At 62.8% G+C, this 417440-nt stretch carries 395 protein-coding genes, 4 tRNA genes, 5 pseudogenes and 1 riboswitch (1 of these 405 only partly in view); of the genes and pseudogenes, 236 read left to right on the top strand and 168 right to left on the bottom strand.

From position 1 onward, the window contains the following. The 3 genes in view from LB556_RS08525 to LB556_RS08535 are tightly spaced (at most 55 nt apart) and all read left to right on the top strand, a layout consistent with a single transcriptional unit that may run on beyond the window. A protein-coding gene (locus tag LB556_RS08525) for an alpha-D-glucose phosphate-specific phosphoglucomutase (RefSeq protein ID WP_224566082.1) crosses the window boundary here: on the top strand, positions 1 to 848 show its 3' portion. 781 nt of this gene lie to the left of the window's left edge; only the last 848 of its 1629 coding nucleotides appear in the window; its start codon lies off the left edge, out of view; its stop codon occupies positions 846 to 848. A gap of 55 nt (positions 849 to 903) precedes the next feature. Continuing rightward, positions 904 to 2961, top strand: coding sequence for a glycogen debranching protein GlgX (glgX, locus tag LB556_RS08530; protein WP_224566084.1), 2058 nt, complete (start codon positions 904 to 906; stop codon positions 2959 to 2961). Further along, positions 2958 to 4643 carry an alpha-glucosidase family protein gene (locus tag LB556_RS08535; RefSeq protein WP_224566086.1) on the top strand — a complete coding sequence of 562 codons (1686 nt, stop codon included), beginning with the start codon at positions 2958 to 2960 and terminating at the stop codon, positions 4641 to 4643. Before glgX ends, LB556_RS08535 begins: the two co-directional genes overlap by 4 nt. Positions 4644 to 4671: 28 nt before the next feature. Here LB556_RS08535 and LB556_RS08540 read toward each other — a convergent pair whose 3' ends face one another. Both LB556_RS08540 and LB556_RS08545 read right to left on the bottom strand, forming a co-directional pair. Beyond that, a complete protein-coding gene (locus LB556_RS08540) occupies positions 4672 to 6429 on the bottom strand; it encodes a TadG family pilus assembly protein (RefSeq protein WP_224566088.1) in 1758 nt (585 codons plus the stop codon). Next, a complete protein-coding gene (locus LB556_RS08545; RefSeq protein WP_224566720.1) occupies positions 6430 to 6876 on the bottom strand; it encodes a TadE/TadG family type IV pilus assembly protein in 447 nt (148 codons plus the stop codon). A 478-nt stretch (positions 6877 to 7354) separates the two neighbouring features. On the opposite strand from LB556_RS08545, the pseudogene LB556_RS08550 reads away from it, so the two are divergent. The 4 genes and pseudogenes from LB556_RS08550 to LB556_RS08565 all read left to right on the top strand — a co-directional run. Then, a pseudogene (locus LB556_RS08550) lies at positions 7355 to 8500 on the top strand (peptide ABC transporter substrate-binding protein); the annotation flags it as partial. Positions 8501 to 8916: 416 nt separating this feature from the next. Next, positions 8917 to 9840, top strand: a complete 924-nt coding sequence (locus LB556_RS08555; RefSeq protein WP_224566092.1) for an ABC transporter permease subunit — start codon at positions 8917 to 8919, stop codon at positions 9838 to 9840. After that, positions 9833 to 10954 carry an ABC transporter permease gene (locus tag LB556_RS08560; RefSeq protein WP_224566094.1) on the top strand — a complete coding sequence of 374 codons (1122 nt, stop codon included), beginning with the start codon at positions 9833 to 9835 and terminating at the stop codon, positions 10952 to 10954. Before LB556_RS08555 ends, LB556_RS08560 begins: the two co-directional genes overlap by 8 nt. A 17-nt stretch (positions 10955 to 10971) precedes the next feature. Continuing rightward, positions 10972 to 12591, top strand: a complete 1620-nt coding sequence (locus LB556_RS08565) for an ABC transporter ATP-binding protein (RefSeq protein WP_224566097.1) — start codon at positions 10972 to 10974, stop codon at positions 12589 to 12591. A gap of 28 nt (positions 12592 to 12619) precedes the next feature. On the opposite strand, the gene LB556_RS08570 is transcribed toward LB556_RS08565, so the two are convergent. The 6 genes from LB556_RS08570 to LB556_RS31845 form a co-directional block, all read right to left on the bottom strand. Beyond that, a complete protein-coding gene (locus LB556_RS08570; RefSeq protein WP_224566099.1) occupies positions 12620 to 12961 on the bottom strand; it encodes a hypothetical protein in 342 nt (113 codons plus the stop codon). Between the two features lie 137 nt (positions 12962 to 13098). Further along, on the bottom strand, positions 13099 to 13548 hold the full coding sequence (locus LB556_RS08575) for a hypothetical protein (RefSeq protein ID WP_224566101.1): 450 nt from the start codon (positions 13546 to 13548) through the stop codon (positions 13099 to 13101). Further along, complete coding sequence (locus LB556_RS08580; protein ID WP_224566722.1) at positions 13545 to 13763, bottom strand: hypothetical protein; 219 nt, start codon at positions 13761 to 13763, stop codon at positions 13545 to 13547. Before LB556_RS08580 ends, LB556_RS08575 begins: the two co-directional genes overlap by 4 nt. 483 nt (positions 13764 to 14246) lie before the next feature. Next, the gene (locus LB556_RS08585; RefSeq protein WP_224566103.1) at positions 14247 to 14528 is read right to left on the bottom strand and encodes a hypothetical protein; all 282 of its coding nucleotides are present in this window, start codon (positions 14526 to 14528) and stop codon (positions 14247 to 14249) included. Between the two features lie 824 nt (positions 14529 to 15352). After that, positions 15353 to 16357: a tyrosine-type recombinase/integrase gene (locus LB556_RS08590; protein ID WP_224566105.1), complete on the bottom strand. Its 1005-nt coding sequence runs from the start codon at positions 16355 to 16357 to the stop codon at positions 15353 to 15355. Beyond that, positions 16354 to 16788, bottom strand: coding sequence for an excisionase (locus LB556_RS31845; protein WP_224566108.1), 435 nt, complete (start codon positions 16786 to 16788; stop codon positions 16354 to 16356). Before LB556_RS31845 ends, LB556_RS08590 begins: the two co-directional genes overlap by 4 nt. A gap of 231 nt (positions 16789 to 17019) precedes the next feature. On the opposite strand from LB556_RS31845, the gene LB556_RS08600 reads away from it, so the two are divergent. Together LB556_RS08600 and LB556_RS08605 are read left to right on the top strand one after the other, a co-directional pair. Continuing rightward, positions 17020 to 17544, top strand: coding sequence for a hypothetical protein (locus tag LB556_RS08600; RefSeq protein ID WP_224566110.1), 525 nt, complete (start codon positions 17020 to 17022; stop codon positions 17542 to 17544). Positions 17545 to 17719: 175 nt separating this feature from the next. Next, a complete protein-coding gene (locus tag LB556_RS08605) occupies positions 17720 to 18142 on the top strand; it encodes a hypothetical protein (protein WP_224566112.1) in 423 nt (140 codons plus the stop codon). A gap of 341 nt (positions 18143 to 18483) precedes the next feature. Here the strand turns inward: LB556_RS08605 and LB556_RS08610 are convergent, their stop codons facing one another. Continuing rightward, entirely contained in the window at positions 18484 to 18681 is a 198-nt protein-coding gene (locus tag LB556_RS08610) for a helix-turn-helix domain-containing protein (protein WP_224566114.1), read from the bottom strand. 201 nt (positions 18682 to 18882) lie between these two features. Next, positions 18883 to 19563, bottom strand: a complete 681-nt coding sequence (locus LB556_RS08615; protein ID WP_224566116.1) for a recombinase family protein — start codon at positions 19561 to 19563, stop codon at positions 18883 to 18885. Positions 19564 to 19935: 372 nt separating this feature from the next. Between LB556_RS08615 and LB556_RS08620 the strand changes: the two genes are divergently transcribed. Genes LB556_RS08620 through LB556_RS08630 form a run of 3 tightly spaced genes read left to right on the top strand, consistent with a single transcriptional unit; the run spans position 19936 to position 23324 of the window. Then, complete coding sequence (locus tag LB556_RS08620; RefSeq protein ID WP_224566118.1) at positions 19936 to 21189, top strand: PP2C family protein-serine/threonine phosphatase; 1254 nt, start codon at positions 19936 to 19938, stop codon at positions 21187 to 21189. Between the two features lie 39 nt (positions 21190 to 21228). Next, the gene (locus LB556_RS08625; protein WP_224566120.1) at positions 21229 to 22260 is read left to right on the top strand and encodes a serine/threonine protein kinase; all 1032 of its coding nucleotides are present in this window, start codon (positions 21229 to 21231) and stop codon (positions 22258 to 22260) included. Beyond that, the gene (locus LB556_RS08630) at positions 22260 to 23324 is read left to right on the top strand and encodes a serine/threonine-protein kinase (RefSeq protein WP_224566121.1); all 1065 of its coding nucleotides are present in this window, start codon (positions 22260 to 22262) and stop codon (positions 23322 to 23324) included. Before LB556_RS08625 ends, LB556_RS08630 begins: the two co-directional genes overlap by 1 nt. A 3-nt stretch (positions 23325 to 23327) precedes the next feature. Here LB556_RS08630 and LB556_RS31850 read toward each other — a convergent pair whose 3' ends face one another. The 6 genes from LB556_RS31850 to LB556_RS08660 form a co-directional block, all read right to left on the bottom strand. Then, on the bottom strand, positions 23328 to 26537 hold the full coding sequence (locus LB556_RS31850; RefSeq protein ID WP_224566123.1) for a type I restriction endonuclease subunit R: 3210 nt from the start codon (positions 26535 to 26537) through the stop codon (positions 23328 to 23330). After that, entirely contained in the window at positions 26534 to 26947 is a 414-nt protein-coding gene (locus LB556_RS08640; protein ID WP_224566125.1) for a hypothetical protein, read from the bottom strand. The genes LB556_RS31850 and LB556_RS08640 overlap by 4 nt, the downstream gene beginning before the upstream one ends. Further along, positions 26944 to 28302 carry a restriction endonuclease subunit S gene (locus tag LB556_RS08645; RefSeq protein ID WP_318011264.1) on the bottom strand — a complete coding sequence of 453 codons (1359 nt, stop codon included), beginning with the start codon at positions 28300 to 28302 and terminating at the stop codon, positions 26944 to 26946. The genes LB556_RS08640 and LB556_RS08645 overlap by 4 nt, the downstream gene beginning before the upstream one ends. Then, positions 28280 to 29824: a type I restriction-modification system subunit M gene (locus tag LB556_RS08650; RefSeq protein WP_224566129.1), complete on the bottom strand. Its 1545-nt coding sequence runs from the start codon at positions 29822 to 29824 to the stop codon at positions 28280 to 28282. Before LB556_RS08650 ends, LB556_RS08645 begins: the two co-directional genes overlap by 23 nt. Positions 29825 to 29923: 99 nt before the next feature. Continuing rightward, positions 29924 to 30211, bottom strand: a complete 288-nt coding sequence (locus tag LB556_RS08655) for a hypothetical protein (protein ID WP_224566131.1) — start codon at positions 30209 to 30211, stop codon at positions 29924 to 29926. Between the two features lie 142 nt (positions 30212 to 30353). Further along, positions 30354 to 30430: transfer RNA gene (locus tag LB556_RS08660), tRNA-Pro, on the bottom strand. A 197-nt stretch (positions 30431 to 30627) separates the two neighbouring features. Here LB556_RS08660 and LB556_RS08665 point away from each other — a divergent pair. Both LB556_RS08665 and LB556_RS08670 read left to right on the top strand, forming a co-directional pair. Next, a complete protein-coding gene (locus LB556_RS08665) occupies positions 30628 to 32148 on the top strand; it encodes a phosphomannomutase/phosphoglucomutase (RefSeq protein WP_224566133.1) in 1521 nt (506 codons plus the stop codon). A gap of 9 nt (positions 32149 to 32157) precedes the next feature. Further along, positions 32158 to 34392 (top strand): mannose-1-phosphate guanylyltransferase/mannose-6-phosphate isomerase, encoded by a 2235-nt coding sequence (locus tag LB556_RS08670; RefSeq protein WP_224566135.1) that lies wholly within the window; start codon positions 32158 to 32160, stop codon positions 34390 to 34392. 6 nt (positions 34393 to 34398) lie between these two features. On the opposite strand, the gene betB is transcribed toward LB556_RS08670, so the two are convergent. The 5 genes from betB to betI (LB556_RS08695) are packed head-to-tail and all read right to left on the bottom strand — an operon-like array spanning position 34399 to position 40684. Further along, positions 34399 to 35862 carry a betaine-aldehyde dehydrogenase gene (betB, locus tag LB556_RS08675; RefSeq protein WP_224566137.1) on the bottom strand — a complete coding sequence of 488 codons (1464 nt, stop codon included), beginning with the start codon at positions 35860 to 35862 and terminating at the stop codon, positions 34399 to 34401. 59 nt (positions 35863 to 35921) lie between these two features. Then, a complete protein-coding gene (gene betA, locus LB556_RS08680) occupies positions 35922 to 37574 on the bottom strand; it encodes a choline dehydrogenase (RefSeq protein WP_224566139.1) in 1653 nt (550 codons plus the stop codon). Next, positions 37567 to 38571, bottom strand: coding sequence for a threonine/serine dehydratase (locus LB556_RS08685; protein ID WP_224566141.1), 1005 nt, complete (start codon positions 38569 to 38571; stop codon positions 37567 to 37569). Before LB556_RS08685 ends, betA begins: the two co-directional genes overlap by 8 nt. Further along, the gene (gene betC / locus LB556_RS08690; RefSeq protein WP_224566143.1) at positions 38568 to 40097 is read right to left on the bottom strand and encodes a choline-sulfatase; all 1530 of its coding nucleotides are present in this window, start codon (positions 40095 to 40097) and stop codon (positions 38568 to 38570) included. The genes LB556_RS08685 and betC overlap by 4 nt, the downstream gene beginning before the upstream one ends. After that, on the bottom strand, positions 40094 to 40684 hold the full coding sequence (gene betI, locus LB556_RS08695) for a choline-responsive transcriptional repressor BetI (protein ID WP_224566145.1): 591 nt from the start codon (positions 40682 to 40684) through the stop codon (positions 40094 to 40096). The genes betC and betI (LB556_RS08695) overlap by 4 nt, the downstream gene beginning before the upstream one ends. A gap of 199 nt (positions 40685 to 40883) precedes the next feature. Here betI (LB556_RS08695) and LB556_RS08700 point away from each other — a divergent pair, with 199 nt between their 5' ends. Further along, positions 40884 to 42050: an acetyl-CoA acetyltransferase gene (locus LB556_RS08700; RefSeq protein ID WP_224566147.1), complete on the top strand. Its 1167-nt coding sequence runs from the start codon at positions 40884 to 40886 to the stop codon at positions 42048 to 42050. Between the two features lie 80 nt (positions 42051 to 42130). Then, positions 42131 to 43135 (top strand): asparaginase, encoded by a 1005-nt coding sequence (locus LB556_RS08705; RefSeq protein WP_224566149.1) that lies wholly within the window; start codon positions 42131 to 42133, stop codon positions 43133 to 43135. 9 nt (positions 43136 to 43144) lie between these two features. Here the strand turns inward: LB556_RS08705 and LB556_RS08710 are convergent, their stop codons facing one another. After that, a complete protein-coding gene (locus LB556_RS08710) occupies positions 43145 to 44521 on the bottom strand; it encodes a TIGR03808 family TAT-translocated repetitive protein (RefSeq protein WP_224566151.1) in 1377 nt (458 codons plus the stop codon). Between the two features lie 115 nt (positions 44522 to 44636). Here LB556_RS08710 and greA point away from each other — a divergent pair, with 115 nt between their 5' ends. Next, entirely contained in the window at positions 44637 to 45110 is a 474-nt protein-coding gene (gene greA / locus LB556_RS08715) for a transcription elongation factor GreA (RefSeq protein ID WP_224566153.1), read from the top strand. Here the strand turns inward: greA and LB556_RS08720 are convergent. The 4 genes from LB556_RS08720 to LB556_RS08735 form a co-directional block, all read right to left on the bottom strand. Then, positions 45107 to 45496: a type II toxin-antitoxin system death-on-curing family toxin gene (locus LB556_RS08720; RefSeq protein ID WP_224566155.1), complete on the bottom strand. Its 390-nt coding sequence runs from the start codon at positions 45494 to 45496 to the stop codon at positions 45107 to 45109. The two genes, greA and LB556_RS08720, sit on opposite strands and share 4 nt — an antisense overlap. After that, positions 45493 to 45714, bottom strand: coding sequence for an AbrB/MazE/SpoVT family DNA-binding domain-containing protein (locus LB556_RS08725; RefSeq protein WP_135863661.1), 222 nt, complete (start codon positions 45712 to 45714; stop codon positions 45493 to 45495). Before LB556_RS08725 ends, LB556_RS08720 begins: the two co-directional genes overlap by 4 nt. Before the next feature lie 74 nt (positions 45715 to 45788). Next, positions 45789 to 47909 carry a methylmalonyl-CoA mutase gene (gene scpA, locus LB556_RS08730; protein WP_224566157.1) on the bottom strand — a complete coding sequence of 707 codons (2121 nt, stop codon included), beginning with the start codon at positions 47907 to 47909 and terminating at the stop codon, positions 45789 to 45791. Then, entirely contained in the window at positions 47906 to 49348 is a 1443-nt protein-coding gene (locus LB556_RS08735) for a methylmalonyl-CoA mutase subunit beta (protein ID WP_224566159.1), read from the bottom strand. The genes scpA and LB556_RS08735 overlap by 4 nt, the downstream gene beginning before the upstream one ends. Positions 49349 to 49689: 341 nt before the next feature. Between LB556_RS08735 and LB556_RS08740 the strand changes: the two genes are divergently transcribed. Next, entirely contained in the window at positions 49690 to 51231 is a 1542-nt protein-coding gene (locus LB556_RS08740) for a helicase HerA-like C-terminal domain-containing protein (protein WP_224566161.1), read from the top strand. Positions 51232 to 51269: 38 nt separating this feature from the next. On the opposite strand, the gene LB556_RS08745 is transcribed toward LB556_RS08740, so the two are convergent. Together LB556_RS08745 and LB556_RS08750 are read right to left on the bottom strand one after the other, a co-directional pair. Next, positions 51270 to 52094 carry a L,D-transpeptidase gene (locus tag LB556_RS08745; protein WP_224566163.1) on the bottom strand — a complete coding sequence of 275 codons (825 nt, stop codon included), beginning with the start codon at positions 52092 to 52094 and terminating at the stop codon, positions 51270 to 51272. Between the two features lie 171 nt (positions 52095 to 52265). Then, complete coding sequence (locus LB556_RS08750) at positions 52266 to 52928, bottom strand: haloacid dehalogenase type II (RefSeq protein WP_224566165.1); 663 nt, start codon at positions 52926 to 52928, stop codon at positions 52266 to 52268. Positions 52929 to 53083: 155 nt separating this feature from the next. On the opposite strand from LB556_RS08750, the gene LB556_RS08755 reads away from it, so the two are divergent. From LB556_RS08755 to LB556_RS08770, 4 genes are all read left to right on the top strand, one after another. Continuing rightward, positions 53084 to 53962: a branched-chain amino acid aminotransferase gene (locus tag LB556_RS08755; RefSeq protein ID WP_224566167.1), complete on the top strand. Its 879-nt coding sequence runs from the start codon at positions 53084 to 53086 to the stop codon at positions 53960 to 53962. Between the two features lie 174 nt (positions 53963 to 54136). After that, on the top strand, positions 54137 to 54733 hold the full coding sequence (locus tag LB556_RS08760; protein WP_056563640.1) for a superoxide dismutase: 597 nt from the start codon (positions 54137 to 54139) through the stop codon (positions 54731 to 54733). Between the two features lie 163 nt (positions 54734 to 54896). Continuing rightward, the gene (locus LB556_RS08765; protein WP_224566169.1) at positions 54897 to 55334 is read left to right on the top strand and encodes a c-type cytochrome; all 438 of its coding nucleotides are present in this window, start codon (positions 54897 to 54899) and stop codon (positions 55332 to 55334) included. An 8-nt stretch (positions 55335 to 55342) separates the two neighbouring features. Next, positions 55343 to 56293, top strand: a complete 951-nt coding sequence (locus LB556_RS08770; RefSeq protein WP_224566171.1) for a cytochrome c — start codon at positions 55343 to 55345, stop codon at positions 56291 to 56293. A gap of 1 nt (position 56294) precedes the next feature. Here LB556_RS08770 and LB556_RS08775 read toward each other — a convergent pair whose 3' ends face one another. Further along, positions 56295 to 56696 carry an SET domain-containing protein gene (locus LB556_RS08775; RefSeq protein ID WP_224566173.1) on the bottom strand — a complete coding sequence of 134 codons (402 nt, stop codon included), beginning with the start codon at positions 56694 to 56696 and terminating at the stop codon, positions 56295 to 56297. Positions 56697 to 56923: 227 nt separating this feature from the next. Then, positions 56924 to 59020 (bottom strand): S9 family peptidase, encoded by a 2097-nt coding sequence (locus LB556_RS08780; protein WP_224566175.1) that lies wholly within the window; start codon positions 59018 to 59020, stop codon positions 56924 to 56926. A 637-nt stretch (positions 59021 to 59657) separates the two neighbouring features. Between LB556_RS08780 and LB556_RS08785 the strand changes: the two genes are divergently transcribed. Then, positions 59658 to 60083 carry a MucR family transcriptional regulator gene (locus tag LB556_RS08785; RefSeq protein WP_224566177.1) on the top strand — a complete coding sequence of 142 codons (426 nt, stop codon included), beginning with the start codon at positions 59658 to 59660 and terminating at the stop codon, positions 60081 to 60083. An 88-nt stretch (positions 60084 to 60171) separates the two neighbouring features. On the opposite strand, the gene LB556_RS08790 is transcribed toward LB556_RS08785, so the two are convergent. Together LB556_RS08790 and LB556_RS08795 are read right to left on the bottom strand one after the other, a co-directional pair. Continuing rightward, the gene (locus LB556_RS08790; protein ID WP_224566179.1) at positions 60172 to 60600 is read right to left on the bottom strand and encodes a SufE family protein; all 429 of its coding nucleotides are present in this window, start codon (positions 60598 to 60600) and stop codon (positions 60172 to 60174) included. A 99-nt stretch (positions 60601 to 60699) separates the two neighbouring features. Beyond that, entirely contained in the window at positions 60700 to 61047 is a 348-nt protein-coding gene (locus LB556_RS08795) for a DUF5330 domain-containing protein (protein ID WP_224566181.1), read from the bottom strand. A gap of 533 nt (positions 61048 to 61580) precedes the next feature. On the opposite strand from LB556_RS08795, the gene LB556_RS08800 reads away from it, so the two are divergent. From LB556_RS08800 to LB556_RS08810, 3 genes are all read left to right on the top strand, one after another. Continuing rightward, the gene (locus LB556_RS08800) at positions 61581 to 63329 is read left to right on the top strand and encodes a PAS domain-containing sensor histidine kinase (RefSeq protein WP_224566724.1); all 1749 of its coding nucleotides are present in this window, start codon (positions 61581 to 61583) and stop codon (positions 63327 to 63329) included. After that, the gene (locus LB556_RS08805) at positions 63304 to 64083 is read left to right on the top strand and encodes a peptidoglycan-binding protein (RefSeq protein WP_224566184.1); all 780 of its coding nucleotides are present in this window, start codon (positions 63304 to 63306) and stop codon (positions 64081 to 64083) included. The genes LB556_RS08800 and LB556_RS08805 overlap by 26 nt, the downstream gene beginning before the upstream one ends. 71 nt (positions 64084 to 64154) lie before the next feature. After that, positions 64155 to 64502 carry a DUF1491 family protein gene (locus tag LB556_RS08810; RefSeq protein WP_224566186.1) on the top strand — a complete coding sequence of 116 codons (348 nt, stop codon included), beginning with the start codon at positions 64155 to 64157 and terminating at the stop codon, positions 64500 to 64502. Here the strand turns inward: LB556_RS08810 and LB556_RS08815 are convergent. The 6 genes from LB556_RS08815 to LB556_RS08840 form a co-directional block, all read right to left on the bottom strand. Next, positions 64480 to 65580, bottom strand: coding sequence for a hypothetical protein (locus LB556_RS08815; RefSeq protein WP_224566188.1), 1101 nt, complete (start codon positions 65578 to 65580; stop codon positions 64480 to 64482). The two genes, LB556_RS08810 and LB556_RS08815, sit on opposite strands and share 23 nt — an antisense overlap. Positions 65581 to 66027: 447 nt before the next feature. Further along, a complete protein-coding gene (locus tag LB556_RS08820) occupies positions 66028 to 66597 on the bottom strand; it encodes a DUF1254 domain-containing protein (RefSeq protein WP_224566190.1) in 570 nt (189 codons plus the stop codon). After that, positions 66590 to 67174: a DUF1214 domain-containing protein gene (locus tag LB556_RS08825; protein WP_224566191.1), complete on the bottom strand. Its 585-nt coding sequence runs from the start codon at positions 67172 to 67174 to the stop codon at positions 66590 to 66592. Before LB556_RS08825 ends, LB556_RS08820 begins: the two co-directional genes overlap by 8 nt. Before the next feature lie 110 nt (positions 67175 to 67284). Beyond that, on the bottom strand, positions 67285 to 69438 hold the full coding sequence (locus LB556_RS08830) for a transglycosylase domain-containing protein (RefSeq protein ID WP_224566192.1): 2154 nt from the start codon (positions 69436 to 69438) through the stop codon (positions 67285 to 67287). A gap of 210 nt (positions 69439 to 69648) precedes the next feature. After that, positions 69649 to 70581: a dimethylarginine dimethylaminohydrolase family protein gene (locus LB556_RS08835; protein ID WP_224566193.1), complete on the bottom strand. Its 933-nt coding sequence runs from the start codon at positions 70579 to 70581 to the stop codon at positions 69649 to 69651. Positions 70582 to 70618: 37 nt separating this feature from the next. After that, positions 70619 to 72205, bottom strand: a complete 1587-nt coding sequence (locus LB556_RS08840) for an amidohydrolase (RefSeq protein ID WP_224566194.1) — start codon at positions 72203 to 72205, stop codon at positions 70619 to 70621. A 75-nt stretch (positions 72206 to 72280) separates the two neighbouring features. Here LB556_RS08840 and LB556_RS08845 point away from each other — a divergent pair, with 75 nt between their 5' ends. The 15 genes from LB556_RS08845 (at position 72281) to LB556_RS08915 (ending at position 87035) form a co-directional block, all read left to right on the top strand. Then, positions 72281 to 73177, top strand: coding sequence for a LysR substrate-binding domain-containing protein (locus LB556_RS08845; RefSeq protein WP_224566195.1), 897 nt, complete (start codon positions 72281 to 72283; stop codon positions 73175 to 73177). A 128-nt stretch (positions 73178 to 73305) separates the two neighbouring features. Beyond that, the gene (locus LB556_RS08850; protein WP_224566196.1) at positions 73306 to 74400 is read left to right on the top strand and encodes an ABC transporter ATP-binding protein; all 1095 of its coding nucleotides are present in this window, start codon (positions 73306 to 73308) and stop codon (positions 74398 to 74400) included. A 68-nt stretch (positions 74401 to 74468) separates the two neighbouring features. Continuing rightward, a complete protein-coding gene (locus tag LB556_RS08855) occupies positions 74469 to 75581 on the top strand; it encodes an ABC transporter substrate-binding protein (protein WP_224566197.1) in 1113 nt (370 codons plus the stop codon). Positions 75582 to 75603: 22 nt separating this feature from the next. After that, on the top strand, positions 75604 to 76437 hold the full coding sequence (locus LB556_RS08860) for an ABC transporter permease (protein WP_224566198.1): 834 nt from the start codon (positions 75604 to 75606) through the stop codon (positions 76435 to 76437). Continuing rightward, a complete protein-coding gene (locus tag LB556_RS08865; protein ID WP_224566200.1) occupies positions 76437 to 77243 on the top strand; it encodes an ABC transporter permease in 807 nt (268 codons plus the stop codon). The genes LB556_RS08860 and LB556_RS08865 overlap by 1 nt, the downstream gene beginning before the upstream one ends. A gap of 231 nt (positions 77244 to 77474) precedes the next feature. After that, positions 77475 to 77882 carry a DUF3168 domain-containing protein gene (locus LB556_RS08870; protein ID WP_224566202.1) on the top strand — a complete coding sequence of 136 codons (408 nt, stop codon included), beginning with the start codon at positions 77475 to 77477 and terminating at the stop codon, positions 77880 to 77882. A gap of 171 nt (positions 77883 to 78053) precedes the next feature. After that, positions 78054 to 78353, top strand: coding sequence for a hypothetical protein (locus tag LB556_RS08875; protein ID WP_224566203.1), 300 nt, complete (start codon positions 78054 to 78056; stop codon positions 78351 to 78353). A 91-nt stretch (positions 78354 to 78444) separates the two neighbouring features. Continuing rightward, positions 78445 to 79110, top strand: a complete 666-nt coding sequence (locus LB556_RS08880; protein ID WP_023800820.1) for a response regulator transcription factor — start codon at positions 78445 to 78447, stop codon at positions 79108 to 79110. After that, positions 79094 to 80527 carry an ATP-binding protein gene (locus LB556_RS08885; RefSeq protein WP_318011265.1) on the top strand — a complete coding sequence of 478 codons (1434 nt, stop codon included), beginning with the start codon at positions 79094 to 79096 and terminating at the stop codon, positions 80525 to 80527. The genes LB556_RS08880 and LB556_RS08885 overlap by 17 nt, the downstream gene beginning before the upstream one ends. Before the next feature lie 188 nt (positions 80528 to 80715). Next, complete coding sequence (locus LB556_RS08890) at positions 80716 to 81156, top strand: hypothetical protein (RefSeq protein WP_224566205.1); 441 nt, start codon at positions 80716 to 80718, stop codon at positions 81154 to 81156. Between the two features lie 124 nt (positions 81157 to 81280). Next, on the top strand, positions 81281 to 82420 hold the full coding sequence (ccmI, locus tag LB556_RS08895; protein ID WP_224566207.1) for a c-type cytochrome biogenesis protein CcmI: 1140 nt from the start codon (positions 81281 to 81283) through the stop codon (positions 82418 to 82420). Between the two features lie 8 nt (positions 82421 to 82428). Then, the gene (gene ccmE / locus LB556_RS08900) at positions 82429 to 82869 is read left to right on the top strand and encodes a cytochrome c maturation protein CcmE (RefSeq protein WP_224566209.1); all 441 of its coding nucleotides are present in this window, start codon (positions 82429 to 82431) and stop codon (positions 82867 to 82869) included. Between the two features lie 36 nt (positions 82870 to 82905). Further along, complete coding sequence (locus LB556_RS08905; protein WP_224566211.1) at positions 82906 to 84897, top strand: heme lyase CcmF/NrfE family subunit; 1992 nt, start codon at positions 82906 to 82908, stop codon at positions 84895 to 84897. Next, positions 84894 to 85361 carry a cytochrome c-type biogenesis protein gene (locus tag LB556_RS08910; RefSeq protein WP_224566213.1) on the top strand — a complete coding sequence of 156 codons (468 nt, stop codon included), beginning with the start codon at positions 84894 to 84896 and terminating at the stop codon, positions 85359 to 85361. Before LB556_RS08905 ends, LB556_RS08910 begins: the two co-directional genes overlap by 4 nt. A gap of 132 nt (positions 85362 to 85493) precedes the next feature. Further along, positions 85494 to 87035 (top strand): Do family serine endopeptidase, encoded by a 1542-nt coding sequence (locus tag LB556_RS08915; protein WP_224566215.1) that lies wholly within the window; start codon positions 85494 to 85496, stop codon positions 87033 to 87035. 92 nt (positions 87036 to 87127) lie between these two features. On the opposite strand, the gene LB556_RS08920 is transcribed toward LB556_RS08915, so the two are convergent. Then, positions 87128 to 87325, bottom strand: a complete 198-nt coding sequence (locus LB556_RS08920) for a hypothetical protein (protein WP_224566216.1) — start codon at positions 87323 to 87325, stop codon at positions 87128 to 87130. Positions 87326 to 87384: 59 nt separating this feature from the next. Here LB556_RS08920 and LB556_RS08925 point away from each other — a divergent pair, with 59 nt between their 5' ends. The 4 genes from LB556_RS08925 to LB556_RS08940 all read left to right on the top strand — a co-directional run bounded on the left by LB556_RS08925 (position 87385) and on the right by LB556_RS08940 (position 93135). Beyond that, positions 87385 to 88059, top strand: coding sequence for a response regulator transcription factor (locus tag LB556_RS08925; protein WP_023771592.1), 675 nt, complete (start codon positions 87385 to 87387; stop codon positions 88057 to 88059). Positions 88060 to 88169: 110 nt separating this feature from the next. After that, positions 88170 to 89651 (top strand): ATP-binding protein, encoded by a 1482-nt coding sequence (locus LB556_RS08930; RefSeq protein WP_224566218.1) that lies wholly within the window; start codon positions 88170 to 88172, stop codon positions 89649 to 89651. Then, a complete protein-coding gene (locus LB556_RS08935; RefSeq protein ID WP_224566220.1) occupies positions 89651 to 92611 on the top strand; it encodes a bifunctional [glutamine synthetase] adenylyltransferase/[glutamine synthetase]-adenylyl-L-tyrosine phosphorylase in 2961 nt (986 codons plus the stop codon). Before LB556_RS08930 ends, LB556_RS08935 begins: the two co-directional genes overlap by 1 nt. A gap of 50 nt (positions 92612 to 92661) precedes the next feature. After that, a complete protein-coding gene (locus tag LB556_RS08940; RefSeq protein WP_224566222.1) occupies positions 92662 to 93135 on the top strand; it encodes a hypothetical protein in 474 nt (157 codons plus the stop codon). A 45-nt stretch (positions 93136 to 93180) separates the two neighbouring features. Here LB556_RS08940 and LB556_RS08945 read toward each other — a convergent pair whose 3' ends face one another. Both LB556_RS08945 and pepN read right to left on the bottom strand, forming a co-directional pair. Then, entirely contained in the window at positions 93181 to 95502 is a 2322-nt protein-coding gene (locus tag LB556_RS08945) for a PAS domain-containing sensor histidine kinase (RefSeq protein ID WP_224566224.1), read from the bottom strand. A gap of 206 nt (positions 95503 to 95708) precedes the next feature. Further along, complete coding sequence (pepN, locus tag LB556_RS08950) at positions 95709 to 98354, bottom strand: aminopeptidase N (RefSeq protein WP_224566226.1); 2646 nt, start codon at positions 98352 to 98354, stop codon at positions 95709 to 95711. A gap of 251 nt (positions 98355 to 98605) precedes the next feature. Between pepN and LB556_RS08955 the strand changes: the two genes are divergently transcribed. Next, positions 98606 to 99571, top strand: a complete 966-nt coding sequence (locus LB556_RS08955) for a DMT family transporter (protein WP_224566228.1) — start codon at positions 98606 to 98608, stop codon at positions 99569 to 99571. Here LB556_RS08955 and LB556_RS08960 read toward each other — a convergent pair whose 3' ends face one another. The 3 genes from LB556_RS08960 to LB556_RS08970 form a co-directional block, all read right to left on the bottom strand. Further along, a complete protein-coding gene (locus LB556_RS08960; RefSeq protein ID WP_224566230.1) occupies positions 99572 to 100384 on the bottom strand; it encodes a helix-turn-helix domain-containing protein in 813 nt (270 codons plus the stop codon). Between the two features lie 118 nt (positions 100385 to 100502). Continuing rightward, positions 100503 to 101372 (bottom strand): uracil-DNA glycosylase family protein, encoded by an 870-nt coding sequence (locus LB556_RS08965; RefSeq protein WP_224566232.1) that lies wholly within the window; start codon positions 101370 to 101372, stop codon positions 100503 to 100505. Positions 101373 to 101461: 89 nt separating this feature from the next. Continuing rightward, the gene (locus LB556_RS08970) at positions 101462 to 102106 is read right to left on the bottom strand and encodes a hypothetical protein (RefSeq protein WP_224566234.1); all 645 of its coding nucleotides are present in this window, start codon (positions 102104 to 102106) and stop codon (positions 101462 to 101464) included. A gap of 221 nt (positions 102107 to 102327) precedes the next feature. Between LB556_RS08970 and LB556_RS08975 the strand changes: the two genes are divergently transcribed. Beyond that, complete coding sequence (locus LB556_RS08975; protein WP_224566236.1) at positions 102328 to 104007, top strand: electron transfer flavoprotein-ubiquinone oxidoreductase; 1680 nt, start codon at positions 102328 to 102330, stop codon at positions 104005 to 104007. Between the two features lie 157 nt (positions 104008 to 104164). Next, positions 104165 to 104758, top strand: coding sequence for a DUF922 domain-containing protein (locus LB556_RS08980; protein ID WP_224566238.1), 594 nt, complete (start codon positions 104165 to 104167; stop codon positions 104756 to 104758). A gap of 34 nt (positions 104759 to 104792) precedes the next feature. Here the strand turns inward: LB556_RS08980 and LB556_RS08985 are convergent, their stop codons facing one another. From LB556_RS08985 to LB556_RS09005, 5 genes are all read right to left on the bottom strand, one after another. Next, complete coding sequence (locus LB556_RS08985) at positions 104793 to 105803, bottom strand: endonuclease/exonuclease/phosphatase family protein (RefSeq protein WP_224566728.1); 1011 nt, start codon at positions 105801 to 105803, stop codon at positions 104793 to 104795. Positions 105804 to 105937: 134 nt separating this feature from the next. Next, complete coding sequence (locus LB556_RS08990) at positions 105938 to 107398, bottom strand: AMP nucleosidase (RefSeq protein WP_224566239.1); 1461 nt, start codon at positions 107396 to 107398, stop codon at positions 105938 to 105940. Positions 107399 to 107514: 116 nt separating this feature from the next. Next, on the bottom strand, positions 107515 to 107709 hold the full coding sequence (locus tag LB556_RS08995; RefSeq protein WP_224566241.1) for a hypothetical protein: 195 nt from the start codon (positions 107707 to 107709) through the stop codon (positions 107515 to 107517). Positions 107710 to 107749: 40 nt separating this feature from the next. Further along, positions 107750 to 107905, bottom strand: coding sequence for a hypothetical protein (locus tag LB556_RS09000; RefSeq protein ID WP_224566242.1), 156 nt, complete (start codon positions 107903 to 107905; stop codon positions 107750 to 107752). Between the two features lie 205 nt (positions 107906 to 108110). Next, entirely contained in the window at positions 108111 to 108452 is a 342-nt protein-coding gene (locus LB556_RS09005; protein ID WP_224566244.1) for a DUF2147 domain-containing protein, read from the bottom strand. A 439-nt stretch (positions 108453 to 108891) separates the two neighbouring features. Here LB556_RS09005 and LB556_RS09010 point away from each other — a divergent pair, with 439 nt between their 5' ends. Then, complete coding sequence (locus LB556_RS09010) at positions 108892 to 109158, top strand: sel1 repeat family protein (protein ID WP_224566245.1); 267 nt, start codon at positions 108892 to 108894, stop codon at positions 109156 to 109158. A 435-nt stretch (positions 109159 to 109593) separates the two neighbouring features. Beyond that, a complete protein-coding gene (locus tag LB556_RS09015; RefSeq protein WP_224566247.1) occupies positions 109594 to 110715 on the top strand; it encodes a branched-chain amino acid ABC transporter substrate-binding protein in 1122 nt (373 codons plus the stop codon). Between the two features lie 80 nt (positions 110716 to 110795). Here LB556_RS09015 and LB556_RS09020 read toward each other — a convergent pair whose 3' ends face one another. The 3 genes from LB556_RS09020 to LB556_RS09030 all read right to left on the bottom strand — a co-directional run bounded on the left by LB556_RS09020 (position 110796) and on the right by LB556_RS09030 (position 114935). Continuing rightward, a complete protein-coding gene (locus tag LB556_RS09020; RefSeq protein ID WP_224566249.1) occupies positions 110796 to 112781 on the bottom strand; it encodes an acetyl/propionyl/methylcrotonyl-CoA carboxylase subunit alpha in 1986 nt (661 codons plus the stop codon). A gap of 49 nt (positions 112782 to 112830) precedes the next feature. Further along, on the bottom strand, positions 112831 to 113127 hold the full coding sequence (locus LB556_RS09025) for a hypothetical protein (protein WP_318011266.1): 297 nt from the start codon (positions 113125 to 113127) through the stop codon (positions 112831 to 112833). 200 nt (positions 113128 to 113327) lie between these two features. Further along, a complete protein-coding gene (locus tag LB556_RS09030; protein WP_224566253.1) occupies positions 113328 to 114935 on the bottom strand; it encodes a carboxyl transferase domain-containing protein in 1608 nt (535 codons plus the stop codon). A gap of 245 nt (positions 114936 to 115180) precedes the next feature. On the opposite strand from LB556_RS09030, the gene LB556_RS09035 reads away from it, so the two are divergent. Further along, on the top strand, positions 115181 to 115384 hold the full coding sequence (locus LB556_RS09035) for a hypothetical protein (RefSeq protein WP_224566255.1): 204 nt from the start codon (positions 115181 to 115183) through the stop codon (positions 115382 to 115384). Positions 115385 to 115590: 206 nt separating this feature from the next. On the opposite strand, the gene LB556_RS09040 is transcribed toward LB556_RS09035, so the two are convergent. The 4 genes from LB556_RS09040 to LB556_RS09055 form a co-directional block, all read right to left on the bottom strand. Continuing rightward, a complete protein-coding gene (locus LB556_RS09040; protein ID WP_224566257.1) occupies positions 115591 to 116754 on the bottom strand; it encodes an isovaleryl-CoA dehydrogenase in 1164 nt (387 codons plus the stop codon). Then, the gene (locus LB556_RS09045; RefSeq protein WP_224566259.1) at positions 116723 to 117373 is read right to left on the bottom strand and encodes a TetR/AcrR family transcriptional regulator; all 651 of its coding nucleotides are present in this window, start codon (positions 117371 to 117373) and stop codon (positions 116723 to 116725) included. The genes LB556_RS09040 and LB556_RS09045 overlap by 32 nt, the downstream gene beginning before the upstream one ends. 66 nt (positions 117374 to 117439) lie before the next feature. Then, complete coding sequence (locus LB556_RS09050) at positions 117440 to 117724, bottom strand: acylphosphatase (protein WP_224566260.1); 285 nt, start codon at positions 117722 to 117724, stop codon at positions 117440 to 117442. A 144-nt stretch (positions 117725 to 117868) separates the two neighbouring features. Beyond that, positions 117869 to 118981, bottom strand: coding sequence for a pyridoxal phosphate-dependent aminotransferase (locus LB556_RS09055; RefSeq protein WP_224566262.1), 1113 nt, complete (start codon positions 118979 to 118981; stop codon positions 117869 to 117871). 117 nt (positions 118982 to 119098) lie between these two features. Here LB556_RS09055 and LB556_RS09060 point away from each other — a divergent pair, with 117 nt between their 5' ends. Continuing rightward, the gene (locus LB556_RS09060) at positions 119099 to 120766 is read left to right on the top strand and encodes a tetratricopeptide repeat-containing sulfotransferase family protein (protein ID WP_224566264.1); all 1668 of its coding nucleotides are present in this window, start codon (positions 119099 to 119101) and stop codon (positions 120764 to 120766) included. Positions 120767 to 120809: 43 nt separating this feature from the next. On the opposite strand, the pseudogene LB556_RS09065 reads toward LB556_RS09060, so the two are convergent. Next, positions 120810 to 121247, bottom strand: a pseudogene (locus LB556_RS09065) (porin); the annotation flags it as partial. Here LB556_RS09065 and LB556_RS09070 point away from each other — a divergent pair. After that, positions 121235 to 121483 (top strand): annotated as a pseudogene (locus tag LB556_RS09070) (sel1 repeat family protein); the annotation flags it as partial. The pseudogenes LB556_RS09065 and LB556_RS09070 overlap by 13 nt on opposite strands. Positions 121484 to 121553: 70 nt before the next feature. Here the strand turns inward: LB556_RS09070 and LB556_RS09075 are convergent. Both LB556_RS09075 and LB556_RS09080 read right to left on the bottom strand, forming a co-directional pair. Continuing rightward, a pseudogene (locus LB556_RS09075) lies at positions 121554 to 121862 on the bottom strand (ISAs1 family transposase); the annotation flags it as partial. A gap of 120 nt (positions 121863 to 121982) precedes the next feature. Further along, positions 121983 to 122073 (bottom strand) — tRNA-Ser (locus LB556_RS09080). Positions 122074 to 122522: 449 nt separating this feature from the next. On the opposite strand from LB556_RS09080, the gene LB556_RS09085 reads away from it, so the two are divergent. Continuing rightward, on the top strand, positions 122523 to 123695 hold the full coding sequence (locus tag LB556_RS09085; RefSeq protein ID WP_224566268.1) for a porin: 1173 nt from the start codon (positions 122523 to 122525) through the stop codon (positions 123693 to 123695). Positions 123696 to 123929: 234 nt separating this feature from the next. After that, positions 123930 to 125006: pseudogene (locus LB556_RS09090) on the top strand (tyrosine-type recombinase/integrase). A 20-nt stretch (positions 125007 to 125026) separates the two neighbouring features. Here LB556_RS09090 and LB556_RS09095 read toward each other — a convergent pair. Next, positions 125027 to 125962 carry an alpha/beta fold hydrolase gene (locus LB556_RS09095; RefSeq protein WP_224566270.1) on the bottom strand — a complete coding sequence of 312 codons (936 nt, stop codon included), beginning with the start codon at positions 125960 to 125962 and terminating at the stop codon, positions 125027 to 125029. 107 nt (positions 125963 to 126069) lie between these two features. Beyond that, a complete protein-coding gene (locus tag LB556_RS09100; RefSeq protein WP_224566272.1) occupies positions 126070 to 128100 on the bottom strand; it encodes a lytic transglycosylase domain-containing protein in 2031 nt (676 codons plus the stop codon). A gap of 350 nt (positions 128101 to 128450) precedes the next feature. On the opposite strand from LB556_RS09100, the gene dapA reads away from it, so the two are divergent. The 3 genes from dapA (at position 128451) to LB556_RS09115 (ending at position 130623) form a co-directional block, all read left to right on the top strand. After that, positions 128451 to 129332, top strand: a complete 882-nt coding sequence (dapA, locus tag LB556_RS09105) for a 4-hydroxy-tetrahydrodipicolinate synthase (protein ID WP_224566731.1) — start codon at positions 128451 to 128453, stop codon at positions 129330 to 129332. A gap of 25 nt (positions 129333 to 129357) precedes the next feature. Continuing rightward, entirely contained in the window at positions 129358 to 129837 is a 480-nt protein-coding gene (gene smpB / locus LB556_RS09110; protein WP_006202221.1) for an SsrA-binding protein SmpB, read from the top strand. A gap of 75 nt (positions 129838 to 129912) precedes the next feature. Beyond that, positions 129913 to 130623, top strand: a complete 711-nt coding sequence (locus LB556_RS09115; RefSeq protein WP_224566274.1) for a GH25 family lysozyme — start codon at positions 129913 to 129915, stop codon at positions 130621 to 130623. A gap of 182 nt (positions 130624 to 130805) precedes the next feature. Here LB556_RS09115 and LB556_RS09120 read toward each other — a convergent pair whose 3' ends face one another. Together LB556_RS09120 and LB556_RS09125 are read right to left on the bottom strand one after the other, a co-directional pair. Next, the gene (locus tag LB556_RS09120; RefSeq protein WP_224566276.1) at positions 130806 to 131462 is read right to left on the bottom strand and encodes a uracil-DNA glycosylase; all 657 of its coding nucleotides are present in this window, start codon (positions 131460 to 131462) and stop codon (positions 130806 to 130808) included. A gap of 10 nt (positions 131463 to 131472) precedes the next feature. After that, positions 131473 to 132054 (bottom strand): NYN domain-containing protein, encoded by a 582-nt coding sequence (locus tag LB556_RS09125; RefSeq protein ID WP_224566278.1) that lies wholly within the window; start codon positions 132052 to 132054, stop codon positions 131473 to 131475. A 281-nt stretch (positions 132055 to 132335) separates the two neighbouring features. On the opposite strand from LB556_RS09125, the gene rpoZ reads away from it, so the two are divergent. The 18 genes from rpoZ to LB556_RS09215 all read left to right on the top strand — a co-directional run bounded on the left by rpoZ (position 132336) and on the right by LB556_RS09215 (position 150448). Continuing rightward, positions 132336 to 132737: a DNA-directed RNA polymerase subunit omega gene (gene rpoZ, locus LB556_RS09130; protein WP_127871379.1), complete on the top strand. Its 402-nt coding sequence runs from the start codon at positions 132336 to 132338 to the stop codon at positions 132735 to 132737. Between the two features lie 127 nt (positions 132738 to 132864). Then, entirely contained in the window at positions 132865 to 135093 is a 2229-nt protein-coding gene (locus LB556_RS09135; RefSeq protein ID WP_224566280.1) for a RelA/SpoT family protein, read from the top strand. Between the two features lie 24 nt (positions 135094 to 135117). Beyond that, positions 135118 to 135696, top strand: a complete 579-nt coding sequence (pyrE, locus tag LB556_RS09140; RefSeq protein ID WP_224566282.1) for an orotate phosphoribosyltransferase — start codon at positions 135118 to 135120, stop codon at positions 135694 to 135696. A gap of 13 nt (positions 135697 to 135709) precedes the next feature. Continuing rightward, entirely contained in the window at positions 135710 to 136090 is a 381-nt protein-coding gene (locus tag LB556_RS09145; RefSeq protein WP_224566284.1) for a VOC family protein, read from the top strand. Between the two features lie 260 nt (positions 136091 to 136350). Next, positions 136351 to 136950, top strand: a complete 600-nt coding sequence (locus tag LB556_RS09150; RefSeq protein WP_224566286.1) for a DUF2062 domain-containing protein — start codon at positions 136351 to 136353, stop codon at positions 136948 to 136950. Next, positions 136947 to 137360: a holo-ACP synthase gene (gene acpS / locus LB556_RS09155; RefSeq protein WP_224566288.1), complete on the top strand. Its 414-nt coding sequence runs from the start codon at positions 136947 to 136949 to the stop codon at positions 137358 to 137360. The genes LB556_RS09150 and acpS overlap by 4 nt, the downstream gene beginning before the upstream one ends. Positions 137361 to 137438: 78 nt before the next feature. Beyond that, positions 137439 to 138188 carry a signal peptidase I gene (gene lepB / locus LB556_RS09160; RefSeq protein ID WP_224566290.1) on the top strand — a complete coding sequence of 250 codons (750 nt, stop codon included), beginning with the start codon at positions 137439 to 137441 and terminating at the stop codon, positions 138186 to 138188. Positions 138189 to 138192: 4 nt separating this feature from the next. Continuing rightward, the gene (gene rnc, locus LB556_RS09165) at positions 138193 to 138918 is read left to right on the top strand and encodes a ribonuclease III (RefSeq protein ID WP_224566292.1); all 726 of its coding nucleotides are present in this window, start codon (positions 138193 to 138195) and stop codon (positions 138916 to 138918) included. Beyond that, entirely contained in the window at positions 138915 to 139835 is a 921-nt protein-coding gene (gene era / locus LB556_RS09170; RefSeq protein ID WP_224566294.1) for a GTPase Era, read from the top strand. Before rnc ends, era begins: the two co-directional genes overlap by 4 nt. 718 nt (positions 139836 to 140553) lie before the next feature. Next, a complete protein-coding gene (locus tag LB556_RS09175) occupies positions 140554 to 141660 on the top strand; it encodes a porin (protein ID WP_224566296.1) in 1107 nt (368 codons plus the stop codon). Between the two features lie 136 nt (positions 141661 to 141796). Next, complete coding sequence (gene recO, locus LB556_RS09180) at positions 141797 to 142573, top strand: DNA repair protein RecO (RefSeq protein ID WP_224566298.1); 777 nt, start codon at positions 141797 to 141799, stop codon at positions 142571 to 142573. Next, positions 142570 to 143088 carry a PaaI family thioesterase gene (locus tag LB556_RS09185; RefSeq protein WP_224566300.1) on the top strand — a complete coding sequence of 173 codons (519 nt, stop codon included), beginning with the start codon at positions 142570 to 142572 and terminating at the stop codon, positions 143086 to 143088. The genes recO and LB556_RS09185 overlap by 4 nt, the downstream gene beginning before the upstream one ends. 81 nt (positions 143089 to 143169) lie before the next feature. Further along, positions 143170 to 145914, top strand: a complete 2745-nt coding sequence (locus LB556_RS09190; protein WP_224566302.1) for a DUF2339 domain-containing protein — start codon at positions 143170 to 143172, stop codon at positions 145912 to 145914. A 172-nt stretch (positions 145915 to 146086) separates the two neighbouring features. Continuing rightward, positions 146087 to 146605 carry an RNA polymerase sigma factor gene (locus tag LB556_RS09195; protein ID WP_224566304.1) on the top strand — a complete coding sequence of 173 codons (519 nt, stop codon included), beginning with the start codon at positions 146087 to 146089 and terminating at the stop codon, positions 146603 to 146605. Continuing rightward, a complete protein-coding gene (locus tag LB556_RS09200) occupies positions 146602 to 147393 on the top strand; it encodes an anti-sigma factor family protein (RefSeq protein WP_224566306.1) in 792 nt (263 codons plus the stop codon). Before LB556_RS09195 ends, LB556_RS09200 begins: the two co-directional genes overlap by 4 nt. 205 nt (positions 147394 to 147598) lie before the next feature. Next, the gene (locus LB556_RS09205; protein ID WP_224566308.1) at positions 147599 to 148696 is read left to right on the top strand and encodes a peptidase C39 family protein; all 1098 of its coding nucleotides are present in this window, start codon (positions 147599 to 147601) and stop codon (positions 148694 to 148696) included. Further along, positions 148696 to 150159 (top strand): RimK family protein, encoded by a 1464-nt coding sequence (locus LB556_RS09210; RefSeq protein WP_224566310.1) that lies wholly within the window; start codon positions 148696 to 148698, stop codon positions 150157 to 150159. The genes LB556_RS09205 and LB556_RS09210 overlap by 1 nt, the downstream gene beginning before the upstream one ends. Positions 150160 to 150175: 16 nt before the next feature. After that, complete coding sequence (locus tag LB556_RS09215) at positions 150176 to 150448, top strand: DUF3303 domain-containing protein (RefSeq protein ID WP_224566312.1); 273 nt, start codon at positions 150176 to 150178, stop codon at positions 150446 to 150448. Positions 150449 to 150460: 12 nt separating this feature from the next. Here the strand turns inward: LB556_RS09215 and LB556_RS09220 are convergent, their stop codons facing one another. Next, complete coding sequence (locus LB556_RS09220; RefSeq protein WP_224566314.1) at positions 150461 to 151378, bottom strand: LysR substrate-binding domain-containing protein; 918 nt, start codon at positions 151376 to 151378, stop codon at positions 150461 to 150463. A 112-nt stretch (positions 151379 to 151490) separates the two neighbouring features. Between LB556_RS09220 and LB556_RS09225 the strand changes: the two genes are divergently transcribed. Next, complete coding sequence (locus LB556_RS09225) at positions 151491 to 152381, top strand: fatty acid desaturase family protein (protein ID WP_224566316.1); 891 nt, start codon at positions 151491 to 151493, stop codon at positions 152379 to 152381. 16 nt (positions 152382 to 152397) lie between these two features. Here the strand turns inward: LB556_RS09225 and LB556_RS09230 are convergent, their stop codons facing one another. The 3 genes from LB556_RS09230 to LB556_RS09240 all read right to left on the bottom strand — a co-directional run bounded on the left by LB556_RS09230 (position 152398) and on the right by LB556_RS09240 (position 156096). Then, complete coding sequence (locus tag LB556_RS09230; protein WP_224566318.1) at positions 152398 to 154536, bottom strand: putative bifunctional diguanylate cyclase/phosphodiesterase; 2139 nt, start codon at positions 154534 to 154536, stop codon at positions 152398 to 152400. A gap of 64 nt (positions 154537 to 154600) precedes the next feature. Continuing rightward, entirely contained in the window at positions 154601 to 155236 is a 636-nt protein-coding gene (locus LB556_RS09235) for an HD family hydrolase (protein WP_224566320.1), read from the bottom strand. Continuing rightward, positions 155236 to 156096 (bottom strand): YgfZ/GcvT domain-containing protein, encoded by an 861-nt coding sequence (locus LB556_RS09240; RefSeq protein WP_224566322.1) that lies wholly within the window; start codon positions 156094 to 156096, stop codon positions 155236 to 155238. Before LB556_RS09240 ends, LB556_RS09235 begins: the two co-directional genes overlap by 1 nt. Positions 156097 to 156176: 80 nt before the next feature. Here LB556_RS09240 and LB556_RS09245 point away from each other — a divergent pair, with 80 nt between their 5' ends. After that, the gene (locus LB556_RS09245) at positions 156177 to 157502 is read left to right on the top strand and encodes a dihydroorotase (protein WP_224566324.1); all 1326 of its coding nucleotides are present in this window, start codon (positions 156177 to 156179) and stop codon (positions 157500 to 157502) included. A gap of 33 nt (positions 157503 to 157535) precedes the next feature. Here LB556_RS09245 and LB556_RS09250 read toward each other — a convergent pair whose 3' ends face one another. The 4 genes from LB556_RS09250 to LB556_RS09265 form a co-directional block, all read right to left on the bottom strand. Further along, positions 157536 to 158324 (bottom strand): alanine and proline-rich secreted protein Apa, encoded by a 789-nt coding sequence (locus LB556_RS09250; RefSeq protein WP_224566326.1) that lies wholly within the window; start codon positions 158322 to 158324, stop codon positions 157536 to 157538. Positions 158325 to 158393: 69 nt separating this feature from the next. Further along, a complete protein-coding gene (locus tag LB556_RS09255; protein WP_140612821.1) occupies positions 158394 to 158651 on the bottom strand; it encodes a hypothetical protein in 258 nt (85 codons plus the stop codon). Between the two features lie 351 nt (positions 158652 to 159002). Continuing rightward, complete coding sequence (locus LB556_RS09260; RefSeq protein ID WP_224566328.1) at positions 159003 to 159380, bottom strand: TIGR02301 family protein; 378 nt, start codon at positions 159378 to 159380, stop codon at positions 159003 to 159005. Positions 159381 to 159474: 94 nt separating this feature from the next. Then, positions 159475 to 159897: an NUDIX hydrolase gene (locus tag LB556_RS09265; protein WP_224566330.1), complete on the bottom strand. Its 423-nt coding sequence runs from the start codon at positions 159895 to 159897 to the stop codon at positions 159475 to 159477. A gap of 127 nt (positions 159898 to 160024) precedes the next feature. On the opposite strand from LB556_RS09265, the gene LB556_RS09270 reads away from it, so the two are divergent. After that, positions 160025 to 160786, top strand: coding sequence for an SOS response-associated peptidase (locus LB556_RS09270; RefSeq protein ID WP_224566332.1), 762 nt, complete (start codon positions 160025 to 160027; stop codon positions 160784 to 160786). A 78-nt stretch (positions 160787 to 160864) separates the two neighbouring features. Here LB556_RS09270 and LB556_RS09275 read toward each other — a convergent pair whose 3' ends face one another. Then, positions 160865 to 161020, bottom strand: a complete 156-nt coding sequence (locus LB556_RS09275) for a hypothetical protein (RefSeq protein ID WP_224566334.1) — start codon at positions 161018 to 161020, stop codon at positions 160865 to 160867. 110 nt (positions 161021 to 161130) lie between these two features. Next, a complete protein-coding gene (locus LB556_RS09280) occupies positions 161131 to 161286 on the bottom strand; it encodes a hypothetical protein (RefSeq protein WP_224566336.1) in 156 nt (51 codons plus the stop codon). A 151-nt stretch (positions 161287 to 161437) separates the two neighbouring features. On the opposite strand from LB556_RS09280, the gene cysS reads away from it, so the two are divergent. The 7 genes from cysS to rarD all read left to right on the top strand — a co-directional run bounded on the left by cysS (position 161438) and on the right by rarD (position 167831). Further along, positions 161438 to 162886, top strand: a complete 1449-nt coding sequence (gene cysS, locus LB556_RS09285; RefSeq protein ID WP_224566338.1) for a cysteine--tRNA ligase — start codon at positions 161438 to 161440, stop codon at positions 162884 to 162886. Then, positions 162883 to 163269 (top strand): VOC family protein, encoded by a 387-nt coding sequence (locus tag LB556_RS09290; protein WP_224566340.1) that lies wholly within the window; start codon positions 162883 to 162885, stop codon positions 163267 to 163269. Before cysS ends, LB556_RS09290 begins: the two co-directional genes overlap by 4 nt. A 21-nt stretch (positions 163270 to 163290) precedes the next feature. Further along, a complete protein-coding gene (locus tag LB556_RS09295; protein WP_224566342.1) occupies positions 163291 to 163782 on the top strand; it encodes a GFA family protein in 492 nt (163 codons plus the stop codon). Continuing rightward, a complete protein-coding gene (locus LB556_RS09300; protein ID WP_224566344.1) occupies positions 163779 to 164255 on the top strand; it encodes a GFA family protein in 477 nt (158 codons plus the stop codon). Before LB556_RS09295 ends, LB556_RS09300 begins: the two co-directional genes overlap by 4 nt. After that, the gene (gene pip / locus LB556_RS09305; protein ID WP_224566346.1) at positions 164252 to 165202 is read left to right on the top strand and encodes a prolyl aminopeptidase; all 951 of its coding nucleotides are present in this window, start codon (positions 164252 to 164254) and stop codon (positions 165200 to 165202) included. The genes LB556_RS09300 and pip overlap by 4 nt, the downstream gene beginning before the upstream one ends. After that, entirely contained in the window at positions 165199 to 166821 is a 1623-nt protein-coding gene (cimA, locus tag LB556_RS09310; protein ID WP_224566348.1) for a citramalate synthase, read from the top strand. The genes pip and cimA overlap by 4 nt, the downstream gene beginning before the upstream one ends. A gap of 83 nt (positions 166822 to 166904) precedes the next feature. Next, entirely contained in the window at positions 166905 to 167831 is a 927-nt protein-coding gene (gene rarD / locus LB556_RS09315; RefSeq protein WP_224566350.1) for an EamA family transporter RarD, read from the top strand. On the opposite strand, the gene LB556_RS09320 is transcribed toward rarD, so the two are convergent. From LB556_RS09320 to LB556_RS09330, 3 genes are all read right to left on the bottom strand, one after another. Next, on the bottom strand, positions 167809 to 168804 hold the full coding sequence (locus LB556_RS09320; protein ID WP_224566352.1) for a transporter: 996 nt from the start codon (positions 168802 to 168804) through the stop codon (positions 167809 to 167811). The two genes, rarD and LB556_RS09320, sit on opposite strands and share 23 nt — an antisense overlap. A gap of 143 nt (positions 168805 to 168947) precedes the next feature. Further along, positions 168948 to 169730, bottom strand: coding sequence for a glucose 1-dehydrogenase (locus tag LB556_RS09325; RefSeq protein ID WP_224566354.1), 783 nt, complete (start codon positions 169728 to 169730; stop codon positions 168948 to 168950). 379 nt (positions 169731 to 170109) lie between these two features. After that, on the bottom strand, positions 170110 to 170721 hold the full coding sequence (locus LB556_RS09330; RefSeq protein ID WP_224566356.1) for a TIGR00730 family Rossman fold protein: 612 nt from the start codon (positions 170719 to 170721) through the stop codon (positions 170110 to 170112). A 126-nt stretch (positions 170722 to 170847) separates the two neighbouring features. Here LB556_RS09330 and LB556_RS09335 point away from each other — a divergent pair, with 126 nt between their 5' ends. The 7 genes from LB556_RS09335 (at position 170848) to LB556_RS09365 (ending at position 178125) form a co-directional block, all read left to right on the top strand. Then, positions 170848 to 172317, top strand: coding sequence for a LysM peptidoglycan-binding domain-containing protein (locus LB556_RS09335; RefSeq protein WP_224566358.1), 1470 nt, complete (start codon positions 170848 to 170850; stop codon positions 172315 to 172317). Positions 172318 to 172396: 79 nt separating this feature from the next. Then, the gene (locus tag LB556_RS09340) at positions 172397 to 172747 is read left to right on the top strand and encodes an ArsR/SmtB family transcription factor (RefSeq protein ID WP_224566360.1); all 351 of its coding nucleotides are present in this window, start codon (positions 172397 to 172399) and stop codon (positions 172745 to 172747) included. A 25-nt stretch (positions 172748 to 172772) separates the two neighbouring features. Beyond that, positions 172773 to 174656 (top strand): ABCB family ABC transporter ATP-binding protein/permease, encoded by a 1884-nt coding sequence (locus LB556_RS09345; protein ID WP_224566362.1) that lies wholly within the window; start codon positions 172773 to 172775, stop codon positions 174654 to 174656. An 88-nt stretch (positions 174657 to 174744) separates the two neighbouring features. Next, entirely contained in the window at positions 174745 to 175092 is a 348-nt protein-coding gene (locus LB556_RS09350) for an antibiotic biosynthesis monooxygenase (protein WP_224566363.1), read from the top strand. 214 nt (positions 175093 to 175306) lie between these two features. Next, positions 175307 to 176479 carry a DUF4375 domain-containing protein gene (locus LB556_RS09355; RefSeq protein ID WP_224566365.1) on the top strand — a complete coding sequence of 391 codons (1173 nt, stop codon included), beginning with the start codon at positions 175307 to 175309 and terminating at the stop codon, positions 176477 to 176479. A 125-nt stretch (positions 176480 to 176604) separates the two neighbouring features. Continuing rightward, entirely contained in the window at positions 176605 to 177303 is a 699-nt protein-coding gene (locus LB556_RS09360) for a phosphatidylserine decarboxylase (RefSeq protein WP_224566367.1), read from the top strand. Between the two features lie 3 nt (positions 177304 to 177306). Next, positions 177307 to 178125, top strand: coding sequence for a CDP-alcohol phosphatidyltransferase family protein (locus tag LB556_RS09365; protein ID WP_411908574.1), 819 nt, complete (start codon positions 177307 to 177309; stop codon positions 178123 to 178125). 46 nt (positions 178126 to 178171) lie between these two features. Here the strand turns inward: LB556_RS09365 and LB556_RS09370 are convergent, their stop codons facing one another. From LB556_RS09370 to LB556_RS09380, 3 genes are all read right to left on the bottom strand, one after another. Then, on the bottom strand, positions 178172 to 180394 hold the full coding sequence (locus LB556_RS09370) for an AMP-binding protein (RefSeq protein WP_224566369.1): 2223 nt from the start codon (positions 180392 to 180394) through the stop codon (positions 178172 to 178174). A 379-nt stretch (positions 180395 to 180773) separates the two neighbouring features. Beyond that, positions 180774 to 181679: a DMT family transporter gene (locus tag LB556_RS09375; RefSeq protein WP_224566371.1), complete on the bottom strand. Its 906-nt coding sequence runs from the start codon at positions 181677 to 181679 to the stop codon at positions 180774 to 180776. A gap of 54 nt (positions 181680 to 181733) precedes the next feature. Continuing rightward, the gene (locus LB556_RS09380; protein WP_224566373.1) at positions 181734 to 182621 is read right to left on the bottom strand and encodes a DMT family transporter; all 888 of its coding nucleotides are present in this window, start codon (positions 182619 to 182621) and stop codon (positions 181734 to 181736) included. A gap of 334 nt (positions 182622 to 182955) precedes the next feature. Here LB556_RS09380 and LB556_RS09385 point away from each other — a divergent pair, with 334 nt between their 5' ends. Next, complete coding sequence (locus LB556_RS09385) at positions 182956 to 183537, top strand: VOC family protein (protein ID WP_224566375.1); 582 nt, start codon at positions 182956 to 182958, stop codon at positions 183535 to 183537. Positions 183538 to 183559: 22 nt separating this feature from the next. Here LB556_RS09385 and LB556_RS09390 read toward each other — a convergent pair whose 3' ends face one another. Next, positions 183560 to 183781 carry a hypothetical protein gene (locus tag LB556_RS09390; protein ID WP_224566376.1) on the bottom strand — a complete coding sequence of 74 codons (222 nt, stop codon included), beginning with the start codon at positions 183779 to 183781 and terminating at the stop codon, positions 183560 to 183562. Here LB556_RS09390 and LB556_RS09395 point away from each other — a divergent pair. Beyond that, on the top strand, positions 183756 to 184430 hold the full coding sequence (locus LB556_RS09395; RefSeq protein ID WP_224566378.1) for a glutathione S-transferase family protein: 675 nt from the start codon (positions 183756 to 183758) through the stop codon (positions 184428 to 184430). The two genes, LB556_RS09390 and LB556_RS09395, sit on opposite strands and share 26 nt — an antisense overlap. 76 nt (positions 184431 to 184506) lie before the next feature. Further along, a complete protein-coding gene (locus tag LB556_RS09400; RefSeq protein ID WP_224566380.1) occupies positions 184507 to 185010 on the top strand; it encodes an OsmC family protein in 504 nt (167 codons plus the stop codon). Between the two features lie 50 nt (positions 185011 to 185060). Here LB556_RS09400 and LB556_RS09405 read toward each other — a convergent pair whose 3' ends face one another. From LB556_RS09405 to rpsF, 12 genes are all read right to left on the bottom strand, one after another. Then, positions 185061 to 185279 carry a hypothetical protein gene (locus tag LB556_RS09405; protein ID WP_140765447.1) on the bottom strand — a complete coding sequence of 73 codons (219 nt, stop codon included), beginning with the start codon at positions 185277 to 185279 and terminating at the stop codon, positions 185061 to 185063. 225 nt (positions 185280 to 185504) lie between these two features. After that, positions 185505 to 186245, bottom strand: a complete 741-nt coding sequence (locus tag LB556_RS09410; protein ID WP_224566383.1) for an SDR family NAD(P)-dependent oxidoreductase — start codon at positions 186243 to 186245, stop codon at positions 185505 to 185507. 46 nt (positions 186246 to 186291) lie between these two features. Further along, a complete protein-coding gene (gene purF, locus LB556_RS09415) occupies positions 186292 to 187761 on the bottom strand; it encodes an amidophosphoribosyltransferase (RefSeq protein WP_224566385.1) in 1470 nt (489 codons plus the stop codon). 104 nt (positions 187762 to 187865) lie between these two features. Next, positions 187866 to 188522 (bottom strand): CvpA family protein, encoded by a 657-nt coding sequence (locus tag LB556_RS09420; RefSeq protein ID WP_224566387.1) that lies wholly within the window; start codon positions 188520 to 188522, stop codon positions 187866 to 187868. A 47-nt stretch (positions 188523 to 188569) separates the two neighbouring features. Then, positions 188570 to 189973 carry a DNA repair protein RadA gene (gene radA, locus LB556_RS09425; RefSeq protein WP_224566388.1) on the bottom strand — a complete coding sequence of 468 codons (1404 nt, stop codon included), beginning with the start codon at positions 189971 to 189973 and terminating at the stop codon, positions 188570 to 188572. 84 nt (positions 189974 to 190057) lie between these two features. Then, positions 190058 to 191548: a replicative DNA helicase gene (locus tag LB556_RS09430; RefSeq protein WP_224566389.1), complete on the bottom strand. Its 1491-nt coding sequence runs from the start codon at positions 191546 to 191548 to the stop codon at positions 190058 to 190060. 239 nt (positions 191549 to 191787) lie between these two features. Beyond that, positions 191788 to 192759, bottom strand: coding sequence for a small ribosomal subunit Rsm22 family protein (locus LB556_RS09435; protein ID WP_224566390.1), 972 nt, complete (start codon positions 192757 to 192759; stop codon positions 191788 to 191790). Positions 192760 to 192762: 3 nt separating this feature from the next. Beyond that, the gene (locus tag LB556_RS09440) at positions 192763 to 193086 is read right to left on the bottom strand and encodes a YnfA family protein (protein WP_224566391.1); all 324 of its coding nucleotides are present in this window, start codon (positions 193084 to 193086) and stop codon (positions 192763 to 192765) included. A 90-nt stretch (positions 193087 to 193176) separates the two neighbouring features. Beyond that, positions 193177 to 194541 carry an SAM-dependent methyltransferase gene (locus LB556_RS09445; protein WP_224566392.1) on the bottom strand — a complete coding sequence of 455 codons (1365 nt, stop codon included), beginning with the start codon at positions 194539 to 194541 and terminating at the stop codon, positions 193177 to 193179. 176 nt (positions 194542 to 194717) lie between these two features. Further along, the gene (gene rplI / locus LB556_RS09450; protein WP_224566393.1) at positions 194718 to 195302 is read right to left on the bottom strand and encodes a 50S ribosomal protein L9; all 585 of its coding nucleotides are present in this window, start codon (positions 195300 to 195302) and stop codon (positions 194718 to 194720) included. A 213-nt stretch (positions 195303 to 195515) separates the two neighbouring features. After that, entirely contained in the window at positions 195516 to 195764 is a 249-nt protein-coding gene (gene rpsR, locus LB556_RS09455; protein ID WP_006203718.1) for a 30S ribosomal protein S18, read from the bottom strand. Continuing rightward, entirely contained in the window at positions 195764 to 196252 is a 489-nt protein-coding gene (gene rpsF / locus LB556_RS09460) for a 30S ribosomal protein S6 (RefSeq protein ID WP_224566394.1), read from the bottom strand. The genes rpsR and rpsF overlap by 1 nt, the downstream gene beginning before the upstream one ends. Before the next feature lie 477 nt (positions 196253 to 196729). On the opposite strand from rpsF, the gene LB556_RS09465 reads away from it, so the two are divergent. Further along, positions 196730 to 196912, top strand: a complete 183-nt coding sequence (locus LB556_RS09465) for a hypothetical protein (protein ID WP_224566395.1) — start codon at positions 196730 to 196732, stop codon at positions 196910 to 196912. A gap of 11 nt (positions 196913 to 196923) precedes the next feature. Further along, positions 196924 to 197094 carry a hypothetical protein gene (locus LB556_RS09470; protein WP_224566396.1) on the top strand — a complete coding sequence of 57 codons (171 nt, stop codon included), beginning with the start codon at positions 196924 to 196926 and terminating at the stop codon, positions 197092 to 197094. Between the two features lie 52 nt (positions 197095 to 197146). Here LB556_RS09470 and LB556_RS09475 read toward each other — a convergent pair whose 3' ends face one another. Beyond that, the gene (locus LB556_RS09475; RefSeq protein WP_224566397.1) at positions 197147 to 199078 is read right to left on the bottom strand and encodes an LTA synthase family protein; all 1932 of its coding nucleotides are present in this window, start codon (positions 199076 to 199078) and stop codon (positions 197147 to 197149) included. A 276-nt stretch (positions 199079 to 199354) separates the two neighbouring features. Here LB556_RS09475 and fabD point away from each other — a divergent pair, with 276 nt between their 5' ends. The 7 genes from fabD to gmk all read left to right on the top strand — a co-directional run bounded on the left by fabD (position 199355) and on the right by gmk (position 205942). Beyond that, entirely contained in the window at positions 199355 to 200296 is a 942-nt protein-coding gene (gene fabD / locus LB556_RS09480) for an ACP S-malonyltransferase (RefSeq protein WP_224566398.1), read from the top strand. 57 nt (positions 200297 to 200353) lie between these two features. Further along, positions 200354 to 201091, top strand: a complete 738-nt coding sequence (gene fabG, locus LB556_RS09485; RefSeq protein WP_224566399.1) for a 3-oxoacyl-[acyl-carrier-protein] reductase — start codon at positions 200354 to 200356, stop codon at positions 201089 to 201091. 210 nt (positions 201092 to 201301) lie between these two features. After that, positions 201302 to 201538, top strand: coding sequence for an acyl carrier protein (locus LB556_RS09490; protein WP_006203723.1), 237 nt, complete (start codon positions 201302 to 201304; stop codon positions 201536 to 201538). Positions 201539 to 201572: 34 nt separating this feature from the next. Continuing rightward, on the top strand, positions 201573 to 202835 hold the full coding sequence (gene fabF / locus LB556_RS09495; protein WP_224566400.1) for a beta-ketoacyl-ACP synthase II: 1263 nt from the start codon (positions 201573 to 201575) through the stop codon (positions 202833 to 202835). Positions 202836 to 202934: 99 nt separating this feature from the next. Then, positions 202935 to 204188, top strand: a complete 1254-nt coding sequence (gene mltG, locus LB556_RS09500; RefSeq protein ID WP_224566401.1) for an endolytic transglycosylase MltG — start codon at positions 202935 to 202937, stop codon at positions 204186 to 204188. 185 nt (positions 204189 to 204373) lie between these two features. After that, positions 204374 to 205264, top strand: a complete 891-nt coding sequence (locus LB556_RS09505) for a YicC/YloC family endoribonuclease (RefSeq protein ID WP_224566402.1) — start codon at positions 204374 to 204376, stop codon at positions 205262 to 205264. Positions 205265 to 205285: 21 nt separating this feature from the next. Further along, on the top strand, positions 205286 to 205942 hold the full coding sequence (gmk, locus tag LB556_RS09510; RefSeq protein WP_224566735.1) for a guanylate kinase: 657 nt from the start codon (positions 205286 to 205288) through the stop codon (positions 205940 to 205942). Positions 205943 to 205973: 31 nt separating this feature from the next. Here gmk and LB556_RS09515 read toward each other — a convergent pair whose 3' ends face one another. The 7 genes from LB556_RS09515 to lptF form a co-directional block, all read right to left on the bottom strand. Continuing rightward, a complete protein-coding gene (locus LB556_RS09515; protein WP_411908575.1) occupies positions 205974 to 206210 on the bottom strand; it encodes a DUF1330 domain-containing protein in 237 nt (78 codons plus the stop codon). A gap of 68 nt (positions 206211 to 206278) precedes the next feature. Continuing rightward, positions 206279 to 207136, bottom strand: a complete 858-nt coding sequence (gene rsmA, locus LB556_RS09520; RefSeq protein ID WP_224566737.1) for a 16S rRNA (adenine(1518)-N(6)/adenine(1519)-N(6))-dimethyltransferase RsmA — start codon at positions 207134 to 207136, stop codon at positions 206279 to 206281. Positions 207137 to 207138: 2 nt separating this feature from the next. Beyond that, positions 207139 to 208155 (bottom strand): 4-hydroxythreonine-4-phosphate dehydrogenase PdxA, encoded by a 1017-nt coding sequence (pdxA, locus tag LB556_RS09525; RefSeq protein ID WP_224566403.1) that lies wholly within the window; start codon positions 208153 to 208155, stop codon positions 207139 to 207141. Between the two features lie 13 nt (positions 208156 to 208168). Beyond that, the gene (locus LB556_RS09530; protein WP_224566404.1) at positions 208169 to 209101 is read right to left on the bottom strand and encodes a peptidylprolyl isomerase; all 933 of its coding nucleotides are present in this window, start codon (positions 209099 to 209101) and stop codon (positions 208169 to 208171) included. Between the two features lie 87 nt (positions 209102 to 209188). Then, the gene (locus LB556_RS09535) at positions 209189 to 211609 is read right to left on the bottom strand and encodes an LPS-assembly protein LptD (protein WP_224566406.1); all 2421 of its coding nucleotides are present in this window, start codon (positions 211607 to 211609) and stop codon (positions 209189 to 209191) included. Then, positions 211609 to 212694 carry an LPS export ABC transporter permease LptG gene (gene lptG, locus LB556_RS09540; protein ID WP_224566739.1) on the bottom strand — a complete coding sequence of 362 codons (1086 nt, stop codon included), beginning with the start codon at positions 212692 to 212694 and terminating at the stop codon, positions 211609 to 211611. Before lptG ends, LB556_RS09535 begins: the two co-directional genes overlap by 1 nt. After that, complete coding sequence (gene lptF / locus LB556_RS09545) at positions 212691 to 213893, bottom strand: LPS export ABC transporter permease LptF (protein ID WP_224566407.1); 1203 nt, start codon at positions 213891 to 213893, stop codon at positions 212691 to 212693. Before lptF ends, lptG begins: the two co-directional genes overlap by 4 nt. Before the next feature lie 363 nt (positions 213894 to 214256). Between lptF and LB556_RS09550 the strand changes: the two genes are divergently transcribed. Together LB556_RS09550 and LB556_RS09555 are read left to right on the top strand one after the other, a co-directional pair. Further along, the gene (locus LB556_RS09550) at positions 214257 to 215816 is read left to right on the top strand and encodes a leucyl aminopeptidase (RefSeq protein WP_224566741.1); all 1560 of its coding nucleotides are present in this window, start codon (positions 214257 to 214259) and stop codon (positions 215814 to 215816) included. 10 nt (positions 215817 to 215826) lie between these two features. Then, complete coding sequence (locus tag LB556_RS09555) at positions 215827 to 216276, top strand: DNA polymerase III subunit chi (RefSeq protein WP_224566743.1); 450 nt, start codon at positions 215827 to 215829, stop codon at positions 216274 to 216276. A gap of 496 nt (positions 216277 to 216772) precedes the next feature. Here the strand turns inward: LB556_RS09555 and LB556_RS09560 are convergent, their stop codons facing one another. Beyond that, positions 216773 to 217243 carry a carboxymuconolactone decarboxylase family protein gene (locus tag LB556_RS09560; RefSeq protein WP_224566409.1) on the bottom strand — a complete coding sequence of 157 codons (471 nt, stop codon included), beginning with the start codon at positions 217241 to 217243 and terminating at the stop codon, positions 216773 to 216775. Positions 217244 to 217328: 85 nt separating this feature from the next. Between LB556_RS09560 and LB556_RS09565 the strand changes: the two genes are divergently transcribed. The 4 genes from LB556_RS09565 to LB556_RS09580 all read left to right on the top strand — a co-directional run bounded on the left by LB556_RS09565 (position 217329) and on the right by LB556_RS09580 (position 220138). Continuing rightward, positions 217329 to 218006 carry a TetR/AcrR family transcriptional regulator gene (locus LB556_RS09565; protein ID WP_224566411.1) on the top strand — a complete coding sequence of 226 codons (678 nt, stop codon included), beginning with the start codon at positions 217329 to 217331 and terminating at the stop codon, positions 218004 to 218006. A gap of 18 nt (positions 218007 to 218024) precedes the next feature. Next, entirely contained in the window at positions 218025 to 218636 is a 612-nt protein-coding gene (locus LB556_RS09570; protein ID WP_224566413.1) for a hypothetical protein, read from the top strand. Beyond that, the gene (locus tag LB556_RS09575; RefSeq protein WP_224566415.1) at positions 218633 to 219499 is read left to right on the top strand and encodes a 23S rRNA (adenine(2030)-N(6))-methyltransferase RlmJ; all 867 of its coding nucleotides are present in this window, start codon (positions 218633 to 218635) and stop codon (positions 219497 to 219499) included. Before LB556_RS09570 ends, LB556_RS09575 begins: the two co-directional genes overlap by 4 nt. Before the next feature lie 186 nt (positions 219500 to 219685). After that, a complete protein-coding gene (locus LB556_RS09580) occupies positions 219686 to 220138 on the top strand; it encodes a hypothetical protein (protein WP_224566417.1) in 453 nt (150 codons plus the stop codon). Between the two features lie 98 nt (positions 220139 to 220236). Here the strand turns inward: LB556_RS09580 and LB556_RS09585 are convergent, their stop codons facing one another. Beyond that, positions 220237 to 220548, bottom strand: coding sequence for a transcriptional regulator (locus tag LB556_RS09585; protein WP_224566420.1), 312 nt, complete (start codon positions 220546 to 220548; stop codon positions 220237 to 220239). A gap of 396 nt (positions 220549 to 220944) precedes the next feature. Between LB556_RS09585 and LB556_RS09590 the strand changes: the two genes are divergently transcribed. Then, positions 220945 to 221502, top strand: coding sequence for a hypothetical protein (locus LB556_RS09590; protein WP_224566422.1), 558 nt, complete (start codon positions 220945 to 220947; stop codon positions 221500 to 221502). 418 nt (positions 221503 to 221920) lie between these two features. Next, positions 221921 to 222517 (top strand): glutathione S-transferase family protein, encoded by a 597-nt coding sequence (locus LB556_RS09595; RefSeq protein ID WP_224566424.1) that lies wholly within the window; start codon positions 221921 to 221923, stop codon positions 222515 to 222517. A 58-nt stretch (positions 222518 to 222575) separates the two neighbouring features. Here the strand turns inward: LB556_RS09595 and LB556_RS09600 are convergent, their stop codons facing one another. Next, positions 222576 to 223226, bottom strand: coding sequence for an outer membrane protein (locus tag LB556_RS09600; protein ID WP_224566426.1), 651 nt, complete (start codon positions 223224 to 223226; stop codon positions 222576 to 222578). A 411-nt stretch (positions 223227 to 223637) separates the two neighbouring features. Here LB556_RS09600 and LB556_RS09605 point away from each other — a divergent pair, with 411 nt between their 5' ends. The 6 genes from LB556_RS09605 to LB556_RS09630 all read left to right on the top strand — a co-directional run bounded on the left by LB556_RS09605 (position 223638) and on the right by LB556_RS09630 (position 229009). Then, on the top strand, positions 223638 to 224402 hold the full coding sequence (locus tag LB556_RS09605; RefSeq protein WP_224566428.1) for an SDR family oxidoreductase: 765 nt from the start codon (positions 223638 to 223640) through the stop codon (positions 224400 to 224402). Further along, positions 224399 to 226483 carry an excinuclease ABC subunit UvrC gene (gene uvrC, locus LB556_RS09610; RefSeq protein ID WP_224566430.1) on the top strand — a complete coding sequence of 695 codons (2085 nt, stop codon included), beginning with the start codon at positions 224399 to 224401 and terminating at the stop codon, positions 226481 to 226483. The genes LB556_RS09605 and uvrC overlap by 4 nt, the downstream gene beginning before the upstream one ends. 341 nt (positions 226484 to 226824) lie before the next feature. After that, positions 226825 to 227421 (top strand): CDP-diacylglycerol--glycerol-3-phosphate 3-phosphatidyltransferase, encoded by a 597-nt coding sequence (gene pgsA, locus LB556_RS09615; RefSeq protein WP_224566432.1) that lies wholly within the window; start codon positions 226825 to 226827, stop codon positions 227419 to 227421. A 1-nt stretch (position 227422) separates the two neighbouring features. Further along, positions 227423 to 227680: a molybdopterin converting factor subunit 1 gene (gene moaD, locus LB556_RS09620; protein ID WP_224566434.1), complete on the top strand. Its 258-nt coding sequence runs from the start codon at positions 227423 to 227425 to the stop codon at positions 227678 to 227680. Positions 227681 to 227684: 4 nt separating this feature from the next. Then, complete coding sequence (locus LB556_RS09625; protein ID WP_224566436.1) at positions 227685 to 228167, top strand: molybdenum cofactor biosynthesis protein MoaE; 483 nt, start codon at positions 227685 to 227687, stop codon at positions 228165 to 228167. A gap of 77 nt (positions 228168 to 228244) precedes the next feature. Beyond that, positions 228245 to 229009 carry a YbaY family lipoprotein gene (locus LB556_RS09630; protein WP_224566438.1) on the top strand — a complete coding sequence of 255 codons (765 nt, stop codon included), beginning with the start codon at positions 228245 to 228247 and terminating at the stop codon, positions 229007 to 229009. 44 nt (positions 229010 to 229053) lie between these two features. On the opposite strand, the gene LB556_RS09635 is transcribed toward LB556_RS09630, so the two are convergent. After that, a complete protein-coding gene (locus LB556_RS09635) occupies positions 229054 to 229680 on the bottom strand; it encodes a class I SAM-dependent methyltransferase (RefSeq protein WP_224566440.1) in 627 nt (208 codons plus the stop codon). Positions 229681 to 229860: 180 nt separating this feature from the next. After that, positions 229861 to 230283 (bottom strand): nucleoside-diphosphate kinase, encoded by a 423-nt coding sequence (ndk, locus tag LB556_RS09640; RefSeq protein ID WP_140761984.1) that lies wholly within the window; start codon positions 230281 to 230283, stop codon positions 229861 to 229863. 274 nt (positions 230284 to 230557) lie between these two features. Between ndk and LB556_RS09645 the strand changes: the two genes are divergently transcribed. After that, positions 230558 to 230830: a DUF2934 domain-containing protein gene (locus tag LB556_RS09645; protein WP_224566442.1), complete on the top strand. Its 273-nt coding sequence runs from the start codon at positions 230558 to 230560 to the stop codon at positions 230828 to 230830. Between the two features lie 79 nt (positions 230831 to 230909). Here the strand turns inward: LB556_RS09645 and LB556_RS09650 are convergent, their stop codons facing one another. After that, on the bottom strand, positions 230910 to 231602 hold the full coding sequence (locus LB556_RS09650; RefSeq protein ID WP_224566444.1) for a glutathione S-transferase family protein: 693 nt from the start codon (positions 231600 to 231602) through the stop codon (positions 230910 to 230912). Between the two features lie 67 nt (positions 231603 to 231669). Here LB556_RS09650 and LB556_RS09655 point away from each other — a divergent pair, with 67 nt between their 5' ends. Further along, positions 231670 to 232182, top strand: coding sequence for a DinB family protein (locus LB556_RS09655; RefSeq protein ID WP_224566446.1), 513 nt, complete (start codon positions 231670 to 231672; stop codon positions 232180 to 232182). Positions 232183 to 232319: 137 nt separating this feature from the next. Here LB556_RS09655 and LB556_RS09660 read toward each other — a convergent pair whose 3' ends face one another. Next, positions 232320 to 233279, bottom strand: a complete 960-nt coding sequence (locus LB556_RS09660) for a LysR substrate-binding domain-containing protein (protein WP_224566448.1) — start codon at positions 233277 to 233279, stop codon at positions 232320 to 232322. Between the two features lie 111 nt (positions 233280 to 233390). Between LB556_RS09660 and LB556_RS09665 the strand changes: the two genes are divergently transcribed. From LB556_RS09665 to LB556_RS09685, 5 genes are all read left to right on the top strand, one after another. Further along, entirely contained in the window at positions 233391 to 234224 is an 834-nt protein-coding gene (locus LB556_RS09665) for a hypothetical protein (RefSeq protein ID WP_224566451.1), read from the top strand. 45 nt (positions 234225 to 234269) lie between these two features. Further along, entirely contained in the window at positions 234270 to 235196 is a 927-nt protein-coding gene (locus LB556_RS09670; protein WP_263485179.1) for a DMT family transporter, read from the top strand. Continuing rightward, entirely contained in the window at positions 235189 to 235392 is a 204-nt protein-coding gene (locus LB556_RS09675; protein ID WP_224566453.1) for a hypothetical protein, read from the top strand. Before LB556_RS09670 ends, LB556_RS09675 begins: the two co-directional genes overlap by 8 nt. Before the next feature lie 152 nt (positions 235393 to 235544). Beyond that, complete coding sequence (locus tag LB556_RS09680; RefSeq protein WP_027144507.1) at positions 235545 to 236006, top strand: MucR family transcriptional regulator; 462 nt, start codon at positions 235545 to 235547, stop codon at positions 236004 to 236006. A 136-nt stretch (positions 236007 to 236142) separates the two neighbouring features. Further along, entirely contained in the window at positions 236143 to 238020 is a 1878-nt protein-coding gene (locus LB556_RS09685) for an ABC-F family ATP-binding cassette domain-containing protein (protein ID WP_224566455.1), read from the top strand. A gap of 46 nt (positions 238021 to 238066) precedes the next feature. On the opposite strand, the gene LB556_RS09690 is transcribed toward LB556_RS09685, so the two are convergent. Both LB556_RS09690 and LB556_RS09695 read right to left on the bottom strand, forming a co-directional pair. Continuing rightward, positions 238067 to 238354, bottom strand: a complete 288-nt coding sequence (locus tag LB556_RS09690; protein ID WP_224566457.1) for an addiction module antidote protein — start codon at positions 238352 to 238354, stop codon at positions 238067 to 238069. A gap of 1 nt (position 238355) precedes the next feature. Then, positions 238356 to 238643: a type II toxin-antitoxin system RelE/ParE family toxin gene (locus tag LB556_RS09695; protein ID WP_224566745.1), complete on the bottom strand. Its 288-nt coding sequence runs from the start codon at positions 238641 to 238643 to the stop codon at positions 238356 to 238358. A 105-nt stretch (positions 238644 to 238748) separates the two neighbouring features. On the opposite strand from LB556_RS09695, the gene LB556_RS09700 reads away from it, so the two are divergent. The 7 genes from LB556_RS09700 to LB556_RS09730 all read left to right on the top strand — a co-directional run bounded on the left by LB556_RS09700 (position 238749) and on the right by LB556_RS09730 (position 247007). Then, on the top strand, positions 238749 to 240908 hold the full coding sequence (locus LB556_RS09700) for a molybdopterin-dependent oxidoreductase (RefSeq protein WP_224566459.1): 2160 nt from the start codon (positions 238749 to 238751) through the stop codon (positions 240906 to 240908). Between the two features lie 232 nt (positions 240909 to 241140). After that, complete coding sequence (locus LB556_RS09705) at positions 241141 to 241311, top strand: hypothetical protein (RefSeq protein ID WP_224566460.1); 171 nt, start codon at positions 241141 to 241143, stop codon at positions 241309 to 241311. Between the two features lie 262 nt (positions 241312 to 241573). After that, entirely contained in the window at positions 241574 to 241747 is a 174-nt protein-coding gene (locus tag LB556_RS09710) for a hypothetical protein (RefSeq protein ID WP_224566462.1), read from the top strand. A gap of 72 nt (positions 241748 to 241819) precedes the next feature. Then, the gene (locus LB556_RS09715) at positions 241820 to 243913 is read left to right on the top strand and encodes an ATP-dependent helicase (RefSeq protein WP_224566464.1); all 2094 of its coding nucleotides are present in this window, start codon (positions 241820 to 241822) and stop codon (positions 243911 to 243913) included. Between the two features lie 346 nt (positions 243914 to 244259). Continuing rightward, positions 244260 to 245201, top strand: a complete 942-nt coding sequence (locus tag LB556_RS09720) for an ABC transporter substrate-binding protein (protein ID WP_411908578.1) — start codon at positions 244260 to 244262, stop codon at positions 245199 to 245201. A gap of 106 nt (positions 245202 to 245307) precedes the next feature. After that, entirely contained in the window at positions 245308 to 246117 is an 810-nt protein-coding gene (locus tag LB556_RS09725) for an ABC transporter ATP-binding protein (RefSeq protein WP_224566467.1), read from the top strand. An 11-nt stretch (positions 246118 to 246128) separates the two neighbouring features. Beyond that, complete coding sequence (locus tag LB556_RS09730; protein WP_224566469.1) at positions 246129 to 247007, top strand: ABC transporter permease; 879 nt, start codon at positions 246129 to 246131, stop codon at positions 247005 to 247007. A gap of 79 nt (positions 247008 to 247086) precedes the next feature. Here the strand turns inward: LB556_RS09730 and LB556_RS09735 are convergent, their stop codons facing one another. After that, complete coding sequence (locus LB556_RS09735) at positions 247087 to 248445, bottom strand: sensor histidine kinase (protein ID WP_224566471.1); 1359 nt, start codon at positions 248443 to 248445, stop codon at positions 247087 to 247089. After that, complete coding sequence (locus tag LB556_RS09740; protein ID WP_224566473.1) at positions 248442 to 249119, bottom strand: response regulator; 678 nt, start codon at positions 249117 to 249119, stop codon at positions 248442 to 248444. Before LB556_RS09740 ends, LB556_RS09735 begins: the two co-directional genes overlap by 4 nt. Positions 249120 to 249606: 487 nt before the next feature. On the opposite strand from LB556_RS09740, the gene LB556_RS09745 reads away from it, so the two are divergent. Together LB556_RS09745 and LB556_RS09750 are read left to right on the top strand one after the other, a co-directional pair. Beyond that, positions 249607 to 249807 carry a DUF680 domain-containing protein gene (locus tag LB556_RS09745; protein WP_224566475.1) on the top strand — a complete coding sequence of 67 codons (201 nt, stop codon included), beginning with the start codon at positions 249607 to 249609 and terminating at the stop codon, positions 249805 to 249807. A 45-nt stretch (positions 249808 to 249852) separates the two neighbouring features. Next, positions 249853 to 250098 carry a DUF680 domain-containing protein gene (locus LB556_RS09750; RefSeq protein ID WP_224566477.1) on the top strand — a complete coding sequence of 82 codons (246 nt, stop codon included), beginning with the start codon at positions 249853 to 249855 and terminating at the stop codon, positions 250096 to 250098. A 329-nt stretch (positions 250099 to 250427) separates the two neighbouring features. On the opposite strand, the gene LB556_RS09755 is transcribed toward LB556_RS09750, so the two are convergent. The 3 genes from LB556_RS09755 to purM are packed head-to-tail and all read right to left on the bottom strand — an operon-like array spanning position 250428 to position 252772. Then, positions 250428 to 250937 (bottom strand): SixA phosphatase family protein, encoded by a 510-nt coding sequence (locus LB556_RS09755; RefSeq protein ID WP_224566479.1) that lies wholly within the window; start codon positions 250935 to 250937, stop codon positions 250428 to 250430. A 15-nt stretch (positions 250938 to 250952) separates the two neighbouring features. Beyond that, positions 250953 to 251666, bottom strand: coding sequence for a phosphoribosylglycinamide formyltransferase (gene purN / locus LB556_RS09760; RefSeq protein WP_224566481.1), 714 nt, complete (start codon positions 251664 to 251666; stop codon positions 250953 to 250955). Further along, positions 251663 to 252772 (bottom strand): phosphoribosylformylglycinamidine cyclo-ligase, encoded by a 1110-nt coding sequence (purM, locus tag LB556_RS09765; protein ID WP_224566483.1) that lies wholly within the window; start codon positions 252770 to 252772, stop codon positions 251663 to 251665. The genes purN and purM overlap by 4 nt, the downstream gene beginning before the upstream one ends. Positions 252773 to 252981: 209 nt before the next feature. On the opposite strand from purM, the gene LB556_RS09770 reads away from it, so the two are divergent. From LB556_RS09770 to hdaA, 3 genes are all read left to right on the top strand, one after another. Then, positions 252982 to 253536: a CDP-alcohol phosphatidyltransferase family protein gene (locus LB556_RS09770; RefSeq protein ID WP_224566485.1), complete on the top strand. Its 555-nt coding sequence runs from the start codon at positions 252982 to 252984 to the stop codon at positions 253534 to 253536. A 106-nt stretch (positions 253537 to 253642) separates the two neighbouring features. Further along, the gene (locus LB556_RS09775; RefSeq protein ID WP_224566749.1) at positions 253643 to 254791 is read left to right on the top strand and encodes an AI-2E family transporter; all 1149 of its coding nucleotides are present in this window, start codon (positions 253643 to 253645) and stop codon (positions 254789 to 254791) included. A 1-nt stretch (position 254792) separates the two neighbouring features. Then, positions 254793 to 255497 carry a DnaA regulatory inactivator HdaA gene (gene hdaA, locus LB556_RS09780; protein ID WP_224566487.1) on the top strand — a complete coding sequence of 235 codons (705 nt, stop codon included), beginning with the start codon at positions 254793 to 254795 and terminating at the stop codon, positions 255495 to 255497. A 358-nt stretch (positions 255498 to 255855) separates the two neighbouring features. On the opposite strand, the gene LB556_RS09785 is transcribed toward hdaA, so the two are convergent. Continuing rightward, positions 255856 to 256281 (bottom strand): cupin domain-containing protein, encoded by a 426-nt coding sequence (locus LB556_RS09785; RefSeq protein ID WP_224566489.1) that lies wholly within the window; start codon positions 256279 to 256281, stop codon positions 255856 to 255858. Positions 256282 to 256382: 101 nt separating this feature from the next. Then, positions 256383 to 256459: transfer RNA gene (locus LB556_RS09790), tRNA-Pro, on the bottom strand. A 124-nt stretch (positions 256460 to 256583) separates the two neighbouring features. Here LB556_RS09790 and LB556_RS09795 point away from each other — a divergent pair. Further along, entirely contained in the window at positions 256584 to 256889 is a 306-nt protein-coding gene (locus LB556_RS09795) for an ETC complex I subunit (RefSeq protein ID WP_224566491.1), read from the top strand. A 54-nt stretch (positions 256890 to 256943) separates the two neighbouring features. Further along, a tRNA-Arg gene (locus tag LB556_RS09800) sits at positions 256944 to 257020 on the top strand. Between the two features lie 362 nt (positions 257021 to 257382). On the opposite strand, the gene LB556_RS09805 is transcribed toward LB556_RS09800, so the two are convergent. Continuing rightward, entirely contained in the window at positions 257383 to 258036 is a 654-nt protein-coding gene (locus tag LB556_RS09805) for a hydrolase (protein ID WP_224566494.1), read from the bottom strand. Between the two features lie 155 nt (positions 258037 to 258191). On the opposite strand from LB556_RS09805, the gene LB556_RS09810 reads away from it, so the two are divergent. The 5 genes from LB556_RS09810 (at position 258192) to LB556_RS09830 (ending at position 263068) form a co-directional block, all read left to right on the top strand. Next, positions 258192 to 259085, top strand: a complete 894-nt coding sequence (locus LB556_RS09810) for a LysR family transcriptional regulator (protein WP_224566496.1) — start codon at positions 258192 to 258194, stop codon at positions 259083 to 259085. 257 nt (positions 259086 to 259342) lie between these two features. Continuing rightward, positions 259343 to 259564: a hypothetical protein gene (locus LB556_RS09815; RefSeq protein ID WP_224566498.1), complete on the top strand. Its 222-nt coding sequence runs from the start codon at positions 259343 to 259345 to the stop codon at positions 259562 to 259564. A 200-nt stretch (positions 259565 to 259764) separates the two neighbouring features. Beyond that, positions 259765 to 260553 (top strand): GGDEF domain-containing protein, encoded by a 789-nt coding sequence (locus LB556_RS09820; protein ID WP_224566500.1) that lies wholly within the window; start codon positions 259765 to 259767, stop codon positions 260551 to 260553. Between the two features lie 210 nt (positions 260554 to 260763). Beyond that, positions 260764 to 261726 carry a glycosyltransferase family 4 protein gene (locus tag LB556_RS09825; protein ID WP_224566502.1) on the top strand — a complete coding sequence of 321 codons (963 nt, stop codon included), beginning with the start codon at positions 260764 to 260766 and terminating at the stop codon, positions 261724 to 261726. Between the two features lie 115 nt (positions 261727 to 261841). Continuing rightward, positions 261842 to 263068, top strand: a complete 1227-nt coding sequence (locus LB556_RS09830) for an anion transporter (RefSeq protein ID WP_224566504.1) — start codon at positions 261842 to 261844, stop codon at positions 263066 to 263068. A gap of 101 nt (positions 263069 to 263169) precedes the next feature. Here LB556_RS09830 and LB556_RS09835 read toward each other — a convergent pair whose 3' ends face one another. Beyond that, positions 263170 to 264249, bottom strand: coding sequence for an HPP family protein (locus LB556_RS09835; protein WP_224566506.1), 1080 nt, complete (start codon positions 264247 to 264249; stop codon positions 263170 to 263172). A gap of 205 nt (positions 264250 to 264454) precedes the next feature. Then, complete coding sequence (locus LB556_RS09840; protein WP_224566508.1) at positions 264455 to 265642, bottom strand: cystathionine beta-lyase; 1188 nt, start codon at positions 265640 to 265642, stop codon at positions 264455 to 264457. A gap of 528 nt (positions 265643 to 266170) precedes the next feature. Here LB556_RS09840 and LB556_RS09845 point away from each other — a divergent pair. From LB556_RS09845 to LB556_RS09865, 5 genes are all read left to right on the top strand, one after another. Further along, positions 266171 to 267199 carry an amino acid ABC transporter substrate-binding protein gene (locus tag LB556_RS09845; protein ID WP_224566510.1) on the top strand — a complete coding sequence of 343 codons (1029 nt, stop codon included), beginning with the start codon at positions 266171 to 266173 and terminating at the stop codon, positions 267197 to 267199. 62 nt (positions 267200 to 267261) lie between these two features. Beyond that, positions 267262 to 268449: an amino acid ABC transporter permease gene (locus tag LB556_RS09850; protein WP_224566512.1), complete on the top strand. Its 1188-nt coding sequence runs from the start codon at positions 267262 to 267264 to the stop codon at positions 268447 to 268449. A 4-nt stretch (positions 268450 to 268453) separates the two neighbouring features. Then, entirely contained in the window at positions 268454 to 269611 is a 1158-nt protein-coding gene (locus tag LB556_RS09855; protein WP_224566514.1) for an amino acid ABC transporter permease, read from the top strand. A gap of 80 nt (positions 269612 to 269691) precedes the next feature. After that, positions 269692 to 270441 carry an amino acid ABC transporter ATP-binding protein gene (locus tag LB556_RS09860; protein WP_032919731.1) on the top strand — a complete coding sequence of 250 codons (750 nt, stop codon included), beginning with the start codon at positions 269692 to 269694 and terminating at the stop codon, positions 270439 to 270441. Between the two features lie 112 nt (positions 270442 to 270553). After that, complete coding sequence (locus LB556_RS09865) at positions 270554 to 271222, top strand: TIGR02117 family protein (RefSeq protein ID WP_224566516.1); 669 nt, start codon at positions 270554 to 270556, stop codon at positions 271220 to 271222. Between the two features lie 42 nt (positions 271223 to 271264). Here LB556_RS09865 and LB556_RS09870 read toward each other — a convergent pair whose 3' ends face one another. Together LB556_RS09870 and LB556_RS09875 are read right to left on the bottom strand one after the other, a co-directional pair. Then, the gene (locus LB556_RS09870; protein ID WP_224566518.1) at positions 271265 to 272506 is read right to left on the bottom strand and encodes an FAD-dependent monooxygenase; all 1242 of its coding nucleotides are present in this window, start codon (positions 272504 to 272506) and stop codon (positions 271265 to 271267) included. A 10-nt stretch (positions 272507 to 272516) separates the two neighbouring features. Next, complete coding sequence (locus tag LB556_RS09875) at positions 272517 to 272762, bottom strand: zinc-finger domain-containing protein (RefSeq protein WP_224566520.1); 246 nt, start codon at positions 272760 to 272762, stop codon at positions 272517 to 272519. Positions 272763 to 272930: 168 nt separating this feature from the next. Here LB556_RS09875 and LB556_RS09880 point away from each other — a divergent pair, with 168 nt between their 5' ends. Together LB556_RS09880 and ppx are read left to right on the top strand one after the other, a co-directional pair. Next, positions 272931 to 275123, top strand: coding sequence for an RNA degradosome polyphosphate kinase (locus LB556_RS09880; RefSeq protein WP_224566522.1), 2193 nt, complete (start codon positions 272931 to 272933; stop codon positions 275121 to 275123). Then, positions 275123 to 276658, top strand: coding sequence for an exopolyphosphatase (ppx, locus tag LB556_RS09885; RefSeq protein WP_224566524.1), 1536 nt, complete (start codon positions 275123 to 275125; stop codon positions 276656 to 276658). The genes LB556_RS09880 and ppx overlap by 1 nt, the downstream gene beginning before the upstream one ends. Here the strand turns inward: ppx and LB556_RS09890 are convergent, their stop codons facing one another. From LB556_RS09890 to betI (LB556_RS09910), 5 genes are all read right to left on the bottom strand, one after another. Next, positions 276659 to 277081, bottom strand: a complete 423-nt coding sequence (locus tag LB556_RS09890) for a DoxX family protein (protein WP_224566526.1) — start codon at positions 277079 to 277081, stop codon at positions 276659 to 276661. It lies immediately after the preceding gene. 126 nt (positions 277082 to 277207) lie between these two features. Further along, complete coding sequence (locus tag LB556_RS09895) at positions 277208 to 277630, bottom strand: DoxX family protein (protein WP_224566528.1); 423 nt, start codon at positions 277628 to 277630, stop codon at positions 277208 to 277210. 177 nt (positions 277631 to 277807) lie between these two features. After that, a complete protein-coding gene (gene fumC, locus LB556_RS09900) occupies positions 277808 to 279205 on the bottom strand; it encodes a class II fumarate hydratase (RefSeq protein WP_224566530.1) in 1398 nt (465 codons plus the stop codon). A gap of 140 nt (positions 279206 to 279345) precedes the next feature. After that, positions 279346 to 280119 (bottom strand): SDR family NAD(P)-dependent oxidoreductase, encoded by a 774-nt coding sequence (locus LB556_RS09905; RefSeq protein ID WP_224566532.1) that lies wholly within the window; start codon positions 280117 to 280119, stop codon positions 279346 to 279348. Between the two features lie 121 nt (positions 280120 to 280240). After that, positions 280241 to 280870, bottom strand: a complete 630-nt coding sequence (gene betI / locus LB556_RS09910; protein WP_224566534.1) for a choline-responsive transcriptional repressor BetI — start codon at positions 280868 to 280870, stop codon at positions 280241 to 280243. 118 nt (positions 280871 to 280988) lie between these two features. Between betI (LB556_RS09910) and choX the strand changes: the two genes are divergently transcribed. Next, positions 280989 to 281921 (top strand): choline ABC transporter substrate-binding protein, encoded by a 933-nt coding sequence (choX, locus tag LB556_RS09915; protein WP_224566536.1) that lies wholly within the window; start codon positions 280989 to 280991, stop codon positions 281919 to 281921. Continuing rightward, positions 281918 to 282751, top strand: a complete 834-nt coding sequence (locus tag LB556_RS09920; protein ID WP_224566538.1) for an alpha/beta fold hydrolase — start codon at positions 281918 to 281920, stop codon at positions 282749 to 282751. Before choX ends, LB556_RS09920 begins: the two co-directional genes overlap by 4 nt. A gap of 161 nt (positions 282752 to 282912) precedes the next feature. Here LB556_RS09920 and LB556_RS09925 read toward each other — a convergent pair whose 3' ends face one another. Beyond that, positions 282913 to 283092, bottom strand: coding sequence for a CsbD family protein (locus LB556_RS09925; protein WP_224566540.1), 180 nt, complete (start codon positions 283090 to 283092; stop codon positions 282913 to 282915). 165 nt (positions 283093 to 283257) lie between these two features. Between LB556_RS09925 and LB556_RS09930 the strand changes: the two genes are divergently transcribed. The 7 genes from LB556_RS09930 (at position 283258) to LB556_RS09960 (ending at position 286814) form a co-directional block, all read left to right on the top strand. Then, positions 283258 to 283926, top strand: a complete 669-nt coding sequence (locus tag LB556_RS09930) for a glutathione S-transferase family protein (protein ID WP_224566541.1) — start codon at positions 283258 to 283260, stop codon at positions 283924 to 283926. Positions 283927 to 284379: 453 nt separating this feature from the next. After that, positions 284380 to 284589 carry a cold-shock protein gene (locus LB556_RS09935; protein ID WP_224566751.1) on the top strand — a complete coding sequence of 70 codons (210 nt, stop codon included), beginning with the start codon at positions 284380 to 284382 and terminating at the stop codon, positions 284587 to 284589. Positions 284590 to 284928: 339 nt separating this feature from the next. Next, a complete protein-coding gene (locus LB556_RS09940) occupies positions 284929 to 285156 on the top strand; it encodes a hypothetical protein (RefSeq protein WP_224566543.1) in 228 nt (75 codons plus the stop codon). Continuing rightward, entirely contained in the window at positions 285156 to 285563 is a 408-nt protein-coding gene (locus LB556_RS09945; RefSeq protein ID WP_224566545.1) for a hypothetical protein, read from the top strand. Before LB556_RS09940 ends, LB556_RS09945 begins: the two co-directional genes overlap by 1 nt. Before the next feature lies 1 nt (position 285564). Beyond that, the gene (locus tag LB556_RS09950; RefSeq protein WP_224566547.1) at positions 285565 to 285723 is read left to right on the top strand and encodes a hypothetical protein; all 159 of its coding nucleotides are present in this window, start codon (positions 285565 to 285567) and stop codon (positions 285721 to 285723) included. A 4-nt stretch (positions 285724 to 285727) separates the two neighbouring features. Then, a complete protein-coding gene (locus tag LB556_RS09955) occupies positions 285728 to 286111 on the top strand; it encodes a YkgJ family cysteine cluster protein (protein ID WP_224566549.1) in 384 nt (127 codons plus the stop codon). A 91-nt stretch (positions 286112 to 286202) separates the two neighbouring features. Beyond that, the gene (locus LB556_RS09960) at positions 286203 to 286814 is read left to right on the top strand and encodes a LysE family translocator (protein WP_224566551.1); all 612 of its coding nucleotides are present in this window, start codon (positions 286203 to 286205) and stop codon (positions 286812 to 286814) included. Positions 286815 to 286921: 107 nt separating this feature from the next. On the opposite strand, the gene LB556_RS09965 is transcribed toward LB556_RS09960, so the two are convergent. Both LB556_RS09965 and LB556_RS09970 read right to left on the bottom strand, forming a co-directional pair. Then, the gene (locus LB556_RS09965; protein WP_224566553.1) at positions 286922 to 287308 is read right to left on the bottom strand and encodes a nuclear transport factor 2 family protein; all 387 of its coding nucleotides are present in this window, start codon (positions 287306 to 287308) and stop codon (positions 286922 to 286924) included. Between the two features lie 28 nt (positions 287309 to 287336). Continuing rightward, positions 287337 to 287765 carry an OsmC family protein gene (locus LB556_RS09970; protein ID WP_224566555.1) on the bottom strand — a complete coding sequence of 143 codons (429 nt, stop codon included), beginning with the start codon at positions 287763 to 287765 and terminating at the stop codon, positions 287337 to 287339. A 112-nt stretch (positions 287766 to 287877) separates the two neighbouring features. Here LB556_RS09970 and LB556_RS09975 point away from each other — a divergent pair, with 112 nt between their 5' ends. Next, positions 287878 to 288501, top strand: coding sequence for a TetR/AcrR family transcriptional regulator (locus LB556_RS09975; RefSeq protein WP_224566556.1), 624 nt, complete (start codon positions 287878 to 287880; stop codon positions 288499 to 288501). 216 nt (positions 288502 to 288717) lie between these two features. Here LB556_RS09975 and groL read toward each other — a convergent pair whose 3' ends face one another. The 3 genes from groL to LB556_RS09990 form a co-directional block, all read right to left on the bottom strand. Then, positions 288718 to 290373, bottom strand: coding sequence for a chaperonin GroEL (groL, locus tag LB556_RS09980; protein ID WP_224566558.1), 1656 nt, complete (start codon positions 290371 to 290373; stop codon positions 288718 to 288720). Between the two features lie 64 nt (positions 290374 to 290437). Continuing rightward, positions 290438 to 290734: a co-chaperone GroES gene (gene groES / locus LB556_RS09985; RefSeq protein WP_006203049.1), complete on the bottom strand. Its 297-nt coding sequence runs from the start codon at positions 290732 to 290734 to the stop codon at positions 290438 to 290440. Between the two features lie 246 nt (positions 290735 to 290980). After that, positions 290981 to 291730, bottom strand: a complete 750-nt coding sequence (locus tag LB556_RS09990) for a class I SAM-dependent methyltransferase (RefSeq protein WP_224566560.1) — start codon at positions 291728 to 291730, stop codon at positions 290981 to 290983. Between the two features lie 131 nt (positions 291731 to 291861). Here LB556_RS09990 and LB556_RS09995 point away from each other — a divergent pair, with 131 nt between their 5' ends. Next, complete coding sequence (locus LB556_RS09995; protein WP_224566562.1) at positions 291862 to 292764, top strand: hypothetical protein; 903 nt, start codon at positions 291862 to 291864, stop codon at positions 292762 to 292764. Here LB556_RS09995 and LB556_RS10000 read toward each other — a convergent pair. Then, entirely contained in the window at positions 292722 to 293309 is a 588-nt protein-coding gene (locus LB556_RS10000; protein WP_263485184.1) for a TetR/AcrR family transcriptional regulator, read from the bottom strand. The two genes, LB556_RS09995 and LB556_RS10000, sit on opposite strands and share 43 nt — an antisense overlap. Positions 293310 to 293346: 37 nt before the next feature. Here LB556_RS10000 and LB556_RS10005 point away from each other — a divergent pair, with 37 nt between their 5' ends. Continuing rightward, a complete protein-coding gene (locus tag LB556_RS10005) occupies positions 293347 to 294297 on the top strand; it encodes a helix-turn-helix domain-containing GNAT family N-acetyltransferase (protein ID WP_224566564.1) in 951 nt (316 codons plus the stop codon). Positions 294298 to 294304: 7 nt separating this feature from the next. On the opposite strand, the gene LB556_RS10010 is transcribed toward LB556_RS10005, so the two are convergent. After that, positions 294305 to 295138, bottom strand: a complete 834-nt coding sequence (locus LB556_RS10010; protein WP_224566566.1) for an AraC family transcriptional regulator — start codon at positions 295136 to 295138, stop codon at positions 294305 to 294307. Between the two features lie 209 nt (positions 295139 to 295347). Continuing rightward, positions 295348 to 295556, top strand: a riboswitch (cobalamin riboswitch). Between the two features lie 137 nt (positions 295557 to 295693). On the opposite strand from LB556_RS10010, the gene LB556_RS10015 reads away from it, so the two are divergent. The 7 genes from LB556_RS10015 to LB556_RS10045 all read left to right on the top strand — a co-directional run bounded on the left by LB556_RS10015 (position 295694) and on the right by LB556_RS10045 (position 302545). After that, positions 295694 to 296062 carry a DUF1636 family protein gene (locus LB556_RS10015; RefSeq protein WP_318011268.1) on the top strand — a complete coding sequence of 123 codons (369 nt, stop codon included), beginning with the start codon at positions 295694 to 295696 and terminating at the stop codon, positions 296060 to 296062. After that, positions 296059 to 296847 (top strand): ABC transporter ATP-binding protein, encoded by a 789-nt coding sequence (locus LB556_RS10020; protein ID WP_224566567.1) that lies wholly within the window; start codon positions 296059 to 296061, stop codon positions 296845 to 296847. Before LB556_RS10015 ends, LB556_RS10020 begins: the two co-directional genes overlap by 4 nt. 43 nt (positions 296848 to 296890) lie before the next feature. Then, entirely contained in the window at positions 296891 to 297838 is a 948-nt protein-coding gene (locus LB556_RS10025; protein WP_224566568.1) for an ABC transporter substrate-binding protein, read from the top strand. After that, positions 297838 to 298887 (top strand): FecCD family ABC transporter permease, encoded by a 1050-nt coding sequence (locus tag LB556_RS10030; protein WP_411908576.1) that lies wholly within the window; start codon positions 297838 to 297840, stop codon positions 298885 to 298887. The genes LB556_RS10025 and LB556_RS10030 overlap by 1 nt, the downstream gene beginning before the upstream one ends. A gap of 160 nt (positions 298888 to 299047) precedes the next feature. Further along, positions 299048 to 299527, top strand: a complete 480-nt coding sequence (locus LB556_RS10035; RefSeq protein ID WP_224566569.1) for a MarR family winged helix-turn-helix transcriptional regulator — start codon at positions 299048 to 299050, stop codon at positions 299525 to 299527. Beyond that, complete coding sequence (locus LB556_RS10040) at positions 299524 to 300702, top strand: HlyD family secretion protein (protein ID WP_224566570.1); 1179 nt, start codon at positions 299524 to 299526, stop codon at positions 300700 to 300702. Before LB556_RS10035 ends, LB556_RS10040 begins: the two co-directional genes overlap by 4 nt. Before the next feature lie 307 nt (positions 300703 to 301009). After that, a complete protein-coding gene (locus LB556_RS10045) occupies positions 301010 to 302545 on the top strand; it encodes a DHA2 family efflux MFS transporter permease subunit (RefSeq protein WP_224566571.1) in 1536 nt (511 codons plus the stop codon). Between the two features lie 44 nt (positions 302546 to 302589). Here LB556_RS10045 and LB556_RS10050 read toward each other — a convergent pair whose 3' ends face one another. Both LB556_RS10050 and LB556_RS10055 read right to left on the bottom strand, forming a co-directional pair. Next, a complete protein-coding gene (locus LB556_RS10050; protein WP_224566572.1) occupies positions 302590 to 303105 on the bottom strand; it encodes a CAP domain-containing protein in 516 nt (171 codons plus the stop codon). Positions 303106 to 303185: 80 nt separating this feature from the next. Then, positions 303186 to 304409, bottom strand: coding sequence for a TadE/TadG family type IV pilus assembly protein (locus tag LB556_RS10055; protein WP_224566573.1), 1224 nt, complete (start codon positions 304407 to 304409; stop codon positions 303186 to 303188). Between the two features lie 247 nt (positions 304410 to 304656). Between LB556_RS10055 and LB556_RS10060 the strand changes: the two genes are divergently transcribed. Next, entirely contained in the window at positions 304657 to 305481 is an 825-nt protein-coding gene (locus tag LB556_RS10060; RefSeq protein ID WP_224566574.1) for a DUF2189 domain-containing protein, read from the top strand. Positions 305482 to 305485: 4 nt separating this feature from the next. Here the strand turns inward: LB556_RS10060 and LB556_RS10065 are convergent, their stop codons facing one another. After that, positions 305486 to 306118 carry a LysE family translocator gene (locus LB556_RS10065; protein WP_224566575.1) on the bottom strand — a complete coding sequence of 211 codons (633 nt, stop codon included), beginning with the start codon at positions 306116 to 306118 and terminating at the stop codon, positions 305486 to 305488. A 122-nt stretch (positions 306119 to 306240) separates the two neighbouring features. Further along, positions 306241 to 308226 carry a TadE/TadG family type IV pilus assembly protein gene (locus LB556_RS10070; RefSeq protein WP_224566576.1) on the bottom strand — a complete coding sequence of 662 codons (1986 nt, stop codon included), beginning with the start codon at positions 308224 to 308226 and terminating at the stop codon, positions 306241 to 306243. Between the two features lie 259 nt (positions 308227 to 308485). Between LB556_RS10070 and LB556_RS10075 the strand changes: the two genes are divergently transcribed. Together LB556_RS10075 and LB556_RS10080 are read left to right on the top strand one after the other, a co-directional pair. Then, positions 308486 to 309346 (top strand): TIGR01459 family HAD-type hydrolase, encoded by an 861-nt coding sequence (locus LB556_RS10075; protein ID WP_224566577.1) that lies wholly within the window; start codon positions 308486 to 308488, stop codon positions 309344 to 309346. A 6-nt stretch (positions 309347 to 309352) separates the two neighbouring features. Beyond that, positions 309353 to 310333, top strand: coding sequence for a bifunctional riboflavin kinase/FAD synthetase (locus LB556_RS10080; protein WP_224566758.1), 981 nt, complete (start codon positions 309353 to 309355; stop codon positions 310331 to 310333). Between the two features lie 25 nt (positions 310334 to 310358). Here the strand turns inward: LB556_RS10080 and LB556_RS10085 are convergent, their stop codons facing one another. Further along, a complete protein-coding gene (locus LB556_RS10085; protein WP_224566578.1) occupies positions 310359 to 310913 on the bottom strand; it encodes an HdeD family acid-resistance protein in 555 nt (184 codons plus the stop codon). A gap of 197 nt (positions 310914 to 311110) precedes the next feature. On the opposite strand from LB556_RS10085, the gene LB556_RS10090 reads away from it, so the two are divergent. The 3 genes from LB556_RS10090 (at position 311111) to LB556_RS10100 (ending at position 316091) form a co-directional block, all read left to right on the top strand. After that, entirely contained in the window at positions 311111 to 311923 is an 813-nt protein-coding gene (locus tag LB556_RS10090) for a MipA/OmpV family protein (protein ID WP_224566579.1), read from the top strand. A gap of 301 nt (positions 311924 to 312224) precedes the next feature. Beyond that, positions 312225 to 315209, top strand: coding sequence for an isoleucine--tRNA ligase (ileS, locus tag LB556_RS10095; protein WP_224566580.1), 2985 nt, complete (start codon positions 312225 to 312227; stop codon positions 315207 to 315209). Positions 315210 to 315413: 204 nt separating this feature from the next. Beyond that, on the top strand, positions 315414 to 316091 hold the full coding sequence (locus LB556_RS10100; RefSeq protein ID WP_224566582.1) for a hypothetical protein: 678 nt from the start codon (positions 315414 to 315416) through the stop codon (positions 316089 to 316091). A 36-nt stretch (positions 316092 to 316127) separates the two neighbouring features. Here the strand turns inward: LB556_RS10100 and LB556_RS10105 are convergent, their stop codons facing one another. Next, positions 316128 to 316577 (bottom strand): nucleoside deaminase, encoded by a 450-nt coding sequence (locus LB556_RS10105; RefSeq protein ID WP_224566584.1) that lies wholly within the window; start codon positions 316575 to 316577, stop codon positions 316128 to 316130. A gap of 180 nt (positions 316578 to 316757) precedes the next feature. Here LB556_RS10105 and LB556_RS10110 point away from each other — a divergent pair, with 180 nt between their 5' ends. The 5 genes from LB556_RS10110 (at position 316758) to LB556_RS10130 (ending at position 323114) form a co-directional block, all read left to right on the top strand. After that, positions 316758 to 318800: a pseudouridine synthase gene (locus LB556_RS10110; RefSeq protein ID WP_224566586.1), complete on the top strand. Its 2043-nt coding sequence runs from the start codon at positions 316758 to 316760 to the stop codon at positions 318798 to 318800. After that, complete coding sequence (gene rsmD / locus LB556_RS10115) at positions 318797 to 319351, top strand: 16S rRNA (guanine(966)-N(2))-methyltransferase RsmD (RefSeq protein WP_224566588.1); 555 nt, start codon at positions 318797 to 318799, stop codon at positions 319349 to 319351. The genes LB556_RS10110 and rsmD overlap by 4 nt, the downstream gene beginning before the upstream one ends. Positions 319352 to 319471: 120 nt before the next feature. Next, on the top strand, positions 319472 to 320860 hold the full coding sequence (locus LB556_RS10120; RefSeq protein WP_224566590.1) for a M16 family metallopeptidase: 1389 nt from the start codon (positions 319472 to 319474) through the stop codon (positions 320858 to 320860). Between the two features lie 2 nt (positions 320861 to 320862). Next, positions 320863 to 322251 (top strand): M16 family metallopeptidase, encoded by a 1389-nt coding sequence (locus LB556_RS10125; RefSeq protein ID WP_224566591.1) that lies wholly within the window; start codon positions 320863 to 320865, stop codon positions 322249 to 322251. After that, positions 322248 to 323114, top strand: coding sequence for a patatin-like phospholipase family protein (locus LB556_RS10130; RefSeq protein ID WP_224566592.1), 867 nt, complete (start codon positions 322248 to 322250; stop codon positions 323112 to 323114). Before LB556_RS10125 ends, LB556_RS10130 begins: the two co-directional genes overlap by 4 nt. Before the next feature lie 77 nt (positions 323115 to 323191). On the opposite strand, the gene efp is transcribed toward LB556_RS10130, so the two are convergent. Beyond that, positions 323192 to 323761 (bottom strand): elongation factor P, encoded by a 570-nt coding sequence (efp, locus tag LB556_RS10135; RefSeq protein WP_081294356.1) that lies wholly within the window; start codon positions 323759 to 323761, stop codon positions 323192 to 323194. Positions 323762 to 323931: 170 nt separating this feature from the next. On the opposite strand from efp, the gene epmA reads away from it, so the two are divergent. Beyond that, complete coding sequence (gene epmA / locus LB556_RS10140; RefSeq protein ID WP_224566593.1) at positions 323932 to 324978, top strand: EF-P lysine aminoacylase EpmA; 1047 nt, start codon at positions 323932 to 323934, stop codon at positions 324976 to 324978. 21 nt (positions 324979 to 324999) lie between these two features. Here epmA and LB556_RS10145 read toward each other — a convergent pair whose 3' ends face one another. Continuing rightward, positions 325000 to 325416, bottom strand: a complete 417-nt coding sequence (locus LB556_RS10145; protein ID WP_224566594.1) for a VOC family protein — start codon at positions 325414 to 325416, stop codon at positions 325000 to 325002. Positions 325417 to 325589: 173 nt separating this feature from the next. Between LB556_RS10145 and LB556_RS10150 the strand changes: the two genes are divergently transcribed. The 6 genes from LB556_RS10150 (at position 325590) to lpxK (ending at position 331182) form a co-directional block, all read left to right on the top strand. Continuing rightward, positions 325590 to 326933 carry a TldD/PmbA family protein gene (locus LB556_RS10150; RefSeq protein WP_224566595.1) on the top strand — a complete coding sequence of 448 codons (1344 nt, stop codon included), beginning with the start codon at positions 325590 to 325592 and terminating at the stop codon, positions 326931 to 326933. Then, positions 326920 to 327723, top strand: coding sequence for a 3'(2'),5'-bisphosphate nucleotidase CysQ (locus tag LB556_RS10155; protein ID WP_224566596.1), 804 nt, complete (start codon positions 326920 to 326922; stop codon positions 327721 to 327723). Before LB556_RS10150 ends, LB556_RS10155 begins: the two co-directional genes overlap by 14 nt. 76 nt (positions 327724 to 327799) lie before the next feature. Next, positions 327800 to 328045 carry a DUF4170 domain-containing protein gene (locus tag LB556_RS10160; RefSeq protein WP_027057469.1) on the top strand — a complete coding sequence of 82 codons (246 nt, stop codon included), beginning with the start codon at positions 327800 to 327802 and terminating at the stop codon, positions 328043 to 328045. A gap of 5 nt (positions 328046 to 328050) precedes the next feature. Then, the gene (locus LB556_RS10165; protein ID WP_224566597.1) at positions 328051 to 328842 is read left to right on the top strand and encodes a lysophospholipid acyltransferase family protein; all 792 of its coding nucleotides are present in this window, start codon (positions 328051 to 328053) and stop codon (positions 328840 to 328842) included. Next, positions 328839 to 330155: a lipid IV(A) 3-deoxy-D-manno-octulosonic acid transferase gene (gene waaA / locus LB556_RS10170; RefSeq protein ID WP_224566598.1), complete on the top strand. Its 1317-nt coding sequence runs from the start codon at positions 328839 to 328841 to the stop codon at positions 330153 to 330155. The genes LB556_RS10165 and waaA overlap by 4 nt, the downstream gene beginning before the upstream one ends. A gap of 1 nt (position 330156) precedes the next feature. Beyond that, positions 330157 to 331182, top strand: a complete 1026-nt coding sequence (gene lpxK, locus LB556_RS10175) for a tetraacyldisaccharide 4'-kinase (protein WP_224566599.1) — start codon at positions 330157 to 330159, stop codon at positions 331180 to 331182. Here lpxK and LB556_RS10180 read toward each other — a convergent pair. Then, positions 331179 to 331412, bottom strand: coding sequence for a DUF2093 domain-containing protein (locus tag LB556_RS10180; protein ID WP_224566602.1), 234 nt, complete (start codon positions 331410 to 331412; stop codon positions 331179 to 331181). The genes lpxK and LB556_RS10180 overlap by 4 nt on opposite strands. 150 nt (positions 331413 to 331562) lie before the next feature. On the opposite strand from LB556_RS10180, the gene LB556_RS10185 reads away from it, so the two are divergent. After that, complete coding sequence (locus LB556_RS10185) at positions 331563 to 332123, top strand: hypothetical protein (protein ID WP_224566760.1); 561 nt, start codon at positions 331563 to 331565, stop codon at positions 332121 to 332123. A gap of 60 nt (positions 332124 to 332183) precedes the next feature. Here LB556_RS10185 and LB556_RS10190 read toward each other — a convergent pair whose 3' ends face one another. Beyond that, entirely contained in the window at positions 332184 to 333110 is a 927-nt protein-coding gene (locus tag LB556_RS10190) for a LysR substrate-binding domain-containing protein (RefSeq protein WP_224566604.1), read from the bottom strand. Between the two features lie 91 nt (positions 333111 to 333201). Here LB556_RS10190 and LB556_RS10195 point away from each other — a divergent pair, with 91 nt between their 5' ends. Beyond that, entirely contained in the window at positions 333202 to 334095 is an 894-nt protein-coding gene (locus tag LB556_RS10195; protein ID WP_224566606.1) for a DMT family transporter, read from the top strand. 27 nt (positions 334096 to 334122) lie between these two features. Here the strand turns inward: LB556_RS10195 and mutL are convergent, their stop codons facing one another. Then, entirely contained in the window at positions 334123 to 336012 is a 1890-nt protein-coding gene (gene mutL, locus LB556_RS10200) for a DNA mismatch repair endonuclease MutL (RefSeq protein WP_224566608.1), read from the bottom strand. Positions 336013 to 336073: 61 nt separating this feature from the next. Then, positions 336074 to 337036, bottom strand: coding sequence for a GlxA family transcriptional regulator (locus LB556_RS10205; RefSeq protein WP_224566610.1), 963 nt, complete (start codon positions 337034 to 337036; stop codon positions 336074 to 336076). Positions 337037 to 337146: 110 nt separating this feature from the next. On the opposite strand from LB556_RS10205, the gene LB556_RS10210 reads away from it, so the two are divergent. Continuing rightward, positions 337147 to 337455 (top strand): putative quinol monooxygenase, encoded by a 309-nt coding sequence (locus tag LB556_RS10210; protein ID WP_224566612.1) that lies wholly within the window; start codon positions 337147 to 337149, stop codon positions 337453 to 337455. A 44-nt stretch (positions 337456 to 337499) separates the two neighbouring features. On the opposite strand, the gene LB556_RS10215 is transcribed toward LB556_RS10210, so the two are convergent. Then, on the bottom strand, positions 337500 to 338402 hold the full coding sequence (locus LB556_RS10215) for a LysR substrate-binding domain-containing protein (protein ID WP_224566614.1): 903 nt from the start codon (positions 338400 to 338402) through the stop codon (positions 337500 to 337502). A 92-nt stretch (positions 338403 to 338494) separates the two neighbouring features. On the opposite strand from LB556_RS10215, the gene LB556_RS10220 reads away from it, so the two are divergent. The 6 genes from LB556_RS10220 to LB556_RS10245 all read left to right on the top strand — a co-directional run bounded on the left by LB556_RS10220 (position 338495) and on the right by LB556_RS10245 (position 346172). Beyond that, positions 338495 to 340045, top strand: coding sequence for a trimethylamine methyltransferase family protein (locus LB556_RS10220; RefSeq protein ID WP_224566616.1), 1551 nt, complete (start codon positions 338495 to 338497; stop codon positions 340043 to 340045). Positions 340046 to 340088: 43 nt separating this feature from the next. Beyond that, complete coding sequence (locus tag LB556_RS10225; protein WP_224566618.1) at positions 340089 to 341738, top strand: ABC transporter substrate-binding protein; 1650 nt, start codon at positions 340089 to 340091, stop codon at positions 341736 to 341738. Positions 341739 to 341812: 74 nt separating this feature from the next. Continuing rightward, positions 341813 to 343795 carry an FAD-dependent oxidoreductase gene (locus LB556_RS10230; protein ID WP_224566620.1) on the top strand — a complete coding sequence of 661 codons (1983 nt, stop codon included), beginning with the start codon at positions 341813 to 341815 and terminating at the stop codon, positions 343793 to 343795. A gap of 119 nt (positions 343796 to 343914) precedes the next feature. After that, a complete protein-coding gene (locus tag LB556_RS10235) occupies positions 343915 to 344961 on the top strand; it encodes a mandelate racemase/muconate lactonizing enzyme family protein (RefSeq protein WP_318011272.1) in 1047 nt (348 codons plus the stop codon). Between the two features lie 124 nt (positions 344962 to 345085). Next, positions 345086 to 345562, top strand: a complete 477-nt coding sequence (locus tag LB556_RS10240) for a DUF3828 domain-containing protein (protein WP_224566624.1) — start codon at positions 345086 to 345088, stop codon at positions 345560 to 345562. Between the two features lie 4 nt (positions 345563 to 345566). Then, positions 345567 to 346172: a hypothetical protein gene (locus tag LB556_RS10245; RefSeq protein ID WP_224566626.1), complete on the top strand. Its 606-nt coding sequence runs from the start codon at positions 345567 to 345569 to the stop codon at positions 346170 to 346172. An 8-nt stretch (positions 346173 to 346180) separates the two neighbouring features. Here LB556_RS10245 and queF read toward each other — a convergent pair whose 3' ends face one another. Next, positions 346181 to 346642, bottom strand: coding sequence for a preQ(1) synthase (gene queF / locus LB556_RS10250; RefSeq protein ID WP_224566628.1), 462 nt, complete (start codon positions 346640 to 346642; stop codon positions 346181 to 346183). 104 nt (positions 346643 to 346746) lie between these two features. Between queF and LB556_RS10255 the strand changes: the two genes are divergently transcribed. Further along, positions 346747 to 348792, top strand: a complete 2046-nt coding sequence (locus tag LB556_RS10255; protein ID WP_224566630.1) for an NADH:flavin oxidoreductase — start codon at positions 346747 to 346749, stop codon at positions 348790 to 348792. Between the two features lie 132 nt (positions 348793 to 348924). Here LB556_RS10255 and LB556_RS10260 read toward each other — a convergent pair whose 3' ends face one another. After that, on the bottom strand, positions 348925 to 349332 hold the full coding sequence (locus LB556_RS10260) for a hypothetical protein (RefSeq protein ID WP_224566632.1): 408 nt from the start codon (positions 349330 to 349332) through the stop codon (positions 348925 to 348927). Positions 349333 to 349581: 249 nt separating this feature from the next. Here LB556_RS10260 and LB556_RS10265 point away from each other — a divergent pair, with 249 nt between their 5' ends. After that, complete coding sequence (locus LB556_RS10265) at positions 349582 to 349980, top strand: MarR family winged helix-turn-helix transcriptional regulator (RefSeq protein WP_224566633.1); 399 nt, start codon at positions 349582 to 349584, stop codon at positions 349978 to 349980. On the opposite strand, the gene LB556_RS10270 is transcribed toward LB556_RS10265, so the two are convergent. After that, complete coding sequence (locus LB556_RS10270) at positions 349977 to 350207, bottom strand: hypothetical protein (RefSeq protein ID WP_224566634.1); 231 nt, start codon at positions 350205 to 350207, stop codon at positions 349977 to 349979. The two genes, LB556_RS10265 and LB556_RS10270, sit on opposite strands and share 4 nt — an antisense overlap. A 73-nt stretch (positions 350208 to 350280) precedes the next feature. Further along, positions 350281 to 352353 carry a putative bifunctional diguanylate cyclase/phosphodiesterase gene (locus LB556_RS10275; protein ID WP_224566635.1) on the bottom strand — a complete coding sequence of 691 codons (2073 nt, stop codon included), beginning with the start codon at positions 352351 to 352353 and terminating at the stop codon, positions 350281 to 350283. A gap of 305 nt (positions 352354 to 352658) precedes the next feature. Here LB556_RS10275 and LB556_RS10280 point away from each other — a divergent pair, with 305 nt between their 5' ends. Continuing rightward, positions 352659 to 353846 (top strand): glycine C-acetyltransferase, encoded by a 1188-nt coding sequence (locus LB556_RS10280; protein ID WP_224566636.1) that lies wholly within the window; start codon positions 352659 to 352661, stop codon positions 353844 to 353846. Positions 353847 to 353898: 52 nt separating this feature from the next. Beyond that, the gene (gene tdh, locus LB556_RS10285) at positions 353899 to 354933 is read left to right on the top strand and encodes an L-threonine 3-dehydrogenase (RefSeq protein ID WP_224566637.1); all 1035 of its coding nucleotides are present in this window, start codon (positions 353899 to 353901) and stop codon (positions 354931 to 354933) included. 22 nt (positions 354934 to 354955) lie between these two features. Here the strand turns inward: tdh and LB556_RS10290 are convergent, their stop codons facing one another. Then, entirely contained in the window at positions 354956 to 355405 is a 450-nt protein-coding gene (locus LB556_RS10290; protein WP_224566638.1) for a MarR family winged helix-turn-helix transcriptional regulator, read from the bottom strand. Positions 355406 to 355490: 85 nt separating this feature from the next. Here LB556_RS10290 and hmgA point away from each other — a divergent pair, with 85 nt between their 5' ends. The 4 genes from hmgA to LB556_RS10310 are packed head-to-tail and all read left to right on the top strand — an operon-like array spanning position 355491 to position 359273. Further along, positions 355491 to 356804 (top strand): homogentisate 1,2-dioxygenase, encoded by a 1314-nt coding sequence (gene hmgA / locus LB556_RS10295; protein ID WP_224566639.1) that lies wholly within the window; start codon positions 355491 to 355493, stop codon positions 356802 to 356804. 11 nt (positions 356805 to 356815) lie between these two features. Continuing rightward, positions 356816 to 357703, top strand: a complete 888-nt coding sequence (locus LB556_RS10300; protein WP_224566762.1) for an MBL fold metallo-hydrolase — start codon at positions 356816 to 356818, stop codon at positions 357701 to 357703. Further along, positions 357700 to 358713, top strand: a complete 1014-nt coding sequence (locus LB556_RS10305; RefSeq protein ID WP_224566640.1) for a fumarylacetoacetate hydrolase family protein — start codon at positions 357700 to 357702, stop codon at positions 358711 to 358713. The genes LB556_RS10300 and LB556_RS10305 overlap by 4 nt, the downstream gene beginning before the upstream one ends. 23 nt (positions 358714 to 358736) lie before the next feature. Continuing rightward, on the top strand, positions 358737 to 359273 hold the full coding sequence (locus LB556_RS10310; protein WP_224566641.1) for a DinB family protein: 537 nt from the start codon (positions 358737 to 358739) through the stop codon (positions 359271 to 359273). 5 nt (positions 359274 to 359278) lie between these two features. Here LB556_RS10310 and LB556_RS10315 read toward each other — a convergent pair whose 3' ends face one another. The 3 genes from LB556_RS10315 to hppD all read right to left on the bottom strand — a co-directional run bounded on the left by LB556_RS10315 (position 359279) and on the right by hppD (position 361057). Beyond that, positions 359279 to 359653 (bottom strand): type II toxin-antitoxin system VapC family toxin, encoded by a 375-nt coding sequence (locus LB556_RS10315; protein ID WP_224566643.1) that lies wholly within the window; start codon positions 359651 to 359653, stop codon positions 359279 to 359281. Then, positions 359650 to 359877: a type II toxin-antitoxin system Phd/YefM family antitoxin gene (locus LB556_RS10320; protein WP_224566645.1), complete on the bottom strand. Its 228-nt coding sequence runs from the start codon at positions 359875 to 359877 to the stop codon at positions 359650 to 359652. The genes LB556_RS10315 and LB556_RS10320 overlap by 4 nt, the downstream gene beginning before the upstream one ends. Positions 359878 to 359944: 67 nt before the next feature. Further along, complete coding sequence (hppD, locus tag LB556_RS10325) at positions 359945 to 361057, bottom strand: 4-hydroxyphenylpyruvate dioxygenase (protein WP_224566647.1); 1113 nt, start codon at positions 361055 to 361057, stop codon at positions 359945 to 359947. A 138-nt stretch (positions 361058 to 361195) separates the two neighbouring features. Here hppD and LB556_RS10330 point away from each other — a divergent pair, with 138 nt between their 5' ends. Next, positions 361196 to 361663 (top strand): Lrp/AsnC family transcriptional regulator, encoded by a 468-nt coding sequence (locus LB556_RS10330; RefSeq protein ID WP_224566764.1) that lies wholly within the window; start codon positions 361196 to 361198, stop codon positions 361661 to 361663. Here LB556_RS10330 and LB556_RS10335 read toward each other — a convergent pair. Continuing rightward, positions 361660 to 361998 carry a TIGR01244 family sulfur transferase gene (locus LB556_RS10335; protein WP_224566649.1) on the bottom strand — a complete coding sequence of 113 codons (339 nt, stop codon included), beginning with the start codon at positions 361996 to 361998 and terminating at the stop codon, positions 361660 to 361662. The genes LB556_RS10330 and LB556_RS10335 overlap by 4 nt on opposite strands. Before the next feature lie 323 nt (positions 361999 to 362321). On the opposite strand from LB556_RS10335, the gene LB556_RS10340 reads away from it, so the two are divergent. Further along, the gene (locus LB556_RS10340) at positions 362322 to 362666 is read left to right on the top strand and encodes a RidA family protein (protein WP_224566651.1); all 345 of its coding nucleotides are present in this window, start codon (positions 362322 to 362324) and stop codon (positions 362664 to 362666) included. Positions 362667 to 362707: 41 nt separating this feature from the next. On the opposite strand, the gene hutC is transcribed toward LB556_RS10340, so the two are convergent. Both hutC and LB556_RS10350 read right to left on the bottom strand, forming a co-directional pair. Next, positions 362708 to 363448: a histidine utilization repressor gene (hutC, locus tag LB556_RS10345; protein ID WP_224566653.1), complete on the bottom strand. Its 741-nt coding sequence runs from the start codon at positions 363446 to 363448 to the stop codon at positions 362708 to 362710. Between the two features lie 11 nt (positions 363449 to 363459). Then, a complete protein-coding gene (locus LB556_RS10350; RefSeq protein WP_224566655.1) occupies positions 363460 to 364815 on the bottom strand; it encodes a formimidoylglutamate deiminase in 1356 nt (451 codons plus the stop codon). A gap of 98 nt (positions 364816 to 364913) precedes the next feature. Between LB556_RS10350 and hutI the strand changes: the two genes are divergently transcribed. The 8 genes from hutI (at position 364914) to LB556_RS10390 (ending at position 382663) form a co-directional block, all read left to right on the top strand. Beyond that, on the top strand, positions 364914 to 366146 hold the full coding sequence (gene hutI / locus LB556_RS10355; protein ID WP_224566657.1) for an imidazolonepropionase: 1233 nt from the start codon (positions 364914 to 364916) through the stop codon (positions 366144 to 366146). Continuing rightward, positions 366143 to 367684, top strand: coding sequence for a histidine ammonia-lyase (hutH, locus tag LB556_RS10360; protein WP_224566659.1), 1542 nt, complete (start codon positions 366143 to 366145; stop codon positions 367682 to 367684). The genes hutI and hutH overlap by 4 nt, the downstream gene beginning before the upstream one ends. Then, entirely contained in the window at positions 367684 to 368502 is an 819-nt protein-coding gene (gene hutG / locus LB556_RS10365; RefSeq protein ID WP_224566766.1) for an N-formylglutamate deformylase, read from the top strand. Before hutH ends, hutG begins: the two co-directional genes overlap by 1 nt. 23 nt (positions 368503 to 368525) lie before the next feature. After that, positions 368526 to 370199, top strand: a complete 1674-nt coding sequence (hutU, locus tag LB556_RS10370; RefSeq protein ID WP_224566661.1) for a urocanate hydratase — start codon at positions 368526 to 368528, stop codon at positions 370197 to 370199. 11 nt (positions 370200 to 370210) lie between these two features. Beyond that, positions 370211 to 370789 carry a HutD family protein gene (locus tag LB556_RS10375; RefSeq protein WP_224566663.1) on the top strand — a complete coding sequence of 193 codons (579 nt, stop codon included), beginning with the start codon at positions 370211 to 370213 and terminating at the stop codon, positions 370787 to 370789. Positions 370790 to 371075: 286 nt separating this feature from the next. Beyond that, positions 371076 to 379664, top strand: a complete 8589-nt coding sequence (locus tag LB556_RS10380) for a GH36-type glycosyl hydrolase domain-containing protein (protein WP_224566665.1) — start codon at positions 371076 to 371078, stop codon at positions 379662 to 379664. A gap of 366 nt (positions 379665 to 380030) precedes the next feature. Further along, complete coding sequence (locus LB556_RS10385) at positions 380031 to 381803, top strand: glucan ABC transporter ATP-binding protein/ permease (protein ID WP_224566667.1); 1773 nt, start codon at positions 380031 to 380033, stop codon at positions 381801 to 381803. Positions 381804 to 381901: 98 nt separating this feature from the next. Continuing rightward, the gene (locus LB556_RS10390) at positions 381902 to 382663 is read left to right on the top strand and encodes a heme ABC transporter permease (protein WP_224566673.1); all 762 of its coding nucleotides are present in this window, start codon (positions 381902 to 381904) and stop codon (positions 382661 to 382663) included. A gap of 120 nt (positions 382664 to 382783) precedes the next feature. On the opposite strand, the gene LB556_RS10395 is transcribed toward LB556_RS10390, so the two are convergent. After that, complete coding sequence (locus tag LB556_RS10395; protein WP_224566674.1) at positions 382784 to 383842, bottom strand: D-TA family PLP-dependent enzyme; 1059 nt, start codon at positions 383840 to 383842, stop codon at positions 382784 to 382786. Between the two features lie 185 nt (positions 383843 to 384027). Between LB556_RS10395 and LB556_RS10400 the strand changes: the two genes are divergently transcribed. Continuing rightward, complete coding sequence (locus tag LB556_RS10400) at positions 384028 to 384714, top strand: D-lyxose/D-mannose family sugar isomerase (protein ID WP_224566675.1); 687 nt, start codon at positions 384028 to 384030, stop codon at positions 384712 to 384714. Between the two features lie 83 nt (positions 384715 to 384797). On the opposite strand, the gene LB556_RS10405 is transcribed toward LB556_RS10400, so the two are convergent. The 4 genes from LB556_RS10405 to LB556_RS10420 form a co-directional block, all read right to left on the bottom strand. Beyond that, positions 384798 to 386483, bottom strand: a complete 1686-nt coding sequence (locus LB556_RS10405) for a hypothetical protein (protein ID WP_224566676.1) — start codon at positions 386481 to 386483, stop codon at positions 384798 to 384800. A 132-nt stretch (positions 386484 to 386615) separates the two neighbouring features. Next, positions 386616 to 387242, bottom strand: coding sequence for a hypothetical protein (locus LB556_RS10410; RefSeq protein WP_224566677.1), 627 nt, complete (start codon positions 387240 to 387242; stop codon positions 386616 to 386618). Between the two features lie 206 nt (positions 387243 to 387448). Then, entirely contained in the window at positions 387449 to 388462 is a 1014-nt protein-coding gene (locus LB556_RS10415; RefSeq protein WP_224566768.1) for an ATP-dependent DNA ligase, read from the bottom strand. A gap of 60 nt (positions 388463 to 388522) precedes the next feature. After that, positions 388523 to 389632, bottom strand: coding sequence for a YihY/virulence factor BrkB family protein (locus tag LB556_RS10420; protein ID WP_224566678.1), 1110 nt, complete (start codon positions 389630 to 389632; stop codon positions 388523 to 388525). A gap of 188 nt (positions 389633 to 389820) precedes the next feature. Here LB556_RS10420 and LB556_RS10425 point away from each other — a divergent pair, with 188 nt between their 5' ends. From LB556_RS10425 to LB556_RS10460, 8 genes are read left to right on the top strand one after another with little or no spacing between them, the layout of a single operon-like run. Then, on the top strand, positions 389821 to 390801 hold the full coding sequence (locus tag LB556_RS10425; RefSeq protein WP_224566679.1) for a manganese catalase family protein: 981 nt from the start codon (positions 389821 to 389823) through the stop codon (positions 390799 to 390801). Positions 390802 to 390805: 4 nt separating this feature from the next. Further along, entirely contained in the window at positions 390806 to 391708 is a 903-nt protein-coding gene (locus LB556_RS10430) for a DsbA family protein (protein WP_224566680.1), read from the top strand. Between the two features lie 60 nt (positions 391709 to 391768). Beyond that, complete coding sequence (locus LB556_RS10435; RefSeq protein ID WP_224566683.1) at positions 391769 to 392080, top strand: hypothetical protein; 312 nt, start codon at positions 391769 to 391771, stop codon at positions 392078 to 392080. A 57-nt stretch (positions 392081 to 392137) separates the two neighbouring features. Next, positions 392138 to 393202, top strand: a complete 1065-nt coding sequence (gene cyoA / locus LB556_RS10440; protein WP_224566684.1) for a ubiquinol oxidase subunit II — start codon at positions 392138 to 392140, stop codon at positions 393200 to 393202. Beyond that, positions 393192 to 395195 (top strand): cytochrome o ubiquinol oxidase subunit I, encoded by a 2004-nt coding sequence (gene cyoB / locus LB556_RS10445; RefSeq protein WP_224566770.1) that lies wholly within the window; start codon positions 393192 to 393194, stop codon positions 395193 to 395195. The genes cyoA and cyoB overlap by 11 nt, the downstream gene beginning before the upstream one ends. A 17-nt stretch (positions 395196 to 395212) precedes the next feature. After that, a complete protein-coding gene (locus LB556_RS10450) occupies positions 395213 to 395899 on the top strand; it encodes a cytochrome (ubi)quinol oxidase subunit III (RefSeq protein WP_224566772.1) in 687 nt (228 codons plus the stop codon). After that, a complete protein-coding gene (cyoD, locus tag LB556_RS10455) occupies positions 395896 to 396366 on the top strand; it encodes a cytochrome o ubiquinol oxidase subunit IV (RefSeq protein ID WP_224566687.1) in 471 nt (156 codons plus the stop codon). Before LB556_RS10450 ends, cyoD begins: the two co-directional genes overlap by 4 nt. 19 nt (positions 396367 to 396385) lie before the next feature. Beyond that, complete coding sequence (locus LB556_RS10460; RefSeq protein WP_224566689.1) at positions 396386 to 397135, top strand: DUF4396 domain-containing protein; 750 nt, start codon at positions 396386 to 396388, stop codon at positions 397133 to 397135. An 82-nt stretch (positions 397136 to 397217) separates the two neighbouring features. Here the strand turns inward: LB556_RS10460 and LB556_RS10465 are convergent, their stop codons facing one another. From LB556_RS10465 to LB556_RS10475, 3 genes are read right to left on the bottom strand one after another with little or no spacing between them, the layout of a single operon-like run. Continuing rightward, entirely contained in the window at positions 397218 to 398447 is a 1230-nt protein-coding gene (locus LB556_RS10465; protein WP_224566690.1) for a c-type cytochrome, read from the bottom strand. Between the two features lie 20 nt (positions 398448 to 398467). Continuing rightward, entirely contained in the window at positions 398468 to 400234 is a 1767-nt protein-coding gene (locus LB556_RS10470) for a GMC family oxidoreductase (RefSeq protein WP_224566691.1), read from the bottom strand. A 5-nt stretch (positions 400235 to 400239) separates the two neighbouring features. Further along, a complete protein-coding gene (locus LB556_RS10475; protein ID WP_224566692.1) occupies positions 400240 to 400989 on the bottom strand; it encodes a gluconate 2-dehydrogenase subunit 3 family protein in 750 nt (249 codons plus the stop codon). Positions 400990 to 401227: 238 nt separating this feature from the next. Here LB556_RS10475 and LB556_RS10480 point away from each other — a divergent pair, with 238 nt between their 5' ends. The 10 genes from LB556_RS10480 (at position 401228) to LB556_RS10525 (ending at position 412876) form a co-directional block, all read left to right on the top strand. Then, a complete protein-coding gene (locus LB556_RS10480) occupies positions 401228 to 402448 on the top strand; it encodes a cation:proton antiporter (RefSeq protein WP_224566693.1) in 1221 nt (406 codons plus the stop codon). A gap of 573 nt (positions 402449 to 403021) precedes the next feature. Continuing rightward, the gene (locus LB556_RS10485) at positions 403022 to 403765 is read left to right on the top strand and encodes a DUF4142 domain-containing protein (protein ID WP_224566694.1); all 744 of its coding nucleotides are present in this window, start codon (positions 403022 to 403024) and stop codon (positions 403763 to 403765) included. Between the two features lie 21 nt (positions 403766 to 403786). Next, positions 403787 to 404389, top strand: coding sequence for a general stress protein (locus LB556_RS10490; RefSeq protein ID WP_224566695.1), 603 nt, complete (start codon positions 403787 to 403789; stop codon positions 404387 to 404389). 362 nt (positions 404390 to 404751) lie between these two features. Then, positions 404752 to 406761 carry a CocE/NonD family hydrolase gene (locus LB556_RS10495; RefSeq protein ID WP_224566696.1) on the top strand — a complete coding sequence of 670 codons (2010 nt, stop codon included), beginning with the start codon at positions 404752 to 404754 and terminating at the stop codon, positions 406759 to 406761. A 17-nt stretch (positions 406762 to 406778) separates the two neighbouring features. Further along, positions 406779 to 407729 (top strand): ABC transporter permease, encoded by a 951-nt coding sequence (locus tag LB556_RS10500; RefSeq protein WP_224566697.1) that lies wholly within the window; start codon positions 406779 to 406781, stop codon positions 407727 to 407729. A 40-nt stretch (positions 407730 to 407769) separates the two neighbouring features. Beyond that, positions 407770 to 408600: an ABC transporter permease gene (locus LB556_RS10505; protein ID WP_224566699.1), complete on the top strand. Its 831-nt coding sequence runs from the start codon at positions 407770 to 407772 to the stop codon at positions 408598 to 408600. Continuing rightward, a complete protein-coding gene (locus tag LB556_RS10510; protein WP_224566701.1) occupies positions 408597 to 409562 on the top strand; it encodes an ABC transporter ATP-binding protein in 966 nt (321 codons plus the stop codon). The genes LB556_RS10505 and LB556_RS10510 overlap by 4 nt, the downstream gene beginning before the upstream one ends. Further along, positions 409559 to 410587 (top strand): ABC transporter ATP-binding protein, encoded by a 1029-nt coding sequence (locus LB556_RS10515; protein WP_224566703.1) that lies wholly within the window; start codon positions 409559 to 409561, stop codon positions 410585 to 410587. Before LB556_RS10510 ends, LB556_RS10515 begins: the two co-directional genes overlap by 4 nt. Before the next feature lies 1 nt (position 410588). Next, positions 410589 to 412151 carry an ABC transporter substrate-binding protein gene (locus LB556_RS10520; RefSeq protein WP_224566704.1) on the top strand — a complete coding sequence of 521 codons (1563 nt, stop codon included), beginning with the start codon at positions 410589 to 410591 and terminating at the stop codon, positions 412149 to 412151. A 44-nt stretch (positions 412152 to 412195) separates the two neighbouring features. Further along, on the top strand, positions 412196 to 412876 hold the full coding sequence (locus tag LB556_RS10525; RefSeq protein ID WP_224566706.1) for a TetR/AcrR family transcriptional regulator: 681 nt from the start codon (positions 412196 to 412198) through the stop codon (positions 412874 to 412876). A gap of 30 nt (positions 412877 to 412906) precedes the next feature. On the opposite strand, the gene LB556_RS10530 is transcribed toward LB556_RS10525, so the two are convergent. Both LB556_RS10530 and LB556_RS10535 read right to left on the bottom strand, forming a co-directional pair. After that, positions 412907 to 414445, bottom strand: a complete 1539-nt coding sequence (locus LB556_RS10530) for a trimethylamine methyltransferase family protein (RefSeq protein WP_224566708.1) — start codon at positions 414443 to 414445, stop codon at positions 412907 to 412909. 71 nt (positions 414446 to 414516) lie between these two features. Further along, positions 414517 to 416619 (bottom strand): FAD-dependent oxidoreductase, encoded by a 2103-nt coding sequence (locus tag LB556_RS10535; RefSeq protein ID WP_224566710.1) that lies wholly within the window; start codon positions 416617 to 416619, stop codon positions 414517 to 414519. 270 nt (positions 416620 to 416889) lie between these two features. On the opposite strand from LB556_RS10535, the gene LB556_RS10540 reads away from it, so the two are divergent. After that, positions 416890 to 417069 (top strand): hypothetical protein, encoded by a 180-nt coding sequence (locus LB556_RS10540; RefSeq protein ID WP_224566712.1) that lies wholly within the window; start codon positions 416890 to 416892, stop codon positions 417067 to 417069. Positions 417070 to 417440: the final 371 nt, after the last annotated feature.

Below are 417440 nucleotides of genomic sequence, written 5' to 3' on the forward strand. Positions count from 1 at the left end.
ACGAGATGATGGGGCCGGATGCGCCGGATTTCGGCGCTGCCTCCGATGGTGACGGCGACCGCAATTTGATTATCGGCAAGGGCATTTTCGTCACCCCGTCGGATTCGCTCGCCATGCTGGCCGCCAATGCCCACCTGGCGCCGGGCTACAAGGACGGCCTGAAGGGGATTGCCCGCTCGATGCCGACCAGCGGAGCCGCCGATCGCGTCGCCCACAAGCTTGGCATCGGTATTTATGAGACGCCGACGGGCTGGAAGTTCTTCGGCAATCTGCTCGACGCCGGCATGGCCACGATCTGCGGTGAGGAAAGTGCCGGCACCGGCTCCGACCATGTCCGCGAAAAGGACGGTCTGTGGGCGGTGCTCCTGTGGCTCAACATCCTGGCCGCGCGCGGCGAAAGCTGCAAGCAGGTCGTCACCGAGCACTGGGCGGCCTATGGGCGCAATTACTATTCGCGGCATGACTATGAGGAGGTCGAGAGCGACCGCGCCAATGCGCTGGTCGACGAACTCAGGGCCAAGCTCGGCTCGCTGCCAGGCACCAGCGTTCGTGGCCTGAAGATCGCCAATGCCGACGATTTTGCCTATCACGACCCGGTCGATGGCTCGACCAGCGAGCACCAGGGCATAAGGGTGTTGTTCGAAGGCGGCTCACGCGTCGTCTTCCGCCTCTCCGGCACCGGCACCTCGGGCGCGACCCTGCGCGTCTATATCGAGCGCTACGAACCGGACAAGGCGAGGCATGATCTCGACACGCAGGAGGCGCTCGCCGATCTCATCGCCGCCGCCGACGACATTGCCGGGATCAAGAGCCATACCGGCCGCGACAAGCCCAGCGTGATTACTTGAGGGTGGTGGAGAGGCTCCTCCTTCGGACCCCACAAGGGCGGAAGGGCGCGCGCACATGACGTCCCTGGGCGCCACCATCACCCCTGACGGCATCCGCTTCGCCGCATGGTCCTCGTCGGCCCGTCGCCTCTGGGTTTCGATTTTTGACGAGCAGGGAAACCGCGAGCTCGATCGCCTCGAGTTGCAGCCGGAAGGCGACGGCGTACATGCGCTCTTCGTCTCCGGCTTGGCCGCGGGGGCGCGCTACGGCCTGCGTGCCGATGGCGACTATGCCCCCGAGCGTGGGCTTTGGTTCGACCCCGACAAGCTGCTGACCGATCCTTACGCCGTCGAAATCGATCGTGCCTATGCCTATCACTGGCGGCTCGCCGCGCGGCGCAATGAGGGCACCGACACCGCGTCACTGATGCCCAAGACGGTGGCCAGGGCCTTGTCCACGGCTCCACCGATCCTGCCGCCGCTGTTTCGTCAGGGCGGCCTGATCTACGAATTGAATGTCCGGGCCTTCACCAAGCTCCACCCGGATGTGCCGGAAGAACAGCGCGGCACGATCGCAGCACTTGCCCATCCGGCCATCATCGGGCATCTGCAAAGGCTGGGCGTCTCCGCTGTCGAACTGATGCCCGTGACGGCGTCCATCGACGAGCGGCATCTGCCGCCGCTGGGCTTGAGCAACGCCTGGGGCTACAATCCCGTGACCTTCATGGCGCTCGACCCTCGCCTTGCGCCCGGCGGCCTGACGGAATTGCAAGACACGGTCGCCGCGCTGCGCCGGGCCGGCATCGGCACCATTCTTGATCTCGTCTTCAACCACACGGGCGAAAGCGACAGGCTGGGTCCGACGCTCTCGCTGCGCGGGCTCGACAACCAGGCCTATTATCGGCACAGGCCGGATGGCGGGCTGGTCAATGACACCGGCACCGGCAACACGATCGCTTGCGACCATCCGGTGGTGCGGGAAATGGTGCTCGACACACTCCGTCATTTCGTACGCCAGGCCGGCGTCGACGGCTTTCGCTTCGATCTGGCGCCGGTGTTGGGCCGGGTCGATGGTGCCTTCGATCCGGAAGCGCCGCTGCTGCGGGCCATCACCCATGATCCGGTGCTTTGCGACCGCGTGCTGATCGCCGAGCCTTGGGATATAGGGGCAAACGGCTATCAACTGGGCAATTTCCGGCCGCCGTTCCTTGAGTGGAACGATCGCTACCGCGACGATGTCAGACGGTTCTGGCGCGGCGATGCCGGCATGGTTGGTACGCTCGCCACGCGCCTTGCCGGTTCTTCCGACCTGTTCGACAGGGCAGGGGGGCCGGGAAGCCGCGCCGTGAATTTTATCGCCGCCCATGACGGCATGACGCTGGCCGACATCGTCGCCTATCAGAGCAAGCACAACGCAGCCAATGGCGAGCAGAACCGCGACGGCCACAACGACAACCTGTCCTGGAACAATGGCGTCGAGGGAGACACGAACGAGACAGCGATCATCACGGCCCGTTTCGACGACCAGCGCGCACTGCTGGCCACCTTGTTCGCGTCGCGCGGCACCATCATGCTGACAGCAGGCGACGAGTTCGGCAGAACGCAGAAGGGCAACAACAACGCCTATGCACAAGACAATGCCATCACCTGGCTTGACTGGGCGGTCCGCGATCGTGCGCTGGAGCGTTATGCGTCGGCGCTCGCGGCGCTTCGCCAGGCGATGCCTGCCCTGTCGGACACCTGTTTCCTGACCGGAGAGCCGGTCGGGGCCTCAGGCGCTCCCGACGTCGCCTGGTTGACCGAGACCGGTGAGCCGCTTGCCGAGACCGACTGGAACGACGCCGGCCGGCATCGCCTCGTCATGCTGCTTGCCTACGAGGATGGCAGGGTTGCCGTCATGATCAATGGTGACCGTCGCCAATGCGTCTTCACCTTGCCGGCGCGAGACGGCTTCCGGTGGCGCCCGGCAATCGAAACGCAGGCGGTCGACCTTCTACGCCCGCTGCCGGGCCGCAGCGTCAATTTCATGGCAGAATATCCCGAAACGGCACAGCCGGTTTTCGCGCAATTCGATGCGAAATCAAAAGACAGTTCGCGCAGGGCCGGGAAGGCCCGTGCGGGGAAAGGTTCATGATGGCCGACAACAATGCCGACCCGTGGGCCAACCAATGGGCCGACCAGGGGGCCGACCCGCGGGCCGGGAAGGGAGCCGAGTGGTGGCGAGGCTGCGTCATCTACCAGGTCTATCCGCGCTCATTCCAGGACACCACGGGCGATGGCAGTGGCGATCTGGGCGGCATTACGTCAAGGCTGGCCCATATCGCCTCGCTTGGCGTCGACGCCGTCTGGCTGTCGCCCTTCTTCAAGTCGCCCATGGCCGACATGGGCTATGATGTATCGGACTATCGCGACGTCGACCCGATGTTCGGTACGCTGGACGATTTCGACGCGCTGGTAACCGAAGCGCACCGGCTCGGCCTGAAAATCATCATCGATCAGGTGCTGTCGCATTCATCCGACAAGCATGAATGGTTCATCGAAAGCCGCGCCAGCCGCGACAACGCCAAGGCCGACTGGTACGTCTGGGCCGACGCCAGGCCTGACGGCGGCGCGCCCAACAATTGGCTGTCGGTCTTCGGCGGGCCATCCTGGGAGTGGGACGCGACCCGTCGGCAATACTACATGCACAATTTCCTCGCCTCGCAGCCGGATCTCAATTTCCACAACCCGGAAGTCCAGGACGCGTTGCTGGACACGGTGCGGTTCTGGCTCGAGCGCGGTGTCGACGGCTTTCGGCTCGACACGGTCAATTATTATGTCCACGACCGCTGGCTGCGCGGCAATCCGCCCTTGGCTTCGAGTGTTGCCGGCACCAACACGGAGACCAACACCTACCTCTATCAGGAGCATCTGTTCGACAAGACGCAGCCGGAAAACCTTGCGTTCCTGCGGCGGTTCCGCGCGCTGCTCGACGAGTATGGCGACCGCGCCGCCGTCGGCGAGATCGGCGACGAGGGCCGTTCGCTGCAGACGCTCGCCGCCTACACCTCCGGCGGCGACAAGCTTCAGATGAGCTACACTTTCGACCTGCTCGGTTCACAGTTTTCGGCGGCGCATGTGCGCGGCTGCGTCGAGGCCTTCGAAAATGCGGTTGCCGACGGCTGGGTCTGCTGGGCGTTTTCCAACCATGATGTGGTGCGCCATGTCAGCCGCTGGACGCGACCGGACGGCGATCCCGATGCTGTGGCCAGATTCTCGATCATGCTGTTGTGTTCCCTGCGTGGCTCGATCTGCCTCTACCAGGGCGAGGAACTCGGTCTCCAGGAGGCGGAACTCGCCTATGAGGATCTGCGCGATCCCGTTGGCATCCGCTTCTGGCCCGGGGTGAAGGGCAGGGACGGCTGCCGCACACCGATGGTCTGGGAGGCGGGGGCCGACAATGCTGGTTTTTCCACCGCAAAACCCTGGCTGCCTGTGCCGGCAAGCCATCGCGCCCGTGCGGTAGACGTGCAGAACGGCGAGGAACAATCTGTGCTGTCGGCCTACCGTTCGGCGCTCGTCTTGCGCAAGCAGCATCCCGCGCTTGTCGGCGGCTCGATCCGCTTTCTCGATACGGAGGGCGATGTGCTCGCCTTCATCCGCGAGGGTGGTGGGGAGAGGCTGCTCTGTGTCTTCAATTTCGCCAGTGAGCCAGCGAGTTGGCCGTTGCTTGAGGATATCGGAACTCTCGCTTCTGTCCTGGGCGGCAACGCTTCTGTCGAGGAAAACGCGCTCTCGCTGCCGCCCCTCGGTTGCTTCCTTGGTCGGCTCGACTGATTGCCGCTTCGGCTGTGGCCAAACGGTCCTACTGAACGAGCACTGCCCGTCCGCAGGTCGCGCCGGTGACACGCACATCGGCCTCGCCGACACCGACACCCAGTGCCGAAAGCACATTGTAAAGCAGGTCGTCGACGGGCGCCGTTACGGTGTTGAGCAAAGCCACCACCGCCGGCTTGACCGTTCTGAGCAGGGTGGTCGCGTTGATCCCAAGACCAAGCAGATTGGCCGAAAGCGACAGGTCGTCGACCAGCGAGGTGGTGAGCGACTGCGAGATGTTGCGCGTCGAAACGGTCTTTACCGTCTTATTGGCGATGTCGGTCGCATTGAAGGTCAGGGTCTGCGGACTGTTGTTCGTGATCGCCATCGCGGCCGAACCCATTACTTGAACCAAGGGTATCGACAGCAGCTTGACATCGGCGATCTCTGCATTCGTAAAGGTCTGCGGCTGGCTGAAATCGGAGAAGCCGGAGGGGTTGTTGCTGTTGGCCAGGTTCAACTGGGCAATACCGGGGTGCGCGGTGATGGAAACGCTTATGCTGGACGGCCCTGTCGGACAGGTGATGTCGGTCAACTTGGCCTCGGCATAGGCCACTTCCACATTGAGCGGCAGATTGACGGCCACAAGGCTGGCGCCGCCGCTAAGTCCGGGCGAGCCGATACCGACGGAGGCCGTCAGTTTGATGCGGGTCTGGGCGGTCCGCACGACAGTGCCGATACCGTCGACCGCCAGCCAGGGCGAGGATTGCATCGGCTCGCCGATGGCGATGCTGAGCTTGGTGGAGAGCAACCCCGGTATGGTGGCGCCGAGGTCGACCGCGGCTTGGTTGGTGCCGTTGGCGAGCACGGCGGCAGCGGTCAGCATTCCCATGGCGCTTGCGTCGACTCCGAGACCGGACGACTGTTGCCCAAGGCCGAGGCTGCCGATGGAACCAAGGTCGACAAGAGTGCTGAGGGGGACCTTGACGGTGCTGGTCGACCTGGAGGCGATAGTCTGCAGGGCGACCTTCGCGGTATTGCCGAGGCCAGGAACATTGGCCATGGCAGTCGCGATCTGGCCGACGGTCGCCTTCGAGGCGAGGACGTCGGAATAGGTACCGGCCGTGATGTTCAGTTGTGTGGCGAGCGCGCTGACGAAGGAAAGCACGCTTACATCGGCCGAGATCAGCCCGTTGTAATCCATGACGCTGAGCGAGATGTTGCCGCCGAGAAGTCCGCTCAAAAGTGCGTTGAGGATGCCGCCATTGACGCTGAGCAGTCTCGACCCGACCGAGAATGTCGCCAGCGGCGTCATGCTGGCCGTGGCTTGGGTGCCGATGACGGGAGTGGGGATCAGCGAGCTTGCAAAGTAGCGCTTGGGGATTTTCGCCAAAGTGACCCGGACGGCATTGTAAGGCGTCACGCCTGCCTGAAAGCGTTGGCTGACGCTGGCCGTCGACGAGGCATATCGGCCCCGCGTGACCGTCACCACCGTCTTTCCGACGGCCGCAGGCATGGTCTGGCCCGCAGCTTGAACGACGACACCCGGCATGCCGTTGTCGGTGAGCGTGGTGATGACCGCTGTGTTGACGTTATTGATGTTCGAGGCGGCGGTGATCGCCGCCAGGTCGACCATCGCCTGGGCTTCCCGGCGCTCGGTGTAGATGGAGGCTTCATCTATGGCCACCGCTGCCAGTGCCAATGCGACCGGCGCGCTCAGTGCGGTCATGACGGCGAAGTTCGCGTTCCTGTCTCCCATCATCGACCATGCAAGCCGGCCGATGCGCTTGCCCGCCCGCTGCAGCATTCAGATACCCCCGACCCTGATTGTTGACTGGCGCCTGATGGTCGTGCCTGGCATGGCTATGCCCGGGAACAGATTCCAGATCGGCAGGTTGCGGGCATCGTACGAGATGGACACCACGAACTGGCTTCCGTCGGCGACGCTGTCATTGGCCTGGTAGGTCAGTTTGCTGCCGTCCACGAAAGGGTAGCCACCGGCGTTGTTGGCGAGGTAGCTGGCCACGAGCGTCTGGCGCTCGGTCTGGTTCACACCGGCGATCGCCGTCCGGGCGGCGTCGGCCGCAATTTGCTGGATGGAGTTGGCAGCGCCAAAATAGATGCCGTACGCAACCATGCCGAGCAGGAGAAGCATGAAGAGCGGTGACAGGAGGGCGAACTCGACCGCTGAAGTTCCCGAATGGTCTGTTCGGAACTGGCGCCTTCGGAGCTTGGAAATGAGGTTGTGAACCATGGCGCCAGCATGCCCAAGTTCGCATGCAGAAAGCGAAAACTCGGGGTGCAACCAAAAGGTGTGCTCGATTGAAAAAGGCTCTCTAATTTAGCCGTTGCTTCTTCGACGATGGGGATTGACTTAGGGTCAATCAGTACTCGGTTGAAAAGAGCTTACCTCCTGTCTAGTCTCCTGCCACCAGCCGCCGGGGGGAACCGGCGGCGCGCTCAAAGGAACCAGACATCGGTTCCGGGGCGTCAACACTCAAAGGCGCGCCGATGGCAGCGCCGACAGGGAGAACTTCATGCTGAAAAACATGCTGAAGGCGACGGTATTCGCCACGACCTTGACGTTGGCTGCGGGCACGTTCTTGACGTCGGCCTTTGCCGAGAGCGTCTATAACAGGGGCACCTCCGCTGAATCGGAGTCGGTCGATCCACACAAGACCTCGACCGTCTATGAAGCCAACGTGCTGCGTGACCTGTTCCAGGGACTGGTCATGCAGGACGAGAAGGCCAACCTCATTCCGGGCGCCGCCGAAAGCTGGACGGTGTCGGATGACGGCACGGTCTACACCTTCAAGCTGCGCAAGGACGGCATGTGGTCGGACGGCAGCCCGGTGACGGCGGACGACTTCGTCTACGCCTTCCACCGGCTTGAGGACCCGGCGACCGGCGCCGAATACGCATCGATGCTGTATCCGGTGAAGGGTGCGGAGGACGTCAACACCAAGAAGGGTAAGCCGGAGGATATGGGCGTCAAGGCGATCGATGCCAACACCTTGGAAGTGACGCTGAAGGCGCCGACGCCGTACTTCCTGGAGATGCTGACCCATCAGGCGACCTATCCGGTCAGCAAGGCCTCGATTGAAAAGCTCGGCGCCGACTGGATCAAGCCCGGCAACCTGGTTTCGAACGGTGCCTATACGCTGGCCGAGTGGGTTCCCAACGATCACATGAAGCTGGTCAAGAATCCGAAATTCTGGGATGCCGCGACGGTCAAGTTCGACGTCGTCAACTACATTCCGACCGAGGATCGCTCATCGGCGATGAAGCGCTTCGAGGCCGGCGAACTCGACTCCTATGACGATCTGCCGACCGAACAGCTCGCCGATCTCAAGACCAAGTTCGGCGACCAGATTCATGTCGGGCCGTATCTGGGCACCTATTATTATGCGATCAAGACCGACAAGGCGCCTTGGAACAACCCCGAACTGCGCAACGCCATCTCGATGGCGATCGACCGCGATTTCATCGCCGAAAAGGTTTGGCAGAACTCGATGCTGCCGGGCTATTCGATGGTGCCCCCCGGCATCGAGGGCTACACGCCCGCAATGGCCAAATACGCCGACATGCCGCAGATCGACCGCGAGGACGCGGCCAAGAAGATCTTCGAGAAGCTTGGTTACACGCCCGAGCATCCGCTGAAGATGGAGATCCGCTACAACACCTCGGAAAACCACAAGAACACGGCAGTGGCGATCCAGGAACAGCTGAAGCCGCTTGGCGTCGATGTCACGCTGCTCAACACCGACACCAAGACCCACTACTCCTTCCTCGAGCAGAAGGGCGATTATGACGTCGCGCGTGCCGCCTGGATTGCCGACTACAAGGATCCGGAAACTTTCCTTGGCATCACGCGCAAGGCCAGCGGCAACAACTATTCGAACTACGACAGCCCCGCATACGAAGCGGCGATGGACAAGGCCGCGGCTGCCGGCGGTAAGCCTGAAGAGCGCATGAAGGACCTCTCCGAGGCCGAGCGCATCCTGATCGACGATGTCGGCCAGATCCCGCTTCTCTACTACAGCTACCACGACATCGTTTCCTCGAAGCTGCATGGCTTCGTCGACAACGTGATGGACGTGCATCCGTCGCGCTTCATCAGCAAGGACTGATCCCTGGCCAAGCCGCCGCGCAACCGAATGCGCGGCGGCGCTGGTTTGCCATCGCATCGGCCCGGGAAACGGAATCGGTTTTCGGAAGGTTCGGTGCGAAGATTTGAAGGCTGGAGCGCAATCGTCCGAGTGGACGCGCGTGATCCGGATCAAGCGGGGCACCGATGCTGCGATACGTATTCCGGCGGCTTTTGACCGCCATCCCGACGCTGTTCGTCATAGTGACGATGGCGTTCTTTCTGATGCGCGTCGCGCCAGGCGGCCCATTCAACCAGGAGCGGGGGCTGAGCCCCGAGATCAAGGCCAATCTTGAAGCCCAGTTCGGCCTCAACGATCCGCTCTGGCTGCAATATGTCCACTATCTCGGCAATCTCTTGCGCGGCAATTTCGGCCCGAGCTACAACATGCCGGATTTCACCGTCACCGAACTGTTTGCCAAGGGCCTGCCTATTTCCGTCCAACTCGGTGCCTCGGCGCTGACCCTGGCGCTCCTGCTCGGTTGCGTGCTCGGCACCATTGCCGCGCTCAATCAGAACAAGCTGGGCGACTATACGGTGATCGCCCTGGCGACCGCCGGCAGCACGATCCCAACATTTGTCATCGCGCCGGTGATCCAACTCGTGTTCGGGCTGACCTGGAGGCTTTTGCCGATCGGGGGATGGGGCGACGGCGCCTTCATCAACAAGGTCGGCCCGGTGCTGACGCTTGCGTTGCCGCAGATCGCCATCGTCGCCCGCCTGATGCGCGGCTCGATGATCGAATCGCTGCGATCCCATCATATCCGAACGGCGCGCGCGCTCGGCCTCTCCGACTGGTCGGTGGTGGTCAAGCACGCCTTGCGCGGCGCCATTCTGCCGATCGTCTCCTTCACCGGCCCGGCGGCGGCGGCACTGTTGACCGGCTCGGTCATCGTCGAAACGATCTTCTCAATTCCGGGCGTTGGTCGCTATTTCGTCGATGCCGCGCTCAACCGCGATTACACGCTGGTGATGGGAACGGTGGTGGTGATCGCCATTTTCACCATCGTCTTCAATCTGATCGTCGACGTCATGTATGCGGTCGTCGACCCGAGGGTGCGCTATGACTGACATCGCAGCCACGGCTCCCGCCATCGTCGGCCGCTCGCTTTGGGGCGATGCCTGGGCGCGCCTCAAGGCCAACCGCGCCGCCATGTTCAGTCTCTACTACCTCGTTTTGATCGGCGTCGTCAGCGTCTTCGGCCCCTGGTTCGTGCCGCATCAATACACGACCATCTACGCCGACTATGTGCGCATGCCGCCAAGCCTGTCGGCCTACCCGAAACCCGACATGATCGAGACGGCGCTCACCGACGCGATCAAACGCATGCGGGTCGACATCAAGGAGTGGCACCAGGAGGGCAATCAGGTCTTCGTCACGGTCAAGTCGACCAGGCCGATCGACGACCGCAACATCCGCTACCTCGACCGCTCCGATGCCTTCGACGACACCAAGATCGAGAACAAGTCGCCCGACGGCCTCGAAGTGACGATGAGCGCATCGGTCAAGCAGCAGTATTTCCTGTTCGGCACCGATAACACCGGCCGCGATCTCTTGTCGCGCACGCTGATGGCCGGGCGCATCTCGCTTGCCATCGGCCTGCTTGCGGGCGTCGTGGCGGTGGTGATTGGTGTGATCTATGGTGCCGCCGCGGGCTTTTCCGGCGGCAAGGTCGACGAGGTGATGATGCGCATCGTCGATGTGCTCTATTCCTTGCCGTTCATCTTCTTCGTCATCATGCTGGTGGTGTTCTTCGGCCGCAACTTCGTGCTGATGTTCCTGGCGGTCGGTGCGGTGCTGTGGCTCGACATGGCGCGTATTGTTCGCGGGCAAGCACTGTCGATCCGCCGGCAGGAGTATGTCCAGGCGGCGGAAGCCATGGGCATCGGCCCGCGTGGCATCCTGCTGCGCCATGTCATCCCCAACCTGCTCGGCCCCGTCGTGATCTATATGACGCTGCTGGTGCCGCAGGTCATCATCCTCGAGAGCTTCCTGTCGTTCCTCGGTCTCGGCGTCCAGGAACCGATGACCAGCTGGGGTGTGCTGATCTCTGTCGGCGCCAAGAACATCGGCACCGCCAACTGGTTGCTTCTGTTTCCCGCCTTCTTCCTCGTCTCGACGCTGTTCGCCCTGAACTTCGTCGGCGACGGCCTGCGCGACGCACTCGACCCGAGGGACCGATAAAGATGGGGATCGCTGACATGGCCACTCCCGAGACGATCCTGAGCGTCAAGGACCTGCGCGTCCGCTTCCGTACGCTTGACGGCGCGGTCGAAGCGGTCAAGGGCGTCAATATCCACGTCAACGCGGGCGAAACGGTCGCCGTCGTTGGCGAATCCGGCTCGGGCAAGAGCCAGACCATGATGGCGGCGATGAGCCTGCTGGCTTCCAACGGCGAAGCGTCAGGCCATGTCGATTACCGCGGCCGCAACTTGCTCACATTGAGCAAATCCGAGCTGAACAAGGTCCGTGGCCGCAAGATCAGCATGATCTTCCAGGAGCCGATGACCTCGCTCGATCCACTTTATTCGATCGGCAACCAGCTGATCGAGCCGATCCGCCGGCATCGGGGCCTGACCGCCGCCGAAGCACATGAGGAGGCGCTCAGGCTGCTGCGGCTCGTCCATATTCGCGATCCGGAACGGCGGATGAAATCCTATCCGCACGAAATGTCCGGCGGCCAGCGCCAGCGCGTGATGATCGCCATGGCGCTCGCCAATGATCCCGACATCCTTATCGCCGACGAGCCGACGACGGCGCTCGACGTGACCATCCAGGCACAGATCCTGGTGCTTCTTGCCGAGCTGCAGCGCAAGCTCGGCATGGCGATCGTCTTCATCACCCACGACCTCGGTATTGTCCGGCGCTTCGCCGACCGGGTCTATGTCATGCGCCAGGGCGAGGTCGTCGAGGAGGGCGAGGCGGAAGCGATCTTCGCCAACCCGCGGCACGCCTACACCAAGATGCTGCTGGCGGCCGAGCCGACGGGAACCAAGGAGCCTCCACCCGCCAACGCGCCCGTGGTGCTCGAAGGCAGGAATGTCGAGGTGACGTTCAGGATCGGCGGCGGTTTTCTTGCCGGCGAACCGCTGATGCTGCGGGCTGTCGATCACATCTCGATCCGGTTGCAGCGCAACCAGACCATCGGCATTGTCGGCGAATCCGGATCGGGCAAATCGACGCTCGGCCGCGCCTTGCTGCGGCTGCTGCCGAGCGACGGCTTGATTCGTTTCGGCGATCGCGACATTTCCACGGCCGATCGACAGGCGATGCGGCCGTTGCGGCGCGAAATGCAACTCGTCTTCCAGGATCCCTTCGGCTCGCTGTCGCCACGCATGACCGTCGGCCAGGTCATCACCGAAGGGCTGCTGGTGCATGAACCGAACCTTTCGGCAAAGCAGCGCGACCAGCGTGCGGTCGAGGCGCTGCGCGAAGTCGGCCTCGATCCAAACGCCCGCAACCGCTACCCGCACGAATTTTCCGGTGGACAGCGGCAACGTATCGCCATTGCCCGTGCCATGATCCTGAAGCCGAAGATGGTGGTGTTGGACGAGCCGACCTCGGCGCTCGATCGCTCCGTGCAGAAACAGATCGTGGAACTGCTGCGCAAGCTCCAGGCGGACCATGAACTGTCCTACCTGTTCATCAGCCACGATCTCGCGGTGGTGCGCGCCATGGCCGACTACATCATCGTGATGAAGCAGGGCAAGATCGTCGAGGAGGGGCCGACCGAGGCCATTTTCAGCAACCCGCAAGTCTCTTACACGCAGACGCTGATGAATGCCGCGATCGATGTCACGCGGTTCCGGGTAAGCGCGTGAGAAGCCGCTGTAGGTAAGGCTTGTTCGCTTAGCCGGCCGATCTGGCGCACTTGCGCGCGCGTACCGCGACAGCGGCATCCTGCTGTTGCTTCAACCGGTCGATCCTCGCCGTTTCACGGTTGGCAACCGCCATTTTGACGCGCGATCCGCCAAGCAGCCAGCGCGGCACGCTGGTGTTGGCGACCTTGCCGCGGGTGATCGCTGTTTGCGAGATGTCGTTCGCACTGCTTGCCACGGCGCTGTTGAGCTCGATGCAGCTCATGCTCTCATATTTGGCCGGATCGACCGTCCCGCCGATCGATGAGCATCCGGCGACAAAAAACATAGACAGAAGCACCGGTGCCGACCCTGTTGTGGAGATCAAATTCATGTCCGCGTCCGGTTCGCCGTCTTACCGGCTCCCTCATACTCGTCGATCAAACTAGCGCTGATGCCCATTTCGTCAAAATCTGATCGGCCGGCGGTGCTTGCGCTCCGCGCTGGACAATTCGATGTCATCGAGAATTCTTACGCTGCTTTGGCGGCCAGTTCGGGCATGGGGACACAGCCGCCGCCGAGCACTATTTGGGCAATATCGGTCGCGTTCTCATCGACATGGGCCGTCACCAGCACAATCCCTTCGCCGAGGTTTCGACGCTCAGGCCTTCTGGCGGCCGCCACCAAGGCTCCGACCAACCCACCGAGGACGCCGCCGCAGACCGTGCCGAACAGGGCCATCGCTGACAGGCTGGTTGGAACAGAATCGATGCCATGAACAGCAAAAGCGGCAAGGGACGCCAACAGCCCGGCAACGGCGCCAAGCATGACGGGCGGAGACGTCAGGACACCGATTTCGTCGTGATAGGGCCCGATAATGGCGATCTGAACGCGAGGAACCCCGGCAGCCAAGAGGTTGCAGGCGATCCGGGCTGCTTCGGGATAGGAGTCAAAAAGCCTGCTGATTGTTGGCATGGTCATTCAGGGCGCGTCGTGTCCGTCAACGTGTCGGCAACGAAGGATGCGGCGATCAAATCGTCGCCATCAATCCGGCCTCTGCCGCCTTCGATCACGGCCGCGACCCTTTGAAAGGTCTTCATTTCACCCTCGGTGATGCGAGCGTGCTCCATCCTGGTTTTGAGGCTACTTATGCGCATTCCCAGCATAGGGGATGTTAAAGTCTCAGGGTTCGACATGGTGGTGCTCATCAGTTCCCGCTTCGTTTGGTTTTCCGCGCCCAAGCCCGAACTTGAGCCGAGTGTAAACGTTCCCTGGCAGGGCTTCGGTCTGGTGGAGGCCGGACCTAAGTCTGACTGCAGGGCGCAATGGTCTTGCCAAGCGGGCCGAGCGGAACAGCCGCTGTTTGCTACCGTTGTGCTCCGACAAGATGTTGGGAGGACGTCGATGGAGAAGAGTGTTGGTCAGGCGCGCTGGTTGCTCGCGCCGGTGTTTGCGATAGCCATCACTTTCATGGTAGCGGGGATAGTTCTCAGCTAACTCATTGCACATTGCACATTGCACATTGCTGCAGCCAGCTGCCCTTCCGCGCAGAGTTCGCCGCCCGGAAAGGAACAATTGCCTGACTGGAGTTCAGCCGCGCATGGAGCGTGCGCGTAGCGTGTGAGGGAAGATCATTTGGTGGCCAGGCTCGGTCGAGAGCCGGGCCACCCAGTCGGCGATCAGTAACCGCCGTTTTCAATCACCACCCGGTGATGGTGGCGGTGAGTGGAGACGGAGCCGGTGACGACGACGGCATGCCGATGATGGTGCCTACGGCCATGGTCGTAGAATGCGACCGTTCCGTGGTGACGGTGATGGAGGCGCTGGCCGCCCTCATTGATGATCCTGACGTGATTATGATGTCGATGGTGGGTCTTGATGACAACGTCAGTCTCGGCGGCCGAAGCCAGAGCGGGCAATCCCACCCAAAGCGCCAAAGCGCAGATGACCATTGTTTTCACTGCCATTTCTCCTGTACCTTGATTAGCCCTTCATTGGATACAACTTGCTGCTGATCCCTTTGGTTCCGGGCTTCCGGGACAGCCGGGAGGTAGCCAAACGCGAAGGTCCCGCAATACAGGGAGCCCTCGGCCAACGACGCTTCCGCACCGTCCGTCACGCAGGGCGCGCAATGGCAGGCAGGCGCAACCGCCACTGTGAGGACCAGGCGGTCTCCGCCCCCACAAAGGAAGTCGATCGGGAATTTCGAGATCCTGTAGGGCGGCGGAACATCAGGCGGGCCTAATGGTTTATCTGCAAGGCAGACCTCATGATTCGAGGCCCGCTGAAGATCAGTCGGCAAAGGCTGATCGGCCCGTGGCCTCCGCCAGAGGCGCGGGCTTCACCAGGCAATAGGAGAGAATTATGAACAACATCATTTGGCTCGTGGGAGCCGTGGTCATCGTGATTGCGGTATTGAGCTTCTTCGGCCTCCGCTAGGCGACGAGGCTCCTTACCCGGTGTGCCCAGTGTATGCAGCCGCGGCAAACCCCGTGGATTGACCGTGATCAAAGCTGGCTTCGGCGTCATGCTTCATTCGAGGAACAGGCCATCCTGAACGAAGCCCTATCCCGGTAGCGCCAAAGTCGGGATGCGCTACTTTGTTCTTCTGGTCGGAGTGGCAGGATTTGAACCTGCGACCCCCTCGTCCCGAACAAGCCGTTTTGCGAAATAAAGCCCGGATTTCCGGGCTTTTTTGTTGCCCGGTAAGCCGGTACGTTCCGCATTGGTTCCGCAGTTTCCGGTAGGTTTCCGGTAGGTAGCAGGCAGGCGTTCTAGTCCCGTTCTATCGCATCCGAGCGACGTTGCTCTTCTCCCGAAGCGTGGGTGCTTTAGCCGTGATCCGGTTCGCTGCTTCCGTCTGGAAATCCGGATGATGGTGATAGTAGGTCGAGCGAAGGACCGCCTCCGTCATTCCAAGGTAATCGGCGGCGAGGGATAGGTCGGTCCCGTTCTGCATCAACCACGTCGCGGCGGTATGGCGAAGGACGTGCGGCGTCACGTCGGTTTCGAAGTTTCCCTCGGCGTCATACCAGCCAAGCCCGGCCGCCTCGCACGCGGACCTAAACGCTTTGCGCACGGAGCCGATCGGCTGGCCTTCCCATTCGACGACGAAATCGTGCGAGATCATGCGGCCTAAATTTAGGCTCTTCTGTCGCTTCTCATATTTCAGGAAGATCGGCGTCCGCGACCAGCGTCGCATATGCGCGAGCAAGCGGTCGGGGAGCCGCACCGGTGGCTGACGTTTCTTCGTCTCGCGCTCGCCCTCGGCCCGACGGAAGAACACGCCGCGATCGAGGTCGACATAAGCCCGGCCTTTCGTGGGTCGGATTGCAGCGTCACAGATAGCGCCTGACCGCGTCCCGGTGTAGAGCGCGGTCAAGATGAACCGTGCGACGTGGCGGCCGGTGTAGCGGTCGCTGGCGACGCCTTTCCATGTCTGACGCATTCGCCAAGCGGCACGGATGAGACGCGCGGCCTCGGCCCTTGTAAGCCAGCGCTGGCGACCGACGGGCTTCTCCGGCAGAACGATCGCCGGAACCGATGTCACATAGCCTTCGGTGTAATAGTAGCGGGGGGCGGCGCGGAGGTCTTCTAGTTGCCGGCGGGCTGCCGATGGCGTCGAAGCCTGCTTGGCATAATCGCGGCAAACCTTGCCGTTGATGTCGGTCAAGGTCATGCGGCCGAAGAATTTCAGGACGGCCGCGAGCCGGGCAGCGGTTTCTCCTGGCTTCGCATGATCGGGGGCAATTTCGGTCGAATAGACGTTGACAACGTCGCTGACCTTCACCTGATCGGGATCACGGTTCCGGTCGCGCGCCGGGGCGTGCTTTTCGACAAGGTACGCATGGAGGCGCTTTTCAGCCTCTCTAAGCTCGCTTCGGCCGCAGCCTGTGCCAATTCGACGCTCTCCGTCGACGATATACCATCCGGCGGAGTGCATAAGCGACCCGTCCTTTTTCCGGTATTCATCACGCCAGACAAGGCGCGCTCCTTTGCTTGGACGCGGCATAGCTCTCTCATGCGCTCGATCGCGGCCAAGGTGGTGTATTCCTTGTTGGCGATGATTTCAGTTGTCAGGCGATTGGCGTCGCGCTCCTTGCGCAAGCCTTTCACGGACATGGAGCCATCGGGGAACGCTATCTTGACGGCTGTGTCAATGCGAATGGGCGCGTCTTTGCTGTAATCGCAAAGCATCACTGCGGTCGTTTTCAGCATCATGTCGGGAACTTTCAGGCAAAGGAAGGCGAACTCCGCCGGCCGCGTGAACGGCGCGAAGATCGGTCTTGCTCGGGAATGGATAAAAAGCTGCAGAGAAGGCCCGGGGCGCGTTCTCGTGCATACAGTGTGAGGAACTTGGCCGGAACGGTGGGCGGTCTACGGAGCCGGCCGAAGCCTCCATGTCTTGCCGCGAATGATCGCGCTGATCGTGCAGCCGCGCACGTGATACTCTTGGGCGAGAAGACGATACGGCAAAAGGCCTTGAAGGTCGCGGATCGCGTCGGCTTTGCTTGCGGTCAACTTGCCGGGGCCGGCCGTGCCATGGTCGATCCGATCCTGGGCGTTTTCGGCCGGCGTCTTCCAAGTCAGATGACGCGGTGCGATGCAGCCTTCATGGCCCTGACCGCAAGAGTGGGACGCCTGACGCTCCGGCGTCGGTCGCGGACCGCGAGTTTCCTCGCAAACGACGACATGACCATAGACGTGCCGGCCCTCAATGTTGAGGCGCGCGTATCCGTCCGCATTTCGACCGTAAGGCCATATCAGGCATTCGTCGGCGTCGTGATGGAGGGCAACTTCTTTGATGAAGCGCATTGGTGCGCCGCGAGGGGCACGGCGGCGACGGGCGGATTTGAGACTGTGAATGGAATTCTTGGCTTTCGACGGCATAGTTTTTCCTTTGGATTTGTGCGCGCAGAAGCTCCGCCGGGCGAAATCGCGCGGACGGTCGGAAACTGGTGGGCGCTGATGGCGTGAGGTCGTAGGGTTCTGTGCGCAGAACGGGGGAACTAGGCCGATTTCGGTTGCCCCAAACCGGCGCTTTGGCATACAAAGATTGAGTGTTTTACCGTTATGCCTTGGCCGCTTCGAAGCTTTCGGAGCGGTTTTTCTTTGTCACGATTGAAGTCGGTCGAATTTATCGACTTGCCACATGCTGCAACCGATCGTGGAGGGCTCGACCGCTAGCGATAGTCGCCTGTCCGGCCTCGATTTCGGTCATGAGTGCCTTTGCCGCCTTGGTCCAAGAAACCCGTTGGCCGACGAAGGGCGCACCCTTCTGATATTTGTAGCATCGGCCAAGGCACTTCTTCGCTCTGGCCTCGGCCTCGGGATGGAGCCATCTGCGTTGCTTGGAGGCGTAAGCGGTCATCTCGGCGCGCTGGCGAGCAGTGAAAAAGACGACGTTCACGATGCTGCCGTCGAATTTTTCGGTGATGCTTCGATCGGTAGGATCGAGCCAGCACAGATGATGGGCGTGAAGATCAGCGTCAAAGGTCTTTTCGTGGATGGTGACGCCGTAATGGGGTCGACCGCGACGTTTGAGATCGCGACCGACATTTGCGATGGTCCGTGAGATCGATCGCTTTCGTTGGCGATCATCCCCGGTGTCGGGCATGACAGTGATAAGGCAATTTGCCTCGATGGCGTGGGCGAACGAGGAAAGTCGCCTTCGTTCGTCATCAGCAATTCGGGATGTTGCCTGCCAGCCGCCCCGACGGGCCTTTTTGCCTCGTTTCAGAGCTTTGTGTTTTACCATTAAAGAGAGGGCGCGCCTCGCTATGCACGCCCGTTACCTCCCATCTTATTGATTTTCAGAACTAAAATTCTCGACTGGCTTCAAATTTTTGGAAGCACTTGCTTTTCGTGTTTGGTGGTCGAGTGGCGCATTTTCGGCAGCAAAAAATGTGTGCCGGATCAGTCGGCTTCGCGTCCGAAAACAAGCTCGCGCGCGCGAATGAATTCCAAAACTTTGTGCGCCGCGAGACGGCGAGGGCGGGTGTCATCCGCGACGATCGAGGGCCATCGCTTGATCCATGCGTGTACGGTCTGATGTGGGACCTTGGCGAGGTTGGCGGCCTCTTGGACGGTCAGGGTCGCAGTTGTGGTGCTCATGGTCTTCCTGTTGTTTGCGAACACGGCAACGCGCTCCAGCGCTGGCGGCGCTAGAGGGGGGACTGGTTCGAACTGATGATTAGGGTTCGGAAACGAAAAAAGCCGCCCGGTTGGGGCGGCTTTGCGCAGGCGAATTTCGTCGCCTGCATTTAGCCCTACTTTCGTCTGCGACGTAATGCAACCGTCTTTGCGAGCCTCGCGCTATCTGTCCACATTCCTGTCTCGGCCCAGTATCTTCTTGACCGCAACATGGGAGAGGGCAATGCCGTCGCTCGCAAGCGCTCCCGCAATGGCGCGATATGAGAGCCCCTTGTCGCGTAGCGCGCCGATTTGCCTGATGGCAGCTTGCTCCGAGGGAACCTCGACCAACGCGCCGCCGCCCGCGTCTTCAGAGATCGAATAGCCGAACGGTCGGTTGCCGCCTAAGTATCGGCCGCGCCCGCGCTGGTCCGCTTTGCTTTGTGTGACACGTTCACGAATACGGTCGCGCTCCGCTTCTGCGAATGCGCTGGCGATCGTGAAGAACAGCTTCGAGAGGCCGTTCCCCGCAATGTCTCCACCCAGGTCGATTAGGTGCAGCTTGATCCCCTTTGCCTTCAATTCGGTCTGGACGTTCAAAGCGTCGATCGCGGACCGGAAGAGGCGGTCGAGCTTCGCCGCAATAATGATATCGCCGGACATCAATTTCGCGAACATAGCCGAGCCGGCCGGTCGTTTTGTTACCGGGACCGAACCGGAAATGCCCTCTTCGATAACAGTCTCTGCGATCGTCAAACCGTGCATAAGGGCATAGCCATCGATCTGCCGCCTCTGGACGTCAAGGCTTTCACCTTCTGAGGCTTGTCGCATTGTGGAAACGCGGACGTATCCGTAAACGGCCATCACGACCCTCTTGTAAACGTGTAAACGTGAGGCTGTTATATGTGCAAGCTCGCTTGCGTGTAAAGCTGCTTTAGCACGATTACAGAAACAGGCGACTACACTGTGGAAACTACCGAAAATCCTGCACAGCTTTTTGCGGCAGAAGCCCCCCGCGCGGTAGGGCTTCGGACCTCTGGTCTGGCAGTGCTTAGTCGAGAATTAAAAATCATTCGGATGTAACCAATACCACATTACCGATCAGCAATCGCAATTGACCGATGAGGAGGGCGCGACAGAAGCGGACGAGGTGTTGATCGTCGGTCCGCACGCTTAATTCCGTAGCGACGAACTCGATGAGCGGCACCCTCCATAGCGAAGGATGCAGTTCCAAGGATGATGGGAATTCAATTTGGTAGTGACGGCCCGTCGAGCAACGCCGGTCCGATCCTGCCCGCAACAACTTCATCGGTTCAGGCGCTGGGGGTTCCACAAAGAAAACTGGTTTCCCTCGTCCTGTGTGGTGAGCCTTGTTGGACGGCGCAGGCACATGTACTTATAGCGATGTTGAGGGCGGTTTCGCCCGGAGTGCCGAGAACGAATTTGATAGCAGAAACCATTTTGAATTGGCTGGACGTGGACACGCAGCACCGTGCGGAACGCGAGGTCGAAGATATTTTCGTTCTTGCAACGGATATTGGGACAAAAAGGCCTGAGAACCAAGACAAAGCAGCGGTTCTCCGCGTGGGTTCCGCTGCGACCCACCGGGAGTTTTGGTGCGTATGCATCTGCGATGGGATGGGAGGGCTTCGGGATGGAAAGGCAGCGGCTTCGAACGCGTTGTCTTCCTTCCTTGCTTCGTTGGTCGCTCATCGCAAACGAGAGCCCAAGGATCGCCTAGATACGGCGGTGCGTGAAGCCAGCGAATGGGTAGCACAGGTGGTGCAAGGCGGAGGCTCTACTCTGTCAGCTGCACTGTTCGAAGGCGGATCAGTCTATACTGCCAACGTTGGCGATAGCCGCATCTATGCCCTCAATCCGCTGAATAACGGGGAATTCATCGAACGGCTAACTGTCGATGATACGATGGAAGAAGCATATGGAGCGGAAGGAAAAGGCCTCCTGCAGTTCATCGGCATGAAGTCGGGACTTCTGCCTCACGTGAACGAGGTTTCAAATCGGGAAGCTCAGTTAGTTTTAACAACCGACGGGGCTCATTTTATTGGCGACGAAATCCTGCGCCGGATTAGGGCAAACGCGCCCGACGCCAGCAGCTTTTGCGCACGGGTTTTGGACACAGCACGGTGGCTTGGCAGCACGGACAACGCCACACTCATTGTGACCAAAGCCTCTGCAGGTTTCCCGAGCAATCGCCGAGATGGTTCACCGGACATCTCGGTATGGACAACATCAGGCCGGCTGAAAATAGCCTGGACACCTAGTTCACAGCAGCAGATCGCCCAGCGTCAACAGCGCGTTGATCCTATGCCTGAGCCGCCCAGAACTTTCGATGACAACGATGCCTCGGCAAGAAAGCCAAGCTCAGGCGAGAAATCCGGACAGCCGCCAAGCAAGAAAGGCAAATCACGGTCGAAGAAGCCAAAACGCGAGCAGATTGAGATCGGGTTCTCTGACGACGGAAACGGTTAGGCCATGCTCATTTGGGGGCGTTACGAGGCGACGGGCACAATGAACGCTGGCGGAATGAGCGAGGCTCATGAATGCCAAGACGTTCGGCTACATCGGAAGGTCATTCTAAAAACGCTTCGAAAGCCCCAAGAGCAGCGTCGGCTTGACGATGAGCGCAAAGCGCTACTCAAGCTCCGATCCAATCACGTAGTACAGCTACTGGACGTCATCGAGTTCGAGCATCTGGGCACAAAATACCCGTGCCTGGTACTTGAACATATTGACGGGACTAACCTCGCCGAGGGTCAGTTCAAACCCGATGCGGACTACCTTTCAGTCATATGGCAGATAGCCAAAGGCTTGGCAGAAATACATGAGCAGGGAGTTGTTCATCGCGACATCAAGCCAGATAACGTTCGCCGTGATAACGAAGGCGTAGTGAAGATCATTGACTTTGGCCTCTCGCGAGAGATTGGCGTCGACAATGAAACGAAGTCAGCTTTGGGCTATTTCCCTTACATGGCGCCGGAGCTCTTGACCAAGCCGCCAATTACATTCACGACACAGGCAGATGTATTTGCCTTCGGGGTTCTTGCACTTTCGATTTCGGAAAAAGGTTTGCCAGAGTGGTGTCGGACGAGAGCTAGCGTGGTGCCTCCTGCTAATCTCGCTACGGATCACGTCCCGGCTCTCGATGACCGGATAAAGGATACATTGCGTCGTTGCCTCTACCCTAATCCATCTGATCGTCCCAACATGGCGGATGTCTTGGCTGACATTGAAAAGGTCCTTCTTCGAGATCGACATCGAGCGCGAGTGGTCATCGGAGGAAAGATCAGTGAAATCCATGCCGGATCGCGAACCGCCAGCCCGTCTATATCGGTCGGCGGTAATGTGTCTTCGATGGTAAGGATTGAGTACACCGGAGACGATTTCGTCGTTCGTAGAATTGTTGGAAACGTAAGGGCTAACAATAAATTGTTGTCTGCGGGAGATATCCTCCCGCTTACGTGCGTACTCGCGTTCCAATACAACAATACGTACTATTACTATGCTACATTTGACACCTCTAATCCAGAGTTTATGGCCTGATGTCTAAGGTTATTGGTGGTCGCTATGAAATTCTATCTGAATTGGGTAGTGGGGGGATGCAACATGTGTTTCGAGCGCACGACCTTCTGCGTGGAGTAGATGTCGCGCTCAAGACACCTCAGGCAGGCCAACTACTGAAGAAATTCGCGAACAGCGCAACAATTTCGGCCCGCATCAACCACCATAACGTCGCTAAGACGCTCGACTATTTCGAGGAAGACGCAGCCCCCTACTTGGCAGAGGAACTCATTGAGGGCGGCACGCTCGATGAAGCTTGCTTGTCACCGGCAGGGTTCGTTGATCCACACACGGGCGCCCGTCTCTTTCGTCTACTTGCCAAGGGACTTGCGGCTTCGCACCACGCGGGGGTTGTCCACCGAGACCTGAAGCCTTCGAACATCGTTGTCAGTGGAGGGTATAATCTCTCAAGCGTCAAAATCACCGATTTTGGCATCGCCACGTTGACGGAGGAGGTCTTTGAAGAGGAAATCGTAGAGCGCGGAGACATAACCAAAACCACTTCGGGAACGGTCAAAGGTGCGCTGCCATACATGGCTCCGGAGATGATGTTCCGTAAGAAGGGTGACTATGTCGGTCGAGAGGCTGACGTCTGGTCTCTCGGGGCCGTGATGTTCCACATGCTGACAGGAGTGTTGCCGTTTGACGAGGGATTGATTGTGCCTGCAAATGTGAAAACGGGTGCCCGAGCGCCTTGGCCCGTCTTCATGACGAACGATCTTCAGTTCTCGTCGCTGGCTCGTTCCCTACAGGAATTGGTGGAAGCGTCTCTTCAATACGATGCTGCGAAGCGACCTACAGCCGACGACCTGATGCGCGCGTGCAATGAGCTGATGTACTACAATGGGACCTGGATAACTGGCAAAGTCAGCAACATGCCGGGTTCGACCATTGGCTTTATATTTGGAGCCGATGGGAAGATGGCTTTCTTCCATCGAGACAGCACGTACGGACCAAGGAAACCCGGAGTAGGAGACAAGGTTCTGTATTCCTGTAGCGATGGAACGCCCCATCAACGGGCCTTTCCACTGATTGTTTGCAAATAGGCGTTACGCCGACGGCGTCACCTCCCGCAACATCACCTCCGCTTGCGCCAACACCGTCTGCACGGCTTCCTGCTCAAGATCGGGCGGGTAGCCGTACTTTTTCAGGATGCGCTTGACCAGGACCCGCATGCGGGCACGGGCGCTGCTCTTGTGCTGCCAATCGACCGTCGCCGAACCCCGCATCTGCTCGACCAGTTCGTGGGCGATGACGCGAAGCTGATCACTGCCCATCGCCTCGACCGCGCTCTCGTTTTCGGCGAGTGCGTCATAGAAGGCGAGTTCCTCCGGCGATAGACCATGCTCCTTGCCGCGAGCGGCTGAGGCCTTGATGTCCTTCGCCAGCGCGATCAGCTCCTGGATCATCTCCACCGTCGAAATCGCGTTGGCGTGATAGCGGGCTACAGCCTCCTCCAGGCGTCGGGAAAAGGATTTTGTCTCGACCACGTTCGACCGCGACCGGCTCCTGATCTCGCCGTTGAGAAGTTTCTTCAATGCCTCCAGCGCCAGGTTCTTCTTTTCCATCTGCTGGATTTCCGCCAGGAACTCATCCGAGAGGATCGAGATATCTGGCGACTGGATGCCCGCCGCCTTCAATATATCCACGATCTCCGCATTGGCGACGGCCTGGTCGAGAAGTTGCTCGACCGCGAAGGTCTTGGCCCTATCGGACATCTTGCCGGTGCCAGTCGTCTTGACCAGCGCGGCCCGCACCGCTTGGAAGAAGCCGATCTCGTCGCGGATAGAGCGGGCCTCGTCACTGGCCGAGGCGAGCGCATTGGCCTTGCCGAGTTCCAGTACCGCATCCTGAAAGCGGCGATGTGCTCGCTTTTTTTCGTCGACGCCACCTACCTTTGCGGCTTCGTTCTCCTGCCATTTCAATATCCAGTCGATGGCGTCAGCGAGAGCAACGAGCCGCTGATGGGGCCGGCCGTTGATGCCAAGGCCATAGTCATGACCATAGAACATCCCGCGCACGACCTCGAACTTCTCCATCAGCACCGCGACGGCCTCTTCCTCGTCGATGCCAGTCTTCTCCTGGTCGGATTTCGTATACTGGCCGAGCGCGTTCTTCAGGTTCTGGGCGATGCCGATGTAATCGACGATCAGGCCGCCGGGCTTGTCCTTGAACACCCGATTGACGCGGGCAATCGCTTGCATCAGGCCGTGGCCGCGCATCGGCTTGTCGATGTACATGGTATGCACGCAGGGCGCGTCGAAGCCGGTCAGCCACATGTCGCGCACGATCACTAGTTTCAGCGGATCGTCGGGGTCGCGCGCCCGCTTGGCAAGGTCGTCGCGGCGCTTCTTGTTGCCAATATGCGGCTGCCAATCGAGCGGATCGGACGCCGAGCCGGTCATGACGATCTTGACGGCACCCTTGTCGTCATCGTCGGAATGCCATTCGGGCCGCAGCTTGATAATCTGCTTGTAGAGATCGACGCAGATGCGACGGCTCATGCACACCGCCATCGCCTTGCCATTCATGCCGGCAAGGCGTGCTTCGAGGTGCTCGACCAGGTCGGCGGCGATCTGCGCCAGGCGCTTTTCCGAGCCGACCAACCGCTCGACCGTTGTCCACTTCGCTTTCTGCTTTTCCTGCTCCGACAACTCGTCGTCTTCGAGGATGGCCTCGATCTCGGCGTCGATGCGTGGTTTCTCGTTCTCGTCCAGCTCTATGCGGGCGAGGCGGCTCTCGTAGAAGATCGGAACCGTCGCCCCGTCCTCCACCGCCCGGCTAATGTCGTAGATGTCGATGTACTCGCCGAAGATCGCGGGCGTGTTTACATCGTCGGCCTCGATCGGTGTACCAGTGAAGCCGATGAACGATGCGTTCGGCAAGGCCTGCCGGATATAGTGCGCATAGCCGTAACGGCGCCTGCCAGTTGCCTTGTCGAGTTTGGCGCCAAAGCCGTATTGGCTGCGGTGCGCTTCGTCTGCGATGACGATGACGTTGCGCCGCTCCGTCAGCATCGGGAAGCTTTCCTCGCCGGCCTCGGGTGAGAATTTCTGCACCGTCGTGAAGATCACGCCGCCCGATGCGCGGTTGAGCAGCCGGCGCAACTCGTCACGGCTGTCGGCCTGTTCCGGTTTCTGGCGGATCAGGTCGCGGCACAGGCTGAACGTCGAAAACAGCTGGTCGTCCAGGTCGTTGCGATCGGTCAGAACGACCAGTGTCGGGTTCTCCAGTTCCCGCGACCGCACCACGAGCCCGCCGAAGAACGCCATTAGCAGGCTCTTGCCGGAGCCTTGCGTGTGCCAGATCACGCCGATCTTGCGGTCGCCGTCGGGGCGCGCCGCCTCGATCGCGCTGGCGAGCGCCTTCCTTGCGCCGTGGAACTGATGATAACCGGCAATGATCTTGAACGGTCCTTCGCCCTTGTCGCCGAAGACGATGAAATCGCGCAACAAACCGAGGAAGCGTTTGCGGTCGAACACGCCGCGCAACAGCGTCGCCATCTCGCGTGGCCCATGCGGCGTGAAATCGCCGTCCGCGCCTGTGACCGTGCGCCACGGCATGAAGCGTTCCTCGTCGGCGCTGAGCGAGCCGACACGCGCCAGGATACCGTCGGAGGCCACCAGCACCGCATTGGTGCGAAACAGCGACGGCACCTGTGCCTTGTAGGTCTGCAACTGGTTGAACGCGGCGCTAATGTCAGCGGCCTCCGATCCGGCGTTCTTCAACTCGATGATGGCTAGCGGTAGCCCGTTGACGAACACGACGATGTCGGGACGGCGCTTGTGGCGGCCCTCGACGACGGTGAACTGGTTCGTCACCAGCCAGTCGTTTTTGTCCACATTGTCGAAGTCAAATATCCAGACCTTGTCGCCCTTGATCTCGCCATCGGCGGCGAGAAATTCGACATCGACACCTTCCGTGAGAAGGCGATGAATGCGCCGGTTCTCTTCGACCAGCGATGGGTTCACCGTGACGAAAAGCTGCTTGATCGCGGCTGCCCGCGCCTCCGCCGGGATGAACGGGTTAAGGCGCGCGATCGCAGCCGTTAGCCGTGCAGCCAGGATGGTGTCGGAATAGGCATTACGCTCCGGCGCGGAGCCGTCAGGCGCGATCTGATGCGAAGAGGTGTAGGTGTAGCCAAGCTTTTCGAAGATGCTGATGGCCGCGTCCTCGACGATGTCCTCGCGGAAGCCGGATCGGGAGTACTCCGTCTCGATCTGTTCGTAGACGATGCCTTTGCCCGGCTGCTCGGTCACGGCGTGCTCCCATTGGCGAGCGCGTCCAGGACGCGGTCCACTTCTCCGACGGTTTCGGGCACGAACCGAAGCGCGTCTCCTCGGTGGAGACGTTCGAAGGTCTTCAGCGCGCTGTGTCGTCCGTAAAGAACCTCACGGCGTTCATTCCTCTTCGAGTAGGTTTCGCTGCCGTGGCGCCTTTCAGGTCGAAGCCCGCTCAACATCGATAAATCCACGCCGTCGGCTTCGCACCAAATCTGAAGCTCGCTGTCGGGTTTCACGATGATGGCGACCTCTATGGGGCCTGCTCCAATTCTCGGCAACAGATACCGGCGGGCGTGAACATTCTGATGCCCCGAGCGATGGACAGCAGCGTCGCGATCAAGCCGGTCTTGGCAGTGTCTCTTCAGCGCAGCGTAAGGATCGGTCATTGCGCCGCCTCAAGCTGTCGTTCGGCCTCGTTAAGGCGGATTTCACCCGACATCAGCTTGGGAAGAAGGAGATCGCGAGCGGCGGCAAGAGTGCGGTTTTGTCCGCCGTTCGCTGAGATCATGCTAAACCACGGGGTGATAATTTTACCAAACGCCTCCAGCACTTCCTTGCTTGGGTCGGCGCACATGAAGGATGCAAGGCTATCCGGCTGCGCCCGCTGTCTCCCGGACGTGCCGGTCATGCTACGAATGGCGCGGTCGCGGAACTCATCGTGTCGGACGAGTAGATATGCATAAGGTGGCGGGACTGGAGGTTTTGCTCGCAAAACAATGAACTCGGTCGATCCCCAGCCAACAACAGATGGGCTAGCCAGAAAGTCAACGAACGCGGCCTTACCGTTTTCGAGGCACGGGGTTATCCGCGCAAGAAGCGCGTCCCCGTTGCGGAAGCGCATGCCCGATCCGAACTCCCGCTCAATTGGGGGCTCGGCAAGGCTTCCGCGAGTAGGCAAAGAGCTCATGTCCGAGTAAGGAGCAATAGTTCCGCGCTTCAACGGCTCGCTCGGGTTGAATTCGATCAGATTTGAAATCGCAACTGCCTTCCACCCTTCCGGCACCGCATTGTCGGTGGTGACCGCCGGGAACATATCGGAGAGTTGCTGTGCCCGCTCGGGATCGGTGACAAGCCCACCTACGATCTCGACGGGATCGGTCGCGCCATCCATCTTGCGGCGGGTCGGGCCGAAATCGACGAACCAGTCACGGAAGATCGCCTGGGCCATCGCCTCCAGCGCTTCATTCATGCGCCGGTTCAGGTCGATCTTGTCGTCAAGGGAGCCGAGTATTTCGGCAATCTGCTCCTGTTCCGGGATAGAAGGTAATCGAAATTGATACGCCTTGATTTGACCGCCACTGATATGCGGAACGGCAGTCCCTGTTTGGACGCCGAGAACGTAGTCAGTAAAAGCCCTACTGCCGAGGACGTACCTCAAAAAGCGGGTGGAGAGGTACTGCGTACCGCGCAGCCTTGCAACTCGTTGAACAAGAAAACTTGGCAGATCGTCCGACCTAACTGTCGCATATTTTAGTCCAGCGTCGATCCAAGGCCGGTCCATTGCCAAGACGACATCTCTTTGTTCCAGGCGATAGGGAGAGACATCGTCGGTCAAAGTAAGGGGCCACCGCTTAGCATTATCCCACCGAAGCGTTCCTTGGGCGATGTTGTCTCCTCGTAGAAGTCGTGGGTCGGAAACAGCGTCGGAATAGCTTGCGCTCTTGAAAGGGAACCCGGTTAGGAAATCCGCCACGTCCCCCAATTTGACCATTGGCCAATCAATCATTCGCGGCCACCACATCGAGTGCCGCCGCTATACGTTCCTCCAGGGCCCGTGCCTCCACGAATTGGCCTTGCAACTTCTCGCGCAAAGCTTCGAATTTCTCTGCGAACGACACGCCGTCATCCTCGGCATCCACCGCGCCTACATAGCGCCCCGGTGTCAGCACATGACCATGCTCGCGCACTTCCGCTAGCGTGGCCGCTTTGCAGAAGCCCGGCTCATCGACATAGGCCGTGCCGTGATCCTTGTTGCGCCACCGGTGATAGGCACCAGCGATCCGGTCGATGTCGTCAGCGCTGAATTTGCGGTGAACCCTCTCTTCAATGAAGCCAAGCTTACGGGCGTCGATGAACAGGATTTCACCGCGCCGGTCGCGATGGCCGTTGGCGCTCTTGTCGCGCGCCAATATCCACAAGCAGGCCGGGATTTGCGTCGAGAAGAACAACTGACCTGGCAGTGCCACCATGCAGTCCACCACGTCGGCCTCGACCATCGCCTTGCGGATGTCGCCTTCGCCGGACTGCTGCGACGACATCGAACCGTTGGCGAGCACCACGCCGCCAGTGCCGCGTGGCGCAAGGTGGTGCAGGATTTGCTGGAGCCAGGCGAAATTGGCGTTGCTCTTCGGCGGCGTCCCATATTTCCAGCGGACATCGTCCGCCAGCCGCTCGCCGCCCCAATCAGAGATGTTGAATGGCGGATTGGCGAGGATGAAATCGGCTTTCAGGTCGGGCAGTTCGTCGCGATGAAAGCTGCCTTCGTTGTTCCAGCGGATGTCGGCGTCGATGCCCTGCACGGCGAGGTTCATCTTCGCCAGCCGCCAAGTCGTATGGTTGATCTCCTGGCCGTAGATGGCGATGGCGTCGCGCCGGCCGCCGTGTTCCTCTATGAACGTTTCCGATTGCACGAACATGCCGCCCGAGCCGCAGCAGGGATCGTAGACGCGGCCCTTGTAAGGTTCGAGCATTTCGACCAGTGTTCGCACTACCGAGCGCGGCGTGAAGAACTCGCCGCCGCGTTTGCCTTCCGAACTGGCGAAGCCGGACAGAAAATACTCATAGACCCGGCCAAGCAGGTCCTTCGCCTTGTCCGTGCCGTCATGCATGCCGATGTTGGAGAAAAGGTCGATCAACTCGCCGAGCATCGTCTTGTTCAGCGTTGGGCGGGCGTAGTTCTTCGGCAGGACGCCTTTCAGCCCTTCGTTCGACGGCGCCTTTTCGATGGCCTCCATCGCCTCGTCGATCAGCTTGCCGATTTCGGGCCGCTTGGCGCTTCCTTGCAGGAACGACCAGCGCGCCTCCTTCGGCACCCAAAAAACGTTCTCCGCCAGGTATTCTTCTGGGTCTTCCGCATCGGCATGCGCCTCCGCCGCGAGCTTCGCGTGCATCCCCTCGAAGGCGTCAGAAATGTATTTCAGGAAGATCAGCCCGAGCGCGACGTGCTTGTATTCTGACGGCTCAAGGTTGCCGCGCAGCTTGTCAGCCGCCCGGAAGAGATCGGCCGTGAAATTGATATCGGAATTGTTGCCGTTTACTGCCAAGGCTGCGCTTCCCCAAATCAGTTGCGGGGAAAGTAGGCCGCCGCCTGGGGCGCTGTAAAGCAAGCTGAGAGGATTACCCAAAATCGGCATTCGCGCGGATCACTTGATCCGGGAGGCGCCCCAATCAATTGACCGCGTCAGCTTGGCATCGCGTTTCCACAGCGCCGCGAATTGCCGCATCAACTTGCGTTCAGCAGCGATGCGGGCCTCAATCTCCTCTTTCGGCGCATCGGACGGCCAGTGAGAACCGCCGCAATCACCCGCCCCTGTGAGATATAGCCGCCGGACCGCCGCCTCGGCGCGCTTCGGCTTGCCGCGCCAAAATTCGCTTTCGCGGACGGTGCGCTCCATCTCGCGCAAATAACGCATCTGATTTTCGTCGCGCATTTTCATGGCCGGCATAGAGGGCATGCCAAGCGCCGGCACGCAAGATCATGCCGACGTTCCACTGAGGTCGCGTCCCGATCAGTTTCGGGTAGGGTTTCAGGTAGGAGACGTTTTTCGGGAAACGCTAAGCCTTTGTTTTTTCTGGTCGGAGTGGCAGGATTTGAACCTGCGACCCCCTCGTCCCGAACGAGGTGCGCTACCAGGCTGCGCTACACTCCGTGACCAGACCGCGGGCTTATAGCCGCCACACTTCGTTCCTGCAAGCGGCAATGGCAGCACGTCTGTCGCATTTCGTACGCTTTCGCCGGGCATTGACGGAAAGCCCGGATTACCATGCTGGAAACACGGCCTAAAGCCTTGCGTGCTATGCAGCCGCCTCGCTAGATTGTGTTTTCGCTGCCTGGAGCTCTGCTGTCTTGCCCCCAAAAATCGTTGGCGAAGCCCGGCCCAACAGTTTCGAATTCGAAACCGCGGCGCTGATCAAGGCGTCCGGCTTTCGTGAATATGATGCGCGCTGGTGGTTCGGCCATCCAGGTTCGGCATTGCCGCCGGAACTCAATCTGATCGGTGTCCAGGCGCTTGGCATGGGGCTTGGCACGCTGATCCGGCGTCTTGGCGCCGGACCCGATATCGTCACCGGGCATGATTTCCGTTCCTATTCGCTTGGCATCAAGCTGGCGCTGGTGTCCGGGCTGATGGCGGCCGGCGCACGGGTGAAGGACATCGGCCTGGCGCTGTCTCCGATGGCCTATTTCGCGCAGTTCGCACTGGAGACTCAATCGGTGGCGATGGTTACCGCCTCGCACAACGAAAATGGCTGGACCGGCGTCAAGATGGGCGCGGCGCGGCCGCTGACTTTCGGGCCCGAGGAGATGGGCACGCTGAAGACGATCGTGCTGGCGGGCGATTTCGACCTTACAGGCGGCGGCTCCTATGATTTCGTCCGCGATTTTCGCACCACCTATCTCGACGACCTGACCAGGGACAAGCGCATCACACGAAAGCTCAAAGTGGTCGCGGCTTGCGGCAATGGCACTGCTGGAGCTTTTGCCCCGGAAGCCTTGCAGCGCATAGGCTGCGAAGTGATCCCGCTCGATGCGGAACTCGACCACACCTTCCCGCACTACAACCCCAACCCGGAAGACATGCGGATGCTGCATGCCATCAGCGACAAGGTGCTGGAGACAGGGGCCGATGTCGGGCTGGGCTTCGATGGCGATGGCGACCGCTGCGGCGTCGTCGACAATGAAGGCAACGAGATCTTTGCCGACAAGGTCGGCGTCATGCTGGCGCGCGACATTTCCAGCCGATACCCGGGCTCGACCTTCGTCGTCGACGTCAAGTCGACGGGACTGTTCAATACCGACGCGGTGCTGCGCGCCAACGGCGCCGTCACCGATTACTGGAAGACAGGCCATTCCTACATCAAGCGCCGTGTCGCCGAACTCGGCGCGGTCGCCGGCTTCGAAAAGTCAGGCCACTTCTTCTTCAACCCGCCGATCGGGCGCGGCTATGATGACGGGTTGGTCACGGCAATCGCCATCTGTCAGATGCTGGACCGCAACCCGGCCAGTTCCATGGCCGACCTCTACCGCGCGCTGCCGCTGACCTTCGGCACGCCCACCATGTCACCGCACTGCGCGGACGATGTGAAGTACGGTGTCGTTGAGCGGGTCGTTTCCGATTTTCGGGCGATGCAGCGGGACGGTGCCAATTTCGCGGGCCAGAAGATCGTGGACCTCGTCACCGTCAACGGCGTGCGCGTCGTTGCCGAGGACGGCACCTGGGGCCTGGTGCGCGCCTCGTCGAACAAGCCGGAACTGGTCGTGGTCGTCGAAAGCCCGGTTTCGTCGGGGCGTCGCCGGCAGATGTTCGATGCCGTCGACGCCATACTGCGCCGCAGTCCCGAAGTCGGCGCCTACAACCAGACTTTTTGACAGGGCATCATGAACCAGAGGATCGTCAGTTTTGTCATGAGTGGCGGCGTCGGCTCCCGGCTATGGCCGCTGTCGCGCGAGGACAATCCCAAGCAGTTCCACGATCTGTCAGGCGATGGCTCCATGCTGGCCAAGACCCTGCGCCGCCTGACGGCAAGGCCCCATGGCGAAACACCGATCTTCCTGGTCGCGTCGGAGCGTCACGCCGAGCGTGTCCGTGCCGACCTCGCCGGTCTCGATCTTGCCGGTGGCGGTCCCCTGTTCGAACCCGCGGGGCGCAACACGGCCGCCGCCGTCGCACTGGCGACCCTGCGCACTTTATCGGAATTCGGCGACAGCCTGATGCTGGTGGTGCCCTCCGACCATGAAATAGCGACGGCGGGGCAGTTCTGGCAAAGTATTGAAGCGGGATCCGAGGCGGCGCGCGCCGGTCGCCTTGTGGTGTTCGGCATCAAGCCGACCCAGCCGGAAACAGGTTACGGCTATATCGAGGTGTCGGTCGAGAAGGGCGGGGTGTTCGACGTGTCGCGCTTCGTCGAGAAGCCCGACCTTGCGACAGCCAATGACTATCTCAAGGCGGGAAATTTCTACTGGAATACCGGCATCTTCCTGTTTCGGGCCGGAGCCATGCGCGACGCTTTCGAGGCATTTCAGCCCGACATCTGGCACGCCACCGAAGCTGCCTACAAGGCCGCCACATCGGACCTGTCCGGCCTCTATATGCCGCTGGAGCTTTACGCCGCAATCCCGTCGAACTCGATCGACTATGCCATCATGGAGCGGGCAAAAGACATAGCCATGGTGCCGGCCGGTTTCCGCTGGAACGATCTCGGCTCCTGGCAATCGCTCCTCGATGTCGGTCCCGCCGACGACCAGGGCAATGTCCTCGTCGGGGATGTCGTCGCCATCGATTGCGAGAATTCCTATATTCGCAGCGACGGTCGCCTGCTGTCGGCGATCGGCATGAAGGACGTCGCCATCGTCTCGACCGCCGATGCCACCTTCGTTGCCCCCGTCAGCCATAGTCAGCACGTCAAGAAGATCGTCGAACAACTCGAAAGATCGGGACGGCTGGAAACCAGATTCACGCCGGCCCATGACCGCGTCATCGAAAGCGGCGCCTGGCGGCGGCGCGTGCATCACTGGCTGTTCCAGGAGACCTTGCCTTTGTGGTCGACATCGGGCGTCGACGAGCACCATGGCGGCTTCCACGAGGCGCTGGGTTTCGACGCCAAGCCGCTCATCAAGCCCAAGCGCATGCGTACCCAGGCCCGGCAAATTTATGCCTTCGCGGTTGCCAGGGAGCGCGGCTGGACCGGTCCGGCCGACCGGCTGATCGCGCACGGCATCGAGTTCATGGCTGGGCAGGGCCGCACCGAACGGGGCGGCTGGGTGCGCACGCTGAACATCGACGGCTCTGTCGCCGATCCGGTCGAGGACGCCTACGATCATTCCTGCATTCTGCTGGCATTGGCGCATGCCCATATGTCGGGCAATCCCGATGCCTTGCGGCTTGGCGAAGAGACCTTCGCCTTCCTGGATGCGCATCTGGAGGATAGCCGCATGACGGGGTTCCTCGAGACGTCGGACGGCGCGGGCGAGCGGCGATCCAATCCGCACATGCACCTGCTCGAGGCTTTCCTTGCCTGGCATCAGGCGACCGGCGACCGCGCCTACCTGCGCCGGGCGGCGCGCATCATCGACCTGTTCCGAAGCCATTTCTTCGACACCGAAAGCTGGACGCTCGGCGAATATTTCGATGCCGAATGGAAACCCTCCGCCGGTGAGAAAGGGAGCTGGACAGAACCTGGCCACCATTTCGAATGGGCCTCGCTGCTGCTCGACTTTGCCGCGCGAAGCGGCCAGACCGAACTGACAGCCTTCGCCAGGAAGCTCTACGCCTCGGCGATCGCCAATGGCCTCAACCGCGCCACCGGTCTCGCCTATGGCGCGGTCTCGCGGCAGGGATTGCCGCTGGACCGGGTGTCCCGCAGCTGGCCGCAGGCCGAAGCGATCAAGGCCGCTATCGCGCTCGACGGTTCGGGGGGGCCGGACCTGAAGCCAGAGATCGAGGCGCGGGTTGGACGCCTGTTCCGTTGGCATATCGACCCCGCGCCGCTCGGCCTTTGGATCGATCGCATCGACGAACGCGGCCGCTCTCAGGCTGCCGACGTGCCGGCCAGTATCTTCTATCATCTTGTCTGCGCGCTGACGCAGTATCTGGATGGCACGGTGGACAAGTAGACAGGCTCAATACGGGCTGGCGACGTCACCGGTCTCGACATAGACCGATTTCAGCTGCGAATAGAGCGCAAGCGCCGCCAGCGAATTCTCGCGCCCGATGCCGGATTGTTTGACGCCGCCGAAAGGGATTTCCACCGGCGTCAGATTGTAGGCGTTGATCCAGCAGGTTCCGGCCTGCAATTCGGCGATGACGCGGTGGGCGCGCTGCAGGTCGCGTGTGAAGACGCCCGCGGCAAGGCCGAACTCCGTATCGTTGGCGCGGTCGATCACCTCGTCCTCGCCGTCGAATTTCAGCACGCACATGACCGGGCCGAAAATCTCCTCGCGGGCGATGCGCATGGTGTCGGTGACGCTGGTGAACACGGTCGGCTCGACGAAGAAGCCGCTGTCAAAACCTTGCAGCGACGGCACGTTGCCGCCGCAGGCCAGCGTGGCTCCATCCTGCTTGCCGGCCTCGATATAGCCGACGACCTTCTCGTGCTGTGCTTTCGAGACCAGCGGCCCCATTTGCGTCTCAGGATCGAGCGGATCGCCGATGCGGATCTTCTTGGTCCGTTCGACCAGCCGCTCGACAAAGCGGTCGTGAATGCCGCTCTGGACAAAGACGCGTGTGCCGTTGGAGCAGATTTGGCCGGTCGAATAGAAATTGCCGAGCATGGCGCCACCAATGGCATTTTCGAGATCGGCATCGTCGAAGACGATCAGCGGCGACTTGCCGCCGAGTTCCATCGTCGCGTGCTTCATCTTGGAGCCGGCAAGCGACAGCACCTTGCGGCCGGTTGGCACCGAACCGGTCACCGAGACCTTGGCGACGACATCGTGGCTGACAAGGCCGGCGCCGACATCGCCATAGCCCTGCACGACGTTGAACAGCCCGTCGGGCAAGCCTGCCTCCGAGTAGATTTCGGCCAGCGCCAGCGCCGAAAGCGGCGTGTTTTCCGATGGCTTGAACACCATGGCGTTGCCCATGGCGAGCGCCGGCGCCGATTTCCAGCCGGCGATCTGGATCGGATAATTCCATGCACCGATGCCGACGCAGACGCCGAGCGCCTCACGGCGCGTGTAGGCGAAGGGGCCGCCGAGGTCGACGGCTTCGCCGTTGAAGACGGCGACGGCGCCGGCGAAATACTCAAGGCAATCCGCCGCCGAAGGCGCGTCGGCCACCAATGTCTCCTGGATCGCCTTGCCGGTGTCGAGCGTCTCGATGCGGGCAAGATCGGCGTTGCGGGCGCGCAAGATGTCGGCGGCACGGCGCAGAATGCGGCCGCGCTCGACCGGCTTCAGCCGCGCCCACGCCGGCTGCGCCGCCCGCGCGGCCTCGATGGCGAGTTCCAGAACGTTTGGCGTCGCCGAACGCAGCATGGCGATGGTCTCGCCCGTAGCCGGATAGATGACCGGCAGCGGCGCGCCCTGCTCGTCATCGATGTAGCGTCCGTTGACGTAGTGCGATGCCGTGGGTTGGGCGCGCATGGGAACTCTCCAAGTCGTCATCGCCCCAAAATGGGCAGCTCACTCTATCGGATCATGGCCTATCTGTCGGACGCCTGCCAGCGCGGATTGATCCAAGGTTCCTGGTTGGAAGGCGCGAGCGGCGTGCGGCCAAGAATGTGATCCGATGCCTTCTCGCCGGTCATGATCGACGGCGCGTTGAGGTTGCCGTTGGTCACGCGCGGAAAGATCGAGGAGTCGGCGACCCGCAGTCCGTCGATGCCGATGACCCGGCATTCCGGATCGACGACGCTCGTTTGGTCATCGACGCGGCCCATTCGGCAGGTGCCGCAGGGGTGGTAGGCGCTTTCGGCGTGGTCGCGAATGAACACATCGAGATCGTCATCCGACTGCACATGGCTGCCCGGCGAGATTTCCTGTCCGCGATAGGAGTCGAAAGCCGACTGGCCGAAGATCTCGCGGGTCAGGCGGATGCAGTGGCGGAACTCCGCCCAATCGTCCGCATGCGACATGTAGTTGAAGCGGATGACCGGCTTCGCTTTCGGGTCCGGCGACCGCAGCGTCACCGAACCGCGCGACTTCGATCGCATCGGCCCGACATGCGCCTGGAAGCCATGCGACTTCGCCGCCGCCTTGCCGTCATAACGCACTGCCGCCGGGATGAAGTGGTACTGGATGTCGGGGTAGTCGACACCGGCCCGCGAACGCACGAAGGCGGCGGCCTCGAAATGGTTGGTGGCGCCCAGGCCCGATTTGAAGAACAGCCACTGCGCCCCAATCATCGCCTTGGACAACGGGTTCAGCACTGAATTCAGCGTAATCGGTCTGGTCGATTCCTGCTGGATGTAGAGCTCCAGATGGTCCTGCAGGTTGCCGCCGACGCCAGGCCGGTCGGCGACGACGGCAATGCCGTTTTCGCGCAAATGCCCGGCTGGGCCGATACCCGACAGCATCAGGATCTTTGGCGAATTGATCGACGATGCCGCGACGATCACTTCGCGTCGCGCCTTAACGACCTGAATCTGTTTGTGAGCTTCGATCTCGACGCCGATGGCGCGTTGATTCTCGATGATCACCCGGCGCGCGAAGCCTTTGACCAGACTCACGTTCTTGCGTCTCAGCGCCGGCTTCAGATAGGCCGAAGCCGCCGACCAGCGGCGACCGCCCAGAATGGTCTGCTCCATGGGGCCGAAGCCTTCCTGCTTGGCGCCATTGTAGTCGTCGGTCAGTTCGAACCCGGCCTGGCGGCCCGCCTCGACGAAGGCGCCATAGAGCGGATTGCGCCGCGAGCCGCGCTGCACATGCAGTGGGCCGCCGTGCCCGCGCCAGCCGTCCTCGCCGCCATCCGAATCCTCCATGCGTTTGAAATAGGGCAGCACGTCGGCGAAGCCCCAGCCGGCTGCTCCTTGTTCGGCCCAATGGTCGAAGTCGCGGGCGTGGCCGCGCACATAGACCATGCCGTTGATCGAGGACGAGCCGCCGATCACTTTGCCGCGCGGCGTCGCCAGCACGCGGCCGCCCAGATGCGGCTCCGGCTCGCTGGCGAAGCCCCAGTCGTAGAGGCTCATGTTGAGCGGAATCGACAGCGCCGACGGCATCTGGATCAGCGGTCCGATATCGGTGCCGCCGAACTCGATGACGATGACCGAATGCTTGCCGTCCTCGGACAGGCGATAGGCCATGGCCGAGCCGGCGGAGCCGGAGCCGATGATGACGAAATCCGCTTCAAGCATTGTTCATATGCGCCATAAAATCGGCGAGCGAAACGTTGCCGCCGGTAGCCACCACCAAGACGGTTTTTCCCGCCACACCCACCTTGCCGTCGAGCAGTGCCGCCAGTGACGCCGCACCCGACGGTTCGAGCACCACCTTCATCCGCTCGAAGGCGATCCGCATGGCACGTCGCACCGACTGATCGTCGACGGTGATGCCGCGGACACCCGCAGCCTTGACCGCGGCGAACGGCGCGTCGCCGGGCCGGCGTGACATCAGCCCGTCGCAGATCGATTTCGGGCCGATGGGCATGGTCTCGATGCTGCCATTCGCCAATGATGAGCCCATGCCATTGAACCCTTCGGGCTCGACACCGATGATCTCGGTTGCCGGCGACAGATAGTGGAAGGCGAGCGAAACGCCGCCGATCAATCCGCCGCCGCCGACGGAGCAGAACAACAGGTCGGCACTGGCATTCTTGGCGGCAAGCTGGTCGAGCGCTTCGAGGCCGGCGCCCGCCTGGCCGGCGACGATCTCGGGATCGTCGAACGGATGCAGCAGGGTCAGGCCTTCGGTTCCGGCGATCTCGCGCGCCCTGGCGGCGGCGACCTCCTCACGCGCGCGCTCGCCATGGTCGGTCAGCACGACGCGCGCGCCATAGCCCGCCGTCGCGTCTCGCTTGGCGGCCGGTGCATCGATCGGCATGACGATGGTCACGGGAATGCCGAGCGCCTGGCCGGCCGCGGCCAGCCCTTGCGCGAAATTGCCTGAAGAATAGGCAACGACGCCCTTCCTTGCCTCGTCGGGCGAAAGCCGCTTCAGCCGCCAATAGGCGCCACGGACCTTGAAGGATCCGGCCCACTGCAGCGATTCCGGTTTGATGAAGACCCGGGCCGCGCCGGTTTCCCTGGCCAGCGCGGCCGATTCCAGCAGCGGCGTGATCTGCGTCGCCTTGGAGGTGACCGCATAGGCCTGCCTCAGATGATCGAGTGTGGGAACGAGAAGGTCTGCCATCATTCGCCTCGCGGATACCTTTTGCTCTCTTCGAGATTGTCGAGGTTCATGTGATTGCGCATGTACCGCTCCGACGCCTTCTGCAGCGGCTGGAAATCCCAGGGGTAATAGGCGCCGTTGCGCAGCGCCGGATAGACGACCCAGCGGCGTGCCTGGCTCTCGCGCACGGCGGCGTCGAAGCCGGCCATGTCCCAACGCGCCCGCACCTTTTCCATGAATGCCGCCACAAGACCCGCATTGGTGGGGTCGTCGGCCAGATTGTCCCGCTCGAGCGGATCGGCTTCGAGGTCGAACAGTTGCGGCGGATCGAGTTCGCAATGGACGAATTTGTATCTGCCGTCGCGAATTGCCACCAAGGGCGCATAGGAGCCTTCCGCGGCATATTCGATCAACACCGGTGCCGTGCGCTGCCCGCCATTGATGAGCGGCAGCAGCGACTGGCCGTCGGTCCACGGTGCGATCGCTCCGATATCGATGCCGGCGAGGTCACAAAGCGTTGGTGCCACGTCGAGGTTGGAGACGGGTGCCTCGATCACTCCGGCATGAATACCCTTGCCGGCAATCATCAACGGCACCCGCGCCGAGCCTTCGAAGAAGCTCATCTTGAACCACAGTCCTCGCTCGCCGAGCATGTCGCCGTGGTCAGAGCAGAACAGGATGATCGTGTCGTCGAGCATGCGCGTTCGCGTCAGGACGTCCAGAAGTTCGCCGACCTTGTCGTCGACATAGGAGATGTTGGCGAAATAGCCGCGCCGCGAACGACGGACCTGCTCGGGCGTGATCTCGAAGGAGGGATAGTCGCTGGCGTGGTACAGACGCTGGGAATGCGCATCCTGCTCGTCTTGCGCTATGTACCCGGTTTGCGGGTCCACTGCCTGGCAATGCTCATAGAGATCCCAATACCGCTTGCGCGCGACATAGGGATCGTGCGGGTGCGACAGCGAGACGGTGAGGCACCAGGGCCGATGGCTTGCATCATCCTGTTCGCGCGAAAGCTGATAGAGCTTCTGCGACGCGAGGAACACGACCTCGTCGTCATACTCCATCTGGTTCGTGGTCTCGGCGACACCGGCGCCGGCTACCGACCCCAGATTGTGATACCACCACTCGATGCGCTCGCCGGGTTTGCGGTAGTCGGGCGTCCAGCCGAAATCCGCCGGATAGATATCGGTGGTCAGTCGCTCCTCGAAACCGTGCAACTGATCCGGTCCGACGAAATGCATCTTGCCTGACAGACAGGTGTAGTAACCGGCGGCACGCAAATGATGGGCGAAGGTCGGGATCGAGGAGGCGAACTCGGCCGCATTGTCATAGACACCGGTGCGTGACGGCAACTGGCCGCTCATGAACGAGGCCCGGCCGGGTGCGCAGAGCGGCGAGGCGGTGTAGGTGTTGGCAAAGCGCGCCGAATGCGCGGCCAGCGCTTTCAGATGCGGCGTGTGCAGAAATTCCGCCGGCCCGTCCGGGAACAAGGTCCCGTTGAGCTGATCGACCATGACGATCAGGAAATTGGGTCGCTTCGCTGTCACTGTTTGTGCCGCCCGCCAAGTTTGATTTCAAGATAGTCCTCGACCAGCGCAATCGCCGTCGCGGCGTCAGGCACGCCATCTTTCAGCGCGCGTCTGATGTAGAGCCCGTCGATCATCGCCGCCGTCGCTTCCGCGGCACGGTCGGCGTCTCTCCTCGGCAGGATACCGGTCAATCCGCTCATCAGGTTCGAATGCAGCCGCCGGGCGTAGATTCTGAGCAGCCGGCGCAGGGAAGACGATTGCTGCGCCTCAACGTAGAAAGCGAGCCATGCGGCGATGGTTTCCGCCCGGAACTGGATATCCGAGAAGTTGACGGCAACCACGGCCGAGACGCGCTCGCGCGGCGATGTGGCGGATTGAAGCGCACGGCGCATATCGACGGTCAGTTCGGCCAGGATGTGCCGCATCGTCGCGAACAGCAGTTCGTCCTTGGCGCCGAAATAGTGATGGGCAAGCGCCGAGGATACGCCGGCACGCCCGGCGATCTCCGACATGGTCACGTCGAGCGAACCGCGCTCGCCGATCGCCGAGATCGTCGCGTCGATGAGCGCCTTGCGGCGCAATGGCTCCATTCCAATTTTTGGCATGCTGTTCCCGATTTTGCAGGGAGGTTATTTTTTATTGACGCGTCAATCAATAAAAAAATCGACGATGGCGAGACCTGTACCAAGCGATTGTCTCGTCGCGGCCCTTCACGGCTCGGGCCGGAATGTTTATATTTGAACAATAACGGCGAACTGCGCCAGGAGCCCACATGCCAGGCTGGCGCCAAGGATGGAGACCGCCATGACCGCATGCATCGTTGGCTGGGCGCATTCGCGCTTCGGCAAGCTCGAGGGCGAAACGCTCGAAAACATGATCGTCAAGGTCGCGACGGACGCGCTCGATCATGCCGGCATCGGCCCCGACGAGGTCGACGAAATCGTGCTTGGCCATTTCAACGCGGGGTTTTCGGCGCAGGATTTCACGGCCAGTCTGGTTCTCCAGGCGGACGACCGATTGCGCTTCAAGCCGGCCACGCGCGTCGAGAACGCTTGCGCCACCGGCTCGGCCGCCGTCAGGCAAGGCATTCGTGCCATCGATGCGAACGCCGCCCGCATCGTGCTGGTGGTTGGTGCCGAGCAGATGACGACCACTCCCGGTCCCGAGATCGGCAAGAACCTGCTCAAGGCCTCCTACCTGCCCGAGGACGGCGACACGCCGGCCGGCTTTGCAGGCGTTTTCGGCAAGATCGCGCAGGCCTATTTCCAGCGTTATGGCGACCAGTCCGACGCGCTCGCCATGATCGCAGCCAAGAACCACAAGAACGGTGTCGACAATCCCTATGCCCAGATGCGCAAGGATTTCGGCTACGAATTCTGCCGCCAGGAGAGCGAGAAGAACCCCTTCGTCGCCGGTCCGCTGAAGCGCACCGACTGCTCGCTCGTCTCCGACGGCGCGGCCGCCCTCATCCTTGCCGACACGGCGACGGCGCTGAAGATGCGCCGCGCCGTCGCCTTCCGCGCCAACGAGCATGTGCAGGATTTCCTGCCGATGTCGAAGCGCGACATCCTGACCTTCGAAGGTTGCGAACAGGCCTGGACGCGTGCGCTGAAAAACGCCGGGGTGACGCTCGACGATCTCTCCTTCGTCGAAACGCATGACTGCTTCACCATCGCCGAACTGATCGAATATGAGGCGATGGGGCTGGCGAAGCCGGGTGAGGGCGCCAGATTGGCGCTGGATGGCACAACGGCAAAGGACGGACGCCTGCCGGTCAATCCCTCCGGCGGCCTCAAGGCCAAAGGCCATCCCATCGGCGCCACCGGTGTCTCCATGCATGTCTTGACCGCCATGCAGCTTGTCGACGAAGCCGGTGGCATCCAGGTGCCGGGCGCGAAACTCGGCGGGATCTTCAACATGGGCGGTGCGGCCGTCGCCAATTACGTTTCCATTCTCGACCGGATTCGATAAAGACGACCCGCATTACATCGCCGCGCGCCTTTCCCGGGCGCGCAGGGACGCTGTAGCACTTTGATTCTGCAGGGAGAGTGATGGCGGATCCGGTTCTGATCGAAGTGTTGCGCGGCACCATTGTCGAGAGCGCGCATCGCGGCGCGGTCGCCGTCTTCGACGCCGACGGCAAGCCGGTCCTGGAGATCGGCGACACATCGAAGCCGGTCTTTCCGCGTTCCGCCGTCAAGGCGATCCAGGCGCTGCCGCTTGTCGAAACGGGCGCCGCCGATGCCTATGGTTTCGGTAACCGCGAACTGGCGCTGGCCTGTGCCTCCCACTCCGGCGAGCCGGCGCATGTCGAACTGGCGCGGTCCATGCTGGCCAGGGCCGGGCTGGACGGGGCGGCGCTCGAATGCGGCACCCACTGGCCCTCGAACCATGACGCGGAGATTGCGCTCGCGCGTGCCGGCGGTTCACCCAACGCGCTGCATAACAATTGTTCCGGCAAGCATTCCGGTTTCCTCTGCACCTGCGTCCATTCAGGCATCGCGCATCGCGGCTATGTGAGGCCGGACCATGCGCTGCAGGAAATGGTGCGCGACGCCATGCAGGCGGTCACCGGCGCGGTCCATGGTGCCGACGAACGCGCGACCGACGGCTGCTCGATCCCGACCTATGCCGTGCCGCTCAGGAGCTTCGCGCTCGGCTTTGCCCGCATGGCCACGGCACACGGCTTTGGCCCGGAGCGGGCGAAGGCTGCCAAGCGGCTGCTTTCGGCCTGCATGGCGGAGCCGTTCTTCGTTGCGGGCACTGGCCGTGCGGACCTGTTGCTGATGGAAGTCGCTCCCGGCCGAATTTTTGCGAAAGGCGGGGCCGAGGGCGTCCATTGTGCCGCAATTCCGGAACTCGGCCTCGGCATTGCCGTCAAATGCGATGACGGTGCCGGGCGCGCCGGCGACGCAATCGCCGCCGCCGTCCTCGCCAGGCTGCTGCGGGCGGACGAGGCCTTGGCGGCGAAGCTGCTCGAACTGGCGAACGCGCCCATCGAAAGCCGGATTGGCGCCAAGGTCGGGGCGCTGAGGCCGACGCCGGCCTTGAATTGAAAGCAGCAGTCAGCTGACGCGGTTGCGCTCGACCGTCAGGTGCGCATAGCCGGTGCCGCTGGTTTGCGTGAGGTCGGACGTTACCGGTTCGGCCCATCGCTGGCCGACAACTGCTCCGTTCGGCGCACCGTCGATGACATTGTCGGAGATAACGGCAGTGCCTGCACCCTCGACCACGCTGACGGCAATGCCGGTGCCTGCCTTGCGGATGATGTTTCCCGTGGCCACGACATTGCGCAGATATGGCCCCCAGCCGATCGACATGCCGTAGAGCGGCGCGTTCTCGATGACGTTGTTGGAAGCGACGGTGTCGGCCTCGACGGCGATGCCGACACCGAAACCGGGCGGGTCCGCTGCGTAGGGGCCGCTGGTCGACAGATTGCGCACGATGTTGCCGGAGCAGACGCCCATGCGGCCGCCTTCGTTGAAGTTGACGATCGAGATGCCGTTGGCCGCGCCGTCGACGATATTGTTGCTGATGACGGCGCCCTCGAACGAGAATTCGGAATAGACCCCGGTCTCCCCCGAGCGCGAGCAGGTGTTGCCCGATATCTGCAGGTTGCTGGAACTGTTGGCACGGATCGCCGAAAAAGCGCAGTCAGAAACCACGTTGCCGGAAATGACGACATTGCCGGCGCGGAAGGCATTGATGCCGTTGCCGTTCTGGCCTGTACCGCCGCTGTGCGCGCCTATGCGTTCGACGCGATTGCCGGTGACCATGGTGCCGTCTTCCGCCGCTTGCCAGCGATGCACGAGGATGCCGCCATTGGCGCAGTCGGAGACGGTGTTGCCGGTGATCGCCAGCCCTCCGGCTTCGACGGAATAGATGCCGGCATCGGCGGCCCCGGATATGTCCGAACGCTCGACGCGGCCCGCCGCATGTTCCAGCGCCAGCCCGTTCTTGCCGCTGCCTGTGATCTGGCAGTTGTCCACCACCAGATGAGCGACCCGGCGCAGATCGAGCAGCCCTTGCGCATAGTCGCCCATCGAGCGGTTCGAGCCGTCGAAGACCAGCCCGCTGAGTTCGATATGCTCGGCCTGTTCGGTCATGAACAGGTGGCCGTCGCCGCCATAGACGATCCGCGTTGCGCCCGGCACGCCGGAAAGACGCACGCGGCCGGGCAGCGAAAGATTGGACACGACATAGGTGCCGGGCGGCAGGAATACCGGCATGTCGCGGCTGTTCGCGTCGCGCAGCAGCTTGGCAAAGGCTTTGCTCTGGTCGTCAAACGTGCCAGGCTGCACGCCGAGTTCGGTGGCATTGATGGAACCGCGCATCGAGGCTTTCTCTATGCCGGTCAGGCCGGCGGCCGCGGCCTTGCCCAGCCCGAGGCCCGTGACGGCAAAGCCGGCGGTCTGCATCAGCAGCGTTCGTCTGTTCAACATCGGCACAGAATCCCAGTGTTCAGGCATGACACCGCAGGAATCGTGCCAGACGCTCGGCGCCTCTTCTCAGCAGCAATGGCTTGTCGCGCAGCCATTACGTGCCTAAGTTCAGGCAATGAGCAGAGCTTTCACCCGCGAAGAAGACAGCGAGAATGCCATTGCCGGCGTTGGCGAGCGGCCGGTCAGTCCGCACCGCAATCTGGTCACGGAGCGCGGCCTTGCGCAGATCGAGGACAATCTGGCCGACTTGCGCGATGTTCTGGCAAAGGCCGAAAGAAAAGCCGATCGCGAGCGCATCGCGGTCGTCTCGCGCGATCTGCGCTACTGGACCGCGCGGCGCGAGAGCGCCGAGCTTTCCGTACCGGAGCCCGGCAGCGATGTCGTCCGCTTCGGCATGGGTGTCACGCTGGAAAATGACGACGGCAGGAAGGTGCACTGGAAGATAGTCGGCGAAGACGAAGCCGATCCGTCGAAGGGCAGCATCTCGCATGTGTCGCCGATGGCGGTCGCGCTGTTCGGCAAGAAGCTCGGCGATGTTGCCACGGTGAACGGTAAGGAGTGGGAGATCGTCAAGCTGTCGGACAACTAGTCCTCAAGCTTCACGACATGATCACGGAAGAATGCGGCGGCGCCCCCTTCGTCGATCTCACCGGCAGCGACGGCCATGACGAATTCGTAAAGCGTGCCATTGTCGGACGTAAGGATATGGCCGTTTACGATCAAAAATGCGCCAGCGGCCACGATGGCAGTCCGCTTGTTGCCATCGACAAAAGCATGGTTCCTGGCAATGCCGAAGACATAGGCGGCTGCAAGATCCTCGACCGAAGGATCTCCGTAGTTGGCCTTGTTCTCGGCCCTGGCGAGCGCGGATTCAAGAGCATTTTCATCTCTCAGACCTTGTGCTCCGCCGTGCCTGAGCAATTGCTCGGCATGTATGGCTTCGACTGCGCGCCGGGTTAGAAATTCCCAACTCATTCGGCGAGCTTCTGAAGCGCGACCTTGTACTTGTCCATGACCTTGCGGGCGGCTTCCATCTGCCGTTCGAAACTGTCGTCCACCGGCTCAAGGGCAATGCCCTTATCCGTTTCGACAATCTGCAGTTGATCGCCGGTCTTCATGTTCAGACGGTCGAGCAAATCCTTCGGTAGGATCACACCCTCGGAATTGCCGATCTTGCGAATGGTTGTGTTCATGGCAAATTATCCTGTTGCAACGCCAATTATAACTTGGTCGGCAGAAAGTTGCAACAGGTATTATAACAGACTCTTCACGGTGATAGCAGCCGATCCATCAGCCGGTCCGCCGCCTCTGGGATCACTGTGCCCGGCGGAAAGATTTCCGCGGCACCGGCCCGCAGCACCGCCTCGTAATCCTGCGGTGGGATGACGCCGCCGGCCACGATCAGCATGTCGCCGCGGCCAAGCTTCTTCAGCGCATCGCGCAACTCGGGGATCAGCGTCAGGTGGCCCGCTGCCAGCGACGAGGCGCCGATGACGTGAACGTCATGCTGGACAGCCAGCCTTGCGATCTCTTCCGGCGTCTGGAACATGGCGCCGACGGTGACGTCGAAACCGAGATCGGCGAAGGCCGTGGCGATCACCTTCTGCCCGCGGTCGTGGCCGTCCTGGCCCATCTTGGCCACGAGAATGCGCGGCTTGCCGCCGTTCTTCTTTTCGAAGGCGTCAAGCTTGTCCCGCAGCCGGTCGACCATCGGACTGTCGCCAAGCGCCTTGCGATAGACACCGGAAATGGTCTGCACCGTGGCCACATGGCGGCCATATGCTCTTTCCAAGGCGAACGAGATTTCGCCGACAGTGGCATTGGCGCGCGCGGCGCGGATGGCGAACTCGAGGAGGTTGCCCTCGCCTTGTGCGGCGCGGGTCAGCGCATCGAGCGCGTTTTCGACCGCGGCGACCTCGCGCGTGCCCTTGAGCCGTTGCAGCTTGGAGAGTTGCCGGGCCTTGACCTCGGCATTGTCGATCTTCAGCACGTCGACCTCGATATCGGTCCCGGGCCGATGCGCATTGACGCCGACCAGCATCTGCTCGCCGGAATCGATGCGCGCCTGCGTGCGGGCCGCGGCTTCCTCGATGCGCAGCTTGGGTATGCCCATTTCGATCGCCGCCGCCATGCCACCGAGAGCCTCGACCTCCTCGATATGGGCAAGCGCACGTGCCGCCAGATCGTGTGTCAGCCGCTCGACATAGGCCGAACCGCCCCACGGATCGATGATGCGCGTGGTGCCGGATTCCATCTGCAGGATGAGTTGCGTGTTGCGGGCGATGCGCGCCGAATGGTCGGTTGGCAGCGCCATTGCTTCGTCGAAGGAGTTGGTGTGCAGCGACTGGGTATGCCCCTGGGTCGCGGCCATTGCCTCGATCATGGTGCGGATGATGTTGTTGTAAGGATCCTGCGCCGTCAGCGACCAGCCGGAGGTCTGGCAATGGGTGCGCAGCGACAGCGATCGTTCGTCCTTCGGCGCGAAATTCTTTTCCATCAGCGTCGCCCACAACAAGCGTGCGGCCCTGAGCTTGGCCACTTCCATGAAGAAGTTCATGCCGATCGCCCAGAAGAAGGACAAGCGCGGTGCGAAACGGTCGATGTCGAGGCCCGCCGCGACTCCGGCGCGGACATATTCGATGCCGTCGGCGATCGTATAGGCGAGCTCCAGGTCGGCGGTCGCGCCGGCCTCCTGCATGTGATAGCCGGAGATCGATATCGAATTGAACTTCGGCATGTTCTTCGAGGTATAGGAGAAGATGTCCGAAACGATCCGCATCGAGGGCTTCGGCGGATAGATGTAGGTGTTGCGGACCATGAACTCCTTCAGAATGTCGTTCTGAATGGTCCCCGCCAGATCCTTCTGCGCGACGCCTTGCTCTTCCGCCGCCGCGATGTAGAGCGCCATGATCGGCAGCACCGCACCGTTCATCGTCATTGACACCGTCATGTCGCCGAGCGGGATGCCGTCGAACAACTGCCGCATGTCGAGGATGGAATCGATGGCCACGCCCGCCATGCCGACATCGCCCGCGACGCGCGGATGGTCTGAATCATAGCCGCGATGCGTGGCGAGATCGAAGGCAACCGAAAGACCTTTCTGGCCGGCGGCAAGGTTGCGCCGGTAAAAGGCGTTGGACTCTTCGGCGGTCGAGAAGCCGGCATATTGCCGGATTGTCCAGGGTTGCTGGACATACATGGTCGGGTAGGGGCCGCGCACGAAGGGGGGCAGCCCCGGATAGGTGTCGAGATACGGCAATTCCTTGAGATCGCCCTGGCTGTACAACTGCTTGACGACGAGACCTTCCGGCGTCGTGCGCTGTCCCTTGACCTCGACAGGCGCGCGACGCGGTGGCACCCAGCCGATCTGACTGAAATCCGGTATCAAGATATGGCCCCGATTGATTGATCGATGCGAACCGGCGACAACGCTTCGCACAGGACGACGCCCTCGGTGAAGGCAGGTCGCCGCTCCGCGTCCAGCGTCTCGACCGGACGCTCGCTTTTCAACGGATAAAGCGTGGCGCCGATAATGGACCGCTCGCCTGACTTGAAGGCAACGCCGCGCTGGGCGGCGGCAGTGCGAACACGTTGCTGGATATGTCCGTCCCGAAGGCTGGACAGCACACCTCCTTCTGCCTCGATCCTCTGCAATTCCGTCCACGCTGCTTGGCAAAGGTCCGACGTCAGCGCTTCGACCGCGCCGGAGCCATAGGCGGGATCGGCGACATGATCGACATGGCTTTCATGGGCCATGATCAGCTGCGCGTTGCGCGCGACGCGGCGGGCAAATGCTGCCGGCAGGCCGTGGGCCATCGTATGCGGCAGGATCGAGATCGAATCGGCGCCACCGGCCGCTGCCGCGAAGCAGCCAATCGTCGTGCGCAGGATGTTTGTCTCCGGGTCCAACGCCGTCATCATGCGGAATGATGTCTCGGCATGGATATTGGCCGTGGAGTTGGGGATCGAACAGGCTTCCTGCACCCGTGCCCACAGTCTGCGCAGGGCTCGCACCTTGGCCATCGACAGGAACTGGTCCTGGTCGACGCTGAGCGCGAAACCAATGTGAGGGGCGGCATAGACAAGCGGCTGCCGCGCCTTCTCGAACATTCTCAGATATGAAACCGCCGAAGCCAGCATGATGCCGAGTTCCTGCGCTTCCGTGGCGCCGGCATTGTGGAAGACGCGCCCGTCCGCTTCCAGAAGCACGCCCGGAACGCCCATCGAGAAGAAATGCGCCAGGGATTGCGGCATCGATTCCCGCAGTGCCTCGATCGACATGCGCAGCCGGCCGGTGCCGGCCAGGACAGCCGCCGGATCAATGCCGAAGGAAAGGTTGAGCTTTGCCGGATCGGAGCGGCGCTTGCTCAGGAACGCCACCAGCCAGTCGGCCATGGGGCGGCTCCACGGATGGGTATCGATGCGGATCTGGACCCTGTTGAGGGGCACGCCCTCCAGAACCGTCTCCAGGGCCTGCGCTGTCCTCGGCAGCCCGTAGCCGAACGCGTTCGGCGCGCCTTCGAAGACGAGCGACAGTCCCGTCGCGCCCTGCGCGATGTCTTCCAGGACCTGGCTCTTGGCGCGATCGACATCGGGGTCGTCGACGCGCTGGCTGATGATCCAGGGCGATTGAGGATTGGCGCGCACGATCGGTTCCATTCCGGTCGCGCGATTGTAGAGCGGCTCGATGCGGATGTTATCGTCGGTGCGCGAGACCAGTTTTTCCTCGAAGGATGCTCCGGCCAACGCTTTTTCCGCCAAGGCCAGCCATCGCTGACGTTCCGCATCCGTTGGCTCGACATCCCTGGTGAAGGCTCCGGCGCCCATTCATCGTCCTCGTTCTATGTGGCCGCACCAGCCTGGGCAGTGCAGTCTACGGTCCCCGGTCGGTTATCGCAATGCACGTCCGGAGCCTGAATTCGACCCGCCTGAATTCGACCCATCTGATATAGGGCGGCCAGCGTGGACGAACCATGAACGATTGCCAAACACCAGCCAAATCCGCAAGTTCCAAAAATCCGATTTTGGCGATTGGTCCGATTTGGACGATTACCCCGATTGGACGATTGGCCCGCTCTGGGAAATTGGCATTGTCGCTATGCGACAGCCTCACTATACCTTCGGGCAAAGGCTCGCTTTAGGCGCATCAGTTTGCGGAGACCCGATATATGGCTGACGACACCAGTATTTTCATTGGCGCCAGCCGCAAGCTCGACGACAGCTATCAGCGCGGCGAAAATCTGCTGCTGCAATACGGCAACCGCCACGGTCTGGTGACCGGCGCCACCGGTACTGGCAAGACCGTCACCTTGCAGATCCTGGCGGAGGGGTTTTCCAACGCTGGCGTGCCGGTCTTCTGCGCCGATATCAAGGGCGACCTTTCCGGCATCGCCATGATGGGCACTGGCCAGGATTTCCTGGTCAAGCGGGCCGAACAAATCAAGCTCAACCCTTATGATTTTCAGGAATTTCCGGTGATCTTCTGGGACCTGTTCGGCGAGCAGGGCCACCCCATCCGCGCGACGATTTCGGAAATGGGACCGCTGCTCCTGTCACGGCTGATGAACCTCACCGACGCGCAGGAAGGCATCATGAACATCGCCTTCCGCATTGCTGATGAAGAGGGCCTGCTTCTCCTCGATCTCAAGGATCTGCAAGCGCTTCTCGCCAACATCGCGGAGCGCGCCGAAGAGATCAGCGCCCGTTACGGCAACGTCACCAAGCCATCGGTGGGGGCCATTCAGCGCACATTGCTGGTGCTGGAGAGCCAAGGCGCGGCGAATTTCTTCGGTGAGCCGGCATTGCGCATCGCCGACGTCATGCGCACGACCCGCGACGGTCGCGGCGCCATCAGCGTTCTGGCCGCCGACAAACTGATGATGAATCCACGGCTGTACGCGACGTTCCTGCTCTGGCTGATGTCGGAGCTGTTCGAGGAACTGCCCGAAGTCGGCGACCCCGACAAGCCGAAGCTGGTGTTCTTCTTCGACGAGGCGCATCTGCTGTTCGACGAGGCACCAAAGGTGCTGATCGACCGCGTGGAACAGGTGGTCCGTCTGATCCGTTCGAAGGGCGTCGGCGTCTATTTTGTCACGCAGAACCCCCTGGATATCCCCGAGAAGGTGCTGGCCCAGCTCGGCAATCGCGTCCAGCACGCGCTGCGCGCCTACACGCCGCGAGAGCAGCAGGCGGTGAGAACTGCGGCCGAAACCTTCCGTCCCAATCCCGATTTCGACTGCGCCACCGCCATTACCCAGCTTGCCACCGGCGAAGCGCTGGTCTCGACGCTGGAGGCCAAGGGCATTCCGTCGATGGTCCAGCGCACGCTGATCCGTCCGCCATCGTCGCGGCTTGGGCCGATAACGCCTGCCGAGAGGCAGAAGCTGATCCAGGAAAGCCCGGTCGCCGGCCAGTATGACCAGGTCATCGACCGCGAGTCGGCCTTCGAGATGCTGCAGAAGAAGGCCAGGGAAGCGCAGGATGCCGTGGCGCGGCAGGCCGATTCCGGACGCTCGCGCTGGACCATTCCAGGCTTCGGCAATGACGATCCCGCGCCGCGGTCCGATGGCCGGCGCGCGCCGGCGCCGCGCCCTTCCAACCGCCAGACGGTGACCGAAGCCGCGATCAAGTCGGTGGTACGCTCGGTCGGCTCGTCGGTCGGCCGCGCGATCGTGCGCGGGATTCTGGGGAGCTTGTCGCGGGGACGTTAAGGCGGCAGCGCGGTCCGCCGCCTTGGATCTGCCGCAGATCAGAAGATCGCGTTCGTGACCGCTTTGACCGGGCCGAGCAGCACCGATCCGTCCGGGACGCCGGCGTCGATCGGGATGGCCTTGTGGTTGGCCGTCGCCACCATCGGCTGGCGGGCGTCGCTGGTCACGATGACGGGCGTTTTGGAGGGCACGCGGTCGTAAAGATCGATGATGTCCTGGTTCATCAGGCGCACGCAGCCCGACGACACCGATTTGCCGATCGAACGCCATTCCGGCGAGCCATGCAGGCGATAGAGCGTGTCCACATTGCCTTGGAAAAGATAGAGCGCACGCGCGCCAAGCGGGTTTTTCAAGCCGCCGGGCATGCCGCCATTGTCGGCGCTGTACTGCTTCAATTCCGGCTGGCGGGCGATCATCTCGTCCGGCGGCGTCCATTTCGGCCACTTCTGCTTCCACTGGACGACGGCGTCGCCCGACCATTCGAAGCCGGCGCGGCCAAGACCGACGCCATAACGGATGGCCTGGCCGCCCGGACGAACCAGATAGAGGAAATGGCCTGTCGTATCGACAACGATGGTTCCGGGTTTCTGGCCGGTCGGATCGGGCACGATCTGGCGCAGGAACTGCGGGTCGATCCTGTCGACTGGGATGGCCGGCAGATCGAAGCCACCGTCGCTGACCGCCGCGTACATCGACGCATAGTCGGCGAGGGGAGGCTCGACATAGGCCGGTGGCGGCGGCTCGGCTGGCCCCGGTCCGGTGGTCGCGCATGCGGAAACCGCGATCGAGGCGGCGCCCAGGGCTGCGGCGTTGAGAAAGCCGCGACGGCTTAGGCGATAGGATTCGATTTCGGTTCTGGACATGGCTGCCTTCTTTAGGACTCAATTTGCAACAAAGCGTCAACACGCAGACGTCCGCTGCGGGTGCCTGACAACACCTGAGGCGATAGGCGGTTCCGATTCTGACCCGAACGTGGACAAACAAAGGCGAAGCTGTGACCGCGCCGCCACTGTGGCATTGGTGCCACAGGTCTGCTAACCGCCGGATACGAGGGCCTCGAGCGACGGCAGGATGAGGGCCGGCGGCAAATCCCGGTATTCCTCCGGTTGGTTGGACCGGTTGATCCAAACCGTGCGGAAGCCGAATTTGGTGGCGCCAGCGACATCCCAGCGGTTGGAGGACTGAAAGGACACCGCGCCGGGATAGAGACGCCATCCCGTGGCGACCATGTCGTAGACCGCCGGATCGGTCTTGAAACGACGCACCGCGTCGACCGAATAGATGTCGTCCAGGACTTGGTCGAGTGCCGCCGACTTGACCGCTGCCTCCAGCATTTCGGGCGAACCGTTGGAGAGGATCGCCAGCCTGGCGCCAGAAGCCTTGAGCGCCTTCAGCACGGCCGGTACTTCGGGGTAGCAGTCCAGCGCCCAATAGGCCTCCAGCAGTCTTGCCTTGAGGCCCGGATCGGCCGAAGGGACCTTGCGCAAGGCAAAGTCCAGCGCCTGTTCAGTTAACTGCCAGAAATCGGCATAGGCGCCCATCAGCGTGCGCACCCAGGAATATTCGAGCTGCTTGGCGCGCCAGATTTCGGACAGGAACTGTCCGTCGGGGCCGATCGCGTCGGCATGGCGGCGCACGGCCGCGTGCACGTCGAACAGCGTGCCATAGGCGTCGAAGACGTAGGCGGCGTATTGCATGGCAACAGTTTTGAGGCGAGGCGCGACAAGGTGCAAGCCTTGATTGCATCGCATTCGTCGCTGGCCTCAACAAAACTCCCCGATGCTGGTTGACGGCAGCGGCCAAAGCATCATCCAATGTTGTCACACAAGATTGATCGGAACAGGAAAACGCAATGACACTGGCGGCGGCGGCGCAATCCGCGACATGGACCTTCGTCGATGGCGATTGGTACGAAGGCAATGTCGCCATTCTGGGACCTCGCAGTCATGCCATGTGGCTCGGCACCAGCGTGTTCGACGGGGCTCGCTGGTTCGAGGGCGTGGCGCCCGATCTCGAACTTCATGCCGCACGGGTCAATGCCTCGGCGATCGCGCTCGGCCTCGCGCCCAACATGACGCCTGAGCAGATCGTCGGGTTGACCTGGGACGGATTGAAGAAATTCGATGGCAAGACGGCGGTCTACATCAGGCCGATGTACTGGGCCGAGCATGGCGGCTACATGGGCGTGCCGGCCGACCCGGCCTCGACCCGTTTCTGCCTGTGCCTCTATGAATCGCCAATGATCGCGCCGACCGGCTTTTCGGTGACCGTGTCGCCGTTCCGGCGTCCGACCATCGAAACCATGCCGACCAATGCCAAGGCCGGCTGCCTTTACCCCAACAACGGCCGCGCCATCCTCGAGGCCAAGGCGCGGGGCTTCGATAACGCGCTTGTGCTCGACATGCTGGGCAATGTCGCCGAGACCGGAAGCTCCAACATCTTCCTGGTCAAGGATGGGCACGTGCTGACGCCGGCGCCGAATGGCACCTTCCTGTCCGGCATCACCCGCTCGCGCACGATGACGCTGCTCGGCGACTATGGGTTCAGGACGACCGAAAAGACGCTGTCGGTGAGGGATTTCCTCGAAGCGGACGAAATCTTCTCGACCGGCAATCACTCCAAGGTGGTGCCGATCACCCGCATCGAGGACCGTGACCTGCAACCCGGCCCGGTGGCCAAGAAGGCGCGCGAACTCTATTGGGATTGGGCGCATTCGACCTCGGCTGGCTAGAGGCCTGTCCGGCCATTTTGCCGCCGCGGGGCCGGTCGCGGGAAAAGCATGTGACAGTTCCCGGCAACCCGCTTAGAAAGAGAACCGGCGCTTCACTTCCGGAGTTGCTCCAGCTCAATCCCGACCTATCTTATTCGGTATCCACACCGGACTTTCCACGAGGGAGTACTATCCATGGCTTTCGAATTGCCCGCTCTGCCCTACGACTACGAGGCCCTGCAGCCCTATATGTCGAAAGAGACGCTGGAGTATCACCACGACAAGCACCACAAGGCCTATGTCGACAACGGCAACAAGCTCGCCGCCGAAGCCGGTCTTGGCGATCTGTCGGTCGAAGAGGTGGTCAAGCAGTCGTTCGGCAAGAATGCCGGTCTCTTCAACAATGCCGCCCAGCACTACAACCACATCCATTTCTGGAAATGGATGAAGAAGGGCGGCGGCGGCAACAAGCTCCCTGGCGCTCTGCAGAAGGCTTTCGACAGCGATCTCGGCGGCTACGACAAGTTCAAGGCTGATTTCATCGCCGCCGGCACGACGCAGTTCGGTTCGGGCTGGGCCTGGGTTTCGGTCAAAGACGGCAAGCTGGCGATCTCCAAGACGCCGAACGGCGAAAACCCGCTGGTTCATGGTGCATCGCCGATCCTCGGTGTCGACGTCTGGGAACACTCCTACTATATCGACTATCGCAACGCCCGGCCTAAATACCTCGAGGCCTTCGTCGACAGCCTGATCAACTGGGATCACGTTCTCGAACTCTACGAAAAAGCCTGACCAAGCCTTCAGAAAAGCCCCGGCACCGGGGCTTTTCTTTTTCTGTACCGAAGTGCCGCAGAGGCAAGCGTCATCCAAAATTCATGCGGGCGGAAGGGAATATTCCCTTTCCCGCATCCGTTAACGTCGTGTCCTGAAATGCCTTCATCACGGAGCCGATTGAATGAAAAAGCTTGTCATCGCCATCTCTATGCTTGCCCTCGCCGCTTCGGCGGCCTTTGCCGATCCGATCCGCGACCGGCAGGCCCTGATGAAGGAACGCGGAAAGATCGTCGGCGGCCTGTCGAAAGTGGCGAAGGACGAGGAGCCCTTTGATGCCGCCGCGGTGCTGACGCAGTTGCAGGCGCTGCAGGCGAATGCCGAGAAGTTCGATATCGATGCGTTGTTCCCGAAAGGCAGCGAGAGCGGCGACACGACGGCGGCTCCAAAGATCTGGGAAGACATGGCCGGCTTCAAGGCCGTGGAGGACAAGTACCTGGCCGACGTCAAGGCGGCGGTCGCGGCCGCTCCCGCCGACGCCGATGCGCTGAAGACGCAGGTCGGAGCAATCGGTTCGGATTGCGGCACCTGCCATCAGGGTTACCGGATCAAGAAAGGCTGATCCCAGCCATGCCCTGGCTGAAGAAGCTCGTCGGCGTGGCGCTCATTCTGGGCGTCGCCGGCGCGGCCGCCGGTTGGCTGCTGTCGGCTCCGGTCAAGCTCGATGCCGCAACCCTGGCGCAACTCGGGCCGGGTGACGCCGCCCGAGGCAAGCGCATTTTCTATGCCGGCGGCTGCAGCTCCTGCCATGCCAAGCCTGGCGCGCAGGGCGATGCACGGCTTCAACTGGTCGGGGGCCTCGAACTCAAGACGCCGTTTGGTACCTTTGTTCCGCCCAATATTTCGCAAGATCCCAAGGACGGCATCGGCGCATGGTCCGTCGCCGACCTGGCAAATGCCATGCTGAAGGGTGTTTCGCCGACGGGCGAGCATTTCTATCCCGCGTTTCCCTATGGCTCCTATGCGCGCATGAAGCCGTCCGACGTCGCCGACCTCTATGCCTTCCTGAAGACGCTTCCCGCCGTCTCCGGCAAGGCGCCGGACAATTCGCTGGCCTTCCCGTTCAACATCCGGCGTGGCATCGGCCTGTGGAAGCGCCTTTATCTCAGCGACCAGCCTGTCATTCCCCTGCCTGACGGCACGCCTGAACCCGTGATGGCAGGCCGCTACCTGGTCGAAGGGCCGGGTCATTGCGGCGAATGCCACACGCCGCGCGACTTCGCGGGCGGCACCAGGAAGGGCCAATGGCTGGCCGGGGCCGTGGCCGCCGAGGGCGGAGGCGTCGTGCCGAACATCACTTCGGGCGAGGGGGGTATCGGCAACTGGTCCGCGTCCGATATCGCGAACTACCTCGAAACCGGGTTCACGCCGGATTTCGATTCCGCCGGTGGCGCCATGGTCGATGTGCAGCGCAACATGGCCGAACTGACGGCGGACGATCGTGCGGCGATCGCCGCCTACCTCAAGGCGATACCGCCGCATCCCAACGGCTATCCGGCGCGCAAGAAAAGCACGAAATAATTTAGCCCTCGGACCGCAGGTGACGATCGCCGAGGAAATCGAAGCCCGTTTCGAAGAAATGGTCGTAGTTGCAGGTCATCTCCTCGCCCGGGGCGATGTCGCGCAGGGCGTAGGTTTCCTCGGGCGACGACACATCGCAATTCGGCTCGTCGTCATGGTTCATGTAGCGGGCGTCGTCGGCTTCGAAGACGATATAGGCCGGATCGCGCCGGTCGGGGTAGCAGTAGCGGTCAAGATAATCCCTCACCGGCCCGGTCTCGCCCTCATAGGTTTCGACGTCGATGATCCGGTCGAACCGGGGGTCGAGCTTCCAGACCAGCGTCCCCTTGGCAATGTGGTTCTTGGCAAACACACCGATGCCCTGGATCGGCGATTTGTCGAGATAGACGTCGACGAGCAGCATAATGGACCCTTGTGCGAATGTGGGCTTCGTTGCCCGGGAAAATCGTGCTTTGGGTAGCGTGCGACCGTTGCAATAGCGAGCGGAAATAAGCCGCGCGGAATTCAAAAAATCATGATCATCAGGCCTGCCGGCACGATGCTGAACAGCGTCGCCGATATGGCGATGACCGCCGAGATGCCGACCATCGCCATGACCGCATAAGACAGATGGCCGGCTGCGATCCCAAGCTATGCCTTGCCCGTGACCTTTAGCGTGAAGGCATAAGTATAGGCGATCTCCTCCAGGCGTGAGAACCGGCCGGACGCACCGGCATGGCCGGAATCCATGTTGATCTTGAACAGCACCGGATTGTCGCCGCTCTTGCGGTCGCGCAGCCGCGCCACCCATTTGGCCGGCTCCCAATAGGTGACGCGCGGATCGGTGAGGCCGGCGAGCGCCAGGATCGGCGGGTAGTCGAGATCAGCGACATTGTCGTAGGGCGAATAGGCGGCGATCGTCCGGTAATCATCGGCCGACGCGATCGGATTTCCCCATTCCGGCCATTCCGGCGGCGTCAGCGGCAGCGTCGCGTCGAGCATGGTGGTGAGCACGTCCACGAACGGAACCTCGGCCACGATACCGCCGAAGCAATCCGGCGCCATGTTGGCGACGGCCCCCATCAGCATGCCGCCGGCCGAACCGCCCTGCGCGACGATCCGATCATGCGCGGTATAGCGCTCGGCCACGAGGTGGCGGGCGCAGGCGATGAAATCGGTGAAGGTGTTCATCTTCTGCGCCCGCTTGCCGTCATCGTACCAGCCGTAACCCTTGTCCTTGCCGCCGCGGACATGGGCAATGGCAAAGACCAGGCCTCGATCGACCAGCGAGAACCAATTGGTGTTGAAGGCCGCCGGTACGGTGATGCCGTAAGAGCCATAACCGTAGAGCAGGCAGGGCGCCGAGCCGTCCAGCGGCGTGTCGCGGTGATGCAGAAGCGAGATCGGCACGAGTTCGCCATCGGCCGCCGGTGCCATCAGGCGTCTCGTGACGTAGTGATGGGGGTCGTGGCCGGACGGCACTTCCTGGGTCTTGAGCAGCACGCGCTCGCGGGTGCGCATATTGTAGTCGAACACCTGCGACGGCGTCGTCATCGACGAATAGGAAAAGCGCATCATCTCGGTGTCGTATTCATAGGACCCCGAAAGGCCGAGCGAGAAGGCCTCCTCGTCGAAGGAAATCAGGTGCTCCTCGCCGCTGGCGCGATCGCGCACGACGATGCGCGGCAGGCCTTCCCTGCGCTCGAGCCGGACCATGTGGTTTTTGAAGCCGATCACCGACAGGATCAGCCGGCCAGGTTCATGCGGCACCAGTTCCTGCCAGTTGGCGCGGATCGGATCGCTCGCCGGCGCGGTCATGATCTTGAAGTCCTTGGCGCCGTCCGCGTTGGTCAGGACGAAGAAAATATCGCCGCCTTCCTCCAGCTCATATTGAAGGCCTAGCTCGCGCGCCGAAACCAGCTTGGGCTCGGCAAACGGGTCGGCGGCGCTCAGCAGGCGGTATTCCGAAGTCTCGTGATCGTTGATGCCGATCATGATCCATTGGTTGTTGCGGGTCCCGTCGACGTTCATGAAGAAGCCGGGATCGGTTTCCTCGTAGATCAGGCGGTCGTTTTCGGGGTCCTCCCCCAATGCGTGAAACAGCACCTTCGACGGCCGGTGGTTGGGGTCGAGACGCGTGTAGAAGAACCCGTCATTGCCCGCGTTCCACACGCCCGAACCGCCGGTGGCGGCAATCTGGTCCGCCAGGTCCTTGCCATCGGCAAGGTCGCGCACGCGCAGCGTATAGAATTCGGAACCCTTGTCGTCGAAGGCCCACAAGAGCCTGCGATGATCGGCCGAATGATCGACACCGCCAAGCCGGAAATAGGCCTTGCCCTCGGCCTCGGCGTCGCCGTCGAGCAGGATCTGCTCGGGTCCGCCATCGCGCGGAATGCGGAAATAGCGCGGCTGCTCGCCACCAAGCTTGAAGGAAGACCCATAGGCGTAAGCCCCGTCCTTCATGGGTACGGAAGAATCGTCTTCCTTGATGCGGCCCTTCATCTCCTTGAAAAGCTGCTTTTGCAGATCCGATGTGTCGGCCATCAGCGCCGACTGATAGGCATTCTCGGCTTCGAGTTCGGCGCGGATCCCAGGATCGAGCAATGAAGGATTCCTGAACATCTCCTGCCAGTTATCCGCCCGCAGCCAGGCATATTCATCGGTTCGCGTGATGCCGTGATGCGTGTCGAAAACGGGCCTCTTCTCGGGTGCAGGCGGGCTGGCGATTGGAAATCGGGAACTGGTCATTGCGTCTCGCTCTGGAAAATATCTTGAACGACGAATGACACGCCGAGCAGGGCGGATTCAAGTGCTGCGGCTGGAGGTGGTGTAGGCCATGGCCGGGACGAGAGAAGATGACTGTTCGGTTTCGTATCTGTGCGGCCTTCGCCGTTGGTTCGCTGGCTGAGGTCTTTGCCGGCCATTCTCATGCGACCGTATTTGCGGCTTGGCAAGTGGCCAATGTGACGTTCGGCGACACGCAACGGCCTGTTTGGCTGCGCAATGGATTGGCAACCTGTGGTTTTATAGACAGGTGTGAACAACCAAGTTTGTCCGCTCGGTCACCAAGCAAACAGGAGCATTGACACTCGCTTTTTGAGTTATCGCGAATGTAACGGTGAGCTGACCCTGCGTCAGCCTTTATCCGTTTGGTGAACGAAATATCGGAAAATTACATGGTGCACGAAAGATTGAAGCTGATTCCGGAATAGTTGATCAACATTCCTGAATGTAATGCCGAGAGCGAATTGACTTACTTGACGTGTGGCCGCATTGATGTCCGTGTGACACGAATCGTAGAAGCTCTATATGCGCAAATTCGTGCAATGCCCTGCCTGTAAAAAAGGGCACAGACCGAAGTAACTCTTGTTGGGGCCTGAAGACCATGGATATTGTCGAAACACCTTCCAGAAACAATGATGCGCTGATCGAGCTCACCGCCGATGTGGTGGCTGCCTATGTCAGCAACAATCCCGTGCCGGTCGGCGAACTGCCGAACCTGATATCCGATGTCCATGCCGCTCTCGGGCGTGTGGGTGGAACCGTCGAACAGCCGCCTGCCGACAAGCAGAAGCCGGCTGTCAACCCGAAGCGCTCGGTTCATGACGACTACATTATCTGTCTTGAAGACGGCAAGAAGTTCAAGTCGCTCAAGCGTCACTTGATGACCCATTACGATCTGACGCCCGATCAGTATCGCGAAAAGTGGAACTTGGACCCGAGCTATCCCATGGTTGCCCCCAACTATGCGGCGGCCCGCTCGCAGCTTGCCAAGAAGATGGGCCTCGGCCGCAAGCGCAAGGGGCGGTAATCGCTGCTTGCCGGATTGGAACTGCATCAGGCGGCGCCTTCGGGCGCCGTTTGTTTTTGAGGGATGGAAGGTCGAAGGCAGAGGCCCGTCAGGCAGTCTGCGCGAGCGCCATCTCGGCATCGCGTTTGATGCGCTTGACCATCGAGCGAAGGCCGTTGGCGCGCTGGGGTGACAGGTGCTCGTCGAGACCGAGTGCCTTCAGAGTCGCTTCAGCGTCGGTTTTCTGGATTTCGCTGGCCGTCTTTCCGGAAAACAGCGCCAGCATGATCGCGACCAGTCCGCGCACGATATGGGCGTCCGAATCGCCTGTGAAGGTGATGACGGGGTCGGCGCCCGGACCCCGTTCGGTGGTCAGCCAGACCTGGCTGACGCAACCCGGCACCTTGTTGGCGGCGTTGCGCTCCGCGTCGGCAAAGGGAGGCAGCGCTTCGCCAAGCTCGATGACGTAACGGTAGCGGTCCTCCCATTCATCGAGGAACGAGAAGTCGTCTCGGATCGTCTGGATCGTGGTCGTCATGGCCTGGATATAGTCACGCGGCGGCGCCGCGTCACGGAAAAAACAAGGACACCGCAGGCGTCGAGAGGCAGACAGTCCGCGGTGCGTCGTCGAAACGGCTTAATTCTCTATCGGCAGGTTGACCGTTTCGGGCAGGACCACTTCCGGCAGGCTGCCGGTCGTCGTCGAAGTGTCCGGGCCAGCGGACTTGTCGTCCAGCATGGCGGCCGCGATCTTGGCGGTTTCCTTGGCGCGGGCGGTGATGGTGTGCATTGCCGACTTGCCCGTCTCGCACACGTCGGGCTTGCGTTCGCAGATCCCGGCGATGTCGCCGACGGCGTCGCGCGCCGCGAACAGGGCCTGGATCGGCCCGACGCTTTCCTGGCCAGATTCATCGGACCCGACACCCAGCGGCAGCGCCAGCAACACCAGTGAAAACCAGAAAGCCATTCTTATCAGGAAGAACATGCCTTGCCTCTCGTCGTGACCGGATCATGCATCCTATGGCATGACCTCCTTTATGGGCAGGATGCTGGCACACAGGCACGAAGGACGGCTTGCGTGATCACCGAGAATTCTCCTCAAATTTTAGGCAAATTCGAGACGAAGCGTTTTGCTGCCGATTTGTTTCATATCGGATTGATTTTCATTACCATCTGATAACCACCTATCCTCTTGTTTAGAAGGTGTTTTTCGAGACGAAGGGCGATCCTGTTCCTGCCTCTGGGCCACTGACGGCGGGTGTCCGAGAATAACCCTCCGTTTACTATGGCCGCATTTGCACGTGTTTTCGGACGCCGCCATCCCGATATTTGCCGCGGGCCGGGTCTTGGTCGGCCCTGCCTTATCCATTCCTTAAACGCTGAATGCGAGTTTCAAAGCCAACCAAGACAATCTGCAAAAGCAGAACTGTTCACGACGAGTGCGAGTGCGTTGAGTTGATGCCGATCGAGGCCAGATACGCTGAATTGCCTGGCGCGATTGCCGCCGGTTGTGAGCGCATGGTTCATCCCAGCGTTCTCGGGCGGAGCGATCGCGAGCGCCAGCGCCGCTTCATCGGCGTGATGCTGGCCGCGCCGTTCTTCGCGGCGGGTGCCGCGGTCACGCTGGTTACATCGGGCATGGGAGCGGCCGTGACCATGGCCGCCATTTTCGCGGCCTTCGGCCTGTGCTGGTTCGTCGCCCTGCTGGTAGCCGCTACCGGCAAGATGGCTGCCGCCGGGCCGATCGCCCTGGCCATGGCGGCGATCGCCCTTGGCGGTCTCATCGGTGCCGCCGGCGGGTTGAGCTCTCCTGTCGCCATGCTTGCCCTGGCGCTGCCATTCGAAGCCTGGTGGATCGGCGCGTCGCGGCGTGCGGCGTTGTGGGGGGGCGCATCGGCCGCCATCGCCATCGCCCTTCAGTCCCTGGCCGCCTTCCTTCCATTCGCGGATGCGCACATCGCCGCCTGGCACTGGCTGGTGCCATTGGCCTGGGCGCTGACCCTGATCCCGCGCATATCGGCTTTTCGCGGCACCGCCGGCGCGGCCGATACAGCCGATGCCGGTGACCGATTGGAAGACATCATTGACGCCGTGATCTTACGGGTCGCCCGCCACGGCGAGGTTATCGACGCGTCCGCCAAGGCGCGCACGCTTCTGAAATTGCCGCCTGAGCTGCTGTCCGGAACGGGCCTCTTCGACCGCATCCACCTGTCGGACCGTGTATCCTATCTCAGCGCCCTGGCCGATATGCGTGACGGCGCGCTGTCGCGCCGGCTCGAACTACGCATCAGGCTACCCCAAAGCGGCAACGGCGCTCACAACGGAAATGGTTTTGTGGCCGACAACTATCAGCCATTCGCGCTCGAACTGGCGCGCGGCGAGGAACAAAGCGACGTTTTCACGCTTGTGCTGCGCGCCAATGACGAGACCGCGCGGCTGCGGGAAGACCTGGCGCAAGCCAATGAGACGGCTGCCGCCGCCGAAGTGGCCAAGGGCCGGTTCCTGGCAGTGGTGAGCCATGAATTGCGCACGCCGTTGAACGCCATCATCGGTTTCTCCGACATGCTGTTGCATGAAATGTTCGGCGCCTTCAAGGATCCGCGCCAGAAGGAATATGTCGGCCTCGTCCGGGATTCGGGCCAGCATCTGCTGGCGGTCGTGACATCCATACTCGATGTATCGAGGATCGAATCCGGCGCCTACGCCACCGAGCCCGAGCCGTTCCGGTTCATCGAAGCCGTCGACATGTGCCAGTCGATGATGCGGCTGCAGGCGCAGGCCAAGAACATCGACCTGCAGACGCAGATCGCTCCTGACGCAGGCGATATCAACGCCGATCGCCGCGCCGTACAGCAGATGCTCATCAATCTCGTTTCCAACGCGATCAAGTTCACGCCCGACGGCGGCGATGTCGTCGTCGGCGCCAAGCGGATCGGCTCACGCCTGCATTTCTGGGTCAGGGACACCGGCATCGGCATCGCCGAGGAGGATTTCGCCAATCTCGGCAAACCCTTCATGCAGATCCAGAACGACTACACGCGACGTTTCGAGGGCACGGGTCTTGGCCTCTCCCTCGTGAAGGGGCTGGTGGCCTTGCACGAAGGGACCATGTCGATCGAGAGCATGCCGGGTGAGGGCACCACGGTGACCATCAGCCTGCCGGTCAGCGGGCCGCACGGACGCCCCGCCAACCCGACCGGAGTGCTGACGATGCCGGTGACGAGGGCGAAAGGGGACGGAAATGGCTCGCTCCGCAAAACAGGCTAGGGCAGTCAAACGCCGCGGCAACGCCTTTCAGGACGGCGCCATTGCCGTCGGCGGCATGATTTCGCGCAATCCCGTCCTGGTGGGAGGATCGACCGCATTCCTGGTGACGCTGTTCTACGTTTCGGCCAACGCGCTGTGGTATCAGCCATTCCCGCACGCCGGCGCGTTTTTCGCCACACGTCATTTCCAGGGCTTTCCGCATCCCGCCGACGAGCCGGAGACGACGATCAACATCGTGCGGCCCAATACCGCGCCCGCCCCGATCAAGGGCGATCCGGTGGTCGAGCAGGTGCAAGGCATGTTGAAGGATCTCGATTTCTATTCCGGCACCGTCGACGGTATTTCCGGCCCCAACACGCGCAAGGCCATACAGGCCTATCAGCAGAAGGTCGGGCTGAACGCCTCGGGCGAGATCGACGCGCTGCTGCTGGATCAACTGGGTGCAACGCCGAAGACGGCCGCCGTGCCCAAGCCGCGGCCTCGTCCCGACATGGCGCCAGCTGCTGTTCCCGTGTCCTTGCAGACGAACGAGGCGCAGACAAACGCCGCTTCGCAAGGGCCCGATCCCCGCATCGTCAAGATCCAGGCCGGGCTCAAGGCCTTCGGCAATGACGACATGCAACTGGATGGCGTCGTCGGTGCGCGCACCAAGGCGGCGATCAAGGAGTTCCAGTCGCTGTTCGGGTTGCCGCAGACCGGCGAGCCCGACGAGATCGTCTACGTCAAGATGCGCGAGATCGGCCTGACCAACTGACGGCCGAAAACGACGGCTCGCCCTGCTTGGAGAATTTCGATAGAGAGCCCGCATGTCGTCGGGAGTCTTCCATGCGTGTAACCGCTGATCTGTGGGTGTCGGCCCTGCTGCGCCGGGTTTTCGGCGCTGGCGGATTTGCCGCCGTGATCAATCGCGGTGCGACCGAGGCCGGGGCTGTGTTCATCCTGGCGCGGGGCAGGATGGGGGAAACGGCCCTCTACGGGCCTGCGCCGCAGACAAGCTACGATTCGGCCAAGCCCGAAGAGCGTTTTTTCAGCCTTCTGGCCGCCGGCGATGATGCCGCCGTGCTGGATGCGAGACTTGAGCGCGAGAAGAAATTCGATCCCGACATCTGGGTGGTCGAGATCGAGGCCGGGAGCGTTCCTGTCGAGGAGCTTATTTCCGTGAAGACGCCCTGAGGCCGGGGGCCTCGACCTCGTCGCTGTTGGAGGCCTTGCGGCTGTCGCTGTTTGCCGGCGAAACGTCGCCAACCGCCTTGGACAGGGTTTCGGCTTTCCATCCCCGCACTTTGTCCAGGGCCGCATCGCGGTGCAGCAGGCGGAAGCGGTCGAGATAGGTGCGGATGGCCTGCGGATGCGGGAACAGGCCGGGAAAGACGGCAACCGTGATCAGGAACGCCCGGTCCTCGCTGAAGTCAAGCGAACGCAGCGCCGCAAGCAGCGGCGCATAATTCTGGTGGGCGGTGAGCGATCGCGCGATCGAAAAATCGATGCCGAGGGCATCGGCCAGCGCGGTCTGAAAAAAGGCGGCGTTCCCTGTCAGTGCTGTCTCGCGCAGTTTGGCATAGGCATCCGCACCCGGGAACGCATCGACCTTCGCCGCGAGGGCTTCGTGGCCGGTTCGCATCATGGAGCGCAGCCTGCGCCGCGCATTCTCGGCGGCGATGCCCGACGTCTGCTGGCCCGACGTCTGCTGGCCTGACGTCTGCTGGCCGGGCAATTGCTGGCCGGACGATTGCTGGCCTGACGATTGCTGATTTGTCGTGCTGTCCGCCGTCGCTTGCGCCTTCACGGCAAGGCTTTGCGCCGGAGTTGCTTCCGGATCCCGCACCCTCACCAGGGTCGGCCGTTCGAGCGCCCTGATCAGATCGGCGATGGTCGGGTTCAGGTTCTTACGCCGCGCGATCGCGCGCGCATGCGGCAACCCATGCCGGCCAATCAGCGCGATCAGGTCGATATCGCTGACCGCGCGCGAACGGATGAGCAGCGGAGCGGCGATGTCGACCGGTTCGTCGCAGAGGCGCCGCACCAGGGCCGCGGGTGCATATTCGCATTCGGAAAGGGCGGCTGCCACGTAGCGCCGCGACTCGACGGACACATCGTCGAACAGCGGCAGCGTCAGGTCTTCGAGTTGGCCGATCTCGCGGCGCGACGGGCGGGTCAGCGAGCAGAACGCCGAGACGGCGGCGCGGAACAACCTTTCGGCCTTTCCCGATTCCGTCCTTATCGCGATTTGCCTGAAATCCGAAGATGACACGTAGGATACGCCTGACAACAGATACACACTTGGCCTCGCGCCACCGACGACCGTGCCGGTTTCGCGATTGCATCGGTCAGAACGTTCTGACCTGGGGAACAAAGATCAAGTTAGCGGCGATCCGTTAGCGCTCCGTTAACCCTCTGCCGCCTTAATGATATTTGGAGGCGTTGCGTTGTGCTCCGGGGAAACCGAGAGGAATGCGCGAACCATGGGCATGGTACTGTCTTTCGTGCCGCGTGCGGCACCGACCAATCGAGTAAAGCAAACCACCGAAATCCCGGCGGCCGTGATCATATTTCCCGGCATCCGCTATGAGCGGTCCAACACCGGCGAAGCGCGACCCGCGGGCTCGGATAAGCCGGGATCGCCACGGACGCCGGTACCTCATCACTGAGCCTGCGCGGCCCTTGATCCGCCGGGCCTGGATTTCGTCCGGATCGCCGCCTAAAAATCCTGCAGCTCGCAAGAGCTTTGATCGAGAAAGCGCGACACGATCTGCTTCCAGCTCTCGTCCGGCACGAAGCTGCGGATGACGAAGATGCCTTCGCCGATGGGCGCTTCGACGAAGACCGCCCCCTGCAGATCTTCGGGCAGATCCCTGCGCACGTCGATCATCTGCGCAGGCGTCAGAACGACGGCATCCAGTTTGCCGTCTGTCGCCGTGTGGTCGTTGAAGGAATACACATTGTGGCCATTGCGGTCATAGACCGACACCGACCAGAAGGGCACGTTCCCGGGCGCCTTGATGCGGACCATTCCCTCATCGAGGTCGAAACGGCAGGCCGTGGCGTAGAACAGCGGATCGACCGATTTCACCACCGGCGCGCCGCCGGCCTCGGCGTCAAGCCGGTTCATCCTGTAGAGATCGGACGCCATGGAGAGGCGTGACCACGCATCGCGTTCCGAGAATTCCGGCACCAGAAGCAGGACGATAATGTGAACGATGCCGGCGCCGACGAGACCGAGCAGGACGGCATGCAAAAGCCTGCGCAGGGTGGCACGCAAACTATGCATCGCAGCCCAACCTGACGATCCTGGGCAGCGCAACATCCGACAGGCCGGTGCTGCTGGCAATGGGTGTGTCGTAGAAGGTCAGGACGAAATACATCCTTCCAGAACCGTCGGTCAGCAGCCAGTTGCCCGGCATCGGGTGATGGCTCACGGAAATGATCACCGAATTGTCGGACTGGCGCAGCACCTCGTAGGACTGAAGCGCTGCAAGCCGCGATTTGCCGGTCTCGACGACGCCGAGCGATTGATCGGCGGCATAGAGCGTCCAGAATCGGGCTGTCGGAAATCCACCCTCGATCCTGTAGGTGCATTCCCGCTTGAGTTGGTCGCCGGCGGCATCATTTTCCGCCACGAAGGACAGGCCTTCGGCGCGGCCGAGCGCCAGCACGCCCTCGCGCGCCACGCGCGCCTTGGAATAGGGGTCCGCGGCCGGTGTGCCGATGTCGGGGAAGGCGGTCCACTGGCCGATCCTGATCGCGCCGACGCCGTCCTGTATCTTCAGCGCATACCAGACGCTGGCGCCGCCCCCGCCAATGGCTATGGCAAGCGAGATCAGCATCAGGAAGGCGTTCTTGAGCATGAAGGGCCGGGTGCGCGAAGGATTGCCGTTCGGGGATATCGTGGCGCGGGGTCCTGGGCAAGCCGGCGTGATGGATTTGCCTGCCGGCCCGCTCGCGCAGGAGGCTGATGTTACAGGGCCGAAAGCGTTTCGGGCGGGGCGGCGGCGTCGAGTTTGGGCGCCATCTGGAACAGCTGGCTCATGTCCCGCAGCGTCTGCGTTGTCCGGCTGGACAGCACGGGAGGCCGCTCGGCGGCTGCATCGGCCGCTGCCTGCTCCTCGCTCTTCTTCTGCGCCTCGGCGGCCTTGGCCGCGATCTCCTCGTCGACGAAGGGCTTGTCGATGCCGGGGATCGGCTTCAGGTCGATGTTCTGGTGCGCATAGACCATCAGCCGCTGCCACACCATCGCCGGCAGCGACCCGCCAGTCATGTTCTTGGTCGGCGAGAAATCGTCATTGCCCATCCAGACGGCAGCCGTGTAGTTGCCCGTGAAGCCGACGAACCAGGCATCGCGGTAGGATTGTGTCGTGCCGGTCTTGCCTGCGACGACGATGTTGGGAATTTGAGCGCGCCGGGCGGTGCCCATCACCGGTACGGCCGTCAGCATGGTGTTCATGGATTTCAGCGCCTGCTCCGACAGCACCCGGTGCGGCGGTTGCGCGTCCTTGGTCCAGTCATACACCACCTCGCCGGTGCGGGTGACGAGCTGTGTGATGCCGTGCCTGGAGCCTGCAAAGCCGTTCTGGGCAAAGACGCTATAGCCCGTCGCCTGGTCCATCACGGTCATGCCCGAGGTGCCGAGCACCATCGTCTTGTGCCCCTCCAGCGGCGATTCCACCCCGAATGATTCCGCCATCGCCTTGATCGGCGCAATGCCGAGATGGTCCTTGGCCAGCCGCACCGGCACGGTGTTGATCGACTTGGCCATCGCCATGAGCAGCGTGACGTTGCCCGCCGACTCGCCGCCGTAATTGTGCGGTGACCAGTTGCCCCAGCTGATCGGCCCGCCTGATATGATCGAATTCGGCGTGAAGCCATGTTCCATCGCCGTGGCGTAGACATAGGGCTTGAACGACGAGCCGGTCTGCCGCAGCGCCTTGGTGGCGCGGTTGAACTGGCTGGTGCCATAGTCGCGGCCGCCGACGATGGCCCTGACGGCGCCATTGGTCTCAATGACCACCACCGCACCTTCGGTAACGTTGTACTCCTTGCCGAACTGGCGCAGATGGAATTCCATCGATTCCTCCGCCGCCTTCTGGATGTTGCCGTCGAAGGTGGTGTGGGCAACCAGTGAGTGCTGGCCGGGCTTGGCAATCTTCTTGACCTCGTCGAACGCCCAGTCGAGGAAATAGTCCGGGCTTTTCTGCTCGCCGCGGTCGACGACATTGGCCGGATGCAGCCTTGCCTGCAGCACTTGGCCTTCGGTCATGAATCCGGAATCGACGAGGTTGGACAGCACCACGTTGGCGCGCGCGCGCGCCGCCGGCAGGTTGATGTGGGGGGCATACTTCGTCGGCGCCTTGAACAGGCCCGCCAGCATCGCCGCCTCGGCAAGGTTCAGGTCCTTGACGCTCTTGCCGAAATAGAAGTCCGCCGCCGCCTCGATGCCGAACGTGCCGCCGCCCATATAGGCGCGGTCGAGATAGAGCTGCAGGATTTCCTTCTTCGACAGATTGGCTTCGAGCCACAGCGACAGGAAGGCTTCCTTGATCTTGCGCTCGAACGTGCGCTCATTGGTCAGGAACAGGTTCTTGGCCAGTTGCTGGGTGATGCTGGATCCGCCCTGGACGACCGAGTTCGCCCGCACATTCTCGAAGATCGCGCGCGACAGGCCGAGCACGTCGATGCCGTAATGCTCGAAAAAGCGGCGGTCCTCGGTTGCGAGCACCGCCTTGATGACGTGATCGGGCATCTCGTCGACCGGTACGGAATCGCGCTGGATGATACCGCGCTGGCCGATCTCATTGCCATAACGGTCCAGGAAGGTGACGGCGAAATCGCCCTGGGCGCGCCAGTCGCCCGCTGTATCCTGGAAAGCGGGTATCGCCAGCGCCAGCATCACCACCATGCCGCCGGCGCCAAGTGTGAAACCTTCGCTCAAAAGTTCGATGAAGCCGCGGCGCCAGCCCTTGAGGCGGAAGCGCCGCGAGAAGATCGTCGCGGCTTCCCAGAACTGGCGCGCCTTGAAACCGATCTCATAGAGCGAGGAATCGAGCCATGCGTCCAGCGCCAGAAGGCGGGAGGCGATCGGACCTCTTCTCTTGCGCGGTTCAGGGTTGACCATTCAAAAACCCGGCTCGGCTCCGGCGCGACCTGAAAACCGCAAGCGGCAATTTCAGGGCGGCGCTCTGTCCCGACTATTCATCCATTTTGCCGACACCCACAAGGGCGACGAGGACACAGCTGCAAGGTTATCGATGGAAAGGTGGAGTAAGCAGGTCGCCCGCCAGAGTCTCGGTCCGGCGGGCGAGGATGGTTTGTCGTTGCCGGCCTGTCAGGCCGCCTCGCGCTTCAGCGCCTGCGCCATGCAATGGATGCCGCCGCCGGTCTTGGAGATTTCGCTCATGTCGACGGCCGCGACCTCGAAGCCGCGCGCCTTGAGCTGGCCGATCAACGACTTGCTCGACGTCGGCGCGATCACCCTGTCCTTGCCGAGTGACATGAAGTTGCAGCCGAGCGCCATCGTGTCCTGGAAGGGAACATCGATGATCTCGTGGCCCTTGCCCTTCAGCCAGTCGACGATGCCGGGCTCGGTGCAGGCGAGGCAGACGGCGGTGAGCTTTTCGGCGATCGGCACCACCATCAGGTCGATATGGACATAGTATTCGTCGATGAAGGCGATGCGTGTCTCCCAGCCTTCCTTCTCGAACCAGGCTTGCACCTGGCGGGCGCCTTCCTCCTGCGTCCGGGCGCCGCCGCAGCCGATCAACACCACGCCGTCCTCGATAACGTTGAAGTCGCCGCCCTCGAAGGTCCCTGCCGTCACCATGTCGTAGATCGGTATGCCGAGCTTTTCATAGGTGCGGATAGCGGCATAGTTCTCGCCACGCCGCCACCAATTGGCCATGGCGGTGATGATGGCGCCATACGGCGTCATGACGCTGGAATCACGAGAATAGACCTGCATAGGCAGTTCCGGCGTCGGCTCGTGCCAATGGATGTTGACGCCGAAATGCTCGTAGGCCGCGACCAGGTCCTTGTGCTGCGCCTGCGCGATCTGGACGTTGCAGGGCGCTTCGCGCAGGTACTTGCGCGACAGCGAACTGGTCGACAGGTGACGTAGGAAATTGGGCGAGCCGAGCAGCACATCGGTCAACACGTCGGTTTCGTTGGCAAAGCCCCAGACGGTCAGCGGCTTGGTGCCGCCGGCCGGATTGCGACGCTGCAGCGAAAACGGCTCGGCGATGATGCGATCATGGACGGTCATGCGGTTCTCCTCATGGGCTTGTTCTCAAGTTGGTCGGTCACGCGCAGGTCGGGATCCACCAGTCGCGCCCGCGCGCGGTGGTAACATATTCCGGCCAGCGGAAATTTATCGGCGGCTCGTAGTCGCAAAGCGGCGCGATCCAGTTGGAGCCGCCGACGCCGCCGCCGGTACGGGTGTCGAACTCGCTCATCGCCTCCTCGCGGGCGGCTTTGTCCTCGAGCAGGCGCATCGCCGCGAGCGTGACCGTCTTCGCGGCGCAAATGACCATCGGGTCGATCGTCGCCGGAATGCCGCCCAGAGCGTTCATCACCCAGGAGGGATAGGCGCTACCATTCGCCGAACGCAGGGCAGGGCGGGCGACATAGAACCGCGCGGTGGGCGCGTGCCAGCTCATGTCGGTGTAGTCGTCGGAAGTCGAGTTCACCTGGGACGGCGGCAGGTCGCGGCGCAGGATCGCCTCGGCCTCTTGTGGGGAAATCAGCCGCTCCAGCTCGTCGATGAACGGGTTTTCGGTGGCGGTACCGCCGGCATTGACCTGGATTTCGCGCGCAATCGCCCTGGCGGCCTCGTCCCAGCGAGGCGGCCCGACCGTCGACAGCGCCTCATAGGCAATCCCGGCCATGGCATGGTTGGCCAGCCCCGGCCGCGACTTCGACACCCAGTGCCGCTCGTAGCGGCAGCCGCTGATCGCGGCCGCGGCCGCGGCATTGCGGTCGAGCACCGCCGTCACCTGATCGGCCATCCGAAGCGTAGGCACGCGGACCATATACTGGATCTCGGCCAGGCCCGCCGGCAGATTGTCGGCCGTGGCCTGGCCAGCCGTCAGGATCGCCTCGCTGATCGACCAGCCGCCCTGGTGCGGCAGCATGGAATCGCGCAGCGCCTTGGAGGCCATGTACATGGTCATCAGCGCATCGTTGGCGCCCGGTGCCCTGACCGCGGAATGTGCCTGCGGGATCGGTGCGCCGTCACCTGCGCGAACCCAATTTTCGGGTTCGTCGCACACGAAGCGATAGATCATCGCGTAGGCCGCGCCGCAATGCGTATCCCAGCGCGCCGTATTGCAAAGAGGCAGCATGTAGAAGGGATGAAAGGAGATCATGCCGGCAAGGCCGTCGTAATAACCCCTGGCGGCATGGATCGGCTTCGAACCGCGCACCTTTTCGGCGGGCTCGCCGGTGAAGCGCAGCGTGCCTTGAATGTCGTGGCGCTGCATGGCGGCCTTGGTGGCGAGCAGGCCGCCTAGGCTTGCTATGCCGAGCCCCGAATGCGGATCGGTATGGCCGCCCGCCTCGGCGCCAAGGCCAGGTCGCGGCTGCTTCACCGTCACGGCGTCCTGGCAGTTGCCGGGCACCGCGTCATATTCGGCATACATGCCGACGGTCGGTCCAGCGCCATTCGTCCAGTGGGCGCAGAAGGCGGTCGGCATGCCGCCCGAGCCTTCCTCGACCGAAAATCCCTCGCGTTTGAGCCGATCGACATACCAGGCCGCCGACTGGTACTCGCGCCACGCGGTCTCGCCGAAATCGAAGATCGTGCGTGTCCAGGCCGACAGCAGGGGCTGGATGCCGTCGAGGCAGGCAAGCGCGGTCTCTTGCGCCGATGTCGTCACCGGTTTGTCCATGCATCAAAGAAAGCAGTGAAGCGGCTCGCCAAAAAGTGATATGTTTTCCCGGTTCATGCAAATTCGGTTCACCTCTTGAGAATTCCTTCGACACAGGCGCTGCGCGCCCTCGACAGTTTCGCCAGGCATGGCAGCGTCTGGCGCGCCGCCGATGAACTTCACCTGACCCGCAGCGCGGTGAGCCATCAGCTGCGGTTGCTGGAACGTGACCTCGGCTTCGATCTCCTGCAACGCATAGGCAAGGGCGTGGCGCTGACGCCGCGCGGCCAGCGCTACGCGGCCGATGTCAGGAAAGCGCTGACGGTGCTCGGCGACGCGGGAACGCACAACAGTGGGGCAGGCGTCGGCGGCTCCTTCGCAATCTCCTGCCCGCCGGGCTTCGCCTCGATGTTCCTGTGCTCCCATATTGGCGAGTTCCAGCAGATGTATCCGGACGTTGCGCTCTCGGTGCTGACGCCGCGGCGTCTTGACGATGTCAGTAATGCGGAAGCGGACGCCTTCATCGCCTTCGGCGTCGGCAACTGGCCGAACCGGTCAGTGGAACTGCTGTGCGAAGTCTTCTTCACGCCGCTCTGCAGTCCGACGCTGCTCAACAAGGTCGGCGGCTTTTCCAGACCGGCCGACGTGCTTCGCGCCAACCTGCTTCATCTTGGCGACACCGAGGACTGGGCCCGCTGGCTGGCTTTGTCCAAGGTGGAAAATCCCGACACCGAAGGCGGCATCTTCTTTTCCGACATGAACCTCGTCTTCTCGGCGGCGGTCGCCGGGCAGGGGATTGCGATGGGCGACGAACTGACCGGCCGCCGGGCGCTGAGCGAAGGTCGTCTTGTCAAGCCGTTCGAGGCGTCGGTCCCCTCGCCGCGCTCGTATTTCCTGGTGTTTGAACACGCCAAGGCCGGCCATCCGGTGCTCAGCGCCTTTCGAGACTGGCTGAAGGCAAAGCTGTCGGAGAACAGGCTGGCGACATACTGAAGTCATCCCTCGACGGGGAGATCGGCGCCAACTCGTGAATCAAATTTGCCGGTCAGGCGAAAACTATTCGGTTGCGGTGAGCTTCGGCCCTGCCTACGATTTGGCTCAACGGGAAGGATAGAGGCAGGATGCAGCAACCCGGCCGGGCCGCAGAGATCAAGGCAATCGGGATCGGCAAGAGCTTCGGCTCGTTCCGTGCGCTGGACAATCTGACGCTCGACATAGGCCGCGGCGAGTTCCTGACGCTGCTCGGCCCCTCCGGCTCCGGCAAAACCACCTTCCTGATGATCCTGGCCGGCTTCGTGCAGCCGAGCGAGGGCAGGCTGTTCAGCGACGGCACCGACATCACCGACCGCCCGGCCGAACAGCGCGCCGCCGGCATGGTGTTCCAGGGCTATGCGCTGTTTCCGCATATGAGCGTCGAGGCCAACATCGCTTTCCCGCTAAAGGTCCGCAAGAAAACCGGCGCCGAGATCAAGAAGCGCGTCGGCGAGATGATCGAGCGCGTCGGTTTGGTCGGCCACGAGAAGAAACTGCCGTCGCAGCTTTCCGGCGGCCAGCAGCAGCGGGTGGCGCTTGCCCGGGCCCTGGTGTTCGAACCCGGTGTGCTTTTGCTCGACGAACCGTTCTCGGCGCTGGACAAGAGCCTGCGCGGCCAGATGCAGGCCGAGATGAAGCGCCTGCACCAGGAAACCGGCACCACTTTCGTCTTCGTTACCCACGACCAGAGCGAGGCGCTGGCGCTGTCGTCGCGTGTCGCCATTTTCAATCATGGCAAACTGCTGCAGGTCGGAGCGCCGGACGAGGTCTACGACCGGCCCGACAATCGCTTCGTCGCCGAGTTTCTGGGTGAAATCAACATGCTGCCGCTGAAGGGGGTCAAGCCCGCCGACAACGGTTCGACCGGCCTCTGCGAGGACCGCGCGGTCAGGATGAACTGCACGGCAGAGAAAGTCCGTGGTGACGCCATCCTGGCGATCCGGCCCGAACACATGTCCATCGCGCGCGAGGCCGCCGCCGGAGAGAACGGCATTGCCGCGACGGCAATCGCCTCGACCTATCTCGGGGCGGCGACCAAGCTCGACCTGACGACGCGACAGGGCGCCAAAGTTACTGTCTCGGTACCCAACGAGGTCGCGGCGGCGGCTCTCGGCAAGGGCAATTCCGTCTGGCTGACATGGCCGGCGGAAAAGGGATTCCTCCTTCCGCACGGAGGGCAATGAGCACCAGCGCGGCCCGATCCGCCGCACCGGCTTCCGGATCCAAACAACCAAAACAAAGGGGAACTGACATGAACGATACCAAGAAACAAGCCATCGAAATGCTGTCCGAAAGGACAAGAAGCGGCGAGATCTCGCGCCGCCAGTTCACGCAACTCGCTGCCCTCGTGCTCGCCGGCACGCCGCTGCTGCTGCGCTCGACCGGCGCTTTTGCCCAGGCCAAGGAACTGGTGCTGGTCAACTGGGGCGGTGACGCCATCACGGCTTATGACGCAGCCTATGGCCAGGCTTTCACCAAGGACACCGGCATCACCGTCAAGATGGATGGATCGGGTCCGACCGAAGGCGCGATCGCCGCGCAGTTCAAGAGCGGCGCCCCGACCTGGGACCTCGTCGATGTCGACCCGTTCTCGGCCATCACGCTCGGCGCGCAAGGCATGCTCGAGCCGATCGACTACAACATCGTCGACAAGAAGAAGATGCGGCCGGGCTTCGGCTGGGACTATGCCGCCTCGACCTATTTCTTCTCCTACGTCATCGCCTACGATTCCGAGAAATACGGCAAGGACGCCCCGACCGGCATGGCCGATTTCTTCGATGTGAAGAAATTCCCGGGCAAGCGCTCCCTCTACAAATGGGGTGTGTCGAGCTGGGAAGCAGCCCTTTTGGCCGACGGCATCGCGCCGGCTTCGCTCTACCCGCTCGACCTCAAGCGTGCGCATGACAAGATATCGGCCTTCAAGGAAAACGTTGCTGCCTATTGGGGTGGCGGCGCCGAGAGCCAGAGCGTGCTGCTGAACGGCGAAGCCTCGATGGCGATCGTCTGGTCGACGCGCGCCTCGCTGATCGAGCAGGATTCCGGCGGCAAGATCAAGTTCATCTGGGACCAGGGCCTGATCTCGCCCGGCGCCCTGGCGGTGCTCAAGAACAACCCGGGCGGCAAGGACGCCGCGATGAAGTTCATCGCCAGCGCCCAGGATCCGGAAAAGCAGCTCGTCATGTTCGACAAGCTCGGCCAGGGCCCGGCCAATCCGGCCGCCGACGCTCTGATCCCCGCCGACAAGAGGCGCATCAACCCCGTCGATCCGGAAAACATGAAGAAGCAGATTCCGCTCGACATGGACTGGTACGCCAAGAACTATGGGCCGGCGTTGGACGAATACACCAAGATCATCTCCGCCTGACCCGGTGGGATGCTGATCTGAGATGAGAGGCGTTCTCTCCGACAGGATGGGCGCGGCGCTGTTGATGGCGCCGCTGCTCCTGTTTCTCGGCCTTGCCTATGCCTGGCCGTTTCTCGGTGTGGTGAAGTGGAGCTTCACTTTGCCGTCGCCTGGGCTTGGCCAGTACGAGGCGTTGCTCACCGACGATCTGGTCCAGTCGGTATTCATCCGCACGCTTCGTATCGCCGCGATCGTCACCGTTGTGTCAGTCGTCGCCGCCTATGCCATCACGGTTGTCTGGGTGCGCGGCAGCCCGGCGCAGCGCCTCATCGCCGAATTCTGCATCCTGGTGCCGTTCTGGATCTCGGTGCTGACGCGAGCTTTCGGATGGGTGGCGCTTCTGTCCAATCGCGGACTGATCAACACCTGGCTGCAGTCGATCGGCTTCATCTCCGAACCGCTGGCGTTGGTGCGCAACGAATTCGGCGTCATCGTCGGCATGACGCATTTCCTCGTTCCGTTCGCCGTCTTTCCACTGGCCTCGGCCATGCGCAGCCTGGACGACCGTGTGCTGCTGGCAGCGCGCGGGCTTGGTTCCAGCCGCATGCGCACGTTCTGGACGGTCTTCGTGCCGATGACGCGCTCCGGTATTATCGGCTCCGCCATGATCGTATTCGTCTTCTCGCTCGGCTTTTTCGTCACGCCGGCCATCCTCGGTGGCGGCCGCAGCGTCATGATCGCCGAACTGATCTATCTCAGGATATTCCAGAGCCCGGACTGGGGGCTGGGGGCTGCGATCAGCGTGGTGCTGGTGCTGTTCGTCGGCGCGCTGATGGCGCTCTTGTTCCGTTATGTCAGACCGAAGCAGCTCATCTGATGCCGACTTATCGCCCCGGTCCCGTCTCGCTGGTTATCGCCGCCCTGGTGGCGTTGTTCCTGCTCATGCCGCTCATCGCCGTCGTCCCGGTGTCGCTGACGCCAAGCCGCATGCTGGCAATGCCGAACGGGGAATTGTCGCTGCGCCACTATCGGTCGCTCATCGAGGATCCGCGCTGGCTGCAGTCGATCCTGCTTTCAATCCGCATCGGCATTGCCAGCAGCGTCCTCTCGACCGTGCTGGCCCTCTGCTTCAGCCTAGGTGTCTGGATGTTTCAGCCGCGCTTCACCGCGACCCTTGTCGGCTTCGTGCTGTTGCCGATGGTGGTGCCGCCGGTGGTGTCGGCGGTGACGCTCTATTTCCTGCTCACCTCGATCTCAGGCATCAGTTCCTTCTTCGGCTACGACACCTGGCTCGGCGTCGCCATGGCGCATTCGGTGATGACAGTGCCGTTCGCGACGGTTCTGATCCTGGTCTCGCTCAGCCAACTCGACCGCCGCATCGACCTTGCCGCCCGGGGCCTCGGCGCCGGCGTTTGGGAGCGCGCCACGCGCGTCATCATGCCCAACATCAAGTTCGGCATCATCACCGCTGCCCTGTTGTCCTTCGTGCTCTCATGGGAAGAGATCGGGGTCACCCTGTTCATCACCTCGGTCAACGCCATCACGCTGCCGCGCCTGATGTGGATGGGCCTGCGCGACAACATCGACCCGGCGATAGCGGCGCTGTCGGTGATTTTGATCATCATCACCGTGCTGGTTCTGGCGGCACGCAGCTTCTTTGTCAGGCTGCGCGCAGGACATTGACCGGGGTACAATCTGTCTGTCGGCTCAGGTTCTCCGCCGCCAGGCTGTGCCGCGCCTGCTGCCGAGCGTGCCAGCGAAGTCGTATTTTCGAGATATTCGGCATTCATCATGCCGATGACGAATCGCCATCGTTTTCACCTGGCGAACCGCTATATCTGACGAGGCAATGCACACATGGACAAGGCTTCGGGAAAGCATGGTCCATGACGCAACGGCTTGGGGAAATGGACGATGACCGCGCCCGGTGATTTGCAGCAGGCCCTGTTTCTGAGACTGAAAAGCGATGCCTCGCTTGCGGCGCTGCTGGGCGGCGCCGGATTGCTCGAGCGGGCAACCGACAACGCCGCCTTTCCCTATGTGACTTCAGGCCTGACCTCCGCCTTTGACTGGGACACAGGCGCCGAGAACAACGATGACCAGTTGATCACATTTCATGTGTGGTCGAAGGCGCATGGCGAGGCCGAGACCCGGGCGATCATGGACGCCATCAAGGCGCGGCTTGCCGGGGCGGTTCTGGTCGTGGGTTCGCGTGGACAGACGCGGCTGTCTCTGGAATTCACAGAGGCGCGGTATGACGAGGAACTGCTTGTCCATCATGGTCTGCTGCGATTCCGTGCGCTGACGCAGGAAAACGCCTGACGCGCTTTCAATATCACCGAAACCGGGTCTAGACTGGGCCTTCGCGGGTTTCATTGGTGGGGCGGTGAAATCCAGATTGTCTGTCTCGCATTGCAGGGGTCTGGCGAGCATGGTTCCAGGGCCGTTCACTGTTCATTTCACGTTCAGCACCGATGCGTTACAACGCCGGTCATGAAAACGCTTCGCTCCCATTTCCGAACCGCGACCCTGGCGCTTAGCGCCGCCGGGCTGTTTGCGTCGCAGGCAATGGCGATACCGGTCATCGCGCCCGACCAGCCCAGCCCGATCGTCCTGGCCGCATCCGACTGCTATGCGATCGGTCAACAGGTGGCCGAGCAGAATGGCGGAACGCTCGCGAAGGCCTCGCAGTCGACGCGTGGCGGCCAGCCGGTCTGCGTCATCGTCGTTCTCGTGCCCGGCAAGAACGGGCAGCGTCCGCGCCGCTCCGAAATCGTCGTTCCGCAGAACTGACCCGGTCTTCCCCTGCTACAGGGCTCCGTTTCCCAGGCCGGCGGAATCGGCCTATACCTGAAACCGTCAGTCAACAGGCATTGGTCCCCGCATGCGCGTACTCGTCGTCGAGGATGACAAGGATCTCAATCGGCAGATTTCGGATGCGCTGGTCGATGCCGGCTATGTCGTCGACCGGGCCTTCGATGGCGAGGAGGGGCATTTCCTCGGCGACACCGAGCCTTACGATGCCGTCGTCCTCGACATCGGCCTGCCGCAGATGGACGGCATCAGCGTGGTCGAGCGCTGGCGCCGCGGCGGCCGCAAGATGCCGGTGCTGATCCTGACCGCGCGTGACCGCTGGAGCGACAAGGTTTCCGGCATCGACGCCGGCGCCGACGATTACGTCACCAAGCCGTTCCATATCGAGGAGGTGCTGGCGCGGGTCAGGGCCCTGATCCGCCGTGCCGCCGGTCATGCCTCGTCTGAACTGACCTGCGGGCCGCTGCGCCTCGATACCAAGGCTTCAAAGGCCGATGTCGACGGCGTGCCGCTCAAATTGACCTCGCACGAATTCCGGCTGCTCGCCTATCTGATGCACCACATGGGCGAGGTCGTTTCGCGCACCGAACTGGTGGAGCATCTCTACGATCAGGATTTCGATCGCGATTCCAACACGATCGAGGTCTTTGTCGGGCGACTGCGCAAGAAGATGGGCATCGATATGATCGAAACCGTGCGCGGCATGGGCTACCGCATGCGTGAGCCGGAGGCATAAGGCGGAACCGCTCGCTACCAACCCGATCGTTGGCAGACGGCTGTCGCTGCGCGCGTGGCCGCGGTCGCTGACGTTCCGCGTCATCGCCTTTTCCACGGTGTGGGCGATCGTGACCCTGGTCGTCATCTTCACCTTGATCACCACGCTTTACCGCCAGGCCAGCGAGCGGGGCTTCGACAGCCTGCTGTCCGCGCATTTGTTCAACCTGATCGGTTCGGTCGGCATTTCCGACAGCGGCGCGCTGACCGGATCGCCCGACCTTGGCGACCTCCGTTTCTCCGAACCGAATTCGGGCTGGTACTGGTCCGTCGAGCCCGCTTCGGAAGGCGTGCATGGCGATCTTCACTCTTCGTCCATGACCCGGACCATACCGTCGCCCGACGTGGTCGATGTTCCCTTCAACGCCAATTTCCAGCGCAACTATGCGGCGCAAGGCATCAATGGCGAGGAACTGGTCGTGTTTGAGAGCGAGTTCGTTCTCGATGCGAAGAACCGCGCCGCGCGTTTCCGCGTCATGGGCAACAAGACCGAGCTGGAGCAGGAAATAGGGACCTTCCAGCGCCGGTTGCTGACCTATCTAAGCCTGTTCGGCATCGGCATGATCGCCATCAACGCCATCGCCATCCTGCTCGGGCTGCAGCCGCTGCGAAGGGTCCGGAACGCGCTCGCCATGGTGCGCGAGGGCTCCGCGCATAGGCTCGACGGCCGCTTCCCGGCCGAGATCGAACCGTTAGCCAACGAAACCAACGCCTTGATCGAAAACAACAAACGCATTGTCGAACGCTCGCGGACCCAGGTCGGCAACCTCGCCCATTCGCTGAAGACACCGCTCGCCGTGCTGGTCAACGAAGGCCGGGCGCTTGGCGGCGCCAAGGGGCGGTTGATCGCCGAGCAGGCCGCCTCGATGCAGAAGCAGATCGACCACTATTTGCAGCGCGCCCGTGTCGCGGCGCAGCGCGACAGCGTCGTCTATCGCACGCCGGTGGCGCCGCTGGTACAGCGCATGGTGCGCGTTTTGCAGAAGCTCAACCCCCAGACCAGCCTTTCGCTGTCGCTGCCGGCCACCGAGATCGTTTTTGCCGGCGAGCGCGAGGATCTCGAGGAACTGCTTGGCAATCTTCTCGAGAATGCGATGAAATGGGCAAGGAGTGCTGTCGCGGTGTCGGTCGTGCCCTTGGCCAGCAAGGATGAGAGCCTGTTCGAGATCAGCATCGAGGATGACGGCCCTGGCATTCCCGAGAACAAGGCGCGTGAAGCCATGAAGCGCGGCCGGCGCCTGGACGAGACAAAACCGGGAACGGGCCTTGGCCTTGCCATTGTCGCCGACCTCGTCAACGAGTATGGAGGCGGCCTCAAGCTGGAACGGTCCGGCATGGGTGGATTGAAGGCCGCGGTGCGGTTGCGGAGCCTTCAGTAATGCTGTCCAAGGCCCAGCCGGCAACAATGGAAAGCGCATGTCATGGCGGCATATCGATTGCACCGATGGCGGCCGTCAGCGGCCAAATTTCCGACAAATATCAACACTACGGACACCCCTACTTCTCCGATGACGCGGCCCCCGGCGCATCCATTGCAGGCTCCAACTCAAGAAAACCGGTTGTTGGCATGAAGATTCGCGTCGCGCTTGTTTCCGCATTGCTGGCCGTATCGGGCTGCACCACCTTGGGCGGCAAGGGCCCGACCGTGGCGGCGACACCGGTCTCGACGCCACCGGCGAGCGGCAAGGTCGTCACCAAATCGATCATTTCCGCCATGGGTGGCGGCCTCATTGGCGGGTCGATCGGCAATGGCCTGAGCGAGACGGAGAAGCGAAGCGCGCTCGAGGCCGAATACAAGGCGCTGGAATACAACACCAGCGGCCAGAAAGTGACGTGGAAAGGCGATCAGGCCGCGCGCTATGGCGAGGTCGTTCCAGCCCAGCCTTATCGCGTCGGCTCGCAGGACTGTCGCCAGTATACGCAGACGGTGTTCACCGGCGGCGCCAGTGTCACGGCGCACGGAACGGCCTGCCGCAATTCCGACGGCAGTTGGACGCCATTGACTTAGCCGGTCGGGTCCGGTTGCGATCCGGGCCCTTGATGTCGATCAAGGACATCCGGCGCGCCGGCCGTCAAAGCGTCGCAGGATGCCTCTGTTGGCAGGGCAGGGCTCTGCCGTTATTGGAAGAACCATGCTGTTCTGGGTCATAGCCGCAATTCTCACGCTGGGCGCCAGCCTTGCGGTGCTTTTGCCGTTGTCTGGGTCCTACAAGGGTGCGTCATCGAGCGGCGACCACGATCTGGAAGTCTATCGCGATCAATTGTCCGAGCTCGACCGCGATGCCGCGCGCGGCCTGATCGGGCCTGCCGAAGCGGCCGAGGCGCGCGCCGAGATCGCCCGCCGTATCCTTCGCCTGGGCAACGCGGATATCGCCGGCGACACGTCCGGCAAGTCGGCATCGGTCACGGCACGGCTTGTCGCGACCGTGGCCGTGCTGGCGGTCCCGTTGGTCAGTTGGGGGCTCTACAGCCAGATCGGCTCGCCTGACTTGCCGTCGCAGCCGCTCAGCGAGCGGCTGGCCAAGAACCCGGCCGACAGTTCGGTCGATGAGCTGGTGGCGCGCGCCGAGGCCCATCTTGCTGCCAATCCTTCCGATGGGCGGGGCTGGGATGTGTTGGCGCCGGTCTATCTGCGCATGCAGCGCTTTGCCGACGCCGCGGCCGCCTATCGCAACGCCGTTCGCCTCGACGGCGACACCGCTGACCGCCAGGCTGGGCTCGGCGAGGCGATCGCCGGTGCCGCGGGCGGTATTGTTTCGGCCGATGCCCAGGATGCCTTCGAGGCGGCCTTGAAGCTTGATCCGGCTAATGCGAAAGCCAGCTTCTATCTGGCCATGGCCTTGGCGCAGGAGGGCCGCGCCAAGGAAGCGGCCGCGGCCTGGCAGGCGATGCTTGGCAAACTGCCGCCGGATTCGCCATGGCGCGGCGCTGTCGAGCAGGCACTGGCCAAATCCGGCAGCCCCGAAATCGCTTCCGGCGCGGCCGCGAAAGGCCCCGACGCCGCCGATGTCGACGCCGCATCCTCCATGTCGCCGCAGGACAGGGAAGCCATGATCAACACCATGGTCGCCGGCCTCGACGACAAACTTCGTCAAAATCCGCGCGACCCGGAAGGATGGATGCGGCTGGTTCGTTCCTATGTCGTGCTGGGCAAGGCCGACCAGGCGCGCGATGCGCTGGGGCGTGCCATTGCGGTCTTTGGCGCCGACAGTGACGAAGCCAGGAAATTCACCGCCTTGGCCGCCTCGCTCGGCCTGGCGGCGACGGAGTAGAGTGGGACATGACGCGCAAGCAGAAGCGATTGTCGGTGATTTTGGGCGGCTTGGCTTTCCTCGCCGCCGCCACCGGCCTGACTTTCTACGCGCTTGGCCAGAAAGCATCCTATTTCTACATGCCAGCCGATCTGGCCACTGCCAGCGTGCAGCCCGGCCAGCGCATCAGGCTCGGTGGTTTGGTCGAAAAAGGCACCATCCAGCGCGGCCAGGGCGCTACGGTTGCCTTTTCGGTCACCGATACGCACAAATCGGTCAAGGTTACCTATACCGGCATCCTGCCCGACCTTTTCCGCGAGGAGCAGGGCGTCATCACCGAGGGCACCTTCGGCCCCGATGGCGTCTTTGTCGCCGACAGCGTGCTGGCCAAGCACGATGAGCGTTATATGCCCAAGGAAGTTGCCGAGGGCCTGAAGGCCAAGGGTGTCTGGAAGGAGAGCAAGAAGTGAGCAACCCTGGCGGGAGAGCAAGCGTGAGTCGCGGAAATGGTTGAAACCGGACATTTCGCCCTGGTTCTGGCGTTTGCGCTTTCGCTGGTGCAGACCATCGTGCCGCTGTTTGGCGCGCGGCTGAACAACCAGCGCCTGATGGCGGTCGGCGGTCCGGTCGCGGTGACCGGTTTTGCCTTGACGGCGCTGTCCTTCGCAGCACTTGCGAGCGCCTATGCAAGCTCCGATTTTTCGCTGGCGAACGTCTGGGAGAATTCGCATTCGCTGCAGCCGCTGATCTACAAGATCACCGGAACCTGGGGCAATCACGAAGGCTCGATGCTGCTCTGGGTGCTGATCCTGACCTTCTTCGGCGCGCTTGTCGCCGCCTTCGGCTCCAACCTGCCGGCGACGCTGCGCGCCAACGTGCTTGCCGTGCAGGGGGCCATCGGCGCTGCCTTCTTCCTGTTCATCCTGGCGACGTCCAATCCTTTCATCCGGCTCAATCCGGCGCCCATCGAAGGCCGCGATCTCAACCCGATCCTGCAGGACCTTGGCCTCGCCATTCATCCGCCGCTGCTCTATCTCGGCTATGTCGGCTTCTCGATCTGCTTTTCCTTCTCGGTCGCGGCCCTCATCGAGGGGCGCATCGATGCCTCCTGGGCGCGCTGGGTGCGGCCATGGACGCTGGTCGCCTGGATGTTCCTGACCGGCGGCATCGCGATGGGATCGTACTGGGCCTATTACGAGCTCGGCTGGGGCGGTTTCTGGTTCTGGGACCCGGTCGAGAACGCGTCCTTCATGCCGTGGCTTGCGGGCACCGCGCTGCTGCATTCGGCCATCGTCATGGAAAAGCGCTCGGCTTTGAAGATCTGGACGCTTCTGCTCGCCATTTTGACCTTCTCGCTGTCGCTGCTCGGTACCTTCCTGGTGCGTTCGGGCGTCCTGACTTCCGTTCACGCCTTTGCCACCGATCCCACGCGCGGCGTTTTCATCCTGTGCATCCTGACGCTGTTCATCGGCGGCTCGCTGGCGCTGTTCGCGCTGCGCGCCTCGAAGTTGACGGCCGGCGGCTTGTTCCACCCGATCTCGCGTGAAGGCGCGCTCGTCCTCAACAATCTGTTCCTGACCACGGCGGCCGCCACCGTGCTGGTCGGCACGCTCTATCCGCTGGCGGTCGAGGCTTTTTCGGCCGACAAGATTTCGGTCGGAGCGCCGTTCTTCAACCTCACCTTCGCGCCGCTGATGGTGCCGCTGCTGGTTATGGTTCCGTTCGGGCCGCTGCTGGCCTGGAAGCGCGGCGATGTCTTTGGCGTCGCACAGCGCTTGATGGTGGCGTTCGCGGCCGCCCTTCTGGCGACGCTGGTCACTGCCTTGTTTATTGACGGCGCTTCGGTGCTTGCCGCGCTTGGCGTCGGCCTTGCCGTCTGGCTGATCCTTGGCGCGCTGACCGACCTCGCCGTCAAGGCAGGGGTAGGCCATGCCGCCACGCCTGTCATGGCCAGGCGCCTGGTTGGCTTGCCACGCTCGGTCTTCGGGACTGCTTTCGCGCATCTTGGCCTTGGCTTGACCGTGCTCGGCATTGTCGGCACGCTCTGCTTTGGCACGGAGAAGATCTTGTCCATGCATGCCGGTGAAACCGTGGAAATCTCTGGCCGCACGGTTCGTTTCGTCGGCCTCTATCCTGCCCAGGGGCCGAACTACAGCGAGGATCGCGGCCGTTTCGAACTGATCGGCGTCAGCGGCAGTCCCGTCGGCGAAATCAGTTCCGCCAAGCGTTTCTATCCGGTGCGGCAGATGACGACGACGGAGTCCGGCATCAAGACGATAGGCCTCTCCCAGCTCTACATTTCGCTCGGCGACGAGGGCAAGGACGGCTCGGTCGTCGTGCGTCTGTGGTGGAAGCCGCTGGTGACGCTGATCTGGGGCGGCGGCCTGGTGATGATGGCGGGTGCGGCCATGTCGCTGATGGACAGGCGCCTGCGGGTCGGCGCGCCTTCGCGCCGCCGCAAGCAGACCGAAGCCGTGGCAAGCGCGAGCCAGCCATGAGCGCAAGGCTTTCGCTGAGCTCGATCGTCTTGCTGCTGGCCTTGTTCTTCGCGGGCACGGCAATGGCGGTGAAACCTGACGAGATGCTGGCCGACCCGGCCCTGGAGGCGCGGGCGCGGGCGTTGTCGGAAGGCTTGCGCTGCATGGTCTGCCAGAATCAGTCGATCGACGAGTCCGACGCCGACCTTGCCCGCGACCTGCGTATCCTGGTGCGGCAACGCCTCGTTGCCGGCGATACCGATCGGCAGGTGATGGACTATGTGGTTTCTCGCTACGGCGAGTTCGTGCTGCTGAAGCCACGTTTTGACTTGAGGAATGCTCTGCTTTGGGGCACGCCGGTGCTGTTGCTGCTGGTTGGAGGCATGTTTATCGCACTCAGCGCTCGGTCGCGCCGGGAGTTGGCGACAAAATCGCTCTCGGCCGACGAGCAGGCAGCATTGGACGCGATCCTGCACCGCGACTGACAGCCCGGTCGCCCGCAAACATTACCAAAGTTTCATGCGTCGGAAATGGCGCTGTAATGTCCGCCGCTCTAATTCTCATTCCCTGAGGATGCCTATCAACGCGCGTCCCTTTGAAAGAGGATACGAGACCCCATGATTACTGCCCCCAATTCATATTCCCGCACCCGCAAGCGTCTTCTCGCCGCCGCCGCCTCGCTCGCTATTGCAGGCGCGATCGGCGTTGGCGCGCTGACCAGTGGAACCAGCCCTGTCCTGGCCGATGCCGTGCGTGTCGAGGCTCCGCAGGTTCCGAGCTTCGCCGATGTCGTGGAACGCGTTTCGCCAGCCGTGGTCAGCGTCAAGGTCAAGGCCAAGATCCAGCCGACGGCCGATGACGGCTCCGACGGCCAGGATGGTTTCGACAATCTTCCCAACAATCCGCAGCTGCGCCGTTTCTTCAAGGAATTCCGCGGCTTTGGCGACCAGAACGGTGACGGTCATCGCCGCTTCGGCCACCGCGACCGCAACAACGACCAGCCGCGTCCGGTGGCTCAGGGCTCAGGCTTCTTCATCTCCGAGGACGGCTATCTCGTCACCAACAACCACGTCGTCGAAGAAGGCACCGCCTTCACCGTGGTGACCAACGACGGCAAGGAACTCGACGCCAAGCTGATCGGCACCGATCCGCGCACCGATCTCGCCGTGCTCAAGGTCGATGGTGGCGGCAAGTTCACCTATGTCGACTTCGCCGACGATTCCAAGGTTCGCGTCGGCGACTGGGTCGTGGCTGTCGGCAATCCCTTCGGTCTCGGCGGCACCGTCACCGCCGGCATCGTCTCGGCGCGCGGCCGCGATATCGGCGCCGGTCCCTATGACGATTTCCTCCAGATCGACGCCTCGGTCAACCGCGGCAATTCGGGCGGTCCGACTTTCAACCTCAACGGTCAGGTGGTCGGCATCAACACCGCCATCTTCTCGCCCTCCGGCGGCAGCGTCGGCATCGCCTTCGACATTCCGGCCTCGACAGCCAAGCAGGTCGTCGATGACCTGATGAAGAATGGCGCGGTGCAGCGCGGCTGGCTCGGCGTCGAAATCCAGCCGGTCACCTCCGACATCGCTGAATCGCTGGGCCTGAAGTCCAACAACGGCGCCCTGGTTTCGAGCGCCCAGGACGATGGCCCTGGCAAGAAGGCCGGCATTACAGCCGGCGACGTGATCACCCAGGTCGATGGCAAGGACGTTGCCTCACCGAAGGAACTCGCCCGCCTGATCGGCGCCTATTCGCCGGGCAAGTCCGTGGACGTCACAGTGTGGCGTGACGGCAAGAGCCAGACGGTCAAGGTCGATCTCGGCAAACTGCCGGCAAGCGACAAGCAGGCGTCGGCCGACCAGCAGCAGCAACCCGCCGCGCCGGCAAAGCCGGACACGCTGGGCAATCTCGGCCTCACCGTCACCAAGTCCGAAAACGGCAAGGGGCTGGTGGTGACAGACGTCGACCCCGACAGCGCCGCCGCCGATCGCGGCATCCAGCCGGGCGACGTCATCACGGCGGTCAACTCGGCGGAGGTCAACGGCACCGAGGACATCGCCAAGGCCATGGCCGATGCGGTCAAGTCCGGACGCAAGGCCGTGCTGATGCAGATCACACGTGACGACAACAACCGCTTCGTCGCGCTGCCGGTCGCCAAGGGCTGAGACGGCTTTTCCAGTGCGGCGGTTTCAACACCCCCGAGTCGCCGCACGGGAAGGCAAGAAGGAGAGCCGTTAGTCAGTCATCGCGCTCTCCTTCAGCGGCAGCGGGCTTCCCATCGCCCGCTGCCGCGCACCGCTTCCGCCTGATCGCGCTTGCGCCCGACACCACCCGGTGCGGCGATTGCAGGGTAACGGCATGACCGGGAACTGACATGTTCGGCGTAACCATGCCACGGAACAAAGATTTTATCGCGCACGACCACGATCATCTTGATCGTGACGCGCTTTGGCAAAGGCTAGAATGCAGATGCCGGCTACTCAACCTTCCAGCGAAATCGCGTATAACGGCCCTATGAAGATTCTCGTCATAGAAGACGATCGCGAGGCTGCTGATTATCTGCAGAAAGCCTTTACCGAAGCCGGTCATACGGCGCATGTCGCGGGCGACGGCGAGACCGGCTTCGCGCTTGCCGATGCGGGCGATTATGACGTGATGGTCATCGATCGGATGATGCCGCGCCGCGACGGCCTGTCGGTCATCGCCGCTCTCCGCTCCAGGGGCAACACGACACCGGTGCTCATCCTCTCGGCGCTCGGCGAGGTCGATGACCGGGTCACCGGCCTGCGCGCCGGCGGAGACGACTATCTGACCAAGCCCTATGCCTTTTCCGAACTTCTGGCGCGCGTCGAGGTGCTGAACCGGCGCGCCAGCGCCAAGGAGGCCGAGACCGTCTACCGGGTTGGCGACCTCGAACTCGACAGGCTGTCGCATTCTGTCCGCCGGGCGGCGCGCGAGATCACGCTGCAGCCGCGCGAATTCCGCCTGCTCGAATATCTCATGCGCCATGCCGGCCAGGTTGTGACGCGCACCATGCTGCTCGAAAATGTCTGGGATTATCATTTCGATCCGCAGACCAATGTCATCGATGTCCATGTCTCACGGCTGCGCGGCAAGATCGAAAAAGGCTTCGACAAGCCGATCCTGCACACCGTTCGCGGTGCCGGTTACATGCTGAAGGGCGGCTAGAGCATGATCCCGAGGAAGTGGGAGCCGGTTTTCGCTGGAGATCGTGCTCCGACAAAGAGAGGGATCAAAATGACGTTTCAACCGAACGTCATCCTGGTCTAGGCGGCAGCATGGCGCTTTCTGTGCCCGCCATCATGAAGACGACGGCAGCGCGGCTCTCGGCGCTTTATCTCCTGCTGTTCGCGCTCTGCGCCGTGCTGCTTGTCTTCTACATGACCTCGCTGTCGGCGCGCATGCTGACCGCGCAGACGCAGGAGACCATCAACGACGAGGTGCTCGGCCTAGCCCGCGCCTATCAGCGCGGTGGCCTGCCGGTATTGGTCCGCGTGGTCGAGGCCCGTTCGCGCCAACCCGGCGCCAACCTCTATCTGATCGCCGATGCCAACGGCCAGATTCTGACAGGCAATGTGCAGAGCCTCGAACCGGGGGTGATCGACACAGAGGGCTGGACGACCGAGCCGTTCTCCTACAAGCGCTTCGGCGAGGGTGAGCTTGATCGCCTGCGTAACGCGACGCCCGACCAGACGACGCCTCCTTCGGCTGGCGGGAATGCGGCGCCGCAGGCCGAAGGCGAAAAGGGGCACAATGCCATTGCGCTGGTGCTGCGGCTGCCCAACCAGATGATCATGCTGGTAGGGCGCGATCTTGGCGAACCGGAGCGTTTTCGCGCCGTCATCCGCCGCGCGCTCACGCTGGCGCTCGGCATGATGGGTCTGGGCGGCATCCTGATCTGGTTCTTTGTTGGTCGCGCGGCGTTGAAGCGCATCGACGGCGTTTCGGAGGCAAGCCGGCGCATTATGGGCGGCGATCTCAGCGGCCGGCTGCCGGTGACTGGCGCCGGTGACGAGTTCGACCGGCTTTCGGAAAATCTCAATGCCATGCTGGCCAGGATCGCCACGCTCAACGAAGGCCTGAAGCAGGTTTCCGACAACATCGCGCATGACTTGAAGACGCCGCTGACCCGGTTGCGCAACCGGGCCGAAGCGACGCTGTCCGGCAAGCAGAAACCGTCGGACTATCGGCAGGCGCTGGAAGCCACCATCACCGAGTCCGACCATCTGATAAAGACCTTCAACGCCATCCTGATGATCTCCCGGCTGGAGGCTGGGTATTCTTCGGAGCACACCAGCCGCGTCGATCTGGCGGCGGCGGTGCGTGATGTGGTCGAACTCTACGAGCCGGTGGCCGAGGAGGCTGGCGTTTCACTGGACGCCGAGGTGAACGGTGCTTTTGTCGTTGACGGCAACCGCGAGTTGATCGGCCAGGCGCTCTCCAACATCGTCGATAACGCGATCAAGTACTCGACCGATTCCACATCCAAGCCGGCGGTCCGTGTGGCGCTTGAACGCACGCATGGCGAGATCAGGCTTTCGGTCATGGACAACGGCCAAGGCATTCCCGACGATGCCGATCGCGCCCGGGCGACGGAGCGCTTCGTGCGACTGGAGAAGAGCCGTTCGCAGCCTGGTTCCGGCCTTGGCCTGAGCCTCGCCAAGGCGGTGATGACATTCCATTACGGCCGGCTTGACCTGTTGCCTGGCAATCCGGGACTATCCGTGGTCATGAGTTTCCCCGCACGGGAGGACCACTGATGGCGGCCGTTGCCAAGCGGAGCAAGACAGACTGGCTGCTGAGGCTGCAAACCCTGCTGGCTCCACTCGACGAGGGCCGGGCAGGACAGGAACTGGCCGAAATCGCCGACGCAGCGCGCGAAGAAGCGTTGGCACGGACGGCCAAATTCCTGGCCGGCAAGGGGGAGGCGCAAGATTTCCTGGCCGCCGTCTTCGACCTTTCGCCGTTCCTGCGTGATACTGCCCGCCGCCGCCCGCAAATCCTGGACGGCTTGTTCGATCTGCCGATCGAAGCCCGTCTGAAGGTGATAACCGCCGCGATCGAGCAGGCGCCGCTGGCGGAAACGGTCTCGGAATCCGGCCTGATGATGGACCTGCGCCTGCATAAGGCCGAGGCGCATTTCCTGATCGCGCTCGGCGATCTCTCGGGCGAAGCAGACACCTCGCTGACTGTAAGGCGGTTGAGCGATCTCGCCGACGCCTGCACCCGCGCGGCCGTCGATTTCCTGCTGCGTGACGCGCACGGCCAGGGCAAGCTCAGACTGCCCGACCTCGACAGTCCGTCGCATCAATCGGGCTGGATCCTGCTCGGCATGGGCAAGCTCGGCGCGCATGAGCTGAATTTCTCCTCCGACATCGACCTCGTCGTGTTCTTCGATCCGGAAGCGCCCGCCGTGGTCGATCCACTCGACGCTACCGACCTGTTTTCACGCCTGACGCGCCGGCTGGTGCGCATCCTGCAGGACCGCACCGAGCACGGCTATGCCTTCCGCACCGATCTGAGATTGCGTCCCGATCCCGGTTCGACCCCGTTGGCGATTCCGGTTGAAGCCGCGCTGCGCTACTACGAAGCGCGCGGCCAGAACTGGGAGCGTGCCGCGATGATCAAGGCGCGCCCGGTGGCCGGCGATCTCGCCGCGGGCGATGCCTTTCTCAAGGAGCTGCAGCCCTATATCTGGCGCAAATACATGGACTACGCCGCCATTGCCGACGTCCATTCGATCAAGCGCCAGATTCATGCCCATAAGGGCCATGGCGAGATCGCCGTGAAGGGGCACAACGTCAAGCTTGGGCGCGGCGGCATCCGCGAAATCGAGTTCTTCGTCCAGACCCAGCAACTCATCGCCGGCGGTCGCTTCCCGGAACTGCGTGGCCGCGAAACCGTACCGATGCTTGGTCAACTCGCGGCCCGAGGCTGGATCACATCGGACGCGCGTGACGCGCTCTCCCGCCAATACTGGTTCCTGCGCCGGGTCGAACACGCCATCCAGATGGTGGCCGACGAGCAGACGCACACGCTGCCGGAAGACGACGAAGGGCTGGAGCGCATCGCCCGCATGCTGGGCTTTGCCGACGCGGCCGCGTTTGCCGGGGCGTTCCGTGCCTCGCTGCAGCAGGTCGAGCGCCATTATGCCGCGCTGTTCGAAACCGCGCCCGAGCTTTCGGCGGGCATCGGCAACCTTGTCTTTACCGGTGACGTCGACGATCCGGACACACTGCGGACGCTGCATGGTCTCGGCTTTCAGCGGCCAAGCGATATCTGTCGTGTCATCCGCGGCTGGCATTTCGGGCGCTATCGCGTCACCCAGTCGGCGGAGGCGCGCGAGCGGCTGACCGAATTGACGCCGGCCCTGCTCAAGGCCTTCGGCCAGACGCGCCGGGCCGACGAGGCCCTGGTCCGTTTCGACGAATTCCTCGCTGGCCTGCCGGCCGGCATCCAGCTGTTCTCGCTGTTGCAGTCGAACCCCGCATTGCTCAAGCTGATGGCTACGATCATGGGCGCGGCGCCCCGGCTGGCGGCGATCATTACCCGCCGGCCGCATGTCTTCGACGGTTTGCTCGACCCGGCATTGCTGACCGAGCTTCCCGATCGCGCCTATCTCTCGGCGAGGCTCTCCGCCTTCCTCGAAGGCGACAGGGCCTATGAGGACGTGCTCGACCGGCTGCGCATATTTGCGTCCGAACAGAAATTCCTGATCGGTGTGCGGCTGCTCGCGGGCTCGATCGATCCCGCCCGCGCCGGCCGCGCCTTCTCCGATCTCGCGGACCTGACCATCGCGGCGGCGTTGCAGGCGGTGACCGCCGAATTCGCGGTGCGCCACGGTAAGATCGCCGGTGGCGTGGTTTCGCTGCTCGGCATGGGCAAGCTCGGCAGCCGCGAATTGACCGCCGGATCGGATGTCGATCTCATCCTGCTCTACGATCACGATCCGGAGGCCGAGGATTCCGATGGCGAAAAACCGCTGGCGCCGTCGCACTATTATTCCCGCATGACGCAGCGGCTGATATCGGCCGTATCGGCGCCGACGGCGGAAGGGGTTCTCTACGAACTCGATCTTCGGTTGCGGCCGTCCGGCAACAAGGGGCCGGTCGCCACCCATATCGATGCCTTCAAGAAATACCAGCGCCAGGAGGCCTGGACGTGGGAGCACATGGCGCTGTCGCGGGCGCGCGCCATTGCCGGTGATGATGGGTTATGCAGCGAGGTTGAAGCGGAAGTTGCCGCGGTGCTTCGCCAATCACGCGATGCGGCAAAGGTGAGGGCCGAGGCCTCGGACATGCGTGCCATGATCGAGCAGGAAAAGGCGCCCCGCGACCTCTGGGACATCAAGTTGATTCCAGGCGGCCTGATTGATCTCGAATTCATAGCCCAGGTGGCCGTCATCACCGGCCAGGTCGAGGCCGGGCCGCGCGCCACCGGCACGGCCGAAATCCTGTCTCGCCTGACGCCGCGCTTCGCCAATGCCGGGCTCAGGCACGAACTTGGCGATGCCTACGCCCTCTATCTGGCGCTGACCCAGATGACGCGGTTGTGCCTCACCGGACCCTTCGAACGGGACGACGTTCCACCGGGTCTTTCGGATCTGCTTCTGGCGGTCACCGACCTGCCGGATTTCGGTGTGCTGGAAGCACATCTCAAGGAGACGTCGCAAAAGGTCAGGAAAGATTTCGACCTTCTGCTTCGTGCCGGGAGGGCGTGACCAACGACCGTCCGGCCGCATCGGGGGTGACGATGCAACAGGAGAAAACCATGAGAAAGACAACCAAGCTCGCACTTGCCTTCATCGCCATGGCCGGAGCCGTCGGTGGCGCCGCCTATGCCGAGAACGTCGACAGTGCGAAGATGCGTGAGCGCACACTGATGCGGCTCGACAAGGCAATGAAGGACAATGGCGGAACCATCACCTTCGACCAGTTCTCCAATATCATGGACGCGCGGCTCAAGAAGCTTGTGGCCGACAATGGCGGCAAGCTGACGGTCGCTCAACTCGCCGACGCGCTGGAGAAGGCGCGTTTCGAGCGTATGGCCAGGCGCATCATCGCCCGCTATGACACCAAGGGCGACGATAGCCTGACGTCGGATGACATCGCCAGTCGTGAGAAGAAGGTCTTCGCGCTGCTCGACAAGAACAATGACGGCAAGATCGAGAACCGTGAACTGCCGAAGAGCGGGCGCCTTGGCCGCCATCGCCAGGGAGGCGACGACGAAAACGGCATGCAGTGAGGCTCGCTGACGCAGGCTCCGGCGCAGTCGGCCGGAGCCTGCCGCTCAGGCCGCGACTTTGACCGCGGGCGGTGCCTTCTTCACCGGAATGCGCACCGACACGATCGTGCCGACACTTTCGGTGGAGCGGATCTTCAGTGCGCCGCCCTGCAACTCGGCCAGCGAGCGTGAGATGGCAAGGCCAAGACCCGAGCCGGCATGGTTCTTGGAAAACTGGTTCTGAACCTGCTCGAAGGGGCGCCCGAGCTTGCCGAGGGCCTCTTTCGGGATGCCGCAGCCATTGTCCTCGATCGTCAGCACCAGCGCGCCTGACGTGTTGCGGGCCCTGACCGAAATGTGGCCGCCCTGACCGGTGAATTTCACCGCGTTGGACAGGAGGTTGATGACGATCTGCTTGATCGCCCGGCGATCGGCGAACAGCGTCAGCGCGTCGGCGATACGGGTTTCCACGGTGATCGCCTTCTGCGCCGCTTGCAGCGAGACGACACGCACGGTCTCGCTGATCAGCGGACCGAGGTCGATCTGCTCCTGGTCGAGCGAGAACTGGCCGGCTTCGATCTTGGACATGTCGAGAATGTCGTTGATGACGCCGAGCAGGTATTTGCCGCTGCTGTTGATGTCGGTGGCGTACTCCTCGTAGCGCTCCGAGCCCAGCGGGCCGAACAGCCCCTGTTCCATCAGTTCGGAAAAGCCGATGATGGCGTTGAGCGGCGTGCGCAATTCGTGCGACATATTGGCTAGGAATTCGGATTTGGCCCGGTTCGCCGCTTCGGCGCGTTCGGTTTCCTTCATGTATTTGCGGTTGAGGTCGACGAGTTCGCGGGACCGTTCTTCTTCGGCCCTGCGGGCAAGGCTCAGATCATGGATCGTCGCCATCAGCCGGCGCTCACTGTCGACCAGCTTTTCCTGGTGCAGCTTGATCTGGGTGATGTCGGACCCGACCGAGACGATGCCGCCGTCCCTGGTCCTGAGTTCGTTGACCTGAAGCCAGCGGCCATCGGACAACTGCCTTTCGAACGTGGCGCCGCCTTGCGGACCGTTGGTGTTGGCGAGCCGGCGCTCGGAAGCAAACGCCAGCATCCGCTCTTCCAGCGACACGCGCGTCACGCCTGGCATCACGTCGCGATCCGAGAGCCCGTTGTCCTGCTGGTATTTGGAATTGCACATGATCAAGCGTTGAGCCGAATCCCACAGGACGAAGGATTCATTGATGTTCTCGATCGCGGTCCTGAGGCGCAGATCGGCCGCCTCGGACCGAAGCGCCAGATGGCGTTGCTCGGTGACGTCGACGGCGATGCCGATGAGCTGGATTTCGGGTGCCTCGGGATCCATGACCTGGGCACGGGCGCGCATCCACACCCACTGGCCATCGGCGTGCCGCATCCGGAACACCTGGTCGATGTGGTCGATCTCGCGGGCGACGATCCTGTTGGCGAGCGTGAACAGATCGCCGTCCTCGGGATGGATGATCTCGTCGACCTCGCCGAAGGACAGCATCGTCTCGCAGGGCTCGTAGCCAAGCATGTCGTACATCGAGCGCGACCAGTACATCTTGCCGCGCACCATGTCCCAGTCCCACAGGCCGCAGCGGCCGCGCACCAGCGCCATGTCGATGCGCTGATGTGCCTCCAGATAGATGCGATCGGCTGCCTGCGCGCGCGCCGCCTGCCCGAAATAGGCATAGAGGACGATGATCAGGACGCCGGCCGTCAGCACGAACAGGGTGACATTCAACGAGACGGTCTTGCGCCAGGCGTCGAAGACCGCCTCTTGCGGCACCAGCGCCGCCGCGGCTCCCTTTCTGTCCCTGGACAGGCTGACCGCGGCGTACCAGTCCTGCCCGCCGATGTTGACCTCCATGACACCGGCGCGATCGCCGAACATGAACAAGGGCTGGCCGCCCTGGACGAGGCCGTCGAGTGAATGGCCTTGCCAGGGAACCGAACGCGGCGTCACCGCGGTGATCTTGAAGGCGCTGTCGGTGATGACCAGCACATGGCTGCGGCCCATCGCGCCCTGGCGGCTGGTGGTCTCCAGCAGGTTCTGGGTGGCGCCCGGCAGCGTGTCCGATGTGGTGGCGAGCGAGCTGGCGAGCTGTGCGGCGGCCAATGTCAGGACCGCCTTTGCATCCCGCTCTACATCGTCCCGCTCGTTCATCAGCGAGAGCACGCGAAGCGCCGCGATGACGATCAGGAAGATGACGATGAGGGCAGGTATGGACCGGCGCAGCAGCGGTTCGGCGGCCAGAAGGCGCTTATAGGCTGGTTCGGCGATGAGCCGCGCATTGCCGGCAAGGCCGTCGCTACGCGTCTTTCGACGCGCAAAAGCCATCCCACCGGGCGCGCCCCACGCGTCCGCCTTCGCCATAAATGGCACTCCCCGATTTCAGTATGCCGCATTTCTATGTGCTGGTGATCCGGCAACACCGCACGTCCGAATCGTCCTTAAAGAATCAAAGGTGATTCGCCTTGTCCAGTGGCCCGGCGAAAAAAAGATTAAAAATCGAATAAAATAATGGGCTTTTTGGAAGTTGGGCGGCTCAGCTTTCCCGCATGGGAGAAGGCAAGGGGCGCCTAGGCCAGCGTGCGCTCGACGATATCGCGCAGATCAGCCGACAGGTTTTCGGCATTGGCGATCGAAACCAGCGCTTCCCGGGCCCTGGCTTGCCGGCCCGGTTCGAGCGAACGCCAGGACCTGAGCGCCGTCGCCAGCCTTGCCGCCACTTGCGGGTTGCGCTTTTCCACCTCGAGCACCGTCTGCACGAAGAAACGGTAGCCTTCGCCGTCGGCGCGGTGAAAGCCGGTCTGGTTGGCGCTGGAGAATGTGCCGACCAGCGAGCGCACCCGGTTCGGGTTGCCCATCGAGAAGGCCGGATGGGCGGTCAGGGAGCGGACCGTGTCCACCGCTTGCGGCCCCGGCACGCTGGCCTGGATCTGGAACCATTTGTCCATCACCAGCGGGTCGGACGCATATGTTTGTTCGAATGCCCCCAGCGCCTTTTTCGCCTCCGGCGATCCGTGGTGACGCTGCGCCAGCACGGCCAATGCCGCCGCGCGGTCGGTCATGTTGGTCGCGGATTGGAAATGTCTGGCCGCCACTGCCGATCCACCAGGCAGCAGCGAGAGATAATCCAGCAGAATGTTGCGCAAGGCGCGCCGTCCCGCGCTCGCCGCGTCGGGGCTGAAAGCGGCCTTGTCGGCCAGACTGTCGTAGAGGCCGGAAAATGCCTTGCCATTGGCCGTGCCGATCGCCAGCGCCAGCGCCTGTCGCGCCGCGTGGATGGCGTCCGGATCGATGTTCTTGCCGATGTCACGCGCAATGTCGGCATCACCAGGCAGCGCCAGGGCCAGGGCCCGGTAGGCTGGCTCGAGCGTCTCGTCACCGGCGATGCCGCCGGCAAGCTCGGTCAGCCGTGGCGCGAAGTTCGGCTGTTTGCCGCCAAGGACCTGGCGGAAGGCCGCGATCAGCGCATCGGTGAGCAGCGTGTTGAAGGCCTGCCAGCGCGAGAAGGCGTCGCTGTCATGGCGAGCGAGGAAGAACTGGTCGGCCGCCTTCTGCTCGACCGACAGTGTCACCGGCGCCGAAAAGCCGCGATTGAGCGACACCGCGGGCCGTTCGGCAACGCCTGAAAAGCGCACCATGTGGCGGCGCTTGCGGATATGGATGACGCCATCCTGGACGCTTGCGCCCTCGACGCCGTCGTACTCCACCGGCTTGCCGCCGGGGCCGATCAGGCCGAAGGCGAGCGGTATATGCATCAGCCGCTTGCGGCTTTCGAAGGGTGTCGGCGGCACCGACTGCTCTATCTCGAGCGTGAATTCCCGTGCGGCCGGATTGTGCGTCGAACTCACGGTCAGGTTGGGCGTGCCTGCCTGATGATACCAGAGCGAGAATTGCGAAAGGTCGCGGCCGGACGCGTCCTCGAACACGTTTATGAAGTCCTCGATGGTCGCGGCTTCCCCATCATGCCGTTCGAAATAAAGGTCCATGCCGGCGCGAAATGCCTCGGGCCCGAGAATGGTGCGGATCATGCGCACCACTTCGGAGCCTTTTTCGTAGACCGTCGCCGTGTAGAAATTGTTGATTTCGCGGTATCGGCGCGGCCGCACCGGATGCGCCAGCGGACCCTGGTCCTCGGGAAACTGGTGGGCCCGCAGCGTGCGCACTTCGGCGATGCGCTTGACCGAGCGCGAGCGCTGGTCGGCCGAGAACTCATGATCGCGGAAGACCGTCAGCCCTTCCTTCAGGCAAAGCTGGAACCAGTCGCGGCAAGTGATTCTGTTGCCTGTCCAATTGTGGAAATATTCGTGCGCGATGATCGCCTCGATATTGGCGAAATCGGCGTCCGTCGCCGTCTCCTGGTCGGCCAGAACGTATTTGTCGTTGAAGATATTGAGTCCCTTGTTCTCCATCGCGCCCATGTTGAAGTCCGACACGGCGACGATGTTGAAGACGTCGAGGTCGTACTCGCGGCCAAACGCCTCCTCGTCCCATCGCATCGACCGCTTCAGCGCATCCATGGCATAGCCGGCGAGCCTCTCCTTGCCGGGCTCGACATAGATGCCGAGCTCGACCTTGCGGCCGGACATGGTGACGAAACTGTCGGCGAGCTGGCCGAGATTCCCGGCCACCAGCGCGAACAGGTAGGACGGCTTGGGGAAGGGGTCGTGCCATCTGGCATAGTGCCAGCCATCGGCGAGATCGCCGTTCTCGACCGGATTGCCGTTGGACAGGAGCAGCGGCGCCTCGTCGCGCCGCGCCTCGATCCGCACCGTGTAGACGGACAGGATATCGGGGCGATCGAGGAAATAGGTGATGCGGCGAAAACCCTCCGCCTCGCACTGCGTGCAGTAGACGTTGTTAGAGCGGTAAAGGCCCATAAGGGCTTCATTGCCGGCTGGCGCCAGTTCGGTTTCGATCAGCAACTGGAAGCGGCGTGCCGCCGGCGGCTTGAGCAGGGTCAATTGGTCGGGGCTCGCCAGCAGATCAGCCGGTTTCACCGCCCTGCCGTCGATCTCGATGCGCTTGAGCGTCAATCCGTCGCCGTCGAGCACCAGCGGAGCCGATTTCGATTTGCCCTCGCGGCGCTCGACGGTCAGTATAGCGGTGACGGCCGTGGCCCGTGGCGAAAGACGGAAGTCAAGGTTGGTTTCCGGAATGAGGTAGTCGCTGGGGCGATAGTCTTCGAGTTTGAAGACCTGGCCTGTATCGGTGCGCATTCCCTGGCTTTTCCTGTTTTTCGGGGACCGGATGTGATCTGACCGGTCCAAAAAATTCGAAGCCCGCGCTCTTTACACGAAACAGCCCCTCGACAAAACTGCGGCACGGCCTAATTCAGGCCTTCCTTTCAGCGTCGCGAGGCAGTCATGACCGCCGTCACACCGAAAGTCGGGATGGGCGCTTTCTCAGGCGTCAGGGAGACCGATATCCCGGCGCGCATTCTGGCGGCGATCGGGAGCGCATCGCCGGCGTGACATCAGAGGCGGGGGCGCAACCGGAAACGACGGGCGGCCACGATACGCTGAGGGGTATCGTGCTGAAGATCGTCTCCGTGGCGGTGTTTGTCGGCATGCAAACCTGCATCAAGTCGGCTGGCGACGTGCCCGCCGGCCAGATCGTCTTCTTCCGGTCCTTCTTCGCCATTTTCCCGATCATTGCCTTCCTGGCATTGAAGGGACATCTGGCAACGGCATTCGTCACGCAGCGTCCCTTCAACCACGTCGCGCGTGGCGTCGTCGGCGTCGGTGCCATGGGGCTCGGCTTTTTCGCGCTCACCAGGCTGCCTTTGCCGGAAGCGATCACCCTGAACTATGCGCAGCCGCTGCTGGTCGTGGTGTTCTCCTCGGTCTTCCTCGGCGAGACCATCCGTGTCTATCGCTGGAGCGCTGTCGCGGTCGGCCTCATAGGCGTGCTCATCATTTCCTGGCCGGAATTGACGCTGCTCAATTCCGATGAAGGGCTCGACGATCAGGAGGTTCTGGGCGTCATGGCCGCGCTGGTGGCCGCGGCAATCTCGGCCGTAGCCATGCTCCTCGTGCGCAACCTGGTGCAGACGGAGAAGACGGCGACCATCGTGTTGTGGTTCTCGTCGACGGCGAGCGTGCTCTCGCTGCTGACGCTGCCCTTCGGCTGGCAATCGCTGACGCAAATGCAAGCCGCGCTCCTCATCCTGGCCGGTTTTTGCGGCGGGCTCGGACAGATCCTGATGACGGCGGCCTATCGCCATGCAGAGGCCTCGGTCGTGGCGCCTTTCGAATACACCTCGATGGTCCTTGGCGTGGTCGTCGGCTATCTGGTTTTCGGCGACGTGACCTCGTCCAGCACACTGGTCGGTGGTGTGATCGTGGTGGCCGCCGGCATCTTCATCATCTGGCGTGAAAGGCAACTGGGCCTGGAACGTACGCGAACGCGCAAGGTGGCGTTGCCAGAAGGCTGATCACGAACGGTCCGACCGCTCCTTTGCCAGCCGCACCAGTACCGCTCGCGTCTGCTCGTCGGCTGGGAAGAAGGATTCGATCGCCAGCTCCGACAGGGTCACGTCGAGAGGTGTGCCGAACACGGTGATGGTGCTGATGAACGACAGCACCTGATCGCCATGGGCAAGCCTGAGCGGGTGCACGATGGCATTCGGCTCGACGGGCGCCGGCCGGCTGCCCTTGAGGCCCGAAGGATAGCCGCGCAGTTCGCGCTCCAGTTCGACCAGCACCGGGTCGCCGGCGGCGTCGTTCTGGTGCTTGAGCCGCTCGAGCAGGTGCGTGCGCCACTCCTGGAGGTTGACGATGCGCGGCGCAATGCCGCCGGGATGCAGGGAGAGGCGAAGCACATTGACGGGTGGCGTCAGCAGCGAAGCCTCGCTGACATCGGCGAGAAAGGGAGCGATCGCTGTATTCGCCGACACCAGGTTCCAGTGCCGGTCCACCGCCAGTGCCGGGAAGGGCTCATGGCCCGTGAGCACGGTCTCGACGGCCGCCATCGCCGGCGCCAGCGTCGTATCGGTCAGCGGCCGTTCACTGAAGCTCGGCGCGAAGCCCGCGGCCAGCAGCAACTGGTTGCGCTGCCTGAGCGGGATCGCCAACTGCTCGGCCAGGTGCAGCACCATATCGCGCGACGGTGCAGCGCGACCGCTTTCGACGAAGGACAGATGCCGCTGCGAAATCTCGGCCTCCATGGCGAGGTCGAGCTGGCTCATGCGGCGGCGCGTGCGCCATTCGCGGATGAGACTGCCGGCGGAGGTTTGAGGCGTTGCCATAGCGGATGACTAGGCCGACATAGGGAGCATTTCAATTACCTGCCAGGTCATCGCCAAAGCAGTTCCAGGAAAAGTGCGTAGCGGTTTTCCGTCCGGAATTGCGTAAAAAACAAAAAATCTAGAGCAGCGTCCGCAGCTTCGCCTTCACCTCCAGAAAATCCCGCCATGCGAGCTTCTTGTGCGCGGGAGTCCGTAAGAGATAGGCCGGGTGCAATGTCGGCATGGCAGGAATGGCGATGCCGGAGGCGGTGGTGTGGACGCGCCAATTGCCGCGCAGCCGCAGGATGCCTTCCGAGCTGTTGAGCAAGGTCTTGGCCGACGGGCCGCCGAGATTGACCAGCACCTTGGGATTGACCAGCTCGATCTGACGCTCGATGAACGGCCGGCAGATCTCGGTCTCGTGCGGTGTCGGCGTGCGGTTGCCAGGCGGGCGCCAGGGGATGACATTGGCAATGTAGACCGAGCCGCGGTCGAGGCCGATCGCGGCCAGCATCCGGTCGAGCAGGCGGCCCGAGCGGCCGACGAAAGGCAGGCCCTCGATGTCCTCGTCACGGCCGGGGGCCTCACCGACCAGCATGACAGCGGCTTGCGGGTTGCCGTCGGCGAATACGAGGTTCTTGGCGGTGGCCTTGAGATTGCAGCCCTCGAAGGCGGCCATGTGCTGGCGCAGTTCGTCGAGCGATGCTGCCGCGGTCGCCAGTTGGCGCGCCAGCGCCGCCTGCGCCTCGTCGGGAACGGCCGAGGTCGGCGGGCGCGGGGCCGGAGCATCCGGCACGGCGCGCCCATCGAGGCGGGGAGGTGTCGCGGGCGGCTCCGGCGCGCTGCTTGCGTGTGGCGTCGTCGTCGGCAGGCGCTCCACCGGCTTCGGCGCTGCCTCCGCGAACCGGTTTACCGGCGCGTCTTCCAAAGCATCGTCGACACCCGCGCTGGCATAGAAGGCGAGCAGATCGGCGAAATCGACCGGATTGTTTGCAGAGGCGGCAGTCATCGCCGCACCATCGTCCGCGCGGCGTCAATTTGCAACCTCGGCGCAGGCCTTGGCGACAGCCAATCCGCTTGCCAAGGCGAGGTTGCGATCTAGCCGGTGGGTATGCGTGGATCCTGCACGAGATAGAAGGTCCATCGCGGCGTGTAGTCGGTCATCAGGAATTCGAAGCTGGCGGTCTTCATCGGATCGATCTTGCCGTTCCTGAACAGCAGCCGGTCATAGGGTTCGAACTCGCGGTCGAAATCGGCGAAGTTGCTCGACCAGATATTGTCGGGCGTCTTGTTGCGTTGGTCGAACGAAAGCCCGTCCCCGAACACGCTTGGCTGATTGAGTATTTCTTGAAGCTCGAACTGGAATTCGATCCAGGCCTGGCCGCTGTTGTTGAGAACGTCGAGGCGCATATACATGATGCCATTGGCGAACTCGCCCGCCTTGCCGAAGGCCTGGATCGGTTTTGTGGTGCGGATGGTCAGCGTCACCGGCGTCGCCGAATTCAGCTCTTCGGTGATGACCAGCGGATCGTCCTTGGTTCCGATGCCGGAGGCTCCTGTGATGTGGAAACCGCCAAGCTCGTCGGAGAATGAGTACGCGCCTGTCGCCCAGACCTTCACTTCATCCGCGACGGCATGGCTCGGCGCCAACATCATAAGGGCCGAAATAACCGCCCGGCAGGCGCGGCCGGGCGTTGATGGAAAGCGCGTCGAAGTGAAGCCGCCTGGCCCGGGAATGCGCATGGCGGAAAGTATGGCCGATAAGCAAGCCGTCGAACAATAAAAAACGCAAGGCCTGGTGGGTCGCGCCGCGCGGAGTCGGCGTGCCTGGCACGGAATGCGCGACTTTTTGGCCAAATCCGCTTTGTCACGTATGCGCCGGTTTCCTGTCGCCATTTGATGCGCTATGCAGCGCAGGAGCCAGCAAGATACGCCAACGGCGGCAAGCCAGTGCGGAGGGGTTGATGAGCGATATCGAACGCGAAAGCATGGAATTCGACGTGGTCATCGTCGGCGCCGGTCCGGCCGGCCTGGCCGCGGCCATCCGCCTCAAGCAGGTCAATCCCGAACTCTCCGTCGTCGTGCTGGAAAAGGGCGGTGAGGTCGGCGCCCATATCCTGTCGGGTGCCGTCGTCGATCCGATCGGCATCGACCGGCTGCTGCCCGGCTGGCGCGAGGAGGAAGGTCATCCCTTCAAGACGCCGGTCACGGCGGACCATTTCCTGGTGCTCGGGCCTGCCGGCTCGTTTCGCCTGCCAAACATCCTGATGCCGCCGCTGATGAACAATCACGGCAACTACATCGTTTCGCTCGGCAACGTCTGCCGCTGGCTGGCGACCAAGGCCGAGGCGCTTGGCGTCGAGATCTATCCAGGTTTTGCCGCGGCCGGCCTGCTTTACAATGAGGAAGGCGCCGTCACTGGCGTCGTCACCGGCGACATGGGCGTCGAGAAGGACGGCACGCATGGTCCGGGCTTCGCGCCGGGCATGGCGCTGATGGGCAAGTATGTGCTGATCGGCGAGGGCGCCCGCGGTTCGCTCGCCAAGCAACTGATCGCCAGGTACAAACTCTCCGATGGCCGCGAGCCCGGAAAATACGGCATCGGCCTCAAGGAACTCTGGCAGGTCAAGCCGGAGAACCATCGGCCGGGTCTGGTGCAGCATTCCTTCGGCTGGCCGCTGGACATGAAGACCGGCGGCGGTTCGTTCCTCTACCATCTTGAGGACAACCAGGTGGCGGTCGGCTTCGTCCTCCACCTCAACTACAAGAATCCTTATCTGTCGCCCTTCGAGGAATTCCAGCGCTTCAAGACCCATCCGGCGATCGCAGGCACGTTCGAGGGGGCCAAGCGCCTCGGCTACGGCGCGCGCGCCATAACCGAGGGTGGCTGGCAGTCGGTGCCGAAATTGTCCTTCCCGGGTGGCGCGCTGATGGGATGTGCGGCGGGCTTCGTCAACGTGCCGCGCATCAAGGGCTCCCACAATGCGGTGCTGTCGGGGATGCTGGCGGCCGAGCATGTCGCCGAGGCGATCGGCGCAGGGCGTGCCAATGACGAGCTTTCCGCCTACGAGCAAGCCTGGCGGGCGACAGACATCGGCAAGGACCTGAAGAAGGTGCGCAACGTCAAGCCGCTATGGTCGCGCTTCGGCACCATCGTCGGCGTCGGCCTCGGCGGCCTGGATATGTGGCTGAACACGCTGTTCGGCGTCTCGCCCTTCGGCACGCTGAAGCATGGCAAGGCCGATTATGCGACGCTCGAGCCTGCCGCCCGGCACAAGAAGATCGCCTATCCGAAGCCGGATGGCGTGCTCACCTTCGACCGCCTCTCCTCGGTGTTCCTGTCCAACACCAATCACGAGGAAAACGAGCCGGTGCACCTGCTGGTCGGTGACATGGACCTGCAGAAACGCTCGGAACACGATGTCTTTGCCGGGCCCTCGACACGCTATTGTCCGGCCGGTGTTTACGAATGGGTCGACAAGGACGGCAACGCCGCCGCCGACCCCGCGGCGAAAGATGTGCGCTTCGTCATCAACGCGCAGAACTGCGTCCACTGCAAGACCTGCGATATCAAGGATCCGAACCAGAACATCAACTGGGTTCCGCCGCAAGGCGGTGAAGGACCGGTCTACCAAGGTATGTGAGCCCAAGCGCCGGCAGGCCGTCTCGATCCGGCCGAAAGTGCCAGACGTGAGCGGCAGCGGATCTGCTTTCGCCGTCGCGAAACGGGCGGCTTCGCTTAAGCCCGTTGAAGCGCCGCGCCGAGTGTGGTCTGCTCGGCCACCCACAAAGGAGGCGGACATGCGTCTGACCAGCCTGACACTGCTCGCCGCGGCTTGCGTGCTGTCCTGCTTGTCGGACGCATCGGCGGGCACAAAGCTCGTCGTTCACGTTCGTAGCTATGATGTCGCCGGAAACACCGGGGCCGACCTTATCGAGGCCATGGACAGGCAGGGACCCAAGCACGGCTATATGACGCGCGCTATCGCCGAAACTGGCTACACCGTGCATTGGGATCTCGATATCAGCCGCCAGGATGGAATCTGTCATTTGCGGCAGGCTAACGGCACGCTCGATCTGACCTACACCTTTCCGCGGCTCTCGCCGACCAGCCAAGGTCTGCGCAAGCGTTGGGATCGATTCATGGCTGGCGTGCGCAAGCACGAGCACACCCATGGCCGGATTGCGAAAGAGATGATGGGGGCCACCGAGACGGCGCTTACCGGCCTGGAACGCCCGGACAACTGGTTCTGCACGGGCACACACCTTGAGGCGAGGCGGCGCATCAACACCATCTATGCCGAATACGAAGCCAAGCAGAACGCCTTCGACGCGCGCGAGCATCGTAGCGGCGGCCATGTCGAGCACCTTGTCGCCACGCTGATCAAACCCTGACTGCTGCGCTGCGAGCGTTGGCGCCGTTTCGGGGTCAGCCGCGCGGCTTGTTTTGAACGTCGCTTGCCGCGAGTGCACTGTCATGCTCGTCATGAGGCTGCTTGTCGCGAGGCCGCAGCGTGAACTCGACCAGCACCGGCAGATGGTCGGAGCCGGTGTCCTCCAGCCGCGCCGAAGACAGGATTGTCAGCCCGCCCTTGCTGAACACCTGGTCGATCGGCAGGCCCGCGTAGCGGCGCAGGAAATCGGGCAGGGTGCGATGGATCCAGGTCGGTCCGGCCGAAGGCATGAGTGTCAGCCCGCCAAGGGCCGCGACCCGCCGCACCGCGGCACTCCACGGCACGCCATTGCAATCGCCGGCCATGATCGCGGTCTCGCCGAGCGCGGCCAGTGGCTGCGCCAGTTCGCCGATCTGCCAGTATTGCTCCTTTGGCCAGGGCCAGCTCAAATGGATCGCGGCGACATCGACATTGCTTCCGCCAAAGTCGATGGTGGCGGTCGCCATCGCGCCGCGCGGCTCGCAACGCGGCGCGGTGCCGGCGGCAAACGGCCGGCGCGACAGCAACGCCACGCCGAACGTGCCGTTGGGGTAAGGGCAGAGCATCCGGTAGGGGTAGGCGCCGGCGATATAGCCAAGCTCGGTCGCCCACATCGCCGATACTTCGTCGAGCGTGATCACGTCCGGCCTGGTGCGGCCGATCAGCGAAAGCACCTTCTTGGGCGTTGGATTGTTGAAGCGAAGGTTCATCTGCAGCAGGCTGTAGACGATCTGGTCGGCAGGCTTGGCAACCGCCGGCTGCGGCCACGGCCTGGGCAATGCGCTTGCCGTCGTGGCCAGGCAGGCGATGGCGAAGAGCAGTGCCGCGGCCGCCTGCAGCCGGTAGGAACTCGCAAGCAGCGGCAGCGCCAGAAGCGCCATCAGAACGCTGAGGTGAATGCGGAAATGCGAGAAGGAATCGAAAGCGGGGTGCAACACGCCGAAGAACCCGGCCAACAAAGCGGCCGACACTGCCGTCATCGCCAGGAATGCCAGCCCAGCCGTCATGTTCAAGCGCGCGCCTGTTGTCATCGAGGTCGTGTCTGCCGAATGCCGTCTGACGATCCGTTCGACTTGCTTATCGGCTAAATTACGGCCTGAGCAAGACGACGAATTGCCTCGCCGGGGCTTCGCGCGACCGCCTACTGGAATGCCGTCTCCGAAAAGCTCCGGAGCTTGCGCGAATGCAGCCGCTCCATCGGCATCTCGGCCAGCTTCTCCATTGCCCTGATGCCGATGGTCAGGTGCTGCGCCACCTGCCGCTTGTAGAACTCGGTCGCCATCCCTGGCAATTTCAGTTCGCCATGCAATGGCTTGTCGGAAACGCATAGCAGCGTGCCGTAGGGGACGCGGAAGCGGAAGCCATTGGCCGCGATCGTCGCCGATTCCATATCGAGCGCGATGGCGCGCGACTGCGACAGGCGCTGCACCGGTCCGCGCTGGTCGCGCAGTTCCCAGTTGCGGTTGTCGATGGTGGCGACGGTGCCGGTGCGCATGATGCGCTTCAGGTCATAGCCTGACAGGCCGGTAACCTCGGCCACAGCCTCCTGCAGTGCAACCTGGATCTCGGCCAGCGGCGGGATCGGCACCCAGACCGGAAGGTCGTCGTCCAGCACGTGGTCGTCGCGCACATAGGCATGCGCCAGCACATAGTCGCCCAGCGCCTGGGTGTTGCGCAGACCGGCGCAGTGGCCAAGCATCACCCAGGCATGCGGCCGAAGTACCGCGATATGGTCGGTGATGGTCTTGGCGTTGGAAGGACCCACGCCGATATTGACCATGGTAATGCCACCATGGTTCGGCTTCTTCAGATGGTAGGCCGGCATCTGCGGCAGGCGCTGAGGCGCCACGCCTTCGCTAGGCGCACTTTGCCCGGCCCGGGTGACAACGTTGCCCGGTTCGACAAATTCCGTGTAGCCGCCACCGCCTTTTTCCATCAGGTCGCGGGCGCGGGCGACGAACTCGTCGATGTAGAACTGGTAGTTGGTGAACAGCACGAAGTTCTGGAAATGCTGTGGGCTGGTCGCGGTGTAGTGGGTCATGCGGTGCAGTGAATAATCGATGCGCTGCGCGGTGAACGGCGCCAGCGGCCGGGGCTCGCCGAGGGCGACCTCGAACGTACCGTTGGCGATCTGATCGTCGGTGCCGTCGAGATCCGGCACGTCGAACAGGTCGCGGATCGGCCGCTTGATGCGTTCGGTGTCAGCGCCGTCGACATAGGTGCCTTCCAGGAAAGCGAAATGCAGCGGGATCGGCGTGGTCGATTCCGAGACGGTCACCGCTACGCCGTGATTGCGCATGATCAGCCGAAGCTGCTCGATCAGATAGCTCTCGAACAGGTCCGGCTGGGTGATCGTTGTAGCGAAATGGCCGGGGGTCGGCATGTGGCCATAGGCCTGGCGCGAGTCGACCTGGGTGAACGAACTGGTGGTGACGCCGATCTCGGGGTAGAAGGCCCGGTAGCGCTTGCTGTTGTCGCCGCCGGCGGCAAGTGCCGCGAAGGAGTTGCGCAGGAACTTGGTGTTGCGGTCGTAGAGCACCTGCAGCGCGGCAACGGCCTTTTCGGCCTTGTCGAAGCTTTGCCGGCCAAAAGGCTCGGGCATGACGACGGATTCGATGGCTTGGGGATAGATTCGCTTTTCCATGGCCCAATATAGAGACTTGGATGGGCGGTTGGGAGGGGGCTCGCCGCCGAAGACGCTCAAAGCGCCATTTTTCTTCAACCCCGCTGCAGGCTGACCAGCAGCACGAAGCCGACCCCGGACTTTCTGGGCGCCGGCGCCTCGATCGTCGAGCCGGCGTCGGCGCGCATCATCGGTACCGCCAGGACCGGAGCGGCCAGGAGCACCAGGATAAGCGCCGCCCGCGGCAGGAGCCGGAGGGTCTTGAGGGCGTTGGCGGCGATGCGGTTCATGATGTCCGTGCTTTTCTTTTCGAGGTCCGGGTTCTCTGTTTCAGTGACGAGGATTGGTCGGGCAAGCGAGGCCGCATATTCTGGTGGCTTCGTCCCAGGAGCGGGGGGAACGGCCCGCTTCGGCGACGAGGATGGCGAAGAACATTCCAAACAGGCTCATCAGCAGGCAGACGATGGTGAAGCGGCGAGCAAGCATTTGGGTCCGTGTCTCCTTCAACACGTACGAGATTGCCCTGACGCCTCTGAACCGGCTCTGATGAAGGCGTTCATCTGCGGTTCAAATTGATTGACGGGACCTTGATCGAGGCGCCGCCGGCCCGTCAGCCATCGAGCGGGCAGCGCATCGACAAACGGAAACGGGGCCCGCAGGCCCCGTTTTGAGATAACAAGGAAATGGTCGATCAGAGCTTGTGCCAGGTCTGGCTCTTGCAGATCAGTCCGCCGAGCACGCAACCGCTCATCTTCAGCGAGGTGCCCGACAATGTCGCCTTGCCCGAATAGGTCCTGTCGTTTGCCGGATCGGTGATGTTGCCGGCATACTTGTTGTCGCCGGCCGCCTTGAGCGAGCCGATGGTCTTGCCGGCATATTTGCCTGACTTGAGCGTGATGGAGAACGAGCTGCTGCCTGAAATGGCCGCAGTGTCGCCTGCCTGCGTTTTCCAGTTGCCCTCGATCGGATCGGCCCATGCCGCGCCGCCCAGGATCAAAGTGGCCGCCAAGGCCAGGCTCGCTTTTCGAAACATGTCTTTCCTCCCTTTGGATAGCCGGCCGGATGTTCCGCATCGCCGGTCTGCCGCTTACGCAAACGTAAGCTAATCCAGCTCCCGCCAAAACGAAAGCGGTGCCGCTACGGAAGACTTTGGCATTTTAGAGATGCCCGAATTCGCCTGGTCGGCAGGGAAATGAAGACGATCGGCGTGTCGTGTTTGTTTCCCGTGGTTAGCGGAGTGTTGATCGCCGTCCCGAAAATTTTTGTCAAATTTGGCGAAAACCAGCCGAATTGCTGGCTTTGTATCCTTAACGAATTTCCGCGTTTACCTCTTGTTTTAGCTTTGTTTTCCTCAAATTAAGCACGCCATTTAACGACGGATTCAAGCCTGCGCGGCATTCTCCAAAGCATCGAAAGAGCGGCCCGGGCAAGACAAACGGAGGCAGCTCTCGGGAGCCAGACAGGGGACTAAAATGGCACGTTTTGAAATGCTTGAAACAGGCTTCGGCGCCATGGGGGCAACTGCCCAGGCCGATATTCTTTTCGAACTGGGCATGATGTATGCGACCGGTCGCGACTGCGAGACCGACGTCGTTGCCGCCCACAAATGGTTCAATATCGCCGCCATCAAGGGGTCAGCCCGCGCCGCCGAATTGCGCTCGGAACTGTCGGCGGCCATGTCGAAGGTCGAGATCGCCAAGGCGCTGCGCGAAGCCCGCGAATGGATGACCATGCATTAAGGTTGCGCCAGACGGGGAATGCCTTGGCCAAGACCGCTTAAGACGGTCGGGCCGAAACAGGGACAAGGCTGCGCTGACAGCCAGGCCACGGGCCATCAACAAAAGAAAGCGGCAGGCCGACAGGTCCAAGCCGCGCGACGGACCATGATCCCGAAGTGGAATCGGGGTTTCGGAATGATCATGGCCAACAGGAAGACAGGGAAGGCGAAGTTGGGTTCGCGGCGCGGGGGCGCTGGGGAAACAGCCCGACAGGCAAAAAAGCCACGACCGGCCGGAACAAGGCCGGCGTGGCTTTTTTGCGTGGATGAAGCCCCACAGGCCCAATCGAGTGGCGCCAATGCGCCTAGACAGGCCCTATGAAGGATGAAATTGTCCGGCCTCTCTGGAAGAAGCGCGGCCGGGGCGGCCGCGCGCGAGTGGAGGAGTTCCATTGTCATGAAAAAAATGAGTATTTTGAGCGCGGCCGTTTTCGGCCTGATGATGAGCGCGCCGGTCGCATTCGCCGACGACATCACCGTCTCGGTGGTCGGCCCGATGACCGGACAGCTCGCCACCATTGGCGATCAGTTCAAGCAGGGCGCACAGGCCGCGGCCGATGCCATCAACGCCGCGGGCGGCGTCAACGGTTCGATGATCAAGCTCGACATTGAAGACGACCAATGCGACCCCAAGCAGGCCGTGTCGGTCGCCAATCGCATCGTCGCCAATGGCGTCAAGTTCATCGACGGCCATGCCTGCTCGGGTTCGAGCATTCCGGCCTCGGCCGTCTATGCCGAAGCCGGTGCGCTGATGATGAGCCCGGCATCCTCGAACCCGGTGCTGACCGACGCCGCGGCCAAGGCCGGCTGGCCGACGATTATGCGCCTCTATACGCGTGACGACGCACAAGGCGCCTTCATCGGCCCGTGGATCGCCAAGAAGTATGCCGGCAAGAATGTCGTCATCCTGCACGACAAGAGCGCCTACGGTCAGGGCGTGGCCGACGCCGTCAAGGCAACCATGAATACCGGCGGCCTCAAAGAAGTCTACTATGACGCCATCAACCCCGGCGAGAAGGACTATTCGGCGCTTGTCACCAAGCTGAAGGATCTCAAGGCCGATGTCGTCTATTTCGGCGGTTATCATCCTGAGGCGGGCCTGATCCTGCGCCAGTCGGCGGAGCAGAACCTGAAGTTCCAGCTGATCATGCCGGACTCCATCGCATCGCCGGAGTTCTGGCAGGTTGCCGGCCCGGCCGGCGAGGGCACCATGTTCGTGTTCCCGTCGGATCCGCAGGCGAAACCGGAGGCCAAGGCGGCCGTCGAGAAGATCAAGGCCGGCGGCTTCGTGCCGGAAGGCTTCACGCTGTTTTCCTACGCCGTGGTCCAGGCTTTCGCCGAAGGCATCAAGCGTGCCGGCAGCGACGACCCGGCCAAGGTTGCCGAAGCGCTGAAGAACGGCACGCCGATCAGCACCGTTGTCGGTGACGTCACCTTCGACGAGAAGGGCGACCTCAAGAACGCCAGCTACGACATCAATCAGTGGCATGACGGCAAGTACGCGCCGATCGCGCAGTAAAAGTACCGATCTTCAGATACTTAAGGAAATGGCCGGGTTCGTCCCGGCCATTTCTGTTTACGGTCCGCGATGCGCTCCTTCTATCCGCCGGCGGCGGGGGTCGACGCGCTCTGTTCCTCGGCAAACCGCACCAGCACCGTCCCGTCGGTGACCTGTGCCCCTTCTCCGGCAATCTCGGCGATCGTCCCGTCATGCGGGGCGGCGATGGTGTGCTCCATCTTCATCGCTTCGAGGATCAGCAGAGGTTGCCCCTTGATCACAGTGTCGCCTTTCGCCACGCGCACAAGCTTGACGAGACCCGGCATCGGCGCGCGCAGGCTGCCGGAGGCTGCAGTTGCTTCGTCGCTCCTGGCCAGGGGATCCGGCACGGTGAAAGTATAGCCGACAGCGCCTTCGAACACCGTGATGTGTCCGGGCCAGCGGGCGAGGCGGGGAACGGCGCGAAGGTCATGCGAATTGGTGCTGTCATAAGGCGCATCGACCGCCACCTGAAAGCGTCCGTCCGGCCGCATTGAAACCTTTGCCTGAATTGCCTCGTCGCCAAACCTCAGCCGTATGCGCCGCGCCACGCCGTGGAAATGCGCGTAGCCGGCAAGCGACGACCATGGGTCGTCCGACGACGGCAATGCTCCGGCACCTGAGGCCGCAAGCGCGGCAGCCGAGATGATTTCGCCGGTCGGCGACGCGACCGCCGTCAGCGCCTCCTGGTGTCTGCCGATCAGGCCGGTATCGACGTCTTCAGCTGCAAAATCCGGATCGGCCGCAAGAGCGGCAAGAAAAGCGGTGTTGACGGTGGAGCCGGCAATCTCGGTTTGCGCGAGCGCTGTGCGGAGCGCTTCCAGCGCAGCCAGCCTGTCCCCGGCATGGACGACGAGCTTCGCGATCATCGGGTCGTAATAGGGCGAAATGGCATCCCCAGCCCGCACGCCGGTCTCGATGCGCATTGTTGCCCCGTCGGGCGCCGCGTCGGGAAATTTCAGATGGTGCAGCGTGCCGGTCGCCGGCAGAAAGCCCTTGGCCGCGTCCTCGGCATAGATGCGCGCCTCGAAAGCATGGCCGGAAAGCGAAATTTCGCTTTGCGTCCTCGGCAGTTTTTCACCGCTGGCAACCCGTAGCTGCCATTCGACCAGATCGGTGCCGGTGACCATCTCGGTGACCGGATGCTCGACCTGCAGGCGCGTGTTCATTTCCATGAACCAGAAGCGGTCGGCCTTGAGCCCTTGCGAGGCGTCGACGATGAACTCGATCGTGCCGGCGCCAGAATAGCCGATTGCCTTGGCGGCCTTGACCGCCGCCTCGGTCATTGCCTTGCGCAAAGCCGGCGTCATGCCGGGCGCGGGGGCCTCCTCGATCACCTTCTGGTGGCGGCGTTGCGCCGAGCAGTCGCGTTCGTACAGATGCACCGCGTTGCCGAAACTATCGCCGAACACCTGCACCTCGATATGCCTTGGCTTGTCGACATATTTCTCGACCAGCACGCGGTCGTCGCCGAACGCGGCCTTGGCTTCGCGCCGGGCACTGGACAGCGCCTCGGAAAAATCATCGGGATGCTCGACGCGGCGCATGCCCTTGCCACCGCCGCCGGCACGCGCCTTGATCAGCACGGGATAGCCGATCTCGCGCGCCTTCGAGGCCAGCAGGACGATTTCCTGCGCCTCGCCATGATAGCCCGGCACGACCGGCACGCCGGCTTTTTCCATCAGCCGCTTGGCGGCGTCCTTCAGTCCCATGGCGCGGATGGAGGCCGCCGACGGGCCGATGAAAATGAGGCCGGCCGCCACCACCTGGTCGACGAAATCGGGATTTTCCGACAGGAAACCGTAACCGGGGTGAATGGCCTGCGCCCCCGTTGCCAGCGCCGCGGCGACAATCCTGTCGCCGCGCAGATAGCTCTGCCCGACGGGCGAAGGACCGATATGGACCGCCTCGTCGGCCATCTCGACATGCAGGGATCTGGCGTCGGCATCGGAATAGACGGCGACGGTGCGCACGCCGAGCTTGCGGGCGGTGCGGATGACGCGGCAAGCGATCTCGCCCCGATTGGCGATTAGGATCTTGTTAAACATGGAGCCTCCCGGATTTGCGTCGGGCGGCGCCATTCCGCCGGGCGCCTGCCTATTTGGACGCGGCGATTTCGCAGGCGCCGCCATTTGTCACCTTGTAGTGAGCGCGCGTGGCCAAGCAGGATTTCATGGCCAGCTCCTCGGCTACCTTTTGCGAAGGCGCGTTCAGCCGCGTGCCGCAGAGGATGTAGAGAGAAACCACCCGGGAGTACGGCGTGGTGGCATAAGCGGAATGGCCGCTGGACGCGACGTAGGCCTTGTAGGCCTTGGTGCATGGCGACTTCGGATCGCCATTCAAAGCCGGCGGGAACCGCTTGTCTCCCTCGCTTCCGGCCAGCGATCCGGCCACGCCGATGCCGGAAGTCGAGAATATGAGCAATGATGTAAGTATTAATGCCGACATCTTGGCCGAATATTGAAGACTCATTTTGAATCCATCCCCATTGCTCGCAGAACAAGTATTGGCAATAGCGAATGTTTTCCGTTGGCGCCAGCTTTATGGTGATGGCTTGCAATTTCGCGAGGGGGCGAATCCTGTCGCTGCCCATGTCACATCCTGAACACGCCGAAGCGTGTCTCCTCGATCTCGGCGTTGAGTGCCGCGGAAAGGCTGAGCGCCAGTACCTCGCGCGTCTTCGCCGGATCGATGATGCCGTCGTCCCAGAGGCGGGCGGATGAGTAAAGCGGATGGCCCTCATGCTCGTATTTCATCAGGATCGGCTTCTTGAATTTCGCCTCTTCCTCCGCGCTCCATTCCCCGCCCTTGCGCTCGATGCCTTCGCGCTTGACCATGGCGAGCACGGTTGCCGCCTGCTCGCCGCCCATCACCGAGATGCGGGCGTTCGGCCACATCCACAGGAAGCGCGGCGAGTAGGCGCGGCCGCACATGCCGTAATTGCCGGCTCCGAACGAACCGCCGATGATCACGGTCACCTTGGGGACCCTGGCGGTCGCGACTGCCATCACCAGCTTGGCGCCATCCTTGGCGATGCCGCCCGCCTCGTATTTCTTGCCGACCATGAAGCCGGTGATGTTCTGAAAGAAAACCAGCGGAATCCTGCGCTGACAGCACAATTCGATGAAGTGCGTGCCCTTCAGCGCGCTCTCGGAAAACAGCACGCCGTTGTTGGCGATGATGCCGACCGGCATGCCGTGGAGATGGGCGAAACCGGTGATCAGCGTGGTGCCGTAGTTTTGCTTGAACTCATCGAATTCGGAGCCGTCGACGAGGCGCGCGATCACCTCGCGCACGTCGTAGGGCTGGCGCAGGTCGGTCGGGACGATGCCATAAAGCTCATCCGCCGGATGAAGCGGCGGATTCGGTTTCTGTAAGCTCAGACTTACAGCCTTGTTCCGATTCAGGTTCTTGACGATGCGCCGGCAAATGGCGAGCGCGTGTTCGTCGTCCATTGCGTAGTGGTCGGCAACGCCGGAAAGCCGCGTATGGACATCGGCGCCGCCCAACTCCTCGGCGCTGACGTCCTCGCCGGTGGCCGCCTTCACCAGCGGCGGCCCGCCGAGGAAGATGGTCGCCTGGTTGCGCACCATGATCGTCTCGTCCGACATCGCCGGCACATAGGCGCCGCCAGCCGTGCACGAACCCATGACGCAGGCGATCTGCGGAACGCCGGCCGCCGACATGTTGGCCTGGTTGTAGAAGATGCGGCCGAAATGCTCGCGGTCGGGAAAGACCTCGTCCTGGTTGGGCAGATTGGCCCCGCCGCTGTCGACCAGATAGACGCAGGGCAGGTTGTTCTGCAGCGCGATCTCCTGTGCGCGCAGATGCTTCTTCACCGTCAGCGGATAGTAGGTGCCGCCCTTCACCGTGGCGTCGTTGACGACGACCATCACCTCGGTGCCCTCGACACGGCCGATGCCGGCGATCAGGCCGGCCGACGAGATTTCCTCGCCATACATGGCCCAAGCCGCGAACTGGCCGATCTCGAGGAAGGGCGAGCCGGTGTCCAGCAATTGCGCCAGGCGTTCGCGCGGCAACAGCTTGCCGCGACCGACATGGCGCTCGCGTGCCTCGTCGGACCCTCCGCGCTCGACGGCCTCGGCCTTCTCGCCGATGTCGGCAACCAGCGCCCGCATGCGCTCGGCATTGGCGCGGAAGGCTTCGGAGGAGGGCGAGATCTGGGTTTGCAGGATAGCCACGTTGTTTCTCACACCTCTTGATGCCGCCGCGGAAGCAGTGTAACAGCCCCCGCCCGGATGCTGCGTGCCAAGCGTGGCATCTTTTGTACGAATGACACCCTCAGGAGGCGACGATGAAAGGCATGTTTTTGCATTTCAGCAGATGTCTCCCTTCGGCCATGGCCTGACGCCGCCGGAGGGCGGCTTTCCACGTTCCGAATTTGAGCAAGAGGAACACCGCGCTTTGAGGCTCGGTGGGTGTCAAAATGTATTTGCGGTTCGTAACGCCGCTGATCCATCCGAAGAGCCGGGTGGAGACCGGCTTTTTCCACGCGTCCTGGTATTTGTACCGGAACGGCTGCCCGGACTGGATTCATGACGAACTGCAGGGCCAGTTCGACTGGTTCAATCAGCACTTGCCCATTCCAGGTCGGGTTGGTCGGCATTTCAAGCGCCGTAGTTCGATCTGAGGCATCTGCTGGTTCCATCCGGACGCCAGGGAAGCAATTAGCCGGGCGCGCTATTGTGCCTGGTTGATCGAGGAGGGCGGTTTGCCGGTGCGCTCCATCACGTCGGTGCGCCAGCGCGAGGTTCTGTGGCGCGACCCGCACCAGATCGTTGCCAAGCCAACCGATGACCTGCCCAAGGCATTCGGTTGAGGCGGCGGAGGGGGACATCACACCCCCTCCGCCATGATTTCCCGCCCGATCAGCCAGCGGCGGATTTCGCTGGTGCCGGCGCCGATCTCATAGAGCTTAGCGTCACGCAAAAGCCGGCCGGTCGGATAGTCGTTGATATAGCCGTTGCCGCCAAGCAGCTGGATAGCATCGAGCGCCATCTGCGTCGCTTTCTCGGCGGCAAACAGCACACAGCCGGCGGCATCCTTGCGGGTGGTCTGGCCGCGGTCGCAGGCGGCCGCGACGGCGTAGACATAGGCGCGCGCGGCGTTCATCGCCGTATACATGTCGGCGAGCTTGCCCTGCACCAGCTGGAAGTCCCCGATCGGCTGGCCGAACTGCTTGCGATCGTGAACATAGGGGATCGCCACGTCGAGGCACGCCGCCATCAGGCCGATCGGGCCGCCGGCAAGGACGGTGCGCTCATAGTCGAGGCCGGACATCAGCACTTCGATGCCACGGCCTTCCTCGTGCAGCACATTGTCGAACGGCACCTCGACATCACAAAAAACCAGCTCGCCGGTGTTGGATCCCCGCATGCCGAGCTTGTCGAGTTTCTGCGCCACCGAAAACCCCGGCATCGCCTTTTCGACGATGAAGGCGGTGATGCCGCGCGACTTCCGTTCCGGGTCGGTCTTGGCGTAGACGACCAGGGTTTCGGCGTCCGGTCCGTTGGTGATCCACATCTTGGTGCCGTTGAGCACATAGCGGTCGTTGCGCTTTTCGGCGCGCAGTTTGAGCGACACCACATCGGAGCCGGCTCCGGGCTCCGACATGGCGAGCGCGCCGACATGCTCGCCCGAACACAGCGGCGGCAGGTATTTCTCCTTCTGTGCCGGCGTTGCCCACCGGTTGATCTGGTTGACGCAGAGATTGGAATGGGCGCCATAGGACAGGCCGACCGAGGCCGAGGCCCGCGAAATTTCCTCGACGGCGATCACATGGGCGAGATAGCCCATGCCGCTGCCGCCGAAATCGGGATCGGCGGTGATACCGAGCAGGCCGAGCGCGCCGAGCTCGCGCCACAGATGCGCCGGGAATTCGTTCTCCCGATCGATGTCGGCGGCGATCGGAGCGATCCTCTCCTGCGCGAAGCGCCTCACAAGGTCGCGCAACGCCTCGACGTCCTCATCATGCCCGAAGCTGAGCGTGTTCGTGTACATGCCGTTCCTCCCCGGTACCAACCCCGATGTTCGCGCCGACTAGGCGCATTGTCATCGAAAGATACGTCGCCGTGACTTCAGCGAGCGACAGTCGCTCGCCCGGCCGGAACCAGACGATGACGCCGGTCATCATCTGGATCAGCGCCATGGCCGTCAGGCCGGTGTCCTCGATGTTGAAAATACCCGCCTCGACGCCATCGCGCAGAACGGCACGCAGTTCCTTTTCGTAGGCCGTGCGCATGCGCAGGATCTGCGTCAGCCTGTCGGGCGAGAGGCTGCGCAATTCCATGTTCGACACATGGGTGGCATGGCGGCGCTCGATGTGAAAGGCGATGTGGTTGCGCACGTAGGCGGCAAGCTGCCGCGCCGGATCCGCACCGGCCGGCCTGGAATGCTCCCAGGCCTCGCGAAGCCCTTGCATATGGTCGCGCATCAGCGTGAACAGCAGGTCTTCCTTGGTTGGAAAATAGCGATAGAGCGCGGCCGCCTGAACGCCGACCTCGGCGGCCAACTGGCGCATCGACATCGCTTCATAACCGTAACGCGCGATCAGGTTGACCGCCGCCTCACGGACTGCCGCTTCGGTTCGCCCGCCGTCTGACCCTGTGGTGCGCGCCATCGTCGCCTCGTTGACGGCAGAATAATAAAACAAACGTTCAATTAATTCAAGCGGGCGGAAATCCGCCTATGCGATGATCCTGAAATCTCCAGGCGTGGCCCAGGTTTCCAGCTCTTCCACATCGATGCGCGAGACAGCCGCGCCCGGCGGGCCTTGCCGAAGCCGTTCGATCATGGCCACGACGGCCGTGTCGGCGCCGGCGAACCATGCCATCACCGAGCCGTCTCCTTCGTTGCGCACCCAGCCCAGCAGCCCGAGCCTTGTTGCTTCGCCCCGCGCCCAGATCCTGTAGCCGACGCCTTGGACCTTGCCGTATATGCGCGCCTGCACTGCCCTTTTCCGGTCATTCATGGCTCACTCCGTCGCATAGAGTCTGGCGAAGTACCGAACGAAGGCAATTGGCTTGAGGTACGATCCATCGAAGAGCTCGGAATTCCTTGCGCGTGCAAGGCATCTGCTCGGTGCGGCGATCGCTCCCGAGCCTCGCGAAGTGTCCTAGTTTCCGCGCGCCGCTGCCAACGCGCCGAGCAATTCCGCGGCGAAGATATCCAGTTCGTGGTCGAGACCGACACTGACGCGGATGCAGCGGTCGAGCTTTGGCGCCATCGGCTTGCGGATGAAGACATCGCGCGACAACAGCCCTTCCAGCACTTTGAGCGCGAAGGCGCCATCATGGCCGCAGTCGATGGTGACGAAATTGGTCGCCGAGGCGAGCGGCTTCAACCCGTTCTGTTCGGCGATATCAGCGATACGCCGCCGCCCGGCGGCCACCCGGGCCACCACCGTCTCGAGATAGGACTGGTCGGCGAGCGCCTCGACGCCGGCGATCTGCGCCATGCGGCTGACGCCGTAGTGGTTGCGGATCTTCTCGAAGTCGCTGATCACCTGCGTTTCGGCCAGCGCATAGCCGCAGCGTATGCCGGCAAGTCCGTAGGCCTTCGAAAAAGTTCGCATGCGGATGACGTTTGGCCGCGAGACATCGATCGGCGGCAGGGCCGAGGCCGGTCCCAACTCGCCATAGGCCTCGTCGAGCACCAGCATGGTGGTTTCCGGCAAGGCTTGTATGAAGCGGCTGACCTCGTCGGCTTCCCACCAACTGCCCATCGGATTGTCCGGGTTGGACAGGTAGACCAGCGGCGCCTTCTCCCTGACGACCGCCGCGAGCAGGCCGTCCAGGCTTTCGCGGTCGTTCTCGTAAGGGACGGTCACCAGCCGCCCGCCGACGCCGGCGATGTGGAAGTTGAAGGTCGGATAGGCGCCGAGCGAGGTGACCACCGCATCGCCTGATGCCACATACATGCGCGCCACCAGGCTGAGCAGGCCGTCTATGCCTTCGCCGACAACGACGTTCTCGACCGCCACGTCGTGATGTGCGGCGGCGGCAACCTTCAGGTCGTAATTGTCCGGGTCGCAATACATCCACTGGTCGCGCGCGACGCTCTCCATGCGGGCGATGACGCGCGGCGAGGGGCCAAAACTGCTCTCATTGGCGCCGATGCGCGCACGGAAAGCGCGCCCACGCTCACGCTCCTGCGCTTCCGGGCCGACAAACGGCACGGTCGACGGAAGCGCGGCGATGAGCGGCGAGAGGGCAGGGCGCAAGGGCATGGCGGAAGCTCGGTTGAGAGGGGACTTCTTGCTAGCGTGACGGAATGGTTGGCGCAAGGTCGCCACGTCTGCACCGCAACACTGGATTCCTTCGCCTCTTTTTGATAGCGAGGCTCCATGAACAATCGTCTCCCGCCCGCCTGGTCCAAGCATCTCAAATCGGGCCTCACGCCGAAGCTCAGGCCGACTCAGCCAAATCCGCCGCAAATGAATTCGGCATCTCGCGCTCAAACCGACGACGCCATACTGAAGCAAGCATATAGCTTCCAGCAGGCCAAGCGGCTCGATGAGGCTCAGGACCTTTGCCTTAAGGTTCTATCGCGCACTCCAAATCATCCGCTCGCTTTGTACATCCTGGGCACCGTTTGCTTGGGCTACGATGACGAGAAGGCCTTACGGTATTTCGCACGAGCGGTCGCAGAAGAGCCTAAAAATCCTTACTACCATCTCAGTCTTGCCGAGACCTATCTGAAAGTCAGCGAATTTTCGCCGGCGATCAAGCACATGCAATATGCCTTGGAACTGCAGCCCGATCTTGTCGAGGCACTTTGTACATTGGGTCGCGCTTATATCGAGTTTGATAAACCCGACATGGCTTTGCCTCTTTATAAGAAGGCACTAAAAATCGCACCCAATCATCCACAAGTTAGGGTTGGGCTGGCGGGTGCGCTCAGTGGCCTCGGGCGCATGGATGAGGCAGCCGCCTGCCTTAAAGAATCAATCAAACGCCGCATCGCTGTTCCGGTTGCCTACAACGATCTTGCGCAGACGCGGAAGTTTACTGAAGAGCCTGCAGAGCTCCAGTCTATTCTTGGTGAACTCCGCAATCCCAAGCTCAAGTCGGACGGTGCCGAGAAGCTTCATTATGCCGCCGGCAAAGTGCTGAACGACCTCAAGCGCTACGCGGAAGCGTTCGATCATTTCAACAAAGCAAAACGGGCTTCTGGCTATAAGTTTGACATCGAACTGCATAGACGCTGGATCGACTCGATGATTGAAACCTTCACGCCAGAGATGCTGGCTGCCAGGTCTGGCTATGGAAATCAATCCGAAGTGCCAGTGTTCGTGGTTGGCATGCCTCGCTCGGGAACGACGCTCACCGAACAGATCTGTGCTAGCCACCCCGATATTCATGGTGCCGGTGAATTGAATAAGCTGAGGCGGGTCGCGAACGCGATCGAACTCACCAAGTCGTCGGCCGGAGATTTGGGCCAGCCTATGATGTCGATTTCAGAGGATCTCTCCAGAACGTTGGCCGACGAACATATTTCCTATCTGAGGGAACGAGCGCCAACTGCACAGCGCATCATTGACAAGATGCCACACAATTTCGAACTCATCGGGCTTATTGGTCTTCTCTTTCCCAACGCGCGAATCATCCATTGCCGCCGTGACGCAATTGACAATTGCATTTCGTGCTTTGTGCTCAAATTTAGCGAAGCACACGGATACAATTGCGACTTGCAAACACTCGGCCTTTACTATCGTGAATATGATCGCCTCATGCGACATTGGAACAAAGTTTTTCCAGGCCTTATATTTGAGAATCGCTATGAGACGCTGGTCGAGGATCAGGAGGCGCAGTCGCGCCGTCTGATCGAGCATCTTTGCCTTCCTTGGAATGACGCCTGCCTTCGCTTTTTCGACAGGGACGGTTCGGTTACCACGCCCAGCCGCTGGCAGGTCCGTCAGCCGATCTACAAGTCATCGGTCAAGCGGTGGAAGAATTACGAAAAGGAAATCCGGCCGCTAATAGATGCCTTGGGCGATCTGGCGCAAATCTGACCTGAGAGTTCACACGGATAACCGAGCAGGCTTCCGAGTAGTCAGCGTGGCCGATGAACATATCGAAGGCTGATTCATCCTTACCAGCGCGCAGACCACCAAACTGGATCCAGGCAAAAGTTCAGTGTGATGCCCTTGTTGAAGGCGTCGTTACCGTAGCCGGCGCCACTGGAGTTCCCGAAATTGATGCGGTCTCGGTGTAGGTCTTCAGGGTGCCGAGTTCCTAGCAGGTCCACGTCCTCAGCGTGAAGCGGGTGTTCTTTTCCTAGGTGTCCTGATCCTTGCCTGACATCTGATCGAAGTTGCGAGCGCCATCGAACGAGCCGACGTCGTCGGAGCCGATGTCGTAGCGGACATATCCACCGATGCGCAGGCAAGTTTCTGTGCCGGGGATGTAGAAGTGGCCAGTGCCGTAGACGTCGCAGATCTTGATGTATTCAGCGGGTTCCGGCCCGGCGACGGCGTCGGCGGCCCGCGCGATCGGCTTTCGCCTGGACGAAGCAGGCCGCCGAAGGCGGCAACGTCGCGGCCCAGAACCGCCTGGCAAAACTCTATATGCAAGGCATCGGTACCGATCCGGACCTCGCGCTCGCCGGCGCGTGGTACATCGTCGCCCGCCGCGCCGGCCTCATCGATCAGGAGATGGATGATTTCCTGCAAGGTCTGAGCGACGACCAGACCAGGCAGGCCCTGCAGAAGGCGAACCGGTTGCCCTGACGGCGGCTGGCGAAATCGACCGACGCCGGTTCCGTCGCCCGGCCCAACCTGCCAGGGCTCCGAATCCGGGTTAACGGGTTAGGCTACCGAGGATTGTCTTGAAGCAAGCGGTATCCCATCCTGCGATTTTGCGCCTGCTCTTGAGGGATCGCTTGTCGGCTACGGCCCTGAGGAGATTGAAAGCGAAGTGTCTGACGACGGCCATGTTTTTGGCGCCGTGGCCCTTGCGCAGGCGTGACGGGTCGTCGTTGAAGACGACATCGAACACCCAATGCAAGCTGTTTTCGATGGCCCAATGGCCGCGAATGGCATCTGCCGCCTGTCTGGCCGACAGGGCAGCGGAGCTTATGGAGTGTCGTATATCGAAGCGGCCGCGATCCTTGAACTCGGTGCGAGCAAAGAACCTTGCAGACCATCGACAATCCGTTCGGCACGAGATTATCACCCATGTCTCAGGTACGAACTGTTACCCATGTCTCCCGGCCGTACAGAAGCAGGATGGCGGAGAGGATGGGATTCGAACCCACGAGAAGCTTTTGACCTCTACTCCCTTAGCAGGGGAGCGCCTTCGACCACTCGGCCACCTCTCCGTTGCGCCGCTGGATAAAGAAAAGCGCCGGCACAATCAACAAGCCCGCGTCATTATATCGAAAAATAAGAAGGTACCGAGTTGTGGCTTTCCCCGATGCGGCGGTTTTGCGGCAATCCCCAGGCTGGAGACTCGGGCCCCTGCCATAATTCCGTCGGCGGATCGCGGGATTCGGCTGCCAACAAGGGGCGCGGCAGGCCCAATGGTTAACCAGAGCTTTCCGAGTGAGGCCAAATCGTGTCATTTGTGCAACAACGCCAGGGGATAGCAGCCGAACAGCCCTTTCGCCGGTACGATCGTTGTTGAACGCCGCCGGCTCATGGGTAATGTCGAATTCGAAGGAGCGGCGCGGTGCGCATCTTTTTCGGTAGTGGGGATGGGGCAGGGAACGCTGTCCTTCAGCAAAGAATACCCAGACCCGTTTTTTAACTTTTGACTGGAGGTCAGAAAATGAACATCAAGAGCCTTCTTCTCGGCTCCGCTGCGGCCCTGATCGCAGTTTCCGGTGCGCGCGCCGCCGACGCCGTCGTCGTCGCCGAGCCGGAACCCGCTGAATACGTCAAGATTTGCGACGTCTACGGCGCTGGCTACTTCTATATCCCCGGCACCGAAACCTGCCTGCGCATCGGCGGCTATGTCCGTTATGACGCCGGCTTTGGCGATATCGGCACATTCGACGGCGCTCGCGCCACCGACGTGCAGAGCGGCAAGGACCAGGGCACCTGGAAGAAAAACGCCCGCTTCACGCTGAAGACGTGGACCGGTCAGGAGACCGAACTCGGCACCTTGAAGACCTACACCGAGACCCGCTTCAATTTCGGCAACACCCGCAACAGCGGTCGCGCCAGCTACAACAATTACACCTCGACATATAACGCTGGCGCTGCGAACTCAGGCATCTCGCTGAACTTCGCTTGGATCCAACTCGGTGGCCTGCGCGTCGGTAAGGACGAATCAGCCTTCGACACCTTCATCGGTTACGCTGGTAATGTCATCCAGGATACGATCGTTCCCTATGGTGGTTTCGACACCAATGTGGTGCAGTACTACTTCGACGCGGGCAACGGCTTCTCTGCCGTAGTCTCCCTCGAAGAGGGTTACGGCAATGTCGGCACCATCGACAGCTACGTTCCACATGTCGTCGGCGGCGTGAAGTGGACGCAGGGCTGGGGCGCCCTCACCGGTGTAGTTGCCTATGACAGCAACTACGAAGAAGTCGCCGGCAAGGTTCGCTTGGACGTGAACGTTTCGAACGAACTGTCGCTGTTCGTGATGGGCGGCTATGGCACCGACGACAATCTCAACGACAATGCGAACAATGCCGTGCCTGCGTTCGGCCGCGGTATGTATAAGATATGGGGCGGAAACTGGGCTGTCTGGGGCGGTGGTACCTACAAGTTCAACGAGAAGACCTCGTTCAACGCTCAGGTCTCTTATGACGACTGGAAGAACCTCGGCATCGCGGCGAACATCGCCTATGACGTCGTTCCGGGCTTTACGGTCACGGCCGAAGTGGATTACCAGCGCGTCGGCCAGGGCTCGATCGACAACGATTCGATATGGGCTCATGCCGAAAAGAAGAGCAATCTGGGCGGCATCATCCGCTTCCAGCGCTCCTTCTAAGGGCTGGTTCCTTAGGTGAAATCCAGCCCGGGCGCACAAACGCCCGGGCTGTTTTGGTTTTGTGATTGGGTCAACGCAAACGAAGGAAAAGGGGAATCGGTAGCTGAACAGATCCGTAGGCTTGGTCTCGTGGGATCCACGGTGGGCGGGTGAGATCACAACTGCGTGATTTAATCTCTTGAAAGGGCGCTCCCAAGCGGGCTGATCCCAATCCACTCCGGGGAGTGACGGGTAATGACCAACGAAGCGATTCAAGAGGGATACCCCTCTGATCAGTTTTCGACGTTTTCTTCTCAGAACTCGAAGATCAACTACACATATAACAAGATAAGATAAGTAAAGTTATACCGGATCGGAGAGCTTTTTTCAGCATATCGGGATATATTGTGGGATGATGGGCGGCATAAATATAATGTCAGCTCCTTCATTGGCGAGATAGACGAAATTCTCCTCGGGCAGCGTTTCAGCGCCTTTGACCAGAGTACCTTGGATAACCTTATCGGCACCTTCCGCCAGCGCGGCAACAGCAACGCAACCATCAATCGAAAGATGGCTGCTCTCAGCAAACTGCTGCGCAAGGCTTACAAGATGGGAGATATCCACAGCCTGCCCGAGTTTCGCCGCCAGAAGGAGCGGGCGGGACGGATTCGTTTCCTCGAGAGGGACGAAGAGGCCAGGCTGTTTGCTGCCATCAGGAGCCGCAGCGAGGACGCCTACCGGCTTTCCGTCTTCCTGGTCGACACCGGATGCCGCCTCGGCGAGGCGCTGGGGCTGATCTGGAATGACATCCAGGAGCATCGCGTCTCCTTCTGGATCACCAAGTCCGGCCGCAGCCGCACCATTCCGATGACCGAGCGGGTAAAGGAGGTCATCAAGCTGCCTGCGGTCGAAGGGCGCCGGCCCAAGGGACCGTTCACCAAGCTCAGCCAGGCACAGTTCCGTGCCATCTGGAACGATGCCAAGGCGGAAGTCGGCCTCGGCGCCGATGATCAGGTCGTGCCGCACATCCTGCGCCACACCTGTGCTTCGCGTCTCGTCCAGGGCGGCATCGACATCAGGCGCGTGCAGATGTGGCTCGGCCATCAGACCTTGTCGATGACCATGCGTTACGCGCATCTGGTCACCAACGATCTCGACGGCTGTGTCGTGGTTCTGGAGAAGCCTCGTTGCGAGCAGCCGGCAAGCGACGCCGAGGGATCCATATTTTCCTCTCCCGTGACCACGCCTTCCCCTGGCAAGGCCGAGCGGAAACAGGCCGGTGCGGAGAAGATGACGCCGAAGGCGCCTCGGAAGAACTCAAAAGCCAAATAGGCCGGCGAGATTGGCCTATACTATGATGACGACCCAAGACCTTGGTTGGTCTTGGGCCTATTTCCGGTTTTCTGAGCCTCTGCTTGATCCAGAAAGAGCGCGATGTCGCTGGGCAGGTTGCCGATCTCCAGAAAGGGGGCATGACCCTGATCTGGAACGGTGATTGTCCTGGCGTTGGGATGATGCTTCCGCATCTCCTCCAGCGTTTCCTGAGACAATAGCCTCGAATTGGCGCCGCGTATGACGAGCAATGGAATGGCCGCCAACGCATCGAACTGCTGCCAGAGAGGCGGCAATGGCTGTGACAGGTCGAGATTGGCGACCGTGTCGACCAGCTTCGAATCGAAATCGGGCAGAAGTCCTTGATTCGTCTCGCGATAGATCGCCCGCACCATCCGCCTCCAATCTCCCTCAGCAAGCGCTGGAAAATCCTGGCTGTGGACGTTGCGTTGGGCATCCACCGCCTCGGCGAGGGTCTTCGGCTTCGGCGTGCGTTCGAGATAGGACTGGATGTGGGCGAGGCCGGCGGGTTCGATCACCGGCCCGATGTCGTTGAGCACGATGGCTTTCAGCGCCGCCGGCTGCATCGCGCCGAGTATATGGATGATCAGCCCGCCGCGTGAGGTGCCGATGAAGGCCGCCTCTTCCACACCAAGCGCCGTCAGCCCGGCAAGAACATCACCCGCCTCGACGCCCACGTTGTAATGACTGACATCGGGATCGTAGGCCGACTGCCCGCGCCCGCGATAGTCGAAGGCGACGACCTTGCGCGCAACGGTGGATCGCGTTGAGAGATAGAGTGCGAGCTCGTGAAAATCCCGCGCGTTGCGCGTCAAGCCAGGCAGACAGACGACCGGCCAATGTGCGGAATTCGCTTCGCCATAGACACGCGCATGAAGTCTCAGCCCATCCGGCGCCGCGTAGAAGAATTCGGAGAAATCTGGATTGCTCGACATGGGACGGGCTCCTTAGCCGAAGGATCGTCCACGACTGCTACAGACGGAGCGCGGGAGGGTCAAACGGGAAAGCTTGTCCTTCTCCGCACGAAGGGAGAGCAGGAGCCTCAGCCGCGCCCATTCACGAGATCGCCGACGATGTCGTACTTGCCGGAAATACGCATCTTGTAGACTTCGTAATTCTCCATCACGCGCTGCACGTAACTTCTTGTTTCCGTATAGGGAATCCGCTCGATCCAGTCCACCACGGCGTCGATGTCCTTGCCGCGCGGATCACCGTATTTCACCACCCACTGGCTTGCCCGGGCCGGGCCGGCATTGTAGCCCGCGAAGGTCAATACGTACGAGCCGTTGAAGCGATCGAGCTGTTCGCCGAGGAACGCCGAACCAAGCGTTGCATTATAGCCGGCATCGGTGGTCAGCTTTGTCTGTGAAAACTGCAATCCGGCCCTCTTGGCCAATTGCCTCGCGGTTCCCGGCATCAGTTGCAGCAGCCCGCGCGCGCCGGCACTGGATACGGCGCCAACGTTGAACTCGCTTTCCTGGCGGGCGATGGCATAGGCCAGCGCCTTGCCCGAACCGGAAATATTGGCCGAATCAGGGATGACGCCGAGAGGGTGCGACAGCGCGCCGACATCGATGCCGCGCGCGCCGGCGATCTTGCCGACCTTCAGCGCCATGAAATGGTTGTCCTGCTTCTCGGCAAGGACAGCAAGCAGCGCCAGTTCGCCAGGGCTGGTCAACTGGCCGGCGAGGTCGCGGTAGAGCGTTTCGGCATAGCGGTCGTAGCCTGCCTCCTGCAGGCGCTTGATGGCGGAGACGGCCTCGCGGCCGGCAAAGTTCTGCCGGTCGGCGGCACTTGGCTGGGGATAGACGATGTTGAGCGCCTGCCGGCCGACGCGTTCGGCGGCTAGCTGGCCATAAAACGTCGTGCCGTAGGCCGCCGCACGTCCAAAATAATCCTTGGCATTGCCGGGCCCGCCGACTTCCGCCGCGCGGCCGAGCCAGTAGTAGGCGCGCGACAGGGTCACCGGCCCCTGGGCAAGGTCGGCGATGCGCGCGAAATGGGTTGCCGCGAGTTTGGCATCGTTGAGGCCGCGCAGCGCATACCAGCCGGCATGGAACTCGGCTTCCGCCGCATTGGCCGCGCTTTCGGCGGCATGCGTGGCGACTATCTTGTATGCCGTCTTGATGTCGCCCTGGTCGACCAGTTCGCGCGACAGCACCCGGCGCTCGACCCACCAGGCGTCCGGATCGACCAGCGCCTCGCGATCGGTCGGCGCCTTCATCAAGACGGCGGCGGCGCCGGCAAAATCCTCCTGCTTGCGCAGATATTCGGCCTGCGCGAAGAAATAGCCGGCCGAACGCTGCGCCGCCGGCACTGCCTTCAGCAGGTTCAGTGCATTCTTGTCGCCTTTATCGGCCGCGGCCCAGGCTTCGGCGAGCTGCTGGGCACCGGCGAGGCCGGCGACACGCAGGGCGGAATGCACCCGGTCGGCATAGAACATGCGATCCATGCGAAATCGATGGTCTGCGGCGGGAATCAGGCCGCCGAACTCCTTGATCAGAGCCGTCTCGTCCTTGGCTTCCAGGATCGCGGTGCGCCAGAAAGGCGACAGCACCGATCGCGCCGCCTTCGCGTTGCCGGACGCCAAATAGGCGCGCGCGAGGACCATCACGCCTTCGAATGTCTGCGGCTGGCTGCCGTCGAATGCCTTGATAACGCTGTCCGCCGCCGGGTTCTCGCGATAAAGCGCGCGCTCGCTGTTCTTGCGCAACGCAACGGTGCCCGGCCAGTTGGGCAGCATTTTCGCGGCCGCCGCGATTTCGCCGCTCGGGACCTTGTCGCCCCCGTAGAGCGCGATCGCCCAAGCCAATATGTGCTGGTCCAGTGATTGTGCGGGCAGTGCGTCACGCAGACCGCGCGCGCCGGGAATATCGCCAGCCGCGAGCGCATCCAGTCCGCTTTTCAACATCGCGACGCCGGCTGAGGGGGCCAACTGCGTCCCGTCCTGCGGTCTCGGCATCGGGATCGCCGAGGTGACACGCACATCGACGCTGCCGCTGATCGCCACGCCGGGCGTCAACGCGGCGATGGCGCCAAGCAACGCGAAGAGGTGGGGCCGACCGGTCGGCATGAGTTCGTGTTCTCTCCTAATCCAGCATTTTACCAGCAGGCGAAGAAGCATTGAAGCCTAAACTTAGGTCGTGAAGGGCTCGTAAACAAAGGGTTATCGAGGCCGTTCGAATTGCTCTTGCTGGCACCACGCAATGCTTGCCGCGCAACCATGTCGAGACTATGGTGCGCGGCTTCGCTTTCGGTTAGAAGGCGCGCACGACAAAACACCGATGCATGTCGCCCAAAAATGGGTACCGTTTTTGGGACTACGACATGCATGAACCAACAAAGTGCATGTCGCCCAAAAATGGGCATCCGTTTTTGGGCGACGACATGCATGAACAAAGAAGTCCCAAGGAGTTGGACGACATGCTGAGAGGCTCGCTTACTGCGCTCGTGACACCGTTCGAAAAGAGCGGGCGTTTCGACGAGAAAGCCTTTCGCGCGTTTGTCGAATGGCAGCTTGGCGAAGGCACCACGGGCCTCGTCCCGGTAGGCACCACCGGCGAGTCGCCGACGCTGTCGCATGACGAGCACCGTCATGTCGTCAAGGTCTGCATCGAAGTGGCCAAGGGCCGCGCCCCGGTCGTCGCCGGCGCCGGCTCCAACAACACCTTGGAAGCGGTCGGTTTGGTGCAATATGCCGAGAAGGCGGGCGCCGACGCGGCATTGGTCGTCACGCCCTACTACAACAAGCCGACGCAGCGCGGCCTCTACGAACATTTCGCCGCCGTCGCCAGGGCGACCAGCCTGCCGATCATCATCTACAACATTCCGCCGCGCTCGGTGATCGACATGATGCCGGAAACGATGGGCCGGCTGGCGCACGACTTCAAGAACATCGTCGGCGTCAAGGACGCCACCGGCAAGGTCGAGCGGGTATCGGAGCAGCGCATGACCTGCGGCAAGGATTTCATCCAGCTTTCAGGCGAGGATGCCTCGGCGCTCGGCTTCAACGCGCATGGGGGTGTCGGCTGCATTTCGGTGACCTCGAATGTCGCGCCAAGGCTGTGCGCCGAGTTCCAGGAGGCAACGTTGTCGGGCGACGGTGCGAAGGCGCTGGAGTTGCAGGACCGCTTGCTGCCGCTGCACAAGGCAATTTTCATCGAGCCCGGCGTATCCGGCGCCAAATACGCGCTCTCGAAGCTCGGCAAGGTCGAAAATGTGCTGCGTTCGCCGCTGGTTACCATCGAGCAGTCGACGGCCGAGAAGATCGATGCGGCCATGAAGCACGCCGGCTTGATTAACTAGGAATGAGGCGCCACCTCTCCGCATTATGAATCAAGTCAGAAAAGCCGACCCCAACAACAAGACCGTTGCCGAAAATCGCAAGGCGCGGTTTTCCTATGAGGTGCTCGACACGATCGAGGCCGGCCTGGTGCTGACTGGCACCGAGGTGAAATCGCTGCGTCAAGGCCAGGCCAATATCCAGGACAGCTACGCCTCGGTTGAAGGCGGCGAGATCTGGCTGATCAATTCCTATCTGCCGGAATACCTGCAGGCCAACCGCTTCAACCACGAGCCGCGCCGCCGCCGCAAGCTGCTGCTCAACAAGCGCGAGATGGCAAAGCTCTCGCAGAGCGTCGACCGCGAAGGCATGACCTTGGTGCCGCTGAAGATCTACTTCAATGACCAGGGCCGGGCCAAGCTGCTGCTTGCCGTTGGCCGAGGCAAGAAGCTGCACGACAAGCGCGAGACCGAGAAGCAACGCGACTGGTCGCGCGAGAAGGGCCGGCTTCTCAAGGAACGTGGGTGATCAGGTGACAGCCTGAAAAAAGCCAACAGTCGTGCTTCAGCGTCGGACAACCGGCAACTCCGACAGGGGATGGTCTTGAAGAAGCGGATTGTTCTCTGGGGCCTGGCCAGCCTTGCCCTGGCCTGCGTCGTTGCGGCGGGGGGCGTGGTCTACTTCCACACCTATTCTCCCGACCGGGGCAGATATCCGGTCCGGGGTATCGACGTCTCCCATCATCAGGGCCAGATCGACTGGCGGCGCGTTGCCGCCGATGATGTGGCCTTCGCCATCATCAAGGCGACTGAAGGCGGCGATCATGTCGACGACGCCTTCGCAGGCAATCTGCGCGCCGCCCGCGCCGCCGGGCTCGCCGTCGGCGCCTATCATTTCTTCACCTTCTGTCGGTCGGGCGCCGACCAGGCCAGGAATTTTATCTCGGTGGTGCCGCACGATCAGCCTTTGCTGCCCCCGGTCGTCGACATCGAGTTTGGCGGCAACTGTCCGCAGCGCCCGTCACCCGGGCAACTGAACGCGGAGCTCGAGGCTTTTCTCGGACCTGTCGAGGCTGCGTTCGGCAAGCCGGCGATCGTCTATCTGACGGATGAAGCCGAGGCTGCCTATGCTGGGCAAATTGCCGCTCGCCCACTTTGGCTACGCTCGCTGCTCAAGGAGCCGGACCGCCGGGACTGGATCTATTGGCAGTACAACGACCGGGGGCGTGTGGACGGCGTCGAGGGGGACGTCGACCTGAACGTTTTGCATGGCGGACCAGAGAAGCTGGCGGCGCTGCTTGCGCCCACGCCTTGATGTGCAGACCCGATCCGATGTCGGTCCGGTTTCTTCACGATCCAGCTGATGTCGGGATAGCCGGATTTTCCCTGGTGATGCGTCGGCCTATCGCCGAATACCTCATCCCGGCGGCCGTGATCGCGGCGTTTACGCGAATGGTTTGTTGCCGGTGTGGGCAGGCATCGGAGGACCGTACCAGGTCAGCTCTCCAGGAATCTTGCGATCTCGCCGAACACCCTGACGAACATGTCTTCGGTCAGCACACCGGTGTTGGTGTTGTAGCGCGAGCAATGATAGCTCGAAAACAGCGTGATGCCGCCGGCCGGCAATTGCCCGCCATGTTTGAACGGATAGGCGGCGACGCGCTCGCCCAAGGCCCGCACGGTCGACTGGTGCGCGATCGATCCAAGCGCCAGCACGGCGCGCAGGTTGGGAAAGCGAGCGATCGTCGGCACCAGGAATGTCCGGCAGGTGGAGATCTCGGCACCCACCGGCTTGTTCTCCGGGGGCACGCAGCGCACCGCGTTGGTGATCGCCGTGCCGATCAGTTCCAGCCCGTCATCGGGCCGCGCCTTGAATTCCCCCCGCGCGAGGCCGTGGGCAATCAGTGTCGAATAGAGCAGGTCGCCGGCATAGTCGCCGGTGAAGGGGCGCCCGGTGCGGTTGGCGCCGCGCAGGCCAGGCGCCAGACCGACGATCAGAAGCCGGACGGTCTCTTCGCCGCCCGGTGGCAGGAAGGTTGGCACCGGCGCGTTGAACCACGACGGCTCGCGCTGCCGCCATTCGGCGATGAACTCATGCAGCCGCGGACAGAGTGGGCAGTCGCGGCTGGGTTCGGAAGCGAAGAGGGCGGTCAAGTCGACCGCCTCAGTAGTCGTCCTCTTCGACTTCAGCAGGTTCGGGCCGCCGAACAGGCCGTTCGGAGGGGTCGCGGCCGACGTCGTTCTTCAGCGTCGCCAAATCGATGAAATGGTCGGCCTGGCGGCGCAGGTCATCCGAGATCATCGGCGGCTGGGAGGCCATGGTCGAGACGATCGACACCTTGCGGCCACGCCGTTGCAGCGCCTCGACCAGCGTGCGGAAATCGCCATCCCCGGAGAATATGACGTAGTGATCGACGACGTCGGCGAGTTCCAGCGCATCGACGGTGAGCTCGATGTCCATGTTGCCCTTGATCTTGCGGCGGCCGGTCGAGTCGGTGAATTCCTTGGCCGGCTTGGTCACCACCTTGAAGCCGTTATAGTCGAGCCAGTCGATCAGCGGCCGGATCGAGGAGTATTCCTGGTCCTCGACCAGCGCGGTGTAGTAATAGGCGCGCAGCAGGTAACCACGCTTATGGAAGCTCGCCAAAAGCTTGCGATAGTCGATGTCGAACCCGAGCGCGCGCGAGGTGGCGTAAAGATTGGCGCCGTCGATGAAAAGGGCGATTTTTTCACGGGGATCGAACATGGAAATAGTCCTTTCGAAATACGTGGCCGTCTAAACGAATGCGGTAGCGCTATTGGTCGGGCTCATAATAAACCGGCCGACCTTGGATCAATCGAGATAGCGCCAGTTTGGCGGCAATCCAAGGGCGTGTGGCGCACTGCAAGCAATTGTGATCATGGCGCCGAAGCTTGGGACGTGGGGTGTTCTGCGGTCCGCACCGCCATGATGCTTGTATTTTGGCGCCGTTCGGGTTATGGACCGCGCCTGTTTTCCATTAAATCCAGGCATGAAAGGGGCAATCCATGGCCCGCGTAACCGTTGAAGATTGCATCGACAAGGTCGACAACCGCTTCGAGCTGGTGCTCCTGGCCGGCCACCGCGCCCGTCAGATCAGCCAGGGCGCGCAGATCACCGTACCGCGCGACAACGACAAGAACCCGGTCATTGCGCTGCGCGAGATTGCCGACGAGACGCTGTCGCCCGACGATCTCAAGGAAGATCTGATCCATTCGCTGCAGAAGCATGTCGAGGTCGACGAGCCCGAAGCCGATGGCGAAGTGATCGCCGACCAAACCGGCGGCGCCGTTGCCGCCGCCGACACTGACGACGCCGAGGACAACATCACCTTCGATCGCATGACCGAGGAAGACCTGCTGGCCGGCATCGAAGGTCTGGTGCCGCCGGAAAAGAGCGACGACTACTAAGGGATATCTCCGGAAGCGACCGGAACGATCTTCCGCCACTTCCGTCCCGGCAGTTTCGTGGCTATCTATGACGTGCGCCGTACGACAGTGCGGCGCATGATTCATTTATCGCCGAGAGATTTAGCCCATGATGCGTCAGTATGAGCTTGTCGAGCGCGTGCAGCGCTACAAGCCTGACGTCAACGAGGCATTGCTCAACAAGGCGTATGTTTACGCCATGCAGAAGCATGGTCACCAGAAGCGCGCTTCCGGCGACCCCTATTTCTCGCATCCGCTCGAGGTCGCCGCCATCCTCACCGAAATGCATATGGACGAGGCGACGATCGCCGTCGCCCTGCTGCATGACACCATCGAGGACACCACTGCGACCAGGGCCGAGATCGATGAGTTGTTCGGTCCCGAAATGGGCAAGCTTGTCGAAGGACTGACCAAGCTGAAGAAGCTCGACCTCGTGTCGAAGAAGGCGGAGCAGGCGGAAAACCTGCGCAAGCTTCTGCTGGCGATCTCGGAAGATGTCCGCGTGCTCCTGGTCAAGCTCGCCGACCGTCTGCACAACATGCGCACCCTCGATCATATGCCGGAGGCCAAGCGCCTGCGCATCGCCGAGGAGACGATGGAAATCTATGCGCCCTTGGCCGGGCGCATGGGCATGCAAGGCATGCGGGAGGAACTGGAGGAGATCGCCTTCCGCTTCATCAACCCGGAGGCCCATCGCGCCGTCACCGCCAGGCTCGCCGAAATCTTCGAGCGCAACAAGGACGTGCTGTCCGAGATCGAGAAGGCACTTTCGACGCTGTTCGAGAAGCACGCCATCAAGGCCGGCGTGAAGAGCCGCCAGAAGAAGCCGTGGTCGGTGTTCCGCAAGATGGAAGCCAAAGCGCTGTCCTTCGAGCAATTGTCCGACATTTTCGGCTTCCGCGTCGTCGTCGACAGTGTCGAGGACTGCTATCGCGCGCTCGGCGCCATCCACACCACCTGGTCGATGGTGCCCGGCCGTTTCAAGGATTACATCTCGACGCCGAAGCAGAACGACTATCGCTCGATCCACACCACCATCGTTGGCCCCTCGCGCCAGCGCGTCGAGTTGCAGATCCGCACCCGCGAGATGAACAAGATCGCCGAATATGGTGTCGCCGCCCATTCGATCTACAAGGACACCGGCGGCAAGACGAACGGCGCCGGCCATGCGATCTCGAAGGAGACCAACGCCTATGCCTGGCTGCGGCGTACAATCGAGCAGTTGGCCGAGGGCGACAATCCCGAGGATTTTCTCGAGAACACCAAGCTGGAGCTGTTCCAGGACCAGGTATTCTGCTTCACGCCGAAGGGCATGCTGATTGCCTTGCCGCGCGGCGCCACGCCGATCGATTTCGCCTATGCCGTCCACACCGATGTCGGCGACACCTGCGTCGGCGCCAAGGTCAATGGCCGCATCATGCCGCTGATGACGGAACTGAAGAATGGCGACGAGGTCGAGATCATCCGCTCCAAGGCGCAGGTGCCGCCGGCCGCCTGGGAATCGGTCGTCGTCACCGGCAAGGCACGCGCCGCCATCCGCCGCGCCACCAAGAATGCGATCCGCAAGCAGTATTCCGGCCTTGGCGCCCGTATCCTGGAGCGTGCCTTTGAACGAGCCGGCAAGACCTTCACCAAGGAAAGCCTGAAGCCCGTCCTGCACCGGCTGGCACGCAAGGACATCGAGGATGTACTGGCGTCCGTCGGTCGGGGCGAACTGGCTTCCACCGATGTCATGAAGGCGGTGTTCCCCGATTACAAGGACGAGCGCGTCACCCCCGCGGCTCCCAAGCAGCGCGAGGAGGGCTGGTCGAAGATCCGCAACGCCGCCGGCATGCTGTTCCAGATACCGGGTCGCGCCGCGCGCAAGGACAAGGACCAGCCGCGCGACGGCGCCGTGCCGATCCGCGGCGTGCGGGGCGACCTGCCGGTGCGCTTCGCGCCGGAAGGGGCCGTGCCTGGCGACCGTATCGTCGGCATCGTCCAGCCGGGCACGGGCATCACCATCTATCCGATCCAGTCGCCGGCGCTGCAGGCTTTCGACGACCAGCCGGAGCGCTGGATCGACGTGCGCTGGGACATCGACGAACGCACCAAGGAGCGGTTTCCCGCGAGGGTCTCGGTCACCGCCATCAACGCGCCGGGATCGCTTGCCGATATCGCCCAGGTCGTTGCTTCCAACGACGCCAACATCCACACCCTGTCGATGGTGCGCACCGCACCCGATTTCACCGAAATGCTGATCGATCTCGAAGTCTGGGATCTCAAGCATCTCAACCGGCTGCTGTCGCAGCTCAAGGACAATTCGAGCGTCAGCGATGCGCGGCGCGTCAATGGCTAGCGATAGCCGATCATGGGGGACGAGATGAATACCGACGAAGTGCTGGGCATATTCCGCGAGGCTGGCGCTGTCCTGGAGGGGCATTTCATCCTGACGTCGGGTCTGCGCAGTCCCGTCTTCCTGCAGAAGGCACGGGTATTCATGCATGCAGACAAGACCGAGCGGTTGTGCAAGGCGTTGGCCGAGAAAATCCGCGCCGCGATGCCGGGCAAGATCGACTATGTCGTGGGCCCGGCGATCGGCGGGCTGATCCCGGCTTACGAAACCTCGCGCCACCTCGGCGTGCCGGCGATATGGGTGGAGCGGGAAGGGGGCGAGTTCCGCCTGCGGCGCTTCGAGATCGATCGAGGCGCGCGCGTCATCATCGTCGAGGACATCGTCACCACTGGCCTGTCGATCCGCGAAACCATCGACTGCCTGCGCGAACTTGGCGCGGAGGTGGTCGCGGCCGCCTGCATCATCGACCGTTCGGCCGGCAAGGCCCATGTCGGGGTGCCGCTGATCGCGCTTGCCGAGTATGAAGTTCCGGCCTATCCGCCGGACCGGCTGCCGCCGGAGCTTGCGGCGATACCGGCAATCAAGCCCGGCAGCCGCAACATCTGACGGGGAGGTCGAGATGATCGTTGGCCTCGATCATTTCGTATTGACGGTGGCATCGCTCGACGCGGCCTGCGCCTTTTATCAACGCGTGCTGGATTTCGAACGCATCGACACGCCGAACCGGCCGACGGCACTTGCCTTCGGCAACCAGAAGATCAATGTTCACGAGGTGGGCCGCACCTTCGAGCCGAAGGCGAAGATGCCTACGCCCGGATCCGGTGACTTCTGCCTCGTCACCGATCGACCGCTCGACGAATTCCTCGCCAAACTCGAGGCCAATGATGTGGCGGTGGAGCTTGGTCCGATCGAACGGATCGGGGCGCGGGGCGCGATGATGTCGGTCTATTTCCGCGATCCCGATGGCAACCTTGTCGAAGTCAGCCAATACCTCCGGTAGTGTCTCAAGCATTGGGCTGCGACAATAAGCCGAAGCTTCTTCTCAAATTCGCCGTGATTATCCCATGTTGGAGATGAACCTTACCAAAAATTATGGCGGTGCGGCTACTGCGCGGACGGCCTTCGGTTGTTGTCGGGGTTGCGGATGGCTATATCAAAGTCGTGATTGCCTTCTTGGCGACCGTAACGCGCAAGATATGGTGGCGAGGCCGGCTGGAAGCAGCCGCGTGTGAGCCGTGAATTGTCGGGAATGGGAAAAGAGTGCTTTTTCGTCGCCGCAAGCCTGATGGCCTTTTCGAGCGGGTGCGCACCTATTTGTGGCCGCGCCGTTCGTTTTCGCGCTCGCTTCAATATTTCTCCAAGCGCATTCTGCGGCTGAAGGCCACCCCGCATGCGGTGGCGGCGGGCGTCGCCGCGGGTGTCTTTGCTTCGTTCTTCCCAGTCGGTTTCCACTTCATCATTGCCGCCGTTCTGTGTTGGGTGATCGCCGGCAATCTGGTGGCAGCAGCTCTCGGCGCCGTATTCTTCGGCAATCCGCTGACTTTTCCGCTCTTGTGGGGCGCCTCCTGGGAAACCGGCAAGCTCATCCTGCACAATCGCCTGCCGGCGCATGGCCCGCCAACGCATCTGGGCGAGATGATGCACACGCTTTCCTTCGCCAAACTCTGGCATCCCGTCCTCGAGCCGATGCTGATCGGCGCGGTGCCGCTCGGGCTGGTGTTCGGCTTGGTGTTCTACGGCATAACGCGCTGGGGCATGACTATCTTCCGCGAACAGAGGCGCAAGCGGCTGGCCGAGCGCGCGAGGCGCCGTGAGCATTCGCCTCATCCCGGCGGAAGTATCGGCTCAGCCGCGCAATGATCATCGGCATCGGCAGCGACCTGATTGATATCAGGCGCATCGAGAAATCGCTTGAGCGTCACGGCCAGCGTTTCATCCAGAGAATCTACACCGAGGTCGAACAGGCGCGTTCGGAGAACCGGCGCGCCCGCGCGGCTTCCTACGCCAAGCGGTTCGCCGCCAAGGAGGCTTGCGCCAAGGCACTGGGCACCGGTCTGGCACAAGGGGTCTTCTGGCGTGACATGGGTGTCGTCAACCTGCCCAGCGGTGCGCCGACGATGGCGCTGACCGGCGGGGCGCTGGCGCGGTTGGAAAAGATCCTCCCTCAAGGCCATCGGGCAATGATCCACCTCACCATCACCGATGATTTCCCGCTCGCTCAAGCCTTTGTGATCATAGAGGCGCTGCCGGTCGAAGAAGCGCCACATTGATTGCATTTGACGACCGGCATTGACGTTGCCCAGCGCGCGCCGAGACTCTATACCATCCAACGCACAATCGAGGACGACATGAGCGTGGCTGAAAAATCTCAGAAGAAATCCGGCGGGCTTGGCGAAACCGTCAGCGTCATCGTCCAGGCGCTTTTGCTCGCCCTGGTCATTCGCACGCTGCTGTTCCAGCCGTTCTCGATCCCATCGGGTTCGATGCGGCCGACGCTTCTGGAAGGCGACTATCTATTCGTCACCAAATGGTCCTACGGCTATTCACGCTATTCGCTGCCTTTTGGACCGGATATTTTCTCGGGCCGCATCTGGGGCTCCGAACCCAAGCGTGGCGACGTGGTGGTGTTCAAGTTCCCGCCGGATCCGTCCGTCGACTACATCAAGCGCGTCATTGGCCTGCCCGGCGACAAGATCCAGATGAAGGACGGCCAGGTCTTCATCAACGGCGTTGGCGTGCCGCGCGTCAAAACCGGCCAGATCGACAATCCCGACATCACGGAAAAGGATTATCCGATCGATGTCTATCGCGAGACGCTGCCCGATGGCGTCAGCTACGACACGCTCGACCTGTCGCCGAATTCGATTGGCGACAACACCCGCGAATTCGACGTGCCGGCAGGCCATTATTTCATGATGGGCGACAACAGGGACAATTCCGCCGACAGCCGGTTCACCGTCGGCTATGTTCCGGCCGAGAATCTTGTCGGCCGCGCCAACCTTGTCTTCTTCTCGATCGCCGGCAAGGCAAGCCCGCTCGAAATCTGGAAATGGCCGTCGCTGGTGCGCGTTTCGCGCCTGTTCCATTTCGTCAACTAGGGCCATGGCGGCACCGAAACGGTTGACCCCCGATGCGCTCGCCGTAGCGCTTGCGGAGCGCACGGGCCATGCCTTTGCCGACCGCCAGCGCCTGCAGCGTGCGCTTACCCATGCCAGCGCGCGCGGCGTCAACAGCGGCACCGATTATGAGCGTTTCGAATTTCTCGGCGACAGGGTTCTTGGCCTTGTTGTCGCCGACATGCTGCTGGCCGCTTTTCCCGACGCAGCGGAAGGGGAATTGTCGCTGCGGCTCAATGCGCTCGTCAACGCTGAAGCACTTTCGCAGATCGCCGAGGATATCGGGCTGCCGAACCTGATCCGTGCCGGATCGGACGTGCGCGGGCTCGAGGGGCGCAAGCGCGTCAACCTGCGCGCCGATGCATTGGAATCGTTGATTGCCGTGCTGTATCTCGATGGTGGTCTGGAAGCGGCCCGCGCGTTCATCCATAAATACTGGCAGCCGCGTTCGCAGGCCTCGGGCGCGGCACGCCGCGACGCCAAGACCGAATTGCAGGAATGGGCGCATCAGGCGGCGAGTGCAGTTCCCACCTATCAGATCGACGGCCGGGAAGGCCCCGATCACGATCCGCTGTTTACCGTCAGCGTCAAGGTCGGCGCGTTCCGGCCGGCGACCGGTAGCGGCCGTTCCAAGCGTGAGGCCGAACAGGCCGCCGCCGCTGCTCTTCTGGTTCGCGAGGGCGTCTGGGTCCATGAAGGGGGTGCGGCATGACCGTCGAAGACACTGCGACAGCTCCGGTCACGCATTCCGGCTTCGTCGCGCTCATCGGCGCGCCCAATGCCGGCAAGTCGACGCTGGTCAACCAACTGGTCGGTGCCAAGGTCTCTATCGTCACCCACAAGGTGCAGACGACACGCGCCATCGTGCGAGGCATCGCCACGCACGACAACGCGCAGATCGTCTTCGTCGACACGCCGGGCATCTTCAAGCCCAAGCGGCGGCTGGACACCGCCATGGTGACCACCGCCTGGGGCGGCGCCAAGGACGCCGATATCGTGCTGCTGCTGATCGACGCCGAACGCGGCATCAGGGGCGACGCCGATGCCATCCTCGAACGGCTGAAGGATGTACGCCAGCCGATGGTGCTGATCCTCAACAAGGTCGACCGCGTCAAGCCGGAAGCGTTGCTGGCCCTGTCCGCGGCGGCGAACGAGAAAGTGCCGTTCCAGCGCACCTTCATGGTCTCGGCGTTGACCGGCTCCGGCTGCAAGGACCTCCTCGACTATCTGGCCCGGGTGCTGCCGGCCGGCCCGTGGTACTATCCGGAAGACCAGATTTCCGACCTGCCGATGCGCCAGCTCGCGGCCGAGATCACCCGCGAAAAGCTTTATATCAGGCTGCATCAGGAACTTCCCTATTCCTCGCACGTCGAGACCGAGAAATGGGAAGAGAAGAAGGATGGCTCGGTGCGCATCGAGCAGGTCATCTATGTCGAGCGCGACAGCCAGAAAAAGATCGTGCTTGGCCACAAGGGCGAAACAATCCGCGCCATCGGGCAGGCCGCGCGGATGGAAATAGCGGGCATATTGGAGCAGAAAGTGCACCTGTTCCTGTTCGTCAAAGTGCGCGAGAACTGGGGCGACGATCCCGAGCGCTACCGCGAGATGGGGCTGGAGTTTCCCCACTAGACTAGGGCTTTGTGAATTCAGGATCCTGATCGTCGCCTGGTCGTGATTCAAGCTTGGGATGCAACGTTTCGTACTGACTGACGGACGACTAAAGCGCGTCGCGTCGAACCGGTTCATGCGCAGCGCTTAGGCTATTGCTTGTCGTCGCCGCAAAACCGAGGTCACTTTCGCGCGACATGCTATGCCTGAGGCCATGTCCGGCGCTCTCCCTTGCCACGGTCCTAAATGGCCGTCCGCCTGGCTTCAGGCAATGTCAGCTTGTCGAATCTGGTCGAAAAAAGCCGTGATCGATTTCGGCCACCTCCGGTGTAGGCGATTCATCATTGCCAGCAATCGGGTGGGAAAAACCGCTTGTTGTCCGATTTCTATTAGGCGGCAAAATTAAGCGAATTGAACTCTATAGGATAAATAGCCAGTAGGCGAATTTAGGCGCGAAACTAAACTGAATTATTGCAGATATATGACGATGTTCCATTTGTTTCATATCCAAGTTCCGGCGGCATCGATTAGTGTTATTTGTGCAACACGGATTTAATCTGTGGCGAAAATCCGGCGCGTTTATGGAATTGTCATTGTCGGGGGAAGATTGATGGGTATGTTCGCCGCGAAAAGGGGACGCGGTGCGAGCCTTTTTCGTTGTGGGGGTGAGGCGGGAAAACATATCCGCCAGCCACAATTCAGAAGCTAATTTTTTTAACTTGACTGGAGAGGTCAGAAAATGAACATCAAGAGCCTCCTTCTCGGCTCAGCCGCGGCACTGATCGCGGTCTCCGGCGCACGCGCCGCGGACGCCGTCGTCGTCGCCGAACCGGAACCGGCCGAATACGTCAAGATCTGCGACGTTTACGGCGCCGGCTACTTCTACATTCCCGGCACCGAAACCTGCCTGCGCATCGGCGGCTATGTCCGTTATGACGCCGGTTTTGGTGATGTCGGTTCGTTGGACGGCGCTCGCGCCACTGATGTCCGCGACGGTAGTCAACAGGGAACCTGGTTGAAAAACACTCGCTTCAATTTGAAGACTTGGACCGGCCAGGAAACCGAGCTTGGCACATTGAAGACCTACACTGAAACCCGCTTTAATTTTGGCAACACGTCAAAAAGCGGCATCGCAAGCTACAATCAATTTACTGAAAGCTACAATGCAGGCGCTGCCAACAAGAGCGTTACCCTGAATTTCGCTTGGATACAGCTTGGTGGTCTACGCGTCGGCAAGGATGAAACTCCTTATGACTCGTTCATTGGCTACGCTGGTAACGTCGTGCAGGATACGATCATAAAATACGGTATTAAAGACACCAATCTGATCAGTTACTACTTTGATGCCGGCAACGGCTTCTCAGCCGTAGCTTCGCTGGAAGAAGGTTCCGGCACAACAGAGACGATCGACAGCTACGTTCCGCATGTTGTCGGCGGTGTGAAGTACAAGGGCGATTGGGGTGCGATCACTGCGGTTGGGGCCTACAACAGCAACTGGGAAGAATGGGCAGGCAAGGCCCGTCTTGACCTGAAGGCGACAGCAGATCTGACCTTATTCGCAATGGTTGGTTACGGCACCGACGACAATGTTGCCAAGAGCTTCTATAAGCCGTGGAATGGAAACTTCGCGGTCTGGGGCGGTGGCACCTACACGGTGAACAAGAAGGTTGCACTCAACGCACAGGTCTCCTACACCGATGCCAGAGACTTTGCGGTGGCGGCTAACGTCGCTTACACGATCGTCCCAGGCTACACGATCACCGCTGAAGTCGATTATTACGACAATTTCGACAAGGACAACTCAGACGCGATCGGTGGCATTTTCCGCTTCCAGCGTTCATTCTAACAGATCGACCAATCTTCATCGAACCGCCCGTGGCACACCGCTCCGGGCGGTCTTTTGCGCCGAGGCCCGCTCACGATCTGCCCAGGAGCCAGACCCATACCTTGATTTTGCCACCCGATCGGTGAAAAGCTCAGGCATGGAATGGCGCGACGAGGGAATCATTCTCGGCACCCGCAGGCATGGCGAAACCAGCGCCATTCTCGAGGTGATGACCAGAGCGCATGGCCGCCATCTCGGCCTCGTGCGCGGCGGCCGCTCGCGCAAGCAGCAGCCCGTTCTCCAGCCCGGCAATCGCGTCGATCTCTTGTGGCGTGCACGCCTCGACGAGCATCTGGGCACCTTCCAGGCCGAAGCGATCGAGATGAACGCCGCCCGGCTGATGGACAATGCCATAGCCGTCTACGGCCTTCAGACGATGGCGGCGCATCTGCGCCTGCTGCCCGAGCGTGATGCCCATGGCGGCCTATACGAGGCGCTTTCGGTCATGATCGTCCACCTCGACGACGCCGATGTCGCTGGTGAACTCGTGGCACGTTTCGAACTGCTGATCCTTGATGAACTGGGCTTCGGCCTCGATCTCAGCCAATGCGCCGCCACTGGCGCCAAACAGGATCTTGCCTATGTGTCGCCGAAATCGGGACGCGCGGTGTCACGCGCCGCCGGCGCGCCGTGGCACGACAAGATGCTGGCGCTGCCAGCCTTCCTGCAGCGCGGCTCCGGCCTGCGCGCGAATCAGGCCGCGATCGCGGATGCCTTCCGCTTGACCGGTTTCTTCTTCACCCGCCATGTCTATGAGCCGCGCGGCATCGAGCAGCCCGACGCCCGCGCCGGCTTCCTTGCCGCCCTGCGCAAGCACCACGCGATGCACAAGCCCATCGCCGGGGAAAACGCGGCCCGGGAAATCATCGGATGAGCGAAGTCGAACTCTATCCGGGCAAGGTCTCGCCGCTTGGTCTCGGCACCATTCCTCATGCCGACATCCTGAAATACACCGGCCTGGAATTGCTGCAGCGAATCATCGACGGCAAATATCCGGCACCGCCGATCTCCTTTCAGCTCAGCTTCGCGTTGGCCGAAGTTTCGGAAGGCCGGGCCGTGTTCCGGGGCGTGCCGAACGAACGCCACCTCAATCCGCTGGGCAGCGTTCATGGCGGCTGGGCGGCGACGCTGCTCGATTCGGTGCTGGGCTGCGCGGTGCAGACACTGCTCGAAAAGGGCGAAGCCTATACGACGGCGGAGTTCAAGGTGAACCTGACGCGGCCGATCACGCCCAGGACCGGCGAGGTGGTCTGCGAAGGCAAGGTGATCCACAAGGGCCGCACGCTTGCCGTGTCGGAAGCGACGCTGAAGGATGCCGGCGGCAAGCTGCTGGCTTTCGGCACAGAGACATGTTCGATATTTCCGGCCGCCAATCTGGCGGCACGTTGAGTTTTCAGCCGCTTGACCGCCGCATTTGACTGCTCGTGAGACGAAATATCGGTGAAACCGGCCTGGTTTGGGGGAACCGCCATGTTTGAGAGCCTGATCGGCCTTGTCGCCATCATCGCCTTGTTCGTCATCATCTCGCGTCAGCAGAGCCGCATCGGCCTGATCGAGCGCGAACTCGGCGCGCTGCGCAGTCTCGTGCTTTCGGGCGCGGTGTCGCCCGTGGTCAGGCCGTCGGAGCAGGAATCGGCCGCCGCCGGCAAGGACGATATGGCACCCGTCGCCGCGCCTGCGCCCGATGTGGCGGCGGCAGACAGCGAGCCGGCACCCGCGCCGGTACAGGCCACGGAGGCGGAAATCCCAGCCGGGGAGGGTGTGCCCGGTCCTTGGGGCGCACCAGAGGCAACACCGAAAACGCCGGAGGTCGCGCCAGCCGCGGTCACCAAGGCTGCTCGCCAGTCCGACGTCGAAACCGCGCTCGGCACGCGTTGGGCGGTCTGGGTCGGCGGCATTGCGCTGGCTCTGGGTGGCTTGTTCCTGATCCGCTACACGATCGAGGCCGGCATTTTCGGACCGGGTGTGCGGCTCACCATGGCGGCGGTGCTCGGGTTGGTCCTGGTCGCCGGCGGCGAGTTCATTCGCCGCACCGGCTTCAGGGTGCCGGTGCAAGGTGTTGCCGGCGCCTATATTCCGGCGATCCTCACGGCGGCCGGCGCCTTCATCCTGTTCGGTGCAGTATATGCCGCTCACGGCATTTACGGCTTCATCGGCCCGGCGCTCGCCTTCACTCTGCTCGGTGCGATCGGCATCGCGACCATCGCCGCCGCTCTCGTCCATGGCCAGGCGTTGGCGGGCATTGGCCTCGTCGGCGCCATGGTGACGCCGGTGCTGATCGCTTCCCAGGCGCCCAACCCCTGGGCGTTGTTCGGCTATCTCGCCATCGTGCTCGCCGCGACCGGCGTCATCGCGCGCATGCGCGACTGGAAAGTGCTGATGGCGGCAGCCTTTGCCGGCACCGGCATCTGGACCATCCTCTACATGGCCGACGCACCGGGCGCGAACCTTACCACCATCCTGTTCATCGATGCCGTCAGTTTCGCCGTGCTGGCCTTTGTCTGGCTGAGCGGTCGCGGCAGCGAAGCCGGACAGTCCAGGGCATTCGACTGGCCGTCCATCGTGCCCAGCGTGTTCATCGCATTCTCTGCGCTCGGCCTGTCGGTCGACCCGGTCTTTGCCGCTGCCGGCTATGCCTTGCCGGGCGCGGGATTGCTTGTCGCGATGGTCGCTGTCGCGCTCTACCGCCCGCTGGCGCTGCCGCTGCTCTACGCCGCCGGGCTGGCGACGGTGCTGATCTATCTCGGCATCATCCCGCCAACCTCGATCGCGTCCGACTTTTCGAGCGGCGTCTTGGGCCTTGATGGCTCGCCATTGGCCACTGCCAACACGCTGACGTTGCGCATAGGCATCGCACTTGGGCTGGTCTTCATTGGCGCCGGGCTCTGGGCCGCGAGAAGATTTGCCGCCGCGACACAGGTCCGTGCTGCCTCATGGGCGGCATGGGGCGTTATCGTGCCACTGGTCATCCTGTCGGCGCTCTGGTTCACCTTCGGTAATATCGACCGCGACTTCGCCTATGCCGCCATCGCGGCTCTTCTGGTCGTGGTTTTCGCCGCTGGCGGCGAGTGGATCGCGAGAGCCGAGGAGCCGCCGCTCAAGGGCGGCATGGCGGTTTCGTTTGTCCTGTGCGGGGCGGCGGTCGCCGGCCTCCTGATGCTGCACATGGCTTTCGATTCCGGCTGGACCACTATCCTGCTGGGTGCGGCGACAATTGTGCCGGCGTTGGCGACCCGCTGGCGCACCTTCCCTGTCCTCGGCTGGATTGCGGTTGGCGGGGTAGTTACCGTGATTGGCCGCGTCGCCTTCGATCCGACGATCGTCGGCGCCGAATTCCTGTCGACGACCCCGGTGTTCAACTGGCTGCTGCCCGGCTACGGCATACCGGCGCTCGCTTTTGGCTTCTCCGCCTGGCAGCTTGCCCGCACCACGAATGGCCGACCGCACCTCGCCATGGAGGCGGCGGCGGCGTTGTTTGCGTTGCTCACGCTGGCCATGCTGGTGCGCCACGCCATGCATGGCGGCGTCATCAACAGCGATACACCCACGCTCGCCGAACAGGCGATCTACACGCTGATCGCCATTGGCGCCGGCGCCATCCTGATCGCCATCGACAGGCGCTCGCCAAGCTCGGTGCTGCGCTACGGTTCTATGGCGGTGGGCGTGGTTTCGGCCGCCTTCGTCGTCATCCAACATTTCCTGGTGCTCAATCCGCTGTTCACGGACGAATCGACCGGCCGGATCCCGGTCTTCAACCTTTTGTTCCTGGCCTATCTCCTGCCAGCCGTCGCCGCTGGCGGCCTGGCGCTCTACAGCAGGGGCAAGCGGCCGAAATGGTATACGCAAATGCTGGCGCTGGTGGCGGCGCTGCTTGCCTTCGCCTATGCCACGCTGTCGGTTAGACGCCTGTTCAAGGGCGAGTTCATTGGCCTGTGGAGCGGGCTTGGCCAGGTGGAAACTTATACCTATTCAGCGCTTTGGCTGGTGATCGGCGTGGCATTGCTCACCGCCGGCGTCCGGCTGAAGTCGCAGGTGCTGCGCATTGCTTCGGCCGCGTTGATCGCGATTGCGGTGCTGAAGGTCTTCCTCTTCGACATGTCCGAACTGGAAGGCGTGCTCAGGGCGCTCTCCTTCATCGGCCTGGGCGCGGTGCTGATCGGGATTGGCCTGTTCTACCAGCGGCTTTTGACGCGGGCGGCGAAGGAAAAAGCGTAATCGTCCGCGAATCATCGGTTTTCTTGCCGGTCGGGAATAAATCGGCGGCACCCGGCGTTATCTCGTTGCTTGGGTGACCGGAGCGGTGGACCGCTTCGCGCTGGCCGCTTGCGCCGTGCCGGGAAGGCGCGTTCAATCGTGATCAACTAGGGCGACCTCAGAACCAGCGGTCATGGACGAAAAGAAGGCAGCAATCCTTGGCGAAATACCGCGCCTGCGCCGCTACGCACGCTCGCTTTTGCGCGACCGCGATGCCGCCGATGACCTTGTTCAGGACTGCCTCGAGCGCGCGCTGTCGCGGCTCGACAACTGGCAGACAGGAGAAAGCCCCAGGAGGTGGCTGTTTACGATCATGCATCATTTGTTCATCGACCAGATGCGCAAGGTGAACCGCCGCGGCGAAGCGGCGATGCTGCCGCTGGAGGCGGGCGAGACGGTCGCCCAGCCGGCCGAGCAATTGGAGGGCATCGCTTCGCGCGAGATCATCGACGCACTGCAGGCGATCAGTCCCGATCGCCGCGCGGCGCTGGTCATGGTCGCCATCGAGGGCTTTTCCTATGCCGAAGCCGCCAACATTCTGGGTGTGCCCGCCGGCACGCTGATGTCGCGCATCGCGCGCGGGCGTGAGGAATTGCGCGGATTGCTGGACGACACAGCGCGCCGCCGCGCCATAAGGATCGTCGAGAAATGATCCGCCGCGATTTTTCCGAACGGGACATCCACATGGCGCTCGACGGCGAACTGCCGGCCGACGAGCGTGCCGCTTACGATGTATGGCTCGATGCCAATCCGGAGATGAAGGCGAGGAGCGTCCGCTTCACCGCCGACCGCGAGGCGTTGCGTGCCGTCTTCGCCGGTGTGCTGGGTGAGCCTGTTCCCGCCCGCTTGCGCAAGGTGGTGCTCGGCGAAGCGCCTGTTAAGGCAGCAATGCCACGCTCACGCTGGTGGCTTGCCGCCGCGGCGGCCGTGCTCCTGGCCGCTGGCGGACTCGGCGGCTACTTTGCCGGCATCGACGGCCTTGGCCAGGAGGATCCGGCTGAGGATCGGCTCGCCGAACAGGCAATCGCCGCCCATGTCATCTATGCCGCCGAGAAGCGGCATGCGGTGGAAGTTCCGGCCAGCGACAAGGATCATTTGCAGACCTGGCTGTCCAACCGGGTCGGCTTGAAACTGGTGGCGCCGGATCTGAGCGCGAACGGCTTCCAACTGATCGGCGGCCGATTGCTGCCGGCCGGTGAAAGCAAGGCGGCGATGCTGCTCTACGAAGACGACAAGGGCGAACGCATATCCCTCTTCGTGACGGCGGAACCGACAGGGAATGCCAAGGGCACCTATGCTTCCGCTGAGGACGGTCCGCGGGCCGTTTACTGGCTCGACAAGGGCTACGGCTGTGCCGTGGTCGGTTCGTTGCCGCGCGAGCAATTGGCGCTCGTGGCCAGGAGTGCGTATGGTCAGCTTCTGGCCGGTCTCGCCAGTTGAGTCGGTTGCGATATTGAGCGACGGCCGGCTTGAAAACCGCGGTTCCGCTCAAAGCTTGCCGGCTTCCCTGCTGCCACGGAAACTGTCACAATTCGGCCCTAATCAAGGAGCGATAGCGCTTGATGAATACCGGCGCTTCGGCTGGTGTTCGCGACGCTTTTGACCGGGGCCGTTCCGCAACGCAATCGAGGTTTTCTCAAGCCGCATGCCTGCCGAGATCCGCACGGCCCGCGCGTCCGACGTCGATGATCTCGCCGCCATCGAGAAAGCTGTGTTCTCGAGCGACCGCATTTCCCGCCGCTCCTTTCGCCAGTTCATCGAGCGAGAGACAGCCGAGACGCTCGTCGCCGAAATCGATGGTCGCGTCGGCGGTTACGCAATCGTGCTGTTTCGCAAGGGCAGTGGGGTGGCACGGCTCTATTCCATAGCCGTCGGACCGTTTTTCGGCGGTCTCGGCGTCGGCCGTCAATTGCTGTCCGCGGCCGAAGAGGCAGCCTTCGAACACGATCGCATGATGCTGCGTCTCGAAGTGCGCGAGGACAATGGCCGTGCCATCCGTCTCTACGAGCACGCCGGCTACCGCAAGATTGGCCGCGAGCCGGGGTACTACTCGGACGGCGCGACGGCGCTGCGCTACGAAAAAACCCTGCGCGGCGACCTGCCGGTCGCCACCAGGGTGCCGTTCTACCAACAGACCTGTGAGTTCACCTGCGGTCCATGCTGCCTGATGATGGCCATGGCCAATTTCGATCGCGGCTTCGTGCCCGATCCGGTGATGGAGATCCGACTCTGGCGCGAGGCGACGACCGTCTTCATGATGTCTGGGCCGGGCGGCTGCGAACCATTCGGTCTGGCTGTCTCGGGGTACGAAAGCGGGCTTGCGGCGGAAATCTTTGTTTCCTTCTACGGCGCGCTGTTCCTGCAATCGGTGCGCAGCGAGGACAAGCGCCGGATCATGGAATTGGCCCAGGTCGACTTTCGCCGCCGCGCGGAACTCTACGGTATCCCGGTGAATTACCGTTCGTTCACCATCGACGACATCAGGGCGGCCCTTGCCGGGGGGAAACTGGTGCTGGTGCTGATCAGCGGGTTCCTGATGTTTGGCAAGAAGGTGCCGCACTGGGTGCTGGCCATCGGCGACGATGGCGACCATATTCTGATCCACGATCCGTGGGTCGAGGATGAAAGGCAGGAAACCATCCTTGATGCCGCCAACATTCCCGTGCCTTACGGCATCTTCATGAACATGGCCCAGTTCGGCCGCGACGGACTGCGTGCCGCCATCACTTTGGGAAAGAGATAATGACCTGGGTCATTCTTACCGGCAGGCAGAGCGATCTCGACCAGGTGGCGACACCGCACAAGATCATCACCAATCGCGACTATCTCGCCCATCCCTCCCTGTTTCGCGGCCAGCGGCCGAAGGTCATCAACCTGTCGAACAATTACGGCTACCAGAGTCGCGGCTACTATGCTTCGCTGCTGGCGAGTTCGCGCGGCCACAAGGTCATCCCGACCGTCGAGACGATGATCGACCTGTCGGAGCGCAAGCTCTACGAGCATGCGCTGCCCGAACTGGAACTGGCGCTCAACAAATGCCGCAAGGACCTCGGCGGCGTATTTCCGGCGAAGGTCTGCATCTTCTTCGGCATCGGGCCATCCAAGGTCTGGGACCGTTTCGCCAAGCTCTTGTTCGATTGGTTCCGCGCGCCGGCGCTCGAAGTCCACATCAAGGACAGCGCCGAATGGGCTTCGATCCGCAAGATCGGCTTCCACCCGCTGGCGCGCATGACCGAGGACGAGGAAAAGAACTTCATCCAGTGCCTTGAGACCTACACCAACCGCGAGTGGCGTGACACCAAGGGCCGCACCCCGGCGCGCTACACCTTCGCCACGCTGGTCGATCCGCATGAGGAATTGCCGCCGTCGGAAATCTCTTCGCTGCGCTACTGGGCCAAGATCGCCGAAAAGATGGGCGTCGAAATTGAGCCCATCACCAGGAAGGACCTCGCCAAGCTCGCCAATTACGATGCGCTGTTCATCCGCGAGACCACCTCGATCTCCAACCACACTTATCGTTTCGCCCGCCGCGCCCAGCAGGAGGGCATGCCTGTCATAGACGACCCGCTGTCGATGATCCGTTGCACCAACAAGGTCTATCTCAATGAACTGATGGCCTACAACAAGGTGCCGGTGCCGCCGACGGTGATGATCGCTGGCGCCTCTGATCTCGAACTCGCGGCACAGACGCTGGGTTTTCCCCTGGTGTTGAAAATCCCGGATTCGTCATTCTCGCGCGGTGTCAAGAAATGCGCCAATTTCGAGGAGCTGAAGACGCTTGCCACCGAATGGCTTGAGGATTCCGATCTTCTGATCGCGCAGAAATTCATACCGACCGAATATGACTGGCGTGTCGGCGTGCTCGGTGGCCAGCCGCTGTTTGCGGTGCACTATCTGATGGCCAAGAAGCACTGGCAGATCGTCAACCACAAGGCCAGTGGTAAGCCCGATCAGGGCGGCATCAAGACCTTCACGCTGAAGGAGACGCCGCCCCATGTCGTCGAGACGGCAGTGAAGGCGGCGCGTTGTATCGGCGACGGCCTCTACGGCGTCGACCTCAAGGAGACCAAGGACGGCGTCTTCGTTATCGAGGTCAACGACAATCCCAACCTTGATCATGGCTGGGAGGATTCCGGCGAGAAGGACGAGGTCTGGGTGCGGCTGACGCAGTGGTTCCTGGAGCGGCTGGACAGGCCGGGACGGTAGTCAACCGAGGGGAAACATGCATTTCATCGTCATCGAGGATTTCACCGGCTGCGACCGCAAGGAAATCTATCGCCGCTTCCGCGACCGTGGCCGCCTGAAGCCGGAGGAGCTTGTCGTGCACCATAGCTGGATCGCGGCCGATATGAGCCGCTGCTTCCTGCTGGTGGAGACCGATGACGTCACGCTGTTGCAGCGCTGGGTCGTCGAATGGGCTGACCTGGTCGAGTTCGAGATCGTTCCCGTGGCGGCCAACAAGGACATGGTGGCGGCCTTGAGCGGGCACCTCTGACCATCGCCCCGGTCAGCGCAGCGCCGGCGAGCCCACGGCGTGCTGGCATTCGCCGATCAGCCAATCGCGGAACGCGGCCACCACATCGCGCCTTGCGCTTCGCTCCGGGACGGTCAGGCAGTAGGGCTGTCGAAGGGCAATCGCGCCCGCGGCCGGCCGGACCAGCCGACCGTCCTCCACCGCCTCCGCACAGTAGATTCCTTGCGCGAGCGCCACGCCCAGACCCGATATGGCGAGGTCGAGGGCCGCGCGCGACGAATTGGCCGAAAGGCCGCGCCGTACCGCCCGGCCAGGTTGAGCGCCCGTCGCCTCGAACCAGTTGCGCCAGGCCGGAAACGATGCACCGGCCGGTCCCCAGTCGGTGTGGATGAGCGGCAGCCCGGCGAGCGGCTCGCCGCTCGCCTTGATCATGCCGGCAAGCCTTGGCGCGCAGACGGGATAGACCGCGTCCCGGGCGATGTCCTCGGTCGGGTGCTCGCGATAATGCGGACCATAGGCGAGCCTGATGTCGATAAGCTCACGGTCGAACGGCACCGGATCGTCTTCGCCTCGCAGCGATATGTCGGCGGCACCGTGACTTGCGACGAAGCCGGCCAGGCGCCGTGAAAGCCAGCCCATGGCCATCGATGGCGGCACCGAAACCACCAGGCGCGGGCGGAATGCATCGCCGCCCAGGTCGCGCGAGACGCTGCCTATCTCCTGGAAAGCCACGGTTAGGCGCGGCAGCATTTCCACGCCGGCCTCGGTGAGAACAACGCGCCGGTTGATCCGCTGAAACAGCTTGCGACCGATCTGCTCCTCGACGGAGCGGATAAGCTGGCTCACGGCCGCGGCCGAGACCGAAAGCTCTTCCGCCGCCGCGGCAAAGCTGCCTGTGCGCGCCGCGGCTTCGAAGGCCTGAAGCCCTTTCAGGGATGGAGATGTGGCCATGATCGCCCAATAGATAAGCTTACCTTATTCAAATCGCAGCAATCGTCGTTTTTGGAAAGCTTTTTCGTTGACTATAGTGGCCTTGATCAATCTCCAACCCGGATCGAAGTCGATGGACCATCGCGACATTATCGCGTCACTGACACCAGAAGAGCGCAATCGCCTGACGGCCAAATCCGATATCGCGGGCCTGTTCCAGTTCGGCGCTCATTCGGGTGCGATTGTCATCATTGGATCGCTGATCGCGGCTAAGGTGCCGTTCTGGCCATTGCTGATGCTGCCGCAAGGCATCCTGATCGTGTTCCTGTTCACGCTGCTGCACGAGACGGTTCACCGCACGGCTTTCGAAACACAGTGGCTGAACGACGGCGTAGCGCGGCTGTGCAGCCTGGCGATTGCGCTGCCTGCCGACTGGTTCCGCTACTTCCATTTCGCTCATCACCGATACACGCAGGATCCGGAAAACGATCCCGAACTCGCCTTCCCGAAACCCGAGACCTTGCGGCAATATATTGTCCACGTGTCCGGGCTTCCGGTTTGGTGGGGGCATTTCAAGACGCTGTACACCAACGCGCGTGGGGACTGCCGGGATAGCTATGTGCCGCCAAAGGGCCTGCCAAAAGTACGCGCCGAGGCACGTGCGATGATCGGGTTCTATGTCGTGGTCCTGGCGCTTGCCGTCTGGTTCAAGGCAACAGTGCTGCTCTACGTCTGGATCCTGCCGGCACTACTCGGACAGCCATTCCTGCGCCTCTACCTATTAGCCGAGCACGGCCGCTGTCCGTTCGTCGCCAACATGCTGGAAAACACCAGGACGACGCTGACCAATTGGGCCGTGCGCAAGCTGGCTTGGAACATGCCGTTTCACGCCGAGCATCATGCCTATCCCGGCGTGCCGTTTCACCAACTGCCGCGGTTTCACGCGCTGATCGAGCGGCATCTGAAGGTGGTCGAGCCCGGCTACGTCAGCTTCCACGAGAAATACCTGGAAACACTGCGCTGAACCTGTCCCGATGCCGTCAGCCGGTCTGGCTGCGCGGCGCACGCGATTTCAACAGACGCTGGATGTCGGCCGCTTTCGACGGCAAGCCGACCAGATAGCCTTGCGCCTCGACACAACCATTGTCGCGCAGCATGTCGAGCTGCCTCTCGGTTTCGACGCCCTCGGCCGTGACGACGATGCCAAGCTCGTTGCCGAGACCGATGATGGAGCGAACGATCGCCGCCGTGTCGCGGTTGCCCATGTCGCGAATGAATGACCGGTCGATCTTGATCTTGTCGACCGGAAAGCGCCTGAGGTAGCCGAGCGAGGAATAGCCGGTGCCGAAATCGTCCAGCGCGATGCGGATGCCGAGCTCACGCAACTGGCGCAGCGTTTTCAGCACGGCTTTGCTTTCGTCCATCAGTACGGTTTCGGTGATCTCCAGTTCCAGCTGCTTGGCCGGCACACCGGAAAAAGCCAGCGCCGAGATGACGCCGCGGGCAAACCCGCTGTTTTTGAGCTGTACCGCCGAAACATTGACCGCGATGCGTAGACCGGGCGGCCAGCTTGCCGCTGCCGCGCAGGCTTTCCTCAGCGCCCACTCGCCAAGCGGCACGATCAGCCCTGTCGCTTCGGCGACCGCGATGAAGTCGTCCGGTGCCACCCTGCCGCGTGCTGGCGAATGCCAGCGCATCAAGGCCTCCGCGCCGATGATCTCGCCCGAGGCGATGTTCATGATCGGCTGGAAATCGAGATCGAACTCCTGGCGCGCCAGCGCCGTCTCCAGGTCGACTTCAAGCGCCCTGCGGGCTTGCACGACAGCGTCCATTCCAGGTTCGAAGAAACGATAGAGATTCCGTCCTTCGCCCTTCGCCCTATAGAGTGCGGTATCGGCGTTCTTCAGCAGCGTGTCCGCGTCACGGCCGTCGGCGGGGAAAACGGCGATGCCCAGGCTGACGCCGACATGCATCTCCCGACTTTGGTCGCGAAATGGTTTTGCGATTGCCTCGACGATGCGCTTCGCCAGTTTCTCGGCATCGGCAATGCCCCCATAGTTGGACTGGATGACGACGAACTCGTCGCCGCCGAAACGGGCGATCATGTCAGCGTCATTGCGCAGGCAGCGCCGCAGCCTTTCGGCCACACTCTTCAACAGCCAGTCGCCGGCGGGGTGCCCCCAGCTGTCGTTGACCGCCTTGAAGCGGTCGAGGTCGAGCGAGAAGATCGCGAGCGGCATGGCGGCCACATCCGCCAGCGCGATGTCGAGCCGTTCGCGAAACATCGAGCGGTTGGGCAGTCCGGTCAGCGTGTCGTGATGCGCAAGATGGGTCATGCGCTCTTCAGCCAGACGGCGTTCCGTGACGTCGTCGAAGGTCGCCACCCAACCGCCGCCACTCATCGGCTGGCGCACGACCAGAATCGTCCTGCCGTCGGCAAGATGACGATACGTCGAATGCATTTTTCCTGCCCGCCGGCAGGCTTCCGCCCTGGCGACTTCGCTGTCGACGTCGATCTTCTTGTAGATGCCGAGTTCCAGCAGTCGTTCGAGCGCGTCGCGGTGTGTTGTTCCAAGCGGGAAGTCGGCAGCCGTGACGTTGTACAGTTCCAGAAAACGCCCGTTGCGTACGATCATCTTGCCGTCGGCGTCGTACATCAGCAGGCCTTGCGACATGTTGGCGAGCGCTGCATCGAAGCGGCGATGCTGCTCCTTGAGATCCTGCTCGGCGCGCCGCTGTTCGGTGATGTCCTCGTAGATCGAGACCCAGCCGCCCGAAGCCAGCGGCCGGTGCGAGATAAGGATGATGCGGCCGTCCGACAGGATTTCTTCGTAGGTCGAAGGTTTCGCCTGGTCGATATAGGGCTTGCGGATGGCATAGAGCTCGTCGGCGCTTTGCGAGGCGACGCCAATGTCGACGCTGTGCCGCAGGATGTCGATGAAGCGGATGCCTGGCCGCATCACCTTGGCGTCGAGGCGGAAGATGTCGATGTAGTTGCCGTTGCAGATGATCATGCGTTCATCCGCGCCGAACATGCACAGGCCATGCGACATGTTTTCGACAGCGGCTGAAAAGCGTTCGTTCTGCTCGCGCAGCTCATCTCGCATGCGGCGCGAGCGCCCCACGTCTCCGGCCCCTTCCAGGACGGCCGAACCATTCTTGACATCCACGACGGGCATGAGGCGCCCCTGCGGTACTGATCGAACACCGCACTGTTGACGCTTCCGGTTAATTTAGCGTTTTCTACCCTAGCGCGGATGTCGGGACGCGGTGTCTTGACGTCTCGATCGCCGAAAACCGCTTCAGGAACGCATTCTGCGCTGAGGTCACCGAGCGGGGCGCGAAGTCGAAGCGCTCAGCGGAAAAACCGCGCGGTCGGCCGAAAAACTCGGTCGCCTCGGCTGTGGAGAAGCCGGCGAGCAGCGTTGCCTCGAAATAGGCGGCGACCTGGTCGGCGCGCTTGATCTCCTTGCGCAGGGCGGCGGCCGGTTCGGGAGGCAGTGAGAAACGCAGGTGGATGGCGCGCTGCAGGCGCAATTCGCAGTCCTTGTAGCTGCCGCCCATCACCGACTTGAATGGCGAGATCATGTCACCAATGACGTATTCCGGTGCGTCGTGCAGCAGCGCCGCCAACTGGTCGTCGGCCGAAGCCTTGGGGACCATTTCGTTGAACAGCGCCTCGACCAGCAGCGAATGCTGGGCGACCGAAAAGGCGTGCTCTCCGCTGGTCTGGCCGTTCCAGCGGGCGACGCGGGCAAGCCCATGAGCGATGTCCGAAATCTCGATGTCGAGCGGCGAGGGGTCGAGCAGGTCGAGCCTGCGGCCGGACAGCATGCGCTGCCAGGCCCGTGGTGGCGCGCCGGCGCGGTCCGCCGCCATCAGGCCTCCTCCGCGCCAGCGGTTTCCTGCGGGAAGCTGAATTTAGCCCAGATGGGGATGGTGAGCGTCACCGGTATGTCACCCGCCAGGATCGGCTGGCCGGCATCGAGCGCCGCCTTGACCCTGTCGATGCGGGCGATGGCGAGCCCGGTCACGGTGGCGCTCGAACCGAGCGTCCCGACCGGCCGCCCGCCGACGGTGAGTTCGGTGCCCGTGGCGGGCAGGGGAAGCTTGGCCTCGACAATCAGCACGCGCCGCCGGGCGGTGCCCCGGTGCTGCATGCGCGAGACGACCTCCTGGCCGACATAGCAGCCCTTCTTGAAACCGACACCGCCCATCTCGTCGAGCAGCACGTCATGCGGGAAGGCGTCGCCGAGTGAATAGTCGGTACCGCTTTCGGCAATGCCGTGGGCGATGCGCAAGGTTTGCCACGCGCCGATGTCGCCGGTATCCCCGGTGCCGGCATAGACGCGCGTGACGCCTCCGTCGCCAAATCGCTTGTCGGCAAGCGCGGTTGAATCACTTTCCGAGGCGATTGACTCTTTTCCCCATGCGACAGTGACAAGCGCCTGTTCCGACTTGGCAATCTCGACCTTGGCGCGAAGCTTGTAGAGCATCAGCCGTCGAATGAAATCGTCTGAAACGTCGGCACGGCATTCGATGCGGAAGGCATTTTCACCGGCTCGTGAGATCAGGAAGTCGAACAGGATCTTGCCTTGCGGCGCCAGCAGCGCGCCGGGCTTTGCCTCACCGTTGCCAAGCGTGTCGAGATCGGTGGTCAGGATATTCTGCAGAAAGTGTTCGGCATCCGGGCCGGAGACAGTGATGAGCGCGCGGTCTTTCAGCAGGGCAGAGGGCATGGGGCGGAAAAAGCCTGATCTTGCAAAACGGTTGGCCATTACGTAAGCCGCTGACACTCCCCCCGCAAGAGAGCATCACCATGACCTACGACCTCATCCTGACAGGCGGCACAGTGGTCAATCATGACGGCGAGGGGCCACGCGACGTCGGCGTGAAGGGCGGGCGCATCGCCGCGATCGGTGACCTGCGCCAGGCCACCGCCGGCGAGACTATCAACTGTCGGGGCCTGCATATCCTGCCGGGTGTTGTCGACAGCCAGGTGCATTTCCGCGAGCCGGGACTGGAGCACAAGGAAGATCTGGAAACGGGATCGCGGGCTGCCGTGCTTGGCGGTGTGACCACCGTCTTCGAGATGCCCAACACCAACCCGCTGACCACCAGCGAGGCGACGCTGGCCGACAAGGTCCAGCGCGGCAGCGGACGCATGCATTGCGATTTTGCCTTCTGGGTTGGCGGAACCCGCGACAACGCCGGCGATGTCGGTGACCTCGAACGTTTGCCGGGGGCTGCCGGAATAAAGGTGTTCATGGGATCGTCCACCGGGGACCTGCTGGTCGAGGACGATGAAGGCGTCGCCTCGATCCTGCGAAACACCCGCCGCCGCGCCGCTTTTCATTCGGAGGACGAGTTCCGGCTGCGCGAGCGCCTGGGCGAGCGGATCGAGGGCGACCCGTCATCGCATCCGGTCTGGCGTGACGAGATCGCCGCCTTGCGCTGCACCGAAAGGCTGGTGCGCATCGCGCGCGGCGTTCGTGCGCGCATCCATGTCCTGCACATCTCGACCGCCGAGGAGATCCTGTTCCTCGAACAGCACAAGGATGTCGCGACCTGTGAGGCCACGCCGCACCATCTGACGCTGAGCGCAGACGACTATGCGCGGCTCGGCACGCTGATCCAGATGAACCCGCCTGTGCGCGACAAGCGTCATCGCGACGGTGTCTGGCATGGCATTGCACAGGGCATTGTCGATGTGCTCGGCTCCGACCATGCGCCGCACACGCTGGCCGAGAAAGCAAAATCCTATCCTGCTTCACCCTCGGGAATGACCGGCGTGCAGACACTGGTGCCGATCATGCTCGACCACGTCAATGCCGGCCGGCTGACCCTGCAACGCTTCGTCGATCTCTCCAGCCATGGCCCGCAGCGTATCTTCGGCATGGCCAGAAAAGGCCGTATCGCCGCCGGTTACGACGCTGATTTCACCATAGTCGACATGAAGCGGCGCGAGACCATCACCAACGCACAGGCCGGCTCGAAGGCCGGCTGGACGCCTTATGACGGCAAGCAGGTCACGGGCTGGCCGGTCGGCACCGTCATTCGCGGTCGCCGTGTGATGTGGGAGGGGGATATCGTGACGCCGGGCCACGGCAGGGCAGTGGAATTTTCAGAGGCATTGCCCGTCTAGGCTTCCTTGTGCCTTGCAGGCGATGGGAGGTGGTCAATCGCCGGCGACGAAGAAGGTCCATTGTCCGGCGGGCGTGATGCCGACGCGATAGAAGATGTAGGCGCCGAACTGCTTCATGTCGTCTAGATCGCCGGCGGTAACGATCTTGAACAGCTCGACCCGCTGCCTGGCGTCGAGCTTGTCGAGCGGCAGCGCGAAGAAATACGGCCAGACATAGAGTTCTTGTGGCGTGCCTGCATCGAGATGGACGTAGCCGGCGGAGAGCACCTCCTCCAGAATGGCCAGGATTTCCTGGCCGTCAGGGTCGCCCGACAGTCCTTTGAGGAAAGCGATGGCATCGCCATCGATGTCGGCCAACGACAGCTGGGTCATGCTTTCGCCCTTGCCGATCAACGGCCTGAGTTTCTCGATGTCGCCGCTCTTGCAGGCTTCGATGATCAGGTCATGCATGCGCCGCACGGGCTCGGGCAGCTTGCCGAGGTCGTAGACGACTTCCGGCAGGGGCGCCTCGGGATCGACGCGCGGTCTGTTGCTGCCGCCATCCGATGGGCTGTCCGGCTCCGCGGCGTCTGGGGCGGCCGGCTGGCTGCCCGAAGGTGGCGTCCCCACGGGATCTGGCATCGGAATTGTGCTTCCTGGCGTCGAACTATCGCCATCCGCCGACGGTGTGACTGGCGCAGGGAGCTCTTCGCGTTTGATATCGCTCAGCGCATAGGCAGGGCTGCTGGCCAGGCACGTCACCAGGGCAATCGCGCCACAGTAAGCGGCGAGGCGGATACAGAGGACGATGCCCTTCAGCCTGCCTGACATCGGAAAATTCACCGCCCGTATCTCCTTGCTCCGGGCATGGTGCCCGATCGGCATCTTTTCGTCAAAGAACCGGATATCGGTTCAGTGCCGCAGCCGCTCGGGTTCGAAGGCGCCAGCAATCACTTTTTCACGCACACGATCCAGCAGGGCAAGGGCCGAGGTCTCGCCATTGGCGCGCAGCATTTCACCGAATGCCGTTTCGAGTGCCGCCTCGGCGATGATCTCGGGCTCGATTCCGGCCGAAAGGCCTTCCGCCCAGGCTTCGCTGTGGCTCTCGACCGCCGTCAGGCGCTTCTCTTCCCTGACCAGCGCGTCGATGTCGTTGGCAGCATGTTCCATAAGCGATGTCCACCCTTTCAAGCGGCGACCCATCAGTGTGGATCAGGCTTGATCTGTTCCATTCATACGCAGCTCCACTAAGTATCTGTAAATACGACATTTTCTTGATCGTCTTTTACAGGGGGTCAAATGTGTTTGGCGAAGCTGCGTTTCAACCCGGATCAAACTTAGCCGATTAGGCAGGCCTACGGGTCGAAAACCTTCAGTTTGAGTTAATTCCGCATTCGCGGGGTAACGTTTGATTAACGCTGTTGCAGAAGTGCAACATAAGAATTGCACCAAGACATACACAGGCACAAGCCGGATATAGCGATCAGCCCGGCGACGGACCTGATATCTGTTGATGGATGTTCAGTTGCCGTAGCGCGAGGCGATGTCGCGCGACAGCGTCTCGCCTTCCTTCATATAACGGCCGATGGCTTCAGTGGCCGAAGCGGTGCACTGGGTGTAGGTGCCGCCGAAGGAACGATAGCCGCGGTTGAAGCTGGCGATGAAGCGGGCGCGGCGTTCCGGGTCCGGATTTTCCGAATCGAGCAATTTTTCCATCTCGGCCCGCCACTGGTCACCCTTCTCCCCGCACAGATTGCGCAGGAAATGCAGCGATCCCAGAATCTCTGCCAGCCGCATCAGCCCCGGCTCGAACGGCGACTCCGCACTGAACGCCGGCCGTGCCGGGACGGCCGCGCTGACAGCAAGGCAAATGGCGAGGAGTATCGACGGACGGTTCATAAGCCTTTTCTGACCAACGGTTCGTGGCCGGCGAGACAACATAAGCTTGTGACGAAACATTTTGTCGCCTGCAAGGCGATTTTTCAGTGCTGCGTCAGCGTGTTTGGATGGGACCCAGCAACTCCTCGGCGACCGCGAACACCGAGCCGGCAAGTGGCAACAGGGCCATCTCCTTGAGCGCATAGAAGGCGGCTGTCTCGGCGTCGTCGCCGGCCACGGCCTCGCCGCCCGCATAGGTGGCGCCAAAAACGGTTAGACTATAATCGACCGGGTGGTTGTCGTCCCTGCCGTCGATGTGGATGTCCCGAAGCGGGCGGAAGCCAGTGGCGCGCAAGCCGGTCTCTTCCAGCAGTTCGCGTCGTGCCGCGTCCTCGAGCGTCTCGCCGGCTTCGACTTTGCCGCCGGGAAAGGCGTAGAGCCCTTGCGAAGGCAAACGCGCCCGCTTGACCAAGAGTATGGTGTCGCCACGCACGACAGCCACCGAGACCGCCGGAAGTATCTTGCGTGCTGTGTTCATCGATCCCTGATCAGCTCATTTGAGACAGGTCTTTTGTGGACCGACAGCATGGGCAAGCTTTAACGGTTGCGCAACGCTGGTTCGATCGCCACTTTCAACACCGAACTATTCGAAAGACCAATCGATCATGTGCGGACGCTTCGCCCTGACCGCCACGCCGGACCAGACCGCCGCCTTTCTAGGTCTGGCCGAACTGGAGGAGTTTCCGGCGCGTTACAATATCGCGCCGACGCAGCCTGTGTTGATGGCGATCGCCGGCGCTCTCCGCGCGCCCGGCTCCAATCTGCCGGACCGGCGGGCGATGCTGGTGCGCTGGGGGCTCATTCCAGCCTGGGTGAAGGACACCAGGGAGTTTCCGCTGCTTTTCAATGCGCGCTCCGAAGGGGCAATCGAAAAGGCCTCGTTTAAGGCTGCCATGCGCCACCGCCGCGCCCTGGTGCCGGCATCCGGCTTCTACGAGTGGCGGCAGACTGGCGGCAAGAAGGGGCAACCCTATTGGATACGGCCGCGGCATGGCGGATTGGTCGCCTTTGCCGGCCTGATCGAAACCTACGCCGAGCCGGGCGGTTCGGAGATGGACACCGGCGCCATCCTGACCGTCAACGCCAACGCTGACATCGCCCATATCCATGATCGAATGCCGGTGGTGATCGATAGTTGCGACTTTGCCCGCTGGTTGGATTGCCGCACGCTCGAACCGCGCGATGTCGCTGATCTGCTGCGACCGGCCCAGCCCGACTTCTTCGAGGCGATTCCTGTCTCCGACCTCGTCAACAAGGTCGCCAACACCGGACCGGAGATACAAGAGAGGGGCGAGGTCGGGCCTGAACTCGAGAAAGCCAGGCGCCGCAAGCCCGCCGCGGACGACAGTCAGATGACGCTGTTCTAGGGAAGCCCGTCGAGGTCTTATATCCAGGGCGCCGTTCGCGCCGTCAGTGCCGGCGATTGCGTCGGCTGAGGCGCCGCTTCAGGCGGCGCGGGGCGACACGATCTTCTGCGCCGGCTTCTTCTTCTTCGCGGTGTGAAGAAGGGCGGCGACAATGGCGGCCGGGCCGATCGCGCGATAGTGGTTGGCCAGCGCCGGTTGCTTGGCGCGGCTGGTTTCCTGCTTGCTTCGAGGCATGTTCTCTTCCCGGATAACGTTTTCGTGTTCGCGATCTGGTCGCCGAATCCGACCAAATCGTGACGCTTGGTGATCTAGCCGGCGAATGTTTCATGACTGTGCCGACATGTTTAATAAAATGTTTCATTGGCTGATGCCGCGTGATCCGGCGATGTATTAGCCAGCTTTCGCGACGTTTTTCCGGGGATCAGCGACTTGACGGCAACACTGGTCAGGGCGATAAAGCCGCCCATGAAAACGTTTTTCGCCATTTGTGGCATTTGCATTATTGGCTAGCCTCGCGCTGGTCCGGACGTTTTCGCCTCATCTCTCCCCAGATTGGACAAACGCCCCGGCCAGCAGGCTGGAGCCTGATTTGCGCCTCGGCGCTGGGCTGGCTCCATCCACACAGGAAGTTTTGAACCGGGAAGGCATGGAATGTCAGACGCATCGATGGGCCTGCGCCTCTACAACACGCTGACGCGCACGAAAGAGAACTTCGTGCCGATCGATCCGCGAAATGTGCGCATGTATGTCTGCGGCCCGACCGTCTACGACTTCGCCCATATCGGCAACGCGAGGCCGGTGATCGTCTTCGACGTGCTGTTTCGGTTGCTGCGCCATCTCTACGGCGAGACGCACGTCACCTATGTGCGCAACATCACCGACGTCGACGACAAGATCAACGCGCGCGCGCTGCGTGATTTCGGCAACGAGATATCAGCCGGAACACTGTCGCTCAACGAGGCGATCCGGCGCGTTACGGAAAAAACGGCGGATCAGTTCCACAGGGATGTCGCCACGCTTGGCTGCCTGGAGCCGACGGTCGAGCCGCGCGCCACCGAATTCGTCGAGCCCCGCGCCGACGGCAAGGCGGACATGATCACCCTGATTCAAAGCCTGATCAAACGCGGCCATGCCTATGTCGCGGCAGGCGAAGTCCTGTTCGATACGGCGTCGATGCCGGACTACGGGCAATTGTCGAAACGCAATCTCGACGAGCAGCAGGCCGGCGCCCGCATCGCCGTCGACGCGCACAAGAAGAACCCCGGCGATTTCGTGCTGTGGAAACTGTCTTCGGCCGAAGAGCCAGGCTGGGAGAGCCCGTGGGGCAGGGGCCGGCCGGGCTGGCATATCGAATGCTCGGCCATGTCGGCGGCCTATCTCGGCGAAGTGTTCGACATCCATGGCGGCGGCCTCGACCTGATCTTTCCGCACCATGAGAACGAGATCGCACAGTCGCGCTGCGCCCACGGCACGTCGGTCATGGCCAATGTCTGGATGCACAACGGCTTCCTGCAGGTCGAGGGCCAGAAGATGTCGAAAAGCCTCGGCAATTTCTACTCGATCCACGAATTGCTGGAAACCGACACCTTTGGTGGTCGCAAATGGCCCGGCGATGTGCTGCGGTTGGCGATGCTGATGACGCATTACCGCGAGCCTATAGACTTTTCCGTGCGCAAGCTGGAGGAGGCGGAGAACACGCTGCGCAAGTGGAAACGCGCGGCGGATCTTGCGCCGACGGCCGGGCAACTGCCGGTAAAGATCGTCGAAGCACTTTCCGATGACCTGGCTACCTATGCCGCTTTCCAGCAACTGACCCAGCTCGCCGGAGAGGCCACCGAGGTCGAAGGTACTGGTGAGAATGCCGCCGCTGCTTCGCTGAAGGCGGCACTTTTCTTCCTCGGCTTCGACGTCGGCGCGGCCAAGGTCGACGAGGCCGATGTCGCAAGAGCAATCGTCAGGCGTCTGGAATTGATCGCCGCCAGGAACTGGGCCGAGGCCGACCACATCCGCGATGATCTTTTGGCGCAAGGTGTACAGTTAAAGGACGGCAAGGATCCGGCCACCGGCGAACGCATCACCACCTGGGAGGTAAAAAGATGATCGACCATCTTGGCATCACCGTTGCCGATTTCGAGGCTTCAAAGGCCTTCTACGACAAGGCGATGGCGCCGCTGGGTGCTTCGCTGCTCTACATGGTGCCGCAGGAATATACCGGTGGCGCCAAGGTCGGCGGTTATGGCCGCGACCGGCCTGTATTCTGGCTGCATGCCGGCAAGGACAAGTCGAAAGACCACCAGCACGTCGCCTTCACCGCGCGCAGCCGCGCCGAGGTCGATGCCTTCCATGCCGCCGCGCTTGTCGCCGGCGGCCAGGATAATGGCGGGCCGGGGCTGCGCCCGCACTATCACCCGAATTACTACGGCGCCTTCGTCTTCGATCCCGACGGCAACAATGTCGAGGCCGTCTGCCATGATCCGGAGTAAACCCATGGATCGGAGCAGGTCATGAGCCTCGACAACCGGCCGGTCTACACAGGGGGCTGCCAGTGCGGCGCGGTGCGCTTCCGTGTCGAAGGCGCGCTTGGCGACGCCTCGATTTGCCACTGCCGGATGTGCCAGAAGGCGAGCGGTAATTTCTACCTGCCGCTGGTCTCCGTGCGCGGCGCCAAGCTCGACTGGACACGCGGCGAGCCCAGACGGTTCCGTTCCTCCAACGCCGCCTGGCGCGGTTTCTGTGCCGAATGCGGCACCCCGCTTACCTTCGAGGCGCCCGACGGCATGGCGCTGGCGATAGCCGCCTTCGACGATCCGGCTGGTATCGCGCCAACCATCCAATGGGGCACGGAAGCAAAGCTGCCCTATGTGGATTCCATTTCGCGATTGCCGGGCGAGGACACGATGGCGGATATGGGATCGGCCCCGTATCTTGCCGAGCTTGTTTCTTACCAGCATCCCGATCACGACACCGACCAATGGCCGCCGGGAGAAAGACCATGACCGAGACTGTCCGAACCGGCGGCTGCCAATGTGGCGCCGTGCGCTTCCGCATCAAGGGCGCGCTGGGCCGCCCGTCCATCTGCCATTGCCGCATGTGCCAGAAACAGTTCGGCTCCTTCTTCGGCGCCTTGGTGACGGTGCCAAAGGACGGCGTCGAATGGACCCATGAAGAACCAAGCTATTTCCAGTCGTCGGTCAACATCGACCGAGGCTTTTGCGCTCGTTGCGGCACGCCGCTGACCTACCGCCAGCCCGGCGGGCTCGAGATTGCCATCGGCGCTTTCGACGACCGCTCGGATCTGGCGCCGCGGATTCAGGTCAACTACGCGGCTCGGCTTCCCTGGGTGGAGACGATCTTCGATCAGCCTGTCCACGACGATCCCGACTACTATACAAGGCAGGAGCGGATCATCTCCTTCCAACACCCCGATCACGAAACGGCCAATTGGCCGCAACAGGGCCTGAAATTATGAGCTTGCGCACCCTCTATCCGGAAATCGAACCATTCGACAGCGGCATGCTCGATGTCGGCGACGCCCACATGGTCTATTGGGAGCGCGCCGGCACCAAGGGCGCCAAGCCGGCCGTGTTCCTGCATGGCGGACCGGGCGGCACCATCTCGCCGAAACACCGGCGGCTGTTCGATCCGAAGCTCTACGATGTCATCCTGTTCGACCAGCGCGGCTGCGGAAAATCGACGCCGAACGCCTCGCTGGAGGCCAACACGACCTGGCATCTCGTCGCCGATATCGAACGGCTGCGCCAGATGGCCGGCTTCGACAAATGGCTGGTGTTCGGCGGCTCCTGGGGCTCGACGCTGGCGCTCGCCTATGCGCAGACGCATCCCGATCGCGTCAGCGAGCTTGTGGTGCGCGGCATCTACACACTGACGCGGGCAGAGCTCGAATGGTATTATCAGTTCGGCGTCTCCGAGATGTTCCCCGACAAATGGGAGCGTTTTTTGGCCCCGATCCCCGAGGCCGAGCGCGGCGACATGATGGCCGCCTACCGCAAGCGGCTGGTCGGGTCCGATCGCAAGGCGCAGATCGAGGCGGCCCGCGCCTGGAGCCTGTGGGAGGGCGAGACGATCACGCTGCTGCCGGAGCCTGAAACCAGCGGTCCCTTTGGCCAAGACGACTATGCGGTGGCCTTCGCCCGCATCGAGAACCATTATTTCGTCCATGCCGGATGGCTGGAGGAGGGGCAGCTGCTGCGCGATGCGTGGAAGCTCGGGGATATTCCCGGCACCATCGTCCATGGCCGCTACGACATGCCATGTCCGGCGCGCTATGCCTGGGCGCTGCACAAGGCTTGGCCGAAGGCCGACTTCCACCTGATCGAGGGCGCCGGTCACGCCTATTCGGAGCCCGGCATCCTCGACCGGCTGATCCGCGCTACGGACAAGTTTGCCGGAAAATGACGATGACCCGCGAGCGTCTCTATCTCTTCGACACCACGCTCCGCGATGGCCAGCAGACGCCGGGCATCGACTTTTCGGTCGAGGACAAGATCGCGATTGCCAAACTGCTCGACGAATTCGGCATGGACTATGTCGAAGGCGGTTATCCCGGCGCCAATCCGACCGACACTGAGTTTTTTCAGCAGAAGCGCACGGCGACGGCCAAATTCGTCGCTTTCGGCATGACCAAGCGGGCTGGGGTCTCTGCCTCCAACGATCCGGGCCTTGCCGCGCTCGTCCAGTCGCAATCGGACGCCATCTGCTTCGTCGCCAAGAGTTGGGACTACCACGTTCGGGTTGCGCTTGGCTGTACCAACGAGGAGAATCTTGCCGCCATCAAGGCTTCGGTCGAGGCCGCCGTCGCTTCAAACAAGGAAGCAATGGTCGACTGCGAGCATTTCTTCGACGGTTTCAAGGCCAATCCCGATTATGCGCTGGACTGCGCAAAGGCGGCTTATGATGCCGGTGCGCGCTGGGTGGTGCTTTGCGACACGAATGGCGGCACCCAGCCCTCGGAAGTGCGGGCAATCGTCGAAAAGGTCATCGCCGCGGGCATTCCCGGCGAGCATCTTGGCATCCACGCCCATGACGACACCGGCCAGGCGGTGGCCAATTCCCTTGCCGCCGTCGAGGCCGGCGTGCGCCAGATCCAGGGTACGCTGAACGGCATTGGCGAACGTTGCGGCAACGCCAATTTGGTCTCGATCGTGCCGACGCTGGCGCTGAAGCCGGCTTTCGCCGACCGCTTCGAGACTGGAATTTCAGCCGAGGCGCTGACCGGCATCTCCAGGCTCTCCCGCGCCTTCGACGAATTGTTGAATCGCGCCCCGGAAGCGCAGGCACCTTATGTCGGCTCTTCCGCCTTCGCCACCAAGGCCGGCATCCATGCTTCCGCACTGGCCAAGGAGCCGGCGACCTATGAGCACGTGCCGCCGGAATCGGTCGGCAACCGCCGCCGCGTCATGGTCTCCGACCAGGGCGGCAAGGCAAATTTCCTCGCCGAGTTGAAACGGCGCGGCATCGATGTGCCGAGGGACGATCACCGGCTCGACGCGCTGATATCGGTTGTCAAGGAGCGCGAGGCCTCGGGCTATGCCTATGAGGGCGCCGACGCCTCCTTCGAACTCCTGGCGCGCAAGATGCTGCATGGCCTGCCCGAGTTCTTTCACGTCACCTCGTTCCGCTGCATGATCGAGCGCCGTTTCGATGCCAACGGCCAGTTGAAGACGGTGTCGGAAGCGGTGGTCAAGGTGCTGGTCGAAGGCGAGGAGAAAATGTCGGTGGCCGAGGGCCATGGCCCGGTCAACGCGCTCGACCTCGCGCTGCGCAAGGATCTCGGCAGATACCAGAACGAGATCGCCGATCTCGAACTTGCCGACTTCAAGGTGCGTATCCTCAATGGCGGCACCGAGGCCATCACCCGCGTGCTCATCGAATCGCATGACGGCACCGGCGCGCGCTGGTGGACGGTCGGCGTCTCCGAAAACATCATCGACGCCTCGTTTCAGGCGCTGATGGATTCGATCATCTACAAGCTGATGAAGAACCGCGAGATGGCGGGCCTGGTTGCGGCCGAGTAAGTTTGAACCATCAGCGAAAGTCCATTGATCCATCAGAACTTTGCGATGGTCTTGCCAGGGTTACTGGGCCATAGCGTTGGGCCATGGCCGCTGAAGCAAATACCCCGGACGCAGATGCAAAAGCCCGCCGCGGCTTCCTGCTGGCGCTTGGTGCTTATCTCTTGTGGGGGCTGCTGCCCTTCTACATGAAGGCGGTGGCGCATCTGCCGCTTGCCGAGGTGATTGCGCATCGCATCGTCTGGTCAGTGCCGATCGCCGCGGCGGTCCTGGTCTGGGCCGGCCGCACGGCGGACTTCAAGGCGGCGGTTCGCTCGCCCCGCACCATAGCCATGGCGGCGCTGACGGCGGCGCTGATCTCGGTGAACTGGGGCATCTATGTCTGGGCGATCGCCGTCGACCGCACCGTCGAGACCGCGCTGGGCTATTACATCAACCCGCTGGTCAGCGTCGTGGTCGGCGCGCTGCTGCTCGGCGAGCGGCTCGACCGGTTGCAGATCGCGGCGGTGGCGCTTGCGGCGGTTGCCGTCGCCGTGCTGACAATCGAGGGCGGCAAGCTGCCCTGGGTGTCGCTGGCGTTGGCGTTTTCCTTCGCCGCCTACGGCTTCTTCCGCAAGACGCTGCCGATCGGTCCCAGCCAGGGTTTCCTGCTCGAAGTGCTTTTGCTGTCGGTGCCGGCGCTTGGCTACATCATCGTCCTGATCGCCACCGGACAGGACCACTTCGTCTCCAGCAATGGCTCCGACACCGCGCTGCTCATCGGCTGCGGGCCGGTGACTGCCGTGCCGCTTCTGCTGTTCGCCTTTGGCGCCAAGCTGTTGCGTCTCTCGACCATCGGCATCATGCAGTACATAGCGCCGACCATGGTGTTTCTGATTGCCGTGCTGATCTTCGACGAGCCGTTCGGCACCACGCAGGCCATCGCCTTTGCCCTGATCTGGGCGGCGCTTGGGATCTATTCCTGGTCCATGCTGTCGACCGCGCGCCGGGCTACAGCTGTCCGAGCCGCCTGACGAAAAGATAGATCGCTCCCGCGATCAGCAGCGATACGGCGGTGACCACCCAGAAGCCCGACGGGGTGTTGACCAGCGGCATCCCGCCGACATTCATGCCGAACAGGCCCGAGATGATGGTCATCGGCAGCAGCACCGCCGTCAGCACCGACAGAATGTAGAGCAGCTGGTTCGACTGCATCGTCAGTTTTGCCATCAGTTCGTCCTGCAGCAGCCTCGTGCGCGCCTGCAACTGCTCGCCATCGTGATAAAGGGTCTGCGCGCGGTTCGAGAGCCTTGCGGCCATGTCGTTTATGGCGTCGGGCAGCTCGTCGCGATGGGCATGGTCGAGGTGCCGGAACAGGTTTGTGAGCGTCGCCATTTGCCGGTGAATGACCACCAACTGCCGGCGCGCCTCGACCAGCGCTTGCCGCTCATTGTGCCATGCATCGCGCACGACACGGTCCTCGATGCCGTCGAGCGTATCGCCGAGCTTACCGAGCTCGAACGCCATGCCGTCCAGCGATTGGCCGATGATGGCTTCGATCAGGTCCGACGGCGAGCGGAATTTGCGTGATCCATTTTCCACCATCTTGCGGACGGCGTCGACCGACTCCAGCGGCTGCTTGCGGGCGCCGATCAGCATCGTGTCATTGAAGGCGAAGCGGAAATGGACGAGTCCGCGTGCCTCCGAAAAGTCGTGCTTGAGGTCCGGCAGATCGCCATAGAGCCAGCCATCGTCATAGTCGATGTGGCAGCCATGGCTGGGCGCCAGGAAAGCATCGCGCGCCGGCGCCGACAGGGCCTTCTCTGCGCCGATCTCCTGGCGTGCATGCAGATCGGTGATCTGGTAGCTCCGCCAAGTCCACTGCGCCTGCCCGGGGTCCTTCGTGCGGGAGCCATCAGCGGTGAAATGATAGAGGAAGAACAGCCCGTGCTCATCGGGCAGGTAAGGCGACAGGTCGGTGCCTTCGGAGGGGAGGGCGATGTTCATGGCGGCTTCGCCGGTCTCTGATGCGGTCGGGGTCGCGGGGGCGGCCAAGCGAAATCTCTAGCATGGCATCCCTGATTTAGTGTGACTGTTTCGTGACGGCGTGCAACTGGAAAGCAGGACGCGGCCAGCCAACGGTCGCGCGTTCAAAGCACGCTGGTGATCCCGCCATCCACCAGCAATGTTTGTCCGCTCACGAAACTGGCGGCATCGGATGCCAGGAACACGGCAGCGCCTGCAAGTTCCCGCACCTCGCCCCAACGCCGCATCGGCGTGCGCCCGGTTAGCCAGGTGGAGAATGTCTCGTCGGCGACCAATGCGGCGTTGAGCTCGGTTTTGAAATAACCGGGCGCGATCGCGTTGACGCGCACGCCATGCTGACCCCATTCGCCGGCCATCGACTTGGTCAGCATGGTGATGGCGCCCTTGCTCGCCGCGTAAGGCGCGATCGAAGGGCGCGCGAGCACGCTCTGCACCGAGGAGACGTTGATGATCGAACCGCCCCGGCGCTCGATCATGCCCTTTGCGACGGCCCGGCTCACCTTGAACACGCCGTCCAGGTTGGTGGCCATCAGCGCGTCCCAATCGGCGTCGCTGAAGGTCTCCAGCGGCGCCCGTCGCTGGATGCCGGCATTGTTGACCAGGATGTCGATCGGTCCAGTACCGGTTTCCGCCGCCATGATCGCCCTGTCGACCGACCGCGTGTCGGTCACGTCGATCACCGCTTCCGCGATCGAATAGCCCGCGGCGCGCAGCCCGTCCGCGGCCGCTTTGAGATCGTCGGCCTTGCGGCCGCCGATCGTGACGCGCGCGCCGGCGCTCGCAAGCGCTTCCGCGAAGGCAAGGCCCAGGCCGCGGCTGGCGCCGGTGATGAAGGCATGTTTGCCTTCGAGGCCGAACAGGCGGCCGAGATAGTCAGTCGAATGCAATTTGCACCTTCATCGATTGCGATTTATCGCCCGCCAGCGAAGGCTCGTCTGGCCCCGGCAAGCGGCGGCACCAGCGTGCCGTGTGGCCTGATGACATGCAAGGCGCTTTGTCGCCTTGGCGCCAGGTTGACGGCTTCGGTTGTCGCGACCGTCAACCTCAGCGCTTCGGCCCTCGGGCATTGGCATCGCCGCCGGCTTCGAACATCATGCCGCTGCCGGAATGTCGCAGCGACTGCGGGCGCATGGCTTCCATCCATCTCGATTGGCGGCGGCAGGACCGGCGCGCGGTGATCGCCGATTTGCGGGACGCTGACCGGAGGGAGGGCAGCAGGCAGGAGCGGTAGGCAGTGTTTCTCCCTACCGCCTTGCTCCCTCGATCTCACATCTTGTCGATCACCGACTGTACGCCTTCCGTCGGCGCGTCGACCGAGGACCCGGCCACCATGATGGCGGCGACGATGGCCTCGGGGTCGTTGACGACCAGCGGCTTCACACGCTGCGCGGTGTGAATGAAGCCCTCTCCCGTCATGTGATCAAGCAACGACAGCATCGGATCCCAAAATCCGCTGACATTGCCGAAGACGATCGGCTTGCGGTGATGGCCGAGTTGCGCCCAGGTCATGATCTCGACGATCTCCTCGACTGTGCCGATGCCGCCAGGCAGCGCCACAAAGGCGTCGGATTTTTCGAACATCTTATGTTTGCGCTCGTGCATGTTGTCGGTGATCAACAACTCGTCGAGCCGGTCAAGCGCGGTTTCGGTTGCTTCCTTGTTGATGAGGAAGCGCGGAATGATGCCCGTCACCTTGCCGCCGGCCTTGAGCGCGCCTTCGGCGACGGCGCCCATGATACCCTTGGTGCCGCCGCCATAGACCAGCCGCAGGCCTGCTCTGGCAATTGAACGTCCAAGCAGGTGTCCGGCCTTCGCATAGATTTCATCACGGCCCGGAGACGAGCCGCAATAGACGCAGACGGATCGAATCGTGTTCATACGAATGATTGGTGATTGGGTCTGAAAGCCTGGTCAAGCCCCAAGGGCAGGCAAGGGCGGGCTTTTTCTTGTCGGCTTTGGCAAAACACGCTAGACCGGCGTTAGGTGGCTAAGGGGTAGGGAAATATGGCGATTAATCCATTGAAGGCGTTTCTGTTCGCGGCGGGTGGGACCGTCGCGGCCGTGGGAACAGCCTATGTATCGGGCGTACTCGACCCGTATCTTCATCCGGCCCCACCGGCGCAGGTAGCCGCCTTGACGCCGCCAAAGCCAGCGGACTCCGGCACGGAAGGGCGCCTGCCGGCTCCGGCGGTGCCTGCCGCAACTACCCCGGCCGCGCCGGCAACGGAGGCGACGACCCCGGCAGTGGCGCCTGCGGCACCCGCGACGGCCGGTCCGATCGCGCCGACTTTCGACGTCGTGCGCGTCGAGGGCAACGGTTCGATCGTCGTTGCCGGTAACGCGGCGCCCAACTCGAAGGTCGAAATCCTCAACGGCACGATGGTGATCGGCTCCACGGTGGCAGGCCCCGATGGAGCCTTTGTTATCGTGCTCGACGATCCGCTGAAGCCCGGCGACTATACGATCGCCCTGCGCTCGACGGTCGGCACGATCGTGACTGCCTCGGCGCAGACCGCCGTCGTCTCGGTGCCTGCCAATGCGGCTGGGCAGGTGCTGGCCATGGTCGAGGAACCTGGCAAGCCGGCCGAATTGTTGACGGTTCCGGCGCCCGAGACAAAACCGGCGCCAGCAACCGGCGAGCAGGCCGCCGCTCCGGTTACTGAAGCGCCGGCGACGGTCGCTCCTGCGCCCGCCGCGCCGGCCATGGTCGAAGCAAAAACCGCTCCAGCGGCAGAGGCCGTGCCGGCGACAGCTGTGGCCGGACCCAAGATCGTCGTCGAGGCGGTCGAGATCGACGGCAAGAAGATCTTTGTCGCCGGCCTCGCAGATCCGGGCCGCAAGGTGCGCGCCTACGCCAACGACATTCTGCTCGGCGACGCACAGACATCGTCCGACAGCCATTTCCTGGTCGAGGCGACGCACGACATTCCGATCGGCAGTTATACCATCCATGTCGACGGCCTTGATGCCGACGGCGTGAAGGTGGTGGCTCGCGCCGCCGTGCCATTCGAGCGTGAGCCGGGCGAGGCGGTCGCCGCTGTCGCGCCAGCCGGGACCAAGCCGGCCGGGACCAAGTCCCCCCAGACCAAGTCCGCTGTGCCTGCTACCGCGGAAGCCCCAGCCGCTGCTCCAGCGGAGACCGCGCCGGCTCCCACCACAGAGGCCCCGGCCGTCGTCGCGGCAGCCACGCCGCCAAGCGACGTGCCTGAAGTCGTGTCGCCCAAGCTCGAACATGCCGACGGCGCGGTCATCATCCGGCGCAACGATACGCTGTGGCGGATTTCACGGCGCGTCTATGGTCGCGGCGTGCGCTACTCCACCATATACCTCGCCAACCAGGATCAGATCAGGGATCCTGATCGCATCTGGCCGGGGCAGGTGTTCAAAGTCCCTGAAAAGTCGAAGGAAGGCGATGCGGCCGACCTCAAGGCCATGGGGGAGCAGGCGACGAAGGCACCGGCCAAGACGCAATAGGGATAGATAGGCAATTCCGGCAATCTACCCATCGGCCCAGCTTGCCCTGTCATCGTTCATCGTCTATCGCCGATGAACGATGACAAAATGTATCCCCGTGCCAGACCTCGCCGCCACCGCACCGCCTGGCTGCATGCCGGACAGTCGCGCTGTCGCGGCGCGGTTCGCGGCGCTTTCGCATCCTGCTCGGATCGAGATACTGAAGCATCTGTCAGCCAGCAATTCCTGCTGCTGCCGTGAGGTCGTCGACCATTTCGACCTGGCGCAGTCGACCATCTCGCAGCATCTGAAAATATTGGTCGAGGCCGGCCTGGTCCGGTTCGAGCCCGACCGTCAGCGATCGCGCTACGCGGTCGATCGCGTGGCACTTGCCGAGATTTCGGCATCGCTGAACGCGCTCATCAATTCCTGCTGCTCAACCAGCCGCTGACCCTCTCACCTAAAAGGCAAGAAAAGTGGCCGAAAAGACCGTCTCCGCCGACACTTCAACACTCACGACAGTGCGCAACCTCTGGCCCTATATGTGGCCGGCCGACCGCGCCGACCTAAGGGCAAGGGTGACTTGGGCGACGCTGCTCTTGGTCGTAGCCAAAGTGACTCTGGTCGCTGGTCCCTATTTCTTCAAATGGGCAACTGATGCGCTGGCGGGCGGCTTCAAAACGCCTCCGCCGCTGCCGTCATTCATGCTCGCCCCGGTGATGCTGGTCATCGCCTATAATGTGCTCAGGCTCGTCCAGCTCGGCTTCAACCAACTGCGCGATGCGCTGTTTGCCCGGGTCGGCCAGCATGCGGTGCGTCAGCTTGCGTTCCGCACCTTCGTGCACATGCATCAACTGTCGTTGCGCTTCCACCTGGAACGCCGCACCGGCGGCCTGTCGCGCATCATCGAGCGCGGCACCAAGGGCATCGAGACGATCGTGCGTTTCATCATGCTGAACACGGCGCCGACCATCCTCGAATTCGCGCTGACCGCAGGCATATTTGGCTTCACCTATGGCTGGAAATACGTAGCCGTTGTTGCGATCACCGTCTGCATCTACGTCTGGTTCACGGTCAAGGCCAGCGACTGGCGCATCTCGATCCGCCGCGACATGAACGACAGCGACACCGACGCCAACACCAAGGCGATCGACTCGCTGCTCAATTTCGAGACGGTCAAGTACTTCACCAATGAATGGATGGAAGCCGAACGCTTCGACCGCTCGATGGCGCGCTACGAGATCGCCGCCACCAAGACCTGGACCTCGCTCGGCTGGCTGAACTTCGGCCAGGGCGCCATCTTCGGTCTCGGCACGGTCGTCGTCATGTGCATGTCGGCGCTGGAGGTGCAGGCCGGCACCCAGACGGTTGGCGACTTCGTCTTCATCAACGCCATGCTGGTGCAACTGTCGGTGCCGCTCAACTTCATCGGCTTCATCTATCGCGAAATCCGGCAGGGGTTGACCGACATCGAGCACATGTTCGACCTGCTGGACGTGCCGCAGGAGATCGTCGACAGGCCGGATGCCAGGCCTCTGCGGGTCAGCGCCGGCAAGGTCGAGTTCCGCGACGTGCATTTCTCGTATGATCCGAACCGAAAGATCCTGAAGGGCATCTCCTTCGAGGTGCCGGCCGGCAAGACGGTCGCCATTGTCGGGCCGTCGGGTGCGGGCAAGTCGACCATCTCACGGCTGCTGTTCCGCTTCTACGATGTGCAGTCCGGCCAGGTGCTGATCGACGGCCAGGATATCAGGGATGTGACGCAGGACAGCCTGCGCGCAGTGCTCGGTATGGTGCCGCAGGACACGGTGCTGTTCAACGACACGATCGCCTACAACATCCGATATGGCCGCGTCAGCGCCAGCGAGGAAGATGTGCGCAAGGCTGCCGAACTCGCCCAGATCGGACCGTTCATCGAGAAGCTGCCCGACGGCTACAAGTCGATGGTCGGCGAGCGCGGGCTGAAGCTTTCCGGCGGCGAGAAGCAACGCGTGGCGATCGCCCGCACCATCCTGAAGGCGCCGCCGATCCTGATGCTCGACGAAGCCACTTCGGCGCTCGATAGCCACACCGAGCAGGAAATCCAGGCCGCACTCGACCTGGTCAGCAAGGGCCGCACCACCATCGTCATCGCCCACCGCCTGTCGACGGTGATTTCGGCCGACGAGATCATCGTACTCAAGGATGGCCAGATCGCCGAGCGCGGCACCCATGTCGAGCTGATGCGAAAGCACGGACTCTACGCCTCGATGTGGGACCGCCAGCGAGAGGCGACCGAAGCCGAGGAGCGGCTGCGCATAGCTCGCGAAAGCGACGAGCTTGGCGTCGTTGTTCGCCGGCGGACATCGGAGGTAAATTGATCTTTGCGCTTGACCTCAACTTTGGTTGAGATTGTACGCCGTTCTTGGAGCCCAAAACGACATGGTTCAAGAGAACGGAACGATTGAAATGAGCAAGACAAATTATAATATTGATGGCGGCAGCGTGTTCAGGGTCGACAAGTTCGTCGTCCCCGCCGCCGCCCGCGAGGAGATACTCGTCAAGGTGAGGACAACCCACGAATTGCTGCGCCAGCAGCAGGGTTTCGTGCAGGATTTCGTGCTCGAGCAATTTTCGGGGCCGGGCGAATTCAACCTGGTGACGATCGTCGAATGGGAAAGCCAGGCGGCCGTCGACAATGTCGTGCCGATCGTCAAGGCCGCGCATGAGCGCATCGCCTTCAATCCGCAGGAAACCATTGCGCGCCTGGGTGTCAAGGCAGACATCGCCAACTACCAGCGCGTGCCGGAGGTGTAAGGTCTTCCTAGCGCCGCGGCGCCTGGTCGGTGGGCGTCCTCATCTTGTCCAATAGCAAGGGCTTTTATCTCCGACGACCAGTGATATTGTCTCGACAGAATAATCGCCAATTTACTTCGGACAAATTTCGATGTTTGGGTTTTTCTCGCGTAGATCCAAAGAATCCTCCGAGAAGAAAGGCCTAGCTTCGGAGGCCAAGGGAGGTAGCCTTCTGGTGCCCCTGATCGTCGTGCCTCGTTCGAAGATCGAACAGGCTGGCGAAAAGCCTTTTCAGCTTGTCGTCGCCGTCATGCAATTCACCGTGAACATGATTTCCAAAGGGCTATATCGGGACTCAGAGATCAACCCCAAGGCGATGCAGGTATTTCACGCGGACTGGTATTCCTCGGAGGTAAAGAACGGCGGCCACAGCCAATTTATCCATAACGCAGACGAAGAAATATACCCAATGATTGCCAACGCCAAAGCTGCGCTCATTGCTTGCGGTGCAGAGGGTCAGTTGGCGACGTTGGAGAAGATGTCGGCGTGGGTTGCCAGACATCCCGACAAAGCGGCGAAACAAACGGGCTTCGAGGGTGGTCGCGACGATTTCCTGGATACGCTCGATGACGCATTTTACGAAGCGGACGAAGCCGTGGTGATGGAGGATTTGCTTGCGCGATGGATCACGTCCTGGCCCGATCTGCAAATTGTCGATGATGACGATTACGACGATGCCATCGACCAACTGGTGCTGGCAAACCCCCAGCGCGAAGGCAGGCTTCTTCACGAGTCGGTTGGCGAACTGGTGCGCCAGATGTTCAGCCAGCGCGAGGTTGGCGCCGGCCTAGCCTGCGCAAAAATATCACCACCGGAGATCAAGCTGGCATTCGGGATGGCAAGGATATTGGACGTCGAAGGCGAAAAGCAGCTGGTTTTCCAGCTTCGAACCAGTTCGAAAGAGCTCCGGCTGTGCGCCAAAACAAAGGCAAGCGTTGCCGTTTACGAACATATCGCGCCCGAAGATCCACCGATCGTACGCCCGAGTGAGAACTCGTTGGGAGCGAACCCACCACGAATCGGCGTGCGGCTTGGTCATGCTGAAGGACCGGAGATCAACGCGGTTATCGAATTGGCCGAGCAATTCCATGCTCCGGTCGCAGTCGACCTTTTGTTGCGCAAAGCCGGGTTCGATCCTGTGGGTGCAGTTGTGTCGGCGAACTCGATCGTGCAAACTGCGGAAGGTCCCCTCGTGAACTGGGTGGTGACGGCGTCGGACCGGGCCTTCCTTTTTTTGTCTTCGCCGAATGGCGGTCTGCTCTTGCGGGGCAAGGATGACGAAAAGCTCGCTGAGGCTACCATGTCCGAACTCGACGAGCACTTTGATCGCTCCGCTGCCGCTGGATAGCTATCTGCTCGCGTTTCGGGGTATCCGTCTTCAGTGACCCGCCATCCGCCCCCCATTGTCGCGTTGCGGCGAGGGGGCCTTTCGGCTATTGAGGCCGGACTTGAAACAGGGACCTCCCCCATCCCATGAGCCTTGTCGACACGGTCAAGAACGCATTCGTACCGATCCATCGCGAAGGCTATCCCTTCATCGCGGCCTTCGGCGCGGCAACGCTTTTCATCGGTTATTTCTCGTGGATCCTCTTCTGGATCGGCCTCATCTTGACCGCTTGGTGCGTCTATTTCTTTCGTGATCCCGAGCGAGTCACGCCTGTAGACGACCGCCTGGTGGTAAGCCCCGCCGACGGCATCGTCTCGGCGGTGGGACCCGCCGTGCCACCGCGCGAGCTTGGCCTCGGCAATGTCGAGATGACCCGTATCTCCGTGTTCATGAACGTCTTTTCCTGCCACGTGAACCGCTCTCCGGTTCGCGGCCGCATCGCCAAGATCGAACATCGCCCCGGAAAGTTCCTCAACGCCGAATTGGACAAGGCGAGCACCGAGAACGAGCGCAACGGCCTTGTTATCGACAGTCCAAACGGAACGGTGGCGGCAGTCCAGATCGCCGGCCTTGTGGCGCGCCGCATTGTCTGCTGGGCCGAGGCCGGCGGCTCGATCGCCATCGGCGAACGTTTCGGCCTGATCCGTTTCGGCTCGCGCGTCGACGTGTTCCTGCCTTTGACCGCCACACCGCGCGTTGCCGTTGGCCAGACGGCGGTCGGCGGCGAAACCGTACTGGCCGAATTCGGCGGCATCACCGGCACGCCCCTCGTACGGATTTCCTGACCGGTGGGCACGCAGTATAAAAAATTCGAAGCCCATGCCAGCGGCGGTCCGCGCATCCGCGAGATCCCGATGCGCATGGTGCTGCCCAATCTCGTCACCGTGCTTGCCATCTGCGCCGGCCTGTCCGGCATCCGCTTCGGTTTCGAGGGCCGTTTCGAGCCGGCGGTGGTGATGGTGCTGCTGGCTGCTTTTCTCGACGGCATCGACGGCCGCCTGGCGCGGATGCTGAAGGCGACCTCGAAATTCGGCGCGCAGATGGATTCGCTGGCCGACATCGTCAATTTCGGCGTCGCTCCTGCCCTGGTGCTCTATGCCTTCCTGCTCGACCGCGCCGGCTCGCCGGGCTGGATCGCTGCACTCCTGTTCGCGATCGCCTGTGGGTTGCGGCTGGCGCGCTTCAACGTGCTGGACGACGAGAAGGCCGAGCGCCCGATATGGCAGAGCGAATATTTCGTCGGCGTGCCGGCGCCGGCGGGCGCCGTGCTGGTGATGCTGCCGCTCTATCTCTATTTCCTGCGCCTTGGTGTGGAGCCCAGCCGGCCGGCCGCCTTCGTCGCCACCGGCTTCACGATCCTGGTTGCCTTCCTGCTGGTCAGCCGGTTGCCGGTCTATTCCGGCAAGAGCATCAAGATTCCCGGCGACAGGGTGCTGCCGGTCATCCTCGCCGTCGTCCTCTACGTGCTCTTGCTGATGACCTATCCCTGGTACACGCTGACGGCATCGGTCGCGGGCTACCTGATCTTCCTGCCGTTTTCCGTGCGCGCCTATTCCAAGCGCGCCAAGCTGGAAGGCGAGAAGGTGTCGCCTTCGGACATAGGTTAGCCTTTCGAACATAGATTAGAAAGTCGGCCGAAGTCGTTGATACGACTCAGGCCGCCACGCCAAGCCCCAGCCGGTCGATCGCCAGCTTCCAGGTCGACACATAGTCGGTCTTGCCCGAACCAAGCACCGGGATTTCTTCGACCTTGACGATGTCGTTGGGCACCATCAGTTCGGCCGCTCCGGCCTTTTTGCCGAATTGGCGCAGCTCCTCGGCGCTTGCATCGCCGGCGGTGGTGACCAGCACGATGCGCTCGCCCCGCCTCTTGTCCGGCACCGCCACCGCCGCGTGGCGTTTTTCCGGCCAAAGCGACTGCACCAGCATCTCGACCGCTCCTAGCGACACCATCTCGCCGGCGATCTTGGCGAAGCGCCTGGCGCGGCCGCGAATGCTGATGAAACCTTCGCGGTCGACGGCGACGATGTCGCCCGTGTCGTGCCAGCCGGTCAGCGGCTGTAGCTCGCCGGGGCGGTCTGCGGTCATGTAGCCCATCATCATGTTCGGCCCGTCGAGCCATAACCGGCCGGCATCATCGATGCCTTCCACCGGCTCTAGCTTCATGCGGATGGCCGGCAAAAGCCGGCCGACCGTGCCGTCGCGGCCGTGGATCGCCGTGTTGACGGCAACGACGGGCGCCGCCTCGGTCAGGCCAAACCCCTCGATGATCTCGGCCTGGAAGCGCTCGCGATAGACGCGGCGGGTATCCTGTCTCACCGCCTCCGCGCCGGCGACGACAAAGCGCAGGCTGGAAAAATCCCCGTCCTTGGCGGTGCGCGCATAGTTGGCGAGGAACGTGTCCGTGCCGAACATGATGGTCGGTTTCACCTTGCGCGCGATCTCGGGGATGATCTTGTAGTGGAGAGGCGAGGGATAGAGGAACAGCTTTACCCCGGTGACCAGTGGCAGGATAGTGCCGCCCGTCAGGCCGAACGAATGGAACACCGGCAGCACGTTGAGCAGGATGTCCACCGGCGAAATGGTGATCCGCGCCTCGGCCTGCATGGCATTGGCGAGAAGGTTCTTTTGCGACAGGATAACCGCCTTCGGCGTGCCTTCCGAGCCAGAGGTGAACAGGATCACGCCCGGCTTGGCCGCATCCTGCCGCCGCAGCGGCAGGCGCCACAGCAGGGCGGCTGCAAGCTTGTCCGCCGTGGTGATGCTTTGGCGCACATCTTCCAGCCACAGCAGCCTGGCGCCGCCCTTTTCGACGGCGGCGACGATATCGGCGAGATCGGCCTTCTCGACGAAGGCACGTGAGGAGACAACGGTCCGGATCACGGCGGTGCGTACCGCCGCGGTTACGCTTGCCGCCCCTGCCGTGTAGTTGATCATCGCCGCCACGCGGCCCGCCGACAGAAGGCCGACGAACGACAGCACGACACCATTGGCGTTGGGCAGCATCACCCCCACCGCTTCGCCCGGCGCCGTCACCGCCTCGAAGCGCCTGCCCAGCGCCCGCGCGCCGATGAACATCTTGCGGTAGGTCAGGGAACCGGAGATGACGTCCTCGATGATCGGGTGCGACGCGCCGACGCGGTTGGCGGCGTCGCGCATGGCCAGGAACAGGCCGCGATCGAGGTCGGTGCCGAAAAGCCGGGCCTCGGCGACGCGGTCGAACAGCGCATTGGTGTTCGAGGCCTGGTCCGGGTTGCGCGCCACCAGTTCGGCGATCGTCATCGGCTCCAGGACACTGATCGACAACCGTGGAAACCAGTGACGCGGTGCCTTGTCCGCCGGTGTCAGCGAGGCCGGCAGGCTGCGTGCGCCGGCAACGAAAATCGGCACGATGCGGGCATCGGCTTGCATGGCGATGCGGGTGACGGCGCGAAACAGCCGAAACGTCTTGACGTCAGGCTCGACCGCGTCCGGCAGATAGACGGCCAGCCGGCCCTTGCCCTTCAGCACGCGCACCAGCCGGCGGCTTACGAAGACATGTTCGGCGTTGAAGGCAATGGTGCGGCCGAGTTCGCGCCAGGGTTCGAGCCAGGGCGAGCGCGCCGAGACCTCGTCGAGTATGTGCAGCGTGTCGTCCGGCAGCAGCGACAGCATCAGCGCCGGCTCGAGGCGCGACTGGTGCGAGATGACATAGATGACCGGCGCCTGCGCCTTGCGGGCGACCCTGATGCGATCGTCGCTGATCCGGTACGCCAGCTTGAACGGCACGTAGAGCAGCGCCTGGGTAAAGCGCAGGCCGAGGCGGAACTTTTCCACCGCCCCGATCAGCAGCCAGGCTATAACCAGGCCCGCGAGCAGCGCCAGTGCCAGGATCATGCCGCTTGTCTCCCAACGATTCTTGTCATCGCGGCTCTTGTGCGGCCGCTTCGGGGGCAGAGCCTAGCGGAAGTCGAGGCAAGGTCAATGCGCAACGGGCGCCGTCTTCGATGCTTCCGCAGGCGATCTGGCGGCTGCCCAAGCGGCAACCTCGCTCTATCCGACGCGCTCCGCTGATTTGGCGAGGCGCCGAGTCCCATCGCCAATCCGTTGGCAAGAAAAGCCGACCTGCGTCGGGCTGTTCCATTGCAAAGAAAAAGCCGACCTTGCGGTCGGCTTGGGAGTAGGACGGGCCGAGGGGTTTGGGGGGACTTGGGGGGTGGCCCGTCGCAGCAATAATGTCTGGGCACGGTGATGGTTCCGTGACTTTGGAAATTTTTTAAGAAATATTTGACGACCTTTGCCGGGAGCGTGCCTTCAGCCAGTCGCGGCCGGCGTGGGCGAAGACCGCGCAGAGCACGATCGAGCCGCCCACCATGCTGGCCGCCGGCGGTATCTCGGCCAGGAACAGGAATGCAAACAGGATCGCGAACGGCACTTCCGCCGAGCCGAGCAGGCCGGATTCAGGCGCCGGGATAAGCCGCGCCCCTTCCGTCCAAAGAATTGAAGCCAGCGCGAAGGACGCGCCGAAGGTGACAAGCAGAATGGCGTCCCTTGCCGAGACCGCCAGGGGATCGGTGACGAACCAGCCGAGTATGAACAACAGGAAGGCTGAAACCGCGCCGGCCCACACCACGGGCGTGTCGCGGAAGGCACGCACCATGATCATGTAGAGCGCGCTGCCGGCCGTCATCAGCAGTGCCAGCCCGTCGCCGAACAGGTTGCCGGTGCCAAAACCCGACCACACCATGATGGTAACCCCGCACAGCGACACCGCCGCGGCCACCATCGTCTGGAGGCGGAAGGGCTCGCGCACCAACATCCAGGCCAGTACGGCGGCAATGAAGGGCGACGTCGCGTAGATGACCGCGACATTGGCGACGAAGGTGAACTTGAAAGCCGAAATGAAGGCGATGCTGGCCAGCGCGCCTTCAACCGCCAGCAGCCAGCCGCGCCAGCCAAGCCGCAGCGGTTCACGGTTGCCGGCGCGGCGGCGCCAGAGCACGTAGAGGCTGATCAGGATCGAGCCGACAAAGCCGCGCCAGCAGGTGATCGTCAGCGGATCGGCATGGATCGACTTGGTCAGCACGCCGGTCAGCCCGAACACGGCAGCCGAGGATGACACCAGAATGATGCCCAGCGTGCGCTCGGCGACAGTGTCGGTGGTGGCTGTCACATCAGTCATGCCGCAAAACTACGCCACTCCATCCTGACATCGTAGCGTCAGCAATAATGAACATCAAAGCCGCTTGCGGAAATGCTCGCCGCCGACGATCAGCAGGCCGGCGGCGACGATAAGGGCGGCGCCCAGAAACACCTCGCGGCGCGGCACGTCGCCCCAGATTGCGAAGCCGAGCGCGAACGCCCACAACAGGGAGGTGTATTCGAGTGGCGCCAGGATGGATGCCGGCGTGCGCTTCATGCCTTCGAAGAGAAGATATTGCGCCAGGCCGCCAAGTGCACCGACGCTGGCAAGAAGCAGCAACTGCGCCGGGTCCGGCGTATGCCACCACAGCAGGGCCGGCACCACCGAAAACACCAGGAAATAGAAATTGTTGAGGAGGAGCTGAATCATCGAGCGCTCGGCAAGGGCCGTCTTGCGCAGGAGTACGATGGCGATGCCCCACAGGAAGGCCGCCGTCAGCACCAGCAACACGGGTACCGACAGGCCAAGATGGGCGGGATCGCAGGCAACGAAGACACCGGCAAAGCCGATCAGAACCGCCAGCCAGCGCAGAACAGGCACCTTTTCGCCGAGCAGGACCACCGAAAGCACGGTGACGATGATCGGGGCCGCGTAATAGACGGTGGTCAGTTCGGCAAGCTGCAGGCTGCGCGCGGCATTGTAATAGCAAAGCCATGCGGCAAGCGTGAAGGCGCTGCGCACCAGCATCGGCCGGACGATCGGCGAGCGCACCGTGTCGGCAAACAGCGCCCGCCCGCCGATGGCTGCGCACGCGCCGAGAATGGTGATGCTGCGGAAGAACATGATCTGCCAGACGCTCATGCCGGTGACCAGCAGCTTGATCGAGGCATCCTGCGTCGAAAACAGCAAGTAGGCGGCGCCGGTCAAAAAGATGCCGGCGAGAACCCTTTCCCGTGTGTCGAGAATGGCGATGTCGGCCATAAGGCGTGCGCCTGCTTGTGAGGGCGGTCCGACCCTGACGGCTCCGCTCCCGCCAGCTATACGGGCGAAATCGCGGACGGCGCAGCTCCAGCGCCGTGCTTGCGTTGGGGCAGGGGACGGCAGCGCGAAATACAGCCTGTCTGCGATGCGGCTTCTGGCGCGGCACGGCTGATTGGTTTAGCATCGCCTTATAAAGCGGAAGCCGAAGGGCAAGCGCGCGGAACGTCGGCGAACAAACAAGAAATTGGCGCTCAGCTCATGCCGGATGTAGCATGCGCGGGCGCGGCCCGACGGGCCGTCTGTGCCAGGGCGGATATTGCGGGGGAGAAGGCCGATGCGGAAACTGCAGTCGCAAGGCGTCCATCACATCACGCTGGTCGGCGCCGGCCGCCAGACCTCGATCGATTTCTGGGAAGGTGCGCTGGGCATGCCTTTCATCTTCGAGCAGCCCAACCTCGACAAGCCGAGTGAAAGCCATCTTTATTTCGATCCGGGCGACGGCCGGCTGATCACCATCTTCACCGACGAGGCCCGCATGGCCGTGCAGCGCCGCACCCCGACCGACACGGGCTGTGTCCATCACATCGCCTTTGCGGTGTCGCGCGTCACCTTCCTTCAGGCGGTCGCCCGGCTCGACGAGCGCGCCATCAAGCACAGCGGCGTCAAGGATCGCGGCTTCATGGATTCGATCTATTTCGAGGATCCGCTCGGCCTGCTGATCGAGCTTGCCTCCTACCGCTTCGAGCCGCCCGCGGGCTCCACTCATGCCGACGTGCTGATGGAGGCGCATAAGCTTCGCGTCGCACGCGGCGACTACAACATCGCCGAAGTGCATCTGGCTGATGCCATCCAGGCGCTGGTGGAACGCGCGCGCGCGACATTGTCGGCCGACCGAGCACCCAAAAATCCGTATTGAAGGCTGAACAGGCAAGGGAGGACTACGTGGCAAAGGCAGTGACGAAGAGCGCCGGAAAACCGGCGACCAAACCAGCGTCAAAACCGGCAGCAAAAACGGCCGCGAAGCCGGCGGCAAAAGCAGCGGCCAAACCAGCGGCCAAGACGGCGCCAAAGGCAGCTGCCGGCAAGACGGCGTCCAAGGCAAAACCGGCAAAGAAACAGGCACTGACCATCAGCATGCTGAAGCCGAGCGTCAACAACATGACCGTTCGTGTCTTTGCCCGCGCCGCCGGACTGGACCATGCGGAGACCGATGCGTGGGGACAAACGCGCTCGCCGGAATACATGGCGCGCAATCCGGCCCATCTGACGCCCATGATCGAGGACAAGGGCCTGCCGCGCGGCGTGCTGTGGGAGAGCTGCGCCATCATGCAATACCTTTCCAACAAACATGGGTTGGAGAAATTCTATCCCAAGGCGCCAGCCAAACGGGCGATGATAGACAGCGCGATGTTTTATCTGATCGGCACGCTCTATCCTTATGTGGCGCGCGCCACATATCCGGCACTCGGCTTTCCGCAATATGCCGGCGAAGTCGGCCATAGCGACGCCCATCCGGAGAGGAAATCCGAGGCGCAGAAGGCGGCGGTCGCCGCGATTGCCGAGCCGCTCGAGGTCTTCCATTCCTTCTTCCGCAACGGCAAGCCGTTCATCGGTGGCAAAAACCCCTCAATCGCCGACATCCGTCTGGCGGCGACCCTCGAGTTCCTCGCCGTCATAAACTACGCCTTGCCCAAATGGGCGAAGGAATACATGGCTGCGATGGAGAAGAAGCTCGGCAAGGCCTATGCCGGCCCGGCCGGCGACGTGCGCGGCTACATCGCGCATGTGAAGTCGCAGGCGAACGCGTGACGCGGGTGAGGGACACCATTAGGCGGCGCCGCAGGAAAGGAATTGTGGTGCACGAGAAGCTATCGAAAGGCTGGATATGGACGCGACCGGATTGAAGGCCATGCAGGCGCCGCTGAAGGACGCTTATCGCGGCGATGCTTCGCGCGCGCTGATCACGCTGCGAGCCAAGGGCACGATCGACGACCAGTCGATCGCTTGCAAGGTCGAGACGGGCAGGGCGATCGCTGTTGCCGGCCTGCACCCGGCGACAGGCGGCTCGGGGCTCGAACTGTGTTCCGGCGACATGCTGCTCGAGGCGCTGGTGGCGTGCGCCGGGGTGACGCTGAAGGCTGTGGCGACGGCGCTCGAGTTCAAGCTCGGCGCCGCGACGGTCGAGGCCGAGGGCGACCTTGATTTTCGCGGCACGCTCGGTGTCGCCAAGGATGCGCCGGTCGGTTTTCGCGCCATCCGGCTCAATTTCAATCTCGACACGCGTGAGCCGCAGGAGCGTATCGATTCGCTGCTGAAGCTGACCGAGCGCTATTGCGTCGTGTTCCAGACCATCAATCAGAAGCCTGAGCTGACGGTGAGCGCGCATTGATGAATCACAAGGCCCGCGGCGGCCGCCGCGGGCCTTGTGATTCCTGGTGCTTACTGCGCCGACGGCGCTTCGGCATCGCCTTCGTCGGTGAAGGGCGAGGCGCTCGGTACGCACTGTACCGACCAGCCGGCGGGTGTCGGCTGCTTCTGATACTCGGTGATCGCGGCGGTGCACTGTTCGCGCTTGTCGAAGGTGCTTGGCAGCACGACCATGCCGCCCTGTGGGCCGGCGATTACCAGATACCAGACCAATGCTGCGGTGGTAGCCATGGAGTTTTCCTTGTTCTGCCCAGCAGGGCGCTTGGTGAGGGAGCCATCCGACCCTAACAACTCCTCGGAAATGACGAAAGCATGACCGGCGGATTTCTGGGCTTGCGTGTTGCAGCCGCCACAATTCAATCGGCCGCAAAACAATAGAACAGCCGCCGAGGCGTCGAGACCGCCGGGGTCGTGACGACCCACCATGGCCGCCTCGTCGGCATCGAAGGCTCGAGCTTATTCCGGTTGCCGGTAGGCGACGAAGCGGTTGTGCTTGGCCTGGAAGATCAGGCCGGTTTCCTTGAGGTCCGGGCTGGCCAGCGGCACGATGCGTCTGGCGATCTCGGACGGGTGCGGCAACGTCTCGGGATCCTCGCCGGGCACGGCTTGCGCCCGCATCGCGGTGCGGGTGGCGCCGGGGTCGGCGGCGTTGATGCGCAGCGGCAGGCTTTGCGTCTCATGCGCCCAGGAGCGCATCATGGTCTCCACCGCTGCCTTCGATGCAGCGTACGGCGCCCAGAAGGCGCGCGCCGAATGCGCGGCGTTCGAAGACAGGATAATCGCCCGTCCGGCATCCGAAAGCCGCAGCAGCGGATCGACGGAGCGAATCAGCCGCCAGGTCGAGGTGACGTTGATGGTCATCACCTTCTCGAAGGTCTTGGCCTCGACATGGCCGATCGGCGAGATGACGCCGAGCACGCCGGCATTGGCGACGAGGATGTCGAGCTTTCCCCAGCGCTCGTTAATGGCACCGCCCAGCCGGTCGATGCCAGCCATGTCGGCGAGGTCGAGCGGCACCAGCGTCGCCTGGCCGCCGGCCGCCTTGATCTGGTCGTCGAGTTCTTCCAGCCCGCCGACGGTGCGGGCTACCGCGATGACATGCGCACCGGCGGCCGCCAATTCCCTGGCGATGAAATAGCCGATGCCGCGCGAGGCACCGGTGACGACCGCAACGCGGCCGGTAAGGTCGAGGGTCATGCGATGGCTTCCGGAAATCTGACTAGGCTGGTGACGCTCCGGCAATCTACGCCCCGCTTGTCGCCAGCAGCGACAGCGTGCGCACATTGTCGTGGCCTTCGAAGTCGAGCAGGCGGGTCGGGTACTGGCCGGTAAAGCATGCATCGCAGAACTGCGGCTGTTCGTCGTTGCGGCTGGCTTCGCCGACGGCACGATAGAGCCCGTTGATGGAGAGGAAGCCCAGCGAATCGACGCGGATGAACTCGGCCATTTCTTCCACCGACATGCGCGACGCCAGCAGCTTCGACTTCTCCGGCGTGTCGACGCCGTAGAAGCACGAGGCGCTGGTGGGCGGCGAGGCAATGCGCATGTGCACTTCCCTGGCGCCGGCGTCGCGCACCATCTGCACGATCTTCTGGCTGGTGGTGCCGCGCACGATGGAATCGTCGACCAGCACCACGCGCTTGCCTTCGATCATGCGGCGGTTGGCGTTGTGCTTCAGCTTGACGCCCATGTGGCGGATGGAGTCGCCGGGCTGGATGAAGGTGCGGCCGACATAGTGATTGCGGATGATGCCGAGTTCGAAGGGAATGCCCGCAGCCTGGCTGAAGCCGATGGCCGCCGGCGTGCCGGAATCCGGCACCGGCACGACGATGTCGGCATCGACCGGATCTTCCTGCGCCAGTTCGGCGCCAATGCGCTTGCGCACTTCATAGACGTTGCGGCCCTCGACCGAGGAGTCGGGCCGGGCGAAGTAGACATATTCGAAGATGCAGAAGCGGGTCTTCTGAGGTTCGAACGGGAACAGGCTCTCGATGCCCTTGGAGGTGACGACGACCATCTCGCCGGGCTTCAGGTCGCGCACGAAGCGGGCGCCGATGATGTCGAGCGCGCATGTCTCGGAGGCGAGGATCCAGGCGCCGTCGAGATCGCCCAACACCAGCGGGCGGATGCCGAGCGGGTCGCGGCAGCCGATCATCTTCTTGGCTGTCATCGCCACCAGCGAGAAGGCGCCCTCGACCTGGCGCACCGCGTCGATGAAGCGCGAGTTGAGGTCGCGCTCCTTGCTGGTCGCAACCAGGTGCAAAAGCGTTTCGGTGTCGGAGGTGGAGGAGAAGATCGCGCCCTGCTTCTGCAAGGCCCGCTGCACCGTCATGGCATTGGTCAAATTGCCGTTGTGCGCAACGGCGAAGCCGCCGTCGGCCAATTCGGCGAAGAAGGGCTGGATGTTGCGCATCCCCGCGCCGCCGGTCGTGGCGTATCGCGTGTGACCGATGGCGCGATTACCCTGCAGGCTGTCGATGACGCGTTGCTTGGTGAAAGTATCGCCGATCAGGCCGACATGGCGTTCGACATGGAACTGAGTGCCGTCATAGGAAACGATGCCGGCCGCTTCCTGGCCGCGATGCTGCAGCGCATGCAGGCCCAGTGTGACGATGGCCGCCGCGTCCTGCCGGCCGAAGATGCCGAACACACCGCATTCGTCATGGAAGTGGTCGTTGGCCTCGGCGGAAAGCACGTTGTCTGCGTCTGCCATCTTAAGCTCCGCTAAAATCGCCATATAAGGCGGTCGCGCGTCGAAAGCAACGCACCGCGTGCGGTCGTTCACATTGATCGTTCGTCTGACGCCCGGTTGGCGCGTCAGTTCGCCGGCGCTGGCGCCGGCTTGGCCGTGTTGTCGGCGGGGCCGGTGTCATTGTCGTCAGGAGCCGGCGCGTTGGCATCGTCACCGGTTGCCGGTGCATCCGCCGCCGGTGCATCGGGCGCAGCCGGGGTCTCGGCGCCTGCTTTCGGGCTGAGCTTCTTGAGGATTGCGTTTTCCGTGTCGGCGGGCAGCAGGTTCTCGATCTTGGCGCCTATCTGCTCCAGCAAGGGCCGCGACTTGGCATCCGTGACCCAAGCCGGGGCCTTGGCGCCGGCCAACCAGTTGAAGAACAGCAGCGCCACCGCGACGACCAGGATTCCGCGCGCCGCGCCGTAGAGAAAACCGAGCGTGCGGTCGAGCGCGCCGATGCGCGAATCGATGATCCAGTCGGCGAGTTTCATGGTGATGACCGAGACCACGATCAGCGCGATGATGAAGACGACGCCGGCGGCTGCCGCCATCGCGATCTTCTCATTGTCGATATAGGGCTTCAGGTAGGGGAGGACCGGTTTGTAGAAGAAGAAGGCCGCCGCCGCCGCTGCCGCCCACGAAACAACTGACAGCACCTCGCGCGAAAACCCGCGAACCATGGCGAGCATCGCCGAGACCAGGGTGAAGCCGACGAGAATTCCGTCAAGCAGCGTAATCGGCATGTCTTTGGCCCCGCTCCGATCTTTTCTTCACGGCCCGGCGAGCCGCGTTACTCTTCGTCGTCGGCACGGCTGCGCCGTGAGCCGGCTATGCGCGCCACGAGGTCGGCAAGCACGGTGGGCTGGAAAGCGCCGGCCCCGATCCCTCCAGCAAGTTCCTCGCTGCCCAAGGGCAGAACCGCGCTACCAAAACCCAGCTTTTCGGCTTCCTTGAGGCGCTGCTGCGCATGCGCAACCGGCCTCACCGCGCCCGAAAGGCTGATTTCGCCGAAATAGACGCAATCGGCGGGAAGGGCAAGACCGGTGAGCGAGGAAACCAACGCGGCGGCGACCGCCAGATCGGCCGCCGGCTCGCTGATGCGATAGCCGCCGGCTACATTGAGATAGACGTCATGCTGACCGAAGCGGACACCGCAATGGGCTTCCAGCACCGCCAGCACCATCGACAATCGCGCGCCGTCCCAGCCGACCACAGCCCGCCGTGGCGTGCCGAGCGAGGAGGGCGCGACCAGCGCCTGGATCTCGACCAGAACAGGTCTGGAGCCTTCCATGCCGGCGAAAACCGCCGCTCCCGGCGATTTCGCGTGCCGTTCGCCAAGGAAAAGTTCGGACGGGTTCGAGACTTCGCGCAGACCCTTGTCCGACATTTCGAAGACGCCGATCTCATCGGTCGGTCCGAAGCGATTCTTCACCGTGCGCAGGATGCGGTAATGGTGGCCGCCTTCGCCCTCGAAATAAAGCACGCCGTCGACCATGTGCTCGACCACGCGCGGACCCGCTATCTGGCCTTCCTTGGTGACATGGCCGACCAGCACGATCGCGGCACCCGTGGATTTCGCGTAGCGGATCATCGCCTGGGCGGCGGCGCGCACCTGGGTAACCGTGCCGGGCGCCGAATCGGCAAGGTCTGTCCACAGCGTCTGGATCGAATCGAGAATGACCAGATCCGGCCGCTTGCCGTCGGCGATCGTGGCCAGAATATCCTCGACATTGGTTTCGGCCGCGAGTTCGACCGGCGTCGACGCGACGCCGAGACGTTGCGCGCGCAGCCTGATCTGCGCGACGGCTTCCTCGCCCGAGACATAGACGATGCGGTGACCGCGCGAGGCGAGGGCGGCCGCCGCTTGCGTGAGCAGCGTCGACTTGCCGATGCCGGGATCGCCGCCGACCAGCAGCGCCGAGCCCCGGACGAAGCCGCCGCCGGTGGCGCGGTCGAGTTCGCCTATGCCCGAGACGATGCGCGGCGCGTCCTCGATGTCGCCCGAAAGCGTGGTCAGCACCACGGCCCGGCCCTTGCGGGCATTGCGCGTGTTGGCAGGCCCCGAGCCGATGCCGCCTGACGTGCCTTCCTCGACTAGCGTGTTCCACTCGCCGCAGGCATCGCATTTGCCGGCCCAGCGCTGATGCACCGAACCGCAATTCTGGCAGATGAACTGGACGCGGGATTTGGCCATCAGGCGCGGCCCGCGCATTCGGCCAATGAAAGCGGTCCCAAGGTCAGCGGTACAGCGTTGCGGAATGAGGCTTTTCTCAAGAGATCACTCAAACCTCTCCGCGATATGGTGCTCTTCGGCGAGATCGGAGAAGCGGGTGAATTCGCCGTGGAAGGCGAGCGTGACCGTGCCCGTCGGCCCGTGGCGCTGCTTGGCCACGATCACCTCGGCCTTGCCGCGCATTTCGTTCATCTCGTTTTCCCACTTGACGTATTCGTCGGTGCCGAGCTTCGGCTCGCGGTTCTTGAGGTAGTACTCCTCGCGGTAGACGAAGATGACGACGTCGGCGTCCTGCTCGATCGAACCCGATTCGCGCAGGTCGGAGAGCTGCGGGCGCTTGTCGTCGCGGCTTTCGACCTGACGCGACAGCTGCGACAGCGCGATGATCGGCACGGTCAGTTCCTTGGCCAGCGCTTTCAGCCCCGTCGTGATCTCGGTGATTTCCTGCACGCGGTTCTGCGATGACTTGGCGGAAGAACCCTGCATCAGCTGTATGTAGTCGATGACGATCAGGTCGAGGCCACGCTGGCGCTTCAGGCGACGCGCGCGGGCGGACAACTGAGCGATGGAAATGCCGCCAGTCTGGTCGATGAACAGCGGGATCTTCTGCATGGTCTGCGAACAGGCGACCAGCTTTTCAAAGTCCATTTCGCTGATTTCGCCGCGGCGGATCTTCGAGGAGGAGATTTCCGTCTGTTCGGAAATGATACGGGTTGCGAGCTGTTCGGACGACATTTCGAGAGAGAAGAACCCGACGACGCCGCCATTGGCCGCTTTGAACGAGCCGTCGGCCTGTTGCGCCGGCACATAGGCTTCCGCCACGTTGAAGGCGATGTTGGTGGCGAGCGACGTCTTGCCCATGCCCGGGCGGCCGGCAAGGACGATCAGGTCGGAGGGCTGCAGGCCGCCCATGCGGCGGTCGAGATCGCGCATGCCGGTGGCGAGGCCCGACAGGCCGCCGTCGCGCATGTAGGCGGCGTTGGCCATGTCGACCGCGGTCTTGACCGCGTCCGTGAAGCTTTCGAAGCCGCCGTCATAGCGGCCGGTCTCGGCCAGCTCGAACAGGCGGCGCTCGGCGTCCTCGATCTGCTCGGAAGGCGACATGTCGACGGGCGCGTCATAGGCGATGTTGACCATGTCTTCGCCGACGGTGATCAACGCTCGGCGCGTCGCCAGGTCATAGATGGCACGGCCGTAATCGGTGGCGTTGACGACGGTGACGGCTTCCACCGCCAGCCGCACGACATATTGCGCCACCGTCATGTCGCCGACCTTTTCGTCGGCCGGCAGGAAGGTCTTCAGCGTGATCGGCGTCGCCGCCTTGCCCATGCGGATCAACTCGGCCGCGACATCGAAGATCTTGCGGTGCAGGGGTTCGTAGAAATGGCCGGACTTCAGGAAGTCGGACACTCGGTAGAAGGCATCGTTGTTGACGAGGATGGCGCCAAGCAGAGCCTGCTCGGCCTCGATGTTGTTTGGCGATTCGCGATAGAGCGGTTGCTCCGCCACGCCGAATTTTCGCGCTGCCTCTGCCATGATGTCCCCGATTTAGAGCCCGCCCTTCGATATCAGAACTGGACAAGTCAGTGCTGACTTATCTGCAACAGTGACGGCTCAAGCCGCCTTGACGCTCGCGATTCACAGCCAAAATTTTTCCGTGGAAAGAATCACAATTGACTCGAATCGAGAGTTGCGGGTTTAGCCCTTCTCGAAGAAGAACAAAACAGGAAAACGGAAGCCGGGTTGACATCGGATTGCGGAGCCGTCGCGTCCTTTCATCCTTGTGCCAACATATCGCCCCAATCCGCACGCCGCGCCACCTTGAACGCGTCGCCGTCGCGTTTGGTGAAGAGTTTTTCCTCGACACTGCCGTCTGCCTCGCAGAGCTTGAGCGCAACCTTGCCGGAGCCGGATTTCGGCGGTGCGATGACCCGCGCGGCGTGGGAGGCAGCCGGCTGGCGCGAGGCGGCGACATAGATGAATTTCTCGTCTTCCCACGGCACCTCCGCCTCCTTGGCCAGCCGGTGCAGCCGCGAGCGGGCGACGCGGCGGGAAAAATGGCACCAGTCGGGAGGGTTGAGCGGGCATGGCGCTTCGTGCGGACAGGGCGCCAGCACATGCGCGCCGGCGCCGATCAACTGCTGGCGCACCGCCAGAATTCGCAGCCATCCCGCCGGCGTGCCCGGCTCGACGATAAGCAACGTGTCGGTCGTGAGCCGCCATAGACGGTCGACCATTTTGGGAAGGGATGCCGGCACGATCTCGTCCAGCACATAGGCGCATGTGACGAGGTCCGCCGGTTGCAGGTCGCCAAGGTCCGTCGTGGCATCGCCGGCCTGCCAGATGGTCCGGGTCGCGATTGCATCGGCGGCAAGCGTCTCGCCGATCTTGCGCACCGCGGCACTCGCCTCCAACAACGTGGCCAGTTCAAGTTCAGGCCAGAGGTCGCTGGTGGCCCAAAGTACCGTACCAGGGCCGGCGCCAACGTCGAGCAAGGTCGCGGGCGCGAAATCCGGCCGCGCTTCGGCGAGCGCATCGAGGCTGGCGCGGACAGCCGCGTAGGTGGCCGGCATCCGCGTCGTCAGATAGGCCTTGACCGCCATGTCCTGCGCCATGTGCAGGCGGCCGTCGCGCAGTTCGGCGCGGTAGCGGTCGGACAGGGTTTTCGCTGCCTGCTTCAGGTCCGGCAGCGGCACCTTCTCCAAAATGCGATCGACAGCCTGTCGAAGAGCGGCCGGCAGCTCCACGGCCTATGCCCCTCGCGGTGCAAGCAGGATGATCGAGGCGCCGGCCATGCAGAGCGCCGCACCGGCAAGGTCCCAGCGATCGGGCCGCACACCCTCGACCAGCCACAGCCAGGCGAGCGAGGCAGCGGTGTAGATGCCGCCGTAAGCGGCGTAGGCTCGGCCGGCCGCACTGGCGTCGACCAATGCCAGAAGCCAGGCGAACACAAGCAGCGAGGCAAAGCCCGGCACCAGCCAGAGCGGCGACTTCTCCAGCCGCCACCATGCCCACACCGAAAAGCAGCCCGCGATCTCGGCCAGCGCCGCGGCTGTGTAGAGGAGATAGGTCATGAAAAAGGCCTCGCGACGATCACGAGGCCTTTTTCGGGGCAGGAGCCTACAATGGCAAGCGCCAATAATGCATCCTGGCGGGCGCCGTTCCTATTCCGCCACCTTGCGTCGGCGGGCGGGCTTGGGCCGCTTCTCGACCGGAGCCGCCTCGCGACGGCCCATATCTTCACGGTGCTCCATATCTTCACGGTGCCCCATGTCTTCACGGTGCCCCATGTCTTCACGATGCCCCATGTCGCGCATTTCCAGCGCCTTTTCGCATTTGGCCATATAGTCGCGCGTCATCGGCAGCGTGTCGTTCTTCTTGGCGATCTGGAACTGGAAAATCACCAGGTCCTGCCAACGGAAGGCAGCCTCCGAGGCGGCCAGATAGAACTCCCACATACGGCAGAAGCGTTCGTCATAAATCGCCTTGGCCTTGTCGCGGTTGGCGGCGAATCGCTGACCCCAGTGCTTCAGCGTGTCGGCATAGTGGAGCCGCAGGATCTCGACATCCGTTACCACCAGACCAGACTTTTCGATCGCCGGCAGCACCTCGGACATCGCCGGGATGTAGCCGCCCGGGAAAATGTACTTGCGGATGAAGGCGCTGGTTGCCCACGGCACGCCGGAGCGGCCGATCGTGTGCAGGAGCATGACACCATCGGGCTTGAGCAAGGTTGCCGCCTTGTCGAAGAAGGTGCGGTAATGGTTGACGCCGACATGCTCGAACATGCCGACCGAGACGATGCGGTCGAAGCGTTCGTTGAGCTCGCGATAATCCTTCAGTTCGAAATGGACGTGGTTTTCCAGCCCTTGCGCATGCGCCCGGTCGGTGGCGACGCCATGCTGCTCGGTCGACAGCGTCACGCCCTGCACGTCGACGTCGAAGGCTTTGGCGAGGTAGAGGCCGAGCCCGCCCCAGCCGGAGCCGATGTCGAGCACCGTCTGGCCTGCCTTCAGCCTGAGCTTGGCGGCGATGTGGCGCTTCTTGGCGGCCTGCGCCTCGTCCAGCGTCATGTCCGGTTGCTCGAAATAGGCGCAGGAATATTGCATGTCCTCATCGAGGAAGAGCCGGTAGAGCTCGCCCGACAGATCGTAGTGGCGTTGCACGTTGCGGCGTGAGCGCGAGGTGGTGTTGATCTGCTGCAGCCGGCGGAAGGCGTGGCGCAGGCCCTCGATGGCTTTCGACCATGTCGCGTCGATGCCGCCGCTGCCCATGTTCTGGAAGGCAATGCGCATCAGTCCGAGCACGCCGCCTTCCAGAATGTCCAGTTCGCCGTCCATGTAGGCTTCAGGCACCGCCAGCATCGGATCGAAGGTGATGGCGCGCTCGGCATGCCGGGTCTTGATGTGCATGTGCACGAGCTCGCCGATGCCGTCGCCGAAGATGAATGTCGACCCCTTCGGCCCGGTCACCTTGAGACTGCCCGTGCGCACAAGGCGGTCGAGAACGCGCTTCAACAGAATATTCATGGTCCTATGTCCCCTCACGGTCAGACAGGCTGTCCTACTCTGCATCAATATGTAGGGTTTCGAAAAGTTCCTTTTGGCACAAAAAAGCCCGGGCGAGAGGCCCGGGCATTGGTCCAGAATGACTGGAAATCGGCAGGACGATCGGAGCGCCGGTTCGGCGCCCGGAACGCACGCGGTCAGGCGTTTTCTTCGCCGCCTTCGAATTCGGCATTCGGATCGAAGAAGTTTTCCGGCCGCGCATTGTCGTTGATGTCGTCGCCGTAAATGGCCTCGGCGGTGGTCAGCGTCTCGCCCTTGGCCTGGCGCTCGGCTTCTTCGGCCGTGCGGGCGATGTTGAGCGTGATGGTGACCTCGACTTCCGGGTGCAGCGCGATCGCCACATTGGTGAGGCCGATGGTCTTGATCGGCTGGTTGAGCTGAATCTGATTGCGGTTGACCGTGAAGCCTTCGGCGATCAGCAGGTCGGCGATGTCGCGCGTCGACACCGAACCGTAGAGCTGACCGGTCTCGCCGGCCGAACGCACCGCGATGAAGCTGTTGCCGTCGAGCTTTTCCGCGACCTGGGCCGCTTCCGACTTGCGCTCGAGGTTGCGGGCCTCGAGCTGGGCCCGCTGGCCTTCGAACTTCTTCTTGTTGGCTTCGTTGGCGCGCAGTGCCTTGCCCTGCGGCAGCAGGAAGTTGCGGGCAAAACCGTCCTTGACCTTGACGGTATCGCCCATCTGGCCGAGGCGGGAGACGCGTTCGAGAAGAATGACTTCCATGGTAATGTTCCTTTCGGTTGGGCGTCCGTCACAAGGCCGACGCCGAATTCTCTGGAACAGGTCAGGAAGCAAGGGGCGTTGCCGCCGGTGTCGCTGTCCTGCCTGTCGCGGCAGTTAGAGGTTTTTAACCTCAACTCGGGATTTGATGCCTAACCGGTCATGCCCGTCTTGGCCGGCGAGAGGAACGGGCGGCGAACCGCCCGTTCGAAAGAATTAGCGAACCACGTAGGGCAGCAAGCCGAGGAAACGGGCGCGCTTGATCGCCTTGGCGAGTTCGCGCTGCTTCTTCTGGCTGACGGCGGTGATGCGCGACGGCACGATCTTGCCGCGCTCGGAAATGTAGCGCTGCAGCAGACGCACGTCCTTGTAGTCGATCTTCGGTGCGTTGGCGCCGGAGAACGGGCAGGTCTTGCGGCGGCGATGGAAAGGGCGCCGGGTCGGGATCTGGTTGATGTCGACCATTATTCTGCACCCCCTTCAAAACCTTCGCGCGGACGGCGCGGACCACGGTCGCCGCCTTCGCGATCGCCGAACGAACGCGGGCCACGATCGCCGCGGTCGCCGAAGCTGCGCGCCGGACGATCGCCACGGTCGCGATCGCCGAAGCCACCGCGCTCGGAGCGCTCTTCGCGCTTCTGCATCATGGCCGAAGGGCCTTCCTCGTGCGCCTCGACCTTGATGGTCAGGAAACGCAGCACGTCCTCGGACAGGCCCATCTGGCGCTCCATCTCGTTGAGCGCTGCCGGCGGGCAGTTGAGGTCCATCAGCGTGTAGTATGCCTTCCGGTTCTTGTTGACCCGGTAGGTGAGGGACTTCAGTCCCCAGTTCTCGACCCGGCCGACGGATCCGCCATTCGCCGCGATGACGCCCTTGTACTGTTCGACAAGCGCATCGACCTGCTGCTGCGAGAGGTCCTGCCGGGCAAGAAACACATGTTCGTAAAGAGCCATTATGTCTTGGTGCCTTTCTTCGTTTCTCTCCCGGTTCCCGGCGGCAAAAGCCTCTGCAACTTCTCTGACCCGCGTGTGCCTCGAAAGGCGCGGGGAAGAAAGGAGCATGACGAGACGGTCGAGAGCGGAGACACGGGAGGCGGAAGCGCTTCTGGCTTCACACGAAGGTTATCGAAAAAACCTCCGGCCCTCCGTTCAGCCCCCAGCTGGGACCGGCAGATTGGCGGCGTCTATACAGCAATCCACTGATAAGGCAAGGGCAAGCAGCGTCTTCGATGTCGCAGCCACCGGAAAATCACGCCGCCGCGCCGGCAAGGCCAGACGATTTCCCGGCAACCTACCCTTAACCACTATGTCAGGTTGTACAGGGTTGTCCTGCACCGTCAACGACCGATTCATCATGGAAGGCGCACAAGCCCTGCGGGTCCTGTCACCCGCGCCGCCCTACACCGATGGGCGCCATGGAAGACGCCCGGCGTGAGCAAGATCGTGCTCTTGCTCACCGATGGTGAGAACGTCGTCTACGGCGCCAGCCAGCAGCCCACGAAATCCGACTACACGTCCTATGGCTATCTGGCTGGCGGCCGTTTCGGGTCCGACAACCAGACGACCGCGGCCCGCAATGTCGATGCTGGACCAAGAGCGTGTGCACGCAGTTGAAGAGCTAGGGCGTGCAGATCTACACGATGGTGCTGCAGTCCAACACGGCGGCCAACCGCACGCTTTACAGCGCATGCGCCACCGACCCGAGCGACTATTATGCGGTCAACGATCCGGCCAAGCTGCCGAACATTTTCCTGCAGATCGCCAACAAGTTCTCGAAGTTGCAACTGACGAATTGAGCGCCCGATATCGAGGGCGCCCGCATTACCTCATCCGAGCGGATCGAGACCTTCAACTCGTCGTATGGGCGACGACCTTGTTGACCGTCTCGGGGAAGAAGTCGGGCGCGGCATGGCGCTTGCCGAACATCATGTCGTACTGGATCAGCCGGAAATCCTGGATCGCCGGGTCGATCTCCTCCTGACGCGACCAGTCGGGCGTGGCCGCGCCGGCCGGAGTAAGCAGCAGATTGCGGTCGACAACGCGATAGCGCTCCCGCATCTCGCCTAGGAAGCCAGTGTAGTAAGGGTGGGTGATGCCCGCCGCGGTGAGGATATGATAGGGCAGGAAAGCAGGGCTCACCGCCCCCAGGTTCTCGACCGGGCCTGAGCGATTCGACCAGATGATCAGTGGTGTCGCGTGATGTTCGAGAGCGGCCTCCGGCGTCGCTTCCTTGCGTGGAGCGACGTTGTCCTTCATGAAGCCGGTCTCGACATAGACCGGTCCAAGTGGCGGCAGATGGTCACCGAAAAAGACGACAATCGTTTGCCGCTCGCGCGTCTTGGCCCATTCGACCAGCCGTTCGAGGCCGCGGTCCGCGTCGGCTGAACCCTCGGCATAGGAGAGCAGCGACTCACGCGCCCACGGGCTGATCGGGGCTTGCACCGAGTGGGTCGGGTTGGAATAACGTTTCGGTTCATAGGGGCCGTGGTTCTGCAGGCTGACCGCGAAGAAAAACACGGGGTCGTCGCTGGCATCGGCTTCCCGGATGATCTCGTCCGTCATCGCGGCGTCGGATGCCAGCGGTCCGCGTTTTTCCATGGGCGGCAGCGTTTCTTCCGATTTGAAGTCGTTGAAACCGAAATCGGCATAGACCGCGCCGCGATTCCAGAACCAGTTGGTGCCTGGGTGGATGGCGCGTGCCTTATAGCCTTCGCTCTTCAGGAAGGTCGCCATCGACGGTGTCGGGGTGCGCACATATTGCTGGTAGGGGATGCTGCCGGCCGGCAGGAAAGCATTGGAAAAGCCGGTCAGCGCCTCGAACTCGATATTGGCGGTCATGCCGCCGAATTCGGGTGAGAACATCGAGCCCGACCGGAGCGCCCGCACATTGGGGATCGGATCCGGGGTGATGGAGACGCCGGGCAGCTTGGTCGGATCCCAGAAGGATTCGCTCATGACGACGATGATGTCTGGCTTCTGAGCCGGCGCCGAGGCGGTCACGTGGGGCCTTTCGATTGCCGCGATCGCCTTTTCGGAATAGCCGGGCGGGGCCGAGACATGTGCCATCGGCACGTTGAGTGCGAAGGCGAGCGCAAAGCCGTTGGAGGCGTAGTTTTCCTTCTGGTCCCACATGATGGGGATGATCTGCAGCCGGTCCCTCGTCCAAGAGAAGGTAGCGTAGTCCATGATCGAGACGAAAAAGGCGAGCAACGGCACCGCCAGCGTCAGCCGGGCAAGGCGGCCCTTGTGGCTGAGGGCTGGAACCTTGCGGCGCCATAAATGCCAGCCGTAGACGAGCAGGGAAAGGCCGGCCACGATGCCCACGACCATGGCGAGCGCAGTCATCGGCCGATCGCGCACTAGGAGCGGCAGCAGGGCGAAAATCTGGCGGGCGTACAGGAAGTCCGTCGGATAAAGCGGATCGCCCAGATAATGCGACTTCTGGTGGCCGACAAAGGCCAGCGACAGGGTCAGCGGCGCGACGATCATCAGGCTTTGATGACTGCGGCCGAGCACGGCATCCAGGCCGATCAGGACCAGCGCGAATACGACGATGGTGGTCCAGCCGGGCTTGAGCGGCTGCAGGAAGAAGGAAACGGTGCCGGGGACATCACCACGCACGATCAGTTCGATGGCGAACACCAGGATAGCCGAGATCGCCAGACTGACCAGCCCGTAGCGCACGACCGGCCATCTCCGGCCCGGCAGGTAGCCGGTGGACGGATCGTCTTCCAGGAACTGCGGCGCGGCGTTGCCGGCACGTTTCAAATTCTTTGCCACTTAACTTTCCACTCAAAGACAACCCACGTCATCCGATTGTCATATAAATGTCACGAAAAGCTAGCGCCTGCAGCGGAAATAAGAAGAGCCAGCAAACGATTCGTGAGCGGTTTTCATCAGGTGTGATCGCCAAAAAGCCCTTTCGGAACAGGCGCTCGCGCGGGGATACGGCCTTCGGCATGGGCTGAAGTGGCTTGACTTGGCGGCCTGCCTTGCGTCACAGGCAGGGAAAATTCGTGGTATCAGGCAAACATAACTAGTCCGGGGAGCCCTCGCATGGCCGTCGCATTCACCTTTCCAGGACAAGGAAGCCAGGCTGTCGGCATGGGCCAGGATCTCGCCGATGCCTTTCCCGAGGCGCGCAGGGTGTTCCAGGAAGTCGATGACGCGCTCGGCGAAAACCTGTCGAAGCTGATCTGGGAAGGTCCGGAAGCGACCTTGACGCTGACGGCCAACGCGCAGCCGGCCCTTATGGCGGTGTCGCTGGCGGCGATCAGGGCGCTTGAAGCGCGCGGTTTCTCGCTGAAGGACAAGGTCGCCTATGTCGCCGGCCATTCGCTGGGCGAATATTCGGCACTCGCCGCCGCCGGCTTCGTTTCTATTGCCGACGCCGCCCGCCTGTTGCGCATTCGCGGCAACGCCATGCAGGCGGCCGTGCCGGCAGGCGAGGGCGCCATGGCGGCGATCATCGGGTTGGAACAGGCTGATGTCGAAGCTGCCTGTGCCGAGGCCGCGAAGGGCTCGATTTGCCAGGTCGCCAACGACAATGGCGGCGGCCAACTCGTCATATCGGGTGCAAGGGCCGCGGTTGAGCTGGCGGCGAAACTGTGCACCGAAAAGGGCGCCAAGCGCGCGCTGATGCTGCAGGTGTCGGCGCCGTTCCATTCGGCGCTGATGGCGCCGGCCGCCAATGTCATGCGCGAGGCGCTTGCCGGTGTTGCCAAGACCGCACCAGTCGTTCCCGTCGTGTCCAACGTATCGGTGCAGCCGTCGACCGATCCCGATGAGATCGCCCGGCGCCTTGTCGAGCAGGTGACCGGTCGCGTGCGCTGGCGCGAAACGGTGGAGTGGTTCGGCGCCAACGGCATCACTACGCTCTACGAGATCGGCGCCGGCAAGGTGCTTTCGGGACTGGCCCGCCGCATCGACCGCGACATCGCCACGGCCTCGGTAGGGTCGGCGGCCGAGGTCGAGGCGGCATTGGCGGCGCTTGCGTAAAACGCCGTTTGACGCCATCCCTATACGGGGTGCCTTCTTCTCAACCTGGAGACGAAAATGTTCGAATTGACTGGCCGCAAGGCGCTTGTCACCGGCGCATCGGGGGGCATCGGCGAGGCGATCGCCAGGGTGCTGCATGCGCAGGGGGCGATCGTCGGCCTGCACGGCACGCGCGTCCAGAAACTGGAGACGCTGGCCTCCGAACTGGGCGACCGCGTCAAGCTGTTTCCTGCCAACCTGTCGAACCGCGACGAGGTCAAGGCTCTCGGCCAGAAGGCTGAGGCCGATCTCGAAGGCGTTGACATCCTGGTCAACAATGCCGGCATCACCAAGGACGGCCTGTTCGTGCGCATGTCGGACGCCGACTGGGACACGGTGCTGGAGGTCAATCTCACCGCTGTTTTTCGACTGACCCGTGAATTGACCCACCCGATGATGCGCCGCCGTCATGGCCGCATCATCAACATCACTTCGGTGGTCGGCGTGACCGGCAATCCCGGCCAGGCGAACTACTGCGCCTCCAAGGCCGGTATGATCGGCTTGTCCAAATCGCTGGCGCAGGAGATCGCCACCCGCAACATCACCGTCAACTGCGTCGCTCCGGGCTTCATCGAATCGGCGATGACCGACAAGCTCAACGACAAGCAGAAAGAGGCGATCATGGCGGCGATCCCCACGAAACGCATGGGCACCAGTGCCGAAGTGGCGTCCGCCGTTGCTTATCTGGCTTCGAACGAGGCCGCCTATGTCACCGGGCAGACCATTCACGTGAACGGCGGAATGGCGATGATCTGAGCGGGTCCGGCAGCAACACCGCCGCGCTGTGAAAACCCGCCATTTCGGCTTGGACCTCGGCTATTTTTCGTGTAATGCGGCCCGCAACCCGGCGGTTCGGGCAAAAACCGGTTCGTGGCCGTTGCGTTTCCGGCAGGACCATCTTTCAGCTTGATTAGCGGCATTCCGCCCGCTAACGAAGACAGACAAACAAAAGACGAGGATGCCCAAATGAGTGACACCGCAGAGCGCGTCAAGAAGATCGTCATCGAGCACCTTGGCGTCGATGCCGACAAAGTGACGGAGCAGGCGAGCTTCATCGATGATCTGGGCGCCGACAGCCTCGACACGGTTGAACTCGTCATGGCGTTCGAAGAAGAATTCGGCGTCGAGATCCCCGACGACGCGGCCGAGACCATCCTGACGGTGGGCGATGCGGTGAAGTACATCGACAAGGCTTCGGCCTGACGCTTTTCGCAGTCATCACCGGGGAGGACCTGCGATGAGGCGTGTCGTCGTCACGGGCCTTGGCCTGGTTTCGCCGTTCGGCATGGGCTTCGAGCATGGCTGGAAGGAACTGCTGACCGGCCGCAGCGCCGCCAAGCGCGTCACCGAGTTCGAGGTGGACGATCTTGCCTGCAAGATCGCCCACGTCATTCCACGTGGCGACGGCTCCAACGGCACGCTCAATCCCGAGGCCATTCTTGAGCCGAAGGAACTTCGCAAGATCGGCGACTTCATCCTGTATGGGATCGCGGCCGCCGATGAAGCGTTGAAGGATTCCGGCTGGCGGCCTTCGACCGAAGAGGAGCGTTGCGCGACCGGTGTGCTGATCGGCTCCGGCATCGGCGGTCTAGAAGGCATCGCCGAAAACGCGATCATCCTCAAGGAACGCGGCCCGCGCCGCATCAGCCCGTTCTTCATTCCAGGAAACATCATCAATCTCGTGTCGGGCCAGGTTTCGATTCGACACGGATTGAAAGGCCCCAACCACGCTGTGGTCACCGCGTGCTCGACTGGCGCGCACGCCATTGGCGACGCCGCCCGGCTGATTATCTTCGGCGATGCCGACGTCATGCTGGCCGGCGGCGCCGAATCGCCTGTGACCCGGTTGTCGCTTGCCGGCTTCGCCGCCTGCCGGGCACTCTCGACCGAACGCAACGACACCCCGCAAACCGCCTCGCGGCCCTACGACCGCGACCGCGATGGCTTCGTCATGGGCGAGGGCGCCGGTGTCGTGGTGCTGGAGGAACTCGAACACGCCAAGGCGCGCGGCGCCAAGATTTATGCCGAAGTGACCGGCTACGGTCTGACCGGCGATGCCTATCACATCACCGCACCGGCCGAAGACGGCGATGGGGCCTTCCGTTGCATGACGGCAGCCTTGAACCGGGCAAAGCTCACGCCGGCCGATGTCGACTACATCAATGCGCACGGCACCTCGACCATGGCCGACACGATCGAACTCGGCGCTGTCGAGCGGCTGGTCGGCAATGCGGCGTCCAAGATTTCGATGTCGTCGACCAAGTCGTCGATCGGCCATTTGCTGGGAGCGGCCGGTGCGGCCGAAGCGATCTTTTCGATCCTCGCCATCCGCGACAATGTCGCGCCGGCGACCATCAATCTCGACAATCCCGAGCGCGAAACCGCGATCGACCTGGTGCCGAACAAGCCACGCTCCCGTCAGATCGACGTGGCCCTGTCCAATTCTTTCGGCTTCGGCGGCACCAACGCTTCGCTCGTCTTCCAGCGTTATAATGGCTGACCGAGCTGCCGGGCGGTGCTTTGGCGTGTCGTCAATTTTGCCATATTCGCTCCTACTCTGCCGTAGGGGATTCGTTGAGAGATCGAACGGCAGGGCGAAATGAACACAAATCCGGCGGGCAATGGAGAATTCGGGCAAAGGCCGGCGAATGCCGGGCCGATCGTGCCGAAGACAGCCAGCGAGGCACTGCGGCCGGAGGCCGGAACGCCGCCGCCGAAACGGTCGCGCGCTTCGCGCAGCCAGATCGTCGTGTTCATGAACTTCGTCATCTCCTCGGTGATACTGGTGGTTCTGGCGGCGGGCGTGGCCCTTTATTTCGGCAAGCAGGAGTTTACCGAACCCGGCCCTTCCGCCAATGGCGACACCTTCCTCGTCAAGCCCAACACTGGCGTCCAGGACATCGCCGACCAGCTTGAGCGCCGCGGACTGATCAGCGACGCCCGCGTATTCCGCCTCGGCGTGCGTGCCTTCGGCAACGATTCCGCGCTCAAGGCCGGCGAATACGAGATCAAGCCCAAGGCATCCATGCGCGACATCATGGAACTCCTGAAGAGCGGCAAGTCGGTGATGTACTCGCTGACCATTCCGGAAGGGCTGACGGTCGAGCAGGCCTTGCAGCGGATCGCCGACGAACCCACCCTGAGCGGCGACATGCCGGCGAAGGCGCCGCCCGAAGGCAGTCTTGCCACCGACACGCTGCGCTTCACGCGTGGTGCGACACGCCAGCAGATGGTCGACAAGCTGCTCGCCGATCAGAAGAAACTGGTGGATGAGGTGTGGCAGCGGCGCGCGCCGGATCTGCCCCTGGCCAACGTCGAGGACTTTGTCACCCTGGCCTCGATCGTCGAGAAGGAAACCGGCAAGGGCGACGAACGCTCCCGGGTGGCTGCTGTCTTCCTGAACCGGCTGGCCAAGGGCATGCGCCTGCAGTCCGATCCGACCATCATCTATGGTCTGTTTGGCGGCAAGGGCAAGCCGGCGGACCGCCCGATCTACCAGTCCGACATCCAGAAGCAGACGCCTTACAACACCTATGTGATCAGCGGCTTGCCGCCGACGCCTATTGCCAATCCGGGCCGCGCGGCGCTCGAGGCGGTGGCCAATCCGTCGAAGACCGACGATCTCTATTTCGTCGCCGACGGCACCGGCGGTCACGTCTTTGCCTCGACCCTGAACGAGCACAATGAAAACGTCGCCCGCTATCGTACGCTGCAGAAGAAGCAGGCCGATGAAGCAGCCAAGGCCGCCGCTGCCGCCGGTGCCGGCGGCAATACCGACAAGCCTGCTGATAACAGCGGTGGCACCGGCGGCGACAATGGCGATGCCGGCGGTGATGCGGGCGCGGCCCAGTAAGGTGAAGCCCAGTAAGGTGAAGCCCAGTAAGGCGAAGAAAGGCGTTGCCTGGAAGGGCGCGGCCTGACATTTGAAAGAACGCCAAGCGTCCGGGTTCGGCGCATTCGCGGCGTGGTGATTTTAAGCTGCATCTGCCCCTCCGGAAAACCGGTTTCGGGTTGAGGCGCCAGGGATGTGCAGGCGACATGAATTTGCAGAGCATGACCGGTTTTGCGCGCGCCGTCGCCGAGCATGACGGCACCTCGATTGCCTGGGAAGTCAAATCCGTCAACGGCAAGAGCGTCGAGGTGCGGCTGCGGCTGCCTCAGGGATTCGAGCGGCTGGAGCCTGTGGTCAGGCAAACGCTGCAGAAGCGTTTCGCGCGCGGCAATTTTCAGGCGGCGCTGACCATCGGCCGCGCCGCCGGCGCGCAGGCGCAACCTGTCGTCAACGAGGCGTTTCTGAAAGATCTCGCCGGCTTGGCCAAGCGGCTGCAGGAGCAGTTCGGAGTTGCTCCCGCGACGGCTGACGGGTTGCTGTCGCTGCGTGGTGTGCTCGACGTTCCCGAAGCCATCGAAACCGAAGAGGCGCGGGCCGCGCTCGACGTCGCCATCATGGCCGCACTCGATGTGGCGCTGAAGGGCCTGGAACAGGCCCGGCAAGGTGAAGGCAGTGCGCTGGCCCTGCTTTTGTCCGGCCATATCGACACCATCGAGGTACTGACCCTGCGCGCGGAAGCGGATCCGTCACGCGATACGGCGGTGATCCGCGAACGCATCGCCGAGCAGGTCAGGCTGCTGATGGAGGCATCCGCCAACCTGGATGCAAACCGTCTGCACATGGAGGCGGCTTTCCTTGCCACCAAGGCCGACATTCGCGAAGAGATCGACCGGCTGAAAACGCATGTCGCGTCTGGCCGGGCCTTGCTCGAGAGCGGCGGCGCCGTCGGCCGCAAGCTCGATTTTCTGGCACAGGAATTTAACCGCGAATCAAATACGCTGTGTTCCAAGTCGAATGCCGCGGCGGTCACAGCGATCGGGCTGGAACTGAAGGCCGTTGTCGACCAGTTTCGTGAACAGGTCCAGAATCTGGAGTAGCCGATGGTTGCCAAGGAACCTATGGTGCCCAGAGATTTGGGATCCCGTATCCGCCGCCGGGGATTGATGCTCGTGCTGTCGTCACCATCGGGTGCCGGCAAGTCGACGATCGCGCGCAACCTTCTGGAGAGCGATGCCGGCCTCGAACTTTCGGTCTCGGTCACCACGAGGCCACGCCGCGGCTCGGAAATCGAGGGCGTTCACTACCACTTCCGCACGATGCGTGAATTCGAGCGGCTGCGCGACTCGGACGCGCTGCTCGAATGGGCGGAAGTGCACGGCAACTGCTACGCGACACCGCGCGAGCCGGCCGAACTGGCGTTGGCGCAGGGGCGCGACATGCTGTTCGACATCGATTGGCAGGGTGCTCAGCAGCTCAAGGAGAAGATGCGCGCCGACATCGTCTCGATCTTCATCCTGCCTCCCTCGATGAAGGAATTGAAGGCGCGTTTGAAGCGCCGCGCCGAGGACCAGGAAGCGGTGATCGAGACGCGGCTGAAGAACGCCCGCAACGAGATCGAGCACTGGAAGGAATATGACTTCGTCATCGTCAATGACGATCTCGACCGTGCCTTCGCCGAAGTGCGCGGCATCGTCGTGGCCGAGCGGCTGCGGCGCGACCGCCGGCCCGGTCTCTTCGATTTCGTGTCGGGATTACTGGACGAGAAGACAGTCTAACGCTGGTCAGGCGCCATGCCATCCACCAGGATCAGATGTCGACTGAGCGCGGCGTCGCGCACATCCAGCGCCGCGCTTGCTCGATGTCAGGAAATTCGACGACGATCAGCGGCCCAGGATGCCACTCGCCTTCCAGCGCATCCACCTCGCCGCCGCTCACCAGATAACGCCCGCCATACTGTGCGACAGAGGCTGCGGCACGCGAGCGGTATGTCTGGAAAGCCGCTTCGTCACGGATCGTGACATCGGAAATGATATAGGCAGGCATTCTGGTTCTCCGGCATGTTCGCCGGACCATCTATGTCTTGATCGCGGCAATTCCAGGCTTGCCGGCGCTCACACCGCGTTCGTCAGCCGGACAAATTCCTCCACGCTCAGAGTTTCCGCTCGCCGGGTAGGATCGATACCCGCGCGTTCGAGCAGGGCCTCGCCGCCGAGGCTTTTCACACTTTGCCGAAGCATCTTCCGGCGTTGGCCGAAGGCGGCTTCCGTGACGCGGCCGAGTTTCTTCACATCGGCCGGCAAGGGTGTCGTGCGCGGTTCCAGGTGCACCACCGAAGAGGTGACCTTGGGCGGTGGCGTGAAGGCCTGGGGCGGGACGTCGAAGGCCATCCTGGCCTGCGTGCGCCAGCCGGCGAGCACACCCAGCCTGCCATAGGCATCGCTGTCGGGGGCCGCGACGATGCGCTGGGCGACCTCACGCTGGAACATCAGCGTCATCGAGGCGTAGAAAGGAGGCCAGTCCGCGACCGTCAGCCATCGGACCAGCAGTTCCGTGCCGACGTTGTAGGGCAGGTTGGCCACGATCCGGACTGGACCGTGGCCAACCTGCCCTACAACATCGGCGGCAGCTTCCGAGGCGAGGGCGGCGAAGTCGGTCTTCAACGCGTCGCCCGAAATCACCTCCAACCGACCCGGGTAATGGGCGGAGACTTCCGCAAGCGCTGCCAGACAGCGTTCGTCGCGCTCGATGGCGACGACCCGCCGGGCGCCGTTGGAGAGCAGCGCCCTTGTCAGACCTCCGGGCCCAGGCCCGACCTCGATCACCGTGGCATTTGTCAGGTCGCCGGCACTGCGTGCGATCTTGCCGGTCAAATTGAGATCGAGCAGGAAGTTCTGGCCAAGCGCCTTTTTTGCCTGCAGCCCATGGCGCTCGATGACGTCGCGCAGCGGCGGCAGCCCATCGATGCTCATGCTCATACGGTGACGGCCCTTGCGTCGATGTCAGCCAGTCTTCTGGCAAGCTTCAGCGCCGCGATCAGGCTGTCCGGTCGCGCAACGCCCTTGCCGGCGATGTCGAAGGCGGTGCCGTGGTCGGGCGAGGTGCGGATGAAGGGTAGGCCCAGCGTGACGTTCACCGCCTCGTCGAAGGCCAGCGCCTTGGCCGGGATCAATGCCTGGTCGTGGTACATGCAAACCGCAACGTCGTAACTTGCACGCGCCCGGGCATGGAACAGCGTGTCGGCGGGCAGTGGCCCGAAAGCATCGATGCCTTCAGCGCGCAGGATGTCAACCGCCGGGCGCACGACATGCTCGTCTTCCAGGCCCATGGAGCCGCCTTCGCCGGCATGCGGATTGAGGCCGGCAACGGCGAGCCGCGGCCTGGCGATGCCGAAGCGGCTGGCGAGGTCGGCTGCGGTGATGCGCGCGGTCGCGACGATCAATTCGGTGCTCAGGGCCTTCGGCACCTCGGCCAGAGCGATGTGGATGGTGACGGGAACCGTGCGCAGGTCCGGGCCTGCCAGCATCATCACCGGCATCGCTTCGACGCCACTGTGACGAGCCGCAAGATGCGCCAGATATTCGGTGTGGCCGGGAAAACGGAAGCCGGCGTCATAAAGCGGCTTCTTGGCAATCGGGCAGGTCACCACGGCAGCGGCCTCACCGGCAATGCAGGCCTCGACCGCGCGGTCGATCGCTTCGATGGTGCCGGCTGCATTGGCCGGGTCGGGCCGACCGGGGCTGTCGATGAAGCGCGCCGCCAGGGGGACGATCGGCAAGGCGCGGCCAAAGACCTCGATGGCCTGCACCGGCGTCACTTCCTGGACAGGCAGCGAAACGCCAAGGTGGCGCGCGCGCGCGGCGACCACCGCCGGGTCGCCCAGCAGGTAGAAGGGCGGCAAGCCGACAGCGGCCCGCGCGAGGAAGGCGGCGATGGCGATTTCAGGGCCGATACCGGACGGATCGCCGACGCTCAAAGCCAGCGCAGTCATCGCGCTGCTCACGTCAGCGCTTGACGATGCGGGCTTTCGCCTTCAGCTCTTCGACATATTTCTTGCTGAGATCGTCGGCGGCCTTGTCGTTGGAGCCTTCGCTCTGGAACACCATCTGGGCCGTCTTGTCGTCGGACACTTCGCGCGACGAGCAGATGCCGATGAATTCGACGCCGCGATCGGTCTCGCGCGTGACGGTGGCGCCACCGACCTTGGTCGCCTTGATCTGCTCGGCCCAGTCCGGCGGCAACTGCGGCGCCAGAACCCGGCCGAGATCGCGAACGGTGACGTCGATCAGGCCCTTGGCGAATTCGCGCGTCGTGTTGCAGCCGTTGAAGCGGGCACGCATGGCGTCGGCCTCGCGCTTGCGTTTGGCCAGCGTCGCGCTGCGTTCGGCTGGCGGCACGACGAAGATGACCTGCTGCAGCATGTATTCCATGGCGCTCGGCTTGGCTCCGCCCTTGTCGAGCATGCGCCGCACCGCGTCCTGCTCGGTCACGCTGCCACCTTCGCCGGAACGGTAACGCGCGCTCAGGGCCTGGTTCCATGCCATCTGGGCGCGGATGAACTCCTTGAAATGATCCTTGCCGACACCCGACTTTTCCATGACGCCGTCGAGCTGGCCGAGCTGCATCTTGTTGTTGGTGGCAAAGCGCTGGTAGGCGGCCTCGACCTGGGCATCGCTGATACGGATGCCAAGCCGTCTGGCCTCGGCGACGCGCAGCGTCTGGTCGATCATTTCCTGGGCAGCGTCGCCCTTCTTGCGCTGCAGCTTCAGGAAGGCGGCGCGATGGGCGATATCGCCACTGGTGATTGCTATGTCGTTGACGACGTATTTGATCTCGCTGGCGAAAGCCGGCGGCGTCATAACGGTCATCGACACGGATGTCGCCGCCACAAGCAGCGCGAACCCTGCTGAAAAGAGGTATTTCCTCATCGTTGGCATCCCAATTCTAATCCGGCTCCGCCCAATTCCGTCCCTTCCGGATACGCGAATCCGTGCCAGCCCTATGCGGCGAAACGATGTCGCCGCTTATTGGATGGAGTCGATTGCGTTGGTCGACGAGCCAAAGTCGCCGAGGGTGCGGAACGACAGGTTGAATCCGATGCTCTGCGTCACTTCCCTGGTGTTCAGGTCACGCGACTGCGCGTACGTCATCAGATAGGTGAAGCAGGAATCGTTGTAGGCGAAGCCCACGCCGTCCTTGACCAGCAGGCCCTCCTGCAAATCGTAGGTTCCTGTCCCGAACACGCGCCAGTTTTCGGCAAGATGCGTCGATGCGCCGAGCGTGACCTCATGACGGTCGGTCGTGAAACCATAGAGCGGCTGGGCCTGGATGAAGGCGTACTTGGCGCTCAACGACACAGGCAGGCCGGAATAAGCAGCTTTCAGCTCGGCGCGACGGATCTCGAAGCTTTGTTCGTCGAAACGGCCGCTGACCGAGGCCGCGAAGCCATTGGGGCTGGTTATGCCAAACAGGCCGACATAGTCGGACTTGGTGGTCTCAAGCCCTGAATTTGCGCCGACATTGACCAGATCGGGCGCTGCGAAGGAGTTTTCGCCGCCAATCTGATAGGACTGGCCGAAGATCGCATTGGTGCCCCAGCCATTGATGTAGGAGCCGGAATAGCGCAGCCCGACATTGGCGCGCGAGCCGCCCTCGATGCGGTCATAACCGGAGAACTTGTCGCGTTCGAACAGCGTGGTCGCGTCGAAGACCATGCTTTGCGCGTCTTCGTTCGGAATGGAAAGGCCGCCGACATACTGTTCATTCGGGCGCAGGAATACCTGCGCCATCGGCTCGACAACGTGGCTCGACCCGCTGGCCAGCGAGAATAGCAGGGGCCAGCTCATCTCAAGGCCGGCGGTCGCCATGTAGCGGGCAAAGGACGAGCGCATGTCATCCTGCTCGCCCAGATTCGTCGCCATCTGGTTGACCGCGGTGAGCGAGGCCGATGACGCCCTGACATAGTCGACGTCGCCTTGCAGCGCCAGCAACGGCGTCAGCACCAGCCCGTCATCGGTGACAAAGGTCCGTTTCCACTCGGCCGCGGCGGTAAGACGACTGGACTCGCCCTCGATGCCACGCACTCGCTGTACGGGCGTGGAAGAGTCATAGGGAGTGTTGAAAGCCTCGTCGAGATCGTCGCGGCGGATGACGCGCGTGTTGACGTTGAGGGACAACTGGCCACCGGCGACCGATGTGTCGGGAATGTAGGCGTAGTCGAGCGAGGGCAGCACCCAGGGCTGCTGGCCGCTTCGCGCTGCCGGATTGCTGTTGAGCGTGTTTTCCTGGACCTCGAAATGCATGGCGCGCACGTCGAAATAGTTGCGGTCGTTGAGACCGGTCAGATAGACCGACGACTGGTGGACATATGCGTTGTACTTGTCGATGTTGTAGGTGTTCGAGAAATTCTTGTCGGTCTGCAACAGCACGTCCCAGCCGAAATTCCAGCGCTCGTTGATCGCGAACTGTCCCTGCGTGCCCATCATACCGCGGAACTTGTTGGAATCGCCTACCGCGCCCGAATTGATATTGCGACCGGCGCTGTCGATGAAGGCGTCCGGATTCTGCTGCTGGATGCCGGCCATCTTCAAGGTGTATTGGCCGTTGTTGAAGCGCTGGCGCCATTCGGCTTCGCCGAGGAAGCCCTGCTTGGTGTATCCGCTTCCGGTCACCGTCAGATCATATGTCGGCGAAAGAGCGAAATAGTAAGGAATCTTGACGCTGTACCCCAGATGGCTGTTGTAGCCGATGCTGGGGATCAGGAAGCCGCTCTTGCGCTTCACCGTCGGGTCGGCGATCTCGAATGCCGGCAGGTAGGCCAGCGGAAAGCCGAAGAACTCGAAATTCGCGTTCTCGAAGCGAACCGTCTTCTTCTCACCGTTCCAGATGATCTTCCTGGCCTTGACGCGCCACGTCGGCGCCTTGTCGGGCTTATCCTCGCACGGCTCGCAGGCGGTGTAGACACCATTGTGGAAGGTGGTCAGCACGCCGCCCATGCGTTCGGCGCTTTCGGCGGCGAAATAGGCCTTGTCGACGGTTTCAACGCGCAGCGCGTTGACGAAACCGTCGGCGAAATCGTCGGTGATGTCGATGTGCTGCGAATTGATCTTGGTGCCGTCGCTGTTGACGATCTCGACATTGCCGCTGGCAACCATCCGCTTGGTGTTGCGGTTGTAGACGACCTTCTGGGCGACGAGGCGGTTGCCGCCATAGTCGATCTGCACGCCGCCGATGGCGGTCACTGTCTGGATATCGTTGTTGTATTCCAGCGTGTCGGCGGCCAGCAGCATCTGCGAGCCGGACGGAACCGTGGTCGCCAAGTTGCCGACATCCTGCGCGAACGCCGGCAACGGGAGGCCGCAGGCAAGCAGGCACGCCAAGGCGCTCGCCGCATAGAGGCGCGCCAAACGGGCCTGCCTGTCGCTGGGCAAAAACGCCTCCCTCACTAGCCGTCTTCCTTGTATAGCAGGAAAGTCACCCCAAAGAACATAGCTACCACGACCGGCACCCAGGCCGCTATGGCAGTCGGCACGAACCCCGCCACGCCGAACGCCTTCACCAGCACCGAAACGACATAAAGCAGAAACCCGGCAACGACGCCACCCAGAATCATCGTTCCCGACTGCCCCATTCGCGCAAATCGCATTGAAACTGTTGCCGCAATCAGGGTCATGGCGACGAGCAGGAACGGCAACGCCACCAGCGAATCAAACTGCATGGCAAAGGCATTTGCCTTGAGGCCGAAGGAACGGGCAACCTCGATTTTCCCGGGCAGGTCATAGAAAGGAATTGTCTCCGGGCGCGCCAGCCGCTCCTGCACGAATTCCGGCTTCAGATTGGTCGGCACACGATCGTTCGTGGCGGACTGGATGGTGCCATTCCTGAAGGTCTTCACATCCTGCAATTCCCAGTAGCCGTCGCGCAGGTAAGCACGCGCCGCATCCTTACGCTCGACGATATTGCCTTGCTGGTCGAGGATGAAAAAGACCGCGTCGGCCATCTCCAGACCCTGGTTGAGGATGGCCCGGGCGCCGATGATCGTGTCGCCGGAACTGGTTTTCTGGCGAATCCAGGGAGCGGCATCGGCTGAAACCGTGTTGGATTTGCCGGAGCGCAGCTGGGTTTCGATCTGCTCGGACAAAGAGAAAGCATGCGCGGCGAGCGGGTTGATGATCCCGACCGACACGGCGCCGAACATCAGTGCGCCGATGCAGCATGGCAAAAGGAACTGCCAGGCGGAAACGCCGGCGGACCGCGCGATGACGAGTTCGTAACGTCGGTTGAGCGAAACCAACGTCGCCATCGCCGAGAACAAGCCGACGAACGGCACCGTCTGCAGCATGATCATGGGCATTCGAAGGCCTGAAATGGCCATCGCCGTGCCATAGGTGAACCCTGGCAGGCCGGTGGTTCGGCCGGACAGTTCGGTGAAATCGATAAGGAATACCAGCGCCAGAAGGCCGAGGAAGAACCAGATCGTGATCGCCACGTAGCGGAAGAAGAAATATCGGCCCAGAGTCCAGCCCATCAGCCGGCCCCTTGGCTTGGGGTGTCGCGCCCGGACAGGCGCAACTTGAGGGCGTTCCAGCCGTCACCGACGCGGCTGGCCAGGTTTGTCATCCAGTCCGCCCAGGCAACCGGCAGTTCCATGGTCCGGTTCGACACGATGAACCAGATCGCCACCGCGGACGACAGGATCGGCACGCCATAGACCATATAGGAATATTGCGGGACCTCGTCGGCCTTGCTCGCGGCGAAGAAACCCAGCCAGCGCACGAACAGCGAGATCGCGATCGCCGTGATCAGCGGATTGACGCGCGCCTCGCGATGCGAACGCGCGTCCCCCGCCACCGCGAGCGCGATCAGCGCGAAGACCATGGAGTACGTCCATTCCGAAAACCGCTGGTCGACCTCGGCCCGGTACTCCTGGGGATTTTGCTGATAGTTCTTGTCGTTAGGGCTTGGATTGAGCAGGTATTGGGTGGTCTGGTCCTTCGGCAGGAGCGTCACCTGGTTGGCTGCCGCCATGAAGGCCGACATGTCGAAGGCATAGGACGTGAAACGGATGACGCTGAGGTCGCCCGTCAGCGTCTTGCGATGGATGACCCCGTCATTCATCATCAGCACTTTCTCGCCGCCCCGCTCGATGATGCTGCCGGTCTTGGCGTAGTAGACGAGATTGACGCCTTCCTCGCGCGAATCGGCGACGAAGATGCCGCCCAGCCGGTTGTCGGGAAGCCGCTCGCCAATCTGCAGGAACAGCCCGTCCTCGATCTTGCGGAATGTGCCTTCCTGGATGATCAGCGACAAAAGGTCGGCGCGCGACTCCGCCACCAGGGCGCGGTTCTTCTGTCGTGCATAGGGGTCGATGCCGTTGTCCACGGCGAACGAAAAGACGCTGGCGGCCAGCGCCAGCAGCATGATCGGCCGCACGATGGTCCAGCGCGAGGCGCCCGATGCATTGACCACCGCGAGTTCCGAATCAGAATTCATCACACTGAGTGTCTGAGCGACCGCCACCACGAGCGCGAAAGGCACGACGATCGGTATGATGGAGGGGAGAATAAGAGACGCAACCTCGAAGAAGGTCAAAGCTGACTGGCCGCTGTCGGTGACAAGGTTGATCTTGGCCAGCACCTGCGTCGTCCACACGATGGCCAGCGTCCAGACCAGCGCTGCCAGGAAGACCACGAAAGCGCGGCGCATGATGTAGCGTTCAACGACCTTCATGAAGGCTTTACTCGATTTTCTCGAACGGCATCATGCCACCACGCCAAGGGTAGCTGTCCGGCGCCGCCCGCACAACTGGCTCCGTTGGGCTGCATTAGGCCGGCGATCCGGCTCCCGTCCCACGTCGCGTGCCACAGTAGGCCGGAGTGTCGGCGGCAATGGATAAGAAAGGACCAACATCGATGGTTAACAACAGGTTGCGGCATGAAGCGGGCCGTGCCGCGACGAATCGCCATCGATTCCGCGTCTCATATGGGTAGCCATTTTGGCAAAGTCTTGCCAAATGCCGGAAAACGACCAAATGTCGCGGATCGCTTCAAACCGCTTCGCGCAAAGCCGCGCAATCCCCGAAAGCAGGACATGATGAACCCCAGACCGTCGATCGCCTTTGCAAAATTCGCCGCGCCCCAGACGGCGGCGAACAGAAAGGGCACGGTCTTCGTGCTGTCGGCGGATGAGGGTGGCTTGAGCGATGCGGCCAAGGCCTACGATCCGGGCAAGACGCTGGATCGGGCTTTCCCGGTCGCGGAGTTTACCGGCAAGTTCGCCGGCACTGTCGAAATCCTGGCACCGGAAGCAACATCGCTCGACAGGTTGGTCGCGGTTGGCGCCGGCAGGGTGTCGGGGCTCGACGAGTATGCCTGGCTCAAGCTCGGCGGCACCATCGCGGCATCGCTGCGCAAGGCAACCGACGTGGCCGTTGTCCTCGACCTGGCTGGTGCCTCGCCCGATGGCAAGGACGCCGCGAACCTCGCGGCCGGCATTCTTTTGCGCAGCTATTCCTTCGACAAGTACAAGACCAGGAAGGATAAGGACGACGGCCAGGCGGGAGGCCAAGGGGGAGGCCAAGGGGGAGGCCAAGGGGGCGGTAAGGCCGATCCGAAGAAGCCGATCAAGGTGACCATCCATACCGCCGACCCGGCAGGCGCCAGGAAAGCCTTCGCCGATGCCGAGGCGGTGATCGACGGTGTGCTTCTGGCGCGCGATCTGGTCAACGAACCGGCGAACGTGCTGGGACCGGTCGAGTTCGCCGCCCGCGCCAAGGAACTCGAGGCGCTCGGCGTCAAGGTCGAGATCCTCACCGAGAAAGAAATGAAGAAGCTCGGCATGGGCTCGCTGCTCGGCGTCGCGCAAGGCTCGCCCCGAGGCGCCCGTATGGCGGTCATGCAATGGAATGGCGGCAAGCCGAAGGAAAACCCGGTCGCCTTCGTCGGCAAGGGCGTCACGTTCGACACCGGCGGCAATTCGATGAAGCCGGCGTCGGGCATGGAGGACATGAAGGGCGACATGGGCGGCGCTGCCGCCGTGACCGGGTTGATGCACGCGCTTGCGGCGCGCAAGGCCAAGGCCAACGTCGTCGGCATCATCGGGCTTGTCGAAAACGCGGTCGACGGTCATGCCCAGCGCCCGGGCGACATCGTCACCTCGATGTCGGGACAGACCATCGAGGTGCTCAACACCGATGCGGAGGGGCGCCTCGTTCTGGCCGACGCGCTTTGGTACTGCAACGACCGCTTCCAGCCGAAATTCATGGTAAACCTGGCGACGCTGACCGGCGCCATCATGGTTGCGCTCGGCCTTAACTATGCCGGCCTCTTCTCCAACAACGACGAACTGGCGCAAAGGCTGACCGCGGCTGGACAGTCGACGCAGGAGCGGCTGTGGCGCATGCCGCTTGGCGCCGAATACGACAAGCTGATCGATTCCAAGAACGCCGACATGAAGAACATCGGCGGCCGCTACGGCGGCGCGATCATCGCCGCGCAGTTCCTGCAGCGCTTCGTCAAGGATACGCCCTGGGCGCACCTCGACATTGCCGGCACCGCGATGGGCTCGCCGTTGAACGAGATCAACCAGTCGTGGGGTTCGGGCTTCGGCGTACGGCTGCTGGACCGGCTGGTGCGTGATCACTACGAGAGCTGACGTCGATCCCATGGCCGATGTGCTGTTCTACCATCTGACCGAATCGACGCTGGAGGATGCGCTGCCGGGCCTGCTCGAGCGCAGCGTCGATCGCGGCTGGCGCGCTGTGGTGCAGACCGGCACCGAGGAGCGGCGCGACGCGCTCGACCAGCATCTGTGGACTTTCCGCGACGATTCCTTCCTGGCACACGCGACCGATCGCGAAGCGTATCCAACGGAACAACCAATCCTGTTGACCACCGGCAACGGCAATCCCAACGAAGCCAAGATCAGGTTCCTGGTCGACGGCGCCGCGCCGCCCGATCTTGGCGGCTACGAGCGTGCGGTGTTCATGTTCGACGGCCATGACGCAGCCCAGGTCGAGATGGCCCGGGCGCATTGGAAGACGATGAAGGGCGCGGGCCACGCCGTGACCTACTGGCAGCAGACCGCGGACAGGCGCTGGGAGCGCAAGGCGTGAGCCCTCGGTTTCTCGCAAATGGCGATGCCTGTTGCTTTGCTTTGATGCGCTGCGGTGAGCGTTCCGGAGGCGGCATCACTTCACCCGAATGAAGGACGGCTCAGAAAAGCGTCAATCGTTAGGTTGCAATGAGATTGCTGCCAAACCCGCCAGGGCTGCAGATCTAAACACTTGGTTGAGAATACTTTGCCGGTATCTTTCTGCGAATGGCATCCGCGTCGCAACTGGCAGTGGCGCAGAATGCGCGCTCACGCATCCGGGTTGATCGTGGCACTGGCGCGCGGACTGTAATTTAAAGATGTCCGAGACTGGCGATGGCCCGCTGCTACGCGGGCCATCGTGGTCAGGGCAAGCATGAAGCAGGGCGGGCGCATTTATCCTCTTGCCGGCGGTCTTATTGGCCGCCCATTTCCGTCTTGCCGGCGGCCTTGTTGACCGCCCATTTCCGTCTTGCCGGCGGTCTTATTGGCCGCCCGTTTCCGTCTTGCCGGCGGTCTTATTGGCCGCCCATTTCCGTCTTGAATGTATTGAAATCAACCTGCATGCCATTGAAGATAGTGCTCCAGTGGCGGGTCAACGCGGCCATCGCCACGGCTTCCTGGATCTCCTCGTCGGTTGCGCCGGCACGTTTGGCGTCCTGCGTATCCGACCAGATGCAATAGGTGCACGGGATTTGCGCGGCCACGGCCAAGGAGATCAGCGACTTGACCTTGGGCGGCAGCGCCGTCTTGTCGCTGAGTTCGATGGCCTTGACCTCGGCCCAGGCACCGGGCAGACCGGTTTTGGGAAACTGTTTCACAAAGCTCGGTACGCCGCCCATGGTCGACTGTATGTCCTTGAGGGTTGCATCATAGTCGTCGGCATGGGCCGGCGCGGTGCCGAGCGACAGCACACAGGCCGCGGCGGCGAACAGGAACGCACGTTGGGATGAAGACTGCACGGATTTGACGATGCGATGGTACGACATGGTTTTCTCCTCTGGCCTTTGTTAGCCTTACGATGTAAGGTGACGACGAAGATGAACCTTACACTGTAAGTTGTCAAGCGACGCGATGGATCAATCAATCAAGAAAAAGAGAGCGCGTGGGCGTCTGTCGCGCGAAATGATCGAGGACGCGGCTTTCGAGGTGATCGAGAGGGAGGGCCTTCCCGGCTTTTCGATGCGCAAGCTTGCCGCCGCGCTTGGCTGCGAGGCGATGAGCATCTACCATCACTTTCCCTCGGTGGCGCATCTGCACGAAGCGTTGATCGACCGGCTGATCGCCCCGCTTGAAATCCCCGACGCCAGCCTTCCATGGCGGCAAAGAATGCGCATCGCCATTGAGGATTTTCGCCGCATCGGCCGCGACCATCCCGCCTATTCCAGTTTCATCGTTACCTATCGGATGAACTCGCCGATTTGCCTTGCCTGGTTGAACGGCATTATCGGCTTGTTCAAGGATGGCGGCTTCGACACGGAACTCAGCGCGCGGCTGTTCCGCGCCGTCGGCTATTATCTGATGGGCGCGGTGCTGGACGAGAACGCGGGCTATTCCAGGGGCCCGTCCGCGGTGAACACGGTCAGCGACGAGCAACTGGCGAGGGACTATCCGAATGTCATGGCAGCCGGGCGCTTTTTTGGTGCCGCCGAATTCGACAAGACATTCGAACTCGGCCTCGACATGGTGCTGGACGAAATGGAACGGCTGCGCGACGGTGCCGATGCAAGCCAACCCTCCGATCAGGCTTGACGCAAGGTGACCGTCTGAATGCGCTTTCTGTTTGTCCTGGTCCTGTTGGCCGGCACCGGTATCGGTCTCATCTACCCCTGGGCGATGACAAATTTTTCCGGCCGCGAAATCGGTACCTGGCGGGTTTATGAGCAGGGCCGGTTCAGACCGTTGACCGTATCGCTCTCAGGTCGCGATGCGCCTGTGCGGGTGTTGGTCGACCTCACCGCGAGAGCCGAGCGCATCGTTTCGCAGCAACGCACGGTATTGACGCTGACCGCCGCCACCAACGGCCGTACGGTGCTTGCCTCGACGCTGCAGTTCAACCATGCGGACAATCCGCGCCAGGCCAGCCCGCAGCTGCCTGACAAGATCTTCCGCGATGAGGCCGGCCTGATCGCCTCCGTCAGCCCTGGCGCTTACATCTTCACGGCCGGCCCGGGCGATGCCGAGGGTATACCGATGCGAGCGGTCGATCTTGTCTTGCGCTCCGGCGTCGGCGAGATCGACGGTCGCGCGCGGCCGATCGGCTTCTCGCTGATGGCGGTCGGTTTGATAGGTTTCTTGCTGTCCTTGCGCTCTGGTGGTGGTCGACCCGAAAATCCGAGCTCGCAACCGCCGCCGCCACGCTGGGGCAGGGACCCCAAATGAATTACCGTCACGCTTACCACGCCGGAAATTTCGCCGACGTCGTCAAACATGTCGTGCTGACGCTCCTGCTCGAATATCTGAAGCAGAAGGACAAGGCGTTTCGCGTCGTGGATACCCATGCCGGCATCGGCCGCTACGATCTGTCGTCGGTCGAAGCGCAAAAGACCGGCGAGTGGCAGGGCGGCGTTGGCAGGCTGATCGATGCCTCGTTCGACGTTAAGGCGGCGGCGCTGCTGGCGCCCTATCTGGCGGCGGTGCGCGCGCTCAATCCCGAGGGCGGCGTGAAGAAATATCCGGGCTCGCCGTTGCTCGCGCGCAATCTCCTGCGCAAGCAGGACCGGTTGTCGGCGGTCGAACTGCATCCGAAAGACGCCGCCAGGCTGAAGACGGAGTTCGCCGGCGATTTCCAGACAAGGGTGATGGAACTCGATGGCTGGCTTGCGCTCGGGGCGCACCTGCCGCCAAAGGAAAAGCGCGGCCTCGTGCTCATCGACCCGCCCTTCGAGGAAGAGGGTGAGTTCGGCCGCCTCGTCGACGGGCTGATGAGGGCGTACAGGCGCTGGCCCAGCGGCATCTACGCGCTGTGGTACCCTATCAAGGACCGCAAGGCTGTCATCGCCTTCAGAAAAGCGCTGAAGCAATCCGGCATTCCGAAAATCCTCGACATCGAATTCGAGATCAGGCCAGCCACTTCCCAACCCAGCCTCGATGGCACCGGCATGGTCGTGGTCAACCCGCCCTTCACGCTGGAAGGCGAACTGCGAACCGTCTTGCCGGCGCTGCACGGATTGCTCGCCGTGGAAAAGCCGGCGCATTGGTCGCTGGAATGGCTGACCGGCGAGCAGGTCCCGCCGCCTGTATAGCCGCCTTCGATCGCCGCGCTCGTTACGACCGCACGATCCGCCTTCTCGGAACTTCGCCGCTGCCAGTGCATTGCTGCTTCCAGCAACTGCCCGGCGCCGGTTTTGTGGAAACCATTGTTTCGGCAACCGCTTGACCGCCGCCAAGTGAATCCGCACAGTGCGTGCAATCGACCTTGAGAGGCTGCCATGACTCGCTTCGCCAAATCCGCACTTGCTGCCCTGGTTTCGCTCTGCACCCCCTTTGCTGCGCCTCTCGGTATCACCCAGGCGGTCCATGCCGCCGACCTTGCCGTCTATTCCGGGGACGATGGCAGCGTCTGTGGCGAGACATGGGTGCTGAGCAAGATCACGCATCGGTTCTCCTACCAGGTGCATCACGTGCCGCATCTGCCCGATGTCGCCATCACCGATTTTCGCAACATTCGCCAGCATCGCTATCAGCAGGCAAGCGAGGAATGGCCGATCGGCCGTCACTATTGCCGGGCAACCGTCAGCCTGTCGGATGGCCGGGACCGGTCGATCTTCTACCTGATCGAGGAAGGCCAGGGCTTTGCCTCGATCGGCGACAATGTCGAGTTCTGCGTCGCGGGTTTCGATCGCTGGATGGTCTACAACGGCCGTTGCCGCGTCCTGCGCTGAACGCGCCTCTTCCTTCCCGATCCTTTTTCGCGCCTGCTGCCTGAAAGGTCGCGGGCGCTTTGGCGCCGGCGTAGCCTCTTGTTCGCTCGGTCGCAGTGCTACTTCCTGCGCCGCGTTGCCTCTGCCTGATCGATGATCTCGCGAAGAAAGACAACGTGACCGCGAAAGGCCCGCCGCCCGGCCGTCGTCGCTCTGATCCGTGTCCGCGGCCGGCGTCCGACAAAAAGCTTTTCAATATCGACATAGCCGGCCCTGGCCAGCGTATCGAGATGTGCCCCGAGATTGCCGTCCGTGGTTTCGATGATGGCCTTCAACTGGGTGAACTCCAGCGCCGCGCGTCTTTCCAGCGTGTTCAAGGCGGCCATGATCCTGAGCCGTGTACTCTGGTGGATAACGTCGTCGGCGCTCATCAATCCGATCCTTGACGGAATACTCTGCAAAGTAGAGTTCTCTGTCAATCTGGACCTGTGCTCGAAACATGGTTGACAAGGTGATCTTCAGTTCGATCGTCGCATCGCGCTCGTGATCCGCACGGACCGCTCGCTTGCAAAAGATGATCGCCTCGATGAGACGGCGGGTCATGATATTCGCGGCCGAAGATCATGCGGGAAGTTGCTCGCTAAGCTTCGGAGCTTCACGGCGCGCCCGCATCGGAAATGCCGGCTTCAAATTGCTGGTGGGGTCGGAAGATCAACGGCGGATTTCTCGAGCGAAGAGTATGATTGTGCGTCGATCGCAACCAAAATTTAAGTTGAGAAAATCATATCGTTGCTTCGCTGGCTAGCGAGACGCGAGTCAGATATGCATTGCGCGTCGGGGTCACTCACGGCCATCGGCACAACGTGAAGGGGCATGACATGGCTAAGCAGTCATCTAAAGCGCCGGCATCCAAGACACCGGCAAAGAAAGCACCTGCAAAAGCAGTCGCGGCGAAGGCCGCAACGGCAGTAAAGAAAGCAGCACCTGCCGCCAAGCCGAAGGCCGCAGCGGCCAAGGCGCCGGCAAAGAAACCTGCCGTCGCGGCGAAGAAACCCACAGTAGCGGCAAAGGCTGCTGCGAAGCCGGCGGCCAAGAAGGCAGCGCCCGCGAAGGCTGCGCCCGCGAAGGCTGCGCCAAAGCCGACCGCGAAAGCGGCACCGGCCAAGAAGCCCGCGGCAAAGGCCGCGTCCAAGCCCGCTGCCAAGAAGGCTGCGCCTGCGAAAGCCGCGGCGAAGCCGGCCGCGAAAGCCCCGGCGAAGCCAACGAAAGCAGCCGCGAAGCCAGCGAAAGCAGCTGCAGCCGCGACCAAGCCGGCAGTGAAAAAAGCCGCGGCGCCGAAGGCTAAGGCAGCGCCTGCGAAGGCGAAAGCTCCGGCCAAGAAATAAGCCGGGCCGTTGGGGCGCCGCGTGTCCTTCAGGGTACGGCAGGGACGCTTTGACGCTCTGGATGCGAGCATATCCGGCAGCGGGTTCAGCCCTCGGGGTTGAGCGTCGGGAAAGAGCCGAGGGGCAAGCAAAGCGAGGCGCCGGTTGGCTGCCTCGCTCGCCAGGCTTTCGCTCCTCGCTATGTTTGTCGAAATTTCGACGCGGCGCTTGGGTGCCCCGTGAAATGTGAATGCAGGTTTTGATCCCGGTGGCTTGCTGTCGTGGCCTGCTGATATCGTCCACTGTACCGTTTGGGGGCTTGGCGTGATGCCGGGTCGGAAACCGCAATCGGTTTCTGGCCACTGTTTTTTTGCACTTGGCGATTGATCGCAACGGCCTGTGCGGTCAACACTGGATGTCCGCAAACAGGAAACTGATCATGCCGAAGCTGCTCTACGCGTCCGCCTCTCCCTACAGCTCCAAGGTAAGGATGGCCGCCGCCTATGCCGGAATCGCCCTCGATGAGGTGCCGGTCAAGACCGAGGACAGGCCGGCCGAACTGATCGGCGCCAATCCGCTCGGCAAGATCCCGGTTCTGGTGCTCGACGATGGCCGTTCTATCCACGACAGCCGCGCCATCACCCAGCACCTCAACCGTATGTCGAAGAGCGCGCTGTTTCCACGCAATGCCGACAAGCGTCTGGAAGCGGAAGTGCTGGAGGCGCTGGCTGACGGTATCTGCGATTGCGCGCTGTCGATGGTCTACGAGCGTCGCACCCGGCCCGAAGAGATGGTCTATCAGCCCTGGCTCGACCGCCAGTGGGCGAAGATCACGGCAGCACTCGATCTGCTCAACGCCAATCCGCCGAAACTGCCGAAGAAGATCACCGCCGGTCAATTGGCATTGCGGGCCTGCCTCGGCTATCTCTCGCTGCGCTTTGGCGGTCAGTGGGAGAAGGGGCGCGGCCGGTTGACCCGCTGGGCGGCGCGCTTCGACGAAAAATTTCCGGAGCTGAAGTCCGCGGTTCCGGCCTGAGCGGACGTAAAAAAGCCGGGCGCGAGGCCCGGCTTTTTCGTGTCGTGGCTTGGACGACTTAGAACTTCATACCAAGGCCGAAGGTGACGCGGTTGTCCGTCGCCTTGACGCTGCCGACATTGCCGAAGCTCTTGCTGCCGAAGTCGGTATAGCGATACTCGACGCGGCCGAACACGTTGTCGGTGAGCTTGATGTCGGTGCCGACACCCGCAGTCCAACCCACCATTGTGGCGCGGTCGCTGCTGACACCATCATCGATTTTCAGGCTTCTGCCGGCGAGACCGCCGGTGCCATAGAGCAGGATTTCCGGAGTCACGGCGTAGCCGAGACGGGCACGCAGAGAACCTTCGAAGCCGGCCTTTGAATCAATACCGGCGTTGTCGCCCTTGACGCCGTTGTAGCCGAGTTCGGCTTCACCGCCGTATACGAAGTTCTCCTGCTGCCACTGGTAGCCGCCGAAGACGCTGCCGACGAAACCCTTGGTTCCGACGTTGACACCGATATCTCTGGCATTGGAATGGCCGCTGAAGCCATAGCCGACGTTCAGACCGGCATACGGGCCAGCCCACGATGCGACCGGAAGTTCGGCAACCGGCGCGGGTGCCGGCGGCTCTTCCTGGACGACATCCGCCGCGTAGGCGGTACTACCGAGGGCGAAGAGCCCGAGCGCAACAGCCAGCGGCCGTGCGAATTTGAGATTGGCTTGCATTGTTCTTTACTCCTTAAGCCACAGGACACAGGCTTGTTTCTCACGATCGCCATCGACCCGCCCGGGGGGTGAAACGGATCTGGCGTTCGTCGGTTCCAAATGTCGTGTCAAAATACGGCTGAAGCGAACCTGAACTTGGGTGATTCCCCGGCGCGAATGAGGCAGAACCTTGACGTTGCATCTTCGCAACAGCGAAATGTCAGCAGCAATTCATGCTGCGCTGCACGCCGCTTGGTGCAAGGAGTCCACCGACCTATATTGCGGTCCGGCGGTCCGAGTCCAAGAGGGCTCGGCATGCCGAACCGGGCGCTTCGCCACAATGCTGCCCCAGGTGCGAACGCCATTTAACGCATGCCGGGCCATATTTCGTCGGCATCGCGTTTTCGGGCCGAAATTGAGGATTGACAACAGATGAGCAAAGCCGCTGCCGTGGCGCTGGTGACCGGTGGAGCGAAACGGATCGGCAAGGCGATCGTCGAGGATCTGGCCCGCCATGGTTTTGCGATCGCCGTCCATTCCAACCGCTCACACGATGAGGCGGATGCGTTGGCCGCGATGATTAACCGGTCGGGCGGCCGCGCCGCCGTGGTCGTGGCCGATCTGACCGACATGGACGCCGTCGGCGACCTCGTCGGCCAGGCGGAGGCAGCGCTGGGCCCAATCTCGCTGCTGGTCAACAATGCTTCGCTCTTCGTCGATGATTCCGTCGAGGATTTCGACTGGCATGCCTGGGACCGCCATTTTGCCATTCATGTGAAAACACCGGCGCTGTTGGCGCAGAACTTTGCCCGTTCCTTGCCGGAAGGGCAGGAGGGGCTGATCGTCAACATTATCGACCAACGCGTCTGGCGGCCGACACCGCGCTATTTCTCCTATGCGCTGTCCAAATCGGCGCTCTGGACCCAGACGCAGATGTTGGCGCAGGCGCTCGCGCCTCGCATCCGCGTCAATGCGATCGGGCCGGGCCCGACGCTGAAGAGCGTACGCCAGGACGATTCCGATTTTGATGCTCAGGTCGCTGGCCTCATTCTGAAACGCGGCCCGGAATTGCCGGAATTCGGCGCCACCATCCGCTATCTCTGGAAGACGCGCTCGGTCACCGGCCAGATGATCGCGCTCGATGGCGGCCAGCATCTTGCATGGCAGACGCCCGATGTGACAGGCATGGCGGAATGAGTCCTTTGGATCACAAGAACAAGGCGCGCGGCGGCGCTGATGATCTTCCTCCCGAAATCGACCTCGAGGATGAGGCGCTGGAGGAGATCGTCGAACCGGTCGGCCCGGATGTCGCCTTCACGGCCATCGACTGGACGCCGCATGCCGGCGACGCCGAAGGCATGGTCGGCGCCGAGGTGATCCAGACGCTGGTGAAACGGCTGCCCAATGCACCAGGCGTATATCGGATGATGAACGCCGCTGGCGACGTGCTCTATGTCGGCAAGGCGCGCAGCCTGAAGAAGCGTGTAACCAACTATGCGCAAGGCAGGTTCCACACCAACCGCATCGGTCGCATGGTGCGCGAGACGTCGACGATGGAATTCGTCGTCACCCGCACCGAGATCGAGGCGCTGCTGCTCGAAGCCAATCTTATCAAGCGTTTGCGGCCGCGATTCAATGTGCTTATGCGGGACGACAAGTCGTTCCCGTATATCCTTTTGACCGGCGACCATGTCTCGCCCGGCATCTACAAGCATCGCGGCGCGCGGTCGCGCAAGGGCGACTATTTCGGCCCCTTCGCCTCGGCCGGTGCAGTCGGCCGTACCATCAATTCGCTGCAGCGCGCCTTCCTGCTCAGAAGCTGCACCAATTCGTTCTACGAGAACCGCACGCGGCCATGCCTGCTCTATCAGATCAAGCGCTGCGCCGGTCCGTGCACCGGCGAAATCTCGCATGAGGGTTATGCCGAGCTGGTCGCCGAAGCGAAGGATTTTTTGTCCGGCCGCAGTCAGAAGGTGAAGACCGAGATTTCGGCTGCCATGCAGCAGGCCTCACAAGACCTCGATTTCGAGCGCGCCGCCATCTATCGCGACCGGCTGGCGGCCCTGTCGCACGTGCAGAGCCATCAGGGCATCAACCCCGCGACCGTCGACGAGGCCGATGTCTTCGCCATCCATCAGGAAGGCGGCCAGGTCTGCATCCAGGTGTTTTTCTTCCGCACCGGCCAGAACTGGGGCAACCGCGCCTATTTCCCGAAGGCCGATCCGGCGCTGGAAGGATCGGAAGTGCTGGGCTCGTTCCTGGCGCAGTTCTACGACGACAAGCCGACACCGCGCGCCATTCTCCTGTCTCAGACCGTGGAGGACCAGGAACTGCTGGGCGAGGCGCTCTCGACCCGCGCCGGCCGCAAAGTGGCGATCTCGGTGCCGCAGCGCGGCGAGAAGAAGGACCTGACCGACAACGCCTTGCAGAATGCGCGTGAGGCGCTTGGCCGCCGGCTGGCGGAAACCTCGACGCAAGCGCGGCTGCTTGCCGGTTTCGCCGAGACGTTCGGCCTGGCCAAGCCGCCGGTGCGCATCGAAGTCTACGACAACTCGCACATCATGGGCACCAACGCCGTTGGCGCCATGGTCGTCGCGGGACCGGAAGGCTTCGTGAAGAACCAGTACAGAAAATTCAACATCCGCTCGACGGAGATCACGCCAGGCGACGATTTCGGCATGATGCGCGAAGTGATGGAGCGGCGTTTTTCGCGATTGCTCAAGGAGCATGGCGATGTTGCCGTGGCCGACGATGCGGCAGCGGGCGAGGCGACGGCAGCCGAAACCGGCGATGATATCGAAGACGATATCTCCGGCAGCTTCCCGGCTTGGCCCGATGTCATCCTGATCGACGGCGGCCAGGGCCAGATGACGGCGGTGCGCAAGATCCTGTCGGATCTCGGCATCGAGGACCGCGTCGTTGCCATCGGCATCGCCAAGGGGCAGGACCGCGATGCCGGCCGCGAGCGCTTCTTCGTCAAGGGCAGGGACTCGTTTTCGCTGCCTGTACGCGACCCCGTGCTCTATTTCGTCCAGCGGCTGCGCGACGAGGTCCACCGCTTCGCCATCGGTTCGCACCGGGCTCGCCGCAAGAAGGAGATGGTCAAGAGCCCGCTCGACGAAATCGCCGGCATCGGCCCCGGCCGCAAGCGCGCGCTTCTCTTGCATTTCGGCACAGCCAAAGCGGTCAGCCGTGCCGCAATCGAGGATCTGAGAAAGGTTGACGGCATTTCCGAACAGGTGGCGAAACTGGTCTACAATCACTTCCACGAGAGCTGATGCATGTCGCCCAAAAGTGTGCGCGGTTTTGGGATAACGACATGCATGAAGCAACAACGCATGTCGCCCAAAAGTGCGCGTAGTTTTGGGATAACGACATGCATGAAACAACAACGCATGTCGCCCAAAAGTGCGCGTGGTTTTGGGATAACGACATGCGTAAGGCAAGAACGCATGTCGCCCAAAAGTGCACTCGGCATATCTCCCGAAAATGGCTACGGTTTTGGCACAAGGTGTGCGAAGGTTTCCCGCTGTTTTCGGCTGGCCAATCGATTTTGGCCTGTTGACCCCCCACATTCGCATCTGATTTGAGTACGCAGGCAGAAAGAGTCCCCGAAGACATGGCCCAGCGCGCGTTTAACCTGCCCAACATCCTGACCTACGCCCGCATCGTCGCGGTGCCGCTGGTCGTGCTGTGCTTTTTTCTAGAAGGCCATCTGAAATCGAGCGACTTCGCCCGCTGGTCGGCGCTGGTCATTTTCCTGCTGGCGTCGATCACCGATTACTTCGACGGCTATTTTGCCCGCGCCTGGCAGCAGACCTCCAATATCGGCAAGATGCTCGATCCAATTGCCGACAAGCTGCTGGTCGCCACGTGCCTTTTGCTGCTTGCCGCCGACACCGACCGCCATGCCGGCATCGCCGGCTGGTCGCTGTGGGCGGCGATCATCATCCTGTGTCGCGAAATCCTGGTTTCGGGCCTGCGCGAATATCTGGCGGCGCTCAAGGTCTCGGTGCCGGTAACGCAGCTCGCCAAATGGAAAACCACCATCCAGATGGTCGCCATCGCCTTCCTGCTGGCGGGGCCAGCCGGCGACAAAATCTTTCCGCTGACCACGGAGACCGGCCTCGTACTGCTGTGGATCGCGGCCCTCGTGACGCTCTACACCGGCTATGACTATTTCCGCGCTGGCCTCAAACACATCATGGACGAGTGAGATGACGACCCGTCTCATCTATTTCGCCTGGGTTCGCGAACGGATCGGCATGCCGGAAGAAGATGTCGAATTGCCCGCCGCCATCGAGACGGTCGCCGACCTCCTGCACTGGCTGCAATCGCGCGGCGAAGGTTATCAACACGCGCTGCAATATCCCGATGTGATCCGCGTCGCCATCAACCAGGAACATGTCGACCACCGCGAGAAGATATCAGGCGCGCGCGAGATCGCGCTGTTCCCGCCGATGACCGGGGGCTGACATCATGTCGGCCGTTCTGGTGCCGACCGTGCGCATCCAGCGCCAGGATTTCGACGTTGCCGCCGAGATCGCCGGGCTGACGCAAGGCCGCGCCGACATTGGCGCGGTAGTCACCTTCTCCGGCATGTGCCGCGACGAGCAGGGCGCGCTTTCGGCGCTCGAGCTCGAGCACTATCCGGGCATGGCCGAAGCCGAGATCGAACGCATCGCGACCGAAGCCACCGAGCGCTGGCAGCTGCAAGGTCTCACCGTCATCCATCGCCACGGCAAGATCGCGCCGGGAGAGAACATCGTGTTGGTGGTGGCTGCTTCGGCGCACCGCCAGGCGGCGTTCGAGGCGGCGGACTTCCTCATGGACTACCTCAAGTCGCGCGCACCCTTCTGGAAGAAAGAACATCGCGCCGACGGGTCCGAGGGCGGCTGGGTCGAGGCCAAGGAAACCGACGCCGAGGCAGCTCGGCGCTGGAAGCAGCCGCCATCCGAATAATACCGCGCAAGCGTCACGGAACGACCGCAATCCTTCGGCCAACTGATCTCGTGACTGATTTGCAAGGGAGAACGGTCGTGCTGGACAGGCTCGCGGAGTTCTTCGTCTTCGGTTTCGTGCCTCTGGTGGTCGGCATCCTCGCAGTGCCGGAACTCTCCGTTGCCGCGGAAAAGGCCGTCACGGGGGAGGTGATCTATCGCGAGCGCATCGCATTGCCCCCTAGCGCCGTGCTCTCCGTGGAGCTTGCCGATATCTCGTTGGCCGACGCGCCCGCCAAGATCATCGGGCAGCAGAAGATCAAGCCCGCCGGCCAGGTGCCGATCGGCTTCGAGATAAAATTCGACCCCTCTGTCATCCGGCCGCGGATGACCTACGCACTGCAGGCCCGGATCACCGTGGACGGAAGGCTGCTGTTCATATCCGATGTGCGCCATCAGCTCGATCCGCTGACGGACGCGCCGCAGACAATCATGTTGAAGATGGTCGCACCCGGCAAGGAGCCAGCGGCTTCCGTCTTTGATCAGCTCTGGGTCGTCGACTATGTCGATGGCGTGGGCGCCATCACCGCGCCGCAGGCGACCTTCAGGGTCAGCGAGGCTGGCAAGGCCGGTGGCAGCGGCCCCTGCAACACCTATTTTGCCACGGCGAAGCTCGAGGGCCAGGCGATCGCGATCGGCGATATCGGTTCGACCTACAAAGCCTGCGCGCCCGATGTGATGGCCGAGGAAAAAGCCTTGTTCGATGCATTGGCCAAGGCGGCGTCATACATTGTCGATGCCGGCAAGTTCACCCTATCGGACAGGGATGGCCGCGAAATCCTGCGCTTCAGCGCCGCGAGCTGAGCAATTTCAGGGAAAGTGTGAAGCGGTTCCCCAGGAAAACCTTTTCACGCCTTTCGCGGAACCGCCGTAGGCGACGGGGCAAAGATGGCGCCGTAGTGGTAAGGCGGCACGTCAACCATTTCAGCCAGCCTGAAGCCGGCCGGCTCGACGGCCGCAATGGTCTGTTCCGGCGACAGTCTCAACTCGGTCTTCGGTCCGCGAGGCTCGCCCAGCACCACCGTTCGCTCGCGCGGCGTCTGATGCCAGTTCACAATGGCAAAACGGCCTGACGGGCCAAGCGCCGCACGTGCCGCGCGGGCCAGGCGGAGCTGATCGGGAACACCATGAAAGGCGTTTGCCATGAAGATGAAGTCGGCGGGTCGGGCCGCCAGGCTGGCAAGCTCATAGGCGTCGCCCGCCACGAAGTCGCAATTCGACAGGCCATTTTCAGTCAGGCGCCGGCGCGCGAACTCGAGCAAATCGGCGTCGATATCGATGGCGGTGACATGACGCGCGATCCGGGCAATCTGCAACGTGAACCAGCCATCGCCGGAGCAGAGGTCGATCACCTCCATACCCGGCTTGATCCCTGCGGCCGCAAGCACTGTCGCCGGGTCTGGCCACAGCACCTCCCACCATCCGCTGGTCGGCATATCGGTGCCCTGGAAGAACCCTGGAATGCCGCTGGTCATGGTTGGCTCGACTCCATCTCGACGGCGCTCCGCGCCCGGTCCATTCACGTATCTCGTATTTCGCGGGACTTCCTGCGGCTCGCTTCATATGAGATGCCGTAGAGCTTGAGACCACGTCCCATACGAAGAAAGGCCGGCATTTCGCCGGCCTTTCTTGAATGCGAGGTGTGGATTGGCGGCTCAGCCGACGATTTCGGTGTCCGAAAACCAGTACTTGATTTCCTGCGCGGCCGTTTCTGGCGCGTCGGAGCCATGCACCGAGTTTTCGCCGATCGACAGCGCATGCACCTTGCGGATGGTGCCTTCGGCGGCGTTGGCGGGGTTGGTGGCGCCCATCACGTCGCGGTTCTTGATGATAGCGCTCTCGCCTTCCAGGACCTGTACGATGGTCGGGCCCGAGGACATGGATTCCACCAGCTCACCGAAGAACGGCCGCTCCTTGTGGACGGCGTAGAAGCCTTCCGCCTCGCGGCGGCTCATCCACACCCGGCGCGAAGCGATGACGCGCAGGCCGGCGTCTTCCAGCATCTTGGTGATGGCGCCGGTGAGGTTACGCCGCGTTGCGTCGGGCTTGATCATGGAGAAGGTGCGTTCGAGCGCCATGGGTCGTCCTTGTCTGAAATGGAATGGAGAGTGGCGGGCTCTATACAAGCCGCCCGGCCCATTGCCAAGGGGGTGAGGAGCGGTCCGCGAGGCGGACGGAAAGCCAATTGCTTGGCTTTCCGGGCGACGAACGCACGGAGCGATAGCTGAGGCCGGCGGCCCGCGCTTCCGTGGCCGGCCGGCCCGGGGCTAGATCAGATGGCTGTAATGTAACGCTTTGCTTGCTATAGTCGTGCGTCGGCGCCGCGCTGAAGTCGGTCCGAATGGAGACAACATGACCATGACAGACGATCGTCAGGAGCGCATTCGTAACCGGGCACATCAGATCTGGCAGGAACAAGGGCAACCGGCCGGTCAGCATGAACGCCACTGGCACCAGGCGGCGGCCGACGTCGATCGAGAGGACGCGGGGGGGCCGTCGGCGGACAAGAAGCCAGCCAAGAAGGCATCTGGTGCTGGCAAGGCAAAAGCCGCCCCCAAGGAAGAAAAGGCCGCCGCGAAAGCCAGCAAGCCGAAGAACGGCAAGCCAAAGAAGTCGGCAAAGTAGGGCCTGTTCCGCCGCTGATTGTCGCAACGGGTTGACGGCGCTCGAACTGCCTTGCGGACAGGCGGGTCTTCGCGCCCCGTCACGCTGCCGCCGCAACCTTTCGTCCCAGCCCGCCATGCAGGTCGAGGCAGCGGGTGAACCACCGCGCCACCGCGTCGCCGTCTTCGAGCAACTTGTAAGGCGATGCGATGCGCGCCCATTGCAGCGCGCCGAAGACGATATAGTCGGCAAACAGCGGCGAGGCGCCGCCGATGAATGGCTGGTAGCTCAACATGGAGCGCAGCGGCTCCAGCGTTGCCCGGAAAGTTGCCAGGCCGGCGTCGCGTGCGGCAACGACGTCCTCCAGCCGCTTGCCGAAGCGCTGCTCCCGGCTCTTGCGGAAATAGGAGGCGTTCTCCTCGTCTTGCATGGCATGAAGGTCGACGAGCGCCGCGGTGGTGACATAAGGGTGGATGGTCGATTGCGACCAGCGCTCGATGAAGCGCGCCATCGCCTTGCCGCCCTCGCCGCCAAACAGCGTCGGGCGATCCGGATAGGCCTCCTCGAGATAGAGCGCTATCGCGAAGGAATCGGTGACGACCTTGTCTCCATCGCGGATGACCGGCACGGTTTTCGAAAAACCGCCTTCAATGGCCGGCACTTCGAGAAAACGCGTCGGCGCGGTCGAGAATTCAAGTCCCTTGTGGGCCAGCGCCATCGTTGCCTTCCAGCAATGCGGACTGAACGGGCGGCTCTCATTATGTCCAACCAGATCGTAAAGCAGAATGGTCATTGGCGTCGGCCCCTTTGCGGTCTAGGTATCACTCCCGAAACCCGAAACGGGCGCGGCGGGAGAAAAGATGAAACAGCACTTCATGATGTTTGCGGCTTACAATCAATGGGCCAATGGCCGCATCTATGATGCCGCCGCCGATCTCGACGAAGAGGAATTCAATCGCGATGTGGGCGCTTTCTTCGGCTCACTGATGGGCACGCTCAATCATCTGCTGGCCGCCGATCGCATCTGGATGAAGCGCTTCACCGGCGAGGGCGACGCGCCGACGGCGCTGGACACCATACTGCACCGGGCCTTGCCCGTCCTGAGGACCGCGCGCGAGGCCGAGGACCGGCGGATCGTCGACTGGCTCGCCGGCTTGGGCGACAAGGCGCTGTCGGGCCGCTTCACCTACATGACGGTTTCGGACATGCGCACCGTCTCTCAGCGCCTGGCGCCGGCGCTGGCTCATGTCTTCAACCACCAGACCCATCACCGCGGCCAGGCGCATATGATCCTGACGGTTCTGGGCCGTCCTTCCGTGCCCCTCGATCTGGTGCATTTCCAGCGCACCGAGGAAGGAAGGGCCTTCGCCTGATCCAGATCGTTTCGTTAGTCGAGGACGAGCGGTTCGCGCGGACTATCGCAGCATTTTTTGCCGTAGCATCGCTTTTACATCAGGCCACTCGGATGATCCCTGATTTCTCTTGCCCGCGGTCATTGAACGACAAAATCTCAGACAGCCTCGGAAACCAAGTCCCTGACTTCGCTGTCCAACTGGCGTTGCGTCAGGGCCGCCTCCGTCATCACCCATTGCTTGAACAGCAGCATCTTGCGTGCCGCAAGGTTCTTGCGGGGCGAGACGAAGTACCAGCCGGCCGTGTTTGGATGATGAACGGCAAAGGGAGCGACCAGCTTCTCGGCGCGGATATCGCTGGCCATATAGGCGCGGTTGGCAACGGCAAAACCCATTCCGGAGTTCGCCGCTTCGTAGGACATCATGCACGAGTCAAAATAGATGCTTTTGGTCTCGCTGAGCACAAAACTGGCGCCGGCGAAACCAAGCCAGGATTGCCAGTTCTGGGTGCAGGTATCGGAATGCAGCAGCGTGAAGAGCCGGAGGTCGTCCGGTGTCACCTTTGACATTGGTTTATCGCCGAGAACCTCAAGGAACAGCTTGCGGCTGCACACCGGTGTCAGGTCTTCGCGAAACAGCAGGTCCGATGGCAGTCCGTTGAAGTGGCCGTCGCCATAGCGGATTTCGAGATCGAATTCGGAAGTCGTGAACTCATGCGTCGCGTACGAGGTCGAGACCCGCATCACGATATCGGGGTGCTGGCGCTGGAACAGCGGCAGGCGCGGAAACAGCCAGCGCGCGGCAAAGGTCGGCAGCACGGAAATCTTCAGGACATGTTCCTGTGATTGCCCGGTCGCCTCCATGCTGGCGGCGACGATCCGCTCCAGCGCCTCGCGGACGCGCGAGACATAGGTCTCGCCCTCCGGCGTCAGCGACACCGCATTACCGCCGCGCTGGAAAATCTTGAAGCGCAGCTGGTCCTCCAGGCTCTTGACGCGCTGGCTCACCGCCGAAGCGGTGATGAACTGCTCTTCACCGGCACGCGTGAAATTGCCGTGCCTCGCAGCACTCTCCACGATTTTCAGCGAATTGAGGTTGACCTGACTGAGCAGACGCACGGGTTTCGACCTTAAGCTGGGCTTACGGTAGCACTAGCATTCCTAATTTTACAGGGGGTGCTAATTTAATCGACTGTTAACCAAGTGTTTGCCCCCACTTGGAGAAGTACAATGAACGCACATACGATACCCGAATTGCGCTATGCGATGAGCCGCGAGGCCATCATCGGCCACGAAACCGCCTGGAAAGTGTCGAGCTTCGGCGTTGCGCAGTATCTGCATGGCTACGATCCGGCACTGCTTGCCGCGATCGAGGAGGCCGCCCTGAAGCTCAAGGCCAGCCATGCGGTGCACAAGCACCTCGACCTGACCTTCATCACCGGCGCCGACCGTTTCATCCCTGAAATCAAGGAGTTGCTGAACGACACGCTGCGCCTTGAGCGGCTGTCCGACATGATGGGCACGAAGCTTGAGCCCTATCCGCTGTCGATCGTCGGTTCGACCGTCACATTCATGAATCCCAGGGATGGCGCCGTCGAATGGCATTGCGACGGCGTTCCGGTGACCGAACTCATTCCGCTGTCGATCAGCGATCCGCTGGTCGGCGGCCATCTCGAAATCTATTGTGACGATTCCGAGACCGGCCGCGCCATTCTCGAGTCCGGCCGCGAGATCCCGCGCAACCGCGTCATGCGAATCGATCACAAGATGAACTACGCCACGCTCGGGCAGTTCCTCGGCGTCCTGCATCGCACGGCGCCGATCCAGTTCGGCGAGCGCGTCACCCTGGTGCTCAACCAGCGCTCCGTGGCCAAGCCCTATGTTGATGACAACAGGATGTTCTATCTTGCCGCCGACAACGATCACGACCGGGAGTGGGTCAACGAGCTGGCCGAGGACGTGTGGATCAACCAGCTACCGGCCTATCGCCGGTTCGAGGCGGAACATCCGACGCCGGCCCCCGCCGAAGCGCCGGTTCCGGGTGGAGCCAGGGAATCATGGTAGCGACCCATGATCCCAAAAAGCGGAAACCGATTTTCGGACAGGATCATGGTCGAACGCGGGGATAGAGCGCCGTGCCGATTCCATCGGCATGGATCAAGCTCGGTGTCGGCGCTGGTCTTCGCTACCGGCGCGGTAGCGTTGTGGTCGACAAATGCGCTGGTCGGAAAATCACTGCTGGCCGGTCACCCGGTGTCGCAGGTGCAGTTCCTGCAATTTGCAGGGGCCGCATTGGTCTTCGCGGCCATCCGGTTGATGGGTCGCCAGAAAGCCGCGGCGGCCACGGCAAGCACCGCGCTGGTGCCGCTCGCGGTCGGCTTCATCGGTCTGGTCGGCACCATGGTGCTGCAATATATCGCCTTTGCCTCGATGCCGGTGATCGAAGCCAATCTCGTGGCCTACACCTGGCCCCTGATGGTCGCCGCGGCGGTGATCGCCTTCGAAAATCCCCGGCGTCCGGCTCTGCTGGGTCTTGCCGCGGCCCTCGGCTTCGTCGGTGTCGCGCTGGTGATTTCGGGAGGACGTGACCACACCTGGTTCGAGGGTGATCTCACCGGCTATTTGGCTGCATTCGGGTCAGCGCTGTGCATGGCGTTCTATTCGGTGATGGTGGGACGGCTCACCACTTCGCCGGACCGCCTGTTGCTGCCCTCGTCGCTGGTTGGCGTCGCCTTGACACTCTTATGGTCCGCTCGCGAAGGCGTCGCCTGGCCGACCGGTGTGGATCTGGCCCTTGGGCTCTATCTCGGCGCCGGCCCGATGGGGCTGGGTTATTACTTCTGGTCGCGGGCCTTGAAGCTTGGGGGCAGCGGCAAGGTGGCCGTGGTCGCCTATCTCACACCGATTGCCTCGACGCTGCTGCTGACCTTGTCCGGTGAACGGCTGACGACGATCGGCATTGCCGGAGCCGTGCTCGTGATTGGCAGTTGTGTCGCTGTCGGCCTGGAACGTTCGGAGGTGCAAGACTATGTTTGACGACAATGAACGTCTCGCCAGGCAGGAAGCGGACTGGCTCATCAAGGAATTCGGCGCCGAGGCGCCACTTTACGCCGCGATGAGGGCCGAAAAGGCGATTGAGCGGAAGGATTTCGGGCGTTGCGCCCGTTGGAGGCGTATTCTTGAGATATTGGCTGATGGCCGCACAGCCAAGTCTGCCGCTTCCAAGTATTAGATTTTCTAAATTGCGCGACGTCGATTTTCCATAAAAATATTTAGTGTCAAGTCTTGATTCGTTTTGGAACTTGGCGGTCCGTTGGGGGACGCGGTTAAAGCGATACATCGGCAAAAGTCTTCTCTGGGGTAGAGGACTTCGTCGCAAATAGGATGAAAGAATTGTCAAATATCGAGGATAAGACCGTTATAGAGCTAACGGCCGATATTGTCTCGGCCTATGTCGGCAACAATCCGCTTCCGGCCTCCGGCCTGCCTGACCTGATTGCCAGCGTCAGCGCCTCGGTCCGCAAGCTGGCTGGTGCGGCTGTCGTCGAAAGCCCAAGCCTGGTTCCGGCCGTAAATCCGAAGAAGTCGGTGTTTCCCGACTACATCATCTGCCTGGAGGACGGAAAGAAGTTCAAGTCGCTCAAGCGGCACCTCAGGACAGACTACGGTTTGAGCCCGGACGACTATCGGGCCAAATGGGGCCTGCCGCCGGACTATCCGATGGTCGCCCCGAATTACTCGGCGACCCGGTCGGCGCTGGCGAAATCGACGGGACTTGGCCGTAAGCCGGCCGCTGCGCCGGCAGTCGTGGCCAAGGCGACAAAGCGTGGCAAGGCCACAGCCTGAGGCCTTGCCGGCCGGTATGGCAGGCCGCTGATCGGCTGCTCTGACGGCGCGTTGCAGGCGCCATTTCCGGACCTTGCGCGGCCAACTGGCCCGCAAGGTCTTGCGAAGCGTTGATGTCCAGTGCAAAAGCGCGGCCATGCTTATCATCAATGACCTTTCGCTGCGCATGGCGGGGCGCCTGCTTCTCGACCACGCCTCACTCACCTTGCCGGCCGGCACCAAAGCCGGTCTTGTCGGCCGCAACGGCACCGGCAAGACGACGCTGTTCAAGGCCATAACAGGCGATTTTCCCTCCGAGACGGGTTCGATCAGCCTGCCGAAGAACACGCGTATCGGTCAGGTGGCGCAGGAAGCGCCTGGCACCGAGGATCCGCTGATCGAGATCGTGCTCAAGGCCGATCTCGAACGCACGGCGCTGCTCGATGAGGAAAAGACCGCCACCGACCCGCACCGCATCGCCGACATCCATATGCGGCTGGCCGATATCGACGCCCATTCGGCGGAGTCCCGCGCGGCCACCATCCTCGCCGGACTCGGCTTCGACGACGCAGCGCAACGCCGTCCGGCCTCGTCCTTCTCCGGTGGCTGGCGCATGCGCGTGGCGTTGGCCGCCGTGCTGTTTTCCGAGCCGGATCTCCTGCTGCTCGACGAGCCGACCAACTATCTCGATCTTGAAGGCACGCTCTGGCTGGAAAACTACGTTTCAAAGTATCCGCACACAGTGCTTCTGATTTCGCACGACCGCGACCTGCTCAACCGCGCCGTCAACTCGATCGTTCACCTCGACCAGAAGAAGCTGACCTTCTGGCGCGGCGGCTACGACCAGTTCGAGCGCCAGTACACCGAGCAGAAGGAATTGCAGGAAAAGGGCCGGGTCAAGCAGGAAGCCGCCCGCAAGCATATGGAATCCTTCGTCGAGCGTTTTCGCGCGAAGGCCTCCAAGGCAAGACAGGCACAGTCGCGCATCAAGGCGCTGGAAAAGATGAAGCCGATCTCGGCTATCGTGAACGACACGGTACGGCCGTTCTCTTTCCCCGAACCTGTGAAGACGGTGGCTTCGCCGATCGTCGCGCTGAACAACGTCAATGTCGGCTATACCGAGGGCCAGCCGATCCTGAAGAAGATGACGCTGCGCATCGATGCCGACGACCGCATCGCGCTGCTCGGCGCCAATGGCAATGGCAAGTCGACCTTCGCCAAACTGCTGTCGGGCCGTCTGAAGCAGGAGACCGGCACCATGACGGTGGCGCCCGGGTTGAAGGTGGCGATCTTCGCCCAGCACCAGCTCGACGATCTGCGTCCCGAGGAAAACGCCTATGAGCATGTCCGCCGTCTGATGCCGGAGGCGCCGGAATCGAAAGTACGCGGACGCGTCGCACAGTTCGGTCTCACGACCGAGAAGATGAATACGCCCGCCAAGGACCTGTCCGGTGGCGAGAAGGCACGCCTTCTGATGGGCCTGTCCGCCTTCGAGGGGCCGAACCTGTTCATCCTCGATGAGCCGACCAATCATCTCGACATCGACAGCCGCGAATCGCTGATCCATGCGCTGAACGAATTTCCCGGCGCCGTTATCCTGATCTCGCACGACCGCCATCTGCTCGAGGCGACCGCCGACCGGCTATGGCTGGTCAAGGACGGTGCGGTCAATCCCTATGACGGTGACCTCGAGGACTATAAGACGCTGGTCACCGGCGTGTCCGGCGACCGCCGCGGCAAGCGCGAGGCGGACAAGGCGTCAAAAGCCGATCGCCGCCGCGACGCGGCTCAGCGGCGCGCCGCCTTCGAGCCGCTGGCCAAGGAAATCCGCGCCACCGAGGCGCTGATGGACCGCATCCGCAAGCGCATCGACGGCATCGAGGACGAACTGGCCAACCCGGCGATCTACGAAAAGGACCCGTCGACGGCGACAAGGTTGGCCAAGGAACGCTCGCAGCTAGCCCAGACGCTTGCCGGCCACGAGGAAAAGTGGCTGACCATGTCCGCGGAGTATGAGGAAGGCACGGCGGAGTAGGGCGCTCGCAACTCCTCTTAGGGAGATTGCGCCGCAGCTTGTGGCATCAGGGATGTGGCCTTGTGGTCAATTGCATTCCTAACGCATTCATCACGGCAATCGTGGTTTTCAGTGTCGGGTTGCCATCGCCGCTGAAGGATCGATAGAGCTGTTCGCGCGACAGTCCTGTCTGCTTTGCGATCTGTGTCATGCCTTTGGCGCGGGCAACCACGCCGAGCGCATGCGCGATATACCCGCTGTCTTCGGTTTCGAACGCTTCTGTCATGAAGATGGCGATGGCCTCATCGGAATTAATGTCCTCGGCTGGGTCGTACGTACTCAATTTTTCAGGCATCTCATTCGCTCCAATCGCCCGAAAGGCGTTTTGCTGTCTTTATGTCCTTCGTTTGACTGCCTTTGTCTCCACCGCACAGCAGTATCAGCACCGTATTGCCGTGCTTGCGGTAGTAGAGGCGGTAGCCTGGGCCATAGTGGATGCGCAATTCGCTGATTCCGTCCCCGACAGGTTCGGAATCTCCCGAATGACCGAAAGCAAGGCGGTCGAGGCGCGAGGCGATCAATGCACGGGCACGTTCATCTTTGAGCTTCATTCGCCATTTGCGAAAAGTATCCGTCTGTTTCAGCTAGAACATTGGTCTGATGTAGTTTTTAAACTACGATCCGTCAAGGCTCTTTGCTCGCATTCATCTGGCCCTACACCTCACACGCCAAAGCCGCTAAACAGGGCCATGAACCAGCACGCGCACCTCCGCATCGGCCATTCCGCCTGCCCGCATGATTGTCCGTCGACCTGCGCGCTCGAGGTCGAACTGCTCGACGGCAACCGAATCGGCCGCGTCCACGGCGCCAAGGCCAACAGCTACACGTCGGGCGTAGTCTGCGCCAAGGTTGCCCGCTACGCCGACCGCGTCCATCACCCGGACCGGCTGCTGAAACCGCTGGTAAGGGCCGGCGCCAAGGGCGACGGCGTCTGGCAGGAAGCGAGTTGGGAGGCCGCACTCGACCTCGTCGCCGAAAAGTTCATCGCAGCCGAGGAGAAATACGGTTCGGAGACCGTCTGGCCCTATTTCTACGCCGGCACGATGGGGCTGGTTCAGCGTGACGGCATCGAGCGGCTGCGCCACGCCAAGAAGTATTCAGGTTTCTTCGGCTCGATCTGCACCAATCTCGCCTGGACCGGCTGGATGATGGGGGCGGGCGCCTTGCGCGGCCCCGACCCGCGCGAGATGGGCAAATCCGACTGCGTGGTCATCTGGGGCACCAATGCGGTGGTTACGCAGGTCAATGTGATGACCCACGCAATCAAGGCGCGCAAGGAGCGCGGCGCCAGGATCGTCGTCATCGACGTCTATGAAAACGCCACCATGAAGCAGGCCGATATGGGGCTGGTGCTGAAGCCCGGCACCGACGGAGCGCTGGCTTGTGCTGTCATGCATGTGCTGTTCCGGGAGGGCATGGCCGACCACGCCTATCTCGAAAAATACACCGACGACCCGAAGGGATTGGAGGTGCATCTGAAGACGCGCACGCCGGAATGGGCCGCTGCCATCACCGGCCTTGGCGTTGCCGAAATCGAGGCCTTCGCGCGATTGGTCGGCACGACCAAGAAAACCTATTTCCGCCTCGGCTACGGCTTTGCGCGCCAGCGCAATGGCGCCGTCAACATGCATGCGGCGTCCTGCATCGCCGCGGTCACGGGCGCCTGGCAATATGAGGGTGGCGGCGCGTTCCATTCCAATTCCGGCATCTTCAAGCTCAACCAGGATGTGCTGGAAGGCACCAGGATGCGCGATCCCTCGATCCGCTACCTCGACCACTCGCGCATCGGCCCGGTGCTGACCGGTGCCAGCGATGCGCTCTATGGCGGACCGCCGGTGACGGCGATGCTGATCCAGAACACCAATCCGGTGAATGTCGCGCCCGAGCAGCGGCTGGTGAAGCAGGGCTTTCTGCGCGACGATTTGTTTGCCTGCGTGCACGAGCAGTTTATGACCGACACGGCCAAGCTAGCCGATGTCGTGCTGCCGGCGACGATGTTCGTCGAGCATGACGACATCTACAAGGGCGGCGGCAACCAGCACATCACGCTCGGCCCCAAGCTGATCGAGCCGCCGGCAGGGCCGCGCACCAATCATTTCGTCATCGAGCAACTGGCCGGGCGCCTTGGCGTCGCCGATCGTCCGGGCTTCGGCCATACGGAGCAGCAGCATATCGACATCATTCTGGGCAAGCGCGGGCTGGGCAGCTTCGATTCCTTGAAGGAGGAGAAGTGGGTCGACCTGCAGCCGGATTTCGAGACAGCGCATTTCATCCGGGGTTTTGGCCATGCGGATGGCAAATTCCGCTTCCATGCCGACTGGACCGGGCAGGCGGCTCCCAACCGGCCCCCGAAGAGCATGGGCCTGTTCGGTCCGGTGGCGCGATTGCCCGAATTTCCCGATCATGTCGACCTCATCGAGGTGGCCGACGAAGCGCATCCGTTTCGCCTGACGACCTCGCCGGCGCGCAACTTCCTCAACTCGACCTTTTCCGAAACCCCGGTATCGAAGGCCAAGGAAGGCCGCCCGGAACTCCTGCTGCATCCAGACGATGCGGCGGCTCTCAACCTTGCCGACGGCGACCGTGTCGAGATCGGCAACATGCGCGGCGAGGTGGTGCTGCACGCCAGATTGTTCGACGGCATCAAGCGTGGCGTCGTGATCGCCGAAGGCATCTGGCCGAACAGCGCGCATGAGCGCGGCGAGGGCATCAACGTGCTGACCGGCGCCGATGCGCCCGCACCCTATGGCGGCGCTGCCTTCCACGACAACAAGGTCTGGCTGCGCCGGGCACGGCATTTTACCGGGGGAAAACGACCGGAAAAGGCCGAAATCCCTGATCTCGCATGACGCTGCGGCAAGACTCAGCTAGCCTTCAAGTGCGGCGGACCTGATATCCGCCTGGCCGGCGCTATCAGATTACCTCCCAAGCGGCGCCGGCCTTCTTTCTGGCGCTAAATTAGCTTTCGTTAAATTTGAAAGGTCCGCGCTCGGTGGGCGTTAGGGTCTTGCCGTCAGGACTTCGGGCAGGCTTTTGGGTGGTGCGGGGCCTTAGATGCGCGGGCGGAGCTGGATAAAGGCGTTGCGTCAGGACGAAGCGCGACAGGTACGTGCGCGTATCGCTGAACTCGAACGAAACCTGACCTCTGCCTCGGCTCACACGCGGCAGCGGCGCCGGGATGCAGGCCACGAACTGCGCAATGCCAAGTTCCGCCTCGACCGTCTCGAAGAATGCATCGCGGCGATGCGCTGAAGAACCAGCCGTCCTGTGCGGGAGGGCACTGCCACTGTTCACGAAGGCGAGATACGGGCTTCATCCGCCGGCAGCCTTTGTCGGTGGCCGTTTGTTGTCGCGGGCCGTGAGCGCCAAAGCCCTCCGCGCGAGGATCAGTCTCAGCTTTTTCACTGATACCTTCTCTAATATCGGCCAGGCGGTGCTGGTTTGGTTGCGGCGATTGCGCCGAGGGAACAAAATGTCCTGCCTTCGGTTGATCCAGCTAAGGAGGACCGCCCACATGATCCGTTTGCTTCTGGTTGGCACGCTGGCCTTTGTCACCTACCGTGTCGCCCGCAGGATGATCGACGAGGTGCCCGACAGTGTCGATCCGCTCTTGCTGCCGGCGCCCGCGAACGATCGCAAGGCGCTGCGCCGGCAGTCGGCCGCGATGGGTGTCGACCCGAAACGCTGACCTTCCCGTTGCGTCGTATTGGCCGGGCTGCTTCTCGGTTGCGAACAAAGCGGAAACGATGCTTGATGGGCGATGAACCTCGCCGCCCATGATTCGACCTTTTTGGACTCGACCGTCCAGCCGGCCTATCTCGCTCGGCTGAACGACGCCCAGCGCCAGGCCGTCGAGCATGGCGACGGCAGGATCGCGGGGCCGCTGCTGGTCATTGCAGGCGCCGGCTCCGGCAAGACCAACACGCTGGCGCACCGCGTTGCCCATCTGATCGTCAAGGGGGCCGACCCGCGCCGCATCCTGCTGATGACCTTTTCGCGGCGCGCCGCATCCGAAATGGCCAGGCGCGTCGAGCGCATTGCCGGCGAGGTGCTCGGCCGCGACGCCGCGGTGATCACGGATGCGCTGATGTGGGCCGGCACCTTTCACGGCATCGGCGCGCGGCTGCTGCGCGATTATGCGCTGGAGATCGGCCTCGATCCGGCCTTCACCATCCATGATCGCGAGGATTCCGCCGATCTTATGAACCTCGTGCGGCACGAACTCGGTTTCTCCAGGACGGAAGCACGCTTTCCGACCAAAGGCACCTGCCTTGCCATCTATTCGCGTGCCGTCAACGCCCAGGTGCCGCTTGGTGAGGTGCTGGGGTCCGCTTTCCCCTGGTGCGCCGGCTGGGCCGAGCAGCTCAAACAGCTGTTTGCCGCTTACGTCGAGGCCAAGCAGGCGCAGAACGTGCTCGATTACGACGATCTGCTGCTCTACTGGGCGCAGATGACGGCCGAGCCGGAAATCGCCACGCATCTGGGCGGACGTTTCGACCATGTGCTGGTCGACGAATACCAGGACACCAACCGGCTGCAGGCGTCGATCCTGATGGCGCTTAAGCCCGACGGTGCCGGGCTGACGGTGGTCGGCGACGACGCGCAGTCGATCTATTCGTTCCGGGCCGCCGAGGTGCGCAACATCCTCGACTTCCCCAGGCAGTTCGCGCAAGCAGCCGACGTGGTGATGCTGGAGCGCAATTATCGCTCGACCGAGACAATTCTGGCCGCCGCCAATGCGGTCATCGGCGAAGCCGCGGAGCGCTTCACCAAGAACCTGTGGTCGGAACGCAAATCCGCCGACAAGCCAAGACTTGTGACCGTGCGCGACGAGGTCGAGCAAGCTAACTTCGTCTGCGACACGATCCTGGCCGAGCGGGAGGCCGGCACCGCGCTGAAGTCGCAGGCGGTGCTGTTTCGTGCCTCGCATCACAGCGGGCCACTGGAAATCGAACTGACGCGGCGCAACATTCCTTTCGTCAAGTTCGGTGGCCTGAAATTCCTCGATGCGGCCCATGTCAAGGACGTGCTGGCGGTGCTGCGCTTTGCCGAAAACCCACGCGACCGTGTCGCCGGTTTTCGCGTGCTGCAGCTGATGCCTGGCATTGGGCCTTCGGCGGCCGGGCAGATCGTCGAAGCCATGACGTCGGCGCTGGACGAGGCGATGGGCCTGGCTGGCTGGCGCCCACCGCAGCGCGCCGCCGACGACTGGCCGGGTTTTGTCTCGCTCTATTCCGGCTTGCGGGCCGGCGCCAGATGGCCGGCTGATCTCGAACAGATCAGGCTGTGGTACGAGCCGCATCTGGAGCGCATCCACGAGGATGCGATCACGCGCCGGGCCGATCTGCTGCAGCTCGAGCAGATCGGGTCGGGTTACGCCTCGCGCGAACGCTTCCTGACCGAGCTGACGCTCGATCCGCCGGACGCGACCAGCGATCAGGCCGGACCGCCGCATCGCGACGAGGACTATCTGATCCTGTCCACCATCCACTCGGCCAAGGGCCAGGAGTGGAAGAACGTCTTCGTGCTCAACACGGTCGACGGCTGCATTCCCGCCGATCTCGGCGTCGGCACCAAGGAGGATATCGAGGAGGAGCGCCGGCTGCTCTACGTGGCGATGACACGAGCCAAGGACAGCCTCAACCTGGTCATGCCGCAGCGTTTCTTTCCGCACGGGCAGGCGGCGCGCGGCGACCGTCATCTCTATGCCTCGCGCACCCGTTTCATTCCAGCCTCCATCCTTGCCGCGTTCCAGCAGCTTTCGTGGCCGGCCGCGCAGGCGGCGCAGGGCAGGGCCCCCCGGCCGGAGGTGCGCGTCGACATCGGCGCGCGCATGCGCGGCATGTGGAAATAGCAGAAGCCGGTGTCGCCGCCGCCGATCAGGATCGCCATCGCTGGCGCGCTCGGCCGTATGGGCCGACAGATGGCGGACATGCGCGATGTGCTGGGGCTGAGTGCCCGGGCATGGAATTGCGAATATTTTTTGCTTCGCGGCTGAAAGCCAGCTGAAAGCTTGGGCATGTCATGAGAGTGTTGCGGTGTCACCGCATGTCCGGCCCACGACGGCCGGCGAGGGAGGAATGCGACGCGGCTTCTCAGCGCGTCGCCCAAATGGAGGAAGTTTTGTGACCGGTTTCATCTCGAAGTGTGCCTTGCGCACTGCCGCCTTGACGCTTGCCATCACCGCCGCGGGCGCCACAATGGCATCGGCGGCCAGCGAAAAAATTTCCATAATGGTGGGTGGTTATGAAAAGCAGATCTATCTGCCCGCCAAGCTTACCGAAGCCCTGGGCTACTTCAAGGACGAGGGCCTCGACGTCGAGTTGCTGAACGAACCGGCCGGCGTCGATGCCGAAAACGAGATGCTGGCCGGCGCCGTGCAAGGCGTTGTCGGCTTCTACGACCATTGCATCGACCTGCAGGCCAAAGGCAAATTCGTCGAGTCCGTCGTCCAGTTCAGCCAGGCGCCCGGCGAGGTCGAACTGGTTTCCACGAAGCATCCCGAGATCAAGTCGCCGGCCGATTTCAAGGGCATGAACCTCGGTGTCACCGGCCTCGGCTCCTCGACAAACTTCCTGACGGAATACCTTGCCGTGAAAAACGGCCTGAAGCTGGGTGAATTCACCTCGATCCCCGTCGGCGCCGGCGATACGTTCATCGCCGCCATGCAACAGGACAAGATCCAGGCGGGCATGACGACCGAACCGACCATCACCCGGCTGCTCAAGACCGGCGAAGCCAAAGTCCTTATCGACATGCGTACGATGGAAGGCACCAAAGCCGCGCTCGGCGGCACGTACCCGGCCGCCTCACTTTACATGCAGACAGACTGGGTCGATGCCCACAAGGATGTGGTGCAGAAGCTGGCCAATGCTTTCGTCAAGACGCAGAAATTCATCAATACCCATACCGGCGCTGAGATCGCCGACAAGATGCCGAAGGACTACTATGTCGGCGACAAGGAAGGTTATGTGAAGGCCCTCGATGCCGGCAAGGCGATGTTCACCGCCGACGGCATCATGCCCGAGGGTGGCCCCGAGACGGTGCTGACAGTGCTGTCGGCCTTCAAGAAGGAACTGCAAGGCAAGCAGATCGACCTGTCGAAGACCTACACGACGGAATTCGTCAAGAACGCGAAGTAACCGTCTGCCGGCACAATGCACCGCATCGTGCCGGCAATCGTCTGGTTTTCACGTCCGTCGGCCGTTGCCGATGGCGGGTCTTCGCTCGAACCCGGAGTAGCCCATCATGGCACAAGAAAAAAGCGCACCGGCAATTGAGCTGATCAATGTCAGCCGCCGCTTCCTGTCACCCACCGGCAAGTCGTTGACCGCGATCCGTGATTTCACCATGACCGTCGAGCGGGGCGAATTCGTCGCCGTCGTCGGCCCGACCGGCTGCGGAAAGTCCACGACCTTGAACCTCGTCACCGGATTGGCGACCCCAAGCGCGGGCGAGGTCCGGATCATGGGCGCGCCCGTCAAGGGCATCGATCCCCGCATCGGCTTCGTCTTTCAAAGCGACGCGCTGTTTCCATGGCGCACGGTGATCGAGAACGTCATGGCCGGGCCGCTTTTCCGTGGCAGGGCCAAGGCAGAAGCGATGGCCGCAGCGCGCGACTGGCTTGCGCGCGTCGGCCTGGTGCGCTTCGAACAGCACTATCCCCACCAGCTCTCCGGCGGCATGCGCAAGCGCGTGGCGTTGGCGCAGACCTTCATCAACGGCCCCGAGATTCTGCTGATGGACGAGCCGTTTTCCGCGCTCGACGTGCAGACGCGTGTTCTCATGCACGAGGAACTGCTGCGTCTGTGGTCCGAAGCCAGGGCCTCGGTCGTTTTCGTTACCCACGACCTGGAGGAAGCAATAGCGCTGGCCGACAAGGTCTATGTGCTGACCGCCGGGCCGGCGACGGTGAAGTCGGTCTATACCATCGACCTGCCGCGCCCGCGCGTCGTCGCCGACATCCGCTACGAGCAAAGCTTCATCGACTATTCGCGCACCATCTGGGCCGATCTCAAGGAAGAGGTCGAGACCAGCTACGCCCGCGCTGCCGCGTGAGGGAGGACACAATGACCGATGCCGCCATCGACATCAGGGCAGGAAGCTTCAGGCCGGGAACCTCGGACGCTGAAATAGAAGCCGCCGCCGCCAAGGCCGCGCAGCATCGCCGCCGCACGGTGATCTTCTGGCGGTTTGCCATCCTCATCGCCTTCCTCGCCGCCTGGGAAATCTCCGGGCGCAAGGCCTGGATCGATCCGTTCTTCTACGCCACGCCAAGCGCGATCGCGCAGAGACTCTATGAGTGGATGACGGAAGGCACGTCCGAAGGGCCTCTCTGGTATCATCTCTATGTCACGATGGAGGAGGCCGTCCTCGGCTTCGTCACAGGCTCGGTTGCCGGCATCGTCATCGGCGTCGCGCTTGGCCGCAACCGCATGGCCTCCGACATCTTTTCCATCTACATCAAGGTGATCAACTCGATCCCTCGCGTGGTGCTGGCGCCGATCTTCATCATGATCCTCGGCCTTGGCCTTGCTTCGAAAGTGGCGCTGGCCTTCGTCATGGTGTTCTTCGTCGTCTTCCACAACGCCTTCCAGGGCGTCCGCGAGGCCGATCGTGCGATGATCGCCAATGCCCGCATCCTCGGCGCCTCCGATTGGCAGCTGACCCGTTCGGTGATCGTGCCGTCGGCGATGAGCTGGATCTTCGCCAGCCTGCACGTCAGCTTCGGTTTCGCCATCATCGGCGCCATCGTCGGCGAGTTCGTCGGCTCACGCTACGGTATCGGACTCTTGATCAACATCGCCAAGGGCTCGTTCGACGCCGCGGGCATGTATGCCGCGATCGTCATCATCATGGTGGTGGCGCTAGGCGCCGAATATCTGATGACGATGGTCGAGAACCGGCTGGCGAAATGGCGCCCGCAGCCGCTGCACGAGACGCAGTAAGCATAGCCGGCCGGCTCTAATCAAAACGATAGGGCATGATGTCGTCCGAAAACCGCCTCACACTTTTCGGCATCATGCTCTAGCCGCCGGCCAATGGCAGGCGCACCTCGACCACCAGGCCGCCGGCCGCGCCATCGCCAAGGGTGACGCGGCCGCCGGCGTTTTCGACCACCTCGCGCACGATGGCGAGCCCAAGGCCGCTGCCCTCGTCGGTCGCGCCGGCCAGCCGGTAGAAGCGCTCGAAGACGTGGTCGCGCTCGTCGACGGGTATGCCCGGCCCGTCGTCGGTGACCGTCAGCACGGCCTCGCCATCCGTGGCGGCGAGCCTGACGGTGACGGTGCCGCCTGCCGGTGTGTAACGCAGCGCGTTGTCGACGAGGTTGACGATCATCTCCCGCAGCATCGTGCCGTCGCCGATGACCGGTACGGCGCCAGTCTCATCGAGACCAAGATCGATGTTGCGACCGACGGCCCTCGGCGCATGCGTTTCCAGCACTTGGCGCGCGGCCTGCGTCAGGTCGATGCGGTCGGCGCGCGGTCGCCGGCTGCCTGGTTCAGCACGCGACAAGGTCAAGAGCTGCTCGGCCAGCCGCGCCAATCGGGCGGAACTTGCCTGCAGGGCGACAAGCGCTTCCCGGCGCGCGTCGACAGCGGTTTCGCGCAGCGCATAGCTCGCCTGCGTCGACAACAGCGCCAGTGGCGTGCGCAACTGATGCGCGGCATTGGCGATGAAACGGCGCTGCGCCGCCATCTGCGCCCGCACCCGTTCCATATAGGCGTTGAGTGCGTCGACCAGGGGCCGGATTTCGCTCTGCGCGCCGGCAATTTCGACGGGGTCGAGTTCGCTGCGTTCTGGTGAGCGCACCGCGTCGCGCAGCCTGATAAGCGGCGCCAACCCTCGCCGCAGGCCGAGCAGCACGAAGACGCCGGCAATCGCCACCAGCGCCAGTTGCTGGGTGAAAGCGCTGAACCAGAGATGCCGCACCATCGCGTCATGGCCGAAAAGCGTGACGCCGACGGTAACCGATATCGGCGAGTCTTTGCCGGCGCCGACCACCGCGTGCGTAAACGTCAGCAGCCGCAGCGTCTGGTCACGGTAGGTTGCTTCCATACTGGGGCGCCCGGGGGTCCCGGGCAGCCCGGGATAGCCGGTCAACAGCCGTCCTCCCGCGGTCTCGACACCGTAGTAGACCCTGTCGCGGTCGCCGGTATCGAACATCTCGAGCGCTGCCGGCGGCACCGTGGCGTTGATCACTCCGTCGGTCATTGCGACCTGCTCGGCGATCATCCTCGCCGACCCGACCAACATGCGATCGGTGATCAGATCGGCGGTCGCCAGTGCATTGCCATGGCTGGTCCACAGATTGACGGTGGCGAGTCCGGCGAGCGGCAGTACAACCCAGGCCAGGAGTTGCAGCCGAAGACTGTTGATCCTCATGGCACCAGATCATCATGGCGCAAGAGATAGCCAAGGCCACGCAAGGTGGCGATCTGGACCCGCGACCCTTCCAGCTTCTTGCGCACACGGTGCACATAGATCTCGATGGCGCTTGGATCGGCGTAGGTGTCGAAGTCATAGATCGCCGCGGACAATGCGGCCTTGCTCACCGTCCGTCCTGCCTTGATCATCAATTGCTCGAGCACGGCATGTTCGCGCGGCGTCAATGAAAGCGTCTCGCCGCTGAGCGAAAACAGCCTGGTATTGGTGTCGAAGACGAGGTCGCCGCAGGCGACGACCGGTGCCGTCCGGTCATTGGCGCGGCGCAGTTGGGCGCGGATGCGTGCTTCGAGCTCCTCGATCTGGAAGGGCTTGGCCAGATAATCGTCGGCGCCTTCGTTGAGACCTTTGACCCGGCCATCGAGGCTGGCATTGGCGGTCAGCACGATCACCGGCACCCGGTTGCCGCGCGCTCGCAGCATGCGCAGCACCTCCAGTCCGCCCATGCGAGGCAGCGCGAGATCCAGAATGACGAGCGCGTGGTCGCCGACGGCAAGCGCATGCTCGACATCCTCGCCGTCATGGACGATGTCGACGACATAGTTCGCCTGGCGCAAGGTCTTGCCCAGCCAGTCCGCCAGTTCGCGATTGTCCTCCACAAGCAGCAATCGCATGTTTATTGCCGTTCCAACATCCGCCTGCTTCCGGTCTCAACGGCCGCCCGGGCTCGATCGGCGATCCCATTCGGCAGTTGGACCCGAAATGATCGATAGTATCGATCGCAACGCAAGGCAAATGCGACTTTGGCTGCGGCCGACGGTTGTTTTTTGCAGGCTGGGACACCTCGTTTCAGGATATAATCGAACCGAACGGTTCGGTTCTGGTTGACGGATTGTATCGCGAAGTGTGAACAATGCCCTGCGATCTGCGTTCGCTTAAACTGGAGCGCGCAGGCCTAATCGTCTGAAAACATGTGAAAAATCCCATCGTCAATGCTGCAACGCAACATTCATTGTCTATAATATAATAAAATAGTGCAAAGCCGATGCGACTGGAAATCCCAAAAGGTACGTCCCATCTGCAGGTGGTCCGAGCGACGCGAAATCCTCCCAAGGGCACGCCACTAGACGGATAGAACAGAGAAATTCTGGAGTAAACAAAATGACCAAGATCGCTCTTACCGCCGCCGCCATCCTCGTTGCCACGGGCACCGCTTTTGCCGGCAGCGACAATTATGGGTCGGCCACCGCCAATCAGCCTGCCGCCACTGTCGACCATTCAGTCACCGCTTCGACCTCGAAGTCGACGGCCGCGTCGGTGCAGGCCCCGCAGGGCGCTGACCGCAATCTCTTCGGCCGCTGATCGCGACGCCGACCCAACCAACCTTCAAATTCAGGACTACTTGAAATGACCAAGATCGCACTCACAGCCGCCGCCATCCTCGTTGCCACGGGCACCGCTTTTGCCGGCAGCGACAACTACGGCTCCAACAACGCCAACCAGCCGGTTGCCAGCCAGTCGACCGCCAACGTCGACACCTTCCAAACCGGCTCTATCCTGAAGTCTGAATCTATCCTGAAGTCTGAAAAGGCGCAGGCTGACGCCAATGCCAACGTTCCGGCGCAGTCGGGCCAGGGCATCTGGGGCCGCTAATCTCTTCAAGAACCTTTTAACGACAAAGAGCGGTGGGCCTGGCCCGCCGCTCTTGTTTTATGAATCAGGCCAGTTGCCGATCGCAATTGGAGGTGAATTCGCCGGCAGCAACCACTTTGGCTCCGACAATGCCAACCAGCCGGTTGCGTGATCGACGCCGGCGGCCAGCGCCGTCACCGGCGACAACAACGCGAATATGACCGGGCACAAGCTGCCCACACCAAGATGAAGCCCGGCGTCGACTGGCCGGAGCCCAGCCAAGGCATCTGGGCAACTGATGTCCCGGATGCGGTGGATGCGATCTGCCGCACCCGCCGGACGTCGGACCTTTACCTCAGATCCTTCGGCCGCAGGCAATGTGTCAGTCGCGCGGACGACAGGGCAGACCAGTCGTCTTCAAGGACAAGGCGCACGAGAGCCGCCGTCGGAAACTTTTCCTCGAGCTTCTTGCGCGCCTTCGCCTCGGATCCCGGTCCTGCAAGCTGTTTTGCCAGATCCTCCAGGCCTGGATTGTGGCCGAGAACCAAAAGGCAGCCGCTCGACGGGTCTGCTTGGCGTATCTGGCTCAGAATATCCGCCGCTGAAGCATCGTAAAGTGCCTCGGCAAGCGCGACCCGAGGATGCACGGGCAGTTCCGCGGCCACCAGCCGCCACGTGTCGCGGGTGCGAAGTGCCGGCGACACCAGTGCCAAGTCGGGCAGCCAGTCGCGCGCGGCAAGCTCGCGGCCGATCAATCGGGCTGCCTTCAACCCGCGTTCCGCGAGCGGCCGGTCGAAATCATCGAGGCCAGGATCGTCCCAACTCGATTTGGCGTGACGAAGCAGGAGCAGTTGTCTCATTGCCGTGCTCTCGGGCTAAGGCGTGATCCGCGCCAGATGCTCCAGGTCGGCTTCCTCGCGCAGCGGGTCGGGTGCCATCACCACCGAGGTGCCGTTCTCGGCATCGTCGGCAAAGTGGGCGAGCACGGTGCGACCTGCCTCCATGCGCGCCTTGCCTTCGGCCACCAGTCCCAGCGCCAGCGGATAGAGCCGATGCTCGGCCTTCAGAACACGGGCAGCCAGCGTATCGGCATTGTCGCCGACCATCACCGGCACCGCCGCCTGGGCGATGATCGGGCCGTCATCCATCTCGGGCGTCACGAAATGCACCGTGCAGCCGTGGATGCGGATGTCGGCGGCCAGTGCCCTTGCATGGGTGTCGAGGCCCTTGAAGGCCGGCAGCAGGGCAGGGTGGATGTTGATCATGCGGCCCTGCCATTTCTGCACGAAGCCGGGGGTCAGGATGCGCATATAGCCGGCCAGCGCCACGATCTCGGCATTGAGGGCCGCCAGTGCAGCGTCGATCGCCGCGTCATGTCCCTGCTTGCTCCCGTGGTCGGCGCGGGAAACGACCTGCGTGGCGATGCCGCGTGCCCTGGCGATGCCCAGGCCGGCGGCGTCCGCCTTGTCGGAGATGACGCCGACGATCTCGGCCGGGAAGGCCGGGTCGCTGGCCGCCGCGATCAGCGCCGTCATGTTGGAGCCACGCCCCGAAATCAGGACAACGGTGCGTTTCCTCTGCGTGCTCATAGGTCGATCGAGCCCCGATAGATGACGCCGGCGTCTCGGCGCGGCACGATGCGGCCGATCGGCGTCACCGTCTCGCCGGCCTCCTGCAGCACGGCCGCGACCTGTGCCGCCTGACCCGAAGCGACAGCCAAAATCATGCCGATGCCGCAGTTGAAGGTGCGCATCATCTCCTCCGGCGCCACGCCGCCGGTCTTGGCCAGCCACGAGAACACCGGCGGCACTTCGATGGCTTCGAGATCGAGCTCGGCCGAGAAGTCCTTGGGCAGCACGCGCGGGATGTTTTCCGGGAAGCCGCCGCCGGTGATGTGCGCCAGCGCCTTGATGCCATGCGTGTTGCGGATCGCCTTGAGGATCGATTTCACGTAGATGCGGGTCGGCTCGAGCAGCGCCTCGGCCAACGTCGCCTCGTCGTTGAACGGCGCCGGATCGCTCCACGCCAGGCCGCTCGCCGCAACGATGCGGCGCACCAGGGAAAAGCCGTTCGAATGGAGGCCCGAGGACGCAAGGCCGAGCAGCACATCGCCTTCGACGATGTCGTCGGTGGGCAAAAGCTGCCCGCGTTCTGCCGCGCCCACCGCGAAGCCGGCAAGATCGTAGTCCGTGCCGTGATACATGCCGGGCATTTCGGCGGTCTCGCCGCCGATCAGCGCGCAGCCGGCCTGCCGGCAGCCCTGCGCGATGCCGCCGACGATCGCGGCACCCTGGTCGGGATCGAGTTTGCCGGTGGCGAAATAGTCGAGGAAGAACAGCGGTTCGGCGCCCTGCACGACGATGTCGTTGACGCACATGGCGACAAGATCGATACCGATCGTGTCGTGTTTTCCGGCATCGATGGCGATCTTGAGCTTGGTGCCGACGCCGTCATTGGCGGCGACCAGAACCGGGTCGGTGAACCCGGCCGCTTTCAGGTCGAACAGGCCGCCGAAGCCGCCAATCTCGCCATCCGCGCCTGGCCGGCGCGTCGCACGCACCAGCGGCTTGATCTTCTCCACCATGAGATTGCCGGCATCGATGTCGACGCCGGCCTCGGCATAGGTGAGCCCGTTTTTGCGCTTGGCCGTCTTGTTCTGGCCCGTTTTGTGCTGGCCGGTTTCGCGCTTGCTCATCGCAATTTTCCTGCTCGTTTGCGGGCTCTTCGCATGAACGGTTTCGGTCCGCAAGGATAACGGCCGAAGCGGAGGCCCTTTGGCTGACAAAAGCGTGGATAGCGGGGGGCATCGCATACTGCGCTTGGCGCTGGCTCGGCCTGCTTCTCCCTTGCCTCGCCCCTCCATCTCCCTCATCTATCTCAGGCATGATAGGGCGGGACAATGCGTTGACTATCCCCAATCTGATCACCATCCTGCGCCTTGTGCTGATGCCTGCCGTGGTCCTGGCCATGCTGCAGGCGCATTGGGACTGGGCTTTTGCCGGCTTCGTCGTTGCCGGCGTTTCCGACGGCGTCGACGGCTTCATCGCGCGCCGTTTCAACCAGCAGTCCACGTTCGGCGCCTATCTCGATCCGGTCGCCGACAAGCTGCTGCTGGTTTCGGTGTTCGTCGTCATGGGCTTCATCGGGCAATTGCCGCTGTGGCTGGTCGTCACCATGGTGTCGCGCGACGCGCTGATCGTCTGCGCGGTCCTGTTGTCCACGGTGATGGCCCATCCGGTCGAGATAAAACCGTTTCTGGTGTCGAAGGCCAATACCGCCGCGCAGATCGGGCTGGCGGCGGTTGTGCTGGGCGAACTTGCCTTTGCCGTGCGCCTCGACCCGCTGCGGCCCGCCCTCATATTGCTGTCCGGGGTCTTGACCGTCGCTTCGGCCGCGGCCTATCTCGTGGCTTGGCTGAGGCATATGAGCGGCTATGGCGAAGGCGGTAAATCAGGCTGACAAGCCCATCGACAGCAAGGCTGCCCGCAAGCCTGCCGCCCGCAAAACGGTGGCGCGGGGCGACACCGTCGATGATCAGACGGTCGTCATCGTGCCGGCCGGCGAGATGGCGGCAGAGGCCGAGGCGTCGTTCGCGTTCCGCCGGCAGATCTTCTTCTGGCTGGCGGGTGCGGCGATCCTGGCGCTTTTTCTCTATGTATTCAGCGCCATCCTGCTGCCCTTCGTCGCCGGCATGGTGCTTGCCTATTTCCTCGATCCGGTCGCCGACCGCCTGCAGCGGCTCGGCCTCAGCCGCTTCATGGCGACGGTAGTCATCCTGATCACCTTCCTCATCGTGCTGGTGCTGGCCTTTGTCATCCTCATTCCGGTGCTGGCGACGCAGATGGCCGATTTCGCCGGCAAGCTGCCGGAGTACCTGACGCGGTTGCAAAGCCTGATCACCTCCTTTGATCCGAAATGGCTGGAGCAGAGATTCGGCGTCAACGCCAACGGCCTGCGCGAGGGGCTGAATTCGCTGCTGACCTCCGGCTTCGGTCTGATAACGACCGTCTTCACCTCGCTGTGGAGTTCCGGCTTGGCGCTGGTCTCGGTGGTCAGCCTGTTCGTGGTGACGCCGGTGGTCGCTTTCTACATGCTGCTCGACTGGGACCGCATGGTGGCGGTCATCGACAGTTGGGTGCCGCGCGACAATGTTGCGACGGTGCGCGCCATCGCGCGCGACATCAATACCGCGACCGCCGGCTTCGTGCGCGGCCAGGGCACGCTTTGCCTGGTCCTGGGCGCAATGTATGCCACCGGCCTGACGCTGACCGGGCTGAATTTCGCTATTCTCATCGGCCTGTTCGCCGGGCTGATCTCCTTCATCCCCTATGTCGGCTCGCTGACCGGGCTGGTGCTGGCCGTCGGCGTTGCCTTCGTCCAGTTCTGGCCCGACTGGACGATGATCGTCGCGGTTGCCGTGGTCTTTTTCATCGGCCAGTTCATCGAAGGCAACATCCTGCAGCCCAGGCTGGTCGGCAAGAGCGTCGGTCTGCATCCGGTATGGCTGATGTTCGCGCTGTTTGCCTTCGGCGCGCTGTTCGGCTTCGTCGGCCTTTTGATTGCCGTGCCGGCTTCGGCGGCGATTGCGGTGCTGGTGCGGTTTGCCATCGCCCGCTATCTCGAATCGCCGCTCTACAAGGGCCATGCGACAGAGTTGGCGCCGCCGTTGCCGGCCGATCGCGGCGGCGGCCATCGCACGCAACCGCGTCGCTGAAGTGACTGCCCAGCGAACCGATCCACCGCGCCAACTGCCGCTCGATCTCGGCCACGGCACTGGCTACTCGCGCGACGAACTGGTCGTCTCCGGCACCAACAACCAGGCGGCGGCCTTGGTCGACCGCTGGCCGGATTGGCCAGCACCGGTGGTGGTGCTGGCAGGCCCCGCCGGTTCAGGCAAAACGCATCTGGCCTCGATCTGGCGTGCCCGCGCCAACGCGGTGGCCGTCGACGCCATGCGCATCGGTGACAGCATCGCCAATCTCGGTGCGCGACCGGCGTTGATCGACGATGTCGATATCGGCGCTGTCGATGAGCAAGGCCTGTTCCATTTGATCAATGCCGTGCGTGCTGCCGGCTCGACGCTGCTCCTGACGGCGCGGCGCTTCCCGTCGGCCTGGGGCGTCAAGCTGCCGGACCTTGCCTCGCGGCTGAAGGCGGCGGCGACCGTCGAGATCCACGAGCCCGACGATCTCCTGCTCGCCGGCGTCATAACCAAGCTGTTCGCCGATCGACAGGTCGAGGTCGAGCCGCATGTCGTGCAGTATCTGGTGCGGCGCATCGAGCGCTCGCTGGCGACCGCGATGCGTGTGGTGGAGCGGCTGGACCGCACCGCGCTGGAGCGCAAGATGCCGATCACAAGGGCATTGGCGGCCGAGACCGTGAGCGCCATGGACGAGGGGCAAGGCGAATTCGAGATTTGACGGCTCAGCGTTTCGGCGATTTCCCGTCTCGATCCTCGGTCCCGTTTTGGGAAAACAAGACTGGCATCCTTCTTGCTTGGTGAGCTTGCCGGCTGACCCCGGTCCTGATTGCGTTCCAAATCAGGTTGTAGGCTCGCCGGGATTGAGGGGGTTGGGGTTCTCGCCCGGCGAGCTTGCCTTTCAAAGGTAAGCAGCGACCGCCACATCGCCAGCGCCGCGCAGGCGATCGCCCACGCCTCAATCCCAAGCACCGCAAATCCCCCTTTGCCGCAGCTTAGGGCGGCAATACCGAGAAAGCGAACCTGGAATGGTGAAGCCCGGGCATTGGGGGGCTTGCAGCGAGCCGTTATCGCGGTGCTCAGGCGCGGCGATAGCCGGCCAGTGAAGTATCGTCGACATCAGGCAAATTGATCACGATGTTTTCGGGAGTCCGGCAGGCCAGCCACCATAATTCTTCCGTCGTGCTCATGTTGGCCTCGAGATGCGGCAGGAATGGCGGCACGAACATGAAGTCGCCAGCCGAGAGCTCGACGAATTCCTGGTAGTTCTCGCCGAAATAGATACGGGCATTGCCCGACAGCAGGTAAGCGCCGGTCTCGGCTTCGCCATGGTGGTGCGGCAGCGAACGAAAGCCGGGCGCGTTGCTGGCCTTGCCGAACCACAGCCTGGCCGCCGAGGTGTGTTGCGGCCCAACCCCTGTTACCAGCGCCATCCCGCCCGATTGGCTGGTCTTGTTGCTCTCTTGGCCTTTCCGGGTGATTACCGGCCTGTCGTTTGCCGCCATTCTTGAAACGCTCCCGCTGCCATGCGCGTACTATCGCAGCAAGGTAGACCCGGTGACAATATGATTGCACCAGTCGCGAATTGACTTTTTCGGGGAAGGAATGGTCGGAGTGGAGAGATTCGAACTCCCGACCCTCTGGTCCCAAACCAGATGCGCTACCAGCCTGCGCTACACTCCGAACGGTCTGTTGCCTATTCATTTCGGTGTTAGATGGCAAGTGCAAAAACCTTGCCGCCGCTGCCAATGCGCAGTAATGACGGGCGAGGGGCGGCGATGCCGCCTTGCACAACAAAGAGGTGGCCATGTCCGCGCGCATTTTCAGCCCAGCCAAAACCGCGATGCAGTCCGGCAAGGCCAAGACTGGCTATTGGGTGCTGGAGTTCGATCCCGAGATGCGCAAGAAGATCGACCCGCTGATGGGCTACACCACGTCGGAAGACATGAGAAGCCAGATCAGGCTCACCTTCGACACGCGGGAAGAAGCAGTCGCCTACGCCGAAAAGGAAGGACTTGCCTTCCGTGTCGAGGAGCCGAAAGAGACCAAGCGCCGCCAGATTTCCTATGCGGAAAATTTCCGCTATGACCGCAGGACGCCCTGGACGCATTGACCGGCTAGCCCGGCGCGCGCCAGCGCGAATATCTACCGGCTCCGAGCCGGCAACGGTCCCGTAGCTCAGCTGGATAGAGCACCGGCCTTCTAAGCCGATGGTCACAGGTTCGAATCCTGTCGGGATCGCCAACGTTTTCAGGTGTTTAGCGGCATCGCCTACGGAAAGTTCCAACCAGGTCGGGAACCGAGTTCCAACTTCACTCTTTTCGTTCTCGCGGATGCGCTTGCGGCCGAGGCCGACATCCGGAGTGTGCTGCGGGGCGGGTGAACTGGCTGGAACCAAACCGTCATTGGCCGTGGAGATGTCCCCTCAATTCCCAGCCGAATGGCCCGCTGCTGCGGTCGTGGTGACCCCTGAAGGAGGTGGTCGCCTCATGCCGACCGCCTTGCATTCAGACATGGTCAGCTTCTTGTGGAGGGGATGACGCAAGTCGATAGGCAATCAGCTTGTTCGGAGCGGATCGCTCAAGACTTCCGTCACCCCACTCAGATCAGCGCACCGTGCTCGGCACAGGCGTGTTGAGAAGCTGCTGCTCCCAAAGATACGCGATGCCGCTGCCGCCGAAGTGCTGGATGAGAATCTCGGAAAGCTCCTCGACGTGCTTGGTGCGCGCCCAATCGCGTTGCCATTCGCCAGCGAGCGCCATCACGGTCATCACGTTCGCGCCGGCCGTGATCATGCGCTGGATGGCAACTTCGTGAGACTCCTTCGAAATCCCGCCCGACGCGTCGGTGATCACGGTCACGTCCCAGCCTTCGCCAGCGGCCTGGATCACAGGCATTGCGACGCAGACCTCGGTCCACAGACCGGCGATGATCAGCTGCTTGCGGCCGGTCGCCTTGACGACGTTCACCACATTCTCGTCCTGCCAGGTGTTCACCCAGGTGCGATCGATGACTTCCTGGTCCGGAAATACGTCGGTGATCTGCTTGAAGAGAAGTCCACCGCGCGCCGCGATCACGCTGGTGAGAATGGTCGGAACATTGAAGGCTTTTGCTAGCTTTGCCAGCGCGGTCGTGTTGTTGACCACCATGTGCGGATCGTGGCTGTTCAGGTTTGCGAGCTGATAAGGTTGGTGGTCGATCAGAACGAGGACCGAGTCTTCAGGACGAAGTAGCGAATCAAGACCGTTGCGAGGGGTCATCAGGACTTCCTTTCTATGCCACTATGGACGGCAATGGGTTCACGGGAGACATGCGCCAGAAGGCGACGTTGTCAGGACGCAATTTGCTGTTCCTTGCGGTGATGCGGTAGTGCCATAATCGGGCAAGCTGTGTCGCGAAACGAGGAACGCCAAAATTGGACATCGAAGATTTACAGACATTCGTCGCGGTGGCCGATGCCGGTGGCGTATCGGCCGCCGCGCGCCGGCTCGGCGTCTCCAAATCGATCGTCAGTCGGCGGCTCCTTCGGGTCGAAGCGGAGCTTGGCGTCCAGCTTCTTGCACGCACGACCCGGGGTGCCTCGCTCACGGAAGCGGGAATGACGTTCAGAGACCACGCGGCCCGAGCCAGCGCAGAGATCGATACCGCCAGGGAAACGATCCTGCCCGCCGGTGAACTGCGCGGCCGCCTGCGGGTTGCCATGCCGCTTTCTTTCGGCTCGACGCACTTTGCCCCCGTGCTTGCGGAAATGGCGCAAAAACACCTGCAGCTCCACATCCATACCTCCTACAGCGATCGCTTCGTCGATCTGATCGCCGAAGGTTTCGATTGCGCGATCCGGGTTGGTTACCTCCAGGACTCCAACCTGATCGCGAGACGCGTCGGGCCGATCCATGGAAAGCTTGTCGCAAGCCCGGACTACATCAAAGCGCACGGTTCACCTGAGACGGTAGAACAACTCGCCGACCATCAAGCCCTCATGCAAGGAACGGAAGCCTGGCAGTTCATGGATGGCGACAAGATCGTCACGGTTCAGCCGCAGGGCAGGTTCAAGGCCGACAACGCCACGGCGCTTGCGGCTGCGGCCGCGGCAGGACTCGGCATCGCCTGGCTCCCCGATTGCATCACATACGAATATGTGTCCTCCGGCGCGCTCGTTGCGGTCATGACGCGCTATCCCCCACCTTCGGCAGGCGCGTATGTCGTCCGACCGCCGGGTAAACACCCCACACGGAAAGTCCGGATCCTCATCGAAATGCTGATCGAGTACTTTGCACGAAATCCGGACTTATGGGGTGTCGACCGTTAAACACGAACGGCGCGCGCATTGCGCTGGTGCGTTTCCCGGGCAATCTGGCCAACCAGCGTCTCCCGGTCACCATTGGATACGGACGGGAGTCCCGGGCCGCGCCGAGGCTCTGGAATTATTTCGTGATCCGGCCCTGTTGGAACCTTGGCCAAAACCAAGCGTTCGGGGGCTTGTATTCGCGGCGCCTCATGAAGGGCAACGAGCGGCTAGCGAACGGGCGGGGCAAACAAGCACGGGTTGGTGGAGGAAGTCAGGCCATGTCGAAACGTGAAATCGGAACGTCCCCTGCGTTGGGGCGGCGTATCGCCGAACTCAAGGCCAGAATGCAGGATGCCGAAATTTCCGGCCATGAGATGAAGACCTTCCACAAGGTCGCCGCCATCCTGGGAGCTGGCGACGGTTCCTTGCGACTGGATGCCGACGACCTGATCGCGGCATCCTTCGTCGTCGAGGCGGTCGGGCCGGCACCCAACCGCTGACTTCGGAATTTTTCCTGTCCGAAATCCGGTGAGCGGATTTGCTTCCACCCTCGGGGCGCGGCCGCCTTTCGGGCGATCGTGCCCCGGCTGCTGGCCATCCGATCTCGTCTCCCGCCATCCGGTCTCGAATTGAAAGGAAGTCTTATCATTTTGTTTGCGTTGGCACGTCACAATAGAGACGGCTAACGGAGTGCAAGATCATGAAGCTGGATCTGTCGCCGACCAGCTGGGTTAGGGTGATCGCCGTCACCACCGCCGGCACGACGTTCTTCATTGCCGTGGCGTTTTTCGTCGATTCGTTCAATTTCCCCTATCTTTCGCCCGAGGCTGTCCGGCGCGCGGAGGTGACGGACCTTCTGCTGCCCCTGGTGCTGGGTGGCACGTTTCTGTTTTTCCTGATGTGGAAGATCCGCCAGCTGGCGATAGCCCAGCGCGACCTCAGCGTCATCGCCGCGACCGACAGCCTGACGGCGGTGCTGAACCGCGGCGCCTTCTCAATGCTGGTCGAGGCCTATCTCGAGCAAACCCGCAAGCAGGAAGAGACCCGTTCCGGCGCACTGCTGATCATCGATGCAGACCACTTCAAGTCGATCAACGACCGCCTCGGCCATGATTGCGGCGACCAGGCGCTCAAGCTGATCGCGCAGGCGATCAAGGGCCAGTTGCGCGGCGGCGATATCGTCGGCCGGATCGGCGGCGAGGAGTTCGGGGTATTCCTTCCCGGTGTCAATTCCTCGCAATCCTGGCTGGTTGCCGAAGGGATCCGCCGACGGATACGCGAAATGGACTTTTCCCCGGGCGGCCGCTCCTGCCCGCTTTCCGTCAGCATCGGCGGCACCAGCTTCAGCGGGCCGACCACCTACGAGGCAATATTCTCCGCCGCCGACAGGCGGCTTTATGCAGCGAAATCGAATGGACGCGATCAGGTCAGCTTCGATCCGGCGGAAACCTCCCCGGTAGCTCCACCCAGCATCGCCACCATGCACTGATGGCAGCCTCGCAGTAGGCTGACACCCGCCGCGTCCTTGACGCGTGCTTGTCTGCGTGCTTCCTCCGGCAGGTAATAAATGGAGGATCGCCAGGATATTCCTGGTTCTCGAGCCCCTCGATCGTGCGGTATCGCGGATACTGCACGGCACATTGGGTGCAGGCAATTGAATGGCGAAACGCCTCGGTAGGGCCCAGTAAGCACCGCGACCATGATCCATTTGTTCAACGGCTTTCAGAACCCGTTTGGCGGCAGTGAGCGCGAGACCCTGGAGTTGTATCGGCTGTTGAGCGCCGACTCGCGGGTGCGTCTCTGGGCAACCTCGTCGCGCGTATCCGAAGACCTGAGGCGGGAATTTCCGATACGCCGCGTCTCGCCTGCAACACGCAATGTGCCGGATGGCGGCACCTATGTCTTTCTTGGTGCGCATTGGCGCAACAAGGTGTGGCCTTATCTGATCCCGCGTCCGCGCCGGCTGATCTATGTCTTCAACACCTTTCATCCCAAGATCATCGCGCTGACGACGCGCATGCCGCGCCTGCTGCGTTGGCCCGGTGCCGAACTGGTGCTGATCTCCGACTTTCAGAGGCGCGTGCTGGGGATAGAAGGCGTCGTTCATCCATCGCCCATCGATATCGGGCGGTTCTCGTCACTGCGGGCAAAGCCTGATGGCCCGTTCACGGTGGGACGGATGAGCCGGGACACGCCGGACAAGCACCATGACGACGATATCGCGCTCTACGAGGCATTGCTGGCGGACGGCGTCGCGGTGCGGGTTCAAGGGGGCACCCTACTCAAAGGCAAGCTGGCGGCGCATCCTGGGCTCGAACTCCTGCCGGTCGGTCAAATTGCTGCGGAAGAGTTCCTGCCGACGCTCGACGTATTCTATTATCGCAGCGGCTCGCATGTGGAAACGTTCGGCCGCGTGGTCTTCGAGGCGATGGCTTGCGGCCTGCCCGTGGTCTGCCATTCGCATGGCGGCTATGCCGACCACATCAGGCATGGCGACAACGGCTTCCTGTTCGAAACCACGCAACAGGCGGCGCGGATCCTGGCGGATCTCAAAGCCGACCCGAGCCTGCGGGCGGCTGTCGGCCGCAAGGCGCGGCAGAGCGTGGAGCAGCTGTTTTCCCCGCAGGCGTTGCGACAACGGCTGGACTTCTATCGGCGTTAGCGGCGCAATCCGCCTGGGCCGTTTGGCATCAATCCCGACATTACGCTAAAGCTGGCATCACGTGAATCGCGTGCGGCCGGCATCGGTGCGCAGAGATCGAGCAGGGCTTCTAGCGATGACATTCATGGGCGCGGCGGCACTGCTGATCCTGGTCCTGACCTATGCCGGCGTCGCCATCGGCCGCATACCTGGGTTGCGCCTCGACCGGGCAGGCATTGCGCTGCTTGGCGGCGCGGCGATGATCGCCATCGGCGCCCTCAGCATGGAGGACGCCTATCGCGCCATCAATTTCGACACCATCACGCTTCTGCTCGGCATGATGATCGTGGTGGCGCATTTGAAGGTATCGGGTGCCTTTCGCGGTCTCGGCGCAATCGCGATCGAGCACGCGCATGCACCGTTCATGCTCCTCGTAATGGTGACGCTCCTGACCGGCGTGCTGTCTGCCTTCCTGGTCAACGACGCCATCTGCCTGGTCATGGCGCCGATCGTCGTCCACGTCACCAGGGTCATCAACCGCAATCCGATCCCCTATCTCATCGCCACCGCCACTGCTTCGAACTGCGGCAGTGTCGCCACCATAACGGGCAACCCGCAGAACATGGTCATTGGTGCGCTCTCGGGCATTTCCTATCCGGCCTTTTCGGCGGCGCTCGCGCCGGTCGCGTTGTTCGGCCTTGTCGCGGTCATCCTCATTGTGCGCATCGTCTACCGCGCGGAATTCACGCGCAACGGCGAACTGACGCCACACATCTCGGGCGGCCGCATGCATCGCGGCCAGGTGCTGAAGGCGGTGGTCGTCTGTATCGGGCTGGCGATCGCCTTCTTCGCCGGTGTTCCCGTGGCCAAGGCGGCGCTTATCGGCGGCGCCATTCTGCTGCTCACCCGCGCCATCAAGCCATCGCGCATCTATCGCGAGATCGACGGACCGCTGCTGTTCATGTTCGCCGGTCTGTTCGTGGTGGTTGCCGGCGCGGAAAAGACGCTGCTGACACCCGATATGATCGCCTCGGCCAAGAACGTCGGGCTCGACGATGTCTGGAGGCTGTCGGGTTTCACCGCCGTGCTGTCCAACATCATGAGCAATGTTCCAGCCGTACTGGCGCTCAAGCCATTCATACCCGGCCTGGAGAACCCCGGGCGCGCCTGGCTGGTTGTGGCCATGAGTTCGACGCTGGCCGGCAACTTCACCTTGCTCGGCTCGGTCGCCAACCTGATCGTCGCCGAACAGTCCAAGGCCGCCGGCACGCCGTTGTCTTTCGGTGCCTTCTTCAAGGTCGGCCTGCCGCTCACGCTGATCACGCTCCTGGCCGGCACCGCATGGCTGGCGTTGGGCTTCTAAATTTAGGACAAACGCCGCGGCTTGCGCCCTGAAAGCAACCAGATCAAGCGGCTACGATTCCGGCATCGCGCCAGCACAAGCATCGTGCCAGCCTGTTCGTGTTAAGCTGCCGTGAATCCCTCGTCTGCCGTCTGCACGCGTGCGGCCGCCGCAAGCAGGTCGGTCTGCGTGATCAGCCCGAGAATGCGCCGCTCACCGTCGATGATCACCACGGCATGGCTGCGGCCGTCGGTGAGCGCCGGAAGCAGGCTCATCGCCGGCGTCTCGGGCGAGGCGGTGCCGGCTTTTGCCATCACGCCCTTCACCGTATCGACGGCTTTCGTCAACTCGCGCAGGCCGACGGCGCCAACCAGCCGGGCATCCGCGTCGACCACCGGCAAGGTGCGGATATTGTGATCGAGCAGTTGCCGGCGTGCTTCGTCGGCGGTGGCATGCTCGGGCACCGAAACCACGTCGCGCGACATGATGTCCCCGCACAGCAGCGTCCGGTGCGACCGCACCATGGCCTGCAATTCGACCTGTCGCAGCAGTCGTTCGAGGTCGTGGCGGTCGATATCGAAGGTCTCGTCGAGCGCTGTCAGTGCCGCATCGATGTCCTCGGGCCGAAAACCGGCGCGCTGCCGAGCCGGGGGATCTGCGGTACCGTGGCTGTTGGCGTCCGCTGCCACGATATGCGGGTAGTTGCGCCGCGCCAGCTTATGGAAAAGCAAGCCCAGCGCCACCAGGACGGTCGAATTCAAGGCAACCGGCACCAATGGGAACAGGAATCCCGCGCTGATGACGGCCGGCCCACCGACCACCGCCGTCAGCGCGGCGGCGCCGCCTGGCGGATGCAGGCACCGCGTGAACGACATTGCGGCGATGGCCGACGCCACCGCGAGGCCCGAGGCCATCACCGGATCATGAATGAAGTGCGCGACGGTCACGCCGGCCAGCGCCGATATGGAATTGCCGCCGATGATCGACCAGGGTTGGGCCAGCGGGCTCGCGGGCACGGCGAACAGAAGCACGGCGGATGCACCCATCGGTGCCACCAGCAGCGCTACATGCGGTCCGCCGCCTATTGCCAGCCCGCTGATCAGGCCCGTCAGTGCGATGCCGATCGTGGCGCCGATACACGCCAGGACACGTTCGCGCAGCGTCGCGCCGGCAAGGATGGGAACAAAAAGGCGAAAGGCCATGGAGAACTTTGCAACGAATGGATCTGCCGGGAATGCGAGCAGCACGCAATGCCGCCGAACTCGCCGATTTGAAAGCCAAACAAATCCGTAAAGTGGTGGCGTAGGAGAATAATATCGCGCACCGACCTTCGCGGAGCGCTGGCGGCGGATCGCGCTTTGTCATCGGCGTCAAGGGCTTGCGGCCCTTTGCTGATTCTGTTTGACGTCAGTCCGCGCGCGACGCTGCCGCAAGCCCATGCATAATGTCGGCTTTCAGGTCCTCGACATCCTCGAGGCCGATCTGCAGGCGGATCAACGGCCCTTCGTAAGGGCCTTTCGCAACCACGCGGTCGCCAAGCCAGACCGGCACCGCAAGGCTCTCATAGCCGCCCCAGGAGTAGCCGAGACCGAAGATCCGCAGTGCGTCCAGGAAAGCGTGCTGCTCCTTCTGGCCGCCGCCGGCCAGCACGATGGAAAAGATGCCGCTCGAACCGCGGAAGTCGCGCTTCCACAGCGCGTGGTCCGGATGGCTGGGTAGGGCAGGGTGGAGCACGCGCGCCACGCCGTCCTGGCCCTCGAGCCACGACGCGATGTCAAGTGCGCTGCGCTGGTGATGGTCGAGCCGCACGCCCATTGTGCGCAGGCCGCGCAGCACCTGGTAGACATCGTCGGGCCCCGCACAGCAGCCAAGCGTGCAAAAGCTCTCGTAGAGCTGCGCCCAGCAGCTCTCGTTGGCCGAGACCGTGCCGAGCAGCACGTCCGAATGGCCGGCCGGATATTTCGTTGCCGCGTGGATCGAGATGTCGACGCCATGGTCGAGCGGCCGAAAATAGAGCGGCGTTGCCCAGGTGTTGTCCATCATCACGATGGCGCCGGCCGCATGCGCCGCCTTGGCGATTGCCGGGATGTCCTGCACCTCGAACGTGTTGGACGCCGGTGATTCGGTGAACACCACTTTGGTGTTCGGCTTGATCAACGCCGCAATGCCGGCGCCGATCTCGGGAGCATAATACTCGACCTCGACGCCCAACCGCTTCAGCATCGTGTCGGCGAAGTTTCTCGTGGGGTGATAGACGGAATCGACGATCAGCAAATGGTCGCCGGCCGACACGAAGGCGAGCAGCGGCACGGTCACCGCCGCAAGGCCCGACGGCACAGCAATCGTGCCGGCCGAGCCTTCCAGCGAATCGATCGCCTGCGCAAGGGCATCGGTCGTCGGTGTGCCGCGCGTGCCGTAAGTGTATTTCTGGTTGCGTGCGGCCATCGCGGCGGCATTGCGGAACAATACGGTCGAGGCATGCACGACCGGCGGGTTGACGAAGCCGAAATAGTCGTGCGGGTTGTTGCCCGAATGGGCAAGCCGCGTGTTGATGCCCACCTTGCCGGAACCCTGCTCGCTGTCGTCTTTCGCCATGCGTCATGCCTCTTCTGGTAAGCCGCTAGCCATAGTGCGGTGGCATGAACCGCGCAACAGCGCTGCCTCCGCCAGGAAACGGACTTCCGATGTGCCAATTTCCGCTGGAGGGCGTCGTGGTGCTGCCGCGGCTTTCTTGCCGCTTGACCACGGTCACGACAGTGCCGTGCACGTAACCGTGTGGGCAGGAAGCGCGGGTAGCCAAGAGTAGTTGCGGCGCGCGGATTGCACTGGCAATGCCCGTTTGGAGGGGCAATGAGCTTTGCCGACTTTATTCGCACTACTGACTAAATCCCGGTCGCCTTTGTCTGCAATTCAGGCATTTCGGACAATCGATTTTCAAACACGTTCGGATTCGGTCATTTTCCTTGACCTCACGGGAATTATCGCCTTCGATGCTGTTCGTGAATGGGAGGCGGCGCGTCGATTTGCGATGCGAGGTCCCGGGAATGGGCCGGGATGGGAGCTGTGTTCACACGGGAAAAAAGATCAGGGTTTGCCTGAAAAACAGAAAAGGGTCTGTGGGTCATGAAACATATTGCTATCGGCATTCTCGGCGCCGCCACGCTCGGATTGATGGCGTCGGCCGCGACGGCCGGCACGCTCGACACCGTCAAGGCGAAGGGCTTCATCCAGTGCGGCGTCTCGACCGGCCTGGCCGGCTTCTCCGCCCCGGACGACAAGGGTGACTGGAAGGGCCTCGACGCGGATTTCTGCCGCGCCGTGGCGGCCGCGGTCTTCGGCGACGGCTCCAAGGTCAAGTTTACGCCGCTCAGCGCCAAGGAGCGCTTCACCGCATTGCAGTCTGGCGAGATCGATCTCCTGTCGCGCAACACGACCTGGACCAGCAACCGCGATAGCGCGCTCGGCTTGGATTTCGTCGGCGTCACCTATTATGACGGCCAGGGCTTCATGATCAACGCCAAGAAGCTGCCGGGCGTGAACTCCGCGCTGCAGCTTTCAGGCGCCGCCGTCTGCGTGCAGAGCGGCACGACGACCGAGCTCAACCTTGCCGACTACTTCAAGAAGAACAAGATGGAGTACAATCCCGTCGTCTTCGAGAAGCTCGAGGAAGTGAACGCCGCCTATGATTCCGGCCGTTGCGACGTCTACACCACCGACCAGTCCGGCCTCTACGGCATCCGCCTGACGCTGGCTTCGCCGGCTGACCATGTCGTGCTGCCCGAGATCATCTCCAAGGAGCCGCTCGGCCCGGCCGTGCGCCAGGGCGATGACCAGTGGGCCCATGTCGTACGCTGGACGTACTTCGCGCTGCTCAACGCCGAGGAGGCCGGCGTCACCCAGGCGAATGTCGACGAGATGAAGACCTCGAACGACCCGAACATCCAGCGCATGCTGGGCACCGAGCCCGACGGCAAGTACGGGTCTGATCTTGGCCTCTCCAACGACTGGGTCGTCAATATCGTCAAGGCCGTCGGCAACTACGGCGAAATGTTCGAGCGCAATGTCGGCTCCGGCAGCCCGCTCAAGATCGCGCGAGGCATCAACGCGCTGTGGACCAAGGGCGGCCTGCAATATGGTCCGCCGATCCGCTGATCGAAACGTGATCCGGGAGGCAGAGCATTTGCCTCCCGGTTTCTCTTTCCAGGGGATGGTCCATGGCTTCGCAGGAAATTCTTAGCGAAGAGCCGAACCGCGGCTCCTTCATCAATGACCCGAAAATACGCAGCCTCGTGTTTCAGACGCTCGTGGTCATCCTTCTGTTCGGCTCCGTCTGGTGGGTCGTAAATAACGTCATCGACAATCTGCAGCGCCTGCACATTGCGTCCGGCTTCGCATTCCTGAAGGGCCGCGCTGGCTTTGATATCAGCCAGACGCCCATTGCCTACACGTCGGACTCGACATATGGCCGCGCGATCATCGTCGGCCTCATCAACACCATCATCGTCGCGGTCGCCGGCATCGTCACCGCCACCATCATCGGCTTTGTCGTCGGGATCGGCCGGCTGTCGCAGAACTGGCTGATCCAGAAGATCTGCACGGTGTATGTCGAGGTCTTCCGCAACATCCCGCCGCTGCTGGTCATTTTCTTCTGGTACTCGGGCGTGCTCGCGGTGCTGCCGGCACCGCGCGACAGCATCCACCTGCCGTTCGGTTCTTATCTCAACCAGCGCGGCTTCTATTTTCCGAGCGCCATCTGGGGCGACGGCTCCTGGCTGATCTTGGTTGCGCTCGTCGTCGCGCTCGCCATGGCGTGGTTCGTTGCCCATAGGGCGCGTCAACGGCAGTTGACGACCGGCCAGCAATTTCCGGTGTTCTGGACTTCCGTGGGATTGATCGTCGGCCTGCCACTGCTCGCTTATGCGCTCAGCGGCTTTCCGGTGACCTTCGATTTTCCGAAACAATCGACGTTCAACCTGACCGGCGGCTTTCAGGTCAAGCCGGAATTCCTTTCGCTCTATCTGGCTCTGTCCTGTTATACGGCGGCCTTTATCGCCGAGATCGTGCGTGCCGGCATCAGGGGCGTCAGCAAAGGCCAGACAGAGGCGGCCGCCGCACTTGGCCTGCGGTCCGGCTCAATCCTGCGGCTGGTCGTGGTTCCGCAGGCCATGCGCATCGTCATCCCCCCGCTGACCAGCCAGTATCTCAACCTGACCAAGAACTCGTCGCTGGCGATCGCAATCGGCTATCCGGACCTGACAGCGACCGCCGGCACGGTCCTGAACCAGACCGGACAGGCGGTCGAGGGCGTGCTGATCATGATGGTCGTCTACCTCATACTCAGCCTGGTGACCTCGGCGGTCATGAACGTGGTCAACGCCAGAATGGCGCTGGTGGAAAGGTAAGGCCATGCAGGAACACGATCTGTCCTGGGTGCGCACCGAGATGGTGTTGGCCGAGCGGGCGCCGACGAGCGAACGCGGGCCGGTCGCCTGGGTGCGCAAGAACCTGATCGCGACCACCGGCGACACCATCCTCACGATCATCGGCTTCGTCATCGTGGCAATGATTCTGCCGCAGGTCATCAACTGGGCCTTCCTTTCCGCCCAATGGACCGGACCCGATCGCACCGTCTGCACAACCGTGGCTCAGGGCGGCATTCAGCAGGACGGCTGGAGTGGTGCCTGCTGGGCCTTCGTCAATGCCAAGTTCGGCCAGTTCATGTTCGGCACCTATCCGATCGAGGAGCGCTGGCGCCCGATTCTGGTAGCCATCCTGTTCGTGGCGTTGCTGGCGCCGATGCTGATTCCGCGCGTGCCGCGCAAAGGCCTCAACGCCCTCCTGCTGTTTGTGGCGCTGCCGATCGTTGCCTTCATTCTGCTGGTTGGCGGCATGTTCGGCTTGCCGCATGTCGAGACCGCGAGATGGGGCGGCCTGCTGGTGACGCTCAGCCTCTCCTTCGTCGGTATCGCCGTGTCGTTGCCGCTCGGCACGATGCTGGCGCTCGGCCGGCGCTCCAAGATGCCGATCGTCAAGATGCTGTGCATCATCTTCATCGAGACGGTGCGCGGCATCCCACTGATCACTGTTCTGTTCTTCGTCAGCGTCATGCTGCCGCTATTCCTGCCGGCCGGGGTCACCTTCGACAAGTTCCTCAGGGCGCTCATCGGTGTGTCGCTTTTCGCGGCGGCCTATATGGCCGAAGTCGTGCGCGGCGGCCTTCAGGCGATTCCGAAGGGCCAGTATGAAGGCGCCGATTCGCTCGGCCTCGGCTACTGGCAGAAGATGGGGCTGATCGTGCTGCCGCAGGCGCTGAAACTGGTCATCCCCGGCATCGTCAACACCTTCATCGGCATGTTCAAGGACACCAGCCTGGTTCTCATCATCTCGATGTTCGACCTGCTCGGCGTCGTCAAACAGAACTTCTCCGACCCCAATTGGGCGACCCCACAGACCGCAAGGTCCGGCCTCGTGTTTGCCGCCTTCGTCTTCTGGCTGTTCTGCTTTGGCATGTCGCGCTATTCAATGTACACGGAACGCCGGCTCGACACCGGCTACAAACGCTAAACAAAAAAGCAAGGGGACCCCCAGCCATGGCCACCGAAAACGCCGTCGGCGCGGAAGACATCAAGGTCGACGCCGCCAAAATGCATATTTCCACCACCGATGTCGCCATCGACATCGTCGCCATGCACAAATGGTATGGTGAGTTCCATGTGCTGAAGGACATCAACCTGAAAGTGATGCGCGGCGAGCGTATCGTCATCTGCGGCCCTTCGGGGTCGGGCAAGTCGACGATGATCCGCTGCATCAACCGGCTGGAGGAGCACCAGAAGGGCAAGATCATCGTCGACGGCAAGGAACTGACCAACGACCTCAAGAAGATCGACGAGGTGCGCCGCGAGGTCGGCATGGTGTTCCAGCACTTCAATCTGTTTCCGCATCTGACCATCTTGGAGAACTGCACGCTGGCGCCGATCTGGGTGCGCAAGACGCCGAAGAAGCAGGCCGAGGAGATCGCCATGCATTTCCTCAAGCGCGTCAAGATTCCCGAGCAGGCCAATAAATATCCGGGCCAACTGTCCGGCGGCCAGCAGCAGCGCGTGGCGATTGCCCGCTCGCTGTGCATGAACCCGCGCATCATGCTGTTCGACGAGCCGACCTCGGCGCTCGACCCGGAAATGATCAAGGAAGTGCTGGAGACCATGGTGGGCCTCGCCGAGGAAGGCATGACCATGTTGTGCGTCACCCACGAGATGGGCTTTGCCCGTAAGGTCGCCAACCGGGTGATCTTCATGGACCAGGGCCAGATCGTCGAGCAGAATACGCCGGCCGAGTTCTTCGACCATCCGCGCCATGAGCGCACGAAACTGTTCCTGTCGCAGATCCTGCACTGAGCGGACTGACGCCAATTCCTGAAAGCCCGGTCGCGCCACGGCCGGGCTTTTTTGCGTCTGGCCGATGGATCATGATCGCGTCCATTGAGCGACCAACCGCGAAGCCGCGCCGATGAAAAAATTCCTGCGTTTCCTGGCCATGCTGGTTGCCGCAGTGGTGCTTGCCGCGGCCTTCGGCACGCTGGTGCCGCGGCCGCTCTGGCCGGCGGCGGCGGCCGCGGGCGAGGGCAAGCGGCGCATATTGGTGCTGAAGAACCCGATCCACACCGACATCGCTATTCCGGTGGACGACGAAGTGCGCCGGCGCTTCCATTTTCTCGCCGATGCGGGCCTGCCTTCAGACGCACCTGAAGTGCGCTATCTCGTCTTCGGCTGGGGCGGGCGCGCCTTCTACCTGGAAACGCCGACATGGTCGCAATTGAAGGCGCTGCCCGCCTTCAAGGCGCTGACGCTCGATGCTTCGGTGATGCATGTCGACGTCGCCGGCGATATCCCCGAGCCGCACCCCGATGTCGCCGGCTTCGACGTGGGCGAGGACCGTTTTGCAGCATTGCTCGACTTCATTGATGCCAGCTTTCAGCAAGGGCCGAGCGGCCCGATCGTCATCGACAATGCTGCCTACTCCAGTTTCGACCGCTTCTATGAGGCCAATGGCCGTTTCAATGCGCTGATCGGCTGCAACACCTGGACGGCGGCGGCGTTGCGCACCGCCGGCCTGCGCACCGGCTGGTGGAACCCGCTGCCGATCTCGCTTGGACTGTCGATGCGGCTGTATAATTGAGAGATTGTTCAGGTCGGTCAGGCGGCGGATCGTAGGGTTGCTTCAACGCCGGATGATGTTCTGCTGTTCCCAGCCGTAGAGCCAGTCCAAATCCGCCGCGAGCTTCTCTCCCGACCGCATCGCCAATAACAGGTTGCGCGCGATCGCCACTGGTCCCCAGGCATGCCAGGCGAGGCGGTTGAGCGCGCCGCGTTTCAGCACCTTTTCGATACGCGGCCGCCGCAGGTTCTCCCAAATGACGAGGCTTTGCCGCAGATCGGATGGGAAGTCGGCGACGAGGCCGGCGAGCGTCGCGGCGTCCTCGATTGCCATGCCCGCGCCTTGTGCCGCGAACGGGGTCATCGCATGTGCGGCGTCGCCGATCAGCGCGACGCCGGCTGGCATCGTCCAGGGCTGCCTCTGTTCGACGGTATGAAGTGGCCAGGTCAGCCATGGGCCAGCCAATTCCACCAGTCTTGCAAGGCCTGCGGCCGTGTCGCGCATGGCGCTCGCGAGAATGGCGCGATCGGCGTGTCCGGACCAGCCCTCGGCAATGCGCTCGCCTTTGGTGAAAGCGACGAGATTGAAGGCGTCTCCCTTGCTCACGGGATAGGCGACCATGTGAAAGCCGGGATGCAGGAAGGTGGTGACGCAGTCGGCGGCGGCGATCGCGGCAAATGCTTGCCCGGCCTCGCTGTTCGCGCTCACCGTAGCGCGCCAAGCCAGTTCGCCGGAGAAACGGCTGTTCGCGAAGCCGGCTCTGCTGCCCTGGCTGGCAAGCCTCCGCACCGACGACCAGACGCCGTCGGCGCCAACCAGCAGTAAACCCGGCGCCTGGACGGGCTTGTCGTCCACCTCCGTGGTTACAACGACACCATGCGTGCCAACGGCGATATCGCCGATGCGTGCGCCGGTGGTGATTTGGATGTCGGGCATTTGCGCAACGCGCGCCATCAGGGCGTCTTGCAGATCAGCCCGGTGCGCCACGAGATAGGGCGCGCCCCAGCGTTTCTCGCCGGCTCCGCCAAGCGGCACGCGTGCCAGTTGGCGTAGGCTCGCGGCGTCCTTCAGCACCACGGCTTCCGGCTTGATGGCATTGACAAGAAGCGCGTCGAGAACGCCGAGTTTGCGCAGAATGCGCGTCGCGTTTGGAGAGAGCTGGATGCCGGCGCCTACCGCTTCGAGGCGCTTGGCCTGTTCGAACACCCTCACGGGGTAGCCGCGTTCGGCAAAGGCAATCGCCGCGGCTAGCCCGGCGATCCCCGCCCCGGCAATCACGACCTGCCGGGACCGCGTCTCGCTCATGATCGGGAGGTCAGGCTGCCTGGTCGATGTAAAGGCAGCCCGCCGGCAGCGTTTCCAACGCCTTCAGCTTCGGCGAATAGCGGTAGAGGGTTGAGCAGTAAGGGCAGACTTTCTCATTGTCGTCGCCCATGTCGAGGAAGACATGCGGATGGTCGAAAGGCGGGTTGGCGCCCGTGCACATGAATTCCTTGACCCCGATGTCGATTGCCGGATGGCCCGCATCGTTCTGGAAATGGGGAATGGAACCGCCTGCCATCGTCGTCTCCTTAACGCACTCTCTTCTGCATCTGGATCATATCAGGCCTCTTTGCAAGTTCGATGAAATCAAACTGTCGCAAAAGCCTGTCAGAGAACTGTCGCAAAAGCCTGCCACAGGATAAGTTAAGCCGGTTAACCGGCTGAGGCGGCCGAAAGAGCAGGAATCATGAACGAATTGAAGCCGGTACAGAGCGAATTCAACAACGTCGCGGCGGCGAGCCCGGAAGGCAATCCGGACCGTTTCGTCAACCGCGAATTCTCCTGGTTGCAGTTCAATCGCCGCGTTCTCGAAGAATCCCTGAACGCCCATCATCCGCTGCTGGAGCGCGTGCGCTTTCTGTCGATCTCGGCCGCCAATCTCGACGAGTTCTTCATGGTGCGCGTCGCCGGCCTTGCCGGCCAGGTGCGCGAGGGCATCGTGTTGAAGAGTCCGGACGGACGCACCCCCGAACAGCAGCTCGAACAATTGCTGCGTGAGGTCGAGCGGCTGCAGGAGGACCAGCAGAAGAGCCTTTCGGCGCTTACGGTGCTGCTCAACAAGGAAGGTATCGAAAGCATCACCCGTGATGCGCTGACCAAGGACGAAAGGGTCTGGCTGGAAGAGCATTTCCAGGACCAGGTGTTTCCGGTGCTCACTCCGCTGTCGATCGACCCGGCGCATCCGTTCCCGTTCATTCCCAATCTCGGCTTCTCGATGGCGCTGCAGCTTCGTCATCGCAAGAATGGCGAGGAGATGAGCGCGTTGCTGCGCCTGCCGGTGGCGCTGAGGCGCTTCATTCGCCTTCCGGACCGCAAGAACCATGTCCGCTTCATTCCGCTGGAGGAGGCGGTCGGTCTTTATATCGGCAAGCTGTTCCCCGGCTACGAGGTCAAGGGCTCCGGCACCTTCCGCATCATCCGCGACAGCGATATCGAGGTCGAGGAAGAATCGGAAGACCTTGTGCGGCTGTTCGAAACGGCGCTCAAGCGGCGCCGCCGCGGCTCCGTGATCCGCATAGAGTTCGACATGCTGATGCCGGCCGAACTGCGCGACTTCGTCGCCGGCGAGCTTGGCGTCTCGTCGAGCCGCATCAGCGTGCTCACCGGGCCGCTGGCGCTCAGTCAGATTTCCGAGATCGTCTCCGTTCCCCGCGACGACCTGAAATTCACGCCCTACAACCCACGCTTTCCCGAGCGCATCCGCGAGCATGGCGGCGACTGTTTTGCCGCCATCCGCGAGAAGGACATCGTCGTCCATCATCCCTATGAGTCGTTCGATGTGGTGGTGCAGTTCCTGCGCCAGGCAATGGCCGATCCCGAAGTGGTGGCGATCAAGCAGACGCTCTATCGCACCTCCAATGACAGCCCGATCGTGCGCGCGCTGGTCGACGCGGCCGAGGCCGGCAAGTCGGTGACGGCGTTGGTCGAGCTCAAGGCCCGTTTCGACGAGGAGGCCAACATCCGCTGGGCGCGCGATCTCGAGCGCGCCGGCGTGCAGGTCGTGTTCGGTTTCCTCGAACTGAAAACCCACGCCAAGATGTCGCTGGTGGTGCGGCGCGAGGACGGTAAGCTGCGCAACTACGTCCATCTCGGCACCGGCAACTACCATCCGGTGACCGCACGCATTTACACCGACCTGTCCTTCTTCACCACGGATCCGACGATTGCCCGCGACGTTGCGCAACTGTTCAATTTCATCACCGGCTATGCGGAGCCAACCGCCGAAATGCGGCTGGCGATCTCGCCGTTCACGCTGAGGAACCGCATTCTCCAGCACATTTCCGACGAGGTCACCCATGCATTGGAGGGACGACCGGCGCGCATCTGGATGAAGATGAACTCGCTCGTCGATCCCATCATCATCGATGCACTCTACGATGCCAGCCGCGCCGGTGTGGAAATCGACCTCGTCGTGCGCGGCATATGCTGTCTGCGGCCCCAGGTGCCGGGCCTGTCGGAAAACATCAGGGTCAAGTCGATCGTCGGCCGGTTTCTCGAGCACAGCCGCATCTACTGTTTCGGCAACGGCCACGGCCTGCCCGCGGACGAGGCAATCGTCTACATCTCCTCGGCCGACCTCATGCCGCGCAATCTCGATCGCCGCGTCGAGACCATGGTGCCGATCACCAATCCAACTGTGCATGAACAGATTCTGGGGCAGATCATGCTCGGCAACATCATGGACAATCAGCAAAGTTTCGACGTATTGGCAGATGGAACCTCCCGGCGCGTGGTGCTGGAAGAGGGCGAGGAACCGTTCAACGCGCAGGAATATTTCATGACCAATCCGAGCTTGTCGGGACGGGGTGACGCGCTGAAGTCGCATGCGCCGAAGCGAATCGCGCAGTTCAAGCGCCGCAAGAAGAACGCCACCACCTGATGCTGTCCAATTCCCAGGGCCGGCTGCAGGACCGCCGACCGCTGTCCATCATCGATATCGGGTCCAATTCGATCCGTCTTGTCGTCTATGAGGGACTGGCGCGTTCGCCGACCACGCTGTTCAACGAGAAGATGCTGGCCGGCCTCGGCCGCGGCATCGTGTCGACGGGGAAGCTCGACCCCGAAGGGGTGGCGCGCTCGATGGAGGAGTTTCGCCGTTTCCGGGCGCTTTCCGATCAGGCCGGCGCCGAACACATGTACGTATTGGCAACCGCCGCCGCCCGCGAGGCGATCAACGGTCCCGATTTCATCCATCGCGCCGAGGATGTGCTGAAGACCGAGATCCGCGTGCTCTCGGGCCGCCAGGAAGCGCATTATTCCGCGCTCGGCGTCATCTCCGGTTTTCATCCGGCCAACGGCATTGCCGGCGACCTTGGCGGCGGCAGCCTGGAGCTCATCGACATCGATGGTGAGGCGATCGGCGATGGCATCACGCTGCCGCTCGGCGGCCTGCGCCTGCAGGACATGGCCAAGAACTCGCTCGTCCAGGCGCAGAAGATCGCGCGTCAGGAACTGTCAAGGGCCAAGCTGTTGAAGAGCGGGCAGGGCAGGACCTTCTATGCCGTCGGCGGCACCTGGCGAAACCTCGCCCGGCTGCACATGGAGATGAACAACTATCCGCTCGGCGTCATGCATCACTACGAGATATCGGCCGACAGCGCTCAAGGCTTTCTCAAGCAGGTGGCGAAGGGCGAGGTCGAAAAGGTGAGGGGTATCGAGGGCGTCTCCAAGAACCGCCGCTCGCTGCTGCCATACGGCGCCCTCGTCTTGCAGGAGATCATTGCGGCGATGCAGCCCTCCAGGATCGTCGTTTCGGCGCAAGGCGTGCGCGAAGGCTTCCTCTATTCGCTGCTTGACGAGGCCGAGCAGAAGGCCGATCCGCTGATCTCCGCCGCCGAGGAGCTTGCGCTTTTGCGCTCGCGTTCGGTCCATCACGCGCATGACCTAGTCGAGTGGACCGGCAAGGCCTTCAAGGCTTTCGGCATCGACGAGACGGAAGACGAAGCACGCTATCGCCATGCCGCCTGCCTGCTCGCCGATATCGGCTGGCGCGCTCATCCGGAATATCGCGGCAAGCAGTCGCTCAACATCATCGCGCATGCGTCGTTCATCGGCGTCGATCATCCCGGCCGCGCCTACCTGGCGCTGACCAATGCCTACCGCCACGACGGCGTCTTCAATGAATTGGTGGCACCCGAAATCAAGGCGCTGGCGCCGCCGCGCCTGTTGGAGCGCGCTCGCGTGCTGGCGGCGATGATGCGGGTCGTCTACCTGCTGACGGCCGCAATGCCGGGCATCATGCCGAGGCTGAAATGGGAAAGCCGCCCCAACGGCGCGCTGACGCTGGTGCTGCCGGCTTCGCTCGCCAATCTCTATGGCGAGCGTCCGGCCGGCCGGCTGGCGCAACTGGCGCGCGTCACCAATCGCCGCCTGGTGCTGGCGGTCGAGGGTGGACCGAGCGTGTCGGTGAAATAGTCAAGGCGCGTCGGCGCCGACGCCGAAGGTTCGGCCGTCTGCCGACCATGCCCCGGCGCCGGCCATGGCAAGCGCCAGGAAACCACCCGCTATCGCGATGTCCTTCATCAGCATCTGCTGGTGCAGGAAGGCGAGCGTCGCATCACCGGCGCCTTGGCCATAGTGGCCGATATAGCCGGCCACGACACAGAAGGCGGCCAGCAGCAGGGCCACGATCCGCGTCTGGAACCCAACGAGGATCAGCAGCCCCGCCATCAGCTCGAAAAGGCCCGTGCCCCAGGCGGCGAGCGCTGGCAGCGGCAGGCCGAGACCGGCGAAATAATTGGTTGTGCCGGCAATGTTGGCTAGCGCCTGGAAGCCGGACGGCACGAACAGCACGGCAAACAGCAGTCGCGAAACCAGAAGCAATGCGTTGTGGGTCATGGCATCCTCCCTTGCCGGTAACGGCCACCGGCGGCCATTTGCAGTCTACGCCTGCAACCCGACAACGAAAAAGCGGCGCGGAAAATTCCGTGCCGCCCGTTTCAAGTCCTTTGGGAGGGGAAAGCCTCAGCCGCGCTTGGCGTCGATCGAGTAGGCGCCAGCACCCGATGAGGCCAGCAGCAGGAAGCCGCCGGTTATGGCGAGGTTCTTGAGGAACTGGATCATCTGCATCTGGTCGGCCCAGCCGGTGTGGGCGACCAGCCCGGTTGCAATCGTGAAGATAGCGAGCACCCAGGCGGCGATCCTGGTCTGGAAACCGACGAGGACGGCAAGGCCGCCAAGCAGCTCGATCAGGCCGACGATGATGGCCGTCGCCGTCGGCGCCGGCAGGCCGAGACCACCAAAATAGGCGGCTGTGCCGGAAATGGCTGTTAGTTTGCCGAAGCCTGAAAGCAGGAAAATGACTGCGAGCAGGATACGGCCGAGCAGGATGGTGACAGAACTGTTGGACGCGGTGCCGGCGCCGGCGGCGGAAGTGTTGATGGACATGATGGCTCTCCGAATGGGTTGAATGACCACTCAGATAAACGATGCCGACTGTTCACCAAAGTCGGCTATGCGGCGACACATTGTTCACATGGCGTACATTTCCCTCACCGGGCAGGACGCGCGAAATTCGTGTCGGCTTGAGCGCCGACGGGAGTAAATTCTCCCGCCGAAACACACTTACCCCGGATGCGTCATGTCCACCGGCCGCACCAGGCGGTCATAGTCGGCCTCGCTGACCAGTCCGGTTGCCAATGCTTCCTCGCGCAACGTCGTGCCCTTCTTGTGCGCGGTCTTGGCGATCTTGGCGGCGTTATCGTAGCCGATGGTGGGCGCAAGCGCCGTCACCAGCATCAGGGAACGGTCGAGGGCCGCCTTGATGTTGTCCTCTCGAGCCTCGATGCCGACGACGCAATTGTCGGTGAACGAGACTGACGCATCGGCCAGCAGCTGCACCGACTGGAGGAAGTTGTAGGCCATCAGCGGATTGTAGACGTTGAGTTCGAAGTGGCCCTGGCTGCCGGCGAAGGTCAGTGCCGCATTGTTGCCGAACACCTGCACGCAAACCTGCGTCATCGCCTCGCACTGGGTCGGGTTGACCTTGCCAGGCATGATCGAGGAGCCGGGTTCGTTTTCCGGCAGCGACAATTCGCCGAGGCCCGAGCGCGGACCGGAGCCAAGGAAGCGGATGTCATTGGCGACCTTGAAGAGTGCCGCGGCCGCCGCGTTGATCGCGCCATGCGAGAATACCATGGAATCATGGGCGGCGAGCGCCTCGAACTTGTTCGGCGCGGTGACGAAGGCGATGCCTGATATGGCGGCGATGCGATCGGCCACCCGCTCTGCGAAACCGACCGGTGCATTGAGGCCAGTGCCGACGGCGGTGCCGCCTTGCGCCAGTTCCTGCAGGCCAGGCAGCGTCGATTGGATGCGCTTGATCGACGAGGCGACCTGCGCGGCATAGCCTGAAAATTCCTGGCCAAGGGTGAGGGGCGTGGCGTCCTGGGTGTGCGTGCGGCCGATCTTGATGATGTGGTTGAAGTCCCGGCTCTTGGCGGCGAGCGCCTTATGCAGGTGGTGCAGCGCGGGGATCAGGTCGTGTACGACGCGCTCGGCACAGGCGATGTGCATGGCTGTCGGATAGGTGTCGTTCGACGACTGGCTCATATTGACGTGGTCGTTGGGGTGCACCGGCTTTTTCGAGCCCATGACGCCGCCCAGCATTTCGATCGCGCGGTTGGAGATCACCTCGTTGGCGTTCATGTTGGACTGCGTACCCGAACCGGTCTGCCAGACGACCAGCGGGAAATGATCGTTGAGCTTGCCGTCGATGACTTCTTGCGCGGCCTCTATGATTGCCTTGCCGATAGCCGGGTCGAGCCGCTTGAGCTCCATATTGGCTTCCGCCGCCGCCCGCTTGACGATGCCCAGTGCGCGCACGATCGAAGTCGGTTGCTTTTCCCAACCGATCTTGAAATTGCCCAGCGAACGCTGCGCCTGAGCGCCCCAATAACGATCGGCGGCAACCTCGATGGGGCCGAACGTATCGGTTTCGGTTCTGGTTTTTGGCGCGCTCACGGCAAGTCTCCGGTCTGTCAGTTTGGGCAAGGGCGTATCGCGTTGCACAAATGGCTTCAAGCGGAGAATGACGCGGGTGCGGATGCAAATCGTTTGAAGGTTTAGCCGATCTCGCCCTTGTGGGGAGATCGGCGGTTCGTTCACCCTGCCGTGTACCCGCCGTCGATGGCAAAGATGCCACCACTGGTCCAGGCAGCCTCGTCGCTGGCGAGATAGACAGCTATCCCGGCGAGGTCGTCGGGGCGGCCGATGCGGCCCAGCGGATAGCTGCGCTCGACATAGGCCTTCAGTTCCGCCTGTGCCTGGGCTGGCAGGTTGTCGACGGTCTTGCGCCGCATGGCGGTGTCGACCGTGCCGGGAGCGATGGCGTTGACGCGGATGCCGCGTGGACCGAGTTCGAAGGCGAGCGACCTAGTCAGCGAGTTCAACGCGCCTTTGGACAGCGAGTAGAGGCTGGATGGCCGCTTTGGGATCATCTTTTTGGCGAAATAGGAGGAGATGTTGATGACGGATGCACCGGTGCCGAAATGCTGCAGCATGCCCTGGGTGAGGAAGAACGCCGCCGTCACGTTGAGCGCGAAGGAGTGCTCGAACTGTGCTTCGCTGACGGTCTCGAACGGCACGAGATAGGCGACGCCGGCATTGTTCACGAGAACGTCTAGCGGCCGTCCGGCCGCTTTCACGTGCTCGACGACCGCCGCGATGCCGGGGCTGGTGGCGAGATCGGCCGACAATGTCCGCACCGTGCCGACCGGGCCGGAAGCCGTCAGCTTCTGGCGGGCGGCTTCGAGCTTGCCAGCGTCGCGGCCGACGATCAGCAAATCGGCGCCCGCGCGCAGGAACGCCTCGGCGATCGCCAGGCCGATGCCGTCCGATCCACCGGTGATCAACGCCCGCTTGCCGCGAAGCCTCATCGCGCACCTCACCATGCCTTTGGCATCAACAGGGGATCGCACCGCATGTCCGCCACGGGGTCAACCCATCATGCTATCCCAGGGTATGAACTTCGGCGGCCGCTCGGCGTAAGGTCTGAGGTTACCGCGTCGCGGGACGCCGGCCTCGAAGGTCGCGGGCGGCCGAGCGCTCCTGAGTGGCCAGCCGCGCGGCGACGTAGCCCTTGACCTGCCGGATCGCCTGCTCGCGCGAAACGCTGCCTGGCTGCAGGCCGAGCCGAAGCCATAGTCCGTCGATCAAGGCCGTGACGCCAAGCGCGATGTCCTCGGCTTCGCTGGGGGAGGCGAGGCCGCGCAGCCCTGACAACAGGTTCGAGCGCATGCGTCCGTGGATCACCTTCTGGATGCGCGCCAGCTTTTCATCGCGTGGCACTTCGGCGCAGAGCGAAAGCCAGGCATGGCAAAGAGGCGGCAGGAAAAGATGCTTCTCGAAATTGCCCTCGATCACCGCGTCAAGGCGCTCCGTCGACGTCCGTGCCTGGCGAAGCCTCGCAACCACCGCGTTGCACAGGACCGCGTTGGCCTCGCGCATCGCGTGCTCGAACAATTCCTGCTTGTTGCGGAAATAGTGCAGCACGATGCCTTTGGAGGCGCCGGCATGGGCGGCGACCTTTTCCAGCGTGGCCCCCGCAATGCCTTCGCGCTCCAGAACCGCGAAGGCCGCCTGCCGCAATTCCTTGCGGCGTATGTCGCCAAGGCGCTTCAGTTTCACGGGATCGTTCCATGTATCAACGAATCCACATTGACATTTTCGTCCCGCGAGATCAATCATTGACCAATGGGACAATAAAAAGACCAGACGGTCAATTTGACAAATGAGGAGAACGGAAATGTTGCGCATCCTTGCAAGCTGTCTTGCCGCGCTGACCTTGGCCTCTCAGACCGCCCACGCGGCGGACGCCGAGCAATGCCGTGTGGTCCGCATGGCCGAGCCCGGCTGGAACGATCTCGCTTTCACCACCGCGGTGGGCAATGTGCTCCTGCAAGCACTCGGCTATCAGCCACAGAGCGAGGTGCTCGGCATCAATGTCATCTATGAAGGCATGAAGAACCGGGATCTCGACCTGTTCCTGGGCTACTGGGACCCGGCGATGGTCACCTATTACGAGCCCTACAAGAAGGACGGTTCGATCGAGAACGTGCGCGTCAATCTCGTCGGCGCCAAATATACGTTCGCCGTGCCGACCTACGTCTGGGAGGCAGGGGTCAAGGACGTCTCCGACCTGCACAAGTTCGCCGACAAGTTCGGCAAGAAGATGTATGGCATTGAGCCCGGCTCCAATCAGCTGATGATGGATGCCATCGCCGATCCGGCCTTCGGCCTCGATGGCTGGCACGTGATCGAGTCCAGTGAAGCCGGCATGCTGTCGGAGGTCGGCTACGAGATCAAGGAGAAGCAGTTCATCGTCTTCCAGGGCTGGGCGCCGCATCCCATGAACACCATGTACGATTTCAAGTACCTGACCGGCGGCGACAAGTTCTTTGGCCCGAATTTCGGCGCCGCGACGGTGACGACGCAGGTGCGCAAGGGCTATCTGCACGAATGTCCGAACATGGCCCAGTTCCTCAGGAATCTTGTCTTCGACATCGATTTCGAAAATGTCGGCATGGGCTACCTCATCAATGACGGCATGAAGCCGGAGGATGGGGCGCTGAAGGCGATCACGCTGAACAAGAGCCGCCTCGATGCCTGGCTCGCCGGTGTTACCACTTTCGATGGCAAGCCTGGTCTTGCCGCCGTCAAGGAAAAGCTTGGCCTGTGAGACCGCCGGACGTCTTGCCCGTTGCTGGGCTGGAACAGGACGCCTGGGCTGGCGGCAAGCAATGGGTCAATACCGGCGATCTCGACATCGCCTATGTCGAGATTGCCGGCGCCGGGCCGCCGCTGTTGCTGATACATGGGTTCACGGATAGCAGCCGCAGCTTTTCGCTGCTGGCGCCCCACCTGGCCGGACGCTGGCTGATCATGCCCGATCTGCGCGGCCATGGTGCCTCGCAGGTGGGCGACGGCTGCCGCGTCGCGGATTTCGCCGAGGACATTGCCGGGTTGATCCGGGTCCTGAAGCTGGACCGGCCCGTCGTCGTCGGTCATTCGCTGGGCGGCATGGTGGCGATTGCGTTGGCCGCACGGCAGCCGGACCTCATCGGCGGCCTGGTTCTGCTGGCCAGCGCGCTGAAGCCCGGCTTCACGCCGGACCACCCGCTGCCGGTCGGTGTCCAGGCCCTGCGCGACCCGATATCGCCGGCCGATCCGTTCTACGCCTGGTGGCATGCCTGCCAGCCCTCGGTACCTCGGCAGTTTCTCTCCGGCCTGGCAAAGGAAGCTTCCGCCATGCCGGCGGCCCGTTGGCGGGCCATTCTCGAGGAAGTCCGCATCACCGATCTGACAGCCGCGGCGCGGGCCGTGCGGGCTAGGACGCTTATCATCGCCGGCGCCTGCGACCCGCTTTTCGGCGAGATGCACCAGCAGTCTTTGGCCGAGACACTGACCGGATCCCATCTCGTCTGGGCGCAAAATTGCGGCCACAATCCGCATTGGGAGGACCCGGCTTTTGTCGCCTCGGTAATGATGGGATTGTTAACAGGCTGCTGATCACCTCGGCAGCGATTTGCTGGCACGTGTCACCGGCGGCAGCCTGGACGCCGTTCTGGGGCAAGCCGGCGACGATCATGGCGACGTGATTTTTACCAACGCCTCGGGAAATCGCTAAAGACGTGAAAAGAGCCGCTCGACGCGGCCCTTCTCTACAAGCGTCAAAGCGATTTCTTGACCTTGTCCTTCACGTCGCCATAAGCCTTCTGCACCTTGCCGGCGGCTTTATCGCCCGTGCCTTCGGCCTGCGTCTCCCTGTTGCCCGTCGCCTTGCCGGCCGCCTGCTTGACGGAGCCTTTCGCCTGCTTGGCCACGCCGGCGACCTGATCCTTGTTCACCATGTTCGCATCTCCCGGGTTTGGTTCGCCTGACCAAACGAGCCGGTACGGTTTCGGTTCCAAACCTGCTGCTTTTCTCGCAAAGCAGGTGCTTTCGACGGCCCGGCCGGCAGGCTAGGATGTCGGCACGCGCACTCCGCAAGGAGCATCACCGCCAGGGGAGGACAGATGTCGGATTTCACGCTCTATATAGGCAACAAATGCTTTTCGTCCTGGTCGCTGAGGCCCTGGGTGGCGATGCGGCACCTGGAGATACCGTTCGAAGAGGGCTTGGTGCGGTTGCGCACCCCCGAGACCGCGGCCAACCTGGCGAAAGTGTCGCCGACAGGTCAGGTGCCCGTCCTGGTTCACAAGACCTTGAATCACGATGGCAGGATCGTCTGGGAAACCCTTGCCATCCTTGAATATCTCGCCGACCTCTTTCCCGAGAAAAAGCTCTGGCCGGCCGATCTCGGCGCCCGGGCGCTGGCGCGCTCGGCGGCGACCGAGATGCATTCCGGTTTTCGCGAAGTCCGCTATGGCTGGCCGATGAATTTGCGCCGGCCAAAGGAACACAAGCCACTCGAGGCCGAGGGCGAACTCCAACGTGCCCGCATCGAGGCGCTGTGGCGCGAGTGCCGTGAAAAACACGGCCAGGACGGCCCGTTTCTGTTCGGCCATTTCACCGCGGCCGACGCCATGTATGCTCCAGTCGTCACCCGTTTCGACACCTATGGCGGGGATCTGGCGCCCGACACCAGGGCCTATGTGGACGCGGTTCTGGCTATACCCGCAATGCGCCAATGGTACGCCGAAGCGGCGGTAGAGCCGTGGCCGGAGCCAGGCCCGGACGAATAGGGCAAGCTGATGCTGGCATGGGCAATGGCTGTGCCGACCTGCAATGCTATTGGTGATCACCGCCAGCTGCAACAATCACGGTCCGCAGGGGATTGCGGCTCCATAATTGTCCCTGCCGGCTGGTTCCATCTCGACGGAACCTCACCTTCACCATGACGGCGGGCCATCGAATGGCCCGACATTCGATTCATCTGCAGGCGATTCGCCTTCCCATAGCGACGCCACATCGATGCCGGCCACCTGAACCGCTATGATCCTGCTGCAGGCCGCGGCAACATTTGACATCATGTCGAAATAGCCCTACAAGAAATTCGTCGATATTTGTTTGACTGACTTTTGTTATCCGCGCTTACGAGCGCGTCTTTGACGAACTTCCCCCATCAAAAATCGAGACAAACGACGTTGTGCATTCGCATGACGGCGAACGAATATTTGCCATGGAAAGGGTTCGTCATGAGCACTGGCACAGTTAAGTGGTTCAACGCCACCAAAGGTTTTGGGTTTATTCAGCCTGACGACGGCTCCGCCGACGTTTTTGTCCACATTTCGGCTGTGGAACGAGCTGGCATGCGCGACATCGTCGAGGGCCAGAAGCTCGGCTACGCGATGGTCCGGGACAATAAGTCGGGCAAGATGTCGGCCGACCAGTTGAAGGCGGCCTGAAGAAGGAATTCTGCCGTCCCGGTGACCACGGATGTACTGGCACTGGTGAACGGCGAATCGGGCGCATGACCACGGGGACTTGAGTTTCCAAGTTTGTGCTGCCCATAAGGAGCTAGCCTTGTGCATCCCGTCGGATGCGCGGCCCTCCCAGGGAAGGTCAGGCGGTGCCTGGCCTTTTTCATTTCACGCTTGTTGCGCCGAAAATGCGCTGCGCATTGGGCGGAACGTGCTAAGGGACGCTCCAGCATTTTGTATCCGCCGCCGCATTGCTTCACGCATGGTCCTGACCGAAGACCGGTCTCGCCCTATCGGTATCAGGCTCCTGACAGGAGAAAGATTTTGACCGTCAATCCCAAGACAGCCGTTGATCCGGCCGTGTCGCTGTTCAGCAAGACGCAAACCCAGTCGATGTCGCTCAACCGCATCATTTCCGAGCGCGACGCCGTCAGCGAGGCGCGGGAAGCCAAGACCGCGCGCCTGCGCGAGCTGCGGCTCGAGAAGGAGGCTGACGATATGGCCGCGGCCGCTGCACGCGCGGCGCTGCCGAAGCGAACCGGAAAACGCTGATGGCCACCAAGCGCGTACCCCCGACGCCAATCGCGGCCGACGCTACCATCGCCGACATGGTCGAAACCCTGGACAAGCCGGTCGAATATGTCCGGCGCGTGCTGGAGAAACTCGAACGCTGCAAGCGAGCCCATGGCGATGCCCAGGTGCGCATCGGCGTGCGTGGCCGTGCCGAGTGCCCGAACTACCTTATCGAATATGTCCGCGAGGACGCCAAGACCCATGAGCGGGTCACCTATCAGGATGCCGCCTATAGCGGCAGCACGCATCGTGAACTGGCGCCGCATCACATCGCGGAAGCCCGGAACTGGTCGCCCGAGGAAATGAACATCACGGCGGTTTCGGCGCTGATCGGCCGCCTGCGCAATCCGCGCGCACCATCATCGCGTTTCGCCGACGAGGACTGACATGGCCATAAAATTCTCCGCCAAGGACCAGCCGGCGGCGCCGGCTTCCGCCACAAAGCCGGCTAAGCCGGTCGCCGCACCGAAAGCCGCAGAGGCAGCGACCGATCTGTTCAAGTCGCCGGGCGATGCACCAAAGGGCAAGGCAGGCAAGAAGAAGTAGCGCCATGCCTCGGGATGTCGATCGCAACCTTGCCGCTTCGGGTCCATTTGCCGTGGTAGTCGCGACCAGCGTGCTGTCGCCACAAAACGGCACAGCGCCTCTCTTCGATTGCCAGAGCTGTGGCGCCTGCTGTTCTTATTCGCCCGAGTGGCCGCGCTTTTCGACCGAAGACGATGCACAGCTCGACCGCATCCCGGAAAAATACGTGGCGGCCGACCTGTCGGGGATGCGCTGTGACGGCGTGCGCTGTTCGGCCCTGTCCGGCGAAGTCGGCAAGCTAACCGCTTGCACCATCTATGAACTGCGACCGGATGTCTGCCGCGCCTGCATGCCTGGTGATGACGAGTGCCTGATGGCGCGCCGGGCGCTCGGATTTTCTACCTTTTAGCGGCGGCCTCCCGGCGGCGAATGTCCGTCGCTTGTGCGCACCCCGCATGCTGACTAGGCTGCGTCAGGGCAGGGCGCTGGAGGAAATCATCGTGAGTATCGAATTTCTGTTGACGTCGCTGATTGTCGTGGCTTCGCCCGGCACCGGTGTTCTCTACACGCTGAGTGCCGGGCTTTCGCGCGGTGCACGGGCCTCGATCATCGCCGCCTTCGGCTGCACGCTCGGCATCATCCCGCACATGGCGGCCGCCATCACCGGCCTGGCGGCGCTGCTGCACACCAGTGCGGTCGCCTTCGAGACGCTGAGATACATCGGCGTCGCCTATCTGCTCTACATGGCCTGGAACACGTTGAAGGAGAAGGGTGGCCTGAGCGTCGAGGACAAAGTCGCGCCGCGCTCGGCCGGCAAGGTGATCGTCACCGGCATCCTCGTCAACGTGCTCAACCCGAAACTGTCGATCTTTTTCTTCGCTTTCCTGCCGCAATTCGTCAGCACCGCCGAGCCCAATGCGCTGTCGAAGATGCTGGAACTGAGCAGCGTCTTCATGCTTTTGACCTTCGTGGTCTTCGTTGGCTACGGCATCTTCGCCGCCTCGATCCGCAGCCAGGTCGTGTCGCGGCCGATGCTGCTGACCTGGATGCGCCGGACGTTTGCCGGCGCCTTCGTCATGCTCGGCGCCAAGCTGGCGCTGGCCGACCGCTAGCGCCACTCGGGAAGCGGTTCAGCTTTTTAGACCCGCTCCCCGCACTGGCGCTTGCGCAGTTCCGGACGGCAAACCGCTATCGGCCTTTCCGGGCTACGCGCGGGACGCTATCCCTTCACATAGCCCATCGCCTCGACGATCCGCCCGTTTGCGACACGCATCAGGTTGACGCCGCGCAGCGAATGGCCGTCGGCCATCCAGTAGCGCCAGCGGATCGTGGCGCGGTCGCCGGCCACGAACGTCTCCTCGAGGTCGAAGCGTGTGCCGGGTCCGGTGGCGATCGCCGACCACAGCTCGACGCAGGCGGCCTTGCCGTCGCGGCGCGCGCCTTCGGGAGATGGCGTCGTGTTCTCGATCACGCAGTCCTCGGCCACCAGCTCGGCCAGCGCCGACGGATCGTGGCGCTGGAACACGTCGTTGAAGCGCCGCATGATCTCGGCGGTCTCGACGGATCGCCGGGCCGCGGCGGCATGGATGATGAGTTCCTGTGTCATTGGACTTACTCCTTCCGTTTCACGCGCGTCAGGCGAGGGCGGTTTTCAGCGTTATGGTGGCGACGCCGGCCAGCGCCCGTGAAACGAGGCAGGCCGCCTTGGCCTTCTGCGCCAGCCGCTCGAAGTCTTCGGCAGCTATCCCTGTGATATTGGCTTCCGTTTCGAGTTCGATGCGGGTGATGGTCGGCCCGGCCGCGGTGGCACCAAGATGCACCTTGGCGATCGTGCGTATGCTGTCGGGCGTGTGGCCTTCGCCTCCGAGCATGGCGGTGAGCGCCATCGAGAAGCAACCGGCATGCGCGGCGGCGATCAGTTCTTCCGGATTGGTGCCCGGACCGTTTTCGAAGCGCGACGGGAACGAATAGGCGCCCTCAAACACGCCGCTGCCCAGCCTGAGCCGGCCCGATCCCTCCTTGAATGTGCCGTGCCATTCGGCCAACGCGTCGCGCATGGTCATTGCTCTCTCCCTGGTTGATGCTCATAAATCTGTAGACCGATCTACATACTATGTAGACCGGTTGTCATATTGTTGGCAAGGCCTATAATGCGCATTCCTGACAGAGGTGGACATGGCGACGGACACACGCACGCGGATGATCGAGGCGACGGCGCTGCTTTTGCGGCAGCGCGGCTATCACGGCACTTCGCTCAACGACATTTTGGGTGCCTGCGGCGCGCCGCGCGGCTCGCTCTATTTCCATTTCCCGGGCGGCAAGGACCAACTGGTCATCGAAGTGACGCGCGCCAGCGTGGCCGACGTGGCCGAACGGCTAGGCGCAGCGCTTGCGGCGGAAAGCGACCCGGCTGTCGCCGTCCACCACATCTATCAGTCGGTGGCGCGTATGCTGGAGGACAACGAGTTTTCGCTCGGCTGCCCGATCGCGCCGGTCGTACTCGACGCGCCGAACGACGTGCCCGAACTCGAGGAGATCTGCCGCTCGGCTTTCGAGCAGTGGATCGGTCTGCTGCGGCAGGCATTCGTCAGGGCAGGGATCCCGGAGCGACGCGCACAGGCATTGGCGCTGCTGGTAGAGTCTTCGCTGGAAGGCCTGATGGTAATCGCCCGCGCCACCCGCGATCGTTCATCGCTCAACGCCGTGGCTGATGAAGTAGCTGCACTTATCGAGCAGGCCGTGCTCGCCGGCAAGGTGGCGCGGCACGCTGACGCCCTGCCTGAGCAAACCGATAGGTAAAGCTTCAACGGGAAAGGGCGACCGACTGGCCGCCCTTTCCGAAAGCTTTGCAAAGTGGCTGGATTAGAGGTCCATGCCGCCACTCAAGCCGCTTGCGGGCTTGAGCAACTTTAGCTCATGGGCGCGCTTTATGGACTTCTTAGAAGTCCATGCCGCCACTCAAGCCCGCTTGCGGGCTTGAGCAACTTTAGCTCATGGGCGTGCTTTATGGACTTCTTAGAAGTCCATGCCGCCCATGCCGCCCATGCCGCCGCCGCCCATGCCGCCAGGCATGCCGCCGCCAGCCGAGTCCTTCTTCGGAGCTTCGGCGATCATGGCTTCGGTGGTGACGAGCAGGCCGGCGACCGAGGCCGCATCCTGGAGGGCAGTGCGCACGACCTTGACCGGATCGACGATACCCATGACGATCATGTCGCCATATTCGCCGGTCTGGGCGTTGTAGCCGAAGGTCGCGCCCTTGTTCTCGAGGATCTTGCCGGCAACGATCGATGCTTCCGCACCGGCGTTGGCAGCGATCTGGCGGGCCGGAGCCTGCAACGCACGACGAACGATGTTGATGCCGGCGGCCTGGTCGGCGTTGGCGCCGGTGGCCTTGATGTTGGCCGAAGCCCGCAGCAGGGCGACGCCACCGCCAGCAACAATGCCTTCTTCCACGGCCGCGCGGGTCGCGTTGAGGGCGTCATCGACGCGGTCCTTCTTTTCCTTGACCTCGACTTCCGTCGCACCGCCGACGCGGATCACGGCAACGCCGCCGGCGAGCTTCGCCAGACGTTCCTGCAGCTTCTCCTTGTCGTAGTCCGAGGTGGTCTCTTCGATCTGCTGCTTGATCTGGGCGACGCGGCCCTGGATCTCGGCCTTCTTGCCGGCGCCGTCGACGATGGTGGTGTTCTCCTTGGAGATCGACACCTTCTTGGCGCGGCCGAGCATGTTGAGGCCGACGTTCTCGAGCTTGATGCCGAGGTCTTCCGAGATGACCTGGCCACCGGTGAGAATGGCGATGTCTTCCAGCATGGCCTTGCGGCGATCACCGAAGCCCGGCGCCTTGACGGCAGCGATCTTCAGGCCACCACGCAGCTTGTTGACGACCAGCGTGGCCAGGGCCTCGCCTTCGACGTCTTCCGAGATGATGAGCAGCGGCTTCGAGGTCTGAACGACGGCTTCGAGGACCGGCAGCATCGCCTGCAGGTTGGAGAGCTTCTTCTCGTGGAGCAGGATGTAGGCGTCCTCGAGATCGGCAACCATCTTGTCGGCGTTGGTGACGAAGTACGGGGAAAGGTAGCCGCGGTCGAACTGCATGCCTTCGACGACTTCCAACTCGGTCTCGGCGGTCTTGGCTTCCTCGACCGTGATGACGCCTTCGTTGCCGACCTTCTGCATCGCTTCCGCGATCATCTTGCCGACCGACTCGTCGCCATTGGCCGAGATCGTGCCGACCTGGGCGACTTCCTCGGAAGTCTTGATCTTCTTGGCGGCCTTGCCGAGAGCGGCGACCACTTCGGTCACGGCCAGATCGATACCGCGCTTCAGGTCCATCGGGTTCATGCCTGCGGCAACCGACTTGTGGCCTTCCTGGACGATCGACTGCGCCAAAACGGTCGCGGTCGTGGTGCCGTCGCCGGCGATGTCGTTGGTCTTCGAAGCAACTTCGCGGACCATCTGCGCGCCCATGTTCTCGAACTTGTCCTCAAGCTCGATTTCCTTGGCGACGGTGACGCCGTCCTTGGTGATGCGCGGGGCGCCGAACGACTTGTCGATGACGACGTTGCGGCCCTTGGGGCCGAGCGTGACCTTGACCGCGTCGGCGAGGATGTTGACGCCGCGCAGCATACGCTCGCGGGCGTCACGGGAGAATTTTACGTCTTTGGCAGCCATGTTTTAGCTCCTGGCAGGGGCTCGGATAAAGCCCGAAAATTCAAGTTGAAGATGAGGCCGATGATCAGCCGATGATGCCCATGATGTCGGATTCCTTCATGATCAGAAGGTCTTCGCCATTGAGCTTGACTTCAGTGCCCGACCACTTGCCGAACAGGATGCGGTCGCCGGCCTTGACGTCCAGCGGGACCAGCTTGCCGGCTTCGTCGCGAGCGCCGGAGCCGACTGCGATGATCTCGCCTTCCTGCGGCTTTTCCTTTGCCGTATCGGGGATGATGATCCCGCCGGCGGTCTTGGATTCGGATTCGACCCGGCGAACGACCACGCGGTCATGAAGCGGGCGGAACTTCGACTTTGCCATTTTTTCTTCCTCGAATGAGAACGGTGAGAACAGTTCCTCCGTCCGGCGGAGCCGGACACGTCGTTAGCACTCATCAATGGCGAGTGCTAACGTGGCGCTGACATAGACGCGTGGCATGCCAGAGTCAAGGCGCGCGGCAAGGGGCATCGGCGCCAATTTTTCCCAGGCACCAATGCGGTTCTGAAAGACGGAAGTTGCCCACCAGCATACGACTTGGCCGGGGAGTGCCGGCGGCGAACTCGCTTTTCAGAAATTTTTGCGCCGGGGCGACCGCAACACCAGCAGCGGGCATCGGTTGGCGAGCCCGTAGCTCCCGGTGGATGTGACGCCGACGTCGGCGAAGAACGCTTCCGCTTCCTCGATCAGGGCCGCGACCGGAGCAAAACTATAGATCGCGGACGAGTTCCTGTAGACGTCGATGGTGCCGATGACCGGCAACTCCCATCCCGCGCTCGCCGAAAGCTCCTCCCGGTCCGGGAAAAGCGCGTCAAATCTTTCCACGATCGCTTTCACCGGTACGGCGTGGTCAGGCGCCGCGCCCGTCGCTGTCATGGCGACACGCCATTTGAGCTCGTGGAAGGTCGCGATGCCGCCGGAATACGCCAATGCCCGAACGTCCTTCGGATCGTCCGGTGCTTCGGAACTGGCAAACAGCCTAAGCCCCGCGCGACCGTCGGATTTCAGCACGCGCGTGATGGCGGCAAACAATGCCTGTCGCGCGGCCGACGAACCAAGCGCCGACAGGCAGCCGTCGCCGATCACCGCTTCCATGCTCGCCTCGGCAACCGGCAGGTCGAGCCAGTCGCCGGCCACTGCCTCGCGCGCCTCCGTGTCGCCCGGCCAGATGTTCGCGATCATCTCGGCGGACTCGTCCACCGCAAGCATCCTCCGCCCCAGCCCCGCCAGTTCCGGCGTGACGCCAAGCATGAGGACATGCGATGACAGCAGGTCGAGCGCGCGGTTGTAGGTTTCCACGGCCTCTTGCGGCGGGCGCAATGGCGGTCCTAACAGTTGCCAGTGCCGACGAGTTGCATTCCAGTGATTTGTCATGCAGACCCCCGAGCCGGTTTCCGCGTTGCCTCTAATATGGGATTAACCGGACACAACGCGGAAACCAAGTAGGAGCCATGGCACGCGTAGCCGTCATTACGCATGAATACGACCGCTTCCAGAGCCGGCGCGGCGTCCTGTTGCGCCAGGACAGCCCCTACATGCTGTTCGATGTTCTGGCCGAACTGAAAAGACGAGGTCATTCGGTGCGGATTCTTCGCGGACCAACAACCAGGCATGACGCCGACGTCGCTGTCTTGCACGTCGATGCGACGGTGACGCCGGACGACTATGTCGAATACGCGCGTGGATTTCCGTTTTGCCTAAATCTCGGTGCGGCCGACATTTCAAAGCGTCGGATCAGCGGCGCGGTTCTCGAGGAGGGCGACGACTGGAGCGGTCCCGTCATCGTCAAGAGCAATCTCAACCATTGGGGAACACCCGAGCAGCAGTTCAACCGGCAGGCCGAGCGCGCCGGCAAGACGGCGCCTTTTCCAGGTGCGCGGATATTCGATCAATACCAGGTCCACGCATCGCTGGCCGAAGTCCCGCCGGAGATGCTCACCCGTACCGACCTTGTCGTGGAGAAGTTCATTCCCGAAATGGAGCCTGACGGGTTCGCGGCGCGTTTCTGGATATTCTGCGGCGATCGCGAGCGCTGCACTCGTTATGTCTCACCGCAGCGTCTGGTCAAAGGCGACGACACGATCCGCCGAGAGCCGGTTCCGGTACCCGAGGAGTTGCGCGTTTTGCGCCAACGGCTTGGCTTCGACTACGGCAAGTTCGACTTTGTCGTGCATGATGGCAAGGCGGTGTTGCTCGATGCCAACAAGACGCCCGGCCGTGCCAGGAACCTCTCGAAGATCGTCGCGGACGGCAACGCCAATCTGGCCGATGGCTTCGAGAGCCTGATCAGCCGTGCCTCGACGTTGGGCCGTCAGAGAAACAACCGCAACTGGGTGTGGATGATCGACCGGTAGTCCTCGATGGTCCGGCGGCTTTCCGCTTCGCCCTGTGCAAGCGCCAGGCGCACAACGCCGCCGGCGAGCTGGAAGATCAGCAGAACCATGCGCTCGAACCGCTCGTGCTTTTCCGGCTCCAGCAAGGCGATGACATGGTCGCAGAACATTTTGGCCTGATGCCGGGTTTCGGCGATGTCGAGATTCTTGAGCGCCTTGTCGGCCTGGATGGCGTTCTGCAGGTCCTGGATGGCCGGATCGCCGGCGACTCGGCTGAGGTAGTCGTCAAGCAGCCGGTCGGCCGCGGCGATGACGTCGCTAGCTTTGCTGACATCGGCAAGGATCGCTGTCAGCCGGGCGCGGCTGACCTCTGAAAACCGCTCGTAGAGCATCGCCAGGATCGCCGACTTGTTGGGGAAGTAATGGTAGACGGTGGCGATCGGCCCGCCCGCCAGCATGCCGACCTCTTTCATGGTGACGGCGTCGATGCCCTTCTCGCCGATCAGCCGCATGGTGGTCGAGAGGATGGCGTCTCGGTCATTTCTCCGATAACTTGACTTAGTCAAGTAAATGATTGATCCTGTGCCGGCAGGAGATGACTCAATGACAATCCACCGGCCGCCCGACAAGGCTGCGCCCAGCAAGGACCTTGTCGATGCGATGCGGGCTTTCAACCGCTTCTACACCCGTCAGATCGGACTGCTCGACGAAGGGCTGCTGAAGAGCGCTTTCTCCCTGACCGAGGCACGCGTGCTCTACGAGTTGGCGCATCGTGACGGATTGACCGCGACCGATCTCGGGCGCGATCTCGGTCTCGACGCCGGCTATCTCAGCCGTTTGCTGAAGAAGTTCGAGCGCCTTCACCTCATCTCAAGGGCCCCCCTGGTTTCGGACGCGCGGCAAGCGTCGATCGCGCTGACGCCGGCGGGCAGGAACGCCTTCGCGCCGCTCGACAAGGATTCGCACGACCAGGTCGCGGGGCTGCTCGACCGGCTGCCTGCGTCGGAGCAGGACCGGCTGGTCAAGTCCATGCGCACGGTGCAGCGTCTGCTGGATGACAGTGCCGAGCCGAAAGTTCCTTATCTGCTGCGGCCGCTGCAGGTCGGCGACATCGGCTGGATCATCCGCCGGCAAGGGCTGCTCTACGCGCAGGACTATGGCTGGGATGAAACCTATGAGGCGCTGGTCGCCGAAATCCTGGCAAACTTCGTGAAATCCTTCGATCCGAAGTGGGAGCGCGGCTGGATCGCCGAGCGGGAAGGCGAGGTCGTCGGCTCGGTGTTCGTCGTGCGCAAGTCCGATCAGGTGGCCAAGCTGCGGCTGCTCTATGTCGAACCTTCGGCGCGAGGCCTCGGCATCGGCAAGCGCCTGGTCGAGGAATGCGTCGGCTTTGCCCGCGCCAGGGGATACAAGACCCTGACCTTGTGGACCAACGACATTCTGACCGCCGCCCGGCACATCTATCAGACGGCGGGTTTCAAGCTGACCGGGGAAGAGCCCCACCATTCTTTCGGCAAGGACCTGGTTGGACAGAACTGGGATCTGGAACTGTAACGGCGCGTCAAGCCTTGACCGGCACCCAGATCTCCAGCCCGCCATCGCCGATGCGGGCATCGAATTCGGGCCCATAGCGCTCGAATTCCGGCGCATCGGCGATTTCATGGCCGGAGGCGGGCAGCCAGCTGTTCCAGATCGTGTTGATCGTACGCCGGATGGTCGAGATGTGCTGGCGATGCGTGAAGACGGCGTATTTCTGCGCCGGCACCCGCACCCGGTAGAATTCCTTCGGTAGATCCGCGAAGTCGCGCACTTCGACGCCGACGACATAGTCGAAATTGCCGGCATCGTCGCCGTTGAGGCAGACGCCGTAGAAAACACCGGGGATCTCGCCGGGTATGTTGCCGATATAGGGACTGAAGCGCTGCCATTGCATCGGAATGCCGGCGCTGCTCTCGCAACTGTAGCGCTCGCCGAAGCCGGCGATGAGGAAGGGTCGGCTGGTCTCGAAGCGCGGTGCTTCGAGGCTGGTGAGCGGGGAATGGTCCATCAGGATAGGCTCCACCAGATCGAGGGTTTTGGTCGAGCCTTGCGCGCGCACCAGTTCCGGCGTGGTGCCGAACTGGTCGCGGAAGGCGCGGGTGAAAGCCTCATGCGAATTGTAGCCGGCCTCGAGCGCGACGCACAGGATGTCGGGCGCGCCGCCGGCGAGCCTGCGCGCCGCCTCGGTCAGCCGGCGCGAGCGCAGGTAACCCATGACGGAGCGGCCGGTGGCGGCGCCGAAGGCGCGCGTCACATGAAAGCGCGAAACGCCGCTGCTTTGGGCGACGTCGTCGAGCGTAACGGCCTCCGGCAGGTGGCTTTCGACAAACCACAGCGCTTTCTCGGTCGGGTTCATGTGCTCCTCGCATTTGGCGTCTTCACTCTGACGCCTTGTTGCCTGGCCAGTTTGATCGAAATTGCGCATGGCGCAAAATCGAAAACGGCAACGGCTATCAGGCGGTGGACGTAAAGTCCTTCACACCGTGCAGACAACAGGCTTGCTTTCGCTTATGTCATGTTATAACAAAACATAACAATCGCCTTGCCTCGACATCGCTCGCGGCCTAGGCTGCGACTCTTGATGGTCCCCAAGCCGAAAGGCGAGGGGTGAAAAGGGAACGCGGTGAGACCCGATTTTGGGTCGAGACCGCGGCTGCCCCCGCAACTGTAAGCGGCGAGCAAGATCCGGAATGCCACTGGCCGGCAAGGCTGGGAAGGCAGGATCGCGCGGAGACCCGTGAGCCAGGAGACCTGCCATCGCTGAGTTGACCGGACGGGGTGTGCCGGGAGGAAACGTGGACATCGGTCTTGTCGGCCGGTCGACCAACATCCTTCCGTCGCCAGTTTGAAAGACGGGAAGTTGGACGGCGCAGTCGATCGTAGTCACCCCAGCCCAATGCACCAGATCATCGTGTGCACCCTTTGCCGCGACGTGCCGACCGGCATCAGGTCCGGCGAAGGTTTGTGCACCGAGTTGCGCTCCCGCCTCTCGGCCGATCACGAGGCTGACGTGGCGCATGGTTTCACGGTCGAGGGCGTGGCTTGCATGGCGGGTTGCGCGCGCCCCCTGGCGGTGGCTTTCCAGGCGCCAGGCAAGGCTGCTTATCTCTTCGGTTCGATCGACGCCCAGGCCGACGCCACCGATCTCGTGCGGTTTGCCAGGCTCTACGCTTCGCTTGCCAATGGCTGGTGCAATTCCGGACAGCGTCCGCCGCGACTGGCCGGCAAGACGCTGGCCCGCATCCCGGCACCAGGCAAGTCGGCGGATGGCAGCCAATGACAACGCCGCTTCTCGATGCGCGCGGCTTGAGCGCGGCGGCGAATGGCCGCAATCTGGTCCATGCGGTCAGTCTGTCGGTGACATCAGGCGACCGCCTCGCCATCATTGGCCCCAATGGCGCCGGCAAGACCACGCTGCTGCGCATGTTGTCGGGCATGCTCAGGCCGAGTTCCGGGGAGGTGAAGCTCGGCGGGCGACGTCTGGACAGGATTTCGCCTGCCGAGCGGGCCCTTTACATCGCCGTCGTGGGCCAGACGGACCAGCCGGACCCGCGGCTGGCGGTGATCGACTATGTCGAACTCGGCCGCGTCCCGCATGTGGGCTTGAGGCGCCGTGGCGAGGAACGCGACATTGTCTTGGACGCGCTGCGCCGGACCGGCCTGTTGCCGCTGCTCGGCCGGACCATCGGCTCGCTGTCGGGCGGCGAACGCCAGCGCGCCCAGCTTGCGCGCGCCATCGCGCAGGAGCCCAAAATCCTGTTCCTCGACGAGCCGACCAACCACCTCGACCCGCGCGCCCGCGCGGAACTGCTCGAACTGGTGGCCGGCTTCGGCATGACCGTGATCGCGGTGCTGCACGACCTGACGCTGGTGGCACCCTTCGCCACCAGGGTCGCGGTGATGAACGAGGCCCGGCTGCAGGCACTGGCGCCGCCACATGAGGCGCTGACGCAGCAGTTGATCCGCGAGATTTTCGGCGTCGACGTGTTTCGCCTGCGCCATCCCACCGAGGACCGCGAACTGACGGTGTTCGATCTTCCGAACCGCGCCGCACCCCTGTCCTGATCCACCCCCTTTTCCGACACAGGTCAACCAAGGAGCAAAATCGGTGAAACGCCTCGCCTTGTCCCTCATCTTCTCGCTGCTGGCCTCGACGGCCTTTGCCTTCCCCGTCACCGTCGACAGCTGCGGCAAGCCGCTGACCTTCGACGCCCCGCCGAAGCGCGCCGTCATCCATGATCTGAACATGGCCGAGATGGCCTTCGCACTGAAGCTGCAACCGTCGATCGTCGGCCTGACCGGTATCACCGGATGGTACAAGGTCGGCCCCGAATTCAAGGCCGAACAGGGTTCTATTCCCGAACTGGCGCCGAAATATCCGACGCTGGAGAACCTCGTTGCCGTCGAACCCGACTTCTTCTTCGCCGGCTGGTACTACGGCATGAAGCCCGGCGGCGACGTGACCCCCGACACGCTCGCGCCGCACGGTATCAAGACCCTGGTGCTGACCGAAAGCTGCGTCCATCTCGACAAGAGCCGCCCCGCCGCCTCCATGGACCTGCTCTATGGCGACGTCGAAAAGCTCGGCAAGATCTTCGGCAAGGAGGCGGAGGCCGAGAAGCTTGTTGCCGGCTGGAAAACGGAACTCGCCGATATCACCGCCAAGGTCGGCGATCGCAAGGGAACACGCGTGTTCCTTTACGATTCCGGCGAGGACAAGCCGTTTACCGCGGGAAAATTCGCCATCCCTAACGCCATGATATCGGCTGCCGGCGGCGACAACATCATGGCCGACATGGACACGAGCTGGGGCAACACGGACTGGGAAACGGTGGCGTCGCGCAATCCGCAGTTCCTCATCCTGCTCGATTATCAGGACGGCGGCGGCTACAGGAAACTGCTCGATTTCCTGAAGGCGCACCCGGCGATGAAAGAGACGGACGCGGTCAGGAACGAGCGCTTCGTGGCGCTTCGTTACGCCGAGCTGACGCCGGGACCGGCGAACATCGAAGCCATCGGCAAGATCGCCAGGGCCATGCATCCGGAAGCATTCTGATGGATCTTGCCCGAGAGCCCAAGTCCGGGGCGCTTTCAGGGCACAAGGCCTTCACACTGGCCATGACGGCGGGCGCGGTGGCGCTCTTCGCCCTGGCGCTGCTGTCGATCGCTTACGGCTCGACGCTGATACCTCTAACCGATGTCATCGCTGCCCTTGGCCGTGCCATCGGGCTGGATGAGCCCCAGATATCGGGTCCGATCGGCAAGATCGTCGTCGACCTGCGGCTGCCGCGCACGATCCTGGCGATCTGTGTCGGCGGCGGGCTCGGCATCGTCGGCGCGCTTCTGCAGACCGTCACCCGCAACGACCTTGCCGACCCTTTCCTGTTCGGCCTTTCGTCGGGGGCCGCTGCCGGCGCGGTTTCCGTCATCACCGTTTTCGGCGACAGCTTCGGCGTCTGGACCTTGCCCGTGGCTGCGTTCACCGGCGGCATACTTGCCGCCGCTATCGTGCTTTTGCTGGTGGCGCGGGTGAGGGGGCAAGGTCCTGAACGGCTGATTCTCGCCGGCCTTGCCGTCTCCTTCATGTTCACGGCCTTGACCAATTACCTGGTCTTTGCCGGCGACCAGCGCGCGGCGCATTCGGTGCTGTTCTGGACGATGGGCGGGCTCGGGCTGGCGCGCTGGGACAATGTGTGGCTGGGTGCGGTCGGCGCCGGCACGATCGCGGCCTACGGGCTGTGGAACCACCGCAAGCTGGACGCCTTCCTGGCCGGTGAAAGTGCCGCCGAAAGTCTTGGTGTTCCGGTGGCCCGCATGCGCAGGACGACGTTTCTCGTGGCCGCTTTCTCGACCGCAATCCTTGTCTCGGTCGCTGGCGTCATCGGCTTTGTCGGATTGATGATCCCGCATCTGTCGCGGCCGCTGGCCGGCCCCTTGCATCTGCGCCTGATCGCAAGTTGCGCGCTGTTCGGGGCGGTGCTTCTGCTGGCAAGCGATCTTCTCGCCCGGACCTTGCTGCCGCCGCAGGAACTGCCGATCGGCGTCATCACCAGCTCGCTGGGCGCATTCTTCGTCGTCACCATGGTTGTCCGGAACCGCGTCTGAATACGGCGTCTTGCGTGTCCTGCGGCTGGTATCGCGCATCGCTGCGGTGTCCACCTGTCGCTAATCAGGATCGCGTTGCAGGCCTGCCATGCGCATTTTGCCGGCTTCCTTCGCGATATGGCATCTTGAATAGTAAGCACGCTTATTATATGTGTCGCTCATGGTTTCAGATGGCATCGACAGATTGGGATTTTTGATCCACGACGTGCAGCGCCTGATGCGCAAGCGCTTCGAGGTGCGCGCCAGCGGGCTCGGTCTCTCTTCGGCGCAATGGCGGCTTCTGGTCCGCGTTGCCAAGGAGGCGGGCGTTGCACAGGCGCGGCTCGCCGAACTGCTCGAAATCGAGCCGATCAGCGTCTCGCGCCTAGTCGACCGGATGGAGGAGGGCGGCTGGATCGAACGCCGCTCCGACGCGGCCGACCGGCGCGTGCGCATGATTTTCCCAACCGAGAAGGCGAACGCGGCCTATGCGGACGTCAAGAGCCTTGCTGGCGAGGTCTATGAGGAATCGCTCAGCGGCGTTTCGCCGGAAGACCGGCGAGTCCTGATCAGGGCACTGGATGTGATCGTACGCAACCTGACGGACGGCGAAGCCTCGTCGATGGAAAAAATCAAGAATGCGGAAGGCGCGGCGGCATGAATGCGGTAGCCAAGGTAGAAGAAAACGCTCCCAAGGTGGAGATGGAGGCGCCGGTCCAGCCGGCCGCCGATCCCATCGCGGTCGCTCCTCCCGTGCAACCGGTGCCGGTGCCGAAGAAGAGGCGCCGCATCGGCCGCTTCTTCTTGATGTTCGCCCTGCCGGCGGCATTGGTCATCGGCGGCGGCTATGTCTGGGTGACGGGCGGGCGCTACCAGGAAACGGAAAACGCCAATCTGCAGCAGGCCAAGGTGTCGATCGCCTCTGACACGGCCGGTCGTGTCGTCAAGGTCGCCATATCGGACAATCAGATGGTGAAGCAGGGCGATCTCCTGTTCGCCATCGACCCCGAGCCCTACCGGATCGCCCTTGCCCAGGCCGATGCCGCGGTGGCTGCCGCGCGCCTCAATGTCGAGCAGTTGCGCGCCGCCTACAGCCAGTCCATGGCGCAGGAGAAGTCGGCCAGCAGCGAGGTCGACTACGCCCAGTCGCAATACGACCGGGCCGCCGATCTCGCGCAGAAGGGCATCAACGCCAAGTCGTCGCTGGATCAGGCCCGCAACGACCTCGACAAGGCAAAACAGCAGGTCGCCGTCGCCCAGCAGGGCATCATCAGCGCCAAGGCCGCGCTCGGCGGCAACCCCGACATCGAAACCGACAAGCATCCGACCGTGATGTCGGCGCTCGCCGCGCGTGACAAGGCCGCCTATGACCTGGCGCAGACCACGGTGAAGGCGCCTTCCGATGGTGTCGTCTATCAAGCCGCTTCCTTCAAGGTCGGCCAGTATGTCGGCTCCGGCACGCCGTTGTTCGCGCTGGTCGAGACCGGCGACACCTGGATCGACGCCAATTTCAAGGAAACCCAGCTCACCAACATGAAGCCGGGCCAGAAGGCGGAGATCGTGGTCGATACCTATCCGGGCAGGACCTTCGAGGCGAGGGTCAAGGCCATCGGTGCCGGCACCGGCGCGGACTTCTCGCTGCTGCCTGCCCAGAACGCCACGGGCAACTGGGTCAAGGTGACCCAGCGCATTCCGGTTCGCCTGGAACTGACCGATCCAGACGCCAAGATGGCGCTGCGTACCGGCATGAGCGCTTCAGTTACTGTCGATACGGGCGTGGCACGCGGCTGGCCCTCGATCTTCGGCCATGCCACGGCCGGCGAGCCCGCGCGGTAAGTCAGCGGAAGCCCGCGGGGACCAGGCGGGCGGAAGCGAATTGCAGGATTGGTCTGATGGGAAAGTGGCAAGGATCAGTGTTTGGGTCGAGCCCGCGTGGCGGCTGTCCAAAAGCTGAAAGCTTCGACACGGGCCCCTCGGTCCTCATGTTTCCGGGCGGCAGGCATCCGCTCAGTTAGAGACGTTCGGTCGATGTAACCCCACATCGATAATCGCGTCCCACCGCGATGAAGGTCTCCCTACGGAAGGCTTTGCCGCCCGGAAACCCGTTGTACACGTTTCTGTTACCTTCTGGAAGTTCCAAGCCATGAGCACGCCCGAACCGTTCAAAGACGTGCCGCATCGCGGCCTGATCACGGTCGCGCTCATGCTGGCGACGGTCATGCAGGCGCTCGACACCACGATCGCCAACGTCGCGCTGCCGACCATGACCGGCGATCTCGGCGCCTCGCCCGACAACATCAACTGGGTGCTGACCTCCTACATCGTGGCCGCCGCCATCATGACGCCGGTTACCGGCTGGCTCGCCGACCGTTTCGGCCGCAAGGAACTGTTCCTGACGGCAGTGGTCGGCTTCACCATCTTCTCGATGTTGTGCGGCCTGGCGTGGAGCCTGGAAACGATCGTGCTTTTCCGACTGATGCAAGGTGTGTTCGGCGCCGCGATCGTGCCGCTGTCGCAGACCTTCCTGCTCGACATCAATCCCAAGGAGCGCCACGGCCAGGCGATGGCCATCTGGGGCGCAGGCATCATGCTGGGACCGATTCTCGGCCCTACGCTTGGCGGCTGGCTAACCGAGAATTTCAACTGGCGCTGGGTTTTCTTCATCAACCTGCCGGTCGGCATCCTCGCCTTCCTCGGCATGGCCGCCTATCTGCCGGCCGTTGCCCGGCGGGTGCGCGGCTTCGATTTCTTCGGCTTTGCCATGATATCGCTCGGCGTCGGCGCCCTGCAGCTGATGCTCGATCGCGGTGGCGAGGTCGACTGGTTTTCCTCGGTCGAGATATGGATCGAGCTTGGTCTTTCGATCACAGGCTTCTGGGTGTTCATCATTCACACGATGACATCGGAACATCCCTTCATCGATCCGAAGATTTTCCTCGATCGCAATTTCGTCACCGGGCTGGCGTTCATCTTCGTCATGGGCGTGCTGATACTGGCGTCCATGTCGCTGCTGCCGCCGATGCTGTCGACCATATTCGGCTATCCGACCGTCACCATCGGCATCGTCATCGGGCCGCGTGGCGTCGGCACCATGATTTCCATGCTCGTCGTCGGGCGCATCATGGGGAAAATCGATGCCAGGATTCTCGTCGTCCTCGGTTTCCTCCTGACCGCACAGTCGCTCTACACCATGGCCAGCTTCACCCCGCAGATGGACAACTGGCTGATCCTCAGCTCCGGCGTGATCCAGGGCCTGGGTATGGGAATGGTGTTCGTGCCGCTGTCGACGGTTGCCTTCGCCACGCTCGACGCACGCTACCGCACCGATGCGACCTCGTTGTTCAGCCTGGTCCGCAATCTTGGCTCGTCGATCGGGGTGTCGGTCGTGACGGTGCTGCTGGTGCGCAACACGCAGGTCAACCACGCCGAACTTTCCGCGTTCATCAATCCGTTCAATCCCAATCTGTGGGCGGTCTCGCCGGCGGCCGCCGGCGGCGACCCGACGGCGCTGTCGCAGGTCGATCGCATGGTCAATCTCCAGGCGATGATGATCTCCTACGTCGACGACTTCAAAATACTGATGGTCATGACGCTGGCCGCGATTCCGTTTGTGTTCCTGCTGCGCAAGCCGAAGGCCGGTCCGGGTGGCGGCGGTGCGCCCGCGGCCCATATGGACTGATGTGGCGTCTGCTCTCCAGGGTCTCGCTGCCGGCGATATCTTTGCTACCTGCCGAGCACCAGCGACCAGTAGCGCAGGTTGGGGTCGCGGCCGTCACGGACATAGGCAAGCCCAAAGCGGCTGAAGTCCGGATCGAGTATGTTGCGCCGGTGTCCCTGCGAATGCATCCAGATGTCGAACAGCTTCTGTTGATCGAAGCGGCCGGCTGCGATGTTCTCGGCAGCCGCACCGCGGACGCCGTTATCCTTCATGCGCGAGGCGAAATCCTTCCCCCAGCCGGTGGTGTGGCTCATGTTTTCACGCTGCGCCATGTAGCCGGCCTGCTGCAGTGCGGCTTGCTCAAGCTGTGTGTCGGGCACAAGCGGCCCCAGCCCGGCGCTGGCGCGCAGGCTCGCCAGCGTGCCGGTTGCGGAAGAAGAGACGCCGGCACCTTGCCCGGTCGGCAACGGGACGGTGCTGCAGGCGGCGAGACCGAGCAAGGCCGCCAGGCCAACCGCCTTGAGCCAGGTGCGCCTGTTCAAGTTCGCGATCCGATCGCAATCGATTTTCGAAGTGGTCATGCATGCCTGACTCGATCGCGATCATGGCTTTTGCCGGGCAGGACGGGTGAAAATTTCGAGTCGAAGCGGCAGGCTGGCAGCTATTTCACAAGCGTGATGAAGCGGCCGGCGTACATATCGCGATTTCCGAATACGGCCGTGCAATCGGTCTTGATGGATGAGTTGCCTGTCATCTGCACGGTCAAGCCAACAAGCCTCAGGCAGTCGCCCTGACCACTCATATCCGAGTTGCCGGCGAACGAAACGGCCGCGTCAGGCGCATAGACGAATCCGCTGATTGCGGAATTTGCGCCGCCATTCAGGGTCAAGGCCGATGTGTTCCCGCGGCTCTGGAAGATGCTGATGCCGGCGTAAGGCCCGCTGGTTGGCGGGGAAAGGTTCACCGTTTCATTGGCATTTATGTAGATCTGTGCCCCCTCCACGAGGAATATGGTCACACCCTGGCCGCTCAGGCTGCCGTTACCTCCCGGCTTCAAGGTGACGCCGCGCAAAATGTAGACGCCCGGGCTGAGCGTGATGTTTCCCGACAATGTCTTGTCGCAATAGGTGCCGGGCGACAGCGTGTAGGTTTTGCCGTTCGGCACCGGCATGCAGAATGTGTAAGGGGGAGGGACGATGTCCGCCAGGGGATCGAAGGACGCATATTGATGTACGAGCGGCGCGCCGCAGGTGAGATTGGCATTGGGTGGTGAAAGCCCGGAAGTGCCGCCGACGGTCGAGACGCAGCCCGCCGAAACCTGCGCGGAACCGCCTCTGCTGACGGCATCCGCCGCGTCCGAGTTTGCCGCTATCACGCAGTTGCTCATGGCGACATCGGTCGAGCCTTGCAGGCTCACCGCGGCCGACGCATGCGGATCGAGCGCCAGCACGCAAGCCTGCGCACCCGGGTGCATTTTAACCGTGGACGATCTGTGAGCTGGCCAGGGGGCAGCGCCATTGATGAAGCTCGGACGGTTGATGCCGGAAGAAAGTGAGATGTAGTAGGCGCTCGGGTCGCCGCTGGCGGTGGCCGAAAAGGCGGAGACGCTGCCTGAATATTCCTGCTGGTCGGCGACACTCATGTTGGCTGCGAAGAATGTCAGCCCAAGTCCCTGCACATCACTCGCGCTCATGCTGGGCAGGTACTTGGTGCCGACGGCAAGCCCAGCCGCGTCCAGCGAATTCTGCAGGTGCGTGGCGTCGTCGCTCGTGCCCGTCAGATCGAGGGTGCCGGCGACGACAGCCATTATCGGCAGCATCGCTACGGCAGTCGCCATGGCAAAATTGCCGCGCTCCGAAGACCAGAAGCCCCTCAATCCGAACATCGCCCCTCGCCAAGATTTGTGAAGCTCAGGTGATAAGCCCTGGGCCTCTACGAGTAATTTAAGCGATAACTAAAATGCATGGATTCTAAGTGAACTCAGTGGTGCGCCGAACGAACGCCCCAGCAAGCACGATGAGACGCGGCGACAATCCCGGGAAGATCGGCTATGATGCCAGCGTTCTTGAAGTGGCAGCTACGGGCGGCCACCCTAGGCGGTGACCGCCCCCCGAGAAAAACGGAGGTAGGTTATGGCCGGCTTTCATGTCATGGCGGACGCGTACGGGATGCATGTGCAACCCGCGGTCCGCCGCATTTCCACACCAGACCTCCGGGACGCGCTCAGGCTAGGCGCCGAGGACTTTTGGGCCAAGCCTTCGCATTACGTGTTCCTGTGCCTGATCTATCCGATCGTCGGCCTGATCCTGACACAGTGGACGTCCGGCTCCAATGCCATCCAGCTCGTCTATCCCTTGATGTCGGGCTTTGCCCTTGTCGGCCCGTTCGCCGCGATCGGGCTCTATGAAATCAGCCGCCGGCGCGAACTCGGCATGAACACCAACTGGCGGCATGCCCTCGATGTCCGCCGCTCATCGGCGCTGCCCTCGATAGCGGTCATCGGCATTATGCTGTTCGCGCTGTTCCTCTTGTGGCTGTTCACGGCGCAGTCGATCTACACCAGCCTCTTTGGCGGCGAGCCGCCGCCGTCGGTCGGCACCTTCCTGCGCGATGTGCTGACGACCAGCCGGGGCTGGACGCTGATCCTTCTCGGCAACCTGGCCGGCCTGGTCTTCGCGGTGGTCGTGCTGGCGACCACGGTCGTTGCCTTCCCGCTTTTGCTTGATCGTGATGTCGGCGCTGTTTCGGCGATAGAGACCTCGGCGCGCGCGGTCATGGCAAATCCACTGCAGATGGCGCTTTGGGGCCTGATCGTCGCGGTGCTGCTGGTGATCGGCTCTATCCCGCTGTTTGCCGGGCTGGCCGTCGTCATGCCGATCCTCGGCCACGCCACCTGGCACCTCTACCGCAAAGTGGTAGAGCCGGCCCAGATCCGGCCCCCGCGCCGTCCGATGTGAGCTCTCAGCGCTGCGCGTCGGTCGCCATCTTCACCGCCAGTGCCGTCAGCACGGTTCCCATCATCCAGCGCTGGATCACCAGCCATAGCGGCCGTCCGGCGAGGAAGGTGGCGATCGAGCCGGCCGTCAGCGCGATGACGGCATTGACGCTGAGGCTGATCGATATCTGCGTCGCGCCCAGTACCAGAAGCTGTGACAGAACATGACCCTTGCCGGGGCTGATGAACTGCGGCAGCAGCGACAGATAGAGAACAGCAACCTTGGGATTGAGCAGATTGGTCATCAATCCCATGGCGAACAGCTTGCGCGGCCGGTCCTTCGGCAGGTCGCGCACCTGGAACGGCGAGCGTCCGCCCGGTTTGACGGCCTGCCAGGCCAGCCACAGGAGATAGAGCACGCCGGCGAAGCGCAACACCTCATAGGCATAAGGCACCGCGATCAGCAGCGCGGTGATGCCGAACGCGGCCGACAGCACGTAGAACAGGAAGCCGACGGCGACGCCGCCCAGCGAGATCAGTCCGGCCTTCGGCCCTTGCGACAGCGAGCGCGAGATCAGATAGATCATGTTGGGGCCTGGGGTCAGCACCATGCCAAGGCAAACCAGCGCGAAGGCGAGGTGATTGGCGGTATCGGGCATTGTTCGTTCCCCAGCGTGCCGCGATGGATGTGAGACCGCGCGAGCGCCTAATCTGTGCCAGTCAGGCAGGCTCCGGCAAGTGCTTGATGGCGCCAGGCGTTGCGCCAGGGAACGGTCTCGGGTTAGCCGACCACACGCAGGTTCGACAGTTCATTGCCGATTTCCTTGAAATCATTCGACAGGCTGGCGCCGGTCGCGTTCCAGAAGAGCTTGGCCGGCTTGCTCGGGTCCGTCGGATCCTTGCGGAAGCGCGAGTCGGACGAGCAGGATTTCAGCGCGTTGATTGCCTGCATGTCGCCGGTCTTGGTGGTGGACAGGTCGAGTGCCACCGTCATCACCAGGATGTTGGCCGCCTTGGCGTTGTTGCAGAGCGTGGCCATCTGCTCGTTGAGCGCGTTGGTGTAGTTGCCGTTCGAATAGTCGAACTGACCGATGGCGCTCGATGTGCCCATGAACATGCGGCCGACCGAGGTGCCGTTGTAGCCGGGGTTGAGATAGCCGTAGGACGCGTAGGTCGATTTCGAATTGGCGGGGTCGGAATAGCCCAGCGAAGATGGCGTATAGTAGGTGTTGGCGCCGTCGGTCAGCACGATCACCACCTTGTCGTTGCCTTTCTCGGTTTCCGGGCGCCCTTGCGTGAACGGCTCTCCGCTCGAAACCACCCGCCAACCCCAGGCCATGCCTTCGGGGACATTGGTGCCGCCATTCGGCTGCATCAGGTCGATCGCCGCCTTGATCGAGGTAAGCCCGTCGGTGACGCTGACATCGGTCAACGGCGTGATCGGGTTGGTGGTGCAGCTGTAGTTCGGTCCGTTGCCGGCGGGCAGCGCCGGCGCATCGATCGGCCGCGGCTGGAAATACTTGGCCATGTTGCGCAGCCGCGATTGGCCGCTGCTGCTCGATGGATCGTCGTTCCACCAGCTGTTGACGGCGCCATAGGTTACCGGCGCGGCCTCGTTGGGGTCTTGGGTGAGCTTCCAATGATTGCCGGGTTCGTCAGGAGCGAACATGGGCACGAACATCGTTGCCGGATCGCCGACGCCGATTCCGGTGTTGGCCGACCCACCGGACGGCGTGGCGTCGTTGACATTGTAGGGGTAGGGCCGGGCCTCGACGCAGCCTTGCCAACTGGCGAACGGCCCGTAGGTATCGACGTAATCATATTCATCGTGGCTGCGCTTGCAGGTGTTGTTCGAGTTGTACGCGTCGCAGACCACACGCTTGCTGTTGGCGACACGCTCATGGTTGGTGACGACCTGCATGTCGCGGTAGAGCGAAAACCGGGTCAACATCTGGCCTTCCTCGGTTCCCCAGCCAGTGCCGCGCTTGTACCAGATGCCGTTGGTCTGCTGAGCGTATTTGTTGGCGGCGTTCAGCGTCGACCAGTCGAAATTCTCGTTCGACACCGGCGACAACCCCTCGGTGTCCATCCACGAGGCATTACCATTCCCGGGGCCGACATTGACCGAGGCGGCAAAAGGCACGAGGCCGAATTGCACCGGCTTGTCGATCTGCTTGATCATGACCGCCTGCTGGGCCAACGTGTCGACCAGTTGCTTGGCAGCCGTCTTGAGAAGGTCGATGCGCTTTTGCCCGGACCCCGTGCCGAGCGTGGTCATCGATCCGGAATTGTCGAGCACCAGGGCCACTTCCAGCGTGTTCTTCAGCCTTACTTGCGAGGTGACATTGAAGCTGAGCCTCTGGTTCGCATCCGTCGCGGATTTGCCGACGAGTTGGGCGAAGGCGGGATAGAAATAAGGTTTGTAGTTGAGCTGGGCGGTCATGGTGAGCAGGCCGCCGCCGCTGGTGTTGCTCGGCACGGCGACGTTGAGCGTTGTGTTGGCGGGATCGATATCGTTCAGATTGGCGTTGAAGAAGTCGAGCGCATAAGCTCTCAACTGGTCGTCGGTCGCACCTTCCGTCAGCCGGCGGGCCGTGGCGAAGTTGGCGGCGTCGAGCGCGTTCATCACCATCTGCTTTTCACGGTTCATTTCCGTGAAGTCGACCGCGATCGCCAGCCCGCCCATCAGCGGCACCATCGCCACAACCGTCATAAGGGCATAATTGCCGCGCCTGTCGCGGCGGAACTGACGCCAGATTTCGAACATGCTTGCAGCGGCCCCCGCCGACGGATTCTCGGTCGGCGGCCAGCTTTCCACAAAACGCTGAAGGACGGGTTTGGGAAACCGTTCTATTGCTCGGCCGGCGCTTCACCAACCGCTAACCAATCAAGGGCCGCGGCCTGGCCGCAATTCGCGCCGATGCGGGCGAAAGCTGGTGACAGCATGGGCCGGTTCGGATAATTCGAACCGGCTGCGGCGAACCGTCGGCCGCTGCACCCGCAACGATCATATTGAAGGAAACGGCATGGCGGATTCGCCCGAAATCGTCGGTTCGCTCGAAGAGGTGTCGAAAGCCTATTCGGCAATTCTCTGCGATGTCTGGGGCGTGGTGCACAATGGCGAATGGCATTTTCCGGCGGCCGCGGCCGCGCTGGCGGCGGCAAGAGCGGCCGGCACGCCTGTCGTTCTGATCACCAATTCGCCGCGACGCCGCGCCGATGTCGTGGCACAGATGAGCGTGATCGGCGTTCCGCCGTCGTCCTATGACCGCGTGGTGACCTCGGGCGACGTGACCCGTGATCTGATCGCGGAGGGTCCGCGCAAAGTCTTCCACATCGGCGCCGACCGCGATTTGACCCTTTATGATGGCCTCGATGTCGAACTCGTCGAGGAGTTCGAGGCCACCGGCGTCGTATGCACCGGGCTGTTCGACGACGAGGTCGAAAAACCCGAGGACTATACGGAACTGCTGCGCCGGTTGCGCGCCAGGAACCTGCCATTCATCTGCGCCAATCCCGATATCGTGGTTGAACGCGGCGAACGGATCATCTGGTGCGCCGGTGCGCTGGCACGCGACTACGCGCAACTCGGCGGTCGCACGCAGATCGCCGGAAAACCCTACGCGCCGATTTACGAGGTCGCGATGAAGGAGGTGGCCGAGATCCTCGGACGGCCGGTCGAGCGTTCGCGAATACTGGCTATCGGCGACGGCATGATGACCGACGTCAAAGGCGCGGCCGACAATGGTTTCGACGTCCTCTATGTCTCCGGCGGCATTCATGCCCGCGACTACGGCGATCCGTCCCGGCCGGATCCGGCAAAGCTCGGGCACTTCCTGGAGCGGCACGGCTATCGTCCTGTGGCCGTCATCGCAAGGCTGCGGTAGGTGACGATGGTCGCGTTCCAGCATCTTACGACAACCGCGCCGCTGCCCGCCGATCTTCGGGGCGGCGTCGTGGCGATCGGCAATTTCGATGGCGTCCACCGTGGCCACCAGGCTGTGCTCGAACGGGCATTGGCTGAAGCCACGCGGCGCGGCGTGCCGGCCCTGGTGCTGACCTTCGAACCGCACCCACGAACGGTTTTCAGACCTGATTTGCCGCTTTTCGTGCTGACGCCGCCGCCGATGAAGGCGCGGCTCCTGTCGTTGCTTGGCTTTGCCGGGCTCGTCGAGCAACCCTTCACGCGCGACTTCGCCTCGCTGTCGGCGGAAGCCTTCGTCACCGATGTGCTGGAGAGGACGCTGGGCATCACCCACGCCGTGACCGGCTTCGATTTCCATTTTGGCAAGGACCGCCAGGGCGGGCCGGCCTATCTGATGGCTGCCGGCGAGCGCCATGGCTTCGGTGTCACCCTCGTCGACGCCTTTCGCGACGAAGGCGCCGAGGTGATTTCGTCGAGCCGTATCCGGGCCCTGCTTTGTGGAGGCGACGTGGCGGAGGCCGCCGGCCTGCTCGGCTACCGCTTCACGGTGGAGAGCGAGGTTGTCGGCGGCCAGCGACTCGGAAGAACGCTCGGCTTTCCGACCGCCAACATGAGGCTTCCGGCGGAAGCCACGCTCAAGGAAGGGATTTATGCCGTCCGTTTCCGGCGCGCCGACGGCACGCTGCACGACGGCGTCGCCAGCTTTGGCCGCCGTCCGACTGTCGACGACAATGGCGCGCCGCTCCTGGAAACCTTCGTCTTCGATTTTTCCGGCGATCTCTATGGCGAGACTTGCGCGGTATCGTTCTTCGGCTTCCTGCGCAGCGAGATCAGGTTCGACGGGCTTGACGCACTGGTCGCGCAGATGAAGCGCGATGAAGCCGAGGCCCGCGCGCTGCTTGGCGGCGTCAAACCGCTGTCCGGCCTGGATGCCGCGGTGACGTTCTGAAGCCCCGAAAAGGGGGAACGAGCTCCTATTTTTTCAGCGCAAGACCGACGGCGATGAAGGTCCAGCCCTGGAAGATCAGGTCGATCGCCAGGAACATTCCGAGCACCCAAAGGCTGTTGACCGGCCAGCCCATGGCAATGATCAGGCCCGCGAGCACGCTGACGAGGCCTGCCGCGACGATCCAGCCCCAGCCGCGCTCCGGACGATGGCTGTAGCCGACCCAGGCCCGCAGCGCGCCGGAAGCGACGAGCGCGACGGCCAGCAGGAAGGTCAGCACCGCCGAGGCCAGCAGCGGATTGTCGAAAGCGAAGAATCCGGCGATCGCGTAAAGCAGTCCGCTGAGCAGCCAGTAGAAGAAGCGGCCCCAGGTCTTGACGCCGAACGCATGCATGATCTCGATGATGCCGGCCACCAGCATCAGCCATCCCACCACATAGACGGAAGCCACCGTGGCAATGAACAAATTGCCGAAGGCAATGCCGCCGAGGACCAGCAGTACAACGCCCAGGCCGACAAACCACCCCCATTTGTCGCGCGTCTGGCCGATCGCGTTCTTCAGGGAATCGCCGTGCAGGGTCATGTCGCACCTCCATTGAAGACCGCCAGCTACAAGGAGGTTACCCTTCGTGCCGAGCCGCGTCCAGCCAGCGGCGGGTGCGATGTTGAAGGCGCTGGCGAGGCAATGCGAGAGGGATGTCTCGTCCTTAAATCAAATTTTACCAAAGCCTCGTCAAAGCTGTCGCCGCAGGACGGTTGTATCGTGTTAGTGGAGTGGCCATGAGTACGGTCGGGAAGATTTCTGTAGCCTTGGCCAGTGTCGTGCTGGCCACGTCGGGCGCGGCCGAAGCCGGCGATGGCGCTTTCGGCTGGCTGTCCGGCGACTGGTATCTGACGGTCGGCGCCACCGGTCTGGTGGCGCCCAATTTCGAGGGCGGCAGGAAGTACATGCTGAGCGCCCAGCCCATTATTTCGCTGGGCAAGGCCGGCCCGGCGGCCCGCTTCACCTCCCGCAACGACAACATTTCTCTGTCGCTCGTCGACGATGGCGGTGTGCGTGCCGGCCTGACCGGCAGGTTCCTGTTCTCACGCGACGACGGCGATGCCGACGAACTCAAAGGTCTCGACCCGGTCCGCTGGGGGGGCGAGGTCGGAGGCTTCTTTGAATTCTATCCGACTGACTGGATGCGGGCGCGTGCTGAATTGCGGCATGGCATCCGTGCCCATAACGGCTTTATCGCCGACATCGCCGCCGATGCCTTCTACGACGTGACGCCGACTGTCAGGATTTCGGGTGGCCCGCGTGTGTCTTTTGCCTCGGCGAACTATTTCGATGCCTATTATGGCGTCAATGCGCAGGAAGCTGTGGCCTCGGGGCTGAGCCGGTACAATCCCGGCAGCGGCCTGAAATCTGTCGGCCTCGGTGGCGCCGTGACCTGGAAGGTGACCGATCCGATGACGGCAAGCCTGTTTGGCGAATATTCGCGCCTCGAGGGTCCGGCGGCCGATTCCAGCCTGGTCAAGGAGCGCGGCGACCGCAACCAGTTCATGGTCGGCGTGTCGACCACCTATCGTTTCGACTTCAAGATGTAGCCGCATCCATAGCGTTACGCCCGCAACTCCACGCTTTATTCCTGCCGCAGCATCGGCTAAAAGCCCGGGGATGACGCAAATTACCGGCGCATTCGCGGTCGCGATACGAATTACCAGCCCGGTGTTCCCAGCAGCCTGAAGGCTGCCGGAGCCGCCGGGAAATATTGCGCGCGGCCTCTCGCGCTTTTCCAGATCATCAAGGCGTGTCGCCCAGAAGTGGCCCGGTTCGGGAAAACGGCATGCGTATAAAGTAGAATTTCACGCCGCAAGCCACGTGGCCCGGCATGCACATGGCAGACCAATGACCGACGAAAACCAATCAAAGATCGACTATTCCAAGACCCTTTACCTGCCGCGGACGGAGTTTCCGATGCGCGCCGGCCTGCCCGAAAAGGAGCCGGTGCTGGTCAAGCGCTGGCAGGACATGGACCTCTACCGCAAGCTCCGGGAGAGCGCCGCCGGCCGCACGAAATACGTGCTGCATGACGGTCCGCCCTACGCCAACGGCAACATCCACATCGGCCACGCGCTGAACAAGATCCTCAAGGATGTCATCACCCGCTCGTTCCAGATGCGCGGCTATGACTCGAACTATGTGCCCGGCTGGGACTGTCACGGCCTGCCCATCGAATGGAAGATCGAGGAACAGTACCGCGCTAAGGGCAAGAACAAGGACGAGGTGCCGGTCAACGAATTCCGCAAGGAATGCCGTGAATTCGCCGCCCACTGGATCTCGGTGCAGGGTGGCGAGTTCCAGCGTCTCGGTGTTATCGGCGACTTCAAGAACCCTTATACGACCATGGCCTTCCACGCCGAGTCGCGCATCGCCGGCGAACTGCTGAAATTCGCGATGTCTGGCCAGCTCTACCGCGGCTCGAAGCCGGTGATGTGGAGCGTCGTCGAGCGCACGGCGCTCGCCGAGGCCGAGATCGAATACCAGGACTACGAGTCCGACACGATCTGGGCGAAGTTTCCGGTGGCCAATCTCGTCCTCGCCAGTGTCGTGGACGGGCAGCCGGCGGAGATCGACCCGGACCTGAGCGGGCGGTCGCTCGACCTGCTCGATGCCCACGTCGTCATCTGGACGACGACGCCGTGGACCATCCCCGGCAACCGCGCCGTCAGCTATTCGTCGCGCGTCGCCTATGGCCTCTACGAAGTGACGGCCGCCGAAAATGTCTTTGGCCCACAGCCGGGCGAGAAGCTTATCTTTGCCGATGCCCTGGCCGAGGAAAGCCAGGCCAAGGCCAAGGTCACCTTGAAGCGCCTTCACGGCGTCAGCGCCGAACAGCTTGGAAATCTTGTGCTTTCGCATCCCTTCAAGGGCCTCGGTGGCGGCTACGAGTTCCCCGTTGCGATGATTGCCGGCGATCATGTCACCGACGATGCCGGCACCGGCTTCGTGCACACGGCTCCGGGCCATGGCCGCGAGGACTTCGATGCCTGGATGGACGCCGCTCCCGCGCTGCGTCAACGCGGCATCGATACTGAAATCCCGTTCACAGTCGACGATGCCGGCTTCTTCACCAAGGACGCGCCGGGCTTCGGCCCGGACCGCGAAGGCGGACCGGCGCGCGTCATCGACGACAATGGCAAGAAGGGCAACGCCAACCAGGCGGTCATCGACGAACTGATCAAGCGCAACGCGCTGTTCGCGCGCGGCCGGCTGAAGCACAGCTACCCCCATTCGTGGCGTTCGAAGAAGCCGGTCATCTTTCGCAACACGCCGCAATGGTTCGTCTACATGGACAAGGACCTCGGCGACGGCACCACGCTGCGCAGCCGCGCGCTGAAGGCGATCGACGACACGCGCTTTGTTCCGGCCGCCGGCCAGAACCGTATCCGCGCCATGATCGAGGAGCGCCCCGACTGGGTGCTGTCGCGCCAGCGCGCCTGGGGCGTGCCGATCGCGGTCTTCGCCGACGAGGATGGCAATGTGCTGAAGGACGAGGCGGTCAACCAGCGCATCATGGACGCCTTCGAGGCGGAGGGAGCGGACGCCTGGTTCGCGCCCGGCGCCAAGGAGCGCTTCCTCGGCAATCACGATGCCTCCAAATGGAGGCAGGTCATGGACATTCTCGACGTCTGGTTCGATTCGGGCTCGACACATGTCTTCACCCTGGAAGACCGGCCCGACCTGAAGTGGCCGGCCGACGTCTATCTCGAAGGCTCCGACCAGCATCGCGGCTGGTTCCACTCCTCGCTGCTCGAAAGCTGCGGCACCAGGGGCAGGGCGCCTTACGACACCGTCGTCACCCATGGCTTCACCATGGACGAGGATGGCCGCAAGATGTCGAAATCGCTCGGCAACACCGTCGTGCCGCAGGATGTGATCAAGCAGTCCGGCGCCGATATCCTGCGGCTCTGGGTGGTGACGACGGACTATTGGGAAGATCAGCGGCTCGGCAAGAACGTGCTGCAGACCAACATCGACGCCTACCGCAAGCTGCGCAACACCATCCGCTGGATGCTGGGCACGCTCGCCCATGACGACGGCGAGAAGGTGCCGCTGGAAGAGATGCCGGAGCTGGAGCGGCTGATGCTGCATCGGCTGGCCGAACTCGACGAGGTGGTGCGTCAGGGCTACGACGCCTTCGAGTTCAAGCGCATTACCCGCACGCTGCTCGATTTCATGGTGGTCGAGCTGTCGGCCTTCTATTTCGACATCCGCAAGGACGCGCTCTATTGCGATGGACCGTCGAGCGTGAAGCGCAAGGCCTCGATCCAGGTGGTACGCCATCTCTTCGACTGCCTGGTGAAATGGCTGGCGCCGATGCTGCCCTTCACCATGGAAGAGGCTTGGCTCGACCGTCATCCCGACGCGGCCTCGGTGCATCTCGACCAGTTCCCGCAAATCCCGGCGAATTGGAAGAACGAGGCGCTGGCGGAGAAATGGCGCAAGGTCAGGCAGGTGCGCCGTGTCGTCACCGGCGCGCTCGAGATTGCCCGGGCTCAGAAGGTGATCGGCTCCTCGCTGGAGGCTGTACCCGTGGTGACGATCAACGACGCGGCACTCGAGGCGGCGATATCGGACGTCGACATGGCTGAAATGGCGATCACCAGCGATCTCGTCATTGCCCATGGCCAGGCGCCCCAGAACGCTTTTGCCCTCGACGACGTCAAGGGCGTCGCCGTGGTGGTCGAGAGAGCCGAGGATCGCGGCCTGGTCAAATGCGCGCGTTCCTGGCGTTATACGGCCGATGTCGGGCAGGATCCGGAGTTCCCGGATGTTTCGGCGCGTGATGCCGCCGTGCTACACGAACTGAAGGCGCTGGGAACGCTTTAGTCCCTGTCGCCCAAAGCAGTGCACAAATGCCACGCCGGGCGGTGCAAATCCGCCCGTGCGTTGCCCTTAACGAGTGGTTGAGGTAAACACGCGAAACTCCGGAAGACAAATTGTCGCCGGATTTCCGTCGCAAGTGCTTGCACGATGGGGACCGGACATAAGCCGGTGGCGATCGAAAGGCTGTCTAGAGTGGGACTTTTTGGCATGACCGAGAGATATAACGCGCGCCTCGCGCTGCTGGCGCCGCTTGTCGCATCGGGCCTCGCTCTATCCGGCTGCATGGGCTCTCCGACCTATGGCACCGACAAGACCGCCGCCGAACAGCTGGCGGGCGATCTTACAGGCGCCGTTTCCTTCGCGCCGAAGCGCAGGGACCCGATCGACTACAAGCCGCGTCCCACCCTGGTGAAGCCGGCACCCGGCCAGAAGGAAGTGCTGCCTGCCCCGCAGGAAAGCATCCAGACGGCAAATGCCGGCTGGCCCGAATCGCCCGAGCAGCGCCGGGCGCGCCTGCGCGCCGACGCCACCGCCCACCAGAATGATCCGTCCTACCAGTCGGAGATCGTCGATGATGTGCAGACGGATCCCGCTTCGGTGAAGAAGGCGATGGAAGACTCCGGCTCGAGCCACCCGCCGGCGTGGAAACCCGCCGATTCCGACAAGGGCCGCGCCGCCGAGATCCAGCGCCGCCTTGCCGAAAGCAAGCAGGGCGACCCAAACACGCGTAAATACCTCAGCGAGCCGCCATTGGCTTACCGTGTCGCCTCCGATGCCGCGCCGCAGAACGAACTCGGCGAAGACGAGTACAAGAAGGAACGCCGCCTCAAGGCAAAGGCCGAGGGCAAGAAGGGCGGTTGGTTCGACTGGTTGCCGTCGCTGTAAGAAAGCTCGCGTCGCTGATCTTGCGGCGGCCTTGGCTCAGTCTCGACGTCCCCTGAAAAAATCCTTCAGCAGCAGGCCCGCTTCGGTTTCCGCCATGCCCGGATAGATGTCGGGCGTGTGGTGGCAGGTCGGTGAAGCGAAGAAGCGCACGCCGTTGACCACGGCGCCGCCCTTTTCGTCCGCAGCGCCGAAATAGAGACGGCGCAGCCTGGCGAAGGAGATTGCCCCGGCGCACATGGCGCAAGGCTCCAGCGTCACATAGAGATCGTGGCCGGTGAGTCGCTCGCTCGAGATTTTGCCGCAGGCTTCGCGGATCACCAGCATCTCGGCATGGGCCGTCGGATCGGCAAGCTCGCGCGTGCGGTTGCCGGCACTGGCAACGACCGTGCCGCCGTTGGCGATGACGGCGCCGACCGGCACTTCGCCGCGCAAGGCCGCGGCTTCGGCCTCCTGCAGCGCCAGGGCCATGAAATCCGGCCGCCTCACGCGATTTGTCTCCCCATTATCTCCTCGCCACCCGGCGGTGATCCTGTTATTGAGCCCATCAACCCGAAAATCGGACTCGATTTTCGGAAAAGATCATGCGCCAAATCAAAAATGCTACAGCGTTCGTTGCGCGCCGAACGGATGTGCCACGCTGTAGCAGCGCGAACGGACAAAGGCCACATGGACGACAACGACAAGAAATCTCCGCGCCAAAAGGGTCCGGGCAAGAAACCCGCGGGCCCGCGAGGCGACAGGGGCGGCAAGCCATCCTTTGGCGCCAAGAAGCCTTACGCGCCGCGCGGCGACCGGCCGGCAGCCGCTGAAGGCGAGCGCCCGAAGCGCGATTTCAAGAGCGGCGACAAGCCTTTCCGCAAGGGACCGCGCCCCGAAGGCAAGCCTTATGAAAAACGCGAAGGCCCGCGCAAACCCTACGCGCCGCGTGGCGACCGTCCGGTGGCCGCCGAAGGCGAGCGCAAGCCTTATGAAAAACGCGAAGGCCCGCGCAAACCCTACGCGCCGCGTGGCGACCGTCCGATGGCGGCCGAAGGCGAGCGCAAGCCTTATGAGAAGCGCGAAGGGCCGCGCAAGCCCTACGCGCCGCGTGGCGACCGTCCGATGGCGGCCGAAGGCGAGCGCAAGCCCTACGAGAAGCGCGAAGGGCCGCGCAAACCCTACGCGCCGCGTGGCGACCGTCCGGTTTCAGCTTCGGCGGAGGGCGGCGAAGAGCGTTTCGATCGTCCCAAGCGTGATTTCGCGGATCGCCCGAAGCGGGACTTCGCTGACCGTCCAAAGCGCGACTTTGGAGGCGACAGGCCCAAACGTGATTTCAGTGATCGGCCCCAAGGGGTATCGGGCGGCGGTTTCAAGCCGCGTCCGCGATCGACCGAGGCAGCGGAAGAAGCCGGCGAGCGCATCGCCAAGCGGCTGGCACGTGCTGGCCTCGCCTCGCGCCGCGACGCCGAGGAGTTGATCGCCGCCGGCCGCGTCAAGGTCAATGGCCGGGTGCTGGCTTCGCCGGCGTTCAACGTCATGCCCAACGACATTATCCATCTCGACGGCATGGAAATCCCGCCGATCGAACGCACGCGCCTGTTCCTGTTCCACAAGCCGGCCGGCGTCGTCACCACCAACCGCGACCCCGAAGGCCGAAAGACCGTCTTCGACGTGCTGCCGGCCGAACTGCCGCGGCTGATGACCATCGGCCGGCTCGATATCAACACCGAAGGCCTGCTGCTGCTGACCAATGATGGCGGCCTGTCGCGCGTCCTGGAGCTACCGGCCACCGGTTGGCTGCGCCGCTACCGCGTGCGCGTCCACGGCAAGGTCGAGGAAAGCGCGCTTGCCGGCCTGCGCGAAGGCATTGCCGTCGACGGCGTCTTCTACGGCGCCATCGAAGCCAGCCTTGATCGCGAGCAGGGCTCCAACGCCTGGCTGACGATCGGCCTGCGCGAGGGCAAGAACCGTGAGGTCAAGAACATTCTCGGCGCGCTCGGCCTCGACGTCACGCGGCTGATCCGCATCTCCTACGGCCCGTTCCAGCTCGAAGATCTCGCCGAGGGTCATGTGCTGGAGATCAAGGGCCGGGTGCTGCGCGACCAGCTTGGCGAGCGCCTGGTCGAGGAATCCGGTGCCAATTTCGACGCCGAGATCACAAAACCGTTTTCCAACCAGCCGGTTCGGCGCACCGAAATCCGAGAGGCCGAGCCCGAACGGCCGAAGTTCACGCGTGACGGCGAGCGCCGGCCGATCGGCGAGGGCGGACTGATCAAGAACCGCAAGCGCCGGGAAGGCAGCCGCGACGAGGCGCTGGGCAAACTGTCGACCAGTCCCGACAGAAGCGCGCGGCCGGAAAAGAGCTTTGGCGAACGCGGCCCCAGACCCGAACGCGGTTTCGGCGACAAGCCGCGCGGCGGCTTCGGGGACAAACCTCGCGGCGGCGGCAAGAAATCCGAGCGCGAGCAACGGCCGATCGAGCCGCCCGGCCAGCGCAAGGCCAATGTGTGGATGGCGCCGGGAGCCCGGCCGATCGGCAAGGGCAGGGCGGAGGCCGATGCGGCCAAGGCGGCCGATGCCAAGGCACGCAAGGCCTCGTTCAAGCCGTCTTATGGCAAGGCCGCCGGCAAACCAGGCGACGCAAAGCCATTCGGCAAGCCGCGTGGCGAGCGTCCCGGTGGCGGCGGCGAGCGGCCGCGCGGCGGCCCCAGGGGCCCCCGCACAAGATGAGAATCGTCGGTGGTGAGTTTCGCGGGCGTCCTCTGGCGACGCCGCGCAGCAGCGCCATCCGTCCGACGACCGACCGCACCCGCGAGGCCGTCTTCAACGTTCTGGCGCACCGCTTTGCCGGGCAACTGGACGGAGCGCGCGTGCTCGACCTGTTCGCGGGAACCGGCGCGCTTGGCCTGGAAGCCCTGTCGCGCGGCGCATCCTATGGCGTCTTCATCGAGGAATCGGCTGAAGGCCGGGGTCTGATCCGCGACAATGTCGAAGCCTTCGGCCTGACCGGACGCACCAAGATTTTCCGCCGCGATGCAACGGGCCTGGGCGAGGCGGGCACGCTGGCGCCGTTCGGCCTCGTCTTTGCCGATCCGCCCTATGGCAGGGGCCTTGGCGAGCGCGCTCTGCGATCGGCCATGGCCGGCGGCTGGCTGCGCCCCGGCGCGCTCTGCGTGGTCGAGGAGACGGCGGCGGTGCCCTTCGAGCCGGGCCCGGGCTTTTCCGTGCTTGATGAGCGTAACTATGGCGAGACGGTGATCCGCTTCATCGTGGCTGACTGAGACGCCGGCTTTCGAGCCGCGGCCTCTTTGCCGCCGCCTTTGCCGGCAACATGAGCAACAATTCACTTTGCTTGTCGCCAGCGCCTTGCCTATCGTCGCTGCATGAAACCGGAGCCATCGATGACATCCAGGATTGAGTGGCTGAGGGCAACGCTTGTGGCGTCGTCGCTGGCCTTGTTCATGATCAACCCTGTCTTGGCTGACAGCTCCGTATCGGCTGACACGGCGCCGGCCGAGTTCAAGGTGACGGATTTCCTGCTCGACAACGGCATGGAAGTGGTCGTCATTCCCGACCATCGCGCGCCGATCGTCACCCATATGGTCTGGTACAAGATCGGCAGCGCCGACGAGCCGCCGGGCAAGTCCGGCATCGCCCATTTCTTCGAACATCTGATGTTCAAGGCGACGGCCCATCACAAAGCCGGCGAGTTCGATCGCGCCGTCTCCGACATTGGCGGCTCCAACAATGCCTTCACCTCCTACGACTACACCGCTTTCCACGAGACGGTGGCGCCGTCCGCGCTCGAACTGATGATGAGCTTCGAAGCCGACCGCATGCGCAATCTCATCCTCACCGACGACGTCATCAAGACCGAACGCGACGTGATCCTGGAGGAGCGCCGCTCGCGCATCGACAACAACCCGCAAGCCGTGCTTGACGAGGAGGTCGATGCCACGCTGTGGCAGAACCAGCCCTATCGCATCCCGGTCATCGGCTGGATGCAGGAGATGGAGCAGTTGAACCGCACCGACGCCATCGCCTTCTATAACAAATACTACAGGCCCAACAACGCCGTGCTGATCGTTGCCGGCGATGTCGAACCGGAAACGGTGAAGGCGTTGGCCGAGAAGACCTATGGCAAGGTGGCCCGCGGGCCGGATCTGCCGCCGCGGGTCCGCCCGGTCGAACCGGAGCAGAACACCAAGCGCACCGTAACGCTCTCCGACCCCCGCGTCAGCGTGCCGAGTTTCTCGACGCAATGGGTCGTGCCCTCCTACCACACCGCCAAGGCGGGCGAGGCCGAAGCCCTCGATCTGCTGGCGGAGATTCTTGGCGACGGCAACCGCAGCCGGCTTTACCAGGCGCTTATCGTCAAACAGGGCATCGCTTCCAACGCCGGCGCGTACTTCCAGGGGACCATGCTCGACGACACCAATTTCACCGTCTACGCGGCGCCGCGCGGTGACGCGCGGCTGGCTGATGTCGAAGCCGCGGTCGATGCCGAGGTGGCGCGAATCGCCAGCGACGGAGTGACCCCCGATGAGCTCGAAAAAGCCAAGGACCGCTATGTCAGGTCGATGATCTTCGCCCGTGATAAGCAGGATTCGATGGCCAACATCTATGGTTCGACGCTCGCTACCGGCGGCACCGTGCAGGATGTCCAGCAATGGCCGGACCGCATCCGCAAGGTAACGACCGACGAGGTCAAGGCAGTGGCCGCGCGCTATCTGGTGCTGTCCCGCGCGACCACCGGCTATCTCTTGCCACAGCAACAGGCGGGGAATTGATAATGAAGAGCACGACCGCCCTGAACCCGCGCAAGCCCTTTCTCTTTCCCACCAGGAGAGAGGGAAAGGCGCGCGCGACGCTTGTGACCCTGCTCCTCTCCATTCTCTTCCTGATCCTGCCGGCGCTTGCCGCCCGCGCCATGGAGATACAGTCCGTCACCTCGCCGAAAGGCGTTACGGCCTGGCTGGTCGAGGATTATTCCGTGCCGGTTGTCGCCATCCGCTTCGTCTTCGGCGGCGGCTCGACGCAGGATCCGCCGGGCAAGGAAGGACTGGCCAATCTGATGACCGGCCTGTTCGACGAAGGCGCCGGCCCGCTCGATTCGGAAGCCTTCCAGATCAAGCTCGACGATGCCGGCGCCGAGATGAGCTTCGACGAGACCCGCGATGGCATCTACGGCTCCATGCGCATGCTGGCCGAGCAGCGCGACGAGGCATTCGATCTGTTGCGGCTGGCGGTCAACGAGCCGCGCTTCGATCAGGCGCCGATCGACCGCATCCGCGCCCAGGTCCTGTCCGGCATCATCGCCAACGAGAACGACCCCGACACGATGGCGCAGAACCGGTGGGCGCGCGCCGTCTATGGCGACCATCCATATTCGCGCTCCGATCAAGGCACCAGGCAGAGCATCGCCGCCATCACGCAGGCCGATCTCAAGGCCCTGCACAAGGCGCTGTTCGCGCGCGGCGGCCTGCATGTCGCGGTGGTCGGCGCCATCGACCCCGAGACCCTGAAGAAGAAGCTCGACATGGTGTTCGGCGATCTGCCGCCAAACCAGGCGCTGGCCCCCGTGGCCGATATCGAGCCCAAGCTGGCGCAGCATATCGAGGTCAATTACGACCTGCCGCAAACCTCGCTGCGGCTCGCCTGGCCGGGCGTGAAGCGCAAGGCCGCGGATTTCTTCCCCGCCGTTTTGATGAACGAAATCCTTGGCGGCGGCACTTTCACCTCGCGCCTGTTCCAGGAGGTGCGCGAAAAGCGCGGGCTGGCCTACAGCGTCAACTCCTCGCTGGTCAATCAGGACCATGCCGACGCGCTGATCGTCACCACCGGAACCCGTTCCGACCGCGCCGCCGAGACGCTCGGCATTGTGCGCGACGTGGTCAAGCGCCTGGCCGAAGACGGCCCGACCGAGGCCGAATTGGCGGCGACCAAGAAGTATCTGATCGGCGCCTATGCGATCAACAATCTGGATTCGTCGGGTTCCATCGCTGCGACGCTGGTCGAGCTGCAACTGGACGATCTCGGTATAGACTACATGCAGCGCCGCACCGGCTACATCAACGCGGTGACGCTTGATCAGGTCAAGGCGGCGGCGAGGAAGCTGCTGACGGCCGAGCCGACGATCATGGTGGTGGGGCCGCCGCTGGCGGGAGCCGGCAAGGGGTGAGCCCGACTTTCGGCATAGCTTTCGGCGGCGGCGGCGCGCGCGGGCTGGCGCATATCCATGTCATCGAGGCGCTGAACGAGCTCGGCATCGAACCGGTGGCGATAGCCGGCTCGTCGATTGGCGCGATCATGGGCGCCGGCATGGCCTCCGGCATGACCGGCAAGGAGATCCACGATTATGCCCGCTCGATCCTTGGCCGGCGCGCAGAGGTTGCGAGCCGCATGTGGCGGGCGCGGCCAGGCACGATCGCGGAAGCCATGCAAGGCGGCATCCGGGTCAGCCAGTTCAATGTCGAGCGCATCCTCAAGGCGTTTTTGCCCGAAGCCATCCCCGAGACCTTCGCCGACCTGAAAATTCCATTGAAGGTGACGGCGACGGACTATTTCGGCCACAAGCTCGCCGTGTTCAATGATGGCGACCTGCACTCGGCCCTTGCCGCCTCAGCCGCCATTCCCGCCGTGTTCCGCCCGGTGACGCGCGACGGCAGGCTGCTGATCGATGGCGGCATCTACAATCCGGTGCCCTTCGACCTTATCGAGAAGGATGCCGACATCATCATTGGCGTCGACGTGGTCGGCGCGCCGGAAGAGGCCGACCGCAAACAGCCGACTTCCGTCGACCTGATGTTCGGCGCCACGCAACTGATGATGCAGTCGATCATCGCCAACAAGCTGAAACAGTGCAGCCCCGACATACTGATCCGCCCGGCGGTGTCGAAATATCGCGTGCTCGATTTCCTGAAGATCGACGCCTTGATGAACGAGACCGTTGAAATCAAGGATCGGCTGAAACGGGAGGTGGAGGCCGCTGTCGAACAGCGTTCCGCCAAGGTCAACGCGAAAAGAACACCAGCCAAGACGTGATCGCTGTCAGCGGTTCCGTCAGCAGGACCGCGAGGCTACTTCGTGCCGATCAATGCTGAGCCGGCTTCTGCTCCCGCTCAGTCCTTCGCGCGCTCCACATAGGACCCGTCGGCCGTCATCACTACCACGCGGGTGCCAGGCGCAATGTGCGGCGGCACGGTGGTGCGCACGCCGTTGGAAAGCACGGCCGGCTTGTAGGAGGAGGAGGCCGTCTGGCCCTTGGTCGTCGGCTCGGTTTCGACCACTTCGAAGGTGGCGCGCTGCGGCAGCACCAGGGCAATCGCGATGCCATTGAACTGCGACACCTGCACCGGCATGCCTTCCTGCAGGTAGGGGGCCGCGTCGCCGACCACGGCTTCCGTCACCGCGACCTGGTCGTAGGTTTCCGGGTTCATGAAGTGATAGCCTTCGCCGTCGGCATAGAGGAAGGTGTGCTCGCGCTCCTCGACATAGGCGCGCTCCACCTGTTCGGTGGTGCGGTAGCGCTCCGACACCTTCACCCCGTCGCCGATGCGCCGCATGTCGAGCTGCGTCACGGGCGTGCCCTTGCCCGGGTGGATGTTTTCGGCAAAGAGGATCACATAAAGCTTGCCGTCCTTGTCGACGACATTGCCTTTACGGAGCGAACTGGCGATGACTTTCACCACGGTTTTAAATCCTGCGAGAGTTGATTGGCGTTTGCCGGCTCGTGCGGCGCTGGATGGGGGCCTAGCGCATCTTGGCGCGAACCGCCAGCCCCCGATGCGAACTGACATGAGGGCGAACTGACTTGGGAGCGAACTGACATGAGGCGCATCGGCATGCCTTCGATCCGCCCATGACCGCCGCGTCGCCCTGGTGGACGCCACATGTCCATGCCGACCGCCGTCCACGCCTGATGCTGCGCAACGGGCTGACGGTCGCCTTGCGCGACTGGTTCGCCCGCCACGACTTCATCGAGGTGGAGACGGCGGCGCTGCAGGTCTCGCCCGGCAACGAGGCGCACCTTGCGGCTTTTGCCACGGAAGCGGTCGGGCCGGATGGCGTCCGCTCGCCGCTTTATCTCCATACCTCGCCGGAATTCGCCTGCAAGAAGCTGCTTGCCGCGGGAGAACAGCGCATTTTCAGCCTCGGTCCGGTCTACCGCAACCGAGAGCGCGGCCCCTTGCATCATCCTGAATTCACCATGCTCGAATGGTACCGGGTGGGCGAGACCTATGAGAGCCTGATGCGCGACTGCGCCGATCTGCTGGCGCTGGCCGCGACACGGGCAGGGGCCACGCGTTTTTCCTTCCGTGGCCGCGACTGCGATCCGTTCGCCGAACCGGAGCGGTTGACTGTGGCGGACGCCTTCAGCCGCCATGCCGGCATCGACCTGCTGGCCACGGTCGCCGCCGATGGTGGCACCGACCGGGACGCGCTTCATGCCGCGCTTATCCAGGCCGGCCTGCGTACCGCGCCTGACGACAGCTGGGCGGATTTGTTCAGCCGTGTGGTGGTGGAAAAGATCGAGCCGTTCCTCGGACAGGGGCGGGCGACCATCCTGTGCGAATATCCGGTCGCCGAGGCGGCGCTTGCCAGGCCGAGCCCGCGCGATCCGCGCGTCGCCGAGCGCTTCGAGCTCTATTGCTGCGGTGTCGAGCTCGCCAACGGCTTTGGCGAGTTGACCGACGCGGCCGAGCAGCGCCGGCGCTTCATCATCGAAATGGACGACAAGGAGCGCATCTATGGCGAGCGCTATCCGCTGGACGAGGATTTTCTGGCGGCCCTTGCCATCATGCCGCAGGCCAGCGGCATCGCGCTTGGCTTCGACCGCCTGGTGATGCTGGCGACCGGCGCGCACAAGATCGAGGACGTGATCTGGACGCCGGTCGCGGCATCTTGAATGAGAGGCCAGGCCTCGAGTTCAATGCGCGAAAACCTGCTCTAATGACCGAAAACCCTTGAATTCCAGGGCGTTGCCCGAGGGGTCGCGGATGAACAGCGTGGCCTGTTCGCCAGGCTCGCCCTTGAAGCGGATCATTGGCCGTTCCAGCCAGTCTATGTCGTCGCGCGCTTCCAGGCGCGTGGCCAGGCGCTGCCAGTCGTCCATCAGGAGCACGGCGCCGAAATGCGGGATCGGCACCGAAATGCCGTCGACCTTGCCGTCACTGGCGGCTTGCGCGGCTTGCGGCCGCAGATGCGCCGACATCTGGTGGCCGAAAAGGTCGAAATCGACCCAGGTCGCCGACGAGCGGCCGATCGCGCAGCCCAGCACCTCGCCATAGAAAGTACGGGTTTCATCGAGATCACGAACCGGAAAGGCTAGGTGGAAAGGTGTCATGGCGAAGGCTCCAGATAGGCAAAAGCCGAGGCGTCCGTTCTTAGCGGGCGCTTCGATGGCGATTTGGTCGCGGCATCCTGATTGCCCTTCTGCCATTGCACAAGCGGCATTGGAACAATAGATGGTGCGGCAGCATCTGCCTTCCGGACAGGCCGAAGAAACAGGATGAATGCATGACCGACAAGCTCGACGCCGCGAAATTGACGGACCGCGTCGCGGCGCTGGTCGAGGCCGCGAAACGCGCTGGCGCCGATGCCGCCGACGCCGTCGCCGTGCGTGGCCGCTCGACCGGAGTCGCGGTGCGGCTTGGCAAGGTCGAAAACACCGAAGCGTCCGAGGGCGATGACGTTTCGCTGCGGGTCTTCGTCGGCCGGCGTGTGGCCAGCGTGTCGGCCACCGCCGCGTCCGATCCGAAGGCGCTTGCCGAGCGCGCCGTCGCCATGGCCAAGGTGTCACCCGAGGATCCCTACCAGGGTCTTGCCGATCCTGCGCTGCTGGCCAGGCAGACCCGCGATCTCGACCTGTTCGACGCGACCGAAGTGTCGGCTGAACAGTTGAAGGAAGCGGCCCTTGCGGCCGAGGCGGCAGCCCTTGCGGTCAAAGGGGTGACCAATTCGTCAGGCGCCAATGCCAGCGCCGGGCTTGGCGGGCTGGTTCTGGCCACCTCGCATGGCTTTCTCGGTCACTATGTCGCCTCGCGCTTTGCGCGCTCGGCCAGCGTGATTGCCGGCGAGGGCACCGGCATGGAGCGCGACTATGAATTCTCCTCGCGCCAGCATTTCGCCGATCTCGATGCGCCCGAGGATATCGGCCGCAAGGCTGGCGAACGGGCCGTGCGCCGCCTTGGCGCGCGCAAGGCAGCGACCGGATCGGTCGACGTGGTGTTCGACCCGCGCGTCGCGCGTGGCATTGCCGGCCATATCGCGGGCGCCATCAACGGCGCTTCCGTCGCACGCAAGACCTCGTTCCTGCGCGACATGATGGGCAAGCAGGTGGCTGCTTCCGCCATCACCGTAACCGACGAGCCGCTGCGGCGCCGTGGCCAGGCCTCGCGCCCATTCGATGGCGAAGGCGTCGAGGGCGAGAAACTCCTGATGATCGAAAACGGTGTCCTCAAGCACTGGTTCCTGTCGACATCGGCGGCCCGGGAGCTTGGCCTTGTCACCAATGGTCGCGGCGCGCGCAGTGGCTCGTCCGTCTCGCCTTCGTCGACGAACCTTGCCATCGAACCGGGCGAGCGCTCGCCCGAGGATTTGATCGGCTCGCTCAAGACCGGCTTCTATGTCACCGAGGTGTTTGGCCACGGCGTCGACATGCTCACCGGCGAATACAGCCGCGGCGCCTCCGGCTTCTGGATCGAAAATGGCGCGCTTGCCTATCCGGTCGCCGAAGTCACCATCGCCTCGAACCTGAAGACGATGTTCCTCAACATGGTGCCGGCGAATGACCTCGACCGCAATTTCGGCACCGCCGCCCCGACGCTCCTGATCGAAGGCATGACCCTTGCCGGAGCATGAGCTGAGCACTGCCAGCGCCGATCTGGACCTGCCGCTGCTGCGCGACGCCGCCCGCGAGGCGGGTCTCATCGCCATGCGCTACTTCGGCAACAATCCGCAGGTCTGGATGAAGGGAGGCACCTCGCCGGTCAGCGAAGCCGATCATGCCGCCGACGCGTATCTGCGCCAGACGCTGCTGGCGGCGCGGCCGGATTATGGCTGGCTGTCGGAAGAGACGGCCGACGATCCGGCGCGGCTTTCGGCACGCCGCACCTTTGTTGTCGACCCGATCGACGGCACGCGCGGCTTCCTCGAAGGCCAGCGCACCTGGTGCGTCAGCGTTGCCGTGGTCGAGCATGGCCGCACGCTCGCCGGCGTGCTCGAATGCCCGGCGATGAACGAGACGTACTGGGCGTTGCCTGCCCAGGGCGCCTTCCGTGACGGCAGACGCATCGCGGTGCGCAAGCCTGGAGACAAAGCCGAGATTTCAGGGTTGAAGCAGTTGATCGACCTGGTGCCGGCGGGCTGGCAGGAGCGGCTGCGGCGAGCACCCTACATCCCCTCGCTCGCCTACCGCCTGGCGATGATCGCCAACGGCACGCTCGATGCAACGTTCGTCAAGCCGAATGCGCATGACTGGGACATCGCCGCCGCAGATCTCATCCTGCGCGAGGCGGGCGGCCAGTTGCTCGACCCGAATAGCCGGGCGCCGCTCTACGCCGGCGAGGTGATCCGCCACGGCGCGCTCGCCGCCGGCAGCGGGGAACTGCTGGCGGTGCTCGTCGATGTCATCGCCGGGCTGGATGCCTGAACGCACTTTCGACAGTTCCAAAGTCGGCGGCTTTGGTCTAGACCTGTCGCAAACTCACAATATGTGAAGGACCGACATGACCGCGGAAGACGGGAAGAAACAGCTTTTGCATCTGGTGTTCGGCGGCGAACTCAAGAAGCTGGGCGGGACCGAGTTCCGGGATCTCGATGCGCTCGACATCGTCGGCGTCTATCCCGACTATCAATCCGCGCACACTGCCTGGAAAGCCAAGGCGCAAGCCAGCGTCGACAACGCCCATATGCGTTATTTCGTCGTCCATCTGCACCGTCTGCTGGATCCCGATAGCAAGGCCGCCGGTTGACTTCGATGGAACATGATCTGGCGAAAGAGCCAGCCAGCGAGGCCGCGCCCGCGGGCAGGGGCGGCAGCCGCAAGACCAAGGCCTTCTGGCGCAGGATACGCGAGCCGCTCGCACAGTCCCGATTCGTCAAGAATGCGATTGCCAGCCTGCTCGCCCAGTTCGTGCGATTGGTTCGCCTGACCAGCCCCCTCGTCGACGGATCGGCTCGCTTTTCGGGCGGCGCCTATGCCGAGTTCGAGCCGGGGATCATTGCTCTGTGGCATGGGCAGCATCTTTTGACGCCGGCCTACTACCCAAAGCGTAAACCTTTGGTCGCCATGGTGTCGCGAAGCGCCGATGCCGAGCTCAACGCGCTGATGCTGGAGAAGTTCGGCATCGAGGCGGTGCGCGGGTCGGGCGGACGTGACAATGCCAGGCATCTGGACAAGGGCGGGGCCAAGGCGCTCATCGCCCTCAAAAAGTCGCTCACATCAGGCAAGAACGTCGCCATGATCGCAGACATACCCCACGGTACCCCACGCGATGCAGGGCTCGGTATCGTGCTTTTGGCTCGCCTCTCCGGCCGGCCGCTGCTGCCCGTCGCTATCGCCACCAGCCGCCGCAAGGTGTTGGAAAAGAGCTGGGACAAGACCACCATCAACCTGCCCTTCGGCCGCTCCGCCGTGACCATCGGCGCGCCGATCTTCGTGGCGGCGGATGCCGACGATGCCGAAATGGAGCGCAAGCGCCAGGAGGTGACGGCTGCCCTCAATGCCGCGACCGCCGAGGCCTACCGTCTCGTGGATGGGCCGCGGTGAGCGGCCGCTGGGCGCGTACTGTATTGTCAGCGTACCGTTTTGCCGGTGCGGCCGCCTATCCACTGGTCTGGCCCTATGTCGCCTGGCGCACCTCGCGCGGCAAGGAAGACCGCAACCGAAGGCGCGAGCGCTATGGCGTCGCCGGCCGGCCGCGCCCCGACGGGCCGGTGATCTGGATCCATGCCGCGAGCGTCGGCGAGACCTTGGCCGTCGTGCCGCTCGTCGAAAGCATTCTGGATTACGGCGTCAACATCGTGCTGACAACCGGCACGGTGACCTCAGCCCAGGTCGTCGACGAGCGCCTCGGCGATCGCATCATCCACCAATACGTTCCACTCGACCTGAAGCCGGCGGTCAGCCGCTTCCTCGATCACTGGAAACCTGATCTGGCGATCATCGCCGAATCCGAGATCTGGCCGATGACCATCCTCGAACTTGGTGCCCGCCACGTGCCGCAGGTGCTGGTCAATGGCAGGCTCTCCGATCGCTCCTTCACGTCCTGGAAGAAGCGGGCCAACATCGCCGAGGCGCTGTTCGAAAACCTGGCACATGTCGTTGCCCAGTCCGACGTCGACGGCGAGCGGTTTCGCGTGCTCGGCGCCCGGCCGGTCACGGTGTCGGGAAATCTCAAGGTCGACACCAACCCGCCGCCGGTCGACCAACGGGCGCTTGGCACTTTGCAGCGGCAGATCGCCGGTCGCCCGACCTGGGCGGCGATCTCGACCCATGATGGCGAGGAAGTGGTCGCCGCGGAAGTCCACGCGACGCTGCACAAGCGTCACAACGGCCTTTTGACGATCGTCGTTCCGCGCCATCCCGACCGCGCCGAGGCCCTTGCCGCGCAGATTTCCGGCATGGGCCTGAAAGTCGCGCGGCGCAGCAAGGGGGATCGAATCGGGTCGGACACCGATATCCTGCTCGGCGATACGATCGGCGAGATGGGGCTTTATCTCAGGCTGACCGAAATCGCTTTCGTCGGCCGCTCGCTGACCTCCGAAGGCGGCCAGAATCCGCTCGAGCCGGCCATGCTCGACACCGCTGTTCTCGCCGGACGCAACGTGCAGAATTTTCGCGAGGCCTATCAGCGCCTGCTCGACAGCGGCGGCGCCAAGCTGGTGCGCGACCGCGACATGCTGGCTGGCGCGGTCAATTTCCTCCTGACCAACGAGGTGGCGCGCCATGAGATGATGGCGGCGGGGATCGCGACTGTCGATGAAATGCGCGGCGCGCTGGCACGCACGCTCAAGTCGCTCGAACCCTATATCCAGCCGCTGGTGGTCAAGGCGCGCCTGAAGGGCGCCAACGGGCGCTAGCGTGGCCTCCGAAGCACCGCCATTCTGGTGGGAGGAGCCGGACTGGAAGGTCCTGGCGCTGTCGCCGCTGTCGGCCGTCTATGCGCTGGTCGCCGGTCGTGGCATGCGGCGGGCCCGGCGCGAGAAGATCGAGGCGCCGGTTCTGTGCGTCGGCAATTTCACTGTTGGCGGCACCGGCAAGACGCCGGTGGCGATCGCGCTCGCCCAACAGGCCAGGCGCATGCGGCTGAAGCCCGGTTTCCTGTCTCGCGGCCATGGCGGCTCCTTCGCGGAGCCGCATGTCGTCGATGTCAGCCATGACAGCGCCAGACATGTCGGCGACGAACCGCTGCTGCTGGCCGAACATGCTCCGGTGGCGGTGACGCCCAATCGAGCCGCCGGCGCCCGGCTGCTGCTGGAAAAGCACGATTGTGATTTCCTGATCATGGACGACGGCTTCCAGAGTGCGCGCATCCACATCGATTATGCGCTGGTGGTCGTCGATGCCCGCTACGGGATCGGCAATGGCCGCGTCATCCCGGGCGGCCCGCTCAGGGCCAAGATCGTCGACCAACTGGTTTTCACCAGCGGCTTGCTGAAGATGGGTGAGGGCACGGCCGCGGACACGGTGGTCCGTCAGGCAGCGCGTGCCGGCCGGCCGATCTTCGATGCCCATACCGAGCCGAGCAGCAAGGCGGAGTTTGCCGGAAAGCGATTTCTGGCCTTCGCCGGCATCGGTCATCCTGAGAAATTCTTCGACACGGTTCGCGGGGCCGGCGGCGAGGTGGTCGTGTCCAGGCCCTTTCCGGACCATCACTTCTACGCCGAGGACGAGCTTGCCGAACTGGCCGCGACGGCGCGGGCCGAAGGCCTTGGCCTGATCACCACCGCCAAGGACGCCGCCCGGTTGCGCCATGGCGCCTCGCAGGAATTTCTCGGCGGTCTCGACGTGCTGGAAATCGACACGGTGTTCGAACCCGACCACGTTCCCGAACGCGTCATCGAGGAGACGCTCGACGCCTGGCGGCAGCGCAAGCTGAGAGGCTAACCCCGTTTGCGCATCTCCGGATGCGCCTCGATTTCGCGGCGCAGCGAAGCGGCAGCGTTCACGTAGGGCTCCTGCCTCGCGACGCTCCAGTATTTCAGCTCATCCAGCGGAATGTTTTCGCCGGTTACGGCGCAACGCACGAACGAGCCGGGGCTGGTGACCTGGAAATCGCCATCGAGGTAGCGGATGCGGGCTTCCTTGCCGCCGGGGCCTTCGAAACGGTTCATCATACGGTGGTGCCGAGCTTCATGAAGATGTCATCGCCATAAATCGCAGGGAAGGTCAAGCTTGGCGCAATGCAAGGCTGCTATCGGACAATCGCAAACGGCTGTTTTGAGGGTGGCATGGACATTTCTTCTGCACGGCTGGCTTCTTTGCTGGTGGAGGCGATGACACCGCAGGCTGTGCCGTCGGCGAAAGCCGATCCGGCCAACGTGGCTCTGGTCAAGGCGTTGGTCCAGCCGCCGACGCCGCCCCTTCTGGCGCAACAGACGGCGCCGGTATTGTTGGCCCTGCCTTCAACGGCGATTGCCGCCAAAGTGCAGCAGATCGCTTCGGCCGGTATTGTCGAGGCGTATCTGGCTCAGGTCGAACCAGCCGATGGCACCGATGCAGCCCCCGCCGCCGCCGTGGCGAGGCAGTCGACGCAGGACGTCGAGACGCAAAAAGGTCTGGCGGTACCTCTGGTAAAAGCCGAGAACGCCGATCCAGCCGGCGGCCCGGCGGCGGCGGGGCTGGCGGCGGTGACGCCAATGGGGCCAGCCTGGCGCCAGGCATCCAACCAGAATATCCCCGCTAGGCGAGGGCAGACCGCGTCCCGGCCAAACGGCATGCAGGAGCAGGGTTCCGAACCCCTGCTGCTCAAGGTTGCCTTTGTCTCGGCAACCGCCGGCTTGCTCGGGGCGGCGGCATTCGGTTTGGCCTTGCGGATGTTCAGCTAAGTAATTCCAGGAAAAGTGCGCAGCGGTTTTCCGTCCGGAATGCCTAAAGATCCAAAAAGCCTAGCTCTCGGCTTCGATGAACCGATCGACCTTTTCGATAGCCAGCCCAGCCTGGGCCGCGATGCGGCGGGCGAGATCGGCCGCGGCGGCGCGTGGCCGGCCCACCGGCCGGTCGAGCCAATAGGACACCGGATTGAGCGCGGTGCGATCGTCGACGGCGACGAGGCGGCCGGACTGTATCTGGTGCTGCGTGAGTGGCGGCCGTGCCAGCGCAATGCCGAGGCCATGGGCCGCGGCATCGAGCACCAGATTGTAGTCTTCGAAGCGGCGGTCTTGTGGGCGCGGCCGGTAGTCCATGCCCTGCGCGGCGAACCAGGCGCGCCAGCCCGAGGCATCGGAGTCGTTGATCAGCGGGAATTCGAGCAGCCGCGCCGGGTCGCCACCGCCAATCTCTCGTGCGAGGCCCGGCGAGGCGATCGGGAAGAGATATTCTTCGAACAGTTGCACCGAGACGCGGCCCGGGATGAGGCCGCGACCGCAGCGGACCGACAGATCGATGCCTTCGTCGGCGAGATCGGCCTGACGGTTGTCGACGTCGAGCACGATGCGCAGGCGGGTAGGGTCTTTTTCCAACGTTGCCATGCGCGGCATCAGCCACAGGCCGCTCACCGATGGAATGGAAGCCAGGCGTACCACCGCCGTGCCGCGCGGCTCCACCCAGCGGTCCGAATTGACCGAGATCAGGGCGAAGGCTTCCGTGGTCCTCAGATGCAGGCGATTGCCTTCGTTGGTCAGCCTCACGCCGCGCGCGCCGCGCTCGAAAACCTTCAGGCCAAGCCAGTTCTCGAGCTTGGCGATCTGCCGGCTGACGGCGCCATGGGTAAGATTGAGTTTTTCGGCGGCGGCCGAAAAGCTTCCCGTGCGTGCCGCCGCGTCGAAAGCGCGCAACGTCTCCAGCGGCAGCATGGTGTCCGAGCTGTGACCCATGCTCACAGGTGATCGTCGATTTGCTCGTTTGTCAATGGGCTGGAAACGCGCTTTCTGCTCCCGGGGACCTGAAGAATCGGAAGGCAATGAGATGAGCACGATGACAGGCACGTTGAATTCGACACAGCGGATGGACACCACGGCCGCCGCCGCCGTGGCGCTGACCGTGATCGGCTGGGCCTCAGCCTTCCCGGCGATCCGGGCCGGGCTCGCCGCCTTCCAGCCGCTGGAGCTTGGCGCCCTGCGCTTTGCCATCGCCGCCGTGCCGGCGGCGATCTACCTTGCCGTCAAACGCCCGGCGCTGCCCAGGATCGGCGATTTGTGGCGCTTCGCCTTCGGCGGCGCCATTTTCGTCGCGCTCTATACGGCGATGCTCAATTTCGGCGAGCTGACCGTCTCGGCCGGAGCAGCCGGCTTCATCATCAATGTCAGCCCCATCTTCACCGCCATCATGGCGATGGCGCTGCTTGGCGAGCGCTTCTCCGGCCTGGCCTGGATCGGCACGGTCATTTCCTTCGCCGGCATCGGCATCATTGCGGTCGCCGACGGGCATGGCCTGCATTTCAATGCCGGAGCGCTGCTGGTGCTTGGCTCGGCACTCTGCTCGGCCGTCAACACCATCGTTCAGAAGCCGCTGTTCGCCCGCCATCATCCGCTGACCATCGCGGCGTCCAACTTGGTGTTCGGCGCGCTCTGCCTAGCGCCCTTTCTGCCCGCCGCACTCAAGCAGGCGGCTGTCGCCAACACCGCCGGCCTTGGCGCCATCATCTATCTTGGCATCGTGCCGAGCCTGATCGCCTATGCGGCCTGGGCGACCGCGCTGTCGCGCCTGCCGGCGGCGCGTGCCTCGAACTTTCTGTACCTGGTCTCGCCGATGTCGGCGCTGATCGGCTTCTTCTGGTTGGGCGAAGTGCCGACGTTGCTCGGTATGCTCGGCGGCGCGCTGGCACTCGGCGGCGTCATCGTTGTGAATTTGAAACGGTAAATCAAAACCCGTTGCGCTGGCCGTCGCTCACCGCCGCCCGAACAGCCGCTCGATGTCCGCCAGCTTGAGTTCGATATAGGTCGGCCGCCCGTGGTTGCAGGTGCCTGAGCCCGGCGTCGCCTCCATCTGGCGCAGCAGCGCGTTCATCTCCTCGGCCTTGAGCAGCCGGCCGGAGCGCACCGAGCCGTGGCAGGCCATGGTGGCCGCGATCTTGTCCAGCCGTTCCTTCAGCGTCTCGACCGTGTCGTTGTCGGCGATCTCGTCGGCGAGATCGCGCACCAGTTGACCGACGTTGGTCTCGCCCAGCATCGACGGTGTTTCGCGCACGGCAACCGCTCCCGGACCGAAACGCTCGATGCCGAGGCCGAAGCGGGCGAGCGTTTCGGAATGCATGGCGAGCCGCTCGGCATCCTCTTCCGGCAGGTCGATGATTTCGGGCAGAAGCAGCATCTGCGAGGGCACCGGCCGCGCGTGCAGCGCGTTCTTCAGCGCTTCGTAAACCAGCCGCTCATGCGCCGCGTGCTGGTCCACGATGACCAGCGAATCCCTGGTCTGGGCGACGATGTAGTTCTCGTGCACCTGCGCGCGTGCGGCACCCAGCACCGCGCCAAGCAGCGTCTCTGTTGCCTCATTCTGCCCGGCGCGCGCATCGGCGCTGGCAAGCGGGCCGGCATCGAACGCCGGCTGGTCGGGTTCGCCGAAGCCGCCGGCTCTTGCATAGCCGCGTTCAAACCCGGCGCCTTCGAATCGCATGTCGAGCGGCCGCTGCGGCGAGCGCGAAGGGTCGAAACCTGCCGGGCCGGACGCACGGAAAGCCGCGTCATAGCTGCGATGGCCATTTGTCGGACCGCCGTGATCATAGGGGGCGGCGCCAGGACGGAACGCAGCCATCATCCCGGCGGCACCCGTGGTGGCGGAGCGGATGCCGGCATCGGCCAAGGCCTGCCGGATCGCGCCGACGATCAGCCCGCGCACGAGGCCAGGATCACGGAAACGGACATCGGCCTTGGCCGGATGGACGTTGACGTCGACGATGGCCGGGTCGAGCGTCAGGAACAGCACCGTCACCGCGTGGCGGTCGCGCGGCAGGACATCGGCGAAGGCGCCGCGAATGGCCCCGGCGATCAGCTTGTCGCGCACCGGCCTGCCGTTGACATAGGCATATTGCTGCAGCGCGTTGGCGCGGCTGAAGGAGGGGATCGACACATGGCCGGTCAGCCGCACGCCTTCGCGCATAGCGTCGATGGCAATGGAATTGTCGGGAAAGTCGGCGCCCATCACCTGCGCGACACGGCGCAGGCTGCCGTCCGGGCTGTCCCCGGTAGCCGGCAGTTCAAGGGTCGTGCGGTCGGACCCGGCCAGCGTGAAACGCACTGTCGGGAAGGCGATGGCGATGCGCTTGACGATGTCGCTGATGGCCGAGCTTTCGGCACGTTCGCCTTTCATGAATTTCAGCCGTGCCGGCGTGGCGAAGAACAGGTCGCGCACCTCCACCGTGGTGCCGCGATTGGCGGCCGCCGGCTTGACGGGCAGGACGCGGCCGCCTTCGATGCCGATCTCGGCGGCGCTGTCGCCCGCTGCCGTGCGCGAACGGATCGACAGCCGCGACACCGATCCGATCGATGGCAACGCCTCGCCGCGAAAGCCGAGCGAGCGGATATCGTTGATGTCCTCGGCGAGCTTGGAGGTGCAATGGCGTGCGATCGCCAGCGCCAGTTCCCGTTCGGGAATGCCGGAACCATCATCGGTGACGCGGATCAGGTTCAGCCCGCCGCCCGACGTGACGACCTCAACCTTGCTCGCACCGGCGTCGAGCGCATTCTCGACCAGTTCCTTGACCACGCTCGCCGGACGCTCGATGACTTCGCCGGCGGCGATCTGGTTGATCATCGTTTCGGACAGCTGGCGGATAGGCATGCAAGCACTATAGGCGGATTCGCATCCTGTCGGGGAGAGGCAGAATGATGGCGGCTGTGGATCAGCCGACGGCGCGGATTTCGCGCACGCCCTTGCGTAACCGCCGCCGCAGCAGATTGCGCAGCGTCACCCCGTCGCCATAGCCGACCTTGGCGGCAATCTCCTCGACGCTTTCCGATGTCGTCTTCAACAGATGCACCGCCTGCTCCACGCGAAGATCCTGGAAATAGGAGAGCGGCGTCTTGCCAAGCACATCGTTGACGCGCCGCGACAGCGTGCGCTTGCTGGCGCCGAGTGCCGCCGCGGCCTCATCGAGGTTGAAGCCTTCGGCAAGCCGTCCGCGCGCCCAGCGTTCGAAGCGCTCGACCAGCGGGTTCGAATGGGCGAGGTGGTCCGGAATCGCATAGGCCGACTGCAGCGGGCGGCTGTCGACGATCAGATATTTCGCGGTCAGCGCCGCAAGCTCAGGGCTGGCCTGCCGGATCACCAGCAAGGCGAGGTCGATATGGCCAAGCGCCGCACCCGCGGTGACGAACTGCCCGTCATTGACCAGCATGCGCGAGGCGTCGAGCCGCACCCGCGGATAACGCTGCCTGAACATCGGCGCCAGCCACCAGGTGGTGGTCGAAGGCCGCCGGTCGAGCAGGCCGGATTCGGCGAGCACGAAGGTGCCGATGCAGGCGGCGCCGATGCGCGTGCCGGCCTCGGCCAAGGCGCGGAGCGCGCCGACCCCCGCCGCCACATCATCGCGTTGCAGCGCCGCTCCGAGCGGCTCCGGCATCTTCTGGCCGAGAGCCGGGATCAGCAGCCAGTCGGGCGCCGGTTCGTTGCCGACCGGCGTTACAGGCACCTTCAATCCCTGCGCGGTGTGCACGCTGTCCGAGACCCCGACCATGGTTGTGACAAAGCGGCTGGGCGCTGCCGGAAGCAGGGCGGCGAGCTCATTGGCGGTGCCGAACACATCGAGCACGGCGGCGAGCCCGGTGTCGAAAGCGCCGTCGAGAACAAGCACGGAAATATTCATGGCAAGAATGATATCAAAGAAGTCGTTTCTGCCAATACGTTTTTCCCATCGATGCTGCGATTCTCGTCCTCGACGGCTGTTCTGGCCGCCCCAATGAAGGAGATAAGACAATGATCAAGCTTGCCCTGTTCGCGCGCTTCGAGGCAAAGCCCGGTAAGGAGAACGATGTTGCCGCTTTCCTGCAGACCGGTCTGCAACTTGCCAACCAGGAAGCAGGGACGCCGATCTGGTTCGCCTTGCGGCTTTCTCCTAGCGTCTTTGGTGTATTCGACGCTTTCCACGATGAGGCCGGGCGCCAGGCGCATCTCACCGGCGAAATCGCAAAGGCGTTAATGGCCAGTGCCGATACGCTGTTTGTCGGCCCCCCGACTATCGACAGGATCGATGTGCTCGGCCTCAAGAATGACGGCTCGGTCTGAGCCATAATACGACAGGCGCGATCCGGGATTGGCACGCTGATATCTCAAGCCTGCGCCAGCAGCCAATCCCTTACCTTGCGCGCATTCTCGCTGAGCTCGCGGTTCTTCGGCCAGATGACGTAGAACGCCGTGCCTGTCTTCATGACGTGGTCGGTCACCGGCACCAGCAGCCCGGTCGACAGCAGCCGCTCGACAAGGTGGCGCCAGCCAAGCGCGATGCCTTGCCCCTCCATGACCGCCTGGATCACAATCGCATAGTCGTTGATGCGCAAGCCACGCTCCGCATTGCGGAGGCTGGCGCCGGCCGAGCGGAACCATTCGTCCCAGTTCGGGGCCTCGCGATAGGGCTCCTCCAGATGAATGAGGCGGTGTGTCGCCAGTTGTTCCACGGTCTCAGGCCGGCCGAATTTCGTCACATAACTGGGACCCGCGACCGGGAAAATCTCTTCGTCTGAGAGTGACAGGCAGTGGTAGTCCGGCCAGTCGCGCGGCACGCCTCCGCGCACTGCGAGCGGAATGCCTTCGGCGATGATGTCGAGATCGCGGTCGCCGGTCTGGATGCGAAGGTCAATCCCCGGAAGTTCGTCGCGGAACCGCTGCAGGCGCGGCATCATCCAGAACGAACCGAAGGCCGTCGAGGCGGCGAGCGTCACATGGCCGCCGGTCGCCTGCAGGCGCAGGTCCTCCGCCGATTTGCGGATGTGGGAAAGGCCGAGCGAGACGTCGGCATGGAAGCGCCCGCCGGCCTCGGTCAGGCTGACCTGGCGATGGCGGCGCTGGAAGAGCTGCGCGCCGAGCTGTTCCTCCAGGCCGCGCACCGCATAGGAAACCGCGGCCTGGGTCATGCCGAGTTCGCGCCCGGCTGCGGTAAAACTCGACAACCGGCCGGCCGCCTCGAAGACAATCAGGCTGCCGGCGGAAGGCAAGAGCTGGCGCAGGTTTCGCATAAGGCCAGCTTATACAAGAGATCAGGATTTTCCAGCGTCACAGCTGTATTTCCGCTCGGTAAGTTGATTGCGATAGAAGGGATGGAGGTTCCATGAACGCACCGGCCGCTGAATTGACCGAGCAAACCCATCGCCGTGGGGGTGGCCGGCTCGGGCGCAAGGCCCTTCGCGGGGCACCAATCGCTTCATTTCCGACCCTGGTCCGTCAGATCCCGGTGTACCAGATGGTTCCGGACGAGGCGGTGGAACTGATCCACGAGGAGTCACTTTCGATCCTTGAGGAGGTCGGTTGCGAATTCCGCGACGACGAGGCCATCGCCTTGTGGAAGGCAGCCGGTGCCGATGTCAGGGAAACGCGGGTCCGCATCGACCGCGCGTTGCTGATGGACCTCGTCTCCAAGGTTCCCTCCGAGTTCACGCTCAACGCGCGCAATCCCGAGCGCACGGTCCGCGTCGGCGGCAAGAACTCGATCTTCGTTCCGATGTATGGCGCGCCCTATGTCCGCGACCTCGACAACAACAGGCGCTACGGCACGCTTGCCGATCTCAACAATTTCCACAAGCTCGCCTACATGGCGCCGGCGCTGCACTCGTCGAGTTCGATCATCTGTGAGCCGATGGAAATTGCCGTGCCGAAACGGCACCTGCACATCATCCATTCGGCGCTGACGTATTCCGACAAACCGTTCATGGGCATCGTGACGTCCAAGGAACGGGCGGAAGACACGATGGCCATGGCTGCAATCGTGTTCGGCGAGGAGTTCGTGCGCGACAATCCGGTGCTGGTGGCGATCACCAACTGCAATTCGCCGCTGGTCTGGGACGCCACCATGCTGGACGCCATGAGGGTGTATGCGCGCCACAATCAGCCGCTGATCCTGGCGCCCTTCGCGCTCTGCGGCGCATCGACCTCGGCGTCGGCCGTCGGCGCGGTGGCGCAGGTCAATGCCGAGGCGTTGGCGGGCGTGGCCTTCACCCAGCTCATCCGTCCGGGCTCTCCTCAGATCTACGGCCAGTTCATGGTCACGGTCGACATGAAGACCGGCGCTCCCATGGGTGGCACGCCGGAGGCCGCGCAGATGATGTATCTGATGGGCGCGCTGGCGCGGAAATACAAACTGCCGTGGCGCACCTCAGGCTTCCATGTCGGCTCGAAGCTCAACGATGCCCAGGCCGGCTATGAGGCGAACATGCTGATGCATGCCGCGATCCTCGCCGGCGCCAACTACATCTGGCATTCGGCCGGATGGCTGGAAGCGGGTCTCACCTGCGGCTACTCGAAATTCGCCACCGACTGCGAACAGCTCGTCGGCTGGTACAAATACGCGGGCGGGCTGCCTTTCGACGATTTCAAGGACGCGATGGCAGCGATCCGCGAGGTCGGGCCGCAAGGCCATTTTCTCGGCACCCAGCACACGCTCGAGCATTTCGAGAAGGCTTTCTTCATGCCGAGCATCATGGACTTCAACTCCTACGAACAATGGAAGGCGGAAGGGGCGAAGGACCATGACACGCGCGGCCGCGAGAAGGCGCGCAACATGCTCGCGGATTATGAGGAGCCGAAACTCGACGAGGGCATCGCCGACGGTCTCAAGGATTTGATCGCGCGGCGCGAGGAAAAACTGCCAGACAGCGTTAGTTGAAAAAACAGGCAAAGACCTGACGGAACAACAATGGGAGAATGACATGACGGTTTTCAGAAGCAATGGCGATCGTGTGCCGCACGCCATCGAAACGATGGCAATCGAGGCCCGGGCGGGTCGCGTGGACCGGCGCGAGTTTCTGGCGCTGGCCAGCGCGCTTGGTGCCTCGACGGCGTTCGCCTATGGCATGATCGGCCTTGCGGCGCCGACACAGGCTTTGGCCGAGGAGCCGAAGAAAGGGGGTACGCTACACGTCTCCATGGTGGTGAAGGCGCAGAAGGATCCGCGCACTTACGACTGGGTCGAACTGGCCAACATCTCGCGAAGCTGGCTGGAGCCGCTGGTGCGCTACACCAGGCAATTCACCTTCGAGCCGGTGCTGCTCGAAAGCTGGGACATCAACGACGACGCCACCGAATACACGCTGCATGTGCGCAAGGGCGTCACCTGGAACAATGGCGACTCCTTCAACGCCGATGACGTGGTGCACAATGTGACGCGTTGGTGCGAGAAGGGCGTCGCCGGAAACTCGATGGCCGCGCGCGTCGGTGGGCTGATCGATGCCAAGACCGGCAAGGCCAGGGACGGCGCAATCACCAAGGTCGACGACAACACGGTCAAGCTCAAGCTCAGCGAACCCGACATTTCGCTGATCCCCAACTTCACCGACTATCCCGCACTCGTCGTCCACCGCAACTTCGACGCCGATGGTGCCGATCCGATCAAGAAGCCGATCGGTACGGGACCGTTCGAACTGGTGTCGTACGACGTCGGCCAGAAGGCAGTGGTCAAGCGTCGCGAGAACGGCAAATGGTGGGGCGGCGAAGCGCCGCTCGACGGCGTCGAATTCATCGACTACGGCACCGACTTCAACGCCACGGTGAACGCGTTCGATTCCGGCGAGATCGACCTCAACTTCGAGTCGCCCGCCGACTTCATCGAAATTCTCGACAAGATGGGCCTGCAGAAATCGGAGGTTGCGACGGCCACCACGCTGGTTGCCCGCACCAACATCACGCACAAGCCTTACGATGATCAACGCGTTCGCAATGCCCTTCAGATGGCGGTCGACAACAACGCGGTGCTGCAGCTCGGTTATAACGGGCGCGGCACGGTCGGCGAGAACCACCATGTCAGCCCGATCCATCCTGAATATTATCCGCTGCCCAAGAAGGAGCGCGATGCCGCCGGCGCCAAGAAGCTGATGGCGGAAGCCGGCCAGGCCGACTTCGAGCATGAACTGATCACCATCGAGGACGATTGGCAGAAGAACACCGGCGATGCGATCGCCGGCCAGCTGCGTGACGCCGGCATCAAGGTGAAGCGCACGGTGCTGCCGGGCTCGACCTTCTGGAACGACTGGACGAAATATCCCTATTCGATGACCATCTGGTACATGCGCCCGCTCGGCGTCCAGGTGCTGGCGCTGGGCTATCGCACCGGCGAGGCCTGGAACGAGACGGCTTATTCCAACCCCGATTTCGACGCCAAGCTCAAGCAGGCCCTGTCACTCATCGACGTCGCCAAGCGCAAGGAGGTGATGAAGGACGTCGAGCAGATCCTGCAGGATTCCGGCGTCATCATCCAGCCGTTCTGGCAGAAGCTCTACAGCCACATGAACAAGAAGGTGAAGAACTACGGCGTTCACCAGACCTTCGAGATGGATCTCCAGAACGTCTGGCTGGATGCATAACTCTCCAAGACTGCCAGGAAGCTGTGCCGGCACCTCTCCGAGGTGCCGGTCGCACGTCAAGGGAGAGAGGGTGCATGTCTGAGCGGATCTTCAAGCGTCTGTTCGAGCCGGCAGTATTGCGCGGCAAGACACTGCGCAACAGGATCGTGTTTGGTGCCCACACCGCGAACATGGCCGAGGATGGGCTGCCGACTGAACGCCATGTCGGCTACTACGCCGAACGCGCGATCGGCGGTGTAGGGATGATCGTGGTCGAGCCGATGCCTGTGCATCAGGCCGCGGTGCTGACGCGCGGTAATTTTCGCCCCTCGGACGACAGCGTCGTCCCTTATTTTCGCAAGGTGACGGAGGCGATCCGCGGCAATGGCGCCATCGCCATCCAGCAACTCTACCATGTCGGCCAGCACGCGGACGCGGACAACTCTTTCCATGCCGGCTGGTCGCCTTCCGGCCTTCCCAGCTATCACGATTCCGATGGTTCGCATCGGATGTCCGAGCGCCAGATCGAAGAAACCATCAACGGTTTTGTCCAGGCGGCGCGCCGTTGCCGCGATGCCGGCTTCGACGGCGTCGAGGTCTGGGCGGCGTATCATTCGATGCTGGACCAGTTTTGGACACCCTGGTCGAATCGCCGGGACGATCGATGGGGCGGCAGCCTCGAAAATCGCACCCGGATGAGCCGTGAGGTGATGACCAGGATCCGCCGCGAATGCGGCGATGATTTCATCATCGGTCTTGCGATCAACGATGAGCCGGAAGTCGAAGTGGCGCTGAAGCGCGAAGCGCTGGCCGAGATAATCGACCTCCACGACCGCGATGCCTTGATGGACTACGTGACTTGCGGAACGGGTTCCTACTTCGATTTCTACAAGATCATGCCGACCTTTGTTTACCCGGAGAAGCTGGGTGCGGACCTGGCGTCCGTGCTCAAATCCACCGTGCGTCACGCGTTGATCACGGCCGAAAGCCATATCCGCACTCCCGAGAACGCCGAAAGCGTTCTGAGCGAAGGCCGCGCCGATCTCGTTTCGATCGTGCGCGGGCAGATCGCCGATCCTCACCTGGCCGCAAAGGCCGCTGCCGGACGCCCGCAAGACATTCGCGGCTGCCTGTCCTGCAACCAGATGTGCTGGGGCCGGCGCAGCCGCGACTACTGGATCAGCTGCGTCATCAATCCCTCGGCGGGGCGGGAATGGGAGTGGGGCGGAGATCGCTTCGCTCCGGCCGGCCAGCCGAAGCGCGTGCTGGTTGTCGGCGGCGGCCCGGCCGGTCTGGAAGCGGCGCGCGCCGCGGCCGAGCGTGGTCACCGCGTCACGCTGGCCGAGGCGTCCGACCGCCTCGGGGGGCAGTTCCGTCTTGCCGGGCTGCAGCCGCGCCGCGCCCAGATTCTGGATCTTATCGACTGGTATGAGCGCCAGCTCGGCCAGCTTCAGGTCGACATCCGCTACGGGCAATATGTCGAAGCCGACGACGTCGAGCGCGAAGGCGCCGATCACGTCATCGTCGCGACCGGCTCGATGCCGCCGGACGGAGCTTTCCAGCGCGCCTTGCCGCAGTGGGAAAGCATTCCGGGCGGCGGGCCGGTGCTCTCGGCCGAGGCGGTGATGGCCCGTGAGGCGAGGCCGGGAAAAAATGTCGTCTTGCTGGACGATGGCGGCAATTGGAAGGGGTGCGGCACCGCCTGGAAACTCGCCGAGGACGGTCACAATGTGACGCTTGTGACACCGGACGCCCTGGTTGGCAAAGAGCTTCAGCGAATGGCCGTCGATGCGCCGCTGCGCCGGGCACTCGCCAAGCTGAACGTGCGGTTTGTGACCGAAAGCGCCATCGTGCGCTGGGATGGCAAGGCGGCCAGGATTGCTTCGCTGCTCGATGGGACCGAGCAAGAGGTCGAGGCCGACGCTTTGGTGTTCGCCGCCACCAGCATGGCGCAGGACAGCCTGTCCATGGAACTCGAAAGGCGCGGAATTGCGCATACCTCCATCGGCGATTGTACCGCCTCCAGACAAGCGGCATTTGCCATTCATGACGGGCGCAAGGTGGCGCTTGCTCTTTGACGATCGCCAAAGGCGCCAGACTGGGCACAAGCATGAACGGGGCAAGCGTCTGAATGCGTATCCAGTCGATCAAAGTCTATCGGATGCTTCTGCCCGTCAAAGGCGGCGGTGCCTACCGGATGGCCAGCGACGCCGTGCGGAATTTGGACAGCACGCTTGTTGAAGTGACCACCGAGGATGGGCTGTCGGGCTGGGGTGAGACGTGCCCGATCGGCCCGGTTTATCAGCCCCAGCATGCTCTGGGCGCGAGAGCGGCAATTGCTGAAATAGCGCCTGGACTCGTCGGGGAGGACACAGCGTCCATGCGCCGCCTTGCCAAAACAATGGACGAGCGGTTGAACGGTCACAACTATGCCAAGGCGGCCTTGGATATAGCTTTCCTCGACCTCGCCGGCCAGCGGCTGGGCGTTCCTGTTTCAACACTTCTCGGCGGCGCGCTCACCGATCGTGTGCCGTCCTACTATTCCACGATCGTCGGTGATCCGGACGAGACCGCGCGCATTGCCGCCGACAAGGTCAATGCCGGATATCCGCGGCTTCAGATCAAGATCGGCGGGCGGGATCTCGAACAAGACGTCGCCACTGTGCACAAGGTATGGGAGGCGGTTGGCTTCAAGGCCCGCATAGCCGTCGACGCCAACCGTGGCCTGACCGCTGCCGCGGCGCTGCACATCGATCGGCTTTGCCAGGCGATTCCATTCGTGTTCGAACAGCCTTGCAACACCATGGAGGAAGTCGCGGGCCTCAAGGGACGCGTCACCCATCCAATCTATCTCGATGAGAATACAGAGGATTTGAATGCAGTGCTGCGGGCCGTTTCGTCAGGCATCGCGGACGGATTCGGATTGAAGGTCACCCGCCTTGGCGGCCTCACCAAAATGGCCACGGTCCGCGACCTGTGTGCGATACGATCTCTTCCGCACAGCTGCGACGATGCCTGGGGCGGAGATGTCATCGCCGCGGCATGCGTCCACATCGCCGCTACCGTCGAGCCGCGACGGTTTGAGGGAGCCTGGATCGCCCAGGAGTACATCGAGGGGCATACCGATCCCGTAAACCCGATCGTGATCGAGAACGGGCATATACGCGTCCCACTGAAGCCAGGGCTCGGCGTCGAGCCTGAGCGCTCCCAACTCAACGCGCCGATCGCTGTTTTCGGCGAGTAAGGATCGTTGGGCGTGATCTTTGCAAATGGACGAGCCACCCGAAGGCTTCATGGGTCGCAAAAAAGCCGATATGCACGATGCGTGATGTTGATTGCTTTCCGCAGCCAAACATTCGGGGAAATCCATGAAACTGCTGCTCGCCGCCATCCTCTCGATTGCCGCACCAGCCGCCGCCTTGGCCGGCCCGGCGTCGGACGCTGTGAAGTTCTTCTACGCGCCGCAGGTCAAGTTCGAGGCCGATGCGCAATATCGCGATCGCTTCACCGAGCCGGTGACCAAACTGTTCGACCTCAACGACCAGGCGACCAAGAAGAACCCGGACCAGGTCGCCTGTATCGACTTCGACCCCGGCCTGGACGCGCAGGATTTCGACCAGAAGACCATTTCGAAGACCTTGAAACTGTCCGAGACTGTGGATGGCGACACGGCGCAAGTGGTGGCGAGCTTCGCTCTCTTTCCGGAAGGAGACGATTCGCAGCGCGAAATGCACTGGTCGCTGAAGAAGGTCGGCGGCAAGTGGAAGATATCGGACATTGCATCGAAGACCAGCGCCTGGACGCTGAGCCAACTCGAATGCATGGCGGGCCAAGATCCGGAGTGATGCGATGGCCGGCCGCGCCTTCCTGCTATTTTTCGCCATGTGCCTGCTGGCGGCGGGCTTGAACGGCGCAGCAGCTCAGGGCCTGTTGGGTGCGCCGCCGGCAAATGCTCCGGCAGGGGCTGCGCCCGATGACAGCGGGACGCCGCCGCCAACCGCGCCTGGCGGAGCCGCGGAGCCAACGCCCCCGGCAGCCTTGCCGCCCGGCGGGCCCGCGGTCCCCATTCTGCCGGGCTCGCCGACGGCGGTTGTCCGGCCATTCTACGATCAGGTCGGCCTGGAGCTCGATCCATCGCAGCGCAGTCATTTCATAGATCCGGCCAAAACCGTGCTCGACAAGAGCGATGCCTTGCGCAAATCCGGGCAGGGCGAGTGCCTGGACCCCAACATGGCGCTCGACAATGCCGACTATGACAAGGCCGAGATCGACAAGAGCCTGAAGACGCTCGAAGCGATCAACGGCGATCAGGCCAAGGTCATCGTCGCCTTCGTGGTCGCCGGCAACCCGCACCGCCTCGAATGGAAGTTCAAGAAGGTCGGCGGCGAATGGAAGATCTCGGACCTTTTGTCGGTGACCGGCGAATGGGCGCTCAGCCAATACCAATGCGAATGATGGCCGAACTAGCCACGCCCGCGATAAGGGGCGACGCCGGTATCCGGCAGCCAGGCGCCTTCCGGCGGAGTTCCGGTTTGCCAGAACACGTCGATCGGGATGCCGCCGCGCGGATACCAGTAGCCGCCTATGCGCAACCAGAGCGGCTTGGTCGCGGCCACGATGCGACGGCCGATCATCACCGTGCAGTCTTCATGGAAGGCGCCGTGGTTGCGAAACGAGGTCATGAACAGCTTGAGCGACTTCGATTCCACCAGGGCGGCATCCGGTGCGTAATCGATGACGATATGGGCGAAATCCGGCTGTCCGGTCACCGGGCAGAGCGAGGTGAATTCCGGGACGGTGAAACGCACGATGGCCGGAGGCCCGTCGCCGCGCTGGAACGGCACGGTCTCCAGGACCGCCTGTTCGGGGCTCTGTGGCGTCTCGACGTGCGCGCCGAGTTGGGTAAGGGCTTTGGTATCGATCATCGCGGTTTGTCCTTGGATTTGCCGCGCTCAATAGCACCGGAGCGAGAACCGCGCAGCGGTTTTCGGATGAATCGGGTGCGCGAATTTGAAATGGCAGGAAGACGATGACCAGCAACGACCCGCTTCTCCAACCCTACCAGCTCAAGCATCTGACGCTGAAGAACCGGGTGATGTCGACCAGCCACGAGCCGGCTTATTCGGAGGACGGCATGCCGAAGGAGCGGTACCGGCTCTATCATGCCGAAAAGGCCAAGGGCGGCATGGCGCTGACCATGACCGCCGGCTCGGCGATCGTGTCGCGCGACAGCCCGGCCGCCTTCGGCAATCTGCATGTCTATGACGACCGCATTGTGCCGTGGCTGGCCGAACTCACTGAGGCCTGCCACGAGCACGACTGCAAGGTGATGATCCAGATCACCCATCTCGGCCGGCGCACCGGCTGGAACAAGGCCGACTGGCTGCCGGTGCTGTCTGCTTCGCCGGTGCGCGAACCGGCGCATCGTGCTTTTCCCAAGATCATAGAGGATTGGGATATCGAGCGCATTGTCGCCGACTACGCCTCGGCGGCGCAGCGCTGCCAGGCGGCCGGGCTCGACGGCATCGAGTTCGAGTCGTACGGCCATCTGATGGATGGCTTCTGGTCGCCCGCCACCAACCACCGCGAGGACGAGTACGGCGGCTCGCTCGACAACCGGCTGCGTTTCACCAACATGGTGCTGGATGCGGTGCGCGCGGCGGTCGGCGAAAAATTCGTCGTCGGCATCCGCATGGTCGCCGACGAGGATTTCGAGAAAGGCCTGTCGAAGGAGGAGGGCGTCGAAATCGCCAGGCGGTTGGCAAACTCCGGCAAGGTCGATTTCCTCAACATCATCCGCGGTTCGATCGAAAGTGACGCAGCGTTGACCAAGGTCATTCCGCTGGCCGGCATGCGGTCTTCGCCGCATCTCGATTTCGCCGGCGAGGTGAGGGCGGCGACAAAGTTCCCGACCTTCCACGCGGCGCGCATTTCCGATGTCGCCACCGCGCGCCATGCGATCGCCACCGGCAAGCTCGACATGGTCGGCATGACGCGCGCCCACATCGCCGATCCGCACATCATCAAGAAGGTGATGGAGGGCCGCGAGCACGAAATCCGCCCATGCGTAGGGGCCACCTATTGTCTCGACCGCATCTATGAAGGCGGCGAGGCGCTGTGCGTGCACAATGCGGCGACAGGCCGTGAGGCGGATATTCCGCACGTCATCGCCAGGACCGAGGGACCGAAACGGAAGGTCATCGTTGTTGGCGCCGGCGCTGGCGGACTGGAGGCGGCGCGGGTCGCTGCCGAGCGCGGCCATCAGGTGACGGTGCTCGAGGCATCGAGCCAGGCCGGTGGCCAGGTCCGCTTGGCGACACAGAACCCACGCCGCAAGGAGTTGATCGGCATCATCGACTGGCGTCTGGCCGAGCTCGAGCGGCTCGGCGTCGAAATCCGCTACGACACCTGGGCGGAGCAGGACGACGTCCTGGCCCTGGCGCCTGACGTGGTGGTCATCGCAACCGGCGGCTTGCCGCAAAACCCGCCGCTGGCCACCGGCGACAATCTCGTCACGTCGAGTTGGGACATCATGGCCGGCAGCGTCAAGCCGGCCGAAAACGTGCTGGTCTATGACGACAATGGCGGCCATCAGGGCATGGGCGCGGCCGAGTTGATCGCCAACAGCGGCGCAAGGCTGGAACTGGTGTCGCCGGAGCGTTTCTTTGCTCCCGAAATGGGCGGCATGAACCATGTGCCATACATGCGCGCCTTCCAGGAAAAGGGCGCCACCATCACCATCAACACACGCCTGCGCTCGGTGCGGCGCGAGGGCAATCAACTGGTCGCGGAGCTCGCTTCGGACTTCGCCGATGGCTGGCGGGGGGGGCGCAGGGTCGACCAGGTGGTGGTCGAGCACGGCACGCTGCCGCTCGACGAGCTGTATCTTTCGCTGAAGCCGTTGTCGAAGAACGGTGGTGCGGTCGACTACGAACGTCTGGTCAACGGCGGCGACATTTTCCCGGCACGCAATCCTGGGGCGGGTTTCGTGCTGTTGCGCATCGGCGATGCGGTCGCCTCGCGCAACATTCACGCAGCCATTTATGATGGGATCAGGTTCGGCCTGCGGATCTGAACCTGCTGGCAAATGGTGGCGCGCGGTCGAACCTGCATACGAGAGCCCATGCATGCCGGCCTGGCCGCGCGCCCGCACGTCATTGGCTCATCGCCGGGCAACGTGCGATCTCTCGAGCTTGTGGGATGGTGCTCAGACCATTCTGGCGATCGCCATGCACAGCACCGTGACCGCGAGCAGCCATGCCGCAATGCGTTCGCCTGTAGCCATTCGGGCACGCAACTGCGTTTCGATTTCCGCATCGGCGCCGGCAAGCCGCCTGCTCGGCCCCCTGACCATGGCGCCGAGCACGCCGGCCGCGGCGAAAGCGGCCAGGATACCGAGCGCCAGCACCATTTCCATCGCGCCGAAATAGGCGCCGTGGAAGAAATACCACAGCAGCGCTCCGGTCAGGAAAACCATGCCGGCCGCGCCCATCTGCGGCTGGATGAAGCGTTCCGCCTTGATCTCGGGGTCGCGGGCAAGCGTGATGGTGGTGCCGGCCCAGAACACCCCGGCCATGACGTGGAGACCGATGACGACGATGTAGACATATTGCATGCGGCTCTCCTCTTTCGCCCATTGCCCAAATAGTTAGATATCTAATTGTTAGATGTCAATGTATAATTCGGACCTGTTCCATCCGGGGCAAAGCCGGATGGTTCCAGGTCAACTCGACCTGAAATCTGAATCCGCCTCTAAATCAAGGAGATAGAGCATGATGTGATGTCGTCCGAAAACCGCTTCACTCTTTTCGGCATCATGCTCTAGTGTCCTGCAATGACGCCCTTTGAACGCCCGCCCGTCGGCATGAATCTCGGCCGCACGGCAAAACTTGTCGCGCAAGCCTTCGACGCCGCTCTGGTTGAAGCGGGCGGCACGTTACCGGTCTGGCTGACGCTGCTGTCGGTCAAGTCGAGCGAGCTTGCCAATCAGCGCGAACTTGCCGGCATGATCGGCATCCAGGGCGCGACGCTGACCCATCATCTGAATGCTATGGAGGCGCAGGGCCTGCTGACGCGGCGCCGCGATCCGGTCAACCGCCGGGTTCACCTGGTCGAATTGACGGAAGCCGGAGAAGCGCTGTTCGAGACGTTGCGGCAGGCCGCGCTTGTCTTCGACAAGCGGCTTCGTAAAGGACTGCCCGACGAACGTCTGGCGGAGTTTGCGCAGGTATTGGCCGCGCTGCGGGACAATGTGGGAGCCTAGCGAACCCGGTTTGGCTCAGTTGTCATAGCTCGGGATTGTTCCGCGTCGTGGCGCAGTTTCAGCGCCGTGATCAGGTTGGTCAGTTTTGCCTTACCGTAAAAACTGTCATGGAACAACTGGTCATGCATGAGCAGGATCAGCTTGCCGGGCTTGGCGAAGTGGCCGTAAGCGAACAAATGATCGATCTCGCTGACCAGATCTGCCAGGGCAAACCGTAACAATGTCATGGGGCCGCTACCCGTTTCCGATCAGGACAGGCCGCAATTTTCACGGCTGCTTGTCAAGGCGGCGGGCCGGCCTCTATGCCAGGCTTCCCTTAAGTACCGTCAGCCTGGCTTTCTTCGGCATGCGGGCGGTCAGCCATTCCAGTGCCTTGTCATGCGGCATCGGGAAAGCGATCGAGTAACCCTGAACCTGGTCGCAGCCGATCGCCATCAGCGAGTCCAGCTCCGCCTCGGTTTCGGCACCCTCGGCGACGATGGAGATGCCCAGTCCCCGGGCAAGCTCGGTGATGGCGCGTACGATCTTGGAGTTGTCGCCATTTTCATGAATGTTCTGGACGAAGCGGCGGTCGATCTTGAGCCGGTCGATCTCGTTGGGATTGACGTGGCTCAGCGACGCATAGCCGGTGCCGAAATCATCGAGTTCCAGATGCACGCCGGCCGCCCTGATGTGCCGCAGCTTCGCCGCGATGCCCGTTTTCTCATCGTCAAGAATGACGGATTCGACGATTTCGAGCGACAGTTTCTGCGGCGGCAGTCCGGCCTTCTCCAACGTCTGAAACAGAAACGCATCGAAATCGTGCTCGCGCAACTCGGTGCCCGAGACATTGACGGCAAGCCGTCCGAAGGCAATGCCGGCGCGGTTCCATTCGGCGGCTTCCTTGATCGCCTTGGTGATCACGATGCGGCCGATCTCCGGCATGAAACCGCATTTCTCGGCGACCGGAATGAACTCGGCCGGCGAGATCATGCCGCGGTCGGGGTGGTTCCAACGCACGAGGGCCTCAATGCCGCCGATGGTGCCGTCGGTGAGCGAAACCTGCGGCTGGAAATAGACCTGGAATGCTTTCTCGGAAATGGCGACCTTGATGTCGTGTTCGAGTTGCTTGCGGTAGTCGAGTTCGCGGCGCAGTTCCTCGGAGAAGAACGAGAAGTTGCCGCCGCCCATTTTCTTGGCGGAGTAGAGCGCCAGATCGGCATGGACGAGCAGGTCCTGCGCATTGTCCGCGTCGATCGGATAGACGGCGATGCCGCCGCTGGCGCCGGGGAGAATGGTGGTGCCCTGGAACACGATCGGCTCGTTGATATGCGCCAGGATGCGCCGAGCCAGCATGTTGATGTCCTCGGTGCTGCCGGCTCCGTTGAGGATCATTACGAACTCGTCGCCACCGAGCCGCGCGCACATATCCGACGCCCGGCAGGAATCGCGCATGCGCTGTGCCGTCACCACCAGCACATAGTCTCCGGCGGCGTGGCCAAGCGTGTCGTTGATCTGCTTGAAGCGGTCGAGGTCGAGTTGAACAACGGCCAGGCGCTCGCGCCGGCGATGCGCGCCCTTGATCAGCGTGTCGAAATGGTCGGTCAGGAAGGTGCGGTTGTGCAGGCCGGTCAGGCCGTCATGAACCGCGATGAAAGCCATCGAATTGCGCGCGTCGACCAGTTCACGTGTCTTGCGCAGGATCGCGTTGGACATCGGCCTGAAGATGAACAGCGCCACCAGCAGAATAACGCCGAGAGTGGCGAAGAAGAGCGTGCGATGGAGGGCGAGCAGTTTTTCGGAACGCTCGTCGGCATCGGCGCTGATACGTTGTCCGAGCGCGGCATAGCCAGACAAGGTGGCATTGGCGACCGAGGCATCGAGATTGACGCGTTCGGCGCTGCCCTTGTAGCCGCCATTGCCGGGATGATTGAGTTGCGATTCAAAGGCCGAGACCAGCCGGTCGCCATTGGCGATCAGGCCAACCGAGAAATAGTCGAGATGGAAAGGCTTGGCGAAAAGCACGCTCTCGATCGTCTTCGCATTGAGCTTTGCCGGCGATTCCGGATTCGCCCCCGTCTGCTTGAGCAGCAGATCGTAGTTTGTCTCGAACTCCGCCGTAGCCTGCTTCAGCGCACTGACCAGTGCCGGCTGCTTGTCGCGCGAAGCGGCGCCCGTTGCGCTGGCGAGGAAGACGATGCGCTGCGACAACGTCTTCTGCGTTCCGACGATGTCGAGCAAGGTGTTGTTGTGCTGCTGCGTCGCCATCGTCTGCTGCAGCAGGACGAAGGAAGCCGCCACCATGGCGGCGATGATCAGCAGCGCCAGCCAATAGCCAGCCTTGATCAGCAGTATGAGCTTGCCTGAAACGGTGTGCACCGGCTGCTGCGACATGTTGGGGGGCGGCCTCTCGCCAACGGATTTTTGTGTGGGCACTATTGAACAGCAAACGTTAACAGGACTGGAAGTCGACCGCCGGCCTACAAGGAGCACACGCGGAAAGATCACGAAATGGTTATCGGGTTCTTTCGCGGCCGGTCTGCATTTGAGCCTTCGTCGGTCCATACGTCCCGGCGGTCACTTGGGGCAGTGTCCTGGCATCCGGCTGATGCTGCCCGGCCACCCGATCCGGTCGCTTTTGCGATGGATTTTTTACGCGGGCGGGACGACAGTCTGCCCACGTCAAACGAGGCCCGACCATGACCGCAGCATTTCTCTCCCATATCGACAGCGAGCTTGCGGGGCTGAAATCCGCCGGCCTTTACAAGTCCGAGCGGGTGATTTCCTCGATGCAGTCGGCCGAAATCGAGGTCGGCGGCGAGAAAGTGCTGAATTTTTGCGCCAACAACTATCTCGGCCTCGCCGACAGCACCGATCTGCGAACAGCGGCCAAGCAGGCGCTCGACAGGTACGGCTACGGCATGGCCTCCGTGCGCTTCATCTGCGGCACGCAGGAGGAGCACAAGCAGCTCGAGGCGACGATTTCCTCTTTCCTGGGCATGGAAGATACAATTCTCTACGGCTCCTGCTTCGATGCCAATGGCGGCTTGTTCGAGACCCTGCTTGGCGAGGAAGACGCAATCATTTCGGATGCGCTGAACCACGCCTCGATCATCGACGGCGTCCGGCTGTCGAAGGCCAGACGCTTCCGTTACGCCAACAACGACATGGCCGATCTCGAGGCGCGATTGAAGGAAGCGAAGGATTGCCGTTTCCGCCTGATCGCCACCGACGGCGTGTTTTCCATGGATGGCATCATCGCCAATCTCAGGGGTGTCTGCGATCTCGCCGAGAAATACGATGCGATGGTCATGGTCGACGACAGTCATGCTGTCGGCTTCGTCGGCCGGAACGGCCGCGGTTCGGCGGAACATTGCGGTGTCGAGGGTAGGGTGGACATCATCACCGGGACGCTTGGCAAGGCGCTCGGCGGTGCCTCGGGGGGCTACACCTCCGGCAAGAGGCAGGTGGTCGACTGGCTTCGCCAGCGTTCGCGGCCTTATCTCTTTTCCAACACGCTGATGCCGGCGATTGCCGGCGCCTCGATCAAGGTGTTCGAGCTGATCCGCAATGGCGATGCCTTGCGCGAGCGCCTATATGCCAACGCAACACGGTTCAGGTCCCGGATGGGCAAGCTCGGCTTTACGCTGGCAGGGGCGGATCATCCGATCATACCGGTGATGCTCGGTGACGCGACTTTGGCGCAGGAGATGGCCGCACGCATGCTGAAGCGTGGCATCTACGTCATCGGCTTTTCCTTTCCGGTCGTGCCGAAGGGCCAGGCGCGCATCCGCACCCAAATGTCGGCGGCGCATTCCAGCGCGGACATCGACCGCGCGGTGGAGGCATTCGGTGCGGTCGGCAAGGAATTGGGCGTGATTTCCTGAACGGCCGGCGCCGAAAAGCGATTCCGGATCAAGAGATTCAAGGGACAAAAGAATGTCGAACATGATGAAGGCGCTGGTGAAGGCCAAGGCCGAGCCGGGCATCTGGATGGAAGAGGTGCCGGTGCCGGAGATCGGCCCCAACGACGTGCTGATCAAGGTCAAGAAGACCGCGATCTGCGGCACCGACGTGCATATCTACAATTGGGACCAGTGGGCGCAAAAGACGGTGCCGGTGCCGATGGTCACCGGCCATGAATTCGTCGGCACCGTCGCCGATTTCGGCGCTGCGGTCACCGAATACAAGGTTGGCCAGCGCGTGTCGGGCGAGGGCCACATCGTCTGCGGCCATTGCCGCAATTGCCGTGCGGGCAGGGGACATCTGTGCCGCAACACGCTGGGCGTCGGCGTCAACCGTCCCGGCGCTTTCGGCGAGTATCTGGCGATCCCGCAGCACAACGTCGTGCCAATTCCCGACGATGTTCCGGACGAGATCGCCGCTATCTTCGATCCCCTGGGCAATGCCGTCCACACCGCCTTGTCCTTCGACCTTGTCGGCGAGGACGTGCTGGTCACCGGCGCCGGGCCGATCGGCATCATGGGCGCGCTGGTGGCGCAGTGCGTCGGCGCCCGCAAGGTTGTCATCACCGACATCAATCCGGTGCGGCTGGCGCTGGCGAAAAAGCTCGGCGTCCAGCATGTCGTCGACGCCTCGAAGGAAAAGCTGCGCGATGTCATGCCGGCGCTCGGCATGACCGAGGGGTTTGACGTCGGGCTGGAAATGTCAGGCGCCGCGCCCGCCTTCCGTGACATGATCGACACCATGAACAATGGCGGCAAGATCGCCATCCTCGGCATCGCGCCGACCGGCTTCGAGATCGACTGGAACAAGGTCATCTTCAAGATGCTGCACCTGAAGGGCATCTACGGTCGCGAGATGTTCGAGACCTGGTACAAGATGATCGCGTTGGTACAGGGTCCGCTGGATGTAACCGGGCTGATCACGCACCGCATAGGTATCGACGATTTCCAGGTCGGGTTTGACGCGATGCGAAGCGGCAGTTCCGGCAAGGTGGTGATGGACTGGTAGCCATCCTTTGAGCGCTGTCCCGCTAAGGTCCATTCTTATCCGACGTCAAACCACTCTCCAGCGCAGCCAATCCGCGAGCAATCGACCCGCGCTCGCCGACACTCAGCTTTGCCAGCAATTCCCTTTCAAAAGCCTTGGCCAGCGGCACCATCTCGCGATAGGCAGCAAGCCCGGCCTTGGTCAGCGTCAGGTGCTCGACGCGGCGGTCGTCCTCGTCGGGAGTTCGCACCAGCCAGCGGCGGCGTTCCAACTCGGCCACCGCCCGCGAAACCTTGGTCTTGTGCATGGCCGATTGTTCGCCAAGCGCGGTTGCGGTCATGGTGCCCCGCTGCCCCAATCCCGATAACGTGCGCCATTCGGGCCGGGTCAGGCCATGGCGATCCTTATAGACCTTGGAGAATTCGCGGCTGACGGCATCGGCAAGCCGGTAGAGCCGGTAGGGCAGAAAGCTTTCGAGTTCGAGAATGTCCATTGTCCGCATCCGGAAGACGGGCGATTGATAGTTACATTTTCGATGGCTACAAATGAAACCAGTTTGGTCAATCCGGGAGGACGCGATGGCCTTTTCTTACATGCCAGGTTTCGGCAACGATTTTGAGACCGAGACGCTGCCCGGTTCCCTGCCGCAGGGGCGCAACTCACCGCAGCGGCCGGCCTACGGCCTCTATGCCGAACAGCTTTCCGGTTCGCCCTTCACCGCGCCGCGCGGCACCAATGAACGCTCCTGGCTCTATCGCATCCGGCCGAGCGTCAAACACACGGGCCGGTTCAAGGCGGCAAACTATCCTCTGTGGAAGACCGCACCCAATGTCGGCGATCATGAACTGGCGCTCGGGCAGTACCGTTGGAATCCGGTGCCGATGCCGAAGGAGCCGACCGATTTCATCCAGGGCATGCGCTCGATTACCACGGCCGGCGACGTGCTTGGACAGACCGGCATGGCAGCCCATGTCTATGTCGCCAACATATCGATGGCTGATGATCATTTCTTCAATGCCGACGGTGAATTGCTTGTGGTGCCGCAGGTCGGCAGCTTGCGCTTCGTCACAGAGATGGGCGTCATCGAGCTTCGGCCAGGTGAGATTGCCGTGCTGCCGCGCGGCCTCGTCTTCAAGGTCGAACTGGTCGACGCCGAGGTGCGCGGCTATGTCTGCGAGAACTACGGCGCCAAGCTGACGCTGCCTGACCGCGGCCCGATCGGCGCCAATTGCCTGGCCAATCCGCGTGATTTCAAGACGCCCTGCGCCTGGTTCGAGGAGAAGGAAACGCCGTGCCGGCTGATCGTCAAATGGTGCGGCAACTTCCACGTCACCGAGATCGGCCATTCGCCGCTCGACGTTGTCGCCTGGCATGGCAACTACGCGCCCTATAAATATGATCTGGCGACCTTTTCGCCCGTCGGCGCGCTGCTGTTCGATCATCCGGACCCGTCGATCTTCACTGTGCTGACGGCGCCGAGCGGCGAGGAAGGCACGGCCAACATCGACTTCGTCATCTTCCCGCCCCGCTGGCTGGTGGCCGAGGATACGTTCCGGCCGCCCTGGTATCATCGCAACATCATGAGCGAGTTCATGGGCCTGATCCACGGGCAGTACGATGCCAAGGAGGAAGGCTTCGTGCCCGGTGGCATCAGCCTGCACAATCTGATGCTGGCCCACGGGCCGGACGCGCCTGGCTTCGAAAAGGCCTCGCGCGCGGACTTGAAACCGGTCAAGCTCGACAACACCATGGCCTTCATGTTCGAGACCCGCTTTCCGCAGATGCTGACCCGCTTCGGCGCCGAACTGGAAACCCGGCAGGACAATTACATCGATTGCTGGGCCGACCTGAAGAAACGCTTCAACGGCACCCCAGAGGGCGACTGGTCTTGACGGGCGAACCAATGCCGGATCGGCTGGTGTTGCTGGGCTCGAAAGGCGGGCCGGCGCTGCGGCCCGGCGGGCCATGGCCGAGTTCGTCGCTGCTCGAGATCGATGGGCGGACGATTGTTGTGGATTGCGGGCTCGGCGTGACGCGCGGTCTGGTCGATGCAGGTGTCAGCCTGAAGGCGCTCGACCTGATCTTCATCACGCATTTGCATTCCGACCACGTGCTGGAACTGGGTCCCCTGATCCACACCGCCTGGACGGCGGGGCTGGCGACGCCGGTCACCGTGTTCGGCCCGCCCGGGGTCGGCCACTACTGGCGGCGCTTTTGTCAGGCGATGGAGTTCGACATCGAGATACGCATCGTCGACGAGGGCCGGCCCGATATTCGCGAGCTGGTTTCGGTCGACGAATTCGGCGAAGGCGATGTGGTCGAGCAGCGCGGCCTGAAGGTGACGGCGCTGCGTGTCGATCATCCGCCGGTGACCGACTGCTTTGCCCTGCGTTTCGAGCATGGCGGCAAGAGCGTGGTGTTCTCGGCCGACACGGCCTTCTTTCCACCGCTCGCCGATTTCGCCGAAGGTGCCGATATCCTCGTCCATGAAGCCATGCTGGAAGAAGGCATCGAGCGGCTGGTTGCCAGGACCGGTAATGGCGCGCGGCTGAAGGAACATCTGCTCGCCAGCCACAGCTTTGCCGAAGAGGCCGGACGCACCGCCAGCGATGCCGGCGTGAAGCGGCTGGTGCTCAACCATCTCATTCCAGCCGACGACGCCGGGATCGGCGAAGCGGACTGGGTCGCCGCTGTCAGGAAAACATGGGCAGGCGACTTGACGATCGCCCGCGACGGCCTTGTTGTGAAATTAAGCGGCGGGAAAGCCGCACAAGGAGAGGGAACCGCATGAAGCTTGCCACACTGAAGGACGGAACGCGCGACGGGAAACTCGTCGTCGTGTCGCGCGACCTGACGCAATACACCGACGCCTCGTTTCTGGCGCGCACGCTGCAGGCGGCACTCGACGACTGGCGCAGGATTTCGCCGCATCTCACGACAATCGCGGAATCGCTGGAGAACAATGCCATGCCGGCGGCCCGCTTTCACGAGCACGACGCGCATTCGCCGCTGCCGCGCGCCTTTCAATGGGCCGACGGATCGGCCTATGTGAATCATGTCGAGCTGGTGCGGAAAGCGCGTGGCGCCGAGATGCCGGCGAGCTTCTGGACCGACCCGCTGATCTACCAGGGAGGCTCGGATTCCTTCGTCGCACCACGCGATCCGATCCGCATGGCTGACGAAGCTTACGGCATCGACATGGAGGCGGAAGTGGCCGTCATCGTCGACGATGTGCCGATGGGCGCCAGCCTCGACGAGGCGCGCGCCGCGATCCGGCTGATCGTGCTGGTCAACGACGTCACCTTGCGCGCGCTGACTGGATCGGAACTGGCCAAGGGCTTCGGCTTCTTCCAGTCGAAACCGTCCTCCGCCTTCTCTCCGGTCGCCGTGACTCCGGATGAGCTGGGCGACGCCTGGGACGGCGGCAAGGTCGACCTGCCCCTGCTTGCGGATATCAACGGCAAGCCGTTCGGCCGTGCCAATGCCGGCGTCGACATGACCTTCGATTTCCCGGCGCTGATCGTGCATGCCGCCCGGACAAGGCCACTGGTATCAGGCACCATTATCGGCTCGGGCACCGTATCCAACAAGCTCGACGGCGGGCCAGGCAAGCCCATCTCGGCGGGCGGCGCTGGCTATTCCTGCATTGCAGAACTGCGCATGATCGAGACCATCGAGAGCGGTGAGCCGAAAACGCCGTTCCTGCGCTTCGGCGACACGGTACGCATCGAGATGAAGGACAAGGCCGGGCATTCGATCTTCGGCGCCATCGAGCAGGAGGTCGAGAAGTACGAGGGATAGTTACGAGAGGTTGAGGCTCATTGATGAACCTTCTGAATCACCTGCGCCGCATGGCCGGCAACAATCTTTGGTCGAACGACCGGCTCTATCGCGCCGTACTGTCACTCCAGCCAGGCGAATTCGAGGCTCAACGAACCAGCTTCTTTCCGTCGATCAAGGAGACGCTCAACCACATACTGGCGGTCGACCGTCTCTATCTCGATTTCCTGGAAGAAGGCGGCGTAGGGGCCGCAGCCTACGACGATTTCGTGCCGTTCGAGGATCCCGCGAAATTAGCGGCGGCGCAGGCCGATTTCGATCGCAGGCTCATTGCTTTCTGTGATGGGTTGTCGGAGGTCGATCTCGACCGCCGTGTCATCACCGACCGGCGCGAGGACGGCATCATCCCGGAAAAGATTGGCAACATCCTCGCCCATGTCTTCCTGCACGACATCCATCATCGCGGCCAGGTACATGCCATGTTGTCCGGAACCTCGGTCGCGCCGCCGCAGCTCGACGAGTTCCTGCTCGATTACGATGCGAAGCTGAGGGAAAAAGAGGTCGAGCGGCTGGGGTTGTGAATCGATCAGGCCATCGCGACGTCATAGGCTGAAAAATGACGATCCGAGGAGACCAATGTCAGGCCCTCGATTTGAGCTTGTGCGATGAGCAGACGATCAAAGGGATCGCGATGATGAAGCGGCAGATGCTCCAGTCTCGCTGCGTGTAATTCATTCACGCTGAGAATTGGAATCCCGTTCGATCGCAAGATCTCCACGACGTCGCTATTGAGCGCGATCTTGCCAAGCGATTTTTTAATGGCGATTTCCGCCACGGAGACGGCACTGACGATCACCTCCTCACCAGCAAGAAAGATGTCGCGATGGCGATCGGAAAGACGTGAATCCGCGTTGAGTACCCAAAGCAGAATATGGGTATCAACCAGATATTTGCGGCTCATTTAATGTACTCGTCCCATTCGGGACCGAGTTCATCAAAATCGTCCGATATCCGAATTTTGCCTTTCAGCGCTCCAAACAAGCCTTTACTCCCGCCAGCCCGGGCGGGAGCACTCAAGGTTGCGACTATCTCCCCGTGCCGTGTCAGATGGATCTCCTCACCGGCCTGTGCACGCTTCACCAACTCGGAGAGTTGAGCCTTCGCTTTCGCCATCGGAATGTTCATGCCAAACCTCTTATGACCAGAATTTAGGTCATAACTGGTCAGGCCGCAAGCAAGAGGAACCGAAAAACTACTCTGCCGCCTCTATCTTGATCACGCCGCGCTTGATCTGGTCCTGCTCGATCGACTCGAACAGGGCGCGGAAATTGCCTTCGCCAAAGCCTTCGTCGCCCTTGCGCTGGATGAACTCGAAGAAGATCGGCCCGATCACGGTCTTCGAGAAGATCTGCAGCAGGATCTTGGTCATGCCGCCGTCGACCACGCCTTCGCCGTCGATCAGGATGCCGTGCTTCTTCATGCGCTCGATCGGCTCGTCATGGCCGTTCACGCGGTCATAGGACATGTCGTAATAGGTGTCGGGCGGGCCGGGCATGAACTTCAGCCCGTTGGCGGCAAGCTTGTCGGTGGCCTCGTAGATCTCGTCCGTGCCGACGGCGATGTGCTGGATGCCTTCGCCATTGTACTTCTTCAGATACTCGGCGATCTGACTGGTCTCGTCCTTGGATTCGTTGAGCGGAATGCGGATCTTGCCGCAGGGCGAGGTGATGGCGCGGCTGACCAGGCCGGTGATCTTGCCGTCAATGTCGAAGAAATGGATCTGCTTGAAGCCGAACAGATTGCGGTAGAAATCCCACCATTTGTCCATCTGGCCGCGATAGACATTGTGAGTCAGGTGGTCGAGGAAATAGAAGCCGACGCCCTGCGGCCGCGGGTCGCGCGCACCGAGCCATTCGAACTCGGCGTCATAGGCCGAGCCCTTCTTGCCATAGGCGTCGATGAAATAGAGCAGCGAGCCGCCGATGCCGACGATGGCCGGCACGTCGAGCGCCTTGTCGTCGCCTTCGTAAGGCGTGGCGCCCTTCGAAACGGCGTGCTCGAAGGCATGCTTGGCATCGACCACCCGCCAGGCCATCGAGGCAGCGCAAGGGCCATGCTTTTCGGCGAACTTCATCGCATGCGAGCCGGGCTCGGCATTGACGACATAGTTGATGTCACCCTGGCGCCAGACAGTGATGTCTTTGGTGCGATGCCTGGCTACCGCGACATAACCCATGCGGGTGAACAGCTCCGCCAGCTTCTGTGGCTCCGGATGCGCGAACTCCACGAACTCGAAGCCATCGGTGCCGGCCGGGTTGTCCTTGCTGATCGTGGCGGGCGGGGCGTCGTGCGGGAAGGGACCCATGATATTCCTCCGAAAGCTGCATGACCTGAAAAGGCCCATTTAACGCCATCATAGCGCGGAGCCGGCGCACGGTGCTTGCATTCAAACGCTTCAAATGATGATGTCATGCGCGAAACATGCATGACGAGGGCCACAGCCATGGATAGCGAGCGCATTGATCAATTTGACCGCAAGATAATGGCGCTCCTGCAGGGCGACGCGCGGCTGACCAACAACGATCTCTCGGGACGGGTGAACCTGTCGGCGTCGCAATGTTCGCGCCGGCGCCAGCGGCTGGAGGAAGACGGTTATATCAAGGGCTATCGGGCGGTGCTCGACCGCGACAGGCTGGGCTTCTCGCTGGTCAACGTCATCTCGGTAACGCTTGCCACCCACAATCGCGACAATGCAAGGCGCTTTGGCGAGCTGGTGGCACGGCTGCCCGAAGTGCAGGAGGCACACGCGCTCACTGGCGAGATGGATTACATCCTGAAGGTGGTGACGCCCGATCTGAAGTCACTGTCGGAATTCGTCAACGGCGTACTCTTGCCGCACGAATCCGTGCAGCATGTGAAGACGGCGATTGTGCTGGAAACGCTGAAGGAAACCGGCGCGCTGCCGATCTAGCCCTTCGACTGCTGGATCAGTCCATACAGGTTGGTGCAGCGCGCGCCGGAGCGGCAATAGGCGAACACCGGCCCTTCGAGCTCATCCAGCGCTTTGGCTTGGTCCTCGACATTGTCCATGGTGATCTGGCCGCTGATCACCGGGATGTAGCGGAACGCAAGCCCGGCCCCTTCCGCCGCCGCCTTGAGCGTTTCCGCCGAAGGCTGGCCGGGCTGTTCGTCGTCCGGCCGGTTGCAGATCACGCTCTTGAAGCCGGCGGCCTTTATGGCGGTGACGTCTTCGGGCTGGATTTGCCCGGAGACCGAATAATCCTCGCTGATTTCGCGGTATTCCATGGCGGCATCCTCGCAATCTGGTTGTTGGAGAGTCTTGCCACTCCCCGACGTGGCCGGCAATCCGCGCCGACAGAAATCATTCGACGCAGATAGATGTTTCCGTCGAAGAATCCAACTCAAGCCGATCCGGACAGGAACCGATCGATTCGACATGGGTGGGTGCGATGAGGTCGTCATTACATTTGGACAAGCCAATCGGTGTGGAGTTGCAGCCCAAGGCTCAACTGCCTCCCTTCTGGTCCAAGGGGATTTGGCGCCGCGCCCTTGCCCACAGCCCACCGCGACTCTAAACAGGCGCGACCGTCACAATGAAGGAACTTCCCATGAGCATTCGTCGCATCGATGTTGGCCCGCGCATGAGCCAGATCGTCATCCACGGCAACACCGTCTATCTGGCTGGCCAGGTCGGCGAACCCGGCGGCAACGTCGCCTCGCAGACCCGCGACATCCTGGCGACCATCGACGAATTGCTGGCCAAGGCCGGCACCGACAAGACCAAGATTGTCCAGGCGATCATCTGGCTGGCCGACATGGGCACCTTCGCCGAGATGAATTCCGAGTGGGACAAGTGGGCGCCCCAGGGCCACACGCCCGCCCGCGCCACCGGCGAGGCAAAGCTCGCCGGCCCGGAATATCTGGTCGAAATTATTATTACGGCTGCTATTTGAGTCGTCGAACTGCCGATCTCCCCTCGCAAGGGGGAGATCACTCACCCCTGCGATGGCGTGAACCTTGCCACCAGCGTGTGGCTCTCCGCCGGATAGATGAAGCGCACATGGGTGACCGGGTGTTCGGCGCTCCAGGTGCGGCGTTCAACCACCAGGCAGGGTGCGCCGGGATCGATGTCGAGCGCGTCGGCGACGGTCTCGTCGGCGGCGACGGCTCTTATCCGGTGCTCGGCCTCGCTCCACGGCACGCGGCCGATAAGCCAAGGCCCGGCGGCGATTTCCAGAAATTCTTCGTCCCCGGCTTCCGAAACCGCCGAAAGATTGATCAGACGTTGCTCGAGTGCGAATGGCCGTTCGCCGGCAAAATGCAGGCCTTCGAGCCGTAGCACCGAACCCGCGGCGGACAGTCCGAGCAACGACCTGTCCTCCGCATTGCCGCGCCGCTTCAGCCGTTCCAGCCGCTCGTAGCGGTAGGGCAGGCCGAGCGCCTCGACCTCGACCCTGATGTCGTGAAGTTCCAGCACTGCCGCCTGCGATAGCGGCTGGCGGACGAAACTACCCGACCGCCGGCGCCGCTCGATCAAACCTGCCTTGGCTAACTGCGACAGAGCCTTGTTCACCGTCATGCGCGAGCATCTGTATTCGGCGGTCAGCTCATGTTCGAAGGGGATACGGTGTCCGGGCGCCCAGGCGCCGGACAGGATCTTTTCGCGGATGTCGGAAAGGATGCGCTGATGCAGCGAGACGGTCTCGCTGTCTTCCATGTCAGTCGGTTCAGCCATGCGCATCTAGGTCAACCCTCGGAAAGCGCCGTCATCACGCTGCGAAACCGTTCGGCGATCGCCTCGCGCTTGGCATGTCTGCCGCCGCTGACCTGTTTGTTGCCGTGCACCCAGACGCAGTCGACCTTGCTGCCATTGGCAAAAATCCAGGCGTCGAGGATTGCATCGCCGCTCTTGCCGACCAGCGAGGGGTTGCCGGCGTCGAGCGAGATGAGATCGGCGGATGAACCGGGCGCGATTTGCGATGCGCCGGCGCCAAGCGCGACACTGCCGCCGGCAAGTGCCGCGTCGAACAGGGCTCGCCCTGTGGAGCCGCCGGCCACGGCCAGCACATTGCGGGCGCGGTGCGCGAGGCGCTGCGAATATTCGAGCTGGCGCAATTCGTCGGGCAGCCCGATGAGCACGTTGGAATCGGAGCCGACGCCAAACCGACCGCCATGCTCCCTGAACAATGGTGCGGCAAAAGTGCCGTCGCCGAGATTGGCCTCCGTGATCGGGCAAAGGCCGGCGATGGCGCCGCTCTTGGCCATGCCGATGGTTTCGGCGTCGGTCATGTGGGTGGCATGGATCAGGCACCAGCGCTGGTCGACGGCGGCAGCCCCAAGCAGAAATTCAACCGGACGCGCGCCGGACCAGGCAAGGCAGTCCTCGACCTCCCTGACCTGCTCGGCGACATGGATGTGGATCGGCCCGTTTGGCGCCATGGCTGCAACTGCCGTGAGTTCCTCCGGCGTCGCGGCCCGCAGACTGTGCGGGGCAACGCCGACTATCGCTTGATTCAACCCGCGAACCGATTCGCGGCTTTTCTCAACAAGCCGGGCGAACCGATTCACATCGTTGATGAATCGCCTTTGGCCTTCGTTCGGAGCCGCGCCGCCAAAAGAGGAGTGCGCGTAAAACACCGGCAGCAGCGTCAGGCCGATCCCCGTTTCACCGGCGGCGGCGGCGATGCGCTCGGCCATCTCGGCGGGGTTGGCATAGGGCTTTCCGTCGCGGTCGTGGTGCAGATAGTGGAATTCGCCGACGCGCGAAAAACCGGCCTCCAGCATTTCGACATAGAGCTGCGCCGCCACAGCCTCGACCTGATCTGGTGTCATCGACAGCGCGAAGCGGTACATCACCTCTCGCCAGCTCCAAAAACTGTCGGCGGAGGGGCCGCGCAACTCGGCAAGCCCGGCCATGCCGCGCTGGAACGCATGGCTGTGCAGGTTGGGCATGCCGGGCAGAAGAATGGCATGGCGTTCGTCACCAGCTGACGCGGTGCTCCCAGGCTCCACGGCGGCAATGCGCCCGTCGGTGAAAGAGATCCGCACATTGCTGCGCCAGCCATTTGGAAGAAGCGCCTGTTCCGCAAAGATATCGGTCACTTTTCTCTCCGCTTTCCTGTCTCGCATGCGATGATGGCACTTGCAGTGTGTTTCAATATGTATATACATAATCGCCACCGATTGAAACGGAAAAGATCATGGCCGCAGAGAGTAAAAGCCGTGCAGGGGCCCTTCGCCTGTGGCGCAATGCGCGTCTGGCGACCATGGCCGAAAGTTCTGCCGGACTTGGTGTCGTCGAACGCGGCGCGGTCGCCGCGCATGACGGCCGCATTGTCTATGCCGGTGCGGAATCCGAGGTTCCCCCGGCCTTCGCCCAGGGCGAGATCATCGATTGCGAGGGCCGCTGGATCACGCCCGGCCTGATCGATTGCCACACTCATCTCGTCCATGCCGGCAACCGCGCCAACGAGTTCGAGATGCGGCTGGCTGGCGCAACTTATGAGGAGGTTGCCAGGGCCGGCGGTGGCATCGTCTCGTCGGTCAAGTCGCTGCGTGCGGCCAGCGAGGACGACCTGGTCGCTCAGGCGCTGCCGCGCCTGGATGCGTTGATGGCGGAAGGCGTCACCACCGTTGAAATAAAGTCGGGCTACGGTCTCGATCTCGACAATGAAAGGAAGTCGCTGCGCGCCGCGCGGCAGTTGGGCAACGAACGCCCGGTGACGGTCCGCACCACATGCCTCGCAGCCCACGCGCTACCGCCAGAAGCGAAGGGCGACAAGGACGCCTTCATCGATCTCGTCGCCAAAACGATCCTTCCCGGCGTCGCCGCCGAAGGCTTGGCCGATGCCGTCGACGGATTCTGCGAAGGCATCGCCTTTTCGCCCGAGCAGATGTCTCGCGTGTTCGACAAGGCCCGGGCGCTCGGCTTGCCTGTAAAACTCCACGCCGACCAACTGTCCAACCTGCACGGCGCTGAACTTGCCGCCCGCTATGGTGCCTTGTCGGCCGATCATCTCGAATACACCGACGAGGCGGGCGCGCTGGCGATGGCCAGGGCGGGGACCGTGGCGACGATCCTGCCCGGCGCCTACTACTTCATCCGCGAAACCAAGAAGCCGCCGATCGGCCTCTTCCGCCAGCATGGAGTGAGAATGGCGGTCGCCACGGACAACAATCCCGGCACCTCGCCGCTGACGTCGCTGCTTCTGACCATGAACATGGCGGCGACCCTGTTCGGCATGACGGTCGACGAATGTCTTGCCGGCGTTACCCGCGAAGCAGCGCGTGCGCTGGGCCTGCTCGACGGGACCGGCACGCTGGAAGTTGGAAAATCCGCCGATCTGGCGATCTGGGACATCGAGCGCCCCGCCGAACTCGTCTACCGCATGGGCTTCAACCCGCTTCATGCCCGTATCTGGAGAGGACAATGACCGAACTGACCCTGAAGCCCGGCGCCGCGACGCTGGCCGACTGGCGCGCCATCTACCGTGGCGCAGTGCCGAAACTCGATGATGCCTGCCGCCCAAGGATCAAGGCAAGCGCCGAAGCTGTCGCGCGCATCGTTGCCAAGGGCGAGCCGGTCTATGGCATCAACACCGGCTTCGGCAAGCTGGCCAGCGTCCGCATCCCAGCCGAGGACCTCGAGACCCTGCAGCGCAACATCGTTCTGTCGCACGCCGCGGGCGTCGGCGAGCCGATGCCTATTGCCGTTGCCCGGCTGATGATGGCGCTGAAACTGGCAAGCCTGGCGCAGGGCGCCTCCGGCGTGCGTCCACAAACCATCGAGTTGCTGGAAGCGATGCTCGCCAGTGACGTCATCCCGGTGGTGCCGGCACAAGGTTCCGTCGGCGCCTCGGGCGACCTTGCCCCGCTGTCGCACATGACGGCGGTGATGATCGGCGTCGGCGAATGCTTTACGCCGCATGGGCGTTTCCCGGCCAAGGTCGCCTTCGTCTCGCATGGGCTGGAGCCGGTCACATTGGGAGCCAAGGAGGGGCTCGCGCTGCTCAACGGCACGCAGTTTTCGACCGCCTATGCGCTGGCCGGCCTGTTCGAGGCTGAGGTGCTCTACCAGTCGGCGCTGGTGGCCGGCGCGCTGTCGACCGACGCGGCCAAGGGTTCCGACGCGCCTTTCGACCCACGCATTCATCTGTTGAGGAAGCACCGCGGCCAGATCGAGACGGCGGACGCGCTGCGCAATCTGATGGCCGGCAGCGCCATCCGTGAATCGCACCGCGTCGGCGACGAGCGCGTGCAGGATCCCTATTGCCTTCGTTGCCAGCCGCAAGTCATGGGCGCGGCGCTCGATGTCCTGCGCAAGGCCGCCGATACGCTCGAAACCGAAGCCAATGGCGTCACCGACAATCCGCTGATCTTCGCCGAGGACGACACCGCGCTTTCCGGCGGTAATTTCCACGCCGAGCCGGTGGCCTTCGCGGCCGACATGATCGCGCTTGCCGTCTGCGAGATCGGCTCGCTGTCGGAACGCCGCATCGCCATGCTGGTCGACCCCGCGCTTTCCGGCATGCCCGCCTTCCTGACGCCCAAGCCCGGTCTGAACTCCGGCTTCATGATCCCGCAGGTGACGGCGGCCGCCCTTGTTTCGGAAAACAAGCAGAAAGCCTATCCGGCCAGCGTCGATTCCATCCCGACCTCCGCCAACCAGGAAGACCACGTCTCGATGGCCGCGCATGGCGCGCGCCGCCTGATCGGCATGGTCGAGAATGCAACGGCCGTGATCGGCATCGAATTGCTGGCCGCGGCCCAAGGCTGCGATTTCCATCTGCCGCTGGCGTCGAGCGATGCGCTGGAGGCGGTGCGCAAGGTGGTCCGGGCCGAAGTTCCGCATCTCGACAATGACCGGCACTTCCACCCTGACATGGAGATGGCCATCGCCATGGTGCGCAGCGGCGCGACCGTCAAGGCTGCCGGCGCGGTGGTGCTGCCGTCGATCGCGGGAGTTGCATGATGGCCGCCGCTCCCTGGCTCACAGTCAGGCAAGGTACGGCGCCGCTGCTGGTGTCGATCCCGCATACCGGTATCGACCTCGCCGGCCTCGAAAACCGGCTTGTGTCGCCCTGGCTCGGTCGCCGTGACTGCGACTGGTGGATCGACAACCTCTATGATTTCGCCGACAGTCTCGGCGCGACCGTCGTGCACACCGCGATCTCGCGCACCGTCATCGACGTCAACCGCGATCCGTCCGGTGCTTCGCTCTACCCCGGCCAGGCGACGACCAGCCTGTGCCCGACCGAGACCTTCGATGGCGATCCGCTCTATCTTGAAGGTGAAGAGCCGGGACCGTCCGAGGTCGACGACCGCCGCGAAAAATTCTTTGTGCCTTATCATGCCGCCTTGCAGGCGGAGGCCGACCGCTTGCGGGGCCTGCACGAGAACATCGTCCTCTACGACTGCCACTCGATCCGCTCGGTCTTGCCGCGCTTGTTCGATGGCACGCTGCCGGTCTTCAATCTCGGCACGAATGACGGCAGCAGCGCAGACCCGACGCTGCAGGCGATGATCACCCAGATCATGGCCGAAACCGGCGAGACCTATGTCGTCAACGGCCGTTTCAAGGGCGGCTGGATCACGCGCCATTTCGGCCAGCCACAGGACGGAGTCCACGCGCTGCAGATGGAACTCTCCAACCGTGGCTATATGCGTGAGCCCGAAGGGAAGGGCACGCCGGACAACTGGCCGGTACCCTACGATGCCGCGTTCGCCGCGCCGATCCGAGCCACGCTGACGCAGATTCTCCAAACCGCCATTGACTGGGCAGGGCGCTGACGCGCCGCTCTTCGAAAGGGACAATGATGACCAATCCCCGCCACAATATCCGCGAAGTCCGCGCGCCGCGCGGCGACAAGCTCAATGCCCGGTATTGGACGACCGAAGCGCCGCTGCGCATGCTGATGAACAACCTTGATCCCGAGGTTGCCGAAAACCCCAGCGAGTTGGTCGTCTATGGCGGCATCGGCCGGGCGGCGCGCACCTGGAACGATTTCGACCAAATCGTCGCTTCGCTGGAGACGCTCGGCGAGGACGAAACGCTGCTGGTGCAGTCGGGCAAGCCGGTCGGCGTGTTCCGCACCCATCCCGACGCGCCGCGCGTGCTGATCGCCAACTCCAATCTGGTGCCGCACTGGGCGACCTGGGACAAATTCAACGAGCTCGATAAGAGGGGCCTGATGATGTACGGCCAGATGACGGCGGGGTCCTGGATCTACATCGGCACGCAAGGCATCGTGCAGGGCACCTACGAAACCTTCGTCGAGGCCGGCCGCCAGCATTATGGCGGCAATCTCAAAGGCAAATGGATCCTGACCGGCGGCCTCGGCGGCATGGGCGGCGCCCAGCCATTGGCCGCTGTCATGGCCGGCGCCTGCTGCCTGGCGATCGAATGCAATCCCGATTCGATCGATTTCCGCCTGCGCACCCGCTATGTCGACGAGAAGGCCGAGACGCTTGACGAGGCGATGGAGATGATCGAGCGCTGGACCAGGGCCGGCGAGGCGAAGTCGGTTGGCCTGCTCGGCAATGCGGCAGAGATCGTGCCCGAGATGTTCAGGCGCGGCATCCGCCCCGATATGGTCACCGACCAGACCTCGGCGCACGACCCCATCAACGGCTACCTGCCGAAGGGCTGGACGATGGCCGAGTGGCGGGAAAAGCGCGTCAGCGACCCGAAGGCTGTCGAGAAGGCGGCCCGCGCCTCCATGCGAGAGCATGTCGAGGCGATGGTGGCGTTCTGGAACGCCGGCGTGCCGACGCTCGACTATGGCAACAACATCCGCCAGGTCGCCAAGGACGAAGGTTTCGAGAACGCCTTTGCTTTCCCGGGCTTCGTTCCGGCTTATATCAGGCCGCTGTTCTGCAAGGGCATCGGCCCGTTCCGCTGGGCGGCACTCTCCGGCGATCCCGAGGATATCTACAAGACCGACGCCAAGGTGCGCGAACTCACCCCCGGCAACACCCATCTGCACAATTGGCTCGACATGGCGCGTAAGCGCATTTCGTTCCAGGGATTGCCGGCGCGCATCTGCTGGGTCGGTCTTGGCGACCGCCACCGGCTGGGGCTCGCGTTCAACGAAATGGTGGCCAAGGGCGAACTCAAGGCGCCCGTCGTCATCGGCCGCGATCATCTCGATTCCGGCTCGGTCGCCTCGCCGAACCGCGAGACGGAAGCGATGAAGGACGGTTCCGACGCCGTGTCCGACTGGCCGCTGCTCAACGCCCTTCTCAACACAGCTTCAGGCGCCACCTGGGTGTCGCTGCACCATGGCGGCGGCGTCGGCATGGGCTTTTCCCAGCATGCCGGCATGGTCATCGTCGCCGATGGCACGCCTGAGGCGGCAAGGCGGCTGGAGCGGGTGTTGTGGAACGATCCGGCGACCGGCGTCATGCGCCATGCCGATGCCGGCTACGACATCGCGATCGACTGCGCCAGGGAGCACCAGCTCAACCTGCCGGGCATTCTTGGATAGCGGCTGACGTCATGCGTCTCCTCCGTGCCACCGATTACCGCGTCATGCCGTGGAAGAACGGCGGCGGTACCACGACCGAGATCGCCGTCTCGCCCGATGGTGCCGGGCTCGACGATTTCGACTGGCGCGTCTCGATGGCCCGGGTCGAAAGCAGCGGGCCATTCTCCAGCTTTGTCGGCGTCGACCGCACGCTTTCGGTGCTGGAAGGCGAGGGTATCGTTCTTGATGTCGCCGGCCAGCGGCCGGAGCGGATGACAGTGGCTTCCAAGCCATTTTCCTTTCCAGCCGACCAGCCGACGAGTGCCGCGCTGATCGCCGGCCCGATCACCGATCTCAACGTCATGACCCGCCGAGGCCGCATGCTGCATTCGGTCGAGCGCCTGGAGCTTTCCCGCCCTGTGGGAATCGCGATCCGGCCCGGTTCCACACTCATTCTTTGTCACGACGGTGAAGCCGCTTTCCCCGAAGCCGGGCAAATTCGCCTCGGGCCTTTCGACACGCTTCTGGTCGGGTCGGAGGCCTCGGTCCTGCGGGTTGAGCCCGCTCGGAGCGCGACGCTGTTCGTGGTCCGGATAGCCACCTCGGCCTGACGCCTTCGCGCCAACGGTTACCGCCTGTTTCCAAACATGATCGCGATGTCGGCGAATATAGCGTAAGCTGTCCGCGGCATCACGAAAAAGCCTGAATCCTCGCCGCCGATCAGTGCCGACGGGAGCGAGGGGTGCTCGTCTTTGAGACTTGCCGAGATGACGCCCTGTCGTGGTGCGGAAACAAACTTTCGGCAAATGGGGATATGCAACCAATTGCATTTGAATCGGTTTTGGGGCCATTGCCGTGGCGGTGACCCCCGCTGAGTGCCCGCTTACGGAATTTTCAATGAATATTCAGACGAACCCAGCCCAGATCGAGAAGACTAGCGCGAGCTTCCCGGCCATCACGGAAGAGCCGATTAGATCGACATACCTGCCGGAGGAGCGTCTCCGGCTGCTCGGCGAAAGCCTGGCCAAAGGCGATCTGGCGGATCTGTTCGGACTGATCCCGTTCGACTTCCAGGCTCGCGTCCGTGACAGCGCCAGGAAGATCCTCGAAGTCTATCGGTCGACCAATGCGGCGCAGGCGAGGGGCGAAACCATCACGCCGGCCGCGCAATGGCTGCTCGACAACAACTATCTGATTGAAGAAACCATTTTCCAGGTCAAACGCGACCTGCCGCGCCGCTTCTACCGGCAATTGCCGACGCTGAAACTGCCCGACGGCGGCACCGTGCCGCGCGCATTGGCGCTGGCCTGGACCTATGTCGCGCATTCGGACAGTTCCGTCTCGGCGACCATGTTCAAGGCCATCGTCCAGGGCTTCCAGTCGGTCGAGCCGCTGAAGATCGGCGAACTCTGGGCACTGCCGTCACTGCTGCGCTTCGTGCTGATCGAGAACCTCCGCCGCCTTGCGGTCAGGGTCAACCGCACCCGCCAGATGCGCCAGATCGCCAACGACGTGGCCGACAAGGTGCTGGCGACCGACGACAATCCGGACAGGCAGGCGATCCTCGCCAAATTCGGCGCCCACGCGCATGACACCACCTTTGCCACTCAGCTTCTCTACCGCCTGCGTGACGGATCGCAAAACGCCGGCAGGGCGCTGGAATGGCTGGAAGCCGAACTCGAGAAGACCGGTTCGGATGCCGAGGAAATCATCATTTCCGAACACCAGACGCTGTCCAGCGGCAATGTCACCACCGGCAATATCGTCCGCGGCCTGCGCCTCATCAACGACGTCGACTGGACGGTGTGGTTCGAAGGTGTCAGCCGCATCGATACCGTGCTGCGCGAGCGCACCGATTTTGCCGCGCTCGACTTCTTTTCGCGCGATCAATACCGCACCGCGATCGAGGAACTGGCGCGGCGCTCGAGCCTCTCGGAGTATCGTGTCGCCGAAAAGGCCATTGAACTGGCCGGTCACGCCGTCGGTGAAACCGTCCCGGAGAGCGGTGAAGGGTTGGATGCCGAGGCTGCATCCGCTCACACCGACGTTGGTTTCTATGTCGTTGGCCCGCGCCGGCTGGAGCTGGAAAAGGCGATCGGTTACCGGCCCACGATCAGCCAGACGGTCAAACGGACCTTCGCCAAGACCGGCTGGCTCGGCATCGTCGTGCCTGTCTTCGCGCTTACCGTGCTGCTGCTCGTCCTGTCCGGCAACGCCCTTTCCAATCTCGGCCTGTCGGTGCCGTCGATCGTGCTGATGCTGGCTCTGTTTGCCGTGCCGGCCAGCGAAGGCGCGCTTGCTTTCTTCAACACGGTGGTCTCGCTGTTCCTAAAGCCGACACGCCTGATCGGTTACGATTACAGGCACGGCGTGCCGCCCGAGGCACGCACCCTGGTGGTCGTGCCGTCGCTGATCGGCTCTCGTGACGATGTCGAGGAGAATATCCGCAACATCGAAGTGCACTACCTTGCGAATCTGGCGGACGAGATACATTTCGCGCTGCTTTCGGATTGGCCTGACAGCAAGATCGAGGTCGATGCGGCCGATACCGAGATCCTCGACTTCGCCCGCGCCGAAATCGCTCGTCTCAACGCGCGCTATCCCTCGGACGGTGCGCCGCGCTTCTACATCCTGCATCGCCGCCGGCTCTACAATGCGGCTCAGGGATGCTGGATGGGATGGGAGCGCAAGCGCGGCAAGCTGCACGAACTCGACCTCCTGCTGCGCGGCGACAGCGATACCACCTTCCTGCCGCTCGAAGTGCCGCTGCCGGAAAAAGTCGTCCATGTGATGACGCTCGACGCCGATACCCGCACCACCCGCGATGCGGTGTCGAGCCTTGTCGGCAAGCTTTGCCATCCGCTCAACCGCCCGCATTTCGACGCCACCAGGCGTGTCGTCACCGCCGGATACACCATCCTGCAGCCGCGCATCACCGCCTCACTCACCAGCGGTGACGAAGCCTCGTTCTTCCAGCGCGTGTTCTCGGCCAATCGCGGCCTTGATCCTTATGTCTTCGCAGTCTCGGACCTCTATCAGGACGTCTTCAGCGATGGATCCTTCACCGGCAAGGGCCTCTATCATGTTGATGCCTTCGAGGCCGCCTTGCAGGGCCGTATCGAGGAAAACACCATCCTCAGCCATGACCTGCTCGAAGGCGCGCTGGCGCGCGCCGCACTGGTCACCGATGTCGAACTGGTCGAGGATTATCCGACCCGTTACTCGGTCGATGCCTCGCGCCACCATCGCTGGGCGCGCGGCGACTGGCAGCTTTTGGGATACATCTTCAATCCCCGCTCCGGCGTTCCGGCCTTGTCGCGCTGGAAGATGGTCGACAATCTGCGCCGCTCGCTGACGCCGATCTTCTGGGTGATGGCGGCGATCGCCGGCTGGACCTTGCTGCCCTTCACGCAGGCCGCGCAGTGGCAGGCCTTGCTGATCCTCAGCCTGTTCATGGCGCCGACCTTCGACGTGGTCAACGCCATCCTGCCCAAGAGCGGCGACCAGACGCCGCGCGGCCATTTCTCGGCGCTGGCCCGCGACGTCGCCTTCGGCACCGCCATGGTGGCGCTGAAGATCGTGCTGATGGCGCACAACGCCTGGATGATGGGCGATGCCATCGTGCGCACGATCTACCGGCTGTTCGTCAGCCGGCAGAACCTCCTGGAATGGCGCACCGCCTCGCAGGCGCACAAGGCGGGCGACAACGATGTCGGCTCCTATTACGGCATGATGTATGGCGCCGTGATCATCGGCTTTGTCGGCCTCGCCATTCCGGTGCTGGCCGATTCCACCGGTGCCTTCGTCGCCTTCTTCTTCGCCCTGTTCTGGATCGGCTCGCCGGCGATCGCCAGCTGGATCAGCCGATCCGCCGAAACCGAGGACCGGCTGCGCATATCGCAGGCGGATATCCATACGCTGCGCACCGTGGCGCGGCGCACCTGGCACTATTTCGAAACCTTCGTGACGGCGGAACATCACAATCTTCCGCCCGATAATTTCCAGGAAAGCCCGGCGCCCGTTGTGGCGCCGCGCACCTCGCCGACCAATGTCGGCGTCTACTTGCTCTCGGTCGTCTCGGCGCGCGATTTCGGCTGGATCAGTCTTTCCGATGCCATCACCCGCATCGACGCCACCATGACGACAATCGAGAGCATGCCGCGTAGCCGCGGCCATCTCTTCAACTGGTACGACACCACGACCCTGAAGCCACTCTATCCGCTCTATATTTCGGCTGTCGACAGCGGCAATCTCGCGGGTCACCTGGTGGCGGTGGCGGCGGCCTGCGCCGAATGGGCGGAAGCCCCTTCCGTCCACCTGCAGGGCGATTTCGAAGGCATTCTCGACACCGTGACCATCCTCAGCGAAAGCCTCGATGAGCTGCCCGATGACCGCCGTCAGTTGCGCCCGTTGCGCCAACGCCTCGTCGATCGCCTCGACGGTATGCGGCGTGCTGTCGACACGATCAAGGCGCAGCCGGAAATGGCCTCGATCCGCACCATCAACCTGGCCGTCCTGGCCGGCGAAATCCGCAAGCTCGCCACTGCCATTCACACCGAGGCCGCATCGCCGCAGAGTGACGTCATCGTCGACTGGGCGGCAAGGCTCGAAGCCACCTGCGAGGCGCACGTTCACGACGCCCACAGCGACGAAAACGCGGTAGAGACTCTGCGGGCCAAGCTGGTCACCTTGCGCGAACGCACCCGTCGTTTCGCCTTCGAGATGGAGTTCGCCTTCCTGATGCGGCCGGAGCGCAAGCTTTTGTCGATCGGCTACAGGGTCGAGGACCATCAGCTCGACGAAAGCTGTTATGACCTTCTGGCCTCCGAAGCGCGGTTGACCAGCCTGTTCGCCATCGCCAAGGGCGACCTGCCGACCGAGCACTGGTTCAGGCTTGGCCGCCCGATCGTCGAGATCGGTTTCCAGGGCGCGCTGATGTCATGGTCCGGCTCGATGTTCGAGTACCTGATGCCGCCCTTGGTGATGAAGGAACCGCAAGGCTCGATCCTCAACCAGACGAGCAAGCTGATCATCAAGCGCCAGATGCAGTACGGCCGTCAGAAGAACGTGCCGTGGGGCATATCGGAAGCGGCCTACAACGCCCGCGACCGCGAACTGACCTATCAGTACACCAATTTTGGCGTGCCGGGGCTTGGACTGAAGCGTGGCCTTGGCCAGAACACGGTGATCGCGCCTTACGCGACCATCCTGGCGGCGCAGTTCAACCCGCGCGAAGCGGTGCAGAATCTGGCCCGGCTGCGCGAGATCGGCGCGCTTGGCGCTCACGGCTATTACGATGCGGTCGACTTCACGCCGCAGCGCGTGCCGGAAGGCACCGACCACGCGGTCGTGCTGAATTACTATGCCCACCATTCGGGCATGGCGATCGCCGCCGTTGCCGACGCCATCTTCGAAGGTCGCCTGCGCGATCGCTTCCACAGCGATCCGGTCATTGAATCCGCGGAACTGCTGCTGCAGGAGCGGGCGCCGCGCGACATTCCGACCGCCACCGTCCGCACCGAGGCCGACGAGCGCTCCAAGGACGAAACCGAAACCGAGAGCCCGGATACACGCATCGTGCTCGATCCCTTGCGGGCGCTGCGTTCGACCAATGTGATGTCGAACGGCCGCTATTCTGTGATGGTGACCGCGACCGGCTCCGGCTATAGCCGCTGGGGCGATCTTTCCGTCACCCGCTGGCAGCCCGATCCGGTCGAGGATCGGCTTGGCTCCTACATCTTCCTGCGCGATGCCGCCACCGGCGACTGGTGGTCGGCGACTTCAGAGCCCAGGCGCGCGGCCGAGGAAAAGACGCAGACCCTGTTTTCCGACGACAAGGCGAGCTTCGTGAAATCGGTCGGCACGCTGCGCTCCGAGGTGGAATGCATCGTCATCTCCGAGGGTAATGGCGAGGGCCGCCGGATCACGCTCTACAATGAGAGCACATCCGACCGTCACATCGAAGTGACGTCCTTTGCTGAACTGGTGCTGGGTTCGGAGGCTTCCGACAACGCGCATCCGGCCTTCTCGAAGATGTTCGTGGAAACCGAGATCGCCGCCAACAATGGCGCGATCTTCGCCACGCGCCGCAAGCGTGAAACCAGCGAACCCGACGTCACCCTGGTGCATTTCGTCACCGATCCGTCGGGACCGGCGCGTGATGCCGAGGCCGAGACCGACAGGCGGGCCTTCATCGGCCGTGGCCGCACCATCGTCGATGCCGCCGCCTTCGATCCGGGTGCCAGGCTTGGCGGCCATTCCGGCTTCACGCTCGATCCCATCGCGTCGCTGCGCCGTCAGGTGCGCGTGCCCGCCAACAAGAAGGTATCGCTGACCTTCTGGACCGTCGTCGGGGCCAACCGTGCCGAACTGGAGGAGGCGATAAGCCGTCTCGACCATCAGGAGAGTTTTGCCCGCCAGGCCATGCTTGCATGGACACGCAGCCAGGTGCAGACCCGCCATATGGGCCTCAGCCTCACCGATGCCGCCAATGTGCAGAAACTGGCGCGTTATCTGATCTATCCCGATCCGTTCCTGCGGCTGCCGGCCGAGTCCATCGCCTCCGGGTTGGGCAAGCAGTCGAGCCTGTGGCCGACCAGCATTTCGGGCGATTACCCGATCTTCCTGGTCAGGATCGGCGACGTTGCCGATCTGGAGATCGTCGCCCAGGCGTTGCGCTTCCAGGAGTATATGCGCACCCGCGGCATGATGATCGACTTCGTCGTCGTCAACGAGCAGGCTTCGTCCTATGTCCAGGATCTGCAGCGCGCGGTCGAGACGCTGTGTGAAAACAGCCGCTTGCGCGGCAAGGAACTCGGACCCCGCCAGCACATCTTCGCGGTGCGCCGCGACCTGATGGAGGAAACCACCTACAAGACGCTGCTCGCCGTCGCCCGGGTTGTGCTGCATACGCGCAATGGCACCATCTTTGACCAGATCGAGAGGGCCGAGGCAGCCGCACTGCAGACCCGCGATGGCTTGCAGCCGGCAGGATTGCCGCTTCCGCGCGAAATTCCGACGCCCGCCGCGCAGACGCATGCATTTGCCTCGCAGGCGGTGGCCGATGCCAGCGCCGATGGCTCCGGTCTCAACCAATGGAACGGTTTCGGTGGATTCGATGGCGACGGCCGGCACTATGTGGTGCGCCTGGCTGGCCAGCGCACCACCCCGCAGCCCTGGATCAACGTCGTCTCCAACGCCTCGTTCGGCTTCCATACCTCGGCCGAGGGGGCTGCCTTCACCTGGAGCCGCAACAGCCGCGACTACCAGTTGACGCCATGGTCGAACGATCCGGTTTCGAACCGGCCGGGCGAGGGCGTCTACATCTACGACCAGGCCAGCGGCAAGGCGTTCTCCCCGCTCGCCGCGGTGGTGCGAGATCCCTCGATGACCTACGAGGCCTGGCATGGGCAGGGATTCTCGACTTTCCGCTCGAAGCGTGGACCGTTGTCGATGGACCTGACCCATGTCGTCGATCCCGTCGATCCGGTGAAGATCACGCGGCTGCGCATCCAGAATTCCGGCTCGGTGCCGGCCCGGCTGCGCGTCTATGCCTACGCCGAATGGGTTCTTGGCGGGCACCGGTCGCGCACCGCGGCAACCATAGTGCCGTCGCGCGACGGTGCCACCGGTGCGTTGCTGGCGCAAAATCCATACGGGCTCGATTTCAGCGAGCGGGTGGCCTTCCTCGCCGCCGACGCCGGCGTCCACTCGGTGACATCAGACCGGGCCGAGTTCCTCGGCCGGCACGGGTCCAGCGAGTGGCCGCAGGCGGTGCTGAGCGGCGCGCCCCTGTCGGGCCGCGTCGAGGCCGGAGATGATCCTTGCGCGGCGATCGCCCGCGACATCGAGATTCAGGCTGGCGGCGACGTCACGCTTGTCTGGCTGCTCGGCGATGCCGAGTCCCCGGCGCAAGCGAGCGCGCTGGTGCAGAAGCACCGGAGCAAGGATTTCGACCAGCGGCTGGCCGACAATGAGCGCGAATGGCGCGCCTTTCTCGACACCATCCAGGTCGAGACGCCGGACAAGGCGCTCGATGCGATGGTCAATCACTGGCTGCCTTATCAGAGCCTTGCCTGCCGCATCCGCGCCCGCTCGGCTTTCTATCAGGCAAGCGGCGCCTTCGGGTTCCGCGACCAGTTGCAGGACACGCTCGCTTTGCTGGCGCATGATCCGACGCTGGCGCGCGACCAGATCCTCAACGCCGCGCGGCGGCAGTTCCCGGAGGGCGACGTGCAGCATTGGTGGCTGCCGCGCACCGGGGCCGGCGTGCGCACCCTGATCTCTGACGACGTGGTGTGGCTCGCCCACGCCACGGCCCGCTATCTCATGGTGACCGGCGACGCCGCGATCCTGAAGGAGCAACTGCCTTTCCTCGACGGACAGGCACTGGGTGAAGGCGAGCACGACGCCTTCTTCACCCCGGAAATCTCGAAGAAGACAGTTTCTCTCTATGATCACTGCGCGCGTGCACTCGACCTTGCCATCAAGCGCAGCAGTCCAGCCGGCCTGCCGTTGATCCTTGGCGGCGACTGGAACGACGGCATGAACCGTGTCGGCGAGCACGGCAAAGGCGAGAGCGTGTGGCTGGGCTGGTTCCTGCTGAAGACGCTGGGCGACTTCGCCGCGGTCGCCAGGACCGAGGGCGATACCAAGCGCGCACAGGCATGGTCAAAGCATGCCGATACGCTGAAGCGGGCGCTCGAAAGCACGGCATGGGACGGCGAATGGTATCGGCGCGGCAGTTTCGATGACGGCACGCCCCTGGGGTCGCGTACATCCCAGGAATGCAAGATCGATTCCATCGCCCAGTCCTGGAGCGTGCTTTCGGGCGAGGGCGACCCGGCGCGGTCGAAGACGGCGATGCAGCAGGCGACGAAGCTGCTCGTCGACGATCAACTCAAGATCGTCAAGCTGTTCACGCCACCCTTCTCGAAGACGCAGAGGGATCCTGGTTACATCAAGAGCTATCCGCCCGGCGTGCGCGAGAATGGCGGTCAGTACACCCACGCCGCCACCTGGTTCGTCATTGCGCTCGCGGAGATGGGGCAGACCGATGAAGCCTATCGCTGCTTCTCGATGCTGAACCCGGTCAATCATGCGTTCGACGAGGCCTCGACCGAGCACTACCGCGTGGAACCCTATGTGGTGGCGGCCGATATCTATGCCGGGGACGACAAGGGCGGGCGCGGCGGCTGGACGTGGTACACCGGCTCGGCGGGCTGGCTTTATCGGGCGGCGGTCGAAGGCATCCTGGGCATCGAACGGCGGGGCAAGCAGATCACGTTCCGGCCGAGGCTGCCCAGCCATTGGGATGGCTACCAGGCTTCGCTCAAGATGCTGGGCGCCGAGATCAAGGTCCAGGTCATTCGCGACAAAAAGGCCAAGACGATCTCGCTCGAAGTCAATGGTTCGAAGACGAAATCGGCGTCCTTTGAACCCAAAGCTGGTTCTCAGACCGAGGTCTTGGTCAAGATACCGGCGTAAAATCAACGGCTTGGCTCAGAGAGGCGCGCTTCCCTCGGGACGTGCGCCGCGGCGACTTAGTTACTTGGGCGCCGTCTGAAAGGGCTGCGCCAAACAACCCCGGAATCAACCACGCAGGCCGGCGGTGATTAAAAATGTGGCACTGCTCGACCGCTGCCATGATTTTGCCGCAAGGCTGACATTTCACCTTTTATCTCAAACTGTTAGATGATCACGCCAGATTTCGTATCGTCGTCATCTTTTGTTCGCTAAATGGGAACGGAAGCGATAGACGGGCATTGTTTTGCGACGCATCGACCGTTACGTGTCAGGAAATGGTGCAGTGCACAATATTGGGCACAATAGAAAGTTGGCGGAGTAGCTGAAGTGTCACTTCTGCAGATCTATTTGAGAGCGCTGGGGTATCTGGCCGCCGATAAGAAGCGCGTCGCGCTGATCTGTGCGGCCAACGTCGCGCTTGCAGCCATCGCCATCCTTGAGCCGATCCTTCTAGGCCGGGTAATCGGCGCCATTTCCGAAAAAGGTCCGGTGTTTTCGACGCTCGCGGTCTGGGCAGCTCTCGGGCTCTTCAATGTCATAGCTTTCGTGCTGGTGGCGCGTGGCGCCGACCGCTTCGCCCATGCCCGTCGTTCGGAGGTGTTGTGCCAGTCCTTCGAGCGCGTAATCACCATGCCGCTCGCCTGGCATCACCAGCGCGGCACGTCCAATTCGCTTCACACGCTGCTGCGCGCCGTTGAAACCCTTTTCAGCTTGTGGCTCGAATTCATGCGCGTGCATCTTTCGACCGCCATCGCGCTCGTTCTGCTGGTGCCCACCGCACTTGCCATGGACGTCCGCATGTCCATCGTTTTGCTCGGCCTTGGCGTGCTTTACGTTGGCATCGGCCGTATCGTCATGCGCCGCACCAAGTCCGGGCAAACCGCCGTCGAGCGTCACTATCATAATGTCTTTGCGCATGTGACCGACAGCGTCAGCAACGTCGCCGTGCTGCAGAGCTATAACCGCATCGGCCATGAGACGGCGACGTTGAAGCGTTACGTCAAGGGCCTGCTCGATGCGCAGAATCCTGTGCTCGACTGGTGGGCGATCGCCAATGCGCTGAACCGCCTGTCATCGACCATCTCGATGATGATCGTGCTGTCGATCGGCGCTTATCTCGTGACCCGTGGCCAGCTCCGCGTCGGCGACGTCGTCGCCTTCACCGGCTTCGCCGGAATGCTGATTGCCCGTCTCGATCAGATGTCGGCCTTTACCACCCAGATTTCCGAGGCGCGCGCCAAGCTCGAGGACTTCTATCGCCTTGAAGACTCGGCTGCCGACACTGCCGAGCCGGACGGCCTGCGCGACCTTGCCAGCGTCACCGGCCATGTCCGTTTCGAGGATGTCAGCTTCGAGTTCGCCAATTCCGGGCAGGGCGTCAGCGATATATCCTTCGAGGTCCAGGCGGGCCAGACCGTCGCCATCGTCGGGCCGACGGGTGCGGGCAAGACCACGCTCATCAATTTGCTGCAGCGCGTCTTCTCGCCGTCCAGCGGCCGTATTCTGATCGATGGCATCGATACCCGCACCGTGACCCGCAAGTCGCTGCGCCATTCGATCGCCACAGTGTTCCAGGATGCCGGGCTCCTCAACCGTTCCATCGAGGACAACATTCGCGTCGGCCGTGCCGATGCGACCAACGACGAGATCCATGCCGCCGCCGCCGCGGCCGCGGCGCAGGATTTCATCCTGGCCAAGAGCAATGGCTACGACACGGTGGTCGGCGAACGCGGCGGCCAGCTGTCGGGTGGCGAGCGCCAGCGCATCGCCATTGCCCGCGCGGTGCTGAAGGATGCCCCGATCCTGGTGCTCGACGAGGCGACCAGCGCGCTCGACGTCGAGACCGAGGACCGCGTCAAGGAAGCGATCGACGAACTCAGGCGTGACCGCACCACCTTCATCATCGCCCACCGCCTGACCACCGTCCGCGACGCTGATCTGGTCGTGTTCATGGACAAGGGCAGGGTGGTCGAGATGGGTGGCTTCGCCGAACTGTCGCTGCGCAACGGACGTTTCGCCAGTCTGCTGCGAGCCGGTGGCCTGCTCAACGACGAGGAGGTCCGTCGCCTCAGCCGCTCCGTGCAGGGCGAGGCTGCCTGAGCCGTCAATGGTTCTGCCTCCTCCCGACGGGAGAAGGCGAGGCCTGCGACATCGCCGCTCGATTGCCCTGAAGGCGCCGGCGGTCTATGTAAAGTCGTATGAGTGACACCACCTCACGCTTGGGCGGCTGGACCGATCTTGCCAATCCGACGCGGTTCGTCGGGCTGGCCGACAAGCTTGTGCCGTGGTTGGCGGCGCTCGCCGCACTCGTCCTTGTGGTCGGCCTGTACATGAGCTTCACAGCGCCGGAGGATTTCCAGCAAGGCATCACGGTGCGCATCATGTACATCCATGTGCCTTTCGCCTGGCTCGCCATGATGTGCTACACGCTGATGGCGGTCTCTGCCCTCGGCACGCTGGTCTGGCGCCACCCTCTGGCCGATGTCGCCCTGAAATCGGCAGCCCCCATAGGCGCCGTCTTCACCGCGCTGGCGCTGATCACCGGTTCGATCTGGGGCAAGCCCATGTGGGGCACCTGGTGGGTTTGGGACGCAAGGCTGACTTCGGTGTTCGTGCTCTTCCTGATGTATCTCGGCATCATCGCGCTGACCCGTGCGCTCGACGATGCCAGCCGCGCCGCCTGGGCCGCCGCCATCATCACGCTGGTCGGCTTCATCAACATTCCGATCATCAAGTTCTCGGTCGACTGGTGGAACACGCTGCACCAACCGGCCTCGGTGTTCAGGCTCGGCGGTCCGACCATCGACCCCAGCCTGCTATGGCCGTTGCTGGTGATGGCCGCCGGATTCACCGTGCTGTTCTTCACGCTGCATCTGATGGCCATGCGCACCGAAATCCGCCGCCGGCGCGTCATCGCCATGCGCCGTGTCGCAGCGCGGCAGGCCGAGCGTCCGGCCTAACTCTTTGTTTTCACGCAATTCCGGACGGAAAACCGCTACGCACTTTTCCTGGAATTGCTCTAGAAGCCGGAAGATTTCAGGTCGAGTCGACTGAAATCTTCGACGTCATGCTCTAGAAATTCACCCCATCAGTCCGCGTGCTGCCACCGGCAGCGTTTGCAGCACATTCTCACCGTCGATCAGGTTGACCTCGTTGAACAGGTTGGTGACGACGCAGCAATGGTCGGGCACGACGCGGACGCGCTCGCCGATGCGCAGTCTTGCGTCGCCTGAAAGCGTAACCGTGCCGTGCTCTTCGCTCAGGCCCGTCACCAGCGCTCCCGGCATGCCCATCAACTCCCCGAAATCCTTTAGCCCCAGCGTGTCACTGGACAGGGCCTTGCTGCCGCTATCGAGGATGGCGCGCGTCGCTGTCGGATGGCTGACCACGGTTGCCAGCACCGTCAGCGCGCAATCGTCGAGGCCGCCGACGCCTTTGGCGACCTGATAACGGTCGAGATAGATATAGGTGCCGGGCCGGTATTCGGTGACGACGGAGGTATCGGCGGAACGCCACATGTCGGGCGTGCCGCCGCTGGAAATGCGCTCACAGGCGAGCCCTGAAGCCGCCAACGCCTGTTTGGCATTGGCAAGCCAGGCTTCGGCCTCCACTGCCCGGCCGGCGGCCGGATAGGTCATCAGCCCGCCAAAGGCAAGGCCGCCCGCCTTGTCGATCATTTTCGCCAGCGCAAGCGCTTCATTGGCCGTCTGCACGCCGCAGCGCCCCATGCCGGTGTCGCATTCGACCAGTACCGACAGCGGATGCCCGGCATCGGTGAAGGTGGCGGCGAGCCCTTCCAGCGTCTGCGCGCTGTCGGCCGTCACCGACAGCGTCACGCGACGATGCAATGCCAGGAGCCGTTCGAGCTTGGCGCGGCCAAGGATATTGTAGGGAAGAAAAATATCCGTCAGCCCGGCGTCGGCCATCACCTCGGCCTCGCCGATCTTCTGGCAGGTAATGCCGACGGCGCCCGCCGCCACCTGCTTCTTCGCCCAATAAGGCAGCTTGTGCGTCTTGATGTGCGGCCTGAGCTTCAGTCCGTTCTTGTCTGCATGGGCCTGCGCGCGGGCGATGTTGGCTTCGGCACGCGCGGCATCGATGACGATGGACGGCGTATCGAGATCATGGATGGTCGGCATCGGCAATCCCTATGAAAATTCGCAGGGGTTATGGGCCTGAAAGCACGCGATGTCACGCGGCCAGCGGGCCGGATCGGTGGGCCATGCGCGGGCAAGCGCAGGTTCGAACAGGCAAGATGGATCGACACCGCACCGGCGTTCGGCTATGCGAATTGTCGGAAAAATCGACACCAAGGACCAGGACCATGAAACGCTCCGCCATCAACGACATCATCCGCGACGCCGACGCTTTCATCCGCTCGTTCGGCTACATCATGCCACCCTTCGCCTACTGGTCCCCAGAGGAGATGAAGGCGCGCCAGGTCGATTCCTCTGCCATCTTCACCTCACGGCTCGGCTGGGACATCACCGACTACGGCCAGGGCAAGTTCGACGACCTCGGCCTGTTCCTGTTTACCGTTCGCAACGGACGCTACGAGGACATGAAGAAGGGCATGGGCATGCTCTATGCCGAGAAGATCATGATCTCGCGCAAGGACCAGATGTCACCGATGCACCGCCACAACATCAAGGCCGAGGACATCATCAACCGCGGCGGCGGCAAGCTGGTGCTGGAGCTGTTCATGCATGATCGCGACGGCGGTATCGACCCCAAGGCCGAGGTGTCGGTGCCGGTCGATGGAACCCTTCACAGGTTGCCGGCGGGCGGGTTGCTTAAGCTCGACCCGGGCCAGAGCGTCACGCTTTTGCCTGGCGTCTGGCACGCCTTCTGGGCCGAGGGCAAGGATGTGCTGATCGGCGAGGTGTCGACCGTCAATGACGATCGGACGGACAACGTCTTCCGCGAGCCGATCGGCCGTTTCGCCGATATCGAGGAAGACACGCCGCCGCTGCACCTGCTGGTGGCCGATTACGACAAATGGCTGGGTTGAGGCGGGGCCTCTCGCTGTTCGGCACGGAGGTTTCGGGGCCAGATATTGAACGGAAGTCGGCACGGCGGAGGACGGCTTCATCCTCAATGACAGCAGCCTGGCGCGGATTGCACGTTCGTGCGGCACAGGCAGGATGAGCTGATCGGTACATCCGCCTTCGCCATCGCCGTGGCCAGCCTTGCCTGCGCCGCCGGCAGTTCTTCGCTCTCGCCGCGCCGCGTCAAACATTCCACCAGCCCGTGCAGCGCCCAGACATTGTCGGGGTGCTGAGCGCAGCGCTGCACCTTGCCGCTCAGGCCCAGATCGTCACGATAGACCTGCTCGGCCTCCTCGGCATGGCCCTGATCGAGAAGCAGCGCCGCCAGTGCATGGCGCGGCGGGTGCATCCACGCCCACGGCTCGGTGTAGGACAGATTGTCATCCAGTTGGACCGCCTGACGCAAATGGCCATAGGCCTCCTGGTGCCGGCCCTGATGGTAGGCAAGCTCGCCGTCGAGCAAGGCAGCACCGACAGCCAGCGAGGCGCGGGTCGGGTTGCTGAGGAAACGCCGCTCGGGCGCAATGCCTTCGAGGTGCTGGTGGAACAGTTCGCGCTCGCGCTCGGCCTGGCCGAAATTGCCGAGTGTCGCGTGCGCGACGCCCCTGGCGTAATGCTGCATGGCCGCCGTCAGCACATAGAGGCCAGGCTCCCCGACCATTGGCTCATCGATGATCTCCTGCCAGCGCCCGAAGCGCACCAGCACATGCGATTTCATCGCATGATAGCCCTCCACCGTCTGGGTGAGTTTTGGCCGATCCGGCAGGCTGACCACCTCGCGCGTCACCAGGCCGCGCACCTTGTCGGCGGCCCAAAGCGCCGGCTGGTACTGGCCAAGGAACATGCAGGTGAACATCATCAGGTGCAGATCGTGGCAGCAGCCGAGCAGATAGTAGGCCGGCTCATCCGCATAGGCGAGATAGAGGTCGTTGGCCCGAACCGCCTTCTCGCTGGCGAGCTTCGCTTTTTCGTATTCGCCGCACAGCACATAGATATGCCCCGGCATGTGGTTCATGTGCCCGGCATCCGGGCACATCTGGCCTAGCAGATCGGCCGAGCGCATGCCGCGCTCCGGCATGGTGGACATTTCCAGGAGATGGATGTGCAGGTGGACGATCGCCGGATGCTGCGCGATGCCGGCTTCGTCCGCGAGCCGGATTGACCGTTCGCAAACCTCCAGCGCTTCGACGACATCGGAATTCGGCGCCGGAGCGCCTGTTTTGAGGTTCCAAAGCCGCCGTACCGTACGCATCATCAGCGCCTCGACGAAGAGCGCCATCACGTCATGATCAAAGGGAAAGTTTCCGTGGACCCGCCGCATCGCGGCGGCATAGGCATCATCCCACCGTTCGAATTCCTGGAGGCTCACGCGCCGCGGTTTCTGGAAACGGCAGGCCAACGCTTCGATCAACTGCTTTTCCACGTCGCTGGCTGACGCCGCATTGGCGCGCGCCAGCTGAATGTGCCCGAAGCAGCGCCTGGTGGCGCTGTTTGCCTCGGCCTCGCCATGCTCCTTCCAGGTCAGATTGTAGAAAGGCCCGGCTGCGTAGGCGATGCCCCAATGCACCATGGCGCAGCCGGGATCCGTCTCGAGCGCCTTCTCGAAGCACTTGATGCCTTCCTCGTGATTGAAGCCGTAGCACCAGTTCAGGCCGATATCGAACCAGCGCTGGGTTTCGGCGGAGCGGGTGGAGATGGGACGGCGGTAGGCGCCGAGATTGAAGCGGTCCATGGGGTCTCGTTCAAAGTCCGGTTGGCCGCGAGCCAGGTGCTGGCCAGATTCGCCGACAATGTGCCGAAATCTGTAGGCATGGCAAACGCCATGAGTTTTTTTGTGCGGTATGCGGGGCGGCTGCGGCCGCTTCTAGTCCTTCTGCGGCGGCGCGTCGTCTTGCCAGCCGGCTAGCTCCGGCAGGTCTTCAAGCCAACTTTTCTCGGTCATCGAGGAATCGCCGGCCTGCGGTGCGGCCTCCATGGCGTTTTGAATCAGCCAGTCCATCCACTTCCGATAGGCAACCGGGTCCATCTGGGGCGGCAGCACCTTGGCCTTGAGCAGCATCCTCTTGCGGAAGCTGGTTTGCCTGCGCAGCTTAGTCGTCGTGAACTTGATTGCCTTGCCTTGGGATTCGACCGTCCAGCGGTCGTTACCATGACTGACAAGCCCGTCGACGGCGAAGCCGGCGTCGACCGGCCTATCCCGCCAAGGAAGCTCGACGGCGTTCTTCCTCAGATCGATGGCCCACCGCCTGTAATTGGCCCCGGTACGCTGGGCCGGCAGCACACCGGCCTGTTCGAGCACCTTCCTACGGAAGGTAGGCTGCTTCTTGAGCTGGCCTGTCGTCAGCTCGATTCGATGTCCACGAAATTCGACGTGCCATCGAACCCTGCCGTTGCCGACATACTTCACCAACCTGTCGATGAAGAACTCGCCATCGGCGAGCATCACGCCCTGCTTGATGCTTTCGACGATGAATTCGGTGTCAGTGACCATCGGGAGACCTAGTACACACCGGTCGTGCACAAGAGTTCCAGCTGGCGGTGAAGGGCTCCGAGCTGGCTGCCACTGCCTGCAACACTTCGACGGCATCGGCCACGCGCCTGCGATGTTCGATATGGGGTCTTCCCGTCTTGCCGGTCTGTCCCCTATGCGCCTCCTCGGCAATTTGCGGCTCGAGAAACAGGCCCATCTCGCCTCCATCAATCGATCTGTTCGAACGTGCACTGTTGCGGAGCCTTGTCTGGTCGCCATCGCAACAGCTTGGTTCCATGCCGGAACCGATTGCCGGTGACGTGGTCGAAGCGGACTTCGACCACCAGTTCCGGCCGCAACGCTTCCCATTCGCCGCTACGCTCCGTGCTCCAACGGCTCGGGCCGCCCGGCGCCTTTCCGGTAAAACCGGGACCTCCGCGCAGCTTTTCCAGTTTTTTGGTCAGCGCAGCCCGGTCGTCCTTGGCTATGGTCGACGTGAAGCCGACATGGTCGAGCTCGCCGCGATCATTATAGAGGCCTAGCAGCAGTGAGCCGGCTTCTCGGCTGTCGGCCAGATAACGGAATCCACCTACGACGCAGTCAGCCGTGCGTAGCCGTTTCACCTTGACCATGGCACGTTCGCCCGGCCGATAGAAATCAGCACGTGGTTTTGCCACGACGCCGTCGGTCGAGCCGTGCCCGGCCCCTTGCAGCCAACGCCTGGCGACGGCTGGATCGCTGGTGCTGGGCGACAGATGCAATGCTGGCCGCGCCGCCTTGGCGACGAAGTCTTCGAGGATGGCTCGCCGCTCGGTCAGGGGCTTGTCGAGCAACACCTTGCCGCCCGACGCGACCAGTATGTCGAACAGGATGAGACGGGCAGGGGTTTCCACGCTCAGCCTGCGGATTCTGCTCTCCGCCGGATGCAGTCGCATCTGCAATGCGTCGAAGGAAGAACGTCCATCGATTTCGATCGTGATTTCGCCGTCGACGACGAAATCCCGGGCTTCGATCTCGCTGAGCATCGCTACGAGCTCCGGAAAATATCGCCCCAGCGGCTTTCCCGATTTTGCGCGCAGCTCGACGCTTTCCGCGTTCTTGAAAGCCAGGCAGCGAAACCCATCCCATTTAGGTTCGTATTGCCAGCGGCCTTCGTCGCTCGGAAGCATGTCTGCAGCCTTGGCTTCCATGGGAGGAGTATCCAACGGCAGTGGATAAGTGTCTCTGGCCACGCCTACCATCGCTCTTCCGTGTTGTGATGCGGATCGTCGCCTCGCTGGCGGCAGCTCTGCGGCCATGGTTCAACCTGGTGAAGCCTCACCCAACGGGCGCTGGCTGCCCTGTTCCAGAGAGTAGGCGTGAGTGAATTCGGCACCGAGAAGAAAAATCAGTGAAGAATAGTAGATCCAGAGCAGCACGATGATCAACGCACTGGCGGCTCCAAATGAAGATGCCATGGCGCTGCTACCCAGGTACACTCCGATCAGGCTCTTCCCGACTGTGAAAAGCGCGGCCGTCACAAACGCCCCGAACCACACGTCGCGCCACTCCAGATGTCGGTCCGGCAGTACCTTGTAGATGGCGGCGAAGAGCACTGCTATCAGCAGATAGGAAATCAAGGCATTCAAGGCTTCTATCAAGATTGATCCAAACGGCAAAAGTCGATTGATCGTGTCACTTAGCGCTGTAACGGCGGCGCTAACCGCAAGCGAAACGATCAGCAGGAAGCCCAGGGCGATCACCAGCCCCAAGCTGGTCGTTCGGGCACGGATCAGGCGCGAGACCGAGTCTCCTTGAGGCTTGGCTTTCCAGATCTCATTCAAGGCCGTCTGCATCTCGCCGAATACGCCTGATGCAGTCAGCAACAACGTTACCAAACCTACAACCGTAGCGATGGCACCAGACGACCGGTTCGATGCGCTTTGCAGCGCGCTTTGTATCACATCCGCGCTTTGACGGCCCATCAGCCCAGACAACTCCCCGGCGACTGCGTCGCGCGCCGCGTCCTGTCCAAACACCAGACCTGCTACGGCCACGACCAACAACAGAATGGGTCCGAGAGAGGTCACCGCAAAGAACGCCATCGCGGCGCCATGACTGAGAGCGCTGTCGGCTATGAAGCCTGCCACGCTCGTCGTTACAATTCGCCAGGCCCTGTCCAGCATCTCTTTTCCCGCTCCGATCACCGGCGGATTTTGTTCCGCGGCCGCCCAAAGGGCAGATGCGCAACCGTTATCGTCAACAAGAAGATCGGTCGATTGTTCCTGCCCTGCTGGCGTCAGTGCGGGTTCACCGGTGTTCGAGCACCCATGCAGGTCAATCACGCCGGCGCGCACGAAATCTGGCCCAGCGGAATTACTGATGTAGCGGTAACCGAAAATCGGGGCTGCACGCGGGATGACGAGCCTCATGACGCGTGTGGGTGTCCGCGGGCTGTCGCATATACCACCAGGCTGCGAAACCGTGCTTCAGCAGAGGAACAAAACTCTGTCGCTTCAGTTCGGCGGGAGATGCTGCACCGGAGGTGTCGCATGTGAGCCCGACTTTAGCGCCCTGTCGGACGGACCGTCGGACCAGCCATCCCCCAACGGAGACAATCATGTTTCATCACGTCAAGGAACTTCAGTTTAACGCGCGCGTATCTGAACCCGACCCCAAATTCGCTGCCCTGCTGCTCGAACAATTCGGTGGCGCGAACGGCGAGTTGGCCGCTGCGATGCGCTATTTTACCCAGGCCTTCTCAACCCGCAAACCGTACCCGGACAAGTACGACATGCTGATGGACATTGCGACGGAGGAGTTCAGCCATCTCGAGATCGTGGGTGCGACCATCACGATGCTTTTGGACGGGGTCAATGGCGAACTGAAGAACGCGGCCGAGGCGAGCCCTCTGAACAAGCTGACCAAAGGCAAGGCAGGTAAGGAGGACGTGCTCCATGAGGCGTTGACCAACCCGCAATTTCTGGTTCAATCGGCCGGCGGACCGACCTTGACCAACAGCCAAGGTGTGCCGTTCTCCGGCAGCTACATCGACGCGAACGGCGACCTGACCGTGGACCTGCGCTCGGACATGGCGGCCGAGGCGCGAGCGAAGATTACCTACGAATACCTGATGAAGTTCACGGACGATCCGCTTGTCCACGACAGCCTTCGATTCCTGATGACTCGGGAGATTGCGCACTTCCAGATGTTCGGCGCGGCATTGGAGACCATTCAGCCAAACTTCCCGATGGGGATACTGCAGGGAGACCCGCGGCATACCCACACCTATTTCAACCTCTCCAACGGAGCCGAGGTCCGGGGTCCCTGGAACGAGGGGCAGGGCCCATGGGGCGAGGGCGAGAGCTGGGACTATATCAAGGAGCCTCACAAGCACGTCATCGACACCCAGGGAGAGATCAACCACGAACCGAAGGGCGTGAACGTCACTCAAAAAGAGGTCGAGGCCAAGAACAAGGAGCTCTCTCGCAAACGCAGTGAGGAGGTCAAGGCAAAGACGGACTCTGCCCCCGCCCAGTGGTCCTCCTACCCTCAGGAATCGCTCGACAGCCCGATGAAAGCTCAAACCACAAGGACGTGACGATATGGGTGAGAGCGGGAACGGAGTCTCCCCCGAACCTCAGCCGAAGGATGCGCCAGTTCTTGAGATCTCTTATTTTACGGACCCGCTATGCTGTTGGAGCTGGGGCTTCGAGCCTCAACTGAGACGCTTGCGCTACGGCTTCGCCGGCCGGATCGCTTTGCGGTTGCGTCTGGGCGGCATGATCGGCGACTGGGACAGGTTCAGCGATCCACTCAACGACATTCACCGCCCCACGCAAATGGGTCCGATCTGGATCCAGGCGGGTCGTATCACTGGAATGCCTCTCGACCCGACGATATGGGCTCGCGATCCGCCAGCCTCTTCGTGGCCTTCGTGTCTCGCGGTCAAGGCGGCTGGCCTCCAGTCGGCCGCCGCCGCCGACGTCTACCTGCGGCGCGTTCGTGAAGCTGTGATGGTCGAAGGGCGCAACGTCGCGAAAGAGGGCGTGTTGGTCAACATTGCACATGAGCTTGCGAAAGCACGCCCTGACCTGCTCGATCCCGGTCGCTTCGAGGTGGACTTCACCGGAGTCGAGGCGCGAACCGCGGTCGAGAGTGATGTGCGCGAAGCCAGATTCCGAGGAGTCGGCAGATTTCCCTGCCTCGGCCTTAGTCGTCCGGGAGCCGATCGCGCCTGGATGGTCGGCTGGCGCCCTTGGCGTGAGTTGCTCGCCGGACTGGTCGCCTATATGCCCGACCTCGGCGCAGCGCGGGAGCCGCCCAGTGCCGAGGCCTACGCACATTATTGGGGTGGGGTCACGTCGCGGGAAATCCAGGCCGTCACAGGCGATCCCGACGGCGCGATGCCCGACGAAACCGGGTTTTGCGAGCGGCCCGCTCAGCGCTTCCGCCGCTCACCAAATCTTGAAGCCGCGGTTGGAACAGACCGTCCGGCTTCCGGTTAGCAACATACCCCATGCGTAAGCGCCCGCTGGCGGTCACTCCAAAACGTCGCAGGAATGGTCATGAAAACCTATCAACTGCCGCACGTTACTGCCAGTGGGCCGCTAGTCATCGTCACGGCGGCAGTGCTGGCGTCTGCAATCGCCTTCTATTACTTCGCGGCCCCGCTGACCGGGGTCACCGGAACCCCGGGCGCCATGCTTGTGCTCATCGCCAGCCTGGCGCTTGCGCTGGATGGACTCCTGTTGCGCTTCAGAAGCGATGGTGCCGTCTTCATCCTGGCCTGGGTCTTGGGCTCTCTGGGAGCGCTCGGCACATTCATCGCCGCCATCGGGACTCTCGGCAGCCCGTATTGGGGTCGCTGCACGCTGTGATCGTCTTGTCCCGAATGCAACATCGGCCAGGTCCGGAGGCTCTGAAGGGTTGTTCGAATGACAGCAGGGAACTGGCAAAGCGCAGGGATGGCGCTGTGCATGCGGCACAAGGGCAACGTCGAACGACACGCCTGGAAAACCTCCGGTTCACGCCAAGCCGGCAAGCCGCGCGTCTCCCGAGCCGTAGCCACCTTGTTCGGCATCTCGGTGATTCTGACCGGGTGTTCGGGAGGGGTGTTGGACCCGCAGGGACCAATCGGAGCCGGCAACGCCAAGATCCTGCTCAACTCCCTGGCCATTATGCTGGTGATCGTGATCCCCACACTGGTTGCGTTGCTTTTTTTCGCCTGGAAATACCGAGCCACGAACAGCCAAGCCCGCTACGACCCCGAGTTTGTTTATTCCGGTCGCATAGAGCTCATCGTTTGGGGTATTCCAACCTTGACGATCCTCTTCCTCGGCGGGCTTATCTACTACGGATCACAGCACCTCGATCCGCGCACGCCGATAGCCTCGGATAAGCCGCAGCTCAATGTCCAGGTCGTGGCGCTCGACTGGAAATGGCTCTTCATCTATCCCGACCAGCAAGTCGCCACCGTCAACAATCTGGTCATCCCGACCGGTGTGCCGATACATTTCACATTGACTTCCGCCAGCGTGATGAACGCGTTCTTCGTGCCGCAGCTCGGCAGCATGATCTACGTCATGAATGGCATGCGGACGGACCTGCACCTGCAGGCAGACCATGTGGGCACCTACTATGGGCAATCGGCGCATTTCAGCGGCGACGGTTTCTCAAACATGCATTTCCTGGTGCATGCGGTTCCCGCGCAGGAATACAGTGCGTTCCTATCCGGCTTGAAGGCGCGAACCGGCGTCTTGAACGCGGATGTCTATCGCAAGCTGGCGCAACAAGGTTCCGATGTTTCGGAGTCCGCGTTTGGTCATGCACAAGATGGCTTGTTTGATGCCATCGTGCGTCAGGCACTGCCCCCCGGGCCAGGTCCAGCCAAGAACCAGTCCGGCGGCGAGCCGGCCATTAGGCCCAAGGCGGCGCCGTCGCCCACCGGTTCGGCAAGCCCAGCACCACAGGAAAAAGAGGGGGCGAACGATGCTCGGTAAGCTCGATTGGTCCGCCATTCCGTTTGACCAGCCGATCCCACTTGGAGCGGCGTTGATCGTGTTTATTGCCGGCCTCGCCGTGCTGGGCTGGATTTCGGTCAAGGGGTATTGGCCTTATTTGTGGCATGACTGGATAACGTCGGTCGATCACAAGCGCATCGGCGTCATGTACATCGTGCTTGCCATGCTGATGTTGCTGCGTGGCTTCGTCGACGCAATCATGATGCGTACTCAGCAGCTGTTTGCGATCCACGGACCCGGTTACCTGCCGCCCGAGCACTTCAATCAGATATTCTCGGCCCACGGGACCATCATGATCTTCTTCGCGTCGATGCCGTTCATGATCGGGCTGATGAACTTCGTCGTGCCGCTGCAACTGGGAATACGTGATGTGGCTTTTCCCACCCTCAATTCGGTCAGTTTCTGGCTGACGGCGACCGGCGCCCTGCTGGTCAACATGTCCCTGGTCGTTGGGGAGTTCGCGCGCACCGGCTGGCTGCCCTATGCGCCGCTTTCCGAACTCGCATATTCGCCCGGGGTCGGTGTGGATTACTATCTATGGGCGATCCAGATATCCGGCGTCGGAACCCTTTTGACCGGCGTGAACCTGGTTACCACCATTTTGAAAATGCGTGCCCCGGGCATGGGTTATCTACGCATGCCCATGTTCTGCTGGACATCGCTGGCCGCCAATCTTCTGATCGTGGCCGCCTTCCCGATCCTTACCGCAACGCTGGCGATGCTGACGCTCGACCGTTATCTCGGCTTTCATTTCTTCACCAACGAAGCCGGTGGGAACCAGATGATGTTCGTCAACCTCATCTGGGCCTGGGGCCATCCAGAAGTATATATCCTGGTGCTTCCCGCCTTCGGAGTGTTCTCCGAAATCTTCTCGACGTTTTCGTCGAAGCCGCTGTTCGGCTACCGCTCGATGGTGACGGCGACGATGTTCATCTGTCTCGTGTCTTTCATGGTCTGGCTGCACCACTTCTTCACCATGGGCGCGGGCGCAAATGTAAATACGGCCTTCGGCATCGCCACCTCGGTGATCGCTGTCGGAACAGGGGTGAAAATCTACAACTGGCTCTTCACCATGTATGGCGGGAAGATCCGCTTCGACACGCCAATGCTATGGGCGCTTGGCTTCGTCACCACATTCACCGTCGGCGGAATGACCGGCGTCCTGCTTGCTGTCCCGCCAGCCGACTTCGTCCTTCACAATTCGCTCTTCCTGGTGGCGCATTTCCACAATGTGATTATCTCGGGTGTCCTCTTCGGCGCTTTCGCCGGCTTTACCTTCTGGTTTCCAAAAGCGTTCGGCTTTCGCCTTCATGAGGGCTGGGGCAAGGCGGCTTTCTGGTTCACGCTCCTCGGCTTCATCCTCGTCTTCGCACCGCTTTATGTGGTGGGTCTGCAAGGCATGACGCGCCGATTGCAGCATATTGAGGTGGACGCCTGGGTGCCGTGGATCGTCATCGCGGCAGCCGGTGTCGCTGTGATGCTTGTCGGAGCGGCGTGCCAGATTGCTCAGCTCTTCCTGTCGATCAGGGACCGTGACCAGCTTCGCGACGACACTGGCGACCCTTGGGACGGGCGCTCGCTGGAGTGGTCCACACCGTCGCCACCGCTTCCATTCAACTTTGCGCACCAGCCGCATGTCGAGAACGAAGAGCCCTATTGGAGCATGAAACAACGGGTGATCGCAGGCCAAGAGCCAAAGACGAACAGGCAGTACGAGCCGATCGACATGCCCAAGAACAGTCCGACCGGATTCGTAACGGCCTTCTTCGCGACGATCATCGGGTTCGCACTCATCTGGCACATCTGGTGGCTGTCAATTCTCGGGTTCCTCGGCGCCTACGCCACATTTGTCGTGTTCGCCTGGCGCGACCAGGCCGAAATCGTGATTTCCGCCGACGAGGTCGAACGGATGGACCACGACCGCACGGCCGCGCGACTGGCCTGGCTCCGGCGTAGGGAGCAAGTGTCATGAGTGGCCAATCCGACGCGATGCCCAGCGACATTACCGCTGGAAGTGCCACACGCGATCCCTACGTGCTGGGCCATCCCAGCGGGGCGGGAAAAAAGGGGTCGGGAGACCAGTTGGCCACCGGGCACGGCGAGGGCGGTCCCGCCTCGAAATTCGTTACCGTCACATACGGGTTTTGGATATTCCTGCTATCCGACATCATCATGTTCTCGGGCTTTTTCGCCTCTTACGCGGTGCTGGCCAATGCAACCAATGGCGGCCCGACCGGCAAGCAGCTGTTCGACCTCACACGCGTTGCCATTCAGACCGGACTTCTGTTGACCTCGACTTTTACCGCGGGCCTGGCCTCCCTTGCGCTCGAAAGACGTTCGGTGATCGGCACACAGGCGTGGCTCCTGGTCACCGGCGTACTTGGAGCGTTGTTCCTGCTTCTCGAGGGACAGGAATTCATTACGATGATCGGGGATGATGCCGGTCCCGCCCGAAGCGCGTTCCTGTCGGCCTTCTTCGCATTGGTCGGCTGCCATGGCCTGCATGTGGGGCTTGGCATCCTGTGGCTTGGAACCATGATGGCCCAGCTTTGGGTGAAGGGCTTTCGGGCCGACATCTTGCGCAGGCTTCACTGCTTCAGTCTTTTTTGGCATGCCCTCGACATCATTTGGGTCGCCATTTTCAGCCTGGTTTACCTGCTGGGAGCATCGCAATGACAGACGACACCGCCTCATCCGACGCCTCGAGGGACACCCACGATACCGCTCCCGGCGAGGAGACGATCGCGCGCAACGAGCCCGCGGCCGGACTGCCGGGATATCTACTCGGCTACGGCCTTGCGTCCCTGTTGACGGTGGCGTCCTTCATCGCCGCCAGGACGGGGTTGATTTATCAGCCAGCCGTGATTTCCGCGCTGGTCGTGCTGGCCCTTGCACAGATTGGCGTGCATCTGGTTTTCTTCCTGCATCTGACGAGCGGACCAGACAATACGAACAACATTCTGGCCCTCGCCTTCGGAGTGTTGATCGTCGCCCTGGTTGTGCTCGGTTCCGTCTGGATCATGGGACATCTCGACCAGAACATGCCGCGGATGAAGCCGCAGCAGCTTGCCTTGCTGACCCTTTGTCCCGCCGGGACGCTTCGGCTGGCGTCGGCCGTGAACCGTCCCGCGGCCTGTCGATAGTTCGACCGGAAGAATAGCGATGAAGGAGGAATTGATGATCCCCGAATGGCTGCATTGGGTGTCCCTGCTTTCGTTGCTGGCCGGCATTTTGTCTTCAATCTGGATTGCATTCGACGAGTTCCGAAATCCGCGGAAGATGTGGATCATGAACCTCGTTTGGCCGGTCTGTGCCCTCTTCGGATCCGGCTTCGTTCTTTTCGTCTATCTGCATGCCGGCCGGCCAAGTTCGAAGGCCAGGGAGGAGCGGCCAGGCCAAGGCGCAGGGAACACGGGCTCGGACAAGCCGGTTCTTTCGCCGACCGCGATCGCAAAGGCAGCTTTTCATTGCGGAGCCGGCTGCACCGTGGGCGATGTCATTGCCGAGACCCTGGCGCTTGCGTTCCCAACCGTCCTGTTGTGGCTGGGTTGGAAAAGCCTGTTTGCCGAGAGAATGATTTCAGTCTGGATCCTGGACTACATCTTCGCCTTTGTCCTGGGCATCGCTTTCCAATATTTTACGATCAAGCCGATGCGGCAGCTGTCCGCGAAGCAAGGATTGCTACAAGCGCTCAAGGCCGACGCTCTGTCGCTGACGGCCTGGCAGGTTGGCATGTACGGCCTAATGGGGGTCGGGCAGTTTTTGATCTTCGAACCGGCCTTCGGAACGCGGCTGGAAGCCGACACGCCTGAGTTCTGGTTCTTGATGCAACTGGCCATGCTGGCCGGCTTTGCCACCAGTTACCCCGTAAACTGGTGGCTCCTCAGAAAAGGCATAAAGGAAGTAATGTAGGCGGGCGCGAGCCATGGACCGCTGCCGTTGTAACCAGATGCTTGATCCGGTCCTCGCCGCCGCGAATGGCGGTGCGGAACACCTAGTAGGAGCTCGCGGCAGACTCGACCGACTTGCGCAGGTCTCGCACCTCGTCTGAGGTCACCGCGCCCGCCTTGTTGCCCCAGGCGTTGCGGACGTAGGTGGCGACTGACGCAATCTGGCCATCCGAAAGTTTCCATCCGAATGAAGGCATCGCCAGTGCGTTCGGGCTTGCCGAAATCGACGCAGCGTGTCCGCCGTTGAGAACGATGCGCAAGAGAGAAAGCGGCTGGTCGGACTGGACGATGCCGTCGCCTTTGAGCGATGGAAAAAGGCCTTTCACGCCCACGCCCCCTGCCTGGTGGCATGCCGAGCATTGGTCGGCATAGATCGCCTGTCCGGCACGAACAACGTTCTGGTCTGGGACCTCCGTGCTTTCCGGCGCGGTAGCCGGGAGTGACTTCAGATAGGTTGCGATCGCATGCAAATCTTCGTCGCTCATCTTGGACGTCGAATCCTTGATCACCTCGGCCATCGGCCCGTAGGCCGTGGTGCGGTCATTACGCCCGGTCTTGAGAAAGCGGGTGATGTCCTCTGTGTCCCACGATCCCAGACCCGCACGCTGATCGCCAGCCAGGCTAGGCGCGAACCAGTTCTGGATTTTTCCGCCCTGGTACTTTTGGTCCGCCTTGGCCGAACCGAACATGTTCTTGGGGGTATGGCAGGCGCCGCAGTGACCGAGACCTTCCACCAGGTAGGCGCCGCGGTTCCACTCCGCCGATTGCTGTTTGTCAGGTTGGAATTCACCGGGCGTGAAGAACAGCTCGTTCCATCCCGCCATGGCGATCCTATGGTTCAGCGGCCATGGGAACTCGTTCGGGCGTGCTTTCGAGCGGACCGGCTCCAAGGTGCGCAGATAAGCACGAATGTCGTCGACGTCCGCACGCGAAACCTTGGTGAACCAAGGGTAGGGAAATGCCGGATAGAGACGCCTTCCGTTCGCCGCTATACCCTCGTGCATGGCGCGGTAGAATTGCTCCTCGGTCCAAGCGCCGATGCCCGTCTCGGGGTCGGGGGTGATGTTGGCTGAGTAGATGATACCGAATGGCGTCTCGATGGGCCTGTCGCCGGCGAAGGGCTTGCCGTCTTCCGCTGTATGGCAGGCGACGCAATCGCCGGCTGCCGCCAGCTGGCGGCCGCGCTCCTGCCTGGCAAAGTCTCCGATCTGCGCGTGGGCGAATGGGCCCGAAAGAACCAACCACCCGCCGATCAAGGCGGTGCCCGCGGCCATGGTGAGGAGCGTCTGCTTCGTCATGTCTGCACCAGAGGGGCTGGGCGCTTGAGATACTGGTTGCGGATCGCGTCCGCTGCCCAGAGCGCGAGTGCGCTGACTGTCCCTGTTGGATTGTATCCGCTGTTGTGGGGGAAGGCGCTGGCGCCGACCACGAATAGATTGGGCACGTCCCAATGTTGCAGATACCGGTTCACCACGCTTTGCTGGGGCGTGGCGCCCATGATGGCGCCGCCCGTGTTATGTGTCGACTGATACGGCTCGATGTCATAATGCGGCCCCCGTGGCGACTTCTTGATCTCGCGCGGCTTCATCGCCTTCGCAATGTCGACCATCTTGGCCATGGTGAAATCCTGCATCTTCAATTCATTCTGCTTGAAGTCGTAGGTCATGCGCATCAACGGGCGGCCGTAGACATCCCGATAGCTTGGATCAAGGTCGAGGTGGTTGGCCGCGTTCGGCATCACCGCCCCCATCAACGAGACCGACATGGAGGTCAGATAGTTCTCGATGAAAGCCTTCTTCCATTTGGCGCCCCATTTTGGGGTGCCTTCGGGCAGGAACTCGGTCTCGATCGGCCGACCCGTGGTCACGTAGCCGGCAATGTAGCCGCCGTGTATGAAGCCGAGCCCGCCATGATCGAAGTTATCGCCATTCCAGTCGTCGACGATCATGCCCGAAGCGCCTGCCCCGACAAACGGATTGAGGATCTTGTCGCCGAGGAAAACGTTCACCGAAGGGGTGATCTGATAGCAATAATTCTTGCCGAGCGTTCCCTGGCCGGTGCTTGGGTCGTAGGTCGTGCCAATTCCGGAAGTCATCAACAGATGCACGTTGTGCGTGATGTAGGCGCACACAACGACAAGGTCGGCGGGCTGTTCGAATTCATTCCCGTGCATGTCCACGTAGGTGACACCCGTGGCGCGTTTGCGCGAACTGTCGACATTGATGGCGGTGACCTCGCTTTCGGTGCGAAGAGCAAAGTTCTTCTTCTGCATCAGGACGGGCAAGATCGTCGTCTGTGCGCTCGCCTTGGAATAGTTGCCGCAGCCGAACTTTTCGCAGAACCCGCAATAGGTGCAGGGCGCCAGGCTGACACCGAGCGGGTTGGTATAGGCCTGTGACATGTTCGCCGAAGGGCATGGGAACGGATGCAGCCCGATCGACCCCGCCGCTTCTGCAAACAACGTCGGTCCATAGGTCTGCTTCATCGGCGGCGTGGGATAGGGCTTGGAACGCCGCCCCTCGAAGGGGTTTCCGCCCGATTGCTTCTGTCCCTTCACGTTGCCGGCCTGACCGGCTATGCCGCACAGTTCCTCCCAGCGCGTATAATACGGCTCGAGTTCGTCATAAGTGACGCCCCAATCCTGAAGCGTCATGTCCTGCGGGACCATGCCTTGCCCGTAACGTGCGATCGTCTGGCTTCGGATCTCGAAATCGTATGGCAGGAAGCGCCAGGCCTGACCATTCCAGTGCAAAATCGAGCCTCCAACCCCGGTTCCGGGCAGGAATGAGCCCAGGCGACGCATGGGCAGCGCCTTCTGGTCGGATGTGTTGCGGAACGTCAGGGTCTCCTGGGCGGTCTGCTCGAACAGATGACCGTGGTAGCGGTAACGGAGCTCATCCTGGATGAAGGTTGGCGCAAAATCCGTGCTGGTTTCCCGCCAACTGCCGCGTTCGATCGCAAGGACGTCCAAGCCGGCCTCGGTCAATTCTTGTGCCATGATGGCGCCGGTCCAGCCGAATCCGACGAGCAACACATCAACCGAAGGAAGCTTTTGAGACACGGTGTTTATCCCTGGCTGTCCCAAGCCGGGCGGCCGCGAATGCCGACAGGAGGCTGATCGTAGCGTTCCCCGTGGCGGTCGACCCAGTCGAGATAATTGTAACGCGCACCTGGAAAGCCGAGCATCTTCCAGCCAGCCATCTCCTTGTTGCCGCCATAGATGGGATCGCTGAACATGCCCTCCTTGGTGTTCAGCCACAGCATTTTAAAGAATGTCTTGGCATCGACGCCGCGGAGATCGACCTTGCCCTCCTCAAGGTCAGACAGGAGCGCATCCTGTGCTTCGGGCGCAAGCTCCGCAAAACGCTTGCCGCCTTGCGAAGCCACGACATGCTGGTCAATCGCTGCGATGGCTGCGCGGTAGAGCGCGGAAGGCGTCATGCGCGATTGGTAGCCCTGCGTGTCCTCGCCTTTGTCCCAGGGCCCCTGCATGTACCAGCTACCGCCGCGCCCATAGGCGCCGGCGAGCTGATGGTCGATAAACAGCGGTACACCGCAGGCGTGAGCCCCCGGGCCGAGTGCATCCTGAGGGATCAGCCTTTCGGTCGCGGCTTCGACAAAGGCGAGCTCATCGGTCGTGAAGAATTTATAGTCAGGCGATTCGAGCGGATTTGGCGCATCGGCCTGATGCGGCAGCCACCTGTCACCATCACCGCCTTTGAGTTCTCGTGCCGAAGCCGCGCCTATCGTGGCCGATGCTGTAACCGTCGCACCTGCCGTGAGAAATCGACGGCGGCTCAACACGTTCGGATTCATGGCGCAATTTCCAGCGGCTGATGGCTTGTCTCGGCCAAACCGCGCTCTCCCGGCATTGTTCCGCCCTCTGACGCGTTTGTGATCGGCGGCATGAGCAGATCGGCTGAACGCATCGGGAATCGATCCAGGCCTGCCCGCGGCACGCGTCCGCTTCGGATTGCACGAACTTCTTACAGCGACGGTTCCACTGGGGTCCCGGTGCCCTAGTTGTGCTGATCACACCAAACATGAGGCCGCTATGAACGACCTTCCAATCCTCACCCTGGGGATGATCCTGCTCACCGCTTCTTTGGTGGCGATGATCTCCAGACGGCTGCGTCTTCCTTACAGTGTCGGGCTTGTCGCGGCAGGTATCGCCCTTGGCTTCATGCCCGGCGTTGTCGACCTCCCCCTCAGTCGCGATTTGATTTTCACGGTGTTTTTGCCGCCGCTAATCTTCCAGGCGGCGCTTGCGATCGAGTGGCGTCATTTTCGCCTGAACCTGCCGGTCACCATTCTGCTCGCGTTCCCCGGTGTCGCCATAGCCGCCGCGGTGGTTGCGATCGGCATGCATCTGCTGCTCGGATGGAGCTGGATCGGTGCCGGGCTATTCGGCGTGCTGATAGCTGCGACCGATCCGGTGTCGGTTGTCGCGGCCTTCAAGGAGATGAAGGTTCGACCCCGCCTGGCTCTGCTCGTCGAATCTGAAAGTCTGCTCAATGACGGCGCGGCCGCGGTCGGCTTCGGCATCCTGGCGGCAATCCTGGCAGGCGCCGAGGCGACGCCACTGAGCATTGCCTGGTCGCTGTTCTGGACGGTGGCGGGTGGGATTGCCTGCGGCGCGGCAGTGGCGGCTCTGCTCCTTCTGATCGCCGGCCGGACCGAAGACCATCTTGTCGAGATAACCCTTACGACCATCGCGGCTTACGGTTCGTTTCTGCTTGCGGAGGATCTTGGCATGTCCGGCGTGCTGGCCACTCTCACGGCAGGCCTGATTGTGGGCAATGTCGGTTGGAAAGGCGCTATTTCCGCCAATGCCAGAAGTCACGTCCTGTCGTTCTGGGAGTACGCGGCCTTCCTGGCGAATTCGATCGTGTTCATCTTGATTGGCGGCCATGAAGCTCATCAGCCCTTTGGAATATTCGCAGGCACCTCGGCGGTCGCGGTTTTGCTCGTGCTGTTTGGTCGGGCCTTGGCCATCTATCCTCTCTGTGCCCTGCTTGCCGCCACGCGCTTGAAAGTGGATACCAGCTACCAGCACGTTTTGGTCTGGGGTGGGCTGCGCGGCGCCCTCGCTCTGGCCCTTGCGCTCGCACTTCCTGAAAACGTTGCCGAGCGCGGTGAAATAATCGTTGTCGCATTCGCGGTCGTTGCCTTTTCCATCTTTGTCCAGGGGTTGACCATGCCCTGGCTCATCAGACGGATGGGGCTGACCGCAGAAGACGCGGGTTCTGCCGCACGCGATCATGGCGGGCGATGAGGAGGCCAGAGGCGTTGTCGGGTTCGTGGCCGCTGCGGTGATTGTCACCGGGCCTGGAAAGACGATGCCGATGCCGGGCCGGTATCGGGCCGTTCACACATGGTTGAACTTCGCTCTGCACCGGGTGAAAATATCCGCGTCAACGGGGGCGGAGCGACCGCGTCGTCTTTGCGAGATTTTCAGCAAAGCCGGGCCAGCTTCACGAGGCTCTGCCCGAGCCAGCGGAGGCGACTGGGTATGGCCTATGGGCTGTGGAACGATGCGCTTCATGAATGATTCCCTCGCATCAGCCAGCTCGGAAGGCGCTATGCCGGAGTCTTGGTCCAGCTGCGAAGCTGCAGTCCTGGGCGCGTGTCGTCGGTCAGGCCGCGACTGCATTCAAGACGCACAAGCTTTCTATCGTCGCGTCCGGCGTGGCTTTCCGCGCCACCCTTGCGACATTCCCCAAGCAGCATGACGCATGACCCGGCCTGTTCACTCATCCGGGCCTGCCGGCATGTCGACTCCCGGAACAAAGCGCATCCTGGCTTGTTAGGGCGCGTCGCGAATTGCGCACTGACAAGGACAAAGCCGATGAAAATACGACACCTTTTCGCATCGCTTGCCGCTGCTTCCATTCTTATGGCGATGCCTGCTCTCGCTGCCGTCAGCGCTCAGGACTTTGTCGACAAGGCCGCCATCGGCGGCAAGTTCGAAGTCGACTCGAGCCAGGTTGCCCTGAACAAGGCTCAGGACCAGAGCACCAAGGACTTCGCACAGAAGATGATCGAGGATCACGGCAAGGCCAATGCCAAGCTGGAAACGGTCGCCGGCGAACAAAAGCTGAAAGTGCCGACAGCGCTTGACGCGCAGCACCAGGATGAGTTGGACAAACTCAAGAACGCGCAGGCGCCGATCGATCAAGCCTATCTCGACATGCAGCGCAAGGAGCACGCCGATGCGATCAAGCTGTTTGAAGACTACGCCCAGGCCGGCGACAACGCGGCGCTCAAGACCTTCGCCCGTCAAACAGTCGATACGCTGAAGATGCACCAGCAAATGCTCGAAAAGATCGCCGCGGGGCGTGACACCACCACCGGAGCGACGACGCCGGCGGTGAAGACCGGCAATGCCCCCAATGCCGCCGCTCTCGTCCCCGGTGCGAACAGCTTCACCGAAGCCCAGGCCAAGAGCCGTATCGAGGATGCAGGCTATTCCAACGTCTCGAAGCTTACGAAAGACAACCAAGGCATCTGGCGCGGCACGGCAAGCAAGGCGGGCAAAAATCTCGACGTCGGGCTCGACTACCAGGGCCACGTCGTTGCCGCCAGCAAGTGAGCATGGATCAGGAGAAATCAGATGAAGACCCTAACTGGACTGTACGACAATTATGACGACGCGGCCAACGCGGTCGGCGAACTGGAAGCCATGGGTGTCCCGCATTCGAACATCAGCATCATCGCCAATAACTCGAATGACTGGTACGACGCGGATCGTTCCGAGGCTGCAGAAGATGCCGGGACCGGCGCGGGAATCGGAGCCGTGGTCGGCGGTGCCGGCGGACTGCTGACAGGGCTGGGCGTCATGGCCATTCCGGGGGTCGGCCCGGTGGTCGCGGCCGGATGGCTTGCCGCAACCGCCGCTGGGGCGGTTGCCGGCGCGGTGGCCGGCGGTGCGGTGGGAGGCATCATCGGGGGGCTGACGGAGTCGGGCGTACCCGAAAGCGATGCACATGTATACGCTGAGGGAGTTCGTCGTGGCGGCACGTTGGTCACGGCCAAGGTAGACGATGAACTCATTGCCAGCGCCGAGGAAATTCTGGGCAACTCCAGATCAGTGGACTTGGCGGAACGCCGCAGGGCTTACGAGGCCGGAGGCTGGACTGGCTTCGATCCAAATGCAGGCGAATATATGCCTGACGAAACCGATCGTGACAGCGCCCGAGCGATAAATCGCCCTTGAACCGCAAGCCCCGCCGCTAACAGCGGCGGGGCTTGCCTCTCCAGACGCGATCCGATGCAGGCATGATGACTGCCGCGGCGGACAGCAGCTGGACGATGGCTTCCCGGATTCCTCGCAACGAGCGACGGAACAATTTCCGGAGCCTTAGGCGAGGCGCCGTCAGTCAATCCCGAGCGCTTCTTGGTGAACGTCGGACGCTATCGAGCGTCCGCACCATTACAATGCCTGCCCCAGGCGTCCCAAGGCTGGGAGGGACCGGTAGCGGCCCTGGCATCTGTCGCCAAACTTGCATTCAAGCCGGATTGCATCGCGGACGCTCTTGTTGTACGAACGTTCAACAAGACATCTGACGAGTACCTGCCGTGGTACGAACCGAGTTTCCCTTTGTCGTCGAAACCATCGATCCGCTTTGGATCGAACTGGCCGACGGAACACGCATAGCCGCAACTTTGTGGCGCCCGCGAACCGATGACAGGGTTCCCGTCGTCGTCGAGATGGTGCCATATCGCCGCCGCGACGGCACGGTGGCCCGCGACTTGGATATCCACCCCTGGCTCGCCGGTCACGGCATTGCCTGCGCCCGCATCGACATCAGGGGCTCCGGCGATTCCGACGGCGATCTCGCTGACGAATACCTGCCGCGCGAGCAGGAAGACGCCTGCGAGATAATTGCCCATCTGGCAGCACTCCCATGGTGCAACGGCAATGTCGGCATGACCGGCATTTCCTGGGGCGGTTTCAACGCCCTGCAGGTCGCGGCGCGGCGGCCGCCGGCCTTGAAGGCCATCATTGCCAACTGCGCTACCGACGACCGCTACGCCGACGACATCCATTATATGGGCGGCGCTCTGCTGACCGAGCAGGAGATGTGGTCCAACTTCATGCTGGTGAAGAAGGCGATGGCGCCCGATCCGCAGATCGTCGGCGACGCCTGGCGGCCGATGTGGATGAGCCGACTTGCGGCGACGACCTCGCTTTCTGAAGTGTGGCTCGCGCATCAGCGCCGTGATGACTATTGGCGGCAAGGCTCGGTATGCGAGGACCATTCCGCGATCGAATGCGCCGTCATGGCGGTCTGCGGCTGGGAGGACAGCTATTCGAACTTCGTGCCGCGCCTGCTTCAACATCTGCCGGGACCAAAGCTTGGCATTGTCGGACCGTGGTCGCATGCCTATCCCTGCCGTGGCGCACCGGGGCCGCTGATCGGCTACCTGCAAGAGGCGCTGCGCTGGTGGCGCCATTGGCTCGCCGGCGAAGACACCGGCATCATGAACGAGCCTCTCTACCGCGTCTGGATCACGAGCGAAGAGCGGCCGCGACCCTTTTATCTGCCCGATCATGCCGGCAGTTGGGCCGCCGAGGATCAGTGGCCGTCGCCGCGCATCGAGCGTCGCGTAATGCACCTGAACGCCAGCGGATTAGGCTGCAATGCAGTATCTGGCGATACGCGTTCAGTATGCTCGCCGGCCACCGCCGGCCGCGATTGCGGCCGCTGGGGCGGCTATGGCGGTTCTTGTCCGGACATGCCCATAGACCAGCGCCGCGAGGACGGCCTGGCGCTTTGCTTCGACACGCAGCCGCTCGACGACGATGTCACCTTCGTCGGTGCGCCCGAACTCGATCTGCTTGTCAGCGTCGACCAGCCGCATGTCAATCTCGCTGTCCGGCTCTGCGATGTCTATCCCGACGGCACCTCCGCGCTGATGACCTATGGCGTGCTCAATCTCAGCCATCGCGACAGCCACGAGCATCCGACGCCGTGTCCGGTCGGAACGCCCTTTCGCGTGCGGCTGAAGCTCAACGATTTCGCCCGCACCGTACCAAAAGGCCATCGTGTCCGTCTGGCTTTGGCCAACCAGCACTGGCCGATCCTGTGGCCGCAGCCGAAGCTGTCGACGCTGTCGGTGGCGACCGGCAACAGCACGGTGATGCTTCCGGTGCGCCCGCCGTCACCGCGAGACCATGACGTTCGCTTCAAGCCCGCCGAAACGGCACCGCCGGTTCCCACCACGACGCTGGACGAGGGCTTCGACCGCCGCATCGTCACCGACGATGTCGGCTCGGGTATGCAGACCATCGCGCTGACCTCGAACCATGGGAGCAGGCGCTATGACGATCGCGCTATCACCGTCTCCTCGGCCAACAGCGATACGATGAGCATCCGTGCCGACGATCCGCTGTCGGCAAAACTCGTCACAGAATACCGCTGGGGGATCGCCAGCGGGGATGCCGACACCGAAGCGATAGCGGTGACCGAACTGACGGCGGACGAAACCCATTTCACCTTGAGTTGGCATCTCGAGGCGCGAGAACGGGGCAAGCTCATCCAGAGCGCCTCGGCGACGCGGCGCATCAGGCGCGATTTCGCCTGAGGGGAGGGGAGGAGGTAATGCTAGCATATGCAGTGAAACGCATCGGTCTTGGCCTCCTTATCCTCGTTCTCGTCATGGTTGCCATGTACGCGGCCGTGTTTCTTGTCCCCGGCGATCCGGCAACCGTGGCGCTTGGTCCGAGAGCCACGCCGGAATTGAAGCGGCTGCTGATCGAACGCATGGGGCTCGACCAGCCGGTCTGGTGGCAGATCGTCGAATTTTTCCGCAACGCGCTGACCGGCAATCTGGGCTACGACGTCTGGTCGAACCGGCCCGTCTCCACTTTGGTCCTGCAGGCGCTGCCGAACACGCTGATCCTCGGGCTGACCGCACTGGCGGTCGCTCTTCTCATAGGTGTGCCCTTGGGCTGCCTGTCGGTTATGCGGCGCGGCACGGCAGCCGATGCCGTCATCGGCGTGCTGTCGGTCGGCGTCATCGCCGTGCCGTCCTTCGTCGTCGCCATCTATTCGCTGCTGCTCTTTGCCGTCACGCTTCGCTGGCTGCCGGCTATCGGCGCCGGCGAGGCCGGCGACTTCATCAGCCAGGCCAAGGCACTGGTCATGCCGGCCGCGGCGATCGCACTCGGCTGGATTGGTTACATCGCCCGCATGGTGCGCGCTTCTATGATGGAGGTGATGGGCGAGCCGCATATCCGCACCGCCCGGTCCTTCGGCCTGCCCGAGTGGAAGATCGTCTCCAAATACGCGCTGCGCATCGCCATCATCCCGACGATTTCACTGGTCGCGGTCGGCCTTGGCAGCATCCTGTCCAGCGCCGTCTTCGTCGAGGCGGTGTTCGCCCGCCCCGGCATCGGCAAACTCATCACCGACGCCGTCAACACCCGCAACTATCCGGTCGTCATGGGCACGGTGCTGATCATGACCGCCATCTACGTCTCCATCACCATTGCCGCCGATCTGCTGATCGCGCGGCTCGATCCGAGGGTGCGTGATGTCTTCCGTGGCTGAGGCTTCATTGTCCACTCCCGATCGACAACGATTTGTCCTGTTGCGTGCGCTGCTTGCCGATCCGTTTACCTGCGTGGCGCTGATCCTGGTCGCCGGCTTCCTCATCACCGCCATCTTCGCGCCATGGCTGGCGCCCTATTCGCCGGTCAAGATCGACGTGCTGCACAAGCTGCAGCCGCCATCGATGGAACACTGGTTCGGCACCGATCATCTCGGCCGCGATCTCCTGTCGCGCGTCATCTTCGGCGCGCGCACCGCGCTCACCATCGCCATGGTTTCGGTGGCCGTCGCCGGTGCCATCGGCTTGGTACTCGGCCTGATCGCCGGCTATGGCCCGCGCTGGCTCGACGCCATCCTGGTGCTGACCTTCGACAGCCTCAACTCCCTGCCCATGATCATGTTCGCGCTCGCCATCATCACCGTGCTGGGCGCCGGTACCGGCACGCTGATCATCGTTATCGCCGCGACGTCGTTCCCGAGCTACGCCAGGCTGATCCGGGCGCAGACGCTGGCGCTGAAGAACAGCGACTATATTCTCGCCGAACGCCTACTCGACGCCAGTGCCGCGCGCATCATCTTCATCCACCTTCTGCCCAATGTCGTCGGTCCGCTGATCATCCTTCTGTCGATGGACATCCCGGTCGTGATCATGGTCGAGGCCGGTTTGAGTTTCCTGGGCTTGGGTGTCCGGCCGCCGACGCCGTCCTGGGGTAGCATCCTCTATGACGGCTACACCAGCATCCGCTCGGCACCCTTCATGGTCGTCTTCGGTGGGCTGCCGCTGGTGCTCGCCACACTCGGCTTCACCTTCCTCGGCGAAGGCCTGCGCGACTATCTCGATCCGCGCCTGCAATTGCGGAGGCCGGCATGAGCGGTTCGCTCGTCGCCAGCGATCTCAGCGTCCGCTACCAGACGCCGCATGGCAGCGTTTACGCGTTGCGCCACGTCGACATCGAGGCGCATCCCGGCGAGGTCATCGGCATTGTCGGCGAGAGCGGCTGCGGCAAGTCCACGCTCGTCACCGCACTCGCCAATCTGCTGCCGGCCAATGCCCACATCGACGGATCGATCCGCTATGACGGCGTCGACCTCGCGAAACTCGACGCGCACCGCCAGCGCCTGTTGCGCGGCGACGAGATCGCACTGGTCAGCCAGGACCCGATGACGGCGTTCAACCCGGTGCTGACCATCGGCGACCAGCTTGTCGACTTCCAGCATCACCGCAACGATCTTGGCCGGGCGCAGAAGCGGGCGCGCATCGCCGCCATGCTCGACCGCGTCGGCATTGCCGACGCCGAACGGCGCATGCGGAGTTATCCGCACGAACTGTCCGGCGGCATGCGCCAGCGCGTCGCCATTGCCGCCGCGCTGCTGACCGATCCTGGCTTGCTCATCGCCGACGAGCCGACGACGGCGCTCGATGTCACCATGGAGGCGCAGATCATCCATCTGCTGCGCGAGCTCAGGCGCGAATACAACGGCATCATCATCGTCGTATCGCACCATCTCGGCGTCATCGCCGAACTCTGCGACCGGGTCTATGTCATGTATGCCGGGGAGGTGGTCGAGGGCGGCGAGGTCGACGCCATCTTCCACGATGCCAGGCACCCCTACACCCAAGCGCTGCTCGCCTGCGATCCCGCCCGCTTCCACGAGAGGCTGGACAGGTTGCCGACCATCCCAGGCTCGCTGCCGAGCCTCACCCAGCCTCCCCCGGGATGTGTCTATGCACCACGTTGCAACCGCGCCTTCGCACCGTGCAGCACCATCGCGCCGCCGCTGGTGACGCTCTCCGCTTCGCACGTGGCACGCTGTCATGCGGTGACACGATGAGCCCGCTGCTTGCCGTCGAGGATCTGTCGGTGACTTTTGCCCGCAACGGCGTTCTCAGCCGCTTGCTCAACCCGGTCCCGCTGCCGGGCTTCAACGTCATCGACGGGGTGACGCTGTCGCTGATGCCGAACGAGACGCTTGGGCTGGTCGGCGAGTCCGGCTCAGGCAAGACGACGCTCGCACGCACCATTCTCGGCCTCGTCAGGGCGGCGGCCGGCCGCATCGCCTTCGAGGGCAGGGATGTCGCGACGCCGGCCGATTTCCGTGCCATGCGCCGGCGTTCGGCGATGATGTTCCAGGACCCGGTGGCGTCGCTCAGCCCGCGCCTGCGCATCGGCGCGCTGCTCACCGAACCTCAGGTCATCCAGGGTGTGCCGATGCCGGATCGCCGTGCGGCGGCAAAAGCGCTGCTGGCGCTGGTCGGTTTGCCCTCATCCCTCGTCGACCGCTATCCGCACGAGTTGTCGGGTGGCCAGGCGCGCCGTGTCGGCGTTGCGCGCGCCCTGGCGATGAAGCCGCATCTGCTTCTCGCCGACGAGCCGACCGCCGGCCTCGATGTTTCGGTGCAGGGCGACGTGCTGAACCTGATTGGCGAGTTGAAGCGCGAACTCGGTTTCGCCGCCATGATCGTCACCCACAATCTGGCAATGATCCGCCATGTCAGCGACCGGCTGGCCATCATGTATCTCGGCCGGCTGGTCGAGACCGGACCGACGCAGGACGTGTTTTCGGCGCCGATGCATCCCTACACCGCGACGCTGATCCGGTCCGAGCCCATTCCTGACCCGCGCCGGCGCAGCCTGAGGCCTGCCGTCACCGGCGAGATCCCGAGCGTGTTTCGGCGGCCTGCGGGCTGCGAGTTCCATACGCGCTGCCCGATCGTACGCGAACGCTGCAAAACCGAAGCACCGGCCTATCGCCCGATGGGCACCGACCGGATGGTGCGCTGCCATTTCCCGCTGCAGAAAGGCGGGCAAGAACGGGAAGCCTTCTCACACGCTTCCGTAAACCAAAGGGGAAACTGACATGACGCAATGGAAAATGGACAGACGTGCATTCCTGAAAGCGGCCGGAGCGCTCGGTGCCGGCCTGGCAATGAAGCCAGGCTTTGCCTGGTCGGCTGTCGGCGACACGCTGCGCATCCGCATGGAAGGTGATCTGCAGTGTCTCGATCCTGCCTTCATGAATGGCGGCATCGAGGATGTCATGATGCGCGGCATCTACGTCTCGCTGAACCATTTCGGCGACATCAGGAAGGGCTCGCCCTGGTCGCTGTGGGGCGCCGAGAAGCTTGAGCAGAAGGATCCGAAGACCATCGCCTTCACTCTGATCGACGGGCTGAAATGGTCTAACGGCTTCGGCGCGGTCACCTCAGACGACGTGAAATTCTCGTTCGAGCGTATCGCGGACAAGGCGCGGGCATCGCCCTGGGCCTATCAGTTCGAAAAACTCGACCGTGTCGAGGTCGTCGATGCCCGCAATGGCATCATCCACCTGAAGGAACCGTATCAGCCGATCTTCGTCACCAGCTTGCCTTACTATGGCGGCCACATCATCAGCCGCGCCGGCACTGAGAAGGCGGGCGGCAAGTTCACCACGCAGCCGCCAGCGACATGCGGCCCCTATCTTTTCTCCGACTGGCAGCAGAAGCAGAAGGTGACGTTGACCGCCAATCCGGACTGGCCGGGACCGAAGCCGGATTTCGGCAAGGTCGAAATCTATGTCGTGTCGGACGACCAGGCGGCCCAGCTCGCTTACGAAGCCGATGCCTTCGACTACACCAAGATCGCGATTTCGGCGACCAAGGCGGTCAAGGCGAACCCACCGGCCGACACGACCCTGATCGAGGCGCAGTCGACCCGTTATGTCTGGCTGACCGTCAACATGCTGAGCCCGCGGCTCAAGGATTTGAAGGTCCGCCAGGCAGTGCAGTATGGCGTCGACGTCGGGCAGATCCTTACCGGCGTCTATGATGATTTGACCAAGCGTTCCACTGGTGTCGTCCAGCCCGGCACCAAGTTCGCACGCGCCAGCAATCTGATCGCGGCGCCCGACTACGAAAAATCCGCCGCGCTGCTCAAAGAGGCCGGCGTCAGCGACCTGTCGCTGACCCTGACGGTCATGAACGATTCCATCCGCACCGCGACCGCGCAGATCATCCAGGCGAGCCTTGAGCAGGCCGGCATCAAGGTCGAGATCCAGCCTTATGACGAGGCGGCCTTCTGGGGCGTCGGCGACAAGACGCAGGGCGAGGGCTACAAGAACATCGATCTGGCGCTGATGGACTTCGCCGGCGGCATCGATCCTTCCGAAAACCTGGTCTGGTTCCGTCCCGACCAGATCGGCGCCTACAATTGGTCCGGCTTCGACAGTCCCGAGTTCGAGACCAGCTATCAGCAACTGGTGGCGGAAAGCGACGAGGCCAAGCGCATCGCATTGTCCAACCGGATGGAGGATCTGATGGAGCAGTCCGGCGGCTTCGTCTTCATCTGCCACCAGCCGCTGGTCGCCATCCACAAGGCCAGTTTGGACCCGGTGATCTACCCCGACGGTCACCCCAATCCGGTCCTGTTCAAGAAGAAAGCCTAAACGCTTCCATGGACAGGAACGGCGCAATCGACTAGCTGGGGTCCATGACGGAAGCCCAACCAGAAGGTGCAAAAGGTAAGCGCGGCGCCAAGAAGGCTCCGCCGCGCTTCAGCCGCGAACAGGCTGAAGTGCGCCGCTCCATGCTGATCGAGGCGGCGACGCGCTGCCTGTCAGTCGGCGGCATCGGCGCCTTCACCATCGATCGGATCTGCAAGGAGGCGGGCGTCTCGCGCGGCCTCATCAACCATCACTTCGAAGGCCTCGATGGGTTGCTGGTCGAGGTCTACAAATCCTCGCTCTACGCCAGCGTCAACAACCAGATCGCCGAAGCCAAGCGCCGTCGCGCCGAGGCGTCCGATTGGCCACCGGAGGCATCGCTTGCCGCGCTGGTGCGCTCCAACTTCTCGCCCGAATATTTCAGCCGCGAGAACCTGCTCATCTGGCTGTCGCTGTGGGGCGAGATCGCCATCAACCCCCGTCTTAAGGCTGCGCATCGCGAACTCTATGACGCTTATCGGGCGGAACTGGCCGAGGACATCGCCGCTGTCGCGATGCCTCGCGGGAAGCGAGTCGACGCCGGGGCACTGGCGCGCAATTTCATCGCCCTGATCGATGGTCTGTGGCTCGAATGGTGCCTCGACGAAAGTGTGGTAACGCCACAGGCTGCCGAGGCGGCGGGCTTTGAAATGCTGGAAGCGCAGGTTGGGCCGTTGCGGGCCACATAATCCTTCAGGCTCAAGCTTGGCGGCACAGCTTCAGTTCAGCGGCGAGCCGCCTTCGCGCTTGCGGCGATCCATGTAGTCACGCAACGCTTCGTCGATGCCTGGATCGATCGGCGGCTGCTCGTACTCGGCGACCATGCGCTTCCAAACGACGTTGGCGCGTTCTCGTGCCGTGACCTGACCGCGCTCCATCCAGGTGTCGTAATTGTCCCAATTCGACACCAGCGGCGAATAGAAGGCGCGCTCATAGCGCTGCATGGTGTGCGCTGCGCCAAAGAAATGTCCGGCCGGGCCGACCTCGCGTACCGCTTCCAGCGCCAGGGTGTCGATGTCGACCACGGGCGGGTCGAAGTAAGCCGACATCATCTGCAGCATCTCGGCATCAATGACCATTTTCTCGAACGATGCGGTCAGCCCGCCGCCAAGCCAGCCGGCCGCGTGCAGCACCAGATTGGCGCCTCCCATCAGGCAGCCCCATAGCGACATCGCGCTTTCATAGGCGGCTTGCGCGTCGACTGAATTGGCGGCGGTGACATTGCTGGAGCGGAACGGCACGCCGATAAGCCGGCAGAGCTGACCGGTGATCTGCGCGGCCTGGGTATATTCGGGCGTGCCGAAGGCCGGCGCACCGGTTTTCATGTCGACATTGGAGGTGAAGCCGCCATACATGACCGGCACGCCGGGGCGCACGATCTGCGTCAGCACGATGCCGGCCAGCGCCTCGGCATGCTGCTGCGACAGCGCGCCGGCGAGCGTCACGGGGCTCATCGCGCCGGCCAGCGTGAACGGCGTGATGACGTTGACCTGGCCATGTTCGGCCATCGCGATCAGGCCTTCGGCCATGGGCTCGTCGAGTTGCAGCGGCGAGTTGGTGTTGATGATCCCGGTAAACACAGGCATTTCCCGCGCGAGGTTCTCGCGCGTCGTGCCGAGCGAAATGGCGACCATTTCCAGCGCGTCGATGGCGCGTCCGTTGCCGAGCGTCTGCGGCTGCCAGTTCTTGTCGAGCAAAGTAATCTCGGCATAGTAGAGGTCGAGGTGACGTGTGTTCTGGTGGAGGTCGAGCGGCTCGAACGGCCCGCCCCCTTCCTGGTGCAGCACGTTGAACGACTGGACGAGTTTCAGATAGTCGCACATCTCGGCGTAGGTACCGGGTCGGCGTCCGCGATCATTGTCCATGACGTAGGCCGGTCCGCCTACCGACGACAGGATGCAGTGCCGTCCGCCGACCTTGACGTTCTTTTCAGGGTTGCGGGCGCGCAGCTCGAACGACGACGGCGCCATGGCGACGCGCTCCATCACCATGGCGCGATCGAAGCGCACGCGCATCGAGCCTTCGTCGATGTCACACCCGGCCTCGCGATAGAGTTGCCGCGCCCGCGGCTGCAGCACCTTCATGCCGATCTCCTCGAGTATGGTCAAACCCATCTCGTGGATTGTCCGGACATGGTCGGCCGACAGGATCTCGATCGGCGCGTAGGGCCGCGTCAGCTGTTTCCATGGACGCTGCTCGATACCGCCGATTTCGCGCTGCGGTCGGCCGGGTCTGCGACGTGCCGTGATGCGCTCCATGGCTCTCTAGAACTCCTTGTTTGACGCAGTTCCGCAGAGAAAAACCGCCTCACGCTTTTCCTGGAATTGCTCTATTCAGCTGCCGTCCGCAACTCGAAGTCCGCCACCGCATCGACGATCGGCGTGTCGCGACGGTAGGGCGACAAGCGGGCCCTGGCGCCAATTTCCTGGGCGAGCTTGTGACCGCTGTGCACCGCATGGGCAATGGCGCCCGGAGCGAGCGCGTCGCCGACGCGATCGAGACTGTGGATGCCGGCTGCGGCAAGATCGTCGGCGCGTTCCGCCAGCGCCTCGAAAAGCTCGTTGCGCGGCAAGCGCAGCCCGACAATGAGAACCGCGCGGCAGGCAATGCTGCTCTCCTCGCCGGTGAACAGATGAGCCAGCGTTGCCGTCTCGCCATCGAAAGCCTTCAGCAGGTGCAGCGTCGTCACCGGCACTTTGCGCCGTGCCAGCGCGCGATGCACCAGCGGCAGTTCGTTGGTCATGATCGTCCAGGCCGACGCCTGGCCGGCCGGGGTGACGTAGCTGACCGGAATGCCTTGCGCGGCCAGATGCTCGGTCAGCACGCCGCCCATGTAATAATTATCGAAATCGAAGACGAGCGTCGGCCCTTCCGGTAGTTGGCCGGCGGCGATGTCGTCCGGCGTGAAGACCTTGGGGTGGTCGAGCCGGCCAACCGGAATCTCCAGCGATGAGTAAAGCATGTTCGTCCAGCGCGCGCCGGTCGCCAGCACCACGCGGTCGGGCGCAAGGTCGATGATCTCGTCCACGCCGAGCGTGCTCTCGGGATAAAGTGAGACGTTTTCCAGCTCGCTTAGCCGCCCGAGGCGATAGTCGACCACGCGATTCCAGGCCGCGAGGCCCGGCAGCGTCTTCTCGAAAGTCAGCCGCCCGCCGAAGCTCCGGCTGCTGTCGGCGAGCATCACCTCATGGCCACGACGGCCGAGCGTCAGCGCGCATTCGAGCCCGGCCGGTCCGCCGCCGACAATCAGCATTCGTTCAGGCCGGTCGGTGCGTTCGACACGCTCGGGGTGCCAGCCGCGCCGCCATTCCTCGCCCGCGGTCGGGTTCTGCGTGCAGCGCACCGGCACTCCGTCATGCCAGCTGGAAATGCAGATGTTGCAGCCGATGCATTCGCGGATTTCGCCCTCGCGGCCCTCGCGGATCTTGGCCGGCAGGAAGGGGTCCGCGATCGAGGGCCGGGCGCCGCCGATGAAGTCGAGCACGCCGCGCTTGATCTGCGAGACCATCGTGTCCGGCGAGGTGAAGCGCCCGACGCCGACCACCGGCTTTTTCGTCAGCGATTTGACGAAATCGATCACCGGCTCGTGGCTGCCTTCGCCGGTGAAGCGCGACGCCGAACAGTCGGTCGGGCTGGAATCCATCTTGACGTCGAAAAGATCGGGCAGGTCGGCCAGCAGATCGATCAGTTCATGTGCTTCCGAGGGCTGGTTGCGTCCCGGTCGGCCGCGCAGCTCCTCGAGGCTGACACGCAAGGCGACGCCGCAATCCTTGCCGACGGCATCCTTGGTGACTTCGATCATCTCGCGCACGAAGCGCACGCGGTTCTCGATCGGGCCTCCATAACAGTCGAGGCGATGATTGTATTCCGGCAGCAGGAACTCGTAACCGAGATAACCCATGCCCGCATAGACATAGACGACGTCGAAGCCGGCCGTGCGCGCCTTGCGCGCCGCTTCGGCTTGGCATCGCAGCACCTCCTTTATGTCGGCCTTGTCCATCGTCTTCGGCCGCATATTGCCCATGAAGCCGACATGCGTGGCCATCCACGGAATGCCCGACGGCGACAGCGGCGGCAGCCGGCTTGTCCTGTTCATCACCGAGGCGCCGCCGTGCCATAGCTCCACGCCGGCAAGCGAGCCATGCCGGTGCACCGCCTCCGTCATCAGCGCATGCGCGCGGATATCGTTGTCGTCCCACAGAGTGGCGAAGGGCAGGGGCGTGTCGTCCGAGCTCGGGTCGATCGAACAGGCACCGGTGCAGATCACCCCCCATCCGCCCTCGGCCTTCGTCTCGCGGAAGGCGGCGCGAACCCGCGGCAGCGCGTTCGTCATGCCACTGGCATGCGGCACTTGGTAGAAGCGGTTGGGCGCGGTGACCGGTCCGATGCGCATCGGCTCGAATAGGATCTCGTAGCGGGGGTTGCAGGTCATGAGGTTAACAACGCGCTTGTTGAACGATCGTACAACAACGATATTCGTGATTTCGCCAGAACGCAATGGCCGAACCGCCGGCTACACTGTTCGGCTGCGTCAGGGGAGACGAAGGAGCTTCTGGCCCATCCCGATCAGGTCGCCGCGCAGCGCCGAAGCTGAAGCGGCATGCTGCCGCGGTGCAGTTCGATGCGGGGACGTCGCAAACGCGGAACTTTGGCCCCACGAAGCTGTTTTATCGGTTCATCCAATGAACACGAGGACCAGGGCATGGCAGCGAAATCGTCGAGGGATCTTGGCGGCCGAGATCCCCGCAAGGACAAAGACAGGGAGACGCGGGAGGCTGTCGTCAAAACGCCGGACAAAACGAACGACTGGGATCGTGATGCTGTGCATGGAGACGGCGACACGATCGATATTCAGCCTGAACCAGGCGTGGAGTCGAAATAGCAGCGCGGCGCAGTTACGTTGTTGTCGGCAACCATCGAGAACCTCATGAAAGCCGGCTCGCCAGGCTCTCTGGAAAATGTCGGCGTGCCTGTACTCGGCCAGCGACGCGTAGGTCGTAGCGGTGGGCATGGAGTCTTTCCGGCATGCCCTCGATGAGCGGTGGTCCGTTTGCCGGATCCACAGTATTTTGATCGTCTCACTTCCCGCGAGCCGATGCCACGCTCCGCCGTTTCCGCGCGCGCCATTCTGTTCCACTCCACACGCCGATTGACGAGTGGAGCGACAGCGGACCTGGCCATGATAGGTCACCGGTGCGGCTTATGTTCCTATAAAGGAACGCCGCGCACGCGTACTCGAACGGGCATCACCTG

This window comes from Mesorhizobium sp. ES1-4 (genome assembly GCF_020164745.1).
Taxonomy (GTDB): Bacteria; Pseudomonadota; Alphaproteobacteria; order Rhizobiales; family Rhizobiaceae; genus Mesorhizobium.

What these genes read in the sequence shown, in the direction of transcription:
- glgX (WP_224566084.1), top strand. Translation starts at nt 904, where the DNA reads ATGACGTCCCTGGGCGCCACCATCACCCCTGACGGCATCCGCTTCGCC.
- LB556_RS08535 (WP_224566086.1), top strand. Translation starts at nt 2,958, where the DNA reads ATGATGGCCGACAACAATGCCGACCCGTGGGCCAACCAATGGGCCGAC.
- LB556_RS08540 (WP_224566088.1), bottom strand. Translation starts at nt 6,429, where the DNA reads ATGCTGCAGCGGGCGGGCAAGCGCATCGGCCGGCTTGCATGGTCGATG.
- LB556_RS08545 (WP_224566720.1), bottom strand. Translation starts at nt 6,876, where the DNA reads ATGGTTCACAACCTCATTTCCAAGCTCCGAAGGCGCCAGTTCCGAACA.
- LB556_RS08555 (WP_224566092.1), top strand. Translation starts at nt 8,917, where the DNA reads ATGCTGCGATACGTATTCCGGCGGCTTTTGACCGCCATCCCGACGCTG.
- LB556_RS08560 (WP_224566094.1), top strand. Translation starts at nt 9,833, where the DNA reads ATGACTGACATCGCAGCCACGGCTCCCGCCATCGTCGGCCGCTCGCTT.
- LB556_RS08565 (WP_224566097.1), top strand. Translation starts at nt 10,972, where the DNA reads ATGGCCACTCCCGAGACGATCCTGAGCGTCAAGGACCTGCGCGTCCGC.
- LB556_RS08570 (WP_224566099.1), bottom strand. Translation starts at nt 12,961, where the DNA reads ATGAATTTGATCTCCACAACAGGGTCGGCACCGGTGCTTCTGTCTATG.
- LB556_RS08575 (WP_224566101.1), bottom strand. Translation starts at nt 13,548, where the DNA reads ATGACCATGCCAACAATCAGCAGGCTTTTTGACTCCTATCCCGAAGCA.
- LB556_RS08580 (WP_224566722.1), bottom strand. Translation starts at nt 13,763, where the DNA reads ATGTCGAACCCTGAGACTTTAACATCCCCTATGCTGGGAATGCGCATA.
- LB556_RS31845 (WP_224566108.1), bottom strand. Translation starts at nt 16,788, where the DNA reads ATGATGCTGAAAACGACCGCAGTGATGCTTTGCGATTACAGCAAAGAC.
- LB556_RS08605 (WP_224566112.1), top strand. Translation starts at nt 17,720, where the DNA reads ATGCTGCAACCGATCGTGGAGGGCTCGACCGCTAGCGATAGTCGCCTG.
- LB556_RS08610 (WP_224566114.1), bottom strand. Translation starts at nt 18,681, where the DNA reads ATGAGCACCACAACTGCGACCCTGACCGTCCAAGAGGCCGCCAACCTC.
- LB556_RS08615 (WP_224566116.1), bottom strand. Translation starts at nt 19,563, where the DNA reads ATGGCCGTTTACGGATACGTCCGCGTTTCCACAATGCGACAAGCCTCA.
- LB556_RS08620 (WP_224566118.1), top strand. Translation starts at nt 19,936, where the DNA reads ATGATGGGAATTCAATTTGGTAGTGACGGCCCGTCGAGCAACGCCGGT.
- LB556_RS08625 (WP_224566120.1), top strand. Translation starts at nt 21,229, where the DNA reads ATGAACGCTGGCGGAATGAGCGAGGCTCATGAATGCCAAGACGTTCGG.
- LB556_RS08630 (WP_224566121.1), top strand. Translation starts at nt 22,260, where the DNA reads ATGTCTAAGGTTATTGGTGGTCGCTATGAAATTCTATCTGAATTGGGT.
- LB556_RS08640 (WP_224566125.1), bottom strand. Translation starts at nt 26,947, where the DNA reads ATGACCGATCCTTACGCTGCGCTGAAGAGACACTGCCAAGACCGGCTT.
- LB556_RS08645 (WP_318011264.1), bottom strand. Translation starts at nt 28,302, where the DNA reads ATGTGGTGGCCGCGAATGATTGATTGGCCAATGGTCAAATTGGGGGAC.
- LB556_RS08655 (WP_224566131.1), bottom strand. Translation starts at nt 30,211, where the DNA reads ATGCGCGACGAAAATCAGATGCGTTATTTGCGCGAGATGGAGCGCACC.
- LB556_RS08670 (WP_224566135.1), top strand. Translation starts at nt 32,158, where the DNA reads ATGAACCAGAGGATCGTCAGTTTTGTCATGAGTGGCGGCGTCGGCTCC.
- betB (WP_224566137.1), bottom strand. Translation starts at nt 35,862, where the DNA reads ATGCGCGCCCAACCCACGGCATCGCACTACGTCAACGGACGCTACATC.
- betA (WP_224566139.1), bottom strand. Translation starts at nt 37,574, where the DNA reads ATGCTTGAAGCGGATTTCGTCATCATCGGCTCCGGCTCCGCCGGCTCG.
- LB556_RS08685 (WP_224566141.1), bottom strand. Translation starts at nt 38,571, where the DNA reads ATGATGGCAGACCTTCTCGTTCCCACACTCGATCATCTGAGGCAGGCC.
- betI (WP_224566145.1), bottom strand. Translation starts at nt 40,684, where the DNA reads ATGCCAAAAATTGGAATGGAGCCATTGCGCCGCAAGGCGCTCATCGAC.
- LB556_RS08700 (WP_224566147.1), top strand. Translation starts at nt 40,884, where the DNA reads ATGACCGCATGCATCGTTGGCTGGGCGCATTCGCGCTTCGGCAAGCTC.
- LB556_RS08705 (WP_224566149.1), top strand. Translation starts at nt 42,131, where the DNA reads ATGGCGGATCCGGTTCTGATCGAAGTGTTGCGCGGCACCATTGTCGAG.
- LB556_RS08710 (WP_224566151.1), bottom strand. Translation starts at nt 44,521, where the DNA reads ATGTTGAACAGACGAACGCTGCTGATGCAGACCGCCGGCTTTGCCGTC.
- greA (WP_224566153.1), top strand. Translation starts at nt 44,637, where the DNA reads ATGAGCAGAGCTTTCACCCGCGAAGAAGACAGCGAGAATGCCATTGCC.
- LB556_RS08720 (WP_224566155.1), bottom strand. Translation starts at nt 45,496, where the DNA reads ATGAGTTGGGAATTTCTAACCCGGCGCGCAGTCGAAGCCATACATGCC.
- LB556_RS08725 (WP_135863661.1), bottom strand. Translation starts at nt 45,714, where the DNA reads ATGAACACAACCATTCGCAAGATCGGCAATTCCGAGGGTGTGATCCTA.
- LB556_RS08735 (WP_224566159.1), bottom strand. Translation starts at nt 49,348, where the DNA reads ATGGGCGCCGGAGCCTTCACCAGGGATGTCGAGCCAACGGATGCGGAA.
- LB556_RS08740 (WP_224566161.1), top strand. Translation starts at nt 49,690, where the DNA reads ATGGCTGACGACACCAGTATTTTCATTGGCGCCAGCCGCAAGCTCGAC.
- LB556_RS08745 (WP_224566163.1), bottom strand. Translation starts at nt 52,094, where the DNA reads ATGTCCAGAACCGAAATCGAATCCTATCGCCTAAGCCGTCGCGGCTTT.
- LB556_RS08750 (WP_224566165.1), bottom strand. Translation starts at nt 52,928, where the DNA reads ATGCAATACGCCGCCTACGTCTTCGACGCCTATGGCACGCTGTTCGAC.
- LB556_RS08755 (WP_224566167.1), top strand. Translation starts at nt 53,084, where the DNA reads ATGACACTGGCGGCGGCGGCGCAATCCGCGACATGGACCTTCGTCGAT.
- LB556_RS08760 (WP_056563640.1), top strand. Translation starts at nt 54,137, where the DNA reads ATGGCTTTCGAATTGCCCGCTCTGCCCTACGACTACGAGGCCCTGCAG.
- LB556_RS08765 (WP_224566169.1), top strand. Translation starts at nt 54,897, where the DNA reads ATGAAAAAGCTTGTCATCGCCATCTCTATGCTTGCCCTCGCCGCTTCG.
- LB556_RS08770 (WP_224566171.1), top strand. Translation starts at nt 55,343, where the DNA reads ATGCCCTGGCTGAAGAAGCTCGTCGGCGTGGCGCTCATTCTGGGCGTC.
- LB556_RS08775 (WP_224566173.1), bottom strand. Translation starts at nt 56,696, where the DNA reads ATGCTGCTCGTCGACGTCTATCTCGACAAATCGCCGATCCAGGGCATC.
- LB556_RS08780 (WP_224566175.1), bottom strand. Translation starts at nt 59,020, where the DNA reads ATGACCAGTTCCCGATTTCCAATCGCCAGCCCGCCTGCACCCGAGAAG.
- LB556_RS08785 (WP_224566177.1), top strand. Translation starts at nt 59,658, where the DNA reads ATGGATATTGTCGAAACACCTTCCAGAAACAATGATGCGCTGATCGAG.
- LB556_RS08790 (WP_224566179.1), bottom strand. Translation starts at nt 60,600, where the DNA reads ATGACGACCACGATCCAGACGATCCGAGACGACTTCTCGTTCCTCGAT.
- LB556_RS08795 (WP_224566181.1), bottom strand. Translation starts at nt 61,047, where the DNA reads ATGTTCTTCCTGATAAGAATGGCTTTCTGGTTTTCACTGGTGTTGCTG.
- LB556_RS08800 (WP_224566724.1), top strand. Translation starts at nt 61,581, where the DNA reads ATGGTTCATCCCAGCGTTCTCGGGCGGAGCGATCGCGAGCGCCAGCGC.
- LB556_RS08805 (WP_224566184.1), top strand. Translation starts at nt 63,304, where the DNA reads ATGGCTCGCTCCGCAAAACAGGCTAGGGCAGTCAAACGCCGCGGCAAC.
- LB556_RS08810 (WP_224566186.1), top strand. Translation starts at nt 64,155, where the DNA reads ATGCGTGTAACCGCTGATCTGTGGGTGTCGGCCCTGCTGCGCCGGGTT.
- LB556_RS08820 (WP_224566190.1), bottom strand. Translation starts at nt 66,597, where the DNA reads ATGCATAGTTTGCGTGCCACCCTGCGCAGGCTTTTGCATGCCGTCCTG.
- LB556_RS08825 (WP_224566191.1), bottom strand. Translation starts at nt 67,174, where the DNA reads ATGCTCAAGAACGCCTTCCTGATGCTGATCTCGCTTGCCATAGCCATT.
- LB556_RS08830 (WP_224566192.1), bottom strand. Translation starts at nt 69,438, where the DNA reads ATGGTCAACCCTGAACCGCGCAAGAGAAGAGGTCCGATCGCCTCCCGC.
- LB556_RS08835 (WP_224566193.1), bottom strand. Translation starts at nt 70,581, where the DNA reads ATGACCGTCCATGATCGCATCATCGCCGAGCCGTTTTCGCTGCAGCGT.
- LB556_RS08840 (WP_224566194.1), bottom strand. Translation starts at nt 72,205, where the DNA reads ATGGACAAACCGGTGACGACATCGGCGCAAGAGACCGCGCTTGCCTGC.
- LB556_RS08850 (WP_224566196.1), top strand. Translation starts at nt 73,306, where the DNA reads ATGCAGCAACCCGGCCGGGCCGCAGAGATCAAGGCAATCGGGATCGGC.
- LB556_RS08855 (WP_224566197.1), top strand. Translation starts at nt 74,469, where the DNA reads ATGAACGATACCAAGAAACAAGCCATCGAAATGCTGTCCGAAAGGACA.
- LB556_RS08860 (WP_224566198.1), top strand. Translation starts at nt 75,604, where the DNA reads ATGAGAGGCGTTCTCTCCGACAGGATGGGCGCGGCGCTGTTGATGGCG.
- LB556_RS08865 (WP_224566200.1), top strand. Translation starts at nt 76,437, where the DNA reads ATGCCGACTTATCGCCCCGGTCCCGTCTCGCTGGTTATCGCCGCCCTG.
- LB556_RS08870 (WP_224566202.1), top strand. Translation starts at nt 77,475, where the DNA reads ATGACCGCGCCCGGTGATTTGCAGCAGGCCCTGTTTCTGAGACTGAAA.
- LB556_RS08875 (WP_224566203.1), top strand. Translation starts at nt 78,054, where the DNA reads ATGAAAACGCTTCGCTCCCATTTCCGAACCGCGACCCTGGCGCTTAGC.
- LB556_RS08880 (WP_023800820.1), top strand. Translation starts at nt 78,445, where the DNA reads ATGCGCGTACTCGTCGTCGAGGATGACAAGGATCTCAATCGGCAGATT.
- LB556_RS08890 (WP_224566205.1), top strand. Translation starts at nt 80,716, where the DNA reads ATGAAGATTCGCGTCGCGCTTGTTTCCGCATTGCTGGCCGTATCGGGC.
- ccmI (WP_224566207.1), top strand. Translation starts at nt 81,281, where the DNA reads ATGCTGTTCTGGGTCATAGCCGCAATTCTCACGCTGGGCGCCAGCCTT.
- ccmE (WP_224566209.1), top strand. Translation starts at nt 82,429, where the DNA reads ATGACGCGCAAGCAGAAGCGATTGTCGGTGATTTTGGGCGGCTTGGCT.
- LB556_RS08905 (WP_224566211.1), top strand. Translation starts at nt 82,906, where the DNA reads ATGGTTGAAACCGGACATTTCGCCCTGGTTCTGGCGTTTGCGCTTTCG.
- LB556_RS08910 (WP_224566213.1), top strand. Translation starts at nt 84,894, where the DNA reads ATGAGCGCAAGGCTTTCGCTGAGCTCGATCGTCTTGCTGCTGGCCTTG.
- LB556_RS08915 (WP_224566215.1), top strand. Translation starts at nt 85,494, where the DNA reads ATGATTACTGCCCCCAATTCATATTCCCGCACCCGCAAGCGTCTTCTC.
- LB556_RS08925 (WP_023771592.1), top strand. Translation starts at nt 87,385, where the DNA reads ATGAAGATTCTCGTCATAGAAGACGATCGCGAGGCTGCTGATTATCTG.
- LB556_RS08930 (WP_224566218.1), top strand. Translation starts at nt 88,170, where the DNA reads ATGGCGCTTTCTGTGCCCGCCATCATGAAGACGACGGCAGCGCGGCTC.
- LB556_RS08935 (WP_224566220.1), top strand. Translation starts at nt 89,651, where the DNA reads ATGGCGGCCGTTGCCAAGCGGAGCAAGACAGACTGGCTGCTGAGGCTG.
- LB556_RS08940 (WP_224566222.1), top strand. Translation starts at nt 92,662, where the DNA reads ATGAGAAAGACAACCAAGCTCGCACTTGCCTTCATCGCCATGGCCGGA.
- LB556_RS08945 (WP_224566224.1), bottom strand. Translation starts at nt 95,502, where the DNA reads ATGGCGAAGGCGGACGCGTGGGGCGCGCCCGGTGGGATGGCTTTTGCG.
- pepN (WP_224566226.1), bottom strand. Translation starts at nt 98,354, where the DNA reads ATGCGCACCGATACAGGCCAGGTCTTCAAACTCGAAGACTATCGCCCC.
- LB556_RS08960 (WP_224566230.1), bottom strand. Translation starts at nt 100,384, where the DNA reads ATGGCAACGCCTCAAACCTCCGCCGGCAGTCTCATCCGCGAATGGCGC.
- LB556_RS08965 (WP_224566232.1), bottom strand. Translation starts at nt 101,372, where the DNA reads ATGACTGCCGCCTCTGCAAACAATCCGGTCGATTTCGCCGATCTGCTC.
- LB556_RS08970 (WP_224566234.1), bottom strand. Translation starts at nt 102,106, where the DNA reads ATGCGCATTCCCGGGCCAGGCGGCTTCACTTCGACGCGCTTTCCATCA.
- LB556_RS08975 (WP_224566236.1), top strand. Translation starts at nt 102,328, where the DNA reads ATGAGCGATATCGAACGCGAAAGCATGGAATTCGACGTGGTCATCGTC.
- LB556_RS08980 (WP_224566238.1), top strand. Translation starts at nt 104,165, where the DNA reads ATGCGTCTGACCAGCCTGACACTGCTCGCCGCGGCTTGCGTGCTGTCC.
- LB556_RS08985 (WP_224566728.1), bottom strand. Translation starts at nt 105,803, where the DNA reads ATGACGGCTGGGCTGGCATTCCTGGCGATGACGGCAGTGTCGGCCGCT.
- LB556_RS08990 (WP_224566239.1), bottom strand. Translation starts at nt 107,398, where the DNA reads ATGCCCGAGCCTTTTGGCCGGCAAAGCTTCGACAAGGCCGAAAAGGCC.
- LB556_RS08995 (WP_224566241.1), bottom strand. Translation starts at nt 107,709, where the DNA reads ATGAACCGCATCGCCGCCAACGCCCTCAAGACCCTCCGGCTCCTGCCG.
- LB556_RS09000 (WP_224566242.1), bottom strand. Translation starts at nt 107,905, where the DNA reads ATGCTTGCTCGCCGCTTCACCATCGTCTGCCTGCTGATGAGCCTGTTT.
- LB556_RS09005 (WP_224566244.1), bottom strand. Translation starts at nt 108,452, where the DNA reads ATGTTTCGAAAAGCGAGCCTGGCCTTGGCGGCCACTTTGATCCTGGGC.
- LB556_RS09010 (WP_224566245.1), top strand. Translation starts at nt 108,892, where the DNA reads ATGGCACGTTTTGAAATGCTTGAAACAGGCTTCGGCGCCATGGGGGCA.
- LB556_RS09015 (WP_224566247.1), top strand. Translation starts at nt 109,594, where the DNA reads ATGAAAAAAATGAGTATTTTGAGCGCGGCCGTTTTCGGCCTGATGATG.
- LB556_RS09020 (WP_224566249.1), bottom strand. Translation starts at nt 112,781, where the DNA reads ATGTTTAACAAGATCCTAATCGCCAATCGGGGCGAGATCGCTTGCCGC.
- LB556_RS09035 (WP_224566255.1), top strand. Translation starts at nt 115,181, where the DNA reads ATGTATTTGCGGTTCGTAACGCCGCTGATCCATCCGAAGAGCCGGGTG.
- LB556_RS09040 (WP_224566257.1), bottom strand. Translation starts at nt 116,754, where the DNA reads ATGTACACGAACACGCTCAGCTTCGGGCATGATGAGGACGTCGAGGCG.
- LB556_RS09045 (WP_224566259.1), bottom strand. Translation starts at nt 117,373, where the DNA reads ATGGCGCGCACCACAGGGTCAGACGGCGGGCGAACCGAAGCGGCAGTC.
- LB556_RS09050 (WP_224566260.1), bottom strand. Translation starts at nt 117,724, where the DNA reads ATGAATGACCGGAAAAGGGCAGTGCAGGCGCGCATATACGGCAAGGTC.
- LB556_RS09055 (WP_224566262.1), bottom strand. Translation starts at nt 118,981, where the DNA reads ATGCCCTTGCGCCCTGCCCTCTCGCCGCTCATCGCCGCGCTTCCGTCG.
- LB556_RS09060 (WP_224566264.1), top strand. Translation starts at nt 119,099, where the DNA reads ATGAACAATCGTCTCCCGCCCGCCTGGTCCAAGCATCTCAAATCGGGC.
- LB556_RS09085 (WP_224566268.1), top strand. Translation starts at nt 122,523, where the DNA reads ATGAACATCAAGAGCCTTCTTCTCGGCTCCGCTGCGGCCCTGATCGCA.
- LB556_RS09095 (WP_224566270.1), bottom strand. Translation starts at nt 125,962, where the DNA reads ATGTCGAGCAATCCAGATTTCTCCGAATTCTTCTACGCGGCGCCGGAT.
- LB556_RS09100 (WP_224566272.1), bottom strand. Translation starts at nt 128,100, where the DNA reads ATGCCGACCGGTCGGCCCCACCTCTTCGCGTTGCTTGGCGCCATCGCC.
- dapA (WP_224566731.1), top strand. Translation starts at nt 128,451, where the DNA reads ATGCTGAGAGGCTCGCTTACTGCGCTCGTGACACCGTTCGAAAAGAGC.
- smpB (WP_006202221.1), top strand. Translation starts at nt 129,358, where the DNA reads ATGAATCAAGTCAGAAAAGCCGACCCCAACAACAAGACCGTTGCCGAA.
- LB556_RS09125 (WP_224566278.1), bottom strand. Translation starts at nt 132,054, where the DNA reads ATGTTCGATCCCCGTGAAAAAATCGCCCTTTTCATCGACGGCGCCAAT.
- rpoZ (WP_127871379.1), top strand. Translation starts at nt 132,336, where the DNA reads ATGGCCCGCGTAACCGTTGAAGATTGCATCGACAAGGTCGACAACCGC.
- LB556_RS09135 (WP_224566280.1), top strand. Translation starts at nt 132,865, where the DNA reads ATGATGCGTCAGTATGAGCTTGTCGAGCGCGTGCAGCGCTACAAGCCT.
- pyrE (WP_224566282.1), top strand. Translation starts at nt 135,118, where the DNA reads ATGAATACCGACGAAGTGCTGGGCATATTCCGCGAGGCTGGCGCTGTC.
- LB556_RS09145 (WP_224566284.1), top strand. Translation starts at nt 135,710, where the DNA reads ATGATCGTTGGCCTCGATCATTTCGTATTGACGGTGGCATCGCTCGAC.
- acpS (WP_224566288.1), top strand. Translation starts at nt 136,947, where the DNA reads ATGATCATCGGCATCGGCAGCGACCTGATTGATATCAGGCGCATCGAG.
- lepB (WP_224566290.1), top strand. Translation starts at nt 137,439, where the DNA reads ATGAGCGTGGCTGAAAAATCTCAGAAGAAATCCGGCGGGCTTGGCGAA.
- rnc (WP_224566292.1), top strand. Translation starts at nt 138,193, where the DNA reads ATGGCGGCACCGAAACGGTTGACCCCCGATGCGCTCGCCGTAGCGCTT.
- era (WP_224566294.1), top strand. Translation starts at nt 138,915, where the DNA reads ATGACCGTCGAAGACACTGCGACAGCTCCGGTCACGCATTCCGGCTTC.
- LB556_RS09175 (WP_224566296.1), top strand. Translation starts at nt 140,554, where the DNA reads ATGAACATCAAGAGCCTCCTTCTCGGCTCAGCCGCGGCACTGATCGCG.
- recO (WP_224566298.1), top strand. Translation starts at nt 141,797, where the DNA reads ATGGAATGGCGCGACGAGGGAATCATTCTCGGCACCCGCAGGCATGGC.
- LB556_RS09185 (WP_224566300.1), top strand. Translation starts at nt 142,570, where the DNA reads ATGAGCGAAGTCGAACTCTATCCGGGCAAGGTCTCGCCGCTTGGTCTC.
- LB556_RS09190 (WP_224566302.1), top strand. Translation starts at nt 143,170, where the DNA reads ATGTTTGAGAGCCTGATCGGCCTTGTCGCCATCATCGCCTTGTTCGTC.
- LB556_RS09195 (WP_224566304.1), top strand. Translation starts at nt 146,087, where the DNA reads ATGGACGAAAAGAAGGCAGCAATCCTTGGCGAAATACCGCGCCTGCGC.
- LB556_RS09200 (WP_224566306.1), top strand. Translation starts at nt 146,602, where the DNA reads ATGATCCGCCGCGATTTTTCCGAACGGGACATCCACATGGCGCTCGAC.
- LB556_RS09205 (WP_224566308.1), top strand. Translation starts at nt 147,599, where the DNA reads ATGCCTGCCGAGATCCGCACGGCCCGCGCGTCCGACGTCGATGATCTC.
- LB556_RS09210 (WP_224566310.1), top strand. Translation starts at nt 148,696, where the DNA reads ATGACCTGGGTCATTCTTACCGGCAGGCAGAGCGATCTCGACCAGGTG.
- LB556_RS09215 (WP_224566312.1), top strand. Translation starts at nt 150,176, where the DNA reads ATGCATTTCATCGTCATCGAGGATTTCACCGGCTGCGACCGCAAGGAA.
- LB556_RS09220 (WP_224566314.1), bottom strand. Translation starts at nt 151,378, where the DNA reads ATGGCCACATCTCCATCCCTGAAAGGGCTTCAGGCCTTCGAAGCCGCG.
- LB556_RS09225 (WP_224566316.1), top strand. Translation starts at nt 151,491, where the DNA reads ATGGACCATCGCGACATTATCGCGTCACTGACACCAGAAGAGCGCAAT.
- LB556_RS09230 (WP_224566318.1), bottom strand. Translation starts at nt 154,536, where the DNA reads ATGCCCGTCGTGGATGTCAAGAATGGTTCGGCCGTCCTGGAAGGGGCC.
- LB556_RS09235 (WP_224566320.1), bottom strand. Translation starts at nt 155,236, where the DNA reads ATGGCGGCGGACCGCGCCGGCGCGCCACCACGGGCCTGGCAGCGCATG.
- LB556_RS09240 (WP_224566322.1), bottom strand. Translation starts at nt 156,096, where the DNA reads ATGCCCTCTGCCCTGCTGAAAGACCGCGCGCTCATCACTGTCTCCGGC.
- LB556_RS09245 (WP_224566324.1), top strand. Translation starts at nt 156,177, where the DNA reads ATGACCTACGACCTCATCCTGACAGGCGGCACAGTGGTCAATCATGAC.
- LB556_RS09255 (WP_140612821.1), bottom strand. Translation starts at nt 158,651, where the DNA reads ATGGAACATGCTGCCAACGACATCGACGCGCTGGTCAGGGAAGAGAAG.
- LB556_RS09260 (WP_224566328.1), bottom strand. Translation starts at nt 159,380, where the DNA reads ATGAACCGTCCGTCGATACTCCTCGCCATTTGCCTTGCTGTCAGCGCG.
- LB556_RS09265 (WP_224566330.1), bottom strand. Translation starts at nt 159,897, where the DNA reads ATGAACACAGCACGCAAGATACTTCCGGCGGTCTCGGTGGCTGTCGTG.
- LB556_RS09270 (WP_224566332.1), top strand. Translation starts at nt 160,025, where the DNA reads ATGTGCGGACGCTTCGCCCTGACCGCCACGCCGGACCAGACCGCCGCC.
- LB556_RS09275 (WP_224566334.1), bottom strand. Translation starts at nt 161,020, where the DNA reads ATGCCTCGAAGCAAGCAGGAAACCAGCCGCGCCAAGCAACCGGCGCTG.
- LB556_RS09280 (WP_224566336.1), bottom strand. Translation starts at nt 161,286, where the DNA reads ATGCAAATGCCACAAATGGCGAAAAACGTTTTCATGGGCGGCTTTATC.
- cysS (WP_224566338.1), top strand. Translation starts at nt 161,438, where the DNA reads ATGTCAGACGCATCGATGGGCCTGCGCCTCTACAACACGCTGACGCGC.
- LB556_RS09290 (WP_224566340.1), top strand. Translation starts at nt 162,883, where the DNA reads ATGATCGACCATCTTGGCATCACCGTTGCCGATTTCGAGGCTTCAAAG.
- LB556_RS09295 (WP_224566342.1), top strand. Translation starts at nt 163,291, where the DNA reads ATGAGCCTCGACAACCGGCCGGTCTACACAGGGGGCTGCCAGTGCGGC.
- LB556_RS09300 (WP_224566344.1), top strand. Translation starts at nt 163,779, where the DNA reads ATGACCGAGACTGTCCGAACCGGCGGCTGCCAATGTGGCGCCGTGCGC.
- pip (WP_224566346.1), top strand. Translation starts at nt 164,252, where the DNA reads ATGAGCTTGCGCACCCTCTATCCGGAAATCGAACCATTCGACAGCGGC.
- cimA (WP_224566348.1), top strand. Translation starts at nt 165,199, where the DNA reads ATGACGATGACCCGCGAGCGTCTCTATCTCTTCGACACCACGCTCCGC.
- rarD (WP_224566350.1), top strand. Translation starts at nt 166,905, where the DNA reads ATGGCCGCTGAAGCAAATACCCCGGACGCAGATGCAAAAGCCCGCCGC.
- LB556_RS09320 (WP_224566352.1), bottom strand. Translation starts at nt 168,804, where the DNA reads ATGAACATCGCCCTCCCCTCCGAAGGCACCGACCTGTCGCCTTACCTG.
- LB556_RS09330 (WP_224566356.1), bottom strand. Translation starts at nt 170,721, where the DNA reads ATGAACACGATTCGATCCGTCTGCGTCTATTGCGGCTCGTCTCCGGGC.
- LB556_RS09335 (WP_224566358.1), top strand. Translation starts at nt 170,848, where the DNA reads ATGGCGATTAATCCATTGAAGGCGTTTCTGTTCGCGGCGGGTGGGACC.
- LB556_RS09340 (WP_224566360.1), top strand. Translation starts at nt 172,397, where the DNA reads ATGACAAAATGTATCCCCGTGCCAGACCTCGCCGCCACCGCACCGCCT.
- LB556_RS09350 (WP_224566363.1), top strand. Translation starts at nt 174,745, where the DNA reads ATGAGCAAGACAAATTATAATATTGATGGCGGCAGCGTGTTCAGGGTC.
- LB556_RS09360 (WP_224566367.1), top strand. Translation starts at nt 176,605, where the DNA reads ATGAGCCTTGTCGACACGGTCAAGAACGCATTCGTACCGATCCATCGC.
- LB556_RS09370 (WP_224566369.1), bottom strand. Translation starts at nt 180,394, where the DNA reads ATGATCCTGGCACTGGCGCTGCTCGCGGGCCTGGTTATAGCCTGGCTG.
- LB556_RS09375 (WP_224566371.1), bottom strand. Translation starts at nt 181,679, where the DNA reads ATGACTGATGTGACAGCCACCACCGACACTGTCGCCGAGCGCACGCTG.
- LB556_RS09380 (WP_224566373.1), bottom strand. Translation starts at nt 182,621, where the DNA reads ATGGCCGACATCGCCATTCTCGACACACGGGAAAGGGTTCTCGCCGGC.
- LB556_RS09385 (WP_224566375.1), top strand. Translation starts at nt 182,956, where the DNA reads ATGCGGAAACTGCAGTCGCAAGGCGTCCATCACATCACGCTGGTCGGC.
- LB556_RS09395 (WP_224566378.1), top strand. Translation starts at nt 183,756, where the DNA reads ATGCTGAAGCCGAGCGTCAACAACATGACCGTTCGTGTCTTTGCCCGC.
- LB556_RS09390 (WP_224566376.1), bottom strand. Translation starts at nt 183,781, where the DNA reads ATGTTGTTGACGCTCGGCTTCAGCATGCTGATGGTCAGTGCCTGTTTC.
- LB556_RS09400 (WP_224566380.1), top strand. Translation starts at nt 184,507, where the DNA reads ATGGACGCGACCGGATTGAAGGCCATGCAGGCGCCGCTGAAGGACGCT.
- LB556_RS09405 (WP_140765447.1), bottom strand. Translation starts at nt 185,279, where the DNA reads ATGGCTACCACCGCAGCATTGGTCTGGTATCTGGTAATCGCCGGCCCA.
- LB556_RS09410 (WP_224566383.1), bottom strand. Translation starts at nt 186,245, where the DNA reads ATGACCCTCGACCTTACCGGCCGCGTTGCGGTCGTCACCGGTGCCTCG.
- purF (WP_224566385.1), bottom strand. Translation starts at nt 187,761, where the DNA reads ATGGCAGACGCAGACAACGTGCTTTCCGCCGAGGCCAACGACCACTTC.
- LB556_RS09420 (WP_224566387.1), bottom strand. Translation starts at nt 188,522, where the DNA reads ATGCCGATTACGCTGCTTGACGGAATTCTCGTCGGCTTCACCCTGGTC.
- radA (WP_224566388.1), bottom strand. Translation starts at nt 189,973, where the DNA reads ATGGCCAAATCCCGCGTCCAGTTCATCTGCCAGAATTGCGGTTCGGTG.
- LB556_RS09430 (WP_224566389.1), bottom strand. Translation starts at nt 191,548, where the DNA reads ATGGCAGAGGCAGCGCGAAAATTCGGCGTGGCGGAGCAACCGCTCTAT.
- LB556_RS09440 (WP_224566391.1), bottom strand. Translation starts at nt 193,086, where the DNA reads ATGACCTATCTCCTCTACACAGCCGCGGCGCTGGCCGAGATCGCGGGC.
- LB556_RS09445 (WP_224566392.1), bottom strand. Translation starts at nt 194,541, where the DNA reads ATGAATATTCTGTTGAAGCGCGTTCTCGACCGCCTTGTGCGCACGGGC.
- rplI (WP_224566393.1), bottom strand. Translation starts at nt 195,302, where the DNA reads ATGGAAGTCATTCTTCTCGAACGCGTCTCCCGCCTCGGCCAGATGGGC.
- rpsR (WP_006203718.1), bottom strand. Translation starts at nt 195,764, where the DNA reads ATGGTCGACATCAACCAGATCCCGACCCGGCGCCCTTTCCATCGCCGC.
- rpsF (WP_224566394.1), bottom strand. Translation starts at nt 196,252, where the DNA reads ATGGCTCTTTACGAACATGTGTTTCTTGCCCGGCAGGACCTCTCGCAG.
- fabD (WP_224566398.1), top strand. Translation starts at nt 199,355, where the DNA reads ATGGCCGTCGCATTCACCTTTCCAGGACAAGGAAGCCAGGCTGTCGGC.
- fabG (WP_224566399.1), top strand. Translation starts at nt 200,354, where the DNA reads ATGTTCGAATTGACTGGCCGCAAGGCGCTTGTCACCGGCGCATCGGGG.
- LB556_RS09490 (WP_006203723.1), top strand. Translation starts at nt 201,302, where the DNA reads ATGAGTGACACCGCAGAGCGCGTCAAGAAGATCGTCATCGAGCACCTT.
- fabF (WP_224566400.1), top strand. Translation starts at nt 201,573, where the DNA reads ATGAGGCGTGTCGTCGTCACGGGCCTTGGCCTGGTTTCGCCGTTCGGC.
- mltG (WP_224566401.1), top strand. Translation starts at nt 202,935, where the DNA reads ATGAACACAAATCCGGCGGGCAATGGAGAATTCGGGCAAAGGCCGGCG.
- LB556_RS09505 (WP_224566402.1), top strand. Translation starts at nt 204,374, where the DNA reads ATGAATTTGCAGAGCATGACCGGTTTTGCGCGCGCCGTCGCCGAGCAT.
- gmk (WP_224566735.1), top strand. Translation starts at nt 205,286, where the DNA reads ATGGTGCCCAGAGATTTGGGATCCCGTATCCGCCGCCGGGGATTGATG.
- LB556_RS09515 (WP_411908575.1), bottom strand. Translation starts at nt 206,210, where the DNA reads ATGCCTGCCTATATCATTTCCGATGTCACGATCCGTGACGAAGCGGCT.
- rsmA (WP_224566737.1), bottom strand. Translation starts at nt 207,136, where the DNA reads ATGAGCATCGATGGGCTGCCGCCGCTGCGCGACGTCATCGAGCGCCAT.
- pdxA (WP_224566403.1), bottom strand. Translation starts at nt 208,155, where the DNA reads ATGACTGCGCTGGCTTTGAGCGTCGGCGATCCGTCCGGTATCGGCCCT.
- LB556_RS09530 (WP_224566404.1), bottom strand. Translation starts at nt 209,101, where the DNA reads ATGCCAACGATGAGGAAATACCTCTTTTCAGCAGGGTTCGCGCTGCTT.
- lptF (WP_224566407.1), bottom strand. Translation starts at nt 213,893, where the DNA reads ATGAAGGTCGTTGAACGCTACATCATGCGCCGCGCTTTCGTGGTCTTC.
- LB556_RS09550 (WP_224566741.1), top strand. Translation starts at nt 214,257, where the DNA reads ATGAACCCCAGACCGTCGATCGCCTTTGCAAAATTCGCCGCGCCCCAG.
- LB556_RS09555 (WP_224566743.1), top strand. Translation starts at nt 215,827, where the DNA reads ATGGCCGATGTGCTGTTCTACCATCTGACCGAATCGACGCTGGAGGAT.
- LB556_RS09560 (WP_224566409.1), bottom strand. Translation starts at nt 217,243, where the DNA reads ATGTCGTACCATCGCATCGTCAAATCCGTGCAGTCTTCATCCCAACGT.
- LB556_RS09565 (WP_224566411.1), top strand. Translation starts at nt 217,329, where the DNA reads ATGGATCAATCAATCAAGAAAAAGAGAGCGCGTGGGCGTCTGTCGCGC.
- LB556_RS09570 (WP_224566413.1), top strand. Translation starts at nt 218,025, where the DNA reads ATGCGCTTTCTGTTTGTCCTGGTCCTGTTGGCCGGCACCGGTATCGGT.
- LB556_RS09575 (WP_224566415.1), top strand. Translation starts at nt 218,633, where the DNA reads ATGAATTACCGTCACGCTTACCACGCCGGAAATTTCGCCGACGTCGTC.
- LB556_RS09580 (WP_224566417.1), top strand. Translation starts at nt 219,686, where the DNA reads ATGACTCGCTTCGCCAAATCCGCACTTGCTGCCCTGGTTTCGCTCTGC.
- LB556_RS09585 (WP_224566420.1), bottom strand. Translation starts at nt 220,548, where the DNA reads ATGAGCGCCGACGACGTTATCCACCAGAGTACACGGCTCAGGATCATG.
- LB556_RS09595 (WP_224566424.1), top strand. Translation starts at nt 221,921, where the DNA reads ATGCCGAAGCTGCTCTACGCGTCCGCCTCTCCCTACAGCTCCAAGGTA.
- LB556_RS09600 (WP_224566426.1), bottom strand. Translation starts at nt 223,226, where the DNA reads ATGCAAGCCAATCTCAAATTCGCACGGCCGCTGGCTGTTGCGCTCGGG.
- LB556_RS09605 (WP_224566428.1), top strand. Translation starts at nt 223,638, where the DNA reads ATGAGCAAAGCCGCTGCCGTGGCGCTGGTGACCGGTGGAGCGAAACGG.
- uvrC (WP_224566430.1), top strand. Translation starts at nt 224,399, where the DNA reads ATGAGTCCTTTGGATCACAAGAACAAGGCGCGCGGCGGCGCTGATGAT.
- pgsA (WP_224566432.1), top strand. Translation starts at nt 226,825, where the DNA reads ATGGCCCAGCGCGCGTTTAACCTGCCCAACATCCTGACCTACGCCCGC.
- moaD (WP_224566434.1), top strand. Translation starts at nt 227,423, where the DNA reads ATGACGACCCGTCTCATCTATTTCGCCTGGGTTCGCGAACGGATCGGC.
- LB556_RS09625 (WP_224566436.1), top strand. Translation starts at nt 227,685, where the DNA reads ATGTCGGCCGTTCTGGTGCCGACCGTGCGCATCCAGCGCCAGGATTTC.
- LB556_RS09635 (WP_224566440.1), bottom strand. Translation starts at nt 229,680, where the DNA reads ATGACCAGCGGCATTCCAGGGTTCTTCCAGGGCACCGATATGCCGACC.
- ndk (WP_140761984.1), bottom strand. Translation starts at nt 230,283, where the DNA reads ATGGCGCTCGAACGCACCTTCTCCATGATCAAGCCCGACGCAACGCGG.
- LB556_RS09645 (WP_224566442.1), top strand. Translation starts at nt 230,558, where the DNA reads ATGACCATGACAGACGATCGTCAGGAGCGCATTCGTAACCGGGCACAT.
- LB556_RS09650 (WP_224566444.1), bottom strand. Translation starts at nt 231,602, where the DNA reads ATGACCATTCTGCTTTACGATCTGGTTGGACATAATGAGAGCCGCCCG.
- LB556_RS09655 (WP_224566446.1), top strand. Translation starts at nt 231,670, where the DNA reads ATGAAACAGCACTTCATGATGTTTGCGGCTTACAATCAATGGGCCAAT.
- LB556_RS09665 (WP_224566451.1), top strand. Translation starts at nt 233,391, where the DNA reads ATGAACGCACATACGATACCCGAATTGCGCTATGCGATGAGCCGCGAG.
- LB556_RS09670 (WP_263485179.1), top strand. Translation starts at nt 234,270, where the DNA reads ATGGTCGAACGCGGGGATAGAGCGCCGTGCCGATTCCATCGGCATGGA.
- LB556_RS09675 (WP_224566453.1), top strand. Translation starts at nt 235,189, where the DNA reads ATGTTTGACGACAATGAACGTCTCGCCAGGCAGGAAGCGGACTGGCTC.
- LB556_RS09680 (WP_027144507.1), top strand. Translation starts at nt 235,545, where the DNA reads ATGAAAGAATTGTCAAATATCGAGGATAAGACCGTTATAGAGCTAACG.
- LB556_RS09685 (WP_224566455.1), top strand. Translation starts at nt 236,143, where the DNA reads ATGCTTATCATCAATGACCTTTCGCTGCGCATGGCGGGGCGCCTGCTT.
- LB556_RS09690 (WP_224566457.1), bottom strand. Translation starts at nt 238,354, where the DNA reads ATGCCTGAAAAATTGAGTACGTACGACCCAGCCGAGGACATTAATTCC.
- LB556_RS09700 (WP_224566459.1), top strand. Translation starts at nt 238,749, where the DNA reads ATGAACCAGCACGCGCACCTCCGCATCGGCCATTCCGCCTGCCCGCAT.
- LB556_RS09710 (WP_224566462.1), top strand. Translation starts at nt 241,574, where the DNA reads ATGATCCGTTTGCTTCTGGTTGGCACGCTGGCCTTTGTCACCTACCGT.
- LB556_RS09715 (WP_224566464.1), top strand. Translation starts at nt 241,820, where the DNA reads ATGAACCTCGCCGCCCATGATTCGACCTTTTTGGACTCGACCGTCCAG.
- LB556_RS09720 (WP_411908578.1), top strand. Translation starts at nt 244,260, where the DNA reads ATGGCATCGGCGGCCAGCGAAAAAATTTCCATAATGGTGGGTGGTTAT.
- LB556_RS09725 (WP_224566467.1), top strand. Translation starts at nt 245,308, where the DNA reads ATGGCACAAGAAAAAAGCGCACCGGCAATTGAGCTGATCAATGTCAGC.
- LB556_RS09730 (WP_224566469.1), top strand. Translation starts at nt 246,129, where the DNA reads ATGACCGATGCCGCCATCGACATCAGGGCAGGAAGCTTCAGGCCGGGA.
- LB556_RS09735 (WP_224566471.1), bottom strand. Translation starts at nt 248,445, where the DNA reads ATGAGGATCAACAGTCTTCGGCTGCAACTCCTGGCCTGGGTTGTACTG.
- LB556_RS09740 (WP_224566473.1), bottom strand. Translation starts at nt 249,119, where the DNA reads ATGCGATTGCTGCTTGTGGAGGACAATCGCGAACTGGCGGACTGGCTG.
- LB556_RS09745 (WP_224566475.1), top strand. Translation starts at nt 249,607, where the DNA reads ATGACCAAGATCGCTCTTACCGCCGCCGCCATCCTCGTTGCCACGGGC.
- LB556_RS09750 (WP_224566477.1), top strand. Translation starts at nt 249,853, where the DNA reads ATGACCAAGATCGCACTCACAGCCGCCGCCATCCTCGTTGCCACGGGC.
- LB556_RS09755 (WP_224566479.1), bottom strand. Translation starts at nt 250,937, where the DNA reads ATGAGACAACTGCTCCTGCTTCGTCACGCCAAATCGAGTTGGGACGAT.
- purN (WP_224566481.1), bottom strand. Translation starts at nt 251,666, where the DNA reads ATGAGCACGCAGAGGAAACGCACCGTTGTCCTGATTTCGGGGCGTGGC.
- purM (WP_224566483.1), bottom strand. Translation starts at nt 252,772, where the DNA reads ATGAGCAAGCGCGAAACCGGCCAGCACAAAACGGGCCAGAACAAGACG.
- LB556_RS09775 (WP_224566749.1), top strand. Translation starts at nt 253,643, where the DNA reads ATGGCGGCAGAGGCCGAGGCGTCGTTCGCGTTCCGCCGGCAGATCTTC.
- LB556_RS09785 (WP_224566489.1), bottom strand. Translation starts at nt 256,281, where the DNA reads ATGGCGGCAAACGACAGGCCGGTAATCACCCGGAAAGGCCAAGAGAGC.
- LB556_RS09795 (WP_224566491.1), top strand. Translation starts at nt 256,584, where the DNA reads ATGTCCGCGCGCATTTTCAGCCCAGCCAAAACCGCGATGCAGTCCGGC.
- LB556_RS09805 (WP_224566494.1), bottom strand. Translation starts at nt 258,036, where the DNA reads ATGACCCCTCGCAACGGTCTTGATTCGCTACTTCGTCCTGAAGACTCG.
- LB556_RS09815 (WP_224566498.1), top strand. Translation starts at nt 259,343, where the DNA reads ATGTCGAAACGTGAAATCGGAACGTCCCCTGCGTTGGGGCGGCGTATC.
- LB556_RS09820 (WP_224566500.1), top strand. Translation starts at nt 259,765, where the DNA reads ATGAAGCTGGATCTGTCGCCGACCAGCTGGGTTAGGGTGATCGCCGTC.
- LB556_RS09825 (WP_224566502.1), top strand. Translation starts at nt 260,764, where the DNA reads ATGATCCATTTGTTCAACGGCTTTCAGAACCCGTTTGGCGGCAGTGAG.
- LB556_RS09830 (WP_224566504.1), top strand. Translation starts at nt 261,842, where the DNA reads ATGACATTCATGGGCGCGGCGGCACTGCTGATCCTGGTCCTGACCTAT.
- LB556_RS09835 (WP_224566506.1), bottom strand. Translation starts at nt 264,249, where the DNA reads ATGGCCTTTCGCCTTTTTGTTCCCATCCTTGCCGGCGCGACGCTGCGC.
- LB556_RS09840 (WP_224566508.1), bottom strand. Translation starts at nt 265,642, where the DNA reads ATGGCGAAAGACGACAGCGAGCAGGGTTCCGGCAAGGTGGGCATCAAC.
- LB556_RS09845 (WP_224566510.1), top strand. Translation starts at nt 266,171, where the DNA reads ATGAAACATATTGCTATCGGCATTCTCGGCGCCGCCACGCTCGGATTG.
- LB556_RS09850 (WP_224566512.1), top strand. Translation starts at nt 267,262, where the DNA reads ATGGCTTCGCAGGAAATTCTTAGCGAAGAGCCGAACCGCGGCTCCTTC.
- LB556_RS09855 (WP_224566514.1), top strand. Translation starts at nt 268,454, where the DNA reads ATGCAGGAACACGATCTGTCCTGGGTGCGCACCGAGATGGTGTTGGCC.
- LB556_RS09860 (WP_032919731.1), top strand. Translation starts at nt 269,692, where the DNA reads ATGCATATTTCCACCACCGATGTCGCCATCGACATCGTCGCCATGCAC.
- LB556_RS09865 (WP_224566516.1), top strand. Translation starts at nt 270,554, where the DNA reads ATGAAAAAATTCCTGCGTTTCCTGGCCATGCTGGTTGCCGCAGTGGTG.
- LB556_RS09870 (WP_224566518.1), bottom strand. Translation starts at nt 272,506, where the DNA reads ATGAGCGAGACGCGGTCCCGGCAGGTCGTGATTGCCGGGGCGGGGATC.
- LB556_RS09875 (WP_224566520.1), bottom strand. Translation starts at nt 272,762, where the DNA reads ATGGCAGGCGGTTCCATTCCCCATTTCCAGAACGATGCGGGCCATCCG.
- LB556_RS09880 (WP_224566522.1), top strand. Translation starts at nt 272,931, where the DNA reads ATGAACGAATTGAAGCCGGTACAGAGCGAATTCAACAACGTCGCGGCG.
- ppx (WP_224566524.1), top strand. Translation starts at nt 275,123, where the DNA reads ATGCTGTCCAATTCCCAGGGCCGGCTGCAGGACCGCCGACCGCTGTCC.
- LB556_RS09890 (WP_224566526.1), bottom strand. Translation starts at nt 277,081, where the DNA reads ATGACCCACAACGCATTGCTTCTGGTTTCGCGACTGCTGTTTGCCGTG.
- LB556_RS09895 (WP_224566528.1), bottom strand. Translation starts at nt 277,630, where the DNA reads ATGTCCATCAACACTTCCGCCGCCGGCGCCGGCACCGCGTCCAACAGT.
- LB556_RS09905 (WP_224566532.1), bottom strand. Translation starts at nt 280,119, where the DNA reads ATGAGGCTTCGCGGCAAGCGGGCGTTGATCACCGGTGGATCGGACGGC.
- choX (WP_224566536.1), top strand. Translation starts at nt 280,989, where the DNA reads ATGTTGCGCATCCTTGCAAGCTGTCTTGCCGCGCTGACCTTGGCCTCT.
- LB556_RS09925 (WP_224566540.1), bottom strand. Translation starts at nt 283,092, where the DNA reads ATGGTGAACAAGGATCAGGTCGCCGGCGTGGCCAAGCAGGCGAAAGGC.
- LB556_RS09930 (WP_224566541.1), top strand. Translation starts at nt 283,258, where the DNA reads ATGTCGGATTTCACGCTCTATATAGGCAACAAATGCTTTTCGTCCTGG.
- LB556_RS09935 (WP_224566751.1), top strand. Translation starts at nt 284,380, where the DNA reads ATGAGCACTGGCACAGTTAAGTGGTTCAACGCCACCAAAGGTTTTGGG.
- LB556_RS09945 (WP_224566545.1), top strand. Translation starts at nt 285,156, where the DNA reads ATGGCCACCAAGCGCGTACCCCCGACGCCAATCGCGGCCGACGCTACC.
- LB556_RS09950 (WP_224566547.1), top strand. Translation starts at nt 285,565, where the DNA reads ATGGCCATAAAATTCTCCGCCAAGGACCAGCCGGCGGCGCCGGCTTCC.
- LB556_RS09955 (WP_224566549.1), top strand. Translation starts at nt 285,728, where the DNA reads ATGCCTCGGGATGTCGATCGCAACCTTGCCGCTTCGGGTCCATTTGCC.
- LB556_RS09965 (WP_224566553.1), bottom strand. Translation starts at nt 287,308, where the DNA reads ATGACACAGGAACTCATCATCCATGCCGCCGCGGCCCGGCGATCCGTC.
- LB556_RS09970 (WP_224566555.1), bottom strand. Translation starts at nt 287,765, where the DNA reads ATGACCATGCGCGACGCGTTGGCCGAATGGCACGGCACATTCAAGGAG.
- LB556_RS09975 (WP_224566556.1), top strand. Translation starts at nt 287,878, where the DNA reads ATGGCGACGGACACACGCACGCGGATGATCGAGGCGACGGCGCTGCTT.
- groL (WP_224566558.1), bottom strand. Translation starts at nt 290,373, where the DNA reads ATGGCTGCCAAAGACGTAAAATTCTCCCGTGACGCCCGCGAGCGTATG.
- groES (WP_006203049.1), bottom strand. Translation starts at nt 290,734, where the DNA reads ATGGCAAAGTCGAAGTTCCGCCCGCTTCATGACCGCGTGGTCGTTCGC.
- LB556_RS09995 (WP_224566562.1), top strand. Translation starts at nt 291,862, where the DNA reads ATGGCACGCGTAGCCGTCATTACGCATGAATACGACCGCTTCCAGAGC.
- LB556_RS10005 (WP_224566564.1), top strand. Translation starts at nt 293,347, where the DNA reads ATGACAATCCACCGGCCGCCCGACAAGGCTGCGCCCAGCAAGGACCTT.
- LB556_RS10010 (WP_224566566.1), bottom strand. Translation starts at nt 295,138, where the DNA reads ATGAACCCGACCGAGAAAGCGCTGTGGTTTGTCGAAAGCCACCTGCCG.
- LB556_RS10020 (WP_224566567.1), top strand. Translation starts at nt 296,059, where the DNA reads ATGACAACGCCGCTTCTCGATGCGCGCGGCTTGAGCGCGGCGGCGAAT.
- LB556_RS10030 (WP_411908576.1), top strand. Translation starts at nt 297,838, where the DNA reads ATGGATCTTGCCCGAGAGCCCAAGTCCGGGGCGCTTTCAGGGCACAAG.
- LB556_RS10035 (WP_224566569.1), top strand. Translation starts at nt 299,048, where the DNA reads ATGGTTTCAGATGGCATCGACAGATTGGGATTTTTGATCCACGACGTG.
- LB556_RS10040 (WP_224566570.1), top strand. Translation starts at nt 299,524, where the DNA reads ATGAATGCGGTAGCCAAGGTAGAAGAAAACGCTCCCAAGGTGGAGATG.
- LB556_RS10045 (WP_224566571.1), top strand. Translation starts at nt 301,010, where the DNA reads ATGAGCACGCCCGAACCGTTCAAAGACGTGCCGCATCGCGGCCTGATC.
- LB556_RS10050 (WP_224566572.1), bottom strand. Translation starts at nt 303,105, where the DNA reads ATGACCACTTCGAAAATCGATTGCGATCGGATCGCGAACTTGAACAGG.
- LB556_RS10055 (WP_224566573.1), bottom strand. Translation starts at nt 304,409, where the DNA reads ATGTTCGGATTGAGGGGCTTCTGGTCTTCGGAGCGCGGCAATTTTGCC.
- LB556_RS10060 (WP_224566574.1), top strand. Translation starts at nt 304,657, where the DNA reads ATGGCCGGCTTTCATGTCATGGCGGACGCGTACGGGATGCATGTGCAA.
- LB556_RS10065 (WP_224566575.1), bottom strand. Translation starts at nt 306,118, where the DNA reads ATGCCCGATACCGCCAATCACCTCGCCTTCGCGCTGGTTTGCCTTGGC.
- LB556_RS10070 (WP_224566576.1), bottom strand. Translation starts at nt 308,226, where the DNA reads ATGTTCGAAATCTGGCGTCAGTTCCGCCGCGACAGGCGCGGCAATTAT.
- LB556_RS10075 (WP_224566577.1), top strand. Translation starts at nt 308,486, where the DNA reads ATGGCGGATTCGCCCGAAATCGTCGGTTCGCTCGAAGAGGTGTCGAAA.
- LB556_RS10080 (WP_224566758.1), top strand. Translation starts at nt 309,353, where the DNA reads ATGGTCGCGTTCCAGCATCTTACGACAACCGCGCCGCTGCCCGCCGAT.
- LB556_RS10085 (WP_224566578.1), bottom strand. Translation starts at nt 310,913, where the DNA reads ATGACCCTGCACGGCGATTCCCTGAAGAACGCGATCGGCCAGACGCGC.
- LB556_RS10090 (WP_224566579.1), top strand. Translation starts at nt 311,111, where the DNA reads ATGAGTACGGTCGGGAAGATTTCTGTAGCCTTGGCCAGTGTCGTGCTG.
- ileS (WP_224566580.1), top strand. Translation starts at nt 312,225, where the DNA reads ATGACCGACGAAAACCAATCAAAGATCGACTATTCCAAGACCCTTTAC.
- LB556_RS10100 (WP_224566582.1), top strand. Translation starts at nt 315,414, where the DNA reads ATGACCGAGAGATATAACGCGCGCCTCGCGCTGCTGGCGCCGCTTGTC.
- LB556_RS10110 (WP_224566586.1), top strand. Translation starts at nt 316,758, where the DNA reads ATGGACGACAACGACAAGAAATCTCCGCGCCAAAAGGGTCCGGGCAAG.
- rsmD (WP_224566588.1), top strand. Translation starts at nt 318,797, where the DNA reads ATGAGAATCGTCGGTGGTGAGTTTCGCGGGCGTCCTCTGGCGACGCCG.
- LB556_RS10120 (WP_224566590.1), top strand. Translation starts at nt 319,472, where the DNA reads ATGACATCCAGGATTGAGTGGCTGAGGGCAACGCTTGTGGCGTCGTCG.
- LB556_RS10125 (WP_224566591.1), top strand. Translation starts at nt 320,863, where the DNA reads ATGAAGAGCACGACCGCCCTGAACCCGCGCAAGCCCTTTCTCTTTCCC.
- epmA (WP_224566593.1), top strand. Translation starts at nt 323,932, where the DNA reads ATGACCGCCGCGTCGCCCTGGTGGACGCCACATGTCCATGCCGACCGC.
- LB556_RS10145 (WP_224566594.1), bottom strand. Translation starts at nt 325,416, where the DNA reads ATGACACCTTTCCACCTAGCCTTTCCGGTTCGTGATCTCGATGAAACC.
- LB556_RS10150 (WP_224566595.1), top strand. Translation starts at nt 325,590, where the DNA reads ATGACCGACAAGCTCGACGCCGCGAAATTGACGGACCGCGTCGCGGCG.
- LB556_RS10160 (WP_027057469.1), top strand. Translation starts at nt 327,800, where the DNA reads ATGACCGCGGAAGACGGGAAGAAACAGCTTTTGCATCTGGTGTTCGGC.
- LB556_RS10165 (WP_224566597.1), top strand. Translation starts at nt 328,051, where the DNA reads ATGGAACATGATCTGGCGAAAGAGCCAGCCAGCGAGGCCGCGCCCGCG.
- LB556_RS10180 (WP_224566602.1), bottom strand. Translation starts at nt 331,412, where the DNA reads ATGATGAACCGTTTCGAAGGCCCCGGCGGCAAGGAAGCCCGCATCCGC.
- LB556_RS10190 (WP_224566604.1), bottom strand. Translation starts at nt 333,110, where the DNA reads ATGGGTCACAGCTCGGACACCATGCTGCCGCTGGAGACGTTGCGCGCT.
- LB556_RS10195 (WP_224566606.1), top strand. Translation starts at nt 333,202, where the DNA reads ATGAGCACGATGACAGGCACGTTGAATTCGACACAGCGGATGGACACC.
- mutL (WP_224566608.1), bottom strand. Translation starts at nt 336,012, where the DNA reads ATGCCTATCCGCCAGCTGTCCGAAACGATGATCAACCAGATCGCCGCC.
- LB556_RS10205 (WP_224566610.1), bottom strand. Translation starts at nt 337,036, where the DNA reads ATGAATATTTCCGTGCTTGTTCTCGACGGCGCTTTCGACACCGGGCTC.
- LB556_RS10210 (WP_224566612.1), top strand. Translation starts at nt 337,147, where the DNA reads ATGATCAAGCTTGCCCTGTTCGCGCGCTTCGAGGCAAAGCCCGGTAAG.
- LB556_RS10215 (WP_224566614.1), bottom strand. Translation starts at nt 338,402, where the DNA reads ATGCGAAACCTGCGCCAGCTCTTGCCTTCCGCCGGCAGCCTGATTGTC.
- LB556_RS10220 (WP_224566616.1), top strand. Translation starts at nt 338,495, where the DNA reads ATGAACGCACCGGCCGCTGAATTGACCGAGCAAACCCATCGCCGTGGG.
- LB556_RS10225 (WP_224566618.1), top strand. Translation starts at nt 340,089, where the DNA reads ATGACGGTTTTCAGAAGCAATGGCGATCGTGTGCCGCACGCCATCGAA.
- LB556_RS10230 (WP_224566620.1), top strand. Translation starts at nt 341,813, where the DNA reads ATGTCTGAGCGGATCTTCAAGCGTCTGTTCGAGCCGGCAGTATTGCGC.
- LB556_RS10235 (WP_318011272.1), top strand. Translation starts at nt 343,915, where the DNA reads ATGGCCAGCGACGCCGTGCGGAATTTGGACAGCACGCTTGTTGAAGTG.
- LB556_RS10240 (WP_224566624.1), top strand. Translation starts at nt 345,086, where the DNA reads ATGAAACTGCTGCTCGCCGCCATCCTCTCGATTGCCGCACCAGCCGCC.
- LB556_RS10245 (WP_224566626.1), top strand. Translation starts at nt 345,567, where the DNA reads ATGGCCGGCCGCGCCTTCCTGCTATTTTTCGCCATGTGCCTGCTGGCG.
- queF (WP_224566628.1), bottom strand. Translation starts at nt 346,642, where the DNA reads ATGATCGATACCAAAGCCCTTACCCAACTCGGCGCGCACGTCGAGACG.
- LB556_RS10255 (WP_224566630.1), top strand. Translation starts at nt 346,747, where the DNA reads ATGACCAGCAACGACCCGCTTCTCCAACCCTACCAGCTCAAGCATCTG.
- LB556_RS10260 (WP_224566632.1), bottom strand. Translation starts at nt 349,332, where the DNA reads ATGCAATATGTCTACATCGTCGTCATCGGTCTCCACGTCATGGCCGGG.
- LB556_RS10265 (WP_224566633.1), top strand. Translation starts at nt 349,582, where the DNA reads ATGAATCTCGGCCGCACGGCAAAACTTGTCGCGCAAGCCTTCGACGCC.
- LB556_RS10270 (WP_224566634.1), bottom strand. Translation starts at nt 350,207, where the DNA reads ATGACATTGTTACGGTTTGCCCTGGCAGATCTGGTCAGCGAGATCGAT.
- LB556_RS10275 (WP_224566635.1), bottom strand. Translation starts at nt 352,353, where the DNA reads ATGTCGCAGCAGCCGGTGCACACCGTTTCAGGCAAGCTCATACTGCTG.
- LB556_RS10280 (WP_224566636.1), top strand. Translation starts at nt 352,659, where the DNA reads ATGACCGCAGCATTTCTCTCCCATATCGACAGCGAGCTTGCGGGGCTG.
- tdh (WP_224566637.1), top strand. Translation starts at nt 353,899, where the DNA reads ATGTCGAACATGATGAAGGCGCTGGTGAAGGCCAAGGCCGAGCCGGGC.
- LB556_RS10290 (WP_224566638.1), bottom strand. Translation starts at nt 355,405, where the DNA reads ATGGACATTCTCGAACTCGAAAGCTTTCTGCCCTACCGGCTCTACCGG.
- hmgA (WP_224566639.1), top strand. Translation starts at nt 355,491, where the DNA reads ATGGCCTTTTCTTACATGCCAGGTTTCGGCAACGATTTTGAGACCGAG.
- LB556_RS10300 (WP_224566762.1), top strand. Translation starts at nt 356,816, where the DNA reads ATGCCGGATCGGCTGGTGTTGCTGGGCTCGAAAGGCGGGCCGGCGCTG.
- LB556_RS10305 (WP_224566640.1), top strand. Translation starts at nt 357,700, where the DNA reads ATGAAGCTTGCCACACTGAAGGACGGAACGCGCGACGGGAAACTCGTC.
- LB556_RS10310 (WP_224566641.1), top strand. Translation starts at nt 358,737, where the DNA reads ATGAACCTTCTGAATCACCTGCGCCGCATGGCCGGCAACAATCTTTGG.
- LB556_RS10315 (WP_224566643.1), bottom strand. Translation starts at nt 359,653, where the DNA reads ATGAGCCGCAAATATCTGGTTGATACCCATATTCTGCTTTGGGTACTC.
- LB556_RS10320 (WP_224566645.1), bottom strand. Translation starts at nt 359,877, where the DNA reads ATGAACATTCCGATGGCGAAAGCGAAGGCTCAACTCTCCGAGTTGGTG.
- hppD (WP_224566647.1), bottom strand. Translation starts at nt 361,057, where the DNA reads ATGGGTCCCTTCCCGCACGACGCCCCGCCCGCCACGATCAGCAAGGAC.
- LB556_RS10330 (WP_224566764.1), top strand. Translation starts at nt 361,196, where the DNA reads ATGGATAGCGAGCGCATTGATCAATTTGACCGCAAGATAATGGCGCTC.
- LB556_RS10335 (WP_224566649.1), bottom strand. Translation starts at nt 361,998, where the DNA reads ATGGAATACCGCGAAATCAGCGAGGATTATTCGGTCTCCGGGCAAATC.
- LB556_RS10340 (WP_224566651.1), top strand. Translation starts at nt 362,322, where the DNA reads ATGAGCATTCGTCGCATCGATGTTGGCCCGCGCATGAGCCAGATCGTC.
- hutC (WP_224566653.1), bottom strand. Translation starts at nt 363,448, where the DNA reads ATGGCTGAACCGACTGACATGGAAGACAGCGAGACCGTCTCGCTGCAT.
- hutI (WP_224566657.1), top strand. Translation starts at nt 364,914, where the DNA reads ATGGCCGCAGAGAGTAAAAGCCGTGCAGGGGCCCTTCGCCTGTGGCGC.
- hutH (WP_224566659.1), top strand. Translation starts at nt 366,143, where the DNA reads ATGACCGAACTGACCCTGAAGCCCGGCGCCGCGACGCTGGCCGACTGG.
- hutG (WP_224566766.1), top strand. Translation starts at nt 367,684, where the DNA reads ATGGCCGCCGCTCCCTGGCTCACAGTCAGGCAAGGTACGGCGCCGCTG.
- hutU (WP_224566661.1), top strand. Translation starts at nt 368,526, where the DNA reads ATGATGACCAATCCCCGCCACAATATCCGCGAAGTCCGCGCGCCGCGC.
- LB556_RS10375 (WP_224566663.1), top strand. Translation starts at nt 370,211, where the DNA reads ATGCGTCTCCTCCGTGCCACCGATTACCGCGTCATGCCGTGGAAGAAC.
- LB556_RS10380 (WP_224566665.1), top strand. Translation starts at nt 371,076, where the DNA reads ATGAATATTCAGACGAACCCAGCCCAGATCGAGAAGACTAGCGCGAGC.
- LB556_RS10390 (WP_224566673.1), top strand. Translation starts at nt 381,902, where the DNA reads ATGAGTGACACCACCTCACGCTTGGGCGGCTGGACCGATCTTGCCAAT.
- LB556_RS10395 (WP_224566674.1), bottom strand. Translation starts at nt 383,842, where the DNA reads ATGCCGACCATCCATGATCTCGATACGCCGTCCATCGTCATCGATGCC.
- LB556_RS10400 (WP_224566675.1), top strand. Translation starts at nt 384,028, where the DNA reads ATGAAACGCTCCGCCATCAACGACATCATCCGCGACGCCGACGCTTTC.
- LB556_RS10405 (WP_224566676.1), bottom strand. Translation starts at nt 386,483, where the DNA reads ATGGACCGCTTCAATCTCGGCGCCTACCGCCGTCCCATCTCCACCCGC.
- LB556_RS10410 (WP_224566677.1), bottom strand. Translation starts at nt 387,242, where the DNA reads ATGGTCACTGACACCGAATTCATCGTCGAAAGCATCAAGCAGGGCGTG.
- LB556_RS10415 (WP_224566768.1), bottom strand. Translation starts at nt 388,462, where the DNA reads ATGGTAGGCGTGGCCAGAGACACTTATCCACTGCCGTTGGATACTCCT.
- LB556_RS10420 (WP_224566678.1), bottom strand. Translation starts at nt 389,632, where the DNA reads ATGAGGCTCGTCATCCCGCGTGCAGCCCCGATTTTCGGTTACCGCTAC.
- LB556_RS10425 (WP_224566679.1), top strand. Translation starts at nt 389,821, where the DNA reads ATGTTTCATCACGTCAAGGAACTTCAGTTTAACGCGCGCGTATCTGAA.
- LB556_RS10430 (WP_224566680.1), top strand. Translation starts at nt 390,806, where the DNA reads ATGGGTGAGAGCGGGAACGGAGTCTCCCCCGAACCTCAGCCGAAGGAT.
- LB556_RS10435 (WP_224566683.1), top strand. Translation starts at nt 391,769, where the DNA reads ATGAAAACCTATCAACTGCCGCACGTTACTGCCAGTGGGCCGCTAGTC.
- cyoA (WP_224566684.1), top strand. Translation starts at nt 392,138, where the DNA reads ATGACAGCAGGGAACTGGCAAAGCGCAGGGATGGCGCTGTGCATGCGG.
- cyoB (WP_224566770.1), top strand. Translation starts at nt 393,192, where the DNA reads ATGCTCGGTAAGCTCGATTGGTCCGCCATTCCGTTTGACCAGCCGATC.
- LB556_RS10450 (WP_224566772.1), top strand. Translation starts at nt 395,213, where the DNA reads ATGCCCAGCGACATTACCGCTGGAAGTGCCACACGCGATCCCTACGTG.
- cyoD (WP_224566687.1), top strand. Translation starts at nt 395,896, where the DNA reads ATGACAGACGACACCGCCTCATCCGACGCCTCGAGGGACACCCACGAT.
- LB556_RS10460 (WP_224566689.1), top strand. Translation starts at nt 396,386, where the DNA reads ATGAAGGAGGAATTGATGATCCCCGAATGGCTGCATTGGGTGTCCCTG.
- LB556_RS10465 (WP_224566690.1), bottom strand. Translation starts at nt 398,447, where the DNA reads ATGGCCGCGGGCACCGCCTTGATCGGCGGGTGGTTGGTTCTTTCGGGC.
- LB556_RS10475 (WP_224566692.1), bottom strand. Translation starts at nt 400,989, where the DNA reads ATGAATCCGAACGTGTTGAGCCGCCGTCGATTTCTCACGGCAGGTGCG.
- LB556_RS10480 (WP_224566693.1), top strand. Translation starts at nt 401,228, where the DNA reads ATGAACGACCTTCCAATCCTCACCCTGGGGATGATCCTGCTCACCGCT.
- LB556_RS10485 (WP_224566694.1), top strand. Translation starts at nt 403,022, where the DNA reads ATGAAAATACGACACCTTTTCGCATCGCTTGCCGCTGCTTCCATTCTT.
- LB556_RS10490 (WP_224566695.1), top strand. Translation starts at nt 403,787, where the DNA reads ATGAAGACCCTAACTGGACTGTACGACAATTATGACGACGCGGCCAAC.
- LB556_RS10500 (WP_224566697.1), top strand. Translation starts at nt 406,779, where the DNA reads ATGCTAGCATATGCAGTGAAACGCATCGGTCTTGGCCTCCTTATCCTC.
- LB556_RS10510 (WP_224566701.1), top strand. Translation starts at nt 408,597, where the DNA reads ATGAGCGGTTCGCTCGTCGCCAGCGATCTCAGCGTCCGCTACCAGACG.
- LB556_RS10515 (WP_224566703.1), top strand. Translation starts at nt 409,559, where the DNA reads ATGAGCCCGCTGCTTGCCGTCGAGGATCTGTCGGTGACTTTTGCCCGC.
- LB556_RS10520 (WP_224566704.1), top strand. Translation starts at nt 410,589, where the DNA reads ATGACGCAATGGAAAATGGACAGACGTGCATTCCTGAAAGCGGCCGGA.
- LB556_RS10525 (WP_224566706.1), top strand. Translation starts at nt 412,196, where the DNA reads ATGACGGAAGCCCAACCAGAAGGTGCAAAAGGTAAGCGCGGCGCCAAG.
- LB556_RS10530 (WP_224566708.1), bottom strand. Translation starts at nt 414,445, where the DNA reads ATGGAGCGCATCACGGCACGTCGCAGACCCGGCCGACCGCAGCGCGAA.
- LB556_RS10535 (WP_224566710.1), bottom strand. Translation starts at nt 416,619, where the DNA reads ATGACCTGCAACCCCCGCTACGAGATCCTATTCGAGCCGATGCGCATC.
- LB556_RS10540 (WP_224566712.1), top strand. Translation starts at nt 416,890, where the DNA reads ATGGCAGCGAAATCGTCGAGGGATCTTGGCGGCCGAGATCCCCGCAAG.